This window comes from Stagnimonas sp. FW305-C-60, assembly GCF_058782965.1.
The window spans coordinates 508,783-961,152 of record NZ_JBYSYF010000002.1 but is presented as its reverse complement, the minus strand read 5'-3'; the positions used below and the strand labels follow the sequence as shown (position 1 = coordinate 961,152).

At 67.1% G+C, this 452,370-nt stretch carries 405 protein-coding genes, 5 tRNA genes, 2 pseudogenes and 1 riboswitch (2 of these 413 cut by a window edge); of the genes and pseudogenes, 266 read left to right on the top strand and 146 right to left on the bottom strand.

Annotated elements, in window-relative coordinates:
• Both AC3WT6_RS11280 and AC3WT6_RS11275 read right to left on the bottom strand, forming a co-directional pair.
• Positions 1-1,136 carry the 5' portion of a cation acetate symporter gene (locus AC3WT6_RS11280; RefSeq protein WP_492653669.1) on the bottom strand. 511 nt of this gene lie to the left of the window's left edge, so 1,136 of the gene's 1,647 nt are visible here — the first part of the coding sequence; the start codon lies at positions 1,134-1,136; its stop codon lies beyond the left edge, outside the window.
• Positions 1,137-1,155: 19 nt separating this feature from the next.
• The gene (locus AC3WT6_RS11275; protein ID WP_492653668.1) at positions 1,156-1,512 is read right to left on the bottom strand and encodes a DUF485 domain-containing protein; all 357 of its coding nucleotides are present in this window, start codon (positions 1,510-1,512) and stop codon (positions 1,156-1,158) included.
• Between the two features lie 181 nt (positions 1,513-1,693).
• Between AC3WT6_RS11275 and AC3WT6_RS11270 the strand changes: the two genes are divergently transcribed.
• Together AC3WT6_RS11270 and AC3WT6_RS11265 are read left to right on the top strand one after the other, a co-directional pair.
• A complete protein-coding gene (locus AC3WT6_RS11270; RefSeq protein WP_492653667.1) occupies positions 1,694-5,176 on the top strand; it encodes a hybrid sensor histidine kinase/response regulator in 3,483 nt (1,160 codons plus the stop codon).
• Between the two features lie 68 nt (positions 5,177-5,244).
• Positions 5,245-6,279 (top strand): NAD-dependent epimerase, encoded by a 1,035-nt coding sequence (locus AC3WT6_RS11265; protein ID WP_492653666.1) that lies wholly within the window; start codon positions 5,245-5,247, stop codon positions 6,277-6,279.
• A gap of 14 nt (positions 6,280-6,293) precedes the next feature.
• Here the strand turns inward: AC3WT6_RS11265 and AC3WT6_RS11260 are convergent, their stop codons facing one another.
• From AC3WT6_RS11260 to AC3WT6_RS11240, 5 genes are all read right to left on the bottom strand, one after another.
• Positions 6,294-7,598 carry an isoprenylcysteine carboxylmethyltransferase family protein gene (locus AC3WT6_RS11260; RefSeq protein WP_492653665.1) on the bottom strand — a complete coding sequence of 435 codons (1,305 nt, stop codon included), beginning with the start codon at positions 7,596-7,598 and terminating at the stop codon, positions 6,294-6,296.
• Positions 7,591-8,970 (bottom strand): cysteine--tRNA ligase, encoded by a 1,380-nt coding sequence (cysS, locus tag AC3WT6_RS11255; protein WP_492653664.1) that lies wholly within the window; start codon positions 8,968-8,970, stop codon positions 7,591-7,593. The genes AC3WT6_RS11260 and cysS overlap by 8 nt, the downstream gene beginning before the upstream one ends.
• 72 nt (positions 8,971-9,042) lie before the next feature.
• Complete coding sequence (locus tag AC3WT6_RS11250) at positions 9,043-9,165, bottom strand: hypothetical protein (RefSeq protein WP_492653663.1); 123 nt, start codon at positions 9,163-9,165, stop codon at positions 9,043-9,045.
• A 362-nt stretch (positions 9,166-9,527) separates the two neighbouring features.
• Positions 9,528-10,118, bottom strand: a complete 591-nt coding sequence (locus AC3WT6_RS11245) for an NUDIX hydrolase (RefSeq protein WP_492653662.1) — start codon at positions 10,116-10,118, stop codon at positions 9,528-9,530.
• Positions 10,119-10,186: 68 nt separating this feature from the next.
• A tRNA-Leu gene (locus AC3WT6_RS11240) sits at positions 10,187-10,274 on the bottom strand.
• 52 nt (positions 10,275-10,326) lie between these two features.
• Here AC3WT6_RS11240 and queA point away from each other — a divergent pair.
• Positions 10,327-11,352: a tRNA preQ1(34) S-adenosylmethionine ribosyltransferase-isomerase QueA gene (gene queA / locus AC3WT6_RS11235; RefSeq protein ID WP_492653661.1), complete on the top strand. Its 1,026-nt coding sequence runs from the start codon at positions 10,327-10,329 to the stop codon at positions 11,350-11,352.
• 4 nt (positions 11,353-11,356) lie between these two features.
• Here the strand turns inward: queA and AC3WT6_RS11230 are convergent, their stop codons facing one another.
• Positions 11,357-11,761, bottom strand: a complete 405-nt coding sequence (locus AC3WT6_RS11230; RefSeq protein ID WP_492653660.1) for a hypothetical protein — start codon at positions 11,759-11,761, stop codon at positions 11,357-11,359.
• Positions 11,762-11,803: 42 nt separating this feature from the next.
• On the opposite strand from AC3WT6_RS11230, the gene tgt reads away from it, so the two are divergent.
• Complete coding sequence (gene tgt / locus AC3WT6_RS11225; RefSeq protein WP_492653659.1) at positions 11,804-12,946, top strand: tRNA guanosine(34) transglycosylase Tgt; 1,143 nt, start codon at positions 11,804-11,806, stop codon at positions 12,944-12,946.
• Positions 12,947-12,949: 3 nt separating this feature from the next.
• Positions 12,950-13,825, top strand: a complete 876-nt coding sequence (gene ypfJ / locus AC3WT6_RS11220; protein ID WP_492653658.1) for a KPN_02809 family neutral zinc metallopeptidase — start codon at positions 12,950-12,952, stop codon at positions 13,823-13,825.
• On the opposite strand, the gene AC3WT6_RS11215 is transcribed toward ypfJ, so the two are convergent.
• The 5 genes from AC3WT6_RS11215 to AC3WT6_RS11195 form a co-directional block, all read right to left on the bottom strand.
• Positions 13,822-15,354 (bottom strand): flavin monoamine oxidase family protein, encoded by a 1,533-nt coding sequence (locus AC3WT6_RS11215; RefSeq protein WP_492653657.1) that lies wholly within the window; start codon positions 15,352-15,354, stop codon positions 13,822-13,824. The two genes, ypfJ and AC3WT6_RS11215, sit on opposite strands and share 4 nt — an antisense overlap.
• 7 nt (positions 15,355-15,361) lie before the next feature.
• Positions 15,362-16,888, bottom strand: a complete 1,527-nt coding sequence (locus AC3WT6_RS11210) for a hypothetical protein (protein ID WP_492653656.1) — start codon at positions 16,886-16,888, stop codon at positions 15,362-15,364.
• Positions 16,873-17,541 carry a TetR/AcrR family transcriptional regulator gene (locus tag AC3WT6_RS11205; RefSeq protein ID WP_492653655.1) on the bottom strand — a complete coding sequence of 223 codons (669 nt, stop codon included), beginning with the start codon at positions 17,539-17,541 and terminating at the stop codon, positions 16,873-16,875. The genes AC3WT6_RS11210 and AC3WT6_RS11205 overlap by 16 nt, the downstream gene beginning before the upstream one ends.
• Before the next feature lie 108 nt (positions 17,542-17,649).
• Positions 17,650-18,129, bottom strand: coding sequence for a glutathione peroxidase (locus AC3WT6_RS11200; RefSeq protein WP_492653654.1), 480 nt, complete (start codon positions 18,127-18,129; stop codon positions 17,650-17,652).
• A 68-nt stretch (positions 18,130-18,197) separates the two neighbouring features.
• Positions 18,198-19,934: an acyl-CoA dehydrogenase family protein gene (locus AC3WT6_RS11195; protein ID WP_492653653.1), complete on the bottom strand. Its 1,737-nt coding sequence runs from the start codon at positions 19,932-19,934 to the stop codon at positions 18,198-18,200.
• A 202-nt stretch (positions 19,935-20,136) separates the two neighbouring features.
• On the opposite strand from AC3WT6_RS11195, the gene yajC reads away from it, so the two are divergent.
• From yajC to AC3WT6_RS11065, 26 genes are all read left to right on the top strand, one after another.
• Positions 20,137-20,409, top strand: coding sequence for a preprotein translocase subunit YajC (gene yajC / locus AC3WT6_RS11190; protein ID WP_492653838.1), 273 nt, complete (start codon positions 20,137-20,139; stop codon positions 20,407-20,409).
• A 42-nt stretch (positions 20,410-20,451) separates the two neighbouring features.
• Entirely contained in the window at positions 20,452-22,308 is a 1,857-nt protein-coding gene (secD, locus tag AC3WT6_RS11185) for a protein translocase subunit SecD (protein WP_492653652.1), read from the top strand.
• A gap of 6 nt (positions 22,309-22,314) precedes the next feature.
• Positions 22,315-23,244: a protein translocase subunit SecF gene (gene secF, locus AC3WT6_RS11180; protein WP_492653651.1), complete on the top strand. Its 930-nt coding sequence runs from the start codon at positions 22,315-22,317 to the stop codon at positions 23,242-23,244.
• 294 nt (positions 23,245-23,538) lie between these two features.
• On the top strand, positions 23,539-25,617 hold the full coding sequence (locus tag AC3WT6_RS11175; RefSeq protein ID WP_492653650.1) for a polysaccharide biosynthesis protein: 2,079 nt from the start codon (positions 23,539-23,541) through the stop codon (positions 25,615-25,617).
• A gap of 428 nt (positions 25,618-26,045) precedes the next feature.
• On the top strand, positions 26,046-28,313 hold the full coding sequence (locus tag AC3WT6_RS11170) for a polysaccharide biosynthesis tyrosine autokinase (protein WP_492653649.1): 2,268 nt from the start codon (positions 26,046-26,048) through the stop codon (positions 28,311-28,313).
• Between the two features lie 377 nt (positions 28,314-28,690).
• Positions 28,691-30,196, top strand: a complete 1,506-nt coding sequence (locus AC3WT6_RS11165) for an O-antigen polymerase (protein ID WP_492653648.1) — start codon at positions 28,691-28,693, stop codon at positions 30,194-30,196.
• 90 nt (positions 30,197-30,286) lie between these two features.
• Positions 30,287-31,420 carry a glycosyltransferase gene (locus AC3WT6_RS11160; protein ID WP_492653647.1) on the top strand — a complete coding sequence of 378 codons (1,134 nt, stop codon included), beginning with the start codon at positions 30,287-30,289 and terminating at the stop codon, positions 31,418-31,420.
• Between the two features lie 99 nt (positions 31,421-31,519).
• A complete protein-coding gene (locus AC3WT6_RS11155; RefSeq protein WP_492653646.1) occupies positions 31,520-32,992 on the top strand; it encodes an MBOAT family O-acyltransferase in 1,473 nt (490 codons plus the stop codon).
• Positions 32,993-32,999: 7 nt separating this feature from the next.
• Complete coding sequence (locus AC3WT6_RS11150) at positions 33,000-34,007, top strand: hypothetical protein (RefSeq protein WP_492653645.1); 1,008 nt, start codon at positions 33,000-33,002, stop codon at positions 34,005-34,007.
• Positions 34,004-34,864: a sulfotransferase domain-containing protein gene (locus tag AC3WT6_RS11145; protein WP_492653644.1), complete on the top strand. Its 861-nt coding sequence runs from the start codon at positions 34,004-34,006 to the stop codon at positions 34,862-34,864. The genes AC3WT6_RS11150 and AC3WT6_RS11145 overlap by 4 nt, the downstream gene beginning before the upstream one ends.
• 6 nt (positions 34,865-34,870) lie before the next feature.
• A complete protein-coding gene (locus tag AC3WT6_RS11140; RefSeq protein WP_492653643.1) occupies positions 34,871-36,076 on the top strand; it encodes a glycosyltransferase family 4 protein in 1,206 nt (401 codons plus the stop codon).
• Positions 36,073-37,248, top strand: a complete 1,176-nt coding sequence (locus tag AC3WT6_RS11135; protein WP_492653642.1) for a glycosyltransferase family 4 protein — start codon at positions 36,073-36,075, stop codon at positions 37,246-37,248. Before AC3WT6_RS11140 ends, AC3WT6_RS11135 begins: the two co-directional genes overlap by 4 nt.
• Positions 37,245-38,213, top strand: a complete 969-nt coding sequence (locus AC3WT6_RS11130; protein ID WP_492653641.1) for an NAD-dependent epimerase/dehydratase family protein — start codon at positions 37,245-37,247, stop codon at positions 38,211-38,213. The genes AC3WT6_RS11135 and AC3WT6_RS11130 overlap by 4 nt, the downstream gene beginning before the upstream one ends.
• Positions 38,210-39,247 carry an MraY family glycosyltransferase gene (locus AC3WT6_RS11125; RefSeq protein ID WP_492653640.1) on the top strand — a complete coding sequence of 346 codons (1,038 nt, stop codon included), beginning with the start codon at positions 38,210-38,212 and terminating at the stop codon, positions 39,245-39,247. The genes AC3WT6_RS11130 and AC3WT6_RS11125 overlap by 4 nt, the downstream gene beginning before the upstream one ends.
• Positions 39,248-39,286: 39 nt before the next feature.
• The gene (locus AC3WT6_RS11120) at positions 39,287-40,486 is read left to right on the top strand and encodes an acyltransferase family protein (RefSeq protein WP_492653639.1); all 1,200 of its coding nucleotides are present in this window, start codon (positions 39,287-39,289) and stop codon (positions 40,484-40,486) included.
• A 216-nt stretch (positions 40,487-40,702) separates the two neighbouring features.
• The gene (locus AC3WT6_RS11115; RefSeq protein WP_492653638.1) at positions 40,703-41,341 is read left to right on the top strand and encodes a class I SAM-dependent methyltransferase; all 639 of its coding nucleotides are present in this window, start codon (positions 40,703-40,705) and stop codon (positions 41,339-41,341) included.
• A gap of 47 nt (positions 41,342-41,388) precedes the next feature.
• Entirely contained in the window at positions 41,389-42,540 is a 1,152-nt protein-coding gene (locus AC3WT6_RS11110; protein ID WP_492653637.1) for a glycosyltransferase, read from the top strand.
• Positions 42,537-43,478, top strand: coding sequence for a sulfotransferase family protein (locus AC3WT6_RS11105; RefSeq protein WP_492653636.1), 942 nt, complete (start codon positions 42,537-42,539; stop codon positions 43,476-43,478). The genes AC3WT6_RS11110 and AC3WT6_RS11105 overlap by 4 nt, the downstream gene beginning before the upstream one ends.
• Positions 43,479-43,689: 211 nt before the next feature.
• Complete coding sequence (locus AC3WT6_RS11100) at positions 43,690-44,361, top strand: FkbM family methyltransferase (RefSeq protein WP_492653635.1); 672 nt, start codon at positions 43,690-43,692, stop codon at positions 44,359-44,361.
• Positions 44,362-44,426: 65 nt separating this feature from the next.
• Complete coding sequence (locus AC3WT6_RS11095) at positions 44,427-45,761, top strand: oligosaccharide flippase family protein (RefSeq protein ID WP_492653634.1); 1,335 nt, start codon at positions 44,427-44,429, stop codon at positions 45,759-45,761.
• Between the two features lie 102 nt (positions 45,762-45,863).
• Positions 45,864-47,006: an acyltransferase family protein gene (locus AC3WT6_RS11090; RefSeq protein WP_492653633.1), complete on the top strand. Its 1,143-nt coding sequence runs from the start codon at positions 45,864-45,866 to the stop codon at positions 47,004-47,006.
• Between the two features lie 170 nt (positions 47,007-47,176).
• On the top strand, positions 47,177-48,325 hold the full coding sequence (locus tag AC3WT6_RS11085; RefSeq protein WP_492653632.1) for an acyltransferase family protein: 1,149 nt from the start codon (positions 47,177-47,179) through the stop codon (positions 48,323-48,325).
• A 141-nt stretch (positions 48,326-48,466) separates the two neighbouring features.
• Positions 48,467-49,573, top strand: a complete 1,107-nt coding sequence (locus AC3WT6_RS11080) for a polysaccharide biosynthesis/export family protein (RefSeq protein ID WP_492653631.1) — start codon at positions 48,467-48,469, stop codon at positions 49,571-49,573.
• 319 nt (positions 49,574-49,892) lie between these two features.
• The gene (locus AC3WT6_RS11075) at positions 49,893-50,672 is read left to right on the top strand and encodes a sulfite exporter TauE/SafE family protein (protein WP_492653630.1); all 780 of its coding nucleotides are present in this window, start codon (positions 49,893-49,895) and stop codon (positions 50,670-50,672) included.
• 172 nt (positions 50,673-50,844) lie between these two features.
• Positions 50,845-52,029 carry a sulfate adenylyltransferase gene (sat, locus tag AC3WT6_RS11070; protein ID WP_492653629.1) on the top strand — a complete coding sequence of 395 codons (1,185 nt, stop codon included), beginning with the start codon at positions 50,845-50,847 and terminating at the stop codon, positions 52,027-52,029.
• A 4-nt stretch (positions 52,030-52,033) separates the two neighbouring features.
• On the top strand, positions 52,034-52,993 hold the full coding sequence (locus AC3WT6_RS11065; protein WP_492653628.1) for a DHH family phosphoesterase: 960 nt from the start codon (positions 52,034-52,036) through the stop codon (positions 52,991-52,993).
• Positions 52,994-53,068: 75 nt separating this feature from the next.
• Here AC3WT6_RS11065 and AC3WT6_RS11060 read toward each other — a convergent pair whose 3' ends face one another.
• Entirely contained in the window at positions 53,069-53,848 is a 780-nt protein-coding gene (locus AC3WT6_RS11060) for an inositol monophosphatase family protein (RefSeq protein WP_492653627.1), read from the bottom strand.
• A 41-nt stretch (positions 53,849-53,889) separates the two neighbouring features.
• Here AC3WT6_RS11060 and AC3WT6_RS11055 point away from each other — a divergent pair, with 41 nt between their 5' ends.
• Genes AC3WT6_RS11055 through AC3WT6_RS11045 form a run of 3 tightly spaced genes read left to right on the top strand, consistent with a single transcriptional unit; the run spans position 53,890 to position 56,624 of the window.
• Positions 53,890-54,720 (top strand): RNA methyltransferase, encoded by an 831-nt coding sequence (locus AC3WT6_RS11055; protein ID WP_492653626.1) that lies wholly within the window; start codon positions 53,890-53,892, stop codon positions 54,718-54,720.
• Positions 54,721-54,734: 14 nt separating this feature from the next.
• On the top strand, positions 54,735-55,475 hold the full coding sequence (gene cysE / locus AC3WT6_RS11050; protein WP_492653837.1) for a serine O-acetyltransferase: 741 nt from the start codon (positions 54,735-54,737) through the stop codon (positions 55,473-55,475).
• A 15-nt stretch (positions 55,476-55,490) separates the two neighbouring features.
• Positions 55,491-56,624 (top strand): cysteine desulfurase family protein, encoded by a 1,134-nt coding sequence (locus AC3WT6_RS11045; RefSeq protein WP_492653625.1) that lies wholly within the window; start codon positions 55,491-55,493, stop codon positions 56,622-56,624.
• Here AC3WT6_RS11045 and AC3WT6_RS11040 read toward each other — a convergent pair.
• A complete protein-coding gene (locus AC3WT6_RS11040; protein ID WP_492653624.1) occupies positions 56,621-57,274 on the bottom strand; it encodes a hypothetical protein in 654 nt (217 codons plus the stop codon). The two genes, AC3WT6_RS11045 and AC3WT6_RS11040, sit on opposite strands and share 4 nt — an antisense overlap.
• A 277-nt stretch (positions 57,275-57,551) precedes the next feature.
• On the opposite strand from AC3WT6_RS11040, the gene AC3WT6_RS11035 reads away from it, so the two are divergent.
• The 34 genes from AC3WT6_RS11035 (at position 57,552) to AC3WT6_RS10870 (ending at position 91,222) form a co-directional block, all read left to right on the top strand.
• A complete protein-coding gene (locus tag AC3WT6_RS11035) occupies positions 57,552-59,108 on the top strand; it encodes an aminotransferase class V-fold PLP-dependent enzyme (protein ID WP_492653623.1) in 1,557 nt (518 codons plus the stop codon).
• The gene (locus AC3WT6_RS11030; RefSeq protein ID WP_492653622.1) at positions 59,105-59,425 is read left to right on the top strand and encodes a HesB/IscA family protein; all 321 of its coding nucleotides are present in this window, start codon (positions 59,105-59,107) and stop codon (positions 59,423-59,425) included. The genes AC3WT6_RS11035 and AC3WT6_RS11030 overlap by 4 nt, the downstream gene beginning before the upstream one ends.
• Positions 59,426-59,568: 143 nt before the next feature.
• Complete coding sequence (gene ndk / locus AC3WT6_RS11025) at positions 59,569-60,000, top strand: nucleoside-diphosphate kinase (RefSeq protein WP_492653621.1); 432 nt, start codon at positions 59,569-59,571, stop codon at positions 59,998-60,000.
• A 108-nt stretch (positions 60,001-60,108) separates the two neighbouring features.
• Positions 60,109-61,194, top strand: coding sequence for a dual-specificity RNA methyltransferase RlmN (rlmN, locus tag AC3WT6_RS11020; RefSeq protein WP_492653836.1), 1,086 nt, complete (start codon positions 60,109-60,111; stop codon positions 61,192-61,194).
• The gene (pilW, locus tag AC3WT6_RS11015; RefSeq protein WP_492653620.1) at positions 61,191-61,922 is read left to right on the top strand and encodes a type IV pilus biogenesis/stability protein PilW; all 732 of its coding nucleotides are present in this window, start codon (positions 61,191-61,193) and stop codon (positions 61,920-61,922) included. Before rlmN ends, pilW begins: the two co-directional genes overlap by 4 nt.
• A gap of 102 nt (positions 61,923-62,024) precedes the next feature.
• Complete coding sequence (locus AC3WT6_RS11010) at positions 62,025-62,948, top strand: RodZ domain-containing protein (RefSeq protein WP_492653619.1); 924 nt, start codon at positions 62,025-62,027, stop codon at positions 62,946-62,948.
• 24 nt (positions 62,949-62,972) lie between these two features.
• Positions 62,973-64,067: a flavodoxin-dependent (E)-4-hydroxy-3-methylbut-2-enyl-diphosphate synthase gene (ispG, locus tag AC3WT6_RS11005; protein WP_492653618.1), complete on the top strand. Its 1,095-nt coding sequence runs from the start codon at positions 62,973-62,975 to the stop codon at positions 64,065-64,067.
• 37 nt (positions 64,068-64,104) lie between these two features.
• The gene (gene hisS / locus AC3WT6_RS11000) at positions 64,105-65,382 is read left to right on the top strand and encodes a histidine--tRNA ligase (protein ID WP_492653617.1); all 1,278 of its coding nucleotides are present in this window, start codon (positions 64,105-64,107) and stop codon (positions 65,380-65,382) included.
• 105 nt (positions 65,383-65,487) lie between these two features.
• Positions 65,488-66,117 carry a YfgM family protein gene (locus tag AC3WT6_RS10995; protein WP_492653616.1) on the top strand — a complete coding sequence of 210 codons (630 nt, stop codon included), beginning with the start codon at positions 65,488-65,490 and terminating at the stop codon, positions 66,115-66,117.
• 28 nt (positions 66,118-66,145) lie between these two features.
• Complete coding sequence (bamB, locus tag AC3WT6_RS10990; RefSeq protein WP_492653615.1) at positions 66,146-67,309, top strand: outer membrane protein assembly factor BamB; 1,164 nt, start codon at positions 66,146-66,148, stop codon at positions 67,307-67,309.
• Positions 67,306-69,150: a ribosome biogenesis GTPase Der gene (gene der, locus AC3WT6_RS10985; RefSeq protein WP_492653614.1), complete on the top strand. Its 1,845-nt coding sequence runs from the start codon at positions 67,306-67,308 to the stop codon at positions 69,148-69,150. The genes bamB and der overlap by 4 nt, the downstream gene beginning before the upstream one ends.
• A gap of 249 nt (positions 69,151-69,399) precedes the next feature.
• The gene (efp, locus tag AC3WT6_RS10980; RefSeq protein ID WP_123212214.1) at positions 69,400-69,969 is read left to right on the top strand and encodes an elongation factor P; all 570 of its coding nucleotides are present in this window, start codon (positions 69,400-69,402) and stop codon (positions 69,967-69,969) included.
• Between the two features lie 93 nt (positions 69,970-70,062).
• On the top strand, positions 70,063-71,085 hold the full coding sequence (gene recA, locus AC3WT6_RS10975; protein WP_492653613.1) for a recombinase RecA: 1,023 nt from the start codon (positions 70,063-70,065) through the stop codon (positions 71,083-71,085).
• Complete coding sequence (locus tag AC3WT6_RS10970) at positions 71,066-71,545, top strand: regulatory protein RecX (protein WP_492653612.1); 480 nt, start codon at positions 71,066-71,068, stop codon at positions 71,543-71,545. The genes recA and AC3WT6_RS10970 overlap by 20 nt, the downstream gene beginning before the upstream one ends.
• A gap of 128 nt (positions 71,546-71,673) precedes the next feature.
• Positions 71,674-74,298: an alanine--tRNA ligase gene (gene alaS / locus AC3WT6_RS10965; RefSeq protein ID WP_492653611.1), complete on the top strand. Its 2,625-nt coding sequence runs from the start codon at positions 71,674-71,676 to the stop codon at positions 74,296-74,298.
• Between the two features lie 49 nt (positions 74,299-74,347).
• Complete coding sequence (locus AC3WT6_RS10960; protein ID WP_492653610.1) at positions 74,348-75,574, top strand: aspartate kinase; 1,227 nt, start codon at positions 74,348-74,350, stop codon at positions 75,572-75,574.
• Positions 75,575-75,681: 107 nt separating this feature from the next.
• A complete protein-coding gene (csrA, locus tag AC3WT6_RS10955; protein WP_492653609.1) occupies positions 75,682-75,876 on the top strand; it encodes a carbon storage regulator CsrA in 195 nt (64 codons plus the stop codon).
• A 95-nt stretch (positions 75,877-75,971) separates the two neighbouring features.
• A tRNA-Ser gene (locus tag AC3WT6_RS10950) sits at positions 75,972-76,065 on the top strand.
• 27 nt (positions 76,066-76,092) lie between these two features.
• Positions 76,093-76,169: transfer RNA gene (locus tag AC3WT6_RS10945), tRNA-Arg, on the top strand.
• A gap of 162 nt (positions 76,170-76,331) precedes the next feature.
• Positions 76,332-76,631: an FmdB family zinc ribbon protein gene (locus tag AC3WT6_RS10940; RefSeq protein ID WP_492653608.1), complete on the top strand. Its 300-nt coding sequence runs from the start codon at positions 76,332-76,334 to the stop codon at positions 76,629-76,631.
• Between the two features lie 81 nt (positions 76,632-76,712).
• Positions 76,713-78,500 (top strand): aspartate--tRNA ligase, encoded by a 1,788-nt coding sequence (aspS, locus tag AC3WT6_RS10935; protein ID WP_492653607.1) that lies wholly within the window; start codon positions 76,713-76,715, stop codon positions 78,498-78,500.
• A 42-nt stretch (positions 78,501-78,542) separates the two neighbouring features.
• A complete protein-coding gene (locus AC3WT6_RS10930; protein WP_492653606.1) occupies positions 78,543-79,886 on the top strand; it encodes a hypothetical protein in 1,344 nt (447 codons plus the stop codon).
• A 136-nt stretch (positions 79,887-80,022) separates the two neighbouring features.
• Positions 80,023-81,135, top strand: coding sequence for a quinolinate synthase NadA (gene nadA, locus AC3WT6_RS10925; protein WP_492653605.1), 1,113 nt, complete (start codon positions 80,023-80,025; stop codon positions 81,133-81,135).
• Between the two features lie 105 nt (positions 81,136-81,240).
• The gene (gene glyA / locus AC3WT6_RS10920) at positions 81,241-82,515 is read left to right on the top strand and encodes a serine hydroxymethyltransferase (RefSeq protein WP_492653604.1); all 1,275 of its coding nucleotides are present in this window, start codon (positions 81,241-81,243) and stop codon (positions 82,513-82,515) included.
• Positions 82,516-82,518: 3 nt separating this feature from the next.
• Positions 82,519-83,034: a transcriptional regulator NrdR gene (nrdR, locus tag AC3WT6_RS10915; RefSeq protein WP_492653603.1), complete on the top strand. Its 516-nt coding sequence runs from the start codon at positions 82,519-82,521 to the stop codon at positions 83,032-83,034.
• Entirely contained in the window at positions 83,031-84,158 is a 1,128-nt protein-coding gene (gene ribD, locus AC3WT6_RS10910) for a bifunctional diaminohydroxyphosphoribosylaminopyrimidine deaminase/5-amino-6-(5-phosphoribosylamino)uracil reductase RibD (protein ID WP_492653602.1), read from the top strand. Before nrdR ends, ribD begins: the two co-directional genes overlap by 4 nt.
• 3 nt (positions 84,159-84,161) lie before the next feature.
• Positions 84,162-84,773 carry a riboflavin synthase gene (locus AC3WT6_RS10905; protein ID WP_492653601.1) on the top strand — a complete coding sequence of 204 codons (612 nt, stop codon included), beginning with the start codon at positions 84,162-84,164 and terminating at the stop codon, positions 84,771-84,773.
• The gene (gene ribBA, locus AC3WT6_RS10900; protein WP_492653600.1) at positions 84,770-85,909 is read left to right on the top strand and encodes a bifunctional 3,4-dihydroxy-2-butanone-4-phosphate synthase/GTP cyclohydrolase II; all 1,140 of its coding nucleotides are present in this window, start codon (positions 84,770-84,772) and stop codon (positions 85,907-85,909) included. The genes AC3WT6_RS10905 and ribBA overlap by 4 nt, the downstream gene beginning before the upstream one ends.
• A gap of 112 nt (positions 85,910-86,021) precedes the next feature.
• Positions 86,022-86,537 carry a 6,7-dimethyl-8-ribityllumazine synthase gene (gene ribH / locus AC3WT6_RS10895; RefSeq protein WP_492653599.1) on the top strand — a complete coding sequence of 172 codons (516 nt, stop codon included), beginning with the start codon at positions 86,022-86,024 and terminating at the stop codon, positions 86,535-86,537.
• Complete coding sequence (gene nusB, locus AC3WT6_RS10890) at positions 86,534-86,995, top strand: transcription antitermination factor NusB (protein ID WP_492653598.1); 462 nt, start codon at positions 86,534-86,536, stop codon at positions 86,993-86,995. The genes ribH and nusB overlap by 4 nt, the downstream gene beginning before the upstream one ends.
• A gap of 22 nt (positions 86,996-87,017) precedes the next feature.
• Positions 87,018-87,980, top strand: a complete 963-nt coding sequence (gene thiL / locus AC3WT6_RS10885) for a thiamine-phosphate kinase (protein ID WP_492653597.1) — start codon at positions 87,018-87,020, stop codon at positions 87,978-87,980.
• A gap of 4 nt (positions 87,981-87,984) precedes the next feature.
• Positions 87,985-88,776, top strand: a complete 792-nt coding sequence (gene murI / locus AC3WT6_RS10880) for a glutamate racemase (protein ID WP_492653596.1) — start codon at positions 87,985-87,987, stop codon at positions 88,774-88,776.
• Positions 88,769-89,275: a phosphatidylglycerophosphatase A family protein gene (locus AC3WT6_RS10875; RefSeq protein WP_492653595.1), complete on the top strand. Its 507-nt coding sequence runs from the start codon at positions 88,769-88,771 to the stop codon at positions 89,273-89,275. Before murI ends, AC3WT6_RS10875 begins: the two co-directional genes overlap by 8 nt.
• 117 nt (positions 89,276-89,392) lie before the next feature.
• Complete coding sequence (locus AC3WT6_RS10870) at positions 89,393-91,222, top strand: acyclic terpene utilization AtuA family protein (RefSeq protein WP_492653594.1); 1,830 nt, start codon at positions 89,393-89,395, stop codon at positions 91,220-91,222.
• Positions 91,223-91,330: 108 nt separating this feature from the next.
• On the opposite strand, the gene AC3WT6_RS10865 is transcribed toward AC3WT6_RS10870, so the two are convergent.
• A complete protein-coding gene (locus tag AC3WT6_RS10865) occupies positions 91,331-94,822 on the bottom strand; it encodes an Rne/Rng family ribonuclease (protein ID WP_492653593.1) in 3,492 nt (1,163 codons plus the stop codon).
• Positions 94,823-95,431: 609 nt separating this feature from the next.
• On the opposite strand from AC3WT6_RS10865, the gene AC3WT6_RS10860 reads away from it, so the two are divergent.
• On the top strand, positions 95,432-96,502 hold the full coding sequence (locus AC3WT6_RS10860) for an RluA family pseudouridine synthase (RefSeq protein WP_492653592.1): 1,071 nt from the start codon (positions 95,432-95,434) through the stop codon (positions 96,500-96,502).
• A 180-nt stretch (positions 96,503-96,682) separates the two neighbouring features.
• Complete coding sequence (locus AC3WT6_RS10855) at positions 96,683-97,348, top strand: HAD-IA family hydrolase (RefSeq protein ID WP_492653591.1); 666 nt, start codon at positions 96,683-96,685, stop codon at positions 97,346-97,348.
• A 9-nt stretch (positions 97,349-97,357) separates the two neighbouring features.
• On the opposite strand, the gene AC3WT6_RS10850 is transcribed toward AC3WT6_RS10855, so the two are convergent.
• Complete coding sequence (locus tag AC3WT6_RS10850; RefSeq protein ID WP_492653590.1) at positions 97,358-98,380, bottom strand: cation diffusion facilitator family transporter; 1,023 nt, start codon at positions 98,378-98,380, stop codon at positions 97,358-97,360.
• The gene (locus tag AC3WT6_RS10845; protein WP_492653589.1) at positions 98,377-98,964 is read right to left on the bottom strand and encodes a Maf family protein; all 588 of its coding nucleotides are present in this window, start codon (positions 98,962-98,964) and stop codon (positions 98,377-98,379) included. The genes AC3WT6_RS10850 and AC3WT6_RS10845 overlap by 4 nt, the downstream gene beginning before the upstream one ends.
• A gap of 35 nt (positions 98,965-98,999) precedes the next feature.
• Between AC3WT6_RS10845 and AC3WT6_RS10840 the strand changes: the two genes are divergently transcribed.
• From AC3WT6_RS10840 to AC3WT6_RS10825, 4 genes are read left to right on the top strand one after another with little or no spacing between them, the layout of a single operon-like run.
• On the top strand, positions 99,000-99,533 hold the full coding sequence (locus AC3WT6_RS10840; RefSeq protein ID WP_492653588.1) for a YceD family protein: 534 nt from the start codon (positions 99,000-99,002) through the stop codon (positions 99,531-99,533).
• Positions 99,534-99,588: 55 nt separating this feature from the next.
• Positions 99,589-99,798, top strand: coding sequence for a 50S ribosomal protein L32 (gene rpmF / locus AC3WT6_RS10835; protein WP_492653587.1), 210 nt, complete (start codon positions 99,589-99,591; stop codon positions 99,796-99,798).
• A gap of 37 nt (positions 99,799-99,835) precedes the next feature.
• Positions 99,836-100,852 (top strand): phosphate acyltransferase PlsX, encoded by a 1,017-nt coding sequence (gene plsX, locus AC3WT6_RS10830; RefSeq protein WP_492653586.1) that lies wholly within the window; start codon positions 99,836-99,838, stop codon positions 100,850-100,852.
• Positions 100,849-102,039, top strand: coding sequence for a multidrug effflux MFS transporter (locus AC3WT6_RS10825; protein WP_492653585.1), 1,191 nt, complete (start codon positions 100,849-100,851; stop codon positions 102,037-102,039). Before plsX ends, AC3WT6_RS10825 begins: the two co-directional genes overlap by 4 nt.
• Before the next feature lie 13 nt (positions 102,040-102,052).
• Here the strand turns inward: AC3WT6_RS10825 and AC3WT6_RS10820 are convergent, their stop codons facing one another.
• On the bottom strand, positions 102,053-102,559 hold the full coding sequence (locus tag AC3WT6_RS10820) for a hypothetical protein (RefSeq protein WP_492653584.1): 507 nt from the start codon (positions 102,557-102,559) through the stop codon (positions 102,053-102,055).
• Between the two features lie 129 nt (positions 102,560-102,688).
• Here AC3WT6_RS10820 and AC3WT6_RS10815 point away from each other — a divergent pair, with 129 nt between their 5' ends.
• Positions 102,689-103,048 (top strand): DUF4870 family protein, encoded by a 360-nt coding sequence (locus AC3WT6_RS10815; protein ID WP_492653583.1) that lies wholly within the window; start codon positions 102,689-102,691, stop codon positions 103,046-103,048.
• Between the two features lie 15 nt (positions 103,049-103,063).
• Here the strand turns inward: AC3WT6_RS10815 and gspF are convergent, their stop codons facing one another.
• From gspF to gspC, 4 genes are all read right to left on the bottom strand, one after another.
• Positions 103,064-104,296: a type II secretion system inner membrane protein GspF gene (gene gspF / locus AC3WT6_RS10810; protein ID WP_492653582.1), complete on the bottom strand. Its 1,233-nt coding sequence runs from the start codon at positions 104,294-104,296 to the stop codon at positions 103,064-103,066.
• 142 nt (positions 104,297-104,438) lie between these two features.
• Positions 104,439-105,941, bottom strand: coding sequence for a type II secretion system ATPase GspE (gene gspE / locus AC3WT6_RS10805; protein WP_492653581.1), 1,503 nt, complete (start codon positions 105,939-105,941; stop codon positions 104,439-104,441).
• 13 nt (positions 105,942-105,954) lie between these two features.
• A complete protein-coding gene (gene gspD / locus AC3WT6_RS10800) occupies positions 105,955-108,141 on the bottom strand; it encodes a type II secretion system secretin GspD (protein WP_492653580.1) in 2,187 nt (728 codons plus the stop codon).
• A gap of 31 nt (positions 108,142-108,172) precedes the next feature.
• Positions 108,173-109,090 (bottom strand): type II secretion system protein GspC, encoded by a 918-nt coding sequence (gene gspC / locus AC3WT6_RS10795; RefSeq protein WP_492653579.1) that lies wholly within the window; start codon positions 109,088-109,090, stop codon positions 108,173-108,175.
• Positions 109,091-109,243: 153 nt separating this feature from the next.
• Here gspC and AC3WT6_RS10790 point away from each other — a divergent pair, with 153 nt between their 5' ends.
• On the top strand, positions 109,244-111,478 hold the full coding sequence (locus AC3WT6_RS10790; protein WP_492653578.1) for a CHASE2 domain-containing protein: 2,235 nt from the start codon (positions 109,244-109,246) through the stop codon (positions 111,476-111,478).
• A gap of 18 nt (positions 111,479-111,496) precedes the next feature.
• On the opposite strand, the gene AC3WT6_RS10785 is transcribed toward AC3WT6_RS10790, so the two are convergent.
• Positions 111,497-112,627 (bottom strand): succinylglutamate desuccinylase/aspartoacylase family protein, encoded by a 1,131-nt coding sequence (locus tag AC3WT6_RS10785; protein WP_492653577.1) that lies wholly within the window; start codon positions 112,625-112,627, stop codon positions 111,497-111,499.
• Between the two features lie 120 nt (positions 112,628-112,747).
• On the opposite strand from AC3WT6_RS10785, the gene clpS reads away from it, so the two are divergent.
• From clpS to AC3WT6_RS10740, 9 genes are all read left to right on the top strand, one after another.
• Complete coding sequence (clpS, locus tag AC3WT6_RS10780) at positions 112,748-113,095, top strand: ATP-dependent Clp protease adapter ClpS (protein WP_492653576.1); 348 nt, start codon at positions 112,748-112,750, stop codon at positions 113,093-113,095.
• A gap of 2 nt (positions 113,096-113,097) precedes the next feature.
• The gene (gene clpA / locus AC3WT6_RS10775) at positions 113,098-115,386 is read left to right on the top strand and encodes an ATP-dependent Clp protease ATP-binding subunit ClpA (protein WP_492653575.1); all 2,289 of its coding nucleotides are present in this window, start codon (positions 113,098-113,100) and stop codon (positions 115,384-115,386) included.
• 74 nt (positions 115,387-115,460) lie between these two features.
• Positions 115,461-116,084 carry a DUF1134 domain-containing protein gene (locus AC3WT6_RS10770; protein ID WP_492653574.1) on the top strand — a complete coding sequence of 208 codons (624 nt, stop codon included), beginning with the start codon at positions 115,461-115,463 and terminating at the stop codon, positions 116,082-116,084.
• A 152-nt stretch (positions 116,085-116,236) separates the two neighbouring features.
• Positions 116,237-117,349: a GDP-mannose 4,6-dehydratase gene (gene gmd, locus AC3WT6_RS10765; RefSeq protein ID WP_492653573.1), complete on the top strand. Its 1,113-nt coding sequence runs from the start codon at positions 116,237-116,239 to the stop codon at positions 117,347-117,349.
• 7 nt (positions 117,350-117,356) lie between these two features.
• The gene (fcl, locus tag AC3WT6_RS10760; RefSeq protein ID WP_492653572.1) at positions 117,357-118,316 is read left to right on the top strand and encodes a GDP-L-fucose synthase; all 960 of its coding nucleotides are present in this window, start codon (positions 117,357-117,359) and stop codon (positions 118,314-118,316) included.
• Positions 118,317-118,406: 90 nt separating this feature from the next.
• Complete coding sequence (locus AC3WT6_RS10755; RefSeq protein WP_492653571.1) at positions 118,407-119,162, top strand: glycosyltransferase family 2 protein; 756 nt, start codon at positions 118,407-118,409, stop codon at positions 119,160-119,162.
• Between the two features lie 66 nt (positions 119,163-119,228).
• Positions 119,229-120,659: a mannose-1-phosphate guanylyltransferase/mannose-6-phosphate isomerase gene (locus AC3WT6_RS10750; RefSeq protein ID WP_492653570.1), complete on the top strand. Its 1,431-nt coding sequence runs from the start codon at positions 119,229-119,231 to the stop codon at positions 120,657-120,659.
• Entirely contained in the window at positions 120,656-122,008 is a 1,353-nt protein-coding gene (locus AC3WT6_RS10745) for a phosphohexomutase domain-containing protein (protein ID WP_492653569.1), read from the top strand. Before AC3WT6_RS10750 ends, AC3WT6_RS10745 begins: the two co-directional genes overlap by 4 nt.
• 237 nt (positions 122,009-122,245) lie before the next feature.
• On the top strand, positions 122,246-123,403 hold the full coding sequence (locus AC3WT6_RS10740; protein WP_492653568.1) for an MraY family glycosyltransferase: 1,158 nt from the start codon (positions 122,246-122,248) through the stop codon (positions 123,401-123,403).
• A 7-nt stretch (positions 123,404-123,410) separates the two neighbouring features.
• Here AC3WT6_RS10740 and zapE read toward each other — a convergent pair whose 3' ends face one another.
• Genes zapE through AC3WT6_RS10725 form a run of 3 tightly spaced genes read right to left on the bottom strand, consistent with a single transcriptional unit; the run spans position 123,411 to position 126,570 of the window.
• Complete coding sequence (gene zapE, locus AC3WT6_RS10735) at positions 123,411-124,496, bottom strand: cell division protein ZapE (RefSeq protein WP_492653835.1); 1,086 nt, start codon at positions 124,494-124,496, stop codon at positions 123,411-123,413.
• On the bottom strand, positions 124,496-125,824 hold the full coding sequence (locus AC3WT6_RS10730) for a D-arabinono-1,4-lactone oxidase (protein ID WP_492653567.1): 1,329 nt from the start codon (positions 125,822-125,824) through the stop codon (positions 124,496-124,498). The genes zapE and AC3WT6_RS10730 overlap by 1 nt, the downstream gene beginning before the upstream one ends.
• Positions 125,821-126,570 carry a lysophospholipid acyltransferase family protein gene (locus AC3WT6_RS10725; RefSeq protein ID WP_492653566.1) on the bottom strand — a complete coding sequence of 250 codons (750 nt, stop codon included), beginning with the start codon at positions 126,568-126,570 and terminating at the stop codon, positions 125,821-125,823. The genes AC3WT6_RS10730 and AC3WT6_RS10725 overlap by 4 nt, the downstream gene beginning before the upstream one ends.
• Before the next feature lie 17 nt (positions 126,571-126,587).
• On the opposite strand from AC3WT6_RS10725, the gene xerD reads away from it, so the two are divergent.
• Entirely contained in the window at positions 126,588-127,538 is a 951-nt protein-coding gene (xerD, locus tag AC3WT6_RS10720) for a site-specific tyrosine recombinase XerD (protein ID WP_492653565.1), read from the top strand.
• Between the two features lie 258 nt (positions 127,539-127,796).
• The gene (locus AC3WT6_RS10715; protein WP_492653564.1) at positions 127,797-128,651 is read left to right on the top strand and encodes a DsbC family protein; all 855 of its coding nucleotides are present in this window, start codon (positions 127,797-127,799) and stop codon (positions 128,649-128,651) included.
• Positions 128,652-128,717: 66 nt separating this feature from the next.
• Here AC3WT6_RS10715 and clpB read toward each other — a convergent pair whose 3' ends face one another.
• The gene (gene clpB, locus AC3WT6_RS10710; protein WP_492653563.1) at positions 128,718-131,327 is read right to left on the bottom strand and encodes an ATP-dependent chaperone ClpB; all 2,610 of its coding nucleotides are present in this window, start codon (positions 131,325-131,327) and stop codon (positions 128,718-128,720) included.
• A gap of 216 nt (positions 131,328-131,543) precedes the next feature.
• On the opposite strand from clpB, the gene AC3WT6_RS10705 reads away from it, so the two are divergent.
• The 11 genes from AC3WT6_RS10705 (at position 131,544) to AC3WT6_RS10655 (ending at position 144,959) form a co-directional block, all read left to right on the top strand.
• Positions 131,544-132,782 (top strand): SLBB domain-containing protein, encoded by a 1,239-nt coding sequence (locus AC3WT6_RS10705; RefSeq protein WP_492653562.1) that lies wholly within the window; start codon positions 131,544-131,546, stop codon positions 132,780-132,782.
• Positions 132,779-134,206: a GumC family protein gene (locus AC3WT6_RS10700; RefSeq protein ID WP_492653561.1), complete on the top strand. Its 1,428-nt coding sequence runs from the start codon at positions 132,779-132,781 to the stop codon at positions 134,204-134,206. The genes AC3WT6_RS10705 and AC3WT6_RS10700 overlap by 4 nt, the downstream gene beginning before the upstream one ends.
• Complete coding sequence (locus AC3WT6_RS10695; RefSeq protein WP_492653560.1) at positions 134,203-135,066, top strand: CpsD/CapB family tyrosine-protein kinase; 864 nt, start codon at positions 134,203-134,205, stop codon at positions 135,064-135,066. The genes AC3WT6_RS10700 and AC3WT6_RS10695 overlap by 4 nt, the downstream gene beginning before the upstream one ends.
• Before the next feature lie 6 nt (positions 135,067-135,072).
• Positions 135,073-136,026 (top strand): glycosyltransferase family 2 protein, encoded by a 954-nt coding sequence (locus AC3WT6_RS10690; RefSeq protein ID WP_492653559.1) that lies wholly within the window; start codon positions 135,073-135,075, stop codon positions 136,024-136,026.
• A gap of 129 nt (positions 136,027-136,155) precedes the next feature.
• A complete protein-coding gene (asnB, locus tag AC3WT6_RS10685; RefSeq protein WP_492653558.1) occupies positions 136,156-137,982 on the top strand; it encodes an asparagine synthase (glutamine-hydrolyzing) in 1,827 nt (608 codons plus the stop codon).
• Positions 137,979-139,274, top strand: a complete 1,296-nt coding sequence (locus AC3WT6_RS10680; protein ID WP_492653557.1) for a lipopolysaccharide biosynthesis protein — start codon at positions 137,979-137,981, stop codon at positions 139,272-139,274. The genes asnB and AC3WT6_RS10680 overlap by 4 nt, the downstream gene beginning before the upstream one ends.
• Positions 139,271-140,629, top strand: coding sequence for an O-antigen ligase family protein (locus AC3WT6_RS10675; RefSeq protein ID WP_492653556.1), 1,359 nt, complete (start codon positions 139,271-139,273; stop codon positions 140,627-140,629). Before AC3WT6_RS10680 ends, AC3WT6_RS10675 begins: the two co-directional genes overlap by 4 nt.
• The gene (locus AC3WT6_RS10670; protein WP_492653555.1) at positions 140,616-141,359 is read left to right on the top strand and encodes a WecB/TagA/CpsF family glycosyltransferase; all 744 of its coding nucleotides are present in this window, start codon (positions 140,616-140,618) and stop codon (positions 141,357-141,359) included. Before AC3WT6_RS10675 ends, AC3WT6_RS10670 begins: the two co-directional genes overlap by 14 nt.
• A 67-nt stretch (positions 141,360-141,426) precedes the next feature.
• Positions 141,427-142,806, top strand: a complete 1,380-nt coding sequence (locus AC3WT6_RS10665) for an undecaprenyl-phosphate glucose phosphotransferase (protein WP_492653554.1) — start codon at positions 141,427-141,429, stop codon at positions 142,804-142,806.
• A gap of 1 nt (position 142,807) precedes the next feature.
• On the top strand, positions 142,808-143,743 hold the full coding sequence (locus AC3WT6_RS10660) for a glycosyltransferase family 2 protein (protein WP_492653553.1): 936 nt from the start codon (positions 142,808-142,810) through the stop codon (positions 143,741-143,743).
• Positions 143,744-143,747: 4 nt separating this feature from the next.
• A complete protein-coding gene (locus AC3WT6_RS10655; RefSeq protein WP_492653552.1) occupies positions 143,748-144,959 on the top strand; it encodes a hypothetical protein in 1,212 nt (403 codons plus the stop codon).
• A 6-nt stretch (positions 144,960-144,965) separates the two neighbouring features.
• Here the strand turns inward: AC3WT6_RS10655 and AC3WT6_RS10650 are convergent, their stop codons facing one another.
• The 7 genes from AC3WT6_RS10650 to AC3WT6_RS10620 form a co-directional block, all read right to left on the bottom strand.
• Entirely contained in the window at positions 144,966-146,339 is a 1,374-nt protein-coding gene (locus tag AC3WT6_RS10650; RefSeq protein WP_492653551.1) for an HmuY family protein, read from the bottom strand.
• Complete coding sequence (locus AC3WT6_RS10645) at positions 146,336-148,306, bottom strand: TonB-dependent receptor plug domain-containing protein (RefSeq protein ID WP_492653550.1); 1,971 nt, start codon at positions 148,304-148,306, stop codon at positions 146,336-146,338. Before AC3WT6_RS10645 ends, AC3WT6_RS10650 begins: the two co-directional genes overlap by 4 nt.
• A complete protein-coding gene (locus AC3WT6_RS10640; protein ID WP_492653549.1) occupies positions 148,296-148,442 on the bottom strand; it encodes a hypothetical protein in 147 nt (48 codons plus the stop codon). Before AC3WT6_RS10640 ends, AC3WT6_RS10645 begins: the two co-directional genes overlap by 11 nt.
• Complete coding sequence (locus AC3WT6_RS10635) at positions 148,439-149,176, bottom strand: HugZ family pyridoxamine 5'-phosphate oxidase (RefSeq protein WP_492653548.1); 738 nt, start codon at positions 149,174-149,176, stop codon at positions 148,439-148,441. Before AC3WT6_RS10635 ends, AC3WT6_RS10640 begins: the two co-directional genes overlap by 4 nt.
• Before the next feature lie 202 nt (positions 149,177-149,378).
• The gene (locus AC3WT6_RS10630) at positions 149,379-150,779 is read right to left on the bottom strand and encodes a multicopper oxidase family protein (RefSeq protein ID WP_492653834.1); all 1,401 of its coding nucleotides are present in this window, start codon (positions 150,777-150,779) and stop codon (positions 149,379-149,381) included.
• On the bottom strand, positions 150,779-152,245 hold the full coding sequence (locus AC3WT6_RS10625; protein ID WP_492653547.1) for a TolC family protein: 1,467 nt from the start codon (positions 152,243-152,245) through the stop codon (positions 150,779-150,781). The genes AC3WT6_RS10630 and AC3WT6_RS10625 overlap by 1 nt, the downstream gene beginning before the upstream one ends.
• A 98-nt stretch (positions 152,246-152,343) precedes the next feature.
• Complete coding sequence (locus AC3WT6_RS10620) at positions 152,344-152,763, bottom strand: hypothetical protein (protein WP_492653546.1); 420 nt, start codon at positions 152,761-152,763, stop codon at positions 152,344-152,346.
• 62 nt (positions 152,764-152,825) lie between these two features.
• On the opposite strand from AC3WT6_RS10620, the gene AC3WT6_RS10615 reads away from it, so the two are divergent.
• A complete protein-coding gene (locus tag AC3WT6_RS10615; protein WP_492653545.1) occupies positions 152,826-153,533 on the top strand; it encodes an LOG family protein in 708 nt (235 codons plus the stop codon).
• Positions 153,534-153,564: 31 nt separating this feature from the next.
• Here AC3WT6_RS10615 and AC3WT6_RS10610 read toward each other — a convergent pair whose 3' ends face one another.
• From AC3WT6_RS10610 to AC3WT6_RS10600, 3 genes are all read right to left on the bottom strand, one after another.
• Positions 153,565-153,822 (bottom strand): hypothetical protein, encoded by a 258-nt coding sequence (locus AC3WT6_RS10610; protein ID WP_123212143.1) that lies wholly within the window; start codon positions 153,820-153,822, stop codon positions 153,565-153,567.
• 75 nt (positions 153,823-153,897) lie between these two features.
• Positions 153,898-154,524 (bottom strand): TIGR04282 family arsenosugar biosynthesis glycosyltransferase, encoded by a 627-nt coding sequence (locus AC3WT6_RS10605; RefSeq protein ID WP_492653544.1) that lies wholly within the window; start codon positions 154,522-154,524, stop codon positions 153,898-153,900.
• Positions 154,524-156,584 carry a S8 family serine peptidase gene (locus tag AC3WT6_RS10600; RefSeq protein WP_492653543.1) on the bottom strand — a complete coding sequence of 687 codons (2,061 nt, stop codon included), beginning with the start codon at positions 156,582-156,584 and terminating at the stop codon, positions 154,524-154,526. The genes AC3WT6_RS10605 and AC3WT6_RS10600 overlap by 1 nt, the downstream gene beginning before the upstream one ends.
• Positions 156,585-156,807: 223 nt before the next feature.
• Between AC3WT6_RS10600 and AC3WT6_RS10595 the strand changes: the two genes are divergently transcribed.
• A tRNA-Ala gene (locus tag AC3WT6_RS10595) sits at positions 156,808-156,883 on the top strand.
• Between the two features lie 90 nt (positions 156,884-156,973).
• On the opposite strand, the gene AC3WT6_RS10590 is transcribed toward AC3WT6_RS10595, so the two are convergent.
• The 6 genes from AC3WT6_RS10590 to argA all read right to left on the bottom strand — a co-directional run bounded on the left by AC3WT6_RS10590 (position 156,974) and on the right by argA (position 167,001).
• Positions 156,974-160,297, bottom strand: a complete 3,324-nt coding sequence (locus AC3WT6_RS10590; protein WP_492653542.1) for a UvrD-helicase domain-containing protein — start codon at positions 160,295-160,297, stop codon at positions 156,974-156,976.
• A gap of 64 nt (positions 160,298-160,361) precedes the next feature.
• On the bottom strand, positions 160,362-163,109 hold the full coding sequence (locus tag AC3WT6_RS10585; protein WP_492653541.1) for a PD-(D/E)XK nuclease family protein: 2,748 nt from the start codon (positions 163,107-163,109) through the stop codon (positions 160,362-160,364).
• 16 nt (positions 163,110-163,125) lie between these two features.
• Positions 163,126-163,449 carry a ferredoxin FdxA gene (fdxA, locus tag AC3WT6_RS10580; protein ID WP_492653540.1) on the bottom strand — a complete coding sequence of 108 codons (324 nt, stop codon included), beginning with the start codon at positions 163,447-163,449 and terminating at the stop codon, positions 163,126-163,128.
• A 117-nt stretch (positions 163,450-163,566) separates the two neighbouring features.
• Positions 163,567-164,289: a 16S rRNA (uracil(1498)-N(3))-methyltransferase gene (locus tag AC3WT6_RS10575; protein WP_492653539.1), complete on the bottom strand. Its 723-nt coding sequence runs from the start codon at positions 164,287-164,289 to the stop codon at positions 163,567-163,569.
• Positions 164,286-165,674, bottom strand: coding sequence for an adenosylmethionine--8-amino-7-oxononanoate transaminase (bioA, locus tag AC3WT6_RS10570; protein WP_492653538.1), 1,389 nt, complete (start codon positions 165,672-165,674; stop codon positions 164,286-164,288). Before bioA ends, AC3WT6_RS10575 begins: the two co-directional genes overlap by 4 nt.
• A 4-nt stretch (positions 165,675-165,678) precedes the next feature.
• Positions 165,679-167,001, bottom strand: coding sequence for an amino-acid N-acetyltransferase (gene argA, locus AC3WT6_RS10565; RefSeq protein ID WP_492653537.1), 1,323 nt, complete (start codon positions 166,999-167,001; stop codon positions 165,679-165,681).
• Between the two features lie 83 nt (positions 167,002-167,084).
• Here argA and AC3WT6_RS10560 point away from each other — a divergent pair, with 83 nt between their 5' ends.
• From AC3WT6_RS10560 to AC3WT6_RS10545, 4 genes are read left to right on the top strand one after another with little or no spacing between them, the layout of a single operon-like run.
• Positions 167,085-167,642, top strand: a complete 558-nt coding sequence (locus tag AC3WT6_RS10560) for a UPF0149 family protein (protein WP_492653536.1) — start codon at positions 167,085-167,087, stop codon at positions 167,640-167,642.
• 21 nt (positions 167,643-167,663) lie between these two features.
• Entirely contained in the window at positions 167,664-169,001 is a 1,338-nt protein-coding gene (gene pepP, locus AC3WT6_RS10555) for a Xaa-Pro aminopeptidase (RefSeq protein ID WP_492653535.1), read from the top strand.
• A gap of 32 nt (positions 169,002-169,033) precedes the next feature.
• Positions 169,034-170,245 carry a 2-octaprenyl-6-methoxyphenyl hydroxylase gene (ubiH, locus tag AC3WT6_RS10550; RefSeq protein ID WP_492653534.1) on the top strand — a complete coding sequence of 404 codons (1,212 nt, stop codon included), beginning with the start codon at positions 169,034-169,036 and terminating at the stop codon, positions 170,243-170,245.
• Positions 170,242-171,414 carry a UbiH/UbiF/VisC/COQ6 family ubiquinone biosynthesis hydroxylase gene (locus tag AC3WT6_RS10545; protein WP_492653533.1) on the top strand — a complete coding sequence of 391 codons (1,173 nt, stop codon included), beginning with the start codon at positions 170,242-170,244 and terminating at the stop codon, positions 171,412-171,414. Before ubiH ends, AC3WT6_RS10545 begins: the two co-directional genes overlap by 4 nt.
• A gap of 15 nt (positions 171,415-171,429) precedes the next feature.
• Here AC3WT6_RS10545 and AC3WT6_RS10540 read toward each other — a convergent pair whose 3' ends face one another.
• Genes AC3WT6_RS10540 through AC3WT6_RS10520 form a run of 5 tightly spaced genes read right to left on the bottom strand, consistent with a single transcriptional unit; the run spans position 171,430 to position 182,235 of the window.
• The gene (locus tag AC3WT6_RS10540; RefSeq protein ID WP_492653532.1) at positions 171,430-172,617 is read right to left on the bottom strand and encodes a glycosyltransferase; all 1,188 of its coding nucleotides are present in this window, start codon (positions 172,615-172,617) and stop codon (positions 171,430-171,432) included.
• A gap of 5 nt (positions 172,618-172,622) precedes the next feature.
• Complete coding sequence (locus tag AC3WT6_RS10535) at positions 172,623-173,387, bottom strand: SapC family protein (RefSeq protein WP_492653531.1); 765 nt, start codon at positions 173,385-173,387, stop codon at positions 172,623-172,625.
• 6 nt (positions 173,388-173,393) lie between these two features.
• Positions 173,394-174,197 (bottom strand): FecR family protein, encoded by an 804-nt coding sequence (locus tag AC3WT6_RS10530; protein WP_492653530.1) that lies wholly within the window; start codon positions 174,195-174,197, stop codon positions 173,394-173,396.
• Between the two features lie 16 nt (positions 174,198-174,213).
• A complete protein-coding gene (locus AC3WT6_RS10525; protein ID WP_492653529.1) occupies positions 174,214-180,606 on the bottom strand; it encodes a two-partner secretion domain-containing protein in 6,393 nt (2,130 codons plus the stop codon).
• A 12-nt stretch (positions 180,607-180,618) separates the two neighbouring features.
• Positions 180,619-182,235: a ShlB/FhaC/HecB family hemolysin secretion/activation protein gene (locus AC3WT6_RS10520; RefSeq protein WP_492653528.1), complete on the bottom strand. Its 1,617-nt coding sequence runs from the start codon at positions 182,233-182,235 to the stop codon at positions 180,619-180,621.
• Between the two features lie 215 nt (positions 182,236-182,450).
• Positions 182,451-182,540, top strand: a riboswitch (glycine riboswitch).
• Between the two features lie 99 nt (positions 182,541-182,639).
• Between AC3WT6_RS10520 and gcvT the strand changes: the two genes are divergently transcribed.
• The 8 genes from gcvT to AC3WT6_RS10480 are packed head-to-tail and all read left to right on the top strand — an operon-like array spanning position 182,640 to position 189,686.
• On the top strand, positions 182,640-183,722 hold the full coding sequence (gcvT, locus tag AC3WT6_RS10515) for a glycine cleavage system aminomethyltransferase GcvT (protein WP_492653527.1): 1,083 nt from the start codon (positions 182,640-182,642) through the stop codon (positions 183,720-183,722).
• Between the two features lie 53 nt (positions 183,723-183,775).
• Entirely contained in the window at positions 183,776-184,165 is a 390-nt protein-coding gene (gcvH, locus tag AC3WT6_RS10510; RefSeq protein WP_492653526.1) for a glycine cleavage system protein GcvH, read from the top strand.
• A gap of 41 nt (positions 184,166-184,206) precedes the next feature.
• On the top strand, positions 184,207-185,568 hold the full coding sequence (gcvPA, locus tag AC3WT6_RS10505) for an aminomethyl-transferring glycine dehydrogenase subunit GcvPA (protein ID WP_492653525.1): 1,362 nt from the start codon (positions 184,207-184,209) through the stop codon (positions 185,566-185,568).
• 15 nt (positions 185,569-185,583) lie between these two features.
• Positions 185,584-186,084 (top strand): thiol peroxidase, encoded by a 501-nt coding sequence (gene tpx / locus AC3WT6_RS10500; protein WP_492653524.1) that lies wholly within the window; start codon positions 185,584-185,586, stop codon positions 186,082-186,084.
• 8 nt (positions 186,085-186,092) lie between these two features.
• Entirely contained in the window at positions 186,093-187,547 is a 1,455-nt protein-coding gene (gene gcvPB, locus AC3WT6_RS10495) for an aminomethyl-transferring glycine dehydrogenase subunit GcvPB (protein ID WP_492653523.1), read from the top strand.
• A complete protein-coding gene (locus tag AC3WT6_RS10490) occupies positions 187,547-187,906 on the top strand; it encodes a diacylglycerol kinase (protein WP_492653522.1) in 360 nt (119 codons plus the stop codon). The genes gcvPB and AC3WT6_RS10490 overlap by 1 nt, the downstream gene beginning before the upstream one ends.
• A gap of 19 nt (positions 187,907-187,925) precedes the next feature.
• Positions 187,926-188,861, top strand: a complete 936-nt coding sequence (locus AC3WT6_RS10485; RefSeq protein WP_492653521.1) for a carbohydrate kinase family protein — start codon at positions 187,926-187,928, stop codon at positions 188,859-188,861.
• A gap of 24 nt (positions 188,862-188,885) precedes the next feature.
• Complete coding sequence (locus tag AC3WT6_RS10480; protein ID WP_492653520.1) at positions 188,886-189,686, top strand: DUF547 domain-containing protein; 801 nt, start codon at positions 188,886-188,888, stop codon at positions 189,684-189,686.
• A 15-nt stretch (positions 189,687-189,701) separates the two neighbouring features.
• On the opposite strand, the gene AC3WT6_RS10475 is transcribed toward AC3WT6_RS10480, so the two are convergent.
• From AC3WT6_RS10475 to ndhC, 14 genes are all read right to left on the bottom strand, one after another.
• Positions 189,702-192,140: a penicillin acylase family protein gene (locus AC3WT6_RS10475; protein WP_492653519.1), complete on the bottom strand. Its 2,439-nt coding sequence runs from the start codon at positions 192,138-192,140 to the stop codon at positions 189,702-189,704.
• 145 nt (positions 192,141-192,285) lie between these two features.
• Positions 192,286-193,737, bottom strand: coding sequence for an NADH-quinone oxidoreductase subunit NuoN (gene nuoN / locus AC3WT6_RS10470; RefSeq protein WP_492653518.1), 1,452 nt, complete (start codon positions 193,735-193,737; stop codon positions 192,286-192,288).
• 11 nt (positions 193,738-193,748) lie between these two features.
• Entirely contained in the window at positions 193,749-195,299 is a 1,551-nt protein-coding gene (gene nuoM / locus AC3WT6_RS10465) for an NADH-quinone oxidoreductase subunit M (RefSeq protein WP_492653833.1), read from the bottom strand.
• 18 nt (positions 195,300-195,317) lie between these two features.
• A complete protein-coding gene (gene nuoL, locus AC3WT6_RS10460; RefSeq protein WP_492653517.1) occupies positions 195,318-197,228 on the bottom strand; it encodes an NADH-quinone oxidoreductase subunit L in 1,911 nt (636 codons plus the stop codon).
• Positions 197,229-197,232: 4 nt separating this feature from the next.
• Positions 197,233-197,550, bottom strand: coding sequence for an NADH-quinone oxidoreductase subunit NuoK (gene nuoK, locus AC3WT6_RS10455; RefSeq protein WP_492653516.1), 318 nt, complete (start codon positions 197,548-197,550; stop codon positions 197,233-197,235).
• 4 nt (positions 197,551-197,554) lie between these two features.
• Entirely contained in the window at positions 197,555-198,121 is a 567-nt protein-coding gene (gene nuoJ / locus AC3WT6_RS10450) for an NADH-quinone oxidoreductase subunit J (RefSeq protein WP_492653515.1), read from the bottom strand.
• Positions 198,118-198,663: an NADH-quinone oxidoreductase subunit NuoI gene (gene nuoI / locus AC3WT6_RS10445; RefSeq protein ID WP_492653514.1), complete on the bottom strand. Its 546-nt coding sequence runs from the start codon at positions 198,661-198,663 to the stop codon at positions 198,118-198,120. The genes nuoJ and nuoI overlap by 4 nt, the downstream gene beginning before the upstream one ends.
• Before the next feature lies 1 nt (position 198,664).
• Entirely contained in the window at positions 198,665-199,690 is a 1,026-nt protein-coding gene (gene nuoH / locus AC3WT6_RS10440) for an NADH-quinone oxidoreductase subunit NuoH (RefSeq protein ID WP_492653513.1), read from the bottom strand.
• Between the two features lie 3 nt (positions 199,691-199,693).
• A complete protein-coding gene (gene nuoG / locus AC3WT6_RS10435; protein WP_492653512.1) occupies positions 199,694-202,393 on the bottom strand; it encodes an NADH-quinone oxidoreductase subunit NuoG in 2,700 nt (899 codons plus the stop codon).
• A gap of 13 nt (positions 202,394-202,406) precedes the next feature.
• A complete protein-coding gene (gene nuoF / locus AC3WT6_RS10430) occupies positions 202,407-203,795 on the bottom strand; it encodes an NADH-quinone oxidoreductase subunit NuoF (protein WP_492653511.1) in 1,389 nt (462 codons plus the stop codon).
• Complete coding sequence (gene nuoE, locus AC3WT6_RS10425; RefSeq protein WP_492653510.1) at positions 203,792-204,310, bottom strand: NADH-quinone oxidoreductase subunit NuoE; 519 nt, start codon at positions 204,308-204,310, stop codon at positions 203,792-203,794. Before nuoE ends, nuoF begins: the two co-directional genes overlap by 4 nt.
• A gap of 3 nt (positions 204,311-204,313) precedes the next feature.
• Positions 204,314-206,116 carry an NADH-quinone oxidoreductase subunit C/D gene (gene nuoC, locus AC3WT6_RS10420; RefSeq protein ID WP_492653509.1) on the bottom strand — a complete coding sequence of 601 codons (1,803 nt, stop codon included), beginning with the start codon at positions 206,114-206,116 and terminating at the stop codon, positions 204,314-204,316.
• 4 nt (positions 206,117-206,120) lie between these two features.
• Positions 206,121-206,795, bottom strand: a complete 675-nt coding sequence (locus AC3WT6_RS10415; RefSeq protein WP_492653508.1) for a NuoB/complex I 20 kDa subunit family protein — start codon at positions 206,793-206,795, stop codon at positions 206,121-206,123.
• Positions 206,796-206,798: 3 nt separating this feature from the next.
• Positions 206,799-207,182, bottom strand: a complete 384-nt coding sequence (gene ndhC, locus AC3WT6_RS10410) for an NADH-quinone oxidoreductase subunit A (RefSeq protein WP_492653832.1) — start codon at positions 207,180-207,182, stop codon at positions 206,799-206,801.
• A gap of 466 nt (positions 207,183-207,648) precedes the next feature.
• On the opposite strand from ndhC, the gene AC3WT6_RS10405 reads away from it, so the two are divergent.
• From AC3WT6_RS10405 to AC3WT6_RS10380, 6 genes are all read left to right on the top strand, one after another.
• Positions 207,649-208,827, top strand: a complete 1,179-nt coding sequence (locus tag AC3WT6_RS10405; protein WP_492653507.1) for a class I SAM-dependent rRNA methyltransferase — start codon at positions 207,649-207,651, stop codon at positions 208,825-208,827.
• A 271-nt stretch (positions 208,828-209,098) separates the two neighbouring features.
• Positions 209,099-209,887: a prolipoprotein diacylglyceryl transferase gene (lgt, locus tag AC3WT6_RS10400; RefSeq protein WP_492653506.1), complete on the top strand. Its 789-nt coding sequence runs from the start codon at positions 209,099-209,101 to the stop codon at positions 209,885-209,887.
• Positions 209,888-209,891: 4 nt separating this feature from the next.
• Complete coding sequence (locus tag AC3WT6_RS10395) at positions 209,892-210,686, top strand: thymidylate synthase (protein ID WP_492653505.1); 795 nt, start codon at positions 209,892-209,894, stop codon at positions 210,684-210,686.
• 11 nt (positions 210,687-210,697) lie between these two features.
• Positions 210,698-211,213 (top strand): dihydrofolate reductase, encoded by a 516-nt coding sequence (locus tag AC3WT6_RS10390; RefSeq protein ID WP_492653504.1) that lies wholly within the window; start codon positions 210,698-210,700, stop codon positions 211,211-211,213.
• Positions 211,131-212,474 carry a POTRA domain-containing protein gene (locus AC3WT6_RS10385; protein ID WP_492653503.1) on the top strand — a complete coding sequence of 448 codons (1,344 nt, stop codon included), beginning with the start codon at positions 211,131-211,133 and terminating at the stop codon, positions 212,472-212,474. The genes AC3WT6_RS10390 and AC3WT6_RS10385 overlap by 83 nt, the downstream gene beginning before the upstream one ends.
• Before the next feature lie 65 nt (positions 212,475-212,539).
• Positions 212,540-212,806, top strand: coding sequence for an acyl-CoA-binding protein (locus AC3WT6_RS10380; RefSeq protein ID WP_492653502.1), 267 nt, complete (start codon positions 212,540-212,542; stop codon positions 212,804-212,806).
• A 164-nt stretch (positions 212,807-212,970) separates the two neighbouring features.
• Here the strand turns inward: AC3WT6_RS10380 and AC3WT6_RS10375 are convergent, their stop codons facing one another.
• The gene (locus AC3WT6_RS10375; protein WP_492653501.1) at positions 212,971-213,411 is read right to left on the bottom strand and encodes a hypothetical protein; all 441 of its coding nucleotides are present in this window, start codon (positions 213,409-213,411) and stop codon (positions 212,971-212,973) included.
• Between the two features lie 200 nt (positions 213,412-213,611).
• Here AC3WT6_RS10375 and AC3WT6_RS10370 point away from each other — a divergent pair, with 200 nt between their 5' ends.
• Positions 213,612-216,302 (top strand): protein kinase domain-containing protein, encoded by a 2,691-nt coding sequence (locus tag AC3WT6_RS10370; protein ID WP_492653500.1) that lies wholly within the window; start codon positions 213,612-213,614, stop codon positions 216,300-216,302.
• A gap of 3 nt (positions 216,303-216,305) precedes the next feature.
• On the opposite strand, the gene AC3WT6_RS10365 is transcribed toward AC3WT6_RS10370, so the two are convergent.
• The gene (locus tag AC3WT6_RS10365; RefSeq protein ID WP_492653499.1) at positions 216,306-217,094 is read right to left on the bottom strand and encodes an ATP-binding protein; all 789 of its coding nucleotides are present in this window, start codon (positions 217,092-217,094) and stop codon (positions 216,306-216,308) included.
• A gap of 174 nt (positions 217,095-217,268) precedes the next feature.
• Between AC3WT6_RS10365 and AC3WT6_RS10360 the strand changes: the two genes are divergently transcribed.
• On the top strand, positions 217,269-219,638 hold the full coding sequence (locus AC3WT6_RS10360) for a purple acid phosphatase family protein (protein WP_492653498.1): 2,370 nt from the start codon (positions 217,269-217,271) through the stop codon (positions 219,636-219,638).
• 67 nt (positions 219,639-219,705) lie between these two features.
• Complete coding sequence (yedA, locus tag AC3WT6_RS10355) at positions 219,706-220,608, top strand: drug/metabolite exporter YedA (RefSeq protein WP_492653497.1); 903 nt, start codon at positions 219,706-219,708, stop codon at positions 220,606-220,608.
• Here yedA and AC3WT6_RS10350 read toward each other — a convergent pair.
• Positions 220,594-220,896, bottom strand: a complete 303-nt coding sequence (locus AC3WT6_RS10350; RefSeq protein ID WP_492653831.1) for an HNH endonuclease — start codon at positions 220,894-220,896, stop codon at positions 220,594-220,596. The two genes, yedA and AC3WT6_RS10350, sit on opposite strands and share 15 nt — an antisense overlap.
• A gap of 322 nt (positions 220,897-221,218) precedes the next feature.
• Positions 221,219-222,883 carry an energy-dependent translational throttle protein EttA gene (ettA, locus tag AC3WT6_RS10345; protein ID WP_492653496.1) on the bottom strand — a complete coding sequence of 555 codons (1,665 nt, stop codon included), beginning with the start codon at positions 222,881-222,883 and terminating at the stop codon, positions 221,219-221,221.
• Positions 222,884-223,009: 126 nt separating this feature from the next.
• Between ettA and AC3WT6_RS10340 the strand changes: the two genes are divergently transcribed.
• The 4 genes from AC3WT6_RS10340 to AC3WT6_RS10325 all read left to right on the top strand — a co-directional run bounded on the left by AC3WT6_RS10340 (position 223,010) and on the right by AC3WT6_RS10325 (position 225,813).
• A complete protein-coding gene (locus tag AC3WT6_RS10340; protein WP_492653495.1) occupies positions 223,010-223,498 on the top strand; it encodes a DUF4124 domain-containing protein in 489 nt (162 codons plus the stop codon).
• Positions 223,495-224,730, top strand: a complete 1,236-nt coding sequence (locus AC3WT6_RS10335; protein ID WP_492653494.1) for a threonine ammonia-lyase — start codon at positions 223,495-223,497, stop codon at positions 224,728-224,730. The genes AC3WT6_RS10340 and AC3WT6_RS10335 overlap by 4 nt, the downstream gene beginning before the upstream one ends.
• Positions 224,730-225,170, top strand: coding sequence for a hypothetical protein (locus AC3WT6_RS10330; RefSeq protein WP_492653493.1), 441 nt, complete (start codon positions 224,730-224,732; stop codon positions 225,168-225,170). The genes AC3WT6_RS10335 and AC3WT6_RS10330 overlap by 1 nt, the downstream gene beginning before the upstream one ends.
• Positions 225,171-225,270: 100 nt before the next feature.
• Entirely contained in the window at positions 225,271-225,813 is a 543-nt protein-coding gene (locus tag AC3WT6_RS10325; protein WP_492653492.1) for a hypothetical protein, read from the top strand.
• Between the two features lie 141 nt (positions 225,814-225,954).
• Here the strand turns inward: AC3WT6_RS10325 and AC3WT6_RS10320 are convergent, their stop codons facing one another.
• Positions 225,955-227,088: an acyl-CoA dehydrogenase family protein gene (locus tag AC3WT6_RS10320; protein WP_492653491.1), complete on the bottom strand. Its 1,134-nt coding sequence runs from the start codon at positions 227,086-227,088 to the stop codon at positions 225,955-225,957.
• Positions 227,089-227,140: 52 nt separating this feature from the next.
• Entirely contained in the window at positions 227,141-228,511 is a 1,371-nt protein-coding gene (gene xseA, locus AC3WT6_RS10315; protein ID WP_492653490.1) for an exodeoxyribonuclease VII large subunit, read from the bottom strand.
• Between the two features lie 91 nt (positions 228,512-228,602).
• Here xseA and guaB point away from each other — a divergent pair, with 91 nt between their 5' ends.
• The 3 genes from guaB (at position 228,603) to tadA (ending at position 232,377) form a co-directional block, all read left to right on the top strand.
• On the top strand, positions 228,603-230,066 hold the full coding sequence (gene guaB / locus AC3WT6_RS10310; protein ID WP_492653489.1) for an IMP dehydrogenase: 1,464 nt from the start codon (positions 228,603-228,605) through the stop codon (positions 230,064-230,066).
• Positions 230,067-230,121: 55 nt separating this feature from the next.
• Positions 230,122-231,693, top strand: a complete 1,572-nt coding sequence (gene guaA, locus AC3WT6_RS10305; RefSeq protein ID WP_492653488.1) for a glutamine-hydrolyzing GMP synthase — start codon at positions 230,122-230,124, stop codon at positions 231,691-231,693.
• 225 nt (positions 231,694-231,918) lie between these two features.
• Positions 231,919-232,377, top strand: a complete 459-nt coding sequence (tadA, locus tag AC3WT6_RS10300; RefSeq protein ID WP_492653487.1) for a tRNA adenosine(34) deaminase TadA — start codon at positions 231,919-231,921, stop codon at positions 232,375-232,377.
• 36 nt (positions 232,378-232,413) lie between these two features.
• On the opposite strand, the gene AC3WT6_RS10295 is transcribed toward tadA, so the two are convergent.
• Both AC3WT6_RS10295 and AC3WT6_RS10290 read right to left on the bottom strand, forming a co-directional pair.
• On the bottom strand, positions 232,414-233,070 hold the full coding sequence (locus AC3WT6_RS10295) for an ankyrin repeat domain-containing protein (protein WP_492653486.1): 657 nt from the start codon (positions 233,068-233,070) through the stop codon (positions 232,414-232,416).
• Positions 233,071-233,189: 119 nt separating this feature from the next.
• Positions 233,190-235,088, bottom strand: coding sequence for a pyruvate kinase (locus tag AC3WT6_RS10290; protein ID WP_492653485.1), 1,899 nt, complete (start codon positions 235,086-235,088; stop codon positions 233,190-233,192).
• Positions 235,089-235,274: 186 nt separating this feature from the next.
• Here AC3WT6_RS10290 and AC3WT6_RS10285 point away from each other — a divergent pair, with 186 nt between their 5' ends.
• From AC3WT6_RS10285 to AC3WT6_RS10270, 4 genes are all read left to right on the top strand, one after another.
• Positions 235,275-235,757, top strand: a complete 483-nt coding sequence (locus AC3WT6_RS10285; protein WP_492653484.1) for a hypothetical protein — start codon at positions 235,275-235,277, stop codon at positions 235,755-235,757.
• 30 nt (positions 235,758-235,787) lie between these two features.
• Complete coding sequence (locus AC3WT6_RS10280) at positions 235,788-236,576, top strand: crotonase/enoyl-CoA hydratase family protein (protein ID WP_492653483.1); 789 nt, start codon at positions 235,788-235,790, stop codon at positions 236,574-236,576.
• Positions 236,577-236,764: 188 nt separating this feature from the next.
• Complete coding sequence (locus tag AC3WT6_RS10275) at positions 236,765-237,331, top strand: twin-arginine translocation pathway signal protein (protein WP_492653482.1); 567 nt, start codon at positions 236,765-236,767, stop codon at positions 237,329-237,331.
• 11 nt (positions 237,332-237,342) lie between these two features.
• On the top strand, positions 237,343-238,947 hold the full coding sequence (locus tag AC3WT6_RS10270; protein WP_492653481.1) for a GMC family oxidoreductase: 1,605 nt from the start codon (positions 237,343-237,345) through the stop codon (positions 238,945-238,947).
• A gap of 45 nt (positions 238,948-238,992) precedes the next feature.
• Here the strand turns inward: AC3WT6_RS10270 and AC3WT6_RS10265 are convergent, their stop codons facing one another.
• Positions 238,993-239,541, bottom strand: a complete 549-nt coding sequence (locus AC3WT6_RS10265; protein ID WP_492653480.1) for a GNAT family N-acetyltransferase — start codon at positions 239,539-239,541, stop codon at positions 238,993-238,995.
• Positions 239,517-240,284: a methyltransferase family protein gene (locus tag AC3WT6_RS10260; RefSeq protein WP_492653479.1), complete on the bottom strand. Its 768-nt coding sequence runs from the start codon at positions 240,282-240,284 to the stop codon at positions 239,517-239,519. Before AC3WT6_RS10260 ends, AC3WT6_RS10265 begins: the two co-directional genes overlap by 25 nt.
• A gap of 82 nt (positions 240,285-240,366) precedes the next feature.
• On the opposite strand from AC3WT6_RS10260, the gene AC3WT6_RS10255 reads away from it, so the two are divergent.
• Positions 240,367-241,830: an amidase gene (locus AC3WT6_RS10255; protein ID WP_492653478.1), complete on the top strand. Its 1,464-nt coding sequence runs from the start codon at positions 240,367-240,369 to the stop codon at positions 241,828-241,830.
• Positions 241,831-241,861: 31 nt separating this feature from the next.
• On the opposite strand, the gene AC3WT6_RS10250 is transcribed toward AC3WT6_RS10255, so the two are convergent.
• The 4 genes from AC3WT6_RS10250 to AC3WT6_RS10235 all read right to left on the bottom strand — a co-directional run bounded on the left by AC3WT6_RS10250 (position 241,862) and on the right by AC3WT6_RS10235 (position 246,415).
• Positions 241,862-242,719, bottom strand: coding sequence for an outer membrane protein (locus tag AC3WT6_RS10250; protein ID WP_492653477.1), 858 nt, complete (start codon positions 242,717-242,719; stop codon positions 241,862-241,864).
• A 107-nt stretch (positions 242,720-242,826) separates the two neighbouring features.
• Positions 242,827-243,582 carry a ferritin-like domain-containing protein gene (locus AC3WT6_RS10245; RefSeq protein ID WP_492653476.1) on the bottom strand — a complete coding sequence of 252 codons (756 nt, stop codon included), beginning with the start codon at positions 243,580-243,582 and terminating at the stop codon, positions 242,827-242,829.
• A gap of 205 nt (positions 243,583-243,787) precedes the next feature.
• Positions 243,788-244,414: a fumarylacetoacetate hydrolase family protein gene (locus tag AC3WT6_RS10240; RefSeq protein WP_492653475.1), complete on the bottom strand. Its 627-nt coding sequence runs from the start codon at positions 244,412-244,414 to the stop codon at positions 243,788-243,790.
• A gap of 345 nt (positions 244,415-244,759) precedes the next feature.
• The gene (locus tag AC3WT6_RS10235; RefSeq protein WP_492653474.1) at positions 244,760-246,415 is read right to left on the bottom strand and encodes a phosphoenolpyruvate carboxykinase (ATP); all 1,656 of its coding nucleotides are present in this window, start codon (positions 246,413-246,415) and stop codon (positions 244,760-244,762) included.
• A 194-nt stretch (positions 246,416-246,609) separates the two neighbouring features.
• Here AC3WT6_RS10235 and AC3WT6_RS10230 point away from each other — a divergent pair, with 194 nt between their 5' ends.
• A complete protein-coding gene (locus tag AC3WT6_RS10230) occupies positions 246,610-246,990 on the top strand; it encodes a hypothetical protein (RefSeq protein ID WP_492653473.1) in 381 nt (126 codons plus the stop codon).
• Here AC3WT6_RS10230 and AC3WT6_RS10225 read toward each other — a convergent pair.
• The 9 genes from AC3WT6_RS10225 to gshA form a co-directional block, all read right to left on the bottom strand.
• Positions 246,984-248,951 (bottom strand): methyl-accepting chemotaxis protein, encoded by a 1,968-nt coding sequence (locus AC3WT6_RS10225; protein WP_492653472.1) that lies wholly within the window; start codon positions 248,949-248,951, stop codon positions 246,984-246,986. The genes AC3WT6_RS10230 and AC3WT6_RS10225 overlap by 7 nt on opposite strands.
• Positions 248,952-248,955: 4 nt before the next feature.
• On the bottom strand, positions 248,956-249,324 hold the full coding sequence (locus AC3WT6_RS10220) for a response regulator (protein ID WP_492653471.1): 369 nt from the start codon (positions 249,322-249,324) through the stop codon (positions 248,956-248,958).
• A 91-nt stretch (positions 249,325-249,415) separates the two neighbouring features.
• Positions 249,416-250,678, bottom strand: coding sequence for a dihydroorotase (locus AC3WT6_RS10215; RefSeq protein ID WP_492653470.1), 1,263 nt, complete (start codon positions 250,676-250,678; stop codon positions 249,416-249,418).
• A complete protein-coding gene (locus AC3WT6_RS10210) occupies positions 250,675-251,625 on the bottom strand; it encodes an aspartate carbamoyltransferase catalytic subunit (RefSeq protein ID WP_492653469.1) in 951 nt (316 codons plus the stop codon). The genes AC3WT6_RS10215 and AC3WT6_RS10210 overlap by 4 nt, the downstream gene beginning before the upstream one ends.
• Entirely contained in the window at positions 251,622-252,035 is a 414-nt protein-coding gene (ruvX, locus tag AC3WT6_RS10205; RefSeq protein WP_492653468.1) for a Holliday junction resolvase RuvX, read from the bottom strand. The genes AC3WT6_RS10210 and ruvX overlap by 4 nt, the downstream gene beginning before the upstream one ends.
• A 13-nt stretch (positions 252,036-252,048) precedes the next feature.
• A complete protein-coding gene (locus tag AC3WT6_RS10200) occupies positions 252,049-252,615 on the bottom strand; it encodes a YqgE/AlgH family protein (RefSeq protein ID WP_492653467.1) in 567 nt (188 codons plus the stop codon).
• 62 nt (positions 252,616-252,677) lie between these two features.
• Positions 252,678-254,108 carry a M20/M25/M40 family metallo-hydrolase gene (locus AC3WT6_RS10195; protein ID WP_492653466.1) on the bottom strand — a complete coding sequence of 477 codons (1,431 nt, stop codon included), beginning with the start codon at positions 254,106-254,108 and terminating at the stop codon, positions 252,678-252,680.
• On the bottom strand, positions 254,105-255,064 hold the full coding sequence (gshB, locus tag AC3WT6_RS10190; RefSeq protein WP_492653465.1) for a glutathione synthase: 960 nt from the start codon (positions 255,062-255,064) through the stop codon (positions 254,105-254,107). The genes AC3WT6_RS10195 and gshB overlap by 4 nt, the downstream gene beginning before the upstream one ends.
• 12 nt (positions 255,065-255,076) lie before the next feature.
• The gene (gene gshA / locus AC3WT6_RS10185; protein ID WP_492653464.1) at positions 255,077-256,402 is read right to left on the bottom strand and encodes a glutamate--cysteine ligase; all 1,326 of its coding nucleotides are present in this window, start codon (positions 256,400-256,402) and stop codon (positions 255,077-255,079) included.
• Positions 256,403-256,699: 297 nt separating this feature from the next.
• Here gshA and AC3WT6_RS10180 point away from each other — a divergent pair, with 297 nt between their 5' ends.
• From AC3WT6_RS10180 to AC3WT6_RS10165, 4 genes are read left to right on the top strand one after another with little or no spacing between them, the layout of a single operon-like run.
• On the top strand, positions 256,700-257,059 hold the full coding sequence (locus AC3WT6_RS10180; RefSeq protein ID WP_492653830.1) for a response regulator: 360 nt from the start codon (positions 256,700-256,702) through the stop codon (positions 257,057-257,059).
• 7 nt (positions 257,060-257,066) lie between these two features.
• A complete protein-coding gene (locus AC3WT6_RS10175; RefSeq protein ID WP_492653463.1) occupies positions 257,067-257,615 on the top strand; it encodes a chemotaxis protein CheW in 549 nt (182 codons plus the stop codon).
• The gene (locus AC3WT6_RS10170) at positions 257,602-263,847 is read left to right on the top strand and encodes an Hpt domain-containing protein (RefSeq protein WP_492653462.1); all 6,246 of its coding nucleotides are present in this window, start codon (positions 257,602-257,604) and stop codon (positions 263,845-263,847) included. Before AC3WT6_RS10175 ends, AC3WT6_RS10170 begins: the two co-directional genes overlap by 14 nt.
• Positions 263,844-264,323 (top strand): chemotaxis protein CheW, encoded by a 480-nt coding sequence (locus AC3WT6_RS10165; protein WP_492653461.1) that lies wholly within the window; start codon positions 263,844-263,846, stop codon positions 264,321-264,323. The genes AC3WT6_RS10170 and AC3WT6_RS10165 overlap by 4 nt, the downstream gene beginning before the upstream one ends.
• A gap of 30 nt (positions 264,324-264,353) precedes the next feature.
• Here the strand turns inward: AC3WT6_RS10165 and AC3WT6_RS10160 are convergent, their stop codons facing one another.
• A complete protein-coding gene (locus tag AC3WT6_RS10160) occupies positions 264,354-265,127 on the bottom strand; it encodes an exodeoxyribonuclease III (protein ID WP_492653460.1) in 774 nt (257 codons plus the stop codon).
• A gap of 58 nt (positions 265,128-265,185) precedes the next feature.
• Between AC3WT6_RS10160 and pyrE the strand changes: the two genes are divergently transcribed.
• From pyrE to ggt, 16 genes are all read left to right on the top strand, one after another.
• On the top strand, positions 265,186-265,833 hold the full coding sequence (pyrE, locus tag AC3WT6_RS10155; protein ID WP_492653459.1) for an orotate phosphoribosyltransferase: 648 nt from the start codon (positions 265,186-265,188) through the stop codon (positions 265,831-265,833).
• A 32-nt stretch (positions 265,834-265,865) separates the two neighbouring features.
• Positions 265,866-266,522, top strand: coding sequence for a DUF4124 domain-containing protein (locus tag AC3WT6_RS10150; protein ID WP_492653458.1), 657 nt, complete (start codon positions 265,866-265,868; stop codon positions 266,520-266,522).
• Between the two features lie 52 nt (positions 266,523-266,574).
• The gene (locus AC3WT6_RS10145) at positions 266,575-267,162 is read left to right on the top strand and encodes a Maf family protein (protein WP_492653457.1); all 588 of its coding nucleotides are present in this window, start codon (positions 266,575-266,577) and stop codon (positions 267,160-267,162) included.
• A 71-nt stretch (positions 267,163-267,233) separates the two neighbouring features.
• Positions 267,234-268,694 (top strand): ribonuclease G, encoded by a 1,461-nt coding sequence (gene rng, locus AC3WT6_RS10140; RefSeq protein WP_492653456.1) that lies wholly within the window; start codon positions 267,234-267,236, stop codon positions 268,692-268,694.
• A 23-nt stretch (positions 268,695-268,717) separates the two neighbouring features.
• Positions 268,718-272,617, top strand: coding sequence for a YhdP family protein (locus AC3WT6_RS10135; protein ID WP_492653455.1), 3,900 nt, complete (start codon positions 268,718-268,720; stop codon positions 272,615-272,617).
• Entirely contained in the window at positions 272,617-273,423 is an 807-nt protein-coding gene (locus AC3WT6_RS10130; RefSeq protein ID WP_492653454.1) for a carbon-nitrogen hydrolase family protein, read from the top strand. The genes AC3WT6_RS10135 and AC3WT6_RS10130 overlap by 1 nt, the downstream gene beginning before the upstream one ends.
• A 117-nt stretch (positions 273,424-273,540) precedes the next feature.
• Positions 273,541-273,909 (top strand): VOC family protein, encoded by a 369-nt coding sequence (locus AC3WT6_RS10125; protein ID WP_492653453.1) that lies wholly within the window; start codon positions 273,541-273,543, stop codon positions 273,907-273,909.
• A gap of 46 nt (positions 273,910-273,955) precedes the next feature.
• The gene (tldD, locus tag AC3WT6_RS10120; RefSeq protein ID WP_492653452.1) at positions 273,956-275,398 is read left to right on the top strand and encodes a metalloprotease TldD; all 1,443 of its coding nucleotides are present in this window, start codon (positions 273,956-273,958) and stop codon (positions 275,396-275,398) included.
• Positions 275,399-275,414: 16 nt separating this feature from the next.
• The gene (locus AC3WT6_RS10115; RefSeq protein WP_492653451.1) at positions 275,415-276,023 is read left to right on the top strand and encodes a DUF4126 domain-containing protein; all 609 of its coding nucleotides are present in this window, start codon (positions 275,415-275,417) and stop codon (positions 276,021-276,023) included.
• On the top strand, positions 276,020-276,418 hold the full coding sequence (locus AC3WT6_RS10110; protein WP_492653450.1) for a GFA family protein: 399 nt from the start codon (positions 276,020-276,022) through the stop codon (positions 276,416-276,418). Before AC3WT6_RS10115 ends, AC3WT6_RS10110 begins: the two co-directional genes overlap by 4 nt.
• Positions 276,415-276,981, top strand: a complete 567-nt coding sequence (gene rsmD / locus AC3WT6_RS10105) for a 16S rRNA (guanine(966)-N(2))-methyltransferase RsmD (RefSeq protein ID WP_492653449.1) — start codon at positions 276,415-276,417, stop codon at positions 276,979-276,981. The genes AC3WT6_RS10110 and rsmD overlap by 4 nt, the downstream gene beginning before the upstream one ends.
• Positions 276,978-277,496: a pantetheine-phosphate adenylyltransferase gene (gene coaD / locus AC3WT6_RS10100; protein ID WP_492653448.1), complete on the top strand. Its 519-nt coding sequence runs from the start codon at positions 276,978-276,980 to the stop codon at positions 277,494-277,496. Before rsmD ends, coaD begins: the two co-directional genes overlap by 4 nt.
• Before the next feature lie 157 nt (positions 277,497-277,653).
• Positions 277,654-278,439 (top strand): hypothetical protein, encoded by a 786-nt coding sequence (locus AC3WT6_RS10095; RefSeq protein ID WP_492653447.1) that lies wholly within the window; start codon positions 277,654-277,656, stop codon positions 278,437-278,439.
• Between the two features lie 16 nt (positions 278,440-278,455).
• On the top strand, positions 278,456-278,818 hold the full coding sequence (locus tag AC3WT6_RS10090; protein ID WP_492653446.1) for a hypothetical protein: 363 nt from the start codon (positions 278,456-278,458) through the stop codon (positions 278,816-278,818).
• Between the two features lie 280 nt (positions 278,819-279,098).
• Positions 279,099-279,365, top strand: coding sequence for a YfhL family 4Fe-4S dicluster ferredoxin (locus AC3WT6_RS10085; RefSeq protein ID WP_492653445.1), 267 nt, complete (start codon positions 279,099-279,101; stop codon positions 279,363-279,365).
• Positions 279,362-281,026, top strand: coding sequence for a gamma-glutamyltransferase (gene ggt / locus AC3WT6_RS10080; protein WP_492653444.1), 1,665 nt, complete (start codon positions 279,362-279,364; stop codon positions 281,024-281,026). Before AC3WT6_RS10085 ends, ggt begins: the two co-directional genes overlap by 4 nt.
• A 57-nt stretch (positions 281,027-281,083) precedes the next feature.
• Here the strand turns inward: ggt and AC3WT6_RS10075 are convergent, their stop codons facing one another.
• Entirely contained in the window at positions 281,084-283,513 is a 2,430-nt protein-coding gene (locus AC3WT6_RS10075) for a TonB-dependent receptor (RefSeq protein ID WP_492653443.1), read from the bottom strand.
• A complete protein-coding gene (locus AC3WT6_RS10070; RefSeq protein ID WP_492653442.1) occupies positions 283,510-284,121 on the bottom strand; it encodes an ABC transporter substrate-binding protein in 612 nt (203 codons plus the stop codon). The genes AC3WT6_RS10075 and AC3WT6_RS10070 overlap by 4 nt, the downstream gene beginning before the upstream one ends.
• 129 nt (positions 284,122-284,250) lie before the next feature.
• Between AC3WT6_RS10070 and AC3WT6_RS10065 the strand changes: the two genes are divergently transcribed.
• Both AC3WT6_RS10065 and greB read left to right on the top strand, forming a co-directional pair.
• Entirely contained in the window at positions 284,251-286,842 is a 2,592-nt protein-coding gene (locus tag AC3WT6_RS10065) for an MMPL family transporter (RefSeq protein WP_492653441.1), read from the top strand.
• A gap of 112 nt (positions 286,843-286,954) precedes the next feature.
• Entirely contained in the window at positions 286,955-287,455 is a 501-nt protein-coding gene (gene greB, locus AC3WT6_RS10060) for a transcription elongation factor GreB (protein ID WP_492653440.1), read from the top strand.
• A 12-nt stretch (positions 287,456-287,467) separates the two neighbouring features.
• Here greB and AC3WT6_RS10055 read toward each other — a convergent pair whose 3' ends face one another.
• Entirely contained in the window at positions 287,468-287,833 is a 366-nt protein-coding gene (locus tag AC3WT6_RS10055) for a rhodanese-like domain-containing protein (RefSeq protein ID WP_492653439.1), read from the bottom strand.
• Positions 287,834-287,931: 98 nt separating this feature from the next.
• Here AC3WT6_RS10055 and AC3WT6_RS10050 point away from each other — a divergent pair, with 98 nt between their 5' ends.
• Genes AC3WT6_RS10050 through AC3WT6_RS10015 form a run of 8 tightly spaced genes read left to right on the top strand, consistent with a single transcriptional unit; the run spans position 287,932 to position 295,930 of the window.
• Positions 287,932-288,723 carry an SDR family oxidoreductase gene (locus AC3WT6_RS10050; RefSeq protein WP_492653438.1) on the top strand — a complete coding sequence of 264 codons (792 nt, stop codon included), beginning with the start codon at positions 287,932-287,934 and terminating at the stop codon, positions 288,721-288,723.
• 16 nt (positions 288,724-288,739) lie between these two features.
• Positions 288,740-289,543 (top strand): alpha/beta hydrolase, encoded by an 804-nt coding sequence (locus AC3WT6_RS10045; RefSeq protein ID WP_492653437.1) that lies wholly within the window; start codon positions 288,740-288,742, stop codon positions 289,541-289,543.
• Position 289,544: 1 nt separating this feature from the next.
• On the top strand, positions 289,545-290,315 hold the full coding sequence (locus AC3WT6_RS10040) for a DUF3450 domain-containing protein (protein ID WP_492653436.1): 771 nt from the start codon (positions 289,545-289,547) through the stop codon (positions 290,313-290,315).
• Complete coding sequence (locus AC3WT6_RS10035) at positions 290,312-291,691, top strand: MotA/TolQ/ExbB proton channel family protein (RefSeq protein WP_492653435.1); 1,380 nt, start codon at positions 290,312-290,314, stop codon at positions 291,689-291,691. The genes AC3WT6_RS10040 and AC3WT6_RS10035 overlap by 4 nt, the downstream gene beginning before the upstream one ends.
• Positions 291,684-292,220 carry a MotA/TolQ/ExbB proton channel family protein gene (locus tag AC3WT6_RS10030; RefSeq protein WP_492653434.1) on the top strand — a complete coding sequence of 179 codons (537 nt, stop codon included), beginning with the start codon at positions 291,684-291,686 and terminating at the stop codon, positions 292,218-292,220. The genes AC3WT6_RS10035 and AC3WT6_RS10030 overlap by 8 nt, the downstream gene beginning before the upstream one ends.
• Complete coding sequence (locus tag AC3WT6_RS10025; RefSeq protein WP_123212232.1) at positions 292,217-292,624, top strand: ExbD/TolR family protein; 408 nt, start codon at positions 292,217-292,219, stop codon at positions 292,622-292,624. Before AC3WT6_RS10030 ends, AC3WT6_RS10025 begins: the two co-directional genes overlap by 4 nt.
• A 7-nt stretch (positions 292,625-292,631) precedes the next feature.
• Complete coding sequence (locus AC3WT6_RS10020) at positions 292,632-293,357, top strand: energy transducer TonB (protein ID WP_492653433.1); 726 nt, start codon at positions 292,632-292,634, stop codon at positions 293,355-293,357.
• Positions 293,354-295,930: a DUF1329 domain-containing protein gene (locus AC3WT6_RS10015; protein ID WP_492653432.1), complete on the top strand. Its 2,577-nt coding sequence runs from the start codon at positions 293,354-293,356 to the stop codon at positions 295,928-295,930. Before AC3WT6_RS10020 ends, AC3WT6_RS10015 begins: the two co-directional genes overlap by 4 nt.
• 852 nt (positions 295,931-296,782) lie before the next feature.
• Here AC3WT6_RS10015 and AC3WT6_RS10010 read toward each other — a convergent pair.
• The gene (locus AC3WT6_RS10010) at positions 296,783-297,364 is read right to left on the bottom strand and encodes a uracil-DNA glycosylase family protein (RefSeq protein WP_492653431.1); all 582 of its coding nucleotides are present in this window, start codon (positions 297,362-297,364) and stop codon (positions 296,783-296,785) included.
• Between the two features lie 97 nt (positions 297,365-297,461).
• Here AC3WT6_RS10010 and AC3WT6_RS10005 point away from each other — a divergent pair, with 97 nt between their 5' ends.
• The 9 genes and pseudogenes from AC3WT6_RS10005 (at position 297,462) to AC3WT6_RS09965 (ending at position 304,704) form a co-directional block, all read left to right on the top strand.
• Complete coding sequence (locus AC3WT6_RS10005; protein WP_492653430.1) at positions 297,462-298,334, top strand: response regulator transcription factor; 873 nt, start codon at positions 297,462-297,464, stop codon at positions 298,332-298,334.
• Positions 298,335-298,491: 157 nt separating this feature from the next.
• On the top strand, positions 298,492-299,379 hold the full coding sequence (locus AC3WT6_RS10000; RefSeq protein WP_492653429.1) for an ABC transporter ATP-binding protein: 888 nt from the start codon (positions 298,492-298,494) through the stop codon (positions 299,377-299,379).
• Between the two features lie 10 nt (positions 299,380-299,389).
• Positions 299,390-300,415, top strand: a complete 1,026-nt coding sequence (locus AC3WT6_RS09995) for an ABC transporter permease (RefSeq protein ID WP_492653428.1) — start codon at positions 299,390-299,392, stop codon at positions 300,413-300,415.
• Complete coding sequence (locus tag AC3WT6_RS09990) at positions 300,400-300,807, top strand: DUF4124 domain-containing protein (protein ID WP_492653427.1); 408 nt, start codon at positions 300,400-300,402, stop codon at positions 300,805-300,807. Before AC3WT6_RS09995 ends, AC3WT6_RS09990 begins: the two co-directional genes overlap by 16 nt.
• The gene (locus tag AC3WT6_RS09985; RefSeq protein ID WP_492653426.1) at positions 300,807-301,874 is read left to right on the top strand and encodes an aminopeptidase; all 1,068 of its coding nucleotides are present in this window, start codon (positions 300,807-300,809) and stop codon (positions 301,872-301,874) included. The genes AC3WT6_RS09990 and AC3WT6_RS09985 overlap by 1 nt, the downstream gene beginning before the upstream one ends.
• Entirely contained in the window at positions 301,864-302,385 is a 522-nt protein-coding gene (locus tag AC3WT6_RS09980) for a hypothetical protein (protein WP_492653425.1), read from the top strand. The genes AC3WT6_RS09985 and AC3WT6_RS09980 overlap by 11 nt, the downstream gene beginning before the upstream one ends.
• A gap of 117 nt (positions 302,386-302,502) precedes the next feature.
• A pseudogene (locus AC3WT6_RS09975) lies at positions 302,503-302,628 on the top strand (ATP-binding protein); the annotation flags it as partial.
• Positions 302,629-302,736: 108 nt separating this feature from the next.
• Positions 302,737-304,065 (top strand): dihydroorotase, encoded by a 1,329-nt coding sequence (locus tag AC3WT6_RS09970; RefSeq protein WP_492653424.1) that lies wholly within the window; start codon positions 302,737-302,739, stop codon positions 304,063-304,065.
• Between the two features lie 42 nt (positions 304,066-304,107).
• Positions 304,108-304,704 carry a MarC family protein gene (locus AC3WT6_RS09965; protein WP_492653423.1) on the top strand — a complete coding sequence of 199 codons (597 nt, stop codon included), beginning with the start codon at positions 304,108-304,110 and terminating at the stop codon, positions 304,702-304,704.
• 62 nt (positions 304,705-304,766) lie between these two features.
• Here the strand turns inward: AC3WT6_RS09965 and AC3WT6_RS09960 are convergent.
• The 4 genes from AC3WT6_RS09960 to AC3WT6_RS09945 all read right to left on the bottom strand — a co-directional run bounded on the left by AC3WT6_RS09960 (position 304,767) and on the right by AC3WT6_RS09945 (position 308,926).
• Positions 304,767-305,878, bottom strand: a protein-coding gene (locus AC3WT6_RS09960) for an IS3 family transposase (protein ID WP_492653422.1) whose coding sequence is annotated in 2 segments (ribosomal slippage) — positions 304,767-305,626 and positions 305,626-305,878 — 1,113 coding nt in all. Because the reading frame shifts where the segments join, the coding sequence is not laid out codon by codon here.
• A gap of 175 nt (positions 305,879-306,053) precedes the next feature.
• Positions 306,054-306,476, bottom strand: a complete 423-nt coding sequence (locus AC3WT6_RS09955) for a hypothetical protein (protein WP_492653421.1) — start codon at positions 306,474-306,476, stop codon at positions 306,054-306,056.
• A gap of 4 nt (positions 306,477-306,480) precedes the next feature.
• Complete coding sequence (locus AC3WT6_RS09950; RefSeq protein ID WP_492653420.1) at positions 306,481-307,923, bottom strand: AAA family ATPase; 1,443 nt, start codon at positions 307,921-307,923, stop codon at positions 306,481-306,483.
• A 283-nt stretch (positions 307,924-308,206) separates the two neighbouring features.
• The gene (locus AC3WT6_RS09945) at positions 308,207-308,926 is read right to left on the bottom strand and encodes a response regulator transcription factor (RefSeq protein ID WP_492653419.1); all 720 of its coding nucleotides are present in this window, start codon (positions 308,924-308,926) and stop codon (positions 308,207-308,209) included.
• Between the two features lie 338 nt (positions 308,927-309,264).
• Between AC3WT6_RS09945 and AC3WT6_RS09940 the strand changes: the two genes are divergently transcribed.
• From AC3WT6_RS09940 to AC3WT6_RS09925, 4 genes are all read left to right on the top strand, one after another.
• On the top strand, positions 309,265-310,620 hold the full coding sequence (locus AC3WT6_RS09940; protein WP_492653418.1) for a DcaP family trimeric outer membrane transporter: 1,356 nt from the start codon (positions 309,265-309,267) through the stop codon (positions 310,618-310,620).
• A 93-nt stretch (positions 310,621-310,713) separates the two neighbouring features.
• Positions 310,714-311,541, top strand: a complete 828-nt coding sequence (locus tag AC3WT6_RS09935) for a 23S rRNA (adenine(2030)-N(6))-methyltransferase RlmJ (RefSeq protein ID WP_492653417.1) — start codon at positions 310,714-310,716, stop codon at positions 311,539-311,541.
• Complete coding sequence (locus tag AC3WT6_RS09930) at positions 311,538-312,062, top strand: NUDIX hydrolase (RefSeq protein ID WP_492653416.1); 525 nt, start codon at positions 311,538-311,540, stop codon at positions 312,060-312,062. Before AC3WT6_RS09935 ends, AC3WT6_RS09930 begins: the two co-directional genes overlap by 4 nt.
• A 5-nt stretch (positions 312,063-312,067) precedes the next feature.
• A complete protein-coding gene (locus AC3WT6_RS09925) occupies positions 312,068-312,988 on the top strand; it encodes an alpha/beta hydrolase family protein (protein WP_492653415.1) in 921 nt (306 codons plus the stop codon).
• On the opposite strand, the gene AC3WT6_RS09920 is transcribed toward AC3WT6_RS09925, so the two are convergent.
• From AC3WT6_RS09920 to AC3WT6_RS09900, 5 genes are all read right to left on the bottom strand, one after another.
• Complete coding sequence (locus AC3WT6_RS09920; RefSeq protein ID WP_492653414.1) at positions 312,946-314,541, bottom strand: Aq_1262 family (lipo)protein; 1,596 nt, start codon at positions 314,539-314,541, stop codon at positions 312,946-312,948. The genes AC3WT6_RS09925 and AC3WT6_RS09920 overlap by 43 nt on opposite strands.
• A gap of 179 nt (positions 314,542-314,720) precedes the next feature.
• Entirely contained in the window at positions 314,721-315,263 is a 543-nt protein-coding gene (locus tag AC3WT6_RS09915) for a hypothetical protein (RefSeq protein WP_492653413.1), read from the bottom strand.
• A gap of 8 nt (positions 315,264-315,271) precedes the next feature.
• Positions 315,272-316,402, bottom strand: a complete 1,131-nt coding sequence (locus AC3WT6_RS09910) for an alkaline phosphatase family protein (protein WP_492653412.1) — start codon at positions 316,400-316,402, stop codon at positions 315,272-315,274.
• A gap of 38 nt (positions 316,403-316,440) precedes the next feature.
• The gene (locus AC3WT6_RS09905; protein WP_492653411.1) at positions 316,441-316,965 is read right to left on the bottom strand and encodes a DcrB-related protein; all 525 of its coding nucleotides are present in this window, start codon (positions 316,963-316,965) and stop codon (positions 316,441-316,443) included.
• Positions 316,965-318,053: a metallophosphoesterase gene (locus tag AC3WT6_RS09900; protein WP_492653410.1), complete on the bottom strand. Its 1,089-nt coding sequence runs from the start codon at positions 318,051-318,053 to the stop codon at positions 316,965-316,967. The genes AC3WT6_RS09905 and AC3WT6_RS09900 overlap by 1 nt, the downstream gene beginning before the upstream one ends.
• 285 nt (positions 318,054-318,338) lie before the next feature.
• Between AC3WT6_RS09900 and thiC the strand changes: the two genes are divergently transcribed.
• From thiC to AC3WT6_RS09865, 7 genes are all read left to right on the top strand, one after another.
• On the top strand, positions 318,339-320,231 hold the full coding sequence (thiC, locus tag AC3WT6_RS09895; protein ID WP_492653409.1) for a phosphomethylpyrimidine synthase ThiC: 1,893 nt from the start codon (positions 318,339-318,341) through the stop codon (positions 320,229-320,231).
• Complete coding sequence (locus AC3WT6_RS09890) at positions 320,228-320,884, top strand: potassium channel family protein (protein WP_492653408.1); 657 nt, start codon at positions 320,228-320,230, stop codon at positions 320,882-320,884. Before thiC ends, AC3WT6_RS09890 begins: the two co-directional genes overlap by 4 nt.
• Positions 320,885-321,013: 129 nt before the next feature.
• Positions 321,014-321,919, top strand: coding sequence for an alpha/beta fold hydrolase (locus AC3WT6_RS09885; protein WP_492653407.1), 906 nt, complete (start codon positions 321,014-321,016; stop codon positions 321,917-321,919).
• Positions 321,920-322,058: 139 nt separating this feature from the next.
• Positions 322,059-323,174, top strand: coding sequence for an alpha/beta hydrolase (locus AC3WT6_RS09880; RefSeq protein ID WP_492653406.1), 1,116 nt, complete (start codon positions 322,059-322,061; stop codon positions 323,172-323,174).
• A gap of 147 nt (positions 323,175-323,321) precedes the next feature.
• On the top strand, positions 323,322-323,447 hold the full coding sequence (locus tag AC3WT6_RS09875) for a hypothetical protein (protein ID WP_492653405.1): 126 nt from the start codon (positions 323,322-323,324) through the stop codon (positions 323,445-323,447).
• 9 nt (positions 323,448-323,456) lie between these two features.
• On the top strand, positions 323,457-324,986 hold the full coding sequence (locus AC3WT6_RS09870; protein ID WP_492653829.1) for a recombinase family protein: 1,530 nt from the start codon (positions 323,457-323,459) through the stop codon (positions 324,984-324,986).
• A gap of 537 nt (positions 324,987-325,523) precedes the next feature.
• Positions 325,524-326,444, top strand: coding sequence for a DNA-methyltransferase (locus tag AC3WT6_RS09865; protein WP_492653404.1), 921 nt, complete (start codon positions 325,524-325,526; stop codon positions 326,442-326,444).
• 6 nt (positions 326,445-326,450) lie between these two features.
• On the opposite strand, the gene AC3WT6_RS09860 is transcribed toward AC3WT6_RS09865, so the two are convergent.
• Positions 326,451-327,503: a hypothetical protein gene (locus AC3WT6_RS09860; protein WP_492653403.1), complete on the bottom strand. Its 1,053-nt coding sequence runs from the start codon at positions 327,501-327,503 to the stop codon at positions 326,451-326,453.
• 1 nt (position 327,504) lies between these two features.
• The gene (locus tag AC3WT6_RS09855; protein ID WP_492653402.1) at positions 327,505-327,744 is read right to left on the bottom strand and encodes a helix-turn-helix domain-containing protein; all 240 of its coding nucleotides are present in this window, start codon (positions 327,742-327,744) and stop codon (positions 327,505-327,507) included.
• A 477-nt stretch (positions 327,745-328,221) separates the two neighbouring features.
• Here AC3WT6_RS09855 and AC3WT6_RS09850 point away from each other — a divergent pair, with 477 nt between their 5' ends.
• Positions 328,222-328,479: a hypothetical protein gene (locus tag AC3WT6_RS09850; protein WP_492653401.1), complete on the top strand. Its 258-nt coding sequence runs from the start codon at positions 328,222-328,224 to the stop codon at positions 328,477-328,479.
• A 35-nt stretch (positions 328,480-328,514) separates the two neighbouring features.
• Here the strand turns inward: AC3WT6_RS09850 and AC3WT6_RS09845 are convergent, their stop codons facing one another.
• Genes AC3WT6_RS09845 through AC3WT6_RS09835 form a run of 3 tightly spaced genes read right to left on the bottom strand, consistent with a single transcriptional unit; the run spans position 328,515 to position 329,121 of the window.
• Positions 328,515-328,784 (bottom strand): hypothetical protein, encoded by a 270-nt coding sequence (locus AC3WT6_RS09845; protein ID WP_492653400.1) that lies wholly within the window; start codon positions 328,782-328,784, stop codon positions 328,515-328,517.
• Positions 328,733-328,942 carry a hypothetical protein gene (locus tag AC3WT6_RS09840; protein WP_492653399.1) on the bottom strand — a complete coding sequence of 70 codons (210 nt, stop codon included), beginning with the start codon at positions 328,940-328,942 and terminating at the stop codon, positions 328,733-328,735. The genes AC3WT6_RS09845 and AC3WT6_RS09840 overlap by 52 nt, the downstream gene beginning before the upstream one ends.
• Positions 328,939-329,121: a helix-turn-helix transcriptional regulator gene (locus tag AC3WT6_RS09835; protein ID WP_492653398.1), complete on the bottom strand. Its 183-nt coding sequence runs from the start codon at positions 329,119-329,121 to the stop codon at positions 328,939-328,941. The genes AC3WT6_RS09840 and AC3WT6_RS09835 overlap by 4 nt, the downstream gene beginning before the upstream one ends.
• A gap of 520 nt (positions 329,122-329,641) precedes the next feature.
• On the opposite strand from AC3WT6_RS09835, the gene AC3WT6_RS09830 reads away from it, so the two are divergent.
• A complete protein-coding gene (locus AC3WT6_RS09830; protein WP_492653397.1) occupies positions 329,642-330,061 on the top strand; it encodes a hypothetical protein in 420 nt (139 codons plus the stop codon).
• 308 nt (positions 330,062-330,369) lie between these two features.
• Here AC3WT6_RS09830 and AC3WT6_RS09825 read toward each other — a convergent pair whose 3' ends face one another.
• On the bottom strand, positions 330,370-330,660 hold the full coding sequence (locus AC3WT6_RS09825) for a YkgJ family cysteine cluster protein (RefSeq protein ID WP_492653396.1): 291 nt from the start codon (positions 330,658-330,660) through the stop codon (positions 330,370-330,372).
• Between the two features lie 49 nt (positions 330,661-330,709).
• Between AC3WT6_RS09825 and hutU the strand changes: the two genes are divergently transcribed.
• From hutU to AC3WT6_RS09780, 9 genes are all read left to right on the top strand, one after another.
• Positions 330,710-332,407, top strand: coding sequence for a urocanate hydratase (hutU, locus tag AC3WT6_RS09820; RefSeq protein WP_492653395.1), 1,698 nt, complete (start codon positions 330,710-330,712; stop codon positions 332,405-332,407).
• A gap of 1,194 nt (positions 332,408-333,601) precedes the next feature.
• Positions 333,602-334,336, top strand: a complete 735-nt coding sequence (locus tag AC3WT6_RS09815) for a phosphoadenylyl-sulfate reductase (RefSeq protein WP_492653394.1) — start codon at positions 333,602-333,604, stop codon at positions 334,334-334,336.
• A 50-nt stretch (positions 334,337-334,386) separates the two neighbouring features.
• Entirely contained in the window at positions 334,387-334,854 is a 468-nt protein-coding gene (locus AC3WT6_RS09810) for a DUF421 domain-containing protein (protein WP_492653393.1), read from the top strand.
• 73 nt (positions 334,855-334,927) lie between these two features.
• Positions 334,928-336,475 carry a histidine ammonia-lyase gene (gene hutH / locus AC3WT6_RS09805; RefSeq protein ID WP_492653392.1) on the top strand — a complete coding sequence of 516 codons (1,548 nt, stop codon included), beginning with the start codon at positions 334,928-334,930 and terminating at the stop codon, positions 336,473-336,475.
• Positions 336,466-337,848, top strand: coding sequence for a formimidoylglutamate deiminase (locus AC3WT6_RS09800; protein ID WP_492653391.1), 1,383 nt, complete (start codon positions 336,466-336,468; stop codon positions 337,846-337,848). The genes hutH and AC3WT6_RS09800 overlap by 10 nt, the downstream gene beginning before the upstream one ends.
• A complete protein-coding gene (hutI, locus tag AC3WT6_RS09795) occupies positions 337,845-339,083 on the top strand; it encodes an imidazolonepropionase (protein ID WP_492653390.1) in 1,239 nt (412 codons plus the stop codon). Before AC3WT6_RS09800 ends, hutI begins: the two co-directional genes overlap by 4 nt.
• The gene (hutG, locus tag AC3WT6_RS09790) at positions 339,076-339,876 is read left to right on the top strand and encodes an N-formylglutamate deformylase (RefSeq protein ID WP_492653389.1); all 801 of its coding nucleotides are present in this window, start codon (positions 339,076-339,078) and stop codon (positions 339,874-339,876) included. Before hutI ends, hutG begins: the two co-directional genes overlap by 8 nt.
• A gap of 6 nt (positions 339,877-339,882) precedes the next feature.
• A complete protein-coding gene (locus tag AC3WT6_RS09785) occupies positions 339,883-340,962 on the top strand; it encodes an ATP-dependent 6-phosphofructokinase (protein WP_492653388.1) in 1,080 nt (359 codons plus the stop codon).
• A gap of 10 nt (positions 340,963-340,972) precedes the next feature.
• Positions 340,973-341,782 carry a methyltransferase domain-containing protein gene (locus AC3WT6_RS09780; protein WP_492653387.1) on the top strand — a complete coding sequence of 270 codons (810 nt, stop codon included), beginning with the start codon at positions 340,973-340,975 and terminating at the stop codon, positions 341,780-341,782.
• Here the strand turns inward: AC3WT6_RS09780 and AC3WT6_RS09775 are convergent.
• Complete coding sequence (locus AC3WT6_RS09775) at positions 341,779-342,819, bottom strand: 1-aminocyclopropane-1-carboxylate deaminase/D-cysteine desulfhydrase (RefSeq protein WP_492653386.1); 1,041 nt, start codon at positions 342,817-342,819, stop codon at positions 341,779-341,781. The two genes, AC3WT6_RS09780 and AC3WT6_RS09775, sit on opposite strands and share 4 nt — an antisense overlap.
• A 145-nt stretch (positions 342,820-342,964) precedes the next feature.
• Here AC3WT6_RS09775 and AC3WT6_RS09770 point away from each other — a divergent pair, with 145 nt between their 5' ends.
• From AC3WT6_RS09770 to AC3WT6_RS09745, 6 genes are all read left to right on the top strand, one after another.
• Positions 342,965-343,363, top strand: coding sequence for an MAPEG family protein (locus tag AC3WT6_RS09770; protein ID WP_492653385.1), 399 nt, complete (start codon positions 342,965-342,967; stop codon positions 343,361-343,363).
• 6 nt (positions 343,364-343,369) lie between these two features.
• Complete coding sequence (locus AC3WT6_RS09765) at positions 343,370-343,975, top strand: DUF938 domain-containing protein (RefSeq protein ID WP_492653384.1); 606 nt, start codon at positions 343,370-343,372, stop codon at positions 343,973-343,975.
• On the top strand, positions 343,972-344,343 hold the full coding sequence (locus AC3WT6_RS09760) for a YchJ family protein (RefSeq protein ID WP_492653383.1): 372 nt from the start codon (positions 343,972-343,974) through the stop codon (positions 344,341-344,343). The genes AC3WT6_RS09765 and AC3WT6_RS09760 overlap by 4 nt, the downstream gene beginning before the upstream one ends.
• 55 nt (positions 344,344-344,398) lie before the next feature.
• Complete coding sequence (locus tag AC3WT6_RS09755) at positions 344,399-344,824, top strand: hypothetical protein (protein ID WP_492653382.1); 426 nt, start codon at positions 344,399-344,401, stop codon at positions 344,822-344,824.
• Positions 344,825-344,829: 5 nt separating this feature from the next.
• Positions 344,830-346,119: an Ig-like domain-containing domain gene (locus AC3WT6_RS09750; protein ID WP_492653381.1), complete on the top strand. Its 1,290-nt coding sequence runs from the start codon at positions 344,830-344,832 to the stop codon at positions 346,117-346,119.
• Positions 346,120-346,225: 106 nt separating this feature from the next.
• Positions 346,226-347,422: an MFS transporter gene (locus tag AC3WT6_RS09745; RefSeq protein ID WP_492653380.1), complete on the top strand. Its 1,197-nt coding sequence runs from the start codon at positions 346,226-346,228 to the stop codon at positions 347,420-347,422.
• Positions 347,423-347,505: 83 nt separating this feature from the next.
• Here AC3WT6_RS09745 and AC3WT6_RS09740 read toward each other — a convergent pair whose 3' ends face one another.
• Genes AC3WT6_RS09740 through AC3WT6_RS09730 form a run of 3 tightly spaced genes read right to left on the bottom strand, consistent with a single transcriptional unit; the run spans position 347,506 to position 350,689 of the window.
• A complete protein-coding gene (locus AC3WT6_RS09740; RefSeq protein WP_492653379.1) occupies positions 347,506-348,837 on the bottom strand; it encodes a TolC family protein in 1,332 nt (443 codons plus the stop codon).
• A complete protein-coding gene (locus tag AC3WT6_RS09735) occupies positions 348,834-349,397 on the bottom strand; it encodes a c-type heme family protein (RefSeq protein WP_492653378.1) in 564 nt (187 codons plus the stop codon). The genes AC3WT6_RS09740 and AC3WT6_RS09735 overlap by 4 nt, the downstream gene beginning before the upstream one ends.
• On the bottom strand, positions 349,394-350,689 hold the full coding sequence (locus AC3WT6_RS09730) for an NAD(P)/FAD-dependent oxidoreductase (protein WP_492653377.1): 1,296 nt from the start codon (positions 350,687-350,689) through the stop codon (positions 349,394-349,396). The genes AC3WT6_RS09735 and AC3WT6_RS09730 overlap by 4 nt, the downstream gene beginning before the upstream one ends.
• A gap of 110 nt (positions 350,690-350,799) precedes the next feature.
• Here AC3WT6_RS09730 and AC3WT6_RS09725 point away from each other — a divergent pair, with 110 nt between their 5' ends.
• The 5 genes from AC3WT6_RS09725 (at position 350,800) to AC3WT6_RS09705 (ending at position 357,883) form a co-directional block, all read left to right on the top strand.
• Positions 350,800-351,156: an ArsR/SmtB family transcription factor gene (locus AC3WT6_RS09725; RefSeq protein ID WP_492653376.1), complete on the top strand. Its 357-nt coding sequence runs from the start codon at positions 350,800-350,802 to the stop codon at positions 351,154-351,156.
• 12 nt (positions 351,157-351,168) lie between these two features.
• Entirely contained in the window at positions 351,169-351,426 is a 258-nt protein-coding gene (locus tag AC3WT6_RS09720) for a YgaP family membrane protein (RefSeq protein WP_492653375.1), read from the top strand.
• 26 nt (positions 351,427-351,452) lie between these two features.
• Positions 351,453-352,550 (top strand): efflux RND transporter periplasmic adaptor subunit, encoded by a 1,098-nt coding sequence (locus AC3WT6_RS09715; RefSeq protein WP_492653374.1) that lies wholly within the window; start codon positions 351,453-351,455, stop codon positions 352,548-352,550.
• Complete coding sequence (locus AC3WT6_RS09710) at positions 352,547-355,786, top strand: efflux RND transporter permease subunit (protein ID WP_492653373.1); 3,240 nt, start codon at positions 352,547-352,549, stop codon at positions 355,784-355,786. The genes AC3WT6_RS09715 and AC3WT6_RS09710 overlap by 4 nt, the downstream gene beginning before the upstream one ends.
• Positions 355,787-355,891: 105 nt before the next feature.
• Entirely contained in the window at positions 355,892-357,883 is a 1,992-nt protein-coding gene (locus AC3WT6_RS09705) for an alpha/beta fold hydrolase (protein WP_492653372.1), read from the top strand.
• A 3-nt stretch (positions 357,884-357,886) separates the two neighbouring features.
• Here AC3WT6_RS09705 and rsgA read toward each other — a convergent pair whose 3' ends face one another.
• Both rsgA and AC3WT6_RS09695 read right to left on the bottom strand, forming a co-directional pair.
• Positions 357,887-358,903 (bottom strand): ribosome small subunit-dependent GTPase A, encoded by a 1,017-nt coding sequence (gene rsgA / locus AC3WT6_RS09700; RefSeq protein ID WP_492653371.1) that lies wholly within the window; start codon positions 358,901-358,903, stop codon positions 357,887-357,889.
• The gene (locus AC3WT6_RS09695; protein WP_492653370.1) at positions 358,867-359,250 is read right to left on the bottom strand and encodes a DoxX family protein; all 384 of its coding nucleotides are present in this window, start codon (positions 359,248-359,250) and stop codon (positions 358,867-358,869) included. The genes rsgA and AC3WT6_RS09695 overlap by 37 nt, the downstream gene beginning before the upstream one ends.
• 68 nt (positions 359,251-359,318) lie before the next feature.
• On the opposite strand from AC3WT6_RS09695, the gene AC3WT6_RS09690 reads away from it, so the two are divergent.
• Entirely contained in the window at positions 359,319-359,543 is a 225-nt protein-coding gene (locus AC3WT6_RS09690) for a hypothetical protein (protein WP_492653369.1), read from the top strand.
• Here the strand turns inward: AC3WT6_RS09690 and abc-f are convergent.
• Positions 359,540-361,462, bottom strand: coding sequence for a ribosomal protection-like ABC-F family protein (gene abc-f, locus AC3WT6_RS09685; RefSeq protein WP_492653368.1), 1,923 nt, complete (start codon positions 361,460-361,462; stop codon positions 359,540-359,542). The genes AC3WT6_RS09690 and abc-f overlap by 4 nt on opposite strands.
• Before the next feature lie 106 nt (positions 361,463-361,568).
• Positions 361,569-363,011 (bottom strand): OmpA family protein, encoded by a 1,443-nt coding sequence (locus tag AC3WT6_RS09680; protein ID WP_492653367.1) that lies wholly within the window; start codon positions 363,009-363,011, stop codon positions 361,569-361,571.
• A 176-nt stretch (positions 363,012-363,187) separates the two neighbouring features.
• On the opposite strand from AC3WT6_RS09680, the gene prfB reads away from it, so the two are divergent.
• Together prfB and lysS are read left to right on the top strand one after the other, a co-directional pair.
• Positions 363,188-364,283, top strand: a protein-coding gene (prfB, locus tag AC3WT6_RS09675) for a peptide chain release factor 2 (protein ID WP_492653366.1) whose coding sequence is annotated in 2 segments (ribosomal slippage) — positions 363,188-363,259 and positions 363,261-364,283 — 1,095 coding nt in all. Because the reading frame shifts where the segments join, the coding sequence is not laid out codon by codon here.
• A 28-nt stretch (positions 364,284-364,311) separates the two neighbouring features.
• A complete protein-coding gene (gene lysS, locus AC3WT6_RS09670; RefSeq protein WP_492653365.1) occupies positions 364,312-365,814 on the top strand; it encodes a lysine--tRNA ligase in 1,503 nt (500 codons plus the stop codon).
• A gap of 124 nt (positions 365,815-365,938) precedes the next feature.
• On the opposite strand, the gene AC3WT6_RS09665 is transcribed toward lysS, so the two are convergent.
• Positions 365,939-366,364 (bottom strand): DUF6691 family protein, encoded by a 426-nt coding sequence (locus AC3WT6_RS09665; RefSeq protein ID WP_492653364.1) that lies wholly within the window; start codon positions 366,362-366,364, stop codon positions 365,939-365,941.
• A complete protein-coding gene (locus AC3WT6_RS09660; RefSeq protein ID WP_492653363.1) occupies positions 366,361-366,834 on the bottom strand; it encodes a YeeE/YedE family protein in 474 nt (157 codons plus the stop codon). The genes AC3WT6_RS09665 and AC3WT6_RS09660 overlap by 4 nt, the downstream gene beginning before the upstream one ends.
• Positions 366,835-366,845: 11 nt before the next feature.
• Between AC3WT6_RS09660 and AC3WT6_RS09655 the strand changes: the two genes are divergently transcribed.
• The 3 genes and pseudogenes from AC3WT6_RS09655 to AC3WT6_RS09645 all read left to right on the top strand — a co-directional run.
• The gene (locus AC3WT6_RS09655; protein ID WP_492653362.1) at positions 366,846-367,115 is read left to right on the top strand and encodes a metal-sensitive transcriptional regulator; all 270 of its coding nucleotides are present in this window, start codon (positions 366,846-366,848) and stop codon (positions 367,113-367,115) included.
• The gene (locus tag AC3WT6_RS09650) at positions 367,108-367,935 is read left to right on the top strand and encodes a sulfite exporter TauE/SafE family protein (protein WP_492653361.1); all 828 of its coding nucleotides are present in this window, start codon (positions 367,108-367,110) and stop codon (positions 367,933-367,935) included. Before AC3WT6_RS09655 ends, AC3WT6_RS09650 begins: the two co-directional genes overlap by 8 nt.
• A gap of 11 nt (positions 367,936-367,946) precedes the next feature.
• A pseudogene (locus AC3WT6_RS09645) lies at positions 367,947-368,621 on the top strand (MBL fold metallo-hydrolase); the annotation flags it as partial.
• Between the two features lie 11 nt (positions 368,622-368,632).
• On the opposite strand, the gene soxR reads toward AC3WT6_RS09645, so the two are convergent.
• Entirely contained in the window at positions 368,633-369,097 is a 465-nt protein-coding gene (gene soxR / locus AC3WT6_RS09640; RefSeq protein ID WP_492653360.1) for a redox-sensitive transcriptional activator SoxR, read from the bottom strand.
• 73 nt (positions 369,098-369,170) lie between these two features.
• On the opposite strand from soxR, the gene AC3WT6_RS09635 reads away from it, so the two are divergent.
• The 3 genes from AC3WT6_RS09635 to AC3WT6_RS09625 all read left to right on the top strand — a co-directional run bounded on the left by AC3WT6_RS09635 (position 369,171) and on the right by AC3WT6_RS09625 (position 371,610).
• Positions 369,171-369,719, top strand: a complete 549-nt coding sequence (locus AC3WT6_RS09635; protein ID WP_492653359.1) for an NADPH-dependent FMN reductase — start codon at positions 369,171-369,173, stop codon at positions 369,717-369,719.
• On the top strand, positions 369,716-370,036 hold the full coding sequence (locus AC3WT6_RS09630; protein ID WP_492653358.1) for a putative quinol monooxygenase: 321 nt from the start codon (positions 369,716-369,718) through the stop codon (positions 370,034-370,036). Before AC3WT6_RS09635 ends, AC3WT6_RS09630 begins: the two co-directional genes overlap by 4 nt.
• Positions 370,037-370,428: 392 nt before the next feature.
• Positions 370,429-371,610, top strand: coding sequence for a hypothetical protein (locus AC3WT6_RS09625; protein ID WP_492653357.1), 1,182 nt, complete (start codon positions 370,429-370,431; stop codon positions 371,608-371,610).
• A 273-nt stretch (positions 371,611-371,883) separates the two neighbouring features.
• Here the strand turns inward: AC3WT6_RS09625 and AC3WT6_RS09620 are convergent, their stop codons facing one another.
• Both AC3WT6_RS09620 and AC3WT6_RS09615 read right to left on the bottom strand, forming a co-directional pair.
• Positions 371,884-373,692 (bottom strand): acyl-CoA dehydrogenase, encoded by a 1,809-nt coding sequence (locus AC3WT6_RS09620; RefSeq protein WP_492653356.1) that lies wholly within the window; start codon positions 373,690-373,692, stop codon positions 371,884-371,886.
• A gap of 93 nt (positions 373,693-373,785) precedes the next feature.
• On the bottom strand, positions 373,786-375,918 hold the full coding sequence (locus AC3WT6_RS09615) for a peptidase M19 (RefSeq protein WP_492653355.1): 2,133 nt from the start codon (positions 375,916-375,918) through the stop codon (positions 373,786-373,788).
• 144 nt (positions 375,919-376,062) lie between these two features.
• Here AC3WT6_RS09615 and AC3WT6_RS09610 point away from each other — a divergent pair, with 144 nt between their 5' ends.
• On the top strand, positions 376,063-376,494 hold the full coding sequence (locus tag AC3WT6_RS09610; protein ID WP_492653354.1) for a hypothetical protein: 432 nt from the start codon (positions 376,063-376,065) through the stop codon (positions 376,492-376,494).
• Between the two features lie 28 nt (positions 376,495-376,522).
• Here the strand turns inward: AC3WT6_RS09610 and AC3WT6_RS09605 are convergent, their stop codons facing one another.
• The 10 genes from AC3WT6_RS09605 to ygfZ form a co-directional block, all read right to left on the bottom strand.
• Positions 376,523-376,720 carry an oxidoreductase-like domain-containing protein gene (locus tag AC3WT6_RS09605; protein ID WP_492653353.1) on the bottom strand — a complete coding sequence of 66 codons (198 nt, stop codon included), beginning with the start codon at positions 376,718-376,720 and terminating at the stop codon, positions 376,523-376,525.
• 28 nt (positions 376,721-376,748) lie between these two features.
• Positions 376,749-377,873, bottom strand: coding sequence for a sulfate/molybdate ABC transporter ATP-binding protein (locus AC3WT6_RS09600; protein ID WP_492653352.1), 1,125 nt, complete (start codon positions 377,871-377,873; stop codon positions 376,749-376,751).
• Positions 377,874-377,922: 49 nt separating this feature from the next.
• Positions 377,923-378,840 (bottom strand): sulfate ABC transporter permease subunit CysW, encoded by a 918-nt coding sequence (gene cysW, locus AC3WT6_RS09595; protein ID WP_492653351.1) that lies wholly within the window; start codon positions 378,838-378,840, stop codon positions 377,923-377,925.
• Positions 378,837-379,709 carry a sulfate ABC transporter permease subunit CysT gene (cysT, locus tag AC3WT6_RS09590; RefSeq protein ID WP_492653350.1) on the bottom strand — a complete coding sequence of 291 codons (873 nt, stop codon included), beginning with the start codon at positions 379,707-379,709 and terminating at the stop codon, positions 378,837-378,839. The genes cysW and cysT overlap by 4 nt, the downstream gene beginning before the upstream one ends.
• A gap of 99 nt (positions 379,710-379,808) precedes the next feature.
• Positions 379,809-382,259: a TonB-dependent receptor gene (locus tag AC3WT6_RS09585; RefSeq protein WP_492653349.1), complete on the bottom strand. Its 2,451-nt coding sequence runs from the start codon at positions 382,257-382,259 to the stop codon at positions 379,809-379,811.
• A gap of 299 nt (positions 382,260-382,558) precedes the next feature.
• Positions 382,559-383,182 (bottom strand): class II glutamine amidotransferase, encoded by a 624-nt coding sequence (locus tag AC3WT6_RS09580; protein ID WP_492653348.1) that lies wholly within the window; start codon positions 383,180-383,182, stop codon positions 382,559-382,561.
• A 21-nt stretch (positions 383,183-383,203) separates the two neighbouring features.
• The gene (locus AC3WT6_RS09575) at positions 383,204-383,425 is read right to left on the bottom strand and encodes a TOBE domain-containing protein (RefSeq protein WP_123212988.1); all 222 of its coding nucleotides are present in this window, start codon (positions 383,423-383,425) and stop codon (positions 383,204-383,206) included.
• A gap of 225 nt (positions 383,426-383,650) precedes the next feature.
• Complete coding sequence (locus AC3WT6_RS09570; RefSeq protein WP_492653347.1) at positions 383,651-384,664, bottom strand: sulfate ABC transporter substrate-binding protein; 1,014 nt, start codon at positions 384,662-384,664, stop codon at positions 383,651-383,653.
• A gap of 28 nt (positions 384,665-384,692) precedes the next feature.
• On the bottom strand, positions 384,693-386,090 hold the full coding sequence (locus AC3WT6_RS09565) for an OprO/OprP family phosphate-selective porin (RefSeq protein ID WP_492653346.1): 1,398 nt from the start codon (positions 386,088-386,090) through the stop codon (positions 384,693-384,695).
• Positions 386,091-386,246: 156 nt separating this feature from the next.
• A complete protein-coding gene (gene ygfZ, locus AC3WT6_RS09560) occupies positions 386,247-387,239 on the bottom strand; it encodes a CAF17-like 4Fe-4S cluster assembly/insertion protein YgfZ (protein ID WP_492653345.1) in 993 nt (330 codons plus the stop codon).
• Positions 387,240-387,351: 112 nt separating this feature from the next.
• Between ygfZ and AC3WT6_RS09555 the strand changes: the two genes are divergently transcribed.
• From AC3WT6_RS09555 to AC3WT6_RS09505, 11 genes are all read left to right on the top strand, one after another.
• Complete coding sequence (locus tag AC3WT6_RS09555) at positions 387,352-387,570, top strand: DUF1674 domain-containing protein (RefSeq protein WP_492653344.1); 219 nt, start codon at positions 387,352-387,354, stop codon at positions 387,568-387,570.
• Between the two features lie 40 nt (positions 387,571-387,610).
• Positions 387,611-388,021, top strand: a complete 411-nt coding sequence (gene sdhC / locus AC3WT6_RS09550) for a succinate dehydrogenase, cytochrome b556 subunit (RefSeq protein WP_492653343.1) — start codon at positions 387,611-387,613, stop codon at positions 388,019-388,021.
• A 13-nt stretch (positions 388,022-388,034) separates the two neighbouring features.
• The gene (sdhD, locus tag AC3WT6_RS09545; RefSeq protein WP_492653342.1) at positions 388,035-388,412 is read left to right on the top strand and encodes a succinate dehydrogenase, hydrophobic membrane anchor protein; all 378 of its coding nucleotides are present in this window, start codon (positions 388,035-388,037) and stop codon (positions 388,410-388,412) included.
• A 25-nt stretch (positions 388,413-388,437) separates the two neighbouring features.
• Positions 388,438-390,270 carry a succinate dehydrogenase flavoprotein subunit gene (sdhA, locus tag AC3WT6_RS09540; RefSeq protein WP_492653341.1) on the top strand — a complete coding sequence of 611 codons (1,833 nt, stop codon included), beginning with the start codon at positions 388,438-388,440 and terminating at the stop codon, positions 390,268-390,270.
• A 90-nt stretch (positions 390,271-390,360) separates the two neighbouring features.
• A complete protein-coding gene (locus tag AC3WT6_RS09535) occupies positions 390,361-391,143 on the top strand; it encodes a succinate dehydrogenase iron-sulfur subunit (protein WP_492653340.1) in 783 nt (260 codons plus the stop codon).
• A gap of 4 nt (positions 391,144-391,147) precedes the next feature.
• Positions 391,148-391,822 (top strand): flagellar brake protein, encoded by a 675-nt coding sequence (locus tag AC3WT6_RS09530; RefSeq protein ID WP_492653339.1) that lies wholly within the window; start codon positions 391,148-391,150, stop codon positions 391,820-391,822.
• Entirely contained in the window at positions 391,819-392,055 is a 237-nt protein-coding gene (locus AC3WT6_RS09525) for an FAD assembly factor SdhE (protein WP_492653338.1), read from the top strand. The genes AC3WT6_RS09530 and AC3WT6_RS09525 overlap by 4 nt, the downstream gene beginning before the upstream one ends.
• Positions 392,033-392,461: a protein YgfX gene (locus tag AC3WT6_RS09520; protein WP_492653337.1), complete on the top strand. Its 429-nt coding sequence runs from the start codon at positions 392,033-392,035 to the stop codon at positions 392,459-392,461. The genes AC3WT6_RS09525 and AC3WT6_RS09520 overlap by 23 nt, the downstream gene beginning before the upstream one ends.
• Before the next feature lie 129 nt (positions 392,462-392,590).
• Complete coding sequence (locus tag AC3WT6_RS09515; RefSeq protein WP_492653336.1) at positions 392,591-394,054, top strand: AlkA N-terminal domain-containing protein; 1,464 nt, start codon at positions 392,591-392,593, stop codon at positions 394,052-394,054.
• Positions 394,055-394,198: 144 nt separating this feature from the next.
• Positions 394,199-394,696 carry a methylated-DNA--[protein]-cysteine S-methyltransferase gene (locus tag AC3WT6_RS09510; RefSeq protein ID WP_492653335.1) on the top strand — a complete coding sequence of 166 codons (498 nt, stop codon included), beginning with the start codon at positions 394,199-394,201 and terminating at the stop codon, positions 394,694-394,696.
• Positions 394,697-394,704: 8 nt separating this feature from the next.
• Positions 394,705-395,184, top strand: a complete 480-nt coding sequence (locus AC3WT6_RS09505) for a DUF1203 domain-containing protein (protein ID WP_492653334.1) — start codon at positions 394,705-394,707, stop codon at positions 395,182-395,184.
• Here the strand turns inward: AC3WT6_RS09505 and AC3WT6_RS09500 are convergent.
• Together AC3WT6_RS09500 and nadB are read right to left on the bottom strand one after the other, a co-directional pair.
• Positions 395,145-395,720, bottom strand: a complete 576-nt coding sequence (locus AC3WT6_RS09500; RefSeq protein ID WP_492653333.1) for an MFS transporter — start codon at positions 395,718-395,720, stop codon at positions 395,145-395,147. The two genes, AC3WT6_RS09505 and AC3WT6_RS09500, sit on opposite strands and share 40 nt — an antisense overlap.
• A gap of 99 nt (positions 395,721-395,819) precedes the next feature.
• Positions 395,820-397,424 carry an L-aspartate oxidase gene (gene nadB / locus AC3WT6_RS09495; RefSeq protein ID WP_492653332.1) on the bottom strand — a complete coding sequence of 535 codons (1,605 nt, stop codon included), beginning with the start codon at positions 397,422-397,424 and terminating at the stop codon, positions 395,820-395,822.
• Positions 397,425-397,539: 115 nt separating this feature from the next.
• On the opposite strand from nadB, the gene rpoE reads away from it, so the two are divergent.
• From rpoE to AC3WT6_RS09385, 22 genes are all read left to right on the top strand, one after another.
• Positions 397,540-398,112: an RNA polymerase sigma factor RpoE gene (rpoE, locus tag AC3WT6_RS09490; protein WP_492653331.1), complete on the top strand. Its 573-nt coding sequence runs from the start codon at positions 397,540-397,542 to the stop codon at positions 398,110-398,112.
• A gap of 109 nt (positions 398,113-398,221) precedes the next feature.
• Complete coding sequence (locus tag AC3WT6_RS09485) at positions 398,222-398,848, top strand: RseA family anti-sigma factor (protein WP_492653330.1); 627 nt, start codon at positions 398,222-398,224, stop codon at positions 398,846-398,848.
• A 2-nt stretch (positions 398,849-398,850) separates the two neighbouring features.
• A complete protein-coding gene (locus tag AC3WT6_RS09480) occupies positions 398,851-399,834 on the top strand; it encodes a MucB/RseB C-terminal domain-containing protein (protein WP_492653329.1) in 984 nt (327 codons plus the stop codon).
• A 50-nt stretch (positions 399,835-399,884) separates the two neighbouring features.
• Complete coding sequence (locus tag AC3WT6_RS09475) at positions 399,885-401,360, top strand: DegQ family serine endoprotease (protein ID WP_492653328.1); 1,476 nt, start codon at positions 399,885-399,887, stop codon at positions 401,358-401,360.
• Positions 401,361-401,600 (top strand): glutaredoxin family protein, encoded by a 240-nt coding sequence (locus tag AC3WT6_RS09470; RefSeq protein ID WP_492653327.1) that lies wholly within the window; start codon positions 401,361-401,363, stop codon positions 401,598-401,600. It begins immediately after the preceding gene.
• Between the two features lie 61 nt (positions 401,601-401,661).
• Positions 401,662-403,464 carry a translation elongation factor 4 gene (lepA, locus tag AC3WT6_RS09465; protein WP_492653326.1) on the top strand — a complete coding sequence of 601 codons (1,803 nt, stop codon included), beginning with the start codon at positions 401,662-401,664 and terminating at the stop codon, positions 403,462-403,464.
• Between the two features lie 8 nt (positions 403,465-403,472).
• Positions 403,473-404,267, top strand: coding sequence for a signal peptidase I (gene lepB / locus AC3WT6_RS09460; RefSeq protein WP_492653325.1), 795 nt, complete (start codon positions 403,473-403,475; stop codon positions 404,265-404,267).
• A gap of 48 nt (positions 404,268-404,315) precedes the next feature.
• A complete protein-coding gene (locus AC3WT6_RS09455) occupies positions 404,316-404,687 on the top strand; it encodes a DUF4845 domain-containing protein (RefSeq protein WP_492653324.1) in 372 nt (123 codons plus the stop codon).
• On the top strand, positions 404,684-405,373 hold the full coding sequence (gene rnc, locus AC3WT6_RS09450) for a ribonuclease III (protein WP_492653323.1): 690 nt from the start codon (positions 404,684-404,686) through the stop codon (positions 405,371-405,373). Before AC3WT6_RS09455 ends, rnc begins: the two co-directional genes overlap by 4 nt.
• A complete protein-coding gene (gene era, locus AC3WT6_RS09445; protein WP_492653322.1) occupies positions 405,366-406,256 on the top strand; it encodes a GTPase Era in 891 nt (296 codons plus the stop codon). Before rnc ends, era begins: the two co-directional genes overlap by 8 nt.
• 12 nt (positions 406,257-406,268) lie before the next feature.
• A complete protein-coding gene (gene recO / locus AC3WT6_RS09440) occupies positions 406,269-407,018 on the top strand; it encodes a DNA repair protein RecO (RefSeq protein ID WP_492653321.1) in 750 nt (249 codons plus the stop codon).
• A gap of 31 nt (positions 407,019-407,049) precedes the next feature.
• The gene (gene pdxJ / locus AC3WT6_RS09435) at positions 407,050-407,784 is read left to right on the top strand and encodes a pyridoxine 5'-phosphate synthase (protein ID WP_492653320.1); all 735 of its coding nucleotides are present in this window, start codon (positions 407,050-407,052) and stop codon (positions 407,782-407,784) included.
• A complete protein-coding gene (acpS, locus tag AC3WT6_RS09430; RefSeq protein WP_492653319.1) occupies positions 407,781-408,164 on the top strand; it encodes a holo-ACP synthase in 384 nt (127 codons plus the stop codon). Before pdxJ ends, acpS begins: the two co-directional genes overlap by 4 nt.
• Positions 408,165-408,173: 9 nt before the next feature.
• Positions 408,174-409,064: a cysteine synthase CysM gene (gene cysM / locus AC3WT6_RS09425; RefSeq protein ID WP_492653318.1), complete on the top strand. Its 891-nt coding sequence runs from the start codon at positions 408,174-408,176 to the stop codon at positions 409,062-409,064.
• Between the two features lie 8 nt (positions 409,065-409,072).
• Positions 409,073-409,777 carry a hypothetical protein gene (locus AC3WT6_RS09420; protein WP_492653317.1) on the top strand — a complete coding sequence of 235 codons (705 nt, stop codon included), beginning with the start codon at positions 409,073-409,075 and terminating at the stop codon, positions 409,775-409,777.
• The gene (gene rlmD / locus AC3WT6_RS09415; protein WP_492653316.1) at positions 409,765-411,096 is read left to right on the top strand and encodes a 23S rRNA (uracil(1939)-C(5))-methyltransferase RlmD; all 1,332 of its coding nucleotides are present in this window, start codon (positions 409,765-409,767) and stop codon (positions 411,094-411,096) included. Before AC3WT6_RS09420 ends, rlmD begins: the two co-directional genes overlap by 13 nt.
• Positions 411,097-411,195: 99 nt before the next feature.
• Complete coding sequence (locus AC3WT6_RS09410; protein WP_492653315.1) at positions 411,196-411,666, top strand: CYTH domain-containing protein; 471 nt, start codon at positions 411,196-411,198, stop codon at positions 411,664-411,666.
• Positions 411,667-411,670: 4 nt separating this feature from the next.
• A complete protein-coding gene (locus AC3WT6_RS09405; RefSeq protein WP_492653314.1) occupies positions 411,671-412,162 on the top strand; it encodes a L,D-transpeptidase family protein in 492 nt (163 codons plus the stop codon).
• Positions 412,155-413,132, top strand: a complete 978-nt coding sequence (gene nagZ / locus AC3WT6_RS09400) for a beta-N-acetylhexosaminidase (RefSeq protein ID WP_492653313.1) — start codon at positions 412,155-412,157, stop codon at positions 413,130-413,132. Before AC3WT6_RS09405 ends, nagZ begins: the two co-directional genes overlap by 8 nt.
• Positions 413,129-413,677 (top strand): hypoxanthine-guanine phosphoribosyltransferase, encoded by a 549-nt coding sequence (locus tag AC3WT6_RS09395; protein WP_492653312.1) that lies wholly within the window; start codon positions 413,129-413,131, stop codon positions 413,675-413,677. Before nagZ ends, AC3WT6_RS09395 begins: the two co-directional genes overlap by 4 nt.
• A gap of 11 nt (positions 413,678-413,688) precedes the next feature.
• Entirely contained in the window at positions 413,689-414,438 is a 750-nt protein-coding gene (locus AC3WT6_RS09390) for an S-methyl-5'-thioinosine phosphorylase (protein ID WP_492653311.1), read from the top strand.
• A gap of 144 nt (positions 414,439-414,582) precedes the next feature.
• A complete protein-coding gene (locus AC3WT6_RS09385) occupies positions 414,583-415,824 on the top strand; it encodes an SPOR domain-containing protein (RefSeq protein ID WP_492653310.1) in 1,242 nt (413 codons plus the stop codon).
• Positions 415,825-415,849: 25 nt separating this feature from the next.
• Here the strand turns inward: AC3WT6_RS09385 and AC3WT6_RS09380 are convergent, their stop codons facing one another.
• Together AC3WT6_RS09380 and mfd are read right to left on the bottom strand one after the other, a co-directional pair.
• Entirely contained in the window at positions 415,850-416,425 is a 576-nt protein-coding gene (locus AC3WT6_RS09380; protein ID WP_492653309.1) for a CsiV family protein, read from the bottom strand.
• The gene (gene mfd, locus AC3WT6_RS09375) at positions 416,422-419,811 is read right to left on the bottom strand and encodes a transcription-repair coupling factor (RefSeq protein ID WP_492653308.1); all 3,390 of its coding nucleotides are present in this window, start codon (positions 419,809-419,811) and stop codon (positions 416,422-416,424) included. Before mfd ends, AC3WT6_RS09380 begins: the two co-directional genes overlap by 4 nt.
• A 91-nt stretch (positions 419,812-419,902) precedes the next feature.
• Here mfd and AC3WT6_RS09370 point away from each other — a divergent pair, with 91 nt between their 5' ends.
• Complete coding sequence (locus AC3WT6_RS09370; protein ID WP_492653307.1) at positions 419,903-421,549, top strand: isovaleryl-CoA dehydrogenase; 1,647 nt, start codon at positions 419,903-419,905, stop codon at positions 421,547-421,549.
• Positions 421,550-421,767: 218 nt separating this feature from the next.
• On the top strand, positions 421,768-423,936 hold the full coding sequence (locus AC3WT6_RS09365) for an HD domain-containing phosphohydrolase (RefSeq protein WP_492653306.1): 2,169 nt from the start codon (positions 421,768-421,770) through the stop codon (positions 423,934-423,936).
• Here the strand turns inward: AC3WT6_RS09365 and AC3WT6_RS09360 are convergent, their stop codons facing one another.
• The 4 genes from AC3WT6_RS09360 to AC3WT6_RS09345 form a co-directional block, all read right to left on the bottom strand.
• Positions 423,937-425,532 carry a diguanylate cyclase gene (locus tag AC3WT6_RS09360; RefSeq protein ID WP_492653305.1) on the bottom strand — a complete coding sequence of 532 codons (1,596 nt, stop codon included), beginning with the start codon at positions 425,530-425,532 and terminating at the stop codon, positions 423,937-423,939.
• Between the two features lie 7 nt (positions 425,533-425,539).
• Positions 425,540-425,971: a type 2 periplasmic-binding domain-containing protein gene (locus AC3WT6_RS09355; protein WP_492653304.1), complete on the bottom strand. Its 432-nt coding sequence runs from the start codon at positions 425,969-425,971 to the stop codon at positions 425,540-425,542.
• An 8-nt stretch (positions 425,972-425,979) separates the two neighbouring features.
• The gene (locus AC3WT6_RS09350) at positions 425,980-427,206 is read right to left on the bottom strand and encodes a hypothetical protein (RefSeq protein ID WP_492653303.1); all 1,227 of its coding nucleotides are present in this window, start codon (positions 427,204-427,206) and stop codon (positions 425,980-425,982) included.
• Between the two features lie 164 nt (positions 427,207-427,370).
• Positions 427,371-429,824, bottom strand: coding sequence for a GspE/PulE family protein (locus AC3WT6_RS09345; protein ID WP_492653302.1), 2,454 nt, complete (start codon positions 429,822-429,824; stop codon positions 427,371-427,373).
• A 171-nt stretch (positions 429,825-429,995) separates the two neighbouring features.
• Here AC3WT6_RS09345 and AC3WT6_RS09340 point away from each other — a divergent pair, with 171 nt between their 5' ends.
• A complete protein-coding gene (locus AC3WT6_RS09340) occupies positions 429,996-431,126 on the top strand; it encodes a PilT/PilU family type 4a pilus ATPase (RefSeq protein WP_492653301.1) in 1,131 nt (376 codons plus the stop codon).
• 59 nt (positions 431,127-431,185) lie between these two features.
• On the opposite strand, the gene AC3WT6_RS09335 is transcribed toward AC3WT6_RS09340, so the two are convergent.
• Positions 431,186-431,260, bottom strand: a tRNA-Val gene (locus tag AC3WT6_RS09335).
• A gap of 47 nt (positions 431,261-431,307) precedes the next feature.
• Entirely contained in the window at positions 431,308-432,636 is a 1,329-nt protein-coding gene (locus AC3WT6_RS09330) for a UDP-glucose dehydrogenase family protein (RefSeq protein WP_492653300.1), read from the bottom strand.
• A 152-nt stretch (positions 432,637-432,788) separates the two neighbouring features.
• On the opposite strand from AC3WT6_RS09330, the gene AC3WT6_RS09325 reads away from it, so the two are divergent.
• Positions 432,789-434,255 carry a DUF3336 domain-containing protein gene (locus tag AC3WT6_RS09325; protein WP_492653299.1) on the top strand — a complete coding sequence of 489 codons (1,467 nt, stop codon included), beginning with the start codon at positions 432,789-432,791 and terminating at the stop codon, positions 434,253-434,255.
• Between the two features lie 15 nt (positions 434,256-434,270).
• Here the strand turns inward: AC3WT6_RS09325 and AC3WT6_RS09320 are convergent, their stop codons facing one another.
• From AC3WT6_RS09320 to folD, 3 genes are all read right to left on the bottom strand, one after another.
• The gene (locus AC3WT6_RS09320; protein WP_492653298.1) at positions 434,271-434,681 is read right to left on the bottom strand and encodes an FxsA family protein; all 411 of its coding nucleotides are present in this window, start codon (positions 434,679-434,681) and stop codon (positions 434,271-434,273) included.
• Entirely contained in the window at positions 434,681-437,608 is a 2,928-nt protein-coding gene (locus AC3WT6_RS09315) for a valine--tRNA ligase (RefSeq protein ID WP_492653828.1), read from the bottom strand. The genes AC3WT6_RS09320 and AC3WT6_RS09315 overlap by 1 nt, the downstream gene beginning before the upstream one ends.
• 86 nt (positions 437,609-437,694) lie before the next feature.
• The gene (gene folD / locus AC3WT6_RS09310; RefSeq protein WP_492653297.1) at positions 437,695-438,549 is read right to left on the bottom strand and encodes a bifunctional methylenetetrahydrofolate dehydrogenase/methenyltetrahydrofolate cyclohydrolase FolD; all 855 of its coding nucleotides are present in this window, start codon (positions 438,547-438,549) and stop codon (positions 437,695-437,697) included.
• A gap of 88 nt (positions 438,550-438,637) precedes the next feature.
• Between folD and ccmA the strand changes: the two genes are divergently transcribed.
• From ccmA to AC3WT6_RS09250, 12 genes are all read left to right on the top strand, one after another.
• Positions 438,638-439,228 (top strand): heme ABC exporter ATP-binding protein CcmA, encoded by a 591-nt coding sequence (gene ccmA, locus AC3WT6_RS09305; RefSeq protein WP_492653296.1) that lies wholly within the window; start codon positions 438,638-438,640, stop codon positions 439,226-439,228.
• Positions 439,225-439,902, top strand: coding sequence for a heme exporter protein CcmB (gene ccmB, locus AC3WT6_RS09300; protein ID WP_492653295.1), 678 nt, complete (start codon positions 439,225-439,227; stop codon positions 439,900-439,902). Before ccmA ends, ccmB begins: the two co-directional genes overlap by 4 nt.
• Before the next feature lie 149 nt (positions 439,903-440,051).
• Complete coding sequence (gene ccmC / locus AC3WT6_RS09295; RefSeq protein WP_492653294.1) at positions 440,052-440,807, top strand: heme ABC transporter permease CcmC; 756 nt, start codon at positions 440,052-440,054, stop codon at positions 440,805-440,807.
• Positions 440,808-440,901: 94 nt separating this feature from the next.
• Positions 440,902-441,060, top strand: coding sequence for a heme exporter protein CcmD (gene ccmD / locus AC3WT6_RS09290; protein ID WP_492653293.1), 159 nt, complete (start codon positions 440,902-440,904; stop codon positions 441,058-441,060).
• A complete protein-coding gene (gene ccmE, locus AC3WT6_RS09285) occupies positions 441,057-441,524 on the top strand; it encodes a cytochrome c maturation protein CcmE (RefSeq protein ID WP_492653292.1) in 468 nt (155 codons plus the stop codon). The genes ccmD and ccmE overlap by 4 nt, the downstream gene beginning before the upstream one ends.
• A gap of 112 nt (positions 441,525-441,636) precedes the next feature.
• A complete protein-coding gene (locus AC3WT6_RS09280) occupies positions 441,637-443,655 on the top strand; it encodes a heme lyase CcmF/NrfE family subunit (protein WP_492653291.1) in 2,019 nt (672 codons plus the stop codon).
• 10 nt (positions 443,656-443,665) lie between these two features.
• Positions 443,666-444,190 (top strand): DsbE family thiol:disulfide interchange protein, encoded by a 525-nt coding sequence (locus AC3WT6_RS09275; protein WP_492653290.1) that lies wholly within the window; start codon positions 443,666-443,668, stop codon positions 444,188-444,190.
• A 3-nt stretch (positions 444,191-444,193) separates the two neighbouring features.
• Positions 444,194-444,682 (top strand): cytochrome c-type biogenesis protein, encoded by a 489-nt coding sequence (locus AC3WT6_RS09270; protein WP_492653289.1) that lies wholly within the window; start codon positions 444,194-444,196, stop codon positions 444,680-444,682.
• A 2-nt stretch (positions 444,683-444,684) separates the two neighbouring features.
• The gene (gene ccmI, locus AC3WT6_RS09265) at positions 444,685-445,932 is read left to right on the top strand and encodes a c-type cytochrome biogenesis protein CcmI (protein WP_492653288.1); all 1,248 of its coding nucleotides are present in this window, start codon (positions 444,685-444,687) and stop codon (positions 445,930-445,932) included.
• 347 nt (positions 445,933-446,279) lie between these two features.
• The gene (locus AC3WT6_RS09260; RefSeq protein ID WP_492653287.1) at positions 446,280-446,879 is read left to right on the top strand and encodes a Slp family lipoprotein; all 600 of its coding nucleotides are present in this window, start codon (positions 446,280-446,282) and stop codon (positions 446,877-446,879) included.
• A 214-nt stretch (positions 446,880-447,093) separates the two neighbouring features.
• Entirely contained in the window at positions 447,094-447,480 is a 387-nt protein-coding gene (locus AC3WT6_RS09255) for a hypothetical protein (RefSeq protein WP_492653286.1), read from the top strand.
• Positions 447,477-448,817, top strand: a complete 1,341-nt coding sequence (locus AC3WT6_RS09250; protein WP_492653285.1) for an aminotransferase class V-fold PLP-dependent enzyme — start codon at positions 447,477-447,479, stop codon at positions 448,815-448,817. The genes AC3WT6_RS09255 and AC3WT6_RS09250 overlap by 4 nt, the downstream gene beginning before the upstream one ends.
• 147 nt (positions 448,818-448,964) lie before the next feature.
• Here the strand turns inward: AC3WT6_RS09250 and AC3WT6_RS09245 are convergent, their stop codons facing one another.
• A complete protein-coding gene (locus tag AC3WT6_RS09245; RefSeq protein WP_492653284.1) occupies positions 448,965-449,651 on the bottom strand; it encodes a hypothetical protein in 687 nt (228 codons plus the stop codon).
• Between the two features lie 66 nt (positions 449,652-449,717).
• Here AC3WT6_RS09245 and AC3WT6_RS09240 point away from each other — a divergent pair, with 66 nt between their 5' ends.
• Complete coding sequence (locus tag AC3WT6_RS09240; protein ID WP_492653283.1) at positions 449,718-449,906, top strand: hypothetical protein; 189 nt, start codon at positions 449,718-449,720, stop codon at positions 449,904-449,906.
• Positions 449,907-450,058: 152 nt separating this feature from the next.
• Here the strand turns inward: AC3WT6_RS09240 and AC3WT6_RS09235 are convergent, their stop codons facing one another.
• The 3 genes in view from AC3WT6_RS09235 to AC3WT6_RS09225 are tightly spaced (each overlapping or abutting the next) and all read right to left on the bottom strand, a layout consistent with a single transcriptional unit that may run on beyond the window.
• Positions 450,059-450,766: an esterase/lipase family protein gene (locus tag AC3WT6_RS09235; protein WP_492653282.1), complete on the bottom strand. Its 708-nt coding sequence runs from the start codon at positions 450,764-450,766 to the stop codon at positions 450,059-450,061.
• Positions 450,763-451,770: a WD40 repeat domain-containing protein gene (locus AC3WT6_RS09230; RefSeq protein WP_492653281.1), complete on the bottom strand. Its 1,008-nt coding sequence runs from the start codon at positions 451,768-451,770 to the stop codon at positions 450,763-450,765. The genes AC3WT6_RS09235 and AC3WT6_RS09230 overlap by 4 nt, the downstream gene beginning before the upstream one ends.
• On the bottom strand, positions 451,767-452,370 hold the 3' portion of the coding sequence (locus tag AC3WT6_RS09225) for a CobW family GTP-binding protein (RefSeq protein WP_492653280.1). Its footprint extends 809 nt past the window's final position; the window shows 604 of its 1,413 coding nt (coding positions 810-1,413); its start codon lies off the right edge, out of view — the gene reads right to left on this strand; its stop codon occupies positions 451,767-451,769. The genes AC3WT6_RS09230 and AC3WT6_RS09225 overlap by 4 nt, the downstream gene beginning before the upstream one ends.

Here is a 452,370-nt window from a genome sequence, read left to right as displayed (position 1 = left end):
CTGGCGCCGGACAGCGTCAGGCCGGCGACCACAGCCAGGATGGTGGCGAAGGCCACCGCCGAGATGAAGCCGAGGAAGACGTCGCCGCCGACCGCGTGGGCGAGATGGATGGCGGCCATGTTGTTGCCGCCGCGCAGGCCCTTCGCGTCCAGATAGAAGGCATCGGTGCCGACCATCACGATGGCGCCAAAGCCGATGATGAAGGTGAGGATGTAGAAGTAGCCGATGAAGCCGGTGGCATAGAACACGCTCTTGCGGGCTTCCTGCGCATCCTTGACGGTGAAGAAGCGCATCAGGATGTGCGGCAGGCCGGCGGTGCCGAACATCAGCGCCAGGCCCAGCGAGATCGCCGAGATCGGATCTTTCACCATATTGCCGGGCGCCATGATCGCGTTGTGGTCCTTGTGCACCTCGACCGCGCGCGAGAACAGGGTGTCGAAGGAGAAGCCCATCCGCTGCATGACCATGTAGGCCATGAAGCTGGCGCCGCCGAGCAGCAGCACCGCCTTGATGATCTGCACCCAGGTGGTGGCGAGCATGCCGCCAAAGATCACGTAGATGATCATCAGCACGCCGACCACCACCACCGCGGTGGAGTAGTCGAGGCCAAACAGCAGCTTGATCAGCTGACCGGCGCCGACCATCTGCGCGATCAGGTAGAACGACACCGTGGTCAGCGTGCCGACTGCGGCGAGCGTGCGGATCGGCTTCTGCTCCAGGCGGTAGCTGGCGACGTCGGCGAAGGTGTACTTGCCGAGATTGCGCAGGCGCTCGGCGACCAGAAAGGTCACCACCGGCCAGCCGACCAGAAAGCCGATCGAGTAGATCAGGCCATCGAAGCCGGAGCCGAACACCAGGGCGGAAATGCCCAGGAAGCTGGCCGCACTCATGTAGTCACCGGCGATCGCCAGGCCGTTCTGGAAGCCGGTGATGCCGCCGCCGGCGGCGTAGAAGTCGGCGCGCGACTTGGTGCGCCGCGCCGCCCAGTAGGTGATGCCCAGCGTCATCGCCACGAAAGCGAAGAACATGCTGATGGCGGTCCAGTTGGTGGCCTGTTTCACCGCCTCACCCTCCAGGGCGGCGGCGAAGACAGGGCTGGCGGCGAGCGCCGCGAACAGGCTCAGGATCAATTTCATGGCGATGCCCTGGTGCGGACTACTTGGTCTGGCCGGCGCGGACCGCGTCGGCGGTCAGGCGGTCGAAATGGGTGTTGGCGCGGCGCACGTAGATGCCGGTCAGCACGATGGCCGAGAGGATCACCGCCAGGCCGAGCGGAATGCCGAGGGTGATGACGCCATCCAGCGGCATCGCCAGCGTCTCCTTGCCAAAGGCGATCATCAGGATGAAGCCGTAGTAGATGACGCACATCGCGATGCTCAGGCGCAGCGCCAGCGAGTTGCGGGTCTTCTGCAGTTGCTGGAAGGCGGGGCTGTCGGCGATGCGTTGCAGATCGGCGTTCAGCGGCGGGTTGTTTGCGGGCTCGGCACGCGGGGCGTGTAGGGTGGCGGTCATGGTCATGTTCTCCTCCGGCTTGTGGTTCAGCGGGTGATCGCACTCTAGGAGCGGCAGGCAGCCGAAGGGAACGCGACTTTAGTCGGGTCGCCAGTACCGGCCGGTTAGGACTTTGGTCTAATCGCGATACCTGAAGCGCCGCAGGCCCCGAGAGCACGGCGTGCATGGAGGAGGAGTCGCGATGCTGCCGGGTTGGTTGCTGTTTCTGGTGTCGGCGTCCTACGTCGGCCTGCTGTTCGGCATCGCCCACTACGGCGATCGCGTCAGCGCCTTCGGCCGTGCGCCGGCCCAGCAGCCCTTGATCTACAGCCTGGCGCTGGGCGTCTACTGCACCTCCTGGACCTTCTACGGCGCGGTCGGCCGCGCCGCCGCCAGCGGCTGGGATTTTCTGCCGATCTATCTCGGGCCCCTGCTGGTGTTCGTGCTCGGCATGCCCCTGCTGTCGCGGATCATCGAGGTCAGCAAGCGACACAACATCACCTCCATCGCCGACTTCATCGGTGCGCGCTACGGCCGCCACCAGCCGCTGGCGCTGTGGGTGACGCTGATCGCGGTACTCGGTGTGCTGCCCTATATCGCCCTGCAGCTGAAGGCGGTGGCCTTCGGCTTCGAGGTGCTGGCCTCGCCGCTGTCGCTCAGCGGTGGCGTCGGCCATCACTACGGCGACAGCGCGCTGGTGGTCGCCGGCCTGCTGGCGGTGTTCGCGATCCTGTTCGGTACCCGACAGGTGGTGTCCAGCGAGAATCATCACGGCATGGTGCTGGCCATCGCCTTCGAGTCGGTGATCAAGCTGCTGGCCTTTCTCGCGGTCGGCCTCTACGTCTGCTACGGCATCTATGACGGCTTCGCCGATGCCTACGCGCAGGCCCTGCGGCTGCCGCAGATGAGCGAGCCGCTAGGCCGGGCCGACTGGCAGCTGGGCTTCTGGACCCAGACCCTGCTGGCGGCGCTGGCGGTGGTCTGTCTGCCCAGGCAGTTTCATGTCGCGGTGGTGGAGTCGACCTCGCCGCGTGATCTGCGCCGCGCGCGCTGGGTGTTTCCGCTGTATCTGATTCTGATCAGCGCCTTCGTGGTGCCGATCGCCACCGCCGGCCTGGCGCGGCTGCCGGCGGGCACCGCCGCCGACATCTATGTGCTGGCGCTGCCACTGGCCGATGGTCATGGCCTGCTCTCGCTCGCCGCCTATCTGGGCGGATTTTCGGCGGCGACCAGCATGGTGATCGTCGAGACCATCGCGCTCTCGACCATGCTCAGCAACGAGGTGGTGATGCCGGTGCTGCTGCGCTCGCGGCGACTGCGCCTGGGCGAGCGCGGCGACCTGAGCTGGCTGCTCAAGCTGATCCGCCGTGCCGCTATCGTCGCGATCATCGCCGCGGCCTATCTGTACTACCGGCTGTTCACCGGCCTGGGCACGCTCTCGGCCATCGGCCTGTTGTCGTTCGCGGCGGTGGCGCAGTTTGCGCCGGCGGTGATCGGCGGCATGGTCTGGCGCGGCGGCAGCTATCGCGGCGCGGTCTGGGGCCTGCTGGTGGGTTTCGCGGTCTGGGTCTACACCCTGCTGCTGCCGGCCCTGCTGGGCGCCTCCGGGCAGGGCGGCGAGCTGCTCGCCGAGGGGCCGCTGGGCATCACCGCGTTGCGTCCGCAGGCCTTGTTCGGCCTCAGCGGCCTGGACCCGGTGGCGCATGGCACGCTGTGGAGTCTGGCTGCCAATCTGTTCGTCTACCTGCTGGTGTCCTGGCTGGCGCAGCCGCGTCTGGCCGAGCGGCTGCAGGCGGTGCAGTTCCTGACTCCGACCGGCGCTCCCTCGGTGGCCGCGCCGCCGGCGGCAACGCCGGCGACGGTGGGCGATCTGCTGGCGCTGCTGGAGCGCTTTCTGGGCAGCGAGCGCGCGCAGCTGCTGCTGGGTGATTTCTGCCGCCAGCGCGGCAAGCCGCTGCCGCTGGCGCAGGATCGCGCCGACCGCGAGCTGCTGCGCTTCACCGAGCATCTACTGGCCGGTGCGCTGGGCGCCTCCAGCGCGCGCCTGCTGCTGGCCTCCACCCTGCGCGGCCGCGACATGCTGCCAGAGGATGTGATCCGCCTGCTCGACGAGACCAGCCATGCCATCGTGTTTTCGCAGGAGCGTTTGCGGGCCACGTTGGAGCATCTCTCCCAGGGCGTCAGCGTGGTCGACAAGGACTTGCAGCTGGTGGCCTGGAATCGCCGCTATCAGGAGCTGTTTGCCTACCCGCCGGAGCTGATTCACGTCGGTCAGCCGATCGAGAATCTGTTTCGCCACAACGCCGAGCGCGGCCTGTTGGGCGAGGGCGATGTCGAGGCCCTGGTGGCGCGGCGCATGGAGCACTTGCAGCGCGGCACCGCCTATGTGCACGAGCGGGCGCTGCCGAACGGCACGGTGATCGAGATCCGCGGCATGCCGATGCCCGGCGGCGGCTTCGTCACCAGCTATTCCGATGTCACCGCCTACACCCGCGCCCAGCAGGCGCTGCGCGAGGCCAACGACACCCTGGAGACGCGCGTCGCCGAGCGCACCGCCGAGCTCGCCGAGGCCAAGGCCGAGGCCGAGCGCGCCAATGCCGCCAAGACCCGCTTCCTGGCCGCTGCCTCGCACGATCTGGTGCAGCCCCTGCACGCCGCGCGCCTGTTCCTGGCCGCTACCGATCGCGCGGCGGTGCCGGCCGAGACTGGGCAGCTGCTCGACCGCATCGGCGATTCGCTGCAGGCGGCGGAGCAGCTGCTGTCGGGTCTGCTGGATATTTCCAAGCTCGACTCCGGCGCCCTGCCGGTGCATCGCGAGACTTTCGCCGCCAGCCAGGTGCTCGACCCCCTGGCGCGCGAGTTCGAGGCGCTGGCGGCGACGCGCGGTCTGCGATTCCGCTACCGACCGAGCAAGGCGCTGCTGCATAGCGATCCGGCGCTGCTGCGGCGGGTGCTGCAGAATTTTCTCGGCAATGCCCTGCGCTACACCCGCCGCGGCAGTGTGCTGCTGGGCAGCCGCCGGGTTGCCGGTGGCCTGCGCCTGGAGGTCTGGGACACCGGCCCCGGCATCCCCGCCGACAAGCAGCGGGAGATCTTCGAGGAGTTCCGCCGCCTGCATACCCAGGACGCCTTCGGTGAGCGTGGCCTGGGCCTGGGCCTGGCGATCAGCGAGCGCATTGCCCGCCTGCTTGGGCATCCGCTGGGCCTGCGCTCGCGGCCGGGGCGCGGCTCGGTGTTCGCCATCACCGTGCCGCTGGGCGAGGCGCGTGATCTCCTCACCGCGACGCCAGTGGTGGAGAAGCACCGCGCCATCGAGCAGCGCTCGCGCATCCTGATCGTCGACAACGAGCCGCTGGCGCTGGCGGCGCTGAGCGCGCTGCTGCAGCGCTGGGGTCATGAGGTACTGGCCGCCGCCAGCGCCGAGCAGGCCCTGCAATTGGGCGCCGACGGTCCGGCACCGGACCTGGTGCTGGTCGACTACCACCTCGACCACGGCGAGAGCGGCATCGAGGCCGCGGCCAGCTTCCGCGCGTTCTGGGGCGCGGATCTGCCCTGCGCGGTGATCACCGCCGACCCCACCCGCACCGCCCGCGATGCCGCGGCGGCACTGGGCTATGCCTTTCTGCAGAAGCCGGTGAAGCCGGCGGCGCTGCGGGCCTTGGTGCAGCGTCTGCTGGGCGGCTGAGGCTGCCGCGCGGTGCGGGCAGCACACTAGAATGCGCACCTTCGCTCGTTGAATGCCCTGTCCGCGCCGTGACCTCTGCCCAAGTCCCTGACTCCAATCCTGTCCTCCTGACTGGCGCCGCCGGTTTCGTCGGCCTGCACGTCGCGCGCGCGCTGCTGGCCCGCGGCGAGCGGGTGCTGGGCATCGACAATCTCAACGACTACTACGCGCCCCAGCTCAAGCACGACCGCTTGGCGACGCTCAAGGACGAGCCCGGCTTCGTGTTCGAACGCGGCGATCTGGCCGATGCCGACTTTCTGCGCCACTGCTTCGAGAGCCATCGCCCGCGGCGGGTGATCCACCTGGCCGCGCAGGCCGGCGTGCGCTACTCGATCAGCCATCCCGGCGCCTATGTGCAGAGCAATCTGGTCGGCTTCGGCAATTTGCTGGAAGCCTGCCGCACTGCCGAAGTCGAGCACCTGGTCTATGCCTCCTCGTCTTCGGTGTACGGCGCCAATAGCAAGCAGCCGTTCTCGGTGGCCGATGGCGTCAACCATCCGGTCTCGCTCTACGCCGCGACCAAGAAGGCCAACGAGCTGATGGCCCACAGCTATTCGCATCTCTACCGAATTCCCACTACCGGCCTGCGCTTCTTCACCGTCTACGGCCCCTGGGGCCGGCCGGACATGGCCTATTTCAAGTTCACCCAGGCGGTGCTCGCCGGAGAGCCGATCGAGGTCTACAACCACGGCCAGATGCGTCGCGATTTCACCTACATCGACGACATCGTCGACGGCGTGGTGAAAGTGCTGGACCAGCCGGCGCAACCGGATCCGGACTGGGACAGCGAGCATCCCGACCCGGCCAGCAGCAATGCGCCCTACCGGGTCTACAACATCGGCAACCACCAGCCGGAGTCGCTGGAGGACTTCATCACCGCCATCGAGCAGGCCGTCGGCAAGAAGGCGATCAAGAAATACCTGCCGATGCAGCCCGGCGATGTGCTCAGCACCTATGCCGACATCAGCGCGCTGAACAAGGCGGTGGGTTTTGCGCCACGCACGCCGATCTCGGTGGGCCTGCCGCGCTTCGTGGAGTGGTATCGCAGCTACTACCGCGTCTGAAGCGGCTCCGGCTTTCAGGCCGCGCCGTTGTAGCCAGCCGGCGCCCGGTAACGCAGCGCTGGCAGGCGTCGGCCCAGCCAGGCCAGCAGTCCGTGCTCGTTCATCCACAGCGCGTAGCGCACATAGGTCGGGTCGCGACTCAGATGCGCCTCCTCGGTGCGGGCGCGCAGGAAGTAGACACCGTTGATGAGCAGCAGATGCAGACAGTTGCTCAGCGCCACCGCCGGCGAAGCTGCGACGAAGGGGATGGAGATCAGCCACCAGCTGAGGTTCTTGCTCAGATAGGCGGGGTGCTTGCTGTAGCGGTAGGGGCCGTCGGTGATGATCCCGCGCGCGGTGAGGTTGGAGAAGCGCAGTCCGAAAGCCACGGTCGATAGCGCGTAGATCGCCAACAGCAGCACCAGCACTACCGCCCAGACGAACTTCGCGCCCGGCAGGCCGGCCAGCCACTGGCCCCAGACAATGCCGTCCTCGTAGCGCAGGTACTGGTTCTCGACCAGCGAGAAGAACGGCTGGTAGCACATCAGCGCCACCATCCAGCCCAGGGCGGTGGGCTCTGCCCAGCGGATGTGGGCGTCGAACAGGCGCAGCGTCAGTGCATAGCCGATCACGCAGAACAGCAGGTCGACGGTGAAGGTGAGGTGAAACAGGAACTCGAACAGCGAGTAGCCGCCCATAGACAGGGCCAGCCAGGCGTTGTGGGCGCTGCGGACCTCCTGGCCGACGTAGACCGTCATCAGTGGTACGAAGAAGGCCTTTACCGCCCAGCCGGCGAGATGGCTGAGGATCAGCCGCCGGCCCTCGGCGTCAGTTGAACGACCATGCAGCCAGAGCCAGGGCAGGCGACCGAGCTGCCAGTAGCCGTCCCGCGGTTCCCGCAGACGGCCGTCCAGCCACCAGAAGTAGAAGGGCGCGGCGATGAGCATCGGCGTGCCATAGACGCGCAGCACCCGCCAGAACGGCTGGTAGAAGCTGCCGTGGTACTCGGGGAACAGCGCATAGGCGCCGGCGATCAGGCCCAGGGTGAGGCCCAGGCCCAGCAGTTTCACCAGCACGCGGCTGAGGCTGGGGGTGGCGCGGCGGTCCCAGTCCAGGCCGCTGCTGGGATTGCGGTGGGTGCGCAGCACGAAATGCTCGTGCAGGCCGATCAGCACCGCGATCAAGAGGCCGGCGGTGAGGCCGTTGTCGTAGGGTGTGTTGGGCGAACTGGTCTGCCGCCAGGCCAGGTAGGCGAGGCCGGCCACCGCCGCCAGGCAGTTAAAGCCGAAGCGGCTGGCGCTGGCGGGCCGCTGCAGATCGCTGACCGGGGTCTCAGGCATAGCGCCAGCGCATGCCGTCCTTGGAATCTTCCAGCAGCACGCCCTCGGCCTTGAGCCGATCGCGGATGCGGTCGGACTCGGCCCAGTTCTTCGCCTGCCGTGCGGCGACGCGGGCGGCGATCAGCGCCTCGATGGCCTCGGCGCTGGGGCGTCCGCCGGCGGCCTGCGGCGACCAGGAGAACCAGGCCTCCGGGCTCTGTTGCAGCAGGCCCAACAAATTGCCGGCGTCGAGGATCTGCGCCTTCAGGCGGCTGCGCTCCTCGCCGGTTTCGGCCTTGTTGGCGGCGCGCACCAGTTCAAACAGCTCGGCCAACGCGGCCGGCGTGTTGAGGTCGTCCTCCAGAGCGGCGATGAAGCCCTCCGGGGCGCCAACGCCGGGCGCGGGGCTGACCTCGGCCAGTTCGCGCAGGGCCCCGTAGAGGCGGTCGAGCTTCTTGCGGGCATCGGCGACCACGTCCTCGTTCCAGTCCAGCGGCTGGCGGTAGTGGCCGGTGAGTAGCACCAGGCGGATCACCTCGCCCGGCAGCAGCTTCACCAGGTCGTGCACCAGGGTGACATTGCCCAGCGACTTGCTCATCTTCTCGCCGCGCATGTTGAGAAAGCCGTTGTGCAGCCAGTAGCGGGCAAAGGGCTTGCCGCCGTGGGCGCAGACGCTCTGGGCGATCTCGTTCTCGTGATGCGGAAAGATCAGGTCGTGGCCGCCACCGTGGATGTCGATGGTCTCGCCCAGCAGGGCCTCGGCCATCGCCGAGCACTCGATATGCCAGCCCGGGCGGCCACGGCCCCAGGGCGAGTCCCAGCCGGGTTGCTCGGCGCTGGACGGCTTCCACAGCACGAAGTCGCCCGCGTGCTTCTTGTACGGAGCCACCTCGACGCGGGCGCCGGCCATCAGCGACTGCTCGTCGCGCTTGGACAGCTGGCCGTACTCGGGGAAGGACAGCGTGTGGAACAGCACATGGCCGTCGGCGGCATAGGCATGGCCGCTGGCGATCAGCCGCTCGATCATGTTGATGATCTGCGGCAGGTGCTCGGTGACCCGCGGCTCGTGATCGGGCAGGGCCACGCCCAGCGCCGCCAGATCCTCGTGATAGGCGGCGGCGTAGCGGTCGCTGATCACCCGGATATCGACGCCTTCCTTCACCGCCGCGGCATTGATCTTGTCGTCAATGTCGGTGATGTTGCGGGCGTAGACCACCTTCGGATAGCGCCTGCGCAGCAGCCGCGCCAAGGTGTCGAACACCACCGCCGGGCGGGCGTTGCCGATGTGCGCGTAGCTGTAGACGGTCGGTCCGCAGACGTACATCGTCACCCGCTCGGGGTGCTGCGGCTGGAAGGTTTCCTTGCGGCCGCTGAGGGTGTTGTGGAGTTGCATCGACGGTCGGTGCGTGCGGGAAAGCGCGCAACGATACCGCTTATGCCACCCTCCCGTCCTGCCCCTGGGCGCTCAGAACACCGCAGACACCAGCAGCATGCCGGTGGCAACGCCCAGGATGAAGGCCCAGAAACCCCAGACATAGCGAGGCTTGATGCGATTGCGGGCTTCGCGGGAGTCGTAGTACGTCAGCATGGACTTCTTCAGGTTGGTAACGCGGACAACAGACCAGAGCGCTTTGAGGCGACGCTGATACGAACAAAAAAACTGTGATCCAACTCTCGGACGGCCTTCTAACACACCGCAATATGCGTTCCATGACGGTGGTTTCTGATAATGCAGTTTAGGCGCCGAAAAAGTCGCAGGAACATCCCTGAAACAGGGGATGTCCGGCCTGGTCTCGTTGCCTTGAGGTTGGATGTAAATCTTTTTATATCAACCAGATGCCCGTCTTCGCGGCTTGGTTTTGAAGTGCCGGCGCCGGGCCGGTAGAGCCACCAGCAGTCGCTACAAAACTCGACTCGTTTTGATTACTAAGCGAGGCTGGCTCGCCCTGGTCAGCTGGCTTCCGACAGCCAGCGGCCGATGTCCGCCCGGTCTTCGTGGGTCGGCCGCCGGATCAGGTCCAGGGTATGGACGCTGTGCAGCCCGGCGCGGCGGTCGTCAAAGAAGTAGCGCAGACCGCGGTAGATGGTCGGGAAGGCGATTTCCTCCCAGGGGATGTCTTCCTCCCGCATCAGCCGCACCTCGCTGCTCTCGCTGGTGGAGCCAAAATGCGCGCCGCGTAGCCGGCCGCGATGGATCAGATGCACCTGATCGACATAAGGGACGTTGATGACCGCCACCAGGCCATCGACCTCGATCTCGGCCTGGGACTCTTCCAGCGCCTCGCGGGCCGCGCCCTGGGCACTGGTCTCGCCCAGTTCCATGAAGCCGGCCGGGAAGGTCCATTTGCCAAAGCGCGGCTCGATGTTGCGCTTGCACATCAGGATGCGGCCATCGGCCGCCTCCGGGATCACCCCGACGATCAGCTTGGGGTTGAGGTAGTGCACCGTCTTGCAGGCCGGGCAGACGTGGCGCGGCAGATGATCGCCATCGTCCGGCACCCGGTAAACCACTTCATGACCGCAGGCGCTGCAAAACTTCATGGGCGGCTCGGTGTCCCGGGGAGGTTCCAGCCACCGGTACGCCAGCGCGCACGGTGATTGGAGGTGTTTGGTGCCTGAGAAAGGAATCGAACCTTCACGAGGGGTTGCCTCGGCGGATTTTGAGTCCGCTGCGTCTACCAGTTCCGCCACTCAGGCTTGGGTCGCGCATTATAGCCGTGACCGCGCCCGCATCTGGGACAATAACCGGATGCGCCGACAAGACTTTCACTACGACCTGCCGTCCGAGCGGATCGCCCGCTATCCCATAGAGCCGCGCTCCGCCGCGCGTCTGCTGCATCTGGCTGCGGATGGTTTGCACGATCGGGCGATGCTGGATTTTCCGGCCCTCTTGGCACCGGGCGACCTGGTGGTGTTCAACGACACCCGGGTCATCAAGGCGCGATTGCACGGCAGCAAGCCCACCGGCGGCAGGGCCGAGGTGCTGATCGAGCGGGTGCTGTCGGGTCAGGAGGTGCTGGCACAGTTGGGCGTGAGCAAGAAGCCCAAGGCCGGTGGGCGCATCCTGGTCGCCGACGGCAGCCTGGTGCTGCTCGGCCGCGAGGGCGATCTGTTTCATTTTCGCTGGGAGGGTCCGGGCGATGTCTGGGCGCTGATGGAGCGCGCCGGCCAGCTGCCGTTGCCGCCCTATTTCGAGCGCGAGCCCAATGCCGAGGACGAGTCGCGCTACCAGACCCTGTTCGCCGAAAAGCCGGGCGCGGTGGCGGCACCCACCGCCAGCCTGCACTTCGACGAGCCCCTGCTGGCCGCGTTGCGCGCGCGGCAGGTGCGTACCGCCAAGGTCACCCTGCATGTGGGCGCCGGCACTTTTCAGCCGGTACGGGTCGACGAACTGAGCGAACACCAGATGCACGCCGAGCGCTACGAGGTGAGTGCCGAAACCGCGGCGCTAATCGCCGAGACCAGGGCGCAAGGGGGCAGGGTGGTGGCGGTGGGCACCACGGTCTGCCGGGCGCTGGAATCGGCGGCGCGCTCGGGGACGCTGGTCGCGGGCGCCGGCGACACCCGGCTGTTCATCACCCCCGGCTATCGCTTCGCGGTGGTGGATCGCCTGCTCACCAACTTCCATCTACCGGAATCCACCCTGCTGATGCTGGTCAGCGCCTTTGGCGGCTACGCGCGGTTGATGGCGGCCTATCAGCACGCCATCGCCGCCGAGTACCGCTTCTTCAGCTATGGCGACGCCATGCTGATCGAGCGGCTGGATCTGGCTTAAACAATCAGCGACGGCGATAGGCGATGCGCAGCTGGGCGTAGGCGCCGGCCCATTCGGTGAGCACGAACAGCCCCAGCACCGGCGGGCCGCCCAGCCACAGAAACCAGACTAGGCTGGCGCCGACCCAGAGCCGGCCCCAGCCGTCGATCACCGCCAGGAGGCCGACCGGATGCAGCAGCCGGGCGATGACCCAGACGCTGACCAGGGAGCCGGTGAGGCTGACGAACAGCAGATGCACAGGCGCGAATGGCGGCGGACTGGCCTCGCCACCCAATAGGCCGTTGAGCCAATACAGGCCGCTGAGGAAGTAAGGCGCGAGCGGCGGAATCGCCAGCATCCAGGTCAGCGCCGAGTCCAGCCAGGCCCAGAAGCGGACGCTGCCGGCCGGTATGTGATCGTAGTTGCGCATCGTGCTCCTCCTGGGCGGGGCCAAGAATAGCGACAATAGGCGATGCGATTCGAACTACTCAAAACCGACGGCCTGGCCCGTCGTGGCCGCCTCGAGCTACAGCACGGCGTGGTGGAAACCCCGATCTTCATGCCGGTGGGCACCTATGGCACGGTCAAGGCGCTGACCCCGGAAGAGCTGCGCGCGGCCGGCGCCCAGATCATTCTCGGCAACACCTTTCACCTCTGGCTGCGGCCGGGCGTGGAGGTGCTGAAGAAGTTCGATGGCCTGCACCGGTTCATGAACTGGGACGGGCCGATCCTCACCGACTCCGGCGGCTTTCAGGTGTGGAGCCTATCGGAGCTGCGCAAGCTCACCGAGGAGGGCGTGCACTTCGCCTCGCCGGTGAATGGCGACAAGGTGTTCCTGTCGCCGGAAAAGTCGGTGGAGATCCAGCACGCGCTGGGCAGCGACATCGTCATGCAGTTCGACGAATGCACGCCCTACCCGGCGACGCCCGAGCAGGCGCGCAAGAGCATGGAGCTGTCGGCGCGCTGGGCGGCGCGCTGCAAGACCACGCATGCCGACAACCCCAATGCCCTGTTCGGCATCGTCCAGGGCGGCATGCATGTGGAGCTGCGCCGCGAATCGCTGCAGCGGCTGGAGAAGATCGGCTTCGACGGCTATGCGCTCGGCGGCCTCTCGGTGGGCGAGCCGGAGGAGGAGCGCCTGAAGGTGCTCGACGCCATCGGCCCGACGCTGCCGGCGGCGCATCCGCACTACCTGATGGGCGTCGGCACGCCGCGCGATCTGGTGCAGGCGGTGGCACGCGGCATCGACATGTTCGACTGCGTGATGCCGACCCGCAACGCCCGCAACGGCCATCTGTTCACCAGCCAGGGCGTCATCAAGATCCGCAACGCCAAGCACCGCGACGACACCGGCCCGCTCGACTCCAAGTGCCGCTGCAACACCTGCCAGAACTACTCGCGGGCCTATCTCTACCACCTCGACAAGTGCAACGAGATCCTCGGCGCGCGCCTGAACACCGTGCACAACGTGCACTATTACCTGGACCTGATGCGGCGCATCCGCGAGGCCATAGACGAGGGCCGCTACGCGAGCTTCGCCGCCGAGTTTCTGGCCGGCCCGGAAGGCGCGCCGGCGCGTTCCAAACTGGCTGCCGTAGTGCAGTCACCGGAGTAGTCCATGCGCTGGAGAGACGCACGCCGCAGCCGCAATGTCGAGGACTACCGCGGTGGCGGTGGCGGTGGCGGCGGCGGCGGTCTTGGCCGCCTGGGCCTGGGCGGCATCGCCGCGGTGGTGGTGATCAGCCTGCTGCTGGGCAAGAACCCGATGGAGATGCTGGCCCTGGTTTCCGGCCTTGCCGGCGGCGAGCCGGTGACGACGCAGACTGTTGTGGAGCCCTCGGCCGACAACCGGCAGAACCGCGAGTTCGTCAGCGCCATCTTGGGCGAGACCGAAGACGTCTGGGGCGCGATCTTTCAGGCCAGCGGCGCGCAGTACCAAGCGCCCAAGCTGGTGCTGTTTTCCGGCGCGGTGCAGACCGCCTGCGGCGGCGCCTCCAGCGCCAGCGGGCCGTTCTACTGCCCGGGCGATCACAAGGTCTATCTCGACACCGGCTTCTTTGCGGAGATGCGTGCGCGCCTGGGCGGCGGCGGAGACTTCGCCGAGGCCTATGTGATCGCCCACGAAGTCGGTCATCACGTACAGACGCTCACGGGTGTCTCCGCCCAGGTCAGCGAAGCGCGCCGCGCTGGTCGGGAGGTGGGCGGCGATGGCGGCCTGCTGGTGCGCCAGGAGCTGCAGGCCGACTGCTACGCCGGCCTCTGGGCGCATCAGGCGCAGCAGCGCCATCAATGGCTGGAGCCGGGCGACATCGAGGAGGCGCTGAACACCGCCAGCGCCATCGGCGACGACCGCCTGCAAAAGCAGGCGCAGGGCACGGTGGTGCCCGATGCCTTCACCCACGGCACGGCCGAGCAACGGGTGCGCTGGTTCAAGCGCGGCTTTGCCAGCGGCGAGGTCGCCGCCTGCGACAGCTTCGCCGCTAACCCACTCTAGAGCGCCGTCAGCACCTCGGCCGCCGCGCGCTGGCCGGAGCGCAGGGCGCCGTCGAAATAGCCGTTCCAGACCTCGGCGGTTTCGGTGCCGGCCCAGTGCAGACGGCCGCAGGGCGCGCGCAGCGCCGAGCCATAGTCCAGCCAGACTCCGGGAGGGAAGTAGCCGGCGTAGCAGCCGCGGCTGAACTCTTCCTCGCTCCAGCTCTGCTCGATGTATTCCAGCGGTTCGGCGGCGGCGGCGCCGAAGTAGCGCACGAAGCTGGCTATGGTGCCCTCGCGGCGCTGTTCGGCCGTCCAGCCCAGGGCCTTGCGGCCGTCCTCGCCCTCGATGAAGCCCATCATCACGCCGATGTGGCCGTCGGGTGGCGAGTTGTCGAAAGTGAGCTTCACCGGCCCGGTATCGCTAGTGACCTGGCCGTTGAGGCCGGCGTCGCGCCAGAACGGCGTCGGGTAGACGCATTGCACCTTGATCACCGTGCCCATCGGTAGCCGCTGGGTGAGCTGGTCGCGCAGGCCGCCCAGAGGCGGCGAGTAGCGCATGCGCCCGGCCAGGGTTGGCGACAGCGCCAGGATGGCGCGCTTGGCGCGTACCGAGAAGCCGGCGCCGGAGACGGTGACGCCCTCGGCGTCCTGGGCAAGGTCGCGCACCACGCGGTTGAGGCGGATGCGCTCGCGCAGTGGCTCGGCGAGCTTGATCGAGATCAGCTGGCTGCCGCCGACGATGCGTGAGTCCTGGGCGCCATTTTCGGTGTTGATGAGGTTGTCGAGCGTGCCGGCGCTGTGGATGTAGAACAGCACATGCAGCAGCGAGAGGTCGCGTGGCTGCGCCGAGAACACCGATTCGATGGTGAGCTCCAACAGGGCCTTGCCGCCCGGACTCAGCACATTGGCGTCGATCCAGCTCTGAAAGGTCTGGCTGTCCCAGGCGACGGCGCTGGTGGCGGTCCAGGGCTGATCCAGCGGCACCTCGGCGGCCATGCTGTTGAGCCGCTGGATGGCGACCGCCGCCTCGGCGGCGCCCAGCGGGTCGGTGGGCGGCAGGCGGTTCAAGCCGAGGTTCAGCGGATCGACCGGAAACAGATGGCCGTATTGCAGCGATAGGCCGTCGCGGTGGTCGAGGTAGTTGCCCTCGTTATAGGTCTTGAAGGTTTCCAGGCCCAGCTCGGCGATGGTTTGCAGCACTACGTCCTGGGTTGGGCCCACCCACTGGCCGCCGATCTCGACGATGGTGTCGGGCTGGGCGCCGGCCGCGGTCAGCGCATGGTTGAGTGTGCGGCCGCCAACCCGGTCCCGCGCTTCCAGCACCAACACCTGCCTGCCGGCCGCCGTCAGCTCGCGCGCCGCCATCAGGCCGGCGAGGCCGGCGCCTACCACCACGATCTCGGTGGTTTCGCTGACCGTGCCAGCGGCCTCGGCTTCCGGCAGCGGGGAATTGCCGCAGGCGGCGAGGGTGGCGCCGGCGCCGACGCCGGCCAGGCCGGTGAGCAGTTCACGCCGGCTCAGCGGCGTTTGGGAGAATGAGGAGGTCATGGAGTTCTTAGTGCACCAGGTCGGCCCAGACCGCGGTTTCCAGATAGTCGTTTTCCTGCGCGTCGCCGGAGCCCGGTGACAGCGCGGTGCCGGTTTCCAGTAGCGCAGCGCGCGCCGCGTCGTCGCGCACCCAGGGCGCCAGCGCCAGGAACTCCGCCTTTTCGCCCTGAAAGACCTGATACCAGACGACGTCGGTGCCGGTCTCGAACTCCAGATTGCCGACGTAGTGGCGGCCCGGGCCGCCGCCGTGGCGCGCGGTGATCGCACTCTGGCCGTCGAAAGGCAGGTCGAGCAGATTGCCGACCAGATGGGCGGTGATGTTGTAGCGGAAGGCCACGCTAGGCTCGGCCACCGTGCGCCAGGTCGAGGCCATCCACTCCAGCGGCTGCCAGCCTCCGCCCTGGTAGACCGCCCAGCGGCCGGGATTGGCTTCGGCCTGCACCACCACGTCCACGCCCAGGGCGTCCATGCAGGGCATGTAGCTGGTGGGGATGTCGGCGCAGGGTTCGAAGTCGGCCGGGCGCTGGCCGAACTCATAGCCCCACTGGAAGGCCGGCAGCGAGGTGGCGAAGCCCAGCTGGAAGCCGGCCACCGGGTAGCCGGCGGCATTGGCGAGGCCGGCTTCGCCGCTGGCGGGGCCGGCGTCCAGGCCCAGCACCTGTAGCTCGATGTCGGTGAGCGGCACCTTCTCGTTGCGGAACAGCAGGTTCTTCTCGCCGCGCGGCGCCTCGGGGTGCAGGTCTTCCGGCCCCCAGAGGAAGGTCACGTTGGCGACGTGCGCGGCGCTGGCGATGTAGACCTCGTCGACGCTGGCGAGATCGGGGTCTTTGAACAGGGCGAGATCCACCGGATCGCTGGAGGCGGTGTAGGGCGCCTGGTTGTTGGAGGCCACCACATAGACGCCGTAGTCGCGGGCGAGGTCGGAAAAGGTCTGCGAGAACGCCCGCGCGAACGTGTCGGTGGCGGCCAGGAACACCTGCTTGCGCAGATCAACGCCCGGAAAGCGGATCTGGTAGGCCAGCACCTGCGGCAGATAGCTGAGGTTCAACAGCCCCAGGGCGCCGACGATGCCCAGCGGCAGCGCATCGCCCAGCGGGGCGGCCAAGGGTGTTTCTGCCTGTGCCCGCACCAGGGCGCCGCGCGAGCCGCTGGCGATGGCCATCAGGCCGGCGTCCTCGTTGTAGACCACCAGGGCCGGCAGGCCGGGCTGTAGATAGGGCACCACCTGCTCTTCCATCAGGCAGCGCATCTTCAGGCGGAAGCTGTCGTAGCTCTCGACATGACGGATTTCCTGCTTGTACTGGATGGCGAAGGCACGCAGCTTGGCGCCGGCCTGCGCGGCTCCGGTTGCCGGCAGCCAGCGTGCCGGGCGCAGGGCGGTGCAGGTGGCGGCATCGGGGCGCAGGGCGGGCAGGGTCGGCCAGGTGGCGGCCTGCGGGTCCGCGTTGTTGGCGAGGCTGGAGCGGCTGTCGCCACCGAGGCCGCAGGCGGCGAGCAGCAGGGTGGTCAGGACGGCGGTCAGAGTGCGCTGCATGCGGAGCTTCCAAGCTGGGACTGCAGGGCCGAGACCAGTAGCCGCAGCTGGGCTTCGCCCGCGGCGCGGTCGCCGGTGGCGAGGTGTTGCAGGATCAAGCCGTCCATCGCGGCCACGCAGATGCCGGCCAGCACCCGGCGCGGTGGGCTGCCGGCCGGTGCCGGCAGCGCCTCGAAAGCCTCGCTCAGAGCGGCGACATAGCCCTGGTACTGGCGGCGCGCCAGGCCAGCGTGCTCGGGGGTGTTGAGCGCATAGAGCGTCAGCTCGTACTGCATGCGCTGTAGGCCCGGGGTATCGACCGTGTGCGCCCAGTAGGCCTCGGCGATGCGGGCGATGCCTTGTGCCAGATCCGGGGCGCCGGCGACGCTGCGGGCCAGCACCTCGGCGACGCCGGCATGGATCTCGTCGAGCACCGCGCCGAGCAGGGCGTCCTTGCCGGGAAAGCTGTAGTGCAACATCGCCTGGTTCATGCCGGCGTCGGCGGCCACCGCGCGGGTCGAGGTCGCCGCCAGCCCCTCGCGCACGATTACCCGCATCGCGGCTTCGATCAGCCTGCGTCGGCGCTCCTGCGGGGCCTGGGCCTGGGCCGGCCGGCCGCGCCGACGCGCGGGCTGGGCCGGGGGTGGCGGGGGTTGCCGATTATATTTAGTCATTCGACGAATTAAATTCCGAGGCCTTGGTCAGGCGCAAGTGCCGCGCAGGGCCGCAGACACAAAAAAGCCCGCCGGAGGCGGGCCTTGCCGAGCGGCTAGCGATAGCTCTTACAGCAGCTTCTCGATGTCCTTGGCGATGTCTTCCGGCTTGTCGATGGAGCCATAACGCTTCACTACCTTGCCGTCCTTGCCGACCAGGAACTTGGTGAAGTTCCACTTGATGCCCTCGGTGCCGAGCAGGCCCGGGGCGGAGCTCTTCAGCCACTGGTACAGAGGATGGGTGCCGGCGCCGTTGACCTCGATCTTGGCGAACATCGGGAAGCTCACCTCGTAGTTGAGCGAGCAGAAGTTCTTGATCTCGTTCTCGTCACCCGGCTCCTGATGGCCGAACTGATCGCAAGGGAAGCCCAGCACCACCAGACCCTGGTCGCGGTACTGGCGCCAGATCGTCTCCAGCCCCTGGTACTGCGGAGTGAAGCCGCACTTGCTGGCGACATTCACCACCAGCACCACCTTGCCGCGATAGGCATCGAGGGCCTGTTCGCCGCCGTCGATGGTCTTGGCTGCATAGCTGTAGAAATCGGACATCGCGAGTCTCCCCCTGAAATTGAAAAGGGCCGGTGGATTCCGGCCCTCTGGAACGACCTGCCCGCAGGTTACAGGCTGGCCACCGGCAGTGCCATGTAGTCTTCCGCACCGCCCTTGACAGTGGCGCAGAGGCTGCCGACCTGGGGCAGCAGCTTGCTGGCGTAGTAGCGCGCGGTGGTGAGCTTGCCGGCCTTGAAGCTCTCGTCGCTCTGCTTGCTGGCCGCCTGCGCCATGCGCAGCCAGTTGTAGCCCAGGTAGGTAAGAGCAAAGGCGCGCTGGTAGTCGCAGCAGCCGAAGGAAGCATCCTCGGGACGGCTGCGGAAGGTTTCCTGGATCCAGGTGGTGGCGCTTTCCAGCTCCGCCAGCGCGGTCTTCAGCGGCTGGGCGATGAAGGCGTACTCCGGTGCCGCGTCGGCGACGGCCTTCCCCAGCAGCGCGAAGAATCGGCGCACCGCGCGGCCCTCGTTGAGGAACAGCTTGCGGCGCACCAGGTCCATCGCCTGGATGCCGTTGGTGCCTTCGTAGAGGCAGAGGATCTTGGAGTCGCGCAGAATCTGCTCGATGCCATGCTCGACGATGAAGCCGTGGCCGCCGTAGACCTGGATCGCCATCGAGCCGAGGTCGACCGCGCCGTCGGTGCAGGTGGACTTCACCAACGGGGTGTTCAGCTCCACCCAGTCGTTGGCTTCTTCGCGCACCGCCGGGTCCGGATGATGGTGGGCGTAGTCGACGTAGAGCGCGGTCTCGTAGGCGAGCAGGCGCGCGCCCTCGGTCATCGCCTTCATCTGCAAAATCATCCGCCGCACGTCGGGGAAGTCGATGATCGGCTTCGGCTGTTTGCGTTCCACCGCGTAGCGCAGGGCATTCTGGGTGGCGAGTTCCATCTGCCCCAGGCCCTGGAAGCCGACCATGATGCGCGCCATGTTCATCAGCACGAACATGTTCATGATGCCCTCATTGGGCTTGCCGACCAGAAAGCCGGTGGCGCCGTCGAGGTTCATCACGCAGGTGACCGAGCCGTGGATGCCCATCTTGTGTTCGATCGCCGAGCACTGGATGCCGTTGCGCGCGCCCAGCGAGCCGTCGGCGTTGACCATGAACTTGGGCACGATGAAGGTGGACAGGCCCTTCACGCCGGCCGGCGAGCCTTCGATGCGTGCCAGGGTGAAGTGGATGATGTTGTCCACCATCGAGTGCTCGCCCGAGGTGATGAAGATCTTGCCGCCTTCGAGCTTGTAGCTGCCATCGGCCTGGGGGATCGCCTTGGTTTTCACCGCCGCCAGGTCGGAGCCGGCCTGGGGTTCGGTGAGCAGCATGGTGCCGGTCCATTCGCCGGTGGAGAGCTTGGGCAGGTAGATCTGCTTGAGTTCATCCGAGGCGCTGGCGTGGATGGCCTCGAAGCAGCCGCCGGTCAGGCCGGGGTAGAGCGCGAAAGCGACGTTGCCGGTGCAGACCATCTCCTCGACCACCTTGGCCAAGGTGTAGGGCAGGCCCAGGCCGCCGTACTCGGTGGGGTTGCAGGTGCCGACAAAGCCATTGCCGGCATAGGCCCTGAAGGCCTCGGTGAAGCCCTTGGGCACGCTGACCGTGCCGTCCGGGTGGCGGGTGCAGCCTTCGGCGTCGCCGGAGGCATTGAGCGGGAACAGTTCCTGCTCGACGAACTTGGCGGCGGTCTCGATCATCTCCGCCATGGTTTCCGGTGTGGCGTCGGCGTAGGCGGGAATGGTCTTGGCGAGATTGCCGGCCTGGAGCACCTCGTTGAGGACGAAGTTGATCTCGCGTAGCGGGGCGGTATAGCTGGCCATGGTGGGACTCCTGGATGGTCAAAATTTGGGCGCGCGGAGTATAGCGGCGTCTCGGCCCCGGCCCCAGCCACTTGATAAGGGCGGGCAACAACCCTATGGCATACTCGTGCGCTCTTTAGTTCTGGTCCCAATGACTCTCATGTTGCTCGACTTTCTGATTGCACCCGCCTACGCCCAGCAGGCCGCCGGCCAGTCTCCCGGCATGTTTGAGGCCTTCTGGCCGCTGCTGGTGATGATTCCCCTGTTCTACTTCCTGCTGATCCGTCCGCAGATGAAGCGCCAGAAGGAGCAGCGCCAGATGCTCGACAAGCTGGCCAAGGGCGACGAGATCGTGACCACTGGCGGCATCGCTGGCCGCATCTCCGGTATTGGCGAGGTCTACCTGACGGTCGAGCTGGCCGACAACGTCCTGGTCAAGGTTCAGAAGTCGGCGGTTTCCACCGTGCTCCCCAAGGGCACCCTGAAAACGCTGTAACGATCTTTTGGAGCGCGGCCAAAAAGGCCGCGCGGAGAAACCATGCAGCCCTATCCGCTCTGGAAGACGATCCTCCTGGTGGTCGTCACCCTGCTGGGCGCGCTCTACGCGCTGCCCAATATCTACGGCGAAGACCCTGCCGTGCAGATCAACACCACCTCCGGCGATCCGCTGCCGGCGGAGTTTGCCGCCGCAGTCGATGCCGCACTGAAGGCCGAGGGGATCTCGGCCGCCAGTTCGCGAGCCGATAGCGGCCACTGGGTGGTCCGCTTCGACCAGGCCGAGCAGCAACTGAAGGCGGCTGATGCCCTGAAGAAGAACCTGGGCAAGGGCTACATCGTCGCCTTGGGCCTGGCCTCCAAGACGCCGGACTGGCTGACCTCGCTGGGCGCCAAGCCGATGTCGCTGGGCCTGGATCTGCGTGGTGGCGTGCACTTCCTGCTCGAGGTCGATGTGGACGATGCGCGCAAGTCCGCGGCGCAGCGCTATGTCACCGACCTGCCCAACTTCCTGCGCAAGAAGGATGTCCGCTACACCGGCCGCCGCCAGGAGGGCGAGCGTACGGTTCTGGATTTTGCCGACGCGCTGACCCGCGAGGCCGCCCGCAAGGCGATTGCCAAGGAATATCCCGAGCTCAAGCTGGACGCGCCGGACGGCGCCACCACCTTGACCGCGACCCTGACCGAGGCCGAGGTCAAGCGCATCGTCGACTTCGCCGTGCAGCAGAACCTCACCACGCTGCGCAACCGCGTCAACCAGTTGGGCGTGGCCGAGCCGCTGGTGCAGCGCCAGGGGGCCAACCGCATCGTCGTCCAGCTACCCAGTGTGCAGGACACCACCCGGGTCAAGGATCTGCTGGGCGCTACCGCCACGCTGGAATACCGCGCCGTGGATGAAACCGGCTCGGCCGACAGCGCCGCCGCGACCGGCATCGTCCCGCCCGGCACCGAGCTGTTCTATACCCGCGAAGGGCACCGGCCGGTGCTGCTGAAGCGGGAGGTGATCGCCGCCGGCGTCAATCTGGTGGATGCCGCCGCCACCGTCGATGAGAACGGCACCCCGGCGGTCAGCGTCACGCTCGACAGCCAGGGCGCGAAGCGGATGTTCGAGTTCACCGAAAAAAGCGTCGGCAAGCCGATGGCGGTGCTGTTCCGCGAAACCGTGGTCGAGACCAACTACAACGCCGAAGGCGTGCCGCTGCGCGAGAAGCGCGAGGTGGAAGAGATCATCTCGGTCGCCAGCATCCGCGGTGTGTTCGGCAAGCGCTTCCAGACCACCGGTCTGACCAGCAAGGAGGCGCATAGCCTCGCGCTGCTGCTGAAGGCAGGCGCCCTGGCGGCGCCGGTGGAGATTGTCGAGGAGCGCACGGTTGGCCCTTCGCTGGGTGCGGACAACATCAAGCAGGGCTTTACCGCCGCCCTGCTGGGCCTGGGCCTGGTCAGCCTGTTCATGGCCGTGTACTACAAGGTGTTCGGGCTGTTTGCGATCGCCGCGCTGTTGCTCAACCTGGTGTTGGTGGTGGCGGTGCTATCCCTGGTTGGCGCCGCGCTGACGGTGCCGGGCATCGCCGGCATCGTGCTGCACATGGGTATTGCTGTGGATGCCAACGTGCTGATCTACGAGCGTATTCGCGAAGAGTTGCGTAATGGCGTCAAGCCCGGCGAGGCGATCCAGCACGGGTACGACCGCGCCTTTCTCACCATCGCCGATGCCAATGTCACCGTGTTGATCGGCACGGCCATGCTGTTCGCGCTGGGAGCTGGCCCGGTCAAGGGATTTGCAATCACCCTGGCGATCGGCATTCTCACCTCACAGTTCACCGCCATCGTTGGTTCCCGCGCATTGGCGCAGCTGGTTTTCGGGCGGCGTCAGCGCATGTCCGACCTCCCAATCTGGTAAGCCGCCATGAAAATCTTTTCCGGCGTTCCCAATATCAACTTCATGGCCCAGCGCAAGACTGGCCTTTGGGTGTCGAGCATCCTCACCGTTGCCTCGATCCTGTTGGTGGTGTTTCGTGGCCTGAATTTCGGCATCGACTTCACCGGTGGCGTGCTGGTGGAAGTGCATTACCCGCAGGCCGTGCAGCTGGATTCGGTGCGCGCGGATCTGTCCCGCGCCAAGTACGAGCACCCGGTGGTGCAGTACTTCGGCACCAGCTCGGACGTGCTGATCCGTCTGCCTCCCGCCGAAGACGCCAGCTCCGCCAAGGTCAGTACCACCATTTTGGATGCCCTGCATGCGAGCGAGCCGAATGTGCAGTTGCGGCGTGTGGAGTTTGTAGGCCCGCAGGTCGGTGACGAACTGACTCAGGACGGCGCCCTGGCGCTATTGCTGGCATTCATCGGCATCGCCGTCTACATCATGTTCCGCTTCGAGTGGAAGTTCTCGGTTGGTGCGGTGGCTGCACTGATCCACGACGCTGTGATGGTGCTGGGCTTTTTGTCCCTGACTTGGATTGAGGTCGACTTGACGACGGTGGCTGCAATACTTGCCCTGATTGGCTATTCCAATAATGAGACGATCGTCATCTTTGACCGTGTTCGCGAAAATCTGCTTGCGCAGCGGCGTATGGAGATCTTGGACGTCGTCAATCTATCGGTGAACCAGACTCTCTTGCGGTCGGTGATCACGCATGTCACGACCTTGCTTGTACTCAGTTCCTTATTGCTGGTTGGCGGAACGAGTGTGCACAGCTTCGCATCGGCGTTGTTCGTCGGTGTTGTCGTGGCGACCTATTCGTCCGTCTATGTTTCCACCAACCTAGCGGTGGTACTTGGTGTATCCCGCGAAGACTTGATCCCAGCTTCGGACGGCGAGACCGACGAACTTGTTTAGGCTTACCCCTTAACCAAGGGAGTTCCGCGCATCTCAGAATTTGTCAGGCTAGCGAGACTGGCATGGGAAGGAATGACTTCAAGTGTCCGGTCTGGAAGAGCTTTTTTTTAGCGGGCACGATTGTTGTATGAAAGGGGTGGGAAACGAGCACATGCATGGCGTTCAGCCACCGGATATCAAGCAGCCCAACACATCCTTTGGGATGATGCTCTATGGTTTTCTCGTGATGCAGTGCACAATCGACCCTGGAATTATTCACGATAATTGCTGGCAAGAAGGGGGTAGATAAGTCAAATGCCATTTAGAAGGGAATTCGTCGGGCGACTGGCATCGGTACTGGTGGGGCTGGCGCCCAAGCGTAAACATGCGCTGTCATTAGCTGTCGATGCTGTCGCGATCATGGCGGCCAGCTATCTTCTTTACTTTGTGTTGCTCTGGCATCCGGCGCCTAAGACGAATTTGCACCTGCTGCTGGTGTTGTTGCCGCCGTTATTCATTCTGCCGGCGCTTCGTTTGGCTGGCGTCTATGACGTAATGATGCGGTTTTGGAGCAGTGACCAATTAGTTCGGGTGCTGATCGGAACGGTTGGAGGGCTGGCGGCCCTGGCAATTTGCCTCAAGGTCTTTTCGCTGTTGGATGAAAGCCTAAACATGGTGATCATTCAAGGCATGATTATTTACTTGGCGCTTGCCTGGGTCCGCTTCACCGCTAGTGCGGTGTTGTGGCCAGTTACTCATGGAGTGAAGTCCGAACGTGTCCTGATTTACGGGGCCGGGCGCGCGGGAACCCAGCTTTCTGCAGCTCTGATGGTGTCTGGTGAGTATTGGCCGATCGCCTTTGTTGATGATCGCCCGGACAAGCAAGGGCGAGTGGTGTCTGGTCTGCGTGTTTTTCCGCCCGATGATCTGTCGGCGCTGCAGCAGCGCCTCAAATTCAAGAGGGTTCTGCTTGCCATCCCCTCCGAAAGCCCCAAGCGTCGCGCCGAGATCGTAAAGTCGCTTGAGCCGTTGGCAGTGAAGGTGATGGTAATGCCCGGCGTGGATGAACTTGCATGTGGAGCAAAGAGGACTGACGAACTGCGTGAGGTTCAAGTGGAGGATCTCTTGGGGCGCGAACCAGTCGCTCCAGATCCCGAACTGATGAATGCTTTCATCGCCGGCAAATCGGTAATGATCACCGGCGCCGGTGGATCCATTGGTTCGGAGCTCTGTAGGCAGGTGTTGGCCTGTGGCGCCAGCAAGCTCGTTCTGTTCGAAATGTCGGAGTTCGCTCTTTACAGCATCGAACGGGAGCTGCTTTGCAGTGCCGCCGGGAAGGGCGGCACCGAAATCGTGCCTGTCCTCGGCACGGTGCTTGACCGGGCAGCGGTGGAGCGGGCCTTACGGCGCTATGAGGTACAGACTATCTACCACGCCGCCGCGTACAAGCATGTGCCGCTGGTGGAAGGCAATGTTGCTTCTGGAGTGCAGAACAACATTTTCGGCACACGCATCGTCACCGAGGCAGCGATCAACTGCAAGGTGTCCAATTTTGTCTTGGTTTCGTCGGACAAGGCAGTGCGCCCCACCAGTGTGATGGGAGCGACTAAACGGGTCCAGGAGCTGATTGTCCAGGCCATGGCCGAACAAGTTCCGACCATGCTCGTATCCATGGTTCGATTCGGCAACGTGCTGGCCTCGTCCGGTTCTGTTGTCCCGTTGTTTAAGGAGCAGATTCGGAACGGTGGGCCGGTAACGGTTACCCATGAAGACGTCACTAGATACTTCATGACCATTCCGGAAGCCGCCCAGTTGGTCATTCAGGCTGGCTCTATGGGCAGCCGTGGCGATATCTTCGTCTTGGACATGGGCGAGCCGGTTAGGATTTCTGACCTGGCTCGCCGAATGATTCATTTAACTGGCTTGCAGGTGCGCGACGCAGAACATCCCGCAGGTGCCATTGAGGTTGTGGTCACCGGCTTGCGGCCAGGAGAGAAGCTTTACGAAGAGCTGTTGATCGACGCTCAGGCCGAACCGACGCGACACAAGCGGATTTGTCGTGCCAGGGAGGTGGGACTTCCTCGGCAAGTCCTGCTGCAACATCTGGCCGCACTCGAAGCGATGGTGGCGGCAGACAAGCTGCCAAGCATCTTAGGTCTTCTCAAGGAAATCGTCGGCGGTTACTCGTCACCTCAGCTCATGGGCTCTGCACCTCGGGGTGTCAGCGATGAAGCTCAAGATCGAGGCGCAGATCGCTTATCGCTTCCTCTCCCGCGGAAAGTGACTGCGGCGAGCTTGGGTAGCTCAGTTGCTGGTGGTGGTATGGGGGCGTTGGCTGAGGGGCAAGCTCGGGAACCTAGTCTGCAGCCGCGCCGTGGCGCCCAAACCCTGTAAACTCGACAGCTGTTTGTGTCGAAGGCGCAGGGCTTTGAGCCATCAGGTGGTCTCTACTTGGGCTGGGGTTGATGCATAACTCAACTCAGCACTGTCCCGATAATCAAAACTGCGGTGCGCATGATGGCGCCTTGGAAAAGGTGGCGCGGCATTTGTGCGTTTTTTGCGATGTTCGGCAGAATTTAAGAATTCTTGAATGAAAAAGATGATCGAAACACCGCTACCGAGACAAGCGCGCTATTGCTGGCACAAGCGGTGTGGTTAGCAGCCTGACTTCTGCTGTGGATTGGAGTACATCCACCTTCGCAGAGTTTTGGGTATCTGCTGGCTTTAGGCGCTTTTTTCCGTGGACTGCCCGGCTAGGCGCAATTCGCGACGCTTTATTGTCGCATGCAAATTAAAATCGATTTTTGAGGCGTGTTAATTAAATGATTAATAGGTCAGTAAGCGAGACGGCTGGGTCCGGGATAAGGGGCACGTCGGATGCGGACGGCGAGTCCAGCCTTTTGTATCTCCTTAATCTCCTGATGGAGCGGCGCTGGCTAATTCTGTCAAGTACTTTTTTGGGAGTGCTGATCGGAATTGTCTATGGGCAGATCGCGACCCCCGTCTATTCTGCAGATGCTCTTATCCAGATTGAGAATCAAAAGAGTGGTGGTATCGCAGCTTTCGAGGAGGTCACTAGTGCATTGGAAGGAAGCACCCCAACGATTGCTGAGATTGAGATTATTAGATCTCGCTACGTTCTTGATCGCGTTGTAAAATCTTTGAATCTTGATGTAACCGACGAGCCGAAGTATTTTCCGTTTATTGGGCGGTATTTTGCCCGGCGTTCTGGTGGTGATGAATTGCGGCCAGCCCCGCTGAGCCTTTGGAAAAAGTTCGCATGGGGCGGAGAGCATTTTAATGTTTCTACTCTTGAGGTTCCGCCACGTCTATATGGTGTGGAGTTGCTTGTCATTGCAGGGGAGGCCGGGCGGTATAGTCTGGTGACTGCCGATGGTGAGGTGATTGGAACTGGAAAGGTCGGCGAACTTCTCCAAGTTAATATGCCAGATGGGGTATTGAAGGTCTTTGTCAGCGAATTGGTTGCGCGGGCGGAAACCGAATTCAGATTGGTCAAGCGTTCCCCTGGGAAGTCATATCGATCCATTTCGCAGGCATTGAAAGTCGCTGAGAGAGGCAGGCAGTCAGGGATTCTGTCGCTCGTTTACGAGGACTCGAATCGTAGGCGGGCTGCGGCGGTGCTCAATGAAATATCCAATATTTATCTTCGGCAGAATGTGGAGCGAAAGTCCGCCGAGGCAGAGAAATCGCTGCAATTTCTCGAGAAACAGCTTCCTGAACTGCAAAAGCAGGTGGAAGAGGCGGAGCGCGCGGTAAATGATTACTTAGTCAAACGTGGTTCGGTTGATATGACTAAGGAAACCGAGAGCGTACTAGGGCTGGTAGTTACGCTAGAGTCTGACCTACTTACCTTAAGGCAGAAGCGGGAGGAACTCAGCGCTCGGTTCACCCCCAGCCACCCGTCCGTTCAGACGATCGATAGCCAGATTCGAGCACTGCAGAAGGAGATTGCGGGCCAGAATCAACAAATAAAGCAGTTACCGGAAGCGCAGCAGGAGGTCCTGAGGCTGCAGCGCGATGTTCAGGTCAATACAGGGCTGTATACCGCCCTGCTGAATTCTGCTCAAGAGTTTCGGCTTTCCCGCGAAGGTACGGTCGGCAATGTTCGGATTATTGACTACGCGAGCGTGCCGGAAGTCCCCATATCCCCACAGAAATCCCTTGCAGCGATGCTGGGTGCTGTTCTTGGCGCAGGTTTGGCTTTAGGACTGGTTGTTCTGCTGCGCGCAGTCCGGCAGGGAATTGAGGACCCGGAAGTCATAGAGCGCTCTCTGGGACTGCCTCTGTATGCCACGATTCCTGAAAGTCACAAACAAAGTCAGCTGGACAAGAAGGCTACCGATCAGCAGGCTATAGGTGTGCTCTCGGTGCTCGACTCCTTGGATCCAACCGTGGAGGCGATTCGCAGTTTGCGGACGTCAGTTCAATTCTCTGCCTCCCAAACCGGCAGTACGGTTGTGATGATTACTGGACCAAGTCCGGATATTGGCAAGTCCTTCATTTCGACCAACTTGGCTGCGGTCTTGGGGCAGGCGGGCAAGCGCGTCTTGCTTGTTGATGCGGATATGCGGCGGGGGCACATTCAGCGTTATTGGGGGGCAAAGAAAACTCCGGGGCTGGCAGAGGTGCTCAGCGAACAGATTGATTTTACGTCTGCCGTGCAGAAAGACGTTGCCACTGGGGTGGATTTTCTCGCAAATGGGCAAACACCCCCTAATCCCGCCGAACTCATTATAAATCCTTTAATGCCAGAGCTTCTTGCTTCTCTTCGCGAGAAATATGACTGGATCATTATTGACACTCCTCCAATTCTTGCGGTCACCGATTCGGCCTTGTTGGGGCAATATGCCGACGTGACCTTGCTGGTAATTCGCAGTGGTATTCATTCGCTTCGCGAGATTGCCTATGCCTACCGCAGACTGGAGCAGGCAGCAGTAAAGGTAAAGGGCGTTGTCTTTAATGGCGTCAAGTCGCGCACCGGTTATGGGTACGGCTATGGCTATGGCTATGGCTATGGCTATGGCTATGGGTATCGCTATGCGCAGTCCAAGAAAGGTAGTGCTGATTAGAATTTCCACCTAAATGCTGCACGAGTTCAAAGCAGTCTTTCATTCCGGCTTCCGCCGGAATGAAATTATATGCGAGGTTTTCCTGGTGCCTGTAAATAACGAAACAAGAACGGGGAATCATTGAGGGCCGCGCGATATGGACTTGATTATGGGATGTCCTTTATTCGTCTGGGAATGCGGATTGTGCGGCTAATGTTTGAGAAAATGCCATTTTAGTTGGACTTCGCAGTTAAATAAAATAAATTGGCAATGTGATAATTAAAGTTTCCTAATTTATTTTAAAGTGTGAAATGTATTTAACTAAAATAATTGCCTTTCATAAATTTTCGAATTAATTGTCTGGTATTTTTCCATCCTATTATTGATGTGAATTGCGAATGCAGATGGATATGGTTGCCGACAAAAAGACGGTATACAGTGATAACCCATTCGTTGAAATTGGTGGGGGGCAACGCTTATTTCTAATCGCCTATGTGATCATCTGGCAAGCGCTGACTCCTGCATTATCGTTGCTGATTCATGGCACTCTGGAACCCAACGCTGATTTCCGCGTCGGCGTTTCCGTTGTGGCCAATATTGTGTTGGTAAGCCCGCTATTTTTTCGCTCTCTCGGTGGGCTACCTATCGGCTGGCTGCATCCTTTGGTTTTTCCTTTGCTTTTTAGCATTGGGACCTCTCTATTAAAAAACCCGCAACAGTTGTTTGACCCCTTACTGGTTTGGTTTCACCCCGTGCATGCCGCGCTATCTCACCAGTATCTAAATGGGTGGACAGCGGAAATGGTGGCGTCAGCGAAGGTCAAGGCTGATGCGCTGGCAGCGCTCGCGGCTGCAGCAACCTATGTGGGTTACATGATGTGGAAGCCGCGCATTCGGCGCCTGAGCAACGAGGAATCGCCTCACCTGAACTTGGCGCTAGGCTTGACCATCGTTGCTATGACGCTGCTTTTTTTGGGTTATATGCAGACAAGAGGCGGGATATTGAGTCATATGGCCTCCTTTGCTGGCGGCCGGCATATCGCACTGGGCGATCAGGGCTACATACTCTGGGTTTTTCGGCCTATGCCGTTTTTGCTTCTATTGTGGTATGCCTACCGCCCTGCAATTACACGCTCCCCTCTGTTCTGGGTGCTGCTGCTGATATGTTTGTCGATGCAGTTTGCCAGCACCGGTTCGCGAACTGCAGCAGTCCTCCCGCTTCTCAGTTTTGGTCTGGTTTGGTCGCTTCGAACGCATAAACTGCCAATCGGTCTGGCAGTAGTACTAATGATCCTTGCCTTCGCTGCGATCGGCTTGTTGGGTGAACTGCGCCGCAGCACGTCTTCGGCCGGCGGGCTGGATTTCGGTGTTGTGTCTTCGTTTCAATTCTCGGAATGGTTGGAAAAGACGACGGCCGATATCGATCAAAGAGAAGATGCTGCCCTCGCGTTGCCGACCATTGCGCGAGTTCCGGAGGAAATTCCGTACCTGGATGGGAAATCCTACTTGGGAACGTTGCTGTTCTTTGTCCCACGCGCAGTCTGGCCAGAAAAGCCAAGATCCGTCGGCGCCTATGCGATCGCTGATATCGCCGGCAGAAATTACGGGTTGGATGGGTTTTATGAAGGTGCGGGCGCACCCATAGGCGCAACAGCAGAAGCGTACTGGAATTTTGGTGTACCAGGGGTGCTTGTGGTTTTCATTTGTTTTGGAGCATTCAAGCGCTGGCTGGCAGGCTATTTGGCCACCAACTCCAAGAATCCGCAGGCGGTAGTGTTATACGTAGCTACTGCCACCACGCTTTTTAGTCCTTCATCGGACGAATTGATTCCCTATTTTCATACTTTAATAATGCTTTTTTTTATATTCAAAATAACAGCGCCACCAAAAGAGGCGAAGTTTTAGAATGATGCCGCTGCGTCTAATTGGGATCGTCGCAACGCGACAGTCTCTTATATCCATGAATTTTGTCTTTGATTACATCGAGGCCTCGCCTTGTTGCTAGCTTTCTATCTGCCTCATCTGGGCGGCGGCGGTGCCGAGATGAACACAGTCCGGCTGGCCAACAATCTGGCCTGTAGAGGCATTGATGTGAGCATCGTGGTTGTCCGCCCGGGCGGGGCCTACGAAAGGCTGGTTTCTCCACAAGTAAAGCTTGTCCCGCTAGGGCGCTCAAGTGTTGTTCGCAGTAGTACGGCGGCCATGTTGTACTCGGCACCTGCGCTCAGGCGCTGGGTTTCTCTGCACAAGCCCGACGTGCTAATTCCGGTTATGGACCTCTCGGCCGTGCTCGCGCTGCTGGCTCTGATTGGCCTGCATCCGCAGCCACGCCTGATTCTCAATATCCAGAACAACCCCGATGCAAAGGCTCGGCAGGGTACGGTCGTTCGAACCGCCATCGCCATGTCAAAGCTTCTGTATCCAAGGGCTGAAATGGTTGTGGCCTTGTCACGCGGCGTGGCTGAGTCCCTTCAGCGTCGGATTACAGCACTTGCTGGGAAGGTGCGGGTGATTGCGAATATTGGATTTTCTCCGGACTTGGCTGAGCGCCTGCGCGAACCCCCCGCCGAGCATCCGGTGAGCGGCAGGAAGCTGATCGTCGCCGTTGGCCGCCTAGTGGAGCAGAAGGGGTATCCGGTGTTGCTTGACGCGCTTGCAAAGCTGCAGGGGAAGGTTGATTTCGAGTGTTGGATATTGGGCACTGGCGTTCTTGAGGCCGCACTTAAGGCGCGCGTAGCGGAACTGGCGTTGGATGGGCGGGTACGGTTTCTCGGCTTTTGCCCCAACCCCTATGCCTACATGGCGCGTGCCGACCTGTTCGTGCTGTCGTCGCTATGGGAGGGTTTTGGCAATGTTTTGGTCGAGGCCATGGCAAGCGGCACTGCGGTGGTCTCCAGCGACTGTCCCTATGGTCCGGCTGAGATCATTGAGGACGGCGTCAGCGGCTGTCTTGTCGCGCCGGGCGACGCTACGGCTCTGGCCACGAAGATTGAGCAGGTACTGGGCGACGAACAGTTGCGTGCGCGTCTGGTTGAAGGTGGCCTGCGGCGCGCGCGTGATTTCAACGGAGATTCCATCGCGGACCAGTGGCTAGCCGTACTTGGAAGTGATCATGGTCAGACCGCTTAAGCGGATCACTTACGCACAGGCAGGCGCGAGGTCTTTGCGCTCGCCGGGTGGTGCTGTCCCCGCGCAACCTATTGTGGCCTTCATTCGGACCTGAGCGACATGCTTTTCAATTCGCCAGAATTCATTCTGCTGTTTCTACCTGCGACTTTGCTGGCCTGTCTGTTACTGCGACCGGTGCTGAGCAGTCGCGGCATTGTCGTGCTGATGATCCTGGCCTCGCTGATTTTCTACGGCTGGTGGGACTGGCGCTATGTCGCTCTTATCATGGCCTCGATCGCCGGCAATTTTCTGCTTGGCACCCATATTTTGAAGGTGACGCCGGACAACAGGCCCGCTGCAAAACGCCTGCTGACCATAGGCGTCGCAGCCAATCTGGCGCTGCTCGGCTTTTACAAGTACACCAACTTCCTCTTGGAGATCGCAAGCCAAGTTAGCGGTGCCAGTCTGCCGTCCTATGACATTGCCCTGCCGCTGGCGATCAGTTTTTTTACCTTCTTGCAGATCGCCTTCATTGTTGACTGCTACCGCAGCCCGCAGCCGAACCTCAAGGTCGGCAGTTACTCCTTGTTTGTCCTTTACTTCCCCCACTTGATCGCCGGCCCTCTGGTTCATCACAAGAGCCTGATCCCGCAGCTGGAGGCCGACAGTTTTGCGCGGCTCAATTGGACGGGCATCGGTACAGGGCTCGGGATTTTTGTACTGGGCTTGTTCAAGAAGGTATGCCTCGCGGATACCTTTGCCGAGTTCGCGAGCCCAGGATTCGATCAGGCCCAGACGCTGAGCTTCCTCGAAGCCTGGGCCACGGCCCTGTCCTATACCTTCCAGCTTTACTTCGACTTCAGTGGGTATTGCGACATGGCTATCGGCTTGAGCCTGATGTTCAACGTCAAGCTCCCGGCCAATTTCGATGCTCCCTACCGCGCGCTGAGCATCCAGGACTTCTGGCAGCGCTGGCACATCACGCTGGGGCGCTTCCTGCGCGACTATCTTTACATCCCGCTGGGTGGCAACCGAGGCGCGCGCTACCTGACGCTGCGCAACCTGTTCATTACCTTCCTGCTTGGCGGCATCTGGCATGGCGCCGGTTGGACCTTCGTGATCTGGGGCGCCCTGCATGGTGCCGGCCTCTGCGTTCACCGGCTCTGGAGTGATGGCGGCCGGCGTTTGCCAAAGCCGCTGGCCTGGGCGCTGACCTTCCTGTTCGTCGTGGTCGGCTGGGTTTTCTTCCGTGCCGAGGATGTCGATTCGGCCTGGGTGGTGCTGCGCGGCATGATGGGGTTGGACGGGTTCTACCTGAATGCGATCGTGCTCAGCGTGGTGCCTTCGCTGGGGGTGCTGTTCGAGCCGGTGGCCAAGCTACGGTACTTCGCTGACGGAAGCCTGATGGGCTTGGTTGAGTTTGCCGGCATGTTCGCGCTTGCGGTGGCGATAGTCGCTTTCGGCCGACCACTGCAGACCATGGATCCGAAGTCGAAATGGATTGCCTGGGGCGCCATCGCTGTCGCGCCCTTCGTGATCCACCAAGTGTTTTTCTCGTCGGCGCCGTCGCCGTTCCTGTACTTCCGGTTCTGAGGACGACATGAAGTTCCGGACCATTGTTCTCGGGTTGTTCGCCGCGCTCGGACTCTATGCCTGCCTAAATTTCCTGTTGCTGCAGCGGCCGGTGACGCTCGGTTATATCGAGAACGCCTATCGCGCGAAGGCCGCGGCCGCTGAGCGCCTGAATGCCCAAGGGGCCCCGAAGATCGTGCTGGCATCTGGCAGCAACGGTCTCTATAGCCATCGCTGTGAAACACTCACACGCTATACCGGTGTCGCTTGCGTGAATCTTGCGGTTTCCTATATCGCTGGGCTCCAGACGATCTTGGGGAAGGCTGAGGCGCAGTTGCGTCCAGGAGACATTTTGCTGCTGCCGCTTGAGTACGGATTCTACGGTGCAACCGAGGAAGAACTAGTCAACAATACTTCCGGCAACCGCTTCATCGCTTTGTACGAGCCGGGGTTGATGCGCGACCAGTCCATCAAGCGGACTGTTGCCGTGATCTTTTCGCTCAGTCTCCGGGATGTCTTTACGTCTCTTGGCGAGATGCTGTTTTCGCGGATAGGCATCCTCCGCGATACCGATCAGTTTCAACTCAACGCGCAGGGAGACATCATCGGCCACGTGCGCGCGAAGGCCCGTCAGTACGACACATTTCTTGCTGGCGAGAAGGGCAGTGAGCCCAATCCCGGAGTTGTGGCGGGCGAGGCTTTTGCTGGGCTCGACGTGATTCGGGCGACGACGCTGCGGCAGGCTGGTCGTGGCGTCAGGGTTGTCGGGAGCCTGCCGACCACATTCGACGATGCGCAGCCTTCACCAGAGTTCATCGCCTGGTTCAAGCGGTTCTACGCCGACGCCGGTGGCCGGGCGATTGTGCTCGACAATCACAGCCGGTACCCGCGCGAGTTGTTCTACAACACCAAGTACCACCTCAATGAGGAGGGACAGATTCTGCATTCGCGGTTGCTTGCCGAGGCCCTGTGCCGTGAGCAGGTAATCTTGGACTGTCCGGTCGAGACGCTGGCGCCACAGGGGACGACCCCATGAGCCTGGCCAGCCTCGCTTTCGTCTGTGTCGGACCACAAAAGACCAGTACATCCTGGCTGGATGCGATGCTGCGCCAGCATCCCGGCCTTGCCTTGCCCGACGAGGTCAAGGAAACCTTCTTCTTCGATCAGTTCCACGCCCGTGGGCAGGCCTGGTACCAGGCCCTGTGGCGGGGTTCCCTAGGCGGGCGCCAGCGCGGTGAGATCGCTCCCTCATACTTTGACGATGTGGCTGCCCGAGAAAGGCTGCGCGCGCACAACCCGCGCCTGAAGATCATCGTTTGCCTGCGCGATCCGGTGGAACGGACCTACTCCCTGTACTGCCACCACTACGCGCGGGGCAAGGTGAAGGGGGCGTTCGCCGACGCGGTGAAAGCGATGCCGCGCATCCTCAGCTCGGGCGACTACGTTGAACACGCCGCCCGCTGGGCTGAAGATTTCGGTGCCGCGCAGTTGCTGCTGATCCGCCAGGAGGACGTCCGCGACCGGCCCGCCGTGGTGCTTGACGAAGTATGCCGCTTCCTTGGTGTTGCGCCGGTGGTTTGGAACGAGGCGGGCGGTGCAGTCTACGAGCGTCCCAAGCCGCGCTCGCTGCTGCTCTCGCGCCTGGCGGCGATCATTGCCCGTGGTCTGCGCCGTTTCGACCTGCACGGTGCGGTGCGGCTGGCCGACCGGCTGGGCATCCGCAAGTTGGTGTTTGGCGCCCGCAAGTTCGAGTACCCGCCCCTGACCGTGGCCGACCGCGCCATGCTGGAGCGGCGCTACGAGACCTCGCGCCAGTGGCTGGCTGGGCTCGATTTCTCGCAGGGTGCGGTGAGTGGTGCCGCAGCGTTCCCGCAGCGACTGCGAAGGGCCTGAGCGTTCATGAAGATTCTGTATTTCATCGCCTATCCGCAGCGTATGGCTGGCGCCAACCGCAGTCTGCTCGACCTAGTCACCGGAATCGCGGGGCGCTGCCAAGTGCTGGTGCTGGTGACGGGTGAAGGACCGGTGGCCGACGCCTACCGCGCAGCTGGCCTGCGGGTGCGGGTGATGCCCCCGCCGGGGGCATTGAATATCTACGGTAAGGCGCTGGCAAAGGGTGGCCTGCGTCGACGGGTGGCGCTGCTCGCCGATCTGCTGGGCTATACCCGTCGGCTGGCCGCGTTGCTGCGCGACGAGAAGGTCGACGTGGTGCACGTCAACAACATGCGAGCCGGCCTGTTAGCGGGCGTTGCCGCGCGTCTGCGGCGGGTGCCCATCGTGGGGCATGTGCGTGGCGAACTGAGTGTGGGGCCGCTCTTCTCGGCTGCCTACGAGCTCATTAGCCATCGCCTGGTCTCTGTCTCCGAGCAGGTGCGCAAATCCCTGGGGCCCATTGGTCGGCGCAAGTCGGTGACGGTCTACAACGGCATCAATGATTCGGTGATCGTCTCCGCCTCGCGGCGTATTCCGTGGCTGGAAAGCCAGCGCCAGGCTGGCAAGGTGGTTTTCGCCTACTTCGCCTCGGTGGTGCCCTTCAAGGGGCATTCGACTCTGGTGGAAGCCATGGCCCGACTCAATGCCGATGGATTCGCCGACCGCTACACCGTGCTCTGCCTGGGCGACTTCGTGCCTGAGTACGCCGCCTACCAGGGCCTGCTCTGCGAGCTGCAGAACCGTCTGGCGGTCGACAACCTCAGCTTCGCCGGCTGGCAGCAGAATCCTTTCGATTTCTATCCGCTGGCCGACGTATGCCTGCTGGTCTCGGCCAACAGCGGCCGGATCGAGCTCGGCGGGCGTGCCATCACCCTGAAGGGCAACGAGGGCTTCCCGCGCACCATCCTCGAGGCCATGCTGTTCGGCAAGGCCGTGATTGGCACCGACAATGCCGGTGTCTGCGAGCAGATCGAGGACGGCCAGTCCGGCCTGCTGATTCCGCCGCTGGACCCGGCCGCTTTGGCGTCGGCGATGCGGCGGCTGATCGAGGCGCCTGAGGCGCGCGCACGCATGGGGGCCGCCGCCGCTGCCAAGGTGCGCGAGCGGTTCTCGTCGCGTGCCTGCCAGGACGGAGTGTTCGCTGTTTACCGCGAACTGGTCCCGGACGCATGAATTCCTTGCAGCCAGCGCCGGCGCGGCTCCGCGTACTGCACCTGATCACCCGGCTGAGTCCGGGCGGTGCCCAGGACAACACCCTGGTCACCTGCGAGCTGCACGACCGCGAACGGTTTGAAGTCCACATTGCCAGCAATCCGCAGGGCGAGTTGCGGGAACGGGCTCTGCGCGCCTGCGAAAACCGCTTCCATCCGCTACCGAACTTGGTACACCCGCTGGATGCCCGGCGTGATGCACTTGCCCTGATCGAACTACTGAGCCTGCTGCGCCGGGAACGGTTTGACCTGGTCCATGGCCACAGTTCCAAGGCCGGTTTCCTGGGGCGAATCGCGGCACTTATCACCGGCACGCCCTTCGTTTTTACCTACCACGGGTTTCCGTTCCACGAGTTCATGTCGGCCGGCAAGCGCCGCTTTTACATCGGTCTGGAACGGCTCGTGCGGCGGGGCGCGCGCCACTACATCACGCTCAGCGAGAATGATCGCCGCGAGGCGATCGCACTGGGCATGATCGGCGGGCAGAACTCGACCGCGGTCTATACCGGCATCGACTTCGGCAAGCTTGACAGCGTGTTGCGGTCGCCACCGCCGGACCCCCTTCTGGCGCTCGGCGTGCCGGCGACCGGGCGACGGATCGTGCTGGTAGGCCGGCTTGATCCGCAGAAGGCTCCAGAGCGGATGGTCGAGGCCTTTGCCCTGGTCCAACATCGCTATCCGGACGCGCAGTTGGTGCTGGTTGGCGACGGCGAGCTGCGGACGGCGGTCGAGCGCAAGATCCAAGAGATGGGCGTAGGCGCTGCCGTGCACCTGCTCGGCTATCGCAAGGACGTGCTGGAGATATTGCATCACTGCGATCTGTTTGCCTTTTCCTCGCTCTGGGAAGCGATGGGTCGCTCAATGCTGGAAGCCATGCTGATGGCCAAGCCGGTGGTAGTCCCGGCCATCTACGGCATACCCGAGGTGGTCGAGGACGGTGTCACCGGCAGGCTGTACGAGGTCGGTCGAATCGAGCAGCTTGCCGAGCGGATTTGCGACTGCTTCGCTGATCCCGGAGCCGCCGCTGCCATGGGGCGCAAGGCCCAGGGGCGAATCCGGAGCCTGTTCGATGCGCGCCGAATGGTGCAGCGCATCGAAGCGATCTATTCGTCCGTGCTGGGGGCTTCAGTATGAAGGTACTGATCACCGGCGCCAGTGGTTTTGTCGGACGGCAGGTCGTCAGAGACCTCGCAGCGGCCGGCCATTCCTTGCGGCGAGCCTTGCGCACTCCAGTAACGGTGGACCGGTCGCCGGTGGGCGAGGACTACGTGGTGGGCGAGATCAACGCCGACACCGACTGGCGCGAAGCCTTGCGTGGGGTCGATGCCGTGGTTCATCTGGCGGCACGGGCGCATATCCTGCGCGAGGTCGCCGGTGATCCCGAGCGGGAGTTCATGAACACCAATGCTGAGGGCACCCGCCGCTTGGCCGAGGCTGCTGCTGTAGCCGGGGTAGGGCACCTGATCTTCATCAGCAGCATTGGCGTGCACGGTGCCGGCGGCGAGCAGAGTCTGGATGCGCACAGCCGCCTCGCTCCGACTACGGCCTACGGGCGCTCCAAGCTCGCTGCCGAGTCGGCCTTGCGACAGATCGCAATGGACAAGAGTTTGCGGGTAACGGCGCTGCGCCCGCCGCTGGTTTACGGTCCGGGCGCGCCGGGCAATCTCGAACGCCTGCTGCGCCTGCTTCAGCGCGGATTGCCGTTGCCCCTGGGCTCGGTCCGCAATCAACGCAGTTTCATCGGGGTCCGTAACCTGGCTAGCGCACTGCTAGCCTGTCTGGCTACCGAAGGGGCGGGTTTCGAGGCGTACCCGGTGGCCGATGTCGAGCGGGTCTCGACCCCGGAACTGCTGCGTCTGCTGGCGCAGTCCATGCAGCGGTCAGCGCGGTTGTGGCCGGCACCGCCGGCATTGCTACGGACCGCGGGCACTCTGACGGGCCGTCGGCATCAGATCGAGCAGTTGTGCGGCTCGCTGACCGTGGACGGCACGGCCTTTGCCCGCAGATTTTCCTGGACCCAGCCATACTCGCAATCAGAGGGGCTGACTGAGATGGCGCAGGTGTTTGTGCGCGGGACGATGGGGGATAGGGCGGAATGATTCTGGCTTTTCTGCTTGCTGCCGGGGTGGCGGCACTGGGTTGCGCACTGCTGATCCGCTACAGCGCCCGAATCGGTCTGATCGACGAGCCCAACGAGCGCTCCCTGCACCTGCAACCGGTGCCGCGCTCGGGGGGCTTAGGTCTATTGCTGGGTGTGGCGGCGGGCATGGCGGCGCTCTATCTACAAGGCGGTTCATTCCCAGCCTGGGCATTGCAGGCTGCTGCCGCAGCCTTGGCGGTAGCCGTCGTCTCTCTGTTCGACGACTATCGGGAGGTCCCTGCCGGCCTAAGGTTGGTTGTGCACCTGGGTGCGAGCCTGACGCCGGTGTTCTGTGGGCTGTCATTCAACTCGATACCGTTCCCGGGTTTCGAGATTCCGATGCCGGGGCTATTGGGCCCCCTGTTCACCGTGCTGTTTACGGCCTGGATGATTAATCTTTACAACTTCATGGATGGCATGGATGGCTTTGCTGGTTCGATGAGTCTGATCGGGCTTGCAACACTATCGGGGCTCGCTGCCCTGGCGGGACAGGGCAGTTATTCCGCCATGGCCGGGGTTGTTGCTGCCGCCTCGGCTGGGTTTCTCCTGTTCAACCGACCGCCAGCGAAGATCTTTATGGGCGACGTCGGGTCCGCGACCCTGGGTTACCTGATTTCGATATTCATCCTTTGGGGAGCGAAGCAAGGCGCCGTCGAGGCTTGGATATCAGTGATGGTGTTCTCGGTATTCATCGTCGACGCCACGGTTACGCTGATCCGGCGGGCGCTGAACGGCGAACCCTTGTGGAAAGCGCATCGCAGCCATCACTACCAGCGACTCGTGCAGTCCGGTTGGTCGCATGCGCGGACCACCGGTGTAGCTATCCTGCTGATGCTGGGTTGTGCCGCCTCGGCCTACCTGGGGAGAGGCGCCGGGCCGACACTGGCCTGGTGCATCGTCGTTTTCTGGGTGTTGCTCTATGTGGCGCTAGCCTGGCTGATTACGCGCTACGAGGCTCGTCTTAAACCCAACACTAAGGGAGCGACCTTGTGAGCCGCCTATCTGCAGCTCCTACTGTCGAGGAGCGTCCCTATGACTAGCCGCTCCGCCCAGACCAACCTGGACTGGCTGCAAGTTGGCCGCGGCGTGGCGGCGCTGCTGGTGGTAATGGCACATGCAACCTTGCTGTCGGAGCGTCGCTATGGGCAGGAGTTCCTTGCCGGCTTTTTTAGCGTCGGCAATGTCGGCGTCGATTTCTTCTTCGTGCTCAGTGGCTTCATCATCTTTTACATCCACACCCGGGATATCGGGCACCTTGGGCGGCTAAAGGCTTACGCGGCAAAGCGGCTGACCCGTATCTACCCTATGTACTGGTTGCTGAGCCTCGTAATTTTGCCGGTGTACCTGCTGTTTCCGGGGTTCGGAAAAGCGCACGACCCAAGCATGGCCTATCTGGTGAAGTCCTTCCTGTTGTGGCCACAGGAGGCCTTGCCGATGCTGAGTGTGGGCTGGACGCTCACCCACGAAATGTATTTCTATCTCGTGTTCGGGCTGATGATTGCCGCGCCACGCTGGGTCTGGTTGCCGTTGGTGACTGTCATAGCTGTGCTTAGTAGTTGGAAGCTTGCGGCTGATCACGGCATGGCCTGGAACGGTGACAAGTACCGGACCGGAGCCACCGTCTTTGACCAGTCGGAATTGCTCGCTTTCCTACTGTCGCGACACAACATCGAGTTCTTCGCTGGCTGCCTGGTGGGTTGGATGGCCCCACGCTTTCGCTTGCCAGCGGCAGGATGGATCGGACTGGCGGGGGTGGCTGCCTTCCTCATCCCGATGGCGGGTCTGGCCTTCAAGCTCCCTTGGAGCAGTGCGATCCTCTACGATAAGAGCGCTCGGACGCTCTACTATGCGGTGGTATCGGCTGTCATTGTGTTGGCTGCTGCCAATCTTAACGGTGAGCGGGGTGGGCTCCGCGCGCCTGCGTTCTCGAGGCTTCTAGGGGACGCTTCATACACGCTATACCTTGCCCATTACCCCATATTGATAGCCTGGTTTCTGGTGTGTTCGCTGGTGTTGCCAAAGCACCCGGACCCGTTCGTTGTGCACGTCGCCACGACGTTCGGCGCGCTTGTCGCCACTCTCCTGTCGGTAGCCCTTTATCGGTGGGTAGAGAAGCCCTTGCTTGGCGCGAGTCGTACCTGGGCCGAGCGCCTGTTGCGGTTGTCGAAAGACCCATTGACGGCAAACCCCGCTGGGTTGATCGGCGCCGCCGAGCCGCGGAAACTCAGCTAGGTTGGATGACGCCATTACCCAGTTGGAAAACGTTTAGTAAATTCGAGAAATACATTGAAAACTGCTCAGATCGTCCTCTTCTTCCTGGCTAGGCCTCACTACTACCCCGAACTTGCGCGACGGGTGCGTAGGCGGCTCGGTGCAGCCCTGCTCCCAAAGCCCATGGGGCGAAACAGCCGCATTGCGGCCCAATGGGCCGGGCAGCGCGCCGTGAGTATGGAAACCGCCCTGGCGCAGATGGGTGTTGGCCAAACGCCACCGTTGGCGGAGCTGTTTCCCGAGGTGGTGAAAGGGGCCGAACTGCGCGCGCAGCAGTGTCCGGTCACCATGGGCGGCGGTGGGGGAATAGACGTTCTGTACCAGTTAGCTCGGCACCTGAAGGCGGAGCGCGTGGTCGAGACCGGCGTGGCCTACGGTTTTTCATCGCTTGCCCTGCTGCTTGCATTGCGCGATACCGCAGGCAAGCTGATCAGCGTTGACATGCCATACCCCGGCCGAGGCAACGAGCGCTATGTGGGATGCGCGGTGCCTGAGGACCTGAGGTCAGCTTGGACGCTCCTCCGCTACCCAGACTCGATAGGTCTGCCCAGGGCCCTCAAGAGCTTCTCCAAGCCGATTGATCTCTGTCATTACGACAGCGACAAGAGTTACGAGGGGCGCGCATGGGCCTATCCTTTGATCTGGAAAGCCTTGCGGCCAGGCGGAATGCTCATCTCTGACGACATTGACGACAACACAGGATTCAGGGATTTTGCCGAGGAAGTCGGGATTGAACCGGTTGTTGTCAACGCGGCGGGTGGCGGCGGCGGCGCCAGCAGGCATGTCGGCATCCTCGTCAAGCCGGCCGTTGGCTGAGCGCAGCTGGTTTTGTATCGCCCTCACACCTGCGCGACGAGCTGATCATGAGCGGACTGCCGCGCCTCAACCTGGGGCTGGCCATCCCGACCCTCGATCTCGGAGGGCCGGAGAAGACCTTTTTCGCGATCATCAGAGATCTGAATCGTGAACGTTTCACCGTGACGCTTTTTGTATCTCGTGTGGGCGGGCATTACTACGATTTGCTGCCACCAGACGTACGGGTCGTAGAGGTGCCTGGGCTGCGCAGCCGATGGCCCTTGGTCAGAGTCCTGAGCTTTGCTCGCGCGGTCAATCGGTCAGGTGTCGATCTGTGCCTGGTTACGCATAGGGTCGTTTCGACGGCGCTGATTTCCTATCCGCTACTGAGAAAGGCAAAGCTGGTTGTCCGGCAGGACAACTTGGTCTCTGGAAAACTACGCTCGAACGCCTCGTTGACGGGACTCAAGGGGCTGGTCGCCAGGATGAAGGGGCGTATTTACGGCAACGCCATAGCCGTCGTTGGGCTTACGGAGGATGTGTGCGCCGATCTTGCGCAGCATGTGCCGGCTTTCGTGCCGATGGTGGTGATCGGAAATCCGATTGACCTCGCAGAGACGCGCCGGTTGGCGGAAGAGCGTCCTGATGGTGCCGAGCGTCGGCCATATCCGAACTTTGTCAGCGTCGGGAGATTGCACACCCAAAAAGGGCATGACCTACTCATACGAGCGTTTGCGGGCGTGCACCGGCAATATCCCGAGGCCCGGTTGACCATCGTTGGCGATGGCCCCGACGCTGAAATCTTGCGTCAGCTCGCGGTGGAAACCGGTGTCTCTGAGCAAGTTCGTTTCGCCGGAAGGGTGTCCAATCCATTCCCGCTGATCAGTCGCGCGGACGCATTTGTGCTGGCGTCGCGCTATGAGGGCTTCGGACACGTCTTCCTGGAAGCCTTGGCCTGTGGAGTACCACTGATCACGACCCGATGTCCTGGCAACATCGCCAAGGAACTGAACGCGACCGGAACAGTGGGTTATCTCGTGGACACCGAAAGCGTGGCTCAGCTAGAGCAGGCGATGGTGGCGATGGTCACACATGGCCGCACGTTCAAGAGCCGTCTGATGCAGGGTGAAGCCAACAACCTGCTTAAGAATTATTTGCCGGAAGTGATTGTTGGACGCTACGAGCTTCTATTCGCAACCTTACAACGCGCAAGCGCATGAACCACAGTAATTTTCATAAGCTGGCCGGCAAAGGCCTCCCTAATTTGTTCTTGGTCGGCGCGCCAAAGTGCGGAACAACGGCCTTGCATTCATATCTGGTTGCACACCCCAGCATCGCGAGTTCGGCGCGCAAGGAATTCAACTATTTCAATATTGATCATACGGCGTCATACCCATACGCAGTCAGAGATGAAGTGCAGTATAAGAGTTTCTTTGAAAAATCGACTGCTGATTACAGGATTGACGCCTCTCCATGGTATCTGTTCTCTGAAGTGGCAGCGTCGAATATAAAATTATGCGTTCCGCAAGCAAAAATAATTATCATGCTGCGTCGCCCCTGGGACATGCTGTACTCACTTCATAGTCAGCGGCTTTTTAGTGGAAATGAAGATATTTCTTCTTTCAGCGCAGCGCTAGATGCCGAGACGGCCAGAGCGCGTGGCGAAAGGATTCCTCGGATCTGCCAAGTTCCGGAGGGGCTGCAGTATCGGAAAGTTGGACTGTATGCGCAGCAGGTTGAACGATATATTGAGGCCTTCGGACGCGATAATGTTCATATTATTAAATATGATGATTTTTCCGCGGATCCGCGAAGTGAGTTTCTTCGTGTAACTCGATTTTTGTCGATCCAAGAAGTGCTTCCGTCGGAATTTTCTAGGGTAAATCCAAATACTGTAAGTAGAATTTCATCGCTTGCTGGAATTATTAACGATCATCATCATCCAGTTCGCACCGCGTTTCGTAGATTACTGCCTTCTAGCGCTGTTCGGAAAATAGTAGGGCGGAATCTGAAAAAATTTAATACTAAAGACACGCCTCGCGCTCCCCTTGACGAGGTAATTCGGCTGCAATTGAGGGAATATTTTCAGTCGGATATTGAAAGGCTGTGTAATATTTCAGGCCTAGATTTTGGCTCTTGGCTTTCCAAAAAAAATTGAGTATTTGAGAACCATTAAAATGATCCGACGAATCCTAGCGCCCCTGCGACCATATGTTCGTGGCTTTCGATTTGGTGCATTTCCTGCTCGCGATCGTGTGATATTTATCGGGCGTGGATCCATGCACGTTGACAGGGCGGAAAAGCGTGCGCAGTCGGTTCTTCGCAGCGGCGGTGTGACCCAAAGTCTGATTTCAGCAATGTTTGAGCGCTTGAACACTGCTCTTCGTCCAAATATAGTTCTTGATATTGGATCAAATTATGGAGAGGTATCGTTCAACTGTCGTTTTGGAGGCGGGCAAAAAGTTTTCCTTTTTGAGGCAAATCCAAAACTAAGACCTTATCTTCTTAAATCGATAGAGAGCCGACGGCGTGATGCGAAGTGTTTCCAAGTTGTCTCGAAAGCTGTGACTGATCACGTCGGTAGCATCACATTCTCAATTGACACACAATGGTCTGGCACGTCGAGAATAGCAGGGGCGGAAAATGAGAAAGTCGCTGGACGTGATTCGCCATCAAACTTTCAGGAGGTCGTAGTCGAAGCGACAGCTGTCGATGACGAGATTGGAGAAGTTCCAAATTCCTCCACCGTGCTATGCAAGATTGACGTCGAGGGGCATGAGCTGTCCGTGCTGCGCGGTATGAAGACGCTGTTGAAGAAAGTGTCGGGGGTTGCAATGATCGTGGAGTTTAGTAAGAGCCAGCCCGAGGCTTGGCGAAGCGAACTCTTTAATGCGCTCAAAGCAATCGGGGAAATATACTGCCTTGAGAAGCGAGGGAGAGTTGTATTAGTGACTTCACAACAGGAAATTACAAGCAGAGACGTTCTTGTGGTTTCTGGGTCATTTCAGCAGTTCGCAAGACAGATGGAGGCTGTGGGTTAGTACGCTTCCCTTCCCACCTAAGGGAGGGGACTTGATTAAGCCTACTTCCCGGAACGGTCAGAAAAGTGCGTATTTCCCCCTTGCTTCGTAGCGTGCTGCTCGCCGCCGGCTCGTCCGTTGTGCTTAAGGCTTATGGCATTGCCGCGGCTTTTCTCACTAGCTTGCTGCTTGCGCGGTCGATCGGTCCTGATGGCTATGGAGCATATGCATTTGCGATTTCTGCAGTAACGCTACTGAGCGTTCCTTCAGGTCTTGGACTGGATCGGCTGGCGGTGCGGATCGTCGCAATTTTTAAAGTTGACAAGGAATGGGGAGCACTAAGAGGCTTCATTAAATACTCCAATACTCTAACGGCTATTGTGTCGATAATTCTTTCCGCACTCCTTGCGGTGGCAATTCATTGGCGAATCCTTCCCCTGGATCCTCAACTACAGGGCGGACTCCAAGCGGCCTTGTTTTTGGTGCCCGTGCTTGCATTAACAGCCTTGCGCCAAGCGGTGCTTCGTGGGCTGAAATTTGTCACACATGGGCAGATTCCGGAACTTTTCCTTCGACCAACACTTCTGTTGATAGCAGTTTCCATATTATCAAACTTCCGACCGGCACTTTTGAGCACCGCGTCGGCTATATGGATAACAGTAATCGCTGGATTCATCGCTTTTCTCGTTGGTACAGCTGTCTTGCGAGTGAAACTTGCCAGCGTTATGCAAGATGAACAGGAGGACAGTCAGAGAAGTGAAATCACCGCCTCGCAAAAGAAAACTTGGCTATATGAGGCTTTGCCATTCATTTCGCTTGGCCTGATAACCGTAGCCAATAATCGTGCGGACATTCTTTTGCTTGGATTCCTCTCCTCGCCCGATCAGGTCGGCGTGTTCCACGTGGCGAGCCGGCTGTCCGATTTATGTGTGCTGGCGCTTTACGCATCTAATACAGCAGCCGCCCCTTACTTTGCTGAGCTCTTGTCATCGAAGCAGCACGCATCAACTGAGCGGGCGGCCAAAGGCATTTCTTCTTGGTCGTTTTGGTTAACTGTACCGGTAGTGGTCGTACTTCTGCTTCTAGGGCCGCAATTGCTCAAATTGTTCGGAGCCGAATTCGAGTCGGGATTTCTCGTTCTCGGGATTCTCGCGATGGCGCAATTATTTAACGCCGCTGTCGGCTCCGTGGGTACGGTACTGAACATGGCTGGCAAAGCGAAGTTTACATCCTTCGGAATCATGGCTGGCCTGATGGTTAATGTTATAACTTCTTTTGTTCTAGTTCCGCTCTACGGCGCAGTCGGAGCAGCCTGGTCGAGTGCTCTTGCGCTAATTACTTGGAACGCTGTATTGCTCTATTTCTGCATTGTTCATGTGGGGATTAATCCTTCTATTTTTTCCTTGCCGCAGAAAGCATAGAAAAACTGGTTCGCCATTGGCATTTCCATCGTGAAGCTGCCAGGGGTGTAGATGCTTTTAGTACCTACATAAATGGTTTTATGCGCTTAGCTAGGAGTTTTCGTGACGCCTCAGTTTGCCACATGGTTCGGACACAAGGTGCGTGATTTATTTTCACCCCTTGGCTCGATGAACCAAAGAGATCATATTGAGTGTCTCGATGGGCTTCGCGGTCTTGCCGTGCTTATAGTTGTTGCCAGCCATCTGAGTAATGCTGGCTTCTTGGGGCTTGGATTCGTAAATTTTAGCGGCATCGGAAAATCCGGTGTCTATTTATTCTTTGTTCTGAGCGCATTTTTACTCTCAACCCCATTTGTCACCAAAACTCCTCAAGAGCTGAGAAGTGGTTTACTCTGGTTGACTTATTTCTGGCGACGTTTCTTCAGAATTTACCCATTATATGTGATTATTCTGGTTGTTAGTCTGATTTCAACTTTGTTGCTCAGAAATTACACCAATGGCTGGGGTTTTCCTTATTCAATTAATGGTAAAGAGTTCTTCGATCATGTTCTATTGCTCGCTGGGAAAAGCGTCCTTTGGAGCATCGCTGTCGAGTTCAAGTTTTACTTTTTTCTCCCGGTTATTGTTTATATTCTTGTTGTCGCCGCGCAACGGAATTTATTAATGGCGGCCGCCGCTGCTGCCGGCGCAATTTTTTTTGCTGAAATGTATCTCCGGCCTGCGGCGACTTCTGATGTATCGCTTTCTCCGTATCTGTCAATATTTATTGTTGGGAGCGCATGCGCGTTTATTGGGAAAAAGATAAGCATAAATAATTTTCACTCGACATCACCGTTCGCCGTACTTTTTTTTGCAGGCATCGCGGCTTGGATTGTGCTTATACCTGCGGTGTACTCGTTTATTTTTGAAGATCCGGCCCCTGCCGAGCATATTCATTCTTTACATCTTACGTTCGCGCTAATCTGGGCAGCCGTTCTTTTGGGGTTGCTTGGTGGCCCTACTGTTCTGAGGCGTGCTCTCTCTCTTCGCCCTCTTGTAGTTATTGGGCGGATTAGCTTCAGCGTTTATCTAATCCATGCGCCTATTATCAGCGTATCAAGAGTCTTGCTTGATAAATCGGTCGTTTCTGGCCTCTTGATTCTTACTGTTTCCTTGCTGCTCTCCGCGATCACCTACTCCCTCGTCGAGAAGCCATGCTCTCGGCTGAGGCCGCCGTGGATTAACAGGCAAGAGAGAATGGCGTAAATATATTCGTGGCGATAATAAAACGCATTGAAGGAATCGCTGAATTTAAAAAATTATTCAATTGGATGATTTTTAATTATTCAGTGTGGGTGCAAATGCGTTGATCTGCTATTGGCTTCGTTGTGGCGCCAAATTTATGCCATACATCGAATATTTTTTTAAATAGATTTATGAATAAAAAGCCCTACCTTGGTGCGGCAATTAGCTGCTTCTTGGATTATGCGCGGGCATTTGCGGCGCTGCTCGTCGTAGTTTTACACGCGCGACTGCAGGTTTTTGGTGACATGAGGACGATTCGCGACGCCAACCCTGGAGACAATGCTGCGAGCAGTGCACTTCAGCTATTTACAGGACACGGGCATCAGGCCGTCATGATGTTTTTCGTAATGAGTGGCTATCTCATCGGCGGAAAGATATTAAATGAGGTTCATGCCGGGAAAGAGTTCTGGTTGCGCTATTATGTTGACCGAATGGTTCGCATTTGGATTGTTGCTATACCCGCAATTCTCATATCCGTTTTTTTTGCATACCTATCGTTGCTGTTTATATTCAGTGGAACCGAGGACACTGTTGCGCATTGTGCGCCGTCTTTTGATGTGATAATTGGAAATATATTTTTCCTGCATAAAATTATTGTGCCTGTTATTTGCAGCAATGGTGCATATTGGAGTATAGCTAATGAAGTTTTTTATTACGTATTGTTTCCAATAATAACCGCTGTCCTTTTTTCTCGGGCACCACTTTTTAATAAAATAATTCTTTCTTTGCTCATCGTTATATTGCTAATTTATGCTGCCTATGAGCCTTCAAACGAGGGGGGCATCTTGCTGTATTTTCCGGCTTGGATTCTCGGCGCCGCCTTGGCACAGGATGCTGGCCGCGAGGCAAGAGGAAGAGTGGTGTGGCTAATTGCGCTTGGAGGGGCTACTGTAGCGATGTCGCTCCAACCAACAAAAGTGCTGCTCTTTGATTATCTTGTTATTTTTCTATTTGCAGCACTAATTTTTATTTTTCGCCAAAAAAAAATGGGATCTATAAAAATATCCCCTTGGGTTGTTGGTTTTGGAAAAAAAAGCGCTTCGTTCTCGTATTCTTTGTATTTGTTTCACTTGCCAATAATTAATTTTATCGGAGTGATGACCGCCCACGTCCTTAAAATTCCTCTGGCTCAAGGGGAGTTGTCTGGGAAAAATTTAATGTTGCTTATTTTATTTGTTTTTGTTGCTTATATTTTTAGTTATCTTGCTTTTGTTTTATTTGAATCAAAGACGATGATTGTTCGGGGAATTATTACCAAAAGAATCCTCTCTAAGCCATGATCGTTTGAGGTGGAATCTGCCTGACGCGAGGGACTGAGGTTTGTCATCAATCAGGCTATGCTTTAAAGGGGTGGTGTGGTTGGTTGCATCCTCCCATCGCGGAGGATGCGGCAATTCAATTCTTTGAGGAGTTAATTGAAAATGAAGATTATGGGTGTTGGCACAGGATTGCTTTCATTAGCATTCCTCGCGGGCTGCAGCGTTACGCCAGGCATGCGCAATGACATTGACGATGGTTCCACCAGCGCGAACATCGAGATCGTTCCGATCACGGCACAATTGGTAGCCGACTCGCGCGTCCAGCAGGTTGCCGTCGATGTCGGTGGCCTGCCGGCACCATTGAAATCGGTGAGCGAAGGCGCGGACTCCTACGAGTATCGGGTAGGACCTGGCGATGTGCTGAGCATCATCGTCTGGGATCATCCGGAGCTCACCAACCCATTCGGTCAGCTGGGTGATCCCACGGCTTCCGGAAGCTTGGTGGCGCGCGACGGCAGCATGTTCTACCCGAATGTTGGCGTATTCCAGGCCCAGGGCAAGACGCTGGCCGAAGTGCGCGAATACCTGGCCAAGAACTTGGCACGGGTCATCCGGGACCCCCAGGTTGACGTCAAAGTGGCGCAGTTCCGGTCTCAGCGAATCTACGTTACCGGCGAGGTCGTGCAGCCCGGTGTGCTGTTTCTCGACGAGCAGCCCAAAGGCGTATTGGATGCCATCAACGAGCGGGGCGGCTTGGCAGCAACAGCCAATCGGTCGCGCGCGACGCTGGCGCGCGACGGAAGGATTTACGACGTGGATCTCGGGGCTCTGTATGCGCGCGGGGTGCATGCCTTCAACGCGCTGCTTCAGGCTGGTGACGTGCTGAACGTGCCCGATGTATCGAGGGAGAAGGTTTTCCTCCTCGGCGAGCTCAATCTGCAGCAGGCGATACCGATGCAACGTAGCCAGATGAGCTTGGCTGAGGCTTTGTCCACTGGCGGTGGCTTACAAACGGCGTCTGCGAACCCTCGAGCTTTGTTCGTCTTCCGGGCACCTGCCGCGGATGCCGCTCCTGAAACTCAACCCAAGGTCTATTCGATGGACCTCACGCAGCCAGAGAGCCTGTTGCTGGCCGAGCAGTTTGCACTTCGTTCACGAGACATCATCTACGTAGGGTCGACCGATTTCGCCAAGTACAACCGCGTGATCAATCAGTTGCTGCCGACCATTTCGGCGGTGTTCCAGATCGATCGCCTAACCGCGAAGTGAGCGCTGTCGGAATCTCAGTGGTGACTTTGTCGATGTCGTTGCCAGAGTTATCACTCTAGTCTGCCAATGTCGGCTCTCGGGCCGACATTGGCCTTCACTCGGTCTTGGTCCTGGAATCGTCCCTCCGCGAAGAGGTCTGCGGTTTCCCTGGCTGTCTGCGGGGTGCGTCGTAAAGCAAGCGACGCAGCTGCGAAAAATCCCCTTTGTGTGCCTGGCACCCGGTTTCAAGGGAGCGACGAGAACCTTGCATATTTGGAGTTTACGCCTGGGGTAGGCCAGGGTCGGGGCTGAGAAGATGGTGAGCTAAAGGGGAACCCGTTTGGATTGGTTTAATTCGTTGGCCGGATTTGGTGTGGGGGTGCTGGTCGGGCTTACCGGCGTTGGCGGCGGTGCGTTGATGACGCCGATCCTCGTTCTGCTGTTTGGTGTGGCTCCCGCCACGGCGGTTGGCACGGATCTGTGGTTCGCGGCGATCACCAAGATCGTCGGAGGCTCGGTGCACGGGCATCGCGGCATGGTGGACTGGCAGGTGTTTCGGCGCCTCTGCTCCGGCAGTCTGCCGGCCGCGATTGCGACGCTGCTATGGCTCCATTTTTCCGGCGTCGGGCATAGCCAGAATGGGTTGATGTTGCGAGCGCTCGGTGGGGTGCTGATCCTGACCGCGGTCGCGATGCTCTTCAAAAAGCGTTTTCATGCTGTCGGTCAGAGATTGCGCGAGCAGGCACCAGCCCGGTTCCGGCGGGCCCAGCCGGTCTTGACTGTGGTCGCCGGAGCGATACTGGGATTTCTGGTGACGTTTACCTCGGTGGGTGCGGGGGCTCTTGGCGCCGTTATGTTGCTGTACCTGTACCCCCGTCGCATGACCGCCAACCGGCTGGTGGGAACTGATATCGTGCATGCGATTCCGCTGACCATCCTGGCGGGCTCAGGACATGTGCTGATGGGCAACATCAACTTCGGCCTGTTGGGAGCGCTGCTGCTGGGCTCCATCCCCGGCGTGATCCTTGGCTCCATGGCCAGTTCGCGTGCTCCCGAAGGGTTGTTGCGTGGTGGCATCGCCATCGCGCTGGTCGCGGTTGGCGTGAAGATGATTCTGTGAAGCTGTTTGCTTAACAATTTGTGCCGCTGTGTTTTCATGGTTCTCGTCTTCGCAAGAGTCAGACTGACTGGGGTCGGGCAGACCTACCCCAGCGCTGGGACTGCGGACGTCGTGCAACCATTTCATTGACATCAAGTCCTCCCAATGGGGGGAACCACCCGAGACGCGCTCCATGATCAAGCCCCACGGTTCCGACCAGCTCCAGCCTCGCTACGTTGCAGACCCGGCCCGCCGCGCCGCCTTGGTAGCGGAGGCGGCCAAGCTCCCCAGCCTCCTGCTCAATTCGGCGGCGGCGGCCAATGCGGTGATGCTCGGCGCCGGTTACTTCAATCCGCTCCAGGGCTACATGAACCTCGCGGACTCGCTCAAGGTGGCGGAGTCGCTGGTGACCACGGCGGGCTTGTTCTGGCCGGTTCCCATCGTCAACCTGACCAAGGAGGCCGGCATCAAGCCGGGCCGCATCGCGCTGCGTGACCCGAATGTCGACGGCCATCCGGTGCTGGCGATCATGGATGTGCAGGCGGTGGAGACGGTCAGCGAGGAACAGCTGAAATTCATGGCCGAGAAAATCTTCGGCAATCTCGACCCCAAGCACCCGGGCGTCGCCACTTTTCTCGGGCTGGGCAACACCCTGCTGTCGGGGCCAATCGAGGTGCTCAACTACAGCTACTTCCAGGACGAGTTCCCGGAGACCTTCAGGACCGCAGTGCAGATCCGTGAGGAGATCGCCAAGCGTGGCTGGAACAAGGTGGTCGCATTCCAGACCCGCAATCCCATGCACCGCGCTCATGAGGAGCTCTGTCGCATGGCTAAGGAGCGCCTAGGCGCCGACGGCATCGTGATCCACATGCTGCTCGGCAAGCTCAAAGAGGGCGATATTCCGGCGCCGGTGCGCGATGCCTGCATCCGCAAGATGGTCGATCTCTACTTCGAACCGAACACGGTGATGATCACCGGCTACGGCTTCGACATGCTCTACGCCGGTCCGCGTGAAGCGGTGCTGCATGCAGTGTTCCGCCAGAACATGGGCACGGACTATCTGATCGTCGGCCGCGATCACGCCGGAGTTGGCGACTATTACGGACCGTTCGACGCACAGACCATTTTTGATACCGCGGTGCCTGCCGGTGCCTTGCAGATCGAGATATTCCGGGCCGACAACACTGCCTACAGCAAGAAGCTCGGTCATGTGGTGATGATGCGGGAAGCGGCCGATCACGTTGCCGAGGATTTCATCCAGCTGTCCGGCACCAAGGTTCGCCAGATGCTGGGGCAGGGCATTGCGCCGCCGCCGGAATTCTCCCGGCCGGAAGTTGCCAAGGTGCTGATGGACTATTACCAGAGCCTCGGAGGTTGAGGCGATGGCCTTCGTTGATGTCTTCAACGGCGACGCCGACGGCATCTGTGCTCTGACCCAGTTGCGGCTCGCCCAGCCGCGTGAGTCCCTGCTTGTGACTGGCGTCAAGCGCGACATCGAGTTGCTGGGGCGGGTCAGCGCCGGCGCGGGCGACGCGGTGACGGTGCTGGACGTGTCGCTCGACAAGAACCGCGACGACGTCGTCCGTCTGCTGGCGGCGGGTGCGCAGGTCTTCTATGTCGATCATCACTTCGCGGGCGAGCAGCCGGTGCATCCGAGCTATTCGTCGATCATCAATGAGGCCGCCGACGTTTGCACCAGCCTGTTGGTGAACGGCCATCTGAAGAATCGCTTCGCGGCCTGGGCGGTGGTGGGCGCATTTGGTGACAACCTCAACAAGAGCGCCGAGATCATCGCCAAGTCGCTGCAGCTGGAGGAAGCACCGCTGCGGCAGCTGGAGCTGCTTGGCACCTATATGAACTACAACGGCTACGGCGAAAAGGTCGAGGACCTGCTGTTCGCGCCGGAAGAGTTGTACAGACTAGTCAGTCGGTACGCGAGCCCGCTGGAGTTCATCAGCGATGGCAAGGTGCACTACAGGCGGCTGGCTGAAGGTTACGAGGCGGACATGGCTCTTGCCTCGGCGACCCGCGCCGAATCCGCCACCGAGACTGCGGCCTTGTTCATCCTGCCGGACCAGCCTTGGGCACGTCGCGTAGGCGGCGTCTACAGCAATGACCTCGCCAATCTTAATCCGGGGCGGGCGCACGCGGTGCTGACCGAGAAACCGACCGGACATTACTTGGTCAGTGTCCGCGCACCGATGAGCAACAAGCGGGGGGCCGACGAGCTTTGCCGTCGCTTCCCGACTGGGGGCGGACGAGCTGCGGCGGCTGGCATCAATGATTTACCACCGCAGAAGCTGGCCGATTTCTGGCAGCAGTTCCAGCAACAGTTCGCTTAGCTAAGCGGCTGGCTAGCGGATGCAGGCCGTTGTTGTGACCTGCCCGCTCGATTCCGCCGAGATTCGTTGGCGGCCTTAGTCGACCTTGCCCAGCAAGTCTTTCAGCGGCGCCAGCATCTTGGGCGTGGCGGCAAGGATGTTGCCGTGCTCCAGCAGCTCGCCCTCGCACAGGCCGGTCACGCCACCGCCAGCCTCCTGGACGATGACGATGCCGGCGGCGATGTCCCAGGGCTTGAGGTTGAGTTCAAAGAAGCCATCCAGCCGGCCGGCGGCGACATAGGCGAGGTCCAGCGCGGCCGAGCCGGCGCGGCGCAGGCCGGCGCTGTTCTCGGCGACGCGGCGCATCATCGGCAGGTAGGTGTCCAGTGTCTCCGGGTTGCGGATCGGGAAGCCGGTGCCGATCAGGGCGTCTTCCATGTCCTTAGCCTTGCTGACGCGGATGCGCTTGTTGTTGAGCGTGGCGCCTTCGTTGCGGCTGGCAACGTAGAGATCCTGGGTGCAGGGCGCGTAGATCACGCCGTGCTCCAGGCGGCCGCGCACTTCCACGCCAATCGAGACCGCGAAGTGGGGCAGGGTGTGCAGAAAGTTGGTGGTGCCATCCAGCGGGTCGATGATCCAGCGCACCTCACCATCGCGGCCGGAGGCGCCGCCTTCCTCGCCCAGGATGGCGTGCTCGGGGTAATGCTTGCGGATGATCTTGACGATCTCGCTCTCCGCGCCGCGGTCCACCTGCGTCACGAAGTCGCTCTTGCCCTTGCGCTCGATCTTCAGCGCATCGACGCGGTCGTAGTTGCGCATGATGAAGTTACCGGCGGCGCGGGCGGCGAGGACGGCGATGTTGGCAAGCGGCTGCATGGCAAAAAGCGAGTGAAGGCAAGCGCTTAAAATACCATGCTATGGCCAATCTCCCCTCCGAACGCCCTTCCTCGCGCAGCGATCCGCTGTTCGATCCCCGGCTCGCCAACTTCCGTGTGGTGCTGAGCCATACCCAGCATCCGGGCAATATCGGCTCGACCGCGCGGGCGATGATGAACATGGGCCTGCGCGATCTGGCCCTGGTCGAGCCCGAGCGCTACCCGCATCCGCAGGCGCGGGCCCAGGCCTCGGGGGCGATGGTGGTGCTCGATGAGGCGCGGGTTACCTCAACCTTGGAGGAGGCCGTCGCCGACTGCGCCTGGGTGGTCGGCACCTCGGCGCGCGCCCGTCACTTGGGCGACGAACCGCTGACTCCGGAAGCCTTCGCCGAACAGGCCGTGGTGCGCGCCGAGCATGGCCGGGTGGCGCTGGTTTTCGGCTACGAGCAGACCGGCCTCACCAACGAGGAGCTGGACCGCTGCAATGCGGTGGTCGCCATCCCCACCAACCCCGGCTATTCCTCGCTGAATCTGGCGCAGGCGGTGCAGGTGCTCTGCTATGTGCTGCGGCGGGCGGCCATCGCCGAGGTGCCACGGCAGTCCAGCAAGCCCGACCACCCCTGGTACCAGCCGCCCACCGCCGAGCAGACCGAGCAGTTCTACGAGCATCTGGAGCGGGTCTTGCTCGCGACTGGCTTTCTCGACCCCGACAACCCGCGTCTGCTGATGCGGCGCCTGCGCACCCTGTTCAATCGCTCTCAGCCCGACCTCAACGAGCTGAATCTGTTGCGCGGCATCCTCACCACGGTTGAAAAACCCAAGCGCCGGCGCAATAACGCCGATCTCCTGTTGCCACCGCTGGCCGAAGGCTAGGTTCCGTCATGGGCATCCTGTCCACCATCGCCGAGGACGTCCACAACATCCGCAGCCGCGATCCGGCGGCGCGTTCCACCTGGGAGGTGCTGACCTGCTACCCGGGCTTGCACGCCGTCTGGGGGCATCGCATCTCGCACTGGCTGTGGACGCACGGCCTGAAGTGGCCTGCGCGCTTCAACTCGCACCTGGCCCGCTGGTTCACCGGCATCGAGATTCATCCCGGTGCGGTGATCGGCCGGCGCCTGTTCATCGACCATGGCCTCGGCGTGGTGATCGGTGAAACCGCCGAGATCGGCAATGACGTCACCATCTACCAGGGCGTGACCCTGGGCGGCACCAGCCTGGAGAAGGGTGCCAAGCGCCATCCCACGCTCGGCGACGAGGTGGTGGTGGGTGGCGGTGCCAAGGTTCTGGGCGGCTTCACGGTCGGTGCCGGCGCGCGCATTGGTTCGAATGCTGTGGTGGTCAAGCCGGTGCCGCCTGGCGCGACCGCCGTGGGCATCCCCGCACGCATCATCAGTGACGCCGACACCCAGGCGGCGCACGGCTTCGATGCCTACGGAGTGACACGCGACATGCCGGACCCGGTGGCGCAAGCCATCCAGGCGCTGTTGCAAAGGGTAGGCGAGCAGGACGCGCAGATCGAGCGCCTTACCGCCGCCTTGCAGGGGTTGGGTGCGCCGTTGCCGAGCAGCGCGCATTCGCCGCTCCCGGAGTTCGGCGAACCCGCTCCGAGCAAGCCGGCGGCCTGAGGCCGAGGCCCTCAAATGCCCGCCTATCTGGATCACAACGCCAGTACTCCGGTCGATCCGCGGGTGCTGGAAGCGATGCTGCCCTATCTGTCGGGGCCGTACGGCAATCCCTCCAGCCTGCATCGCTATGGCCGCCTGGCTCGCGATGCGGTGGAGCGCGCCCGTGGACAGGTGGCGGCCTTGGTCGGCGCGCAGCCCGGCGAACTGATCTGGACCAGCGGTGGCACCGAGGCCAACAACCTGGCCTTGAAAGGCGTTTGCCAGGGAGGGCAGGCTGGCCGGCTCCTGTACGGCGCCAGCGAGCATCCGGCAGTGATGGAGGCGGCCGAGAGTCTGCGCGCGGCCGGCTGGCCGGTTGAGGTGATCGCCGTCGATGCTCAGGGTCGGATCGCGGAGTCGGCGTTCCGGCAACAGCTGCGGGCAGGCCCGGTGCGCTTGGTCAGCCTGATGCGGGCCAACAACGAAACCGGGGTGATACACGAGCTTGCCCCCTGGGCCTCCGCGATCCACGCCGCCGGCGGCTGGTTGCATGTGGACGCCACCCAGGCGGCCGGCAAGCTGCCCCTGGACGTCGCGACCCTGGGCGCCGATCTGCTGACCCTGTCCAGCCACAAGCTCTACGGCCCCAAGGGTGTGGGCGCCCTGGTGGTGCGTGCCGAGGTCGAACTGCATCCGCTGCTGCACGGCGGCGCGCAGGAGAAGGGCCTGCGCGGTGGCACCGAGAATCTGCCTGCCATCGTCGGCTTCGGCGCCGCCGCGGAGTTGGCGCAGCAGGAGTTGGAAACGCGGATGGCGCACCAGTTGGCTCTGCGCGAGCGCCTGGATGCCGGCCTGCGGGCGCTGCCGGGGGTGCGCCTGTTCGGTGATGGTGCGCCGCGCTTGGCCAACACCACGCAGTTCGGGCTGGCCGGCTGGGATGGCGAAGCCCTGTTGATGCATCTGGACCGTCGTGGCTACGCGGTCAGCAGTGGTTCCGCCTGCGCCAGTGGCAGCGGCGAGCCCAGCCATGTCCTGCTGGCGATGGGCGTGGAGCCGATGGCCGCCAAGGGCGCGGTGCGTGTCAGCCTGGGCAAGGATAGTCAGCAGTCCGAGGTGGACGGCCTGCTGCGGGTGCTCAACGAACTGCGCGTCAGCGGTAGCGCTTCCTAGCTACGCTGGCCAGGCGGCTGGCGGCCATCCTCTAGCCCCACGAACTTGCCCTGCGTCGGCCCTAGCGGCTTGTCGCCGTCGCGGGCGGATTCCTGGCGGCGACGACCGTAATCCAGCAGCAGCACCTTGCGCCGCAGGCCCAGCGCGCGGGTGATCGCGTCGCTGAGCAGATCGCCGTTATTGTTCAGGGTTTCCCCCTGTTCGATGCGCTCGATCAGGCGCTCGATCAGCAGGCAGGGGATGACATCGCCGCGTAGTCGGCCGTCAGCCTCGCGGCTATAGCGCACCAGGGCGCGCAGAGCCCGCAAAAAGACCTTGAGTTCGGCGAACGATTCAGTCGCCCAGACCGCCCGCGCCAGGGCTTCCGGATCGTGGCGCAGCTGGGCGGCGATGTAGTCGCCCAGCCGCAGGGGCTCGCCATCCGCTTCCAGGCCGCTGCTGAAGCTCAGGCCGGTCTGCAGGCCGCCCTCGCTGTCGATCAGCCGGTACTGCGCCTCATGCGGCTTGATGCTCCTGGGGTCCAGGCCGGAATGGCGGCAGGCATCCAGTACAAAAGCCTCGGAGTTGGCGCTACGCGGCGCGGCGGCGCCGGCCGCGACAAGTTCATCCAGCTGCTGTCCGACTCCAATCCGTCCTTGGCTACTCGTCATCGTTCCCTCGAGCCCAGCTATTGTTTTTGATGGGGGCTTAAGGATTTCTTATAGACGATTCGTTTACAGCTGTATGGTTGCTGCTCGGGTATGAGCGCCGACTGAGGTATGGCCAGCCCGCGGTGCGCATAAGGCAGCATATTGATTGCAATGAGAATTTCAGAAAAATGCGAACTAGGTCTCGTATTTCCGCCGAAACTGGAATCGCAGCCGTGCCCGAGCGATTTCTGGCGGAGCCCTTGACGTCTGCGCGCGCTGCCGTTGCACTGCGCGCCCCATGAAAGCCATCTATCTCGACCACGCCGCCACCACGCCTCTGGCCCCCGAGGTCTACGCGGCCATGCGGCCCTGGCTGCAGGAGCACTACGGCAATCCCGCCTCCGACCATGCGTTCGGTCGCCTGGCCAAGCAGGGTGTGGAGCGGGCCAGGGCGCAGTTGGCGGCGCTGCTGGGCGCCACCCCCGAGGAAATCCTGTTCACCTCGGGGGCGACCGAGTCCAACAATCTGGCGATCAAGGGCGCGCTGGAGTTCCGCGGCCTGGAGGGCGCGCATCTGGTGACTGCCCGCACCGAGCACAAATGCGTGCTCGACACCGTGCGCTACCTGGAAAGCCGTGGCCTGCGCGTCACCTGGCTGAAGCCGGACGCCGAGGGCGTGATCCGCGCCGAGACGGTGCTGGCGGCGTTGACGCCGGCCACCGCCATGGTCTCGCTGATGTGGGTGAACAACGAACTGGGCAGCATCAATCCGGTGGAGCAACTGGCACCGCTGCTGCGCGAGCGCGGGGTGCTGTTCCATGTCGATGCCGTGCAGGCGGCCGGCAAGCTGCCGATCAATCTGGCCGAGACGCCCATCGACCTGCTCTCGGTGTCGGCGCACAAGCTCTATGGCCCCAAGGGCGTCGGTGCCCTGTTCGTGCGCAAGCGGCCGCGAGCACGGCTGAGCCCGCAGATGCACGGCGGCGGACACGAGCAGGGCATGCGTTCCGGCACGCTGGCGCCGCACCAGATCGCCGGCATGGGCGAGGCCTTCCGCCTCGCCGCCGAGCGGCAGCTGGCCGACGCGGCCCACTACGCTGCGCTGCGCGACCGACTCTGGACGCGGCTGTCGGCCCTGCCGCGGGTGCTGCGCAACGGCAGTGCTGCGGGCGCGCCGCACATCCTCAATGTCAGCTTCGCCGGCGTCGAAGGCGAAGCCCTGCGGGCCATGCTGCCGGCCCTGATGGTCAGCTCCGGCTCGGCCTGCTCCAGCGCCACCCGCGAGCCCTCCTACGTGCTGCGCGCGCTGGGGCGCGACGACGCACTGGCCAATGCCTCGCTGCGCTTCTCGCTGGGCCGCGCCAACACCGAGGCGGAAATCGACCAGGCCGCTGCCCGGGTGATCGAAGCAGTGCTCTGGCTGCGGGAGATCAACGGCGAGCCGGCGGGGCAGGGCGCTGTGTCCCCGCCCCCGGCTGACAATGTCTACGGCTACCCGCCGGCGGTCTGGCAGCAGTTCTCCAGCGCCGGCGAATACGCCGGCCGTTTCCCTGCCGGGACGCCGGGCCTCGTGAGCCTGCATGCCGAGAACCGCGCCGCCGCTTCCACGCTGGGCCTGCAACTGCGCCTGGGCGACGACGGACGGGTGGCGGAGGCGCGCTTCCAGGCGCTGGGCTGTCCGGTCGGCATTGCCGTCGGCAGCTGGCTGGCGCGCCAGGCGCTGGGCCAGACGCCGGCCGCATTGAGGGCGCTGGATGTCCGGCAATTGAGGGCAGCGCTTGAAATTCCCGAGGACAAGCTCCACTGTGCCCTCATGGGCGAAGACCTGCTTCGCCAGATTCCCGTAGGCCCATGATCCAGCTCACCGACTCCGCCGCCAAGCGCATCACCGCCCAGCTCGCCAAGCGCGGCAAGGGTGTGGGGCTGCGGGTGGGGGTGAAGAAGTCCGGCTGCTCGGGCTGGGCCTACGTGCTCGACTACGCCGATGAAGTCGCCGCCGACGACGAAGTCTACGAAGCCGGTAGCGCCAAGGTGGTGGTCAAGCGCGAGCATCTCGACAAGCTCGATGGGCTGACCCTGGACTTCCAGCGCGAGGGCCTGAACGAGGCTTTCAAGTTCATCAACCCCAACGTGAAGGCCCAGTGCGGCTGCGGGGAAAGCTTCGCGGTCTGAAGTCGGATGTGCGCCAGGATGGTGCGCTGCATCAATATGTAGCGGTCGCGGGTTACAATAGTCAGCTAAGCGATATTTTTGGCCCGAATGGGCCTGTCCGTCTTGGACTCGCGAGTTTCGTAACCTCCCGCAGGACTTCATCCATGGCCATTGAACGCACCCTCTCCATCCTCAAGCCTGACGCCGTCGCCAAGAACAAGATCGGCGCCATCATCGCCCGCATCGAAGACGCCGGCCTGAAGGTCGTCGCCGCCCGCATGATGCATCTGACCCAGGCTGAAGCCGAAGGCTTCTACGCCGTGCACAGCGAGCGTCCGTTCTTCAAGGATCTGGTCAAGTTCATGACCTCCGGCCCGGTGCTGGTGCAGGCCCTGGAAGGCGAGAACGCCGTGCAGGTCTACCGCGACGTGATGGGCGCCACCAACCCCAAGAACGCCGCGCCGGGCACCATCCGCGCCGACTTCGCCGACTCCATCGACGAGAACGCCGCCCACGGTTCCGACAGCCTGGAAAACGCGAAGAACGAGATCGCGTACTTCTTCCGCAGCATCGAGCTGTGCCCGCGCACCCGCTAAGACCGTGAGGAGTTAGGTGTGAGGAGTGAGGCGACAAAACTTGAAGCGGAAAGCGGGGAGGGCTCTGCTCCCTCACGTCTCACGCCTCACGCCTCACATCTCACCAATCTGTTCGGGCTGGATCGGGAGGCACTGCGCGCGTGCTTCGCGGCCATGGGCGAAAAGCCCTTTCGCGCCGATCAGGTGATGCAGTGGATCTACCGCCGGGGTCTCGACGACTTCGACGGCATGACCAACATCGCCAAGGATCTGCGCGAGCGCATGAAGCAGCACTTCGAGATCCGTCACCCCGAACTGGTGACCGAGCAGACCTCGAAGGACGGCACCCGCAAGTGGGTGCTCCGGCTCGACGGCGGCAATGCCGTCGAGACCGTCTACATTCCGGAAACCGACCGCGGCACGCTGTGCATCAGCAGCCAGGTGGGTTGCGCCATGGACTGCTCGTTCTGCTCCACCGGCAAGCAGGGCTTGAACCGCAACATGACCACGGCGGAGATCATCGCCCAGGTCTGGTTCGCAGCCCGAGCGCTGGGAGGTGACTTCCAGAACGAGAGGGTGATTTCCAACATCGTGTTCATGGGCATGGGCGAGCCGCTGGCCAACTACCAGCCGGTGGTGACCGCGATCCGCATCCTGCTCGACGACTTCGGCTTTGGTCTGTCCAAGCGCCGGGTCACGGTCTCGACCTCTGGCCTGGTGCCGTTCATCGAGCGGCTGAAGGAAGACGTCGATGTGGCCCTGGCGGTGTCGCTGCACGCCCCCAACGACGGGCTGCGCAACGAGCTGGTGCCGATCAACCGCAAGTACCCGATCGCCGAACTGATGGAGGTCTGCCGCCGCTACACCGATGGCAAGAACCACAAGGCGCACATCGTCTACGAGTACGTGATGCTGGACGGTGTCAACGACAGTCCGGCGCAGGCCAAGGAGCTGGCCCGCTTGCTGGGCGACATGCCGGCCAAGGTCAATCTCATCCCCTTCAATCCCTTCCCGCAGGCTGGCTACCGGCGCTCCTCTCCCGAGCGCATCGCCGCCTTTGCCGACATCCTGCGCAGCCGGCGCATCGTCTGCACCACCCGCAAGACCCGTGGTGACGACATTGATGCCGCCTGCGGTCAGCTGGTCGGCAAGGTGGCGTCCAAGCAGAAGCAGCGGCTTTCCGACGTGCGGGTGCGGACGGAGCCGGCGGCATGAAGCGCCTCGGTGTCGTCCTGCTGCTTGGCCTGCTGAGCGCCTGCGTCACCGAGTACGGCGCCGGCGAGAAGCCGATCGAGCCCAACTTTCGCGAGGCGGCGCGCACCAACACCCAATTGGGCATCGAGTACGCCCGCAAGGGGCAGTTCGACCTGGCCATGGACAAGCTCAAGCGCGCCCTGGAGCAGGACTCCGGCTATGCGCCCACCCACGGTGCCCTGGCGCTGCTCTACGCCAAGCGCGGTGAAGAGACGCTGGCCGAGCAGCACTACCGGCGTGCCCTGTCGCTGGACCCCAAGGACCCCTTCGCGCGCAACAACTTCGCGGTGTTCCAGTGTGGTCGCGGCAAGGTCCGAGAGGGCGAGCAACTGCTGCTGGAGGCCGCCAACGACCGCAGCTATGGCGCGCCCGAGTCGGCCTGGACCAACGCCGGCGTCTGCGTGCGGCGCAGCGATCCGACCAAGGCCGAGCGCTATTTCCGCGAGGCCCTGAACGCCAATCCAAACTACGCTGACGCCTTGCTGGAGATGGCGGCACTGGCTGCCCAGAACCAGGACTGGCTGCGGGTGCGGGCCTTCGTGCAGCGCCGGGACCGGGTGGCCCCGGCCACGGCGCAGTCCTTGCTTCTGGCACTGCAGGCCGAACGGGCTCTGGGGGATAGGGTCGCGGCCGTGAATATCGAACAGCGCCTGCGCAGCGAATTTTCCGAGGTGGTGATCCCGCGTTGAACGGCCGCCACGGCGGCGGATTCGGGCGCCCGCGCTGACGCCATTACTGACTACAATCGCGAGTTGCCCTCGCCACGCTACAGGCTGACCTCTTCCTTCACCATGACCGATCTCAATTCCGAAGCCGGCAACCAGTCCGGCGTTGCCGGTCCGGGCCGCCTTATCCGCCGCGCCCGCGAACAGGCACGTCTCTCCATCGAAGATCTGGGCGCCCAGATCAAACTGGCGCGCGGCACGCTGGATGCCCTGGAGCGTGACGACTTCGCCACGCTCTCCGAGCCGGTCTATGTGCGTGGTTACTACCGCAAGCTGTCCAAGGTTTTGCCGGTGTCCGAGGCCGAACTTTTGGGTGCTTACGAAAAACTGGTGGCACCGCGCCTGCCGTCGCCGCCTTCGAAGCTGATCCTGGCCGGCGAGCAGGACCTTGGCGGCAGCCGCCCGGTGGGCCTGAAGTTGGCGGTCGGCATTGTGCTGATCGGTGTGGTGCTGGGTCTGCTGGCCTTCTGGGGCAGTCGGCGAGGCAACGAGACCAACGCTGGCAGCGTGGTGACTCCGGCGGAGTCCGCCCCGGAAGTGATCGATCCTCCGGTGGCAGCGCCGCCTCCACCGGCGGCGACCAGCAGTGGTGGCGGCCTCAGTCCGGAGGCGGCGGTCTCTGTGGACCCCAGCCAGCCCCAGCCGCCGGCGGCGACGCTGACCCTGGCGCCTTCACTGGCACAGCCGCCGACGCCCGGCCTGGGTTCCACCGTGCCCAGCCCGACTCCGGCGCCCAAGCCGGCCGCCGGTCGCGCCGAGGTGCAGTTGCAGTTCAATGCTACCTCCTGGACCCGCATCGAGGACGCTACCGGCAAGTCGCTGCTGTCCGGCGTGATCCAGGCTGGTGACCGCCAGACCGTGGCCGGCGAGGCGCCGTTCGCGATCTTTCTGGGCAATGCCCCGGGCGTGAGCATCCAGTTCAACGGTCAGCCGGTGGACATGTCGCAGTACACCAAGGGCAACAACACCGCCCGTTTCACCCTTCCCTGATCACGCTGCCCTGAGGCTGCTGCAATGGCGATGATGGCGAAGCACACGATCAGCCGGCGCAAGTCGCGACAGATTCGTGTCGGCTCGGTGCTGGTGGGCGGGGATGCGCCGGTTACGGTGCAGACCATGACCAACACCAAGACCGAGGACGTCGCGGCAACCGTGGCGCAGATCCTCGCCGCCAAGAAGGCGGGTGCGGATCTGGTGCGTGTGTCGGTGCCGACCATCGCCGCCTGCGAGGCCTTTGGCGAGATTAGAAAGCAGGTCGACCTGCCGCTGATCGCCGACATCCACTTCAACTACAAGTGCGCGCTCAAGGCCGCCGAGATGGGCGCCGACTGCCTGCGCATCAATCCCGGCAACATCGGTAGTGACGCCAAGGTCGCCGAGGTGATCGCCTGCGCGCGCCACCACGGCGTGCCGATCCGCATCGGCGTCAACGCCGGCTCGCTGGAAGCCGAATTGCAAGAGAAGTACGGCGAGCCCAATGCCGATGCCCTGGTTGAATCGGCGCTGCGCCACATCGAGATCCTGAAGAAGCACAACTTCGAGGACTTCAAGGTGTCGCTGAAGGCCAGCGAGGTGTTCATGACCGTGCAGGCCTACCGCAAGCTGGCCACGCTCATCGACCAGCCGCTGCACCTGGGCATCACCGAGGCCGGCAGCCTGCGCAGTGGCGCGGTGAAGTCCTCCATCGGCCTGGGCATGCTGCTCGCCGACGGTATCGGCGACACCATCCGCATCTCGCTCGCCGCCGATCCGGTGGAAGAGGTGAAGGTGGGCTGGGACATTTTGAAGTCCCTGCACCTGCGCCATCGCGGCATCAATCTGGTTGCCTGCCCGAGCTGCTCGCGGCAGATGTTCGACGTGATCAAGACCGTCAACGAGCTGGAGTCGCGGCTGGAAGACGTCTCCGAGCCCATCGACCTCGCGGTCATCGGCTGCGTGGTCAATGGCCCCGGCGAGGCCCGCGAAGCGGCGCTGGGCGTGGCCGGCGGCCGGCCGAATTCGATCTATGTCGACGGCAGCATCCGGCACAAGGCCCACAACGAACAGCTGGTCGACGAGCTGGAAAAGCTGGTGCGCGCCAAGCTCGCGGAGCGCAAGGCCGCAGCCTGAAGCGCCATGGCCGACGCCTCCCTTTAAGAGTTTTCCCATGAGCAAATCCATCCAGGCCATTCGTGGCATGAACGACGTGCTGCCCGCCGATTCGGCGCTGTGGCGGCATGTTTTCGCGACCGCCGCCGAGGTGTTCGGCGCCTATGGCTATGGCGAGATTCGCCTACCCATTGTCGAGCGCACCGAGCTGTTCAAGCGCGCCGTGGGTGAGGTCACCGACGTGGTGGAGAAGGAGATGTACGCCTTCGCCGACCGTGGTGGCGAGGAGATCGCGCTGCGCCCCGAAGGCACCGCCGGCTGCGTGCGCGCCGGCATCGAGCACGGTCTGCTGCACAACCAGCAGCAGCGCTTCTGGTACGCCGGCCCGATGTTCCGCTACGAGCGGCCGCAGGCCGGGCGCTACCGGCAGTTCCACCAGATCGGCGTCGAGGCCTACGGCATGGCCGGGCCGGATGTCGATGTCGAGGTCATCGCCTTGTCGGCGCGCTTGTTCAAGCGCCTGGGCTTTCGTGATCTGACGCTGGAGATCAACTCGCTGGGCGGCAAGGAGGCGAGGGCGGCCTACCGCGCCGCGCTGGTCGCCTTCCTGGAACGCCACGAGGCCAGCCTCGACGAGGACTCCAAGCGCCGCCTGCACAGCAATCCCCTGCGGGTGCTGGACTCCAAGGTGCCGACCACCCAGGCCATCGTCAGCGAGGCACCGAAGCTGCTCGACTACCTGGAGGCCGACTCGCTCAGCCATTTCGAGGGCTTCCAGCAGGGCTTGTCCGATCTCGGCATCGGCTATGTGGTCAACACCCGCCTGGTGCGCGGCCTCGACTACTACACCAAGGGCGTGTTCGAGTGGACTACCCGCCAGCTTGGTGCCCAGGGCACGGTCTGCGCCGGCGGCCGCTACGACGGCCTGGTCGAACAGATGGGTGGCGCGCCGACGCCGGCGGTGGGTTTTGGCGCCGGGGTCGAGCGCCTGATCCTGCTGTTGCAGGCGCAGGCGGCGAACCTGCCTCCCGCCGGCTCCCAGGTGTATTTCTGCACCCTGGGCGAGGCGGCCGAACGCGCTGCCCGCAAGCTTGCAGAGGAACTGCGCGAGCAGCTGCCCGGCCTGCGCCTGGTGCTCAATGCCGGCGGTGGCAAGCTCAAGAGCCAGCTGGGCCGTGCCGACAAGTCCGGCGCCAGCCTGGCCCTGGTGCTGGGCGAGGCGGAACTGGCCCGAGGCGCGGTTCAAGTAAAATCGCTGCGTCAGACCCTGCCGGACCAGGAACTGGCGCTGTCCGAGCTGGTCGCTCGCCTGCCGGGCTTGCTGCCGGCGGCCTGATCGCCAATAGCCTCGCGGCGCCGCTGTTTCCCCGCTGCAAAGGCTCCAGACAACTTTTCCGCATCCGCCCGGTCGGATGCCTTCACTACTAGACGAGAAGCACGCATGTCGCACTACGACGACGAAGCCCAGGCCGAACAAATCAAGAACTGGTGGCGCGAGAACTGGATGCCGCTGGCGGCCGGCCTGGTGCTGGGCCTGGGCGGCATCTTCGGCTGGGAGCAGTGGAAGTCGCATCAAGAGGTGCGTGCCGGCGAAGCCGCGCGGATGTTCGAGGATCTGAAGACCGCTCTTGTGGCCGACAAGGCCGATGAGGCACGCAGCATCGGCGACAAGCTCAAGACCGATTACGCCAATACCCCCTACGCCGCCCAGGCCATGCTGCGTCTGGCCCAGCATGCGGTAGAGCGCGCCCGCTACGATGAGGCGCTGCCGCCGCTGGCCTGGGTCGCCGCCAACGCCGCCGATGAGGAACTGCGGCCGCTGGCCAAGCTGCGCGAGGCAAGGGTGCTGGCGCAGCAGGGCAAGTTCGACGAGGCGCTGAGCCTGCTCGATGGCGTCAGCGAGAGCTACGCCGCCCTGGCCGAGGAACTGCGCGGTGACATCAAGCTGGCGCAGGGCGACCGCAAGGCGGCCCGGGGTGCGTTCGAGAAGGCGTTGGCCGCCAGCGATGCCGCCGCTGCCAATCGTGAAACCCTGCAGCGCAAGATCGACGATCTTGCCGACGCTGCCTGAAGCCTGGCTCCCAAGGAACTCCCTGCACATGAAGTCCCTCCTGTCTTACCGAGCGCTGGCCCTGGGCCTGGTTGTTGCCGCCACCGGCCTGGCCGCCTGCTCCGACAAGGTGAAGCTGCGCGAGCCGGCCAAGCTGCAAGATATCGACAAGCCGCGGCTGAAGATCGAGCACGACTGGTCGCAGGGCATCGGCAAGGGCTCCGAAGGCCGTCCCTCGGGTCTCAGGCCGCTGCTGGAAAGCGACGCGCTTTACGCCGCCGAAATGGGTGGCGATGTCTACGCCCTGGACCCGGTGACCGGCCGCGAACGCTGGCGCTCGCGCACCAAGGCGCGGGTGGTGGCCGGCCCCTCAGTGGTCGGCGATCTGGTGCTGGTCGGCACCCTGGACGCCGAGGTGATCGCGCTCAAGCGCGCCGATGGCAGTCCGGCTTGGCGCGCCCAGGCGTCCAGCGAAGTGCTGGCACCGCCGGCGGGCTCCGGTGACGTGGTGGTGGCGCGTTCCATCGACGGTCGTACTTATGGCTTCTCGGCTGCCGATGGCAAGCGTCTGTGGAGCTTTGATCGCACTGAGCCCAATCTGACCCTGCGCGGCCTGTCGGCCCCGGTGGTGGAAGGCAACCGGGTACTGGTCGGCATGGACAACGGCCGCCTCGCCGCGGTGCGCTTGGACGACGGCCAGACGGTCTGGGAGCAGCCGATCTCCAGCCCGAGCGGGCGCACCGAGCTGGAGCGCCTGACCGACATCGACGCCGCCCTGGTCTCCACCCTGGATGGCGTGCTGGTGGCCAGCTATGGCGGCGATGTCGCCCTGGTCGAGCCAGCCACTGGCGAAAGCCGCTGGCGCCGCATCGTCAAGTCCTATGCCGGCCTCGCGGTCGGCAAGGACAATGTCTATGTCAGCGATGCCGATGGCGTGGTCTGGGCGCTGGATCTCGCCACTGGCGCCGCCGCCTGGAAGAACGAAAGCCTGAAGTACCGCCGCCTGTCGCCGCCGGCGTTCTTCGCCGGCTACGCGGTAGTCGCGGATTTCGAAGGCTATGTGCATTTTCTCGATCCCCGCGATGGCAGCTTGGTGGCGCGCAGCCGCGCCGGCAGCGCCCCCATCCTGGCCGCGCCTGCCGTCAGTGACGAGCGCCTCTATCTGCTGAATGTCGATGGCAAGCTCAGCGCCCTGAAGGTCAAACCCCGTTGAAACTCAGCTCCAGCAAAGGCGGCAAGGGCCGTAGCAAGAAGCCGCGGCCCGGCACCAAGGTCAAGGTCGAGGCGCCGCGCAAGCCGCCGCGCGCCAAGACCGAGGCCGTTGCCGCCCCGGCCGCCAAGTACCAGCCCTGGAAGAAGTCCAAGGCCAAGGTCACGGTGGATGAGCGGCTCGCCAGCGAAACCGGCGCCAAGCCGCGCAAGCCGGTAGCCCCCAAGCCTGCCGCCAAGCCGGCGGTGGCGGTGGAACCGGCGCTAATGGTCCGGCCGCGCGGCTTCGTCGCCCAGGCCTTGCAGGATCTCGACCTGCTGACCGCCGACGAGAAGCTGGAAGACGTCATCGAGGAATACCAGCTCGACGAGTTCGCCGAGGACGAGGAATACGAGGACGAAGAGGCGCTCGCCGAGGGCGAGGACTCGTCCTCGGCGGTGGAAGTGGTCGAAGCGCCGCCGCTGCCGGTGGTGGTCCTGGTCGGCCGCCCCAATGTCGGCAAGTCCACCCTGTTCAATCGCCTGACCCATAGCCGCGACGCCCTGGTCTATGACCTGCCGGGCCTGACCCGCGACCGCCAGTACGGTCAGGGTCGCTTCGAGGGCAAGAGCTACATCGTGGTCGATACCGGCGGCCTGTCGCCGGCCGAGAACGACGCGCTGGCGGTGCTTGCCGAAGAGCAGGCGCAGATCGCCCTGGAAGAAGCCGACCGGGTGTTCTTCCTGGTTGATTTCCAGGCCGGTTGCCTGCCGGACGACGAGGCCATCGCCCGCCGCCTGCGCAAGCTCGGCAAGCCGGTGACGGTGCTGGTCAACAAGGCCGAGGGCCAGCCGCTGCTGCGCACCGCTGCCGAGTTCCACGTGCTGGGCCTGGGCGATCCCCGGCCGGTTTCCGCCGAACACGGCGACGGCATCACCGCCCTGCTGCGCGAGCAGTTGGCGAGCTTCCCGGAAAACCACGAGTCCCATCAGGACGACGGCATCATCCGGGTGGCGGTGGTCGGCCGCCCCAACGCCGGCAAGTCCACCCTGGTCAACCGCCTGCTGGGCGAGGACCGGGTGCTCACCGCCGACGTCGCCGGCACCACCCGCGACGCCATCCGGGTGCGCTTCGAGCGCGACGGCCATCGCTACGAGCTGATCGACACCGCCGGCATCCGGCGCCGCTCGCGCGTCAGCGAGGTGGTGGAGAAATTCAGCATCGTCAAGGCCTTGCAGGCCATCGAGGACGCCCATGTGGTGATCCTGGTGACCGATGCTCACGACGAGATATCGACCCAGGACGCCAAGCTCATGGGCCTGGTCGCCCAGCGTGGCCGCGCCCTGGTGCTGGCGATCAACAAGTGGGACCACCTGACCGACGACAAGCGCGCCTGGATCAAGAGCGAGATCGACTTCCGCCTGCCGTTCCTAGACTTCGTGCCGCCGCATTTCATCTCCGCCCTGCACGGCTCCGGCCTGCGCGAGCTGATGGAGGACGTGGTCGCCGCCTACGAGTCCACCACCATGGACATCCCGACGCCGGAGCTGACCCGGGCGCTGGAGAGGGCGGTCGACCGCCACAGTCCGCCGGCGGTGCTGGGGCGGCGCATCAAGCTGCGCTATGCCCACCAGACCGGGACCAACCCGATCCGCATCCTGGTGCACGGCAACCAGACCGAGAAGCTGCCGCTGTCCTACCACCGCTTCCTGATCAACGAGTTCAGGGAGGCGTTTCAGCTGAAGGGCGTGCCGATCCTGCTGGAGTTCAAGACCGGCGAGAACCCGTTCAAGGGCAAGCGCAACGTGCTGACCAACCGCCAGCTCAAGAAGCGCCGCCGTACCCTGGACCGGTTCAGCAGCTAAAGGCCGCCGGCAGCGGGTGGCGAGGCAGCGCGCTGCGCCAGCCGCTTCCTCCGTTGGCTGCCGAAGGGCGCTCAAGCTTCTTCGAGTCGCCTCCTGGCCGACTGGGGGGGGCGCCCAGAAGCCCGGAACCCCCGCCTCGTGCTAGCATTCCGTCCCTTGCAAGTCGGGACCAGCGGCGCGTCCATAAGCGCCGTCCAAAAGCTCTCCGCGCCACGCGGACCAACCACATTTTTTAAGCAGATCCAGATCATGGCCAGCGTCAGCACCAACGAAATGAAGGCGGGCACCAAGGTGCTCATCGACGGCAATCCGTTCTCCATCGTCGACAACGAATACCGCAAGCCCGGCAAGGGCCAGGCCACCAACAGCCTGAAGATCCGCAATCTGCGCAATGGTCGCGTGATCGACATCACCCTGAAGTCCGGCGACACCCTGGAAGTCGCCGACGTCGAGGACGTGGAACTGCAGTACGTCTACAACGACGGCGAGTTCTGGACCTTCATGGACCCGGTCAGCTTCGAGCAGACCATGGTCGGCGCCACCCAGATGGAAGAGGCCAAGCTCTGGCTCAAGGGCCAGGAGACCTGCCGCATCACCCTGTTCAACGGCCAGCCCTTGCAGGTGCTGCCGCCCAACACGGTGGAGCTGCAGATCGCCGAAACCGATCCCGGCCTGCGCGGCGACACCTCGGGCGGCGGCGGCAAGCCGGCCACGCTGGAAACCGGTGCCGTGGTGCGCGTGCCGCTGTTCGTGCAGCAGGGCGAAGTCATCAAGGTGGACACCCGTACCGGCGAATACCTCGGCCGGCTGGGCAAGTAAGCCAGGCCCGCAGCGCGGGCCAGGGAAACCGGAAGCGCGCCCCCGTTCCACCCAGGGGTGCGCTTCATTCATTTTGGGGGTTTGAAGACAGACATGGCCAACGACGACAACCGCAAGAAGGCATTGGAAGCCGCGCTCTCGCAGATCGAGAAGCAGTTCGGCAAGGGCGCGATCATGCGCATGGGTGTGGACGAGCGCCCGGACATCGAGGTGATCTCCACCGGCTCGATCACCCTGGATGCCGCGCTCGGCATCGGCGGCGTGCCGCGCGGCCGCGTGGTGGAAATCTACGGACCGGAATCCTCGGGTAAGACCACCTTCGCCCTGCACGTCACCGCCCAGGCTCAGAAGACCGGCGGTGTCTGCGCCTACATCGACGCCGAGCACGCGCTCGACGTCACCTACGCCGAGAAGCTCGGCGTGAAGGTGGAAGACCTGCTGATCTCGCAGCCGGACACCGGCGAACAGGCACTGGAAATCGCCGACATGCTGGTGCGCAGCAATGCCATCGACGTCATCGTCATCGACTCGGTCGCGGCCCTGGTGCCGAAGAGCGAAATCGAGGGCGAGATGGGCGAGGCCAGCGTCGGCGTGCAGGCGCGCCTGATGAGCCAGGCGCTGCGCAAGCTCACCGGCTCGATCAACCGCAGCAAGACCCTGATCATCTTCATCAACCAGCTGCGTATGAAGATCGGCGTGATGATGCCCGGCCAGTCGCCGGAAACCACCACCGGTGGCAACGCGCTGAAGTTCTACGCCTCCATGCGCCTGGACATTCGCCGCATCGGCGCGATCAAGAAGGGCGACGAGGTGGTCGGCAACGAGACCCGCGTCAAGGTGGTCAAGAACAAGCTGGCCCCTCCCTTCAAGCAGGTCGTGTTCGAGATCATGTACGGCGAGGGCATCAGCCGCGAGGGCGAGCTGATCGACCTCGGCGTCGAGCACAAGCTGGTGGAGAAGTCCGGCGCCTGGTTCGCCTACAAGGGCGAGAAGATCGGCCAGGGTAAGGACAACGCCAAGCAGTACCTGCGCGAACACCCGGAAGCGGCGGGCGAGATCGAGGCGGCGCTGCGGGCCAAGCTGCTGCCGCCGAAGCGTGAGAAGTCGGAAGCCTGATGAACCTCTCAGCCCCGAGGCCGCCCGCCTGAAGGCGATGCGGCTTCTGGGGCGGCGTGAGCATTCCGCGCGCGAGCTGAGTGGCAAGCTGCGGCAGGGTGGGGTGGAGCCGGAGCTGACGGCGGAGCTGGTCGAATCCCTGGCGGAAGATGGCTGGCAGTCCGACCCGCGGTTCGCCGCCAGCCGCATCCAGAACCGCATCGCGCAGGGCTACGGCCCCGTCCGCATCAGCGCCGAACTGCGGGTGGCGGGTCTGCCGGATGCGCTGATCCGCGAGGCCATGGCGGCCGCAGACTGCGACTGGACCGCGCTTTGTGTGGATATCTACCAGCGCCGATTCCGGCAGCCGCCCGCCGATCGTGCCGAGCGGCAGAAGCGCTACAACCATTTGGCCGCGCGCGGCTTTGCCGGCGAGCATATCCGCGCCGCCTTGCAGGGCGATGAGGGGGTGGATGAGTAGGGTGGGCTACAGCCCACACGGCTTGCGCGCAAGATTTGCTGGGCTTTAAACCCTCCTACGCCGACGGACGTAGGCCTTGGCGGCCACAAGCCGCTAAACTGCGCGACTATTTTTTGATGGCGGCCGCCATGACCAGCAACGAACTGCGCGCGAAATTCCTCGCGTTCTTCGCCTCCAAGGGCCACGAGATCGTGCGCTCCAGCCCGCTGGTGCCGGGCAATGACCCGACCCTGCTGTTCACCAACGCCGGCATGGTCCAGTTCAAGGACGTGTTCACCGGGCAGGACACGCGGCCCTACAAGCGGGCGGCCTCGAGCCAGAAATGCGTGCGCGCCGGCGGCAAGCACAACGACCTCGAAAACGTCGGCTACACCGCCCGCCACCACACCTTCTTCGAGATGCTGGGCAACTTCAGCTTCGGCGACTACTTCAAGAAGGATGCGATCCACTTTGCCTGGGAGTTCATCACCAGCCCGGCCTGGCTGGGCATAGACAAGTCACGCCTGCTGGTCACTGTCTATCACACTGACGATGAGGCCTTCGGCATCTGGCGCGACGAGATCGGCGTGCCCGAGGCGCGCATCGTCCGCATAGCCGACAACAAGGGCGCGCCCTACGCCAGCGACAACTTCTGGGCGATGGGCGACACCGGCCCCTGCGGCCCCTGCACGGAAATCTTCTACGATCACGACCCGGACGGCTCCAAGGGCATCTGGGGCGGCCCTCCCGGCTCGCCGGAGGAAGACGGCGACCGCTGGATCGAGATCTGGAACGTGGTGTTCATGCAGTTCGAGCGCCACAAGGACGGCAGCATGGTGGCGCTGCCCAAGCCGAGTGTGGACACCGGCATGGGCCTGGAACGCATCAGCGCGCTGATGCAGGGCAGCAACGACAACTACCAGACCGACACCTTCAGGCAGCTGATCGGCGCGGTCGCCGCGCTGGCCGGCCAAAAGCCCTACGAGCAGGCCTCGCAGAAGGTGATTGCCGACCACATCCGCGCGACGAGCTTTTTGATCGCCGACGGCGTGCTGCCGGCCAACGAGGGGCGCGGCTATGTGCTGCGCCGGATCATGCGGCGCGCCATCCGCCACGGCTACAAGCTGGGGCTGAACGAGGCCTTCTTCTACAAGCTGGTCGCGCCCCTGGTGGTCGCGATGGGCGAGGCTTACCCCGAGCTGGTCGAGAAGCAGGCCGCCATCGAGAAGGCGATCCGGCAGGAGGAAGACAGCTTCGCGACCACGCTCGACAAGGGCATGAAGCTGCTCGACGAGGCCATCGCCAAGCTGCAGGGCGAGACCACCATTCCGGGCGAGGTGGTATTCAAGCTCTACGACACCTACGGCTTCCCGCTGGACCTCACCGCCGACATTGCCCGCGAGCGCAATCTGAAGCTCGACGAGGCCGGCTACGAGCGCGAGATGGAGGCGCAGCGCGAGCGCGCCCGCGCCGCCAGCAAGTTCTCCAGCGCCGAGGGCCTGAAGTACGAAGGTGCGGCGACCGTCTTCCAGGGTTATGAGCAGCTGACACTGCGCGACGCCAAGGTGCTGGCGCTGTATCGCGGCAGCCAGCCGGTGGCCTCGCTACAGGCCGGCGAGGAGGGCGCGGTGGTGCTGGACCGCACGCCGTTCTACGCCGAGGGCGGCGGCCAGGTCGGCGATGCCGGCCGCATCGCCGGCTTCGCGGTGGCCGATACCCAGAAGATCGCCGGCGCCGCCTTTGCCCATTACGGCAAGCTGGAACAGGGCGCGCTGAGTGTCGGCGACACCGTCACCGCCGCGGTCGAGACCAGCCAGCGCCGCGCCACCGTGCGCAACCACTCCGCCACCCATCTGATGCACCGCGCCCTGCGCGAGGTGCTTGGGACTCACGTCGCCCAGAAGGGCTCGCTGGTGAATGCCGAGCGCACCCGCTTCGACTTCAGCCACGGCCAGGCGGTGAGCGCCGAGGAGATCGCCGAGATCGAGAAGCGGGTCAATGCCGCCATCCTCGCCAATGTCGAGGTCGCGGCCAGGCTCATGGGCTTTGACGATGCGGTGAAGTCCGGTGCCATGGCCCTGTTCGGCGAGAAGTACGGCGCCGAGGTGCGCGTGCTGAGCATGGGCGACTATTCGACCGAACTCTGCGGCGGCACCCATGTCGCCCGCACTGGCGACATCGGGCTGTTCAAGATCGTCAGCGAAGGTGGCGTCGCCGCCGGCATCCGCCGAATCGAGGCGGTGACCGGCGAGAACGCGCTGGCCTATGTCAGCGAGCTGGAAAGCAAGCTCAAGTTCGCCGCCGGCCTGCTGCGCGCCGGCGCCAACGACCTGGGCGCGAAGATCGAACAGACCCTGGACCGCGTGAAGCAGCTGGAAAAGGAGCTGGCGGCGGCCAAGGGCAAGCTGGCGGCCAGTGCCGGCAACGACCTCGCGGGCCAGGCAGTCGAGATCAAGGGCGTGAAGCTGCTGGCGGCGGTGGTGGAATCCGACGCCAACGGCCTGCGCACGCTGATGGACCAGCTCAAGAACAAGCTTGGCTCCGGCATCGTGCTCTTGGGCGCGGCGGGCGAGGGCAAGGCCAGTCTGATCGCCGGCGTCACCGCCGATCTCACCGGCAAGGTGAAGGCCGGCGAACTGGTGAACTTCGTCGCCGGCCAAGTCGGCGGCAAGGGCGGCGGCCGGCCGGACATGGCGCAGGCCGGTGGCACCCAGCCGGAGAACCTGCCGGCGGCGGTGGCCAGTGTCGCCGCCTGGGTGGAATCGAAGTTGTGACTAGAGCCGTACCTAGAGCTGTGATTGGAAGGGACGCAAAGAAACCGCAATGGCATTGATCGTTCAGAAATACGGTGGCACCTCGATGGGCTCGGTGGAGCGCATCGAGCATGTGGCCAGCAAGGTCGCCTCCTTCATCGCCCGTGGCGATCAGGTGGTGGTGGTGGTGTCGGCGATGTCCGGCGAGACCGACCGCCTGCTCAAGCTGGCGAAGTCGATCAACCCGCGCGGCAACCAGCGCGAGTTCGACCAGATCGCCGCTACCGGCGAGCAGGTCACCATCGGCCTCTTGGCGCTGGCGCTGGAGAAGCAGGGGCTGAAGAGCCGCTCCTACACCGGCCCGCAGGTGGCGATCCGCACCGACAGCGCGCACATGAAGGCGCGCATCCAGTCCATCGACGCCGACAAGCTGCTGGCCGACTGCGCCGCCGGCATCGTGCCGGTGGTGGCGGGCTTCCAGGGCATCGACGCCACCGGCTCGGTGACCACGCTCGGCCGTGGCGGCTCCGATACCACCGGTGTCGCGCTGGCGGCGGCGCTGAAGGCCGACGAGTGTCAGATCTACACCGATGTCGATGGCGTCTACACCACCGATCCGCGGGTTGAGCCCAAGGCCCGCCGCCTGGACCGCATCACCTTCGAGGAAATGCTGGAAATGGCCAGCCTCGGCAGCAAGGTGCTGCAGATCCGCTCGGTGGAGTTCGCCGGCAAATACAAGGTGCCGCTGCGGGTGCTGTCCACCTTTGTGGAAGGCCCGGGCACGCTCATCACTCTTGACGAGGAAACCAAAGTGGAAGACCCGCTGATCTCCGGCATTGCCTTCAACCGCGACGAGGCCCAGCTGACCGTGGAGGGCGTGCCCGACCGTCCCGGCATCGCCGCCGCCATCCTGGGGCCGATCGGCGACGCCAACATCGAAGTCGACATGATCGTGCAGAACGTCGCCGCCGACGCCACCACCGACTTCACCTTCACCGTCAACCGGGTCGACTACGACCGCGCGCTGGAAGTGGCCAAGAAGGTCGCCGCCGAACTGGGCGCCAAGGGCGTGCGCTCGGCGCTGGACATCGTCAAGGTCTCGCTGGTGGGTGTGGGCATGCGCAGCCATGCCGGCATCGCCAGCCAGATGTTCAAGGCGCTGGCGGCCGAGGGCATCAACATCCGCATGATCTCCACCTCCGAGATCAAGATCAGCGTGGTGATCTCCGACAAGTACCTGGAACTGGCGGTGCGCACCCTGCACAAGGCCTTCGGCCTGGAGGGAGCGACCGCTTAGCGGTCGAAAACCGCCGCCGGCAAAAATTTTGGTGTTTGTTGACCACTAAACGTCAGCCCGTGCGTTAGGGACACTTCACTCGATGGAACGGTCCCTGGAGAAACGGAATGCTCATCTTGACGCGGCGGGTTGGCGAAGCTCTGAAGATCGGTGACGACGTCACCGTGACGGTGCTGGGGGTCAAGGGGAATCAGGTGCGGCTCGGCATCAATGCGCCGCGCACGGTGGCGGTGCATCGCGAGGAGATTTTCGAGCGCATCGCCGAAGAAGCGAATGCCGCGCTGGAGCAGCCGCGGCATTGAAAGCGGTCAGGCCCGGAAAATAATCTGGGCCGGCGCCTTTACCGGCTGCCATGCTTTCAGTAAGATGCGCCCCTCGCTGGGGAGACCCGGTGCTCGGAGAGATGGCCGAGTGGACGAAGGCGCTCCCCTGCTAAGGGAGTATAGGGCTTTAAAACCTTATCGAGGGTTCGAATCCCTCTCTCTCCGCCATTCTCGGATTTGCTGTTTGTTGCAGACGCGCCCGTAGCTCAGCTGGATAGAGCACTTGGCTACGAACCAAGGGGTCGGAGGTTCGAATCCTTCCGGGCGCACCATTCTGCACAGGGTGAGGCGGCTCGTTTGTCGCCGAATGAACAACCGCCTTCTGGGCGGTTTTCTTTTTTCTGCCGCCGCCGATGCGGGGCAGGGCGGGCTTGAAAGCGCCCGGACCAGCCCCCACCGCTGGCTGCGCCTCGATGATTTTTCAGGATTGCTCCATGCCGATCTACGAATACTCCTGCCAGGCCTGCGGCAAGCAGACCGAAATCCTTCAGAAGCTGTCCGATCCGCCGGCCACCGATTGCCCCGCTTGCGGCAAGCCTGCCTTGAGCAAGACGGTGTCGGCCGCCGGCTTCCGGCTTGCCGGTGGTGGCTGGTACGAAACCGATTTCAAGACCGGCAGCAAGAAGAATCTGGCCGGCGACAGCAACGCCGCCGCAGCCGGCGGTGGCGGCGAGTCTGCCGCCGCTGCGCCGGCACCGGCCTGTGGCACTGGTGCCTGCGGCGCCTGTAGCTGACGCGGCGCCAGGCGCCGCGCGCACTGGGCGGCGGGGCGCGGCTACAATGCGCGTCCCGCGTAAGTAGCCCACAAGCCCAGAATGCTGCGTTCCCATTACTGCGGCCAGGTCAATGAGACCCTGGTCGGCCAGACCGTCTCCGTTTGCGGCTGGGTCCATCGCCGCCGCGATCATGGTGGCGTCATCTTCATCGACCTGCGTGACCGCGAAGGTCTGCTGCAATGCGTGTTCGACCCGGACACGGTCGAAGCCTTCGCCGCTGCCGACAAGCTGCGCTCCGAGTACGTGGTGCGCATCACCGGCCGTGTGCGCCCGCGCCCGGCCGGCACCGAGAACGCCAACCTGTCCAGCGGCAGGATCGAGGTGCTGGGCAAGGAAGTCGAGCTGCTGAACAAGGCCGAGACGCCGCCCTTCCACCCCGATGACGAGACGGTGGGCGAGGAGACGCGCCTCAAGTACCGCTACATCGACCTGCGCCGCCCGCAGATGCAGAAGAACCTGCGCCTGCGCCACGAGGTGGTGAAGCGCATCCGTAACTTCATGGACGCCAAGGGCTTCGTTGACGTCGAGACGCCGATCCTGACCCGCGCCACGCCGGAAGGCGCGCGCGACTATCTGGTGCCCAGCCGTACCCACCCCGGCAGCTTCTTCGCGCTGCCGCAGTCGCCGCAGCTGTTCAAGCAGTTGCTGATGATGTCGGGCCTGGACCGCTACTACCAGATCGCCCGCTGCTTCCGCGACGAGGACCTGCGCGCCGACCGCCAGCCGGAATTCACCCAGCTCGACGTTGAGACCAGCTTCCTCAGCCAGGCCGAGATCATGGCGATCATCGAGGAGCTGGTGAAGTACCTGTTCCTCGACGTGCTGGGCGTCGATCTCGGCACCCTGCCGCACATGAGCTTCGCTGAGGCCATGCGTCGCTACGGCTCCGACAAGCCGGACCTGCGCAATCCGCTGGAATTGGTGGATGTGAAGGACCTGCTCAACGACGTCGACTTCAAGGTCTTCGCCGGCCCCGCCAACGACCCCAAGTGCCGCGTGACGGCGCTGCGCGTGCCCGGTGGCGCCAAGCTGCCGCGCAGCAAGATCGACGGCTACACCGAGTTCGTGAAGGCCTATGGCGCCAAGGGCCTGGCCTACATCGTCGTCAACGAATGGAGCAGCAAGGGCCGCGAGGGCCTGCAGAGCCCCATAGTCAAGAACATCCATGACCGTGGCCTGGCCGGCGTCATCGAGCGCACCGGCGCGCAGGACGGCGACCTGATCTTCTTCGGCGCCGACAAGTCGCAAGTGGTGAGCGATGCCCTGGGTGCGCTGCGCCTGAAACTCGGCAACGATCTGGGCCTGACCGAGAAGGGTTGGAAGGCGCTCTGGGTGGTCGACTGGCCGATGTTCGAGTGGGACGAACGCGAAGGCGGCCGCTGGGTGTCGCCGCACCATCCCTTCACCGCGCCCAAGCAGTTCGATGCGCAGGCGATCCGGAACAACCCCGGCGAGATTCTGTCCCAGGGTTATGACATCGTCCTCAACGGCATCGAGCTCGGCGGCGGTAGCGTGCGCATCCACTCCAGCGAAGTGCAGCAGGCGGTGTTCGATCTGCTGGGCATCACCCCGGAGGAGCAGCAGGAGAAGTTCGGCTTCCTGCTGGAAGCGCTCAGCTACGGCGCGCCGCCGCACGGTGGTCTGGCGATCGGTATCGACCGCATGATCATGCTGATGGCCGGCGGTAGTTCGATCCGTGAAGTGATCGCCTTCCCAAAGACCCAGACCGCACATTGCCCGCTGACCAATGCCCCCGGCCCGGTCGACGCCAAGCAGCTGCGCGAGCTGTCCGTGCGCAGCACGGTGGGCACCACACCCGCTGCCTGAGCGCCTTTTTTTAAAGAATGTTTGCCTGGAGTTGATCCGATGATGCCTTCCTCTCTCCGCCGCGGCTTCCACGGCCTGGCCGTGGCTGGCGCCCTGACGCTGAGCGCCTGCGGTGGTGTCGGCGATGGCATCGAGCCGGTGAAATCCTCGCTGCTGCCCCTGGGCGGCGTCGATGGCGCGACCAGCACCAAGGCCTACACTTGTCTCAACACCTCGATCCAGCTGGTGGTGACCTTCAGCAACGGCGCCCGGGGCGACTTCAGTTCGCGCGCGGTCTGGAGCAGCAGCAACCCGGCGGTCGCCAAGGTCAGCAACGCCGATCTGCCGGTTCCGGGGCAGGCGGGCTCTTTCTATGCGCGCGGCGTGGTGGTACCGGTGGCTGCCGGCGCCACCACCATCACCGCCAAGTACCTGGACTTCAGCAGCTCCATCCAGGTGGTGGTGGCCGATCCGACCAATGTGCGGATCATTCCGGCCGAGGCCGATGTGGCGGTGGGCGCGTTGGCGGATCTTTCGCTCTCCGCTGACCTGGACGGCGTCACTAGCGCCATCGACAGCCTGGCAAGCTGGAGCTTTGTCACCGCCAATGACGCGGTCGCGACCATTACCTCGGCTACCGGTCTGATCACTGGCGTGGCCGAGGGCGGTCCGCTCAGCGCCAAGGCCAGCATCCCCGGCTGCACCGCGGCGGCGTTCAGCAACGTCACTGCGCCGGTCAATGTTTCTCCGCTCAACAGCCTCACGCTGACCAAGGAATTCACCGACCGCAGCCAGTTGCTGGTCGGCACTACCGAGCGCATCACCGCCACCGGGACCCTGGTCAACGGCAAGACCCAGGATCTGTCCGGCCAGGTGACTTTCACCTCTTCCGACAGCGCCTCGCTGCTCTTTCTGACGGGCAGCCTGCGCAATCTGGCGTTCGCCGCCAAGGCGGCGACTAGCCCCGTGCAGTTGAAGGCGAGCTACAGCTACACCATCAGCGACGGCGACAGCACTACTACCGATCCCACATCGACGCCGGTTAACTCCAATGAGCTGCCGATCACTCCGGTGGATGGCACGCTCACCAAGGTGACGGTGAGCCCGGTGACCTCGGATATCGCGCCCGGCGCGACCCTGGCCCTGAAGGCGACCGGCGAATACACCACCACCGCCGCTATCCCCACCCAGGACATCACCCGCCACGTCACCTGGACCTCGGCGGATACCAGCCTGGTGACGGTGCAGAACAATGGCGGCGTCGTCAATCCGCTGGCTGGCGTCGCCCAGGCCAGCAGCACCGCCGAGACCGGCAAGACGGTGGTGATCACTGCCGCCAACACCAATGCCACCGTGCAGACCAGCGCCACTAGCACGCTGACCATCCAGCCGGCCGCCAGCCCCTGACGGCTTCTGGGCCGATGTTCCACCGCCACCGGTAGGGGGCGGTGGAGGCTTCCGCTACAATAGCTAGGTTTCCCGGCCCGGTGCCGGCCGCCCCTATGACTGCTACGCAGGCGCTCGCGCGCCGGGGAGTGCAGCGATGACCGCCGCCCTCAAAATCGATCCCAAGCTGGACAGCTACAGCTTTCTGAGCGACGAGGAATGCGACGCCAAGATCGTCGCCGCCAAGGCCAAGCTCGGCAAGCGCCTGGCTATCCTCGGGCATCACTACCAGCGCAACGAGGTGTTCAAGCACGCCGATTTCTCCGGCGATTCGCTGAAGCTCTCGCAGATGGCGGCCAAGACCGAGGCCGAGTTCATCGTTTTCTGTGGCGTGCACTTCATGGCCGAGGTGGCGGACATCGTCACCGACGGCAAACGCACGGTGATCCTGCCCGACCTCGCCGCCGGCTGCTCGATGGCCGACATGGCCAATCTGGTGAAGGTGAAAAAGTGCTGGGACGAGATCAGCACCGTGCTCGACCCGGATCAGCACGTTACCCCGGTCACCTACATCAATTCCGCGGCCGACCTCAAAGCCTTCTGCGGCAGCCATGGCGGCATCGTCTGCACCAGCTCCAACGCCAAGGCGGTGCTGGAATGGAGCTTCGCGCGGCGCGACAAGGTGCTGTTCTTCCCTGACCAGCACCTGGGCCGCAACACCGCCTACATGCAGATGGGCATCCCGCTGGACGAGATGGTCACCTGGGACTTCATGAAGCCGCGCGGCGGCCTCACCGACGATCAGATTCGCAAGGCGAAGATGATCCTCTGGAAGGGCTTCTGCTCGGTGCACCAGATGTTCCACCCCAACCACATCGCCAAGTTCCGTGAGCGGGTTCCCAGTGGCTTGGTGATCAGCCATCCCGAGAACGACCTCGCGGTCTGCGAGAAGAGCGACTTTGTCGGTTCCACCGAGTACATCCTGCGCACCGTGCGCTCCAGCCAGCCGGGCGCGCACTGGCTGGTCGGCACCGAGCTGAACCTGGTCAACCGCCTGGCCGATGAGATGAAACCCAAGGGCGTCACCGTTGAGTTCATGTCGCCGATGGTGTGCATGTGCTCGACCATGTTCCGCACCGACCCACAACACCTCGCCTGGGTGCTCGACAGCCTGGTCGAGGGCAAGACCGTCAACCAGATCCGCGTGCCGCGCGACATCGCCCAGCCGGCGCGCGCGGCGTTGGATCTGATGCTGGAAGTGGTCGACTGAATCCTATTGCGGACTGCGGATTTCGGATTGCGGATTGAACGGCAATCGCGAAACGAGCGCTCCGCCTCGCTTCTTCAATCCAAAATCCGCAAACCGAAATCCGCAATGTTCAAGAACGCCCCCAGCCTCGCCGTCGCCGATCCCGAACTGTTTGCTGCCATCACCGCCGAGAATGGCCGGCAGGAGGCGCATATCGAGCTGATCGCCAGCGAAAACTATGCCTCGCCAGCGGTGATGGAGGCGCAGGGCAGCCAGCTCACCAACAAGTACGCCGAGGGTTATCCGGGTAAGCGCTATTACGGCGGCTGCGAGTTTGTCGATATCGCCGAGAACCTCGCCATTGAGCGCTTGAAGCAGCTCTTCGACTGCGACTACGCCAACGTGCAGCCGCATTCCGGCGCCCAGGCCAATGCCGCCATCTTCCACGCCCTGGTGACCCCGGGCGACACGGTGATGGGCATGAACCTCGCGCAGGGTGGTCATCTCACCCACGGTCACCCGGCCAACTTCTCGGGCAAGAACTACAAGATCGTGCCCTACGGCCTCGACCCCGAAACCGGCCTGATCAACTACGACGAGCTGGAAAAGCTGGCGCTGGAGCACAAGCCCAAGCTCCTGATCGGTGGCTTCTCCGCCTATTCGCGCGTCAAGGACTGGAAGCGCATGCGCGAGATCGCCGACAAGGTCGGCGCCTACTTCTGGGTCGACATGGCGCACATCGCCGGTCTGGTCGCGGCCGGTGAATACCCGAGCCCGCTGCCCCACGCCCATGTGGTCACCAGCACCACCCACAAGACCCTGCGCGGTCCGCGCGGCGGCATCATCCTCAGCAAGGGCCAGCCGGAAGAGTTCAACAAGAAGTTCCAGTCGGCGGTGTTCCCCGGCATCCAGGGCGGGCCACTGATGCACGTCATCGCCGCCAAGGCGGTGGCCTTCAAGGAGGCGCTGGACCCGAGCTTCAAGGTCTACCAGAAGCAGGTCGTCGCCAACGCCCGCGCCATGGCCAAGGTGTTTCTGGACCGCGGCTACAAGGTGGTTTCCGGCGGCACCGACGATCACCTCTTCCTGCTCGATCTGGTGGCCAAGAACGTCACCGGCAAGGACGCCGAGGCCAAGCTCGGCGAGGCGCACATCACCGTCAACAAGAACACCGTGCCCAACGATCCGCGCTCGGCCTTCGTCACCTCGGGCCTGCGTATCGGCAGCCCGGCCTCGACCACGCGCGGCTTCAAGGAAGCCGAGATGGCCCAGATCGCCGGCTGGATCGCCGACATCGTCGATGCCATGAGCGCCGGGGCGGAAGTCGACGCCACCGTCGCGCGGGTGCGCGAGCAGGTGGCGGCGCTGTGCGCGCGCTTCCCCGTCTACGCGGCGAAGTAAGCGATGCAGTGCCCGTTCTGCAAGGCGCCGGATACGCGAGTCATCGACTCGCGGCTGGCCGAGGACGGGACCCAGGTGCGCCGCCGCCGCGAGTGCGAGAAGTGCTCGGGCCGCTTCACTACCTTCGAGAAGGCGCAGGTGGCGATGCCCTATGTGGTCAAGCGCGACGGCGTCAACGAGCCTTTCGAGGAAGACAAGCTGCGCAAGGGCCTGCAGATCGCTCTCTACAAGCGGCCGGTGTCGGCCGAGGCGATCGACCACGCCATCGAGAACATCCTGCGCAAGCTGCGCCAGACCGGCGAGCGCGAGGTGGCCAGCCACCGCATCGGCGAATGGGTGATGCAGGAGCTGCACGACCTCGACCACGTCGCCTACGTGCGCTTCGCCTCGATCTACCGCAGCTTTCAGGACGTCAACGCCTTCCGTGAGGAAATCGAGCGTTTGCAGAAGATGCCCAGCGCCGAGGCTCGCAAGAGCCAGCTGCCGCTGATCGACGAGCCCGAGCGTCCGAGGAAATGAAACCTGCACCGGACGCGGCGGCCCGGCTGATGGCGCGGGCGCTGCGCCTCGCCGAAGCCGGGCGCTACAGCAGCCATCCCAACCCGCGTGTCGGCTGCGTGCTCTGGCGCGAGGGCGAGATCGTTGGCGAGGGAGCCCATCTGCGTGCCGGCGAGCCGCATGCCGAGGTTCATGCCCTGCGTCAGGCCGGCGAGCGCGCCCGAGGTGCTACCGCCTTCGTCAGCCTGGAACCCTGCAATCACCACGGCCGCACGCCGCCCTGTACCGAGGCGCTGATTGCCGCCGGGGTCAGTCGCGTGGTGGCGGCAATGCAAGACCCCAATCCCCTGGTCGCCGGCCAGGGCCTGGCACGCCTGCGCGCCGCCGGTATCGAGGTGGAGGTCGGCCTGCTACAGGCCGACGCCGAGCGCCTGAATCGCGGCTTCGTCTCGCGCATGCGCCGCCAGCGGCCGTTGCTGATTCTCAAGCTCGCCGCCAGCCTCGACGGCCGCACCGCGATGAAGAGCGGAGAGTCGCAGTGGATCACCGGCCCCGAGGCGCGTGCCGACGTGCACCGCCTGCGCGCCGAGGCCGGCGCGGTGCTGACCAGCAGCGATACCGTGCTCGCCGACGATCCGGCGCTGACGGTGCGCCTGCCGGCCGACTATGGGATGGCTGCTTCAGGCACTGTTCCTGGTCTCCGGCAGCCTGACCGCATCGTGCTCGACAGCCGCGCCCGCGTGCCGGCCGGCGCCAAGGTCTGGGCGGAGGGCGCGCGCCGCCTGCGCGTCACCACGGCGGCCCATGCCACAGCTCCAGTTCCTGCCGGAGTGGAAACGCTGGTGATGGAAGCCGATGCAAATGGCACGATTTCCCTGCCGGCGCTGATGCCGCTGCTGGCGCAGCAGGGCGTCAACGAACTGCTGGTCGAATGCGGGCCGCGTCTCGCCGGAGCCCTGCTGGCTTCCGGCCTGGTCGACGAACTGCTGCTCTACCTGGCGCCTACTCTGCTGGGCCACGAGGGCAGGGCGCTGGCCGCCTTGCCCGGCTTGCAGCGACTCGACCAGAAGATTGCCCTGCGGTACACCGACGTCCGCCAGGTCGGCCGCGACCTGCGTATCACTGCTGTCCCCGAGGTTGCCTAGACCATGTTCACCGGAATCATCGAAGCCCAGGGCCGTATCGCCGCGGTGGAACCCATCGGCGGCGATCTGCGCATGACCATTGCCGGCGCCGGCAACTATTTGGCCGATGCCCGGCTGGGTGACAGCATCGCCGTCAATGGCGTCTGCCTGACCGCGGTCGCCTTCGTCCCGAACGGCTTCGTCGCCGACCTTTCGGCCGAGACCCTGGCGGCGACCACGGCGGGCCAGTGGCAGGCCGGGCAGACTGTCAATCTCGAAAAGGCGCTGACGCCGGCCAAGCCGCTCGGTGGCCATCTGGTCAGCGGCCATGTCGATGGCGTCGGCTATCTGGTCGGCAAGCACGAGGAGGCGCGCGGCTGGCGGCTGGAATTCGAGGCGCCGCAGGCCATCGCCCGCTACATCGCCCGCAAGGGCTCGATCACCATCGACGGCATCAGCCTGACGGTCAATGCCGTCGAAGGCCGGCGCTTCGGGGTGATGATCGTGCCGCATACTTGGACGCACACCAGCCTCGGCGGCCTCGCGGCTGGCGGTGCGGTGAATCTGGAAGTCGATTTGATCGCGCGCTATCTCGAGCGTCTGCTCGCGGCGCGCGAGGAGGACAAGAACGCATGAACGCCCCCATGAAACTCCCGGCCAGCGAACAGAATCGCGGCCTGCACAGCATCCCCGAGATCATCGCCGACCTCAAAGCCGGTCGCATGGTGATCCTGATGGACGACGAGGACCGCGAGAACGAGGGCGACCTCTTGATGTGCGCCGACGCCGTGCGGCCGGAAGACATCAACTTCATGGCCCGCTTCGGCCGCGGCCTGGTCTGCCTGACACTGACCCAGGAAAAGTGCCGGGCGCTGCGCCTGCCGCTGATGGTCAGCGACAACGGCTCCGGCTTTGGAACCAATTTCACCCTGTCGATCGAAGCGGCGCAGGGCGTGACCACCGGCATTTCCGCGCACGACCGTGCCCATACCGTGCGCACTGCGGTGAAGTCGGAGGCCAAGCCGGAAGACATCGTGCAGCCCGGCCATATCTTCCCCCTGATGGCGCAGAACGGCGGCGTGCTCAACCGCGCCGGCCACACCGAGGCCGGCTGCGATCTGGCGCGGCTGGCCGGCCGCACTCCGGCGGCGGTGATCTGCGAGATTTTGAAGGACGACGGCACCATGGCGCGCCGGCCCGACCTCGAAGCCTTCGCCAAGGAACACGACCTCAAGATCGGCACCATCGCCGACCTGATCCGCTACCGGCTCGACAACGAGCACACCGTCGAGCGCGTCGCCGAGACTCATGTGCAGACCGAATTCGGCGAGTTCCGCCTGGTCACCTACCAGGACACCGTCGACAACACCGTGCACCTGGCGATGGTGAAAGGCGCGGTGGCGATGAACAAGCCGACCCTGGTGCGTGTGCACATCCGCAACATGCTGCAAGACGTGCTGGCGGTGCGCCACGGCGATTTCTCCTGGCCGGTGCGCCGTGCCTTGCAGCGCGTTGCCGAGGAAGGCGAGGGCGTGGTGGTGCTGCTGCGCCGCCCGGAGTCGCCGCGCGAGCTGGTGCAGCAGATCGTCGGGCTCAACCGCCCGGAGGAAGCCACCGAGCCTACCGGCCCGGTGCTGCGCACCTACGGCCTGGGCGCGCAGATCCTGTCCGACCTGGGCGTGCGCAAGATGCGCGTGCTGTCCAGCCCCAAGAAAATGTACGGTCTCTCCGGCTTCGGCCTGGAAGTGGTCGAGTACGTTCCCTGTGACTAAAGATCGTGAGGCGAGAGAGGTGAGGTGTGAGGCGTAAAGTCATGCCAGCCTCCCCTCTAGCTTCCGGTCTCCCCGCTGTTTCGCCTCCCCCCGCACGCCTCACCCCTCACGAATGAACAAAACAGGCTACGCCGCCCCCGCCAAGCCCGATGCCGTCGAGTTTTCCGACGCGCGCATCGCCCTCGTCGCCACCCGCTGGAATGTCGAGGTGGTCGACGCCCTGCTCGCCGGTGCCCGTGCCTGTCTCAAGGACTGGGGCGTGCCGGAGGACAGCATCGGCGAGTTTCGCGCGCCCGGCGCCTACGAGCTGCCGCTGGCCGCCGCGACCCTGCTGCGCTCCGAGACCGGCTATTGGGACGGCGTGGTGGCGCTGGGTGCGGTGATCCGCGGCGATACGCCACATTTCGACTTCGTCGCCGGCGAATGCGCGCGCGGCTTGATGGATGTGCAGCTCGCCACCGGCAGGCCGGTGGGCTTTGGCGTGCTCACCGTCAACACGCCCGCGCAGGCGGCCGAGCGCGCCGGCCCGGGCGAGGGCAACAAGGGCTATGAATGCGCGCAGGCGGTGCTGGAAATGATTCGCCTCAGCCGCCAGGCCAATGCCGAGATCGACGGAGATACCGAATGAGCGAAGAAAGCGCGCCGTCCTCGGCGCCGGTCAGCCGTCGCGGCCTGGCCCGCCGGGTCACCGCCCAGGCGCTGTACCAGTGGCTGGTCAACGAGACCTCGACCGAGCAGCTGCTGCGGCAGTTTCGTGAGCAGGACGAGGGCCTCGGCCGCGCCGATCCCGCCTACTTCGAGGCCCTGCTGCGTGGCGTGGTCGAGAATGCGCAGCCGCTGACCTTGGCGGTGGTGCCGCATCTGGACCGTCCGCTGCAGCAGCTGGACCCGGTCGAGCACGCCATCCTGCTGCTCGGCGCCTACGAACTGGCGCACGAGCCCTCGGTGCCCTGGCGGGTGATCGTCAACGAGGCGGTCAATCTCGCCAAACTCTTCGGCTCCGAAGAGGGCTACAAGTTCGTCAACGGTGTGCTCGACAAGCTGGCGCGCCAGCTGCGTCCGGCGGAAGTGCAGGACGGCAAGTAGGCGGACGGCCCAGGACGCGGCCGTGGACGAGTTCGAGCTGATCCAGCGCCATTTCCTCGGCCTCACTAGTGCCTGTGCTGGCGTGGTGCTGGGTATCGGCGACGACGCCGCTCTGCTGCAAGTTCCGGCCGGCTGCGAACTGGCGGTGAGCACCGATACCCTGGTCGCCGGCCGCCATTTTCCGCACCAGACCGCGCCCGAGGCGGTGGGCTGGAAGGCGCTGGCGGTGAATCTTTCCGACCTCGCCGCCATGGGAGCCGAGCCGCGCTGGTTCACGCTGGCGCTGACCCTGCCCGAGGCTGACGAGGCCTGGCTGGCCGGCTTCGCCGCCGGACTACGAGCGCTGGCCGAGCAATGCGGCATCGCCCTGGTCGGCGGCGACACCACCCGTGGGCCGCTGGCCATCGGCATCACCGTAATGGGCCTGGTGCCGGCCGGGCAGGCGATCCGCCGCAGCGGCGCGCGCGTGGGTGATTTGGTCTGCGTCACCGGCAGCCTGGGCGATGCCGCGCTGGCGCTGCGCCGCCTGGGCCTGGCGCCGCAGGGTGCCGCCGATAGAGCGCTGCGCGAGCGCCTGGACCGGCCGACGCCGCGCTTGGCGGCTGGCCTGGCCCTGCGCGGACTCGCGCACGCGGCTCTGGATCTCTCCGACGGCCTAGCCGGTGACCTGCGTCATCTCTGCGCCGCCAGCGGTCTGGGTGCCGAGCTGGCCGCCGAAGCGCTGCCACAGTCTGCGGCCTTCGCCGAGCTGAGCGTCGACTTGAGCGGCGCCGAGCGCTTCGAGTTGCAGGCGCAGGGCGGCGACGACTACGAGCTTTGCGTCTGCCTGCCGCCGGCGCGGCTCGCCGAGGCGCAGGCGCGGCTGGCAGCGCTCAATCTGCCGCTGACCGTGGTCGGGCGTATGCAGGCTGAAGAAGGTCTGCGCCTGCGTTACGCTGATGGGCAAAGCACTCCTATAACCGCCACCGGCTACCGCCACTTCTGATCCCATGTCCATCGCACCCATCGGCGTTTTCGACTCCGGCCTCGGCGGCATTACCGTGCTCAAGGAGCTGGTGCAGCGGCTGCCGCAGGAGGACTTCCTCTACATCGCCGACTCCGGGCACTGCCCCTACGGCGGCAAAAGTGCCGACGAGATCACCGCGCGCGCGCGGGCGGTCACCGAGGCGCTGCTGGCGCGCGGCGCCAAGCTGATCGTGGTGGCCTGCAACACCGCCACCATCGCCGCCATCGAGACCCTGCGCGCCGAATATCCGGTGAGCTTCGTCGGCATGGAGCCGGCGGTGAAGCCGGCCGCCGCGCGCACCTACAGCGGCGTGATCGGGGTGCTCGCCACCGGCGCGGCGCTGGCCGGCGAGAAGCTGCACAAGCTGATCCGCGAGCATGCCGGCGGTGTGCGGGTCATCACCCAGCCCTGTCCGGGGCTGGTCGAGCGCGTCGAGCTGGGCGATCTCAACGGCCCGCAGACCCGCGCCCTGGTCGAGCAATATACCGCGCCGCTGCTGGCGGCCGGCGCCGACGTGCTGGTGCTGGGTTGTACCCATTACCCCTTCCTGCGGCCGCTGGTCGCCGAGGTGGTGGGGCCGCGCATCGCCATCCTCGACACTGGCGAGGCGGTAGCGCGTCGCACCGAGGCGCTGCTGCAGGCCGAGGGCTTGCTGGTGGTGTCGCCGCTGCCGGGCAAGGTGCAGTGGTTCAGCACCGGCGATGCCGATGCCATGGCGATCATCGCCTCGCGGCTGTGGGGCAAGACCGTGCAGGTCGAGGCACTGAGTGACTGAGCAGCGCCAGCCGCGCGAGCCGGATGCGCTGATCCTGAGCACGCCCGAGCACCTGATCGCCTTCGGTTTCGGTACCGGCCTGGCGCGCAAGGCGCCGGGCACGTTCGGCACCCTGGTCGGCCTGCCGTTCTACTTCGCACTGCACTGGCTGCCGCTGCCGGCCTACGCGCTGGCTTGTGCGCTGCTGTTCGTCTTCGGCTGCTGGATCTGTGGACGCAGCGCGCATCTGCTCCAGGTTCACGACCACGGCGGCATCGTCTTCGACGAGATCGTCGGCTTCTGCATTGCCGCCGCGCCGCTGCTGGTCTACCCGGCGGCCTCGTCCTGGTGGCTGCTGTTGGTGTTCGCCCTGTTCCGCTTCTTCGACGTGCTCAAGCCCTGGCCGATCCGCTACTTCGACGAGAAGCTGCACGGCGGCTTCGGGATCATGTTCGACGACGCTCTGGCCGGGTTCGCTTCGGCGCTACTGCTCTGGGCCGCGCTGGCGCTGGTTTCCTAGATTCTCGGTAAGGAAACTTGTTCTGGTGCCCCGGCGCCGGATCATTCACACTGCGTCTGCTCTTCGAGTCCTGTTTCTGGGCTTTGAAGGCTTATGAATCAAGCAGCTGAGGCCATCATGAAAAACAGCGTACGGATCGGCGGAGCTTCCGCCTTCTGGGGTGACACCAATACGGCGGCGGCGCAGTTGGTGCAGAAAGGAAACATCGATTACCTGGTCTTCGACTACCTCGCCGAGATCACCATGTCGATCCTCGCCGCGAAGCGGATGAAGGACCCCAAGGACGGCTACGCCACCGACTTCGTCGAGCATGTGATGGCGCCGCTGCTGCCGGAGCTGAAAAGCCGCGGCATCAAGGTGGTCGCCAATGCCGGCGGTGTGAATCCCCTGGCCTGCAAGGAGGCGCTGGAGGCGGTCGCCGCCAAGGCCGGCATCGCGCTGAAGGTGGCGGTGGTGCTGGGGGATGACCTGCTGCCGCGCCGCAAGGAGTTCGCCTCGGCGGTGGAACTCGACGATTTCTCTGGCGTCCCGCCCCAGGGCGCGACGCAGGGCAGGCTGCTGCCACCGACCCTGGTGTCGATGAACGCCTATCTGGGTGCGATCCCCATCGCCCGCGCGCTGGACGCCGGCGCCGAGGTGGTGATCACCGGCCGCTGCGTGGACTCCGCCGTGGTGCTGGGGCCGCTGATGCACGAGTTCGGCTGGGCCGAGGACGACTATCCGCGCCTGGCGGCGGGCTCCATCGCCGGCCACATCATCGAATGCGGCGCCCAGTGCACCGGCGGCAATTTCACCGATTGGGAACTGGTGCAGGCCGGCTATGCCGACATGGGATTTCCCATCGTCGAGGTCGAGCCCAGCGGCGAGTTCGTGGTGAGCAAGCCCGAGGGCACTGGCGGCCTGGTCTCGGTACACACCGTGCTGGAGCAGATGCTCTACGAGATCGGCGATCCGCGTGCCTATCTGCTGCCCGACGTGAGCTGCGACTTCACCCAGGTGCGGCTGACGCAGGCCGGCCCGGACCGGGTGCGCGTCAGTGGTTGCCAGGGCTCGGCACCGACCGCCAGCTACAAGGTCAGCGCCACCTATCCGGCCGGCATGCGCTGCGCGGCCTTGTTCATGATTGGTGGCATCGATGCCGCCCGCAAAGGCCGCGCCTCGGCCTCGGCGGTGGTCGAGAAGGTGCGGCGGCAGTTGCTGGAACAGAAGCTGGGTGATTTCAGCGGCGTCGACATCCACTGCATCGGCGCCGAGGAGAGCTATGGCCCGCACGCCCGACCGGGGGCTGCCGCCAGCCGTGAGGTGGTGGTGAAGATCGCCGTCCAGCATCCCAATCCCAAGGCCCTGAAGTTGTTCGCCCGCGAGATCGCCCAGGCGGCGACCGGCATGGCGCCCGGCTTCACCGGCTATTTCGGCGGCGGTCGGCCGGAGCCGCACATGATCCCCAAGCTGTTCTCCACCCTGGTGCCCAAGGCGCAGGTCGGCATCGAGGTGGTGGTGGGCGAGCAGCGCTTCCCGGTGACCGTGCCCGCGGCTGGCGGCCATGTCGCGCCGGCCGAGGAGCCGGAGCTGACGCCGGTTCTGGATCTCACCGACGCGGTGAGCCTGCCGCTGATCCGCCTGGCCCTGGCGCGCAGCGGCGACAAGGGCGACCACGCCAACATCGGGGTCATCGCCCGCCGGCCGGAATACCTGCCCTATATCGAGGCCGCGCTGAGCACTGCGGCACTGCGTCGCTACTTCGCCCATGTACTGGCCGGCGGCGAGGAGGGGCGGGTGCAGCGCTGGCGCCTGCCGGGCAGCGACTCGCTCAACTTCCTGCTGCACCACGCGCTGGGCGGCGGCGGGGCCGCCTCGCTGCGCACCGATCCCCAGGGCAAGGCCTTTGCGCAGATGCTGCTGGATTTTCCGGTGGCGGTGCCCAGGGCACTGGCCGAGCGCCTGTAGCGCCCCGTCGGCCGAGGTCTGCGCCCGCGCTTGCGGGCTGTCGGCAACAACAACAAAAAAAGCCCGCCGGGAGCTAGGCTCCCGGCGGGCTTTTACCTGGTGTGACGCTTAGACCGGATCGGCCTTCGGCGTCTCTACCGTTTCGGCGGCGACTTCCGTGCCTGCGTCAGCCGCCACGGCCGGCGGCTCCACCGCCACCGGTGCGACTTCCGCCTGGGCTTCCGCCTGGGCTTCCGCCTGTGCTTCCGCCACCGGCGCAGGGGCTGGCGCCGGGCGCGGTGGGCGCGCCGAGGGGCCGGTTTCGCCGGTCACCAGCAGGCGCGGCAGAAAGTCGCTGCTGGCCGCGCTGGAGCTGGTCAGCGGGCCGCTGGCGAGCGGGCGTGTCACCGGCGTGTCGCCATTGGCCGAGGCCAGCAGGCGCGGCATGAAGTCGCTGTTGGCGCTGCGCGGCGGCAAGGGCGTGCTGGCACTGACGATCGACGGGCCGCTGTTGCGGCTGTCGCCGCCACTGACCACCAGCCGCGGCTGGTAGTCGCCAGCGGCGCTGGCGCGAGCGATCACGGCGGCACCGGCCACCGGCGTGGCGGCAGCAACCGCCGGGCGCGCCGGCTCGCTGCCTTCCGGACGGCGCGGGCGACCGCCCGCACCGGCTGCTGCTGTCGGTGCCGACGGGGCAGGCTCGGTAGCTTCCAGCAGGGAGGCCTGCACCGGCAGGGCCGCGACCGGGCTGGGCGCGCTGGCGACGATCTCGGCGGTCAGCACCGGTTCCGCCGCGGCGACGACTGGAGCCGGAGCCGGAGCCGGAGCGGGTTGAGGCGCCTGAATCGGTGCAAGTACCGGGCTGGTCTCGACTACCGGCTCGGCAGCGGCGGCGACCTCGACCGGCTGGGCTTCCGGCAGCTCGCCCACCTCGTTCGCGTCCTCGCCAGACTCGGCCTCGTCGCTCGCCGCGCCTTCGGCTGCCGGGCGCTCGCCATTGCGACCGCGACCGCCACGGCGGCGGTTGCGGCGGCCACGCAGGCTGCGGCCACCGGGCACAGTGTTGTCGCGCTCGCCATTCTCACCACCGGCGTCGGCGCCGGTTTCAAGGGTGACGTCCTGGACTTCGTCGGTGCCGGTGCTGGCGGCTTCGGTCGGCACGGCGGCCAGGCTGGCAGCCGGAGCGGCGCCACCGATCAGGCCCGGGCGGAAGCCGGTTTCCGGCGGCAGCGGCGGCAGCTCCACCGGCAGCGCGGCGACTGGCGACTCGGTCGTGGCCGGGAGGGCGCTCAGAGCGACCGCCGCCTCGCTGCCGGGACGCGGCGGACGACCGCCACCATCCCGTGGCGGGCGACCGCCAGCGGCCGACTCCGGACGCGGTGGCCGGCCGGCGACTTCGGCGGCGTCGCGCGGCGGGCGGGCGCCGTCGTTGTTCTGCGGACGCGGCGGACGGCCGGCCTGTTCAGAGCCAGCACCCTCGCGGGGCGGACGACCTTCCGGTCGCGGACCGCGCTCGCCCTGAGGCGGACGCGGCGTCTGGGCCTGCGGCTGGCCAGCGGCGGCATTCGCCGCCGGTTGCGCCTGCTGCGCCGCCGGACGGCCATCGCGGCGCTCGCCCTGCGGACGCGGCTCGTTGCTGTTCTGCGGGCGGCCATCGCGGCGCGGCTGGTTCTGACCCTGGGCCTGCGGCTGAGCGCCGGGCTGGCCGGGGCGACCGTCGCGGCGTGGCTGCTCCGGACGCTGGCCGTCACGACGGCCCTGCTCGTTGCGGCCACCATCGCGGCGCGCATCGTTGCGGCCTTCCGGCCGGCCACTGCGCTCCTCACGCTTGCCGTCGCGCTTCTCGTCGCGGCGCTTGCCTTCGATGACCGGCTTGGCGCCGAAGCCGAAGACATAGGCCAGGCGTGCCCAGAAGCTGTCCTTGGTGCTGCTCACCACCTGCATCACCGGCGCCGGTGCCGCGACCACCACCGGCGCGGCCGGGGCGGGAACCACCATCGGCGGCGGGGTGGCCGGCTTGATGCCCTGCACCGCAGCCTCCGACACCGGCTTGCCGGCGGGGACGGTGACGATCGGCATGCTCAGCCGCTCGTCGGCCTTGAAGTCGGTGGGGATCTTGTAGCTGACCGCGTTGTTGTTGTCCTGGTCCAGATGGTCGCCGCGGATGCGGTTGATCTGGAAGTGCGGCGAGTCCAGAGTTTCGTTCGGCACCAGGGTGACCGCGACCTTGCAGCGGGCCTCGATCTCCTGAAGATTGGCGCGCTTCTCGTTGAGCAGGAAGGTGCCGACATCGACTGGCACCTGCGCAACGACGCGGGCGGTCTTGTCCTTCATGCCCTCTTCTTCGATCAGGCGCAGGATCGACAGCGCCAGCGACTCCACACTGCGGATGTGGCCGATGCCTGAGCAGCGCGGGCAGGTGATCTGCATGTGCTCGGCGAGCGTCGGACGCAGGCGCTGGCGCGACAGCTCCAGCAGGCCGAACTTGCTGATCTTGCCGAGCTGGATGCGGGCGCGATCCATTTCCACCGCGCGCTCCAGGCGCTTTTCGACTTCGCGCTGGTTCTTGTTCGACTCCATGTCGATGAAGTCGATCACCACCAGGCCGCCCAGGTCGCGCAGGCGCAGCTGGCGAGCCACTTCCTCGGCGGCTTCCAGATTGGTCTTGAACGCGGTTTCCTCGATGCTGCCGCCGCCGGTGCTCTTGGCGGAGTTGATGTCGATCGAGGTCAGCGCTTCGGTGTGGTCGATGACGATCGAGCCGCCGGAGGGCAGGCGCAGCACCGATTCGTGCGCGGCCTCGATCTGGCTCTCGACCTGGTAGCGGCTGAACAGCGGTACCTCGTCACGGTAGAGCTTGAGCTTGGCGAGGTCGGCCGGCATGGTCGCCTCCATCTGCTCGCGCGCCTGGGTGTAGACCTCGTGGTGGTCCACCCAGACCTCGCCGATGTCGGGGCGCAGGTAGTCGCGCAGCGCGCGCAGCACGATGTTGTTTTCCTGGTAGACCAGGAACGGCGCCGGCTTCTTGGCCACCGCATCGGTGATCGCCTTCCAGATCTCGGCGAGGTAGTTGCAGTCCCACTGCAGCTCTTCGGCGGTGCGGCCGACGCCGTTGGAGCGCACGATCACGCCCATGCCGCTGGGCAGCTGCAGGGCTTCCAGGGCTTCCTTGGTTTCCTCGCGGGCCTCGCCCTCGGCGCGGCGGGAGATGCCGCCGGCGCGCGGATTGTTGGGCATCAGCACCAGATAGCGGCCGGCCAGGCTGACGAAGGTGGTCAGGGCGGCGCCCTTGTTGCCACGCTCTTCCTTCTCGACCTGGACGATCAGCTCGGTGCCTTCGGCCACCAGCTCCTTCATGTTGCTGGAGCTGTTGGGGGCGCCCGGCTTGAAATAGCTCTTGTGGATTTCCTTGAGCGGCAGGAAGCCGTGGCGCTCGGCGCCGTAGTCGACAAAACAGGCTTCGAGCGAGGGCTCGACGCGGGTGATGCGACCTTTGTAAACGTTGGATTTTTTCTGTTCGCGAGCGGCGGTTTCAATATCCAGGTCGATCAGACGCTGGCCGTCCACGATCGCCACGCGCAATTCCTCGCGCTGCGTGGCGTTGATCAAGATGCGTTTCATGTAAGTAGAGCCTTGTTTGCGCGCCCGGGGGGCTGGCAGTGCGGATCAGTACCCGTTGCGGCACGCCTGGCATGTGGGGCGTGGACGGCTCGGCACGGCCTCGGGTTCCCGCCGGCGCGCGCCCGGCAGCGAAGCTCAGGCCGCAGAACGCGGCGAGCAGGCTGTACAGGGCAAGCAGGGCGGGGAAGTCGGGGTGCACGTCGTTGGGTCTGGGTTCGCGCCGCGAGTGCGGGCGTTTTCTGGGGTGAAGCGAAACCCCGCGCGGTGAAAAGCGGCGCGGGCGTGAAATCGAATGTTGAAGCTGGCTTTGGGCTTAAGGGCTTTCGTCGCTTATGCTGCGAGCCAATCTTCTTATTGAGCCGCTGCCCGAAATCGGTGCGGCGGGTAATAGTGCCACAATCTCCCCGCTCAAAAAAACCGCAGACCCGTTCAGCAGCGCCGTCGGGCAAAAAATCAGCACCGGTGGCCCGTCGCGGCGCCGGTCGGCAGGAGACTGGCAGTGGCAACCCCCCACGCAGCAAGCCCGCCCGCGCCGGCAAGCCGGCGGCTGCGGCCAAGCCGGCCCGCAGTACCAAACCCGCTCGTAGTGCCAAGCCGGCCCGCAGTGGGATGTCGGTAGCGGGGCGGGGCAAGACCGCGGTCCGTGGCGCCGCGGCGCCAGCCGCTGCGGCCCGTGGCCGGGCCAAGCCCAAGTCCGACACCCTGCGCTCGGCCTATGGCGCGCTGAAGGTGCCCAAGGAGGCGCTGCCGCCACCGGAGCGCCAGGAAGTCCGCCATGTCGGCATTGACGCCAGCTCCGACGGTCAGCGGCTGGACAACTTCCTCCTCAAGCAGCTGCCGGGCGTGCCGAAGTCGCACATCTACCGTCTGCTGCGCTCGGGCCAGGTGCGCGTCGATGGCGGCCGGGTGAAGGCCGACCGCCGGCTCTCGGCCGGCGAGCAGGTGCGCATCCCGCCGGTACGCATGGCCGACCCGCGCGAGCCGGTGCGGCCGCCGGACCGGGTGCTCAACGAGCTGCGCGAGGCGGTGATCTTCGAGGATGCCAACTACCTGGTGCTGAACAAGCCGCACGGCATCTCCGCCCATGGTGGCACCGGCCAGCTCTACGGCGTGATCGAGGCGATCCGCGCCTGGGACAAGTACGAATACGTGGAGCTCTGTCACCGTCTGGACCGCGACACCTCCGGCGTGCTGCTGCTGGCCAAGACCCGGCCGGCGCTGCTGCGCGCCCAGCGGGCGTTCAAGGACGGCGAGATCATCAAGCGCTACTTCGCCCTGCTGATCGGCAAGTGGCGCGGCGAGGACCGCGATGTGGACGCCGCTCTGGTCAAGACCCGGCTCGGTGACCAGCACCATGTGCAGATCGACGAGGACGGCAAGCCGTCCAAGAGCCGCTTCTCGCCGCGCGCCAAGTACCGCGACACCACGCTCTGCGAGGTGGAGATCTTCAGCGGCCGCACCCACCAGATCCGTGTCCACGCCCTGGCGCTGGGCCACCCGGTGGCCGGCGACGCCAAGTACGGCCAGCGCGACGACAACCTGCCGCTGCGCGAGCGTGGCCTGAAGCGCATGTTCCTGCACTCGCACTTCCTGCAACTGCCGGCGACCGCCGACTTCCCGAAGATGCTGCTGAACGCGCCGATGCCGGACGAGCTGCGCAACTTCCTGCAGAAGCTCTGAATCTGGCTGCTGCCCGATGTCCCGGCCTTACGACCTGCTGATCTTTGATTGGGGTGAGCCGGATCAGACGATCTGCCTTGAATGGCAGATCGTCCCGGCGAACGCCCGGCCATGGATGGCCGGGCCGGGGGTGCGCGAACCGCTGCAGCCGCGCCAGGGATGGCTGGAGCGGAGTCGACCGTGAACAGACCGTACGACCTGCTGATCTTTGATTGGGACGGCACGCTGTCCGACTCCGCCCAGCTGATCGTCGACTCCATGCAGGGCGCGATCGCCGCCCTGGGTTTGCCGCCGCGCCAGGACGAGCAGATCCGCGAGCTGATCGGGCTGAGCCTGAGCGACGGCATGGCGCGCCTGTATCCCGAGGCGGAGCCTGGCGAGGTGCTACGCCTGCTGGAGAGCTATCGCCGGCAATGGCTGGGGCCGGCCGGCGGCGGCGCCAACGAGGCGCCGCTGTTCGACGGTGCCCAGCGCTGCCTGGAGAGACTGCACGGGGATGGCTATTGGCTGAGCGTCGCCACCGGCAAGTCGCGCCCCGGGCTCAACCGCTCGCTACGCCACCACGCCGAGTTGCGGCCCTTGTTCATGGTCACCAAGACCGCCGACGAGACTGCCAGCAAGCCTGATCCGCTGATGCTCAGGGAGATCCTCGCCGAGCTACAGGTGCCTGCCGAGCGCGCGCTGATGATCGGCGACACCGAGTACGACGCGGCGATGGCGGCTGCCATCGGCATGCCGGCGCTGGGTGTGGCCTGCGGAGTGCACGAAGCCGGGCGCATCCGTCGGGCCGGCGCCTTGGCGGTGATCGACTCGGTGCAGGCGCTGCCGGACTGGCTGCGCGGCTGAGGCTAGCTCCTATTCGCGGTGATCGCAGGCGGCATCACCGCACACCGCCGCCGGTTCCAGTTGGATGGTGACGTGGGTGATGCCGTGGCGCTCCAGCGCGCTCCGGATCGCGGCGATCAGCGCGGCCGAGCTCACGCTGCCGTCGGGCACCGCATGCAGGGTCATCAGCTTCTTGGTCTGCGATAGCGACCAGGCGTGCAGATGGTGGACGCTGACCAGACCCGCCACCTGGCTTGGCAGCGCATTGGAAATCTTCTGCAAGTCCATGCCGCGCGGCGTGCCTTCCAGCAGGATGTGTGCGGCCTCGCGGGTGATGCGCAGGCCGATGCGCAGCACCAGGGCGGCGGCCAGGAAGGACAGCAGCGGGTCCACCAGCTGCCAGCCGGTGGCCATGATCACCAGGCCGGCGATCAGCGCCGCCACCGAGCCCAAAAGGTCGGAGAACACATGGGCGGCGGCGCCGCGACGGTTGAGGTCTTCGGTCTCGCCGCCGTGCAGCAGCGCCAGGGAGATGAGGTTGGCGAGCAGGCCGACGCCGGCGACCAGGGTCATGGTGCCGCCGTCGATGGCGCGCGGCTGGTAGATGCGGGTCGCCGCCTCGTAGGTGATCCAGGCGCTGGCGGCGAGCAGCAGCAGGCCATTGACGAAGGCGGCCAGTACCGGCAGGCGCACATGGCCGTAGCTGTGATCGGCGTCGGCCTCGCGCAGCGCCTGGCGGGCGGCCAGCAGCGCCAGGCCCAGCGAGCCGGCGTCGGCCAGCATGTGCCCGGCGTCGGCGATCAGGGCCAGCGAACCCGACCACAGGCCGCCGATCACGCCGACCACCATCGCCGCTACGGTTACCAGCCAGGCGCCCAGCAGGCGGCGGTGCGAGGCGTGGGCGGCATGGTGGTGGTGGCCGTGCCCGTGGGCATGGCCGTGGGCATGGCCGTGGTGCTGACCGCTGTGGGCGTGGCTGTGCCCGGTCGCCGGCTCGTGGTCGTGGGCCGGCGCTGGCGAGGCAGGGTGCGGATGCCGCTGGGTCTGGTTCATGGCAGTAGAAATCCGGCGCCGCGCAGCAGCTCGGCGGTGGCGATCAGGGGCAGGCCGATCAAGGCGGTCGGGTCGCGGCTCTGCACCTCGGCGCAGAGGCTGATGCCCAGGCCTTCGATCTTGGCGCTGCCGGCGCAGTCGTAGGCGGGCTCGGCGTCGAGATAGCGCTCGATCTCGGCGTCGGTGAGCGGGCGCATTCGCACGGTGGTCTGGTCGAGCGCGGCTTGCTGCGCCGACGGCTGCCGGCGGCGCAGCGCCAAGGCGGTATAGAAGTGGGTGGTCTTGCCGGCCAGGAAGCGCAGCTGCTCGCCCGCCTGCTCGCGGCTGCCCGGCTTGCCCAGCAGGCGGCCCTCGCAGACCGCCACCTGATCGGAGCCGATCACCCAGGCTCCCGGGTTGCGAAGGGCGATGGTCTCGGCCTTGGCGGCCGCCAGCCGCTGCGCCAGCTCCGGGCCGGTCTCGCCGGGCAGGGCGCTCTCGTCCACATCCGGACTGGCCTGCTCGAAGGTCAGCCGCAGCCGCGCCAGCAGTTCGGCGCGGTAGCGTGAGCCGGAGGCGAGAATCAGTCGGGCAGAAGAGCTCACTACAATGTCGGCCGGGCAGAAAGGTTGAGAAGTGTATGCGAGACGCGTGTATCCCCCTAAGGCTGGACGTCGCCGATGCCGTGGCGCGCGAGTTGAGGCTGCAGGGCAGTCTGCCGCTGGCCGAGTTGCCACGCCTGGCGGCGGCGGTGGTTGAGGCCAAGGGCAGCCTGCGGGTGGACCTGCGGTTTTCCGCCGATGCCCAAGCCCTGGGGCGGTTGCAGGGCGAGTTGAGTGGCGAGCTGCGCCTGCTCTGCCAACGCTGTCTGCAGCCGATGAGCTGGGCGCTGAAGCCCCACTTCGATCTTCGCCTGGTCGGCAGCGAGGCCGAGGAGGAGCGGCTCTTGGAGAGCTGTGAGCCGGTGCTGGCCGAGGATGGCCAGCTGGCGCTGCGGGAAGCGCTGGAAGACGAGGCCCTGCTGGCCCTGCCGATCGCGCCGCGCTGCGCCAATCCGGACTGCGCGGCCAGCCCGGGGGAGACAAGCGGCCAGGAAGTAGGCGATAATGTTCGACCTGGCGACACGCGCCCGAACCCATTTCTCGCTCTCAAGGGCAAGTTCCCGGCGCGCTAGGGAGGGCTCAAGGGCCCGCGTTACCGCCGAATTTGCAGATTCCCCGGAGCTTCACATGGCCGTTCAGCAAGACAAAAAATCCCGCGCCCGCCGCGGTCACCGCCGCAGCCACGACGCGCTCAGCGCGCCGGCGCTGTCCATCGACCCGACCTCGGGCGAGACGCACCTGCGTCACCACGTCACCGCCGACGGCTACTACCGTGGCCGCAAGGTGATCGACAAGGCAGCCAAGACGGCTGCCGCTGACGAGTCCGCCGAAGCCTAAGCGCGGTTTTCGCCTCGACCCAGCCCAGCGCAAGCGGATGGCCGAGACGATACAACTCAGCATTGACGCCATGAGCGGCGACCACGGTCTCAAGACCACCGTGGACGCGGCTCTTTTGGCGTTGGCCGCCGATCCGCGTCTGAGTCTCACCCTGGTCGGCGACGAGCCGCAGCTGCGCGCGGCACTGGGCCGCAAGCCGCCAGAGCGCCTGTGCTTGCAGCACGCCAGCGAGGTGGTGGCGATGGACGAGTCGCCGTCCAAGGCGCTGCGCAACAAGAAGGACTCTTCGCTGCGGGTGGCCATCGACCTGGTCAAGTCCGGGCAGGTGCAGGCCGCGGTGTCAGCCGGCAACACCGGCGCGCTGATGGCGACTGCGCGCTTCGTGCTCAAGACCCTGCCGGGCATCGACCGCCCCGCCATCTGCGCGCCGATGCCGGCGACCCAGGGCTGCCCCTATATGCTGGACCTCGGCGCCAATGCCGAGTGCTCGCCCGAGCAGCTGTTGCAGTTCGCGGTGATGGGCTCGGCGCTGGCCACCGCCATGCAGGGCATTGCCCGGCCGCGGGTGGCGCTGCTCAACATCGGCGAGGAAGAGATCAAGGGCAATGACACCATCAAGGCCGCCGCCCTCCTGTTGCAGGCTTCCGGCCTGAACTACTGCGGCTATGTCGAGGGCGACGGCATCTTCCGCGGCGAGGCCGATGTGGTGGTCGCCGACGGCTTTGTCGGCAATGTCGCGCTGAAGTCGGCCGAGGGCGCGGCCAAGATGATCCGCGATTTCATGAAAGCGGAGTTCACCCGCTCCAGCTACACCAAGGCGGCCGCCCTGGTCGCCAAGCCGGTGCTGAGCCGACTGGCAGCGCGCATCGACCCGCGCAACTACAACGGCGCCAGTCTGCTCGGTCTCAACGGCCTGGTGATCAAATCCCATGGCAGCGCCGACGCCAAGTCGTTCGCCAATGCCATCGCGGTGGCGGCGCGCGAGGTGGAACACGACATCAGCGGCCGTATCCGTAGCCTGCTTGCCGCCGCCCAGCCTGCCGCTGCGGCGTGAGGGCCGCGACCGCGCGCCGGCTCGCGCCCTTGCTGGCCGCCCTGGCGATGCTGGGGCCGTTTTCCATCGACACCTTCTTCCCGGCATTCCGGGCGATGGGGCTGGACCTCGGCGTCAGCCCGGCGGCGATGCAGCAGACCATCAGCGTCTATCTGGCCGCCTATGCGCTGATGTCGCTGTTCCACGGGCCGATCTCCGACGCCTACGGCCGGCGCCGGCCGATCATCGCCTTCACCCTGCTGTTCGCCCTGGCCTCGGCGGGCTGTGCCTTTGCGCCGGACTTCCACAGTCTGTTGGCGTTCCGCGCCTTGCAGGGCATCGCCGCCGGCGCCGGACTGATCGTCGGCCGCGCCATCATCCGCGACCGCTTTGCCGGCCCGGACGCGCAGCGGCTGATGTCCAACATCACCCTGATTTTCGGCATCGCGCCGGCACTGGCGCCGGTGGTGGGCGGCTGGCTGCTGGGCCTGGGCGGCTGGCGTAGTCTGTTTGCGCTGCTTGCCGGATTCTCGGTGTTGCTCAGCCTCTGGTGCCTGCTGGCCCTGCCGGAGACCCATCCCGCGAGCGCGCGCAGTCCCTTCGCGGCGCGGCCGCTGGCGCGACTCTACGGACAGATGCTGCGCGACCCGCTGACCCGGCGGCTGACGCTGGTGACCATGTTCAATTTCGGCGCGCTATTTCTCTACATCGCCAGCGCTCCGGCGCTGATCCTGGACGTGCTGAAACTCAGCGAGCGGGAGTTCGCCTGGCTGTTCGTGCCCGCCATCGGCGGCATGATGACCGGCGCCCTGCTGTCGGGCCGACTGGCAGGGCGCCGCACGCCGGCGCAGACCGTGGAGCTGGCCTACCGGCTGATGGCGGTCGGTACGGCCTGCAATCTCGGCGCGGCGCTACTGTTGCCGCCGGGGCTGCCCTGGACGGTGCTGCCGATCGGCCTGGTGGGGGTGGGCATCTCCTGCGCCTTCCCGACCCTGGCGCTGCTGCTCCTGGACCGCTATCCCGCGCACCGGGGTGCCGCGTCCAGCCTGCAAGCCTCGTTCATGCTGCTGTTCAACGCCTTGATCGCCGGAGTGCTGGCACCGCTGGTGGCGCACCACCCGCTGGCGCTGGCCTGTGGTGCGGCGACGCTGAGCCTCTTGGGTTTTCTGGTTTGGCGCACAGCGCGCGGGCTGCTGCCGGCCGCCTGAGACCAGCCGCCGATTACTTGCTGGGCGGGCGCCAGTCGGCCAGCTTGCCCTGGCTGAAAAGCAGCTGCGCGTCGGATCGCGCGCCGCAGCGACCGTACTCCCATTTCAGATTGTTACCGGCGGCGGTGTCGTAGTGCTCGGGGCCTAACAGGCTCTCGACCTCCGCTGGACGCATGCCCTTCTCCAGCTCCAGCCAGAGTTCGGTATCCATCCATTTCGCATAAGGGATGGACTGGAACAGGCCGAGACTGCAGCCGCTGCGGCTATAGGGTTCTTCCTCCACCACCACGATCTTGTTGGCCGGCTTCGGTGCCAAGCCCGGCGGCGCCGCCGGTGCGGTGCTGGCCGCTGCGGCGGGCGCTGGGCCGCGCAGCGCCTTTTCCAGCTCCAGCACGCGCGCCTGCAGGCGGCTGATCTCGGCCTGCTCCGTCGAGCAGCTTCCCGGTTCGCTCGCGGCCAGCGTCACCGGCAGCGAGGCCAGGCATAGGAAGACAGGCAGGATCAGGCGGGGCAGGTTCATGGCGTCGGTCGGTTCTGGCTTTGCGGCTATTGTGCGTCAGCCTGGCGGCTGCGGGCAGCGGCGCCAGCGGGTACAGTCCTTGCGGGAATCCGTCAGTACCACCAGACCAGCACGACGAGGGAAGACACCGTGGAAACCACCAGCACCAGCAATGCCGTCTCCTTGGATGCCGGCACCGAGGCCGAGCGCAACCTGCTGTTGATCACCTACATCCTGAACGCCCTGGCGCCGTTCAACGGCCTGACCTCGGTGATCGCGGTGATCATCAGCCATATCAAGATCAACGAGACCAGCAGCGCCTTCATTCGCAGCCACCACAGCTGGCTGATCCGCACCTTCTGGTGGGGGCTGCTGTGGTCGGTGATCTGCGGGGTGCTGACCCTCGTGCTGATCGGCGCCTTCGGCTTCGTGGTGCTGGGCGTCTGGTGGCTGTACCGGGTGATCCGTGGCTTTCTCAACTACAGCGACCGCAAGCCGATGCCGGTCTGAACCGGCCGGCGCCGCTTATTTGACCAGGGTGTTGAGGTCGAAGATCGGCAGCAGGATGGCGAGCACGATCAGCAGCACGATGCCGCCCATGGCCAGGATCAGCACCGGCTCGAAGATGCCCATCAGCGCCGCGATCAGGGTTTCCACCTCGCGCTCCTGATTGTCGGCGGCGCGGTCGAGCATCTCGTCGAGCTTGCCGCTGGCCTCGCCGCTGGCGATCAGGTGCACGGTGATCGGCGGGAACAGCTTGCTGGCCTCCAGCGAGCGCGCCAGGCCGGCACCCTCGCGCACGCGCTTGGCGGCATCTTCAATGGCGTCGCGCATCGGCAAATTGCTGACCACCTGGGTGCCGATGCGCATGGCGTCGAGGATGGGCACGCCGGCGCCGAACAGGATGCCCAGGGTGCGGGTGAAGCGGCCGGTGTTGGCGCCGCGGGTCAGCCGGCCGATCAGCGGCAGCTTCAGCTGGCGCAGATGTACCCGACGGCGGAAGGCGTCGCCGCGCATCGCCCGCGCGAACAGCCAGCCACCCAGCGCCAGCGCGATCACCAGGAAGACGCCGTAGTTCCGCAGGAAGCCGGAGGTGGCGATCATCATCTTGGTCAGCACCGGCAGATCGGCGCCGATGGAGTCGAACACCTCCACCACCTTGGGCACCACATAGGTCAGCAGCAGCGAGACCACGCCAATGGCGACCAGGGTGAGGATGGCCGGGTAGAAGGTGGCGAGCAGGATTTTGCTCTGCATCGCCTGCCGGCGCTCGACGTAGTCCGCTAGCCGCTCCAGCACATGGTCGAGCTTGCCGGCCTGCTCGCCGGCCTCGACGGTGGCGCGGAACAGGGTAGGGAAGGCCGAGGGGAACTGGCTCAGGGCGCTGGCCAGGCTGTCGCCCTCGATCACCCGCGAGCGGATGCCGAGCACGATGCGCTTGACCTTGGCGCTCTCGCTCTGCTGGGCGACCGCGGTGAGTGCCTCGTCCAGCGGTAGTCCGGAGCGGAACAGGGTGGCGAGCTGGCGGGTGAACAGCGACAGCTCGGTGGCCGAGAGCGAGCCGCCGCTGGTCTTGACCGGGGCGCCGCCCTCGCTGCCGCTGGTTTTGCCGCGCTGCTCGGCAACTTCCTTCAGCTCCATCGGCGTCAGCCCGCGCTCGCGCAGCAGGGCGCGCGCCTGGCGCGCGGTCTCGGCCTCGATCAGGCCTTTCTCCTGCTTGCCGCGGGCGTTGAGCGCGCTGTATTCGAAGGCGGCCATTAGATGGTCGTGAGGCTTGAGCTGTGAGGCGTGAGGCGTGACGGCAGGCACACTCTGGCGACGAGGGCCGCGGTGAAATGGTCACCGTCGGTGACCACCTCGCTGCTAAACGCCTCACAGCTCACGCCTCGCGCCTCACGTTCTAGTCCTCGATGGTGACGCGCAGCACTTCGCGCAGGGTGGTCTGGCCGGCCAGCACCTTGCGGCGGCCGGACTGCAGGATGCCTGGGCCACGGGTGCGGGCATAGGCTTCCAGCTGCTGCTCGGAGGCGCCGTCGTGGATCATCTCCTCGAGCTTCTTGTCGACCTCGATCAGCTCGTGGATACCGCTGCGGCCGGCATAGCCGGTGTGGCGGCAATTGCTGCAGCCCTGGCCCTGGTAGAGCGTGAGCGGTAGCTCGACATTGGCAACGCCCAGCTGCTCCTTCTCAGCGCGGCTGGCCTCATAAGGGGTCTTGCACTGCGGGCAGAGCGTGCGCACCAGGCGCTGCGCCATCAGGCCGACCAGCGAGGAGCTGAGCTGGTAGGGCTCCATGCCCATGTCGCGCAGGCGGGTGATCGCGCCGACGGCGGTATTGGTGTGCAGGGTCGACAGCACGAGATGACCGGTCTGGCTGGCCTGCACCGCGATCTGCGCGGTTTCCAGATCGCGGATTTCGCCGACCATCACCACGTCCGGGTCCTGGCGCAGGATCGCGCGCAGGCCGCGCGCGAAGGTCATTTCCACCTTGGCGTTGACCTGGGTCTGGCCGACGCCGTCGATGTAGTACTCGATCGGGTCCTCGACGGTCATGATGTTGCGGCTCTTGTCGTTGAGCACGCTGAGCGCCGAGTACAGGGTGGTGGACTTGCCCGAGCCGGTGGGGCCGGTCACCAGCAGGATGCCGTGCGGTCGGAAGATGATGCGCTTCAGGATCTCGATCTGCTGCGGGTCCAGGCCCAGCAGTTCCAGATCGATGCGCTCGGCCTGCTTGTCGAGGATGCGCATCACCACCCGTTCGTAGATGGTGCCGGTGGGGATGGTGGAGACGCGCACGTCCACCTTGCGGCCGCCGAAGGCACGGCTGATGCGGCCGTCCTGCGGCAGGCGCTTCTCGGCGATGTCGAGCCGCGCCATGATCTTGATACGGCTGACGATCTTTGGCGCCAGCTGCTTGGGCGCGCTGATCACCTCGCGCAGCACGCCATCGACCCTAAAGCGCACGGTGATGCCACGCTCGTAGGTCTCGACGTGGATGTCGGAGGCGTTTTCCTTGATCGCCTCGACCAGGAGGCCGTTGATGAACTTGATGATCGGCGCGTCGTCGTCCGATTCGAGCAGATCCTGGGCTTCGGCGAGCGCCGCGGAGAGATCGTCGGCTTCGACGTTCTCGTCCTTCAAGCCGGTGGCCAGCGCCGCGGTGGCGCCGGTGACGCCCTCGTAGGTCTTCTGCAGCAGCTTGTCGAATTCCTCCGCCGAGACCGTGGCCAGCTTCACCGGCCGGCGCAGGAAGCGCCTGGCCTCGGCCAGCGAGGCGACGCTGACGCCCGGTCGCGCGTACACCGTGACATGCTCGCCAGCGACCTCGCCGACGATCAGGCCGTGGCGCTTGGCGAAGGCAAAGGGAGGGCGGCGGAGCGCGTCGCCCGAAACTTCCGTGGACATGGTCAGCAGCTGGTCAGCGCGAGCCGGCGGGAGCGGTGGTGGTGGAAGGGCGTTCGGCCGGGATCACCAGCACATTGGGTGCCAGCTTGCTGCGGTCCACCGTGGCGGCCGGCACCGGTGCGGGTGCGGCGGCGGCCGGTGGCGGGATCGGAGTCGGTGCCGGGCTGCTGGCCGCAGGCTCGCTGGCGGGCGCCGGCGTCGAGGCCGGGCTGGACGCCTTGGGGGCTGGCGGCGGAGTCGCCGACGGCGGCGCGGTGTTCTCGCGAATAAAGGCTTCCAGCTCGGGCATGACGATGCGCGAGCCGCCGATCAGCGGCACCTTGCTCTTCTCGGCCGCCCGCACCTGGATGTCGCGCACCGAGTCGTACTTGCGCTGGGTGTAGAAATCGCCCTCGTCCTTGGTGCGCAGGATGGTCGGGTGGATGAACACCATCAGGTTGCGCTTGACCTTGGAGACGCTGCGCGACTTGAACAGATTGCCCAGCACCGGAATGCTCGACAGCAGCGGCACGCCGGAGACGCCATCGTTGAGGTTGTCGTCGGTGAGCCCGCCGAGCACCAGCACCTGGCCGCTGTCGACGTTGACGGTGTTGGTGATGGTGCGCTTGTTGGTGACCAGGTTGGCGGTGCCGGCGCCGCCGCTGGCGACGCTGGAGGACTCCAGCTTGATCTTCAGCTTGACTGAATTGCCCTCGTTGATCTGCGGCGTGACGCCGAGCTTGAGGCCGACGTCCTTGCGCTCGATGGTCTGGAAGGGATTCACCGTGCCGCTGGTGGTGGTGTTGCTGTTGCTGTAGGAGCCGGACAGGAAGGGCACTTCCTGGCCCACCGATACCTCGGACTCCTCGTTGTCCAGCGAGGTCAGGGTCGGGGTGGAGAGCACATTGGTGTCGCCGTCGGAGCGCAGCGCCTTCAGCAGGACCGCGAAGCTGGTGCCGCTACGGCCCTCGTTCTGAATCACCGCGCCACCGATGTTGATGCCCTGACCGATGGCGCCGAGGCCGGCCAGCGGATTGCCGGTGGTGGCGACGCTGGTGAGCGCCGAGAGGGTGGAGGAGTCGAGGATGCTGGCGGCGCCGCCGCCGTTCGGGTTGTAGACCGCGAAGTCCAGACCCAGCTGGCTGGAACGGGTCACCGAGACCTCGGCGATGATCGCCTGCACCAGTACCTGCGGGCGCTGGATGTCGAGCTGGGCGATCACGTTGCGGATCTGCCGCATGGTCTTCGGCGGCGCGGTGATGACCAGGGCGTTGGTGTCCTTGTCGGCCAGCACGCGGGTCTTCTCGAAGCCGCCGCTGCCGGCGCTGGCCGACGACGAAGGCGTCGCCGGCGCGCTGCTGCCGCTGGCGCTGGTGTTGGCCTGCTGGGCATAGCCTTCGAGGATCGGCGCGAGGTTTTCCGCTGAGGCGTAGCGCAGGTAGACCACCTGAGTGGCGCCGTCGTTGTCCTTGAGCGGCGAGTCGAGGCGCTGGATGATGCTGATGATGCGGGCGCGCTCGGTCTTGTCGCCGCCGACCAGCACGGCATTGGAGCGTTCGTCGGCGATCACCGCGGCGGCGCTGGCGGTGGGGTCGGCCTGCTTGTTCTGCTGGATCATGGTGGTGAGGATGCGCACCACCTCGGCGGCCGCGGCGTTTTCCAGCGGTACGCTTTCGATGTCGCGGTCGCCACCGTTGTCGAGCTTGGTGATGATGTCGGCGAGACGGGCGACGTTGCCGGCGCGGTCGCTGATCACCAGCATGTTGTTGCCGGGGTAGGCGGCCAGATGGCCCCACTGCGGCACCAGCGGCCGCAGGATCGGCACCAGCTGCGCCGCCGAGACGTTCTGCAGCGCGAAGACATGGGTGACCACGTCGTCCAGCGGCATGCCGGAGCCGCTGCGGTTGGCGATGCCCGCGTCGGAGCGAGCATTGGTTTCCGGGATGATCTTCACCGCGTCGCCGGCCGGCACGGCGGCAAAGCCCTGCACCTGCAGCACCGCCAGGAAGGTCTCGTAGACCGCCTTCTTGTCCATCGGCGTGGCGGAGATCACCGTCACCTTGCCCTTCACCCGCGGGTCGACGATGAAGTTCTTGCCGGTGACCTCGCTCACGGTCGAGATCAGGGTGTTGATCTCGGCGTCCTTGAGGTTGAGGGTGACGTCGGCGTGGGCGCTGCCGGCGAACAGCAGGGCAGCGAGGGCAAGCGGTAAAAGGCGCATGTAAGGACCTGCGGAGTAGGCGGGGCGAGCGTCAGGGGTTCAGGGACAGATTGACGCTCTGGGTGGCGCCGTTGCGCTCCACCGCCAGATTCAGTGAGGAGGCGGTGGAAAGACTTTGCAGCAATTGTAGTGCCTGCCCCGGATCGTTCAGCGGCGTGCCGTTGATGGCGGTGACCACGTCGCCGGGTTTGAGACCGGCGGCATTGAAGGCGCCACGCTCGGGGCCGGGGTAGATGCGGTAGCCGCGCACGCCGCTTTCGCCGGCAATCGGCTGCACGCGGATGAAGCTCGCCGCCTTGCTGGGGTCGGTCATCACCTGCTGGCGGATCTGCGACAGCATCTCCGCGGCGGCCGGTGTGCCCTCCTGGCCGTCACCGGCATTGGTGGCGGCGTTGAGCGCCAGCGCATTGCTGGGGGCGTCCTTGTCCAGCCGCAGGGTTTCCAGACGGCCGTTGCGGGACAGGATCACCCGGTCCGGGAAGATCGCCTGCAGATTGACGCCCGGCGAGACATCGTCGCCGATGCGGAACGGCGCCTCGTCACCGCCCTCGCGGGCGATCAGCGCCAGCGATTCGGCGTCGCTGCTGCCGGCGAGGATGCCGAGCAGGGTGAAATTGAGCTGGGTATCCGGGGCATTGGCCATCGAGGCGGCGTCGGACACCGCGCCGGCGCGGTATTCGCCGAACAGATGGCTGCTGGCGAGGCCGTCGTTGCTGACCGGTTTGAGCGGCGTGGGGTCGACATAGGCCGGCGCCGGCTTCCAGCGCGCCGCCTCGGGCGTCGGCACCGCCAGCCAGACCAGGCTGGCCAGCTGCCAGGCGATCAGCAGGCTCAGCAGCAGCACTGCCAGTGGCGGTAGGCGCTGGCCGTGGCGCTGGTAGAGCAGCCGGGCCCGCGCCAGGGCATTGGCCAGAGCGGGCGGCAGGGCGGGCAGGGAACTTGCAGTCATCGCCCGATCATAACGCGCGTACCTTGCACTGGGACACGTCACCGGCCGTGCTTTGTAAAGCCGGCGTTGCCGCCGCCGCGCCCGCTGCGCTACCGTCCCCCTCACTACAGACGCTGGCGCCAGCCGGCCGAGAACAGAACCCGGGAGCCAACAATGAGCACGCGCACGCTGATCCGACTCGGTCTTGCCGCGGGCCTGTTCCTGCTGTTCTTGGCCCATATCGCGCGGCTGTTGCCGCTGGGCCTGGTCGACGCCCTGGAGCGCGCCACCTACGACGCCCGGGTGGTGCTGACCATGCCCAACACCGTCGATCAGCAGGTGGTGGTGATCGACATCGACGAGAAGAGTCTGGCGGCCGAGGGACAGTGGCAGTCCTGGACCCGCGACAAGTTCGCCCGTCTGGTCGCCAATGCTTTCGAGAAGTACCAGGTGCGCGCCCTGGGCTTCGATATCGTGTTTGCCGAGCCCGACACCCGCGGTGGCATGGCTCTGCTCCAGCGTCTGGCGCAGCAGGAACTGGCCGATCTGCCGGGCTTCGCCGAGCGCCTCACCGGGCTGGCCCCCAGCCTCGACTACGACGGCCAGTTTGGCGCCGCGCTCAAGGGCAGGGCGGTGGTGCTGGGCATGGTGTTCAAGGAGGCTGGCGCGGCCGATCCCAACAGCCGCATCGGCCGCCTGGGGCCGGCGGTGGTCGATGCCAATACGGTGAAGCTTCTGGACCTGCCCTTCGTCGAGCAGACCGGCTACACCGGCAATCTGCCGGTGCTGCAAGACCAAGCCGCCAGCGCTGGATTCTTCGACAACTCGCAGTCGCTGGAGGCGGACGGCGTGTTCCGCCGCATCAGTCTGGTGCAGCGCTACCAGGGCGCGCTGTACCCGGCGCTGGCACTGGAGCTGACCCGCCAGGCGCTGGGGGCGCCGCCGGTGCAGTTCGAGTTTGACCCGCCGGAGGCGCGCGCCGCCGCCAATCTGGAAGCGCTGCGCATCGGCGCGGTGCGGGTGCCGGTCGACGAGCGGGTGACCGCCTATGTGCCCTATCGTGGCCGCAGCCCGAGTTTCGATTACATCTCCGCCACCGAGGTGATCCAGGGCACCGCCGACGCCGCGCGCCTGCGTGGCAAGGTGGCCCTGGTCGGCACCACCGCCGCCGGACTCAAGGACTTGCGGGTGACGCCGGTGGGGCAGGCCGATCCGGGGGTGGAAGTCCACGCCAATCTGGTGTCGGGCATGCTCGACGGCCGGGTCAAACACAAGGCGCCTTATTACGACGGCATCCACGCGGTGTTGTTGTTGCTGATCGCCCTGGCACTGGCGATCGGTGCGACCCGGTTGCCACCGCTGGCCAATGGTGCGCTGACCCTGGGCCTGATCGCCGGTCTGATCGCGCTCGCCTTCGGGCTGTGGAGCGGTGCCAACTTCATCATTCCGCTCGGTACGCCGGTGCTGTTCGCGCTGGTGCTGTTCCTGCTGCTGAGCTTTTACGGCTATTTCATCGAGTCGCGTGGCAAGCGCGAGATTTCCAAGCTGTTTGGCGAATACATCCCGCCGGAACTGGTGGAGGAGATGGCCGCCAATCCGCAGGCGGTGAGCATGGAGGGCGAGAAGCGCGAGATGACGGTGCTGTTCTCCGACATCCGCGGCTTCACCACCATCTCCGAGAAGCTGGACTCCAAGGAATTGACCGACCTGATGAACCAGTTCCTCACCCCGCTGACCAAGGTGATCCAGCAGCACCGCGGCACCATTGACAAGTACATGGGCGACGCCATCATGGCCTTCTGGGGAGCGCCGCTGAAGGACCCAAATCACGCCAGCAATGCGCTCAAGGCGGGGCTGGCGATGATCCAGGCGGTGCGTGGTCTGGATGCCGAGTTCGAGAAACGCGGCTGGCCCAAGCTCAATATCGGCGTCGGCCTCAATACCGGTGAGATGGTGGTCGGCAACATGGGCTCGGAGTTCCGCCGCGCCTACACGGTGATGGGCGACGCGGTGAACCTGGGCTCGCGCCTGGAAGGCCTGACCAAGGAATACGGAGTCTGGATGATCGTCGGCGAGGCTACCCGCAACGCCGGGCCGCAGGACTGGGCCTATCGCGAGCTGGACTCGGTGCGGGTCAAGGGCAAGAACGAGCCGGTGGCCATCTACGAGCCGCTGGGGCCGAAGGATCAGCTCGATCCGGCACTACGCAACGACCTGGCCCGTCACCGCGGCGCGATGAAGCTCTACCGTGCCCAGCTCTGGGACCAGGCCGAGGCCGAGTTCTTCAACCTGTCGCAGTCCGGCCGCCCGCACCGAATCTATGAGCTGTTCCTGGAGCGCATCCTCTATCTGCGCGAGCACCCGCCGGGTGCCAACTGGGACGGTGCGTTTACCTTTACCCACAAGTAGCGCTGGGGCGGACTGGCCTCAGTCGCCGAGCAGGGCGCCGGTTTTCCGCCAGGGCAGGGGCTCCTGGCCGGCGATCTTCGCCAGCCACTGACCAGGCCGCACCCAGCGATGGCCGCGGCGGGCGAACAGTCGGCCCTCATTGCGGGCGATGAGGGGCTCGCGCCGGCCGGTTTCCGGATCGGTGAGATGGCCGAGTACCTCGCCATGGCGCAGTTCGGCGCCCAGCGGCCGGGTCCAGGTCAGCACGCCGGCCTGGGTGGCGTGGAGCGTATCCACCGCTTCCAGCGGACTGGCGTGCGCTGTGAGCGGCTGAGCCTGGGCCGGCAGGCCGTCCACAAAGCCACGTCCAGCCAGAAAGCGGATCAGGCCGGCGGCGTCGCTGGCGGCCAGCGCCTCGTCGACATCGCGCTCGCCGCGCAGTTCGACGGTGGCGGCCAGGCAGGCCGGCGGGATTGGGTGATCGGGGTAGCGCGCGGCCAGCCGCCACCACAGCCGGCTGTTGGCCTCGTCGAAGGCGCTGCCGCCGGAATCCTCGGCCAGCAGGTTGACCTCACTAGCCAGGCAGGCCGCGAGGTCGGCCGCCGCCGGCCACAACGGAGTGCCGATATAGCTGTGCAGGATCGCTTCGAATTCGCAGTGCAGGTCCAGCACCACGTCGGCATCGCAGCTCAGGCTGTAGAGCCTCTGCTTCAGGGCGGCGTTTTCGCCGGCTGGCAGCTGGCGCGGCAAGGCAGCGCGTAGGGCGCTGCGGATCAGCTCGACATTGCTATCGGCGTCCGGCCCCAGCCGCCCTTCGACGGCTGCCGCCACGGGTTCAAAGAAGTCGGGGTAGCCGCGATTGAAGTTTTGCCCGCTGTCGAGTTCAAAGCGGCCCAGCTGGCGGCCGTGCAGGAACTGCTCCAGGCCGATCGGGTTGGCATAGGGCAGAAGCAGAATCTCACCGCGCAGGCGGCCAGCGGCATCCAATGCAAGGAGTTGGCTGCGCAGTTGCTGGGCGACCAGCAGCGCCGGAACTTCGTCGGCATGCACGGCGGCCTGGATGTACGCCTTGGGCCCGGGCGCTGAGCCCCGGAACCGCAGCACCGTCAGGTGGCGGCTGAGGCCTGGGCTTCCGGCCGGCAGGCTCAGAGTTTCGGTAACGAGGGGCACGCGGCGGACTTAAGGCGGACGAGCGGTCAGTATGACGACCTGCCGCCGCGGCGGGGCAGCGGAACTGGGCCAGTCGTCGCCAACCCTTGAGTGCGGCGAGGTGGGCGCTATATTGAGGCCATGAGTCCACCGAAGAATCCGCAATCCCAGAGCCACGACCACGACGAGGGTCGTGGCAGTGGCTTGGCCGTTGCCCCGGCCAAGCCTAAGTTGCAGCAACCCCCGCAATTCCGGGTGGTGATGATGAACGACGACTTCACCCCGATGGAATTTGTGGTGCAAGTCTTGCAACAGTTTTTCAATCATTCCCGTGAAAAGGCGGTCCAGATCATGTTGACCGTGCACCAGCAGGGCAAGGGCGTCGCCGGGATCTACCCGGTGGAAATCGCCGAAACCAAGGCGGCGCAGGCCAATGCCTACGCCCGCAAGAACCAGCATCCGCTGCTCACCGTTCTGGAGAAGGTCTGACCATGCTCAGTGAAGAACTGCAAAAAGCCTTAGACGCCGCCTTTGTCCAGGCGCGGATGGAAGGTCACGAACTGCTGACCGTCGAGCACCTGCTGTTGGCGCTGATTTCCGACGCCAACGTTTCCGAGGTGCTGACCGCGTCCGGCGGCGACCTCGACAAGCTCGAGCAGGCGCTCAAGGACTATCTCACCCAGAACCTGCACGCCAACAAGGAGCAGGCGGGTTCGATCGACACCCAGCCGACGCTGTCTTTCCAGCGGGTGCTGCAGCGGGCGATCTACAACGTCCAGGCCTCGGGCAAGAAGCAGGTCACCACGCTCAATGTGCTGGTGGCGATCTTCGCCGAGAAAGACACCCACGCGGTCTATCTGCTCGGCGAGCAGGGCGTGACCCGGCTCGACGTCGTCAACTACATCAGCCACGGCATCGCCAAGAAGGCCGACGGCTCCAGCCCGGTGCCGCAGGAGTCGTCCTCCGACAGCGAAGGCGAGGACGGTGGGCGCGAGGACAGCAAGCAGTCGGCGTTGTCGCAGTACGCGGTCAACCTCAACGAGCGCGCCCTGCAGGGCAAGATCGACCCGCTGATCGGCCGCGACCTGGAAATCGAGCGGGTGATGCAGACGCTCTGCCGCCGCCGCAAGAACAATCCGCTGCTGGTCGGCGAGGCTGGCGTGGGCAAGACCGCCATCGCCGAAGGCCTGGCCTGGCTGATCACCGAGGGCCGGGTGCCGGATCTGCTGCGCGGGTCGGTGATCTATTCGCTGGATCTTGGCGCCCTGATCGCCGGCACCAAGTACCGCGGCGATTTCGAGAAGCGCTTCAAGGCGGTGGTCAACGAACTGGTGAAGACCCCGGGCGCGGTGGTGTTCATCGACGAAATCCACATGATCATCGGCGCCGGCTCCGCTTCCGGCGGCGTGATGGACGCCAGCAACCTGCTGAAGCCGATGCTGGCCTCGGGCGAGTTGAAGTGCATCGGCAGCACCACCTACCAGGAATACCGCGGCGTGTTCGAGAAGGACCGCGCGCTGGCGCGGCGCTTCCAGAAGATCGACGTCGGCGAGCCCTCGGTGGAAGACACAGTGAAGATTCTCGAAGGCCTCAAGACCCGCTTCGAGGAGCACCACGCCATCCAGTTCACCAGCGGTGCGATCCGTTCGGCGGTGGAGCTGGCGGTGCGCCATATCACCGACCGTCAGTTGCCGGACAAGGCTATCGACGTGATCGACGAGGCCGCTGCCCGCCTGCGCCTGCTGCCGGAAAGCAAGCGCCGCAAGACCGTGCAGGTGCGCGACATCGAGGAGACCGTGGCGAAGATCGCCCGCATTCCGCCCAAGGCGGTGTCGACCAATGACCGCGACAAGCTGGCCACCCTCGAGCGCGACCTCAAGCTGACCATCTTCGGTCAGGATCACGCCATCGAGCAGCTCGCCAGCTCGATCAAGCTGGCGCGTTCCGGCCTCGGCAATGCCGACAAGCCGATTGGCGCCTTCCTCCTTGCTGGCCCCACCGGCGTCGGCAAGACCGAGGTGACCAAGCAGTTGGCGCAGCTCCTCGGCATCGAGTTGGTTCGCTTCGACATGAGCGAGTACATGGAGCGCCACACGGTGAGTCGTCTGATCGGCGCGCCGCCGGGCTATGTCGGCTTTGACCAGGGCGGCCTGTTGACCGATGCGGTGCTCAAGCAGCCGCACAGCGTGGTGCTGCTTGACGAGATCGAGAAGGCGCACCCGGATGTCTTCAACCTGCTGCTACAGGTGATGGACCACGGCACGCTCACCGACAACAACGGCCGGCACGTCGATTTCCGCAATGTGATCCTGGTGATGACCACCAACATGGGCGCCTTCGACGCGGCCCGTAACAGCATCGGTTTTGTCGAGCAGAACCACGCTCCGGATGCGCTGGAGGCGATCAAGAAGGGCTTCACGCCGGAGTTCCGCAACCGTCTGGACGCGGTGATTCCGTTCGCCGCCCTGGGCCAGGCGCAGATTCTGCGGGTGGTCGAGAAGTTCCTGATCCAGCTGGAGGCCCAGCTGGGTGCCAAGGGCGTGGTGCTGGAAGTCGACGAGGCAGCCAAGCTTTGGCTCGCCGAGCGTGGCTACGATCCGAAGATGGGTGCCCGTCCGATGGCGCGGGTGATCCAGGACCAGATCAAGCGGCCGCTGGCCGAGGAACTGCTGTTCGGCAAGTTGCAGCACGGTGGCAGCGTCACTGTGCGGCTCGCCGACAGCGGCCTGCGCTTCGACATCACCGGGCGGGAGAAGGCGCCGACGCTGGAGCCGGTCTGAAGTCTGGGTTGTATTCAGGCTTCAGTCGGTTTGGCGTCGCTACAATGGCGACTACCTTCGCACCAGGAAATTCCATGCGCGCCCGTCTACTTGCACTCGCCGTCCTGAGCCTCTTGTCTGCCTGCACCAATGTGCGGGGCACTGACGACGGGCGTCAGCCGCAAACGGTGTCTGATCGGGCCAGCAACCGCGTCCCCGACGCCCCGGCGGAAACCCGCACCTATACCCAGGACGAGGTGCTGGATGCCGCCAAGACCTTCTTCGGCGGTACTTCCGAAGGTCTGGCCAAGGCGGTCGAGCGGGTGTTCTCCGAGTACGGCGCGCCAGTGGCCTACATCGAGGGCGAGGAAGGCTCCGGCGCCATCGGCGTCGGCCTGCGCTATGGCCAGGGCTATCTCGCCTACAAGGGCGGCGGCCGTGGTCCGGTGTTCTGGCAGGGGCCTAGCGTCGGTTGGGACTTCGGCGGCAACGCCTCCAAGGTATTTACCCTGGTCTACAACCTCAATCGCACCGAGCAGCTGTTTCAGCGCTTTCCCGGCGTCGAGGGCAGCATCTACGTGGTGGCTGGTTTCGGCCTGAACTATCTACGCAGCAACGACATCGTGCTGGCACCGATCCGCACCGGCGTCGGCCTGCGCGCCGGCGCCAATGTCGGCTACCTGCACTTCACCCGCGAGCCGAGCTTCTTGCCGTTCTGAGCCACCATGGACGGGCCCCGGCCGGAGGGGCGGGGTGCGGATGCTTGCTGCCCGTCTTGCTGGCCGGTGACAATGCGTTGTCATCGAAGTGCGATGCGGTACGTTTCACAAGCCCCCTTTAAGTCACGGCGCCGCCGCCGGGAAATAGAACAATGTCCAATAAAGTAGCCCTGATCACGGGGGTCACGGGCCAAGATGGTGCGTACTTGGCTGAATTTTTGCTGCGCAAGGGCTATGTCGTCCACGGTATCAAGCGTCGGGCTTCGTTGTTCAACACAGACCGCATCGATCACCTCTACCAGGATCCTCACGAGCCTAACCGCCGCTTCGTCCTCCACCACGGCGACCTCACCGACAGCAGTTGTTTGATTCGCATCATCCAGCAGGTGCAGCCGGACGAAATCTACAACCTGGCGGCGCAGTCTCACGTGGCGGTGTCGTTCGAAGAGCCGGAGTACACGGCCAATTCCGATGCGCTGGGCGCTCTCCGCGTGCTCGAGGCTATCCGCATATTGGGGCTGGAAAAGAAGACCCGCTTCTATCAGGCCTCCACTTCGGAGTTGTACGGCCTGGTGCAGGAAACCCCGCAGAAGGAAACCACGCCCTTTTACCCCCGCAGTCCGTATGCCGTTGCCAAGCTATACGCTTATTGGATTACGGTGAATTACCGTGAGTCCTACGGGATGTATGCCTGCAACGGCATTCTTTTTAATCACGAGTCCCCGCTACGCGGCGAGACTTTCGTTACCCGTAAAATCACCCGCGCCCTGGCCCGCATTGCCTTGGGCCTGCAGGACTGCCTCTACCTTGGCAATCTCGATTCCCAGCGGGATTGGGGGCACGCCCGAGACTACGTCGAGATGCAGTGGCTCATGCTGCAGCAGGATCAGCCCGAAGATTTCGTGATCGCCACCGGGGTGCAGTACAGCGTGCGTGACTTCGTCAACCACGCTGCCGCCGAACTCGGCATGCGCTTGAGCTGGATCGGCGAAGGCGTTGGCGAGACTGGTGTTGTGATCGATGCCGGCCGCAGCCGCTGCCAAGTGGGGCAGGTGATTGTGCGGGTAGATTCCCGTTATTTCCGACCGGCGGAAGTGGAGACTCTCCTCGGAGATCCCACCAAGGCCAGAGAGAAGTTGGGCTGGACACCCAAAACCAGCTTCGCCGACTTGGTCGCAGAGATGATGCGCGAGGACTACCGCTTGGCAGAGCGAGATGTGCATGTCACTCAGGCAGGTTTCAAGGCTTTTAGCCACAACGAATAGGTCGCCAATGTTGCCCTCGCTAAATCGCCATGCCCGGATTTACGTCGCTGGCCACCGGGGCATGGTGGGGGCCGCTATCGTGCGCCGCCTGCAGACTGGCGGCTATCACAACCTGTTGCTGCGTAGTCATGCCGAGTTGGATCTCACTGATCAGGCGGCGGCTACTGGGTTTCTGGCGGCAGAGCGGCCCGATTACGTGTTTCTGGCTGCTGCCAAGTTCGGTGGGATTCAGGCCAACAATACTTATCGGGCGGAATTTCTCTACCAGAATCTTGCCATCGAAGCGAACCTTATTCATGCCGCTTGGAAAGCCGGTGTACAGCGCCTTTTATTTCTTGGATCCAGCTGTATCTATCCACGCGACTGTCCACAGCCGATCCAAGAGGACTACCTGTTAACGGGGCCTCTGGAGCCCACCAACGAGCCATATGCGATCGCGAAGATTGCTGGCATCAAACTCTGCGAGGCTTATAACAGCCAGTACGGTACGCATTATCTGAGTGCCATGCCAACGAACCTTTATGGTCCGAATGACAATTTTGATCTGAACAACTCCCACGTGTTGCCGGCACTGATTCGCAAGGCTCACGAAGCTAAGCTTGATGGTGCCACGGAGTTGGAAATTTGGGGTACGGGGCGACCGAGGCGAGAGTTCTTGCATGTCGATGACATGGCCGATGCTTGCGTGTTTCTGATGGAGCAAGGGATCGCTAGCGGGCTTTACAACGTCGGTGCTGGCGAGGACATCAGCATTGAGGAACTGGCGCGCCTAGTCATGGAGGTTGTCGGCCTCAAGGCTTCACTCCGAATGGATGCTAGCAAGCCGGACGGTACCCCACGCAAGTTGCTAGATGTCGGACGGCTTCGGCGCATGGGCTGGCAGCAGACGATCACCCTGCGTGAGGGTCTGCAGCAGACGTATGCCTGGTTCATGGCCAACCAGACGCTGGCTCGCGGAGCGCACTGAGGCCTGCTTGGTCTCGGTTCCGGCTGAGCCTGCTGGCACACTACCGATCAGTACCTGCTGCGCCTCGTCGTCGCCCCTTTCCTGGAACTCATGTCCGCCGTCTTCACCGTAATTACGGTCAGTTACAACAGCGCCGCTACCCTGCAACGCACCATCGATAGCGTTCTGGGCCAGAGTCTACGTGAGCTGGAATACTGGGTAATCGACGGCGGTTCAAACGACGGCACCCTCGACATCCTCAAGGCTTGTCGTGATTCCCGATTGCACTGGCTGTCAGAGCCGGATCAGGGCCTTTATCACGCGATGAACAAGGGTTTGGCGCGGGCGCGCGGGCGCTACGTGGCCCTGCTCAATTCCGATGATCTGTTTGCTGATGACGGCGTGCTAGAGATGGTGGCGGAAACGTTTGCCGGCGCTGAGGATTGCGTGGTCTATGGCGACCTGGAATTCTTCAACGGTCAGGGAGAGACCACTCGCCGCTGGCGTGCTGGCGAGTACAGCAGCCTTCGCTGGCGGCAGGGCTGGCATCCACCGCATCCAGCCACTTTTCTACCACGCGCCGTTTACAGTCGTTATGGTGAGTTTGATACCACCCTCCGGCTGTCTGCCGACTATAAGCTGATGCTCAAATTGGGGTTGGCGGGTGTCGAGTTCCGTTACCTGCCGCGTCTGCTCACGCGCATGCAGCAGGGCGGCGCCAGCACTTCGGGGTTGCGTAGCTCCTGGCGCCATAACCGGGAATCCTTCCGCGCGTGGAGGCAGTTGGGTGAGACGCCGCCTTGGCTGTTGGTGCCGCGCAAGTTGTTGTTCAAACTGAAGGCGCACCGGGACGCGCGATGGTCTTAGCGCCCCGAATCGCCGCCCCATCACCGGGCTGTCCGATTTTTCACAAACCTTCGCTAGGTCTGTCCCATGAATGAACAACTGCCACTGGTGCCCGTGCTGATGGCGGGCGGTACCGGTACCCGCCTGTGGCCGTTGTCGCGCGAACAGTTCCCTAAGCAGTTTCTAGGCCTGCTGGAGGAACGTAGTCTGTTACAGGTGACTGCGCAGCGCGCGGCCGCTATTCCTGGAGCGGCATCTCCGGTGGCGATCTGCGGTGAAGACCAACGCTTCCTGGTGGGCGAGCAGTTACGTGAGCTGGGAATCCAGGACGCTTGCGTGCTGATTGAACCGGCTGGTCGTAACACTGCGCCGGCGGCAGCCTGCGCCGCCCTGCATGCCCAGGCGAAATACGGGGAGCAGGCGCTGGTCTTGCTGATGGCCGCGGATCACGTTATCGCTGACCAAGCCGCGTTCATCCGGGCAGTTCAGACGGCGAGTCAGGTCGCCCGGGACGGGCAGATCGTTGTGTTCGGTATTCAACCCACTCGCGCGGAGACCGGTTACGGCTATCTCAAGGTGGGTGTTGCCCAGGGGGACGGTGCCTACCGGTTGCAGCGATTTGTCGAGAAGCCGGATCGTGAGCGTGCAGAGGCGATGCTTGCGGAGGGAGGCTACTACTGGAATGGCGGGCTTTTTCTATTTCGCGCCGATGTGATGTTGGGTGAGCTTTCGCGCTTCGAACCAGAGATGGCCTCGCAGGTGCGGCAGGCGCTGGCTCTCGCCAAGGCTGATCTCGACTTTGTAAGGCTCGACGCGCGGAGCTTTAGGGCTTGCCGCAACGAATCCATCGACTACGCGGTAATGGAGAAGACCGACAAGGCGGCGGTAGTTCTGATGGATGCTGGCTGGGATGATGTCGGTGCTTGGACCTTCCTTGACCAGCAACCCAAAGACTCGGATGGCAATGCTGCCCGCGGCGACATCTGGTTACACAATGCGCACAACAACCTGATTCATGCCAGTTGCCGACTAGTGGCGCTGGCCGGGGTAGATGACGTCATCGTTGTGGAGACCAAAGATGCCGTCTTGGTAACGACTCGAGAACATGCTCAGGACGTCAAACATATTGTTGCCAAGCTCAAGCTGAACGGTCGATCCGAGGCAGTCCAGCACTCCACGGTCTATCGCCCCTGGGGCAGCTACGAGACCGTTGCCATGGACGAGCGCTTCCAGGTGAAGCGCATCATCGTCAAGCCCGGTCAGAAGCTGAGCCTGCAGATGCACCACCACCGTGCCGAGCACTGGATCGTGGTGAAGGGCACCGCCGAGATCACCGTGGGGGAGAAGGTCTTCATCCTCACCGAGAACCAGTCCACCTACATTCCGCTGGGCGAGAAGCACCGGCTGGTGAATCCGGGCCGGGTGCCGCTGGAGCTGATCGAGGTGCAGTCGGGGTCCTACCTGGGCGAGGACGACATCGTCCGCTTCGAAGACATCTACGGCCGGAGCCCGAAATGAGCCGGCTGCCGGCCTTCAAGGCCTATGACATCCGCGGCCGGGTGCCGGACGAGCTGAATCCGGATATCGCCTATCGGCTTGGCATCGCCTACGCCGAGCTGTTCGCGCCGAAGAAGATCGCGCTCGGACGCGACATCCGCCATTCCTCGCTGCCGCTGCTGCAGGCGCTGGCCCATGGCTTCGTTGCGCGCGGGGTCGAGGTGCTGGACATCGGACTGGGTGGCACCGAAGAGGTCTACTGGGCGGCGCAACAGCCGGGCGTGGATGGCGGCATCATGGTCACCGCCAGCCACAATCCGATGGACTACAACGGCATGAAGCTGGTGCGCGGTGGCGCGGTGCCCATTTCCGGCGACTCCGGTCTGCGCGAGCTGGAAGCGCGGGTTGCCGCCTCCAGCGCCCTGGCGCCGGCGGGCGCGCCGGCGATGACCAAGGCCGACTTCCGGCCTGCCTATGTGCAGCACCTCCTAGGCTATGTGGCGGGTCAGCCGCTGAAGCCGCTGAAGATCGTGGTCAACGCCGGCAACGGCACCGCCGGCCTAGTGATCGACGCGCTGGCGCCGCATCTGCCTTTCGAGTTCATCCGCGTACATCACCGGCCGGACGGTGATTTCCCCAATGGCATCCCCAACCCGCTGCTGCCGGAAATGCGCGCCGACACTGTCGCGGCTGTGCGCGAGTACGGCGCCGACTTCGGCGTCGCCTGGGACGGCGACTTCGACCGCTGCTTCTTGTTCGACGAGCACGGCGGCTTCATCGAGGGCTATTACATCGTCGGCCTGTTGGCCGAGGCCCTGCTGGTCAAGGAGCCGGGCGCCAAGATCATCCACGACCCGCGGCTGACCTGGAACACCGTCGACATGGTGCGCGCCGCCGGTGGCGTGCCGGTGCAGAGCAAGACCGGGCACGCCTTCATCAAGGAGCGCATGCGCGCCGAGAACGCTATCTACGGCGGCGAGATGAGCGCTCACCATTACTTCCGCGACTTCGCCTATTGCGACAACGGCCACATCCCCTGGCTGCTGGTCGCGGCGCTGGTGTCGCGCACTGGCAAGACGCTGTCGCAGCTGGTCGAGGACCGTATGCGCGCCTATCCGGCCTCCGGCGAGATCAACCGCCAGGTTCGCGACGTGCGTGTCACCATCGCCCGCATCGAAGCCGAGTACGCACCCGCTGCCCAGTTGGTCGAGAAGGTCGATGGCCTCTCCTGCGATTACGGCAGCTGGCGCTTCAACCTGCGCGGCTCCAATACCGAGCCGGTGCTGCGCCTGAACGTCGAGGCCCGTGGCGATGCCGCGCTGATGCGCCGGCAGACCGAGCAACTGCTGAGCCGTATCGACGCCGCCTGAGCCAGGGCCGGCGAAAGGCCGGACCTGACGATTTGTGTTGCATCTGAGCAAAAACCCGAATCAGGTTGACGGAAGCTGACAATTTGTTGTCAGCTTGTAAAGCCGGTCAACCGGCATCGCTGCACCACGTTCTGTTTGCAGGACGTTCCCTAACAGCTGCGTAACTCCAAAGCCTGATGGCTGGCGCGGGGTTTGCTCGGTGTTAACCGCGATGTGGTTCGGGTCTTAGAGGTCACTATGCTGGCGTATATCGTTCTCGGCTCGCTGACGAGCTTCTGGTTCACCTGGCTGACCATCCTGCTGGCCCGCCATCACCAGATTGGTTCCGACGAAGCTTCGGGGGTGCAGAAGTTTCACGATCACTGGGTGCCGCGCCTGGGCGGCGTGCCGGTGTTTGCCGCCTTCGTGACCACCATCCTGCTCGCCGCCTGGCTCAGCAATTCCGAGATCGACCGCAGCGTGCGTCTCCTGGTCTGCACCCTCCCGGCGTTCGGCATCGGCCTGTTGGAAGACGTCACCCGCAAGGCCGGCGTCAGCCCGCGTCTGCTGTTCACCATGATCGCCGCCGCCATCGGCTGGTGGCTGCTCGACGCCCGCTTGCTGCGTCTGGATCTGCCGGTGGTGGACGGCCTGCTGCTGGCCTATCCGCTCGCCGCCTTCGCGCTCACCCTGTTCGCCGCCGGTGGTGTCGCCCATGCGGTCAACATCATCGACGGCTACAACGGCCTCAGTGGTTTTGTCATCGCCGCCGCCTTTGCCGGCATGGCCCTGGTGGCCTGGCAGGTCGGCGACGCCTTCGTGCTGCGGGTCTCGGTGGTCGCGGTGATCGCGGTGGCCGGCTTTCTGGCCTGGAACTTTCCTTACGGCCGCATCTTCCTGGGCGATTCCGGCGCCTACTTCCTCGGTTTCCTGTTTGCCGAAATGGCGATCCTGCTGGTGCATCGCAATCCCGGCGTCTCGGCCTGGTGTCCGATGCTGCTGATGATCTACCCGGTCTGGGAGACGGTGTTCTCGATGATCCGCCGCGGCAGCGAGGGCGGTCTGCACCGGATGGGCCAGCCCGATGCCCTGCATCTGCACCAGCTGGTCTACCGCCGGCTGATGAAGCGCTACGTCGGCTCGCCGAGCCCGGAGCACCGCATCCTGCGCAATTCCCTGACCTCGGTGTATCTCTGGGGGCTGGCGCTGATGAGCATCGTGCCGGCGGTGCTGTTCTGGAATCGGCCGCTGATCCTGATGCTGTTTGCCGCCCTGTTCATCGTCAGCTACGGCGTGCTGTACATCGGCATCGTGCGTTTCCGGGTGCCGCGCTGGCTGGTGGCGGCACCGCTGGACTCCGCGCGCACCCTGCGCTCTGCGGAAGCCGACGTCGACACCGCGGCCGCGACCTCCTAGGGCCGCCTCAGGGCTTGTGCGGCTGCTGTAGGTACTCCAGCGAGCGCATCTCCTGCAGCCGCGAACGGGTGCGGGCGAATTCAAAGACCAAGCGCTCGCCGCGGTAGAGCTCTTCCAGCGGCACATCGGCGGCGATGATCAGCTTCACGCCCCGGTCGTAGAGCTCGTCGACCAGGGTGATGAAGCGCCGCGCCTCGTTCTCGTCGGCAACCGTCAGCTGCGGCACCCGCGACAGCAGCAGGGTGTGATGCAGGTGCGCCAGCTCGATGTAGTCGGCCGCGCCACGCGGCCCCTCGCAGAGTTCGCCAAAGTCGAACCAGACCACGCCGGGCGCGCGCTGGCGGGCGGTCAGTTCGCGGCCGTGGATGTCGAGGTTCACGCCGCTTTGTCCTTCCTGGCCGGCGAAGCGCCGGAAGTACAGCGCCAGCTTTTCCTCGCAGGCGCTGTCGCAGGGGCAGAGATAGAGTTCGGCGTCGGTCAGGTAGCGCAGCCGGTAGTCGATGCCGTGATCGACGTTGAGCACCCGCACGTTGCGCTTCAGGGTTTCGATCGCGGGCAGGAAGTTCTGCCTTTGCAGGCCGTCCTTGTAGAGGCCATCCGGGGCGATGTTGCTGGTGGTGATGAGGGTGACGCCGCGCGCGAACAGGGCTTCCATCAGTCGGCCGAGGATCATCGCGTCGGCGATGTCGGAGACGAAGAACTCGTCGAAGCACAGCACTCGCACCTCGTCGGCGATCTCCTCGGCGACTTTGCTCAAGGGGTCGCGCACCTCCGGGTAGCGGCGCCGGCGCTCGTGCACATCGAGCATGAAGCGGTGGAAGTGGGTGCGGCGCTTGCGCGAGAACGGCAGGGCTTCGTAGAAGAGATCCATCAGATAGGTCTTGCCGCGACCGACCCCGCCCCAGAAGTACAGGCCCTTTACCGCCGGCCAGCGCAGCCGGCTGCTGCCCAGGCGCCGCTTCGGCGGATGCGCGAGCAACTGCTCGTAGACCGTCTGCAGCGCCTCGACCGCCAGTGCCTGGGCCGGGTCGGCGGCGAAGCCCTCGCGCTGCAGATCCAGTTGGTAGCGCGCCTTGGGCGCCAGGGTTTCGATCACGGCAGCGTCACCCCGAACAGGCGCCCCAGGTAGTCGTTGAGGAAGACTCCGCGCGGGTCCAGCCGCGCGCGCAGCGCCAGGAAGTCCCGCCAGCGCGGATACAGCGCGGCCAGCTCGCCGCTCTCCTTGCTGTGCGGCGAACCCCAGTGCGGGCGCGCGTCGTAGCGGTCCAGCACGTCGACGAAGGCGCGGGTCACCGCCGGCATCGGCGCGCCACGGAAGCGCTTCAGCCGGATGAAGGCGGAATCGCGCTGATACGCCGGCGACAGCCAGACCCCATCGGCGGCGACAAAGCCGACCTGCACGGCGGCGTAGCCGCGCGCGCCCAGCAGGTTCAGCAGGCGCTCCAGCTGGGCCAGCGCCTCGGGCAGATCGCTGACCGCCAGCTGGTACTCCAGCAGCTCGGCCTGGCGCAGCAGCGGCCGTGCCTTGGGCTCGGGGGCGGCGTCGATGCGGTCGGCCTCCGGCAGCGCCTGCATCGCCAGCCGCTGCGCACCGCCGGCGAGGCGGGGGAGTTCCTGACTGACCCGCGCCAGCAGCCAGTGTCCGGCATTGCGCATCAGCCATTCTCGACCCTGGGCGCTCAGGGCGGCGCGGCGTGGCGGCAACTCCTGCGCCGGCAGGGCGACCTGGACACGGGTGGCGCCGGTGCCCGGAAACCACTCGAAGGACAGGTGCCGCGCCTTGGCGCGCAGTTCCGGCAGGCGCGCCAGGGTGTCTTCCAGCGCGCTCTTGAACAGGCGCACCCGCAGTGGTTGCGCCAGCTCGCAGCTCAGTTCGACATGACTGACCACGCCCAGTGCGCCCAGCGACAGGCGGGCGGCGTCGAACAGCTCGGCGTTTTCTTCGGCGGAGACCCGGCGAAACACGCCGTCGGCGGTGGTCAGGCCGACCGCGCTGACGCAGGCCGAGAGGTTGCGCTGCAGCGGACCGGAGCCATGGGCGCCGACACTGACTGCGCCGCCGACGGTCGCCGCCGCCGGCCAGCCATCCACCGGCAAGGCCAGGCCGCGCTCGCGCAGCCATTCCGCCAGCGCGCCCAGCGTGGTGCCGGCGCGGACCCAGACTCGCCCGCGTTCGAGGTCGGAGGACTCGACGCCACGGAAATGATCCAGCGCCAGCAGGTTCTCGTCGGTACGCCAGAGCTGGTTGGCGGCGGTGCCGCCGCCGGCCACGCGCAGACGCTCGCCGTCCTCGGCGCAGCGCAGCACTTCCGACTGGATCTGCTCGACGCTGTGGGGACGCGCGATGTGGTGCGGGTCGGCGAGCGCCGCGCCGCGCGCGAAGCGCGTATGCGTGCCTGGGGTGAGGCTGGGAAGTTTCATGGGCCTGGCGCCGGGACTAGGGTATCTGGCTCGCCGCAGCGGTCCAGGATCACGGCACGCACGGCGTCCCGCAGTTGATGCGCCGCATCCCGGCCGCTGCCTTCGGGGTGCAGCGGCGGCAGGATCTCGATTTCGATCTGGCTGCGCCGGGGCAGGCGCGCGCCTTCCGGCAACACCGTGCGGGTGCCGCGGATCACCACCGGCAGCACCGGCACCGTCGCGCGGCTGGCGATGGCGAAGGCGCCGGGCTGGAACGGCAGCAGACCGGGCTCGGCCTTGAAGGTGCCCTCGGCGAAGATCGCGAAGGACTCGCCCTCGTGCAGACGCCGCAGCAGATCGCGGGTCGCCACCGCCGCCTCGCGCGGCGAGCCGCGGTTGACGAAGCTCACGCCCATCCGGCGGATGGTCCGACCCACCAGCGGCCAGTCGGCGGCGCCGTGCTGCACCAGAAAGCTGAAGTGGGCGGGCAGCGCCGCGGTCAGCACCATGCCGTCGAGATAGCTGGCGTGGTTGGCGACGCAGACGCAGGGGCCATCGGGCAGATGCTCCAGGCCGCTGACCCGGATCGGGCAGCCGATCAGGCGCATGATGCCGTGGCTGCCGGCGCGGCCGATGGCGCGGCGGCTGCGTAGCGTCGGGCCGCTGATGATCAGCAGGCACAGCGGCAGCACCGCCAGCGCGAAAGCACCGGTCGCGTAGGCGCCGTACAAGGGTCTGAACAGGGAGCGAAGAACGCGCGCAGGCATCTCCCTATTATAGAGAGATGCCCTCGTCCGCCGATTCGCCGCCGCTGTCCGCCGCCGACCGCGCCCTGCTGGCGGATTTCGCCGACATGCTGCTGCTCGAGCACGGCCTGTCGAAGAACAGTCTGGCCGCCTACCAGTCCGACCTCAGTCTCTACGGCCGCTGGCTGGCGGCGCGCGGCCGCAGCCTGCTGGAGGCCGACGAAGCCGAGCTGCGTGATTACCTCGCCGACCGCCAGCGGCGCGCCGACCCGCGCCAGGCCGGGCAGGGCTTCAATGCCCGCTCCCAGGCCCGCCATCTCACCGCCGCCCGCCGCTTCTACCGCTGGCTGGTGCGCGAGCGCCGCCGCGCGGACGATCCCACCCGCCTGCTGGAGGCCCCCAGACAGGGGCGGGGCCTACCCAAGACCCTGGCGCCGGCCGAGGTCGAACGCCTGCTGGCGGCACCCGACGACAGCCCGCAGGGCCTGCGCGACCGGGCGATGCTGGAACTGATGTACGCCAGCGGCCTCAGGGTCAGCGAGCTGGTCGGCCTGCCGCTGCCACGGGTCAATCTGCAGCGCGGCCTGGTGCTGGTGCTGGGCAAGGGCGGTCGCGAACGTCTGGTGCCGATGGGCGAGGTGGCGCAGCTGGCCATCCAGCGCTGGCTGCAAGAGGCGCGGCCGGCCTATGCCGACGCCGCCAGCCGCAGCGATGCGCTGTTCCTCAGCAATCGCGGCGAGGCCATGACCCGCCACAACTTCTGGCACCGCATCAAGCAGCATGCGCGCAACGCCGGCATCCCGGTGGCCTCGCTGTCGCCGCATACCCTGCGCCACGCCTTCGCCACCCATCTGCTGGAAAACGGCGCCGACCTGCGCGCGGTGCAGAGCCTGCTCGGTCACGCCGACCTCTCCACCACCCAGATCTACACCCACGTCACCCGCGCGCGGCTGAAAGCCCTGCACGCCCAGCATCATCCGAGGGGGTGAGCCCGTTTTCTTGCCGAAGGCAAGAAAACGGGCGAACGCCCGGCCATGGACGGCCGGGCCGGGGGTAAGCAAGAACGATGCAGCCACGCCAGGGATGGCAAGGATGAGCTGAGGTCAGGAGCGAGCGAACGCCCGGCCATGGGCGCCGCCAAACACGACGAAAGCCCTACGCAAGCAGCCCGGCGGCCGCGCCTGCCGCGAACCGACTGGAATCGGATTTGTCATACTCTCGCCGCTTCAATTCCCCGTGACCTCGCAATGCTCCTGTTCCGCCCGGGCCGCCTGGCCCTGATCTTCGCTTCCGTTTCCCTCGCCGCCACCACCGCCTCCTGCGCGCCGCCGATGCCGGAACCGGGTGAGCCCCAGGCTGAGCCGCCCGCGCAGAGCGAGCCGGCCAAGCCGGCCGCCGCGCTCAGCACCGAAACGCCGGACGCTGCCGAACTGCGCGCGCGGTTGACCAAGGCGATGCCGGACCTGGTGCTCGACTCGGTACACCCGGCCGCCATCCCCGGCCTCTACGAAGTGCGCCGCGGCTCGATGTTTGGCTACGTCAGCGCCGACGGCAAATACCTGATCTCCGGCGACCTGGTGAATCTAGAGACCGGCGAGGAACTCACCGAGAACAGCCGCCGCAAGCTGCGCCTGGACGCCCTGGCCCAGCATGGCAGCGAGTCCATCGAGTTTTTCCCGCCCAAGGGCCAGTTGCAGAACGTGGTGACGGTGTTCACCGACGTCGATTGCGGCTACTGCCGCAAGCTGCACAGCGAGATCGCCAGCTACAACGATCTCGGCATCGGCATCCGCTACATGTTCTATCCGCGCAGCGGCCCTGGCAGCGAGTCCTTCAAGCAGGCCGAGTCGGTCTGGTGCTCGATGGATCGCAAGGGAGCGCTGACCAAGGCCAAGCAGGGCGTGCATCTGCCGGCGGCGCCGGAAGGCTGCAAGACCCCGGTGCTGGCCGAGTACAACCTCGGCGGCGAGCTGGGCCTGCGCGGCACGCCGATGCTGGTGTTGCCCAATGGCGAAGTGGTCAACGGCTATGTGCCGGCCGACCGGCTGGCCCAGCGCCTGGCCGAGACCGCGCTGCCGGCGGCCGCCAAGAGCGCGCCCTGAGCTAGCGCCGGAACAAAAAACGGCCGGTCATGATGACCGGCCGTTTTTGTTTGGCTGCTTCGGGCCTTAACCGCGTCCGAAGCTCAGCACGCCGTCCTTCACCCCCACCTGCACGGTATCGCCGGCGGCGAACTTGCCGTCGAGGATCTCCCGCGCCAGCGGGTTCTCGACCTCGGCCTGCACCGCGCGCTTGAGCGGCCGCGCGCCGTAGATCGGGTCGTAGCCGGCCTCAGCGAGGTGATCCAGCGCGGCATCGGAGAAGGTGATGCCGATGTTGCGCTCCTTGAGCCGGGACACCAGGCGCTGGGTCTGGATCGCGGCGATGGCGCGGATCTGCTTGGCCGCCAGCGGATGGAACACCACCGCCTCGTCGATGCGGTTGATGAACTCCGGCCGGAAGTGCTGGCCGACCACCGCCATCACCGCCTCGCGGATTGCCGCGTAATCGCCCTTGGTCGCCTCCTTGCTCATCATCTCTTGGATGAGATGCGAGCCGAGGTTGCTGGTCATCACGATCACGGTGTTGCGGAAGTCCACGGTGCGGCCCTGGCCATCGGTCAGGCGGCCGTCGTCGAGCACCTGCAGCAGCACGTTGAAGACATCGGCATGGGCCTTTTCGACCTCGTCGAACAGCACCACCGAATAAGGCCGGCGGCGCACCGCCTCGGTGAGCGTGCCGCCCTCGTCGTAGCCGACATAGCCGGGCGGGGCGCCGATCAGGCGACTCACCGAATGCTTCTCCATGAACTCGCTCATGTCGATGCGGACGATGGCCTCTTCGGTATCGAACAGGAAGCTCGCCAGCGCCTTGCACAGCTCGGTCTTGCCGACGCCGGTGGGGCCCAAGAACAGGAAGCTGCCGATCGGCCGGTTGGGGTCGGACAAGCCCGCGCGCGAGCGGCGGATGGCATTGGAGACCGACACCACCGCCTCGTCCTGGCCGACCACCCGCTCGTGCAGGGCGGTCTCCATGCGCAGCAGCTTGTCGCGCTCGCCTTCCAAGAGCTTGCTGACCGGGATGCCGGTCCAGCGGCTGACCACTTCGCTGATCTCGTGCTCGCTGACGCTGGTGCGCAGCAGGCGGTTGGCCTGGGCCGGCGAGGGCGTCGCGGATTCGCTCGGCTGCACCGCGGCGGCGGCGCGCTTTTCCAGCTCGGGAATGCGGCCGTACTGCAGCTCCGCCATGCGCGCCAGGTCGCCGCCGCGGCGCGCCGCTTCCAGCTCGATGCGCGCCTTCTCCAGCTCTTCCTTGACGCTGGCCGAGCCCTGCACGGTGACCTTTTCGGCCTTCCACTGCTCTTCGAGATCGGCGCACTCGCGCTCCAGCTTGCTGATCTGCTCTTCGAGCGCGGCGAGCGAGCGCTTGGCGCCCTCGTCGCTTTCCTTCTTCAGGGCCTCGCGCTCGATCTTGAGCTGGATCAGCCGGCGGTCGAGACGGTCCAGGGCCTCGGGCTTGGAGTCGATCTCGATGCGGATGCGGCTCGCCGCCTCGTCCATCAGGTCGATCGCCTTGTCCGGCAGCTGGCGGTCGGTGATGTAGCGGTGGCTGAGCTTCGCCGCCGCGATCAGCGCGCCGTCGGTGATGTCGACGCCGTGGTGCACCTCGTAGCGCTCCTTCAGGCCACGCAGGATGGCGATGGTGTCCTCGACACTCGGCTCGCCGACCAGCACCTTCTGGAAGCGCCGCTCCAGTGCGGCGTCCTTCTCGACGTACTTGCGGTACTCGTCCAGCGTGGTGGCGCCGATGCAACGCAGCTCGCCACGCGCGAGGGCGGGCTTGAGCATGTTGCCGGCGTCCATCGAGCCTTCAGCCTTGCCGGCGCCGACCAGGGTGTGGATCTCGTCGATGAACAGGATCACCCGGCCTTCCTGCTTGGCCAGGTCGTTGAGCACCGCCTTCAGGCGCTCCTCGAATTCGCCGCGGAACTTGGCACCGGCGATCAGCGCCGAGAGGTCCAGCGTCAAGAGGCGCTTGTCCTTGAGCGACTCCGGCACTTCGCCGTTGACGATGCGCTGCGCCAGGCCCTCGACGATGGCGGTCTTGCCCACGCCAGGCTCGCCGATCAGCACCGGATTGTTCTTGGTGCGGCGGGCGAGGATCTGGATGGCGCGGCGGATTTCCTCGTCGCGGCCGATCACCGGGTCGAGCTTGCCGCCGCGGGCGCGCTCGGTGAGATCGACGGTGTATTTGTCCAGCGCCTGGCGCTGATCCTCGGCATTGGCGGAGTCGACCTTGGCGCCGCCGCGCACGGTGGCGATGGCCTTCTCCAGCAGCTCCTTGCGGCCGCCGGCGGCTTTGAGCGCCTCGGCGAGCGGGTCGCGGCCGTCGAGCGCGGCAAGGAAGAACAGCTCGCTGGAAATGAACTGGTCGCCCTGCTTCTGCGCCAGCTTGTCGCAGAGATTGAGCAGGCGCGAAAGCTCAGCCCCGACCTGCACATTGCCGTCGGCCTGGCCGACGGTAGGCAGGCGGTCCAGGGCCTGGCTGAGCTTGCTGCGCAAGAGATCGACATTGATGCCGGCCTGTTGCAGCAGGGGACGGGCGCCGCCGCCTTCCTGGTCGAGCAGGGCGAGGGCGACGTGGACGGGTTCGATGGCGTTGTGATCGCGGCCGACAGCAAGGCTCTGCGCTTCGCTCAGCGCCTCCTGGAACCGGCTGGTCAGTTTGTCCATGCGCATGAGGCATGACTCCTTGAGATGGTGCGGGGCTCCCGCCGGCCTCTTGGCCTTGCGGGTACGGGCTCAACATAAGCCCCGCCTTGGCCCATTCAAGCCCGGCGAGGCGCGCCGGGTGCAAATGCCCTGGCCACAATTACTTGTGGCTAAGCAGTGCCGGAGCCACTAGGGCTTCGTGATAATCTCCGGCATCACGATCTTCCCGGCGTGCACGGGGGTATGGGAAAGACGACCGGCAAGCAGCGGTGGCATCGGTTCGGGCTGGGCATCGCTGCCCCGGCCCTGGGCCTGTTCTGCTCGGCCTGCGCCTGGCTGATGCCGCCCGCCGAAGTGCCGCCGCCCTGGCAGGCCGCCGGTCTGCCGCCGCCCGCGGCTAGCACTGCCGGGCAGATGCCGGCCAGCGCCGGCGAGCCGGCCCGCCAGCCCATCCCGTCGGCGCTGCCCAGCCTGTTGCCGCCGCCGGCCGAATCGCCCGCAGGCTATGCCGAAGAACCCAGCCCGCGACGGCCGGCGATCTATCTCGCCAGCGATCCGCTGGGTTCGCTGCCGGCGCTGAGCGAGTTGCCGCCGGCCGCCGAGCCGTCGCTGGCGACGTCAGCGAGCCAAGCCGCCACCGCCAGCGAGGCCGCGCCAGCGCCAGAGCCGGCGGCGCCCGCTGCTGCCTGGCGGCAGGCGGCGATCCCCGAGGGCAGCAACCGCACGCCGGTGGGGCGCATGCCGCCGCCGGCTGCCATGCCCGGCTTTCTGATCGGCGCCGGCGATACCGTAGTCATCACCGTGCTCGGCCGCCCGGAGCTGTCGGCCAGCGGCAATGTCTCTGGCGATGGTCTGGTGACCGCCGCCCTGATCGGCGCCGTGCCGGTGCTGGGCCTCAGCCCCCAGCAGGCGGCGCAGCGCATCGCCCAGGCCTATCGGGATGGCCAGTACCTGGTCGATCCGCAGGTGACGGTGACGCTCAGCGACTACCAGAGCCAGCAGCTCTCGGTGCTGGGCGAGGTGAAGTCCCCGGGCCGCTTTGCCATGCGCACCCGGTTGTCCATCCTCGACGCGCTGGCTCTGGCTGGCGGCATCAACGACAGCGGCGCCCAGCTCGCCTACATCCTGCGCCCCGAGGACAGCGTGGTGACCCGCTACGAGATCGACCTCGATGCGCTGTTGCAGGCCGGTGCCGGCCAACAGTATTTCGAGTTGCTCGCCGGCGACACCGTGGTGGTGCCCAAGGCCGAGCTGTTCTACATCTACGGCGAGGTGAAATCGCCCAATGCCTACAAGCTCAAGCCGGGGTTGACGGTGATCCAGGCGCTGTCGCTGGCCGGCGGCCTCAGCGACAAGGGCAGCGACCGCCGCATCGACCTCCGCCGCCAGGGCGAGAACGGCCAGCTGCAAACCCAGGCGGCCACACTCAGCGATACCCTGCTGCCCAATGACGTGATCTACGTACGGGAGAGGCTGTTTTGAGCGACCCGGCGATCCAGGCGACACCGGCCCTGCTGCCGGCCGCCTATCTCAGCCCCGGCATCTCGCTGGCGCAGCTGTGGGCGGCGCTGCGCTATTACCGCTGGATCATCCTCGGCAGCATGTTCGGCTGCGCCTTCATCGCCGGCGTGCTCAGCAAGCTGGTGCTGGCCAAGGTCTACGAGGCCAGCGCCTCGCTGTACGTCGATTTCGAGGTCAACGACCCGGCCAGCGGCCGCGACTTTCCGCAGATGCTGGCGACCAGCTACATGTCTACCCAGAAGGCCTTGATCGAAAGCCCCAGCGTGCTCTTGCCGGTGATCGACAAGCTGGGCTGGGTGGGCAAGCCGGAATTCGCCAAGGGCTATGTCGCCAGCCGTGACGGCGAGCTGCGCCAGTACCTGATGGAAAAAGTGCTGGCCGAGAAGCTCAGCGTGGCGCCCTACAAGGACAGCCGGCTGATCAGCATCAGCTGGCAGGGCAAGAACCCGGCCGAGGTGGCGCGCGCGGTCAACACCATCGCCGAGACCTATGCCGAGCTGCATCTGAAGCGCAGCCTGGAGCCGGCGCAGGCGCGCGCCCGCGAGTATTCCGAGCAGCTAGAGAGCCTGCGCAAGGCGGTGGACGCGGCGCAGGCCAGGGTCAGCGAATTCCGCGAGCGCAGCGGCCTGATCGATCTCGACGCCAGGGTCGATGTCGAGGCGCAGAGCCTGCTCGGGCTCAACCAGCGCCGCCTGCAACTGGAGGACGAAAGCCGCAGCGCCGCGCTGCGCCGCTCCGAGTACGAGCGGCTGCGGCAGGCCAGCGGCGCCGGCGAGGCCAATATCGAATTGCTCGGCAATCCCTACATCCAGAATCTCAAGACCCAGCTGGCCAGCCAGGAAGCGCGGCTCGCCGAGCTGTCCAAGACCCTGGGCCCACGGCATCCGGAATACGTGGCGGTGGCCACCGAGATCGAGGCGCTGCGGACCCGGCTGGCGCGCGAGAGCGAGCTGTTTCAGGACGGTGTGCGCGGCGATGCCGCCCGTGCCAGCGGTGGCGCCGCCGGGGTTGCCGAGGCGGCCGAGGCGCAGCGGCTGAGGCTGCTGGAGACCCGGCGCTTGCAGGAGGAAGGTGCCAGCCTGCTGCGCGCGCTGGAGGCGGCCAAGACCGTCTACGACCGCGCCGTGCAGGGCTATGAAACCGTGCTGCGCTCGAGCGCCACCAAGTACAGCAATGTCTCGGTGGTCAGCATCGCGCCGCTGCCGACCAAGCCGATCAAGCCCAAGGCCAAGGTCAATGTGGTTCTCGGCCTTCTGGCCGGTGGCCTGCTGGCGATGGCGGGCTGCCTGGGCTGGGAGCTGCTGCACCGGCGCATCCGCTGCGCCGAGGACATGCAGGGCGAGATGACCGAGCCGGTGCTGGCGGAACTGGGGACGCTGAAATGAGCCTGGTTCCCGGCCGTCAGTTCGCCAGCATCGAGGACCCGACCCACGTCGCCCAGTACCTGATCCGCTACGTCGGGCTCGGCGAGGAGGCCTTGCAGGCGATCGCCGAGCTGCGTGCCCGCGAAGAGCTGCGGTTTTCCGAAGCGGCGCTGCGCCTGGGCCTGGTCACCCAGGCCGATGTCGATGCCGCGCTCAGCGCCAGCCGCAATCTCGATTCCGAGCGGCCGGCGCGGGCCCAGCCGGATGCGCAGCTGGTGGTGGCGCACGACCCTTTCGACCCGCACAGCGAGCAGATCCGCGCGCTGCGCACCAGCATCCTGCTGCGCCAGGGCGAGGCCGCGACCAATGTACTGGCGGTGGTCAGCAGCCAGCGCGGCGAGGGCCGCAGCCGGCTGGCGGCGGAACTGGCGATCAGCTGCGCGCAGCTCAAGCAGCCGACGCTGCTGGTCGATGCCGACCTGCGCAACCCCGGCCTGCACCGGCTGTTCGGGCTCGACAACGCGCAGGGTCTCGCCAATGCCCTGGCCGAGACCGCTGCGCCGCAGATCAACGGCGTCAACGGCCTGCCGCAACTGAGCCTGCTCACCGCCGGGCTCAGCGCCGGCAATCCGCTGGAGCTCTTGTCTTCCGACGCGCTCAGCGCGCTGCTGGTCGGCTGGCGCCGGCGCTACCGGCACATCGTCTTCGACACCCCGGCGGTGGCGAGCGTCTCTGATGCCCTGGCGGTGGCCAGCCATGCCGGCGCCGCGCTGCCGCTGGCGCGCCTGCACCGCACGCCGACGCGCGACTGGAAGAGCCTGATCCAGCGCCTGCACAGCACCCGCGCGCAGGTGCTGGGTGGCGTGCTCAAGCGTTTCTAGCGCCATATGTCTTCCACTCTCGCCAGGGTCAGCGTTTGCATCTGCACCTACCGGCGGCCTCAGCAACTGGCTTGGCTGCTGGCTGATTTGGGCGCGCAGACCCGCCGGCCGGACGAGGTGGTGGTGGTGGACAACGAGGCCGAGGGCGGCGGCCGCGCCAGCGTCGAGGCGGCGCGCACCGGTGCGCCGTTTCCGATCCGCTACGAGATCCAGCCGGTGAAGAACATCTCGCGCACCCGCAACCGGGCGGTGGCGCTGGCCGAGGGCGACTGGCTGGCCCTGCTCGACGACGACGAGCGCGCGCCCGCGCACTGGCTGCACACCCTGCTCGACACCGCCGCGCGCTACCAGGCCGACGGCGTGATCGCACCGGTGGTCTCCGTGGTTCCGGATTCGGCGCCGGCCTGGATACGCCGTGGTTGCTTCTACCAACCCACGCGTGACACGCCCACCGGCGAGATCATGCCGCTCAACAGCGTCGGCATCGGCAACGCACTGCTGCATGGCGCGCGGCTCAGAGCCCTGGAAGGGCCCTTCGACGAGGCCTATGGCCTCAGCGGCGGTGAGGACAGCGATCTGCTCACCCGCCTGGTGCAGGGCGGCGCCCGGCTGGTGGCCTGCCAGGAGGCCGCGGTCACCGAGCCGGTGGTGGCGGCGCGCCTGAACCTGCGCTGGATCCTGCTGCGCGCCGTGCGTGGCAATCAGGACTACGCCCGCAACTGGCGCCGCGGCCGCTTCGGCGCACTTCGCCCCTGGTCGCTCCCCGTGTTTTATCTGCGCGCCGCCCTGCAACTGGGCGTCGCGGCGCTGCTGACGCCGCTGAGCCTGCCGCTGGGGCGTCACCGCGCGGCGCGCTGGCTGCAAACGGCAGCCGGCAATTTCGGCAAGCTCTCGACGCTCTGGGGTTGGCACTACCAGGAGTACGCGCCGCCCTCCGCAAACCCGGCGCCGAGGCGCTGAGCGGCGCTGGCGCCGTGGTCCGTTCATGCCCATGAACGCTGGTGCGCAAGCTGCTCCTGTACGCTGTCGGCGACAGCAAGTCCCGACGGTGGGAACCCCGCCGAACGCCACCACCCACGCGAACTGAACATGTGCGGAATCGCCGGCATCGCCGCCTACCACTCTCGCGCGCCCGAGGTCGACGAGGCCGAGTTGCTGGCGATCCGCGACCGCATGCAGGCGCGTGGGCCGGATGGCGCCGGGCTCTGGCTGTCGCCCGACCGCCGCATCGGTCTGGCGCACCGGCGGCTTGCGATCCTCGACCTCTCCGACGCTGGCCGGCAGCCGATGTTCAGCCCGGACCGGCAGGTGGTGATCAGCTTCAATGGCGAGATCTACAACTACCCGGCGCTGCGCGCGGAGCTGCTCGCCGCCGGTGTGGCGCTGCGCTCGAGCTGCGATACCGAGGCGATCATCCACCTCTACCTGCGCGAGGGCACCGCTGCCTTTAGGCGCCTGCGCGGGATGTACGGCATCGCGCTCTGGGACGCGCGCCTGGCCAAGCTCTATCTGGTGCGCGACCCGCTGGGCATCAAGCCGCTCTACTACGCCGACGATGGCCACAGCCTGCGCTTCGCCTCGCAGGTGAAGGCGCTGATGGCCTCGCCGGCGGTGTCGGCGCAGCGCGATCTTGCCGCCACCGCCGGCTTCTTCGTGCGCGGCGCCATTCCCGAACCGCGCACCTGGCTGGCCGACGTCAAGGCGCTGCCCGCCGGCCACTGGCTGGAGGTGAGCGAAGGCCGGCGCGGCGAGCCGGTGGCCTTCGAGACCATCGAGGAGGTCTATCAGCAGGCGCCGGCGCCGGGCTTGGGCTCGCTGGAAACCCTGGCCGAAACCATCGCCGGCTCGGTGGCGGCGCATCAGCTCGCCGATGTCGAGGTGGGTCTGTTCCTGTCCTCGGGCCTGGACTCCACCCTGCTGCTGGCGTTGGCGGCGCGCGCCGGCCGACCGATCCAGAACAGCCTGACCCTGGTGCCGGATGTCTATCGCGGCACCGCCGACGACGAGGGCCAGTACGCCGAACGTCTGGCCCAGCGCTATGGCGCCAAGCACCACAATCTGCTGCTGAGCGCGGCCGAAGTGCCGGACCTCCTGGAGCGCTACTTCGCCGATGTCGATCAGCCGACGGTGGATGGCCTCAACACCTGGCTGATCAGCCGCGCGGCGGTGGGCCTGGGCCTGAAGGTGGCGCTGTCCGGTCTGGGCGGCGACGAGATGCTGGCCGGCTATCCCTCGTTCCGGCAGGCGCCGTTCGCCGCGCGCTACGGGCGCTGGCTGCCGTTCCAGAAGTTCGCCCGCGAACGCCTGCTGCCCTGGGCGGCACCGGCCATCGGTAGACATCTGTCGACGCCGAAGTGGCCGGCCCTGCTCGGCTACACCGACGGACTGGCACCGTCGTATCTGATGATGAAGGCGCTGTTCCTGCCCTACGAGCTGCCGCTGCTGATGGGCCGCGAGGCGGCCCAGGAGGCGCTGCGGCTCTGGGATCTCGATGCCCAGCTCGCCGCCGAGAACGCCACCGTCGCCGGCTGGCGGCCGCTGGCGGCGGTGTCCTATCTGGAGTCGCGGCACTACATGCGCAACCAGTTGCTGCGCGACTCCGACTGGGCCGGCATGGGGCATTCGCTGGAAATCCGCACGCCGCTGGTGGACCGCGAGGTGCTGCGCGCCGCCGCCGCCGCGCTGCAAAGCGGCGCGGTGACCAACAAGCGCGCGGTGATCCGGCAGATGTTGCCGGAGCTGGAAAGCCAGATCCTCAACAAGCCCAAGACCGGCTTCACCCTGCCGATGAACCACTGGCTGCAAACCCTGCCCAGCCTCGCCGCCTGGCGCCAGGTGCCGCTGCTCACCGCCGGCAACACCTATGGCGGCCGGCGCTGGGCCTATGTGGTGGCCAAGCACATGGGCCTGCTGTGAGCGAGGCCGCCGAAGCGCCTGGCGCCGGGGCAGGGCGCTCGCGCTGGCTGAAGCTGTTCAGCAGCGCGGTGATCGACCAGGCGCTGCTGTCGGCCGCCAACTTCCTGGTCGGCCTCTTGCTGATCCGCAATTGCAGCGACGAGGACTACGGCCATTACGTGCTCGGCTTCACCGCGCTGCTGCTGCTCACCGGCTTGCAGGGCGCCTACATCGGCGGGCCGCTGGCGGTGCTGGCGCCACGGCAGTCGCCGGAGCGCAAGCGGCAGATGCTGGCCAGCCTCTACCACCAGTCCGGGCGCTGGACGACGCGCATCGCCCTGGGCCTGGCGGCGCTCAGTGGCGCGCTCGGCCTGGCCGGCCTGCTCAGCCCCTTGCTGGCGGTATTGGCCGCGGTGTACTGCGCGGTGGCGGCCTTCGCCTTGCAGCGCGAATACCTGCGCACCGGCCTGATGATCTACGAGCGCCCGCAGGCGGTGTTGCGCGCCGATCTGGTGTACGTCGCGGTGCTGCTCGCCGGTGTCGCCGCTGCCGCCCTGCTGACACGGCCGGCGGCACCCTGGGCCTTCGCGGCGATGGCGCTGGCCGCCTTGGCGGGGGCGGTGCTGGCGCGCCGCGAGCTGGCGCGCTCCCCGGGCCTGCACGGCGAGGAGCTGCACGGGCTCTGGCGCGAACTGGCGCCGCTGGGCGGCTGGGCGATGGCGGGCTGGCTGGTCTACTGGTCGTTCAGCCAGGGCTACAACTACGTGGTCGCTGGCACGCTCGACCTCGCGGCGGTGGCGGCGCTCAATGCCGTGCGGCTGCTGCTGATGCCGGCGAATCTGATGGTGAGCGGCATCAAGCAGCTGCTGCTGCCGATGGCCGCGCGCTGGCACCAGAGCCTGGGACTGGACTCCATGCTGCGCCGCCTGCTGGCCTTCGCGGCGGTGGTGATGCTGCTGAGCCTGATCTACTTCGGCCTGCTCTGGCTGCTGCGCGACTGGGTGTTCGCGGTGCTGCTCAAGAAGCAGTTCGCCGACCGTGACCAGATGCTGCTGCTGTGGATGCTGATGTTTCTGCTCTCCGGCGTGCGCGATCTGTTGATGACCGCGCTGTTGGTGCGCGAGCAGTTCCGCAGCATGACCGGACTCAGCACGGTGGCGGCGCTGCTGTCGCTGCTGACCTGCTGGCTGGGCACGCTGCACTACGGCGCGGCGGGCGCGATCCTCGGCCTGGTTCTGGGCGAGGCGATCAATCTCGTCGGCGTGCTCTGGCTGATCGCGCGCGAGCGTCGGCGCACCGAGGCCAGAGGGTGAACGGCGCCACTACCTGGGTCGCCGACCGCCAGTTCCGCGGGCTGACCGCCGCGTTGGTGCTGGTGGCGCTGTGGCTGCTGGAACTGCCGGACGGATTCAGCTGGGCGGCGGTGGGACGGCCGGACCTAGCCGCAGATGGCATCAACTTCATCGCCAAGCTGCAATGGCTGCCGCTGTTCGGCCTGGGGGCGCTGCTGATTCTGGCGCGCTTCCGGCTGAGCATGGCGCTGCTGGCGCATCTCAACCCGTTTCTGCTGTTGCTGACGCTGTGGGTGCTGGCCTCGGCGCTGTGGTCCTACGATCCCTCGTTGACGCTGCGGCGGGCGATCAAGGTGGTGGGCGTGCTGCTGATCGCCTGGGGGGTGATGCTGGCGAGCTGGGACTACGGCCGTTACGAACGCCTGCTGCGCTGGGGCATGCTGGCCTTCCTGCTCGCCTCGCTGTTGTTCATGCTGCTCAGGCCGCGCCTGGGCATCCACCAGGCCGACGAAAGCGAGCCGCTGCTGGCCGGCAGCTGGCGCGGTCTGACCGTGCACAAGAACAGCTTCGGTGCCCTGGCCAGCCTGGCGGCGGTGTTCTGGACCCACGCCCTGCTGACCACCGAGCGCAAGGCGGTGGCGGCGCTCGGCTTGCTGGTCTGCCTGATCTGCCTGATCGGCGCGCGCAGCAGCACGGCGCTGGTCTGTGCCCTGGCCTCGATCACCCTGATGCTGGCCGGCCTCAAGACCCGGCTGGTGCAGCGGCCGGGCGCCTTCCTGCTGTTTGCCGCTGCGCTGTTCCTGGTGCCGCTGCTGTGGTTCGTGATCCTCAACGGCCTGCCCAGCCTCGACGAGGCTCTGGGGCCGGTCACCCAATTGCTGGGTCGCGATCTGAGCTTTACCGGGCGTGTGCCGCTCTGGGATGCGCTGCTCGACGAGATTCCCCAGCACCCCTGGCTGGGCACCGGCTACCAGGCCTTCTGGGGGCCACCGGGCACGCTCTCCGACGCCGCGCGCGCCAAGGCCGGCTGGACCAGTGCCAATGGTCACAACGGCTATCTCGACACCAGCAACGAGCTGGGCCTGATCGGCCTCGCCCTGCTGCTCGCCGCCATCGCTTTCGACCTGCGCCGCGCTGCCAAACTGGCGACACTCTCGGCCAGCGTGTTCGCGCTGCATACCGCGGTGCAGTTCTACCAGCTGGTGTCGAATCTGTCGGAGACCATGTTCTTCCGCACCATCTCGCTCACCTTCCTGCTGACCGTGCTGTCCTCGCTGCATCTGGCGCGCATCAGCCTGGATCTCGACCTGCGCCGCCGCCACGGCGGCGCCCTGTCTTCCGCCAGCCAGCCCGGGGTCTCCCATGCGCATTCTTGATGTGCCCTACGACAATCTCACCTTCGCCGCCGCGGTGGATCGCCTGCTGGCGCTCTACGCCCTCGGTCGGCCGGTGTTTGTCACCTACCTCAACATCGACTGCCTGCGAATGGCCGCCGAGAACGCCGAGTACCGCGGCCTGCTGCAGGGCGCCGACAGCGTGCTGCCGGACGGCACCTCGCTGAAGATCGCCACCCGCATGGCCGGCCAGCGCAAGGCCGACCACTACATCGTCACCGATGTCTTCGTCGCCGCCATCGAGAAGCTGGCGGGAATGGGGGCGAAGTTCTATTTCCTGGGCGGCCCGCCGGGTGTCGCCGCCGCCGCCGCCGAGGTCTTGCGCGGGCGACTGCCGAGGATCGAGGTGGTCGGCGCCCGCGACGGCTACTTCAAGGACGACGAGGCGGTGATCGCCGAGATCAATGCCTCCGGCGCTGACATCCTCATCGTCGGCACCGGCGCGCCGCGCCAGGAGCTCTGGCTCGACCGTTACCGCGATCGTCTCAAGCCGCAGTCCCGCTGGGGTGTGGGCGCCTTGTTCACCTGGATTTCCGGTCATCAGGCGCGCGCGCCGATGCTGTTCCAGAAGCTGTATCTGGAATGGTTCTGGCGCCTGCTGCACGAGCCGCAGCGCTTGTTCGTGCGCTACTTCGTGCACGATCTGCCCTTCCTGCTCAGCCTGCCGCTGAAAGGCGTCAAGGCCGAGCCCGGTCCGCCGGAGCGGCCCTGATGTCCGCGATCAGACGCCGGCCGCAGGGCATAATCATCGCGCTCATCGCCGAGGGCCATCCGCGCCCGTGAACCCCAGTTCCAGCCAGCACGCTGCCTTCCTAAACGGCGCCGCCTACGCGCTGACGGTGAGCGCCTATCTGTACCTGCTGGCCTGGGGCTATGGCCAGCCCTTCGAGGCGCCTTACCAGCTGCTGCAATTGATCGCCGGCCTGCTCGCCTACCTTCTGCTGCGTCGCCACGATCTGATCGTCCCCTGGCATCCGGGCCAGGCCGGCAGCGCCGGCACCGGGGTACTGATCGACTGGGGCTGGATCGTCGCGCTGCTGTTGTTCCTGGGCTTCTTCAGCCGCAGCGCCGAGGATTTCTCGCGGGTGGTTCTGTTCACCTGGTTTCTGACCACGCCGCTGCTGTTGCTGGGCCTGCATCTGCTGGTTTCTACGGTCGCCCGCCGGATGGTGCCGGAGCTGGCGCAGGGGCGCAGCACGGTGATCGTGTTCGCCAACGACTCGGCGCGGGTCTTGGCCGACAAGCTGGCGCACGCCAGCGGCTATCGTCTGCTCGGCTACTTCGACGACCGCGACGAAACCCGCACCGACGGCGGCATCCCCGGCCTGCCGCTGCTGGGCAAGGCGCGCGACGTTGCCCAGTACGCCAAGGACCACGGCGTGCAGGTGGTGTTCGTGGTGCTGCCCGATTCCGGCTCGCGGCGCGCCCTGCAATCGCTGGACGAGCTGGGCGACACCACCGCCTCGCTCTACTATGTGCCGGACTTCTTCGTGTTTTCCCTGCTCAAGGCCAAGCTCGGCGAGTTCGAGGGAGTGCCGGTGCTGCAACTGGCGGAAACTCCGTTCTATGGCGCCGACGGCCTGTTCAAGCGCGCCTTCGATATCGTCTTCGGCATCCTCGCCCTGATCGGCCTGACGCCGGTGTTGATCGGCATCGCCATCGCGGTGAAGCTGTCCTCGCCCGGGCCGGTGTTGTTCAAGCAGGCGCGCTACGGCCTCAACGGCCAGCGCTTCGAGGTCTACAAGTTCCGCTCGATGGTGGTCAACAAGGAGGCCGACAGCAAGCAGGCCAGCCGCAACGACAACCGCATCACCCGCGTCGGCGCGATCATCCGCAAGACCTCGCTCGATGAGCTGCCGCAGTTCTGGAACGTGGTTAAGGGCGAGATGAGCGTGGTCGGCCCGCGCCCGCATCCGGTGGCGCTCAACGAAAGCTCGCGCAAGGAAGTTAAGCGCTACATGCTGCGCCACAAGGTCAAACCCGGTGTCACCGGCTGGGCGCAGGTCAACGGCCTGCGCGGCGAGACCGCCAACATCGAGCTGATGGAGGAGCGCATCCGCTTTGACCTCGAATACATCCGCAACTGGTCGCCGCTGTTTGATCTCAAGATCATCCTGCGCACCGTGGTGCTGGTGTTCCGCGACGACATGGCGTTTTGACGTGACCGACCCAGCCCCCAAGCCCGGCCAGCGCATCGTGCCGCTGGTGATCATCATGCCGGTACGCGACGAGCAGAAATACCTGCGCCTCACGCTGGAGTCGCTGGCGACGCAGACCTGGCAGCCGCAGGAGGTGATCGTCGTCGACGACGGCTCCACCGATGCCACGCCGGACATCGTCCGCGAGTTCGCCGCCGCCCATCCCTGGATCCGCCTGGTGAAGCGCGACAACCGTGGCTTCCGCCAGGTCGGCAAGGGCGTGGTGGTGACGTTCGACTTTGGCCGCACGCAGATCGCCAAGCCGGACTGGCAATTCATCACCAAGCTCGACGGCGACATGTCCTTCGGGCCGCGCTACATCGAGAAGGTGCTGGGCCGGCTGGAAGCCGACCCCAAACTCGCCGCCTGTTCGGGCAAGGTGTTCCGGCCGGAAGGGCAGGGTTTCGTCGAAGAATTCATGCTCGACGACATGGTCGCCGGTCAGTTCAAGATGTACCGGCGCGAGGCTTTCGAGGCCATCGGCGGTTTCCGCCAGACCATCCTCTGGGACACGCTGGACTGGCACATGTGCCGGATGAAGGGCTGGAAGACGCTGTCGTTCCACGATCCCGAAGCGCGGCTGATCCACCACCGCATCATGGGTTCCTCCGACAAGAACGTGTACAAGGGCCGCGTCCGTCAGGGGCGTGGCAACTGGTTCGCCGGCTATCACCCGCTGTACATGCTCGCCTCCGGCATCTTCCGCATGCGCGAGAAGCCCTATGTGATCGGTGGCCTGATCCTGATCGGCGCCTACTTCCACAGCCTGTTGCGTGGCGATCCGCAGTTCGACGAGGGCGACTTCCGACAGAAGCTACATGCCTGGCAACTCGGCCAGCTCAAGCGCCTGCCGCGCCGCCTGCTGCGCGGTCGCGTCGCCGGCGAGCAGCTGGACTAGCCCGGTGCGCCTGCGCGCCAGTACCGCCTGGGCGCTCGCCGCCTTGCTGGCCGCGCCTAGTAGCGCGACGCAGGCGCTGAGCCTGGAGCTGAAGCCTTCCGTGCACGCGGAAGTCCGTTATGACGACAACATCTTCCGCGCCTCCGAGACGCCCAGCGCGGGCGCTGCCACCAAGGTCGGCGACGCGCTCAGCCAGTACGGTGCCGGCGCGCGGCTGACGCTGCGCCACAGCCTCCAGAGGCTGGAGTTGCGTGGCGAGTTCGACCAAGTGGACTACCGCGAGCAGAGCCAGCTCGATCACCAGCGCTACCGCCTGGCCACCGAGGCGAAGCTCGCCTATGGCTCCAACTGGCGCGCCGATCTGAAAGCCGAGCGCCGGCGGCGGCTGGAGAACTTCGCCTACCGCGATGACACCCAGCCCGGCTTCGTGCGCCTGGATAACGCCAGCGCCGAGCTGCGCTACGCCATGACACCGCGCTGGAGCGCCAGCGCCAAGGCCGACCGCTACGCCAGCCGCGCCAGCCTGCTCAGCTCGCGCGACTACGATCTCACCGAAACCGGCGTCGAGGCCGGCGGCCAGTACCGGCGCGACGGCTATTCATCGCTGGGTCTGTATCTGCGGCAGGTGGAAGGCGAGTTCCCCAATCGCGTGGTGGTGGCCGGCGACGGTCGCGAGAAGGACTACACGCAGCGTTCGTTGATCCTGCGTGCCGGCTACACGCCTAGCGGACTCTCCGATCTTGCCGCCCAGCTCGGCTACACGCAGCGTCGCCACAGCCAGGCGGATGTCGAGGATTTCTCCGGCTTCACCGGCCGCCTGGCCTACAGCCGCCGCCTCTCCGGGCGCACGCGCCTGAAGGCCGAGGTCTACCGCGATCTCTTCTATGTGGAAGAGGTGAACGCCAACTACGTCGAGAACCTGGGCTTCAGCTTAACTGCCGACTGGCGCTATTCCGCCAAGCTGGCGCTGGCGGCCGCGCTGGAGCGGGTGCAGTCCGACTACCGCGGCAGCAGCGGCATCGCAACGGCCGGCGAACCGCGCAGCGACGATCTGCTGAGCTTAAGCCTGGGCGCTGACTACCAGCCGTTCTACCGCTTCAGCATCCTCCCCGAATACCGTTACGAGCGCCGTGGCTCGAATGCGCTCAACAGCGATTACAGCGACAGCATTGTCGGCGTCGATTTCAGCTATCGCTACGGCGCGGCCTGGGACTAGCGTCCGTCAGGGCGCCGCCACCGGCGCGTATTCCAGCGAGGGATGCGCCGAGCTGCCGCTGCCGTCGTAGTAGCCGAGCATGCGCAGTTTCCAGTACTGGCCGTCGCGGCCGCGCAGCACGTAGACCACCTCGCGCGGCGAGATGTAGTGCATGCCGTTGCCGTCGTTGCAGAAGCCGGAGTAGTAGTACCAGCCATGGTCACCGTTGATGCCGCCGCAGGCGGCGTCGCCGCTGCGCTCGGCGGCGGGGTAGGTAACGAAGGCCAGCGCGCCGTCGGCGTCGCTGTGGTAGCTGCTGTCGGTCACCGCCGGCGCCTGCACGCGGGCGTTCCAGTCATCGCGCAGGCCGTCGTGCAGCAGCACGCTGCCGCTACCGGACACGCCGCTGTTGAGCTTCAGGTCGCTGCGCTTGAGGGCAATGTCCCAGCCCAGCGGATCGTTGCCGGGATTGCTGGGGGCCACCTGGCTGTGGTTGGTCAGGTCGAGGTGCACCCAGGCTTCCTCGTCGCTGGCATCGACGGCCACCGTGTAACCACTGCCGCTGGCGCTGAACTGGGCGCGACCCAGGGGCGCCACCGGGCTGTCGGCGCTGCCGCAGGCATTGCCGGGGATTTCCAGCAACTCGTACTGCGGGTGGCCGATGGCGCCCTCGAGCTCGAAGCCGGTCATGCGCAGCTTGTAGTAGCGGCATTCGACGCTGCGCAGCACGTAGGCGACGTTGTCGCGGGCGACGATGCTGTTGCTGCCGGCGAGGCCGCTGCTGCGGTACCAGCCGTAGTCACCGGCGCCGGTTACCTCATTGGGCTCCTGGTCGGCCTCCGGGTAGCTGTTCATTGCGTAAGCGACGCCGGCGGTGGGGTCGGTCACCGGCAGGCCCAGGGACTGCAACAGTGCCAGCAGGAGTGCCAGCGCGCCCAGCTCGGTGGTGCTGGCATCGGTCTGATAGCTGACCGCTGTCGTGGTCGGCGCGGCATTGACACTGTCGAAGGGGTAGCTGCTGCCCTCCGCGCTCTTGTCGCCATAGACGATCACCGCCTGGCCGGTCGGCGGCGCGCCTGAGACGCCGCCGTTGAGCTTGATCTCCGCCCCCCGGTGCGCCAGATCCCAGTCGGCGCTGGCCTCGGGACTGGCCGGAAACACCTGGGTCTGGCTGTCGAGGTCGAGGTAAATCCAGTCGCTGCCGCTGGCATCGACGCTGGCGCGATAGAGGCCGCTGTCGGTCTTGCTGAACCTAGCCTGCGGGCCGCCGGGGCCGGGCAGGGCCTCGGCAGGAGTTTCCGGCTCCTCGCCGTCCTGGGTTTTCTCCGGCGAGATGTCGCCGGCGCAGGCGAGGAGCAGCAGGCTCAGGGCGGGTAGCAGCAGGGCAGGGCTCGATTTCATTCAAAACTCCAGCGGAGTTCCAGATAGACATTGCGCGGCGCGATGGGCAGGAAGCGCACGTCACCCTCGTCCAGCAGGTTTTCGACGCCGAGGGCGAATCGCCAGTGCTCCCAGGCCTTGAGCTCGGCGCGGGCATCGAACAGGGCGTAGTCGCTGGCGACACCTGCGCCGGTGGGCGCGCCGCCGGTGTCCAGCTCGACGCCGAACACGCGCTTGCCGACCCACACACCGCGCAACTGCCAGGCGCTGCGCGCGCGCTCGTAGCGCAGGGCGGCATTGGCGCGGTGGCGGGCGCGGCCGCTCAGCTCCTCGCCGCTGTCTTCGTCGCGGCTGCGCAGATAGCCATAGCCGAGTTGCAGCTCCAGCGGCTGCCAGGGCCGCCAGCGGCCTTGCAGGTCGAGGCCGTTGAGCGTGGCGCGGGCGACGTTGACGTAGCTGAAGATCAGGGGCGGGCCGCTCTCGGTCTGCACCACGTCGATCAAGTCGCTGACGCGGTTGTGATAGGCCGACAGACTCAGATTGAAGCGGGTGCTGGGCAGCCAGCTGAGGCCGAGGTTGTAGCCGCTGCTGCGTTCGGGGCGCAGATCGGGATTGCCGTCGACGCGGTAGCCGACCGCGGCATTGCTGAAGCGCAGCAGCAGTTGCTTGAAGTCCGGCGCGCGGTAGCCCTGGCCGTAGCCGGCGCGCAGGAACCAGTCGGACGCAAAGTCCCAGCGCAGCGCCAGCTTGGGCGAGAGTTCGGAGCCGAACTGCGAGTCGCGGTCGTAGCGCAGGCCGGGTACCAGGCGCAGGGTTTCGGAAAACCGCCAGTCGTCCTGCAGGTACAGCGATTGGCGGTCGCGTTCGCCCTGCTGGGCGAGGCGGTCGGCGTCGAGCTGTTCCAGCGAGGTCTCCGCACCCAGGCTCAGAGCGTGCGCGCCCAGGCGATGGTCGTACTGCGCGCCCAGCGAGCCGAGCTGGTTGAGTGTTTCCTCGTCGAGGTCGGCGCTGCCGTCGCCGCCGCGCTGCTGTTGCAGAAACTGGTCGAAGTAGCGGTTGTAGTAGAGGTCCAGCGCCAGTCGCCGGCCTTTGCCGAAGTCGTAGCGCGGCGCCAGGCCGGTGCGGATGTCCTCGACGCGCTTGCGGGTGTCGTAGACGCGGCCGCCGGTACCGGCGTCGATGCGGTGGCTGTCGTCCAGCGCCCAACTCCCGCTCAGGCCCAGGCTCGCGCGCTCGCTGAAATGCCATTCCGCCTCGCTGCCGGCGAAGCGGGTCTCGCCCTCGATGCCGTCGTTGCTGGTGGTGGACTCGTCGAGATCGAAGGGAGCGATCTGGAAGTAGCCGGCATTGCTGTGGCCGCGCAAGGCGCCCAGCGTCCAGCCGGCATTGCCGAGCAGCTCGTAGCTTTCGCCGCTGTCGACGCGCGTGCTCAGCTCGCCGCCGGGGCGACCGTCGCGGCGGGTGATGATGTTGATCACGCCGCCCATGGCGTCGGCGCCGTACAGGGCGGAGGAGGGGCCCTTGACGATCTCCACCCGCTCGATGGCGTCGAGCCGCAGGCGGCTGAGGTCGATGGCGCCGTTGATGCGGCCGATCATCCGACGGCCATCGACCAGCACCAGGATCTGGTCCGAGGCCAGGCCCTGGATCTCGATGCTGGTGCCCCGGCCCGCGACGCGACTGACGTAGACGCCGCCCTCGCGCTCCAGCAGCTCGGCCAGGTCGCGGGCGCCGCTGTTGGCGATCTGGCGGGCGCCGATCAGTTGCACTTCCACCGGGCTGCGGCTGAGCGGCTGCTCGGTGCGGGTGCCGGTGACCACCACCGGGTCCAGTTCCACGCTGCGGATCGCGTGTTCTTCGGGATCGGTGGGCGAGGCCGCCTCGGGTAGCGGTTGTACTTGGATCGCCTCGCCGTCCGGAGCTGTTTGCGCCCAGGTGGCACCGGAGCAGAGCGCCAGCAACAGGCAGGAGGCACGACTAAAACGCATCGGAGTTCATCCACCAGGCCAGCGCCAGCGGCAGGGTCAGCCAGAGCAGGCCCTTGATCAGGAAAAACCAGAAGCCCAGCTGCGCCAGGCGGCGCAGATCCTCGCGACTGGGGCGGCGCAGGGCGCGGGCTCTCATGCGCTCGCGCCGGTGGCCTCGCGGGCACGCCTGGCGAGGGCGACCAGGGCCATCCGCACCTCGGTGGCGGTTTCCACCGGAGTCTCGAAGCCGATGCGCAACAGACGTTTGCCGACCCTCAACTCGAAACCTTCGGCGTCGATGCCGGCGATCTGTGGTTGCTCGTCTTCGGCCAGCGCAAAGCCATGCAGGCGGCAGTAGTCGCGCATCGCCTCGACATGGTCGGCGTTCATGTGCGCGGCCATGCCGTCCTCGCCGCGACCGGCGAATGGATTGAGGCGGCAGAAGGCCTCGGCGCTGATCCAGTGGATGCGGCCGAAGCCGCCGATGTAGCGCACCCTCACCGGCTCGATGCGGAAGAAGCGGAAGTCGTGCTGCGCGTGGTAGGCGCGCGATTGCGGATAGCGGCGCTCGTAGCGGGCCTGGGCGACTTCCAGCTCCTCGGCCGGCACCGGCCGGGCGTCGCCGAGGATGGTGACTCGGCCGGCGGCCTGGGCGTCGTCGCCGCCCTCGGCGAGGGTCAGCGAGACGCGGCTGTCGGCGAGGATGTTCTTGGTGTGCTGGGCGATGTCGCTGATCAGGATCACCGGCCGCCCCTGGGCGTCGCTGGCGTAGGGGGCGATCGAGCCGAAGGGGTAGCCGGGCACGTCCAGTGAGATGGTCGACAGCACGCCCTCGGTGCAGCGGGCGTAGAGGGCGCGGGCGTGAATGGCGGAGTCGGCGGAGCTGCTCATGGAGGGCGGTGGTCGGATGGCGGGGTGCCCGCCGCGAACCGCCGGGCTCGGTGGTCAGCGGTAGGGAGGTTCGGAAATACGGTAGTAGTTCATAAATCTAAATGCAAATCATGTGCATTAAAAAATTAACCCAGGACCAAGTCCGCCCGGATTGCTGGCTGTTGCGACCCGCCGACGCGCGGGCGGCGGCGGGCGCTGGTGGCTAGCCGCCGTGCCGACGGTGCGCCGCGTGCGGATCGAGTTGCTGCGCGGGAGCGCTGCCAGTCGCCGGCCCGCTACGCCGCGGCGGTGCCCCGAAATCGGGGTCGGTGGAGACGCAGCGCGCCTGTTCCCGCGCCGGGCTGCGATACCAGCCGGGATCGCGGTAGTCGCCAGGCGCGAGGTTGTCGCGCACCTTGACGAGCGTGAACATGCCGCCCATCTCCAGCGGTCCCTGCGGACCTTCGCCGGCCATCATCGGCAGGGTGTTGTCCGGGCCCGGCAGCATGCCCATCGCGACGTGGCCGCCGTGCTCGGACATGCCGTCCTTGCCCATTGCCATGTAGCCGGGCAGCAGCTTGCGGATCTCGTCCTCGACGCCCGACTGATCGACCCCGATGGCATTGGGGATCTCGTGACCCATCGGTCCCATGGTGTGGTGCGACATATGGCAGTGCAGCGCCCAGTCGCCTGGCACCGCGACGAACTCCAGATCGCGGATCTGGCCGACACCCACGATCTCGGTCACCTCGCGTCGCCACTGCGCGCGTGGCCAGCGCCCGCCGTCGCCGCCGGTCACCTCGAAGCGCACACCGTGCATGTGGATCGGGTGGTTCCACATCGACAGGTTGCCGACGCGGACACGCACCCGTTCGCCGCTACGCGCCACCAGCGGCTCGATGGCGGGGAAGGTCTTGGAATTGAAGGTCCAGAGATCGAAGTTCTGCATCACCGAAGGGTCGGGCCGCGAGGTGCCCGGATGCAGCGCCCAGTTGTGCATGATGAAGGCGTAGTCGCGGTCTACGGCTTCGCGCTGGCGCGGGTGGACGATGAACAGGCCCATCATGCCCATCGCGATCTGCGTCATCTCGTCGGCATGCGGGTGGTACATGTGGCTGCCGTGCTGGCGCAGGGTGAATTCGTAGGCATAGGTCTCGCCCGGCTGGATGTGGCGCTGGCTCAGGCCGCCGACGCCGTCCATGCCGCTGGGCAGCAGGATGCCGTGCCAGTGCACCGTGGTCGGTTCACCCAGCCGGTTGGTGACGTAGATGCGCACGCGGTCGCCTTCCACCGCCTCGATGGTCGGGCCGGGCGTGCTGCCGTTGTAGCCCCAGCATTTGGCCACCGAGCCGGGCGCGAACTCGTGCTCGACCTCCTCGGCGACCAGGTGGAACTCCTTGACGCCGTTGACCAGCTTGTACGGCAGCGTCCAGCCATTGAGCGTGCGTACCGGGGTGTAGCTGCCGTCGGGCGCGCGCGGCGGCTGAGGTGCCGCCTCCGGCTCGCTGGCTTCGGGGATCGAAGCGTGCTGATGCGCTTGGGTTTCGGCGGCGCGGGCTAGGCCGCTGGCGGCGAGGGCGGCGGAGCCCCAGCCGAGTCGGGACAGCAGATGGCGGCGCGAAATCATGGCGCGTCTCCGTGGTGATGGGCGTGGGAGGTTTCGGCGGGGGCGTCGGTGCCGGGCAGCAGGCTGCCGGCGTCCACACGTCCCTCGGTCTTTGTTTCGGGCTCCGGCAGGCGGCGGCCGATGGCGCGGCTCAAGGCGCTGCGCGCCAGCCAGTAGTCGCGCACCGCGTCCAGGTAGTCGCCATAGGCCGCGTACTCCTGCTGCTTGGCCAGCAGCAGATCGAAGGCGCCGACCAGCATGTAGTTCAGCTCGCGCTGGGTCTGCGCCACCACCGCCTCGCGCTGCGGGATCAGCTCCTCGCGCAGGCGTAGCAGGCGGCGCTGTGCCGACTGCAATTCGGCGTAGGCGGCGCCGACCTCCTGCTGCACGTCCAGCTCGCTGGCGCGCAGCTCGGCCTCGGCGCTGGCGAGCTGGGCCTGGGCCTGGGCCTTGCGGCCGCTGCCCCAGTTGAACAGGGGCAATTGCCAGGACAGGCTGGGCCCGAGCAGGCGGCTGCCATCGGTCTCGCGCTCGTACTCGGCGCCCACTTCCAGCGGCCCCAGTAGCCGTTCGCGGCGCTCCAGGCCGGTGGCGACCTGCACGCTGTCCAGCCGCCGCCTTGCCGCCGCCAGGTCGAGGCGGGAGTCGGCGGCCAGTTGCAGCAACTCGGGCAGCGACAGGCTCTGCTCGGGAGGCTGCGGCAGGCCGGGCGCGAGCACCCAGCCCTGATGGTCGGCGGCCAGTCCCATGCGTCGTTGCAGCAGGCCGCGCGCGGTGCTGGCTTCGGCGCCGGCGGTTTCCGCGTCCAGGGCGGCCTGGCTGGCGGCGGCCTGCTCGGCGGCCAGTGCGCGCCGGCTCAGGTTGCCCGCCTCGAAGTAGCGCTGCGCCAGATCGGCGGAGGCGCGGGCCGCGCGGGCAAGCGCCTGGCGCATGGCGGCAGCCTGCTCGGCGCCGGCCAGCCGGTACCAGGCCGCTTCCACCTCGTAGGCGATGCCCAGAGTCTGGTCGGCGACCTCCAGCTTGGCGGTCTCGAAACGGTCGCTGGCAAGGCGGCTTCGGGCGGGCAGGAACAGCAGCTCGGTGAAGTTGAACGCCAGGCCCAGGCTCAGCTGTGGCCGGATCGCGGCCGGATCGTCGGAACTCAGGCGCGCGGCGCTCAGCACCGGGTTGGACAGCCGTGCGGCGTCATAGACCTCGGCGGCGACGAAGCCGAGGCTGGCCAGGTTGTGGCTCAACTCGGGACTGTTGAGCAGGGCCAGGCTGACCGCGTCGTCCGGCTGCAAGGGTCGGGCGAGCAGTTGCTGCTGGAGTTGGCTAGGGTCGCCGCCGGGCTGTCGCAGGCCGCGGGCAGCGGTCGCCTCGGCGACCGCGCTCCGACCCCAGTCGGTGGGCAGGCTGGCACAAGCGGCCAGGCTGAGACTGAGTACGGCGGCGCACAGGCGGCCGTGGGCAGAAAAATTGTTGAACAAGGTCAAGGACTCCATCACAGGGGAAACCGCTGCTGCGGGCAGCGGGATGGAGCGGCGCCTGGGGGCCGTGTGGCGGGCGAGCCGGTCACACAGCGCCGGGGTAGCCGCGGCGCTTATGTCGCGGCGCGGTCCGGGGGGCGCAGGTGGGTGCCCAGATGCGCCGGCAGGGTGTTGGCCTGGCCCTGCGTGCGCGGAGTAACCAGCGCCAGCGCTGGCGGCGACCAGAGACTCAGAACCTGCGGCAGCGCCAGACCGCTGCCGGGCAGGCAGTGGTTGGCTGCGCAAGCGCAGCCGCAGTGACAACCGGGCGTGGCGCCGGAGTCGTCGTTGGTCGTTGCGGGGTGACTGACCGCGGCCTGATGGCTGTCATGCCCCATGGCGGCGTGGTCCGCCATGCCCGCGTGCCCTAGGACCGTGGCCTGGACCGCCGCCGGCGCGTGCTGGCAAGGGCTGGTCGCCGCCCGCGCCAAGCCCGGCAGGGCCAGCAGATGGCTGGTCAGCAGGCAGAGCAGCAGGAGACGGCGCAGGAGCATGGGGGGTGGGACGGTGAGTCTGTCCCCTAGACTCTACGCCTGCCCACGAGTTCCCGACCAGCATGAAACTGATCAAGGCCTACCAGAACCAGGATTTTCTCAACAGCGATGACGCCCGCACGATACGCATGCTCTGCGAGTACCTGGAGCCGCTGTCGCGCCTGAAACGCGAGGGCGTGAGCCGCGCCATCGTCGCTTTTGGCTCGGCCAGGCTCAGGCCGCAGACCGCCGACGCCCAGGAGCGCGACTGGTTCCGTCAGGCCGCCGACCTCGGCGAGCGCCTGGCCGCCTGGACCTGCGAGAAGCACGCGGTCGACGAGCGCTACCACCTGGTGACCGGCGGCGGGCCGGGGATCATGGAGGCGTTTCAGGAAGGTGGTGCCCGGGTCGATAGGCGGCTCAACATCGGCATGGGCATCTCGCTGCCCTTCGAGCAGCACGGCAACCCCTACGTCGATGCGCCGCTGGCCTTCGAGTTCCACTACTTCTTCATGCGCAAGTTCTGGTTCATGAACCTGGCCAAGGCGGTGGTGGCTTTCCCTGGCGGCTTCGGCACCCTTGATGAGCTGTTCGAGGTGCTGACCCTGGTGCAGACGCGCAAGGCGGCGGCCATGCCCATCGTGCTGTTCGGGCGCGAATACTGGGAGGAGGTGCTGAACCTGCCGCTCCTGGCGCGGCGCAAGCTGATCTCGGAGCAGGACTTAAGCCTGTTCCATGTGGTCGACAGCGTCGAGGAGGCCTACGGCCATCTGACTACCGCCCTGAACTGAAAAGGGCCGCCATCGGCGGCCCTGCGGGCGACTAGCGGCGGCCGGGACGCGGCCGTTCTTCGCGGAACAGGTAGGACTCGAGATCCTGGTCGACCAGCTTCTTGAGTTCGCGCGCCTCGCGGTACTTCTCGACATCGCGCCAGTCGCGGCGCGCCTCGCCGGTGGCCGGGTCGATATCCGGCACATCTTCGGAATACGACTCCTCGCCAACGAAGTCGTCGTAGGTCTTGGCCACAGCCTCGGCGGCGGCCTTGGCTTCCTTGGCTTTCTTGCTGGGACGTCCTGCCATGACGGTCGGGGTTGGTCTGATGAACGAAACGGGCGCGTTTTTAGCAGTCTTTCCCCATAAAGGGAAGCCCGTTCGTCATTGCGGCTGTTCTGGCTGAAATTTGTTCACCAGCGGCGCCAGGCCGCCGGCCTGTCGCGCGCGTCGCCAGTCGGCGGGGGTATCGAAGTCGGCGCGGGCCGGCCCCAGCTCCAGGGTAGGGCCGGCCCGGCGCAGCCGGCGCAGGGTTTGCGCGCGCTCGCGGCCGCTGCTCCAGGCCACTCCAGCCAGCGAGGGCAGGGGCCGGCGCGCGCCGATCAGGCCATAGCCGCCGTCCGGGGCCGGGATCAGCAGATAGTCGCAGCCGGCCAGTGCCGCCGCCGCCCGGCGCAGGTCCTCGGGGCGCAGCGCGTAGGCGTCGGAGCCGAGCAGCAGCGCCGGCCCGGGCGCCAGCGCGCGGCGCATCTTCGCGCCCAGATCGCCCGGCCCCTGGCGCGCCAGCCGCAGGCCCCAGCGGCGCTGGCAGGCGCGGAAATGCGGGTGGCGGCTGTCCGGCGCGCAGCAGAGCGTCAGCGCCTCGGCGCCGAAAGCCGCGACCGCGGTCGCGAGCGCTTGCTCCAGCAGCCGCCGCTGCACCCAGGCCGCGCCGCGCGCGCCCAGGCGCGGGATCAGCCGGGTCTTGCAGCGGCCGGGCACCGGCGCGCGGGCAAACACCAGTACCCGCATCAGCGGTGCCGGCGCCGGCGTAGCCACAGTGCCGGCAGCAGACCGTAGGCGAAAAAGGCGCCACCACCACCGCTACCTCCGCTGCTGCGATTGCCGTCGGGGTTGCCGACCACCTTCAGGCTGTAGGCGGTGTTCTCGGCCTGGGAGTAATTGACCACGGTGACGAAATAGCTGCCGGCCGCCGGATTCGTCAGCGTCACCGACTCATTGCCCGCCGAAGCGCCGCCGATCTGGTCGGCGTCGGTCTCGAACACCTGCTCGCCGCTCTCGGGATCGACATCCAGGCTGATCAGGTAGCGCGCCGGCCGGCCGCGCTTGATCAATAGGTCGATGTCCTGGCCGGCCTGGCTCTCGAAGCGCAGCGCGTTGAGGCCGGCGGGGGCGTCGAAGTGCCAGGTGTGGAACTCGTCGTAGAGATCGGTCTGCAGGATGCCCTGCGCGGTCTGGCCGTCCTGTAGCCGCCCGGTTTCCAGCAGCAGGCCGCGACGCACGCTGTAGCCGCCGTTGGCGTTGAGCCGCAGCCGCAGGCGCAACTGCCGGTGGCCGCTGGCGCCGGCCGGCAGGCTGAGTGAAAAGCGCGCGCTGGCGACGCCATTGCCGGCGAGGTTGCCGAAGCTCTGCGCGCCGCCGGTCACCGTCGCCGCGCCGTCGTCGACGCTCAGCTGGCCGCTGACGGCGCTCGCCACCAGCCATTGGTTGCGTAAGCGGATTTCCAGCTGCGCGGTCTCGCCGGGGTCGAGCACGCCGTTGCCGCCGTCAATGAGCTGCACGGAGTCGATCACCAGGTCGGGGCGCGGTGCCAGGTTGAGCGCCGCCGCGACGTCGAGCCGGCCGCTGGCGACGCGCAGGCCGATGTCGTCGCCGCTGGCCGCGCCCGCCATCAGCCGCGCCTTGGTCTCCAGATAGTCGGCGGCGGGGTAGCTCATCCGCACCAGGGCGGCTGCGCCGGCGGCATAGGGCGCGGCGAAGGAGGTGCCGCTGACGCCGGGGCTGGTCGAGTAGCCGCCGCCCGGTGCGGTGCTGACGATCTGCAAGCCCGGAGCGGCGATGTCCACCGTGGTCGGGCCGAACTGGCTGAAGCTGGCGATGCCGTCCTGGCGGTTGCTGGCCGCGACCGCGAGGATGTTGGGCAGCGCGTAATTGGCCGGGTAGGAAAGCTGCGAGTCGTCGATGTTGGAGTCGTTGTTGCCGGCGGCGGCGACGAACAGCACGTCGGCCTGCTCCAGGCGCGCGATGGCATCCAGCTCCAGCTGCGAGAAGCCGGGTCCCCCATAGCTGGCGTTGATGATCTTGGCGCCCTGCTCGCGCGCGTAGTCGTAGGCGGCGATGGCGCTGGCGGTATCAAAGCCGAAGCGGATCGGCAGCAGTTTCACGTTCCAGGCCACACCCGCCACGCCGATGCCATTGTTGCCCCGCGCACCGATGCAGCCGGCGACCAGGGTGCCATGGCTTTCGTCGCTGGCGGCCGAGGGGTCGCTGTCACCACTGGCGGTGTCGGTGCCGGGCAGGAAGTTGGCGGCGAGATCCGGATGGTCGAGCTGGAAGCCATCGTCGATCACCGCGACGATCAGCGAGCCGTCGCCGCTGCGGTCGGGTGCGCCGTCGCCATTGGCGTCCCAGGCCGCCGGCAGCTTCATGTCGGCACCCACCGTGCCGGCCGGGCCACCGGCAAAGAAGTTCGCCTGCCCGCTGTTGCGCAGGCCCCATTGCTGGTCGAACAGCGGGTCGTTGGGGATGCCTTCCGCCGGATAGCGCAGGTAATTGGGCTCGGCGAGCTCCACCGCCGGGTCGGTGCGCAGCAGTGCCAGGGCGGATTCCACACTGGTGATCGCCGGCAGGGCCAGCAGCTCGGCGCGCGCGGCTGGCAGCGCCCGCCTGAGGCTCAGCCCCAGCCGGCTCTTCGCCTGCACCGCGTCCAGCGCCTGGGCGCCTGCGCGATAACGCACCAACACCTCGTCACTGCGGTGGGGTGCGAGGCCTGCGGCTTGCGGCCGCGTGGCGCCGGCGGACAGCGGCAGCAGGCTGGCGACAACAGCGGTGCAGAGAAGGATGCGGCGCATGGGCATTCCGGCTTGGGCACGGCTGGATTCTACGGGGCGATGCCAGCCGCCGATGCCGTGGCAAGCCTAGGCCGCATGCCGGCCCGCCGGGCGTTGGGGCAGGCTTGGACGGGCAGGTGAAACTGGAAAACCCTGTGGTATTATCGCGCCCCTTCTGACAGCCGGCCTTGGTATTTCCGGGCTCAAGTCAGCGGGGTCGCCGCAAGGCGGGTTGCGTTAGTGGGGGGCGGTAGCTCAGCTGGGAGAGCGTCGCGTTCGCAATGCGAAGGTCGGGAGTTCGATCCTCCTCCGCTCCACCAAACGCAGATTTTCAGGATGACGAAAGGCCTCGCGATTGCGAGGCCTTTTTGCTTTGTGGCTCTGACCCTCGCGCTGCGCTGCCAAACCGTCTACGGCGCCCCGCCGTCGCCGGCGAGTTCCAGCGGCAGCCATAGCGCCTTCGGCGTCCAGATCACCCCGGCCATCACCGGGCGATCCGGCCACAAACGCCGCACCGCGGCGACATAGCGCAGCAGTTGCTCGCGGGCGCCGGCCAGCACGCTGGCGGCGTCGCCGGCGCGATGGGTCTTGTAGTCCAGTACCCAGAGCCGTTCGCCGTCATCGACCAGGCGGTCGAGCACGTTCATCTGGATGCCTTCGTCGACTAGCACCGGCAGGCTCACCTCGTTCCAGGCGCGCAGGCCGGGCGCGAAGTGCGCCTGCAAGGCGGGTGCCGCGAGTACCGCCTCGGCCTCGGCCAGCGCGGCCACGAACAGGGGCGGAGCGATGGGCACGCCCAACTGCTGAGCCAGCCGGGAGGCCAGGCCTGCACGATCGGCGCCGCCCGGCGCGCTCAGGGCTTGCAGCAGGGCATGCACCAGCTGTCCGCGCAGCACCGCCTCGGGGGCGATGGCCAGGCCGTTGTCGGCGGCGGGTTTCGGCGCCTGCAAGGGACGCAACAGGGCGGGGTCCAGGGCCTCGGCCGCTACGGTCGCGGGCGGTTCCTGTACCGCGGGTGCCAGTCCACTGCTGTAGTGCAATAGCTGCGGTGGCGTGTCGGCGGAATCGTTGGCGGCGGCGGTGAGCGCCTGCGCGGCGGCTCGGCAGCGCGCATGCCAGCTGTCCTCGGCGTCGCCGCGCGCCGGCGCGAAACCGGAGACGAACAGGTATTGCCGGGCGCGGGTCAGCGCTACGTAGAGCAGATTCAGATCCTCGCGCTGCTCGCGCGCCTGCTCGGCTTCGACCAGGGCTTGCGATAGCGGGTCGCGGTCGTTCTTGCTGCCGGTGAGCACCACCAGGCTGGGGCGTTCGGCGCCGATGGGCCATTCGATGCGCCAGCCGGCGCGTACCGCGCGGGCGCCGGGCGCGGTGTTGACCAGGAACACCGCCGGCGCCTCCAGGCCCTTGGCGGCATGCACGGTCATTACCCGTACGCGCGCCTCGCCGCCGGCCGGCGGTGCCTCGTCGGGCGCAGCGTCGCCGCGCAGGCCGGCGCAGTGACGCAGGAAGCCGGCGAGGGTGGGATAGCGGCCGTGGTCGCTGTCCAACGCCAGTTGCAGCAGGGCGGCGAGGTTGGCGGCGACGGCGCTGTCCTGCGGTCGTGCGGCGCGGCAGCGGCGGATCAGGTCGCCCTCGTCGGCGATGCGGTCGAGCAGGTCGTGCGGCGGCAGCCGTCGCGCCAGCCCGCGCCAGCGGCCGAGCAGGCGCTGCGCGCACGCCAGCGCCGGCCGCTCCAGGCAATCGTCCAGAGTGAGGAACCAGGTCTGCTTGGCGTCCTGGGCGCGGCGGGCCAGGGCCAGGAGGTCCTGGTCATCGACCGAGAACAGCGGCGAACGCAGCGCCTGCGCCAGTTCCAGGTCGCGGTGCGGCGCGTCGAGCGCGGTGAGCAGGGAGAGCAGATCCTGCGCCAGCGCGGTTTCCAGCAGGGTGCCACGGGTGGCGCTCAGATAGGGGATGCCGGCCGCGCCCAGGGCGCTCTCCAGGGCGCCGAGATGGCGGCGCTGGCGCGCCAGCACCATCACGTCGCCGTAGTGCAGGGGGCGGCTGAGGCCGTCGCGGCCGGTAACCGGGGTGCGCGCGCTGACCAGGGCCTGGATGCGTGCCGCCACCCACGCGCCCTCCTGCGCGGCGCGGCGGTCTTCGCCGGTCTCGCGCGGGGTGGTGAGCGGATTGCGCAGGCCGTCGCCGTGGGCGGCGCCGTCGCGCTCCTCGGCAGCAAACAGCGGCATCACCTCGACCGCGCCGTACAGGCTCTCGCGCCGGGTCTCGTGCGCGTCGAAGCCGATGCGCGCGCCGGCCTCGCCGAGGAACAGGGTGTTGGCGAAGTCGATGATCGCCGGCGCGCTGCGTTGCGAGGCATTGAGCGGCAGGCGCACCGCCGCCAGTTGCAGCTCCAGCGTCTGCGCCGCCAGTTCCAGCAGCTGCGGCTCGGCGCGGCGGAAGCCGTAGATGCTCTGCTTGGCGTCGCCGACCACGAAGGCGCTGCGGCCGCGCGTGGGGTCGGTGGCGAACTCGTCGAGGATGGGCTTCAGCAGCCGCCATTGCAGCGGGCTGGTGTCCTGGAACTCGTCGAGCAGCAGGTGCTCGATGCGGGCATCGAGCTTGTAGCGCACCCACTCGGCCTGCTCGGCGCTGCTGAGCAGGCGGCAGGTCTGCCACTCCAGTTCCGGGAACAGCAGCGCGTTGGCGCGGCGCAGAATCTCGTCCAGCGCCGTCATCGCCGCCAGGCCCAGGGTGAGCGCGGCGCGCGTGCGGCGATAGGTGCTGTGCCGGCGCAGCGCCTCGACGCTCAGGGCCAGGGCTTCGAGCAGGGTGGCGTGATGGTCGAGCGCGGTCGCCGCCTGCTGCTCGGTGTAGCGCTTCTTCGGCGGCTTGAAGCTGTAGGGGCCGCTGCCGTCCTTCTTGTAGAGCGCGCTCAGCAGGGCGGCCAGCCGTTCAGGGCCTTGCAGTTCATGGGCGCCGGCCAGCGCCGCCGCCTTCAGGTACTGGGTATCGCCGAGTTCCTGCAAGAGGCCGTGCAGCATGCTGATGCGAAAGCCGCAGCTGTCGGCGTCGATGGCGCCGTAAGGGTCTTCGTCGTCGCTGTAGGGCAGGCGCGCGGCGAGGCCGGCGCAGAGAGTTTCCAGCGGCGCCTCGCTGCCCTCGGTCGCCGCCCAGATTTCGGCGCGCCGTTGCAGCAGGCCGCGCAGCAGCTCGCGCAACTCCCATTCGCCGACGCCTTCCTCGGCCAAGGCATCCAGGGCTTGCGCCTCGGCGCTGTCCGGCGCGCGGTGCAGGCGGGCCAAGACCTGCTCGATGGCCTGGCCCAGGTATTCGTCCTCGCGCTCGGCGAGCGTGAAGCCGGCCGGCACGCCCGCCTCCAGCGGAAAGCGGCTGAGCAACTCCTGGCAGAAGGCGTGCAGGGTGCTGGCGCGCAGCGGCAGCTCGGCGTGCACGTAGTCCTCGAACAGGGCGCGCGCGCGCTGCCGGTGCGCGTCGTCGTCCGGCGCCTGCAACTCGGCGAGCGCGGCGCTCAGGCCGGCCTCGTCGGCATAGGCCAGTTCCTCCAGGCGGGCGACCACGCGCTCGCGCATTTCCGCCGCCGCCTTGCGGGTGAAGGTGAGCGCGAGAATGCCGCCGGGCGCGGCGCCGGCCAGCAGCAGGCGGACGATGCGGCCGGTGAGCGTCCAGGTCTTGCCGGTGCCGGCGCTGGCCAGCACGGCGCTGCTGCGGCTGGGATCGAGGGCGGGATTCATGGGCTGGTTTTCCCGGTGGCCCCGACAGCGGCGGGAACGGGCATGGACAGCCATTCAAGGTGGTTCATGAAATCCCCCCGTTCGCCCAATCGCCGTGCCGGCAGACGCCGAAAAACTCGCAGCGCTCGCAGACGCTGTCGGCGCCATTGGCCGGCAGCGGCGCGCCGGCGCGCAGGCTGGAAGACAGCAACTGCAGGCGCTCGCTGATCGAGAACGCCAGATCTTGCAGTGGTTCGCCGTCGAGGCCGGCGCTCTTCTGCTCCTTGAGGTTCCAGTACTCGATATTGGTGACCGGTTCAGCGAGCAGGCTGTAGTGGCTCAACTGCACCGCCTCGCCGGCAAGCATGGCCTTGCGGCTGGGGCTGAGGCCGGTCTTGTGGTCGATGACCCGCTTGCGCAGACCCTCGTCTTCCAGGCGGTCGGCGCGGCCACGCAGGCGCCAGCCGTCGCGCAGGCTGTCGAGATCCTTCTCGACGCTCACCACTGCGCTCGGCCATTCGCAGAGTTTTTCCGCGAGCCAGGGGATGGCGGCGCCGAACTCGCTGCGCCAGAGACGCGCCAGCGGCCGCGCCGCCAGATCGGCTGCGAACACTGCGTCGGCCAGCGCGTGCAGGTGCTGCTCGATGGCGGGCAGGGCGGCTTCGTCGCGCGGGCCGTCCCAGGGCGGTGGCAGGCCGGGCACTTGTTCCTCGAAGGCGCGCAGGAGGCGGTGCACGCGCTCGCCGTAGTCACGGCGGTCCACCGGCGTATCGGGGGCTTCCAGTCGCTCCAGGCCCAGGGCGTAGCGGGCGTGGAAGGCGTAGGGGCAGTCGATCAGCGTCTGGTGGCCGCGCGCCGACAGCGCCCGCTCCCACAGCGGCGCAGTGGCGGCGGGTGCGGGGGGCTCCACGTTCGCGTCCGGCACGGAAGACTCGGCGGCGATCTCGGCCAGCGGCGCGCGTGCGGCCAGGGTGCGGTCCTGCGCCAGTGGCACGCCGGCCGCGGCGGCGAAGGCCGCCAGCGCAGCCAGCGCCGGATGCAACTGGGCAGTCTCGCCGGCCTCGCCGGGCGCGTAGATCAGCCGTACCCGCGGTGCCGCCTCCAGCAGCCGGCGCAGGCGCGCCAGCCCCAGGGCCTGGCGCTCGGCGGCGGTGGCCAGGCCTAGTTCGCGGCGCACGCTGCGGTTGAAGAACGGCGCCTTGCCGCCTTCGGCGAGCAGGGCCGGGGTGGCGCCAAGCAGGATCAGCGCGTCGGCGCTCAGGCCCTGGGTCTGCGCCAGGGTCAGCAACTGCACCCGCGACTGCGGATCGCCGGTGTTGAAGCTGGCGTCTTCCAGCGCCGCATCGACCAGGGCGCGGAAGGCCGGCCAGCTGGGCGTGAGGCCGGTGCCGGCCAGCGCCTCGCGCAATTCGCGCAGGCGCTCCAGCACGCGGGCACCGGCCGGGTCGGCGGCCAGGCCCTGCGCCAGGCCGCTGGCCTCCAGGCTGGCGAGCAGGCCGTCGGCATGCACCGGCGCCGGATGCGGACCGCGCAGACTGTCCAGCCGCTGGCCGGCGGCGACCAGGTGGTCCCAGCGCGCTCTTTCGGCCGGGCTGTCCATCAGCGCCCGCCAGCGCGCCGCGCCGCCGGCGACCTTCTGGGCGTAGGCACGTGGCTCCAGGCTCTCGGCCCAGGCTTCGCCGCCTTCGAGCAGGCCGGCCTTGAGCACCGCCATCAGCGACTGGAAGGGGAAGTCGGCATCCAGGCAGCTCAGCCAGGCATCGAGGCTGGCGGCGGCGCGGCTGGTGGCCAGCGCCCAGCCGCCGCGGTCGGCGAGGCTCAAGCCGGCCCGCTCCAGGCGCGCGCGCAGGCGTCGCGCCTGGCGGCGGTCCTCGCAGACCACGGCCACCCGGCGGGCGCCGGCGAGCAGGGCCTCGCGCACCGCCAGGTCGGCGATCTGCGCCTCGTGCTCGGCCTCGGCGGCTTCCACCAGGGCGAGGTCGCCGGGAGCGGCCGCGTTCAGCGCCAGGGCGCGTTCGCGGGCCAGGCCTTGGCTGGCATAGGCGGCGTCGAGCAGTAGGCTGCGCGGGCTGGTGGTTTCGGCATCCAGCAACTGCGGGCTCTGCCCGAGTTGCTCGGCCAGCCGGCGCAGGGCCAGGCCGTCGCGGCCAGTCAGCCGGCCCTGGCTCAGGAAGCGCGCGCCGCCACGCGCCAGCAGCGGGGCGATGGCGGCGGCCTCGGCGGGTTTCAGGGCGTCGAAGCCCAGGAACCACAAGGGGTTTTTTACGGGCCACTGCGCCAAGGTCGCCGCCAGCGCCTGGCGCTGGGCGACAGCCGGCGCGCGCGCGCCCAGCTCCTCGCGAAAGGCGCGGTGCAGGCGGTGCACGATCTGCGCCTCGCGCGACAGCGCCGCCAGCGGCCGCTCGGCGCCGTAGCCGCGTTGCAGGAGGGTTTCCAGCGCGGCTTCGTCGTCCGGTAGCTCGGCCTGTTGCTGCTCCAGTTCCTCGAACAGGGCGTAGAGCGCATCCGCCACCCGCAGCGGCGTCTGGCCGGGGAACAGGAAGCGGAAACGCGCCACGGCTTCCGCGAGCCGCAGCCGGCAGGCCAGTGGACTGGCGGCCTCGGGGCTGGTGGCCAGTTGGTTGAGCCCGAGGATGCGCGGCGCCAGCAGGGCGCCACCGCTGGCGCGCGCCAGACTGCGCAACAGGGCCGGCGCCAGGCCCGGGCTGGCCACCACCAGCGTCAGGCCGCTGAGATCGGGGAGGCGGGTGGTCGGTTGAGCGAGGATCAGCCCGGCGGCGGCTTCGGGGAAGTCCGCGCCGGGTGGCAGCAGCAGGAAGGGCGCGTCGGTCATGACGACGCGCGGGGCACTACCGCTCCAGCAGCGCCAGCTTGTTGGGCTTGCCGTCCCATTCCTTGGCGTCGGCAGGGATGCCGCGGCGCTCGGTGATCACCGGCCAGCTCTTGGCCAGCTCGGCGTTGAGCGGCTTGAACTGCAACTCGAATTCCTTGAGGTCGTCCTCGGCCTTGATGGCATTGGCCGGGCACTCGGGCTCGCAGAGTGTGCAGTCGATGCATTCCTCGGGGTCGATCACCAGGAAGTTCGGGCCTTCGTGGAAGCAGTCCACGGGGCAGACTTCCACGCAGTCCGTGTATTTGCACTTGATGCAGTTTTCGACGACGACGAAGGTCATTGCAGCGGCTCGGTGTAGCTTCGAAAGGTCGCGCATTTTACGGCAGTGGCGGCCCAGCACCCAAACCCGCATCTGGACGAGGTGCCGGGACTGGTCGAACCTGCGGAAATCACGACCTCAGCCGAGGTCGCCATGCTGGCTCAGCAGGGCGGCCAGCAGGGCCACTGGCGCGGTCTCGGTGCGCAGGATGCGCGGCCCCAGGGCCAGGCGCTGCCAGCCGTGGCGGTCGGCCAGCGCCAGTTCGGTCTCGTCGAAACCGCCCTCGGGGCCGATCAGGGCGGTGACGGTCTCCGGCTTCGGCAGCGCCGACAGCCGGGTTTCGCCGCCCGGCGCCAGGATCAGCTTGAGGCCGGGTCGTTCGCTGGCGACGAAGCTCTCAAAACGCTCGGGCGCGGCCACCGTCGGCAGCCGGGTGCGACCGGACTGCTCGGCAGCACCGGTCACCACGCCACGCCAGTGCTCGAGCTTCTTTTCCCAGCGCTCGCCGTCGAGCTTGACCACGCCGCGTGCGGACAGCAGCGGCAGGAAGCCCGCCGCGCCCAACTCGGTGGCCTTCTGCAGGGCGTAGTCCATGCGCTCGCCCTTGGAGACGCACTGGGCGATGTGGATGCTGATCGGCGCCTCGCGGCTGACCGGGTCCTGGCTCTCCACCCGGAGGCTGGCCGAGCGGCGGGCTACCGCCTCCAGCACCGCGCCGTACTCGTCGCCCTCGCCGTTGAACACGGTGAGCCGCTCGCCGCTGCCCATGCGCAGCACCTGCACCAGATGGCGCACCGCCTCGTCCGGCAGGTCCAGCACGGCGCCGACGGCGAGCGGCTGTGGCAGGTAGAGCCGGGTCATGTCGGATCGCGGGTGGCGACGTCCACCGCCTCGCAGAGCACCTCGCACATCTTCTGGGCTTCCTTGGCGCCGATCGCGTAGGGCGGCATCAGGTAGAGCACATTGCCCAGCGGCCGCAGTACCACGCCCTTCTCCAGCGCATGCCGGTAAGCGCGCAGACCGCGCCGCTCGCTGGCGGGAAAGTCCTCGCGCTTGGCGACATTGCGCACCATCTCCACCGCCAGGATCAGGCCGGTCTGGCGCACCTCGGCGACATGGCGGTGGGTGCGCAGCTCGGCGGTGTGTGCCCACAAGAGCTGCGCCAGCACGGCATTGGCGGAGAGCGCATTGGTCTCCTCGAACAGACTCAGCGAGGCCAGGCCCGCGCGGCAGGCCAGCGGATTGCCGGTGTAGCTATGGCTGTGCAGAAAGGCCTTGTAGGCGGCGTAGTCGGCGTAGAAGGCCTGATAGATCTCCTCGCGGGTCATCACCGCCGCCAGCGGCAGGGTGCCGCCGGTGAGGCCCTTGGACAGGCACATGAAATCCGGGGTGATGCCGCGTTTGGCGCCCCGGCCATAGACCGCCGGCGGCGCCTGCTCGCAGGCGAAGAAGCTGCCGGTGCGGCCGAAGCCCACCGCGATCTCGTCGGCGATCAGGTGTACGCCGAACTCGTCGCAGGCCTGGCGCGCCAGGGTCAGGTACAGCGGGTGGTACATGCGCATGCCGCCGGCGCACTGCACCAGCGGCTCCAGGATCAGCGCGCAGACCTCGTGCGCGTGCTGCTCCAGCACCAGGCGCAGATGGTCGAACTGGCGGCGGCTGTGGTCCTCCCAGCTCTGGCCGGGGGTGCGGGTGTAGCAGTCCGGCGAGGGCACGAAGATCGGCTGCAGCAGCAGAGGCGCGTAGCTGTCGCGGTACATGCTTGGGCCGCCGACCGCCAGCGCGCCCAGGGTCTCGCCGTGATAGCTGTTGCTCAAGGCGATGAAGCGCTGCTTCTTCGGCTTACCCAGGTTCTGCCAGTAGTGGAAGCTCATCTTCAGCGCCGCTTCCACCGCGCTGGAGCCGTTGTCGGTGTAGAAGCAGCGCGGCAGGCCGCTACGCGCCGCCAGTTGCTCGGCGAGCAGGATGCCCGGCTCGTGGGTGAAGCCGGCGAAGATCACGTGGTCCAAAGTGTCGAGCTGCTGCTTGAGCGCGCCGACGATGGTCGGATGGCGATGGCCCCAGAGATTGGTCCACCAACTGCTCACTGCGTCGAGGTAGCGCTTGCCCTCGTAGTCTTCCAGCCAGACGCCTTCGGCACGGGCGATGGGGATCAGCGGCAGCTCGGACTCGTGGTCCTTCATCTGCGTGCAGGGCTGCCACACATGCGCCAGCGAACGGGCGCGCCAATCGGCGTTGGACGGCATTTTTTTAGAGCGTCTTCACCAGCACGATGGAATTGCGCCGGTAGTTGTAGATGCGCTGTTTCTGCACCGGCAGGTCTTCGATCTTGCCTTCGACGAAGCCGTGCTCCAGAAACCAGTGCTCGGTGGTGGTGGTGAGCGCGAACAATTGCTTCAGGCCCTGCTGGCGGGCGGTGTCCTCGGCGCGCTTGAGCAGGGCTTCGGCGCGGCCTTCGCCGCGGTAGTCGCTGTGCACGGCCACACAGGAGAACTCGCCCATGCTCTTGGCCGGGAAGGGGAACAGCGCGCAGCAGGCGATCACCAGGCCGTCGCGCACCATCACGTCGAACTGGCCGATCTCCAGCTCCAGTTGCTCGCGCGAGCGCGGCACCAGCACGCCGGCGTCCTCCAGCGGCTTGATCAGCGCCAGGATGCCGCCGACGTCCTCAATGGTGGCTTCGCGCACCGCTTCGTAGTGGGCGTCGGTGTAGACCATCAGGCCGACGCCGTCGCGGGTGTAGAGCTCGCGCAGCAGCGCGCCTTCCTCGGCGGCTCCGACCAGATGGGTGCGCTTGACGCCGCCACGGCCGGCGGCGAGCGCGGCGGCGAGGTGGGCGCGGTCGGTCTCGGCCAGATGCCCGGCGTTTTCGTAGAGGCGGGTGGCTTCGCTGAGCGAGAGCTGGCCGGCGTCGCCGGTGTCGGCGGCGAGCTTCCAGTCGTCCGGGTTGGAATTGACCAGGAACACCAGCTTGTCAGCCGGCAGCGCGGTCGCCACCGCGGTGGCGACGTCCTCGTAGCGCAGGTTGAAGATCTCGCCGGTAGGCGAGTAGCCGGTGTTGCTGACCAGGGCGATGCGGCCTTGGTCGAGCACCTGGCGGATGGTCTCGGCGTCGATGCGCCGCACCTCGCCGGTGTACTGGTGGTCGATGCCATTGCGCACCCCCACCGGCTTGGCGACGATCCAGTTGCCGCCGGCGACCCTGACGCGCGCGCCGCCCATGGGGGTGGAGGCCAGCGAGGTCGAGAGCCGGGCCTCGATCGCCATGCGCAGGCTGCCGGCGGCGTCGAGCACGCATTGCAGGGTGTCGGCATCGGTGATGCGCAGGCTGCCCTGGTGCTTGGAGGCGATGCCCTTCTGCCGCAGCCGCTGTTCGATCTGCGGCCGCGCGCCGTGCACCAGCACCAGCTTCACGCCCAGGCTGTGCAGCAGCGCGATGTCATAGAGAAAGTGCTCGAAGTCCTCGCGCTCGCAGATCTCGCCACCAAAGGCGAGCACGAACACCCGGTCCACGTGGGCATGCACGTAGGGGGCGGCGGCGCGCAGGGCGCGGACGAATTCGGCGGGATTCATGACTAGCGGATTATAGGGGCGCCAGGGTTCCTGCCGACCTGTGATCCGCCGGAGCGTCCTGGGGTGGCCGTTATAATCCCGGCATGTCCGACCTTTCTCCCCACCAGGCGCTGGGCGCCTTGCTGCAGCGCGCCGGTTTCGACCAGGACGCCAGCGAGTACCACGGCGCGCTCTGTGGCGCGCTCTGCGTCCATCTGCCTACTGAAATCGAGCCCTTGCAGCTGTTGGAGCGGGTCGTCAGCGAGCCGGCTGCACCCGAGGCCCGCGCGCCGCTGCTGAGCTTGCGCGATGCCACCTTGCGCGAGCTGGCCGATGCCGACTCCGGAGTTCGCCTGCTGCTGCCAGACGACGAGCTGCCGCTGGCGCTGCGTGCCCGCGCGCTGGGCCAGTGGTGCGAGGGTTTTCTGTTTGGCCTCGCCAGCCGCGGCGGCCTCAACCTGCGCCAGGCCTCGCCGGAGGTGCGCGAGGTGGTGGAAGACCTCACCCAGTTCACCCATGCCGAATTCCACGAGGGCGACGACGCCGAGGTCGAGGAAGAGGCCTATGCCGAACTCGTCGAGTACGTGCGGGTCGGAATGCAGCTGGTGTTCATGGAGCTGGCTCCGCGCCAGCCTGCCGCCAACGACCAGACCATCCACTGAGCAGCAGCACGGGAACCCGTCATGCGCCCCAACGATCACCAGCTGAATGAATACAGCAACCGCCGCGCCGAGCTGATGCGCCGCATCGGCGCCGATGGGGTGGCCATCATCCCCAGCGCGACCGAAGTCACCCGCGCCCGCGATACCCACTACCGCTTCCGCCAGGATGCCGACTTCGCCTACCTCACCGGGTACACCGAGCCGGACGCGGTGGCGGTGCTGGCGCCGGGGCGCAAGGACGCCGAGGGCAGTCCGGCCGAGTTCGTCCTGTTCGTGCGCCCGCGCAATGCCGAGCGCGAGATCTGGGACGGCCGCCGCTACGGGCCGGAGGGCGCGGTGAGCGTGTTCGGCGCGCACGAGGCGCGGTCCATCGAGGATCTGGAGGCCGAACTGCCCAAGCTGCTCGCCGGTCGTGAGACCGTGCACTACACCCTGGGCGAGTACCCGGCGCTGGACCCGAAGGTGATTGCGGTGATCAAGCACATCCGCGACGTCGCCCGTCGCGGCGCGGCGGCACCGCACACCATCGTCGCGCTGGAGCAGACGCTGCACGAGATGCGCCTGCTCAAGCGCCCGGCCGAGATCGAGTTGCAGCGCACCGCCTGCGAGGTGAGCGCCGCCGCCCATGTGCGCGCGATGCGCGCCACCAAGCCCGGCCGCAACGAGTGGGAGATCGCCGCCGAGATCCACGCCGAGTTCGCGCTCAACGACTGCGAGCCCGGCTACGGCACCATCTGCGGCGGCGGCGACAACGCCTGCATCCTGCACTACACAGAGAACAACGCGCCGCTCAAGGATGGCGAGCTGCTGCTGATCGACGCCGGCGCCGAGTACCGCGGCTACACCGGCGACATCACCCGCAGCTTTCCCATCAACGGCAAATTCAACGCCGCCCAGCGCGCGGTCTACGAAGTGGTGCTGGCGGCGCAGAAGGCGGCCATCGCCGAGCTCACCGTCGGCAACCTCGCCAGCCGTCCGCACGAGGTGGCGACCCGCGTGCTCACCGACGGCATGGTGCGCCTGGGCCTGCTCAAGGGCGAGGTCGACGAGCTGATCCGCAGCGAGCGCCACAAGCAGTTCTACATGCACGGCACCGGCCACTGGCTGGGCATGGATGTGCACGACGTCGGCCGCTACAAGCTGGCCGGTGCCTACCGGCATTTCCAGGCCGGCATGATCATGACCGTCGAGCCCGGCCTCTACATCGCCCCCGGCACGCCGGAGGTGCCCAGCGAGTACTGGGGCATCGGCATCCGCATCGAGGACGATGTGCTGGTGACCGACCATGGGCCAGAAGTGCTGACCGCCGGCGTGCCCAAGGAAATCGACGAGATCGAGGAGCTGATGGCCTCGGCCTAGCCGGCGACGGCGGCCCGAGACCCGGCAGACCCATGCAGGTGGATCACTACGACATTGCCATCGTCGGCGGCGGCCTGGTCGGCGCCAGCCTGGCGCTGGCCCTGGCCGACACGCCCTTGCGCCTGGTGCTGATCGAGGCCGCCGCGCCGCCGGCCAGCGCGCCGAGCTGGGATGAACGCTGCATCGCCCTCAATGACGCCAGCCGCCAGATCTTCGGCCGCTATGGCGTCTGGGAGGCGCTGGCGCCGCAGACGGCGGCGATCACCGCCACCCACATTTCCGAGCGTGGCCGCTTCGGCGTCACCCGCTTCAATGCGGCCGAGGCCGGCCTCGCGGCGCTCGGCCACAACACGCCGATGCGCGCCTTAGGCGCCGAACTGATGGCTCGCGTGCGGACCCAGGCCAGTCTGCGCTTCCTCTGTCCGGCGCGGCTGCAGACGCTGCAACTGGGTGCAGAGTCGGTGGAACTGCGCCTGGAGTCCGGCGAGGCCCTGCGCGCCCGCCTGGTGGTCGCCGCCGACGGCGCCGGCTCGGCCGTGCGCCAGCTCCTGGGTTACGCCGCCGAGCGCCGCGACTACCAGCAGACCGCGCTGGTCACCGCGATCCGGACGCAGCGCGATCCGGCTGGCGTCGCCTACGAGCGTTTCACGCCGGAGGGTCCGTTCGCGTTGCTGCCCAAGCCGCGCCTGGCCGACGACCGCGAGCCGGGCTTTCCCTGCTCGCTGATCTGGACCCTGCCGAGCGAGCACGCCGAGGCCATGCAGGCGCTGCCGGAGGCGGAGTTCCTGCGCGCCGCCGAGGACTGCTTCGGCGAGCGGCTGGGGCGCTTCCTGAGCCTGGGTCGGCGCCTGCCGCACCCGCTGCAACGCAGCTTGGCCGAGCAGCTCACCGCGCCCCGGGTGGTGTTCTGCGGCAACGCCGCGCAAAGCCTGCATCCGGTGGCGGCGCAGGGCTTCAACCTGGGCCTGCGCGACGTCGCCGCGCTGGCTGAACGCTTGCAGGCTTGCGCCCTGGCGGGCGGTGATCCGGGCGAGGCTGCGGGGCTGGCGGAGTACGCCGCCGCGCGCGCCGCCGACCGCCAGCGCACCGCCGATTTCACCGACCGTCTGGTGCGGCTGTTCTCCAACCGCATTCCGCTGCTGTCCGGCCTGCGCCACCTGGGCCTGCTGGCACTGGACCTGACGCCGCCGCTGAAGGAGAGCGTGCTGCGCCAGAACCTCGGCCACCGGGGCTTGGCGGCATGAGCGGCTTTGACGCCGACATCCTGATCGCCGGCGGTGGTCCGATTGGCCTCGCCTCGGCCAACGCCCTGCAGCGTGCCGGCTTCAGCGTGCGGCTGATCGAGCGCAGCCCGCAACCGCCGAGTTTCGACGCCAGCCAGACCGATCCCCGCGTCTATGCGCTGGCGCCGGCTTCGCTGGATTTCCTCGACCGGCTCGGCGCCGGTGAGCGCCTGCGCGCGTTGCGCTACTGCCCTTACCGGGCGATGCGGGTCTGGGATCAGAGTCCGGAGCGCGCGCTGCGTTTCGATGCCGCCGAGGCCGGCGCCGAGCAGTTGGGCGCCATCGTCGAGCATTCCGCGCTGGCCGCCGCGCTCTGGCAGGTGCTGCCGCCGGGCATTGCCGAGCTGGGGGCGGAGATCGTCGCGGCGAAGACCGAGGAAGGCCTGGCCGAGCTGAGCCTGGCCGATGGCCGCGTACTGCGTGGCCGTCTCCTGCTGGCCGCCGATGGCCCGGACTCGCCGCTGCGGGCGCGGCTGGAGATTGCCACCGTCGGCTGGTCCTACCGGCAGCAGGCCCTGGTCTGCCATCTGCGCAGCGCGCTGCCGCATGCCGGCACCGCCTGGCAGCGCTTCCTGCCCAGCGGCCCGTTGGCCTTGCTGCCGCTGGCCGATGGCCGGGTGTCGCTGGTCTGGTCCTGCGACGAGGCGCTGGCCGCCGAGTTGATGGCGCTGTCCGACGCCGACTTCGCGCTGCGCCTGAGTGTCGCCAGCCAGGGCGTGCTGGGTGCGCTGTCGGAGCCGACTCCGCGTCGCGTCTTTCCGCTGCGTCTGTTGCACGCGCAGGACTATCACCGCCCCGGTCTGGTGCTGGTCGGCGACGCCGCGCACGTCGTGCACCCGCTGGCCGGTCAGGGCCTGAACCTGGGCCTGGCCGATGTCGCCACGCTTACCGAGACGCTGGCGGCGGCGCGTGAGGCCGGTCGCGGCTGGTGGCGGCCGCGCACCCTGGCGACCTATGCGCGGCAGCGCAAGGCCGAGAACCTGGAGATGCTGGCACTCACCGATGGCCTCAAGCGCCTGTTCGGCAACGAAGAGGCCGGCCTGCGTGCCCTGCGCAATCTCGGCCTGGGCCTGGTGAACCGTCTGCCGCTGGCGAAGCCGGCCCTGCTGGCGCGGGCGCTGGGCCGCTAGCGCGGTCGTCCCAGCCTAGAACCGCGGCAACCAGTCGTCCGCCCAATCTTCGAGAATGCGGCTGCGGTCCTGCGCGGCGTGACGCTGCGCGAAAGCTTCAGCCGCGCCGCGCAAGGCGCGGTCTTCCAGCAGGCGTTGCAGGGCTCCGGCATGGTCCTGGCCGGCGCTCTGCGGCAATAACAGGGCCGCACCCAGGGCCTCTGCCCGCCGCGCCACCAGCTGGCGTTCGACATTGGTGGGGATCAAGAGGCAGGGCTTGCCGGCCAGCAGCATCTCCGCGGTGCTGCCGTGCGGCGCGTAGCCGACATAGGCGTCGCAGTCGGCCGCCACCTGACGCAGGTGCGCCGGGCTGCTCGACACCACCAGACCGGGCCGCAGATAGGCCTTGAGCCGTGCCGGGTCGAGATCGCCGATATGCACCAGCACCTGCGCCTTGAGATTTTTGAGTGCCAGCAGCAGTTCGTGCAGGCCGGGGAAGGGACGCAGATAGGCGAACACGCGCTGCTCCGGACGTGGCCCCCAGCGCACCGGCAGGCCCTGCGAGAAATCCGGCTGGCCCAGATAGGGAATGCTGCGCGGCAGCGCGTAGTGGTCGAGTTCCGGATAGCTGAGCAGGGCCGGGTGGGCGCGGCGGAACAGGCTGGCGAGATCGGGGCAGGGGGCTGCCCCCAGGCCGGCCAGGGCCTGGTTGAGCACGCCCAGCACCACCGCCTCGTTGCCGGCCAGCTGCTCGGGGCTCAAGGCCTTTTCGGGGAAATACGGCGGCAGCGGAGTCTGCGCCGGCGGCAGCACGAAGCCGGTGCCCATGGCGGCGGTCGGCAGGCCCAGGCTGGCGGCGGCGGTCAGCGCGGTCGGCGCGTGGACGGCGACCATGGCATCGATGGACAAGCCCTGGATCAGCGTCCGCCAGGCCTGTAGCCGGCCGAGCAGACCGGCCGTCGTGTCGAAACCGCAGTTGTGCAGCAGGCTGGCGTAACTGGCCTGCACCCTGAGCGGGCGCAAGGGCTGGCCGAGCAAGAGCGGCGCTTGCAGTAGCCCGTGGCTTTCCGCGGCTAGGGCGGTGTGGGCGGATTGCAGATCGCGCAATGCCAGATAGACCCGGTGGCCGCGCTGGCGCAGGGCGGCGGCGAGCAGCCGCATCGGCATCAGATGGCCGAGGCCGGCGCCCAGCTCCCAGGCCAGCAGGATGCGGCGGGCGGACACGAACCTCAGCCCGCCGCCGCGTCGTCGGCGTCTTGCTCCAGGGCGTAGTCCATCAGCCGCGCGAAGTTCTCCAGCGACAGCAGATGGGCGTAGATGGCGCGCAGTTCGTTCTTGCGCATCAGGGTGCGCAGGTCGCGGCCGGGCAGCGCTTGCAGGCGCTCCTCGTCAACCCGGAACAGGCCCTGCAGGCGCATGCGCTGGCCCTGGCGCGGCAGCGCCAGCGCGTCGAAGGGGGTCAGCAAGCCCAGCGCCTCGATGCGCCGGCACAGCACCCGCGTCTGCAGGCGCGCGCCTTCGATGGCTTCCAGCAGGCGCTGGGTCTGTTGCCAGGCCTCGGAGGGGCTGCCGTCGGCGGCGAACAAGGGAGTGCCGCCACGCGCCAGCTTTTCCTCTTCGACGCAGACCAGGCGCTGTGGCGGACCTTCCTTCTGCGCGATCTCGGCGATGCAGAAGGGATGGCGGCGCACGGTGGCCGGCACATAGCAGTGGCGGCGCCACTGGCCCTTACGGTCGACGAACAGGTTCTGGCGGCTGCGCAGGCCCAGCACCGCCACCGGGGCGTACTCGCCGCTGTCCTCGTCGCGGACAAAGGCGATGGGGTAGTCGGCGGCGGCCTTGGCGAATTCGGGCGCGTTGAGATGCACGGCATTGAGCTGCGCACACCAGTGGAAATTGCTCGCGACGGGCAAGCCAAAAGCGGCGTGCCGCTGGCGGTCCAGCGCGACGAGCTTGCCGTATCCCGGCGGCGCCAGGAATTGCAGAGCGGCCATGAGCCTTTATTCGGTGCCGCAGGATTCCGGATTGAGATCCTGGTCGTTCTGCTCGGTGCTTGGCGGCTCGTCGGTCTCGATGATGCTGCCGTCTTCGCCGATCAGGCGGGTGGAGCCCGGAGACTGCAGACCTTCGCTGGTCAGGGTCTTGAGGGAAATCTGGCCTTCTTCCACGGTGGTGACCAGGATGGTTTCTCCGGCCCGGGCGCCACGACCGGCGGCACGCAGCTTGGCGAGGATCTCGTCGCGGTCGCTGCATTCACCCTGGCACAGCCGTGCGCCATAGCGGGTGCCACGGATACCGATGGTGGCGACCGGCGTGCTGACTCGGTAGTCGTCGCGGTTGACCTTGCCGATCAGGCCGCTGACGGCGCGGAAGCCGCCCTTGAGCAGGCGGAAGAAGGCGCGCGAACCCTCGCCACCGCCGGCACTCTGCGCGGTGACCAGCGGAGCGGTGCCGGCGGCGGTCTCGGTCTTGGCCGGGGCGCCGGTGGCAGGCTTGGCGGCCGCCGCGCTTGCCGGGGTGCTGTAGTGATAGCTCTCGATGGCGAAGCGGGTGGAAGGGCGCAGCAGGAAGAACGCGCCGTCGGCGAAGCGCAGGTTCACATAGCTGCCGGGGCCGGAGTTGATCAGCTCGCCGGAGTAGACCGGGTCTTCCTTGGCCAGCTTGCGGACGTTGCCGTCGGCGCCGACCACGGTGGCCTTGCCGGTGAGCATCACCACTTTCGCCGCTGCGTCGGCCGCCAGCACCTGCGAGGCGGAGACCAGCGCCAGTGCCGCGGCGAGTATCCAGTTGCGCATAGAGGTCATGGTCTGTTCCCGGTGATCAGATGGCGTCGCACTGCTGCTGGGTGTCGCTGCTGTCGTCACTGCTGACGGTGCCGTGGCCGGGCAGACCGCGATCCGGATGCAGCAGATTGCCTGGGCCCTCGTCGTCTCCGCCGTCGGCAGGACCGGGCGAGAAATCGGAACTGACCAGCACCAGATCTTTGGCGGAAGCGTTCTGGATGTCTTCCGGCACCTGACCGCCGTCGATCACCACGACCCGGCCATTGGTGCTGATTTTCTCCACGCCGGATACCTGACCTTCGGTGAGGAAGATGTAGTTGGTATCGGTGCCGGCGCTCAGCGCCTTGTCGGCCGGCACCTGATTGTGGTCGAGCAGGAAAATATCACCGACGTAGTCGGCGCCACCGATGGCCAGCGTGCGGGCAAAGCGGGCAAAGCTGAGGTCGCTGATCCCCAGCGGCGCCTGATCGTCGGAGGGGACGATCTGGAGGAACAGATCGGCCGCGCCGCGCACATCGCCCCTAAAAGTGAAGTCGCTGGAGTCGAGCAGCAGGTAGTGCGCGGAGCCGCCAATCTCACCGATCGCGAGCAGCTGCGAGGCGATGAAGCTGGCATTCGGGTGGGTGGTCGATGGCTGCAGATCAAGAGCGTCGTCAGGCAGGGCGGCGAACAGTCCGTTGTCGTCGCCGAACGGCGCCGCGCCGGTGCCGAAGTTAAAGCTCGCCAGCCCGAAGTCGAGAATGGCGCCGCGCGCGCCGAAGCCATTGGCACTGATCTGGACCGCGCTGGGCGTGGTCACCGAATCGGCTTCGATGCGCACGATGTTGCCTTCGATGCTGCCGCCGTCGAGGGTGATCAGGCCGGTACCGCCAAGCAGGTTGATGTCGCCGCCGGCGAGCTGGGCATTGCGCAGCGTCAGGCCGGCACCCTGGAGGCTGATGCTGCCGGTAGGGAGCGTCGCCAGGGCCTTGCTGGTGCCTTCGATCATCGTGCCCAGAATCTCGACGGCGGAGTCTTCGACGCTTACCGCGCCTTTTCCGACTAGCTGGATGTTGCGGCCACGCAGCAGACTGCCGTTACTGAGCGCGACGCTGCCGCCGGAGGAGGAGAGGTTCAGTGCACCGCCGCTGAAAATCTGGGCGCCGTCCAGCTTCAGCAGACCAGTGCTGCCGACGGTAACGCTGCCGGCGTCCAGGGAACTGGCCGTGCTGAGAGTCACGGTCTTGCCGGTCAGGCTGAGACTGTTGGCTCGCAGATCCGAGCCGGAGGTGACAGTGAGCGCATTGTTGCTGGTCACGCTCAGGCTGCCGACCGCCTCGACGAAGGCATTACTGAGCTGGACCGAGCTGCCACTCAAGGTCGCGGTGCCGGCGCTGGCAAGGCTGGAGCCGGTGAGGTTCAGCGCGTTTACGGCGGCGAGAACAAGGCTGCCGGCGGAAAGCTCACCGGCACCCAGGTTCAGCGTCATACCCTCGAGCCGTGCTTCGCCGGTGGCCGACAGGTCGTAGCCGGCGAGGTTGATGGTGGCCGCAGACAGGTGCAGGCCACCAGCCGAATTGATGCTCAACAGGTCGCTGCTGCTGATGCTGCCGGCCTCGATCGAGACGCCACCAGGGCCGGCGTTGATGCTGAGAGCTTCCGGATTGCTGAAGCTACCGTCGGTGAGGAGCGTGACGCTGGCGCCGGTTAGATTGCCGCTGAGACTGAGATCGCCACTGTTGTGCAGCGTCAACGTTCCGGTGGAAACGACGCTGCCCAGGCTCAAGGCATTGTAGGCGGTGGCGCGGAAGTTGCCGCCGGCTTCGAAATTGCCCTGGCCGGCCTCGATCAGGCTGCCAATCAGGGTGATGTCGCCACCGCTCTGGGTGCGGACCAGGAAGCCGCAGTTGGCGATATCGGTGTAACAGGTTCGGGAGCTGGAGTTCAGCAGGTCCGACAGCGTGCCGCTGCTGTCCGTGGGGCTGTCCAGCAGCACCGGATTGCCGCTATTACCGTTGTCATGGTGCGAGAACGGGTGCTCGAACTGCTCCACCAGATCGCGCATCGACTGCCGGATGGTGCCGCTGCTGCCGGCGTCGAACTGCACATCCCCGTCGGCCAAGAGGTTGAGGCCGCCGAGGTCGACCTCGGTGCTGCCGATCACCGTCAGGCTGCCGGAGCCGGAGCCACCGGCGACGATGCGTACCGGGTTGCCGTCGGCGGTGCCGAGACGGATGGCTGCCAGGCCGAGATCGACATTCACCGCCTCGGCGGTGGTGGTGGGGTCGTTGGATTCGACATGGCCGGTGGCGGCGTCGATGCGGACATCGCCGGTGATCACCGCGTCGGCGGAATCGATCAACAGCCCGGCGATAAAGGTGCCGCGGATGTCGATGCCATCGCCGATGCGCAGGGACTGCGCGCTGACCTGCATACCCGAGCGACCACCGATCAGGACACTGCTGGCCGAGGCCAGTGCCGGCGGCGTCGAGCCGAAGGCGCCGACGAAGCTGACGTCCTCGCGGAAGTAGCCCGGGCTGCTGCCATCGGGGCGCCCGTCCAGGTTGACGCCGCCCGTGATCGTGGCGCTGGCGAAATCGTTGATGCCGACCTCGGCGTTCAGACCGCTGAGGTTCAAATCGCCATTGATCAGCAGGCTGTCGACACCTTCGAAGTTGAGGCCGGCGAGGCCGGCCGTCGCCGCCATGACGCCGCCCTGGGAGGTGTTTACTGCGAGGTTGCCGCTGACCTGGCGGCGCACCTGGTAGGTGTAGACCTCGCTGGTCACCGGATCGGTGACGCTGTAGTACTCCGGTTGCACCTCGATGTAGTAGCCGTAGTCGTAAGCGATGCCTTGCTCGCCAAAGACCTCGCCCCGGCTGGCGCTGACCGACACACTGTCGCCGCGGCCGGCGGTGCCCAGGCTGATCTGGTTGGCCCAGAGATCGCCGCCGGCATTGCCGACGCCATGGATGCTGAGATCGCCGGCAATGCTCAGGCTGCCGGCGGCGGCGTCATTCAGATAGCCGCCATAGCTGGGATTCTGCGGGTCGTAGGGGACGAATTCGCCACCCACCACGCGAAAGCCGGCGGAGCCCCAGTGCAGATAGGGGCTGGGGCTGCTGTCGTCGAACTGCGTCACCACCGGCGCGTCGATCAGCGAGGGCCGGAGGAAGAGGCCATAGCTGTCGAAGCTGCGGCCGCCGTAGGCGTAGTCGTAGTAGTCGCCATCGACGACATAGCCCAGGCCTTCGACCTCCACCGAGCCGCGCACCAACTGGTTGCCGACCATCGCGTCGGCGACCCGGATGCTGCCGCCATTGGCGGCCTGCAAGCTCAGACCGGCTTCGCGTCCGCCCACCCGCACCTGACCCCGGTACAGCTGGCTGTCGTGCTCAGGCGCGGCGCTGCTGCTGGTGATGAATTCCGCCTGCGCCTGGGAGATGTTGTCCTGATAGACGACCTGGCCGGTGCTGTCGGTGATGGTGTGGCTGGCCTCGTCCAGATAGCCCGGCTCGGTCTTGACGCCGATGTGGCTCTGCACCAGCACCGAGTAGCCAAAGGACGCCGAGGCGGTATCGCTGTCGGTGCCGATCTCCAGGCTGCCGGCGGAAATGCGTGCCAGGGCATTGGGGCCCTGCACATTCAGGTAGCCGAGGCTGACGTTGAAATCTGGCGAGGCCAGGTCGGTGCTATAGCCGTTGCCGGCCAGCGTTTGGGTGTTGTAGTTGACGAACTCGCCAATGTCGACGGTGGCATTGCCAAGCAGGATGGTTTCGGTGAGCGGATTGCTGCAATCGCAGCTCAGGCTTTCGTCACGATGGTATTGGGCGACGAAGGAATACACAGTCAGCCCGCCGGACAGGTTGACCGAACCGGTGCCGCGGATCAGCGCGTGCGCATCGCCATAGCCATAAACCTCGACCTTGCCGAGGCTGACCGTGCCGGCGGTGGAATGCGAGCCGGGGTTGATCAGCAGCTGCGCCGAGCCGGCGGAGAGCGTTTCATCGCCGCCGTAGCTGGCGTAGAGCAGCGGCGTGTAGCTCTCCACCCGCACGTCGCCGATGGTGATGTCGCCATCGGCGGCGAGCAGGGCGGAGGCCGCTGGCTGGTAGCTCAGCGGGTTGGAGACCAGCCGGGGGGGGGCCTCGCGGTCGGTCTTGGTCGCCGCGCGCACATGCACCGAGCCGACCGAGATATTGCCGGCCACGGTCTCGTAGCTGTCGGTCTGCGGGTTGTAGACCGTCCCTTGATAGGCGTCCGCGTAGAGAGCAGCGCCGCCGTATTCGGAAAACGCCACCAGGCTGCCGGCGATGTCGATGCTGCCGGCCTCGGCGCTGAGATCGAGGCTGACGTCGTTGTAGATGCTGCTGACGACAAGATTGCCGCTGCTGCTGATCGAGTCGCCGTAGATGCTGACGTAGTCGTGGCCGGTCACCACGTCGCCATAGCCGCTGTTGGCGCCCAGCTGCACCTTGCCGTCGGCGCCGATGTCGATGCCGCCGCCGGCATGCAGCTGATCAACGACCACATTGCCGGTGGCGCTGCCGCCGTAGCTGTCTTCGTTGGCGTAGAGGTCGATATAGCCGGCGGCGGTGTAGTCACCGGCACCGCTGATATCGCCAGCCCGGGCGTAGACGTCGATCTCGGCCGCGCTGTCGAGCAGGCCGGCCAGTTCCAGCGAGGCGCCGGCGAGGTAGATGCCGCTGGTGGTGGAGCGCAGCGTTCTGGCTGCGGCCAGCGAGACGCTGCCGACCGCGTCGACATGAATGCTGGAGGCGGTGAGATCGCCCAGACTGATGTTGCCGCCAGCCATCAGATTGGCGGCGCCACCGGAGCCTAGGTCAATCGAGCTGCCGAGGCTGATGCCGCCGCCGGCATTGAGGTTCAGGTTGAGGCTGTCGCTGCCGGCGGTGCTGTCGAAAATCTGCTGGTTCAGGAAAATGCCGCCAGCGGCATCGAGCGTGAGCGTGCCGTTGCCGGTGCCGTTGTAGTCCAGCGCGGTGAGCAGGCGGATGTCGCCGGCCTGACTGCCGCTGCCGCCGGTGCTGACCGTCACACTGGCGCCGCCGCTGAGGGCGCTGGTGATCAGGTTGACGCCAAGCTGGGCGCTATCGCCATTTGCTACGAAAGGATTGCTGCTGCTGATGCCGCCGTAGCCGTTGCCGGCGACGATGTCGATGTCCTCAGGGTCGATCAACCAATGACCGCCGGTGTCGCCAGCCAGTTCCGGCACCTGGGTCACAGTGAGCAGGCCGGCGCTGGAGGTTTCCACGAAGCCGCCATCGCCGCCCTGGGCGCCGCCGCGCGCCGACAGCAGGCCGGCCAGCACCGAGTGATCCTGCGAATAGGCGGCGATGCGGCCGCCATCGCCCAGCACGGTGGCATCGGCGCGCACGGTGGCGGCTTCGGCCACATACAGGCGCTCGGCCTGGACCAAGCCTTCACCACCCTCAATGCCGCCGCCCATGCGGATTTCGCCGCCACCCTGAGCGCCAGAGGCGTCGATTAGGCCGGCTTCGATACGGATGTCACGGTCGCCCAGCACCTGGATGCTGCCGCCAGTACCGCTGGCGCTGCTGGCGTCGAGCGTGCCGGTGTTGACGACATTGCCGCCGGCACCGACCAGTACGATCTCGCCGTTTTCCTCGGCAACACCGGTGGCGCGGATCAGGCCGCTGTTGTTGACCACGTCACGCACCAGTCCGCGCGCGACCTCGGCCGACATCAGTACACGACCGCCATCGGCCAGCAGCTGGCCGCTGTTGGCGACCCCGGCGGCCTGCGAGAGCGCGGCGCCATCGACGTGGTAATTGATCAGGCCGTCGCCGGCCAGATCCAGGGTCATTGCCGAGCCGGAGGCCAGCACGATATCGCCCAGGCGGGCCTGGATCAGGCCGCTGTTGCGGGCGCTGTCACCGGCGAGCACCACGAAGCCACCGTCAGCGGCGCTGATCTGACCCTGGTTGACCACGCCGGCGCCGCTGCCATTGCCGGCCAGTACATAGCGGCCACTCATGAAGTCGGCATCGGCGATGTCCAGCGTGCTGGCGACCAGGCCGGCGACATCCACCCGGCTGCCGGCGCCAAACATCACGCCCTGGGTATTGATCAGGAACACCCGGCCGTTGGCCGAGATGTTGCCGAGGATCTCGCTGGGGCTGCCGCCGACAATGCGGTTGAGGATGGCCGCCGACGCCGAGGGCTGGATGAACTGCACCAGCTCCTGACCACCGACATTGAACTGTTGCCAGTTGACCACCGCGTTCTGGCTGCTCTGCTGCACCAGGGTGGTGAGGGGATCGGGCTGGCCGATGCTCACCTGACCGGCGATCACTGTGCCCCCGGTGGGGCCGGCCAGCGCCAGGGCGGGCGTCAGCATCGGCGCCAGCGCCAGCCAACGGCGATACACCAGCGGCGCGCGCAGCGGATTGAGACGGAGCTTGGTCATGCGGGTGTCTCCTTAAAACTGGACCGCAAGCGTGCCGTAGACACGGCCGCTGTCCTTGCCATCGCTGACCGGGGTGTCGTCCCTGGGCGTGGCGTAGTCGAGCTTGAGGCTGACGCGGTCAACCACCGCATCGGCGCCGACGCCGACGCTGGCGAGGGTGACTTCCGGGGTGCTGCCGGTGGGGTCGCGCGAGCGCACCCGGCCGGCGTCCACGAACACCCGCGGGGTCAGCACCAGCTTGCCGAAGTTATAGGGCCGCCGCAGGGTCAGCGAGCCGAGATAGCCCCAGTCGCCGCGTGCCTCGGAAGGCGCATGACCACGGATCGTGGTCGGCCCGCCGATGGAGAGCTGCTGGGTGTCCGGCAGCGGGTCGGGCGAGTAGACGAACAGGCCATGCGCCACCAGCTGGATCTGCTTGGCGATGGGCTGGATGTGCTGGGCGTCCAGCTCCAGGCGGATGCGCTGGGAATTGCGGTCGGTGGCGTCGGCCTTCTGGAAGTTGCTGCCCAGGTTGCCGACCACTTGCGACACCGCGCCACTGCGGTAGACATGGGTGTAGACGCTGCCCAGTTCCAGCAGCGTGAGTTCGGTGGCGCGCAGCGGGATGCCGGAAAAATCGGTGTCGGCCTTGGTGTCGGAGACTGCGGCGCTGACGCTCAGCTGATCGCCGCCGCCGCGCAGGACCGGGAGTTCCAGCTCCACCCGGCTGTTGCGGTTGCTGCCGGCCACGCCCTGGAAGCCGCCGCCCAGCTCGAACTTGGCATAGCCATAGCTGAACTTCAGGCGGCTGCCCTGCCAGCCGGTGGGCAGCGAGTAGCCGACCAGGCCGTATTCCAGCAGGTCGTCGGAGGAGCGCAGGCCCAGCAGGCTGAGCTGGTCGCCGACCCGCAGCGGGTTGTTCAGGTCCACTTGCACGCCGACGCGGGTCTCGCCGGCGGTGTCGCGGCCACTGTTGTCGACAAACAGGGAGCCCTGGTAGGGGGTCTCCTTGCCCTGCACCACGATATCGGTGCTGCCATAGGACTCACCGGGACGCAGTACCGCCCTGGCGTCCAGGCCGGGCAGGGCGTCGATATTGCGCAGGCCTTCCTCGAAGGCGGCGCCACGGTAGACCCGGCCGGCGGTGCCGGCGACATAGACATCGAGATCGCCAGGGCGATAGCCCTTCAGGCCCTCGTAGACGACCTTGTCGACACGGCCTTCGAGCACCTCCAGCTTGACCACGCCCTCGCTGATTTTCTGCGCCGGCAGCTGTGCCGAGGCCAGGGTGTAGCCGGCCTCGACGTAGTGGGCGGTGATGCGGTCGGCGGCCTCGTAGAGCTGGATCAGGCTCACAGGCTTGCCGGTGTAGTCGGCGACCAGGGCGGCCAGCTGGGCATCGGTAAACAGGCTGTTGCCGCTGAATTCGAAGCGCTGCACGGTGAGCGTCTTGCTCTCGGCGCCAGGCGGCGGCTCCTGGCGCGGCGGCGCTACCGGCGAGGCCAGCGGCGCGGGCGGCTGCAGCTCCGGCGGACGCTTGAGGGTGTCCGAGATCGCGCCCGCGGTCAGCGGGTCGGCGGCTTGGGCGATGGTTCCTAACAGGCTGATGGGGACCAGTAGCGGTGCCCAGACGCGTAAAGCGACTCCCATGCTTTTTCTCCTCGAGTGCGCTGGCATCATGCAGCGTCTATCCCAAGAATTACTATAGCCCACATAGGTGAGTCGTCCATCGGGCATCCGTGACCCAAGGCACGTCCCGGCATCGAAGGTGCAAATCCGCCCCGGCCAGGGATGGCCGGGTTCTGGGGGGGGGGCAGTTCAATTTGCTGAAGTCTCGCCACGGACGGCCAGGGCGAATACACTTCACCTCGCAGACGAGAGAGACCGGCCCCGGGCCGGCACCGAAGGCGCAAATCCGCCCGGAATCGCTCAGGTAAAAGGATCGTCCGCAAACAACACTCTGGAGAGAGCCGCCGCCGTGGTGGCCACCGAAGGCGCGCCAACGCTCAGGTAAAAGGACAGAGGGGCGGCGTATCAACCTCCAGGACGCCGCCATGCTCAACAAAACCGCCTTGCATCAAGCCCACCAGCAGCTGGGCGCCCGCCTGGTCGACTTCGCCGGCTGGGAAATGCCCATCCAGTACGCTTCCCAACTCGACGAGCACCATGCGGTGCGGCAGTCGGCCGGTATGTTCGATGTCGCCCACATGCTGGCCATCGACCTGCGCGGCGCGCGGGTGCGCGAATTCCTGCGCCGGCTGCTCGCCAACGACGTCGCCAAGCTCAGCCTGCCCGGCAAGGCCCTGTACAGCTGCATGCTGCGCGAAGACGCCGGCATCATTGACGACCTCATCGCCTACTTCCTGAGCGAGGACTGGTTCCGGCTGGTGGTGAATGCCGGCACCGCCGACAAAGACCTGGCCTGGATTCGCCAGCACGCCGCCGCCTACGAAGTCGAGGTGCTACCGCGCCGCGATCTCGGCATCCTCGCCGTGCAGGGGCCGCAGGCGCGTGCTGCCGTGCTCAAGCAGCTGCCCGCCAGCCTGGCCGCGCAGGCCCAGGCGCTGGTGGTGTTCCAGGCCGCCCACGAGGCTGAGCTGTTCGTCGGTCGCACTGGCTACACCGGCGAAGACGGCTTTGAGCTGATCCTGCCCCATGCCGAGCTGGTCGCGCTCTGGCAGAAGCTGCTGGCCGACGGCGTCAAGCCGGCCGGCCTCGGCGCCCGCGACACCCTGCGCCTGGAGGCGGGCATGAACCTCTACGGGCAGGACATGGACGAGTCCAAGCATCCGCTGGAGTCCGGTCTGGGCTGGACCATTGCCTGGGAGCCGGACGACCGCGACTTCATCGGCCGCCAGGCGCTGGCGGCGCTGCGCGGCAAGTCCGCCCACAAGTTCGTGGCCCTGGTGCTGGAAGGCCGCGGCGTGGTGCGCGCACATATGAAGGTCCGCTATGCCAATGGCGCTCTCGGCGAGACCACCAGCGGCGGCTTTTCGCCGACCATGAAGGCCTCCATCGCCATGGCGCGGGTGGAGTCGGCGGCGGAAGGCGCGGTCGAAGTGGAGATCCGCGGTGCCTGGGTTCCGGCCCGGGTGGTGAAGCCGCCATTCGTCCGCAATGGCAAGGTGCTGGTCTAGCTGCGGTCAGGTCCGCGATTCAATTTTTCTGGTTTTCTTCTGGAGATTTTCCAATGAGCAACATCCCGGCTGAACTCAAATACGCCAAGTCCCACGAGTGGGTGAAGCTACTGGCCGACGGCACCGCCGTCGTCGGCATTACCGACCACGCCCAGCACGCGCTCGGCGACCTGGTGTTCGTCGAGACCCCGAAGGTCGGCCGCAAGCTGGCGGCGGGCGAGTCCTGCGCGGTGGTGGAATCGGTGAAGGCGGCCTCTGACGTGTACGCGCCGATTGCCGGCGAAGTCATCGACACCAATGTCGTGCTGGCCAATGCGCCGGAAACCCTCAACACCGATCCCTACGAGGCCGGCTGGATGTGGAAGCAGACGGTGACCAATGCCGGTGAGTTGGAAGTTCTGCTCGACGCCGCCGGTTACGAGAAGGTCATCGCCGCGCTCTAGTCGCGCGGCGTCTCAGCCATCCCTCATTTTGTAGAGCGCCCATGCCGTTCATCCCTCATACCGACACCGACGTCAAAGACATGCTGGCCGCCATCGGCGCCCCCAGCATCGACGCGCTGTTTGGCGAAATCCCGCCCGAGCTGCAATGCCAGGGTCTCACCCAGGTGCCGGAAGGCCTGTCCGAGATGGCGGTCAGCCAGCTGATGCGCGGCCGCGCCGCGGAAGACCGCATGGCGCTCAACTTCATCGGCGCCGGTGCCTACGAACACCATATCCCGGCGGCGGTCTGGGAGATCACCACCCGCGGCGAGTTTTACTCGGCCTACACTCCGTACCAGGCCGAGGCCAGCCAGGGCACGCTGACGGTGCTCTACGAGTACCAGACGATGATGACCGAGCTGACCGGCATGGAGGTGTCCAACGCCTCTATGTACGACGGCGCCTCGGCGCTGGCGGAGGCGCTGCTGATGGCGGTGCGCTGCAACAGCGCCAACCCCAGCGGCAAGGTGCTGATGCCCAAGGCGCTGCATCCTTATTACGGCGAGGTGGTGAACAGCATCACCCACGCCCAGGGCATCCGTCAGGCGGCCGTCGACTACGACGCCAAGACTGGCAAGACCAGCCTGGAAGCGCTGAAGGCCTACGAGGGCGTCAAGCCGACGGCGGTGGTGATCGCCCAACCCAATTTCTTCGGCGTGCTGGAAGACGTTGATGCCCTTACCGACTGGGCGCATGCTCAGGGCGCGCTGGTGGTGGCCCTGGTCAACCCGACCTCGCTGGCGCTGCTCAAGCCGCCTTCGGAGTGGGGCGCCAAGGGCGCCGACATCGTCTGCGGCGACGGCCAGCCGCTGGGTGCGCCGCTCGCCTCGGGTGGCCCCTATTACGGCTTCCTCACTTGCAAGATGCCCTATGTGCGGCAGATGCCGGGCCGCATCATCGGCCGCACGGTGGATCTCGACGGCAAGCCCGGTTTCACGCTCACCCTGCAAGCGCGCGAGCAGCACATCCGCCGCAGCAAGGCGACCTCCAACATCTGCACCAACCAGGGCCTCTTGGTCACCGCTTCGACCATCTACATGTCGCTGCTGGGGCCGGACGGTCTCGCCAAGGTGGCGTCGGCGAGCATGGCCAACACCCAGGCGCTGCTGGCCAAGCTGACCCAGATCCCCGGCGTCAGCCGCGTGTTCGACGCCCCGGTATTCCATGAGGCGGTGATCCGCCTGCCCAAGCCGGTGGCGCCGGTGTTGGAGGCCCTGGCCCAGGAGGGCGTGCTCGGCGGCTTTGATCTTGGTCGGCACAATCCCGAGTTGGGTAATGCCCTCTTGGTCTGCGCCACCGAAACCAAGACCGAGGCGCAGCTGGATCGCTATGCCGATGCCCTGCGCCGCATACTCGCGGCCTAACCCTGGAGCGCCACGATGGCAACCGTCACCCTGCAAGGTCACCCCCTCACCACCAGTGGCGAGCTGCCGGCAGTTGGCAGTGAGGCGCCGGGCTTTAGGCTGGTAGGCGTCGGTCTCAAGGACCAGAGCCTGCACGACTTCGCCGGCAAGAAGAAGCTGCTGAACATCTTCCCGTCGGTGGATACCGGCACCTGTGCGATGTCGGTGCGCCAGTTCAACCAGAAGGCGGCGGCGCTGAGCAACACGGTGGTGCTGTGCATTTCCGCCGACCTGCCGTTTGCCCAGAAGCGTTTCTGCGGCGCCGAGGGCATCAGCAATGTGGTGATGCTGTCGCTGATGCGCGGTCGCAACTTCGCCAAGGACTACGGCCTGCTGCTGGAAAACGGCCCCTTGGCCGGCCTCACCGCCCGTGCGGTGGTGGTGCTCGGTGAAGACAACCGGGTGATCTACACCGAGCTGGTCCCGGAGATCGCCAATGAACCCAATTACCAAGCCGCGCTGCAAGCGCTTGCCTGAGAGTCACCATGGATAAGCTGATTTTCGAAGTTTCCCGCGCCGGCCGTTCCGCCGACGCCCAGCACCCGCAAGTCGCGGTCAATCTCGCCGCGGTGCCCGAGGCCTTGCGCCGCCGGACCAAGCCCAAGCTGCCGGAGGTCTCCGAGCTGCAGGCGGTGCGTCATTACACCCGGCTCTCCAGGCTGAACTTCAGCATCGACACGCACTTCTACCCGCTGGGCAGCTGCACCATGAAGTACAACCCGCGTGCCTGCAACACGCTGGCGATGCTGCCGGAGTTCCTGGCGCGCCATCCGCTGGCGCCGGAGTCGCACTCGCAGGGCTTCCTCGCCTGCATGTACGAGCTGCAGGAAATCCTCAAGGACGTCACCGGCATGGCCGGCGTCTCGCTCACCCCCATGGCCGGCGCCCAGGGCGAGTTCGCCGGCGTGGCGATGATCCGCGCCTACCACCAGGCCCGCAACGACCTGGAGCGCACCGAGATTTTGGTGCCCGACGCCGCCCACGGCACCAATCCGGCGACCGCCGTGCAATGCGGCTGCACGGTGCGCGAGATCCCCACCAATGCCGAGGGCGATGTCGATCTGGAGGCGCTCAAGGCCGCGGTCGGCCCGAAGACCGCCGGCATCATGCTCACCAACCCGTCCACCCTGGGCGTGTTCGAGCGCAACATCAAGAAGATCGCCGAGATCGTGCATGAAGCCGGTGGCCTGCTGTACTACGACGGCGCCAACCTCAACGCCATCCTCGGCAAGGTGCGGCCGGGCGACATGGGCTTCGACGTGATCCACATGAACCTGCACAAGACCTTCTCGACGCCGCACGGCGGCGGCGGTCCGGGTGCCGGCGCGGTGGGCGTGTCGCAACGCCTGCTGCCGTTCATGCCGATCCCGGTCGTGGGCAAGCAGGGGGACGCCTATCGTTGGCTCGATGAGCGCGACTTGCCGCAGACCATTGGCCGCCTCTCGGCGTTCATGGGCAATGCCGGCGTGCTGATGCGCGCCTACATCTACGCGCGCCTGTTGGGCCGCGAGGGCATGCACCGGGTCGGCGAGTACGCCACGCTCAATGCCAACTACCTGATGGCGAGATTGCGCGATGCCGGCTTCGATCTGGCCTTCCCCAGCCGCCGTGCCTCGCACGAGTTCATCATCACCCTGAAGCGCCAGAAGAAGGAGATCGAGCTGACCGCCACCGACGTCGCCAAGCGCTTGCTCGACTACGGCTATCACGCGCCGACGGTGTACTTCCCGCTGCTGGTGCCGGAGTGCCTGCTGATCGAGCCGACCGAGACCGAGGACAAGGAAACCCTCGACAACTTCGTCGACGCCCTGGTGAAGATCTGGGACGAGGCCAAGGCCGACATCCAGAAAGTGAAGGGCGCGCCCTACACCATGCCGGTGCGTCGTCTCGACGATGTGCGCGCGGTGCGCCAGCTGGACGTGCGCTACCAGGCCGCCTGATGGCCGACGGCATCAAGGGCTGGGCACGCCTGGTGCGCGCCACCCGGGTTTCCTACTGGGGCCTGGGTTGGGCGCTGCGGGAAGAAGAGGCGTTTCGCATCGAGGCTCTGATCGCGCTGTTGCTGGCGCCGCTCGCAATCTGGCTCGGCGACAACGGCCTCGAACGTGCCGCCCTGCTGTTCAGTCTGGTCTTCGTGCTGATCGTCGAGTTGCTCAATACCGCGGTGGAAGTGGTGGTGGACCGCATCGGCACCGAGCGCCACCCGCTTTCCGGGCGCGCCAAGGACTTGGGTTCCGCCGCGGTGCACTTATCCTTGCTGCAGGTTCCTCTGGTCTGGGGCCTGATCCTTTTCAGCTGATCATTACGAGAACAATTTCATGTCCGCCCTCATCACCGGTTCCTTCGCCTACGACACCATCATGGTGTTCTCCGGCCAGTTCAAGAACGAAATCCTGCCCGACAAGGTGCACATGCTGAATGTGTCCTTCCTGGTGCCCAAGCTGCGTCGCGAGTTCGGCGGCTGCGCCGGCAACATCGGCTACAACCTGGCTCTCTTGGGTGGCAAGGCCTTGCCGATGGGCACGGTCGGCCACGATTTCGGCCCCTATGCCGCCTGGATGGACAAGCACGGCGTCAGCCGCGCCTACGTCAAGGAACTGCCGGACAACTACACCGCGCAGGCCTATATCACCACCGACCTCGACGACAACCAGATCACCGCCTTCCACCCGGGTGCGATGAACGAGGCGCATGTGCAGCCGGTGCCCACCGATGCCGGCGTGAAGATCGGCACGGTCTCGCCGGACGGCCGCGAGGGCATGATCCAGCACGCCAGGCAGTTCGCCGAGGCCGGCATCCCCTTCCTGTTCGATCCCGGCCAGGGTTTGCCGATGTTCAGCGGTGAAGATTTGAAGAGCTTCATCGAGCAGGCCAGCTACATGGCGGTCAACGACTACGAGGCCGAGCTGGTGATGGCGCGTACCGGCTGGACGCTGGAACAGATCGCCGATCGCCTCGATGCGCTGATCGTCACCCGTGGCGCCAAGGGCGCGCACATCTATGCCGGTGACAAGACCCACGAGATTCCGGTGGCCCACGCCGAGTCCCTGGCCGACCCCACCGGTTGCGGCGATGCCTTCCGTGGCGGCCTGCTCTACGGCCTGGAGCGGGGAATGGACTGGGAGACCGCCGGCCGCATCGGCTCGCTGTTGGGCGCCTACAACATCGAGCGGCCTGGCACCCAGAACCACCACTTCTCGGTGGCGAAGTTCAAGGCGCGCTTCCAGAAGGAATTCCGCTACAGCTACGACTAAGGCCGCGAGGCCGGGGGAGGTTCCATGCGCCTGGCCTGGCTCGCACTAGTCATCTCGGCGGCCTTGCTTTGGACGCCTCGCAGCGAGGCGCTGGACGCTCGCTACAGCGTCTATGCCGGCCTGCTGCAGAGGCATGTGGAATGGACCCGCCAGGGTCAGGCCAGCGCGGTGGACTACGCCGGCCTAAAGGCCGAGCGCAGCCGCCTGCAGGCGGTGCTGGCGGAGTTCTCCGCGGTCTCCCGTGCCGAGTTCGACGGCTGGAGCGAGCGCCAGCAGCAGGCCTTCCTGATCAATGCCTACAACGCGTTTACCCTGGAACTGGTGCTGGGGCGCTACCCGGCGCTGAAGTCGATCAAGGATCTCGGCGGGCTGTTCAGCTCACCCTGGAAGCAGAAGTTCTTCCGCCTGCTGGGCGAGGAGCGAACGCTGGACTGGATCGAGCACGAGATGCTCCGGCCGCGCTACCAGGACCCGCGCATCCACTTCGCGATCAACTGCGCCTCGGTGGGCTGCCCGGCGCTGCGGCCCGAGCCTTACCGCGCCGAGATGCTGGAAGCGCAACTCGACGACGGCCAGCGCCGGTTTCTCGGCGACCGCAGCCGCAACCGTTTTGATGCCGCCAGCGGCGTGCTCAGGCTGTCACCGATCTTCAAGTGGTTTGAAGAGGATTTCGCCCTCAAGGGAGGCGGCAGCCTGCGCGGCTGGCTGGGTGCTCGCGCCAATCAGCTCGCCGAGGGCGAGCCTGCCCGCGCGCGCTTGCGTACGGCTGAGTTCCGCATCGAATTCGGCGACTACGACTGGTCGCTCAACGCCTTGCGACGTTGAGCGAGACCACAGGCGCTACTCGCTCAGCCGGTAACGCTCGATACGGTCGGCCTCGATCTCCGCCGGCTTGTACGGCAGCCGGTGCCAGCGCTTGGCCGAGTATTCGCGCGTGTAATCGCTGAAATGCGGATTGGCCGGATCGGTGGACTGCGAGTAGGTGATGAAGCCCTCGGCCAGCGCACCCTGGCTGTTCCAGGTGACGGTCTGGATGTAGCTGTTGCCATAGGCCACGTCATAGCCCTGGTCGGTGAGCGCATCGCTGGAGGCGATGGTGAAGGCGCCCTCGAAGAAGTCGCCGCCGAACACCGGGATGTCGCGCAGGATGCAGCAGGGGTGCTGCACGGTGCCCAGTGGCGCGTCGTAGGCGTAGCCGCTGGCCTTGACCGCCGCCACGCCGGTGCTGAAGGCTGTCTTCACCGCCTGCTGGCTGGTGTTGAGGTCGCGTGGGGTGTTGACCGGATCGTCGGCCGAGAACGCGACCCGCCAGAAGTTGCCGCCGCGATCGGCGCCGGCGGTGAGCGCGCGGAAGAATTCGCGCCAGACGTGCGCGCCCACGGAGTCGTGATTGGCGCTGCCATCCCACTGCGCCAGCGCCGCGCAGGCCGCGGCCTCATCGCCGCTGGCGCTGGGGCAGATCTCGGCGAGCACATTGGCCAGCCCGTACTCGGCGGTCTTGATCTTGGCCGATAGCGTCACCTGCTGCAGCAGGGGCAGGGTGAACTTGGGCGCGCCCAGGCCGTCGCTGCCGTCCAAGCGGCGCTGCATCTGGGTGATCGCCTGCTGGGTGCGGTAGGAGCGGGCGGTCGCCTCGTCGCCGATGATGCGGGCGTAGCCGGTGATGGGCTCGGCCGGATTGGTCAGCCAGTAGCTGTCGTTGTTGTTGGCCACCCAGTCGTCGCGCAGCAGCTTGGGGTGGTTGCCGGGGCCGAAGATGCCCGGCACCGGCGAATCGGCGTCGCTGTCCCACTCGCAGTTGCCGCGCGAACCGTCGAGCACCGGCACGCCGGGCACCAGCAGCTGCACCACCTGGTGGATGGGCAGCGCCTGGCAGAGCGTGATCTTGCTGTCCGGCACGTTCGGCACCACGCTCAGATCGCCGTAGTAGGCCTTTCCGCCGGGGCCGGTGGCGACGGTGTTGACCCAGGGGATGCCCATGATCTCGCCGTGCAGGCGGATGAACTCGTCCAGCGAGCCGGCCATGTTCCAGCTCGCGAACTGGTTGATCAGGCGGTCGTTCTCGGCGTTGGCGTCGCGGATGGTATAGGCCTTCAGCGGCGTCCAGCCGAGCACCGGGATGCCGCTCGCCTCCAGCACCAGCATCGGCCCGTAGTGCGAGCGGTAGAGCGTGCGGGTTTCGGTGGAGAGCGAGCCGTCGGCTTCCTTGACCTGGATCTCGATGGGCACCTGTTCGATGTCGCGGAAGACGCCGTCGTAGAGGTACTGCATGGGGTTGAGCGGATTCAGCGTCAGCTCGTAGAGGCCGAAGTGGTAGGCGGCGGTGACCGTGTGGCTCCAGGCGAAATGGTCGTTGAAGCCGATCAGGATCGCCGGCACGCCGTACAGCGAGGCGCCCATGGTGTCGATCTTGCCGGGCAGCTCCAGATGCGAGAGGTAGAGCCGCTCGGAACCGGTCCAGGGGAAGTGCGGATTGCCAAACAGGATGCTGGAACCGTCCTGGGTGGCGTCCTTGCCCAGCGCATACATATTGCTGCCGAAGCGCTTGCCGCGCAGTTCGGTGAAGTAGCGGAACGGACCAGGGTCGGCCTTCAGCGCCGCCTGCTTCTGCGCCGGGGTCGGCTCCTTGGACTTGGCGCCACTCGCGGTCGGGAGGCTGCCGGCGCCCAGCGACAGCAGCGGCTTGGCATTGGCGATCTCCTTGATGAACACCGAGGAGGAAGCGATCAGCGCCAGCCGGTAGTAGCGCCGGTACATGTCGTCGGCACTGATCTCGAACAGCCAGTCGGCTGAAGCGCAGGCGGCGTGGCGGCCGGGATGGGCACCGGCCTTCAACTCGCGGATGTAGCGGTTGTAGCCGTCGGCGAAGCCCTGGGTGACTTCCTTGAAGCTGGGCAGGGTGGTGTTGCGCGTGGGCGTGATCGCCTCGTCGCTGGCGGCGAACTTCCAGAAGTAGTCGCTATCGAGATTGTTGGCGGTGACGCCATTCGGGACGATGGTGTAGCTGCCGTCGCGGCCGAAGTACTTGGCGCGCTCGCCGCGGATGGTGACCAGATCCTCCTGCAGCACGCAGAGGTTGTCCTCGGCGAAGGCGTAGCCATAGCCATAGCCGAGGCTGCCGAAGCTCGTGGCCTTGATGTGCGGGATGCCGAGACTGGTGCGGGTGACGGTGACCTCGTACTTGTTGCCGGCGACAGCCTCGCTTGGCGACTCGGAACGGCCACAGGCGGCCAGCAGTATGGAAACCAGCAGCAGGCCGGCGGCCTTGGGCTGAAGCATGAAGCTCTCCTCGGTATGTAGTTATTTGTCGCTGTCGCGCAGGCTAGCGCAGCGAGGCGCCAGGGACCAGATGGCGCCGGTCTTGTCCACAAAAAAGCCCGCCCTGCTTCGGGGCAGGGCGGGCTTGGTTTGACTCTGACGTGGTCTAGCGCAGCGCCAGCGTCGAGGCGCGGATCAGGCTCAGGAAGGGCTCTGGGTAGACGCCGATCACCAGCACCAGGGCCATCGCCGCCATCAGCATGGCGCCGCCGGAATGCTGCACCCAGTTCAGCGGTTCGCTGACCCGCTCCCGCACCGGGATCGGCTGGAACATCATGATCATCACCCGCAGGTAGTAGTACAGACCGATGGCGCTGCCGGCGACTACCGCGCCCATCAGCAGCCATTGCTTGGTATCGACACCCACCGAGATCAGATAGAACTTGCCGACGAAGCCGGCGGTGAGCGGGATGCCAGCCAGCGACAGCAGCATCGTGGTCATGATCGAGGACAGGTAGGGACGCTTCCAGAACAGGCCGCGCAGCTGCTCGATGTGTTCGACATCGCGGTCCTTCATCGGGCTCGACACCAGGGTCATCACGCCGAACACGCCGAGTGCGGTGACGATGTAGGTGAGCAGGAAGATGCCGGCCGCCTCGGTGGCGCGGCCCCCGGAGACCACCAGCGCCACCAGCAGGTAGCCGAACTGGGCGATGGAGGAGTAGGCGAGGATGCGCTTGACGTTGTCCTGGCGCAGCGCCAGCAGATTGCCGACCACCATCGAGGCCACCGCCACCCAGGTCAGGGCCTGCAGCGCCAGCGGGTGCCGGAACAGGCCGACGTTGACGAACAGGCGGTAGACCACCACGAACATCGCCGCCTTCGACACCGTGGCGAGGAAGGCCGATACTGGCGCCGGTGCCGCCTCGTAGACGTCCGAGGTCCACAGATGGAAGGGCACGGCCGAGAGCTTGAATGCGACGCCGGAGAGAATCATCGCCGCGCCGGCGAGCAGGATGCCGGGACGGCCGGCGGCGAGCTTGCCGGCGATCTCGGCAAAGCCCAGGGCGCCGGTCTCGGCGTAGAGCAGGGCGATGCCGAACAGCATGAAGGCCGAGGCCGCGCCCGACAGCACCAGGTACTTCATGCCGCCTTCCAGCGCGCGGCTGTCGCGCACCGGGTAGGCGACCATGGCGTAGAGCGGGATCGACAGCAGTTCCAGGCCGATGAAGAAGCTGGCGAAGTGGCGCGAGCAGGCCATCACCAAGGCGCCCAGCGTGGCCATGGCCAGCAGCAGGTAGAGCTCTTCCCGGTTGCCGGCGTAGCCTTCGAAGTAGGCATGGCAGAGCGTCAGCACGCCCAGCGCGGTGACCAGCAGCAGGCCCATGTAATAGATCGCGTAGCCGTCGACGATCAGCAGCGGCGTCAGCTCGATCGGCTGGCCGTTGGCGGCGAGCAGCACCGGAGCCAGCGAGAACAGCGCCAGGTTGAGGCCGACCATGGTCATCGCCGCCACCAGGCGGTGGTGGCGCTTGAAGGCGATGGTCAGCATTACCGCCACGGTGGTAAACGTGGCGAGGATCAGGGGCAGCAGCGCCGTGAGTTGTTGGGTGGTCATGGCGTGGTTCATCACCGGGCGGGGACGGACAGGACCGCGGTGGCGGCCGCCGACTGGTATTGGAGTTCCACCGTCTTCATCGCCGTGGCGGAGGTGTTGAGCACCGGCTGCGGATACAGGCCCATGCCCAGCAGCAGGGCCATCAACAGACCCATCATCGCCAGCTCGCGCTTGGAGAGATCCTGAAGATGGGCGCCATAGCCGTCTTCCCTGGGCTTACCGTGGAAGGCCTTCTGCACCAGGATCAGCGAGTACACCGCCGCCAGGATCAGGCCGCTGGCCGACAGGATGGCGAACAGCGGCGCCACCTTGAAGCTGCCGGCCAGGATCAGGAACTCGCCGACGAAGTTGCCCAGGCCCGGCAGGCCCAGCGAGGCGGCGCTGAAGAACAGCATGATCGGCGGCAGATAGGGGAAGCGCGCCCACAGGCCGCCCATCTTGGTCAGATCGCGGGTGTGCAGGCGCTCGTAGATTTCACCGCAGAGGATGAACAGCGCTCCGGCCGAGAGGCCGTGGGCGATCATCTGGATCACCACGCCCTGCAGCGCCTCGGTGGTGCCGGCGTAGATGCCCAGCACCACGAAGCCCATGTGGCTGATCGAGGTGTAGGCGATCAGCCGCTTGATGTCGGTCTGGCTGAAGGCCACCACCGCGCCGTAGATGATGCCTAGCACCGCGAACGACATCGCCACCGGTGCAAAGTCGTGCGAGGCCTGGGGGAAGAAGGGGATGCCGAAGCGCAGCAGGCCGTAGGCGGCGGTCTTCAGCAGGATGCCGGCCAGATCCACCGAGCCGGCGGTGGGCGCCATGCCGTGGGCGTCCGGCAGCCAGGTGTGGAAGGGCACGATGGGCATCTTCACCGCGAAGGCGATGAAGAAGCCCAGCATCAGCCACCAGGCGATCTTGGGATCGAGCCCCTGGGCGGTGCTCAGAAGATCCATGTAGCCGAAGCTCCACACGCCGGTGCCCTGATGGTGCAGGAACACCAAGGCCAGGATCGCCAGCAGCATGATCAGGCCGGAGAACTGGGTGAAGATGAAGAACTTGGTCGCGGCATAGATGCGGCTCTTGCCGCCCGGCATGCTGTGACCCCAGAGCGCGATGAGGAAATACATCGGCACCAGCATCATTTCCCAGAAGAAGAAGAACAGGAACAGGTCCAGCGCCAGGAACACGCCGACCACGCCCGCCAGATTCCACATCAGGTTGAGGTGGAAGAAGCCGACGTAGCGGTCGATCTCACGCCAGGAGCAGCCAATCGCCATCACGCCCAAGAGGTTGGTGAGGATCACCAGCAGCAGCGAGAGCCCGTCGAGGCCCAAGTGGAAGCTGATGCCGAAGCTGGGTATCCACTCCGCCTTGTATTCCAGCGCCCACTGCGGCGTGGTGCTGGGCGTGCTCAGCGTGTAGTCGCCGGTGAACCACAGCCAGAGCGAGATGCCCAGCACGGTGAGCATTGTGATCAGCGCGATCCAGCGCGGCAGGGTGCGCGAGTAGCGCTCCACCTGCCAGCTCAGCCAGCCGCCGAGGAAGGGGAGGAACAGCAACCAGACCAGAATGATGGAGTTCGTCATGGGAAATCAGCTCAGGGCCATGGCGGCGATCAGGGCACAGGCGCCGGCGCCGGCCACCAGGGCATACCAGCGCAGCTTGCCGTTCTGGGTCAGGGCCAAGAGGCCGTTGGCGCCGGTGAGACTGAGCGGAATGAGGGCAATGAACCAGTCGACGATGTCGTTCTTGTTGATGGTCGCGGCCCAGACGAAGGGACGCACGAACAGCCGGTCGTAGAGCCAGTCGAAGCCGAAGGCGCTCTTCCAGAACTGGCCGACATACTTGGTCAGCGCGCCGTTCTTGAGGGCGGCCGGGATGTCCGGCCGCTTCAGGAACAGGAACCAGCTCACGAAGATGCCGAGCAGCGACACCACCAGCGGCAGATGCGCGACCCAGGCCGGGCCGTGCTCACCCTCGGGAATGGCCGCTTCCGGCAGCACCGAGCCCAGGGGCAGGTGGATGTAGCCGCCGATGACGGCGAACACCAGCAGCACCGCCAGCGGGATGTGGTGGTCCAGCGTGTGAGCGCCGTGCGGATTGTCCTTCGGCCCCAGGCCGTGGTGCGCGCCGTGTTCTTCGTGCCCGTGCAACGCCGGCTGCGAGCGCCAGCGCTCGGGACCGAAGAAGGTGATGAAGATCAGGCGGAAGCTGTAGACCGCGGTCAGGAAGGCACCGGCGAGGCCGGCCAGCCAGAGCTCGGTGTGGCCGGTCAGGTAGGCTTGATGCAGGATCTCGTCCTTCGAGAAATACCCCGAAGTGAACGGAAAGGCGGTCAGTGCCAGGGTGCCAATCAGCATGCAGGCGAACACGAAGGGAATGTGCTTGCGCAGGCCTCCCATCTTGAAGATGTCCTGCTCGTGGTGCATCGCCAGGATCACCGAGCCGGACGAGAGGAACAGCAGGGCCTTGAAGAAGGCGTGTGTCATCAGGTGGAACACCGCCGGTTGATAGGCGCCCACACCCTCGGCCAGGAACATGTAGCCGATCTGGCTCATGGTCGAGTAGGCGAGGATCTTCTTGATGTCGGTCTGCATCAGGGCGATGAAGCCGGCCATCAGCAGCGTGGCGGCACCGATCACGCCGACCGCCTGCTGCGCCAGCGGTGCCAAGTCGAACAGCGCATGGGTACGGGCGATCAGATACACGCCGGCAGTGACCATGGTGGCGGCGTGGATCAGCGCCGAGACCGGGGTCGGGCCGGCCATCGCATCCGGCAGCCAGGTCTGCAAGGGCAGCTGTGCCGACTTGCCGACCGCGCCGCCGAGCAGGAGGAAGGCGATCAGCGTGAGGGTGGTGGTGCCGTTGAGTGCTGCGTAAGCACCGGCCTGGCTGGCGATCTCCTGGATGTTCAGCGTGCCGAACTCGCGGTAGAGGATGAACAGGCCGATGGCCATGAAGGTGTCGCCGACGCGGGTGATGACGAAGGCCTTGCGGGCCGCCGCGCCATTGGCCGGGTCCTGGTACCAGAAACCGATCAGGAGATAGGAGGCCAGACCCACGCCTTCCCAGCCGAAGTACAGGAACAGCAGGTTGTCGCCCAGCACCAGGAACAGCATGCTGGCGACGAACAGGTTCATGTAGCTGAAGAAGCGGGCATAGCCCTCGTCGCCGCGCATGTACCAGCTGGCGAACAGGTGGATGAAAAAGCCGACGCCGGTAATCACGCCCAGCATGGTCAGCGACAGCGCGTCCAGCCGCAGCGCAAAGCTGGGTGTGAAGCCGCCGACGCTCATCCACTGCCAGAGCAGCTGGGTGTAGGCGCCGCCCTCGGGCGGGTGGTTGAGAAAATCCCAGCCGGCGATCGCGGTGGTCAGCGCCGAGACGCCGACCGAGCCGACGCCGATGACGGCGGCCGCGTTCTCGGAGATGCGGCCGCGTGCGAAGGCGAGCGTCAGGAAGCCCAGCAGGGGAGCGAGAAAGCTGAGGAAGAGAAGGTTCATGTGCTTAACCCTTCATCGTGCTGGCGGCGTCGATGTCCAGCGTCTTGAAGCGGCGGTAGAGCTGGATCAGCAGCGCTAGACCCACCGAGGCTTCGGCGGCGGCCAGGGTCAGCACCAGGATGAACATGATCTGGCCATCCGGCTGCGCCCAGCGCGAGCCGGCGACCACGAAGGCCAGGGCGGCGGCGTTGAGCATGATCTCCAGCGACATCAGCATCCACAGGATGTTGCGGCGGGTGAGCAGGCCGAACAGGCCCAGGGCGAACAGCGCGGCCGCCAGCAGCAGGCCGTGTTCCATCGGGATGGCAGTTGCGGTGTTCATGGTTTCAGTCATCGTGGCGGCCGAGGTGGTAGGCCGCGACCAGGCCGGCCAGCAGCAGCATGGAGGCCAGCTCCACCGCCAGCAGGTAGGGGCCGTAGAGGGCGATGCCGACCATCTTGGGGGTGACTTCCTGCAGACCGGCGGCGGTGATGTAGCCGCGCGGCCAGAGCTGGGTGCCGAGCTGCCAGAGCAGCACCGCCGACAGCGCCGCCGGCAGCACGAAGGCCGAGGCTGACAGCCAGCGACGCTCCTGCTCCTCGGTCTTGGCGCCGAGGTTGAGCATCATCACCACGAACACGAACAAGACCATGATCGCGCCGGCGTAGACGATCACTTCCAGCGCGGCGGCAAAGTGCGCACCGAGGGTGAAGAACACCGCCGCCACCGACAGCAGCGACAGCACCAGGTACAGCAGGGCATGTACCGGGTTGGTGCTGATGACCACCATGATGGTGGCGAACAGCGCAATCACCGCCGGAAGGTAAAAGGCCTGGTGCGGGTAGGTCACGATGGAAAAGCCCGCGAGGGTGCAAAGCGCGACGATCAGGGCAAAGATGTCGATGCGGTTCATGGCAGGAGGCTCTTGACGTCAACCGGCGCGGTCTCGTTCTGCGCCTCGCCCTTGGCCTTGCCTTTGATGGCCATGCCGGCGACGCGGTAGAAGTTGTAGTCGGGGTACTTGCCGGGGCCGGAGATCAAGAGGTGCTCCTTCTCGTAGACCAGGTTCTGGCGGTTGTACTCGGCCAGTTCGTAGTCGGGGGTGAGCTGGATCGCGGTGGTCGGGCAGGCTTCCTCGCAGAGGCCGCAGAAGATGCAGCGCGAGAAGTTGATGCGGAAGAACTCCGGATACCAGCGGCCGTCCTCCTTCTCCGCCTTCTGCAGGCTGATGCAGCCGACCGGGCAGGCGACCGCGCAGAGGTTGCAGGCCACGCAACGCTCCTCGCCATCGGGGTCTCGGGTGAGCACGATGCGGCCGCGGTAGCGCGGCGGCACATAGGGCTTCACTTCCGGATAGGGGATGACATCGCGCTTGGCAAAGCTGTGCATGAAGATCATGCCGATGCTGCGCAGCTGGGTGTAGATGCCGTAGAGCACGGCTTTAATCTGGCTCATTTCAGACTCCAGCGCGCCAGAGCACGAAGGCTCCGGTCACCAGCAGGTTGACGAGGGCGATGGGCAGGCACCACAGCCAGGCGGCGCTCATGATCTGGTCGTAGCGCGGACGGGGCAGGGCGGCGCGCACCAGGATGTAGCCGGCCATGAAGAAGAAGGTCTTGGCAGCGAACCAGAAGAAGGGAATCTGCTCGGCCAGGAAATTGCCGATGACCGGAATGTGGTCGAACCACAGCGGAGCCCCCCAGCCACCGAAGAACAGGGTCACGGTCAGGCCCGAGACCATCACGATGCCGACGTACTCGCTGACCATGAACATGCCGAACTTCATGCCCGAGTATTCGGTGTGATAGCCCTGCACCAGTTCCGACTCCGCTTCCGGCAGGTCGAAGGGCGTGCGGTGCACCACCGCCAGCGCCGCCGGCACCCAGGCGAGGAAGCCGAGGATCTGCGGGAACACATTCCACATTCCGTCCTGCGCAGCGACGATGTCGCGCAGGTTGAAGCTGCCGGCCTGGATCACGATGCCCATCAGGCTCAGGCCCATGAACACCTCGTAGCTGATGGTCTGCGCGGTGGAGCGCAGGCCGCCCAACAGCGAGTACTTGCTGTTGCTGGCCCAGCCGCCGAGCATCACCGCGTAGACCGCGAGACCGGCGATGGCGAGGAAGAACAGCAGCGCCATGTTGGTATTCGACACGCCCCAGTTCGGGGTCATGGGGATGAACACGAAGGCCAGCATCATCAGGCTCATCGCCAGGAAGGGCGCCAGCACGAAGGTGAACTTGTCGGCGAACGGCGGCATCCAGTCTTCCTTGAAGAAGATCTTGATCATGTCGGCGATCACCTGGCCCAGGCCAAAGGGGCCGACCCGGTTCGGGCCGTAGCGGTCCTGCCAGAGCGCCAGCAGGCGGCGCTCCAGCCAGATCATGTAGGCGGCGGTCAGCACCATGCCGAGCAGGATGATGATGGCCTTCACCACGCCCCAGACGACGGCGAGCAGTTCGGGAGTGATCCAGGAAAACATGGCTTAGCCTCCCTTGCTCAGACGCACGGCGGCGCCCGCCACCAGTGGCGGGATGCCGGCCAGCCCCACCGGCAGGCCGACGCTGCCGGCCGGCAAGTCGACGCGCACCTTCGCGGGCAGACTCAGCAGGTAGTCGCCGAACTCGACGCGGGTCAGCGCCTGGTGCTCGATGCCCAGGCGCTGGGCGTCGGCGACGTTGATCGCGACATAGGCCTGCGGGATGCGCTCCTGGATCGGCGCCGCCTTGGCCGACAGCTCTTCGCTGCCGAAGTGCTGGTGCAGCGGCAGCAGTTGCAGGCCGTCGTGACGGGCGCTGCGCAGCGGGAAGTAGGGCGCGGCGCCGTTGTGCTTGAACAGATGCACGCCGGAGTCGCCGCCCTTCATCGCGCCGCCGACTTCCGCCTGGAACTTGTTCCAGGCCGAGGGGCTGTTCCAGCCCGGCGACCAGGCGAAGGGGATCAGCGCCGCCGGACGGGTGACCGCGTGGGTGCTGTTGATGCCTTCCATCGAGAACGCCAGCGGCGAGTCGGGATCCTGTGTCGCCTTCGGCTCGTGCACGAAGACATTGGCACGGGCGGCGGTACGGCCGGACTGCCGCTGCGGCGCGCGCGCCAGCTTGGCGCCGTCGATGCGGAACTCGGCATTGGGCGCGGCCTGGGCGATGCCCTTCAGCGTCGGGATGGCGGCCTCGGCATCGGCGATCACCTCGTCGAGCTTGCTCCAGGCCGGCTGGCCCAGGGCGATGCGCAACTGCGCGAGCCAGCGCCAGCTTTCCTGGGTGGCGACATGGCGGTCGTAATAGGCCGGGTCATAGGTCTGGAAGCTGCGCTGGGCGCGGCCTTCGAAGTTGACCCAGGTGCCATCGCCTTCGGCGAAGCTGGCCGCCGGCAGCACCAGCGCCGCGGTGGCGGTGGTGGCGGTCTGCTGGTGGTCGATGGCGATCACCGTGCTCTGTGCGAAAGCAGCGTCGAGCGCCGAGGCGCTGGCGCGGCGCGAGAGGTCGTTCTCCAGCACCAGCACCACCGCTTCCTCGCCGTTGAGGCGGGTGAGGGCGGCGTCGAGGTCGGGGGCGCCGAACAGGGCCAGGCCGAGGCTATTGGCTTCCGGCACGGCCAGGCTGATCGCGGTTTCGGCGTTGAGCTTGGCCAGCGCGTAGGCGACGTTGGCGGCGGCCTCGATCACGGCGGCCGAACCACAGCCGGTGCCGGAGACGACCAGCGGCTTCTTTGCGGCCTTGAGCGTGTCGGCGATGCGCTGCGCCAGGGCGGCGGTCTCGGCATCGACGCTGACTGCCGGGGCGCTGCTGTCCAGCGCATGGGCGACGGCATTGCCGAGCGCGGCGAGGCCGGCGGCATCGGCGCGGAGGGTGGCGGCGGCGATCTCGTCCAGCTTGGTCGCCATCGGGGTGGCGATGAACAGCGGGTTGAGCTCGTGCTGGGCGATGTCGGCGGCGGAGGCGGCCTGCCAGTCCGGCACCTTCTTCTCGGTGGACATCGTCTGCAGCTTGCCGCGCGCGGCCTGACGCAGGGCCAGGGCGACGCGGGCGGCGGTGCCCAGGGTGTCTTCACCGAGCACCAGCACGGCGTCGGCCTGGTCGATGCGCTTGATGGTGGCGGCGGGCACCGGCCCCTCGCGCAGCACCTTCAGGCACAGGGCGGTCAGGGCGGCGTCCTGGGCGCTGGCACCGGAATAGAAATTACCGGCGCCGACCAGCGAGCGCAGGGCGTGGTTGGCTTCCAGTGAGGCGCGCGGCGAGCCGATACCGATCACGGTCTTGCCGGACTTCAGCAACTGCGCGCCGAGATTGACGCCTTCGCCACGGTGCTTGGTGACGAAGCTATCGCCCTCGCGCACCAGCGCGTGGGTCGGACGATTCTTGAGGTTGGCGTGACCGTAGCCGAAGCGGCCACGGTCGCAGAGGAAGTAGCCGTTGAGTTCGCTGTGGTAGCGGTTCTCGATGCGGCGCACCTCGCCATAGCGCTCGCCGGGGGAGATGTTGCAGCCCACCGCGCAGCCGGTGCAGATCGCCGGGGCGAACTGCATGTCCCACTTGCGGGTGTAGTGCTCGCTGTGGGTCTTGTCGGTGAACACGCCGGTGGGGCAGACCTCGGTGAGGTTGCCGGAGAACTCGCTTTCCAGCACGCCTTCGGTCTCGCGGCCGAAGTAGACATTGGCGGCGGAGCCGAACACGCCGAGATCTTTGCCGCCGGCGTAGTCGCGGTAGTAGCGCACGCAGCGGTAGCAGGAGATGCAGCGGTTCATCTCGTGGCCGATGAAGGGCCCGAGATACTGATTTTGATGGGTGCGCTTGGTGAAGCGGTATTCGCGGTTGTGATGGCCGGTCATCACCGTCATGTCCTGCAGATGGCAGTGACCACCTTCCTCGCAGACCGGGCAGTCGTGCGGGTGATTGGTCATCAGCAGGCTGACGATGGTCTCGCGAAACTCCTTGGCCTCGTCGTCGGCGATCGAGATGTAGGTGTTGTCGCTGGCCGGAGTCATGCAGGACATCACCAGACGGCCGTTCTTGTCGTCGGCGTCCTTGTATTGCTTGACCGCGCACTGCCGGCAGGCACCTACCGAATCCAGCGCCGGATGCCAGCAGAAATAGGGGATGTCGAGTCCCAGGGAAAGACAGGCCTGGAGCAGATTGTCTGCGCCATTGACCTCGTAGGTGTTGCCGTCAACGTGAATCTTGGCCATTGCTCATTCGTCCCTAGGCGTTCACCCACTTCATGCGTTCCTTGGCGTAGGCCGCCTTCGGCCCCTCGCCATGGTCGGGCAGGATGCAGGCGTCGCCTTCCTTGGGAATGTGGTTCACCGCCAGGCCGGCTTCGAACTCGGCGCGGAAGTACTTGAGGGCCGACTGCAGCGGCTCCATCGCGCCCGGGGCGTGGGCGCAGAAGGTCTTGCCCGGCCCCAGCCAGCGGGTCAGCTTGGCCAGCTGGTCGATGTCTTCCGGCACGCCCTCGCCGCGCTCGATGGCACGCAGCAGCTTGACGCTCCAGGGCAGGCCGTCGCGGCAGGGCGTGCACCAGCCACAGGATTCGCGGGCGAAGAACTCTTCGAGGTTGCGCACCGCCGAGACCATGCTCTGGTCCTCGGCGACCACGGTGATCAGACCGGTGCCCATGCGCGAGCCGGCCTTGGCGATGGTGTCGAAGTCCATCGCCAGGTCGAGATGTTCCGGCAGCAGGAAGTCGGTGGAAGCGCCGCCCGGCAGCCAGGCCTTGAGCTTCTTGCCGCCCTTCATGCCGCCGGCGTGCACTTCCAGCAGCTCGCGGGCACTGGTGCCGATCGGCAACTCCCAGACGCCGGGCTTGTTGGCGCGGCCGGAGCAACCGTAGAGCTTGGTGCCGCCGTCCTTGCTCTTGCCCTGGCTCAGACCCTTGAACCAGTCGGCGCCGTTCAGGACGATGTGCGGGATGTTGGAGAGCGTCTCGACGTTGTTGACGATGGTCGGACGGCCCCAGAGGCCGGCGATCTGCGGGAACGGCGGCTTGGCGCGCGGGTTGGCGCGGCGGCCTTCCAGCGAGTTGATCAGCGCGGTCTCCTCGCCGCAGATGTAGCGGCCGGCACCGGTGTGCACGTAGAGCTCGAAGCTCCAGGCGCCGCCGAGGATGTTCTTGCCGAGATAGCCGGCGGCCTTGGCCTCGTCGATGGCGCGGTTGAGGCGCTCGGCGGCAACCACGTACTCGCCGCGCAGGAATATGTAGCCGGTCTGCGCCTGGATCGCATAGGCAGCGGTGGCCATCGCCTCCACCAGCTGATGCGGTGCCTGCTCCATCAGCAGCCGGTCCTTGAAGGTGCCGGGCTCCATCTCGTCGGCATTGCAGACCAGGTACTTGGCACCCGCATCCGGCCCCATCGGGATCAGCGACCACTTGATGCCGGTGGGGAAGCCGGCGCCGCCACGGCCGCGCAGATTGGCGTCCTTGACCCGCGCCTGGATGTCCTGCGGTTGCAGCTCCTTCACCGCGGTCTTGAGGGCCTGGTAACCACCCTCGGCCTCGTAGCCAGGCAGGCCCAGCGGGCCGGCGGCGACGTCGATCAGCCGGGTCAGCGGCTTCTGGTAGCTGGGGTCCTTGGCGCTGCGCAGGCTCATGCGTACTTCTCCAGAATCGCCTTCACGTCGGCCGGCTCGACGGGACCATGCAGGTCGTCGTCGATCATCATCGTCGCGCCGCGGTCGCAGGCGCCCAGACAGCAGATCGGCAGCAGGGTGTAGCGATTGTCCGGCGTGGTCTGGCCGTACTGCACGCCCAACTGCTTGACCAGCTCGTCCTTGAGTTCGTCATAGCCGGTCAGGTGGCAGCTGATGCTGTCGCAGACCTTGATGACGTGGCGGCCGACCGGCTTGCGGAAGATCAGCGAGTAGAAGGTGGCCACGCCTTCGAGATCGGCGGCGCTGATGCCGATGGCCTTGGCGATCTCGGGGATGGCCTCGTCCGGCACCCAGCCGCGGTGCTTCTGCACCGCTTTCAGGGCGTCGATGCTGGCGGCGCGACCGTCGGGGTAGTGGCCGAGCGCGTGCTCGATCTCGTGGCGCTCCGCCTCGCTCAGGGCAAAGCCTTGCGCCTTGGGGAGGTCGGCGAGTTTCAGTACGGGAGTTTCTGACATGGTTTAGCGATCCACGTCCGCCATCACGAAGTCGATGGAGGCGATGTAGGCGATCAGGTCCGGCACCATCTGGCCGCGGATCACCGAGGGGATCTGCTGCAGATGCGGGAAGCTGGGCGTGCGGATGCGGGTGCGGTAGCTGGCGGTGCCCCCGTCGGCGACCAGGTAGTAGCTGTTGATGCCCTTGGTGGCCTCGACCATGAACGAGGTTTCGCCGGCGGGCATGATCGGACCCCAGCTCACTTGCAGGAAGTGGGTGATGAGCGTCTCGATGTCCTGCAGCGTGCGGTCCTTGACCGGCGGCGTGGTCAGCGCGTGGTCGGCCTTGTAGGGGCCGGAAGGCATGTTGTTGAGGCACTGCTCGATGATGCGCAGGCTCTGGCGGATTTCTTCCTCGCGCATCAGCGCGCGGTCGTAGATATCGCCCTTGTGGCCCACCGGCACTTCAAACTCGTAGTTCTCGTAGCCGCAGTAGGGGCGCACCTTGCGCAGGTCGTAGTTGCAGCCGGTGGCACGCAGGCCGGGGCCGGTCACGCCCCACTCCAGGGCTTCCGCCGTGGTGTAGGCGGCGACATCCACCGAGCGCGCCTTGAGGATGGAGTTCTCCAACGCCGCCTTGCGGTAGCCGTCCAGGCGCTTGGGCATCCAGTCCAGGAACTCGCGCACCTTCTGTTCCCAGCCCTGCGGCAGGTCGTGGGCGACGCCGCCGATTCGGAACCAGGCCGGATGCATGCGGAAGCCGGTGATCGCTTCGATCACGTCGTAGGCCTTCTGGCGGTCCACGAACATGAAGAACACCGGGCTCATGGCGCCGACGTCCTGGCAGTAGGTGCCGTAGAACAGCAGGTGCGAGGTGATGCGGAAGAACTCGGTGAGCATCACCCGGATGCAGTCGACCCGCTCCGGCACCTTGATGCCGGCGAGCTTCTCCAGCGCCATCACATAGGGCAGGTTGTTCATCACCCCGCCGAGATAGTCGATGCGGTCGGTGTAGGGGATGTAGCTGTGCCAGGACTGGCGCTCGCCCATCTTCTCGGCGCCACGGTGGTGGTAGCCGATGTCCGGCACGCAGTCGACGATCTCCTCGCCATCGAGCTGCAGCACGATGCGGAAGGCGCCGTGCGCGGAGGGGTGGTTGGGGCCGAGGTTGAGGAACATGAAGTCGTGTTCCTCGGTGCCACGCTTCATGCCCCATTCCTCGGGGTTGAAGCGCAGCGCCTCCTGCTCCATGTCCTGGCGCAGCGCGGTCAGCTGGTAGGGATCGAACTCGGTGGCGCGCGCCGCGTGCTCCTTGCGCAGCGGATGCCCGCCCTTCCAGGACGGCGGCAGCATGATGCGGCGCAGGTTGGGGTGGCCGTCGAAGACGATGCCGAACAGATCCCAGACCTCGCGCTCGTACCAGTTGGCGTTCGGGTAGATGTTGGTGATGGTCGGCAGGTGCGGGAAGCTGTCGGTGGTCGCGCCCTGCAAGGCCACTTTCAGGCGCAGGTCGCCGGCCGCGGTGCGCGGGGCGGCGAGGTCGCGGTCCACCGACAGCAGCTGGTACACCACCGAAAAATCGGCGGCCGGCTGGCCCAGGCGATTCTTCCTCAGCCGCTCGTCGATGGCGGTGAGGTCGTAGAGCATCTTGTAGGGCTTGGGCGCCTCGTTCTTCAGCCAGCGCAGCACTTCTTGCAGGCGTTCGAGGGCGACCCACAGGGTTGGCATGCCATCGGCGGTGCGCTGCAGCGTGAAGGCAGCGTCGCCAAAGCGCGTGTTCAGCTCCCGGACGATCTCCGGGACGGTGCTCGGGGTTCCGTCGGCCATGGGCTTACACCGAATCCGGGGTGCGCAGGATGGTCTGCGCCTGGCGCTCGGCGTGCTTGGTGTCGCGCTGGCTGGGCAGGTTGGCCTTGTAGATGCCCTGATCGCCGACCACCCAGGACAGCGGCCGCTGCTCCTTGCCGATCGAGTTCTGCAGCATCAGCAGGCCTTCGAGAAAGGCCTCGGGACGCGGTGGGCAGCCGGGCACGTAGAGATCCACCGGCAGGAATTTGTCGACGCCCTGCACCACCGAGTAGATGTCGTACATGCCGCCGGAATTGGCGCAGGAGCCCATCGAGATCACCCAGCGCGGTTCCAGCAGCTGCTCGTAGAGGCGCTGCACCACCGGCGCCATCTTCATGAAGCAGGTGCCGGCGATCACCATCAGGTCGGCCTGGCGGGGCGAGGCGCGGATGACTTCCGAGCCGAAGCGGGCCAGATCGTGGGTCGGCGTGAAGGCGGTGGCCATTTCCACGTAGCAGCAACTTAGACCAAAGTTGTAGGGCCAGATCGAGTTCTTGCGGCCCCAGTTCACCAGGTCGGAGAGCTTGGCGGTGAGCACATTGCGGCGCACCTGCTCTTCGGTGAAGACCTCGTCGGCGGCCTTTTGCGTGTAGTCGTCGGTGAGCGGCGAGACGCCGGTCTTGTAGCTGGGCTCGATGCGCTTGAGCGTGTACTGCATGGCTTACTCCGACTTTCCGGCAGCTTGCGCGGCGACCCGCGCGGCGCGCCGCATTTTCTGGTGCGGCGTCCAGTCCAGCGCGCCGATGCGGGCGAGATAGACCAGGCTGGCGGTGAGGATGAAGATGAACACGGCGGCCTCGATCCAGCCGGCCCAGCCGACTTCGCGGGCGGAGACGGCGTAGGCGTAGAGGAACAGGGCTTCGACGTCGAAGATGACGAAGAACATCGCCACCAGGTAGAACTTCGCCGACAGGCGCAGTCGTTCCGGCGAGGCAGACACCACGCCGGACTCGAAAGGTTCGTCGCGGGCGCGGGCCTGGCTCCTGCCGCCGAGCAGGGCGGAGCCGATCAGCATGATGGCGCAGATGGCGAATACGGCGAGCACGTAGACGGTGGTCGACCAGAATTCCGGCCCAAGGCGGGTGATGAGCGCGACTATGGCGTCCACGCGGGGGCTCGCTCCTTAAGTTGCTGGCGGATGGCGCGCCCACCGGGCACGCGTTCGTGTGACAATCATCATACGTCAGCGAGGCTAGTTAAATCACGGCTTGCGCCGAGCCCAAGTTTCTGCATCGGGGTGTGTTGACGCCAAAAACGTTGCTGCGTTGCTGGTCAAAATTGCGTCAGGCAAGGCGCGAGCTGACGCAAAGGCTGGAGCCTTTGCTAAACGAGCAACGCCGCATGACGCAATTTTGGCCGGCAACCCTTCGGGGCGGGACGGTTTTGGGGCATTGCAGCGTCAGCCAGTGTTTCAATAGGCCCACTATTGCGCACACTGGCTTCCTTGCACTGCCCCAAAACCGTCTTCCGCCGCAGCAATGTTTTTAGCGTCAACACACCCCTGAACCCGAATGCACAGCCTTCGACTAAAGGCTCATGAGGAGCGCCGGCTACGAGCCGGGCACCTGTGGGCTTATTCCAACGAGATCGATACCGCCGCGACTCCGCTCAAGGGCTTGAAGCCGGGCACGCTATGCCGGCTCGAAGACGCCCGTGGCAGGGCGCTCGGTGTCGGTTATGTGCATCCGAACGTGCTGCTGTCGGTGCGGCTGCTCACCGGCCAGGCCGATGCGCTGATCGACCGCGAGTGGTTCGAGCGGCGCCTGCGTCAGGCCCTGGCGCTGCGCGAGCGGCTCTACGCCAGCCCGCATTATCGCCTGGTGTTCGGCGAGTCTGACGGCCTGCCGGGCCTGGTGATCGACCGTTACGGTGATCTCCTGTCGGTGCAGCTGAGCACCGCCGGCATGGAGGCGCTCAAGGAGCCCCTGGTCGAGGCCCTGCAGCGGCTGTTCAAGCCCAGGGGCATCCTGTTCCGCAACGACAACGCCATGCGCCAGACCGAGGGCCTGCCCTTGGAAGACGAGGTCTGGGGCGAGGTGCCGGACGAAGTCGAACTGCTGGAGTCCGGCGTGCGTCTGCTCGCACCGCTCAAGGCCGGCCAGAAGACCGGATTCTTCTACGACCAGCATGCCAATCGCGACCGGGTGCTGCCCTATGTGCGCGGCGCGCGGGTGCTGGACGTATTCAGCTATGTCGGGGCCTGGGCCGCGCGCGCGGCGGCCGGTGGCGCAGCCAGTGTGGCCTGCATCGACTCCTCGGAGCTGGCGCTGGCCTACGCCGCCCGTAACATGGCCGCTCAAGGCGCGGCGCCCGAGACCCTGCGCGGCGACGCCCTGGAGGTGCTCAAGGCCCTGCGCGCCGAGGGTCGGCAGTTCGACCTGGTGGTGGTCGACCCGCCGGCGCTGATCAAGCGCAAGAAGGACGAGGAGGCCGGCCAGGCGCACTACGGCGCGCTCAACCGCGCCGCCATGCAGCTGCTCTCGGCCGACGGCATCCTGGTGTCCTGCTCCTGTTCACACCATTTAAGTGAAGAGCAGCTACAACGCATCCTGCTGCGGGAGTCGCGCCAGGCCGGCCGACGCCTGCAGATCCTGGAACGGGGCGGGCAGGGGCCGGATCATCCGGTGCACCCGGCCATTCCCGAAACGCTCTATCTGAAAGCCTTCTACTGCCGCGCCACCGTCGGCTAGAGGGGTCTGTTAACGCCAATGGGATCGCTGCGTTGCAAATCAAAAACGCGTCAGGCAAGGCCTGAGTCGACGCGAAGGCTGGAGGCCTTCGCTAGGCGAATAACACCGCATGACGCGTTTTTGACTTGCAACCCTTCGGGGCGGGACGATTTTGGCGCATTGCGTTGTCAGCAAGACTTTCAATATCGACATATTGCGCAGACCTGCTTCCTCGCACTGCGCCAAAATCGCCGTCCGCCGCAGAGACCCCACTGGCGTTAACAGACCCCACATGCTCCACCACCCCAACATCGACCCCGTCGCCCTGCACCTGGGTCCGCTGCAAATTCATTGGTACGGCCTGATGTACCTGCTCGGCTTCTGGGGCTGCTGGTGGCTGGCGGTGCGCCGCGGCCGCATGGCCCATGTTGGCTGGAGCGAGCAGCAGGTCTCCGACGTGCTGTTCTACATCGTCATGGGCGTGATCCTGGGCGGCCGCATCGGCTACACCTTTTTCTACAACTTCAGCGGCTTTCTGGCCGACCCCCTGGTGATCGTACGGATCTGGCAAGGCGGCATGTCCTTCCATGGTGGACTGCTGGGCGTGACCTTGGCGATGTGGCTGTTTGCCCGCAACAAGGGCCTGTCTTTCTACTCGGTGGCCGACTTCATCGCCGTGGTGGTGCCCTTCGGCCTGCTCACCGGGCGTATCGGCAATTTCATCAATGGCGAGCTCTGGGGGGCGACCACCGACCTGCCCTGGGGCATGGTGTTCCAGACCGGCGGCCCCTTGCCACGGCATCCCTCGATGCTCTACGAGGCCTTCCTCGAAGGTGCGGTGCTGCTGGCCATCCTCTGGTGGTTCGGCAAGAAGCCGCGGCCGGCACCGGCCATCGCGGCGCTGTTCCTGATCCTGTATGGCGTCTTCCGCTTCGCCATCGAGTTCGTGCGCATGCCCGACGCTCACATCGGTTATCTGTATGGCACCGGCTGGTTCACCATGGGCATGCAGCTTTGCGTGCCGATGATCGCGGCGGGCCTGTTCTTCTTCATCTACGCCTACCGGCGCAAGGGGGCTTAAAGCGATGCGGCAGTACCTCGACCTGATGCAGCATGTGCTGGAGCACGGCACCGACAAGTCCGACCGCACCGGCACCGGCACCCGCTCGGTGTTCGGCCACCAGATGCGCTTCGATCTGGCTGAAGGCTTTCCGGTGCTCACCACCAAGAAGCTGCACCTGCGCTCGATCATCCACGAGCTGCTGTGGTTCCTGAAGGGCGAGACCAATACCCGCTACCTGAAGGAAAACGGCGTCTCGATCTGGGACGAATGGGCCGATGCCAACGGCGAGCTGGGGCCGGTGTATGGCTCGCAGTGGCGCAGCTGGCCGACGGCGGATGGCCGCCACATCGACCAGATCAGTCAGGTGCTGGCGCAGATCAAGGTCAATCCGGACTCGCGCCGCTTGATCGTGTCGGCCTGGAATGTCGGCGAGATCGACAAGATGAAGCTGCCGCCCTGTCATGCCTTCTTCCAGTTCTACGTCGCCGACGGCAAGCTGAGCTGCCAGCTCTACCAGCGCTCCTGCGACATCTTCCTGGGCGTGCCCTTCAACATCGCCAGTTACGCGCTGCTGACCCTGATGGTGGCCCAGGTCTGCGGGCTGAAGCCTGGAGATTTCGTCTGGACCGGCGGTGATTGCCATCTCTATTCGAACCACTTTGAACAGGCGAAGGAGCAGCTCGCGCGCACGCCGCGCAGGCTGCCGATCATGCGCATCAACCCGGAAGTGAAGGACCTGTTTGCTTTCCGCTACGAGGACTTCGAGCTGGTGGGTTACGAGCCTATGCCGCACATCAAGGCGCCGGTGGCGATCTAGCTCTTAAGCCCATGTCCGAAGCCACGAGGCTCTCGCTGCTGGTCGCCCACGATCTGGGCCGCGTGATCGGCCGCGACGGCGATCTACCCTGGCGGCTGCCCAACGACCTCAAGCAGTTCAAGCAACGCAGCCTGGGCAAGACCGTGCTGATGGGGCGTCGCACCTGGGAATCGCTGCCGAGAAAGCCGCTGCCGGGGCGCGACAACTGGGTGCTCAGCCGCGATCCGGCCTTTGCCGCCGAAGGCGCGCGCAGCTTCCAGAGCCTGGAGCAGGCGCTGGCCGCGCATCCCGGCGGCGAGCTGCTGGTGATCGGCGGCGGCGAGTTGTACCGGCTGGCCTTGCCGCGGGCCCAGCGCATTTATCTCACCCTGGTACAGACCCAGGTCAATGGCGATACCTGGTTCCCCGACTATGATCCGGCTGACTTTCAGGAGATCGAACGCCTTGATCATCCGGCCGACGCCCAGCACGCCTACGCCTACAGCTTCCTCACTCTGGAGCGACGGCATCCTCCGGCTCGCGCCTAGCCTCGCGCTGCTGCTGGCGCTGCTGGCGCTGCTGGTCGCTGCGCCAGGGGCCTCGGCGGCGCCAGCGGCGGGCAACGGCGCTGGGGCGGTGCCGCGGGTGGTGGCGATCGAATTTGCCGGCAACGACACCACCCAGCCACGGGTGATGCTGCGCGAGCTGCCGTTTGTGGTTGGTGAAACCGCGGATGCGGCGGCGATCGACCGCGGGCGCCAGGCGATACTCGACTTAGGTCTGTTCAAGGCCGTGCAGGCCGATGTCCGCACCGTCGATGGCGGCGTGCTCATCACCTATACCGTGGTCGAGAAGTTCTACATCCTGCCCCTGCCCAGGGTGGACGCCAATACCGACGGCCAGTACGCCTACGGCCTGCAGCTGCGCTGGAGCAATCTCTGGGGGCTCAACCACACCCTGCGCTTCACCGGCTTGCAGCGCGAGGCGCAGCGCGAAGGGGTGGGCAAGGAGAACCAGTACAGCTTTTCCTATGGCGCTCCCTTCGTGGCCAACAGCCTCTGGAGTCTGGGGATGGGGGCCAGCTATACCGACCGGCCGGTGGAGGTCGCGGACGGCAGCTATAGCGAGGAGTTCCAGACCTTGCAGTTCATGGGCACCCGCTCGCTGTCGCCCGGGCCGCCCAGCCAGGGCTGGAGCGTCGGCACCGGCCTGCTCTGGCAGCGGCAGGGCACCAGCGGCCTGGTCGATCCCTATGGCGAGGCCTTAGCGCCGGTGCTGAGCCTGGGGTACCGCGACCTGCGCTTTCGCGTCTACAACGAAGAAGGCCTGGTGTTTGGCAGCCGCCTGGAGGTGGCCAGGAGCGGCCTCGCTTCCGACTACGACTACACCCGGCTCAGTGCCAATGCCGCCCGCTACTGGGAGGTGGGTGGCAAGCCCTATCAGACCTTCCATTTGCTGGGCGAATTCGGCCTGCGCTGGCAGGGGCCGGCCGGGGTGACCAGCTATGGCCTGGGCGGCTCCAGCGCGCTGCGCGGTTACGACAAGGATTTCATCGAGGGCGATGCCTATTACCGCTTCGCCACCGAGTTCGTCCGGCCGGTGGGCTGGCGCTGGTTGCGTGCGGTGCTGATCGCCGAGGTCGGTTCGCTCAGCGAAGAGCCCGGACAGCTGCTGGGCAGCCGGGTGTATTCCAGCATCGGTCTGGGCCTGCGGCTGCGGTTGCCGACCCTGGTCGATTTCGAGGTCGAAGCCGGCATTGCCATGCCGGTTACCGGTGGCTCGGTGCGGGTGTTCGGCGGCAAGGTTTGAACGCCGCCGGGTGAGCGCGTATAAGGCTCGCTCCGCCATTCCACAGCAATAATCAGGAGACTCTCATGGCCGATCTCAAGAAGGCTTTCGCGCAGGCGCAGGAAGACGTCAAGACCATCACCAAGCGCCCCAGCAACGAAGACTTCCTGTTTCTCTACGCCCATTTCAAGCAGGCGGAGAAGGGCGATGTCAGCGGCAGCCGTCCCGGCATGCTGGACATGGTGGGCCGCGCCAAGTACGACGCCTGGGCCAAGCTCAAGGGCAGCAGCGCCGAGACGGCGATGAAGGCCTACATTGAGAAGGTCGGCTCACTGCTGAAGACCCACAAGTAGAAAAAGAAAGGCCGCCGGAGTTGCCTCCGGCGGCCAAGTTGCAGCCATATCGACGTCTCCCTTCAAGCGCCGATATGGTTTTCGGAAGAGTGACGCACCGCGTCCCTTTTATCTTCCGTCCCTCCCCAAGAGAGACCTTTGAACTCCTTTGCCTCCGGCCGACCTCAGGCGGCCATTGCCAATGGATGACCCGCGGCCTTCAGGCCTTGGGGCGTGTTGATGAGTTGGCCGGTGCTTTGCACCGAGACCGAGGCAAAGCCGGCCGAGAGCAGCGAAGACGCCGCCTGCACCCGCGCCGCGACCGGCGGCACCGGCAGTTGCAGGGCGGCCAGGCATTGCAGCCAGGCCTGGGCGAACTGGGCCAGCTCCAGCCGGCCACGCGCTTCCAGCACCGCCGACTCGGCGGTCCAGGTGGCGATCACGCCGTCCTGCGGCAGGCCGATGCGCAGCTGCACGCAGCTGAGACGGTAGTCGCGGGACCCGGCGCTGTAGATCAGCATCTGGGCGGGCAGGCTTTGCAGGGCGGCGTCCAGCTCGGCCCAGAACGCGGCGACCTTCAGCGGCCGGCCAAGCAGGGCGGATTGGGCGAGAGTGATGGCATCCATGGGAATTTGGTAGGCGGGCAGTGGCCGGGGCCGGCTGGCGATGGAGGCATCTTGGCCGGCGCCGGCGGAAAAAGCCTGAAGCTCGGCGGGAGAAATGCTGAAGAAAAGCTGAATTGAGCTTTTTTATTGGAAAACAGCGAGTTAAAGTCCAGCTCTGACTCCTATTCATCGTCTGTCGCCCGAGCTCCCCCCACCCTTCAATGGACGTCATTGCGGCTTCCGCCCCCCTGGTTTGGCACTTCGACCATTGCCGGTTTGAGGAGGCCAGCCTGGAGCTCTGGGTGGCCGGGGAGCCGGTGGAGCTGGAACGCAAGCCGCTGGAAGTGCTGCGCCACCTGCTGCGCCATGCCGGCGAGGTGGTGACCAAGGACGAGCTGCAGAACGCGGTCTGGCCGGCAAGGGTGTTGTCGGAGACCGTGCTCACCAAGGCGATCAGCCGCATCCGCGAGGTCTTGCAGGATGGCGAGCAGCGGATCATTCGCACCGTCCACGGCTATGGCTACCGGCTGGTAGCGGCGGTGTCGGTGGCGGCGACCGCGGCGACACCGCCGCCGGCGCCCAGCCTGGGCCTCAAGGCCGGCGACTCGCCGCCGCTGCGCCCGCATTGGAACCTGGTCGAGCACCTGAACAGTGGCGGTTTCGGCGAGGTCTGGCGGGTGGTGCAGGGCAAGACCGGCGAGACCCGGGTCTACAAGTTTGCGCTCAACGCCGAGGCGCTGGCCGCGCTCAAGCGCGAAATCACCCTGTTCCGGCTGCTGCGCACCCAGCTCGGCGAGAACGCCCCGCTGGCGGAGATCCGCGACTGGAATCTGGAGGAGGCGCCGTACTTTCTCGAGATGTCCGACTACCCGGCCGGCAATCTGGCGAGCTGGCTGGCGGCGCAGGGCGGCTGTGCGACGCTGAGCCAGGCGGCGCGGTTGGCGCTGTTCGCCGACATCGCCGAAGCGGTGGCGCAGATCCACGGTGTCGGCGTGCTGCACAAGGACATCAAGCCCTCCAACATCCTGATCGCCCTGGTGGCCGGGCAGCCGCGGCCGCTGTTGTCGGACTTCGGCGGCGGTGGGGTACTGGCCGAGGATCTGATCGCCAATGCCGGCATCACCCGGCTGGGCTTCACCCAGACCCTGGACGCCGCCAACCTGGGCACGCCGCTGTACGCCGCTCCGGAGTTGATGGAAGGCCAGCCGCAGACCGTGCGCAGCGACGTCTATGCGCTCGGCATCCTGCTCTACCAGCTGCTGATCGGCGACTTCCGCAAGCCGCTGGCTTCCGGCTGGGAGCGCCGCATCGACGACGAGCTGCTGCGGGAAGACATCGACGCCGCGGTGCAGGGTGCGCCGGAGCGGCGGCTGGCCAGTGCCCAGGAGCTGGTCGAGCGCATCCGGCATCTGGAGACGCGCCGTGCCGCGCGGCAGGCCGAGCGCCTCGGGCAGGAGCGGCGAGCCGAAGCCGAACGGGCCCTGGCCGGCCTGCGGCTGCGGCGGCGCTGGATGCTGGCGACCATGACCGCCCTGGCGCTGGGCCTGGCAATCGCCTGGGTGCAGTTTCTGAAGGCGGACCGCGAGCGCCGCCGCGCCGAGGCTGCGGCTGCGACGGCGCTGGAAACTGGCCGTTTCATGTTCGAGGGCCTGCTGTCGGCGCTCGACGCCGGCCAGCAGGGCCGCAGCCGCGAGACCACGGTCAAGGATCTGCTCGACAACGCCCGCCGCGCCGCCGACGAGCGTCTGCAGGATCAGCCGGAGATCAGTTTCCACGTCCGCACCGCGCTGGCCTCGGCCTACAACCAGATCGACGATGGCGTGCCCGAGGCCAAGCGCCAGGAGCTGCTGGCGCACCAGGCGCTGAGCCGGCTGGCCAAGGAAGACCCGCTCCGGGCGGTGCAGCTGATTCCGGCCAATGGCCTCTGGGTGGTCTCGGCCGAGGACCAGGCCTTGTTCGAGTCCCTGCTGGATACCGCTCGCCAGGAATTCGGTCCAGACCACTCCAGTGTGCTGGGGCTGTTGGCGGCGCTCAGCGACGCTGAATTCCGCTACGGCTCCTTGCAGGCGGCGCGGCGGCGGGTACAGGAGGCGCTGACCATCTCCGAACGTCACAGCGACGCCGCCAACTCCGAGGACAACGTTGCCTTCGGCATCCGCCTGGCGCGCGAGGATGCCGACTTTGCCGCCGCCGAGGCGCTGCTGCCGGCTTCGGAGAAATGGGTCGCGGCGCGCGACCCCAAGCCACCGGTCAGCCTCGCCTATCTGCCGCTGGACCGCGGCATCACCCGGGTCATGCACGGCGAGCCGCAACGCGGCGCCGCCGATCTGGAGGCTGGGTTTGCGCAGATGCGCGAGCTGCAGGCCGAGGCCACCTGGTACTACCGCTATCCGCTTGCCTATCTGGCGATGCTGCGCGCCGACCAGCAGCGCCCTGCCGAGGCACGGCAATTGGTGGAGGAATGGCAGGACATCCTGCAGCGCACCTCGCCGCAGCTGGTCGACATGCCGCTGGAGGCGCTGATCGTCGCCGAGACCGCCTGGCGTCTGGGCGATAGTGCCGCCGCGCAGGCGCTGCTGCGGGCGCTGGTGACCAGCCCGGAAGGTGCTCGTGGCCGTTGTTTCGCCAACCACGCCCGCCTGCAGCTGGCGACGATGGCGGTGGAGGCCGGCGATCTGCCCGCCGCGCAGCGCTGGCTGGAGCAGCTCAAGCCCGCCGACTGGTACGACTACCGTCCCGGTCATCCCCGTGAGGCGGCCGAGGCCGAGGCGCGTGGCCTCTTGTTGCGCGCCCAGGGGCGGCCGGGCGAGGCCTTGGTCCTGCTGCGGCGGGCGCAGAGCTTGTATGCGGCCAGCTACGCCCCCGCGCACTGGCGCAACCGGCGCATCGCCCGCCTGCTCGCCGCCGGCTGAGGGCTAGCCGCTTTTGATCGCCCGGCTGCCGGCGTAGTCCTGGGCAAACTGGCGGGCGACACGGCCGGAACGCGAGGCGCGGTTCAGAGCCCAGCGCAGCGCCAGGGTCTCGGTCTCGGCATCCCAGCCACTGTGCCCGAGCAGGCCGAGGTGCAGGCGCACCAGCTCCAGGTATTGCTCCTGGCCAAAGGCCTGGAACGAGAGCCAGAGCCCGAAGCGCTCGGACAGCGAGATCTTCTCTTCGGTGGACTCGCCGGGATGCAGTTCGTCGTCGATCCAGCGGTACTCGCCGTTGTCGCTGCGGCTCTCCGGCATCAGGTGGCGACGATTGCTGGTGGCGACGATCAGTACGTTTTCAGGCGGTTCCTCGACACCGCCGTCGAGCGCGGTCTTCAGCGCGGTCAGCGCCGGGTCGTTGTTGGCGACGCTGAAGTCATCGACATAGATCAGGTAGCGCTGCGCGCGCTCGCGCAGCGGCGCGACGATCTCCGGCAGCTCGGCGAGATCGTGCGCGGGGACTTCCACCAGACGCAGGCCCTGCGGCGCGAACTCGGTGAGCAGGGCCTTGATCAGCGAGGACTTGCCGGTGCCGCGCGCGCCGGTCAGCAGCACATGGTTGGCCGGCCGGCCGGCGACGAACTGGGCGGTGTTCCGCACCAGCGCCGCCTTCTGGCGGTCGATGCCCAGCAACTCCGCCAGCGGCTGGCGCTGTACATGGGTGATGGCTTGCAGAGCGCCGCGGCGCCAGCGGTAGGCGAGGGCGTCGGGTAGCGGCAGGGTCGGGGAGTCCATGTGGGCGTCGTTCAGAAAAATGCGGCCGCCATGGTAGCCGGTCCCTGGGCACTGGCTGAGTGCCCTGGTCGCTGACCCAGTGGGGGATCGCCAGGTCATCAACCCGAGCGCGACGTCATCAAGCTGTTGCCTGGCCTCACTAGGCTCTCGCGGTTTTCTTGCCCGGCGAACTCCATGCGCAACTTAAGATTGCCCAGCCTAGTCCTGCTGCTGGCGCTCGCTGCCTGCGGCCCCGGCAGCAGGCCCGAGAGCGCGGAACCGGCGCCCAGCGCGCCGCCGGGGCTGGTGGAGCCGCTGAGCGGCTTTCTGGTGAACCCCTATTTGCAGAACCCCGGCCCGGACCGGATGACGGTGATGTTCGAGCCCAAGCCGGAGAGCATCGGCGAGACCATGGCGGTCGAATACCGCGAGCTGGGTGCGGCCGACTACCAGGCGACAGCGGCGACGTTGGAATCCATCCCGCGCAATCTCGATGCCGGCGGCGACACCGGGCTCGCGGTCTACGCCGCGCGCCTGGGCGGGCTGCGCTCCAATACCGTCTACGAGTACCGGGTGGTGAGTGCCGCCGGCACCACGCCGGCGCTGCGCTTCAAGACCTGGCCGGCCGAGGGCGATGGCGTCGCGCAGGGGCGCTTCCTGGTGATCTCCGACGTGCAGGCCAATCATCCGGAATGGCTGCCGCGCATCTTCGAGCAGGGGGTGATCCCGCGCGACTGCGGCGGCAAGGCGCTGAACTGCATCGAGCAGTTCGCCGGCATCATCATCACCGGCGATCTGGTCAACGACGGCGACGATCTCAACCAGTGGCGCAACGAGTACTTCAAGGGCGGCGACAGCCTGTTCCGCTATCTGCCGCAGCTGATGATCATCGGCAACCACGACTACGCGCTGGCCAACTATCTCTACTACGCGGCGCCGCCCGCCAATGGCACGCTCGGCAACGAGGAGGAGTGGTTCCGGCTCGATTACCTCAACTTCCGCTTTCTCGGGATGCAGTCCAATGTCACCGTGCAGGGCGCGGCGCAGAGCGTGCTGGCGCAGTCCACCTGGTTTGACTCGGAGCTGCTCAAGGCCAGCGGCAGCGACAAGCCGGGCTATCTGTTTGTCGGTATCCACGCGCCCTGCAAGTCCGAGCTCTGGCTGGATGGCGAGAGCCCGCTGACCTGCGCCTTCGTCCGCCAGCTGGAGGCCTATTCCCAGCAGACTGGCGTGCTCAGCGCGCATCTGTTCGGCCACACCCACGGCTACAGCCGTGGCCAGTCGCGTGACGTGCCGCATCTGTGGATGAACGCCGCCGCGGCCGGCGGCAACATCGACGACTTCGGCGACTACGCGCAGGCCGACTACGACGAGTTCGAGAGCACCTGGGACGAATACGGCTACTCGGTGCTGGAGTTCAGCACGCTGGGCACGCCGGAGATCCGCAGCGTGCGCCGCGCCGGCGGCGACGATCACGGCGATCTCGCCAAGGGCTTTACCGCCGAGACCGACCGCGACAGCTTCGTGATCGGTGGTGACAACCAGGCGCCGGCGCAGCCCAAGGCCCTGGCGCCGCTCGGCCAGCAGCAGACCGCGGATGTGCTCCTGCATGCCGACTACGCCGACGCCGACGGTGACGCCCTGCACGAGGCGCACTGGCAGCTGCGTAGCGCCGCCGGCAGTTTCGCGCTGCCGTTGATCGACGAATGGGGCAACGAAACGCGCGCCCGCAACGACTGGTTCCGGGTCAACCTCAATGCTGGTGTCGATCTGCGCTACTGGCGGGTGCCATTCCTGGAAGCTGGCGACTACTGCTGGCGGGTGCGTTACCGCGACGCCCGCCTGGCCTGGTCGGCGTTCTCAGAAGAGGCCTGCTTCAGCGTCGCCGACGTGGTGGTGAGCGACAACCTGCTGGTGAACGGCGATGCCGAGAGCGGCACCGAGGGCTGGGAGCTGCAACAGGGTGCCTTCGAGTCGCTCAACAGCCTGACCGCGCTGCCGGCGCTGCTCCGGGCCACGCCCGGAGCCTGCGGCCTGGGCCTGCCCAGCCAAGGCCTGCACTGGTTCGTCCTTGGCGGCTGTGTGGCGCTGGACGCGGTCGTCGATCCAGAGAGCGAGAACGAGTTCGGCTACAGCGTCGTCAGCCAGACCGTGCCGCTGACCGCCCAGGCTGCGGAGGTCGCCGCTGGCCAGGCGCTGGCGGTGCTGCGCGCCGATCTCGCCAACAACCTGATCGACAACGACGTGCCGGCCGCGCGCCTGCGCGTGCTCGACGCTAGCGGCAAGGAGCTGATGGTGTCCAAGCCGATCACCACCCAGAGCGCCGGCTGGCAGGAGAAGACCACCTCCCTGCTGCTGCCGCCGGAAGCGGCGATGGTGCAGGTGGAGCTGACCGGCCTGCGCCAGGGCGGTGCCGAGGGCGATGCCTATTTCGACAATGTGCGTCTGAACATTGTCCGCTCGCCCTTGGCGCGCCTGGCCCGCGATCCCGCCCTGCCCAAGCTCAGCCCCGGCAACGGCATGGCGCTGCGACCGAAGAAGACCATCCAGGCGCAGGCCTATTGAGCGACTTGCCCGGTGGTGGGGGCGGCCTCCACTTAGAATGCGCGCCTGATTCTCTCTGGCCTCGCGCATGTCTTCCTCTTCCGCCACCACGCCGGTGGCCGCCTCCCGTGGCGCGATCGCTCTGGCGCTGACCATCGTCTACCTGGTCTGGGGCTCCACCTATCTGGGCATCCGTCTCGCCTTGGAAGGCGGCCTGCCACCCCTGCTGATGGTCTCGGGCGGCCGTTTCGTTCTCGCCGGGTCGCTGATGTACGCGGTGCTGCGCTGGCGCGGAGTGCCGGCGCCCAGCCGGGCGCAGTGGCGCAATGTCGCGGTGATGGGCCTGCTGTTGCTGCTGATGGGCAACGGCCTGGTAGTGCTGGCGGAGCAGAGCGTCTCCTCCGGCCTTGCGGCGGTGGCCATCGCCTCGGTGCCGCTGTGGTTCGGCCTGTTCGGGGCGCTGCGTGGCGAGCACCCCAGCCGTGGCGAGTGGCTGGGCATCGCCGTCGGTCTCGCCGGCGTGGTCTGGCTGAACGCGGGCAGTGCCCTTAGCGCAACGCCCTTCGGCCTGGTCTGCCTGCTGATCGCGCCGCTGGCCTGGGCCTATGGCTCGGTGTGGTCGCGTGGCCGCGATCTGCCATCGCCGTTCATGACCGCCGCCGGGCAGATGCTCTGTGGCGGGCTGGCCCTCGTGCTGGTCGGCGCGCTGCATGGCGAGCGCCTGCTGGCCTGGCCCAGCTCCCAGGGCCTGCTGGCCTGGAGCTACCTGATCGTGTTCGGCTCCATCGTCGCGTTCTCCAGCTACGTCTGGCTGCTGGGGAAGGTGCGGCCGGCGCTGGCCGGCAGCTATGCCTACGTCAATCCGGTGATCGCGGTGGCCCTGGGCACCTGGCTGGCCGGTGAGCACTTCGGCGCGCACGAGTTGGGCGCGATGGCGGTGATTCTGGCCGGCGTGGTGCTGATCAGCCTGTCGCGTTCAAGGCGGCACTGAGGTTTTAACGAGATTTAGCAAGCCCGAGTGATAAACCCAGTCGGGATGCCAGCGGCCTTTCCGAATCGCACCCTGGATGTGCGCCTGATAAGCCCTGGGGTCTGGAACTGATTGCCGTTGGTGTCTACGCCGATTGCAGGTGAGACAGGCAGCGACGATATTTTTCGGGGTGTTGGGGCCGCCATCTGAGCGTGGTAGCAGATGCTCTGCGGTCTCCGCGACGGCTCTTGCCTGTTTAGGTGTGAGCCCTAGAGCACTCGACGTTAGGCTGCCAGTTGCTCGGCACATCAGCACGCCGCAGTAGTAACAACGATGGCCCTGATCGGCGGAAGCTCGGGTGCGAAGTTGACGAATGGGTGACGCCACGATGGATCTCCAAGGGTGAATGGGAGTTCCGATCGTTCATAAAACATCACGGGTGAAGGCCCGGCCAAAAGCCATTTGGGCGTGCAACCACGTCACTAAAATGGTGAACGGGCAACACAACTCTAATGGGGCGTCAGATTTCTGCGCAAGTCCTGCTCCGTTTCGGCACTACCACACTCAGCACCGAGCAAGGGTCTGCGTTGCTCCAGTTGTACGGGAACTCAACGACCACGCCGAGATGTCCTCAGGCCAGCTTCTTGTGCCGGTTGCGGCGGTTCACGCCCGGCTCGGCGCCGTAGCGGCGACGGAAGTCGTCCTCGTAGTCCCGGTAGTTGCCCTCGTGCCAGACCACTTCGCCGGAATCCTCGAAAGCGAGGATGTGGGTGGCGACGCGGTCCAGGAACCAGCGGTCGTGCGAGATCACCATGGCGTTGCCGGGGAAATCGAGCAGGGCTTCCTCCAGCGCGCGCAGGGTTTCCACGTCGAGGTCGTTGGTGGGTTCGTCGAGCAGCAGCATGTTGCCGCCGGCGAGCAGCATCTTCGCCAGATGCACGCGGTTGCGTTCACCGCCGGAGAGCTCCTTGATGCGCTTCTGCTGTGCCTCGCCCTTGAAGTTGAAGCGGCCGATGTAGGCGCGGCTGGGCATCTCGAAGTTGCCGACCTTGACCAGGTCGCCGCCGCCGGAGATTTCCTGGAACACGGTGTTGGCGTCGTTGAGCGAGTCGCGGCTCTGGTCGATGGCCGACATCTTTACCGTCTCGCCGATGCGGATCTCGCCGGTGTAGTCCTTGTCCTGTCCCAGCAGCATGCGGAACAGGGTGGTCTTGCCCATGCCGTTGGCGCCGATGATGCCGACGATGGCGCCCTTGGGCACCGTGAAGCTGACGCCCTGGTAGAGCGTGCGGTCGCCGAACTTCTTGCTGAGATCCTTGACCTCCACCACCAGATCGCCGAGGCGCGGGCCGGGCGGGATGTAGAGCTCCTTGGTCTCGCTGCGGGTCTGGTATTCCTGGCTCGCCAGTTCCTCGTAGGCCTTGATGCGCGCCTTGCTCTTGCTCTGCCGGCCTTTGGGGTTCTTGCGCACCCACTCCAGTTCTTCGGCCATCGCCTTCTGGCGCGCGTCTTCCTTGTTGCTCTCGTCCTTCAGGCGCTTGGTCTTCTGTTCCAGCCAGTTGCTGTAATTGCCCTGCCAGGGGATGCCGTGGCCGCGGTCGAGTTCCAGAATCCAGCCGGCGACGTTGTCCAAGAAGTAACGGTCATGGGTGACCGCGATGATGGTGCCCGGGAAGTCCTTCAGGAACTTCTCCAGCCAGGCCACCGACTCGGCATCGAGGTGGTTGGTAGGCTCGTCGAGCAGCAGCATGTCGGGCTTCGACAGCAGCAGCCGGCACAGCGCCACACGGCGGCGTTCGCCGCCGGAGAGCTTGGTGACGTCGGCATCCCAGGGCGGCAGGTTGAGCGCTTCGCCGGCCTTGTCGAGGATCAGGTCGATGTTGTCGCCATCGGCGGCGGCGATCTTCGCTTCCAGATCGGCCTGCTTGGCGGCGAGCTTGTCGAAGTCGGCGTTCTCTTCGCCATAAGCGGCGTAGACGGCGTCGAGCTGGGCCTTGAGGTCGAGCAGATCGCCCAGGGCTTCTTCGACATTGCCGCGCACGGTCTTGGTCGGGTCGAGCTTGGGCTCCTGCGGCAGATAGCCCATCTTGATGCCGGGCTGCGGGCGCGCTTCGCCGACGAAGTCCTTGTCGATGCCGGCCATGATCTTCAGCAGCGTCGACTTGCCGGCGCCGTTGTAGCCGAGCACGCCGATCTTGGCGCCCGGGAAGAAGCTGAGCGAGATGTCGCGCAGGATCTCCTTCTTCGGCGGCACGATCTTGCCGCACTTGTTCATGGTGAAGACGTATTGAGACATAGCAGTAGGCGCCGCCGTCGTCAGGCAGCGCTTGGTGGGAATGGGTTGGCGCGCATTGTAGCCAACCGCCACCCCCTTGGCGTTCCGCCTCGGGGCCAAGCAGGGTGGCGACCCTATAATCGCGGCATGCGCAAACCGCTCTGGCTCCTCGCTCTGCTGCTGCCGGCCGCCGCGCAGGCGGAGGTGTATCGCTGCACGCAGGATGGCCGCACGGTCTACACCGATACGCCCTGCGCGCCGGGTGCAGCGCCGGCCGAATTGCCGGCCTTGAACCGCAGCGCCGCGGGAGCCAGCGCCGATCTGGCGGCCGAACACGACCGGGCGCTGCTGGAAGGCAAGAAGAAGCGCGATGCCGCCGACGCGCGGTTCGTCAAGGAACAGGCCGAGAAGCAGGCGCGTGCCAAACGAATCCGGCAGGCCATCCTCGACCACCGGCCTGAGGTCGGCATGAGCGCCAGCGAGCTCGACAGCGCGCTCGGCGCACCCGATCAGCGCAGCGGCGACAATGGCCGGGAAACCTGGACCTACCTGGAAGACGGCTATCGGCTGAGCCTGAAGCTCAGGGACGGCCAGGTCACCGCCATCAGCAAGAAAGAGGACCGCAAGAAGAAATGACCGCCACCGTCACCGCCGCCGACATCCGCGCCGCCGCCGAGCAGCTGCGCGGGCAGGTGTTGCGCACGCCCTGCACCCATTCGCGGGTGCTGTCGAAGATCACCGGTGCCGAGGTCTGGCTGAAGTTCGAGAACTTCCAGTTCACCGCCAGCTTCAAGGAGCGCGGCGCGCTCAACAAGCTGCTGTCGCTGAATGCCGCCGAGCGCGCCGCCGGTGTGGTGGCGGTGTCGGCCGGCAACCACGCCCAGGGCGTGGCTTATCACGCCACCCGGCTGGGCATCAAAAGCATCATCGTGATGCCGCGCAACACGCCATTCACCAAGGTGCGCAATACCCGCGAGCTGGGCGGCGAGGTGGTGCTGCACGGCGAGACCCTGGCCGAGGCCGCCGATTTCATGCGTGCTGAGTATCTGGACCAGCGCGGCATGACCCTGGTGCATCCCTACGACGATCCCTACGTGATCGCCGGCCAGGGCACCATCGGTCTGGAAATGCTGGAGCAGGCGCCGGAACTCGACACCCTGGTGATCCCGATCGGTGGCGGCGGCCTGATTTCGGGCATCGCCATTGCCGCGCACTCGATCAATCCGGCGATCCGGGTGGTCGGCGTGGAGTCGGCCGGCTACCCCAGCGCCTACGCGGCTTTGCAGGGCGACCTCTCGCTGGTCAAGGGCGGCCAGACCATCGCCGAGGGCATTGCCGTGAAGTACATCGGCCAGCTCAATCTGGAGATCATCCGCGAACACGTCGCCGAGCTGATGCGGGTGGAAGAGTCGGCCATCGAACGCGGCATCGCACTGTTGGCGAATGTCGAGAAGGTAGTCGCCGAAGGCGCCGGCGCCACTGGCCTTGCCGCCCTGCTCACCGACCCGGCGCGCTTCGCGGGCCGCAAGGTCGGCCTGGTGATCTGCGGCGGCAACATCGACACCCGCCTGCTTGCTAGCGTGCTGATGCGGCAATTGGTGCACGAGTCGCGGCTGGTGGGCCTGTCCATCGACATCGAGGACCGGCCGGGTTTCCTGGCCCGCGTTGCCGGCCGCATTGGTGATTCCGGTGGCAACATCATCCAGGTGCACCACGAGCGCCTGCATTCCGGCACCCACGCCAAGCTGGCGACGCTGGAAGTGCTGGTGGAAGCGCAGGACGAGGCCCACGCCAAGCAGATCATGGACGACCTACTGGCCACCGGGTACACGGTGCGCCGCGGCACCAGCGGGATGGAGCTGGACTGATGGCCAGGACCATCAGCCTCTACGACGCCGCCACCAGCCGCGGGCGGCTGATCCGCCAGGGCGAGATCGTGCAGCTGGTGATGGACGGCGCCGGCGCCTTTGTCTGCTCGGCGCAGGACTTCATGACCGCTCAGAAGTGGGCGCAGGCCAAGACCGCCTCCACCAACCTGATCACCGACCGTGGTCGTTTCATCGAAAAGATCGAGATCCTGATCGCCCGCCCCAACAGCTTCGTCGCCACCCGCGGCAGCCAGGAGCCGCTGACCCGGCTGGCGAAGGCGATGAAGATGTCCGGCTACGACATGGGCGAGTGGATGCTGCCGCCGGAAGTGAAGGAGGCGCTCAAGCCCAAGCTGCCGGTGTTCAAGAGCCAGGAGGAGAAGGACGCCGAGAAGTTAGCGGCGGAAGGCGCGGTGTCTGGTAAACCGCCGCCGCCCTAGTGCGTTGCCACAGGGCAGCGGCTAGATTGCTGTCGAAGCTATGTCGTCAGACGCGAATCGCCCGGGAGCGGTTTGGGTAACTAAAAACAGGGGAAATGGGATGCGTCAGATACTGACTGGTGCCTGCGTGGCAGGTTTGGGTTTGTTTATTTCGGCGTGTGGCGGCGGCGGGGACAATCCCGCGGGATTGACCTGCCATTCATTGGCCGGTCTGGTTGAGACGGCGGAGCCGGCGATCCAGTGCGCCATCGGGTGCACGGTGGACAATCCCGGAGCTGCCGCCGACGGAAACTTCGGGCGTGCCGCGGTCTTGAACTTTCAGCCGCTGGCCGCTGGCACTGTCGGAGTGAAGGTCGTGGCGCGGGGCAACGGACAGTTCGCCGCCGGGACCACGGTGGGTGCGATCTTCGAAGCATCCTCGGCGACGCAGGCGGGCGTTAGGTACCAAATCAGCACTTCTTTGGCCGGTGTGCCGGTGGAGACCTTCAGCCTGGGCTCGGACGGCGTGGGGTCACCCGCGCGAGGCACCAGTCATGGCGCGGCGACCACGACCTTGCCCTATGACGCGGTTCAGTTCCAGTTCGTTCGGGCTTCCGGTTCGACTGCGGCGACCGCCACTGTCTACGAACTCTGCGAGGACTAGCTCCCGCTCGGCTTCTCCCGGCGGCCTGCTCGGCCGGAGGCAAGAGGGCGTGGGTTCTGCCCAGGCCCCTGTCTGGCCCTGAGGCTTTGCAGGGTCAGCAGGGGTGCGGGCGCGAGGGCGGCAGCCGGCTGTAAATCCAGCTCAGCGCCCCAGCATCGAGCGGGCGATGACTTCCTTCATGATCTCGCTGGTGCCGCCATAGATGCGCTGCACGCGGGCGTCGAGGAAGTGTCGGCTGATCGGGTACTCGACCATGTAGCCATAGCCGCCGAACAGTTGCAGGCAGCGGTCGGCGGTGCGGAACTGCATCTCGGTGGCGGCGAGCTTGACCTTGGCGGCCATCGGCACATCCATCTTGCCCTCGGCATAGGCGCGCGCGCAGCGCTCGACATAGGCGCGCAGCATCTCCGCCTGCGTCTGCATCTCGGCCAGCTCGAAGCGGGTGTTCTGCAAGGTCGAGATGGCTGCGCCGAAGGCCTTGCGGGTCTTCACGTAGTCGATGGTCAGGGCCAGCATGCCCTCGATGGCGCCGAGCGCGCCGATCGCCAGGGTCAGGCGCTCGCGCGGCAGCTCGTCGACCAGATGCCCGAAGCCGTTGCCGACCCGGCCCAGCACCGCGCTCGCCGGCACCCGCACGTTGTCGTAGAACAGCTCCGAGGTGTCGCCGCAGTGCTGGCCGATCTTGTCGAGGTTGCGGCCGCGGCTGAAGCCGGGGCGGTCGGTATCGACCAGGAACAGGGTAGTGCCGCGGGCGCCGGCCTTGGGGTCGGTCTTGGCGAAGGTGATGACCACGCCGGCGTGCTGGCCGTTGGTGATGAAGGTCTTCTGGCCACTGATGAGGTAGTCCTCGCCGTCGGCAATGGCGGTGGTCTTGGCACCCTGGAGGTCGGAGCCGGCGCCCGGTTCGGTCATGGCGATGGCGCCGACCAGTTCGCCACTGACCAGCTTGGGCAGGTAGTGGACCTTCTGTTCCGGTGTGCCCAGATGGGCGATGTAGGGCGCGACGATGTCGGAGTGCACGGCGAGGTTGGCGCCCAGCGCGCCATAGCCGGCCTTGCCGACCTCTTCCAGCACCACGCAGCTGAACTCGAAGGGCGCGCCACTGCCGCCGTATTCCTCCGGCGCATCGACGCAGAGCAGGCCGTTGTCGCCGAACTTGGTCCACAGCTCGCGCGGCACGATGCCGGCCTTTTCCCAGTCGGCGTAGTGGGGCTCGACCTCGGTCTGGAGGAAACGCCGGACGTTGTCGCGGAAGAGTTCGAGTTCGGAATTCATGGTCTGAAGAAGGGTTGATGGCTGAAGTGAGGATGACGCGGGCGAGCCGCGGCTAGGAGGATGATTGATTGGCAGGGGGCTGGCCCCCAACTTTCGCGAGGCCCTGCACGACGGTGGCCACCGCGCCACGCGCTAGCCGCACCTCCAGCCGGCTGCCGGGTGCCAGCGCCGTGGCCTCGGTGGCGACGCGGCCGTCGGCGGTGGTGGCGAGGGCATAGCCACGCGCCAGCACCGCCAGCGGGTTGAGGGCGTGCAGGCGCGAGGTCGCCGAGCCCAGGCGGTAGAGCCGTTGCTGCTGGCCGGCCTGGCTGGCCAGCAGCAGGCGTTGCTGGGCATGGTCGAGGCGGGTGCGTAGCGCCGGCAGCCGCTGCTGCGGCGAGGCCGCGGTCAGACGCTGGTCCAGGGCGGACAGGCGTTGCGCGCCGCGCAGAGCGAGCTGGCTGCCGGCGTGCAGCAGGCGCTCGCTCAGCTCGTCCAGCCGCTGGTTGCGCTCCAGCAGGCGGCGCCCGGGATGCAGGCTGCGCAGGCGCGCCGCCAGCTGGGCCAGCCGCTCGCGACGCGCTTCGATGCCGTCTTCGACCGCCGCCAGCAGGCTCTCGCCCAGCTCATCGAGATGCTCGCGCCAGTCGGCGATGTCGGGCGCGACCCGCTCGGCGGCGGCAGTCGGTGTAGTCGCGCGCAGGTCGGCGGCGAAGTCGGCGAGGGTGAAATCGACTTCGTGTCCGACGCCGGACACCACCGGCTTCGCGCAGGCGCGCACCGCCCGCACCACCGCCTCGTCGTTGAAGGCCCAGAGGTCTTCCAGCGAGCCGCCGCCACGGGCCAGGATCACCACATCCACCGGCGCCAGCGTCGGCAGCTCGGCCAGCGCGCGGACGATGGCCGGCGGCGCCTCGGCGCCCTGCACCGGCACCGGGTAGAGCCAGATTGTCGCCAGCGGCCAGCGGCGGGCGAGGGTGGCGCGGATGTCTTGCAGGGCCGCGCCGGTGGCCGAGGTGATGACGCCGATGTGGCGGGGCAGGGCCGGCAGCGGGCGCTTGAGCGCCTGGTCGAACAGGCCCTCGGCCGCCAGTTTCTTCTTCAGGCGCTCGAAGGCGGCCAGCAGGGCACCGACCCCGGCCGACTCCAGGTGCTCGCAGATCAGTTGCAGGTCGCCGCGCGCGGCGTAGAGGGTCACCTGGCCGCGCACCAGCACCTGGTCGCCGTCCTTGGGCTGCGGCCGGATGCCGAAATTGGCGTTGCGGAACATCGCGCAGCGGATCTGCGCGCCGCTGTCCTTCAAGGTGAAGTACCAGTGGCCGGAGGCCGGGCGCGAGAAGTTGCTGACCTCGCCCTGCACCCACATCCGAGGCAGGCTGTCCTCCAGCAGGCCGCGCAGCGCCTCGGCCAGTTCCGAGACCTGGAAAATCTGGCGCTCAGCCATATCGATAGCCGCGCCGACGCGCCGTTGAGGGGGATTGGGGGGCTGATCGGGCCATTTCAAAGCGTATAATAGGTTTTTGCCGGAGCCGATTATGAGCCGCATCGTCCTCGAATCCCTGACTTTCGACGACGTACTCCTGCTTCCCGCCTACTCGGACGTGCTGCCCCGCTCGGTAGATACCGGCACGCAGCTGACCAAGTCCATCCGCCTGAACATCCCCCTGCTCAGCTCGGCCATGGACACCGTCACCGAGGCCAAGCTGGCCATCGCGCTGGCCCAGGAAGGCGGCATGGGCATCATCCACAAGAACATGACGCCGGAGCGGCAGGCCGCCGAGGTGCGCGCGGTGAAGAAGTACGAGGCCGGCATCATCGCCGACCCGATCACCGTGCCGCCGACCATGACCATCGGCGAGGTGCTCAAGCTCACCCGCAGCCACCGCATTTCCGGCGTGCCGGTGGTGGAGGGCAACCAGTTGGTCGGCATTGTGACCGGCCGTGATCTGCGCTTCGAGACCCGCTTCGACGCCCCGGTGTCGCTGGCCATGACGCCGAAGGAGCGTCTGGTCACCGTCCGCGAAGGCGCCAGCAAGGAAGAGGTGATCGCCAAGCTGCACGCGCACCGCATCGAGAAGGTGCTGGTGATCAACGATGCCTTCCAGTTGCGTGGCCTGATCACCGTCAAGGACATGCAGAAGTCCACCGACTTTCCCAATGCCAGCAAGGACTCGCTGGGTAGCCTGCGCGTCGGCGCGGCGGTCGGCACCGGCCCCGATACCGACGAGCGCGTCGCCGCCCTGGTCGAGGCCGGCGTCGACGTGGTGGTGGTCGATACCGCCCATGGCCACAGCCAGGGCGTGCTCGACCGTGTCAGCGCCATCAAAAAGCGCTTCGGCAACCTGCAGGTGATCGGCGGCAATATCGCCACCGCCGAAGCCGCGCTGGCCCTGGTCGATGCCGGCGCCGACGCGGTCAAGGTCGGCATCGGCCCCGGCTCGATCTGCACCACGCGCATCGTCGCCGGCGTCGGCGTGCCGCAGATCAGCGCGGTGATGCAGGTGGCCGAGGCGCTGGCCAAGCAGGGCATCCCGCTGATCTCCGATGGTGGTGTGCGCTATTCCGGTGACTTTGCCAAGGCCCTGGCCGCCGGCGCCTATGCGGTGATGGTCGGCTCCATGCTGGCCGGCACCGAGGAGGCGCCGGGCGAGGTCGAGCTGTTCCAGGGTCGCAGTTACAAGAGCTATCGCGGCATGGGCTCGCTGGGCGCGATGGCGGATGGCAGCAAGGACCGCTACTTCCAGGACACCACCCGCGAGGTCGAGAAGCTGGTGCCGGAGGGCATCGAGGGCCGCGTGCCTTACAAGGGCTCGATGAGCGCCATCGTCCACCAGTTGGTCGGCGGCCTGCGTGCCAGCATGGGCTACACCGGTTGCCGCACGGTGGACGAGGTCCGCACCAAGACCCGCTTCGTGAAGATCACCTCCGCCGGCATGCGTGAGTCGCACGTCCACGATGTGACCATCACCAAAGAGGCGCCCAATTACCGGGTCGATTGAGTTTCCAGGCCCCGGTTCGCCGGGGCTTTTTCGTTGTGACGATCAAGCCAGTCTCATGAACATCCATTCCGACAAGATCCTGATCCTCGATTTCGGCAGCCAGGTCAGCCAGCTGATCGCCCGCCGCGTGCGCGAGCTGGGCGTGTACTGCGAGCTGCATCCCTACGACATGAGCGAGGAGGCGATCCGCGCCTTCGGCGCCAAGGGCGTGATCCTCTCCGGCGGTCCGGAGTCCACTCTCGAAGCCGGCTCGCCGCGTGCGCCGGAGATCGTCTGGCAGCTCGGCGTGCCGGTGCTGGGCATCTGCTACGGCATGCAGACCATGGCCATGCAGCTTGGCGGCCAGGTGTCGCCGGGCAGCGTCAAGGAATTCGGTTACGCCGAGGTCCGTGCCCGTGGTCATTCCAGGTTGTTCAAGGGCATCCAGGACCGCAGCGGCGACGCTGGAGAGGGCCTGCTCGATGTCTGGATGAGCCACGGTGACTACGTCAGCACCCTTCCGGCCGGCTTCAGCCGCATCGGCAGCACCCACGACCTCGACTACGCCGCGATGGCCGACGAGTCGCGCGGCTACTACGCCGTGCAGTTCCACCCGGAGGTGACCCACACTACCCAGGGCAAGGAGATCTACTCGCGCTTCGTGCACGAGATCTGCGGCTGCGGCACGGCCTGGACGCCGCACAACATCGCCGATGACGCCATCGCCCGCGTGCGTGCCCAGGTTGGTGACAAGAAAGTCCTGCTGGGTCTCTCCGGCGGCGTCGATTCCAGCGTGGTCGCCGCCCTGCTGCACAAGGCCATCGGCAGCCAGCTCACCTGCGTGTTCGTCGACAACGGCCTGCTGCGCCTGAACGAAGGCGACGCGGTGATGAAGCTGTTCGCCGACAACCTGGGAGTGAAGGTGATCCGCGCCGATGCCGAGCAGCGCTTCCTCTCGCAGCTCGCCGGCGTCAGCGACCCCGAGCAGAAGCGCAAGATCATCGGCCGCGTCTTCATCGAGGTGTTTGAGGAAGAAGCTACCCGGCTCAAGGACGTCGAGTTCCTGGCTCAGGGCACCATCTACCCCGACGTGATCGAGAGTGCGGGGGCGAAGACCGGCAAGGCCCACGTCATCAAGAGCCACCACAACGTCGGCGGTCTGCCGGCGCACATGCGCATGTCGCTGGTCGAGCCGCTGCGCGAGCTGTTCAAGGACGAGGTTCGCGCCCTGGGTCTGGAGCTGGGCCTGCCGCGCGAGATGGTCTACCGCCACCCCTTCCCGGGGCCGGGTCTGGGCGTGCGCATCCTCGGCGAGGTGACCAAGCCGGCCGCCGACACCCTGCGTCGCGCCGACCACATCTTCATCGAGGAGCTGCGCAAGGCCGGCTGGTACGACCAGACCAGCCAGGCCTTCGCCGTGTTCCTGCCGGTGAAGAGCGTCGGCGTTACCGGCGACGGTCGCCGCTACGAGCCGGTGATCGCGCTGCGCGCGGTGCAAACCATCGATTTCATGACCGCGCACTGGGCGCATCTGCCCTACGAGCTGCTGGACGTCTGCAGCCGCCGCATCGTCAACGAAGTGCCGGGTGTCTCCCGCGTGGTCTACGACATCTCCGGCAAACCGCCGGCGACGATTGAGTGGGAGTGAAGCGAGGAGCCGCGTGGAGGGGCCCCGCGCGTAGCGTGGGGATCCTAGCGTGCGATGCGCGCCGGGGAGCTTCCGACATCGCGAGTGTCCAAAGTGTGGGGATGCTAGCGCCGGGAGAGCGCCGAGGAGCCGCGTGGAGGGGCCCCGCGCGTAGCGTGGGGATCCTAGCGTGCGATGCGCGCCGGATTTCACGATTCCACTGAAGCTGGCCTGCGAGACTTGGTGATGACCGACCTGACCGACGAATACTGGATGCGTCATGCCCTCAGGCTGGCGCAGCAGGCCGCCGAGCAGGGCGAAGTCCCGGTCGGTGCCGTGCTGGTCGATCAAAACGGCGAGTTGCTCGCCGAGGGCTACAACCGCCCGATCGGCGACCACGATCCCAGTGGCCACGCCGAGATGATCGCGCTACGCGCCGGCGCCAAGGCCATCGGCAACTACCGCCTTACTGGTACGACGCTCTACGTGACGTTGGAGCCCTGCGTGATGTGCGCCGGCGCCATCGTCCATGCCCGCGTGCAGCGGCTGGTGTTCGGCGCGCCCGACCCCAAGGCGGGCGCGGTGAACGCGGTCTACGACGTGATCAGCAATCCCCGGCTCAACCACCGCGTCGAGTGGACCGGCGGCGTGCTGGAAGCCGAGTGCGGGCAGATCCTGCGCGACTTCTTCCGCGCCCGTCGTTGACGGTGCCGCGCCGGCCTCAGGCCAGCGCGCGGTAGCTCAGGCCAGTTCCAGCGCCGCCGCGGTCGGCAGGTGGCCGCGCTCGCGTGCCAGCTCGGCGGCAGTCTTGCCGTCCTCGGTCTTGGCCAGGCGGTCGGCGCCGCGCGCCAGCAGCAGCCGGCACAGGGCTTCGAAACCACGGGTGGCGGCGAGGTGCAGGGCGGTGACGCCGCTGCCGCCGACGTGATGGGCATTGCCACCCAGGGCCATCAGTAGCGGCGCCAGCGACTCGCCGGCGGCACCGGCGATGCCGGCATGCAGCGGCGTATTCTGCATCGGGTTCTGCGACACCGCCTCCAGCGAGGCGCCCAGGCCGATCAGCACCAGCACCGCATTGCGCGAACCGAAGAAAGCGGCGAGATGCAGGGGCGTCCAGCCGTCCGGGCTGTAGCTGGCCAGCGCTGCCGGGTCGGCCAGCACGCAGGCGGCGACGCGGCGGGCGTCGTCGAGCGCGGCGGCTTCGAAGATGTTCGGCTCGGTGAAATCGCGCAGCAGGTCGGCGATGTCCCTGGCACCGTTGTAGAGCGCGAACAACAGCGGCGAGATGCCGCCGGGGATCGCTTCGGTGGCCTGCGAGGCATCGCGTTCCAGCGCCGCCTTGGCGGCCGCCAGATCGCGGTTCTGGATGGCCAGCACTAGGGGACGGACATTGGACATGGCGCGGCTCGTATCGGGATCAAAGAGGCGCGCAGGCTACGCTGCCGGCCGCGCGGTCTCAAGCTGCATGGCCGGACCGGGCAGGTCTCGTGCTCGTGGTCCGAGGGACCATCCGGTGTTCACCCCGGCTCGGTGGTGTGCGGCGGTGTCTCCGCGTTGGCGGGGCCGTGCGCGAGGTGCAAGGCGCGCAGCATCGACTGCTTCTTCGACTGGTGCTCCCGCATGCGCCGCAGGATGTCGTCCAGCGTCCGTACCGCCTGGAGCACATGGGGGCCTTTGTTGAGCATCACGCATTCGGCGCGATGCCCCATGGCCGCGTCGGTGATCTCCGCCCGCGAAGGCAGCCCGTGCTTGGCCAGCGACTCCAGCACCTGGGTCGCCCAGATCACTGGAACATGGGCGGCCTCGCTGATCCACAGGATTTCCTCTTGGACCTCCGCGAGGCGCTCGAAACCGCACTCAACCGCCAGATCGCCACGGGCGATCATCACCCCGCAGCTCGGCCAGCGCATGGCCGCGAGCAGGATTTCCGGCAGGTTCTCGAAGCCCTTGCGGGTTTCGATCTTCACCACGATCGCCGGCAGCCGGTCGCCCAACCGACGGAGGCGTCTCTGCAGCTGTTCGACATCGTGGGCGCTGTTGCAGAACGAGAGCTCGACGATGTCGGCGTGCCGGGCGACGAAGGGCAGATTCTCGATGTCCTCCGTGGTCAGGGCGTCCAGCCGCAAGTGGCTTTCCGGAAGATTGATGCCCTTGTCGGCGCCGAGCCGGGCGACCTCGCCGTGGACCTGGCCGATGCGGACCCGCGCGCTGCCGTCTCGAACGCTCTCGATCACGCCGCCGATCTTGCCGTCGTCGAACCAGACTGGCTCGCCGGGGCGGAGATCGTCGAGTACCGAGGGAATGCTGCAGGCGATCCGCGCCGGGCGCAGTAGCCGGCCGGCCTGGTCGCGCTTCGCATCCTTGCCATACGCCGGGCCGCGGCTCAGGACCAGCGGTTCACCGCTGCCCAGGTGCAGCGTGGTAGCGAGGTGCGGCAGGGCCCCTAGGCGTGCCTCCGCCGGGGCCTTGCTCGCTTTGCGATGGTGGCGTTTCAGCAGGGTGCCGGGGACCAGATAGGCCGTCTTCCGCAGCTCGGCCCAGACCCCGGCGGCCGTGACCTCGGCGACCCGCAACAGGCGCCGGGCATCGCGGGCGTCGGTGAACCGCAGGCGATCTCCCACGCGCAACTGCGCCAGCCAGCGTCCGGGCACCGGTAGCGTTGCCGCTGCCGGCGAGGGCGGTGGCTCGCCGTTGGCGACCAGCCAGACCCGCGCCGGCGCCGTCACCCGACCCAGTGCGTCTCGTTGCGGACGGATGCGCACCACCGCCGGCCCGGGTTCGATGGCGCCGGTCCGCAACTTCGGCCCGCCCAGGTCCATGACCAGCTTGCAGCGCCGCCCAAGCTCGGATTCGGCGCGGCGCAGGTGTTCGATCATCCGCAGCCAGGTGCCGCTGTCGTCGTGCGCGCAATTGATGCGCGCGCACTCCATGCCGGCGGCCAGGAGGTCGTGGACCAGGGCGTAGTCATGGGCGGCCTGTTCGGGCAGGGTGACCATGATGCGCACGTCGCGACCCGGGGCGGCGCTGCCAAGCAGGGCCTGCGTGGTCTCGGCCAAGCGCTGCTCGCCCTCGCCGTAAGGCAGGGCCGAGGCGCTTGCCGGCGTAGGCTGGCCGGTGGCCAGACGCAGGAGGCGCAGCACTGCGTCGACGGTCGCCAGCACATGCGACTCGGCGCGCCCCAGCGAGGACAAACCCAGCCGCGCCAACCGCCGCTGCAGTGGCCGCAGGTCGTGACGGCGCAACGCCAGGTAGTGCAGGAGATTGCGGGCGCTGTCGCGATGGGAAGGGTGGATGGTCCTGAGCAGGCCCGGCCGGGCGGTTTCCTCGGCGAGGAGGCGCGCGCGCAGCGCCAGCAGTTCTTCCTGGACCTCCGCCAGATCCAGCGTCTCCGGTGAGGATGGAGTCGGCTTGCTCACGCTCTTCCCATGGTGGTCGCGCGGGCGCGAGGACGAGTTGGGCGCGGCGCGAATTCAACCGACACTGTGGACTGGCTGCATGAAGCTGGTTTGACAGTCGTGCCCGGTCGTCGCCTTAGCCCGGTGCCAACTTGCCCACGGCCCTCGGGGGAGGCATGCCAGAATCGGGCTGGGAGGAGAGCCCCAATGACCAAGCTGGACGCCAGTACCGAGCCGGCCCTGTCCGGCATCCGCAGCGCGCAGGCGCTGTTCGCGCGCCTGCCGCCGCCGGCCGCCCTGGCCGGGTGCTGGCGCGCGGAGTTCGTCGGCCCGGGCTGGCTGCGTAGGCTGGCGCCACTGGGCATGCGCTTGTCGCCCCTCTATGGCTGGCGCGGCAAGCGTTTCGATGCCGAAGGGCAGGGGCTCAATCTGGTGTTGCGCGGCGGACGGGTGCGGGGGCTGGTGCCGATGCGGCAGCAGGCGCGCCCCTCTCGCCTGGACGGCAGGCCGGTGCTGGCCTCGGAGTACCCGGCCAATGCGCCGCTGCTGCTGCGCGGCGTCGCCGACGAGTTCCGTCAACTGCGCTCTGATTGCCTGCTTGGCCTGATGACCATCGACCGTCCTGGTCTGCGGGGCCTGGCCTTGCCCTTTCTGCTGCACCGCGTGGCCGACGAGGCTGCGCTGGTCTGAAACCTCATTTCGCTACGGAGTCACCAGTCCATGAACGAAACCAAGCTCACCGTCGAACGTCAGGGCCATCTGTTGCTGATGGGCTTCAACCGCCCCGCCAAGCGCAACGCCATGGATGTCGATCTCTACAAGGCGCTGTGCCTCGCCTACGCCGAACTGGACCGCGATCCGGAGCTGCGCTGCGGCGTGCTGTTCGGCCATGGCGAGCACTTCACCGCCGGCCTCGACCTGCCGCAGTGGGCGCCGATCTTCGCCGGTGGCCAGTGGCCGATCGTGCCCGAAGGCGGCATCGAGCCCTTTGGCATTGACGAGGCCCGGCGCTGTCGCAAGCCGGTGGTGGTGGCGGCGCGCGGGGTGAGCTTCACGGTGGCGGTGGAACTGATGCTGGCGGCTGACGTGCGCATCGCCGCGCCGGATGCGCGTTTCGGCCAGCTGGAAGTGCAGCGCGGCTTCTACGCCTGCGGTGGCGCCACCGTGCGGCTGGCGCGCGAGGTGGGCTGGGGCCATGCGATGAAGATCCTGCTCGGCGGCCAGGAATTTTCTGGCGAGGAGGCCTACCGCATCGGCCTGGTGCAGGAACTGGCCCCCGCCGAACAGGTGCTGGAGCGCGCCATCGCCCAGGCCGAGATCATCGCCCGCCAGGCGCCGCTGGGCGTGCAGGCCAGCCTGCGGCTGGCGCGGCTGGCGCGCAGCCAGGGCGATCTCGCCGGCCTGGCGGCGATGCTGCCGGAGTTGGTGCCGATCATGCAGAGCGAGGATTCCAAGGAGGCGGTGCGCGCCTTCAGCGAGCGCCGGCCGCCGGTGTTTGTCGGCCGTTAGCGCGGTCGGCGCGATTCGCGCGCTGGCTCAACCCGCGCGCGTGGTCGGGGCAGGGTGGTGGCGAGCGGCCACCGACACCGAGCCCAGCCCGCGCACCCGACTGACGTTTCGGGCGCAGTTGATCAGTCGTTCAATTCCGCTTACAAAGGCGCTGCTCAAAAAACAGCATGCCAGGTTGAGGAGACCTCATGACCCCAGCAGCAGGGCCGACCGCGTTCGGCCGCCGTGACTTCCTGAAATTGTCCGCCGGCAGTGCCGCCTTGCTCGGCGCCGGTGCCTTCACCGCCGGCCTTGCCGGCTGCGCCAAGCACGAGGCGCCGGCCGCCGGCTATGCCTTTCTGCGGGCCGGTGACGCCGCGCTGTTCACTGCCATCGCGCCGGTGGTGCTGGCCGACAGCCTGCCGCAGGCGGGGCGCGCCGAGCATCTGCAGCAGCTGCTCAAGGCCATCGACGGCACCGGCGCGCGCCTGCAGGCGCCGACCCAGAAGATGCTCTACCAGCTGTTCGACCTGCTCAACACCGGCCTGACCCGGCGCCTCGCCGCCGGCGTCTCCAAGCCCTGGGCCGAGGCCGAGCCGGCGCAGATCGAGGCCTTCCTCAAGCGCTGGTGCAACAGCTCCATCGGTCTGTTCAACGGCGGCTACCGGGCGCTCAACAAGCTGGTGGTCGGCAACTGGATCGCGCTGCCGGAGGGTCTGAAAACGGTTGGCTATCCCGGCCCCTGGGCGCCGATGTATTCCGCACTGAATTCCTGAAAGGACGCCCCGTGGCCATCAACGACATCTACACCGACGGCATCGCTTCCGGCTGGGACGTGCGCGACGCCTCCACCTTCACCGCGCCGACCACGCTGGAGGCCGACATCGTCATCGTCGGCACCGGCGCTGGCGGCGGCACCAGCGCCGAGATTCTCGCCAACGCCGGCTTCAAGGTGCTGCTGATCGAGGAAGGTCCGCTCAAGACCTCGGCCAGCTTCAAGGACATGAACGAGGCGCGCGCCTACGCCGAGCTGTACCAGGAGGGCAGCGGACGCACCACCTCCGACGGCGCCATCACGGTCTTGCAGGGTCGCTCGGTGGGCGGCACCACCACGGTCAACTGGACTTCCAGCTTCCGCACTCCGCCGGAAACCCTCAAGCACTGGGCCGAGGCGCATGGCGTCAAGGGCTGGAGCGTGGACGAGGCCAAGCCCTGGTTCGACGAGCGCAGCGAGCGTCTCGGCATCGCGCCCTGGGGTGTGCCGCCGAATGCCAACAACGCGGTGTTGCAGAAGGGCTGCGAAAAGCTGGGCTGGGAATGGCATGTGATCCCGCGCAACGTCCGCGGCTGCTGGAACTCCGGCTACTGCGGCTTCGGCTGCCCGGTCAACGCCAAGCAGTCGATGCTGGTGGCGACCATCCCCGCCGCGCTCGCCAAGGGCGCGACCCTGGTGCACCACCTGAGCGTGCGCAAACTCCAGATCACTGGCGACCAGGTGACCGGCCTGGAAGCGGTGGCGCTCGACGCCGCCTGCAACCAGCCCAGCGGCGTGAGCGTGAGCGTGCGTGCCAAGCATGTGGTGCTGGCCGGCGGCGCCATCAACAACCCGGCGCTGCTACTGCGCTCCGGCGCGCCCGACCCGCACGGCCGCGTCGGCAAGCGCACCTGCATCCACCCGGTGGTGTTCACCTACGCCCTGATGCCGGAGCGCGTCGATGGCTGGTACGGCGCGCCGCAGTCGGTGGCCAGCGACCATTTCCAGTGGAGCGGCCAGTTCGACTTCGCACCCGGCTTCAAGATGGAAGTGCCGCCGGTCTACCCGGCGCTGATCGCCGCGCTGTTCGGCCGCAGTGGCCAGGAGCTGAGCCAGAACATCGCGCAGATGCCGCAGTTCAACGTCATGCTGGCGCTGATGCGCGACGGCTTCCACGAAGACAGCCCGGGTGGCGAGGTGCGGATCGACGAGGCCGGCAATCCGGTGCTCGACTACGAGGTCAGCGACTACCTGTTCCGTGGTTTCAAGAACGCGCTGCTGCGGATGGCCGAGGCGCAGTTCGCCGGTGGCGCCAGCCAGGTGATGGCCGCGCATCTCGACGCCAGTTGGAGCCCGAGCTGGAGCGAGGCCAAGAGCCAGATCGAGAACCTCGCCTACAAGAAGTTCAAGCTCGCGCTCGGCACCGCCCACATCATGGGTGGCTGCGCGATGGGCGAGGACGCCAAGCAGTCGGTGGTCAACAGCGAAGGCAGCCACCACCAGTTGCGCAACCTCTCGATCATCGACGGCTCGCTGTTCCCGACCAGCATCGGCGCCAATCCGCAGTTGTCGATCTACGCCCTGGCGGCGCGCAATGCCACGAGGCTTGCGCAGCGGTTGAAGCCCGCCGCCGCCTGATGGTTCGCCTCGGCGTCCGGGGTGTTGTCGCCCCGGATGCCGAGGCTAGAACTCCCGGCAGAACAGCCGCACCGGATTGGGCGCGGTGGCCGTGCCCAGTTCGAGCTGACGCAGGTAGGCGAAGCCCAGGCGTTGCAGCAGGCCGATGGAGCGCGGGTTTTTCAGCGAGGTGATCGCCAGCACCCTGGCCAGTCGGTAGCGCGTGCGCGCCTGCGCCAGCGTCGCCTCCGCCGCCTCGCGGGCATAGCCCTGGCCCTCGTACTCCGGCAGCAGGGCAAAGCCCAAGTCCGGGTCGGGCAGGCTGTCGCGCTTGATCAGGCCGCACATGCCCAGCGGCAGGCCGTCTTCCAGGCGCTCCAGCAACCAGAGCCCGAAGCCCTCGCGGGCATACATCGCCAGCGGGCCCTCGCGGAGGTAGTCGCGGGCATCATCCAGAGAGCGCACCTGCTTGTCGCCGATGTAGCGCAGCCAGCTCGGTTCGTTGACCAGACGCAGGATGAAGGCGGCGTCGTCGAGGCGCAGTTGGCGCAGGCGCAGGCGCGGGGTTTCGGCGATGGCGGGGAGTTGGTTCAGAACACGAAGGGTAGCAGCCACCAGCTCCGCTTTCTGTACGCCGCCCATTCCGGGTAGCGGCTCATGCTGGCTTCCTTGAGGCGCATGTTCACTGCGAACAGGCCCAGCCACACCCAGGCCAGCACCAGCACTGGATACCAGTGCCAGACCATCAGGGCGAAGCTGCCGTAGATCATCATCTCGCCCAGGTAGTTGGGGTGGCGCACATAGCGGTGCATGCCGTCGGTGATCAGGCCACGCCGCAGACGCAGGGTGAAGTATTTCTGGGCATCGGCGGCGATCATGATCACGCAGCCGAGGATGCAGAGGCTGATGCAGAGCGCGAACCACTGCGGCTCCGCCAGCGGGTAATTCGGCTGCGCGGTGCCGGAGATCAGGAGCCAGCCGAATACCCAGTACTGCCCCAGCACCGCCAGCATGGCGTTGACGCCGCCGAGGATGGTGATGCGGCTCTGCCAGTTGGGGTCGGGGAAGGCGAGATCCTTGAGGATCCACACCAGGCCGTAGCTGCCATGCAGGGCCAGGTAGATCCAGGCGGCGGGGCTGGTCGCGGCCGGGGTCTTGTCGGCATAGAACCACATCAGCAGGCCGAGAAAGACGAAGGTGCCGGCCTTCTGGAAGTTGATCACCCAGGCGAACTTCCAGGGCCGCGGGCCGCCACCGCAGTCGTGGACCAGATAGTTGGTGAGCCGGCGCATGCCCGCCGCCCAGGCGGGCGCGGTGGCGGGAATGCCGCTGCCGGTGACGATGGTCTGCGTGCTCATGGGTGTTCTCCTCCCTGCACTGCGGCTTTGCTGGTTACTCTAGTGGCAAGTTCCAAATTCTTCAGCTTGCCGAGCCGTGACCATGAAGGAATACGCGCAGTACGACGCCCTGGGCCTTGCCGAACTGGTGCGCAAGCGGGAGGTCAGCCCCGGCGAACTACTGGACACCGCCATCGCCCGCGCCGAGGCCACCGAGCCGACGCTGCATGCCATCCACCAGCGCCTGGACGCCGCCGGCCGCTCGGCCGCCGGTGGGCCGCTGATCGGGCCGTTCGCCGGCGTGCCCTTCCTGGTCAAGGACATCGCGCAGGACATCGCCGGCCTGCCCACCGGCGCCGGCAACCGCTTTCTGATCACCAGGCCGGTGGCGCAGGACAGCGAGTACGTGCAGCGGGTGCGCCGTGCCGGCCTGGTGATCTTCGGCAAGACCGCGACGCCGGAGTTCGCGCTCAAGGGCTATACCGAGCCGGAAGGCTTCGCGCCCACCCGCAATCCGATCAACCCCGCGCACAGCCCCGGCGGCTCCTCGGGTGGCGCGGCGGCAGTGGTGGCGGCCGGCGTGGTGCCGATGGCCGGCGCCAGCGACGGCGGCGGCAGTATCCGCATCCCGGCCGCCTACACCGGCCTGTTCGGCCTGCGCCCCTCGCGCGGCCGCAATCCCTGCGGACCGGCGTTCGGGGAGTTCTGGGACGGCGCCTCCAGCGAGCATGTGCTGAGCCGCAGCGTGCGCGATTCCGCCGCCATGCTCGACGTGCTGAGCGGGCCGATGGTGGGCGATCCATTCCGAATTCCGCCGCCGTCGCTGCCGTTCGCGGAGCTGGCACGGCGAGAACCGGGGCGGCTACGCATCGGCTTCTCCACCCGTTCGCCGATCGGGCAGGACGTGCACCCGGACGTGGTGCGGGTGATCCACGAGACCGCCAAGACCCTGGAAGGCCTGGGCCACCACGTCGAGGCCGCCGAGCCGCTGATCGACGGCCTGGCGCTGGCCAAGAGCTTCATCACCATGTACTTCGGCCAGACCGCCGCCAATGTCGCCGCCGCCAAGGCGCTGGGCGCGCGTGACGAGGACTTTGAGCTGGACACCCGCGCACTGGCGCTGCTCGGTCGTGGCCTGAGCGCCGGCGACTACGTGAGCGAACGCTGGCGCTGGAACGACTACGCGCGCGCCCTGGGCGCCTATTTCCAGCGCCACGACCTGTACCTGATCCCCGCCACCGCTTTTCCGGCGCCGAAGATCGGCGAACTGGCGACGCCGGCCTGGCAGCGCGCCAGCCTGAAGCCGATCCTCGCCCTAGGCCTGGGCAAGGCGCTGCTGAAGACCGGCGCGGTGGAGCGCATGGCGCGCGAAAACTTGCGCTGGACGCCGTTCACCCAGCTCTCCAACCTCACCGGCACGCCGTCGATGAGCCTGCCGATGGGCTTGAGCGAGGCCGGTCTGCCGATCGGCGCCCAGTTCGTCGCGCCGCACGGCGAGGAAGGCCGACTGCTGGCGCTGGCTACGCAGTTGGAGCCGCAGTTCCAGCGCGGCCGCAGCCAGGTGTAAACACCCGCATCGCGGCCCCGCCGGAAACCGATCAGGGCTTGATCAGCTCTTCGGCGCGCAGCCAGCCGCGCTCGATGTCGCTTTGCACGAACCACCACTGGCCGGTGGCATTGACCAGGCTGGCCTCCAGCGTCAGCAGCGGCGAGGGCGAGAGCACCTGTACCGTCGGCGAGTTGCTGTCGGGGTTGGCACGCAGCAGGCTGCCGGGGCGAGCCAACAGCTTCTGACCAGGGGCATAGGTATCGGCCACCTGGGTGCTGGCCGCCGTGGCCGGGAGCACCGCGCCCACTGGCGGCGGCGGTGCTTCGTAGGTGGGGGAGCTGAAGTCCGGGCGCCAGACGAAGCCCAGACGGATGACCGAAAGCTGACCGGATTCGTCCCCCGGCAGTCCGGGGATCGACTTCACGTCCATCGGCGTCTCGATTTCCGCACGCAGGCCGAACGAGCGGTTCAGCAGCCAGTCGATGCCCACGCCCAGCGAGTAGCCGTTGATCTCTTCGGTGGTCGAGAGCGGGACGCCATTGATGCTGTCGGCGCGCAGCTTGCCGTCAAACTGGTAATAGCCCGCCTTCAGCCAGACCCGGGAGTTGCCGCTGAGCTTGCCCGAGGCGCCGAGGTAGACCAGACCGCCCTGGTATTGCAGGCGGCCACCGACCATACCGAAGCCGTCGTCGATATCGAGATCGCCGCTGTCGTAGTACTCGGCTTCCAGGAACAGAGGGAAATTGTCGAGCTGATAGCCAACAGAAGCGACGTAACCGTAGCCGTTGTTGACGTCCTCGTACTCGGAGCTAGTGGCGGTGGCAGTAGCGGCCAGGAACGGACCGGCCGCGGCGCTGGTCGCGCAGCAGGCCGCCGCCAGCAGGACGCTGAGGCGTTGCGGAAACATGAGTGACTCCCTTGTGAGCTGTTATGTGATGGGCGCCATCTGGACGTGGCGCCGCCGGGGATTCTGGCCGAGCCCGCCGGCATCGGGCAACCGGCGCAGGCCCTGAGTTACAGCAGCTCCGCGGGCACAAAGCCGGCCCGCAGGCGCGCTTCGGTGTTGAACGGTGGTCGCAGTACGATGCCCTGTTCCCGCAGCAGCCGGCGGAAGGTGGCGACCGGCTCCAGGTCACGCTGGGCGCAGCACCAGCGGAACCAGCGGCTGCCGATCTCCACATGCCGCACTTCCTCGGCGAGGATCACTTCCAGCACCGCGATGGTCTCGGCATCCCGCAGCTCGCGCAGCCGGTGGATCATTCCCGGGGTGACGTCGAGGCCGCGCGCCTCCAGAACCCGCGGCACGCAGGCCATGCGCACCAGCACGTCATGCGAGGTCTTCTCGGCGGCTTCCCAGAGCCCGTTGTGGGCGCTGAAGTCGCCATAGTCGTAGCCCAGCTCGCGCAGGCGGCCGCGCATCAGCAGAAAGTGCCTGGCCTCGTCCTGGGCGACGCTGAGCCAGTCGGCGTAGTAGTCCGCCGGCAGGTTGGCGAAGCGCAGGCAGGCGTCGAGCGCGAGGTTGATGGCGTTGAACTCGATGTGCGCCACCGCATGGCAGAGCGCGGCGCGGCCCTCGACGCTGCCCAGACCGCGCACCGGCACCTCGCGCGGGCTGACCAGCGTCGGCCGGGCTGGGCGGCCTGGAATTCCCGCCAGGCCGCCCAGCTCGGTGGCGGCCGCCTGGCTCAGGCTGGCGACCAGGGTGCACTTGGTATCGGGGTCGGTTTCGAGCAGGGCGGCGAGCGTCGCCTGGGCAGGGCTGGAGTTCATGCGCGCACTGTAGGCGAGCCACAAAAAATAAGCCCCGGGATCTCCGGGGCCATTTTCTCCTCCAGTATCTTCTGGATCTCCAAGCGCACTCCCAAGACTCCGGCGCTAGCGCCTGGGTCGGTCGTTTCGTATCGGGGCGTTTTACGGATGTTCTTGTTCCCGAGCAGGCCTACCAACGGGCTACGCCGAATTCGGTTGACCGGCCTCAGGCACAACGCCAGCTGAAGCGGCCGATCTGCGGGCTGGACAGCACCACCTCGTCGCCCGGCTCTAGGGCGGCGACGCCGGACGGTGTCCCGGTGTAGATGGCGTCACCCGGTTGCAGCGCCCAGGTCTGCGAGAGGATGTGGATCTGTCGGGCTACGCTGTAGAGCATGTCCTTGGTCTGGCCGTGCTGGCGCAGCTGGCCGTTGACGTGCAGGCTGAACTGCAGCGCCTGGAGATCCTGCTCCAGAAAGGGCTTGAAGTCGCCCAGCGGCGCGGCGCCGTCGAAGGCCTTGGCCAGCTCCCAGGGCTTGCCCTTGTTCTTGAGCTGGGTTTGCAGGTCGCGCAGGGTGAGGTCCAGGCCGAGCGTGAGGCCGGCGACATAGTCCAGCGCCTCCTCCACCGGAATGTCACGGCCGCCACCGGTGAGCAGCACCACCAGTTCGGCCTCGTGATGGATGCTGCCCTTGCCACGCGGCAGCACGATGGGCTCGCCCTCGGGGACGATGGCCGAGGCCGGCTTCATGAACACTACGCACTCGCCGTCTGGCGCATGGCCCAGGTGGGCCAGCTCGGCGACATGCTCTGCGTAGTTCTTGCCGATGCAGAAAAGGCGTTCGACGTTCATGAGGGGCTCCTGGCTTAGCTGCGCAGTTTAGCCGTGAGGGCGGCGGCTGCGCCGCCTGTGAGGGCGCGGGATCGCTGCGCTCCCCGCTGTGAGGGCGGGCAGCTTCGCTGGCCCTGTGAGGGACCATCGACAGCTCTTCCTCGCGCCTGCGCCTCTGCTTTTCCCCGACAGCGCTACTCAGCAGCGCGACCTCACAGCCGACCAGCGCAGCGAGGTAGGCGCCCTCACAAGCGGCGCAGCCGCCGCCCTCACTGCTCGAACTGCAAGGTCAGCCGACGCCGGTCACGAGGGCGGAAACAAAAACGGCCACCGCGAGGGTGGCCGTTTCGGTACTGCTTTTGCCGATTAAATGCGCGGCTGGATGCCGAAGGCGGCAAAGCCCTTGGCTTCGAAGTTGTGCCGGAACATGTCACGCAGCTTGGTGGCGGTGTGATCGTAGGCAGCCTTGTCGGCCCAGGTGTTGCGCGGGTTCAGCACCGTCGCATCCGGGATGCCCGGGCAGGCGGTGGGGATGGTGAGGTTGAGAATCTCCAGCTTCTCGGTCGGCACATTGTCGAGATCGCCATTGAGCGCGGCGTTGAGCAGGGCGCGGGTGAGCTTGATGCTCATGCGCTTGCCGACGCCGTAGTGGCCACCCGACCAGCCGGTGTTGAGCAGGATGCAGCGGGCCTTGTGCTCCTTCATCTTCTTCGCCAGCAGCTCGGCGTAGACGTTGGGCTTGTGGCTCATGAACGGGCCGCCGAAGCAGGCCGAGAAGGTCGGCTGCGGTTCGGTGATGCCGACTTCGGTGCCGGCGACGCGAGCGGTGAAGCCGGAGACGAAGTGGTACATCACATCCTCGGGCTCGAGGATCGCCACCGGCGGCAGCACGCCGAAGGCATCGGCGGTGAGCAGCACGATGGTCTGCGGGTGCGGACCCCGGCCGTTGGGCATCACATTGGGGATGACTTCCAGCGGGTAGGACAGGCGGGTGTTCTCGGCCAGCGAACCGTCGTTGAGGTCGAGCTCGTCGGGGTGGCATTCCTCGATCTTCTTGCCCGGCAGCGGCGGCACGTTCTCGATGATGCAGCCGGCCTTGGACAGGGCCTCGGCGATCACCGGCTCGGCGTCCTTGTCGAGGTTGATCAGCTTGGCGTAGCAGCCGCCTTCGAGGTTGCACAGGCCGTTGTCGGACCAGATGGTCTCGTCGTCGCCGATCAGCTTGCGGCTGGCGTCGGCCGACAGCGTGGTCTTGCCGGTGCCGGAGAGGCCGAACAGGATCGCGCCGTCGCCCTTTTCGCCGACGTTGGCCGAGCAGTGCATGGACAGGCGGCCTTCCTTGGGCAGCAGGAAGTTGCCGACCGTGAAGATGGTCTTCTTCACCGTGCCGCAGTAGTCGGCGCGACCGGCGACGATGCACAGCTTGTTGCGCACGTCGAGGATGATCGCGGCTTCCGAACGGCAACCGTCACGCTCCGGCTCGCAGACGAAGCTGGGCACGTTGAGCATGGTCCAGCGGCGGGCATCGACATCCTTCACGCCGGGCAGGTCCTTGGGGAACATGTTGTCGGCGAAGGCGGCATGGGTGGCGTACTCGCCGACGAAGCGGTAGGGCACCGCGAAGTCGGGGTCGGAGCCCATGAACACGTCTTTGACGTACAGGGTGGCCTGCTTGTCGTTGAGGAACTGCACCAGGCGCTTGAGCAGGCCTTCGTACTTGGCCGGGTCGTACTTGCTGAGGTCACCCTTGAACCAGATATCGTCCACGACTTCCGGCCAAGCCACCGCGTAGGTGTCCTTGGTGCGGCGGCCGGTGCAATCCGGGTCGGTGTAGAACACCAGCGGACCCTTGTCCCCGAGGATGGTGGGGTAGGCCTTCTGGACATTGCTCGGACCGCCGCGAGCGATGCGGCCCTTGTCGTTGGCGATGGCCTCGTGGAACAACTCGGTCTTGCTTAAGTTGTACTTGTAGGTAACGGTTTTGAGTCCGAGCAGCTTTTCGAGATCGGCCTGGAAAGACATTGAGCACCTTACGTGGCGGAAGAAAAAAGCGAATCTGCGATGAGCAAAATTTGCCCGCTCGCGGGGTAAAAGAGGCGCGCAGGATAGTCCCCAGACGCAGGGGCGGCAAGCGAGCGGGAGGTTTTACCGGCTGACCGAGCGGATCGCGTTGGCGCTATCCTTTCGAGTGCTTCCTTTTGCCCAGGCCCGTCAACGTGAGTTCGAGTACGCCGCTGCCCCGAAATCTGCCAGCCGTTGCCGGACTTGCCGCTCTGCTGGCGACGCTCGCCGTCCAGGCCCAGCCCAGCGCGGTGCCGCCCGATCGCTACGGTGATCGCCAGGCCGGGCTGTTCGGCGACCCCAACCAGGGCTACTTCGGCAATCCCGGTGCCGGCAACTTCGACAGCAACAGCCTCAGGCTGCCGCCGGTGGGCGCGCAGCCCATGGGCCGCGTCTACCAGAGCGGGACGGCACCGCTGGCGCCCTACCTCAGCCTGCCCATGCCGGTGGACGCCGCCAAGTCCGTCGACGAGGAAAAGAAAAAGCCCGCGTCGCCGCGGGCTGATTCAGAGCCAAAACCCAAGTCTGCTCAATAGCTGAGGTCGGTCGGCAGCTTGAAGCCGGCCACCGACTCGCGCAGCTTTTCCGACAGTACGTTGAGCTCGCCGACCGCCTCGGCGGTCTGCTGGGCGGTGCTGGAAGTCTCCACGGCGACCTGACGAATGCCCTGCATGGTGTCGGCCAGCCGCGTGGTTTCCGCCGACTGGCCGCGGGCGGCGCCGGCGATCTCCTGGATCAGCTTGGCGAGATCCTGCGAGGTCGCCTCGATGCGGGTCAGGGCGAGGCCGGCTTCTTCCGCCGACTTCGCACCGCCGACCACGTTGGCGGTGGAGCGCTCCATCGAGGTCACCGCCTCCTGGGTGTCGGCCTGGATGGTCTTCACCAGCGATTCGATCTGGCGGGTTGCCGAGCCGGCGCGTTCGGCCAGCCGCTGCACTTCGTCGGCGACCACCGCGAAGCCGCGTCCGGCCTCGCCGGCCATGGCGGCCTGGATCGAGGCGTTGAGCGCCAGGGTGTTGGTCTGCTCGGCGATGTCGTTGATGAACTCGATGATGTTGCCGATTTCCTGCGAGGACTCGCCCAGGCGCTTGATGCGCTTGGCGGTGTCCTGGATCTGCTCGCGCAGGGTGCTCATGCCCTGGATGGTGCGACCCACGGTGGCGGCGCCGTTGTGCGCCACGTCCACCGAGGCCTTGGCCTGTTCGGCCAGTTTTTCGGCGCGGCCGGCGACGTCTTCCAGCGAGCGGCTGGCGTTGTTGATGGCGCGGGTGGCCTGCACCACCTCGCGGGCCTGGCCTTCCGAGCTTTCGCTCATGCGCTTGGCGCTGTCGGCAGTGCCGGAGGCGGCGGCGGCGATTTCCACCGAGGTGCGGTTGATGGTGCCGACCAGTCCACGCAGCGTCTGCACGGTGTAGTTCAAGGAGTCGGCGATGTTGCCGGTGAAGTCCTCGGTCACCGTCAGCTCGCCGGTGAGGTCACCATTGGCGAGGTTGGTGATTTCATCCAGCAGGTTGAGGATGGCGCCCTGGCGGATGGCGTCCTGCTCGCGCACTTTTTCCTCGTTGGCGCGGGTTTCGCGCACCGTCACCAGGATGTAGGCGGCGATCAGCACCAGCGCCAGCGCGCCGAGCAGCAGGCCCACCAGCGGCAGGGTGTTGCTGTGGCTGCTGGCCGGCAGGGCGCCGCTCAGCTTCTGTTCGATCTCCTGGGCGGCGGTGAGTGCCTGCTGGGTCTGGGTCTTGAAGCCGGTCAGCTGCGCGGCCAGCCCCTCGAGGGCGGGGGCCACCTCGACCAGCGCCGCCACCGATTCCTGCACCGCGGCGAAGTCGTTGGCGGCTTTCTTGGCGGTGCTCTCGACGCTGGCGTCGCGGAGCATGCCGCTGCCGTTTTCTGGTTCAGCTAGCGCCTGATTGGCCTGGCTGAAGGCCTTGGCTTCCTGGTCGAGCAGCGCCGTCGCGGCCTGCGCGCCATCGGCGCTGGCGGCCTTGGCGGCGGCGCCGGCGAGGCGCTCCAGACGCACCAGCTGGCCGGCGGCGATGTAGATCTGCCCGGATGGCGCGTTGCGCTGCGCCAGCCGGTCGGCGATCTGCTGGTAGCCGGCGATCAGGGCGGGCACCGCCTCGCTGATGCGCTGCGCCGAGGCCTGGGCTTTTTCCTGCGCGGCCTGGCTGGCGACGATGGCGGCGGCGCTGGTCTGCAGCGCCGTCCAGCTGTCGCTCAGCGACGGCGAGGTCTGGCCGCTGGCTGCGAGCTGCTTGAGCGCGCTGTCGGCCGCCGGCACGGCGGCGGCGAGCGCGGCGAAATCCGGCGTGCCGCCATGCGCCGCCGGATCGCCGGCGACGGCCAGCGTCAGCAGCCGGCTGCTGGTCAGGCGGGCGGCGTCAAGCTCGGCCGGCGAGCCGTCCTGGGTCCGTGCCTGGTGCAGCACCACGATGGAAAGAATGCTCAGCAGGCCGGCGATGATCAGCAGGCCATAGCGACGGACGATGGGATTCATGAGTTCACTTGCCGCCCAGGGCCTGCGCCAGCTTGCCGAGCAGGTCGGCTTCCTTGATCGGCTTGGTCACGTATTCCTTGGCGCCCTGGCGCAGGGCCCACATGCGGTCGGACTCCTGGTTCTTGGAGCTGATGACGACGATCGGAATGTTGGCGGTGCTCGGATCTTTCGACAGCATGCGGGTGGCCTGGAAGCCGTTCACGCCCGGCATCACCACGTCCATGATCACCGCGTCCGGCCGCTCGCTCTTGATGCGGTCGAGCGCGTCCTGGCCGGAGGTGGCCTCCAGCACCGCGTGACCGGCCTTGGTCAGGATGGACTTGATGTTGTGCACATCGGTGGGTGAATCGTCCACGATCATGACGCGGGCCATGCGTTCCTCCCGGAAATTTTGAGCAGCAGCGATGATGCGGTGAAGTTACACGATTCCGCGCGCAGGCGGCAGCACCAGAGCGGCTCTGCCCTCAAGGAAAAACCCGCAGCACCCGGCCCTGGAAGCGCTTGCCGGCAAACAGGCTGTTGCGGCCGCGGCTGAGCAGGTCCTGCGGCTGCAGCGTCCACGGTGCCTGCGGCTTGAGCAGCACCAGCGGCAAGCGGGCGCCGGCTTTGAGCGCCGGGGTTTGCTGGCCCAGCACCCGGGCCGGGCCCAGGCTCAGGCGCTCGGCCATCTGCAACGGCGTCAGCAGGCCCTCGTGGACCAGCTCCAGTGCCAGCGGCAGCAGCGTCTCGACGCTGCTGGTGCCGGGCTCGGTGAGCGGGAAGGGATTGATCTTGGCGTCCGGCTCGTGCGGCTGGTGGTCGGAGCAGAGCGCGGCGATCACTCCGCGTGCCAGCGCCGCGCGCAGCGCCTGACGGTCGTCCTCGCTGCGCAGCGGCGGCAGCAGATGCGCCTGGGCGTTGAAGCCTTCCAGCGCGGCGTCGGTGAGGAACAGCTGGTGGATGGCGACGTCGGCGCTCACCGGCAGGCCGCGCTGCTGGGCGCTTTCCACCAGCTCGGCGCCGCGCGCCGAGGATAGCCGCCCGAAGTGCACGCGGCCGCCGGTGTCCTCCACCAGCGAGATCCACTGGCGGATCGCCGCCACCTCGGCCGCCACCGGGATGCCGGCCAGGCCGAGCCTGGTGGCGACCGCGCCCTCGTGAGCGCAGCCGCCGTTGGCGAGCGCGGGCTCCAGCGCCTGCACATGCACGGTGAGTCCCAGGCCGTGGGCGTATTCCAGCGCGCGCCGCGCCACCAGGGCATTGGCCAGCGGTCGCTGGCCATTGCTGGCGCCGACCACGCCGGCCGCCTTCAGCGCCGAGAGTTCGGCCAGCGCCTCGCCGGCCAGGCCCTGGGTCAGCGCGCCCAGCACCAGCACCCGGGCGGCGCCGGCTTCGGCGGCCTTGGCGTGGATGCGGTCGATCAGCGCCGGGGTGTCGGCCACCGGCTTGGTGTCGGGCGGCATGCACAGCGTCGCGACGCCGGCGGCGAGCGCGGCGCGGGCCTCGGAGGCGATGGTCGCCTTCTGGGTGGCGCCGGGCTCGCGCAGGCGCGCGGCGAGGTCGGTGGCGGCCGGCAGCAGCCAGCAGCCGCTGGCGTCCAGCGACTCGCCGCCGCCGGCGGTGGCCTGGGCACCGAGCGCGGCGATGGCGCCGTCGCGCAGCAGCACCTCGGTGACGGTGTCGCTCTCGCCGGCCGGGTCGAGCAGGCGGACGTTCTTGATCAGCAGGGAGGAGGGGCTGTTGCTCATTGCGTATTCGCCAGGATTTCCGCCATCACCGACATGCGCACGGCGACGCCGTTCTTCACCTGTTCGATGATCAGCGACTGTGGTCCGTAGGCGACTTCGCCCTCGATTTCGACACCGCGATTGATCGGCCCCGGATGCATCACCAGCACTTCCGGCTTGAGCCGCGCCAGCCGCTCGCGGGTCAGGCCGTAGCCGCGGTGGAACTCGCCCAGCGAGGGCAGGAAGGCGCCGACCATGCGCTCCTTCTGCAGCCGCAGCAGGATGATCACGTCCACACCCTCCAGGCCGCGCATCAGATCGTGCTCGACGCTCACCCCCAGCTCGGCGATGCCGGCCGGGATCAGCGTCGGCGGGCCGACCACCCGCAGGTCTGTGCAGCCCAGCGTGCGCAGCGCGTGGATGTTGGAGCGGGCGACGCGCGAGTGGACGATGTCGCCGACGATCGCCACCGACAGTCCCTCGAACTTCTGCTTGTGGCGACGGATGGTGAAGGCGTCGAGCAGCGCCTGGGTCGGGTGCGCGTGGCGGCCGTCGCCGGCGTTGAGGATGGCCACCCCGGGGGCGGCGTGCTCGGCGAAGAACTGCGCCGCACCCGAGGCCTCGTGGCGGATCACAAACAGGTCGGCCTGCATCGCCTCCAGGGTTTTCAGGGTATCGAGCAGGGTCTCGCCCTTGGCGGTGGAGCTGGCCGAGACCTGCAAATTGACCACGTCCGCCGACAGCCGGGTGGCGGCCAGCTCGAAGGTGGTGCGGGTGCGGGTGGAGTTCTCGAAGAACAGGTTCACCACCGTCTTGCCGACCAGGAGCGGGTCTTTCTTGACCCCGGCCTCGGCGGCGCGGGCATAGGGTTCGGCGCGGTCGAGCAGTCGCTCCAGCAGGCTGCGGGGCAGGCCTTCGGTGGTCAGCAGATGCTTGAGGCGGCCCTGTTCGTCGAGCTGGAGATTCATTCTTGGGCGGTCGCGAGCCATTGTTCGAGGATGATTTTAGCCGCTAGCCCGTCCCTGTCGCCCTTTCGCACCCGCCGGTTCATCGCGCCGGAGGCGCGCGCCGAGCGCAGCACGTCGTCGGCGGCGCGCGAGGAGTAGCGCTCGTCGGCGAGATGTACCGGCAGCTTGCCGCGCGCCTCCAGCTGTTTGACGAAGGCGCGGGTCTTGGTGGTGATCGCCTGCTCGGAGCCGTCCTCGTTGAGCGGCAGGCCGACGATCAGCGCCTTCGGCCGCCATTCGCCGATCAGCCGCAGCGCCGCCTCCAGACCGCCGGTGAGGGTGGCAAGCGGCCGCGCCTGGCCGGTGATGCTGTCGCCGACCGCGGTGCCGATGCGCTTCTCGCCGAAATCGAAGGCGAGATAGGTGCTCACAGCGCCGGCCGCCTCATGCGTGGCCGGCCTCGCCGCCGAGCTGGGTGACATCCACGCCGAGCAGGCGGGTGGCGAGCTTCCAGCGTTCGGCGGCCGGAGTGCGGAACAAAATCGCCGAGTCCACCGGGGTGTTGAGCCAGGAGTTGGAGAGAATCTCCGATTCCAGCTGGCCGGCGGTCCAGCCGGCATAGCCCAGGGCCACGAAGTAGTGCTTGGGGCCACGGCCCTCGCCGATGGCCTTGAGGATGTCGCGCGAGGTGGTGATGTAGAGATTGCCGCCGACCACCATGGTGGAGTCCCACTCGCCGGCGCCCTCGTGGATCACGAAGCCGCGCTCCGGCGCCACCGGCCCGCCCCAGTAGATGCTGCTGTCCTGGTCCAGCGCGCTGTGCGGCAGCTCCATCTGGTCGAGCATCTCGGTGAGCTTGAGCTGCAGAGGGCGGTTGATGATCAGGCCCAGGGCGCCCTGGTCGCTGTGTTCGCAGAGCAGGGTGACGGAGTGGTTGAAGTGCTCGTCTTCCAGCGCCGGCATGGCGATCAGGAACTGGTTGCTGAGGTATTCGTTATCGGCTTCGGACATGGCGGCAGTATTCCGGCCGCCTCCGGGCGCTGCAAGCTTAGCCGGCGGTTTGCGGCTGCCCATCAGGGAGTCACCACCGGCAGTCTGGGCAGGGCCTCAGCTTCGGCCAGGGTGTAGGCGAGCGTACTCAGCACCGCCGCGTTCTCGGCCAGGTGTCGAGGGTTGATCTTGTCCAGGGTGTCGGCCTCGGTGTGGTGGATGCGGAAGTAGTCGCGACCATCGACCAGCGGCGCGAAGCCGGGCACGCCGGCCTTGGCCAGGGGGCCGATGTCGGCGCCGACGCCGCCTATGCTGTGCTGCGCCACTCCGGCGCCGATACCGGCCAGGAGCTTGGCCAGCGGCGCCAAGGCGGGCATCGCCTCCGGCGGCAGCTGCGCCAGAAAGCCCATGGGATGGCCGGCGCCCATGTCCATCTCGATGGCGGCGACGTGCTGGCCCAGCTCGGCGGCGTGCGCGGCGGCATAGGCCTTGCCGCCGGCCAGGCCGTTCTCCTCGTTCATCCAGGCGATCACCCGCAGCGTGCGGCGCGGGACGAGACCCAGGCTCTTCATTAGTTGCGCCGCCTGCATGGCCACCGCCACGCCGCTGGCGTCGTCCTGGGCGCCGGTGCCGACGTCCCAGGAATCGAGATGGCCGGAGATCACCACCACCTCCTCGGGCCGTTCGCGGCCCCTGAGGTCGGCGACGACGTTGTAGCTGTCGGCGTCGGGCAGGGTCTGCGGCGTCAGCTTCAGGCGCAGGCGCACCTCGCCCTGCGCGGCCAGGCGCTCGATCAGCATTGCGTCTTCGCTGCTCAGCGACGCCGCTGGAATCTTCGCCACGCCCTCGGCGTACTTGAGGGCGCCGGTGTGCGGCAGGCGGTTGTCGCCCCAGCCGGCGGAGCGGTTGAGTGCGGCCACCGCACCCAGCGCGGCGGCGCGGCTGGCGCCGTTGGCGCGGTAGTCCACCGCGCCGCCATAGGCCTGCCCGGCGTAGCCGCCCTGGTTGAGTGCTTCGTCGAAGGCGGCGGTGTAGAGCACGATGCGGCCAGCGACGCCGGCGCGGCCCAGGCGCTCCAGCTCGGCGTAGTCGCGCACCGGCACTACCGGCGCCACCAGGCCCTGGGGCGGGGTGGCGACACTGCCGCCCAGGGTCAGCAGGGCGAGGCGCTGCTCCAGGCCGGCGGGGCGGCCGGGCCAGGCGACCAGGGCGGCCTGTTCGGTGCCGCGCTGCCAGTGCGGCACCTTCACCGGTTCCAGCCTGACCTCCAGGCCCAGGCGGCGCAGCTCGCCAGCGACGTACTGCACCGCCGCCGCCGCGCCGGGCGAGCCGGACAGGCGCTGGCCGATGCCATCGGCGAGCGCGGCGGTCTGTCGCCAGGTGTAGTCGGAGGCCAGCGCCGCCTCGACCAGCCGCTGCTGCGCCTCGGCCAGCGGCGCGGTGGTCGGCGTGTCGGCACCGGCGGCACCGGCGCCGAGCGCCAGTGCGGAGAGCAGAAGCAGAGCGGGCTTCATGGGCGGCGGACGGCGAGGCGGGTCTGGATGGCGTCGATCAGCAGCCCGCCGATGTCGGTGCCAAAGGCGGCGTCGATCTCGCGGGCGCAGGTGGGGGAGGTGACATTGATTTCGGTGAGGCGGTCGCCGATCACGTCGAGGCCGACGAACAGCAGGCCGCGCTGCTTCAACTCCGGCCCGACCACGCTGGCGATGTGCCACTGCGCCGGCGTCAGCGGCCGCGGCTCGCCCTTGCCGCCTGCGGCGAGATTGCCGCGGGTCTCGCTGCCCTGCGGCACCCGCGCCAGGCCAAAGGGCACCGCCTCGCCATCGACCATCAGCACCCGGGTGTCGCCATGGACGATCGCCGGCAGATAGCGCTGCGCCATGATCGTGTGGCGGCCGTTCTGGGTCAGCGATTCGATCACGCTGCCCAGGTTCAGGCCGTCCTCGCGCACCCGGAAGATGCCGGCGCCGCCCATGCCGTCCAGGGGCTTGTAGATGACGTCGCGCTGCTCGGCGTGGAAGGCCTTGAGGCGCGCCGCGTCGCGGCTGATGAGGGTGGGCGCGCACAGCTCGGCGAACCAGCTGATGAACACCTTCTCGTTGCAGTCGCGCAGCGAGGCGGGCTTGTTGACCACCAGGGCGCCGGCCTGTTCGGCGCGTTCCAGGATGTAGCTGGCGGTGATGTATTCGAGATCGAAGGGCGGGTCCTTGCGCATCAGGATGGCGTCGAGCCGGCCCAGCTCCATCTCCTCGGGCTCGCCCAGCTCGAACCAGTGCTTCTTGTCGTCGTACACCTTCACCGGGGTGGCGCGGCCGTAAGGCACGCCGTCGCGCAGCCAGAGGTCGTGCATCTCGAAATAGCGCAGCGCGAAGCCACGCTTCTGGGCGGCGAGCATCAGCGCCAGGGTGGTGTCCTTGTAGGGCTTGATGCCGGCGATGGGGTCCATGACGACCCCCAAGGTAAAGGTCATGGTTTTAAGCCTTTAGTTGGCATCGCTGGCCATCGCCGCCACGGTTTCCCGGGCGGCGGCCAGCAGGGCCAGGCGGGCGACCACGCCGTAGGCGTAGAAGCGGTTGGGTTCGGCATCCGGCGCCTGGCTGGGCTCCGGGCAGTTGCAGGCATTGTTGAACGCCAGCTGCCGGAACTGCGCGCCCGGCGCATTGAGGTTCTCGGTGTTGGAGCGGCCGGCATGCACCCGGTAGAAGCCGCCCACCACGTAATGGTCGATCATGTACACCACCGGCTCGGCGGTCATCGGCGGCGCGCCCTCGGTTTCGTCCTGCCAATGCTCGAAGGTGTAGACACCTTCCTGGATGATCGCGCCGGTGACTTCCTTGCCTTCCTTGGCGCTGGCCATCTTCTTGCGGGTGTCGCGGTTGATGTTGCGGATGTCGTCCACCGACTTCACCGTCATCACCCCCATGCCATAGGTGCCGGCATCGGCCTTGACGATCACGAAGGGCTCGTCGGTGACGCCGTACTCGGCGTACTTGGCCTTGATGTCTTCCAGCAGCAGCTCGACATTGGTGGCCAGGCATTCCTCGCCTTCGCGCTTGAGGAAGTTGATCTCGCCGCAGTTGCGGAACAGGGGGTTGACCAGCCAGGGGTCGATGCCGAACTGCTCGGCGAAGTCCTCGCAGACTTCCTGGTAGAGCGCGAAGTGCTGGGTTTTCAGGCGGTCGCTCCAGCCGAGCTTGGGATGCGGCACCACCGGCTGCTTCAAGCCTTCGAGGATCGCCGGGCGGCCGCCGGAGAGATCGTTGTGCAGCAGCACCAGGCAGGGTTTGAAGCCTTCGACGTAGACCCGGTCGTCCTCGCGTTTCAGGGGCTCCAGCCGCAGGCTCTTGCCGGAGGGCAGGGCGAGATCCATGGGCTCGGTCACCGCCGGGTTGATCGAGCCGATGCGTACCAAGTAGCCGGCCTTGGTGATCAGGTCGCGCAGGGTGGCGACCGCCTCCAGGTAATAGAGGTTGCGGGTGTGGTTTTCCGGCACCAGCACGACATTGCAGGCCGAGGGCATCAGCTTTTCGAAGGCCGACTGCAGGGCGTGCACCGCCAGCGGCTCGAAGGCCGGGTTGAGGTTGTTGAAGCCGGCCGGGAACAGATTGGTATCGACCACGGCCAATTTATAGCCAGCGTTGCGCAGATCCACCGAGCAGTAGAACGGCGCCGGAGTCTTGTGGAACTCGCGACGGAACCAGCCCTCGATCTGCGGCGCTTTTTCCAGCAGCAGCTTCTCGAAGCGCAACAGCGGTGCGCTATGGGCGGTGGTGAGGTTGGGTACAGAAGGATGCCGGGCGTCGGGCATGAGGACCTCAGATCACAGCGGGAACGGATGCCGTCGCACCGCTGCGGGGGTTGCGGGCGGAGGCGGCTTGGATGCTTGGCCAAAAGCCTATCTCAAGTGGGGCCCGATGCTGGGCTTGCAAGAGGTGCGGCCGGCGCGGCGAGTGTGCTATTACTTCTTCGCAATTCAAGCTTGTACTCGACCCGTACTTACATTGGCGTGCGCCCGGCGTGGTGCCCGCGACTCCCGGAGACCCGCTCAGTGCCCACGGAAGCATCCCCCGCGACTGCACAGGCGGCCAAGGCCCTGGCCAAAGTCATGGTCATCGACGACTCCCAGACCATCCGCCGCACCGCCGAGACGCTGCTGGTGAAAGAGGGCTACGAGGTGGTCACCGCGGCCGACGGCTTCGAGGCGCTGGCGAAGATCGCCGACCAGAAGCCCGACCTCATCTTCATCGACATCATGATGCCGCGCCTGGACGGCTATCAGGCCTGCGCGCTCATCAAGGGCAATGCCAAGTACGCGGCGACGCCGGTGATCATGCTCTCCTCCAAGGACGGCCTGTTCGACCGCGCGCGCGGTCGCATCGTCGGCTCCGACGAATATCTGACCAAGCCCTTCACCAAGGATGAACTGCTCGGCGCGGTCAAGGCCTACCTGAAACCCGGCCAGTGACCCGCGCATGACGGTCGAGCTGCAAGCCCTGCGCGACGCGCCCTACGAGCTGCTGGCGGCGCTGGAAGCCCGAGTCCGCTCGGCGCGTCCGGATGTCGCCCAGCGGCGTTCGGAATTCTGGCTGGGCCTGGGTTTTCGCGTGCGCGACCGCTGGTGCGTGGCGCCGCGCGACGACGTCCGCGAAATCATCACTCCGCCGGTACTCACCCGCACGCCCGGCGCCAAACCCTGGCTGCTCGGCGTGGCCAACGTGCGTGGCGGCATTCTGGCGGTGGCCGATCTGGCGCAGTTCCTGGGCCTGCCGCGGCGCGCCGATGCGCCGGGCAGCCGAGTGCTGGTGTTCAATTCGCTGCGGGTGCCGGTCGGCTTTCTGGTCGACGAAGTCGCCGGCCATCGCCAGTTTGCCCTGGCCGATCAGCGGCATGAGTTGATGACCGGCGCGCCCGCCTTCGAGCCCTATCTGCTTGGCGCCTTCGAGCGCGAGGGCCAGCCCTGGCTGGCGCTCAGCTTCAACAAACTGGTGGCCAGCGCGGAGTTTGCCCATGCCGGCTGGTGAGCTGACCCGCCCGCCGTTCCTGATGGCCAATGGCCTGAAGTGGATGCGTGCGGAGATCGACGCCGCCCTGCACCGGGTGCGTCTGCTGCTCGACCAGCACCAGGACGCGCCGCAGGAAGGCGATGCCCTGCGCGACGCCCTGGCCCTGCTGGTGCAGGTCGCCGGCGCGCTGGAGATGGTGCGCAGTATCGGTGCAGCGCTGCTTGCCGGCGAGCTGCGCGCCGCCGCCGAGGATGTGCTGGAAGACCGCGCCGCCCGCCCGGAAGAAACCCTGGCGGCGATCAGCGGCGCCACCCTGCAGCTGTCCGATTACCTCGACGGCCTGTTGCTCGGCCAGCCCGACCGCGCCGCGGTGCTGCAGCCGGTGATTGCCGAACTGCGGCTGGCGCGTGGCCGCCCGGCGCTGACCGAGGCCGATCTGTTCGTCGCCCAGCTGCTGCAACTGGCGCCGGTGCTGCCGGTGCCGGATGAGCCGCCACGGCTGCCCGGCAATGCCGCCATCGTCGCCCGCAAGCTCCTGCAGCCGTTCCAGACCCTGCTGCTGCAATGGCTCAAGGGCCAGGACAGCGACGCCGCCCTGGCGCGGCTGTGCCGGGTCTGCGAACAGCTGGCGGCGCAGGCGACGCTGCCCGGCGTCTATCTGCTCTGGACCGCCTGCGCGGCGGCCACCGATTCCCTGCGCGCCAAGCCGCAGGCCGACTCGCTGGAACTCAAGCGCTGGTTCGGGCGCATGGGCCAGCAGCTCAAGCTCCTGGCCGAACAGGGCGAGGCGGTGGCTGGAGAGCAGGCCGGCGAGACCGTCTGGCGGCTGATCGCCCATGCCACCGCGCTCGACTACAGCGGTCCGCGTTGGCAGCCGCTGTTCGAGGCCCTGCCGCTGATCGGCAGCGTGCCCGCCGAGCCGCAGCTCTCCGAAGCCCGCCGGCGCCTGCGCGGCCCCAACACCCGGCTATTGGAAAAAGTCACCGAGGAAGTGCGCCGCGATCTCGCCCAGATCAAGGACGAAATCGACCTTGCGCGCCGCGCCGGGCGGCTGCAAGCCGATACCTTCACCGGCACCCGCGAGCGCACCTTGCGGGTGGCGCGCACCCTGGCGCTGCTGGGGCTGAATCAGCTGGAACAGGTGCTGGTCAACCAGGCCGCCGGGCTCTCCGAGTTGACCACCGGTGCCGAGGGCGAGGGCCGCTGGATCCGACTGGCTACCGCGCTGTTGACCGTCGAGCACAGCATCGAGAGCGCCCTGCTGCGGCCCTTGCGGCAGCTGCGCCCGGACGGCACCGCGATCCCGGAACTCGAAATCGAGGTGCCGCATTCGCGCGATCTGCACGAGGGCATCGCCGCGCTGCTGCGCGAGATGCTGGTCGACCTCGCCCGCCTCAAGGCCCTGCTCGATGCCTATGTGAAGGACGGCAGCCTGCCGTCCAGCGAGGAGCCGGCGCAGCTGCTCAACGAGGTTGCCGCCGGCCTGGTGATGCTCGACCGCGAGCGTGCCGGCATCCTCGCCGCGCGCCTGGAGCACTGGCTGCGGGTGGCGGCCTTCCCGAAGCTGCGCAGCGACCCTGCCGAGGCGGCGCGCTTTGCCGAGGCGATCACCGGGCTGGAGATCTACATCGAGGCGCTGCGCGACGCGCTGCCCAGCACCGAGCGCCTGCTCGACGAGCTGGGCCTGGCCATCGAACGCCTGCGGTTCAGCGCGCAGGAAGAAGCGCCGGAGGCCACCGATCACGCCGAGGCCGAACTGCTGACGCTGCTGGCGAACACCGAGGCCGAGCTGGCCGCCGGCCCGGCGCCGACACCCGCCGCCGAGCCCGAGGGTCCGTCCGCCGCCGAGGAAGATCCCGAGATCCGCGGCATCTTCCTGGAAGAGGCCGAGGAGGTGCGCGAGCTGCTGCTGCGCGCGCTGCCGGGGTTCCGCCGCGCGCCGCAGAACCGCGAGGGCCTGGCCGAGATCCGTCGCGCCTTCCACACCCTCAAGGGCAGCGGCCGCATGGTCGGCGCCGACCAGCTCGGCGAGCTGGGCTGGGCCATGGAGCAGTTGCTGAACCGCTGCCTGGAAGGCGCGCTGCCGACCAATCCGGCGGTGGTCGAGGCGGTGGAGCAGGCGGTGCATCTGCTGCCGGCGCTGCTCGAGCAGTTCCGTCACGGCCAGCCGCCACAGCCGCAGGCGCAGACCCTGATCGCGCATGCGCAGTTCCTGGCCAGCGGCCGGGCGCCGCAGATGATCGAAGACGAGGTCCTGAGCGTGTTCCGCGAGGACGCCCAGGATCGCCTCGCCTATCTGTCCCAGTGGCTGGAATCCGATAGCTCGCTGCTGGTCGACGCCGAGGCGGTGCGCGCCCTGCACACGCTCAAGGGCAGCGCCGCGGTGGTCAATGCCGCGCCGCTCAGCGAGCTGGCCGCCGCCTTCGAAGCCCTGCTCGAGGGCTTGCGCGAGTCCGAGTTGCCGATCCCGCCGGAGTTGCGCGCGCTGCTGCAGGAGGCGCTGCCGGTGCTGCGCGAGTGGGTGGCGCAGGCCGGTACCGCCGAGCTGCCGCCGGCCAGCGACTGGCTGGCCCGCATCGAGGCCGCGCGCAGCTTCCTGCCGCCGCCGGGCGAGGGCGGTGGCAGCCAGCGCCGCGAGTCCTTCGTCAACGCCGCCTTCGATCACTTGCAGGGCCTGGAGCAGCAACTGATTGCCTGGGCCGGCGCCGCCCAGGACAGCAGCCATGCCGGCCCGCTGGCCAGCGCGACCGAGCAGTTGCAGAGTCTGGCGCGGGACGCCGGCTGCGGCGCGCTGGCGCTCACCTGCGGCGCGCTCGCCGAGCGCCTGAGGCGCCTGGATGGCGACCGGCCCGATGCCCATTTCTTCCAGACCCTGGCCGAGGCGCTGGAGCAGTTCTACCAATATCTCGACCGCTTCCGTGAAGGCAGCCTGCGCGACAACGGCCGCGCCCTGGCCGAGCGGCTGAGCCAGCTGCCGGCACAGGCCGACGCGCCGTCGCCGCCCGCCGAGGTCGAGGTCGAGCCGGCCCAGGTCGAGGCGGTGGCGACCAGCAGCGACGAGCGGATTGAGGTGGTTTCGTTCGCCCGCCCGGAAGCGCCGGTGGCGAGCTTCATTGGCGAAGACGCCGGCTGGATCGAACCGGCGCCGGACTCCGCGCTGGAAGCCACCACCTCCGCCGAGCCGCTGCCGGTGATCGAGCCGCCGGCGCAGCCGCTGGACCCGGAGCTGGCGGAGATCTTCCAGAGCGAGGCCGCCGAGCTGTTCGAGGACTTGCGCGAAGGTCTCGCCGACTGGCGGCTGACCGGTTTGCAGGCGCCGCCGGAGGCGCTGCTGCGCGCGCTGCACACGCTCAAGGGCAGCGCCCGCATGGCCGGCCTGCTGTCGCTGGGCGATGTCGCCCAAACGCTCGAGACCCGGCTCAGCCAGGTCGCCGTCGGCCGCCAGGACGGCGAGCTCACCCACGCCGCGCTGCTGGCGGCGGTGCCGGTGATGGAGCAGGCGGTCGCCGAGGTGCCGGTGCAGCTGGCGCCCGAGCCTGCCGCCGAGCCTTCCGAGTCGGCGCTGTCGGAAACCCTGGCGCCGCCGCCGGCCCCGGTGGTGCCGTCGAGCTTCGACTCCGGCGCCACCCTGGCTGCCCCGGCTCCGGCCTTCGCCGACCCGGCGGGCAGCTGGGACTGGAACGCCGCCGCCACCGAGCCGCCGGAAGCCGAGTACGGCGGCGCGGCCGCGGTGCTGGAGGAGCTGCCGGAGTTGGAAGCGCGCAGCGCCCTGCCGGACATCAACGAGCATCCGGCGCTGAATGCCGAACCCGATGGCGAATTCCTCGGCACGCCGGTGGCGCGCCGCGAGAAGAAGCCGGTGCTGGTCAGCGATGGCGAGATCGACCCCGAGCTGGCCAATATTTTCGTCGCCGAAGCCACCGAGATGCTGGAGGCGATCGACTCCGGGCTGACCTCCTGGAGCCGCGACTACCGCGACGAGGAAGCGGTGCGCGAGTTGCAGCGCGCGTTGCACACGCTCAAGGGCGGCGCGCGCATGACCGGCTTCAGTCACATGGGCGATCTCGCCCATAACCTGGAAACCGAGATCGGCATGCTGGCCCTGCGCGGCACGCCGCCCAGCGGCGACGAGCAGCAGTCTCTGCGCGAGCAGCTGGAGACCATGGAGCATCTGCACGATGCCCTGGCGCGCGGCCATTACACGGTCACCGTGCGCGAGTCGGAAGCGCCGGCGGATGTCGATTTTCCGGTCGAGCTGGAAGCGCCGGCGGCGACCGCCGAACCCGCGCCGCTCAGCGCGCCGATGCCGATGTCGGCGGCACCGCCTGGCTGGCGTGCCGAGCTGTACTGGCGGCCGCAGGAAGACAACAGCCAGGCCAGCGGCCGGCGCGAGCTGGCGCGGGTGCCGGTGGAAGCGCTGGACAGCATGCTCAACGAGGCCGGCGAGATCTCGATCTTCCGCTCGCGTCTGGAGCAGCAGAACGCCGCGCTGCAGGCGCAGCTCAACGAAATGACCCAGACCGTGGTGCGCCTGCGCGAGCAGCTGCGCCTGCTCGATGTCGAGACCGAGGCGCAGATCGCCGCCCGTGGCTTTGGCGCCCAGGGTCCTGACCGCTACGCGCAGGACTTCGATCCTCTGGAGATGGACCGCTACTCGCGCATGCAGGAGCTGTCGCGCGCGCTCGCCGAATCGGTCAACGACTTCGCCTCGGTGAAGACCTCGATGGAGCAGTCGGTCGACGAAGCGCAGGTGCTGCTGCAGCAGCAGGCGCGGGTCGGCGCGGCGGTGCAGCAGGGCCTGATGGCCACCCTGATGGTGCCGTTCTCGCGCCAGGTGGCGCGTCTGCAGCGCGTGGTGCGCCAGACCGCGCAGGAGGAAGGCAAGTACGCCGAAGTGGTGTTCAGCGGCGTCGAGAGCGAGCTGGACCGCAACGTGCTGGAGCGCATGACCGCGCCGCTGGAGCACCTGCTGCGCAATGCCGTGGTGCACGGCCTGGAAACGCCTGAGCAGCGCGCGCTGGCGGAGAAATCGCCGGTCGGCACGGTGATGGTCTCGCTCAAGCGCGAAGGCACCCAGCTGGCGATGGAAATCGCCGACGACGGCCGCGGCCTGGATTTCGGCGCCATCCGCCGCAAGGCCATCGAGAAGGGCCTGATGCCGGCCGAGGCCAAGCTCGCCGACGAGGACGTCGCCCAGTTCATCTTCGAGTCCGGCTTCTCCACCGCCGGCAATCTCACCCAGAACGCCGGACGCGGCGTCGGCACCGACGTGGTGGCCAGCGAGGTCAAGCAGCTGGGCGGCGCGCTGGAACTGCGCTCGGTGCCCGGCAAGGGCACTCGCTTCATCATCCGCCTGCCCTTGAGTCTGGCGCTGTCGCAGGCGCTGATGGTGGCGGTCGGTCACGAGAGCTATGCGCTGCCGCTCACCGCCATCGACGGCATCGCCCGCATTCCGGTGAGCCTGCTGGCGCAGGCCAGCGTTGAAGGCGCGCTGTCGTTCGCCTACGGCGGCCACGACTACCGGGTGCGGCATCTGGCCGACCTCATCGACCTGCCGATCAGCGTGCCGCCGGCCGAGGCGCGCACGGTGCCGGCGGTACTGGTGCGCCTGGGTGAGGGCCTGGGCGGCGGCGAGCGCCGCGCGGCGCTGATCGTCGACGGCCTGCTCGGCAACCGCGAAGTGGTGTCGAAGGCGGTGGGGCCGCAGCTGTCGTCGATCTCCGGCGTCGCCGGCGCCACCATCCTGCCCAATGGCCAGGTGGTGCTGATCCTCGACCCGGCGGCGCTGATCGTCGATCGCGCGCGCCGCAAGCTGATCGCCGAGGCCGCCGCCCGCGCCGCCGCCGGCACCGAGCTGGACGATGGTGATCGCGAGGGTGAGCTGATCCTGGTGGTCGACGACTCCATCACCATGCGTCGCGTCGCCGAGCGTCTGCTGCTGCGCCACGGTTTCCGGGTGATGACCGCCAAGGACGGTCTCGACGCCATCGCCCTGCTGCAAACCGAAACCCCGTCGGCGATCCTGCTCGATATCGAGATGCCGCGCGCCGACGGTTTCGAGGTGGCCAGTTTTGTGCGCAACAGCGAGCGCATCGCCGGCGTGCCGATCCTGATGATCACCTCGCGCTCGGGCGAGAAGCACCGCGCCCGCGCCGCCAGCCTGGGCGTCAACCGTTACCTGATCAAGCCCTACCAGGAAGACCAGCTGATGACCGAGGTTCGTAGCGTGCTGGCGGAGCAGCGGGTATGAGCGAGGCCCTGCAGGTTCCCGAACAGCTCTACTGCGTGCTGCTGGCCCTGCGCGACGACACCCTGGTGCTGCCCAACGCCCTGATCGCCGAGGCGCTGGCGCAGGACAGCCTGGAGCCGGAGCCCGAAGGCGGCGCGCGCTGGCTTGCCGGCCAGGTGAACTGGCGCAACCAGCGCCTGAAGGCGGTGAATTTCGAAACCCTCAACGGCGGCCTCGCCGCGCCGCTCAGCCGGCGCTCGCGCCTGGTGGTGCTGCACGCCCTGGGCGAGCGGCCGGAAGACAAGCCCTATGCCCTGGTCTGCCAGGGCTATCCGCACCTGGTGACGCTGAGCCGGGTGGCGCTGGCGCCGCTGCCGCTGCGCGAGTCGGATCGGCCCGAGTACGTGCTCGCGCGCGTCCGCATCGGCAATTCCGAGGCGCTGATTCCGGATCTCGACCGGATTGCGGAACTGCTCCGGGAAACCTCGGGCGGCTAAAGGGCAGGGGCTGCGCGCCTAGCTAGCCTTTTAGTCGGCGTAATCCACGATCAAGGGAGCGTGGTCTGAAAACCGCTCCGCCTTGTAGACGCTGGCGGACAGCAGGCGCGCTTGCAGCGCTGGCGAGATCACCTGGTAGTCGATGCGCCAGCCGACGTTGTTGGCCCAGGCATTGCCGCGGTTGCTCCACCAGGTGTAGGCCTCGCCCTCTTCGGTGGGATGCAGGCTGCGGTAGGCGTCGACCCAGCCCCATTCGCCATAGAGCTTGTCCTTCCAGGCCCGCTCGTGGGGCAGAAAGCCGGAGTTCTTCTGGTTGCTGCGCCAGTTCTTGAGGTCGAGCTTGGTGTGGGCGATGTTCCAGTCGCCGCAGATCACCACCTCGCGGCCGCTGTTGCGCAGCCGCTCCAGATGCGAAGGGAAGAGGTCCAGAAAGCGATCCTTGCTGGCCTGCCGCTCCGGCCCGGCCGAGCCCGAGGGCAGGTACAGGGAAATTACCGAGAGCTTGCCGAACTGCGCCTCCAGGTAGCGGCCCTCATCGTCGAATTCCGGCGCGCCAAAGTTGTCGATCCAGCGGTCCGGCTGCTGGCGGCTGTAGATCGCCACGCCGGCATAGCCCTTCTTCTTGGCGCTGTGGAAATGCAGCTGCCAGCCCGGCGGGTGGAACAAGGGATCGGCCAGGTCTTCCGGCTGGGCCTTGGTTTCCTGCAGGCAGACATGGTCGGCGCCGCTCTTGGCCAGCCAGCCGAAAAAGCCCTTCTTGGCGGCCGAGCGCAGGCCGTTGCAGTTGAGGGAGACGATGCGCATGGGGTTGGGGTGGCATTTTTGGGACAATGGCGACCCACAGAAGTCTCGCACGAAAGCCATGCTCCCCCACCAGACCGCCTTCCTCGAACTCGCCCTTGAGCACGAGGTGCTGAAATTCGGCCAGTTCACCCTCAAGTCCGGGCGCAGCAGCCCCTACTTCTTCAACCTCGGCAAGATCAGCTCGGGCGCGGCGATGGCGCGGCTGGCACGCGCCTACGCCCAGGCCTTGCAGCTGGCGGGGCTGGAGTTCGACATGCTGTTCGGCCCGGCCTACAAGGGCATTCCGCTGGCCACCGCGGTGGCCTATGCGCTCAGCGAGCAGGGCCGCGACGTGCCCTACGCCTACAACCGCAAGGAAGCCAAGGATCACGGCGAGGGCGGCACCCTGGTCGGCGCGCCGGTCCAGGGGCGGGTGGTGATCGTCGATGACGTGCTCACCGCCGGCACCGCCCTGCGCGAGGCGGTGGCGATGATCCGCGCCGCCGGCGCCAATCCGGTGGCAGCGGTGATCGCCCTGGATCGCATGGAAAAGGGCAAGGGCAGCCTCTCGGCGGTGGCGGAGATGGAGGCCGACACCGGCGTCAAGGTGATTCCGCTGGTGACGGTGCGCGAGGTTCTTGCCTACCTGCGCGCCCAGGGCGCGGCCGGTCCGGAGGGCGTGGTGGAGGCCATCGAGGCCTACCAGGCCCGCTACGGCGTAAACTGAGCGCCAGGATTCTTCAGCTAGCGGAAGGCAGCATGTCCGGGCGCAGTGACATCGACGGCGGGGTTTCGCGGGGCGCGTGGCGCCGGCTGCTGCCGGCCTTGCTGCTGGGTCTGCTGGTGCTGGCTCCCGAGGCCGGCGCGGCGGAAGGCAAGAAGCTCTACCGCTGGGTCGATGAAAAGGGCCAGGTCCATTTCGGCGACAAGATTCCGCCGCAGGACTCCAAGCAGGGGCGCGAAACGCTCAACCGCCAGGGTCTGGTGACCAGCGCGGTGCCGCGCGAACCCACCGCCGAGGAGCTGGAGCAGCAGCGCGCCGCCCAGGCCGCCCGCGAGGAGGCCGCCCGCCGCGCGGTGCTCGACCGTACGCTGCTGCAGTCCTATACCAGCGTCGCCGAGTTGCAGGCGGCGCGCGAGGAGCGCATCGCCACCATCGACGGCCGCGCCGTGCTGGCCCGCAAGGCGGTGGCCGACAACGAGAAGATCCTTGAGGAGCTGCGCGCGCGAGCCGACGGCAAGCCGCCGCCGCCGGAGCTGGCCAAGCAGATCGAGACCTTCGAGGCTTCGCTGGTCGACAACCTGCAGCTGGTGCAGCGCCTGGGCGAGGAGCGCAGCCAGACCGAGGCGCAGTTCAGCGTCGACATCGAGCGCTTCAAGCTGCTGCGCGCCGGCAAGATCAAGCCGGGAGACTGAAGCCGCGGCGGTAGCGGGCGTTCGCGCCCGGCTGGCCGCCCGACCTGCCGTCATGACCGCCGCTCCCTTCGTCCTGGCCTCCCGCTCGCCGCGCCGTGTGCAGCTGCTGCGCGAGCAGGGTTATGTCTTCGACTGCCTGCCGGTCGACCTGCCGGAAGTCCCCGCGCCCGGCGAGGCGCCGCTCGCCTATGCCCGCCGGCTGGCGCTGGACAAGGCGCGCGCCGCCCACGCCCGCAGCGGCCGGCCGGCGCTGGGTGCCGATACCGATGTCAGCCTCGATGGCCGCATCCTCGGCAAGCCGCGCGGCGCCGAGGACGCCTGCGCGATGCTGCTGGCGCTGTCCGGCCGCAGCCATCAGGTGATCAGCGCGGTGGCCCTGGTCGATGGCGCCCGCGAAGAGGTGGTCGCGACCCGTACCGAAGTGGAGTTCGTGAGCCTGGACCGCGCGCAGGCGCTGGCCTATTGGGCCAGCGGTGAGCCGACGGACAAGGCCGGTGCCTACGCCATCCAGGGTCTGGGCGGGCGCTATGTGCGCGCCCTGCGCGGCAGTTACAGCGGCGTGGTCGGCCTGCCGCTGGCGGAAACCGCTGAACTGTTGGCGCAATTCGGCATCCATCCGGGGCCGGTCGCCGCAGTCTGAGCCGTACCGGCGGTGACCGGCGTGCCGGTTCTCGGCGACTATTCAGCCCTGACTATCTACCATCGGTCCTCATGACCACCGAAATACTCGTCAACATCGGGCCCCAGGAGACCCGCGTCGCCCTGGTGGAGGGCGGCTCGGCGCAGGAAATCCACATCCAGCGCGCGCACCGCTATGGCCTGGTCGGCAATGTCTACAAGGGCGCGGTGAAGCGGGTGCTGCCGGGCATGCAGGCCGCTTTCATCGACATCGGCCTGGAGCGCACCGCTTTTCTGCACGTCAACGACATGCTGCGGCCGGAGGGTTCGCCGCCGGACGCACCGCCGCCGCCGGTGGAAAGCCTGCTGCACGAAGGCCAGCATGTGCTGGTGCAGATCGTCAAAGACCCCTTGGGCAGCAAGGGCGCGCGGCTCACCACCCTGATCTCGCTGCCCGGCCGCTATCTGGTGATGCTGCCGTTCGAGAAGCACGTCGGCGTCTCCGCCAAGATCGAGGACGAGGCCGAGCGCGAGCGCCTGAAAGAAGTCATGGAGCGCCTGGCGCCGCAGCTCGCACCTTACTGGGGAGTGATCGCCCGCACCGCCGCCGAGAGCGCCAGCGAGGAGGCGATCTCGCACGACATGCGCTTCCTGGTGCGGCTGTGGGCCGACATCGAGCGGCTGGCCGCCGAGAGCAAGCCCGGCACCCTGGTGCACGGCGACCTGCCGCTGTCGATGCGCATCCTGCGCGATCTGATGGATGCCGAGGTCGAGCGCATCCGCATCGACAGCCCGGCGGAATGCCAGCGCGTGCAGGAGTTCGCCAAGGTGTTCGTGCCCGAGGCCGAGACCCGCATCGAGTGCTACGACGGCCAGGCGCCGATCTTCGACCTCTATGGTGTGGAGGACGAGATCCAGCGCGCCCTGGAGCGCAAGGTGGAGCTGAAGTCCGGCGGCCATCTGGTGATCGACCAGACCGAGGCGATGACCACCATTGACGTCAACACCGGCGCCTTCACCGGCCATCGCAATCTCGAAGAGACGGTGCTGAAGACCAATCTGGAGGCGACCCAGGCGATCGCCCGCCAGCTGCGGCTGCGCAACCTCGGCGGCATCATCATCCTCGACTTCATCGACATGCCCAATGCCGACCACCGCGCGCAGGTGCTGCGGGCGCTGGAGCGCGAGCTCTTGCGTGACAAGGCGCGCACCCATGTGCATCCGTTCTCGCCGCTGGGCCTGATCGAGATGACCCGCAAGCGCACCCGCGAATCGCTGGGCCACATCCTCACCGAAACCTGCCCCAGCTGCGGCGGCCGTGGCCACATCAAGACCGTCGAGACGGTCTGCCACGACATCGCCCGCGAGGTGAAGCGCGCCGCCCGCCAGTACGACGCCAAGAGCTTCCTGGTGCTGGCCAGCCCGCCAGTGATCGAGAAGCTGCAGGAGCAGTCCGGCGGCCTGGCCGAGCTGGAGGCGCAGTTCAAGCGCCCGATCCGGCTGCAGTCCGAGGCCTATTACCCGCAGGAAAACTTCGACGTGGTGCCGGTATGACGGGCGCCGCCCCAGGCCGCTAGGTGGAGCGCCGCAAGCGCCGCTGGTGGACCCGCGGCATCACCTGGCTATCGGCCCTGGTGGTGCTGGCGGCGACGCTGTCCGGCCTGTTCCAGCTGGCGGTGCTGGCCGCGCCCGGCTATCGCGACGATCTCGCCGCCCGGGTTTCTGCCGCGGTCGGCCGGCCGGTGCGCATCGGCGGCATGGAGCTGGCCTGGCGCTGGCTATGGCCGCAGTTGCAGCTGAGCGGCGTCGAGCTGGTCGGCGACGATGGCCAGAGCACGGTGCTGGCGGTGGAGCGCCTGCGTCTGGGCTTCGCCGCCGCCGATTTGTTGCACGGCCGGCTGGTGCCGGCGCGCATCGAGCTTTCCGGCCTGCGCCTGGAGCTGAATCTAAGCGCCGACAACCAGCTGCGCCTGCGCGGCATCGCGCCCGGCGCCGAGCCGCCGGATCTGCGCAAGCTGCTGCGCGAGCTGCGCCGCTTTGATCGCCTGCGCGCCCTGCGCGTGCAGGCCCTGATATACGACGCCCGGCTGCCCGGCCGGCCGCTGCCGCTGCAGCTGGCGCAGGCCGATCTGCGCATCGTCAGCGGCGCCAGCGAGGGCTTCGAGCTGCGGTTGGAAGCCGAGGCCGGCGAGCTGCTCGCCGAGCGCCTGAAGCTGCGCGCCGGCTTTACCGGCGCCTTCGACCAGCCCGAGCACTGGCGTGGCCGCTGGAGCGCCGAGGCCAGCGGCCTGCGCCCCGGCGCCTCGCTGCTGGCGCGCCTGCCGATGACCCTGCCGCTGAGCCTGGAGCAGGCCGAGCTGAGCGCGACCGGTGACTGGGCCGAGGGCGTGCCTGCCGCCAGCACGCTGGAGCTGAAGGCCGGGCGGCTGCTGCTGGGCGGTGCGCAGCCGCTGTCGTGGCAGGACTTCGCGGTACGGCTCGCCTACCAGCCACAGGCCGGCGGCGGCAGTCTGGAGTGGAGCGGTCTGGGCCTGAGCGGCGCCCGCGGCGCCTGGCCGCTCAAGGCCACCGGCCGCCTGGGCTGGCGCCGCGAGGGCGGACAGTGGCGCACCGACGGCAGCGCCGACTTCCTGCGCCTGGACGATCTCGCACCCTGGCTGGCGTTGCTGCCCAGGCTGACGCCGGAGCGCGCCGCGCAGCTCGCCAGCCTGCGCGGCGATGCCCGCGAGCTGAGCGGCCGCTACGAGCCGCAGACCGAAGCCGCGCCGCGTTACGCGCTGGCCGCGGTGCTGACCGGCTTTGGTTTTGGCGGGCCGGAGGAAAACGGCGTCAGCGGCCTCTCCGGCCGGCTGAGCGCCGACGAGACCGGCGGCCGCTTCGAGCTGCGCGGCGAGCAGGCGCGTCTGCGCCTGCCCAAGACCTTCGAGGCGCCGCTGGCACTCGACCGCCTGCGCGCCAGCCTGAGCTGGAGCCACGAAAGCGAGGGTTGGCGCTTGCAGGCACCGGATCTCGCCTGGGGCCTGTTGGGCAGCGAGGGCGAGGCGGCGCTGGATCTGCGCCTGCCGCCTGGCGAGTCGCCACGCCTGAAGCTGGAGGCGCGGCTCAAGGCCGCCGACGCCGCGCGCCTGAAGCCCTTGATGCCGCTGCGCTGGGGGGCGCATCTGCGCGACTGGCTGCAGCAGTCGGTGGTGCGGGCGCGGGTGCCCGAGGCCCTGCTGCGCATCGACGGGCCGCTCGCCGACTTCCCCTTCCACGCCCGGCCCACCGGCAGCTGGTCGCTGGAGATCAGCGTTGCCGATGCCCGTCTCGACTACCAGCGCGACTGGCCCGGCGTCGACCGGGTGCGGGCGCAGCTGAAGTTCGCCGGCAACGGCCTGAGTTTCGAGGCCGAGCGCGGCCTGATCTCCGGCGTCGAGGTGCTGGACGCCAGTGGCAGCATCGAGGATTTCTCCACCGGCAGCCTGCGCATCGCCGGCCATACCCGTGGCGACGCCGGCGCCTATTACAGCTTTCTGCGCGGTTCGCCGCTGGCGACGCGCTTGGCCGGGCTGGTCGGCCATACCGAGGCCGAGGGTCTGGCCGAGGCCGAGGTGCAGCTCGACATCCCCCTGCATTCCAATCTCGGCCAGAAGCTGGCGGTGGGCGGACTGGTGCAGCTGCCCGGCAATGTGCTGCACCTGACCGATCTGGAAGAGCCGGTGCGCGACATCCAGGGTGCGCTGCGCTTCAGCACCAAGGGAGTTGCCGCCGAGCGCCTGGTCGCCAGCTATTACGGCGCGCCGGTGCAGGCGCTGATCGCCGCCAACGCCGAGGGCCACGACGAGTTGCAGGCGCGAGTGCCGGTGGACTTCGACGCCGAGCGCGGCATCGCGGCCCGCTTCGTGCCGCGCTGGGTGCGCGAACGCCTGGACGGCCGCGCCGAGGCCGAGCTCCGGCTGCCCTTGAGCGGCCCGCGCGCCGGTCGCATCCGCATCAGCACCGAGCTGCGCGGCGCCGGTTCGCGGCTGCCGGTGCCGCTGGCCAAGCTGCCAGAGCAGGCGCTGCCGCTGGTCGTCGAGGTCAGCGGCGACGAGCGGGTGCCGCTGGCGCTGAAGCTGGACCTGCCGGCGCGCATGAGCCTGGCCCTGCGCTTCGCGCGCGAGCGCGGCGAGCTCCTGGCGCGCGGCATCGGCGTGCGCCTGGGCGGCGGCGAGGTGAGCGCGCCCGAGCAGGACGGCATGGTCATCTCCGGCCGCGCCGATCGTCTCGATCTTGCCGCCTGGATCGGCCTGCTCGGCTCAGGTTCTGGCGACGAACTGCCGCTGCACGGCGCCGAGATCAGCGTCGCCCACCTGCAGGCCGCCGGCTACGAGCTGCCGGAGGCGCAGCTCAAGGCCAGCCGCGCTGGCAATGGCAGCTGGCGGGTGCTGCTCGACGGCGCCAGCGGTGCCGGCAGTCTGGACTGGTTGCGCAATGGCAATGGCGATCTGGGCCGGCTCAGCGGCCGCTTTCAGCGCCTGCGCCTGCTGCCGATGCCGGCCGCCGAGAAAGTTGGCGACGCGCCACCGACGCCGGCCGACGCGCCCAGTGCGGTGATCGACCCCAACCGGGTGCCGACGCTGGATTTCGTGGTCGACGCCCTCAACATCGGCGGCGAGAACTTCGGCCGCCTGCAATTGCAGAGCGAGCGCCTGGCCGGCGGCCAGCGGCTCAAGCAGATCCGGCTGGAGGGCGGCGTCGCCAACTTAAACGGCGAGGGCGAGTGGAAGCGCCAGCAGAACGCCTCCAGCGCCCGCGCCAGTTTCGAGCTGGGCAGCACCGACATCGCCGCCGTCCTGCGCGGCTTAGGCTTTGCGCCGACCCTGTCGGGGCGCTCGGCGCGCTTTCGCAGCCAGCTGGTCTGGGCGCCGGCCGCGCGTGGCCTGGAGTGGTCGCAGGCGCAGGGTCAGGTCAGCCTGGAAGCCGGCGACGGCGCGCTGCGCACGGTGGAGCCGGGCGGCACCTCGCGGGTGCTGGGCCTGCTCAACTTCTATGCGCTGCCCAAGCGGCTGACGCTGAACTTCCGCGACGTGCTTTCCAAGGGCCTCAACTACGACCGCATCGACGGCCAGTTCGAGTTGGCCGGCGGCAATGCCCGCACCCAGAACCTGGTGGTGCGCAGCCCCTCGCTACGGGTGGAGGTGCGCGGCCGCATCGGTCTGGCCGCCCACGACTACGACCAGCAGGTGACCATCTACCCGGATGTCTCCGGCGTGACGCTCGGCGCCCTGCTGTTGGGCGGTGCCTCGCTGGCCGCCGGGCCGGTGATGCCGCTGGTGGCGCTGATCGCCAACCAGGTGCTGGACAAGCCGCTCGGCGAGGCGACCCAGATCGACTACCGGCTCACCGGCAGCTGGGATAATCCGGAGATTCGCAAGCTCGACGGCTCCGAGATCAACGGCGAGTCGCGCAAGCCCGAGCCGCCGCCGGCCGCCGCCGGCAAGCCAGGAGGCCCCTGATGAAAGCCGCGGTGGTGCAGATGAATTCCGGCGCCGAGCTGGGCGCCAACCTGGCGCAGGCGCAAGGCCTGCTGGAACAGGCGGCGGGCGCGGGCGCGGTGCTCGCGGCGCTGCCGGAGAACTTCGCCTTCATGGGGGCGAAGGAGCGCGACAAGCTGGCGCTGGCCGAGGCCGACGGCATCGGTCCGATCCAGGACTGGCTGGCCGCCACCGCCGCGCGACTGAAGCTCTGGATCGTCGCCGGCAGCCTGCCGATCGCGGCGCCGGATGGCCGTGTTTACGCCGCCTGCTGCGTCTACGGTGCCGACGGGGTGCGCGCGGCGCGCTACGACAAGATCCACTTGTTCGATGTCGATGTCGGCAATGGTGAGGTTTATCGCGAATCCAACAGCATCGCGCCCGGCGCCGTCGCCCCGGTGGCGGTGGATACGCCGCTGGGTCGGCTGGGACTGTCGATCTGCTACGACCTCCGCTTCCCCGAGCTGTACCGCGCGCTGGTGGCCGAGGGCTGCACCCTGTTCTGCGTGCCGGCCGCGTTCACCGCCAGGACCGGCGCGGTGCACTGGCACACGCTGCTGAAGGCGCGGGCGGTGGAGAACCTCGGCTATGTGCTGGCGCCGGGCCAGTGCGGCTCGCATCCCGGCGGGCGCGGCACCTATGGGCACTCGCTGATTCTCGATCCCTGGGGCGAGATCCTGGCCGAGGTGGTCGCCGACGCGCCGGGCTATGCGCTGGCGGAACTCGATCGCGAACATCTGCAAGCGGTGCGTGCGCGCTTTCCGGCGCTCTCGCACCGGCGGATGTAAAGCTTGTAGTCCCCTCCCCTGCGTAGCGGGGGAGGGCGTAGGGTGGGGGCGTTATTCTTTCGCGCCCCAACGGCCCCCCCGCAAGCGGGGGGAGGAGACCAGCAAAGGAGTGCTCTCATGATTCTCGGCCTACGCACCGCCATCGTCCCCACTCCCGATCTCGCCGCCGGCAAGGCTTGGTACGCCCAGGCGTTCGAGACCCAGCCCTATTTCGACGAGCCCTATTACGTCGGCTTCGCCATCGGCGGCTTCGAGCTGGGTCTGATTCCAGATGGCCTCACGCCCGGCGAGAACGGCCCGCAGCCCTATTGGGGCGTGGCCGACATCGAGGCCGAGCGCGCCCGCCTGCTGGGGCTAGGCGCCAAACCGGGGCAGCCGGTCACCGAGGTCGGCGGTGACATCCGCGTCTGCTCGGTGATGGACCCCTTCGGCAATCCCCTGCACCTGATCCAGAACCCGCACTTCGACCCCAAGGCCGTACGCTGAGGGCGCTCTTGCGGGACAATCGCGGCGCCCCCAGTTTCCAGACACCATGACCAACGCCCTAGACCTCGCCCGCGCCACCCTGCTGGAACCCGCCGGCGTCGACGACGCCGGCCTGTCCCGCCTGATCGGCCGCCTGCTGCCGGGCGGCGCCGACGATGCCGACATCTACTTCCAGCACGCGGTCACCGAGAGCTGGTTTCTGGAAGACGGCATCGTCAAGAGCGGCAGCCACCATGTCGAACGCGGCGCCGGCCTGCGCACGGTGGCGGGCGAGAAGACCGGCTTTGCCTATTCCGACGATCTTTCCCTGCCGGCGCTCGCCGACGCCGCCGAAGCGGCACGCGGCATCGTCCGCAGCGGCGGCGAAGGGCAGGTGGGGCGCATCACCCGGCCGGCGGTGACCGCGCTCTACGCCGCCGTCGATCCCATCCACGACTGGAGCGCCGAACAGAAGCTGGAGCTGATGCGCCGCGCCGATGCCGCGGCGCGCGCCGCCAGCCCGCTGGTGACCCAGGTGATGGTCTCGCTCGCCGCCCAGCACGAGGTGGTCTTCGTGCAGCGCGCCGACGGCCTGCAGAGCGCCGACGTGCGGCCGCTGGTGCGGCTCAATGTCTCGGTGGTCGCCGAGCGCGACGGCCGTCGCGAGCAGGCTTCCAGCGGCGGCGGCGGCCGCGGCGCCTACGCCCAGTTTTTCGGCGCCGGCGAGCCCGAGCAGTACGCGCAGGAAGCGGTGCGCCAGGCCCTGGTGCTGCTCGACGCCATCCCGGCGCCGGCTGGCAGCATGCCGGTGGTGCTTGGCCCCGGCTGGCCCGGTGTGCTGCTGCACGAGGCGGTCGGCCACACGCTGGAAGGCGACTTCAACCGCAAGGGCACTTCGCTGTTCGCCGGCCGCATGGGCCAGCAGATCGTCAGCCCGCTGGTGACGGTGGTCGATGACGGCACGCTGCCCAACCGCCGCGGCTCGCTGTCGGTGGACGACGAGGGCGAGCAGACCCATTGCACCACGCTGATCGAGAACGGCGTGCTCACCGGCTACATCCAGGACCGCATGAACGCGCGTCTGATGGGCGTGGCGCCCACCGGCAACGGTCGCCGCGAATCCTTCGCGCACCTGCCGATGCCGCGCATGACCAACACCTACATGCGCGGCGGCCCGCACGATCCCGAGGAGATCATCCGCTCGGTGAAGAAGGGCCTCTACGCGGTCAACTTCGGCGGCGGCCAGGTCGACATCACCAGCGGCAACTTCACCTTCAGCGCCAGCGAGGCCTATCTGATCGAGGACGGCAAGCTCACCCGCCCGGTGAAGGGCGCGACCCTGATCGGCAACGGCCCGGATTCGCTCAACAAGGTCAGCATGGTCGGCCACGATCTGGCGCTGGATCGCGGCGTCGGCGTCTGCGGCAAGGACGGCCAGAGCGTGCCGGTCGGCGTCGGCCAGCCTACGCTCAAGCTCGACGGCATGACCGTGGGCGGCGTGCAGTCCTAGCGGCGGGATGGCGGCGATGAGCACGCTGCAGCTGGTCTCGCTCGCCGCCGCGCTGGGCTGGGCCAGCGGCCTGCGTCTGTACGCGGTGCTGTTCACGGTTGGCCTGGTCGGCTACTTCGACTGGGCGCCGCTGCCTTCCGGGCTTGAGGTTTTGGCGCACCCCTGGGTGCTGCTGGCCTCGGGGCTGATGCTGATGGTCGAGTTCGCCGCCGACAAGATTCCCTGGTTCGACAGCCTCTGGGATGCCGTGCACACCTTCATCCGCATCCCCGCCGGCGCCTTGCTGGCGGCGGGCGTGTTTGGCGATGCCGGCGGCGCCAGCGAGCTGGTGGCCGCCATCGTCGGCGGCAGCCTGGCGGCCGGCAGCCATCTGACCAAGGCCGGCACCCGCGCGCTCGCCAACCAGTCGCCGGAGCCGCTGAGCAACTGGAGCCTGTCGCTGGGCGAGGACGCCCTGGTCGGCGGCGGCCTGGCGCTGGCCTTTCTCAATCCCTGGCTGTTCCTGGCGCTGCTGGGCCTGTTGATCCTGCTGGCGCTATGGCTGCTGCCGCGGCTCTGGCGCGCCTTGCGTGGCCTGCTGGCGAAGCTTATGCGGCAGCCGCCTCAAGTATCCTCTGCGCCATGAGCGAATCCCTGATCAGCCATCGCGGCGGCTGCCATTGCGGCGCCGTGCGTTTCGAGGTCGAGGCACCCGCGCGGCTGCGCGTGTTCGACTGCAATTGTTCGATGTGCCGGATGACCGCGTTCCAGCACCTGATCGTGCCGGCCGCGCGCTTCCGCCTGCTGCAAGGCGCCGAGATGCTGAGCGAGTACCGCTTCAACACCGGTGTCGCCAGGCATCTGTTCTGCCAGCGCTGCGGCGTGAAGAGTTTTTATGTGCCGCGCTCGCACCCGGACGGCTACAGCGTCAACGTCCGCTGCCTCGACGCCGGCACCGTCAGCGGCATCGACATCGAGCTGTTCGACGATACCCGCCGCGAGCAGAGCACGGCGGCGATCGCGCATCTGAGCCGGGCATGAAGCGCGTCCTCGGCGAGCTGCGCATCATCGGCGGCGACTGGCGCAGTCGCCGCATCGAGTTCGACGCCAACCCCGCCATCGGCCTGCGCGCCACGCCCGACCGCGTGCGGCAAACCCTGTTCGACTGGCTCAGCCCATTGATCACTGGCGCCGAATGCCTGGATCTTTTCGCCGGCACCGGTGCCCTGGGCCTGGAGGCGCTGTCGCGCGGTGCCGCGCGCTGCTGTTTCGTCGACAGCGGCGCGCCGCAGATCGCCGGCATCCGCGCCGCGCTGGCCAAGCTCGGCGCCGGCGAGCGCGGCGAGCTGGTGCAGGCCGAGGCCCTGCGCTGGCTGCCGGCGGCCGGGCGCTACGATGTGGTATTCCTCGACCCGCCGTTCGCCAGCGATCTGATTGCGCAGACCCTGCCGCTGCTGGTGCCGCACCTGAAGCCGGCGCACCGCATCTACGTGGAATGGAGCGGCGCGCCGCTGGTGCTGCCGCCCGGTTTCGAGTGGCTCAGGTCGAAGGAGGCTGGTCGGGTAAGCTACGGGCTCATCGCCTACACCGCTCTCCTGCCATGACCATCATCGCGGCGTACTCCGGCACCTTCGATCCGGTGACGCTGGGCCACAACGACATCATCCACCGCGCCGCGCGGATGTTCCCCAAGCTGATCGTCGCGGTGGGCTCCAACATCGCCAAGAACCCGCGCTTCACGCTGGAGGAGCGCTGCGCCCTGATCCGCGCCGCCGCCGCCGATCTCAAGAACGTCGAGGTGATCGGCTTCAGTGGCCTGGTGGTGGACTTCGCCCGCGAGCACGGCGTCACCGTGCTGGTGCGCGGCGTGCGCAACGGCGTCGATGTCGACTACGAGAAGCAGATGGCGGTGATGAACCGCGATCTCTACCCCAAGCTCGACACCGTGATGCTCACCCCCAGCCCGCAGTACGCGCACCTCTCGTCCAGCCTGGTGCGCGAGTTGGCCGGCCTTGGCGCGCCGGTGGAAAAGCTGGTGCCGCCACCGGTGATCGCGCCGCTCTTGGAGCGCTTCGGCCGGCCGACACTGGAAGCCGGGCCGAGGCGGCGTCGGCGCTGAGGGCGGCAGGCTGCCGAGATGGTGGCCGGTACAATTTCTTTACGCGTCCCAGATCTGGCAGCCCGGAGTCCGGCCGGTATAGTGTTTGGGCGCGCCAGTGCCCTGACCGGCCGCTGCAGTTTCCAACAACAATCTACTGTTTCGAGGTAGGACAACTATGAAATTCGGTATCAAAGCGGGTGCTGTTCTTCTGGGGGCGACGATAGCCCTGGCCGCACAGGCTCAGGACGCAGGTTCGTACACGGTCAAGCTGCCGCCCGGCGTGAAGGTCGGCGATGTGGTGACCAAGACATCCGCCGCCGGCGCCAGCTTTGGCTCGCCGATGGGTTTTGGTGCTAGCTGGGGCGAAGCGGGTATTGGCCTCTATTCGCAGACGTTTGAGGGCGCGTCCGACGACGTCGACGGTGCCGCCGGCCTGGTGTTGGGCCTGGGCGATGCGAAGAAAGCGGTGGGCCTTGAAGTGGGCATGTCGTTTTCCTCCCTCTGGGGCAGCGCCAATTCCGGAGGCAGCTTCGGCGACAACGGCTCGTTCTCCGCCAAGCTGCACACCCGTCTGCCGGGCTCGGCGGCGATCGCCGTCGGCGTGACCGGCCTGGGCCGTTTCGGCGACAGCAACGACGTACGCGAGTCCAGTCTCTACGTGGTTGGCACCAAGGTGTTCAAGCTGAGCAAGTACGCCCTCGTCGCCAATGTCGGCGCCGGCAATAAGTTCTTCAATCAGGGTGATGACGGCCTGAGCCCTCTGGGCTCCCTGGCGTTCTACTTCAATCCCCAGGTCTCGCTGATTGCCGACTACAACGGCAATGTGCTGAACGCCGGCGTCTCCGTCGCTCCTTTCAAGCAGTACCCTTTGACGGTGACGCTGGGTGCCATCAACACCACCCAGCGTTTCGGTGGCGACGCTGAGTTCGGCGCCATGGCGAGCTACGGTTTCCGTTTCTGATCCGGAGGAATGCGCGATGAAGACCCCCATTATTGCTAACAAGACCCTTACGGCCGCGTTGCTGGCTTCGGCCGCTCTGTTTTCGACCGCGGCGGCGGCGTTCTCCTTTGGCCCTTACCAGGCAACCGCGCCCGGGCAGACTGTGAGCTTCACGTTTGCCGGATTTAGTGCTGGCGAAACAGTCATCTTCACTATCACCGGCGAAGGTGGTGAGTACACGCTTGCGGCGACTCCCGACCAGGAAGGCGGTGTCGCTCGCGTGCGCGCCGCGCTGACCGGCGATGGCGTCCTGCCCAACGGCACCTACACCTTCGTGGACGACAACGGCGGTGAGGCGCAGGTGCAGGTCGAGGACGGCGAGATTACGGTTCTGCATTGAGCGGTTCGCTGCCCGTCGTCTAGCGGTGGCACGAACCGCAGGATGACACCAAAGGCCGCCCCTGGAGGGCGGCCTTTTTTTGGCCAGAGGTCATGTCGTGCAGACTCCTTCGCGCACCGTCCGTCGGACGAGAACCCGAGTCGTACGGCTGGTGCGGCGGGCAGGATGACGGCGGCGCGAATCGCCTTTGCCTGGCCATCGAAGCGGCCCTGAACCTCGACCGGAGCCAGGCATCGCGTAACATCCGCGCCATGAAGTACTTGCACTGCGGAGTGGCCTGATGGCCCTCAAGATCGTCGACACCTGCATCAATTGCGACGTCTGCGAGCCGGTGTGCCCGAACCAGGCGATCTACCAGGGCGTGGAGATCTACGAGATCGACCCCGAGCGCTGCACCGAATGCGTCGGTCATTTCGAGGAGCCGCAGTGCCGCAAGCTCTGCCCGATCGACAACTGCATCCCGCAAGATCCGGCGCATGCCGAGAGCCAGGAGCAGCTGCTGGCCAAGTTCCGGCGCCTGACCTCCGGCGAGTTGCAGCCGGTATGAGCTGGCGCCGCGCCGTCTGTGGCTGGCTGCTGGCGCTGCTGCTGGCGCCGGTCGCGGCCGCACCTGCGCCCGGCGGTGCCTGCGCCAGCGCGCATCCCCTGGCGACCCAGACCTGCATCACGGTGCTCAGCGAGGGCGGCAATGCCTTCGACGCCGCGGTCGCCACCTCGGCGATGCTGGCGGTGGCGGAGCCCTTCGGCTCCGGCATCGGCGGCGGTGGCTTCTTCCTGCTCAAGACCGCGAACCGCGAGGTCTTTCTCGATGGCCGCGAGCGCGCGCCGCTGGCGGCCAGCGCCGGCATGTACCGCGACGACCAGGGCAAGGCCATTGCCAGGAAGTCGCTCACCGGCATGCTCGCCGCCGCCGTTCTGCACCAGCCGGCGCTGCTGGCGCACACCGCCGAGCGCTACGGCACGCGGCCGCTGGCGCAGCTGCTGGCGCCGGCGGTGCGCGCCGCCCGCGAGGGCGTGGTGGTGGACTCGCGGCTGGCGAAGGAGATCGCCAACAACTACCCGCGCATGGATGCAGCGATGCGCGCGGTGTTCGCGCCACGCGGCCAGCCGCTGGTGGCGGGCGAGACCCTGGTGCAGGCCGACCTCGCCGACAGCCTGGAGCGCTTCGGCCGCAACGGGCTGGACGAGTTCCGTCGCGGCGAGACCGCGCGAAGGCTGCTGGCCGGCGTGCGCGCTGGCGGCGGCATCTGGGCGCCGGCCGATCTGGAGCGCATGCAGGTGAGCGAGCGCGCGCCTCTGGTCGGCCAGTTCCGCGACTATCGCGTGGTCAGCGCGCCGCCGCCCTCGGCCGGTGGCATCGCCATCCTGGAGAGTCTGGGCATGCTGGAAGCCCGTGGCTTCCGCAGCCTCGACGGCGTCGAGGCCAAGCATCTGGTGATCGAGTCCCTGCGCCGCGCCTACCGCGACCGCAACCAGTACCTGGGTGATCCGGACTTCGTGAGCGTGCCGCTGGCGCGCCTGCTGTCGACGTCCTATCTGCGCCGGCTGGCAGCCGGAATCGGTGACAAGGCCACGCCCAGCCGCGAGCTGCCCGCCGAAGACGCCGGCAGCGAGGGCGGCCAGACCACGCATTTCTCGGTGCTCGACGGCGCCGGCAACCGCGTCGCCGGCACGCAATCGCTCAACCTGTTCTTCGGCGCCGCGGCGATGGCGCCCGGCACCGGCATCGTGCTCAACGACGAGATGGACGACTTCTCCGCCGCGCCCGACGCCGCCAATGCCTACGGCCTGGCCGGCAGCGCCGCCAACGCCATCGCGCCCGGCAAGCGGCCGCTCTCCAGCATGGCGCCGAGCTTCGTCGATGGCCCGCGCGGCACGCTGCTGATCGGCACGCCCGGTGGTTCGCGCATCCCGAGCATGGTGCTGCTGGGCATCCTGCGGTTCACCGAGGGCGCCAGCGCCAGCGAGATCGTCGCCACCCGGCGCTTCCATCATCAATGGCTACCCGACACGGTGTTTTTCGAGCCGCAGGCGCTGAGCGCCGAGGAGCAGGCGGGCCTGCTGGCCAAGGGCCATGCGCTGAAGGCGCTGGACGAGCCCTATGGCAACTTGCAGGTGATCGTCTCCAACCCTGCGCGAGGGCGGCTGGAGGCGGCGGCGGACCCGCGCTGGCTGGGCACCGGGGCGACGTTGCCGCCCACTCGCTAGCCGTAGCCCGCGTGCTGCGGCCTCATGTAGCGCCGTGCAGGCGACCGCTCGCAGGCATCAAAACGAAAAGCTGATGCTCTGCGTGAACATGCGCGGCTCGTTGATGCCCGCCGCCGCCAGATTGCCCGGCGCCAGCGGCTGGGAAATGATCTGGTCGTAATAGCGCGCGTCGGTAATGTTGCGGATGCCCAGGTTCACCGCCCAGCGCTGGCTGGCATCGCTGATGACCAGGAAGGCATTGAACAGATCGGTGGAGCCCTGCTGCTTGCGCGGGTCGAGATCGACGTCCAGAAAGCGCGAGCTGCGGTAAATCCAGTCGATGCCCAGCGAGCCGCGCAGGCCGTTGCCGAGCGGAAAGAAGAAGTTGGGCGAGACCGCGCCGGTCCAGCGCGGCGCATAGGGCAGGCGCTTGCCGGAAAGATCCTGCGCGGCGCAGTCGTTGCTGCCCTGGTTCTTCGGGCAATCCGGCGGATCATTGGGCGTGCAGCCGGGCTCGGCGTCGCCGTAGCAGGGGCCGTTCGGGTAGCTCTTGTAGCGCGCGTCGGCATAGCCGATGGAGCCGCGGAACAGCAGATAGGGCAGGGCCTCCGGCAGCCATTGGAAGTCGATCTCGCCGCCGCGCGATTCGGCGGTGCCGGCGTTGAGCACGATGAAGCGGTTGTTCTGGAAGGTGGAGACCTGCAGATCCTTGAAGTCGGTGAAGAAGGCCGAGCCGCCGATCCGCATGCGGCCCTTGAACAGCCGTGCCTTGGTGCCGAACTCGTAGCTGGAGGCGCGCTCCGGGCCGTATTCGTTCTGGGTGCTGCGCAGCGGCAGGCCGTTGAAGCCGCCGCTCTTGTAGCCGCGCGCCCAGGTGAAATAGTGCGAAACCTGGCGGCTGGGCGAGAAGCGGATGCCGGCCTTGGGCGAGTAGTCACCCTCGCTGCGGGTAATGGTCTCGGCGTGATTGTCGGAGCCGGCGATCTGCTGGACGATGGGGCTGGACGCCTGGGCGAACAGATCGCCGGTCTTGGTCTGGCTGCCGTAGCGCAGGCCGCCGATCAGCGCCCACTTGGGCAGAAAGGCGTACTCGAACTGGCCGAAGCCGGCGTAGGTGGTTTCTTCCTGATACAGCCGGGTCTGCACGTTCTGGTTGCTGATGCCGGTGGGCTCCAGCAGCGGCAGCAACTGGCTGACCAGTGGGCCGAGATTGGCGCCGATCAGGCCCAGGCCGCCGGGGATGCCCTCGACGCAGTTGGAAGTGCCGGCATCCGCCGCCAGGCAGTAGGCGAGCGCACCGCCGAGGTTTTCCAGCGAGAACAGGTCGGAGGCGCCGTAGCTGGAGCTGAGCAGATACACGCCGGCGATGAAGCTGACGCCGTCGCCCTGGCGGAAGATGTCGCGGCCGCCGCCGGTGAAGCGCAGCTCCTGCGAGACCTGCTGATAGCGCGAGGGCTCGATCAGGCGGTCGGTGATGAAGGGGATGGGCGTGAAGTCGGCGTCGATGTCGCGGTTCTTGGCCAAGGACTGCGCCCAGGCCGAGATCGAGGTCAGCCGCAGGTTCTCCATGCCGCCGAAGTCCGGCAGCGGCAGTTCCAGCGTCAGCGCGTAGCTGTCGATGGTGGACTTCTCGGCGGAGGCGAAATTGGTGGAGTTCTTGCGGTCGTCGAGGTTGTCGTCGTAGTCGGGGTCGTATTCGCGGATGGTGTCTTCCATCGCCTGGCTGATCTCGACCAGCTGGAAGTTGGAGTTGTTCTGGCTGAGTTCCGCGCGCAGCAGGCTGAAGTCCGCCACCAGGCCGCTGTCGCCGACGTAGCGACCGCGCACGCGGTAGCTGGCCTGCTCCTCGTTTTCTTCCGGGCGCTTGAGCTTGGTGTTGTAGAGCGTGTTGCGGTCGCCGTTGACGAAGGCGCCGGAGAAGCGCAGGCCGAAGTTCTCGCTCAGCGGCACGCTCAAGGCCGGGCGGATGGCGAGGTCGCCATAGCCGCGCGCCAGCATCTCGCCGTCGAACTTCCATTCGCGGCCCGGCTTGTTGGTGACCACGTTGAACAGGCCGGCGGTGGAGTTCTTGCCAAACAGCGTGCCCTGCGGCCCGCGCAGCACCTCGTAGCGATCGAGGTCGTTGAAGAAGGCGGAGAGGAAGTTGGCGCGGCCGTAGTAGACGCCGTCCACCACCGTGCCCACCGAGGGATCGAAGCCCAAGTTGGTGTCGGGCGTGCCGAGGCCACGGATCACGAACTGGCCGGCCGAGCCGGAGACGTTCATGGTCACGTTGGGCGTGTAGTCGGAGAGCTCCTGAAAGCCGCTCACCGCGCGCTCGCGGGCGAACTCGGCGCCGATCGAGGTGATCGAGGCGGGCGCGCGCTCCAGGCTCTGCACCACCTTGTTGGCGGTGACGGTGACCTGCTCCAGTTCGCGCGGGGCGGTGCCGTCCTGGGCGCTGGCGAGGGCAGGGATCAACAGCAGCAGCAGCGCCGGCAGCGGCGCGGGTCGGGAGCTTCGGATCATTTGCAGCGGCTGAGCAATTGCTGGGTCTGGCTGTCGAGTCGGGCGAGCAGGGCGGGGAGCCCTTCCTTCTTCATCAGGCCGTCGTACTGGCTGGCGCGCAGGGCGAGGTCGCTGACGCCATCGGCCAGCACATTGACCACCTGCCAGTGCTCGCCACGCGGCTTGAGCAGGTAGTCCAGGCTCACCGCGGCATCGTCCTTGGGCTTGAGGCTGGCGCGCACCAGGGCATCGCCATTGCTCTGCGGCTCGGTCGCGCCGGTGCTGAAGCTCACCGAGCCGGGGGTGGCGAATTCGGTGGCGTAGGTGGCGACCACCGAGGTGCGCAGCGCGGCGGTGAACTGCTGCCTCTGGCTTTCGTCGAGGTTCTTCCAGTGCCGGCGCAGGCTGCGTTCGGCGATGAACGGCAGGTCGAAGGCGGCGTCCACCGCCGGGCCGAGTTTGGCGATGCGGCCCTCGCAGCCGAGCTTCGCCGAGCGCGCCATGGCTTCGCTCAGGGCCTGGTGGAAGGCCGAGACGGTATCGGCCGGCGCACTGGCGGCCTGGGCGGCGGGCAGCGCCATCAGCAGCAGGAAGAATTTGGTCAGCGGCGCCAGTGCGGTGCGGAGCATTGCGGGTGACGACCCCGGAGGCGTTAGCGAATGAGGGGCAAAAGGGTAACACGGGGTTTCTGGCCTCCCGACTGGCCCGGTGACCACGGCATCCGTAAGCTCGCGGCTCCCGAACCGCAATTCCGGCCGATGAACCCACGCCTCAGTCACCTGCTGCACCGCTGGATCCTGCTGGTGCAGGCGCAGCCGCGCGCGGTGCTGATGGCGGCACTGGTGCTGGCCCTGTTCGCCGGCGTGCTCGCCGCCACCCGGCTGTCGGTGGATACCAATCCCGCCAACATGCTCTCGGCCGAGCTGCCCTGGCGCAAGGCCGAACAGGCGCTGGACGCGGCCTTTCCCAACACCGAGGCCGGCCTGGTGCTGGTGGTCGAGAGCGCCGATGCCGACCGCAGCGCCGCCGCCGTCCTTGCCCTGGTGCAGGCTCTGCAACCACGGGTGGAGCTGTTCACCGCGGTGCGCTCGCCGGAGCTGGAGCCCTATTTCCGCCGCAACGGCCTGCTGTATCTGGAGGTGGAGGCGCTGCAGGACTTCGCCGACGGCGTGCTGCGCGCCCAGCCGCTTCTCGGCGCGCTCAGCCGCGAGCCCAGTCTCTCCGGCGTTTCCGGTCTGCTGGCGCGCGCGCTGGAAGCGCCCGACGACAGCTTCGACCTTGCCCCGGCGCTGAACGCCTTCGCCGACGCGGTGGACGCCGCCGCGCGCGGCGAGCAGCGGCCGCTGGCCTGGTCGGCGCTGATGGCCGCGCCCGAGGGCATGACGCCGTCCAGCCGCAAGTTCATCGAGCTGGTGCCGGTGCTGGACTACGGTCGCCTGCAACCGGCCAGCGCGCCGGTGGCGGCGATCCGCGCGGCAATTGCCGCCCTGCCGGCGCAAGGCCTGGGCGAGGTGCGGGTGCGGCTCACCGGCAGCAAGGCGCTGGAACACGAGGAGATCGGCATGGCCTTCTCCGGGGCGCTGCTGGCCTTCGGGGTCGCCCTGGTGCTGGCGACGCTGCTGCTGTTCGTCGCCCTGCGCGCCGGCCGGCTGGTGGGCGCCACCGTGCTCACCCTGCTGTTTGGCCTGACGCTCACCGCCGGTTTCGCGGCGCTGGCGGTGGGCCAGCTCAATCTCATCTCCATGGCCTTCGGCGTGCTCTATGTCGGCCTGGGGCTGGACTACGCGCTCTACCTCGCCATGCGCTATCGCGAGCTGCGCCTGGCGGGCCTCGCCCATGAGGCCGCGATCCCGCGCGCCGCCACCGATGTCGGCGGTTTTCTGCTGGTCTGCGCGGCAACCACTTCGCTGGGTTTCCTGGCCTTCGTGCCGACCAGCTTCACCGGCATCGCCGGCCTGGGCCTGATCTCCGGCGCTGGCATGTTCATCAGCCTCCTGGCCAGCCTGAGCGTGCTACCGGCCCTGCTGGCGCTGTGGCCGGCCGCCGAGCTGCGTGCGCCGGCGTCCTCGCCGAGGCTGGAACGGCTGCTGGAACTGCCCTATGTCCACGCCCGCGCGATCTGGATCGTCATGGCGCTGCTACTGGCCGGCGCCGCGCTCTTGGCGCCCAAGGCCTATTTCGACTTCGACCCCCTGCACCTGCGCGACCCCGAGGCGGAGTCGGTGGCGACCTTCCGCGACCTGCTGCGCGATCCCAGCATCCCGACGCTGACGCTGTCGGCGGTGGTCGCCAGCGACGCCGAGGCAGAGGCCCTGGCCGCCCGGCTGGCGCAGCGGCCCACCGTGCGCCGCGCCATGAGCGTGCTCGACCTGGTGCCCGCCGATCAGGACGACAAGCTCGCCATCCTCGACGACCTGCGCCTGAGCCTGGGCCCGGCCATTGCCGGCGAGGGTGAGCTGAAGGTGCAGGCGCGGCCGGAAGACGCCGCCTCGCTGGACCGTCTGCAGGAGGTGATGACCCGCGCTGCGCAGCTCTGGCAGGGCGAGCGCGCCGCCGCCGCCCGGCGGCTGGCCGAGGCCTTGTCGCGCCTGCAGGCCGCACCGCAGCCGGACGCGCGCATCGCCGTGCTGCGCGGCAACCTGCTGGACGGCCTGCCGCGCCAGATCGGCCAGCTGCGCGAGCTGCTGCAGGCCGGCCCGGTCACCGAGGCCGAGCTGCCGGACTGGCTGCGCGCCCGCTGGCGCGCCAGCGACGGCCGGCCGCGCGTCGAGGTCTGGCCCAAGGAGGTGCTGGACGAGAACGCCGCCACCGCCCGCTTCGTCGCCGACGTGCGCGCCGCAGCACCGGAAGTCACCGGCGGCCCGGTGGGCATGATCGAGGCCGGCCATGCGGTGGTGGAGGCCTTCCGCCAGGCCTTCCTCTACTCGGTGGTGGCGATCAGCCTGCTGCTGCTGGTGCTGCTCAAGAGCCTGCGCGACACCGTGCTGGTGCTGCTGCCGCTGATCGCCGCCGGCCTGCTCACCCTGGCCGGCTCGGTGCTGTTCGACACCCCCTTCAACTTCGCCAATGTCATCGCCCTGCCGCTGCTGCTGGGTGTCGGTGTCGACTACGGCGTCTACCTGGTGCAGCAGGGCCGGCAATTGCCGGCCGACACCAATCTGCTCAAGACCGGCGCCACCCGCGCGGTGCTGTTCGGCGCCCTGGTCACGCTCGCCAACTTCGGCGACCTGATGCTGGCGCGGCACCCGGGCATGGTCAGCATGGGGCTGCTGCTCACCGTCGGCCTGTCGATGATCCTGCTCTGCACCCTGGTGCTGCTGCCGGGGCTGATCCGGAAGTTCCACGCATGAGACTTCTTGCTGCGGTGGTTGCCGAAAGTGATCCCGTCTCATGCCAGCGCCGGCTCGCGACGCTAGGATCCCCTCGCTGCGCGAGGGGGCCCTCCACGCTGCTCACGTCGTCATGAGTCGCTGGCGCCCACCGAATCCCGAGATCGCCTCGGTGCATATCACCCGCGCCGGCTACGACAAGCTCAAGGCCGAGTACGACCACCTCTGGCGCGAACGCCGGCCGGAGGTGGTGCGCGCGCTCGCCGCCGCCGCCGCCGAGGGCGACCGCTCGGAGAACGCCGAGTACATCTACCGCAAGAAGGAGCTGCGCGAGATCGACCGCCGCGTCGGCTACCTGCAACGGCGGCTGCCGGATTTGAAGATCGTCGAGAGCCGGCCGACCGACATCAGCCGCATCTACTTCGGCGCGGTCGTTGAACTGGTGGATGACGAGGGCGAGGAGCGCATCTACCGCATCGTCGGCGGTGACGAGACCGACGCCGCCACCGGCGCGATCAGCATCGACTCGCCGCTGGCCAAGGCCCTGCTGAAGAAGCAGGAGGGCGAGGTGGTGCGGGTGCAGTTGCCGGGCGGCGAGGTGGAGCTGGAGATCGTCGCGGTGCGCTATCCCTGAGCCGCCTGGCGCTCACTCGGTGGGCAGCAGGTTCTTCAACTCCCGCCAGCCGCCATCCACCGACACCACGTCGGTGTAACCCATCTGCTGCAGGGCATCGGCGGCGAGCGCGGAGCGGAAACCGCCGCCGCAGTAGAGGTAGAGCGGGGTGCTCTTGTCCGGGTGCTTGGCCTCGATGTCGCGCTCGATCACGCCCTTGCCGATCCATTCCGCGCCGCACACATGGCCGGCGGCGTACTCGCTCTCCTCGCGGGTGTCGATCAGGCGGATCGCCGGGTTTTGCTGCAGCAGCGCCGGTAGCTCGGCGGCGCGGACTTCCTTGATGCGCGACTTGGCGCTGTTCACCAGGGTGAGAAAGCCGGGGGCGTGGGCGGACATGGGAACGATCTCTTGGGCGGGCAAGATTTTGGTAGCCCAATTGTAGGGCGATGCTCTACAGTCGTGAGCAGGAGAAAGTTTCGAAAAATACATTCGCCATGGCCGGCACCCAGACCCCTGCAAAATCCGTCTTCATCACTGGGGCCGCCGCCGGCATCGGCCGCGCCGCCGCTCTGCGCTTTGCCGCGCAGGGCTGGTACGTCGGCCTCTACGACGTCAACGCCGCCGCGGTGCGCGAGCTGGCTGCCGAACTGGGTCCGGGCCGGGCGCTGGCCGGCAGCCTGGATGTCAGCGATGCCCAGGCCTTCGCCGATGCGGTGGCCGAATTCACGCTCGCCGCTGGCCGGCTCGATCTACTCATCAACAATGCCGGCGTGCTGGTGACCGGCGACTTCGAGAGCCATAGCGCCGAGCGCTACCAATGGCTGATCGACATCAACACCCGTGGCGTGGTCAATGGCTGCCTGGCCGCCTCGCCGCATCTCAAGCCCGGCGCGCGGGTCATCAATATGTGCTCGGCCTCGGCGCTCTACGGCACGCCGGCCTTCGCGGTGTACTCGGCCAGCAAGTTCTTCGTGCGCGGGCTCACCGAGGCACTCAACATCGAGTGGCAGCGGCGCGGCATTCTGGTGATGGACCTGATGCCGCTGTTCGTCGCCACGCCGATGGTGGCGGGCGTCAGCGACAAGCCCAAGAGCATCGATCGCCTGGGCGTGCGGCTCTCCGCCGAAGACGTGGCGGCGACGCTCTACAGCGCCGCCACCCGTAGCGCGGCGCTATGCCCGGTGCACTGGCCGGTGGGCTTGCAGACCCAGGCGGTGGCGCTGCTGCAGAAGCTGACGCCGAGCCGTCTCTATCGCTGGTCCCAGAAACTCATCACCGGCTACTAGGCCTGTCCACCACCTCATGGGTTATCCCCTCGTACTCATCCACGGCATGTGGTGCACCGCCGAGCATCTGGCGAAAGTCGATGAACTGCTCAGCGCCCGCGGCTACGACTGCCGCCGTCTGACCCTGCCGGCACATACGCCCGGCCCGCAGCAGGCCGAGCAGGTGGCGGCACTCTCCATCCGCGACTATGTGCGCGCCACCTGCGAGTTCGTGCGCGCGCAAAACTTCGCGCAGCCGCCGGTGCTGCTGGGGCATTCCATGGGTGGTCTGATTGCCCAGTTGGCGGCGCCGGAACTGAACGCCGCCGCCCTGGTGCTGCTGACTCCGGCGGCGCCGGCCGGCATCAACTCGCTGGCGCCGGAAGTGCTGCCGGTGGGTCTGCCGATCTTCAGTCGCTGGGGCTTCTGGAGAAAACCGCACCGGCTGACGCCGGAACGGCTGCGCCGCTACGCCGCCAACGGCCTGCACTTCAGCTACCAGGACAAGCTGATCAGCAGCCTGGTCTACGAGTCCGGGCGGGCGCTCAGCGAAATCGTGTTCTGGTGGGCCGATGCCGGCAAGGCCACCCGCTTGCCCGCCGGTGCGGTGCGCTGCCCGGTGTATGTGGTCAGCGCCGGCGCCGACAAGCTCACGCCGGCCTCGGTGGTGCGCAAGGTGGCGGCGCGCTATCCGGGCGCCACCCATAGACACTGGCCCGGGCGTTCGCACTGGGTAATTGATGATCTCGACACGGAAGACATGGTTCATGAAATCGACGGCTGGCTACGGCCCATCCTCCGCCGCGCGACGCGCGAACCCGGCAAGGTCGCGCGGGCCTGACATGCCGCGCCGCCTCCTGCTCAGCGCGGCGCTGGGGCTGATGGCGCTCAGCGCCTCGGCCCAGCAGAACGACAAGATCAACCAGGCCATCGAGGCCACGGTGCAGAGCAACCGCGCCGCGGTGGCCAGCCAGGGCCGCATCAACGGCGTCGATGACAGCACCCGCTCGATGCTGGAGCGTTACCGCGCCGCCACCTGGCAGGCGCAGCAGCTCAATGTCTACGCCAAGCAGTTGGAGCAGTTGCAGGGCGCGCAGGCGGCCGAGAAGGCCTCGCTGGCGCAGCAGCTGGTGGAGATCGAGCGCACCGAGCGCGAGCTGACGCCGCTGATGCTGCGCATGCTCGACAGCATGGACAAATTCGTGAGCCTGGATCTGCCGTTCTTGAAGCAGGAGCGGCGCGAGCGTGTCGACAACCTCAAGCGCCTGATGGCCGACCCCGAGACACCGATCGCCGAGCGCTATCGGCGGGTGCTGGAGGCCTACCAGATCGAGATCGACTACGGCCGCTCGATGGGGGTGGAGCGCGCGGTGGTCGAGGACCGCGAGGTGGACGTGCTGCGGGTCGGCCGCATCGGCCTGTACTACCTGAGCCTGGATGGCGAGGACGCCGGTCGCTGGGATGCCGCCGCCAAGGCCTGGCAACCGCTGGACGACGACTACCTCGCCAGCCTGAAGAAGGGCCTGCGCATCGCCCGCGAGATCAGCGCGCCGGACACCCTGGTGTTGCCCATGCCGGTGCCCGTCGCCGCGGCGGCCGGAGGTGCGAAATGAGCCGCCGACTCCTGCTCGCCACGCTGCTGGCGCTGAGCCCCTGGCTGGCGCAGGCCCAGACCGCCGCGAAGCCCAGCGGTCTGGATCAGTTGCTCAAGCAGGTGCAGGAAAGCGCCCAGCAGAGCAGCAAGCTCAACCAGGAGCGCGAGGCGCGCTTCCTCAAGAACAAGAACGAGCAGGCGGCGCTGTTGGCCAAGGCCGAGGCGGAACTCGCCGCCGTCGAGGCGCGCGTCAGTGGCGTGAAGAGCCGCTTCGACGCCGGCCAGCGCGAGATCGCCGAGTTGAAGAAGCAGCTCGGCGAGCGAGCCGGCGACTACACCCAGGTGTACGCGGCGGCGCGGCAGTCGGCCGGCGATCTGCGCACCGTGCTTGCCGACTCCTACATCAATCCGCAGTACCCGAAGCGGCTGGAGCTGCTCGACGGCATCGCCAAGGGCGCGGCGCTGCCCAGCATCAACCAGCTGGAGAGCCTGTGGCTGACCTTGCAGCAGGAGATGACCGAGCAGGGCAAGTCGGCGCGCTTCAAGGCCGAGGTTGTCGATCCCCTGGGGGCCAAGACCGAGGCCGAGGTGGTGCGCGTCGGCGCCTTCACCGCCTTCGCCGACGGCGACTACCTGGCGATCCCGCAGGGCAGCGGCGAGCTGCGCGCGCTGTCGCGCCAGCCCGGCCACGGCGCGCGCGGCCTGGCCGAGGACTTCGCCGAGGAAGACGAGGAACCCATCGCGCCGATCCTGATCGACCCCACGCGCGGCTCGCTGCTGGCCTTGCAGGTGGACCGTCCCTCGCTCACCGAGCGCATCCACCAGGGCGGCTGGCCCGGCTACGTGATCATCGTCGTCGGCCTCTGCGGCTTCCTGCTGGCGATCTACCAATTGCAGTACCTGCTGCGGGTCGATGCCGGTGTGCGTGCCCAGCTCGCCGACCCGCGCAATCCCCGGCCGGACAATCCGCTCGGCCGCGTGCTGACCGTGTTCAAGGGCGACAACGAGAAGCACGATCCGGAAGTGCTGGAACTGCGGCTCTCGGAAGCGGTGCTGAAGGAAACCCCGGCCATCGAGCGCGGCCAGCAACTGATCCGGCTGGTGATCGCCGCCGGCCCGCTGCTGGGCCTGCTCGGCACCGTCGCCGGCATGATCGAAACCTTCCAGGTGATCATGGAAGCCGGCGCCGGCGACCCGAAGCTGATGGCCGGCGGCATCTCCAAGGCGATGATCGCCACCGTGCTGGGCTTGGGCATCGCCATCCCGCTGCTGTTCATCAACGCGGTGCTGGCCTCGCGCTCGCGGGCCTTGATCCAGATTCTCGACGAGCAGTCCGCGGGCCTGTTGGCCGAGCGCATCGAGCAGCAGCAGAGCGGAGCGCTGGCGCGTGCTTGAGGCCCTGCTGACGCCGTTCGCCGGCATCAACGAGTTCGTCGACGCCGGCGGCTGGGTGGTGTGGTGGATCCTGGCGGTGGCGCTGACCATGTGGACGCTCATCATCGAGCGCGCCTGGTGGTTCGCCCGCGTCTATCCGCAGGCGCGCGCCGCCGCCGCTGCCCGCTGGCAGGCGCGGCCTGAGCGTTATTCCTGGACCGCGCGGCGCATCCGCACCGCGATGATCGGCGAGCTGTCGGTGGCGATGGGCGGCACCCTGCCGCTGCTGCGCGCGCTGATCCCGATCTGCCCGCTGCTGGGTCTGCTCGGCACCGTCGGCGGCATGCTGGAGGTGTTCGACGTGATGGCGATCAAGGGCCAGTCGGAGCCGCGCGCCATGGCCAGCGGCGTCTCGCAGGCGATGATCGCCACGCTCTCCGGCCTGGCGGTGGCGCTGTCCGGCATGTACTTCAGCCACCACTACACGGCCAAGGCGCGCCGCGAGACGGAAGAGCTCAACAGCGTGCTGGCCTTGGAGGATGCGAAATGAGGTTCCGCCGCCACAATCCGCCGGTGGAAGAAACCGGTATCGACCTCGCGCCGATGCTGGATTTCTTCCTCAACCTGCTGATCTTCTTCATCATCAGCGCCGCCTTCGTGTCGGAGTCGGGCATCAAGGTCAACCGGCCCACGGCGAAGACCGCGGTGAAGGAGGAGAAGGCCAGCATCTTCGTCGCCATCTCCGCCAACAACGAGGTCTACATCGACAAGCAGCGCGTCGATATCCGCTCGGTGCGTGGCATCGTCGCCAAGATGCACGCCGAGCACCCGGAGGCGGCGGTGATCATCCAGGCCGACAAGGACGCCCGCGCCGGCCTGATGGTGGAAGCCATGGACCAGGCGCGCCTGGCCGGCGTCGAGAACGTGGCCGTGGCGGCGACGCCGGAGCGATGACCCGCGCATGAGACGCTGGTTGCTGGCACCGCTCGCTGCGCTGGTCGCGGTGCTGCTGCTGTTCGCCTTCCTGCGCTGGGCGATCACGCCGGCCGATCACGGCGGCTATGCCCAAGGGCCGAAGGTGGAGGGCGTGGCCATGGTGAAGGTGCGGCCGGAAGCGGAGCCGCCGCCGCCCGATCCGCTGTCAGCGCCGGAGAAGGCGCCGCCACCGCCGCCGGACGCGCCGCCCTCGCTGACCACCACCGCGCTGCCCAGCATTTCGGCGCCGGCGCTGGCCAATGTCGCGATGGAGGCCGGGCCGGTGAACGTCGCGGTCAACATCGACACCACCGGTCTGGGCATCGGTACCGGCGCCTTCGGCGGCTTCCTGCGCGGTGGCGCCGGCGGCGGCGGGGGAGGTGGCGGCAACGGTGGTGGCGGCGCCGGCTATGCCGGCGGCAAGAGCTTCAAAGGCCGCGATCTCATCCCGCTCTCGACCGCACGTCCGCAGATGCCGGAATGGGCCTGCAAGCAGAAGATCAAGGGTTGGGTGGAGGTGGTGTTCACGGTGATGCCCAATGGCCGGGTGCGCGACGTGAAGATCGTCGATGCCGATCCGCGTGGCGTCTACGAGGCGGCCGCGGTGGAGAGCGTCAGCAACTGGATCTACTCCTCGTATGCCAAGGCGCGGGAAGTGAAGCAGCGGGTGCAGATGGACCCGGAAGACTGCGCCTACAACTACCCGCAATGAACAACTTCCTCCTGCGTACCGGCCTCGCCGCCGCGCTGCTGCTTGGCGCGGCCGGCGCGCGGGCGCAGCAGTACCGCAGCGAGGTGCGCGAGCTGGACGCGCCGCCACCGGCCGAGAAGGAGGTCGATCTGCGCGAACAGCTCAAGAGCGCGGCCGACCCCTACGCCAAGGCGATGATCCTGCGCGAGCTGGCCGGGCAGGCGGCGAGCCAGAAGGACTACAAGCAGGCGGCGGCGCTGCTGGAACAGGCCTTGAAGACCAACGGCCTCTCCGGCCCGGCGGCGCAGCAGGTGCGCGAGGCCCTGAGCGAGCTGACGCTCGCCACCGGCAACTTCAAGGCGCAACTGCCGACGCTGGAAAAGCGCGCCCGCGAGCCGGGCGCCTCACCGGAGATCTTCATCGCCCTGGGCTCGGCCTATCTCGACCTCAAGCGCTATCCGGAGGCGATCACCGCGCTCAAGAAGGGCATCGCCGACAGCGCCAATCCCGACCCGAGCTGGAAGCAGGCCCTGCTCGGCGCGCTGCTCGCCACCGGCCGCGAGGCCGAGGCCCTGCCGCTGCTGCAGGAGCAGGTGCGCGCGCAGCCGCAGTTGCGCGAAAACTGGCTGCGGCTGGCGGCGATGGCGGTGAAGGCCGGCGACAAGGAGCGCGCCGCCGCCACCCTGGAGCTGGCCGCGCGCCAGGGGCACCTGAAGACCAGCGAGGAGCGCCTGCAACTGATCAATCTCACCGCCCAGATCGGCGCGCCCTTCGAGGCCGGCTCGCTGATGCAGGGCTGGATGAACGAGGGCGTGCTGGCCAAGGACGCCGGCAATTATTCGACGCTGGCCGCACTCTGGAGCCGCGCCCGCGAATCTGGCCTCGCCAGCACCGCGCTGGAGCAGGCGCAGCGGCTCTCGCCGAGCGCCGAGCGTCTGCTGCAACTCGGCCAGTTGCAGATGAACCAGGAGGACTACGCGCGCGCCGCGCAAAGCCTGGAGAAGGCGATCAACAGCGGTGCCAAATCCGGCCCGGCCTGGATGACGCTGGCGATGGCGCGCTACCAGCAGGCCGAGGTGGAGGCCGCCGTGGACGCCTTCCGCCAGGCCGCCGAATATCCGCAGAGCCGCAAGCTGGCGCAGGACTGGCTCAAGTACCTGGAATCCGGCGCCGCCCGCGAGCAGGCGCTGATGGCGCTGGAGCGCCGCCAGCCGCGCGGCACCGCGACCGCCGGCGTGCGGCTGGGCGAGAAGCTCGGCGAGGCGCCGCTGGCGCTGGAAGGCGAGACGGCCAGTCGAGGCGGCGCCACGCCGGTGGCCGCCGGCGGCAGCGGCGAGGGCGCGCTCACGCCGGTGGGCGCCGAGCGCGGCCGCAATGCCGATGGCCGCATTCCCGCCTGGGACGGCGGTCTGCGCACGCCGCCGGCCAGCTACAAGCCCGGGCAGCGCCTGAGCGATCCCTATCCGCAGGATCAGCCGCTGTTCCGCATCACCGCCGCCAATGTCGCGCAGTACGCCGCGCAGCTCTCCAAGGGCCACAAGGCGCTGTTCGCGCGCTATGCCGACTATGTGATGCCGGTCTACCAGACGCGGCGCAGCGCCAGCTATCCGCAGGCGATCTACGACGCCACCCAGGCCAATCTCGGCAAGGCCAAGCTGCTCGGCTCCGACGCGCTGGAAGGCGCGCGCCTGGGCTTTCCCTTCCCCAAGCCGCAGAACGGCGTCGAGGTGATGTGGAACCACCGCACCCGCTACCGCGGCGACACCGTGAAGGCCACCTATACCCAGGCGGTGGTGCAGGCGAGCGGCCGCAGCGATCTCACCAAGCAGACCTTCCTCACCTATTTCCGCTACGGCAACGTCAAGGATCCGGTCGATATCGCCAAGAAGAACATCCTGGTCTACGGCATCACCAGTGGCGCCAAGCCCGGCGGCAGTCCGGAATTCGTGGCGCTGTTCCACGAGACCGCCAACTCGCTGAAAGACCCGCGCGATGTCTGGGTGCTGCTGACCCGCGTCGGCAAGATGTTCCGGGTGCCGCCGGTGGGCTACGACCAGCCGTTCCCCGGCTCCGACGGCCTGGAGTTCATCGACATGGTGGACATGTACAACGGCGCCTTCGACCGCTACGTGTGGAAGCTGATCGGCAAGCGCGAGATCTACATCCCCTACAACGCCTACCGGCTCTCCGATGGCCGGGTGAAGTACAGCCAGTTGCTCAAGGGCGGCCACCCGGACCAGGGCGAGGCGCGCTATGAGCTGCACCGGGTCTGGGTGATCGAGGCGACCGAGCGCGGCGGCAAGCGCCATGTGTTCGGTAAGCGCACCTATTACATCGACGAAGACAGCTGGAACGTGGTGCTGGTGGAGAACGAAGACCGCGAGGGCAATCTCTGGCGCTTCCAGGAAGGTCATGTGACGCCGCTCTACGACGTGCAGGCGGTGACCACCGTGCCCAGCTACACCTACGACCTCAAGGACGGCCGCTACTTCGCCAATCGCTTGTTCTCCGAGGACGCGCCGTTTCAGTACAACCTGCCGATGAAGGACGCCGACTTTTTGCCGGCGACGGTGAGGGTGCGGTACGGGCGCTAGCGAGACTTTCGGCTAGCGCCGACTCCTTTTTTCCCCTCCCCCTTGCGGGGAGGGGGAAAGCAGTGACGGAGTGCAGTGCCTTCGCGTTGGTTTGCTGGTGTGTGGTTCGCGCATTCGCGCTCTTTTAGCTGCGCTGTTGGTGCGAGCTTTCTTTTCGCCTCTTGGCGACTCACTTTTCTTTGCTTGTGCAAAGAAAAGTAAGCAAAAGAAAGCACACCCCTGCGTAGCGCCCCCTACGGGGGTAAACCTGCGATGCTCGGCCCAAAGGGGCCGCTCGCGAACTCGGCGCCCTATAGGCGCCTCGAACATGCGCTCGCTGTTATCCCCCTTTGGTCCTGCGCTTCTCGGCGCCACGAAGGGGAGGGCAAGTCAAAAGCATTCAGGCTCGTTGGCTACGCCAACATCGCGCGAGCGAAGCGCGCGCCTGCGGTTGCTTTTGATGTTGTGTTGGCGGCGGGCGAAGACCGCCGTGCTGTGGACGTTCCGGTCCCCTTCGTAAGCGCCGAGAAGCGCAGTGGACGGGGGGTATGGAAGCGCCCGCATGTCCGAGGCGCCTATAGGGCGCCGAGTTCGGGCGCGTCCCCCCGGCCACGAGCATCGCAGGGTACCCCGCAGGGGCGCGACGCAGGGGTGTGCTTTCTTTTGCTTACTTTTCTTTGCACAAGCAAAGAAAAGTGAGTCGCCAGGGGGCGAAAAAAAGCTCGCACCAACAGCAGACTCAGCAGAGCGCGAATGCGCGAACCACAACCCAGCAGACCAACGCGAAGGCACTGCACTCCGCCACAGCTTTCCCCCTCCCCACAAGGGGGAGGAAGACTTGAGATGACGTATGGGCAAAGGCACTACGCCCACTCAGGCCAGCGCCGCCACCAGCGCCTCCCGCAAGGCCGGCACCACCTCCTCCTCGAACCAGGGCCGGCGCCGGAGCCACAGGGTGTTGCGCGGGCTGGGATGTGGCAGCGGGAAATAGCCGCGCGGCAGATGCTCGCGCCAGCGCCGTACGGTCTGCTCCAGCGTCTCGCCGCGCGCGTCGAGGTAGTGCAGATGCGCATAGCGCCCGATCAGCAGAGTCAGCCGCAGCTTCGGCAGCAGCGGCCGTACCCGGGGATGCCAGAGCGGCGCGCATTCCGGGCGCGGCGGCAGGTCGCCACCGCGGCCCTTGCCGGGATAGCAGAGGCCCATCGCCATCACCCCGTAGTGGCTCTGGTCGTAGAACGCCTCGCGGTCGAGCGCCATCCACTGCCGCAGGCGGTCGCCGCTGGCATCGTCCCAGGGCAGGCCGCTGGCATGCACGCGGGTGCCGGGCGCCTGGCCGGTGATCAGCACCCGCAGCCGCGCGTCCACTCGCAGGATCGGCCGCGGCCCCAGCGGCAGATGGTCGGCGCACAAGCGGCAGGCGCGGACTTCGGCGATGGTCTGTTCCAGGCTGGGCATGGCGGAATTGTGCCTGCACCCCAGGGCCAGTGGCGGATTGCCTTCGTCCGTCTGATTTGCCACTGTGCGGCTGGCTCCCATTCCTCCACGGCAGCGCATGAGTCCTCACGATCGGTTGATCCACCGCGTCTACGCCACCGCCGCCGAATCCGACTGGCAGCTGGCCCGGCAGCGGCTGCTGGCGCTGTTGCTGGAGCAGCTGGGTGCCGGCGGCGCGGCCTGGCTCACCACCGACGAGTCGGGCCTGGGCGGCTGCTACACCGAGAGCCTGCACAGCGGATTCAGCCGCAGCGCCCTGCAGGCCCTGCGCTTCGCCGAGGGCGAGACCTTGCTGACCCCGGCGGGCGGGCCACCAGCGCGGGTGCTGCGCTATGCGCACGAGAGCCGGCCGCTGGTCAGCCTGCTCGCCCTGCACTGGCCGGAAGGCGCCTCGCCGCCGCCGGCCGAATGGCTGCATCAGGCGGCGCTGCACGCCGCCGAGGCGGCGGCGCTGTCGATGCGCCTGTTCGTGCGGCGTGACGAATGGCTGCGCGAGATGGGCCGGCAGAACCGCGGCGCCGCCGCCCTGGTCGATGCCCGTGGCGTGATCCACGCCGCCAGCGAGCGCTTCCTGGCCCTGCTGGGCGCCGATGCCGCCACCCGCTTTCCGCTGCCGGAGGCGCTGCTCGACGAGGGCGGGGCTTACGTGCGCGAGGGCCTGCATGTGCGGGTGGAGGCGATGGACGGCCTGTATCTGGTGCATGTCCGCCAGCCGCTGGCGCTGGACATCCTGTCGCCGCGCGAGCAGCAGATCGCCCGCGCGCTGGGCGAGGGCAAGACCTTCAAGAGCATCGCCCGCAACTGCGGCATCGCGGTATCGACGGTGGCCAATCACGCCACCCGCATCTACCGCAAGCTGGGCGTGTACCGGCGCGAGGAGCTGGTGGGCCTGATCCGCTCCAGCGGCGTCGAGCGCAGCCTGGGCGCGTAAGCCCCGCACGACGACGGCTGCCCAGGCTGCGGCCCGCTTCCCGAGCAAGGCGCGGCCCAGCCACTGAGCCGCCGATTCGCGTCGTTTGACCGCCCGCCGCTGAACTGGGGCGCGCTTGCGCATGTCATCATGCGCACCTTCCGCTTGCCGTCGCCCCATGTCCGCCCTTCTCGAAGCCCGAGCACTGGTCAAGGAGTACCCCAAGGTCCGCGCCGTGGACGGGGTTTCCTTTGAGGTGCCGGCGGGCATCTGCTTCGGCCTTCTGGGCCCCAACGGCGCCGGCAAATCCACCACCATCGAGCTGCTCGAAGGCGTGGCCAAGCCCAGCGGCGGCGAGGTGCTGTTCCGTGGCGAGAGCATCGCCGGCGGCAAGTCGCGCTACCGCGAGAAGATCGGCATCCAGTTCCAGTCCACCGCCTTGCAGGACTTTCTCACCGTGCGCGAGAACCTGCGGCTGTTCCAGGCCCTGTACCCGAAGAAGCGGCCGCTGGACGAGCTGATCGCGGTCTGCCGGCTGGAGGAGTTCCTCGACCGCGACAGCCACAAGCTCTCCGGCGGCCAGCGCCAGCGGGTGCTGCTGGCCATCGCCCTGGTCAATGATCCCGAGCTGGTGTTCCTCGACGAACCCACCACCGGTCTCGACCCGCAGGCGCGGCGCAATTTCTGGGAGCTGGTGCGCAGCATCAAGGCCGAGGGCAAGACCCTGGTGCTGACCACCCACTACATGGAAGAGGCCTACGCGCTCTGCGACGACATCGGCATCATGGATCACGGCCGGCTGATCGCCCGCGGCAGCCCGCAGCGCCTGCTCGCCGAGCACTTCGACGACTCGGTGCTGGAGCTGCCGGCCGCCGATGCCCTGCGCGCCGGCAGCGAGCTGCCCTTCGTGCTGCGTGGCGACTGGGCCGAGCTGTCGACTCGCGACATCGGTGGCGCGCTGGCGATACTGCAAAAGGCCGGCACCCCGCTGGACCAGCTGCGCATCCGTCCGCGCACGCTCGAGGATCTGTTCCTGGAGCTGACCGGCAAGGAGTTGCGGGCATGAGGCGCGGCGCATGAATCCCGTCCACATCCTCGCGCTGACCTGGGCGCGCAGCCTGGAATTCCTGCGCGACCGCGGCACCATGGCCTGGAACTTCGCCTTGCCGCTGTTGATGGTGGCCGGCTTCGCGGTGATCTTCTCCGGGCCGGGCAAGCCTCTGTTCACGGTGGCGGTGCTGGCGCCGGAGACGGTGCCGCTGAGCGCCGACACCCATCCCTTTCTGGGCACGCCCTCGGTAAGCTTCTACCGCGAGGCCAGCCTGGAAACAGCGCAGGCCAAGGTGCAGCGCCACCGCATCGACCTGGCGGTGGACTTGGCGCACATGCAGTACTGGGTCAACCCGGAGTCGCACAACGGCGCGGTCTTGGAGCTGCTGCTGCACGGCGTCGCCGGCGAGCCCTTGCGGCGCCAGGAAGTGCAGGGCGCGCGCATCCGCTACGTCGACTGGGCAGCACCCGGCGTGCTGGGCATGAACCTGATGTTCTCCTGCCTGTTCGGCACCGGCTATGTAATCGTCCGTTACCGCAAGTCCGGCTATCTGAAGCGCCTCAACGCCACGCCGCTGACCGCCGCCGAGTTCATCGTCGCGCAGCTGCTGTCGCGCCTGGTGCTGGTGCTGCTGGTGACGGTGGCGGTCTACCTGGGCTGCAATGCCTTTCTGCACTTCAGGCTCGACGGCAGCCCCTGGGCGCTGCTGCTGGTCGCCGTGGTCGGCAGCTACGCGATGATCGCGCTGGGCCTGATGGTGGCGGCGCGGGTCACCTCCGAGGAATTCGCCGGCGGCCTGCTCAACCTCTTGTCCTGGCCGATGATGGTGCTCTCCGGCGTGTTCTTCTCCATCGACGGCGCGCCGGCTTTCGTGCAATGGCTGGCGCAATGGCTGCCGCTGACGCCGATGCTGGAGGCGGCGCGGGCGATCATGCTCGACGGCGCCCACCTGCTCGACCCCAGCGTGCTTCAGCCCCTGCTGAAACTGTCGGCGATGGCGCTGCTGTTCACCCTGCTGGGCGCACTGGGGTTCAAATGGACGCAGGATTGAAGCGCGCCCTGGCCGGGCTGCTGCTGCTGGCGCTCGCCGCGCCGGCCAGCGCCGACCTGTACCTGTGCAGCGACGCCGAAGGCCATCGGCGCATCCAGGATCGCCCCTGCGCCGCCGGCCAGCGCGCCGACGCCCATGTGCGCGACAAGTCGGTCTCCGGCCAGCCGGCCGCGCCCTCGCAGCCGCGTGCCAAGGCCAGTGCCAGCCCGGCGGCGACCGAGGTCGGCATCCGCCGCAACAAGGGCGTGATCTGCCAGCTGCTCGATGCCGAGAAACGCGACGCCGAGGCGCAGATTCGCGGCGAGGCGCCGCCGCCGGTGGGTGAGAGCCCCAAGGACAATCTGGTGAAGATCGAACGCCAGCGCAGCCGGGTCGGCTGCGAAGCCTCCTGATGACGCGGCGCTGGCGCCTGCCGGCGCTGCTGCTGGCCGTCGCCGCCGGGCTGGCCAGCTGCTCCACGCTCAACTACTACGCGCATCTGGGTCGCGGCCAGTGGCAGCTGCTCAATGCCCGCGAGCCGATAGACCGCATCCTCGCCGACCCGCAGCGCGACCCCGAGCTGCGCCGCCGCCTGGGCTTGGCGATGGAGGCGCGCGACTACGCCAGCCAGCGTCTCGCGCTGCCTGCCAATGGCAGCTACCGGCGCTACGCCGATCTCGGCCGGCCCTATGTGGTCTGGAACCTGTTCGCCGCGCCGGAGCTGTCCCTGCAGCCGCTCGAACACTGCTTCCCGATCGCCGGCTGCGTCGCCTACCGAGGCTATTACAGCGAGGCCGAGGCGCGCGCCGAGGCCGAGCGCCTGCAAGCCCAGGGCTACGAGACCCACATCGGCGGCGTGCCGGCCTATTCCACGCTTGGCTGGTTCGACGATCCCCTGCTCAACACCATGTTGCGCTGGGACGACGACCGCCTGCTGGAAACCCTGTTCCACGAGCTGGCGCACCAGAAGGTCTATCTGCCCGGCGACACCGCCTTCAACGAGTCCTATGCCAGCTTCGTTGGCGAACAGGGCCTGCGGGAATGGCGCGCCGCGCGCGGGCAGGTGGCCGAGGGCTCGCTGGCCTTGCAGCGCGAGGCCGGCTTCGTCGCCCTGCTCAGCGCCACCCGCGAGCGCCTCGAAACCGCCTATGCCAGCGCCGGTGACGACGCCGCGCGCCGCGCCGCCAAGAGCGTGGCCTTCGCGCAATTGGCGCAGGACTACGCCGCCCTCAAGGCGAGCTGGAACGGCTGGGGCGGCTACGACCGCTTCTTCGCTACGCCGATGAACAACGCCAAGCTGCTGCCCTTCGCGCTCTACAACCAGCATCTCGCCGCCTTCGCCGCGCTGTTTGCCCGCGAGGGCGGCGACTGGCCGCGCTTCCACGCCGCCGTGGCGGCGCTGGCGGGTGAGCCGGCCGAGGCGCGTGGCCGCGCGCTGGCGGCGCTGACCGCCGATCCGGTACTGGCCCATGCTAGCTAAGTCGCGCCTGGCGCTGCTGCTGGCCCTGCCGCTGCTGCTGGCCTGGGGCGGCGAGCGCAGCACCGAAGCGCGCCGCGACGTGCGCAATTTCATCCTGGAAACCCTGCGCAAGCAGGAAGGCGCTACCTGGGAGCGGGTCGGGCAGTACCTGGCCTGGAGCTACGAATTCGACCGCAGTGGCTGCGAGCTGCAGGTGAGCCGCCGCGCCGACTTGAGCGACCAGTTCCAGCAGAGCATCCCGCTCGCCGAGGCGCAGCCGGTGGGCGGCGAGGGCAGCGAGCTGTACTTCCAGTGCCGGGGCCAGCGGCCCTGCATCGAATACCGCGTTGCCAACCGCGCGCGCAGCGACACCAGCGGCCAGGTGCGCGCCCGCCTGCTGGTGATGGACCCGGACGACCTCGTGCCCTTGCAGAACGCCTTCGCCGAACTGCACCAGCTCTGCCGCGACCCCTATGCGCCGCAGTGGCGGGCACCGGCGGAGCCCGCCGAGCGCTTTGCAAAGCCGGACTAAATCCCGCCGGCCCTGCTGTCGCGCCTGTGCTCGCCCGCAGGAGCAGCCACGATGAGCGCCAGCCCCCCGCGCCTGGGCGAACCCTTCTACCGGCCCTAGGTCGGCCGCACCCGCGACAGCGGCGGCACCGGCCTGGGCCTGGCCATCGTCCGCCGCTGCGTGGAGGCGGGCGAGGGCGGCGTGCAGTTCCGCAACCGCGAGGGCGGTGGCTTTGAGGTGGAATTGCGCCTGCGCGCGGCCTGAGCGGCGGCCGTCACCGGCCGGCGAAGCTGGCCCGGGCGGGGCGGGGGGACGATAATCGCGCGCCGGTCCGGGCGCTTTTCGCCCGCCCCCCACGCCAGGAGCGTCCCCGTGCTGATTACCAATGCCCGCATGATCAACGAAGGCCGCGAGTTCCACGGCGACCTGCTGGTGGAGAACGGCCGCATCGCCAAGATCGCCGCCCAGATCAGCGCGCCCGCCGGCTGCGCGGTGGTGGACGCCGGCGGCAAGCTGCTGATGCCCGGCATGATCGACGACCAGGTGCACTTCCGCGAACCCGGCCTCACCCACAAGGGCAACCTGGCCAGCGAGAGCGCGGCGGCGGTGGCGGGCGGCATCACCAGCTTCTTCGACATGCCCAACACCAACCCGACCACCACCACCCGCGAACGGCTCGACGCCAAGTACGCGCTGGCGGCCGGGCGCTGCCACGGCAACTACGCCTTCTACTTCGGCGGCGCCAACGACAATCTGGAAGAGATCAAGCGCCTGCCGCCCGGCGTCAGCCCCGGCGTGAAGGTGTTCATGGGTGCGAGCACCGGCAACATGCTGGTGGACGATCCGGTGGTGCTCGACGGCATCTTCGCCCACGCCCAGGTGCCGATCATCACCCACTGCGAAGACACCCCCACCATCAAGCACAACGAGGAGCTGGCGCGCGCCCGCTGGGGCGAGGACGTGCCGTTTTCCGAGCACGGCCGCATCCGCTCGCGCGAGGCCTGCTACAAGTCCACCGAGCTGGCCGTGGGTCTGGCGAAGCGGCACGGCACCCGGCTGCATGTGCTGCACCTGACCACCGCCGAGGAGATGGCCTTTTTTACGCCCGGGCCGATGGAGGGCAAGCAGATCACCGCCGAAGTCTGCGTGCACCACCTGTTCTTCACCGATGCCGACTACGAGCAGCGCGGCGCCGCCATCAAGTGCAACCCGGCGGTGAAGACCGCCGCTGACCGCCTGGCCCTGCTGGCGGCGGTGCGCGAAGGCCGCATCGACGTCATCGCCACCGACCACGCGCCGCACACCCTCGCCGAGAAGGCTGCGGGCTACTGGAAGGCGCCTTCCGGCCTGCCGCTGGTGCAGCACGCGCTGCCGGCGCTGTTCAGCCTGGTGCGGCGCGGCGAGCTGGACCTGCACACGGTCATCAACAAGGCCTGCCACGCGCCGGCGATCCGCTTCGGCGTGCAGGAGCGCGGCTTTCTGCGCGAGGGCTACTGGGCCGACCTCACCCTGGTCGATACCGAGGCCGAGCTGCCGGTGCGGCGCGAAGACGTGCTCTCGCTCTGCGGCTGGTCACCCTTCGAAGGCTTGAGCCTGGGCGCGAAGATCCTCAAGACCTGGGTCAACGGCGAGCTGGCTTGGGACGGCCAGCAGGTGCTGGCGCCGCGTGGTCAGCGCATCGACTTTGCCGGCGGCCGCTAGTGAGCTGTTCCTTCGTTGCCGTGTTGAGCCAGTAGGGCCGCCATGAACTGGGCTGAAATCGCACCCGTTGCCATGACGCTGTTCCTGATCATGGACCCCCTCGGCAACGTGCCGGTGTTCAACTCCGTGCTCTCCAAGCTGGCGCCGGAGCGGCGCGCCAAGGTCATCGTGCGCGAGTTGGTGGTGGCGCTGGTCATCCTCATGGGCTGCCTCCTGGCCGGCAACGGCATCCTCGCCTTCTTAGGACTCTCGCAGCCCTCGCTGAACATCGCCGGCGGCATTTTGCTGTTCATCATCTCGCTGCGGATGATCTTCCCCGGCGCCGAGCACGCCAGCGAGTTCGAGGTCACCGACCCCTTCATCGTGCCCCTGGCCGTACCGCTCACCGCCGGCCCTTCGACCATCGCCGTGCTGCTGCTGCTCAGCTCCACCCGCCCGGAGCTGATCTTTGAGTGGAGCGTTGCCCTGGTACTCGCCTGGCTGGGCACCACCCTGCTACTGGTCTGCTCGCCCTGGCTGATCAAACTCATCGGCTCCCGTGGCTCCCGCGCCATGGAACGCCTGATGGGCATGGTGCTGGTCATCCTCGCCACCCAGATGCTGCTCAACGGGATTCGGGATTTTGTGCGGAGTTTGTGAGGGGTAGTGGGAGACGGTGTGTCTCCTAGCAGCCCGCTTCGGTCACTCTGTAGCGACCTCGTTTATTGAAGACAGTCTGAGGTAGAGGTGGTGGGTGATTTTGCCTGTGCGTAGGCGACGGGCGGAAGGCCGCCGAGACTGCGATGCGGCCGGTGATGGTTGTAGCGGTGTTGCCAGTCGGTGGTCATGCGGCGGACCTCGTTGAGGCTAGTGAAGACGTAGCGGTCGAGCACCTCGGTTCGCAGGGATCGGTTGAATCGCTCGATGTAGGCGTTCTGGGTGGGCTTGCCGGGCTGGATGTGGACGAGTTCGACGCCGTGCCGCTTCGCCCGCTGCTGCAGCAGCTGGCTGATCAGCTCCGGTCCGTTGTCGAGCCGCAGTCGCTGCGGTGCTCCGCGAATCTCGACCAGCTCATCCAGCGCCCGGACCACCCGCGGTGCCGGCAGGCTGGTGTCGATTTCGATGCGCAGCGATTCACGGTTGAAGTCGTCGATGACGTTGAAGGTCCGGAATCGACGGCCGGACCAGAGCGCATCGGCCATGAAATCGGCGGACCAGGTCTGGTTCGGCGCCAGCGGCACGGCCAGCGGGTCGCGGACACGCTCCGGCAGCCGTCGCTTGCCCCGACGCGGCAGATTCAGTCGAAGCTCGCGGTAGACCCGCCAGAGCCGGGATTTGCCCCAGGGCCTACCCTCGCGTCGAAACGTCCGGTGCAGCAGGTAGAAGCCCTCGCCCGGATTCGCGGCGATGTAGGTCGAGATGGCTTCGATCACCGGCGTGTCGTCCGGTTTGCGGGATCGGTAGTACGGTGCGGCGCGCGAAAGCCGCAGTGCCTCACAAGCCCGCCGCAGACTCACTCCGTGGCTCTCTTTCATCGCCAGGCACAGCTCCATGCGCTGTGCCTGGCTCAGAGCTTTTTTGAGACAACGTCCTGCAGCGCGTGATGCACCAGCGCCAGCTCGGCATACATCCTCTTGAGCTTGGCGTTTTCGCTTTCCAGCGTCTTCAGCCGCTGCAGCTGCGAGACATCCATGCCAGCGTATTTGGCCTTCCAGGCGTAGTAGGTCGGCTCCGAGATGCCGTATTTGCGACAGGTCTCAGCGACCTTCGCCCCGGCCTCGACCTCCTTGAGAATCCGGACCATCTGTTCTTCCGAAAACTTCGACTTCTTCACGTAGAGCTCCTTTCAGGAAAACTCTACCTCCCACCGTCTTCAATCTTCGAGGTCGCTACAACTCGCGCAAGGTGCGAAATCTGCTCAGCCCAGCTACGCGTTTAAACGATTCGCTTTATAACTAGAAAAATTTACAACTGGCCATAGCTGCTTCCGGTAAAATCAGGTTCGCTGGCTATTCAATATCTTTCACAGTAGGGCACTCAAACGCCTTTGGTTGAATGCGATCAACCTTGCGGAAGTTGTTGACGTCATGTCGCAGATCGCCATCCTGGCTCGCTAGTAACTTGCGCTTGCTAAGAAACACGGCTCGAGCGTTGGGTATGTCTTCGCCGTTGCATCTGTAGTGGTAGTGACGATCTTCGTTGAAATCTTTAATGTCTTTTGTGGGGATGCGATTTAAACGATCCTTATCCCCAAGATCACGAATTAGCACCGCCAGAAGTCGATTCCCATGACGGTTGTACTCGTTCAGGATGTGCTGACTAAGCACCAGTACGCCAGTATCCTTGAGCCAAACAAAAAGCTCTTTATATTTGTCATCTGGCGGATCATCGAAAAGCGTGGCAATGTTTGTATCGACGAAAATGTCCTTCATAGCCTCAGGCCCTATCAAAGGCACTCATCGCTAATTCATATGAATCGGCGACGTAAGTCCTGAAGAATTCTTTTGGTGCGTCAACAAGCTCGCCTTTAGTTCCGAGTCTAATGCGTTTTATGAAACGCCCGTCAGAGTCTGCGTTAGGTGAAACAAAATAAAGCGCAACATCATCAGCATTGATCTTCCCCTGAGCGATTAGAATCCTGACTCTCGTCACCAAATACTCACTGTGGGTTTCGACAATGTATTGTCGAGTTGACGCCCTCGAAACGAAGTAGTTTCCAAGCAACGCCTGACTTGAGGGGTGCAGATGAACTTCGGGTTGGTTTATCAAAACCGTACCCTCTTTACCCAGTCCGATGTCAGAGACCACTACGGGCAGAACCTGAGAAAGACCAAACCCCACGTCTGCTAAGGTATCTGTGTATTGACGATCTTTCGGTGTTACTCGCACTTGAACGAACTCTCCAAGATTCGTCTCTGCGTTAAGCTCGGTTGCAAGTTCAAGTTGTATTAGCGCTTCTTTTACGGCACTAAATCGATCTCTGTTGGATTCCTTCCACTGAGCGAGGCGCAACGAGACCCCTTCACCGTATGGGTCAAATCCTGATAATGCGGTTGACGCTGCGTAATAACGCAATGGGTGCGCGCGAACGGCGCCTACATATGTAGTTTGCCGAAGAGCCTTGTTAATTCGCTGCCGCACTCTATTTACGGCGGCATTGGCTAGCGTCAGCTTTCTAACCTCAGCGAATGCTTCGGAAAACGAGGTGGATGTCAGTCGAATCTTTCCTTTTTGAAGCTCTTGCGCCTGCTGTTCCACATATTCGACGTACTTTTGTAAATCGAAGTTTGTCGCTTTCGCCGCTTCTTGGAGAATAAAATCAGTGGTGCGCGCTCGGGTTGGTGCGTGGAATGAAGATATCCAGCTCGAGGTAATAATGTCAGGATCAATATCCGAAACTGAGGCTCCACCGAATAGGTCGAACAAACGATCCTCAGACGTTACTCCCTCTGCCGCATGGTATTCGAAAAAAAAGGCCTGCTGCTTTTGGTTCCAAGACAATTCTAGGCGAGTTCGTTTGTCTTCTAACGTAATCGCTCTGGTAGTAACCGATCCTCCTTCTTCAGCCGCGCGATATGCGCCGTTGACCCGAACAATATCAGCCTCGTGCTCAATCTCGAGGCCAACCTCAAAGGCGCCTTTGGATTTATGCCCATGGATCACATTGCGAAAATCACCAAGGCGGACCAAGGGGCCGTTAAGGCGAAAATCGACAGGAAACCCTATGCCCTCGCGCCCCTGCGTTATGGCGCACAGGGCCTGCAACACAGAGGTCTTTCCGGAGCTATTTGCCCCGGTGAGCAAGGTAAGAGGAGCCAAAGTCAGGTCCTCAGTCTGAAATGCTTTGAATTTTGTAAGTGTTAGCCGCTTTAGTCGCATATGACTCTTGGCGGGTGCAAACCCGCACCTTCTCAATTAACTTTGGCCTGAAAAAAGCTTGGCGAAAATAAAATGACATGCGGCGGCCGAACTGGGCATTTTGGTGCTGATGCCACAGCGCGTTGGAGATGATGTTAGGTGTACGGCGCCAACATTCCTCCTCTCACGGTAAGCCGCCACCGCTATCCCCGCAAATCGCGAACGTCCGCTTCTGGCACTAACGCCCCCCCTAGTTACCCCGCCAAATTCATCGAGGCAGTTGATCTAAGCGACGACGAATCAACTAACCCTCGTCGTCCTCGCCCCCCACCGCAAAGCTGCTGACATCCAAAGGCACCGCCTCGGCTAGCAGCAGGCGCTGCGCCAGCACGGCGGCTTGGGTGCGGCGGTAGAGGCCGAGCTTGCGCAGGATGGCGGTGACGTGGGCCTTGATGGTGGCCTCGGTGACTTCGAGGTCGTAGGCGATCTGCTTGTTGAGGCGGCCGTCGGCCAGGTGCATCAGCACCTTCAACTGCTGCGGCGAGAGGCTGGCGACGCGGCGGGCGAGCTGGGCGTCGTTGCTGTCGGTGGGCGGCGGGGCGACTTCCGGCGGCGTCCACAACTGGCCGTCGAGCACGGCGGTGATGGCGGTGGTGAGCACGTCCAGGCCGGCGGACTTGGGGATGAAGCCGGCGGCGCCGAAGTCGAGCGCGCGGTGGATGGTGGCGCTGTCTTCCTCGGCGGAGATCATCACCACCGGCACGCTGGGGTGCTCGGCGCGCAGCCAGACCAGCGAGGAATAGCCCTGCACGCCGGGCATGCGCAGGTCGAGCAGCACCAGGTCGGCGTCCGGCACCTTGCTGATGGCGGTGCGCAGCCCCTCGTAGCTGTCGGCCTCGGTGACCTCCACGCCGGGCAATACCCGCTCCACCGCCAGTCGCAGGGCGGCGCGGAACAGGGGATGGTCGTCGGCGATCACTACGACGGGATGCGATTGGGCGCTGGGCATTTCTAGTGAGCTCATGCGGCGAGTGTTGGTCCTCGATCTGCATCCTGCCAGATCGTTAGGGCCTGCCACCAATTGGCGGATCGCCGCGTTGCTGGCCGCAACCCGCCGGGGCCGGACTGTTTTGGCGCGGCGCGGCGTCAGCCAGAGGGGGCAATAGTTCGACTATGGCCTCCCTCTGCCTTCCTTGCGCCGCACCAAAACAGCCTCGGCCGCAGCGACCCGCCAACTGGCGGCAGGCCCTTAAGACTTTGGTCGTAAGCGCCTGCCGTTACGACCTTCGGGGAATGTGACAGCGGCGGGGTAGGGGGCAAGCTCGGCTCCGTTGTCACTAGAACAACTCCGAGGAGAAACCCATGCAGCCCAGCCGCTACCCCGCAAACCCGTTTGCCCTGGCCGCCCGCGCGTTCTGCGCCGGTGCGCTGGCCCTGTCGCTATCCGCCCCCGCGCTGGCCGCGCCGGATGCCGAGACCGCCGCCGTCATCAAGGAGCTGCGCCAGCGGCTCGATGCGCTGGAGGCGCAGCTCGCCGCCGAGCGCGCCGCCCGCGCCACGCCGCCTCCGGCACCGGTGGCCGCCGCGGCCCCGGCTGCCGCCAAGCCGGCCGAAACCAAGATCGGCGACACCAAGCTCACCTGGGGCGGCTATGTGAAGGCCGACGCCATGTACTCGCGCTTCAGCGAGGGCGAGGTGGCGCAGAGCACCAGCCGCGACTTCTACGTGCCGGGCACCATCCCGGTCAGCACCGGCAGCGGCGAGAGCCGCGACTTCTTCGACGCCCACGCCAAGGAAACCCGGCTGTTCCTCAAGACCGAGACGCCGCTGGATGGCCACAAGCTCGGCACCCATATCGAGTTCGACTTCATCGTCAGCCAGGGCACCGGCAACGAGCTGGTCACCAATGCCTACAACCCCGGCCTGCGCCGCGCCTTCATCACCTACGACAACTGGCTGATCGGCCAGGAGTGGAGCACCTTCCAGAACCTCGGCGCGCTGCCGGAGACGCTGGACTTCGTCGCCTTCCCCAGCGATGGCACGGTGTTCATGCGCCAGCCGCAGGTGCGCTACACGCTGGGCAACTTCCAGCTCGCGCTGGAAAACACCGAGACCTCGGTGCTGCCGGGCGGTGGTGGCACGGTGGCCGGCTCCGGTGACGGCCGCATCCCTGATGCGGTGGCGCGCTACAACTTCAAGCTCGGCGCCGCCGAGCTGAGCCTGGCCGGCCTGCTTCGCCAGTTGCATGTCGACAACCCGGCTGCCGGTGCCGTCGCCGCCGTGAGTGACAGCAGCACCGGTGGCGGCGTGAGCTTCTCCGGCCGCATCCCGCTGGGCAAGGACGACGTCAAGTTCATGCTCACCAGCGGCGAGGGCCTGGGCCGCTACCTGGCGCTGGGCACCTCGGCCGACGCGGTGCTGGCCAATGGCGAGCTGAGCGGCATCGGCATCACCGCCGGCTATCTGGCCTACAAGCACCAGTGGACGCCGACCCTGCGCTCCACGCTCACCGCCTCCACCTTCCAGGCCGACAACGACCTCGCCCTCACCGGCGGCGCGGTGACCAAGAGCGTCACCAGCTTCAGCGGCAACCTGCTGTATTCGCCGGTCGCCAAGCTCACCTTCGGCGTCGAGTACCGCCACGCCAGCCGCGAGGTCGAGAGCGGCGCCGACGGCGCGCTGGACCGCCTGCAGTTCTCCACCAAGTACCTGTTCTGACCGTCTTCAAGAGGTGTCCCTCCTGGCCCCGCTCACGCGGGGCATTTTTTTGGCCAGCGGCGGCCGGCGAGCGCCTTCGTCGATAATGGCGCCATGCACTACCGCCACGACTTTCACGCCGGCAACTTCGCCGACGTACACAAACACATCCTCCTCTGCGGCCTGGCCCAGGCCATGGCCCGCAAGGACAAGCCCTACGCCTATCTCGATACCCATGCCGGCAGCGGCAGCTACGACCTCACCGGCGCCGCCGCCACCCGCACCGGCGAGGCGGCCGAGGGCGCGCTGCTGTTGCAGGGGCTGAAGGACGCACCCGAGCCGCTGGCAAGCTGGCAGCGCATCGTCAGCGCCGCCAACAGCGGCGGCGCCTGGCGCCGCTATCCCGGCTCGCCGGCCTTCGTGAAGGCCCTGGCCCGCGAGGGCGACCGCCTGCTGCTGTGCGAATCGGTGCCGGAAGTCGCCGAGGCGCTGCGCACGCAGTTGTTCGACGCCACCGTCCACGTCCGCGACGGCTACGAGGCGGCCAGCCTGCTGCCGCCGGCCGAGAAGCGCGGCCTGGTGCTGGTGGACCCGCCCTTCGAGCGCCGCGACGAGTTCGCGGCGATGACCGACTTTCTGCAACGCGCGCAGGCGCGCTTCGCCGGCGGCGTCTATGCCTTCTGGTATCCGCTCAAGAACAGCCACGAGGTGGAGCGCTTCTGCCGTCGCGTGGCGACGCTCAGCAGCAAGCCGGTGGTGGACTTCCGCTTCGACACCGGCGCCAAGGCCGAGGGTCAGATGCGCGGCAGCGGCCTGGTGGTGGTGAATCCGCCTTACCGGTTCGCCGAGGACATGGCGCCGGCGCTGGACATCCTGGCCCGCGAGCTGGCCCACGGCAGCCGCGCCGCCTCCCACATCACCTGGCTGAAGACCGAAGCATGATCCGCACCCTGCACCGTGGTGAATTCCTGGAGCTGAAGAGAGATCGCCACTGGGAGTACGTCAGCCGCGTCAACGCCCGTGGCGCGGTGGTCATCATCGCGGTGACGCCGGAGCGCGAGCTGGTGCTGGTGGAGCAGACCCGCATCCCCCAGCAGTGCAAGACCATCGAGCTGCCGGCCGGCATCGTCGGCGATGCCGACAGCCCTGAGCACGAGAGCTTCGAGGACGCGGCGCTGCGCGAGATGCTGGAGGAGACTGGCTTTCGCGGTAGCGAGGCCTTTCTGCTCACCCAGGGGCCGACCGCCGCCGGGCTCACTTCCGAACAACTGACGCTGGTCGGCATCCGTGGCCTGGTGCGCGAGCACGACGGCGGCGGCGTCGGCGACGAGGACATCAGCGTGCATCTGGTGCCGCTCGAGGGCGCGCACGACTGGCTGGAGCGCAAGCGCGCCGAGGGCCTGCGGGTGGAGCCGCGCGTCTACGCCGGGCTCTACTTCGCCACCGGCCCGCAGTTCGCCTGAAGGTGGTGGAGGCGCTGGAGATCCGCGCCGCCGATGGCATCCCGCTGGCGGCGAGCTACTTCCCGCCCCAGGGCCAGCCCAGGGCGGCGGTGCTGATCAATTCGGCGACGGCGGTGGACCGCCGCTACTACCGGGCGTTTGCCGAATGGCTGGCGGCGCGCGGCCATGTGGTGCTCAGCTACGACTACCGGGGTATCGCCGGCTCCCGGCCGCAGCGGCTGCGCCGCGACTTTCCGGCTAGCATCACGCTCTGGGGCGAGCGCGATTGCAGCGCCGCCGCCGAGGCCCTGGCGCAACGGGCACCGAAAGCGGCCGAGGGTGGCGCGCTGCCGCTGCTGCTGATCGGCCACAGCATCGGTGGCGTGGTGGTAGCCAGCATGCCCGACAACCAGCGCTTCGCCGCCATCCTCACCGTCGGCGCGCAGAGCGCCTACTACCGCGACTGGCCGGCGGCGGTGCGCGGCCCGATGTATCGGCAATGGCATCTGGCCCTGCCGTTGCTGACGCCGCTGTTCGGCTACTTCCCGGCCAAGCGCCTGGGCATGATGGAAGACCTGCCGGCCGGCGTCGCGCGCCAGTTCCATGCCCGTAGACGGCACCCCGACTGGCTGCGTCTCTTGGAGCGCGAGGGCCTCGCCAGCTACCACCGGCAAGTCCGCGCGCCGGTGCTGGCCATCGGTATCACCGACGACCCCTACGGCACCCGTGCCGCGACGCTGCGCCATCACGCCCTGTTCGAGAACGCGCCGGTGGAATACCGATGGATCGCGCCGGCCGAGATCGGCGAATCGGAGATCGGCCACTTCGGCTTCTTCCGCCGCCGCTACCAGCAGACGCTGTGGCCGCTGGCGGCGGAGTGGCTGGAGCGGCAGGCCGCGCGGGTTCAGTCGGCCGGCCAGTCCAGCCAGATACGGCCGTCGGAATAGACCCGCTCCTCGGCGCGCAGGCCGGTGTCGGCCTCGTCGATGTGCCGGTGCAGCTTTTCCGGCGGGCGCAGAAAGGGCTCGCGGCCGTGGATGAAATCCTGCTCGCGCACCAAGGCCCAGTAGGCCTTGTTGAGCGCCAGCGCTCGCTCGCGGCTGGGCACGATCAGCCAGCGCAGGTCGCGGTCGCCACCCGGCGCGGCGCGTAGAACGGCCTTGCGGTCGAGCAGGCCGCCGGGGAAGAAGCGCGCCAGCACCTCGTCGTTGCTGCGGAAGGCGTCACCACCGCCGGCGCGGCTGAACCAGGTCAGCACCTCCGGCTCGGCGTGGCCGGCCATCGGTACATCGGCCATGCCTTCCAGCGTCTGCCAGCCCCAGCCCTGCGCGCCCGGCGCCTTGCGCGGAAAGCCGAAGGAAGAGTCGGCGGTGATGCCTAAGCCACCGTGGCAGCCCATGCAGTGGTAGTGCTCCTCCAGGGTCTGTAGCCGCAGGGCGCCCTTGGCGTCCTCGATCCAGCCCTGATAGCTCCAGCCGAAGGCGTTCATCAGCCCCAGCTCGGGGCTGCCGCGATAGCGCGGCGTCAGGCCGGCGGCCTTCTCGTCGCGCTCCTCGCGGTAGGCGCCCTTGAGCGCGCTGTCGTCCAGATTCAGGCGCTTGACGCTGTAGCGGAGTTCCTTCAGCCGCGCCGAGAGCAGGTTGGGCTGGTCGGGGTCGACATAGCGCAGGCTGTGCAGAAACTCGGTGCCCTGCGGATAGCTCCAGCGCCGCACCGGCTCGCTCACGGCGGCGCCGGCGTAATGCCGGGGCAGGCCCTGGATGTGGCGGGCGCTGGCGAGCTTGCCGTCGCCGTCGAGGTCGAAGCCGGCCAGGGCTTCCGACACCGGCTCGATGGCGCGCCGCAGCGTGGCCTCGGGCACGGTGTCGGCGACGGTCATCGCCGCTTCCAGAATGGCGAGGTTGGCGCTGTAGACGGCGCGCGACTCGCGGCCCTGGGCATCCTGGCGGAAGCGCGCCGGCAGGCGGATCAGCACATCGTCGCTGGCGCCATTGGTGGGCCAGAAGCCGCCGGGCAGGGGCTTGTAGCGGAAGGCGCGCCAGCCGGAGCCGTCGCGCGCCCAGCCCTGGGCGTCAAAGCCCTGGCGGTAGTCGAGATCGGGCCGATAGCCGGGCGCGTCGCCGCCGCGCTGGGCGGCAAAGAGCGGCTGGTAGTTGTCCTGGCGGATGTAGTCCAGCACCTGGGCATCGCTGATGCCGGCGATGGCCGGGCGGCGGTCGACGAAGACATTGCGCCAGTGGTTGTCCATTGCCGCCGGCGAGAAGGCGTATTGCTCCTGCAACTCCCAGTCGCCCTTGTCGTTGCGGCCGTTGCGGGTGGTGTGGCAGGTCCAGCAGGGGTTCGCGCTGCCCTCGGTCCGGGTGTAGCACTGCGGCGGCACGCCGGGCTCGGGATTGCTGAAGGCGACCAGGGCCTCGCGGGTCTGGGTGGCCGCGGCGGCAGCGGCCGGCTTGGCCGGTTCGGCGGGCTTGCCGCAGGCGGCGAGCGCCCAGGCCAGCAATACCCCGCAAGCCAGTTCCCTCCCCCGCAGGCGGGGGAGGGCCAGGGTGGGGGCGTTCTGCGGCTTGCGCACAAGCCGATGGCTACCGTCGCTCTCGTCCCGTCGAAAGCCCTTGGCTTCCGACTCCCCCGCGAGCGGGGGAAGCAGATCGGCTTGGTCCTGCCTCTGACTCACGCGCCCTAGCTCCGCTTCGGCGGCTGGTAGTCCGGCCCGTCGTGGCGGCGCGGGCGCAGGCTCTCGACGATCTGCCGCAGCTCCCGGCGGCGCAGCTCGAAGTGCGCCGGGTCGGCGCTGAGCAGGGCGCTGGCCCAGCGGCCCTCGCCGGCTACGGTGAGCAGGTAGGCGCTCAGCTCGCGCTCGCCCAGGCGGTAGCGCAGCACGTATTCGTAAGCGGGCAGGCCGTCGAGCTGCAGGCGGTGCTCCTCCAGTTGCTCGAAGGCCGTGGCCTTGTCGGCCAGGGCGCGCAGGCGGCGCTGGGTCTGGCCGTCGAGGCAGCTCGCGGGGTCGTCCAGGCGCTGGCTGTTCACCGCCAGGGCCACGCCCTCCCAGCCGGGCGCGGTGGCGCGAGCGTAGAGCGGCACCTCGGTGGCGTTGCGGCGCAGATCCCAGCCGGCCGGCAGTTGCAGTTGATAGCCGGGGCCGGCCACCGGCGTCATTGCGGCGTCCGCTCCGGCGGCCTGGGCGGCGGCGCCCAGTAGCAGCAGGGCCAGCAGCGTGCGCACCACGGGCCTCAGGTGCCCGGGAGATTGTTGTAGATGTCGGTGCCGAAGGGCACCAGGCCGGCCTGGCCAGCGTGGCCCAGGTAGGGCAGGCCGAACAGGTCCTCGATGCTCTTGAGCATGGAGTAGTGGTTGTAGGGCACGTCGGACACCGTGCCCGGCTTGATGAAGGGCGAGATCAGCACCGCGCCGATGCGGCCGCCGCCGGGGCCGAACAGGCCGGGCAGCACGCTGTTGGGGCCGCTGGGCTCGTTGCAGCAGGCGGCGGCGTCCTCGGCGTTGGCGCCGAGATTGGCTTCGTCGAAAGTGACCAGGATCAGGCCATCTTTCTGGTAGGCCGGCGAGGCCATGATCCTCGGCACCCATTCCTTCAAAAAGTCGTCGATGCCGACCAGACCGCCCGGGTCGCCGTTGGCGCAGCCGCTGTCGTGGCCATCGGCGCAGAGGTTGGGGGTGATGAAGACGTAGTTGGGCGTGTTCGCTTCCTTCAGCAGATCGGTTTTCAGCGCCGCCAGCTCGACCACGTGGGCGTCGCAGTTGGCCTGGTCGTCGATGATGCTGTGGAAGTACACGAAGGGGTTGTGGCGCGTCGCGTACTGGTCGGTCGCGGTCGCCGACTGGGTGCCGTCCTGGGAGTTCAGCTTGGGGTGCGAGCAGGTGGCGGAGCCGTCGCGCGCCAGGTCAAAGCCCATGTCCTGCATGTAGCCCTTCCAGCTCAGCCCCTTGTCCTGCAACTGGTTGGCGATGGTCTTGATCGCCGGCGGGTAGACGCAGCCAAAGCCGGTGACCTGGCCGTTGGCGTCCGGCGTGGTGGTGCCGACCCAGTCGAGGTAGGCGAGGCAGTCGGTGGCGGTCGCGGTGTTCGGCGACTGGCCGCCGACCATGCTGATGTAGTTGTCCAGGCTGACGTGGCCGGTGCCGTGGTACTGGGTCAGCAGGGCGCCGAGCTTGGGCAGCTCGCTGGCCAGGTAGGGCGCGGCGCTGTCGGCGCCGGCGCCGAAGGTGTCGGCGTAGCTCTTATTCTCCAGCACGATGATGAACACATGGCCGGGCTTGCTGGCCTTGCTGCCGGAGCCGGCGGGTTCGCTGCCGCCGCAGGCGGCGAGAGCGAGGATCAACAGCAAGGGGAGCAGGGCTTTCATCGGTGGATCTCGGTGGTGCGGGGCTGGCGGCAGGGCGCTCAGCGCGCGGCCGGCCGCAGGCTGTCGGCGATGCGCCGGAACAGCGCGCGCTGGAATTCAAACCGCGCCGGCTCGCTGGCGAGGCTCAGCACGATCATCTCCTTCTCGGTGGCGAGCACCGTGAGATAGGCGTGCAGATGGCGCGGGCCTTCGCGGTAGTCCAGCTCCAGGCGGCTGGCGACCGCGCCGCCCAGTTCCAGCGGCTGCTCGGAAACCACCTGGAAGTCCTGGGCCAGATGGCCCATGTCGCGCAGCTTGCGCAGCACGAAACCATCGAGGCAGGTGCGGCGGGCGTCGTAAGGCTCGCGGGTGAGGATCAGCTGATCCTGCGCCCAGCCGGCGGTATCGCTCTTGGGCGGGCGCGCCACCAGCTCGGCGCCCATCAGGCCGCGCTGCTGGCTCCATTGCGCCGGCAGCTCCAGGCTCCAGCCGGGGCCGCGCAGGGTCTGCAAGTCGGCGGCGGAAGCCGGCAGCAGCCAGGCCAGCAGGGCCGCCGCCAGCGCGAGTGCCGGCCGCAGACGCATTACTTGCTCAAGCTGCGCACGAAGGCGGGCTTGGGCTTGCCGGCGGTATCGAGCGGCAGGGCCAGATTCTCCAGCGTGTAGACCTCGCCCTTGAGCTCGCTCTCGCTGATCTCGAACCAGAAGAAGCCGGGCGTGAGGTCTTGCTGCCAGTGCGCCGGGTTGCGGGCGGCGTCGCCGAAGTCGCGGGTATCGGAGCCGGCGCCGGAGAGCACGAACTCGGTCTTGCTGTTGCAGGTGGAGACCGGCTTGAGCCATTCCAGGTCGTGGTCGTGACCGAAGATGAAGAGATCCACGCCACCGTTGTACTGGGTGTCGCAGAGGCTGGCGTCGAGAAAGTTCTTCCACTGGGTGCCGCTGACCGTGCCCGGCACCAGCACATTGGTGCCGTCGAAGCTGCCGGCATTGCCGTGGTGGCCGTTGGAGACATAAGGGTGGTGGGCAAAGGCGAAGGTCCACTTGGCCTTGCTGGCCGCCAGCCCGGCCTGGAACCACTGCAGCTGGGTGTTGGCGTAGGTGATGAAGTTGTACTTGGTGTTGAGCAGGTCGGGGATGGTCGCCGCCATGGGGTTGGAGTCCAGGCAGAAGAACTCCGCGATCGGCGTCTCGCCGGCCGCGAGCGTGCTCGGCGCGGTGAAGGAGTGGTAGCGGGCCGGCAGGGTCCACTTGCCGGAGCTGCCTACCGAGGTGGTGTACTGCACCTGGTAGTCGCCCTTGTTGTTGGCCGCACCTTCGCCGGCCGTGGTGGCCGAATTGTCGTGGTTGCCGAGGGTGGCGTAGACCGGGATGTTGAGATCCTTGTAGGGCAGCTCGAACTTGGTCTGGAACTGCTCGTCGGTCACCGAGGTAACACCGCTGTCGTAGAAGTTGTCGCCCAGCTCCAGCGCAAAGTCGCAGCCCTTGACCGCGCAGAGCTGCGCCATCGCAGCACCGACCGCGTTCTGGTTGTCGTTGGCGCGGCCGGCGTCACCGAAGGCGATGAACTTCACCGTCTTCTTGGCGGCCGCGGGCGGCGTGCCGCCGTTGTCGGGCGCCTGGCTGGTGCCGCAGGCGGCGAGCGAGAGGGCAAGGGCGAGGGGCAGCAGACGCATGGCACAAGGTTTCCGGTAGGCAAGCGGCCTATTCTGCCTAAGGCTTGTGATGCCGGGATGACATGGGGCGGATTTCCCGTTTCCCGTATTCGTCGGTCGGCGCCTTGTGCCGGCCGGGGACAGGGCCTAACCTGCGCGCCATAGCCGGGGGTGCCCCAAGTAGCGCGGGGCTGAGATCACACCCTTGGAACCTGACCGACCCCAAGGCCGGTGAGGGAAGGCTGAGGGGCTGGCGCCTGGGTGCCGTGCTCCGGCGTTCCCGAGCTGGCTGGAGCCTTGCAAGCCATGAGCGCCCTCCCGAACGATTTCCTGCACGACGCCACCCGCCTCACCGAGGACGCGACGCGGCCGTTTCCTGCCAGCCGCAAAATCTACGTCGAGGGCTCGCGTCCGGACCTCCGCGTGCCGATGCGCGAGATCAGCCTGACCCCGACCAAGACCCGCGAAGGCATCGAGCCGAACGCGCCGGTCACCGTCTACGACACCAGCGGCCCCTATACCGACCCGAACGCGCACATCAATCTGCTCCAGGGCCTGCCGCCCCTGCGGGCGGGCTGGATCGCCGAGCGCGGCGACAGCGAGCCGCTCAAGGGGCTCTCCAGCATCTACGGCCGCATCCGCGCCGCCGACGAGAAGACCGCGCACCTGCGCTTCGAGCACATCCGCCAGCCGCGCCGCGCCAAGGCCGGCGCCAATGTCAGCCAGATGCACTACGCCCGGCGTGGCCTGATCACGCCGGAGATGGAGTACATCGCCATCCGCGAGAACGCCCGTCTTCAGGAGTTGCGCGAGAGCTACGAGAAAGCCGGCTATCTGCGCCGCCACCACGCGGGCCAGAGCTTCGGCGCGATGCTGCCGAAGGAAGTGACGCCGGAGTTCGTCCGCAGCGAGGTGGCGCGCGGCCGCGCCATCATCCCCGCCAACATCAATCACCCGGAGCTGGAGCCGATGGTCATCGGCCGCAACTTCCGGGTGAAGATCAACGCCAACATCGGCAACTCGGCGGTGTCTTCGAGCATCGCCGAGGAAGTCGAGAAGATGGTCTGGTCGACCCGCTGGGGCGGCGACACGGTGATGGATCTCTCCACCGGCAAGAACATCCACGAGACCCGCGAGTGGATCATCCGCAACTCGCCGGTGCCGATCGGCACGGTGCCGATCTACCAGGCACTGGAGAAGGTCAACGGCAAGGCCGAGGAACTGACCTGGGAGATCTACCGCGACACGCTGATCGAGCAGGCCGAGCAGGGCGTGGACTACTTCACCATCCACGCCGGCGTGCTGCTGCGCTACATCCCCTGGACCGCCAACCGCATGACCGGCATCGTCAGCCGTGGCGGCTCCATCCTCGCCAAGTGGTGTCTCGCGCATCACCAGGAGAATTTCCTCTACACGCACTTCGAGGAAATCTGCGAAATCATGAAGGCCTACGACGTCAGCTTCTCGCTCGGCGATGGCCTACGGCCCGGCTCGATTGCCGACGCCAATGACGAGGCGCAGTTCGGCGAGCTGCACACGCTCGGCGAGCTGACGCAGATTGCCTGGAAGCACGATGTGCAGGTGATGATCGAAGGCCCCGGCCATGTGCCCATGCAGCTCATCAAGGAGAACATGGACGAGCAGCTCAAGCACTGCTTCGAGGCGCCGTTCTACACGCTGGGCCCGCTCACCACCGACATCGCGCCCGGTTACGACCACATCACCAGCGGCATCGGCGCCGCCAACATCGGCTGGTATGGCACGGCGATGCTCTGCTACGTCACGCCCAAGGAGCACCTGGGCCTGCCGGACAAGGACGATGTGCGCGAGGGCATCATCACCTACAAGCTCGCCGCTCACGCGGCTGATCTGGCCAAGGGCTGGCCTGGCGCGCAGGTGCGCGACAACGCGCTGTCGAAGGCGCGCTTCGAGTTCCGCTGGGAGGATCAGTTCAACCTCGGCCTCGATCCCGACAAGGCCAAGGAATTCCACGACGAGACCCTGCCGCAGGAGGGCGCCAAGCTCGCGCACTTCTGCTCGATGTGCGGCCCGCACTTCTGCTCGATGAAGATCACCCAGGACGTGCGCGACTACGCCGCCCAGGTCGGCGCCGACGAGCAGGCGGCCCTGGCCCAGGGCATGGCCGAGAAGGCGGCGGAGTTCAAGGCGGCGGGCGCCGAGGTCTATCGCGTCGAATGAGCCGCAACTGGTTCGACCGGCTGCGCGAGAACCCCTCGGCCTCGCTGCTGTTCGTACAGCTCGCCGGGGTGCTGCTGTACCCGCTGATGGACGATGTCGCCAGCAGCCGTGCGCTGTTCAACGTGTTTGGCCTGCTGGTGCTCGGGCTGGCGCTGCGCATGGTGCGCCGCAGCCCGGCGGCGACCTGGATCGCGGTGCTGCTGGCCAGCCTGGTCACCGCCCTGCTGGTCGTGCAGGCGCTGGCGCCGAGCGCGTCGGTGGCCATGCTGATCTCGGCGCTGGAGGCGCTGTTCTACTTCTATGCCGCCGGCAGCCTGATCGCCTACATGATGGAAGATCAGCGGGCGACCACCGACGAGCTGTTTGCCGCCGGCGCCACCTTCACCCTGCTGGCCTGGGCCTTTGCCCATGGCTTCGCGCTCTGCCAGGCGCTGCTGCCCGGCAGCTTCGGGCCGGAAGCGCTGCCGCGGACCTGGATGGAGCTGCTGTTCCTGTCGTTCACCACCCTCTCCGGTGTCGGCCTGGGCGACATCGTGCCGCTCACGCCCATGGGCCGGGCGCTGGTGATGCTCGGCGAGTTCACCGGCGTCATGTACATCGCGGTCGTGGTATCGCGGCTGATCGGCATGACCATCAATCGCGGTTCGACCTGAGCCGGCGCTGGTCCCTGGTGCGGGACCATTCATCGCCTGTAACAAAAAACTGCCGTACGCCGGCCGAACTGGCTGGTAATTTGCGCGTCCTTTGTCATCAGTCTGCAACCAAAAGGACACACAACGGCAATGAAACTGTGCTGGACCGCCGGCAGCGCCTGCGTCAATGGCCTGCAAATCGCCTGGGAACAGGCTGGTCCGGAGCAGGGCGAGCCGCTGCTGCTGCTGATGGGCCTGGGCGGCCAGTTGATCCACTGGCCGGACGCGCTCTGCGAGCGGCTGGTGCGGCAGGGCTTCCGGCTGACCCGTTTCGACAATCGTGACGCCGGCTTGTCCTCCGACGGCGACCGTGGCCTGCCAACGCGCATCCCGCAGGACTGGCTGCGCAGCCGCTTTGGCCTGCCGGCCGAGGCCAATTACAACCTGTACGACCTCGCGGAGGATGCGGTGGGCCTGCTCGATGCGCTGGGCATTGCCCGCGCGCACCTGGTCGGCGCCTCGATGGGCGGAATGGTCGCGCAGATCCTCGCGGCCCGGTATCCGCGGCGGGTGCTGAGCCTGAACTCGATCATGTCCAGCACCAACGATCCCAGCCTGCCGTCGGCGCGCTTCGACGTGCTCTGGCGCATGGCCGGCATCGGGCCGAAGCCGCGCACCCGCGAGCAGGTGATCCGCCGTTCCACGGCGATGCTGCGGCGGGTCGGCAGCCCGGGATTTCCCACTTCTTACGAGTACCGCGCGCGGCTCGCCGGCCAGGCCTACGACCGCGCGTTCCGGCCGGCCGGCGTCGCCCGCCAGGCCCATGCGGTGCTGACCACCGGCAGCATCGAGTCGCTGCTGCCGCAGATCAGCGCGCCCACCCAGGTGGTGCACGGCCTCGCCGATCCGCTGCTGCGGCCGGCCTGCGGTGAGCGCAGCGCCCGCCTGATCCGTGGTGCCCGGCTGGAGCTGATCGCGGGCATGGGCCACGACTTGGCACCGGCGCTGGCGCCGCGCTGGGCCGAGCTGATCGCCGGCAACGCCGCGCGCGCCTGAGTTCAACGGTTCGGCTCCCTTAGCGTCGGCGGGCCGCGAACTGACGCGTTAATCAGATCAAGAAGGCCGGTGTTTTATGGATGAGGCGGCGTAGATCGCTTCCGAACCGGCTCCCTAGTGCTGGAGTGAGGAGTAACAAATGCGTGGTCTGCAAAGCGCCAGCGGCGGTGGCCGTGCCTGGCGGATGTTCGCCCTGATCCTGTTGGTCAGTGGTCTGGTGTCTTGCGACGCTGGAAGCGACGGTAGCGCGTCCGGCGGTGGCGGCGTCGGAGGCAAGCTGGCCCTGGAAATTCCCTGTGATCAGCAGGCCGATACGCGTCTGCAGGAAATGAGCGACGCCGGCATCGGCCTCGCCAGCCTGCTGGGGTTGCCGTCCGGTCGTTACGCGTTGCCCGCCGAACCCGCGCCAACTCAGCTCGTGGTGATGTTCCACGGCCACGGCAACGACTCCTGCTCCTGGCGCCGACATCTTCAGAATGTCGCCGCCAAGGGTGCAGTCGCGGTGGCGATGGACTACAGCGGGCAGTTGCAGGAGCCGATTCCGCACTACGGCTGGCGCGCACGCGCTGGCGCGGCCGACTCCATCGCCGCGGCGCGCTACTTTCTCGACCGCTATCCCTCGATCAAGACCGTGCACGCCTTCGCGGTGAGCATGGGCGGCAACGTCGCCGGCGTGGCGCTGGCGGCGCCGGAGGCCGTGCGCGCCGACGGCAGCCCCTTGTTTGATGACTGGGTGGCGGTGGAGGGCGTGCACAATCTGGCGGAGGAGTACCTGATCGTCCGCACCGTGGCGCCGGCCGTGCCGGACGGCGCCATCGCCCAGGCCGAGATTGAGGCCGAGAACGGTGGCCCCATAGAGCAGGTGCCCAACAACTACCTGGAGATCACCAATGTCGCGCGCGCCGCCGACTACGCCTACCTGAAGTCGGTGGTGCTGGTGCATGCCGTCGACGATGGACTGGTGCCGGCCACCCAGAGCCGTGAGATGTTCCTGGCGCTGAGCGGCCAGAGCGTCACCAGCCATCTTTACACAGTGCTGCTGCGCGGCGACGCCGAGGACGGCACTACCGCCAGCGGTCTGGTGCTGGGTCCGGTGTACGGCGCCGGCGGCCAGGTCTACACGAGCGCGCTGGCGGGTCATGGTTGGGAAGGCAGCGACACCCAGTTGGTGATCCGCACTGGCCTCGAACAGCTTTACGCGCTGATGGATGGTGCCGAAGTTTCGGTCGGCGAGACGGTGATTCCCGGGCTCTGACCGGGGTTGCCGTCGAGTAGGTAATGGAACTGGGCACGAGCCCAGTTTTCAGCGCGGGGTTCCATTGGCTCCCGTAAGGCTACGGCATCGGGGAGCCAATGGCTAAAACCGGTGCGGTTACTGGGTTCCACCAACTCGGAGCCCAACATGACCTTTTCTACCCATCCCGTCGCCGCCCAAGCTCAAGCCGCCTCGACCCCCGCCGCCCCGGTGGCTTACTCCTACGTGCGCTTCTCGCACGGCCGCCAGAAGAACGGCGACAGCCTGCGCTGACAGCTCGCCCTGTCCCGGGAGTGCGCCGACAAGCACGGCTTGAACCTGCAGGAGCTGACCTATAGCGACCTGGGTTTGAGCGCCTTCCGGGGCGCCAACATCGAACGCGGTGCCCTGGCGGCTTTCATCAAGGCCGTCGAGGACGGTACCATCCGCCCGGGGTCTTACCTGCTTGTCGAGAACTTCGACCGCCTCTCCCGCGCCGAGGTGCACATTGCCCTGCAACTGCTCCTGCGCCTGGTGTCCGCCGGCATCGTGGTCGTGACGCTGATGGACGGCAAGGTCTGGAACGAGCAGACCGTCGCTGATACCACCAACCTGCTGGTGACCATCATCTTCATGGGCCGCGCCCACGACGAGAGCCTGCGCCGCTCGGCCCGTATCCGGGAGGTCCACCAGGCCAAGCGCGACCGCCGCGACCCCGCCATCTTCGGCCAGGGGCCGGCCTGGGTTACCCGCAAGCCGGACGGCAGCGGCTGGGAGGTCAAGCCCGGCATGGCCGAGAGCATCCGCCGGGTGTTCGAGCTGAGCATCCAGGGCGTCGGCAGCACCGCCATCGCCCGCCAGGCCAACGCCGAGGGCTGGGTCGCACCGGGCAGGGTGGCCCGCTGGAACACCACCCTGCCGAACAAGCTGCTCCACAACCGTGCGGTTCTGGGCGAGTACGAGCCCAACGTCATGGCGGGCAGCAAGCGCGTCTCGACAGGCGAGGTCTGGACCGACTACTACCCCCGCATCTTGGACGAGGACACCTTCCTGAAGGCCCAGGCAGCGGCGCACAACCGGCGCAACCTGCCCAACCGGCGTGACGCCGGTTACCACAACGTCCTGCAGGGCCTGGCCTTTTGCGGGTACTGCGGCCAGACCCTTCTGCGCAAGCGCAAGAGCGGGGGGAAGAACGCCCAGGGGTACGCCCAGTACATCTGCAGCGGGAAGCACTGCGGGGACAAGCCCTGCCCCACGACCAACGCCCGGCAACTGGAGCAGCGCCTGTTGCCCAACCTCGTGCGCAACGCCGTCAGCGAGGTGGCCCGCACCGACCGGCTCGCCGCCCTGCGCGACCAGCTCGACACCAAGGAGGCCGAACACCGGGAGGCTACAGCGGCGGCCGAGCGCATCCTCACGCTGGTGCAGAGCAAGTCGAGCCCCCTGCTGGAGCGCCGCTTCCGCGAGCTGGACGGCAAGGCCACCGCTGCGGCGGCCGAGGCGACAGCCATCCGTGCCGAGCTGTACTCCAGCGAGGGGCCGCTGTGCGATGAGGACGTAGCGCTGGCGATGGACACCGCCATGGCCGCAGTGCTGGACGTCACCGACCGCCTGGCGACCGAGCGCGCTGCCCTGCGCGACCGCCTGGCGCGGGCCTACTCGGCGGTCTGGGTCTGGTCCGACAAGAGGCTGGCCGCGACCCTGGCCCAGGGGCGCCCGGAGGTCTTGTGGGTGCCCTTGGCGCCCGAGCCGCCCATCATCGAGGCGCTGACGGGCCAGCTCACGCTGCCGCCCTTGCCCAAGCACCTGCGGTCCAGCAAGGCCGACGCCTGACCGGCGGTGCTGGCCCGCCCCGTCAGCGGCGACCGTCTCGCAGACCGTCGCATCGGGGGAGACAGTCGAAGCAGACGCTTCCACCGTGCCAAGAGCGGGGCAGGGCTGCTCCTTGGCCGGTAGGGCGGCACGCAGCCGCTCGGGCTGGACGCCCTCGACCCCGCCAGATACCGCGCCCCCAGCCCGCCGACGCTGCACGGCAGCGCCAACGGGCGGGCAACCCGCGCAGTGCTTGCCTTGGTGGTCGCTGTTCGCGCCCCGCTGCGGCTCCGGCTGGACGCCGGACACCTCCCGGGTTGCCCGCCCGCTTTCAGCAGTCTGGGGGCGGGGCTGCGCCCCCGCTGCTCAACCGGAGCGTGGGCGCTCCTATTCCCTGCTGGGGCGGGAATCTGCTTGCGGCTCCCCCCGGGTGCGCGACGAGCTAGTGGGCCAGCTGCACCGCGCACTGAAGCGCTGACTCACTCGCTCAAAGTCCGACAGAAAATTGACCTTACCTGCCCATCTCCTGTAAGATGACAATGAGTAGCAAAGGAAAATATGAAACTAGAGTTTGACGGTCAGACAGTCTTTAACGGCACGTCAGAAAACATGGCGGAGATTCCGGATGGGTCTGTCGACTTCATTATGACCAGTCCTCCGTATTGGAACCTAAAGGATTATGGCAGTCCTGACGAGATAGGCCAATCCAGCTACGAGGAGTACCTAGCAAGACTCAACAAGGTGTGGTCAGAGTGCTTTCGCGTGGCGCGAAACGGCGCTGTCTTGGTCATCAATATCAATTCAAGACGGCATCAGAAGCGCTTTTACCCAATTCCATTTGATATAGCGACCAGAATGGAGGCGTGGAGCTTCTGGGACCACGTCATTTGGTATATACCCAACGCGCTTCCTCAGCCGAATCACTATATGGAGCGGCTGCTCGACAATAAATATGAGTCTTGCCTCGTGTTTATCAAGGGCGGGGCTGACGACTATAAATGCCACAAGCCGCGAGTCCCACAGAAGTATGCGTCTGCCGACCCACGGGCTCACAAAATCAATCCTAAGGGCCGATGCATTGGCAATATTCTGAGGATACCAGCGTACCGCCCTCCGAACGTCAAGGAGATGGGCTATCACGTCGCAGCCTATCCGGAAGAGTTAGTCGCATTCTTCATGCAAACATACTCTGACGAAGGTGATACTATCCTTGACCCATTCGTGGGGTCTGGGACCACATTGAAGGTGGCCCGAGTAATGGGGCGGAAGGGGCTTGGATTTGAACTAAACCCCGACTATCTCCCGCTTATCGAGAAAAGGATATCGGAAAACTGGGCCGTGCCGCCCTGGACCGATGTTGACATTCTGCACTCGGCGACAATGGAAACTGGAGCGCAGAAGAAGCGCAAAGTTCAATTTTCTGAAGGGTCCAAAAGGCCCACCAAGAATGAAAGCGGGCTCCCCGACCTCTTTGAGTAAATGACTTTAAAGCACCTGAATTAGTCCTCGCCCTGCCTCAATTCCTTCAGGGAAGGGCTGGCTTTCAAGAGTTACCACGTCTGAATAGCGGGCCAAGAACGAGGTGTGCTTAGCCCTATCCGATGCCTCAAGGTGTAGCCTTGCTCGTTTGTTGGTTCGCTTGGCGCAGATGACGCCAAGCTTCCAGATGGTGCTGAACTGACAAAACTCATCAGCCTTCTCCAACACCCCGTTAAGGCCAGCAGAGTTTGATTCAAATCCGATGCCGTCGATAAAGCCGACCAATGTGGGGCGAGATGCAGTTGGCAGGCTGTCAATCATGCGTCTGGCCTCATCCACCTCCAGGTGGTCTTTCGACTCTCCGTATTGACCAATATTTGATGTGTGGACTGTGCTTTTGATACAGACGGTCGGTTGTTGAACGTTAGGTACAACAATATCAAAAGATACTTCGCGCCACATCGCGTCTCGGCACAGCGGATTGTCCGCCTTTTCTTCTGGCGCGAATGGCACCCCCAGCCGAAGAAGGAGGGTTGCAATTCGGTATTCGGCTTCGTGACCGCTTCGCTTTGCGCGTTCTTGTCGAATATAGCCCGGCCATGTCGCTTGATTAAGCCCTTGAAGCATACGATTCAGCGGGTCGCTTGCCCCGGAGTGATGCAACACTCGACGCAGCTTTTTTACAAGGTACGGTCCAGCAATATTCCAGCTGCTGGTGTGACTTGCGAGGGAAAGGTGGCTTGACAAGCGAAGGCTACGTCGATTTTCCCCTGCCGATGCCTTTATGTCCTGCAGAATTTTATTTCGTGTGATGCCGCAAATTTGCAGCAGCACCTCAATCTGTTTGGCAGTCGCGGCATTGGAGAGCGGCGATTTCAGCCATGTCGCGATTTGTACGTCGCTTTCTCCACTATCCAGCTTGCTCATTACTGAGCGCAGCAGACTCAACTCAGCTGCGCTCAAATCTCTGCGCTCGTCAAAGGCGGTTTGAAATTCGTCTTCGGAATGGTTCCAGACTGAGGAAAAAAACTCAGCTCTTCTTTGTTCAACTGTTTCCATGTCAACCTAGGTCAGTGGCGTCAATATCGGCGACTAGAGTTGCGCACCGGGTGTCTAGGGCTATTGAAATCTTGAGAATGTTCTCTAAGGTCAAATTTCTCTCCCCTCGCTCTATTCCGCCGACGTAAGTGCGATGCAGTCCCGCCAAGTCCGCAAGTTCTTCCTGGGTTAGGCCAATTGCTTGTCGGCGTGCAAAGACCGCTGCGCCGAACTTTCTGAGAAATGCAGGCTTTTTCTTCACGTGGGCATTAAAGGTCGATGATGACTATTCGTCTACAGACTATAAGTAGCGCGAATATGCAGTCGCTCCAACTTGCCGCCCGGTTCTGAACTTAGATGGATAAGGCCTCGCCGCTCGGTATTGGCCTCGAAAGGCAAGGTGACCGGGTGAGGATCACCCGGTCACCTGGGCCCCTTTGCCGCGACCCACGAAGAAAAACACCCCCTCCCAGAAGAGGCTCCTGCCAAAACCTGAAGGAAGAAGGACGAAGAAGAAGGCCGCCCGGCGGGTGGCCGTCACCCGCCGTGGCGCGCCGAGTCTGGGCGCTCTACGGAGCGGGTGACTGGTGAAGGGCGGGCATGGCCCGCCCTGGGTGGGGCAGGGATAGGCCATGAGACTGCCGGGCACGGGCAGGACCGCTGGCGAGCCTTGGCACATTGGCCGGCACTCCGGGTAGGCGGTGCAGACGGTGGGCGTCACAACCTCCCCGGAGTTGCCATGCCCTACTGCACATTCTTCGGCCACCTGCTGGCCGCCCTCCGCCTGCGCCCGTCGGAGCCTGAAGCCGCCGCCGATGCCGGCGGCTTCAGCCCTGGCACGGCATCGCCCTTCGGTCCCCAGGTCAACGGGGACGGCACGCCGATGCTCAACGACGCGGTGGACGTCATGGGCAAGCCCTATGGCGACGCCGGCTCACTGTTCAGCGGCACCGACGGCGGCGGCATGTTCGACAGCGGCTCGCACGGCACCGACTGATGAATGAAGAAGGGCGGCCACTTGGCCGCCCTGACTTACTGCTCCTGCCCTGCCTTGGCGGCTTTCGCCGCCTCGCGTCGCTGCAGGCGCTCCTGCTTGCGCGCTGCGATGGCCTGCGCACCCTGCCGGATGCGCTCCCGGTCCGGGCACTCGAACAAGATGCGGTAACCCTGCCCCAGCGGTTCCCTGCGGATGAGGCCCAGGGTCTCCAGGTCCGCCAGGTGGAGGCGGACGGCGCGCTCGTCTTTGCCCGTCAGCTTGGCGATGTACGGCCGGCGTACGTGGTGTTGCCCTCGTAGTGACACGACGCCAGCGCCAGGTACACGTACATCGTGGCGTTGTCGATGCAGTCCACCACGTTGAACAGCAGCTTGCGTGGCAGGCAGAAGTACCCGCCTTCGCCGTAGCCCTCGTACCAGTGGTTGTTGTCGTCGCTCGGAATGCGGTCGCGGCTGCGCTTCATGCCTCGCCCCCGAGCTGGGCGTCGAACCAGGCTTGCACGGCCGAAAGCTTGAAGAAGGCCAACCGGCTGCCGTGCACGTGCAGCGGTGCCGGGAAGCCCAGGGTGGCAATCCACACCTCCAGGGTGCGGGTGGAAATGCCCAGGCGTTCGACCAAGGCGGCTTTACAGATGTAGTCCAAAGGGTGACTCCGATGCCGGTCCCGACCGGCGGCGGAGCCGGCGACATGCCGGGCTCTGGTGGTCTAGAAGCGTTTTTTTTGCCTTCGCGCAGGTGCGCGCAGCCACGCGTCGAGCGGGCCGGCCGGTCCGTCTTGCGGTCCGTCGCTACACGGAGGGTCACGGACCGAACCCCATGAAGCTGCCTACCCACGACCTGCACGGCTTGCTGAGCAAGCCCATCGCCGCCGCCACACCCTCGCCTCAACCCCCACGCCCGGCCGCCAGGCGCAGCGGGCGGGACGTCGCGCGACTGAACGAGCTCAAGGCCATCAAGGCGGTGGCCGCGTTCGGGCATCTGCGCATCACCGAGCTGGCCCGGGCGGTATGGCCGCAGGCCCGCTACGCCGAGCAGCTCGCTCGCCGCACGGCGGCCCGGTTGGTGGCGGCGGGCCTGCTGCTGGAGCGCCGCAACGCGCTGGGCTCCCGCAGCCTGTGCCTGACCCGGGGCGGGGCGGGGCGGCGTGGCTGGAAGTGCGCGGGGTGGAGGCGCAGCGCACGCTGGACCTATCCAGCGTCGCCGGCAGCACGTTCTTCCACCGCACCCTGGCCACGCGCTACTTCATCGAGCGGCAAGTCGAGGGCTACACCGTCGCGGGCGAGTACCTGCTGCTGCGGCGCAAGACGCCGTTCCCTGCCGAGGCGCTGGTTAAGGCGCTGCGCAAGCTGCCCGACGGGGCGGTCTGGCGGCGCGGAGCCGACGGGCATGTGAGCGTCGAGCTGGTGGAGCAGGAGGCCGCAGCCAAGGCGCGCCCGGAGCTGGAGCGCTGCCTGAAGGCCGCCGAGTTCGTCGGCCGGGCGCTCGACGCGGAAGGCCGCTACCGCATCGGTGGGTTGGTGTTCGTGTTCGACCGGGAGCTGAGCCATGCGCGGCGCATCGCGCTGGCTGCTTCGTCGCTGTAGGGCCACCGGTCACCCGCCGAGCGGGCGGCGCTGGAGCGCCGGGTCAAGCTGGTGGCGGTCGAGCTGCGCGACCCGCTCGTGTGGGTCAGCGCCAGCACGACGACGCTGCACGACCTGCGGCATCGGGGCATATAAACCGCGCGTCTTATACCTATCAGACCCGCATCAGTTCAGCGAGGCCATCGGGGTACTTCTGATTAGGCGCGCACCCCGCGCGCCCGTTCGCCAGTCACGCGGCGTCCGGAAAATGCACTGTGCGGCCCCGCGAAGGGGAGAAGGCGCCTTCGGGCGCCTTCTTGTTTCCGGGCTCAAGCGCCTGGGCGGGTCAGGTTCTCCATCCGCTCCAGCCAGGCGATGGCGTGCTCGCGCGAGGTGCCGCACATCTCGGTGCTCGGCTGCAGCCCGCCGCACACGGCCGGCCGCTCTGGTTGACCGAACAGCTCGCAGGCCAGCTCGGGCGTCAGGTGCGCGCACCGCTCCCCGGCCCGCTTGCCACGGGGCATCTTCGGCATAGGTGTCGAGATAGACGGCGCGATGCAGCACGCCCCGCAGCCTGGCCGGCACTCAGGGGCTCCGTAAGATGTCGCCACCGGTTCCATTAGCTGCTCCACGGCTTACCATCGGGCGTCCCCAAGTGGAGGCCCTGCCATGAACGATTTCTCCCGGCCGCAGTCGGCGGCCCGGCTGGTCCGCGCCGCGCGCGGCAAGGTGCTGAGCGCCAAGTCCTGGCTCACCGAGGCGCCGCTGCGGATGCTGATGAACAACCTCGATCCCGAGGTCGCCGAGCGGCCGGAGGATCTGGTGGTCTATGGCGGCATCGGCCGCGCCGCCCGCAACTGGGCCTGCTACGACGCCATCGTCGAAACGCTCCGCAAACTCGAAGACGACGAAACCCTGCTGATCCAGTCCGGCAAGCCGGTCGGCGTGTTCAAGACCCACGCCGATGCGCCTCGGGTGCTGCTCGCCAATTCCAATCTGGTGCCGCACTGGGCGAGCTGGGAGCACTTCCACGAGCTCGATGCCAAGGGCCTGATGATGTACGGCCAGATGACCGCCGGCTCCTGGATCTACATCGGCAGCCAGGGCATCGTGCAGGGCACCTATGAAACCTTCGTCGAGGCCGGCCGCCAGCATTTTCAAGGCTCGCTGAAAGGCAGGTGGATACTCACCGGCGGGCTCGGCGGCATGGGCGGCGCGCAGCCGCTGGCCGCCACCATGGCTGGGGCCTCGATGCTGGCGGTGGAGTGCGATCCCAGCCGCATCGCTATGCGCCTGCGCACCCGCTATCTCGATGAGAGCGCCGAGTCCATCGACGAGGCGCTGGCCAAGATCGAGGCCGCGCATCGGTCGGGCAGGGCGATTTCGGTCGGCCTGCTGGGTAACGCCGCCGAGGTGTTTCCGGAACTGCTGCGCCGCACGCAGGCGGGCGATGCGCGGGCGCGGCCGGATCTGGTCACCGACCAGACCAGCGCCCACGACCCGCTCAACGGCTATCTGCCGGCCGGCTGGTCGCTGGAGCAGGCGCGTGCGCAGCGCACGGCGAATCCGGCGGGAGTGATCGCCGCCGCCAAGCAGTCGATGGCGGTGCAGGTGCGCGCCATGCTCGGCTTTCATGGCCTGGGCATTCCCACCGTCGATTACGGCAACAACATCCGGCAGATGGCCAAGGAGGTCGGTGTGGCCAATGCCTTCGACTTTCCCGGCTTCGTGCCGGCCTATATCCGGCCGCTGTTCTGCCGTGGCGTCGGGCCGTTCCGCTGGGCGGCGCTGTCCGGCGAGCCCGAGGACATCTGGCGCACCGACGCCAAGGTCAAGGAACTGCTGCCCGAGCACGCGCACCTGCATCACTGGCTGGACATGGCGCGCGAGCGCATCGCCTTTCAGGGCTTGCCGGCGCGCATTTGCTGGATCGGCCTGGGCGAGCGCGCCAAGGTCGGCCTGGCCTTCAACGCGATGGTGCGCAGTGGCGAGCTGAAAGCACCCATCGTCATCGGCCGTGATCATCTCGACAGTGGCTCGGTAGCCAGCCCCAACCGCGAGACCGAGGCGATGGCCGACGGCAGCGACGCGGTCAGCGACTGGCCGCTGCTCAACGCCCTGCTCAACTGCGCTTCCGGTGCCACCTGGGTGTCGCTGCACCACGGCGGCGGTGTCGGCATGGGGTATTCGCAGCATGCCGGCATGGTGATCGTCTGCGACGGCAGCGAGGCCGCCGACCGGCGTCTAGCGCGGGTGCTCACCAACGATCCGGCCACCGGGGTGATGCGGCATGCCGATGCGGGCTACGCCATCGCGCAGGATTGTGCGCGCGAGCAGGGTTTGAATCTGCCGATGTTGGGGCGCTAGCCGCGGCGTTTGCTGACCTCTCTCGTTCCTTGCGAGGGCGCTGGCCACGCTATGAGCGCCTGTTCCCCTCCCCTTTGCGGGGGTGAGGCGGAAATGGGCGAAGCATGACTTCGCCCCGCCGAACGCCATCGGCCATGCATGGGCCGATGGCCGGCCAGGTTAGGGGAGGGGGGAAGCCGTGGCGGGGTGCGGTGCTTTCGCTTGGGCATTCTGGTGTGCGGCGGTTTGCGTTCGCGCATTCGCGCTCTGCTGACCTTGCAGGGCTTGATAGCTTTTTTTCGCCTCTTGGCGACTCACTTTTCTTTGCTTGTGCAAAGAAAAGTAAGCAAAAGAAAGCACACCCCTGCGTCGCGCCCCTACGGGGTGCCCTGCGATGCTCGTGGCCGGGGGGACGCGCCCGAACTCGGCGCCCTATAGGCGCCTCGAACATGCGGGCGCTTCCATACCCCCCGTCCCCTGCGCTTCTCGGCGCTTACGAAGGGGAAGGCAAGTCAAAAGCCACATCAACAGCACTCAGGCTCGTCGGCTATGCCGACATCGCGCGAGCGAAGCAAGCGCCTGCCGTTGCTGGTGATGTGGCTTCTGTCTTTGCTGCGGACGTAGGCCGCCGTGCGGTGGACGTACCGGTCCCCTTCGTAGCGCCGAGAAGCGGAGGGCCAAAGGGGGATGACAGCGAGCGCCTGTTTGAGGCGCCTATAGGGCGCCGAGTTCGCGAGCGGCCCCTTTGGGCCGAGCATCCCAGGTTTACCCCCGTAGGGGGCGCTACGCAGGGGGGTGCTTTCTTTTGCTTACTTTTCTTTGCACAAGCAAAGAAAAGTGAGTCGCCAAGAGGCGAAAGAAAGCTATCAGGCCCTGCGAAGTCAGCAGAGCGCGAACGCGCGAACCACGCACACGCAGACCAAGGCGAAGGCCAAGCGCCCCGCCACGGCATTCCCCCTCCCCTAACCTGGCCGGCCATCGGCCCATGCATGGCCGATGGCGTTCGGCGGGGCGAAGTCATGCTTCGCCCATTTCCGCCTCACCCCCGCAAGGGGGAGGGGAACTGGCGTGGCCAGCCATTGCCCCACGCGTGGGCAATGGCGTTGAGCCTCGGGGAAATGCAAAGTGAATAAGCAAATGACTCAACCACAGGCCGGCTTCCACTAAACTGCACGCCCCCTGGAACCTGTCCCAGGGGCCCAGCCCTGGAGCCACATGAACGCCGTCCTGCAGACTCTGAGCACCGCCACTACCGTCGTGACCGACGCGGTCGAGAACAGTGCCGGCCTGGATGCGGTGGCCATCGAGGCGCTCAATGCCCGCTATGCGCCGCTGTCGTTCGAGCAGCGGCTGCAGGCGCTGTACCGGGATTTCCCGGTCGACAAGGTGCTGGTCACCTCGTCCTTCGCGGCGACCTCGGCCTTCTTCCTGCATGTGGTCTCGATGCTGGAGCCGGCGCAGAAGATCGCCTTCATCGACACCGGCTACCACTTTCCGGAGACCCTGGCCTATCGGGAATACCTGATCCAGCGCTTCGGCCTGACGGTATTCGACGTCAAGCCCGACGAGTTCCACCATCAGTTCACGGTGGCGGAAAAAACCTATCTGTCCGACCCCGACCTCTGCTGTGCGGTCAACAAGGTGCAGCCCCTGGACGCGATCAAGCCGCGTTACCAGGTCTGGGTGTCGAGCCTGATGGGCTGGCAGACCGACGACCGCGCGGCGATGAAGATCTTCGAACCGCGCCGCGGCATCATCAAGTTCAACCCGATGATTGACGTCAGCCGCGAGCAGCGCGACGCCTACATCCGCGAACACGATCTGCCTTTCCACCCGCTGGTGGCGCAGGGCTATTCCTCGATCGGCTGCATCCACTGCACGGTCAAGGGCGAGGGTCGCAGCGGCCGCTGGCAGGGCAAGCCGAAGACCGAGTGCGGCTTGCATCTCTGAAGCACCGGCGGGGCGCTAGTCTGAGGGAGTAAACCTCGGAGGAAGTCCCCATGTTTGATCTCGCCGTTCCCCTGTCGGAGCTGGTACTGCGCGCCGTCGCGGTCTATGTCTTTCTGCTGCTGATGCTGCGGCTGACCGGCAAACGCCAGGTCGGCCAGTTGGCGCCCTTCGACTTCGTGCTGCTGCTGATCCTGAGCAATGCCGTACAGAACTCGATGAATGCCGGCGACAACTCCCTGCTCGGTGGCCTGGTGTCGGCGGCGACCCTGGTGGCGCTGAATTACCTCACCGGCCTGGCGACCTTCCGCAGCCGCCGTGTCGAGAAGCTCATCGACGGCGAGCCGGAGCTGCTGATCCACGACGGTCGCCTGTTCCCCAAGGCACTGGCGCGGGCACAGATTTCCGAGCACGAGCTGTATGCCGCCCTGCGCCAGAACGGCTGCACCACGCCGGAGTCGGTGGCCCTGGCGATGCTGGAAACCAATGGCGTCATCAGCGTGGTGCCGCGCCCGCGCTGAAGCGCAGCCTGGCCCGGTTGCGTCGGCGACGGCAGCGACTACTCTAGGGCTCTAGCGACTTTACGAGCCCCGCATGCCCAGCCTGTTCGCCATCAACCCGGGCGCCCTGAGCCTGGCCGACTGCCGCTTGCTGGCGGCCGGCAGCCATCACCTGGCACTGATGCCCGATGCCCTGGAGGGCATCCTCGCCTCCGCCGCGGCGGTGCAGGCGGTGGTCGCAGCCGGCGCGCCGGCCTATGGCATCAACACCGGTTTCGGCAAGCTGGCCAAGACCCACATCCCCGACGCGCAACTGGAGCAGTTGCAGCTCAATCTGGTGCGCTCGCACGCGGTGGGCACCGGCCCCCTGCTCGACGACGACACCGTCCGGCTGATCCTGGCGCTGAAGGCCGCCAGCCTGGCGCGCGGCTACTCCGGCGTGCGGCCAGCGGTGATCGAGGCGCTGCTGGCGCTCTACAACGCCGGCATCCTGCCCTGCATCCCGGGCAAGGGCTCGGTCGGTGCTTCCGGCGATCTGGCGCCGCTGGCGCATCTGACGCTAGCGCTGCTGGGCGAGGGCGAGGTGCGCGTCGGCGGCGTGCAGATGCCGGCCGTAGAGGCGCTCGAAGACGCCGGCCTGGAACCGCTGCGGCTGGCCGCCAAGGAAGGTCTGGCCCTGCTCAACGGCACCCAGGTTTCTACCGCGCTGGCCTTGCGCGGATTATTTGAGGCGGAGGAGCTGTTCGCGGCGGCGGTGGTCGCCGGCGCGCTGTCGGTGGATGCCGCCAAGGGCAGCGACGCGCCCTTCGATGCGCGCGTGCAGGCGGTGCGCGGCCAACCGGGGCAGATCGCGGTCGCCGCGGTCTACCGGCGGCTGCTGGAGGGCAGCGCCATCCGCGCCTCGCACCGCGTCGGCGATGACCGCGTGCAGGATCCCTACTCGCTGCGCTGCCAGCCGCAGGTGATGGGCGCCTGCCTGGATGTGTTGCGCAATGCCGCCCGCACGCTGGAGATCGAGGCCAACGCGGTCACCGACAATCCGCTCGCTTTCGGTGGCAGCGATGGCGAGCTGGGCGAGGTGATTAGCGGCGGCAACTTTCACGCCGAGCCGGTGGCGCTGGCTGCCGATACCCTGGCGCTGGCCATCGCCGAGATCGGCGCGCTTTCGGAGCGGCGGATCGCGCTGCTGATCGACGCCAGCTTGTCCGGCCTGCCGCCGTTCCTGGTGGCGAAGCCCGGCCTCAATTCCGGCTTCATGATGGCGCATGTCACCGCCGCCGCTCTCGCCAGCGAGAACAAATCGCTGGCGCACCCGGCCAGCGTCGACAGCCTGCCCACCTCCGCCAACCAGGAGGATCACGTCAGCATGGCCACCTTCGCGGCGCGGCGGTTGCTGGAGATGGCCGCCAATACCCGCGGCATCGTCGCCATCGAGCTGCTGGCGGCGGCGCAGGGCGTGGACTTTCACGCGCCGCTGCGCAGCTCGCAGAGCTTGCAGCGGGTGCGCGACGCGGTGCGCGAGCGGGTGCCGTTCTATCAGGAAGACCGCTACTTCGCGCCCGACATCGCCGCCGCCATCGACTACCTGCACCAGGAGTCGCTGACGCCGCTGCTCGCGGAGTTGCTGCCCTCATGGGGATGAACCGTCGCTACCACGCCAGCCGCGCGCTGCTGGCCGGCGGCTGGGCGGGCGAGGTAGAGCTGGAGGTGGACGCGCAGGGGCTGATCGTCGCACTCCGCCCGGAGAGCCCCGTCGGTGATGCCGAGCGCCTGGCCGGGCCGCTGATCCCCGGCATGCCCAATCTGCATTCGCACGCCTTCCAGCGGGCGATGGCCGGCCTCACCGAGAAGGGCGGGCCCGAGGGCGACAGCTTCTGGTCCTGGCGCGAGCAGATGTACCGCTTCCTGGAGCGGCTGACGCCCGAGGATGTCGAGCTGATCGCCACCCGGCTCTACATCGAGATGCTGGAAGCTGGCTACACCAGCGTCGCCGAGTTCCACTACCTGCACCACGATCCGGCCGGGCAGCCCTACGCCAATCCGGCGGAGATGGGCGAACGCATCGCCGCCGCCGCGGCTACCGCCGGCATCGGCCTGACGCTGCTGCCGGTGTTTTACGCGCAGGGCAATTTTGGCGGCGCGCCAGCGACGGCGGGGCAGCGGCGCTTCCTGCACGGTCTCGAGGACTTCCAGCGCCTGCTCGATAGCCTCGCCGCCACGGTTCGCACGCAGCCCTGGCAGCGCCTCGGCCTGGCGCCGCACTCGCTACGCGCGGTCACGCCCGGACAACTGCGTGAGCTGCTCCGCCAGCTCGATGGCCTGGACCCGCAGGCGCCGATCCACATCCACGCCGCCGAGCAGCAGAAGGAGGTCGATGACTGCCTCGCCTGGTGTGGCCAGCGGCCGGTGGAATGGCTGCTCTCCGAAACCGGGCTGGGGCCGCGCTGGTGCCTGGTGCACGCCACGCACTTGCTGCCGAGCGAGACCACCGGCCTCGCCGCCAGCGGTGCGGTGGCCGGGCTCTGCCCCAGCACCGAGGGCGATCTCGGCGACGGTTTCTTCGACGCGCCGCGCTATCTCGCCGCCGGCGGGCGCTTCGGCATCGGCGGCGACAGCCATGTCGGCGTCGATCCCTTCCAGGAACTACGCCTGTTCGAGTACGGCCAGCGGCTGCGCCAGCAGCGCCGCAATGTGCTGGTCAGCGAGCTGGGCGCCTCCCTGGGCGGCCGCCTGTACCGCGCCGCGCAGGCCGGCGGCGCGCAAGCCCTGGCCCAGCCCATCGCCGGTCTGGCGGTGGGCCAGCGTGCCGACTGGCTGGTGCTCGATGTCGATGATGCGGCGCTGGCCGAGCAGCAGGACGATGGTCTGCTCGATGCCGCCATCTTCGGCCCGACGCGCCGGCCGGTGCGCGATGTGATGGTGGCCGGCCAATGGCGGGTGCGCGAGGGACGGCATCCACAGTCGGCGTTCAGTCTGGCGCGCTACCGTGCGCTGATGCGGAGGCTGAGGTCATGATCGAACAGGACGGAGTGGGTGAGGATGGCGTCTGGCTCAACGCCCGGCTGGCAACCATGGTGCCCGGTGCCGATCCCTACGGCAGCATCGAGGACGGCGCGGTGGCGGTGCTCAACGGCCGCATCGCCTGGGTCGGGCCGCGCTCCGAGTTGCCGCGCGACTGGCGCGGGGCGATCCAGCACGACTGCGGCGGTGGCTGGCTGACGCCGGGCTTCATCGACTGCCATACCCATATCGTCCACGCCGGCTGCCGGGCGGGCGAGTTCGAGCAGCGCCTCAATGGCGCCAGCTACGAGGACATCGCCCGCGCCGGTGGCGGCATCCTCGCCAGCGTGCGCGCCACCCGCGAGGCCAGCGAGGAGCAGTTGCGCATCCAGAGCCTGCACCGCCTGCGGCGGCTGCTGAGCGAGGGCGTGACCACGGTGGAGATCAAGTCCGGCTACGGGCTCGACACCGAGACCGAGTGCAAGATGCTGCGGGTGGCGGCGCAGTTGGGTGAGGAGGCGGGCGTGCGGGTGTTCCGGACCTTTCTCGGCGCCCATGCGCTGCCGCCGGAGTACGCCGGTCGCGCCGAGGCCTACATCGATCTGATCTGCGAAGAGATGCTGCCGCGCGTCGCCAAGGAGAAGCTGGCCGACGCGGTGGATGCCTTCTGTGAGCGCATCGCCTTCAGCCCGGCGCAGGCGCAGCGGCTGTTCGAGCGCGCCCGCGAACTGGGTCTGGCGGTGAAGCTGCATGCCGACCAGCTCTCCGATCTGGGCGGTGGCGCCCTGGCGGCGCGCGTCGGTGCGTTGTCCGCCGACCATCTGGAATACAGCTCGGAGAAATCGCTGAAGGCCATGGCCAAGGCCGGCACCGTCGCGGTGCTGCTGCCCGGCGCCTACTACATGCTGCGCGAGACGCAGTTGCCGCCGGTGGAACTGATGCGCAAGCACGGCGTGGCAATGGCGGTGTCCACCGACTGCAATCCTGGCACTTCGCCCTGCGTCTCGCTGCTGCTGATGCTGAACATGGCCTGCACCCTGTTCCGGCTCACGCCCGCCGAGGCTCTGGCCGGCGTCACCCGCCATGCCGCCGCGGCGCTGGGCCTGAAAAAAGTCACCGGCCAGATCGCGCCGGGCCTGGCGGCGGACTTCGCGCTCTGGGACATCGGCCGCCCGGCGCAACTGGCCTACGCGCTGGGCGCCAACCCCTGCGTCGGCCGCGTGTTCGGAGGGCGCTGGCTGCATGACTGAGGAAGCCGTCTACAGCCTGCTGCCCGGCGACTCGCCGCTGCTGATCAGCGTGCCGCATGCCGGCACCTACATCCCGCCGGACCTGCGGGCGCGGATGAGCACCGCCGCCCAGGGCGTGGCCGACACCGACTGGCATGTGCCGCTGCTCTACCAGTTCGCGCTCGCCGCGGGCGCGGGCCTGCTGGTGGCGACGCACTCGCGCTACGTGCTCGACCTCAACCGCAATCCCGATGGCGCTGTGCTGTATCCCGGCGCCGACAACACCGAGCTGTGTCCGACCACGAGCTTCGCCAGCGAGCCGCTGTATCTGCCGGGCCAGGCGCCGGACGCCGCCGAGATCGCGCGGCGCCGCGAGCGCTACTGGCAGCCCTTCCACCAGACCCTGGACGCCGAGCTTCAACGCCTGCGCGCGCGTCACGGCCATGCCCTGCTGCTCGACGGCCACTCGATCCGCAGCCGGGTGCCGCGCTTCTTCGAAGGGCGGCTGCCCGATCTCAATCTCGGCACCGCCGACGGCCAGAGCTGCGCGCCGGCGCTGCAGGCGCGCGCCGAGCAGGTGCTGCTCTCCGCCCAGGGCTTCAGCGCGGTGAGCAATGGCCGCTTCAAGGGCGGCAGCATCACCCGCCGCCACGGCCAGCCGGGGCAGGGCGTACATGCCCTGCAACTGGAGATCGCCCAGGCCTGCTACATGGACGAAGACCCGCCCTGGGTCTGGAACCCGCGCCAGGCGCAAGCCCTGGTCACCGTGCTGACAGGTCTGGTGGATACTCTGCTGGCCTGGCGCCCTCACTAGAACCCCATGAAACCGATCAAGACTCTTGGCGTGCTCACCAGTGGCGGAGACTGCGCCGGCCTCAATGCGGTGATCCGCGCGGTGACCCTGCATGCCCGGCAGGCGTACGGGTTTCGCGTGCTGGGCATCCTCGACGGCACCCTGGGCCTGATGGACCGGCCGATCCGCTACCGCGAGCTGCACGCCGAGATGTGCGACGGCCGCCTGCTGCGCGAGGGCGGCACCGTGCTGGGCACCACCAATCGCGGCGATCCCTTCCATTACCCGATGCCCGACGGCAGCTTTGTCGACCGCTCCGGCGACTTCGCCGAAGGCGTGCGCCAGCTGGGCCTGGACGCGCTGATCGTGGTCGGCGGCGATGGCTCCATGCGCATCGTCTCGCAGCTCTGCGCGGTGGCCGGCATCGGTATGGTCGGTGTGCCCAAGACCATCGACAACGACGTGCACGGCACCGAGTACTCGGTGGGTTTTTCCACCGCCGTCAACGTGGTGGTGGATGCCCTCGACCGCCTGCAGCCCACCGCCGCCAGCCACCACCGGGTGATGGTGCTGGAGACCATGGGCCGCGACGCCGGCCACATCGCGCTCAACGGCGGCATCGCCGGCGGCGCCGACGCCATCCTGATTCCCGAGCTGCCCTACACCCTGGACGGTCTGGCGCGGCGCATCCGCGAAGTGCTGGCGCAGGGCCGTAGCCATGCGCTGGTGGTGGTCGCCGAAGGCGTGCGCACCGAACAGGGGCGGCCGGTGACCGATCTGCTTTCCGGACGTTACGGCGGCATCGGCCAGTACTTGGTGGACGAGATCACCCACCGCACCGGCGTCGAGACCCGCGCCACCATCCTCGGCCATGTGCAGCGTGGCGGTACGCCCTCGGCGCGCGACCGCATCATTGCCAGCTCCTTTGGCGTGCGCGCCGTGGAGCTGGTCGCCGAAGGCCGTTACGGCAGCATGGTCGCCTGGCAGGATCGCGGCGTGGTCGAGGTGCCGATGTCGATGGTCACGGTCGGCGCCCGCGCGGTCTCTCCCGACGACCCCCTGATCCAGACCGCGCGCGGTCTGGGCGTCTACGTTGGCGAAGTCTGAGTCGGCGCGGTTGCGCAGCCCCGAAGCCTCCGTCGAACTGCCGGCGCTGACGCCGGCACAGTGGCTGCGTTCGCAGGCACTGGCGCTGCGCTTCGCGCTGTCACGTCGCCTGCGCTGGCGACGGCCCGGCTATGTCGAGACCGCCGCCGGGGAGCTCTCCGGTTTGGAGTCCGCCGTCGCTGCCCGCATCGAGCAACTGCGCGCGCGCTATGGCTGCTGCTACGAGCTGCGCTATCACCGCCTACACAGCCTGGAGAACTACCTCTACCTTGATCTACTCGACCGCCTGCGTGCGGCGGTCGGCGTCGGCTGGCCCGAGGGGGGCGATTGGCTGGATGTCGGCAGCAAGCACTTCTGGTACGCGCCGGTGCTGCGGGCCAGCCTGCGGCCAGCGAGTCTGGTCGGCGTCGAGATCGAGGGCTATCGCATCTACGCCGATGGCCACAGCCGCCACGACTATGCGCAGTACTACCTGGCAGAGCTGCCACACGTCCGCTACCTGGTGCAGGACGTCATGGACTGGCGGCAGCCGGTCGACGGCATCAGTTGCTTCTATCCCTTCCTGCTTCCCGGTACGGTACTGGCCTGGGGACTGCCGGTGACGGTGCTGCGGCCGCGCGCGCTGTTCGCGCATCTGGCTGACTGCCTGCGTCCCGGCGGTCATCTGCTGATGGTCAATCAGGGCCTGGACGAGGCCACTCGGGCGCAGGCCCTGGCCGAGGCCGCCGGCCTGCGCCGCTGCCATGCGCTGACCGTGACGCAGGCCCTGTTGCCCCGGCCGGCGCCGCCGGTGCTATCGCTGTTCGTGAAGCCGGCTTAGGGACCGGCGCGCAGCAGATAGTCGCCCAGGCGCTCCGGCGGCAGGGGAGGCACCCCTGGCGGAAGCCGCTCGGCATTGAAGGTGTGCCAGTACAGGCTGGGGCCGGGCAGGCCAAGGGCAAGGTCGGCGTAGTAGCCGGCCAGGGCCTTGCCGCTGTAGGCGCTGTCGCTGCGCGCGCCGCTGGCGTTCTGGAAGGCCTGCATGGCAGCGCTGGTCGCGGCGGTGGGCACGGCGTAGTCCTGGCCATAGAACTCGGTGCGGATCTCCACCGGCGCGGCGCGCGCCGGAATCGCAGGGTCGTACCGGCGCAGCAGTGCCTGGGTCTGGGCGATCAGGCGATCCAGCTTGGCGCGCGAGGCGAACTGCTCGCTCACCACCTGCACCGCCACCACCCGGCTGCGCAGGCCGGCCAGCGCCAGGCCGATGGCGAGGCCGGCGACCGTGCCCATGCTGCTGAAGGCGACGGTAATGCGCTCCGGCTCTGGGCAGAGCCCGGCCTCGATCTGTTCGCGCAGCTCGTAGGCGGCGTTGACGAAGCCCAGCGCGCCCAGTGGCGTCGAGCCGCCCGGCGGCATCCAGTAGGGCCAGCGCCCCTGCGTCGCCAGCCGGCGCAGGCTGCGCGCCAGCGCCTGGCTCACCAGCGCGGCGCTGCTGTGCCCCAGGGCCAGCTCGGCGCCGGCGGCCGCGCAGGTGGCGAGGTTGTCGGCCACATAGGGCGCGTCCGCCTGCGGCAGCAGCAGGCCGATGGTATCCAGGCCCAGACGGCGCCCATGCCAGGCGGTGGCGGCGACGAAGTTGGAGCCGCTGTAGCCGAAGGCGAGCAGGCAGCGTCGGCGCTGCGCCTGGGCCTCGCCCAGCAGCAAGTCGAGCTTGCGGATCTTGTTGCCGCCGAACTCGGCATTGCTGAGGTCGTCGCGCTTGATCCAGGCGCCGTCGGAGCCGGGCAGGGCCTGCACCGGTGTCGCCTCATGAAAAATGCCGGCGCGCGGCAGGACAGCGAGTCGAGGGTGAGCGTCGAACAGCGGATAGGCGGACATGGGAGAGGGCGGGCTGGCTCGCCTAGGATGTTCACCGCTGGCCGCCGCCAAAGCCAGCAAGGCCGGCGGCGACGTGCTGAAATGCCGCAATCCGCAATCCGCAATCCGCAATCCGCAATCCGCAATCCGCAATCCGGAGCCTCCCATGCTGCTCGTCACCCCGCTCTACGCCGGCCTCCTGGCCCTCTGGTTCTTCGCGCTCAGCCTGCGGGTGGTGCAGCAACGCGGTCATGGCGTGAGCCTGGGCGATGGCGGCGACACCGAGTTGCTGCGCCGCATCCGTGGCCACGGCAATTTTGCCGAGTACGTGCCGCTGATCCTGCTGCTGATGGCCTTTCTGGAGCTGGGCAAGTTCTCGACCCTGCTGCTGCACGCCCTGGGCCTGACGCTGCTGCTGGCGCGACTGCTGCACGGGGTGGCGTTGTCGTTCACCGCGAGCTGGAAGTTCGGTCGCTTCTACGGAGCTCTGCTGACCTTCCTGCTGCTGCTGGTCACCGGCGGCTTGTGCGTCTATCAGGGCTTGTCCGGCCTGCGCCTGCAGTAGCGCGATATGCAGTTCGAGAGGCCTTACTCGGCGGCCAGCGAGCGCAATCGCGAGCCGATTCTGGCGGTGCTGCGCGAGCACTTCGCCGACCGTCGCCAGGTGCTGGAGATCGGCAGCGGCAGCGGCCAGCATGCGGTGCACTTCGCGGCGGCGCTGCCGAGCCTGCAATGGCAGTGCTCGGACCGCGCCGAGGCCCTGCCTGGCATGCGGCTCTGGCTGGACGAGGCGGCGCTGGCCAATACACCAGCGCCACTGGTTCTCGATGTCGCGCAGGCCGATTGGCCTGCCGGCCCCTATGACGCGCTGTACAGCGCCAACACCCTGCACATCATGAGTTGGCAAGCAGTGCAGGCCCTGTTTGCCCGACTGCCGGCGCTCACCGCGCCCGGAGCCAAGCTGGCGGTCTACGGCCCTTTCAACTACGGCGGTGCCTACACCGCGCCCAGCAATGCCGAGTTCGATGCCTGGCTGAAGGCCCGTGATCCGCGCAGCGGCATCCGCGACTTCGAGGCGGTGGACGCGCTGGCGCGCGAGGCGGGGTTCGCCCTGCTGGCCGACGTGGCGATGCCGGCCAATAACCGCTGCCTGATCTGGCAGCGCGCGCCGGCATGAGCGTGCTCTGCCCCTGCGGCAGCGGCCGCGCCTACGCGGACTGCTGCCAACCCCTGCACGAAGGCGCGCCGGCGGCCAGCGCCGAGGCGCTGATGCGCTCGCGCTATTCCGCCCACGCCCTGGGCCTGCGCGACTATCTGCTGAGCAGTTGGCATCCCTCCAAGCGGCCCGCCCAGTACGCGCTGGAGACCGGCGTCAAATGGCTGGGCCTGAGCGTCAAGCAGCATCTGCAAACCGACGAAGAGCACGCGGTGGTCGAGTTCGTCGCGCGCTACCGCGAGGGCGGGGGCTCGGCGCAGCGCCTGCAGGAGCGCAGCCGCTTTGTGCGTGAGCAGGGGCATTGGTACTACCTCGATGGCGAGTACTGACTCGCCATCGGAGTTCGTCATCAGGACGAAACGGCGCGCCGGCAGACTGCCGGCCATGAGTCTGAAGTCGCTCAAACCCTTGCCGCCGGCGCTGGCGGTACTGCTGCTCGCGGCCTGCGGTGCCGGAGACGGCGGTTCGTCGGCGCCCGCGGCTCCAACTCTGCAACTGCAGGCGCTGCCCACCGAAGTCGCCGAAGGCGGCAGCACCGTGCTGAGCTGGAGCGCCACCGATGCCGAAACCTGCCTCGCCAGCGGCGACTGGAGCGGCAGCCGCCTGATCGCCGGCAGCGAGTCGCTGACTCCGCCGCTGGGCCTCAGCCACTACCAACTGCGCTGCAGCGGCGCCGGCGGCAGCGTCGAGGCCGCCGTCGAGGTGCGGGTGACGCCGGCGCCGCTGGCGCTGGAGCCGGCCGAGGCCGAGCTGGCGCGCGTCCAGGCGCTGGAAGCCGGCTGCTGCCAGAACCAGGAAACCGCCCCATGAAACCGATGCGTCCACTGCTTGCGGCGCTGCTCGCCCTGGCCTCGTTCGGGGCGCAGGCCGCCGGCATGGCCACCCACGCGGCGATGGCCGACTTCGGCCGCGACGCGCTGGACGACGGCCCGCTGAAATCCATCCTCACCGCCCACCGGCCGGCATTGCTGGCCGGCGCCATCCATCCCGATGGCGGCTATGGCAGCGGCGCCGCGTTTCCGGAAGACCGCGAGATGGCCGAGCGCGCGCACTGGGGCGATTTCAGCATCCAGTTCATGGCCTATCTGCGCGAGACCGGTTGCAGCGGCGAGGTGAAGGCGGCGCTGGTCAAGCGTCCGGCCATCGGCCTCATCGATCTCGCCGCGCTCAGCGACCGCTGCGGCCACCTGATCGCCTACGCCTTCGGCAACGCCGCCCACGGCCTCACCGACGAGACCTGGGACGCGCAGTTCGAACCCGAGGTGCGCCGGCGTGGCGAGGACCCCAATCCGGCGGTGTTTCTCGCGCAACTGCCGCTGAGCCTGCCCGGCCCGCTGAAGGACGCGCTGACGCAGTTGTTCGGCGCCACGCCGATGAACGCCATCGAATACGCGATGGACATCGTCAACATCGCCGAGCGCAAGCTGGTGCTGGACGCGCCGACCCTGGTGTTCCCGCCCAGCAGCGATCTGGTCGCGGTATTCGCCCGCAACCGGCCCGAGCAGGGCGTGACGGTAGCGATGGTGGAACGGGCGCAGGTGGTGTCGCGCGCCGCCGTGCAGGCGGAGAGCCTGGCGGCGCTGGTGGAGCAGGTGCGGGTGCGCCGGCAGATGCCCTGGGCCGCCGCCAACTACTACACCGCGCCGGGCGGCGTGGTGCAGAGCGGCTACGCGGTGGCGGGCATGTACCGCCAGCTCTGGGATCTGCTCACCGGTGACCCGGCGCAGCCGCTGGCGCCCACCGTGGTCGGCAGCTACCCCGGCCACGGCGCGCTCGACGTGCAACTGGACCCGGCCCACGACGGCTGGACCCAGCACCGCTGGCTGCACGTGTTCTTCAGCACCAGCATGGATGCCGCCAGCCTCGAACAGCCGGGCGCGATCTGCCTGTTCGATCCCGACGGCCGGCGGGTCGGCGGCGTGGTCGAGCCGGGCAGTTGGTCGCGCGACTACGCGCACGCGGTCAAGTTCCGGCTCGCCGAGGCGCTCAAACCCAATGCCCGCTACACGGCGGTGGTCACCCCCAAGGTCAAGGACTATCGCGGTCTCGCGCTGGAGCGGCCTTACAGCTTCAGCTTCACCACCGCCCGGAGCAGCGCGCAGTAGGCCCCGGCGGGGCTGGGCGTATCCTGTCCGCCCTTTCGTCGCCCAGCACCTTCATGCCGTCGCCGCGTCTGCCCGCGCCTGAGCCGTCCTCACAACTGGCACTACCGTGGCCGCGCTGAGCCTGGAGCGTCGCGCCACCCTGGCCCTGGGTAGCGCGCAGTTGCTGGCCTGGGCCTCCAGCTACTACCTGCTGGCGATCCTGGCGGTGCCGATGGCGCGGCAGTTTGGTCTCGCCAACGTCTGGGTCTATGCGATGTTCTCGGCGGCGCTGGTAGTGGCGGCGGCGCTGGGGCCAGTGGTTGGCCGCTGGGTCGATCAGCGCGGCGGCCGGCGGGTGCTGATGGCCTCCAACGGGGTGTTCGCCGCCGCGCACCTGCTGCTGGCGACCGCGCAGCATCCGGCGCAACTGCTGCTCGGCTGGCTGCTGATCGGCGCGGCCATGCCCATGGGCCTCTACGACGCCGCCTTCGCCACCCTGGTGCGGCTGTTCGGCAGCGCGGCGCGACCGCGCATCGTCGGCGTCACCCTGATCGCCGGCTTCGCCAGCTCGGTGAGCTGGCCGCTGACCGCCTTCGTCGAGCAGGCCGCCGGCTGGCGCTGGGCCTGCGTGCTCTGGGCGGCCCTGCATCTCACCGTCGGCCTGGGCATCCACGCCCGGCTGATTCCACGCGACGAGCAGCGGCCGCCGCAAGCGGCGCCGGCGCCGCTGGCCGGCGAGGGCGCCGCCGCGCCGCTGCATGGACCCTCGCGCGGCGTGCTCTGGCTGCTGGCGACGGTGTTCGCGGTCAGCGGCTTCACCTTTGCGGCGCTAGCCGCGCATCTGCCGCGGGTGCTGGAAGCCTCGGGGGCGAGCAAGACCGCGGCGGTGTTCGCCGCCTCCCTGGTCGGCATCAGCCAGGTGGCCGGGCGGGTTATGGAGGTCGGCGTGTTCAGCCGCTGGCACCCGCTCTATTCGGCGCGCATCGCCCTGGTGCTGCATCCGCTGGGCGTGCTGCTGCTGACCCTGGCGGGCGCGCCGGCGGCGGTGCTGTTCACCGCCCTGCACGGCGCCGGTGTCGGGCTGATGACCATCGTCAAGGGCACGCTGCCGCTGGCCTTGTTCGGCGCCCAGGGTTTCGGTCAGCGCGCCGGCTGGCTGGAAGCGCCCTCGCGGGTGGTGCAGGCGGTGACGCCGGTGCTGTTCGGCCTGCTGCTGGAGCGCTTGGGCGAGCACGCGCTGTGGATCACCGGCATCGGCATGTTCGCCTCCTTCCTGGCGCTGCTGCGCCTGCGCCGCAGTCAGGCCGGCGGTGCCGGCGGCTGAGCTGGGCGTGGGCTTGGCTCCTTCCCCCGCGAGCGGGGGAAGGCCGGGATGGGGGTGTTCCCAGGGTGTTTCTAGGAAGGCTCCTAGGGCGCGGTGGTCGCGGCGCTGATGTTCAAGGCCTGGATGTAGTCCTCGACCTTGGTCCCCAGCAGCAGTTGCGCCATCGACCAGGCCGATACCGCCTGCTCCTGCGCCTGGCTGCGCCGGGCCTCGGCGTCGAGCAGGTCGCGCTGCTGGCGCAGGTAGTCTTCCAGCGAGGCCATGCCCACCTTCTGCAGGGCCGACTGCACCCGCACCACTTCCTCGCGGGCCGCTACCTCCTGATCCAGCGCCTGCACGTCGGCGCGCGCCGAGCGGTAGGCGGCGGCAAGTGCCTGCAGATCGCGGGCGGCGCCACGGACGGCGGCCTGCTGGTTCTGGCTGGCGGCGCGCGCCTGCGCCTCGGCGGCACTGGCGCGCCGGTGGGCCGCCGGGTCCAGCGGCAGGCTCAGTTTCGCGCCCAGGCTCCAAGTGTCCGGACTGTGGCCGCCGCCATCGAACTGGAAGTAGTCGGCATCGGCCTGCAAGCGTGGCCACAGCGCCCGGTTGGCGGCGCGCGCGCGTTCGCTGGCGGCCTCGGCCTCGGCGCTGCTCAGCGCGGCGGGCAGCGAGTTCTGCACTTCGCCGGCGCTCCAGGCCGGGATCGCGATGTCGGCGCTCTGCGGTCGCAGGCTGCGGCCGCTGGCTTCGGCGAGCGCGGCCTCGGCGCTCGCCAGCGCGCCGGCCAGGCGCTCCTGGTCGGACTGCAGGCGCGCCAGCTCGGCCTCGGCGAGCCGCTGCTCGGCGTTGGAGGACTGCTCGCTCAGGACCTGCTGGCGCACCCGCTGCACGGTTTCCCCAACGCGCTGCTGCTGCACCGCCAGCACCTCGCCCTGGCGCCGCAGCGCTTGCAGGCGCACATAGGCGCCGGTGGTGTCGTGCAATTTCAGCAACTGCACCTGGCGTTCGGCGAGCCGCGCCGCCTCCAGCTCGGAGGCGCTGGCGCGACGGCTGGCGGCGAGCGCGCCGCTGAGGTCGATGGGCAGGCTGTAGTAGGCGCCGTAGCGGCGCTGGTCGCGCGCGAATGGCGGGTTGGCCAGGGCGCTGGGCGAGAGCGTGCCGATGAAGCGCGCGTCTTCGTAACGGCTGGCTTCGGCGGCCAGGCCGCCGGCGCCGAGGTACTGGCTGCGCGCGGCGGCGAGCTGTTCGCTGGCGGCCAGCACCCGCTCGGCGGCGGCGCTGGCGGCGGGGTGGCCGAGGCTGTCGCGCAGCAGCGCTTCCAGCTCGCCGGCCTGGGCCGAGAGGCTGAACAGCGCTGCGCCGGCGGCCAGCAGCCAGGCGCGATGGCGGGCGTAGGGCAGGGTGATGGTCATGGCGGTGGGGCGGGTCGGTTTCATGAGCGGGGCTCGGATGGAGCGGGCCAGTCGATCTGGAAGGCGCCACGCAGCTCGCCCAGCGCATAGCCGGTGGCCTGGTCGTCCGGATAGTGCCGAGCCAGGGCCGCGCGCACCTCCGGTGAAAGCGCCTTGCCGTGGCAGCCCAGGCAGGGCGGCTGGATCAGGATGGCGCGGCTGTAGCGGGCGCTGCCGTCGGCGGCGACTTCAAAGTGCTCGGGTGGCGCGCTCGCGCCGGCGGCCAGCTGGCGCTGGAAGTCCGCCAGCAAAGCCTGGGCGCGGGCATCGGCGGCATTGGCGGGCTGGCGTGGACGCAGGCTGGTGCGGCTGACCCGGGCGCCGGTCTCGGCGCTGAGCAGTGCCGCCACCCGGGGTGCCTCGGCCTGGCAGAACTCGATGGCCCGGGCCGGGCCGCCCTCGGCCAGCGCCTGGCCCAGCTTGCCGCCCAGGGTCTGCTGGAAGCGGCCGGCGATCTCCCGCGACCGCGACTGGCGCGGGTCTTCGGTCGCGGTAGCCGGCAGTGTCAGCAGCAGGCCCAGGGCCAGTGCGGCGAATCGCCTCACGGCTGCTGCTCGCGATGCTCGCCCGACTTCAGCCGCAGGATGCCCAGCGCCTTGAGCACGTACTTCTCGTACACCGGCTCGGTGTTGCCGCTCTTCATCTTGCTCATGAAGTACTTCTCGAAAGCGATCTTCGCCAGATGCACCCATTTGCCTTGCTTGGCCCAGGTGATGTTGCGCGGCGGAATCTGCGGCAGCGCCACGAAAGCCACGCCGCTGTCGCCGAGATCGGCCAGGCAGATCGCATTCCAGGTCGCCTTGTGGCTGGGCGCCTTGCCGGCGATGTCGTCGGCAATGTTGTGGACGATGGCGGTGACCATCGACTCGATCATGTAACCGGTCTTGGGCGCGCCGGTGGGCACCGGTGTGGCCTCCACCGGCGGGATCGCCACGCAGACGCCGGCCGAATAGATGTTCTTGTAGGTGGGGTTGCGCTGGTATTCGTCGATCAGCACGAAGCCGCGCGGATTGCACAGCTCCTTGACCGCCGCCACCGCCGGCACGCCCTTGAAGGCGGGAATGAACATGGTGAAGCGCGAAGGCAGCTCGTGCTCCTTCAGCAACTGGCCCTGGTCGTTGTGCTCGGCGACCTTGACGCCGTCGGCGCGCGCTTCCAGCAGCTTGGCGTTGGTGATCCACTTGATGTGGCGCTGGCGCAGCTCGGATTCCAACAGGCCCTTGGAGTCGCCGACACCACCCAGGCCCATGTGGCCGATGTAGGGCTCGCTGGTGACGAAGGTCATCGGCACGCGGTCGCGCAGCTTGCGCTTGCGCAGGTCGGCATCGACGATCATCGCGAACTCGTAGGCCGGCCCGAAGCAGCTCGCGCCCTGCGCGGCGCCGATTACCACCGGGCCAGGGTTCTTCAGGAACTCCTCGTAGGCCTTGCCGGCGTGCTCGGCGTGCGGTGTGGTGCAGATGCTCTGGGTATGGGCCTCGGGACCGGTGCCGGGAATCTCCTCGAAGGCGAGCTTGGGGCCGGTGGCGATCACCAGGTAGTCGTAGTTCAGAACCTGGCCGTCGGCGAGGCTGAGGCGGTTGTCCTTGGGTTCGAGCTGGGTGACTGCCTGGGCGATGAAGCGGATGCCCTTCTTCTCGACGTTCGGGCGGATCGGCACCAGTACCTGCTCGGGCTGCCGCCAGCCGACCGCCACCCAGGGATTGCTGGGGGTGAACTGGAAGTGATCGGAAGTGCCGATCAGGGTGACTTCGTGGCCCTTGCCCAGGGTTTTCTTCAGGTCATAGGCGGCGGGCATGCCGCCGATCCCGGCGCCGATTACGACGATGTGTGCCATGGCTTACTCCTCCATTGGGCCGCCTCGCGGACGGCGGGTGCTTGCAAAAGCTGGTCGACTCCGCAATATTAGTAACGTCTTATTTAGAAACTTGCAATATTCATACGCCCATGGTCGCAGTCGCTTCTCCCAAGCCGGACCCCACCCTGCCCTTGGCCGAGGGGATGGCGGTGCACGCGCAGTCTGCTTCCGACCTCCTGAAGGCCCTGGCCAATCCGCATCGCCTGCAGATTCTCTGTCTGCTGGGTGACGAGGAGTGGTCGGTGGGCGCCATCAACGAGTGCATACGGCTGTCGCAGTCGGCCCTGTCGCAGCACCTCGCGGTGCTCAGGGCGGATCGCCTGGTGGAGACCCGCCGCGAGGCGCAAACCATCTACTACCGGGTCGCGCCCGGCCCGGCGCTGGACGTGATCCACGCCCTGCACAAGCACTTCTGCGGCTACGAAGGCAAGTCCAACCCGTCCTGATAGGAGTACCCCATGAGCACGACCTCTTCCGTTTCCCAGACCACCGGCGCCAGCGTCGACCAGTGGGTGTTCCGCATCGCCGGCCTGTTCGTGCTGGCCTCGCTGGCGCTGTCGCAACTGCACAGCCCCAACTGGCTGTGGTTCACCGCCTTCGTCGGCGCCAACATGTTCCAGGCCTCGTTCACCGGCTTCTGTCCGCTGGCGAAGATCCTCGACAAGCTCGGCGTGCGCGCCGGCGCCGCCTTCTGTCCCAGCGCCGCTCGGCGCTGAAGCACCAGGACCCGGGAGAGTCCGTAATGAACCGCCACCTAAGCCACGCGCCCCTGCTAGCCCTGATCCTGCTGGCCGCCTGTTCCGAGCCGCCGCCGCCAGCGGCCAGCGCCGCCGCGGTCGCCCCGCTGGCGAGCCTCACGGTGAGCGCTGGCGAGGTGCCGCGCGAGATGCTGTTCGACGGCACGGTGGAGGCGGTGAAGCAGTCCACCGTTGCCGCGCAGACCAGCGGCCGGGTGGTGGAGCTGCCCTACGACGTGGGTGACTTCGTCGAGAAGGATGCGGTGATCGTGCGCATCACGCCCACCGAACAGCGGGCGCGCAAGGGTGCCGCCGAAGCCGGGCTCAGCGGTGCGCGCTCGCGTCTGGCCGAGGCGCAGCTGGCCTTTAACCGCACCAAGGACGTCTACGACCAGAAGCTGATCGCCAAGTCGCAGTTCGACGCCGCCGCCACCAACCTCGCCGCCGCCCAGGCGGCGGTGCGCGCCGCCGAGGCGGGCCTGACCGAGGCCGGCGAAGGCCTGGGCTACACGGCCATCCGCGCGCCCTATGCCGGCATCGTGCTGTCGCGGCTGGTGCAGATCGGCGAGACGGTGACGCCGGGCAAGCCGCTGATGACCGGCGTCTCGCTGGACCAGTTGCGGGTGGTGGTGGACATCCCCCAGCAGCACATCGCGCCGCTGCGCAAGCACGGCAAGGCGCGGCTGCTGCTCGCCGACGGCCGCTCGCTGGAGGCCAGCGAGCTGCGCATCCCGCCCAGCGCCGACGCCGCCACTCATAGTTTCCGGGTGCTGCTCAGCCTGCCGGCGGAGACTTCCACGCCCGAGCTGGCGGTGGCGCCCGGCACGCTGGTGAAGGTGGCCTTCGTCAGCGGCAGCGCCTCGCGGTTGATGCTGCCGGCCAGCGCGCTGGTGCAGCGTGGCGAGCTGACCGCCGCCTATGTGCTGGGCGAGCAGGGCCGCATTGAGCTGCGCTACCTGCGGCTAGGTACGCCGGCCGCCGATGGCCGCCTGCCGGTGCTGGCCGGTCTCGCGCCGGGTGAGAAGCTGGCGCTGGACCCGGTGGCGGCCGGCATCGCCTACCGTCAGCAGGGTCTGCCCACGACCACGGAGGCCGCGAAATGAGCGGCGCCGGCGAACCCCGCCTGGGACTCTCCGGGCGTATCGCGCGCAACTTCCTCACCACCGAGATCACGCCGCTGCTGGCGCTCACTGCGCTGCTGCTGGGTCTGTTCGCGGTGCTGGCAACGCCGCGCGAGGAAGAACCGCAGATCAACGTCACCTTCGCCAATGTCTTCATCCCCTACCCGGGCGCCTCGGCCAAGGAGGTCGAGTCGCTGGTGACCACGCCGGCCGAGCAGGTGGTGTCGGAGCTGGAGGGCGTCGAGCACATCTATTCGATGTCGATGCCGGGCATGGCGGCGCTGACCGTGCGCTTCGAGGTGGGCCAGTCGCGCACCGATGCGGTGCTGCGTCTTTACAACGCCTTCTACTCCAACATGGACTGGCGCCCGGCCACGGCCGGCGTCGGCATGCCGCTGATCAAGCCCAAGGGCATCGACGATGTGCCCATCGTCTCGCTGGCCCTGTGGAGCAAGAACCCCGAGTTGAGCGGTGCCGATCTGCTGCGTGTCGCCAATGGCGTGGCCACCGAGTTGCAGCGAGTGCCCGGCACCCGCGATGTCGAGGTGCTGGGCGGCCCGGACCGCGTGGTGCAGGTGCTGCTCGACCCGCAGCGGCTGGCCGGTTACGGCCTGAGCCTGGACGATCTGCGTCGCGCCTTGGTCAGCGCCAATGTCTCTCAGGACGCCGGTGCGCTGGTCGATGGCAACCGCGAGATTCTGGTGCAGGCCGGGCGTTTCCTGAGTCGGCCGGAAGAAGTTGCCGAACTGGTGGTGGGCGTCAGCAAGGGCGCGCCGGTGTTTCTGCGCGAGGTCGCCGAGGTGCGTCTCGGCGCCGATCAGCCGGAGCGCTATGTCAGCTTCGCCGCCGGCCCGGCCGCCGAGTCCAAGGGCTTGAGCCCCAGCGGCAGCTATCCGGCGATCAGCATCGCGATTTCCAAGAAGCCGGGCGAGAACGCGGTGGATGTCGCCGCAGGGGTGATCGCACGCCTGGAGCAACTGCGCGGCTATCAGCTCCCCGACCAGGTGCAGGCCACCGTCACCCGCAACTACGGCGAGACCGCGCAGGACAAGGCACAGACCCTGATCAAGAAGCTGATCTTCGCGACCCTGTCGGTGGTGGTGCTGGTGCTGTTCGCGCTCGGTCGCCGCGAGGCCTTGGTGGTGGGCGCGGCGGTGGTGGTGACCCTGGCCGCGACCCTGTTCGCCTCCTGGGCCTGGGGCTTCACGCTCAACCGGGTGTCGCTGTTCGCGCTGATCTTCTCCATCGGCATTCTGGTGGACGACGCCATCGTGGTGGTGGAGAACATCCACCGGCACATGCAACTGGGCGGCAAGTCGCTCACCGAGGCGATTCCTGCCGCAGTGGACGAGGTCGGCGGCCCGACCATCCTCGCCACCTTCACGGTGATCGCGGCGCTGTTGCCGATGGCTTTCGTCAGCGGTCTGATGGGGCCCTACATGCGGCCGATCCCGATCAATGCCTCCACCGGCATGCTGATCTCGCTGCTGGTGGCCTTCGTGTTCACGCCCTGGCTGTACCGCCGGTTGTTCCTGAAACAGGACGCCGCGCATGCCCATGCCGCTGCCCATGGCGGTGAGGAGGAGGAAGTCGGCCTGCAGCGCTTCTTCCGGCGGGTGATGACACCCTTTCTGCAGCGCGAGGAAGGCGGCCGCAACCGCTGGCGCCTGCTCTACACCCTGCTGGCGCTGATCGGCATTTCCTTCGCCCTGGTCGCGACCCGGGCGGTGGTGATGAAGATGCTGCCCTTCGACAACAAGAGCGAGTTCCAGGTGCTGGTGGACCTGCCCGAGGGCACGCCGCTGGAGCAAACCCAGCGCGTATTGCAGGCCCTGGCCGCGCAGGTGGAAACCATCCCCGAGGTCAGCGACTACCAGCTCTACGCCGGCACTTCGGCGCCGATCAATTTCAACGGCCTGGTGCGGCAGTACTACCTACGCCAGCAGCCCTACCAGGGCGACATCCAGGTGAACCTGCTGGAGAAGCACCACCGGGATCGCAAGTCGCACGAGATCGCCAGCGCCGCCCGCGCGTCGCTGGTGGAGATCGGCCGCCGCTACGGTGCCAGCGTGAAGATCGTCGAGGTGCCGCCGGGGCCGCCGGTGTTGGCGCCGCTGGTGGCCGAGGTCTACGGGCCGGATGGCGCCGGCCAGGCTGAGGTCGCGCGGCAGTTGCGCCGGGTGTTCGAGCAGACGCCGGACGTGGTCGATGTCGACGACAGCCTGGAGGCGCCGCAGGACAAATGGCTGGTCGAGGTGGACCGCGTCCGCGCGGCGCGCCTGGGCCTCTCGCAGCAGGCGGTAGCGGCGACGGTGGCCGCGGCGCTGCGCGGCGAGGACATGTCCACGCTGCACGATCCGCAGGCCAAGTTCCAGCTGCCGATCCGGGTCGAGCTCAAGCCGGGCGACAAGGCCGACGTCGAGGTGCTCAAGGGCCTGCGCCTGCGCTCGGAGTCGGGCGCGTTGGTGCCGCTGTCTGAGGTGGCGAGCTTCCGGCCGGCGCAGCGCGAGCAGACCATCCATCACAAGGATCTGCTGCCGCTGGTCTACGTCACCGGCGATGTCTCCGGCGCCACCGACAGCCCGCTGTACGGCCTGGCGGCCATCTCCAGCACCCTCAAGCAGACCGCCATCGAAGGCGCGCCGCTGCGCCAGTACCTCATCAGCCAGCCGCCGGTGCCCTATGAGTGGAGCCTGAAGTGGGACGGCGAGTGGCAGATCACCTACGAGACCTTCCGCGACATGGGCCTGGCCTATTCGGTGGGTCTGGTGCTGATCTATCTCTTGGTGGTGGCGCAGTTCAAGTCCTACAGCCTGCCGCTGATCATCATGGCGCCGATCCCGCTGACGGTGATCGGCATCCTGCCGGGGCATGCGCTGCTGGGGCAGCAGTTCACCGCGCCGTCGATGATCGGCATGATCGCGCTGGCCGGCATCATCGTCCGCAATTCGATCTTGCTGGTGGACTTCATCCAGCACGAGCTGGCGGCCGGCAAGCCCTTGCAGGAGGCGACCATCAGCGCCGCGGCGGTGCGCGCGCGGCCGATTGCCCTGACCGCGGCGGCGGCGATGATGGGCGGCTTCTTCATCATCGACGACCCGATCTTCGGTGGCCTGGCGGTATCGCTGATCTTCGGCCTGTTCGTGTCCACGGCGATGACGCTGCTGGTGATCCCGGTGGTCTACTACCACTACCAGTGGCGCAAGGCGGTGCGCTGAAACCGATGGCGGCGCCAGTCCGGTAGGAAAACCGTACTGACGCCGCCGCCAGCCGGCGAACTGGCCTGCTTGCTGCTTCCCCGTAGCCGAATCGACGGGGGACACATGGACGGTGCAGGGCGGCTGGGATGGCGGTTGGGGTCGGCGCTGGTCGCGCTGGCGTTGCTGGTGGCCTGCGGTGCGGCCAACGAGTCGGCACCTTTAGCCACCGGTGCGCCGGTGGAGATCAAATGCGAACAGCCGCTGCCGGCCGAGGCGCGCCAGCTGCACATTACCGTGCCGGTGGCGCAGGACGGCGATCCGCTCTGGGGCCCGGCGCCGACCTCCGAGCTGTACTTCACCGCGCTGCTGCCGGAGCGCTGCCCCGGCGAGAGCTTTCCCGCCATCGTCCAGAGCCACGGGCTCGGCGGCTCGCGCATCACCGCGCTGGCCGCCGACAAAACGCTCTATCCCGAACACGCCGGCCTCGATGCCATCGACGAGCTGGCGGCGGCGCTGCCTTACTACGACTACGTGGTGCTGAGCGTCGATCAGCGTGGCCACGGCGAGAGCCAGCCGCAGAACGGCGGCGGCTGGGCGCGGGTCAATGATCCGCGCTACGAGGTACAGGATATGCGCGCCCTGCTCGACTGGGCCTGGGAACACGCCGGCGAGTTGCAGATTCAGCGCGAGGAGCACAGCGGCATCGCCCGCGATCTCAAGGTCGGCACCCTGGGCTACAGCTACGGCGGCGGCTACCAGTTGGCGTTGGCGGCGCTGGACGAACGCGTCGACGCCCTGGTGCCGGCCGCCACCTGGCACAACCTGTTCTACAGCCTGCTGGTGGACGGCGTCAGCAAGCAGTCCTGGGTGCAGACACTGTGCCTGTTCATCACCATCCCCTCCGATGGCGCCATGATCGGCGCCATCGACACGCCGCTGATGCGCACGCTCTGCAACAACGCCGCGATCCGCGATCCGCTCGCCTTCCAGATCCGCACCCTCGACGATCTGCTGGCGACGGTGGCGCGCGACACTCAGCAGCCGCGGCCGGTGGCGGAGGCGGAGCTGATGGAGTTCTTCGAGACCCACAGCCCCTCCTATCTGCGCAAGCAGGAGCGCGCCGGCCAGCCCTGGGGTTTCGGCGAGAGCCGGGCGCGGATGCGGCCGGTGCCGACGCTGTTGATCCAGGGTAATCGCGACGGTCTGTTCAACCTCACCGACGCGTACTGGAACCTGCGCTACCTGCGCGAGGCCGGCGCCGATGCGCGCCTGCTGACCATGGGCAGCGGCCATCTCAGTCCGGCGCTGGGGCAAGTAGACGGCAGCGCCAACTGCGGCGCGCTCAAGGGCGTGCAGGCCATCCTCGGCTGGTTTGACGACAAGCTAAAGGGGCGGGCGCCAGCGCCGGCCGACGAACTGCCACCGGTCTGCCTGTCGGTGCAGGCCACGCCCGGCGCGCCGGCCAGCGCCGAACTGGCGGTGGAACTGCCCAGCCTGCCAATCGGCAACCCGGCTGGTGCGGGAACCTTGCCGGTGCGTGCCGACAAGATCGAGATCAGCCTCGCCGCCACCGATGGCCTGCCGCGCTTCGTGCCGCTGGCGACGGTGCCGGGGCCGGGCTATGTGCTGGGTGGCATCCCCAGCATCGGCCGTTCGACGGTGACGCCGGGCGCGCTGGCGGCGCACCAGGCCATCGCGATCTTCGGCGTCGGCGTGAAGCGGGCGGGACGGACCTTCCTGGTCGATGACCAGGTGACCGCCTTGCTGGAAGGCAGTGCCAGCAGCAACCGCTTCGTCGAGGAGGGCGATCCCATCCTGATGCCGGGCATCGGCGAGGTGCTGGAGGCGGGCGACGAGATCGGGCTCTTGTTCTACGAGCAGCACCCGCAGTACGCGGTGGTGCCCTCGCTGACGGTGCTCACCACGCTGCTGCCGGTGGCGACACTCAGCTACATCGCTGGCCGGCCCTTCCCCAACATCACCAGTGAGCTGCTGACGCCGCTGGCCGGGGTGCTGAGCAATCCCAATCCCTATACGGCGGTGCTGGAAGACGTGCGGCTGCCGGTGTTCCAGCCCGGCGTCTATCCCGGCAGCCGGCTCACCGGCTTGCAGTAGTCGCTAGCTGCGGCCGCGACGGAACCTGGCCGGCTTGGCTTCCAGGCTGGCGCGGTAGGCGGCGAGACGCTCGGCGCTGAGTTCACGGGTCACCGCGCAACCGGGTTCGCGCTGGTGCCGGCAGTCGTTGAAACGGCACTGTGCCGCCAGCCGGCGCACGTCGGAGAAATCGTCCTCCACTTGCGCCTGTTCGCGGTTGAGCTTGAGTTCGCGCAGGCCGGGGGTATCGATCAGGCAGGCGCCGCCCGGTAGCCGGCGCAGGAAGCGCGCGGTGGTGGTGTGGCGGCCGAGATCGTCCTGCACCTGGGTGCTGCCGGTGCGCTGCGCCTCGCGGCCCAGCAGCTGGTTCATCAGCGTCGACTTGCCGACGCCCGAGGAGCCCAGCAGCACCAGGGTCTGGCCCGGCGCCAGATAGGGCGCCAGCAGGGCGGGCGCCTCCGGGCTGCGGGCATCGAGCGCATGCACCGGCGTGCCGGCACCGACCAGGGCTTCGATCTCGGCACGCAGTGCCGGCAGGTTCTCGGCGCGGTCGCTCTTGGTCAGCACCACCACCGGCCGCACCTGGGCGGCGACCGCCAGCAGCCGGTAGCGCTCCAATCGCTCGGGCTTGTAGTCGCCATCCAGGCCCATCACCAGCAGGGCGGTATCGACATTCGCCACCAGCCGCTGGCGGCGGCCGTCCTCGCGGCTGCGTTCCAGCAGATTGCGCCGCGGGATCAGTTGCGTGAGCCAGCCGCCCTCGTCCTGGTAGCGCGCCCAGTCGCCGACGGCGAGGCCCTCGTCGAGTTCGGTCAGCGTCTTGTGCAGCGCCGGATGCGTGCGCGCGCTGAACTCCCGCTGGCCGTCATCGACGCGGTACTCGCTGCGGTGCTGCTCGATGATGCGCACCGGCCGGCCGGGCATGGCGGGCAAGGCCGCCAGGGCCTGCTCCCAGGCGGCGTTCCAGCCCAGGCCGGCGAGGGCGTGGTCGGGGCCGGACGACATCAGGCTGGCCCGGCCGGCGAGGGACGGCTGCTCCACCAGGTCAGGTAGAGCAGTCCGACTTGCAGCAGCAGCCGCAGCGTCAGCGCCCATTCCGGCATCTCCGGAAACAGCTCCGGGTGCAGCCACATGTGGATATTGGCCAGCGAGACGCCGCAGATCAGCGCCAGCAGGGCGTAGCCGGCCCCGGAGCGCAGGCGGGCCGAGAGCAGGCTGAAGGCCAGCAGCAGTTCGGCGACGCCGCTGAGCCAGACCACGGCGCGCGGGTAGGGGATGTAGGGCGGCACGATGTGCACGAAGAAATCGGTGGCAAGGAAATGGCCGACCCCGCCGAACAGGAAAAACAGGAAGACCACGGTCAGGCCCATCTTTTTGCCGTTGCTCATCGGTGCTGGGTTCTTGGAATCGCTGGGGATTGTAGGCTGTGCGCCGGTTCCGAAACCCGCAGCACGCCATGCCTGACCGCCGCGATCCGCCGATTCCGCCGTGGAAGAAGCCGACTCCGAAATCCTCGAAGCCGGTGAGCAAGCTGAGTCCCCTGGCGCGCGCCGCGGCCGAAGCCCGTGCGAAGGCGGCCGGTCGTCGTTATCCCAATCTGGTCGACAATCTCTGGGCGGCTCGGCAGACCTTCGAGGAGGCGGGATCTGCGGACTTTCCGCCCGATCCCCTCGAGTTCTAGCCCTCGCTCAGCTCCAGCCACTGTTCCTCGGCCGTGGCCAGCTCGGCGCGTGCGGCGGCCTGGCGCTGTTGCAGCTTGGTGGCTTCGGCGCGCTTGGCGGCGTCGTAGATGCCGGGGTCGGCCAACTGTTCGTCGAGCTTCTTCAACTCGGCGGTGAGCTTGGCGATCTGCTTGTCGAGCGCGCGCAGGCTCTCGCGGTTGGCCTTGTTGTCGGCCTTGCTGACACTGGGCTTGGCGGTTTCGACCACCACAGTGGCAGCCACCGGCGTGGGCGCGGCATTGGCCGCGGCGGTCTTGCGCGCGGCCGACTCGCCGCGCTGCGCCTTGCGGCGCTCGTCGCGCAGCCAGGCGGCGTAGTCGTCGAGATCGCCGTCGAAGGGCGCGCAGCTGCCATCCGCCACCCGCCAGAGCGTGTCGCAGACGTTCTGCACCAGATGCCGGTCGTGGCTGACCAGCACCACCGCGCCCGGGTAGTCGTTGATCGCCATCTCCAGCGCCTGGCGCATTTCCAGGTCGAGATGGTTGGTCGGCTCATCGAGTAACAACAAGTTCGGCCGCTGGTAGACCACCAGGGCCAGCGCCAGCCGCGCCTTCTCGCCGCCGGAGAAGGGCGCGATGGGCTCCATCTGCCGCTCGCCGTGGAAGGCGAACTGGCCCAGGTAGTCGCGCAGGCTCTGTTCGCTGGCCTTGGGATCGAGCCGGCGCAGGTGCAGAAAGCCGCTGGCTTGAGGGTCGAGCTGCTCCAGCTGGTGCTGGGCGTAGTAGCCGACCTTGAGATCGGGTGAGCGCACGATCTCGCCACCGAGAAAGGGCATCGCTCCCGCCAGGCTCTTCATCAGCGTCGACTTGCCGACGCCGTTGGCACCCAGCAGGGCCACCCGCTCGCCCGGCTGCAGCGAGAGCTTGAGCTTGGTCAGCAGCGGCTTGCCGGTGTAGCCGGCCTGGCCGTTGGTGATGTGGATCAGCGGGCTCGGCACCTTTTCCGGCTTGCGGAAGCTGAAGTCGAACTCGTTTTCGGCCAGTACCGGCGCCACCAGCTCCATGCGTTCCAGGGCCTTGATGCGGCTCTGCGCCTGCCGCGCCTTGCTGGCGTGGGTCTTGAAGCGGTTGATGAAGCTCTGCAAGTGCGCGACGCGCTGCTGCTGCTTCTCGTGGGTCATCGCCTGCTGGCTCAGGCGCTCGGCGCGCTGGCGCTCGAACTGCGAGTAGCCGCCGACGTAGAGGGTCGCGCTCTCGCGTTCCAGATGCAGGGTGTGGGTGCAGACGGCGTCAAGGAAGTCGCGGTCGTGCGAGATCAGAAGCAGCGTGCCGGGGAACACCATCAGCTCTTCCTGCAGCCAGAGCGAGGCGTCCATGTCGAGATGGTTGGTGGGCTCGTCGAGCAGCAGCAGGTCGGAGCGGCGCAGCAGCGCGCGCGCCAGGTTCAGGCGCATGCGCCAGCCGCCGGAAAAGCTCGCCACCGGGTTGTCCTGCTTGCTGGGCACGAAGCCCAGGCCATGCAGCAGCTGGGCGGCGCGGGCCTTGGCGGCATAGCCGTCGATCATCGCCAGCCGGTCGTGGGCCTTGACCAGATTGTCGATGTCGGCGTCGGTGGGATGCAGCTCGATGCGCTGCTCCAAGTCGGCGATGCGCTTTTCCAGCTGACGCAGCTCGACGTCGCCGTCGAGCGCGTACTCGATGGCGGGCTGGTCCAGCGCCGGCGTGTCCTGCGAGACATTGGCGACCACCAGGTTCTTCGACAGGTCGATGCTGCCACCGTCCGGCATCAGCTCGCGGCGGATGGCGGCGAACAGGGTGGACTTGCCGACGCCGTTCTTGCCGATCACGCCCACCCTCTGGCCGGAGTGGATGGTGACCGAGACATTTTCCAGCAGCGTGCGGGCGCTGCGGCGCAGGGTGAGGTTCTGGAGGGCGAGCATGAGGGCGCGGATTGTACGCGCAGGCGGTGATGGCGGTGCCGCGGGCCAGACTCCCGGCCAAGAAAAAGCCCGCCAAGGGCGGGCTTTATTCTTGTCGCAGCGCGGTTTACTGCACCGGCTGGGCGTCCATCACTTCCGGTGCCGGCTCGCCTTCCACCGGGGTGGGCTCGCCCTCAACCGGGGCGGCCTCCTCGATCGGCGCGGCTTCCGTCGGTGCGGCCTCTTCGGTCGGGGTCGCTGCTTCCACTGGAGCGGCTTCCTCCACCGGCGCGGCTTCTTCGGCCGGAGCGGCGGCTTCCACCGGCGCTTCGGCGGCCGGGGCGGCGGCACCACCCTCGGTCACCTTCAGTTCGACGCGGCGGTTCAGCTCGCGGCCTTCGGCGGTGGCGTTGTCGGCCACCGGGCTGCCTTCGCCATAGCCCTTGACGGTCAGGCGCGAACCATCGACGCCGCGCGCCAGCAGGTACTGACGCACCGCTTCGGCGCGGTTGTCGGAGAGCTTGAGGTTGTAGCTGTCGGAGCCTTCCGAGCTGGTGTGGCCGCCGATTTCCACATGCAGGGCCTGGGCGGCCAGCAGGGAGTCGGCGACGCCGTCGAGGATGGTCTTGGCGTTGGCGGTGAGCTTGGCGGAATCGAGCTCGAAGTTGACGCCGCGCAGCACCACGGTGTCGCCGGTCTTGCAGCCGTTGAGGTCGATGGCCTCACCGGGGCCAGGGGCCTCGCAGGGGCTGCTGGGCTCGGCGATCGGGGCGGCTTCCAGCGGGCAGCCGGATTCGTTGACGGCGGTGCCGGCCGGGGTGTCGGGGCACTGGTCGAGTTCGTCGGTGACACCGTCACCGTCGGAGTCGGCGCCGCTGTCGACGATGGCGACCGGCTCGGTGGTTTCGGCCGGCGCTTCGGCCGGGGCGGCGGCAGCCGCGCCCAGGGGCAGCAGCAGGCCGACCGAGGCCACACCTTCATAGAAGGACTTGTCGGCGGTGCTGGCATCGTCGCCAGCCTGCTCGCGGCCGTGGGCGTCGATGCGGTACTTCACCTCGGTACGCAGGGCGGCACCGGGGAACAGGCCGCCGAGATCGCCCAGCGACAGCAGGTAGCCGAGGCCGATGTCGAACAGGGTGGTGCCGTAGTCGGTGATGACGCCGGGGTGGTCCTTGATCTGGCCGCGCTGCAGATTGATCGGGACGTAGAGGTCGGGCAGGGAGGTGAGCGGGAACACCATGGCGCCGATGCCGACGCTGGTGATCGAGGCCGAGCTGCCGCCGTTCTTGGCGTCGGCGGTCAGATAGCCGGCGGTCAGTTCCAGATTGAGACCGGAAGTGAGGCTCTTGCCGATGGCGAGCTGGCCGCCCAGGCCGTCGTCGGTGCCGCGCGCATCGGCCGCCTTCAGATAGCTGAACATCGGCGACACATACAGGTGCTGGCCGAGCCGGGCCTTGACGCTGCTGCCGCTACTGTCGTCGCTACTGGCGTATTCCTCGTCCTGAGCGTGCGTGGGGAAGGAAAGCACCAGCGCGGCGATCAAGCCGAGCGTGCCAAGGCGGTAGTTCATAGGCGTCCCTTTCATGCGGTCCGGGGTTTGTTGTTGGAATCGTTGAAATTTACGGTGACCATGAAGGCCCGCCGTCTCCATTGCTTTTGTAACACTCCGGTGCGGCTCGCACAACCTGCATGGTGAGCTTACAGGCCGGCGTCTATACTGCGCGCCCTTTCGAGGTGGCGGTCGCGATGGAACCCAACAAAATTCGAGAAGAGGTGATGGCTCTGCAGGCGCGTTTCGACGCCCTGCGGGGCTATCTTTGACTACGCTAATAAGAAGGACCGGCTGATCGAGGTCTGCGCCGAGCTGGAACGCGGCGACATCTGGAACAAGCCCGAGCTGGCCCAGGGCCTGGGCCGCGAGCGCGCCAAGCTGGAAGACATCATCCAGCCGCTGGACAAGGCCGAAGCCGGCTTGAAGGACGCGCTGGAACTGCTGGAGATGGCCGAGGCCGAGGGCGACGCCGGCACCATCAACGAGATCATCCATGACGTCGAGGGGCTGCAGAAGCTCGCCGACGAGATGGAGTTCAAGCGCATGTTCTCCGGCGAGATGGACAATTCCAACTGCTTCGTCGACATCCAGTCCGGAGCCGGTGGCACCGAGGGCCAGGACTGGGCCAGCATGCTCTTGCGCATGTATCTGAAGTGGGCCGACAGCAAGGGTTTCAAGACCGAACTCCTGGAGCAGTCCGACGGTGAAGTCGCCGGCATCAAGAGCGCCACCTTCTCGGTGAGCGGCCCCTATGCTTACGGCTGGCTGCGTACCGAGACCGGCGTGCACCGCCTGGTGCGCAAGAGTCCGTTCGACTCCGGCAACCGCCGCCATACCAGCTTTGCCGGCGTGTTCGTCAGCCCCGAGGTCGACGACAACATCGATATCGAGATCAATCCGGCCGACCTGGAAGTGGGCACCTACCGCTCCAGCGGCGCCGGTGGCCAGCACGTCAACAAGACCGAGTCGGCGATCCGCATCAAGCACGTCCCCAGCGGCATCGTCGTCTCCTGCCAGACCCAGCGCAGCCAGCATGCCAACCGCGACAACGCGATGAAGATGCTGAAGTCCAAGCTCTACGAAGTCGAGTTGCAGAAGCGCAACACCGAGAAGCAGCGGGTGGAGGACTCCAAGAGCGACATCGAATGGGGCAGCCAGATCCGCAGCTATGTGCTCGACCAGTCGCGGATCAAGGATCTGCGCACCGGGGTGGAAATCGCCGACACCGACAAGGTGCTCAACGGCTACCTCGATCCCTTCATTGAAGCCAGCCTCAAGCAGGGGCTGTAGAGCTTCCGCCTAGCCGAGTCGCACAGTCATGACCGAAGAGCACAAGCCGCAGGACGAGAATCAACTGATCGCGGTGCGCCGTGAAAAGCTGGAGGCCCTGCGCGCCGCCGGCAAGGCCTACCCCAACGGCTTTCGCCGCGACACCCTGGCCGAACACCTGCACGGCAGCTTCGGCGAATGCACCGCCGAGGCGCTGGACGCGCTCCCGGAGCGCTTTGCCATTGCCGGCCGCCTGATGCTCAAGCGCGTCATGGGCAAGGCCAGCTTCGGCACCCTGCAGGACTCCAGCGGCCGCATCCAGATCTTCTGCCAGATCAACACCCTGGGTGCGGAGAGCTATGAGCAGTTCAAGAGCGCCGACATCGGCGACATCCTGGGCGTGAAGGGCCGGGTGTTCCGCACCAAGACCGGCGAGCTGTCGGTCTGGGCGGAGTCGCTGGAACTCCTGACCAAGAACCTCCGGCCGCTGCCGGAGAAGTGGGCGGGCCTCACCGATACCGAGACCCGCTATCGCCAGCGCTACCTCGACCTCATCGTCAATCCCGAGGTCAAGACGGTGTTCGAGAAGCGCACCAAGATCGTTCGCTTCATCCGCAACTTCCTCGATACCCTGGGCTTCCAGGAAGTCGAGACGCCGATGCTGCAGCCGATCCCCGGCGGCGCCACCGCGCGGCCCTTCATCACCCACCACAATGCGCTGGACCGCGAGCTGTACATGCGCATCGCGCCGGAGCTGTACCTGAAGCGCCTGGTGGTCGGCCACTTCGAGAAGGTCTACGAGATCAACCGCAACTTCCGCAACGAGGGGCTCTCCACGCGTCACAACCCCGAGTTCACCATGCTGGAGTTCTATCAGGCCTACGCCGACTACCGCGACCTGATGGACCTGACCGAGAACCTGATCCGCGACTGCGCTCTCACCGTCAACGGTAGCGCCCAGCTCAGCTACCAGGGCCGGGACTACGACCTTGGCAAACCGTTCAACCGCTGGACCATGGCCGAGGCCGTGCTCAAGGCGAATCCCGAACTGGATGCCACGCGCCTGGGTGACGCCGACTACCTGCGTCCCATACTCAAGGCCAAGGGCGGCAATCCGCAGCCCGGCTATGGTGCCGGCAAGCTGCTCACCGAGCTGTTCGAAGCGACGGTGGAAGAGAACCTGCTCGACCCCACCTTCATCACCGAATATCCCACCGAGGTCTCGCCGCTGGCGCGCCGCAATGACGCCAACCCGGAGGTCACCGACCGCTTCGAGTTCTTCCTCGGCGGCCGCGAGGTGGCGAACGGCTTCAGCGAGTTGAACGACGCCGACGATCAGGCCGCGCGCTTCCACGCCCAGGCCGACGCCAAGACCGCCGGCGACGACGAGGCGATGTTCTTCGACGCCGACTACATCCGCGCCCTGGAGTACGGCCTGCCGCCGACCGCCGGCGAAGGCATCGGCATCGACCGCCTGGTGATGTTCCTCACCGACAGCGCCTCGATCCGCGATGTGTTGCTGTTTCCGGCCATGAGGCCGGAAAGCAATTAACCGATCCGGCCATGCGGCCGGAAACCCATTAATTGACCCGGCCAAGCCTCTGTGACCTTCCCTCCCCCGCAAGCGGGGGAGGGTCAGGGTGGGGGCGGTGGCGCTGGGACGCAGCAGCCGAGCTTTAGTCCGCTGACGATCTACGCGAAACCAGATCTGCCAGCCACTGCCCGACAAACATCGCCGGCACCAGCCAGAGCGCGCCACCACTGCCCTGGCTGAAGGCCACCAGCGCCGGCCCCGGGCAATAGCCGGCGATGCCCCAGCCCAGGCCGAACAGTCCGGCGCCAATGAGCAGTGGCGCGTCGATGCGGCCGCGCTCGGTTGCCGGCGCGCGCCCGGTTTTGCGCAGCCACCAGAAGCCGGGCACGGTGATCGCCAGCGCGCTGCCCATGACGAAGGCCAGCGAGGCGTCCCAGCCCGGCCCCAGATGCAGGAAGGCCAGCACCTTGCCGGGTTCGGCCATGCCGGAAATCACCAGGCCGGCGCCGAACAGCGCGCCAGCCAGCAGCGAGAGCAAGGGGGAAGGCGTGGTGTTGTCGTTGCTCACCGATGCACTCCGGCGGTCAGCAGGCTGGCGCTGAGTACGCCCATCGCCATGAATACCAGCACCGCCACCAGCGAGCGCAGCGACAGCCGGCCGAGGCCGCAGATGCCGTGGCCGCTGGTGCAGCCATTGCTCAGACGCGTGCCGAAGCCGACCAGCAGCCCCGAGACCAGCAGCCAGACCGGGGGCGTGTTCGCCGCCGGCGCACTGGGCGCGGCCGCCAGCGCCAACCAGCCGCCCGCCGCCAGGCCGGTCAGGAACAGCCAGCGCCAGGCGCGGTCCGGCCCCCAGAACGCGGCGTGAAAAATGTTGCTGATGCCGGCCAGGCGGCCAGACCTTGCGTAGAGCAGCAGGGCTGAAACACCGATCAGGGCACCGCCCACGGCGGCGTGCAGATAGTCGTGCATGAAAGCGACGCGAAGTTGAATTGACGGGATACCGGGTAGGGTATGGAATGCCGAGCATTCCAGCAAACGAGAGCGCCGTGTCCGACTGGCAAGACAGCAAGGCCCAGGTGCTGGCGCGCTTGAAGCGCGCAGAAGGCCAGGTGCGTGCGGTGGCCGCCATGGTCGAGCGCGAGGAGGACTGCGAGCGGGTCGCCCAGCAGCTGGCCGCCGCGCGCAAGGCGCTGGACCGCGCCTTCTACGATCTGATCGCCTGCATGCTGCGCCGCGAGCTGGCCGAGGCCGGCTTGGACGCGGCCCGGCTCGAGGGCGTCAAGCACCTGAGCGAACTGCTGGCGCGCTATGGCTGAGCTGCTGCCACTGCTGGGCATAGGTCTGTTTCTGGGTCTGGTGCTGGGCCTCACCGGCGCTGGCGGCGCGATTCTCGCCGTGCCGCTGCTGATGGCCGGGCTGGGCTGGAGCTTTCCCCTGGCCGCGTCAATGGCCTTGACCGCGGTGGCGGCCTCGGCGGCGGTGGGGGCCTGGTCGGGCTGGCGTCTGGGGCTGGTGCGTTACCGCGCGGCCTTCCTGATGGCCGCCGCCGGCCTGCTGTGCGCGCCCTTGGGGCTGTGGCTGGCGCAGCGCTGGCCGTATGCCGTGCTGGAACTGTTGTTTGCGCTGCTGATGGCGGTGGCGGCGGTCCGTCTGTACCGACAGACGCAGGAAGCCGAGGTCGCGCGCGGCGGCGTGCCGCTGCCGGCGCAGGAAAGTGCCGAGATGCTCTGCAAGCTCAATCCAGCCACCGGTCGCTTCAGCTGGACTTCGCCCTGCGCGGTAGCGCTGACCGCCACCGGCGCCTTTACCGGCCTGCTGTCCGGCCTGCTCGGCGTCGGCGGCGGCTTCGTGGTGGTGCCGGCGATGCGCCAGGTCACCGAGCTGTCGATGCACTCGGCAGTCGCTACCTCGCTGCTGTTCGTGGCTCTGGTCAGCGGCGGCGCGGTGGCGTGGTCGGCGGCGCACCACAACCTGCCGCCCTTCAGTCTGGTCTGGCCCTTCGTGCTGGCCGCGGTGCTTGGCATGCTCTTCGGGCGCCGGCTCGCGCCCGGTCTGGCCGGCCCTAAGCTGCAGCGCGGCTTTGCCGGCCTGATGCTGCTGGTTGCCCTGGGCATGGCCCTGTCCGCCCTGCGTTGAGGAGAACGCCGATGCTGTTTCGCCAGTTGTTCGATGCCGAGTCCTGTACCTACAGCTATCTGTTGGCCGATGGCCCTGGCGGCGAGGCCCTGATCATCGACCCGGTGCGTGAGCAGGCGGCGCAGTACATGCGCCTAATCGACCAGCTGGAGCTGCGCCTGGTGGTGGCGGTCGACACCCACACCCACGCCGACCACGTCACCGCCCTGGGCGTGTTGCGCGACGCCACCGCCTGCGTCACCCGCATGGGCGAGCAGAGCAAGGCCGAGTGCGTGAACGAGCGCTTCCGCGACGGCGAGATCCTGCGCGTCGGTGGCCTCTGCCTGCGCGCGCTGTACACGCCCGGCCACACCGACGAGTCCTACAGCCTGGTGATGGACGACCGCGTGTTCACCGGCGACGCCCTGCTGATCCGCGGCACCGGCCGCACTGATTTTCAGAACGGCGACAGCTACGCCGCCTACGACTCGCTGTTCAATAAGCTGCTGAAGCTGCCCGATGACACGCTGGTGTACCCCGGCCACGACTACAAGGGCTGGACGGTCTCCACCATCGGCGAGGAGCGGCGCTGGAACCCGCGCCTGCGGGTGCGCAGCGCCGAGGAATACGCGGCGCTGATGGCCAGCCTCAAGCTGCCAACGCCGAAGCTGATGGACGTCGCGGTGCCGGCCAATCTGGCCTGCGGGCGCATCGCCGGCTAGGGCTCCGGCTCCAGGAGCCGTGGCCCCGGACCCTGATCGCCCAGACGGTCCCAGGGATTACGCAGCGGGCAGTCCTTGAGCGAAAGGCAACCGCAGCCGATGCAGCCATCGAGCTGATCGCGCAACAGCTCCAGCCGGCGGATGCGCTCGTTGAGATCGGCCTTCCAGCGTGCCGACAGCTTGCGCCAGTCCTTCGCGGTCGGCGCCTTGTCTTGGGGCAGCACCGAGAGCGCCTGGTGGATGGCGGCGAGCGGCACGCCCAGGCGCTGTGCCGCCTTGATCACCGCCACCCGTCGCAGGATGCCGCGTGGGTAACGGCGCTGGTTGCCGGCGTTGCGAAAGCTCACGATCAGCCCCTTCGCCTCATAGAAGTGCAGGGCCGAAACCGCCACACCGCTGCGCTGCGCCAGCTCGCCGATGCTCAGGGGGCGGGCGAAATCCTCGGCCGTGATCGGTGGCATGAAAAAAGTTCTTGACCTTAAGTTAGGTTCAGGTTTTACCCTGCCTGCCGTTCAATCACAACGGAGGTGAGCGATGGGCAGCAATAGCAGGATCAAAGTGGCACTGATCTATGGCAGCACGCGCGAGAGCTGCTTCTGCGACACCGTCGCCGGCTGGGTGGCCGAGCAGGTCTGGAAGCATGAAACCTATGCCGTCGACCCGATCGACCCAAGCCGGCTGGCGGACGCGGATGCGGCGGAGCGGCTCGCGCGCGCCGATGCGCTGATTCTGGTGGTGCCAGGAGAAGGGCACGACGATTCGGACGGTCTGCAAGCCGGCATCGCCCTGCTGGACCTCTACTGGGGTGCCAAGCCGGTGGCCTTCGTCAGTTTCGGCGGCGCCAGTGGCGGCCTGCCCGCTGTGGAACCCTTGCGGCAGCGGTTTGCCGAGCGCGGCGCGAAGCTGGTTGGCGAGACCCTGAGCTTTGCCAATGCCTGGGAGCAGTTCGATGCCCGCGGCTATCTGCGCCGGCCCGACGCGGCCGAGCGCGCGATGGCGCGGCTGCTCAGTGAGCTGCGGGCAGTGACGACATCGCTGTCGTCTGCGCCGCCAAGGCCCGTCGTCTGGGAGGCTGCCGCATGAACAGCGCATCCAGCCAGCCGTACACGCTCATCAACCAGTTCACGATCAGACCGGGCCAGTTGCCGGAATTCCTGCGCGTGCAGCGCGAGGGCCTGGAGGCCATGCGCGGAAAGGTGCCCGGCCTGCTCGGCGGCCGCCTGTACGGCAACGCCGAGCGCGGCAGCGCGCTGATGGTCTCGGTGTTCGAGAGTGAGGCCGCGTTTCAGCGGTTTCTGGCCAGCCCGATCTTCACCACCCATCGCAGCCGCCTCGCGCCGCTGCTGGAAAAGACCGATCCCAGCGCCTACCAGTTGGCGTATGCGAATGGGGTGATTTGAGCCAGGTGGTTTATGGCCGCTTGTTCGCACTTCTTGCTAGTTGCCGCGGAGCGGCATCAATCTGGCTCCTCCGCAATACGCTAAGGGCCGGCAGACTCGTCTCCATGCCGTTCTCGCGCCCCTGACCCCAGATCGCCGGAGTAATACAGCCGTCGCTCACCGCAGTGACAAACCCGGGTGGCTGTCTACTGTGAGAATATGCTGGTCCAATCGGCGAGGCAGAGATATTGGGCCTGCGTCTGGCTGGCACCGGAGGCGATATGAAAATTGTGAACGGCGCTAGGCTGCTTGCGTTCATGGCGATACTTCTTGCCGTGGGCTGTTCGGACGGGGACAGAAGTACCCTCTCGATAACGCCACCACCGGGACCACCCGCGGCTCCTGCATTTGAAGTGACCGCAGGCTTTCGTACGGCCACCGTCGAACGCGGCAGCGTCGAGGGGGCCACGGCGTACAACTTGTATTACGGTCCTGCGGCGGGGCTCAGCCCAGCCAACTACGCCGCGCTTGGCGGCAGGCGAGTGGCCGACGTCCCGGCGAGCGCGCCGCTCACCGTGCCGTTCGCCGGCCGCTATTACTTCGTCATGACCAGCGTCGCCGACGGCGTCGAAGGCGCGCCCAGTGCCGAGCAATCCTCGCTGATTGCCGGGCCGGTGGTCAGCAAGCTGTCGGATACCCCCGTGCATGGCGTTTCGAGCGGAGGGCGCTTGCTGCGCTTCGGCGACTCGCTGCTGGATTTGGTGAGCGGCGCGATATCGCCTGCGGGTGTGCTGCCGGCCGGCGCCAGCTTTTCCGACGACGGGCAATGGTATGCGGATCAGGGCACCGGCCCCTGTCGCGACGATCTCGAGGAGATCGGCGCGGTGGCGCTGCTACGCTCGACCGCCGGCGCATCGTTTGCCGCCCCCGGGCATATCGGCCTGGAAGGCGATTGCGTGACTGCGGTAGAAGTCCGGGTGAGCGCCGACGGAGAGCACCTGTTCTACGTCCCCAACTGGTGCTGCCGTTCGCCGGGCGGTGGCGGGCCGGAAGGGCAGGGTCTGTTCCGCTTCGACAGGGCAACCGCTACCGAGGTGCCGATCCCGTCGGGTGCTGCGGCCTACGACGGGGTGGCGGTCTCGGCGGACGGTGACGTGATCCTGCGCTGGAGCTCCTGGACCACCGGCGGCGCTCAGGTGACCCGGCAGTCGGACGGCCTCACCATCAGCGTGACCACGGCGGGGGTGCGCCCAGGCTGGGTCGCGGCGAGCGGAGCCGCAGTGATCATCGGCAAGAGCCGGCACAGCGGCGCCGCCGATCCGGATTACTTCAATCTGCAAACCTCCAGCTCGCGGATCATCGGCAGCGGGCCACTGTCGCCTAGCGGGCGCTTCGTTCTCGTCGGTGATCGCGTGTACGACGCCACTACCGGCGAGTTCCAGCTGGTGCAAGGCTGCGGCGGCGAGTCACTGCCTGGGGCCGTGGTCACCGACGACTCCACCGTGTTCGTCGACAGCGCGGCGCCGGTGATCTGCGGCGAAACCAGCGGCGGTAGCTATCGCATCGGTCCGATGTTCGATCTGCCGGAGATGTGAGGGCTTGGTCGAGGGGGGCGGCTGCTGGCCCCCTCCTTGAGCGAGGTGTCTAGCTGCTGTGGAAAGGCAACGGCTTGTGCGCCAATTTAGCGGGTGAGGTTTAGCCCGCGTGGCACGCGGTCACCGCAGCGTCGGTACGTTGCACTTTCCCCTTGCTGCCTGCCGTCCATGGAAACGGGGGTAGAACCCGGCTCGTATCCGCTGCTTGCGCCACATTCTGCAGGCGGAGAAATCTTGCGTCCACCGCACCGATTGATCTCCGCCAGCCCGCCGTTACAAGACCGCAATCGGCAGGTTCAGGCTGGTGTCGTCCAGGCTCGCCAGCAGCTCGGCCTGGCGCAGCGCCTTCGGCAGTTCGTGGCGGATGAAGTAGCGGCAGGCCCAGCGCTTGCCCTCGTAAAAATCCCGGTCGACGGCGCTCGCGGTGGTGGCCAGTGCCTGGGTTGCCAGCGTGGCCTGTTGCAGCCAGATCCAGCCGATCACGGTGTGGCCCAGCATCTCCAGATAGAGATGGGCATTGGCGAGGAAGAGATCAACCTTGCCCTGCGCCGCCGCCGCGCCCAGGGTCATGGTGGTGCGGGTGGCGGCGTCGATGGCCTTGGCGAGCGCGGCGGCGTATTCGGCGAGCGCGGCGTCGCCGCTGGCCTGGGCGCTGGCGATGCTGGCCTGCATCTTCGCCAGCAGCAGCTTGAACGCCGCGCCGTTCTGCATCATCACCTTGCGGCCCAAAAGGTCCAGGCCCTGGATGCCGTTGGTGCCCTCGTGGATGGGGTTCAGGCGGTTGTCGCGGTACAGCCGCTCCACCGGATAGTCGCGGGTGTAGCCATAGCCGCCGAGCACCTGGATGGCGAGCTTGTTGGCTTCCAGGCAGAACTCGCTGGGCCAGGCTTTGGCGATGGGGGTGAGGATCTCCAGCAGCAGATGGACGTCGGCCTTTGCTTTCGGGTCGGGGTTGGCCATCTCTTCATCGACCAGGCGGGCGCAGTAGAAGCACAGCGCCAGGCCGCCTTCGACATAGGCCTTCTGCTGCAACAGCATGCGCCGCACATCGCTGTGCTCGATGATGGCGACCGGCTTGGCTTCCGGATTCTTGTTGCTGACCGGACGGCCCTGCAGGCGGGTCTTGGCGTAATCGAGGCTGTAGCGGTAGCCGGCGGAGGCGAGGGCGGCGGCGCTCAGGCCGACGCCGATGCGGGCCTCGTTCATCATGTGGAACATGCAGGCCAGGCCCTGGCCGGGGGCGCCGACCAGCTCGCCCTGGCAGTCGCCGCGTTCGCCGAAATTGAGCGCGGTGTTGGTGGTGCCGCGATAGCCCATCTTGTGGTTGAGGCCGAGCAGGCGCACGCCGTTGCGCTCGCCGTGGCTACCGTCGTCGTTGACCCGGAACTTGGGCACGATGAACAGCGAGATGCCCTTGACCCCGGCCGGCGCGCCGTCGATGCGCGCCAGCACCAGGTGCACGATGTTCTCGCTGAGTTCGTGCTCGCCGCCGCTGATCCACATCTTGCTGCCGCTGATGTCGTAGCGGCCGTCGGCGCGCGGCGTGGCGCGGGACTTGATGTCGCCCAGGCTGGAGCCGGCCTGCGGCTCCGACAGGCACATGGTGCCGAAGTAGCGGCCGGACAGCATCGGCGCCATGTAGCGCCGCCTTTGCTCGGGGGTGCCGTGCGCGCGCAGCAGGTTGGCGGCGGCACCGGTCAGGAACAGATAACCGCTGGTGCCGATGTTGGCGGCGGTGAACAGCGAGCTGAGCGCCTGGAAGATCGTATAGGGCAGTTGCAGGCCGCCGTGCTCGCTGTCGAAGGCGGTGCTCAGGAAGCCGCCCTCGATATAGGCATCCAGCGCCGCCTTCACCTCGGGGATGATGTGCACGCGTTCGCCGTCGAAGTGCGGCTCGTTGGCGTCGATCTTCGCCGCGTGCGGCAGGAATTGCTCTTCCGCCAGGGTGCTTGCGGCGTCGATCACGCCGTCGTAGGTGGCGCGGTCCTGGCCGGCGTAGCGCGGGTAGTCGCTGAGCTTCTCCACCTGCAGGAATTCGTGCAGCAGGAAATCAAGATCGCGGCGTTGGATCAGTTCGGGCATGGCGGGGTTCTAGTTGGTGGTGGCTCCTCGCCAACAGACTAGCAGCCCCGCCCAGCCGACAGCCTCCTCCGCAGCGAAGGAGGCCGCGCTGCATTAACGGTTGAGCGTGCGCTCCCACATCTGCAGATAGCCTTCGGCGGAGTTGTACAGCGCGTCCAGCGCTTCCTTGCCGCCTTCCAGGCGCACCTCTTCCACGAAGTCGGCCACCAGGCCGTAGTGCGCCATGCCCTCGGCGTTGATGTCGAAGGCGCGCTCGCCGCTGACCTGCTCATCGAAGGTCACCGGCGCGACCTTGGCGAACTGCGGGCCCCAGTCGCTGCCCTTAAACAGGGTGAAGGGGTAGCTCACCGGCACCGCCTCGCTGCCACGCGGGTTGGCCTGCGAGCCCATGCCATTGGTGTCGGCGCCGTAGCCGAGCGCGAACAGGTACTGGTCGCTCTTGATCGGCTTGAGGCGCTCGAGCATTTCCACGTGCTGACGGCCATTGCCCTTGTAGGGGTAGATCAGGCCGCCGCCGGCGAGGATGCGCTGCGCCTGCGTCATGCTGATGCCGCCGTGGCCGCCGTGGGTGGAAACCAGCGGATACACCGGCGTCTGCGCCTCGGCGAGGTCGAGCAGCTGGTTCTTGATCTTCAGTTCCAGATGATCGACCTCGATGATCATCTTCTTTTCCATCATCTTCTTGAACGCGTACTCGCCGAGATTGGTCATGCTCCGCGAATTGCATTGCAGCTTGCTGGAGTTGTAGAGCGGCACCGCGCCGTTGAGGATGGGCAGCAGCAGGGCGGTGAGCGGATCGTTGCCCAGGCCCGGCACCGTGGTCATGATCGCGCCGGCGCCGTAGAGGTAGTCGTCTTCCGGGCAGTCGTAGGTGCCCCAGAACTTGCCGGTGTCGGCGAAGTTGCCGATGTTGAGGATGGCGCCGTCGAAGATGCCGTTGCCGCCCAAGGCATTGTCGAACTCGTGGATCGGGAACATCTGCCGCACGCCCAGTTCGTAGAGCCGGTCCATCTGCTCGTCGATGTCGGCCTCGGTGCAGCCGCTGACTTCGGTGAGGTTGGCGAGGTAGCGGACGTTGCAGTTGAACAGGTGCGAGATCTCGATGCCCAGCACCACCGCCATCTTGCCCTCGTTGATCACCTTGCGGGCTTCCTCGGGGCTGGTGACGATGCGGTACCAGCCCTTGCCGGGGCCGCCTTCCTGGGCGTCGATGTAGTCCTGCAAATTGCGCATGAAGGCGGCCTGCGAGACCGCGTTTTCCATCTCGTTGCAGTTGGTCGGCAGGCCCAGCTGGCTGACCGAGGCGAGCGTGCACAGCACCTGGTTTTCCACCAGGTTGTTGACCATCAGCCGCAGGCCAGCCTTCCAGGCGCGCTCCACCCACTTGTAGTACATGGCCTCGTGGGTCAGCGAGTGCGCTGCCGGCCAGTCGATGAAGCTCGGCCAGCCGATGTTGTCGTGAGTGGCGTCCGGCGTGCCGGCGTAGAGATTGCCGACCAGATCGAGGCGCCCGTCGGGGCCGTGCCTGGCCTGGCAGTTGCCGACCGCATCCTCGACACCGAAGCGCGAGTAGGGGTAGCCGTAGTGCGCGCCGCCGAGGAAATCGGTGGCGGAGATGTGCACGTGCACGTCGGCGAAGCCCAGTACCGGTTGGTCCTCGCCACTGCCCTTGAAGGTCTCGCCAAGGGTGTTGGTACTGACTTCGGGGAACTCGCTGCAGCCTTCCACCCATTCAAAGTCGAACTTGGCGGTATCACCGGCGCTGGTGGCCAGGCTCAGGCTGCCGTCGGTGCCGGTGCTCAGGTAGCCGGCTTCGGAGGCGGAATACAGCGTGTAGCCCTGAGCAAGATCGCCGTCGATGGACCAGTCGATGGGCTCGGCCAGGGCGGTGCTGGTGGTCACCGCGCCGCCGTCGCCGGTCAGGAAGGAGCGATCCTTGCCGTAGATCATGTACTTGCCGAGCGCAGTCGGCTTGAGGAAGAACGGCTCGGCGGCCTTGGCGCTGGCGGCGCTCATCGCATAGCCGCTGCCACTGCGCGCGCACCAGCTCCGGGTGGCGCGCGCCTGTAGCGCCCAGCAGCCGTTGGCGAGGTCGTAGCGGGTCTTGGCGGTGGGCACCACCGGAGTGGTGGCGCCACCATCGCCGCTCGGTTGTTCGGAGCTGCCGCAGGCGACCAGCAAGGCGCCGAGCAGCAGCGAGGAAACCACGAGGGAATAGCGGCGCATCCAGACTCTCCTGACCTAAGCAAGCCGGTGCCGGGCATGACAATCGAGCCGGCATTTTTGTGGCCGACATGCTAGTGACATATTTGCGTTCGCACCTATGGTAAAAACGCCTTCGCAAAATTTCCCGCAGAGAACCTGACGACCATGCTGAGAGCCCTGGTAAGTGTCGCTGTCGCCTTGCTGTTGCTGGTCGGCTTGTTCTGGCTGTTCAAGCCTGCGACTCCGCCCGCGGTGGTCGCCACGGCGCCGTTGCCCGCGCCGGTGGTGGCTACTGAAGTTGCCGCCCCGGCCCCATTGCCGCCCGTCGCACACTTTGCGCTGGAGGTCGCTGACGGCAAGCTCAAGGGCGAGGCGCGGAGCCTGAGCCTGACGCAGGGTTCGACGGTGGAGTTGCGCCTGCTCAGCGACCGCACCGGCGAGCTGCATCTGCACGGCTACGATCTGGAACTGCCGGTGAAAGCTGGCGAGCCGGCGCTGCTGAGCTTCAGTGCCGACCACGCCGGCCGCTTCGAGCTGGAACTGCACAGCAAGGCGGGGCATGTCGATCTCGGCGCGCTGGAGGTCCAGCCGCAGTGAGTCGGAGCGGCCGCGCGGGCGGTCCTGCTTACCGCGGCAGGGCCGTGGTGACTGGCGCCGCCGATTCGGAGGGGGCGCTGATCGCGGCCTCGTGGGCGGCGGCCAGTTTTTTCCACTCGCTCAGCGCGCGGCCGTAGAGGCGCAGATCGCAGTCGGCGCAACCGCCGCCGCAGCAGTCGTAGTTCTGGGGCGGCTGGGGCTTGGGCGGCAGGGCAGGCGGATTCACCCGCGCAGTTTATCGGTTGCGATGGCGCTCAGGCACGGGCGCGGTCGCCGCGCTGCTCCGGCACCGCGTTGGGTAGCACGTCCGGCAAGGTCTTGAGCGTGGCGCCGCCTTCGGGCGGGAACAGGCCGTAGATCGCCGGCAGCAGCCGCACCTGCGCGCCCGGCACCAGGGCGGCGGTCAGCGGGTCCAGGTGCGAGAGCTCGACATCGACGCGGGCTCCGTCGTGCGCCAGCGCAGCACCAGCGCGCACGATGGGGCCGGTGCGCTGCACCGCGACGATGCGCGCCGCCAGGCCGGGGCTGGTCGGCTCCACCAGGCGCAGGTCATGCGGACGCACGTAGACATCGACCGCGCCGGAGAGCGCGCTGTCGGTCGCGAGGCTCAGGCCGTTGATCCTGAGCTTGCCGCCCTGCACCTCGCCGCGGAAGCGGTTGACGCTGCCGAGAAAGTCGAACACGAAGGGTGTGGCCGGCTGCTCGTACACCTCGGCCGTGGTGCCGACCTGCTCGATGCGGCCGCGGTTCATCACTACCACCCGGTCGGCGAGTTCCAGTGCCTCTTCCTGGTCGTGGGTGACGAACACGGTGGTGACGCCGGTCTTGTCGTGCAGTTCGCGCAGCCAGCGGCGCAGATCCTTGCGCACCTTGGCGTCGAGCGCGCCGAAGGGTTCGTCGAGCAGCAAAACGCGCGGCTCGATGGCGAGCGCGCGCGCCAGGGCGACACGCTGCTTCTGGCCGCCGGAGAGCTGGGCCGGGTAGCGCTTGCCCAGGCCCGAGAGCTGCACCAGTTCGAGCAGCTCCTGCGCGCGCTGGCGGATTGCCGCCTTGGTCGGCTTGTCCTGGCCCTTGCGCACCGACAGGCCGAAGCCGATGTTGTCCTCGACGGTCATGTGCTTGAACAGCGCGTAGTGCTGAAACACGAAGCCGACGCGGCGCTCCTGCACCGAGAGATGGGTGGCGTCACTGGCGCCGAACCTGATCTGGCCGGAGTCGATCGGCTCCAGGCCGGCGAGCGCGCGCAACAGGGTGGTCTTGCCGGAGCCGGAAGGGCCGAGCAGGGCGATCAGCTCGCCGCTGGCGATGTCGAGATCGACGCCCGCCAGAGCCGGAAAGGCGGCGAAGGTTTTGCGGACATTGCGGATCGAGATTTCCATTGATTGCGGATTGCGGATTGCGGATTGCGGATTGCGGATTGCGAAAGGATCAGTGGCGGTGCGCAGCGGCAAGCTGATCGGCGTAGCGCCATTCGAGGAAAGTCTTGAGGGCGAGCGTCACCAGCGCCAGGCCGGCGAGCAGCGAGGCAACCGCAAAGGCGGCGGCGAAGGCGTACTCGTTGTAGAGAATCTCGATGTGCAGCGGCAGGGTGTTGGTCTGGCCGCGGATGTGGCCGGACACCACGCTCACCGCGCCGAATTCGCCGAAGGCGCGGGCATTGCACAGCAGCACGCCGTAGAGCAGGCCCCATTTGATGTTGGGTAGGGTCACGCTCCAGAAGGTGCGGAAGCCGCCGGCGCCCAGGGTCAGTGCCGCCTGCTCGTCGTCGGTGCCCTGTTCCTGCATCAGCGGGATCAGTTCGCGGGCGATGAAGGGAAAGGTCACAAAGACCGTCGCTAGCGCGATGCCGGGCACCGCGAAGATCACCTTGATGTCGTGCGCGGCGAACCAGGGGCCGGCCCAGCCCTGGGCGCCGAAGATCAGCACATAGACCAGGCCGGCGACCACCGGTGAGACCGAGAACGGCAGGTCGATCAGCGAGATCAACAACTGCTTGCCGCGGAACTCGAACTTGGCGATGCACCAGGCGGCGGCGACGCCGAACCCCAGGTTGAGCGGTACCGCGATCAGTGCGGCGATCAGCGTCAGCCGGATCGCTGCCATCGCGTCCGGCTCGCGGAGCGCGCTCAGGTAGGTGCCCCAGCCGTCGCGCAGGGCCTCGGTGAACACCGACAGCAGCGGCAGCAGCAGGAACAGGCTGAGAAAGGCCAGCGCCAGTGCGACCAGCAGCCAGCGCACCCAGGCCGGCTCGGTGATCGCAGAGTTCTTGCGGACCAGCGGGCCGGTGCCGAATTCGGAGGGCAGCTGGGGCGGGTCTTGCAGCGAATGGTCGCGGGGTTCGCTCATCGGGTGCGGCTCCGTCGTGTCCAGGCCTGGAACAGGTTGATCGCCAGCAGCAGCATGAAGGACAGCGTCAGCATCGCCGCCGCGATGGCGGTGGCGCCGGCGTAGTCGAATTCCTCCAGCTTGATGATGATCAGCAGCGGCGTGATCTCCGAGACCATCGGGATGTTGCCGGCGATGAAGATGATTGAGCCGTACTCGCCGACCGCGCGCGCGAAGGCTAGCGCGAAGCCGGTCAGCAGCGCCGGCCAGACGCTGGGCAGGATCACCCGGGTGATGGTGATCCAGCGGCCGGCGCCGAGGGTTGCGGCGGCCTCCTCCAGTTCCTTCTCGGCCTCCGCTAGCACCGGCTCGACGGTGCGTACCACGAAGGGCAGGCCGATGAAGGTCATCGCCACTACCACGCCCAGGGGGTGGTAGGCGATCTGGATGCCTAGCGGCTCCAGGTGCCGGCCGATCCAGCCATTGCCGGCGTAGAGCGCGGTGAGCGCGATGCCGGCCACCGCGGTGGGCAGGGCGAAGGGCAGATCAATGAAGGCGTCGAACAGGCGCTTTCCGGGAAACCGGTAGCGCACGAACACCCAGGCCACCAGGAGGCCGAACACGGCGTTGAAGATCGCCGCGATCAGCGCCGCGCCGAAGCTGAGCTTGAGCGAGGCCAGCACCCGTGCCGAGCCCAGGGTGTGCAAAAGGCCATCCCAGCCCAGGCCGGCGGCCTTGAAGTAAACGCCGGCCAAGGGGATCAGCACGATCAGCGACAGATAGCTGAGCGTGATGCCCAGGGTGAGGCCGAAGCCCGGGATGGCGCGGCGCTGCGATCGGCTGCGGAGACTCACGGAAGATGATGGTGCGGGTACAGGTTCGATGGACATTGTCCGGCCTCTCGTACCGTGGACAAGGGATTGGCGCGCATCGGTCTATCGATATGCCGAAGGCGGTTGGTGCTGCGCGGCGCGATCCACTGGCTCCGCCTAGAAATCCCAGTTCAGGCGCAGCCCGTAGGTGAGCGGCGGCGCCAGGCTGTAGTTGGGGCCGAAGTCGGTGGCGATCAGGCCCTGGGTGTACTGGCTGTCGCCGAGGTTGCGGCCGAAGGCGGTGAGCCGCAGTTGCCAGGGCTGGTAGAGATAGCTCAGACGCGCGCCGTAGAGCGTGTAGGCGGGTTGCTCGAAGCGCGGATCGTTGGAGGCGGCGTAGTAGTAGCCGCTGTTGCGGTAGACATCGCCGCCGGCTTCCAGCCGGCCGCCCGGCACGCTCCAGCTCTTCGACAGGCTGGCGGTGCCGGTGTAGCGCGGCGTGCGCACGGTGCGGTTGCCGCTGTAGTCGTTGTTGGAGGAGAAGGCGCCGGTCAGGGTCAGGGGATTGTCGTCTTCCGGGTCGAAGCCGGAGCCGTTCTGGTAGTCGTCGTAGCGGCCATCGAGCAGGGCGGCTCCCAGGCTCAGCACCAGCCGGTCGAAATACGACGGCAGGATCTTCAGACGCAGGTCGGCATCCAGGCCGCGCACGCTCGCTGCCTTGGCGTTTTCGAACGACACCGCGCCGCCCTGGAACAGCGAAATGAACTGCACCTGCAGGTTCTCGATGTCGTAGTGGAAGGCGGCCAGGTTGAATTGCAGATTGCCGTCGAACAGCGTGGTCTTGATGCCGGCCTCGTAGGCCTTGAGCTCCTCCGGCAGCACATAGGCGGGGGGCAGGTAGAGCGCGACGGCGTTGTAGGTGGCCGACTTGATGGCCTCCTGGTAGCTCACATAGAACAGGGTGTCGTGGAACGGCCGCAGCTCCAGCGTCGCCTTCGGCTTGAAGCTGTTGGTGGTGCTGCGGTTGGGCACCCGGTTGCCGTCGGCATCGCGCGGGCCGATCTGGGTCCAGTCGAACAGGGTCTGGAAGCCGCCGTCGGAGAGGTAGAGGCCGGAGTCCGACTTCAAGAGGCTGCGGTCCTCGTGCTGGTAGCGGCCGCCGGCGGTGAGCGCCAGCCAGTCGGTGAAGTGAAAGGTTCCCTGGAAGAAGCCGGCGCTGGACTCGGTGCCGATCAGCGCGTGGAAGGCGACATCGCCATTGGGGATGCTCAAGTTGATCGCGTCGAGCAGATCCAGCAGGCCCTGGGGCAGGGAGATGCCGCCGGGGCGGGTGTCGCCGAGGTCGAGGCCGGCCAGCTGCAGCGCCGCCGGGTCGAAGCCCTGCTCGCTCTTGAAGTAGTAGCCGCCGACGATCCACTGGAAGCGATCCGACAGCCAGCTGCCGTCGTTGCTGACCAGCTGTAGCTCCGAGGACTGCACGCGCGCGTAGTTGCGCTTCTGGTCGAAGGCGGCAATCGACTGCGGCGAGCCGTCGAAGTCGTAGGCGAACTTCGATTCCGCGCGCTGATGGCTGCCCAGCACTTTCAGGTCGAACCAGGGTGCCTGATAGCTCGCCTGGCCGTAGCCGACCTCGCTGTTGAAGCGCAGCAGCGAGGGCTCGCTGAGCGCGCCTTGATAGCCGGTCTGCGGCTGGATGCAGATCGGAGTCTGGATGCCGAGCGGGCACTCGAACAGCTGCGAGGGATCGGTGTTGAGCTGAAACACCGAGCCGGCGCCGCGCTGGATCAGCTTGAGGATCGCCAGGTTGATGTCGAGCTTGGCTATGGGCTGCACGCGCAGCTTGATGCGACCGCCACGCGAGAACTCGCGCGGCAGCGGCTCGCCGTTGGCGGTTCCCTGGTAGTAGTTGTCGGCACGGTTGTCGTAGCCGGAGAAGCTCAGCGCCAGGCTGCGGGTGAGCGGGATGTTCTGGTGCAGGCGCAGGCGGCGGGTGTCGCGGTTGCCGTAGACCAGTTCCAGCGAGGTATCGGCCTCGTCGAAGTCGGGATTGCGGGTGTAGACGCTGATCGCGCCGCCGACTGCGTTGCGGCCGAACAGGGTGCCCTGCGGGCCCTTCAAGACCTCGACCCGTTCCACCGCGCCGAAGTCCTGGTCCAGGCTCTGGGCGAAGGGAAAATAGATGCCGTCCACATAGGACGCCACGCTGGGATCGCCCATCAGGAAGGCATCGGTGCCGATGCCACGCAGATAGAGCGTTGAGAACTGCGCGACGGAATTGACATCCAGCCCCGGCACCGCCTGCTGCAGACCGGCCTGGTTGCTGATGTTGAGATTGTCCAAGGCCTTCTGGTTGAAGGCCTGCACCGAGAGCGGCACGTCCTGCGCGTTCTGCTCGCGCTTCTGGGCGGTGACCACCACGGCATCGAGCAGCGCCGGGCTGGCTTCCTTGGCCTCGGGTGCCGCGGCTTCCGGCAGCGCCTGTACCGGGATGCTGGCCACTGCTGGCGATTCCGTCGCGGCCTCCGCCGTAGCGGATTCCTGCGCCAGCAGCAGTGGCGTCCAAAGGCTAAGCAGGGCGCCGGTGATGAGGCTTGGCCGGAACAGCTTTGGGCGGGTTGTGGTGGTCATGCCGGATCTTCCTGGCCGGTTTTGGTCTTCCACTCGGCGGCGAAGGCCGGGTTGAGATCCTTGTAGACGCTCAAGGCGAGGTCGTAGGAGGCATCCAGCAGCGGCGCGGTCGCCAGCGCGGCGCCGAAGCTCAGGCTGGTGGTCAGGATCAGCAGGGGTTTCAGCAGGGTTTCTGGCGATGCGCATGGGGTGATGCCGAAGCTGTGAATCCCGGCGGGCGCGCATCATGCGTTGGTCGTCGTGCCGGGTGTACATGGAAGACGCTGAAGTTCTATCGATATGCCGGTGTGGCGAATCAATCAGCCGAAGTTGAGTCGGTCTGCCGGATAGCTGCGCTGTTGCGGCTGCGGTGGGCCGGCTAGCGGCAAGTGGCTGCGGTCGATCCAGCGGGTGTTGGATAGCCAGAGGCCGTCGAACTCGGCGCCGTGGGCGCGGTTGAGAATCGCCAGGCCGCTGTTCTTGGCGTCCAGCAGCACCACCTTGTTCTCCGGCTTGAGGCCCAGCTCCAGCAGTTGCAGAAAGGCTTCGTCGGCGAGCAGACCGGAATAGCGGCCGTGCAGCGGGCGCAACAGGTCGTTGACCAGATGCCAGGTGTCGGAGCGGCCAGCCACCCGGCTGCCCAAGGGCAGGGTGCCGTTGTGCATCAGGTACAGGCCGTCGGCGATTTTGAACGGATGCACGTTGACGCGATCATTGTTGCCGCGGGTGCGCTGGCGCAGATGCAGCACCAGATCGCCCTCGGGATGCGCCGCCAGCGTCTTGCGGATCGCCGTCGCATCGGTCTCGGCATGGCGCTCGATGATCAACCGGCCCTTGGCGTCGAAGCCCATCAGGCCCCAGCCATCGGCATTGAGGCGCAGTGAGGCTTCCAGCAGATCGGCCGGGATGTGGGCGTCGCGCGGCTTGTGGACGATCACGCACATGGAAAGCACTCCTGGTGTGGCCTATTCGTCGAGCTTGGCAACCAGCACGTCGGCGGCCTTGAACAGCGCCAGTGCCGAGTCGCCCACTTGCAGGCCCAGGCGCTTGACCGAGCTGGTGGTGATCACCGCGCCGATGACGCCGGCGCTGGTTTCGATCTCCACCTCGCTCATGACGTCGCCACGCAGGATGCTGATGACGGTGCCTTTGAACTGGTTGCGGGTATTGACGCGGGTGAGGCTCATGGTTGGCTACGGCGGTCTGCGAAAAAGAAGCGGGGGTGAGGAGAGGCCGCTCGGCGAGCACTGCTCGCCGCCGCTCCTAACGCCCGGCCAGGGATGGCCGGGCCGGGGTTGGATCAGTGCGATGAAGTCGCGCCAGGGACGGCAGTAATTAAAAAATGGGGGCAGTTCATGCCCCCAAGTGCAACCCCCAGAAAAAAGCGGGGTGGAGGAGAGTGCTGTGGCGCCTTACTTGGCGGCACCGGTGATCTGGTCGAACACGCCGCCGTCACCGAAGTGCGTGCTCTGCGCCTTGGCCCAGCTGCCGAACACGCTGTCTAGCGTGAACAGCGGCAGCTTGGGGAAGCGCGCCACGTCGGCCGGGTCGGCGAGCTCGGGCTTGCGCGGCCGGTAGTAGTGCTTGGCGGCAAGCTTCTGGCCGGTTGGCGAGTACAGGAAGTTGAGATAGGCCTCGGCCTCCTTGCGGGTGCCGTGCTTGCTCACATTCTTGTCAACCAGGGTCACCGGCGGCTCGGCGAGGATCGACAGGCTGGGCGCGACGATGTCGAACTTGTCCGGCCCGAGTTCGTTGATGCTCAGGAAGGCTTCGTTCTCCCAGGCCAGCAGCACGTCACCGATGCCGCGCTGGACGAAGGTGGTGGTCGAGCCGCGCGCGCCGGTGTCGAGCACGGGCACGTTCTTGAACAGCTTGGTGACGAAGTCCTTGGCGGTCGCCTCGCTGCCGCCCGGCTGCTTAAGCGCCCAGCCCCAGGCCGCGAGATAGTTCCAGCGCGCGCCGCCCGAGGTCTTCGGGTTGGGGGTGATGACCTTGACGCCCGGCTTGATCAGATCGCCCCAGTCCTTGATGCCCTTGGGGTTGCCCTTGCGCACCAGGAAGACGATGGTGGAGGTGTAGGGCGTGCTGTTGTCGGGCAGGCGCTTCTGCCAGTCCTTGGGTAGCAGCGCGCCTTTCTCGGCGATGTTGTCGATGTCATAGGCGAGGGCGAGGGTGACGATGTCGGCCTCGAGGCCGTCGATGACCGCGCGCGCCTGCTTGCCGGAGCCGCCGTGGCTGGTCTTGATGTCCAGGCTGCCGCCGGTCTTGGCCTTCCAGTCGGCGGCGAAGGCGCTGTTGAATTCCTTGTAGAACTCGCGCGTGGGGTCGTAGCTGACGTTCAGCAGTTCCTTGGCGGAAACGGCGGCGGAGGCCAGCAGAGCAGCCGCGGTGGCGACGGCGGTGAGGGTGGTGCGGAAACGGTTCATGGCAATGGCTACTCGGTCGTCGGGCGGCTTAGTACTGGATGGTCAGGCGGGTAAACAGCGCCTTCTCGGTGTTGCGGTCGGCGCCGGCGGCGGCACCGCCTTCGAAGCGGGTCTCGTTGTAGTCGGAGGTCAGCTTGGCGTTCTGTGTTAGGTACCAGTTGACGCCCAGGCCGTAGCTGTCGGCCTGCTTGGCGGAGACATCCGGGTTGGCGAGGCGGGTGGCGGAGGTGCCGACGAAGGCGTCGTCGTCGATGCTCAGGTTGCCGACGCGGGCGACCAGTTCCACAGCGCCGAAGCCGTCACCGCCGATGGCGTAGGGTTTGCTGGGCTTCACGCCCTTGAAGCTGGCGTCCTCACCGGTCAGCACATAGCTGGCGGTGACCGAATAGGCGCTGTTGCTGAGCGATTGCTCGGCGCCGCCGTTGGTGCGGGCGATGGTCTGCTCGGAGGCCACGTACTCGGCCAGCAGGCCGAAGCTGTTGCGGTAGAAATAGGCTTGCGGCGCGTAGCGGTTGTGGCTGCCAGTGGCCCAGTAGCCGGTGGCGCCGGCGGTTTCACCGTAGTTGAAGAACACGTTCTGGCCGGGGGTGCGGTAGCGCGGCAGCAGGTTGGCGCCGGTGCCGTCCTTGACGCCGGTGCTGCCGGCAATGCCGAAGCCCAGGCCCTTGAGGAAGCCGTAATCGTTCTTGAACGGCTCGACGAACAGGCGGCCCTCGTATTCCTTCAGGCCATCGTCGGCGGAAGCCACATCGCGGCCGTCGGCGGTGCCATTGAACACGCCGACGGTGTAGCTGACGGTGCCCTGCGCCAGCTCACCGAACAGCGCGACGCCGAGGTCGCGGTTGGGGACCAGCTCGGTGGGGAAGCCGCGTTCGATCAGCTCGATGCTGCCGCCGGACTGCAGGCGCTCCAGGCCGACCGGGCCCTTCTGCTTGCCGACGCGCAGCGAGGCGGCCTTGGCGAACTTCAGGTCGAAGTAGGCGTCGACAATGCTGCTGGAGTCGCCGAAGCCGGAGCCGGCGAATTCCGGCGTGAAGCGGAAGGCCACCAGCTTGCCCAGGCTGCCCTGGATGGTCGGGCGCAGGCGGCGGGCCTGGAAGCCGTCGCGGAAGGCGCTGTCGTCACCGATGAAGTAGCGGCCGTCGATCTGGGCGACACCGCTGAACTTGATCTCGTAGTCGCCCTTGGCGTTCTTCAGCGAGAAGCCTTTCTCGCTGGCGGTCACTACCGGGGCGTCCTTGGCCTTGGCGGCGGCTTCCTCGCTCTGGATTTCCAGTTTGCGCTCGAGCACCAGCAGGCGCTGTTCCAGCTCCTCCACGCGGGCGGCGTCGGCCGAGTCCGGAGCGGCGGCATGGGCGGTGGCGGCGAAGGTGGAAAAGGCCAGCAGGCTGATCAGGCTGCGGGTGGGGGGGGACAGACGTGACATCGGGGCGGTTCCTCATTTCGGTGTGTTGAAGTGGGGCGCAGGATGAATAGCGGCGATGTGTCTGTAAAAGACTATGTAGATCGGATGATATTGTTGAAATGGAATATAAGAGCCATGCCGGCACTGCCGCAGAGTTGAGGTCTGCCGGGCGATGGATCAGCTGGTTTGCGGGTGGCTGAGGGTGAGCGAGCGCAGCGCCGGGCCATCGATCGCGCCTAGTCGCAGGTCGCTGGCGTCGCCATGGCTGAGGCTGAGCGCCAGGCCGAGTAGATGGCCGCCGTCGGGCAGGGGCGCGGCTTCCATCACCTCGCCGATAGCCTGATCGCCCTGGCCGCTGGCGTAGATGCTGGTACCGGGGTTGGCCAGCGCGTCGCAAACCGCGAGGTGCAGGCGCTGCTTGAGGCGGCCGAGATAGTGCACGCGGGCGACGATTTCCTGCCCCGGATAGCAGCCCTTGCTGAAACTGATGCCGCCGGCGAGATCGAGGTCCACGGTCTGTGGCACGAAATGCTCAACGGTTTCGCTGCGCACCACGGGGATTCCGGCCAGCAGTTCCGCCAGTCGCCATTGGCTCGGCGCCAGCGCCGTGACTGCGCCCAGCTCGGCCGCGACTGCCTGTAGACGTTCCGGCGTAGCGCGCAGCAGAAAGCGTGGCCAGACGCCGGGGCGGCGAGTGATCTGCAGGCCTTGCTGCCAACCGCAGGTCAGCGTCGCCTCGGGCGCGGGCAGGCCTAGCTGCTGCAAACGCTGCGCGGCGCCATGGCCGGCCAGCGCCAGGGCGGGCAGGGCGGCGCTGGCATCGCTCAAGCTCAGCTTGCTGCGCAGCACGTACAGGCGCAGGCGCTTGAGGCTGGCAGCCAGCAATTCGGCAGGCAGCTCCAGGCCGTAGCAGCCCTCGGCTCCCAACTGGGAGACGGTCAGTACCGCCAGCAGCCGGCCCTTGGCACTGCAATAGCCGCTGAGCTGCGCCTGGTCGGCGCCGAGCTGCGCGAGATCATTGCTGAGCTGGCCTTGCAGAAAAGACTTGGCCTCCGGGCCTTCGGCGCGAATCAGGCCCAGTTCCGGTAGCCAGCCCAAGGAAATCGCCGGAAAGGCGTCGAAAATTCCGTCGAGACCGGCGGGTGACACTGTAGAGGTCAGCGTGCTCATCAGGCCAAAGTCGTAGCGCTCAGGAGCGGCGCTTCATTGCGTGCAGGGCTGTGATTTTGTCACACTATGTTGATTCCCCAGCCCGCCGATTCTGCCCGCTCAAAGCCCAGACGTGTCCGCCAGCCCCGTTCGCATCCAGCCCCCCCAGCCCGCCCCTAAAGGCGACGCGGTCATCCGCCTTGATGACCTGCTGGCAAGCGAACACCGGGAGCAGGAGCCTCCGGCTCCGTCGGCGCACGACCGCATTGTCGAGCTGGGAGGCCGCCGTGACGGCCCCGATCCGACCCGCTATGGCGATTGGGAAAAAAACGGCCGCTGCATCGATTTCTAGCCGCACCTCCCCCTGACAATCACTTAGAGCAAGAGAGCCCATGAGCACTCCAGCAACAACGAGCAAGTCAGCCCCACAACGGCCGCTATCGCCGTTCATGATCGGGCCGTACTACAAGCCGCAGATGACCTCCATGCTCTCGATCACCCATCGCCTCACCGGCGTGGGCCTGAGCTTCGGCGCCTTGCTGCTGGTGGTCTGGCTGAGCTGCCTGGCCTCGGGCCCCGAGTGCTACGGGCTGATCGCGCCGCATCTCGCCGCCTGGTACGGCAAGCTGGTGATCTTCGCCTTCACCTGGTCGCTGCTCTATCACTTCTGCAACGGCATCCGGCACCTGATGTGGGATCTGGGCAAGGGCCTGGACATGCCCACCGCCGAGAAGACCGGCTTCGCCGTGATCTTCGCCTCGCTCGGCCTCGCCGCCGGCGTGTTCATTCTCACCCTGGTGTAAGCGGAGCCCGACCATGTCCTACCGTTCCCCACTCGGTCGCGCCCGCGGCCTCGGTTCCGCCAAGGAAGGCACCCACCATTTCTGGGTGCAGCGCGTCACCGCCGTCGCGCTCATTCCGCTGGTGCTCTGGTTTGTCTATTCGCTCGCGCAGTTGCCGTCCGGCAGCTATGAGGTCGTGCGCTGGTGGGTGCACGCGCCCTCGGTGGCCGTTGCCCTGGTGCTGTTCATCGCCTGCGCGCTTTACCACTCCATGCTCGGCGTGCAGGTGGTGATCGAGGACTACATCGCCGCCGACGGCACCAAGATCGTCGCGCTGCTGCTGTCCAAGTTCGTGCATGCCATCGCCGCGGTCACCGGCATCTTCGCAGTGCTGAAGATCGCGCTGGCCTGATCCTTACAAGAATCCGAGAACTCCCATGGCAGACGCTTCCTCCACCCCGACCAAGACCGGTCCGGCCTATGACATCGTCCACCACGAATACGACGTGGTGGTGGTTGGCGCCGGCGGCGCCGGCCTGCGCGCCACGCTCGGCCTCGCCGAAGCCGGCCTGAAGACCGCCAACATCACCAAGGTCTTCCCGACCCGCTCGCACACGGTGGCGGCGCAGGGCGGCATCTCCGCGGCGCTCGGCAACATGGGCGACGATTCCTGGCAGTGGCACATGTACGACACCGTCAAGGGTTCCGACTGGCTCGGCGACCAGGACGCCATCCAGTACATGTGCCGCGAGGCGATCCCCGCGATCATCGAGCTGGAACACTACGGCGTGCCGTTCTCGCGCACTCCGGAAGGCAAGATCTACCAGCGCCCCTTCGGTGGCATGACCACGCACTGGGGCAAGGGCACCGCGCAGCGCACCTGCGCCGCCGCCGACCGCACCGGCCACGCCATCCTGCACACGCTTTACCAGCAGTCGCTGAAGTGCAAGGCGCAGTTCTACATCGAGTACTTCGCCATCGACCTGATCATGGACGAGGACGGCTCCTGCAAGGGCGTGCTGGCCTGGGATATGAGCACCGGGCAGCTGCATCGCTTCCGCGCCCATCAGGTGATTCTCGCCACCGGCGGCTACGGCCGCGCCTACTTCTCCGCCACCTCGGCGCACACCTGCACCGGCGACGGCAATGCCATGGTCGCGCGTGCCGGCCTGCCGCTGCAGGACATGGAGTTCGTGCAGTTCCACCCGACCGGCATCTACGGCTCCGGCTGCCTCATCACCGAAGGCGCGCGCGGCGAGGGCGGCTACCTCACCAATTCCAAGGGCGAGCGCTTCATGGAGCGTTATGCGCCCAACCGCAAGGATCTCGCCTCGCGTGACGTGGTGTCGCGCTCGATGACGATGGAAATTCGCGAAGGCCGCGGCATCGGCGCCGAGGCCGACCACATCCACCTGCACCTCGAGCACCTGCCGCCGGAGATGCTGCACGCCAAGCTGCCGGGCATTTCCGAGTCCGCGAAGATCTTCGCGGGTGTGGACGTGACCAAGGAGCCGATCCCGGTCATCCCCACCGTGCACTACAACATGGGCGGCATCCCGACCCTGTACACGGGCGAGGTGGTGACGCTGAAGAGCGGCAACCCCGACACCGTGGTGCCCGGCCTGATGGCGGTCGGCGAAGCCGCCTGCGTGTCGGTGCATGGCGCCAACCGCCTGGGTTCCAACTCCCTGCTCGACCTCGTGGTGTTCGGCCGCGCCGCCGCCATCCAGGCCGCGAAGATCACGCCCAAGGGCCAGAACCACAAGCTGCTCAACGGCTCGCTCGGCGGCAAGAGCGAGGAGCAGGCGCTGGCCCGCCTCGACAAGCTGCGCCACGCCAACGGCAGCCGCAGCACCGCCGACCTGCGTCTGGAAATGCAGAAGACCATGCAGGGCCACGCCGCCGTGTTCCGCACCATCCCGTCGATGGAAGAGGGCTTGGCCAAGCTGCAGAAGACCTGCGCCGCGTTCAACGACGTGAAGGTGTCGGACCGCTCGATGATCTGGAACAGCGATCTGGTCGAGACCCTGGAACTCGACAACCTGCTGGCCAACGCCCTGCTCACCATCGCCTCCGGTGCCGCCCGCAAGGAAAGCCGTGGCGCCCATGCCCTCGACGATTTCACCGAGCGCGACGACGTCAACTGGATGAAGCACAGCCTGGCCTGGCGCACCTCCGACACTGAGGTGAAGCTCGACACCCGCCCGGTGCACACCTACACGCTCGACGACGAGATGCACTACGTCGAGCCCCAGAAGCGCGTTTATTGAAGCCGTGAGGCGATAGGGGTGAGGCGTGAGGCGAGAAGCCCCGCTCATCCCCGCCTCACTCCTCACCCCTCACGCCTCACGGAGCAAGCAATGGCCCAGTTCTCGCTGCCCAAGAATTCCACCATCGACAAGGCAGCCGGCAAGAGCTTCAAGTCGCCCGGCGCCAAGAAGCCGCGCAATTTCAAGATCTACCGCTACGACCCGGACACCGGCGCCAATCCGCGCGTGGACACCTACGAGGTGGACATGGCGGCCTGCGGTCCGATGGTCTTGGACGCGCTGATCAAGATCAAGAACGAAGTCGACCCGACGCTGACCTTCCGCCGCTCCTGCCGCGAGGGCATCTGCGGGTCCTGCGCGATGAACATCGACGGCACCAACACGCTGGCCTGCATCAAGGGCTGCGACGAGGTGTCTGGCGATGTCGCGATCTACCCGCTGCCGCACATGCCGGTGATCAAGGATCTGGTCCCGGACATGACCCACTTCTACGCCCAGCTCGCCTCCATCGAGCCCTGGCTGAAGACCGACACCCCGGCGCCGACCCGCGAGCGCCTGCAGAGCGAGGACGACCGCGCCAAGATCGACGGTCTGTACGAGTGCATCCTCTGCGCCTGCTGCTCGACCAGCTGCCCGAGCTACTGGTGGAACAGCGACCGCTACCTCGGCCCCGCGATCCTGCTGCAGGCCTACCGTTGGCTGATCGACAGCCGCGACGAGGCGACCGGCGAGCGTCTCGACGCGCTGGAAGATCCGTTCAAGCTGTACCGCTGCCACACCATCATGAATTGCACCAAGACCTGCCCCAAGGGTCTGAACCCGGCCAAGGCGATCGCCGAGACCAAGAAGATGATGGTGGAGCGCACGGTCTAAGCGCTTGAGCAGGCCGACCGCGGTGGAGCTGGATCTGGCGATCGGGTCGGCTCTGCAACTGCAATCCGCGGTCGGTGGCCCGACGCGCTACCAGGTGCGCCTGATCGGACTCTGTCCCGGGCGCAGTCTGCTGGTCACCGCGCCCGAGCAGGAAGGGCGTCCGGTGGCGTTCATGCAGGACGAACCGCTGGTGGTCCGGACCTTTGTCGGCACCAATGCCATCGGCTTCAAGACTACGCTGCTGAAGTACGCCACACAGCCGTATCGCTATTTGCATCTGGCCTATCCCACGGAGGTGCAGAACGTGCAGGTCCGTGGCGCGCCGCGTCTGGCCCTGCGGCTGCCGGTGCGCCTGTTCCCCGCCGATGGCGGCGAACTGCAGGGTGCCCTGGGGGACCTTGGCTCGCGCGGCGCCATGGTGGAGCTTGAGGGCGGAGCTTTGCGGCCGGGGCAGAGCCTGCGCCTGTCCTTCGTGCTGGATTTTCCCGACCTCGACGCGCAGACACTGGAGCTGACCGCGGTGATCCGCAATGCCGAAAATCCCGAGCCGGGCGCCACGCGCCGTCGCTACGGGCTGGAGTTCCAGTCAGTGCCGACGCTCGCGGCGCTGGCCTTGCGGGCGTATCTCGGGGGCTATCTGGCCGGCCAGCCATCGGCTCATCAGGACGACGCGTCATGACCGACGAGCGCCGTATCGCCTGGCTGCTGCGCCGGGGCATGAAGGAGCTGGACGTCATGTTTGGCCGCTACTACCAGCACCGTTATCCGGTTGCGCCGGCGGCCGAGCGGGCAGCGTTTCTGGCGCTGCTCGACGGGCCGCAGGAGCCGGACATCTACGCCTGGGCCATGGGCTTCGAGGAGCCGCCCGCCGAATTCGCCGAGGTCATCCTTGAGTTTCGAAACTACCGTTGATGTTTCGCTGCGGCCCTCGCTGAAACTGCTTAAGTGGCTGTCGACGCTGCACGTGCTGCCATTGGCGCTGATTCCCTTCGCCATGCAGCCGGGCCTGCCCATGGCGCTGCTGATCGCGGCTTTGGCGCTGAGCTGGTTCTCACTGCGTCGGCACGCCGTGTTCGGCTTCGGTCGGCGGGCGCTGCGGCGGCTGGTCTGGCAGGCCGACGGCCGCTGGAGTGTTTACGAGGCCGCCGACCGGCCGCTGGCGGCCGAATTGGAGGCGGGGAGTCTGCGCCATCCGCGATTGCTGCTGCTGCGTTTCCGGCTCGATGGCGGTGGCCATCGCACGCGTCTGATCGGCGGTGACGAGGCCGATCCGGAGCTGTTGAGGCGATTGCGCGCGCGGCTGAGTACGGCGGATTGAGCGTTCCGCGCCGGGCAAGCCGGCGCGGCGTTCGCGGCGTGGATTGCCATTCAAGGCAATCCACGACAGCCCCACTCACGTGTCCGAAAACGGCGAATGCGGATCACGGCCACGCCTACACTGGCGGCGATGAAACTCGATCTCGCCAGCTGCCACCAAGCCTTGCAGGCCCGCGACGCGCGCTTTGACGGTCGTTTCTACGTCGGCGTCAGCAGCACCGGCATCTACTGCCGGCCGGTGTGTCCGGCACGTACGCCGCGCGCCGCCAATTGCGACTTCTTTCCACACGCCGCCGCTGCCGAGCGCGCCGGCTACCGGCCCTGCCTGCGCTGCCGGCCGGAGCTCGCGCCCGGCCTGGCGCCGATGGACGCGCCGGACCGGCTCGCGCGGCAGGCCTGCGCGCGCATCGAGGCGGGTGCGCTGGATGCCGCGAGTTTGGAGGCGCTCGCCGCCGAACTGGGCATCAGCGAGCGCCATCTGCGCCGCGTCGTCGAGGACGCGACCGGCGCCTCGCCGGTGGATCTCGCGCAGACCCGGCGCCTGCTGCTCGCCAAGCAGTTGCTGACCGATACCGCGCTGCCGATGGCGGTGGTCGCGCAGACGGCCGGCTTCGGCAGCCTGCGCCGCTTCAATCATCTGTTCCAGTCGCGCTACGGCCTGGCGCCCGGAGGCCTGCGCAAGGCCGCGCCGGAACGGGCGGCGGAAGCCGTGCCGGACAGCATCGAGCTGCGCCTGGCCTATCGCCCGCCGCTGGCCTGGCCGGCGCTGCTGGACTTCCTCACCGGCCGCGGCGCCGCCGGGGTCGAGGCGGCACTCGGCGAGCGCTATCTGCGCACCGCCTGCGTCGAAGGCCAGCGTGGCTGGCTCGCGGTGCGGCCGGATGCCGAGGCGGCGCGGCCGCAGCTGCGGGTGCAGCTCAGCGCCAGCCTGCTGCCGGTGCTCGGCCCCACCTTGCAGCGCCTGCGTCGGCTGTTCGACCTGGATGCCAATCCCGAGGTGATCGCCAGCCAGTTGGCGCGCGACCCGCGACTGGCGCCGCTGCTGCAGGCGACCCCGGGGCTACGGGTGCCCGGCGCCTTCGATGGATTCGAGCTGGCGCTGCGCGCGGTGCTCGGTCAGCAGGTGACGGTGAAGGCGGCGACCACCCTGTTCGGCCGCTTTGCCGCCCGTTACGGCGAGCCGGCGCAGACGCCCTTCCCCGAGCTGCGCTATCACGCGCCGACCGCCGAGCGAGTGGCCGAGGCGTCACGGCAGGCGCTGATCGAACTGGGCCTGACCAGCCGTCGCGCCGACACCGTGCAGCGTCTGGCGCAGGCGATGGCCGAGGGCCGCCTGCGCCTGGAGCCGGGGGGCGACCCCGAGGCGACGCTGGCGGCCATGCAGGAATTGCCCGGCATCGGCCCCTGGACCGCGCACTATGTGGCGATGCGCGCGCTCGGCTGGCCCGACGCCTTTCCGGACGGCGACCTCGGCCTGCTGAAGGCGGTCGCCGCGCCGAATGCCCGCGCCCTGCGCGCCGCCGCAGAGGCCTGGCGGCCCTGGCGGGCGTATGCGGCCATCCATTTCTGGCGCTCGCTGGCCTCCGGTGGCTGAGCGGCGCTTTGCTCCTTCCCTCGCTTGCGGGGGAAGGCCGGGATGGGGGCGTTGCTCGCCAGAGTGCGCGACGCTGGAACGCCCCCACCCCAACCCTCCCCCGCAGGCGGGGGAGGGGGTTTCGGTAGTTAAATTGGAGTTGCAATGACCATCTACACCACCATCACCAGCCCGGTCGGCGAGCTGACGCTGTCCGCCGTCGGCGGGCGCCTGAACGGCCTGCTGTTCGAGGACAACCGCTATCCGCCCGACCGCGAGGGCTGGCGCCGCGACGACGCCGATCCGGTGCTGCTGGCGGCCCGCCGTCAGCTGGAGGAGTACTTCGCGGGCAGCCGAAAGGATTTCCAGCTGGCGCTGACCTCGAAGGGCACCGAGTTCCAGCAGAAGGTCTGGGCGGCGCTGCTGGAAATCCCGTTCGGCGAAACCCGCAGCTACGGCGAGCAGGCCAGACGGATTGGCGACCACAAGGCGGTGCGTGCGGTCGGCCTCGCCAACGGCAAGAACCCGATACCCATCATCGTGCCCTGCCACCGGGTGATCGGCGCCGACGGCTCCATGACCGGTTTCGGCGGCGGCATCGAGCGCAAGAAGTGGCTGCTGGCGCACGAGGCGCGCTTCCGCAGCAAGACGCTGTTCGATTGAGGTCGGCAATGAACATCCACATTGCCCCTTTGCCGGCCGCCTTCCTGCGCCGTACCCGCGAGCAGGGTCTGGATGATCTGGCTCAGCCGGTCGAGCGCCTGATCGCCGAGGGCGGCGAGCCCTGCCGCGATGTGCTGCGCCGCGCCCGTTCGGGCGAGGCGATCTTGCTGGCCAGCCACTCGCCGTTCTCGCGGCCGGGGCCGTTCCGCGAGTTCGGGCCAATCTACCTGCTGGCCGAGGCCAGCGATGAGTTCGTCGGCCGCCAGCAGCTGCCCTTGCCGCGCGGCGCAGCCACCGACTACTTCCGCGAGAGTCTGGTGCTGCGCGCCTACTCGGCCGAGGAGCGCATCGTCGACGCCAGGCTGGTGGATGCCCGCGTCGCCGAGGCGGCCGTTGCCGAGCTGTTGCGGCGTGCCGACGTCGCGTTTCTGCAGGCGCGGTTTCCTACCTACGGCTGCTTCTCCTGCCGCATCGACCGCGCCGCCTGAGTGCGCCGCCTCGCGGCTAGGCGGCGGGCGGGATGTTGGGTGCGCTCGTTGACCTGGCGCGGTAGCTCGGTCTCAATCCGCTGGGCAGACCTTGCTGGTGAGCGGCGGCTGTGGCCGCTGTGCTCGGGTCTCCAGCCGGCGGCTGTAGAGGGCGACGGCGAAGGCCGCCAGCGGCACCAGGGCGCCGACCAGGGCAGGGCGGCCAGGCCTAAGCCCTGGTCGATGACCTCGCCGCCCAGCCAGGCGCCCAGGGCATTGCCGAGGTTGAAGGCGCCGATGTTGAAGCTGGAGGCCAGGCTCTGGCCGGCGCCGCCGGCTTTCTCCAGCACCCACATCTGCAAGGGCGGCACGGTGGCGAAGGAGGCGGAGCCGAGCAGTGCCACGAACAGCACGGTCAGCCACTGGCTGTGCAGCGCGAAGCTCATCAGGCCCATCACCAGCGCCAGCAGCAGGCTGCCGAGCAGGGTCGGCATCAGCTGGCGGTCGGCGAGCTTGCCGCCGATCAGATTACCGACCACCAGACCGAGGACATCCATGTGCTCTACGTCGGCCACTAGCGACTGGCGGAACGGGTGCGTGCCTTCGTGGATTTTCTCGCCGAGCGTGTCGCGGTCAGCGAGTGAGCCGCAGGCGGCTCAATGGCTGGGCGTGAGCACCGTCGGTTCGGCCTTGGGCAGCGTCTGCGGATAGTCCAGGGTGTAGTGCAGGCCGCGCGACTCCTTGCGCAGCATTGCCGAGCGCACGATCAGTTCGGCGCAGACCACCAGGTTGCGCAGCTCCACCAGATGCGCGGTGATCTTGTAGTGGCCGTAGTAGTCCTGGATCTCCTGCTGCAGCAGCTCGATGCGGTGCAGGGCGCGTTCCAGACGCTTGGTGGTGCGGACGATGCCGACGTAGTCCCACATGAAGGTGCGCAATTCCAGCCAGTTGTGGCTGACCACCACGTCCTCGTCGGAGTCGGTGACCCGGCTGGCGTCCCACTGCCGCAGCGCCGGCGGCGGCGGGCGCTTGGATAGCGTCTGTTCGATGTCCTCGGCGGCCGCCTCGGCGAAGGCCAGGCATTCCAGCAGCGAGTTGGAGGCCAGGCGGTTGGCGCCGTGCAGACCGGTGCAGGCGACCTCGCCGATGGCGTAGAGGCCGTCGACATCGGTGCGCGCCTTCAGATCAGTTATCACGCCGCCGCAGGTGAAATGCGCCGAGGGCACCACCGGGATCGGCTCCTTGGTGATGTTGAGCCCCAGCTCCAGGCAGTGCGCGTAGATGGTGGGGAAGTGCTCCTTGATGAAGGCCGCCGGCAGATGGGTGACGTCGAGGTGCACATGGCGCAGGCCCAGGCGCTTCATCTCGTGGTCGATGGCGCGGGCGACGACGTCGCGCGGCGCCAGCTCGGCGCGCGAATCGAAGCGCGGCATGAAGCGCTCGCCGGTGGTGGGAATGCGCAGATAGCCGCCCTCGCCACGCAGGGCCTCGGTGAGCAGGAAGCTGCGCGAGTCCTTGTGGTACAGGCAGGTCGGGTGGAACTGCATGAATTCCATGTTCGCCACCCGGCAGCCGGCGCGCCAGGCCATGGCGATACCGTCGCCGGAGGCGCCGAAGGGGTTGCTCGAATACAGGTAGACCTGGTTGGCGCCGCCGGTGCACAGGGCCACGGTCTTGGCGCCGATCGCCTCGACCTCGCCGCTGTCACGATCGAAGAGGTAAGCGCCGTGGGCGCGCTTGGCGGCGCGGTCGACGATTAACTCCACCACCACCGCGCGCTCGCGAACGGTGATGTTGGGATGGTGCGCGGCCAGTGAGGCGAGGGTGGTTTCCACCGCGCGGCCGGTGGCGTCGGCAGCGTGCACGACGCGGCGGTGGCTGTGGCCGCCTTCGCGGGTCAGGTGCAAAGGCCGCTGCTTGCCCTCCTCGTCGCGGGTGAACTGCACGCCCTGCGCCAGGAGCCAGCGGATGCAGCCCGGTCCGCGTTCGACGGTGAAGCGCACCGCCTCCTCGTCGCAGAGGCCGCCGCCGGCGACCAGGGTGTCGCGCACGTGGTTTTCCAGCGAGTCGTTCTCGTCCAGCACCGCCGAGATACCACCCTGCGCCCAGAGCGTCGAGCCGGATTCGAGCTTGCTCTTGGAGACCAGCATCACCGAGCGACCCTTCTGCGCCAGCCGCAGCGCCAGTGAAAGGCCGGCAGCGCCGCTGCCGAGTACCAGCACGTCGTAGGGAGTTGCGGAGCTGCTCGGTGCGGAGGGCATGTTCAAACTTGCTAGACTTCAAGCTCAATTGAGGACGCGCAGTTTGCGCGTCGGCGAATTTCGGGAGTTTAGCGCGGCAGAGCCGGTCGATTTCAGACCGCCGCCGGGTCCAGGCATGAGCGAGGAAGGCGTAGACGAGCAGCTGGTGGCCAGGGCCCAGGCGGGCGACATGCGCGCCTTCGAGCTCCTGGTGCGCAAGTACCAGCACAAGATCGTGCAACTGGTCAGCCGCCTGGTTGGCGATGGTGACGCCCCCGATGTCGCGCAGGAAACCTTCATCCGCGCCTGGCGCGCATTGAAGGGCTTCCAGGGCAACAGCGCCTTCTACACCTGGCTGTACCGCATCGGCATCAACACCGCCAAGAACCACCTGGTGTCGCGCTCGCGGCGGCCGGCCGATCGCGACATCGACATCTCCGATGCGGAACTCTACGGGCATACCGAGCAACTAAGCGATGGCGATACGCCGGAAGCGATGGCCCTGTCCGAGGAGATCAAGGAAAAGGTCGCGGAAACCATCGCCAAGCTGCCGCCCGATCTGCGTACGGCCATCAGCCTGCGCGAGCTGGAAGGTCTGTCCTACGAAGAAATCGCCGAGGCCATGGACTGCCCGATCGGCACGGTCCGCTCCCGCATCTTCCGCGCCCGCGAGGCTATCGACGCGGTGCTGGCACCGCTATTGGACTAGCCATGCGTAACCGTCCATCGTCGGTGCACGGAACTTTATCGTTGCTGAACGGTTCATTGGTCTGCGTGCGGCCGTCTGGCCGGCACGTGTCTTAAGCAGGAAGTCCCATATGTCCAGAGTAGTGCTCTCCGCTGCCGTCGATAACGCCGCCACCGCCGCCGAATGGGACGGCCTGCTGGAGGCGATTGACCGTGATCCTGTCCTTAAAGGCGAGTGGAGCCGCGTCTGGGCGGCCCGCGATGCGCGCGAAGGGGTGGCGGTCCAGCGTGCTGGCGCGGACTTCTGCGCCGGGGTGATGGCCGCACTCAAGCAGGAACAGATGGAGGTGGCCGAGCATCCCAAGCTGGTGCGCCTGGACCAGCGCCGGCCGGTGCCGGCGCCGGCGCGCAAGCCGGCGGGGCGATTGTCCTGGCGCAGCTTGGTGCCGCTGTCCGCCGCCGCCGGTGTCGCCGCCGCGGTGCTGTTCTTTGGCCAGCCGCTGAGTCGCCAGGCCGAACCGCAGGCGGTGGCCGCAGTGGCGCCTGCCATTCAGGCCAGTGATGTCGCCGAGGTGCGCTGGAGCGCGCCGGAGCGCAATGGCGATGCCAGCCAGCCGCTCAATGCCGCGTCCGCCGAGGTGCTGAACGGCTATCTGATGGAACACAGCAACACGCTTGCCGAGCGCAGCATGGGCGGCGCCATTTCCACTGCCCGCTTCGTCGTGAATACGACGGGGTACTCCGCGGACGGCGAATAAGCATGCTGCGCCGCCGTCTCGCCGCCTGCGTGCTGGGCCTGGTCGCCGCACGCGCCGCTTACGCCGACCCCGACCAGATCCTGCTCAAGGCCGCCGATGCGGCGCGTACCGGCAACTACCGTGGCGTGGTGGTCTACCGCGCCGGCACCGCCATCGAATCGCTGCGGCTGGTGCATGGTTACGAGGCCGGCATCGAGCGCGAGCGGCTCACCGCGCTCACCGGCGAGCCGCGCGAGATCATCCGCCAGGACAACCAGATCACCTGCCTGCTGCCGCGCGAGCGCAAGCTCGACCTCAAGCGGCCGGCGTTGAAAGGCCTGCTTACCCAGGTCTCGCCGGAAACCCTGCAAGCCCTGGCCGCCTGGTACGAGCTGCGCGAACTGGGCAGCGCCCGGGTCGCCGGCCGCAACTGCAAGGGCGTCGAGCTTGCCCCCAGGGACGATTACCGCTACGGCTTCGAGATCTGGGCCGACGAAAGCTCCGGCGTGCCGCTGAAGGTGCGTCTGGTCAGCCGTGACCGGCGGGTGCTGGAAGAGGTGATGTTCACCGAGGTGGAATTCCCCGAGAGCCTGCCGGTGCAGGCCTTCGAGCCCGACCTCGACGCTCGCCAGTTCCGCTCGGTGACGCGCCAGGAGCCCACCCCCTCCGACAATGCCGACCTCAGCGATTTTCCGTTGCGCCTGGAGCAGCTGCCCGCCGGCTTCAAGGTGACGCTGCGTGACCGCCGGCCCGGCAAGGACGGCCGTGGCGCCGTCGAGCATGTATTGATCTCCGACGGTCTGTCGGCGGTGTCGCTGTTCGCCGCTCGCGACGTGCCGCCGGAGAAGGCTTTCAGCGGCCTCAGCAGCATGGGCGCGGTGCATGCCTATGGCCGCATGTACGGCAGCTTCCACGTCACCGTGGTCGGCGAGACGCCGGCGGCGGCGGTGCGCTACATCGGCGAACATCTCCAATTGAAGGATGCCGCCGAGGCAGCCAGGCCCTGAGCCTCGCGCCGCGGCCTAAAATAACCGTCGTCCCCGTTCCGGAGTCTTCCATGCCGTCTGCCGTCTGGCCACGCGCCGCTACCCTGTGCTTCGCGGCGCTGCTCCTGGTGGCTTGCTCCAAGGCGCCGGCCGAGGTGCGCCTGCCGGACTTCGCCGACCTGGTGGAGGAGGTCAGCCCCTCGGTGGTGAACATCAGCACCATTCCGGCCGAAACCAGCGCCGCCACCGCCGAGCCGGGCGCGGAAAGCGACGAGGATGCCGCGGCGGTGCCGGACAACCTGCCGGAGTGGATGAAGCGCTTCCTCGAGCAGCACGCGCCGAACGGTCCGGCGCCGCCGGCCGAGGAGCCTGAAGAGTCTCCGGAGGATCAGCAGTCCCTGGGCTCCGGCTTCGTGCTCTGGAAAGACGGCTACATCATCACCAACACCCATGTGGTCAAGGACGCCAAGGAAGTGCTGGTGCGTCTGTCCGACCGCCGCGAGCTGACCGCCAGCGTGGTCGGCATGGACGAGCCCAGCGACATCGCCCTGCTCAAGATCGATGCCGAAGATCTGCCGGCGGTGAAAGTGGCCGAGGCCGGCAAGCTGCGCGTCGGGCAGTGGGTGATGGCGATCGGCTCGCCGTTCGGCTTCGATTATTCGGTGACCGCCGGCATCGTCTCGGCCAAGGGTCGCAGCCTGTTCACCGAACAGTACGTGCCCTTCATCCAGACCGACGCGGCGATCAACCCCGGCAATTCCGGCGGCCCGCTGTTCAACCTCAAGGGCGAGGTGGTCGGCGTCAATTCGCAGATCTACTCCCAGACCGGCGGCAATTCCGGCATCGCCTTCGCGATCCCCATCGACGTCGCCCTGCGCGTCGCTCAGCAACTCAAGGACAAGGGCCATGTCACCCGCGGCTGGCTGGGCGTGGTGGTGCAGGAAGTCACCCGCGCACTGGCGCAGAGCTTCGGCATGGCGCGCGCCGAGGGTGCGCTGGTGGCCAAGGTGATCCCCGGCTCGCCGGCGGAAAAGGCCGGCATCCAGCCCGGCGACGTGATTCTCGCCTTCGACGGCCAGACCCTGGGCGTTTCCAGCGAGCTGCCGCCACTGGTCGGGGTCGTCGATCCGGGCGCCGACGTGCCGCTGAAAGTGCTGCGCGAGGGCAAGCAGATCACCATCAAGGTGGAGATCGGCGAGCTGCCGGAGGAAGTCGCCGCCGGCGGCGAGGCGCCTGCGCGCTCGCACCTGCCCCTGGGCCTGGGCGTGGACAAGCTGAGCGCGCAGGATCGCGCCGAGACCCGGGTGCCGGCCGGCGGCGTGCGGGTGCTGGTGGTCGAAGCCGGCCCGGCCCTCGAGGCCGGCGTGCGCGAGGGCGATGTGCTGCTGACGCTCTCCGGCCAGGCCATCGACAGCGCCGAGCGCTTGAAGGAGGTCGCCGACCGTCTGGCGCCCGGTTCCAGCGTGCCGATGCTGATCCAGCGCGATGGTGCGCCGCTGTTCCTGGCCCTGGCGGTACCGGAAGCGCCGGCCGAGGGGAAGAAGTAGGTGCGCCGCTTCACCCTGCTGACCCGGCCGGGCTGCCATCTCTGCGAGGACTTCGAGGCCGAGCTGATGGCCGAGTTCGAGGGGCGGCTGGAGGTGGAGAGTGCCCATGTCGACTCCGACCCCGCCTGGCTGGCGGCCTATGACCTGAGTATCCCGGTGCTGCTGGCTCCCGACGGCAGCTTCGTCTGCGCGGTGCGTCCGGACCTGGCGGCGGTGGAAGCCGCCTTGGCCAGGGCCTGAACCGCTATACTCCGCGACCATTTTTTGACCGCTCCGACCTCGCGTCGGTCGGCTTGAGCTCATGCAGCAGTCCCACATCCGCAATTTCTGCATCATCGCCCACATCGACCACGGCAAGTCGACCCTGGCCGATCGCTTCATCCAGCTCACCGGTGGGCTGGAACAGCGCGAGATGACCGAGCAGATTCTCGACAACAACCCCATCGAGCGCGAGCGCGGCATCACCATCAAGGCGCAGGCGGTGCAGTTGCACTACAAGGCGCGCAACGGCGAGCTCTACCAGTTCAACCTGATCGACACCCCTGGGCACGTCGACTTCAGCTACGAAGTCAGCCGCTCGCTGGCCGCCTGCGAGGGCGCGCTGCTGGTGGTGGACGCCTCCCAGGGTGTGGAGGCGCAGAGTGTCGCCAACTGTTACACCGCCATCGAACTCAACCTCGAAGTGATGACGGTGCTCAACAAGATCGACCTCCAGAACGCCGAGCCGGACCGGGTGGTCAAGGAGATCGAGGAGATCATCGGCGTGCCGGCCGAGGATGCGATCCGCATCTCTGCCAAGACCGGCCTCAATGTGCTGGACGTGCTGGAAGAAGTCACCAAGCGCCTGCCGCCGCCGCGCGGCAATCCCGAAGGCAAGCTGCAGGCCCTGATCGCCGACAGCTGGTTTGACAACTATCTGGGTGTGGTCTCGCTGGTGCGGGTCATGCACGGCTCGGTGAAGAAGGGCCAGAAGATCCGGGTGATGTCCACCGGCAAGGACTACGAGATCAGCTCGATCGCGGTCAACACGCCCAAGCGCACGTTCAAGGACCAGCTGGAGTGCGGCGAAGTCGGCATGATCGTCGCCAACATCAAGGACATCTTCGGCGCGCCGGTGGGCGACACCATTACCCTCGCCAGCAATCCCTGCCTGGAAGCGCTGCCCGGCTTCGCCCGGGTGCAGCCGCGGGTGTTCGCCGGCATGTTCCCGGTCGATGCCGACGACTTCGAGGACTTCCGCGAGTCGCTGCAGAAGCTGCGCCTGAACGATTCGGCCTTGCAGTTCGAGCCGGAAAACTCCGGAGCCCTGGGTTTTGGCTTCCGCATCGGCTTTCTCGGCATGCTGCACATGGAGATCGTGCAGGAGCGCCTGGAGCGCGAGTACAACCTCAACCTCATCACCACCGCGCCGAGCGTGATCTACGAGGTGGTGAAGACCGATGGCGAGGTGGTGCGCATCGACAACCCCTCCGACCTGCCCGAGCCCGGCAGCCTGGAGGAGGTCCGCGAGCCGATCATCACCGCCCGCGTGCTGATGCCCAACGAATACGTCGGCGCGGTGATGACCCTGTGCATGGACAAGCGCGGCGTGCAGAAGAACCTGCGCTACGTCGGCAACCAGGTGCAGATGGAAGTGGAGATGCCGCTCGCCGAAGTGGTGCTGGACTTCTTCGACCGTCTGAAGAGCGTCAGTCGCGGCTTTGCCAGCTTCGAGTACGAGTTCGACCGCTTCCAGGCCGCCGACGTGGTCAAGCTCGACGTGCTGGTCAATGGCGACAAGGTCGATGCCCTGGCCACCATCGTCCACCGCGACGCCGCCTACAACCGCGGCCGCGACCTCTGCGAGCGCATGCAGGAGGTCATCCACCGGCAGATGTTCGACGTCGCCATCCAGGCCGCGATCGGCGCCAAGATCATCGCCCGCACCACGGTCAAGGCGCTGCGCAAGGACGTCACCGCCAAGTGCTACGGCGGCGACGCCAGCCGCAAGAAGAAGCTCCTCGAGAAGCAGAAAGAGGGCAAGAAGCGCATGAAGCAGGTCGGTTCGGTGGAGATCCCGCAGGAAGCCTTCCTGGCGGTGCTGGGCATGGACAAGAAGAAGTGAGGCACTAGATGAGCGGCTTTTTCACCCACATCGGCACCGACTTCGCGTCGATCCTGTTCGTCCTGACCATCGTTACCGGCGTGCTCTGGGTGCTTGACCGCTTCCGCCTGGAGCCGGCGCGCAAGGCCGCCGCGGTGGCGGCGGGCGGCGAGCCGGCCAAGGCCAGCTGGCTGGTCGATTTCGGACGCCAGTTCTTTCCGGTGATCGCCGCGGTCTTTTTGCTGCGCTCCTTCGTGGTTGAGCCCTTCCGCATTCCTTCCGGCTCGATGATCCCGACCTTGCGGGTCGGCGACTTCATCCTGGTCAACCGCTTTGCCTATGGCCTGCGCTGCCCGGTGGGCGACTGCAAGCTGCTGGCGCTGGGCGAGCCCAAGCGTGGCGACGTGGTGGTGTTCCGCTACCCGGTGGACCCGAAGATGGACTTCATCAAGCGGGTCATCGGCCTGCCCGGCGACACCGTGCGCTATGTCGGCAAGCAGCTGACGGTGAACGGGCAACTGGTGAGTCAGGAGCTGCTGGGCGAGTTCGAGGGCAGCCCGGTGCTGCGCTACCGCGAGGACTACCAGGGCGTGGTCCACGAGATTCTGCAGAATCCCGACCGTCCGCCACAGGACTTCGAGTTCACGGTGCCGGAAGGCCAGTACTTCATGATGGGCGACAACCGCGACGGCTCCAGTGATTCCCGCTACTGGGGCACGGTGCCTGAGGTCTACCTCAAGGGCCGCGCCTTCCTGATCTGGATGAGTTGGGATGCCGAGGCCAGCCGTCCGGCGCTGTCCCGCATCGGCGGCGGCATCCGCTAAGATCGCGGCATCCTTCGCGCCATAAGTCCACCGAAACGGAGTTCCGACATGCAGATGCGCAGCCGCCAGCGGGGCATGGGTCTGTTCAAGATGATTTTCGTGTTCGGCTCGCTTGCCCTGGTTGCGACCATCGGCATCAAGACGTTTCCGCTCTACGCCAACCAGCTCAAGGTGGCCAAGGCGGTAAAGAGCGTGGCCAGCGAAGGTCATGTTGATCCCTTTACGATCCAGAAGGGGCTGGAGCGCCACTGGGACATCGAGGACATCAGCTTTCTCGACTACCGGCAGGTGAAGATCGAGCGCAGCGAGCGCAGCCGCGTAGATCTGGCCTATGCCTACGAGGCGCGCGTGCATCTGTTCTACAACGCCGATCTGGTGCTGAGCTTCGCCGGTCGCGAACCGATCGACGGCGCCGAGTGAGTCAGAATCTGGCGGCCGCGCTGCAGCGGTGTCTCGGCTACCAGTTCAACGATGCCTCCCTGCTGGAGCGGGCGCTTACCCATCGCAGCGCCGGCGGTGCCCATTACGAGCGGCTGGAGTTTCTCGGCGATGCCCTGCTCAATTTCGTGATCGGCGAGGCCACCTACGCGGTCTGGCCCAAGGCCGCTGAAGGCGATCTCTCGCGTTGGCGCTCCAGCCTGGTCTGCGAGGACACCCTGGCCAATCTCGGCAAGCAGTTGCAGTTGGGTGACCAACTGCGCATGGGCAGCGGCGAGTTGAAGAGCGGTGGCTACCGGCGCGAATCCATCCTCGCCGACGCGGTCGAGGCGGTGTTCGGGGCGGTGTACCTGGACGGCGGTTTCGAGCTGGCGCGGGCAGTGATTCTGCGCCAGTTCGATCCCTTGCTGAGCCAGCCGCCGGAACCCGACTCCCTGAAAGATTCAAAAACCCGGCTGCAGGAGGCCTTGCAGTCGGCATCGCGGCCGCTGCCGGAGTATGCGGTGCTCTCCGAGCACGGTCCGCCGCACCGGCGGGTGTTCCAGGTACGCTGCCGGCTGCCGGACAGCGGCAAGGAAACCCAGGCTGGCGGCACCAGCCGCAAGCAGGCCGAGCAGGACGCCGCCCGCCTGATGATCGAAAAATTAAAGGAAAACGCGCATGCGTAGTGGAATGGTGACTATTCTGGGGCGCCCCAACGTAGGCAAGTCCTCGCTGTTGAACGCCCTGGTCGGGCGCAAGGTGAGCATCGTCAGCCACAAGCCGCAGACCACCCGCCACCGCATCCAGGGCGTGTTGCACGACGAGCGCGGCCAGGTGGTGTTCGTCGATACCCCGGGCTTGCACCGCAAGGCCGAGCGCGCGCTCAACAAGGTGATGAACCAGGCCGCCGCCGGCGCCATCCACGATGTCGACCTGATTCTGTTCGTGGTCGAGTCCGGCCGCTGGACCGACGAGGACGCCGGCGTGCTGGAGCGGCTGGAAGGCCTGGAGACTCCGGTCGGCCTGGTCATCAACAAGATCGACCGCCTGGAAGAAAAGGAGCGCCTGCTGCCGGAGCTGGAGAAGCTCTCCAAGTTGCGCGACTGGGCCTTCGTGGTGCCGCTGTCGGCGCTCAAGAAGGACGGCCTCAGCGGCCTGGCCGAAGAACTGTTCGCGCGCCTGCCCGAGGGCGAGCCGATGTATCCGGAAGACATGGTGGTCGGTCACGACGCTGCCTTCGACGCCGCCGAGATCATCCGCGAGAAACTCATCCGCAACCTGCACCAGGAGCTGCCCTACGCGACCACGGTGGAGATCGAGAAGTACGAGCGCGAGGGCCAGCTCGACAAGATTTCCGCGGTGATCTGGGTCGAGCGCGACGGCCAGAAGGCCATTGTCATCGGCAAGGACGGCGAGACCCTCAAGCTGATCGGCTCCAATGCCCGCCGTGACATCGAGCGCGCGCGCGGCCGCAAGGTGTTTCTCAAGCTCTGGTGCCGGGTCAAGGAGAACTGGAGCGACGATCCCAAGGCGCTTACCAAGTTCGGCTACACGGGCGGCGAGTCCTAGCGCCTCGGGCTCATGCATAGCCGGCGCATCGAGCTGCAACCGGCCTATCTGCTGCACACCCGCAGTTACGGCGACACCAGCCTGCTGATCGAGGCGTTCACGCCGGAACATGGCCGGGTCGGGTTGATCGCCAAGGGCGCCCGTGGCCCGCGCTCAAAAACCCGCGCGCATCTGCAACCTCTGCGGCCACTGCTGCTGTCCTGGTCGGCGCGCGGCGAGCTGGGTACGGTCACCGGCATCGAGGCCCAGGGCCAGCCGGCGGCGCTCTCCGGCGAGCCGCTGTTCTGCGCCTGGTATGCCAACGAGCTGCTGATGCGGCTCTGCGCGCGCGAAGACCCGCATCCGATCCTGTTCGCCGCCTATGTCGGCCTGCTGGATCGCCTGGCCGAGGACACCGAGCCGGCGCTACGCGCCTTCGAGTGCCGGCTGCTGGAAGAACTCGGCTACGGGCTGCGGCTGCCGCAAGACCTCGAACCGCAGCAGCGCTACCGCTACGACTGGGAGCGCGGTCCGCTGCCGGCGGACGAGGACGGCGAGGAGGTGTTCCACGGCGCGAGCCTGATCGCCCTGCGCGAGGACCGCCTGCTCGACGCCGGCCTGCGCCAGGATGCCCGCCGCCTGCTGCGTGGCGCCCTGCGTCGCCAGCTTGGCGGGCGGCCGCTGGAAACCGCGAAATTGCTGCGGCAGCTCCGCGAGCTGGAGGCCGGCGGCAAGAGCAGGCGGTCGGTCGACGGCACGCTGGACAGTGGCCCAAAGCCGTAGAATCCGCGCAAATTTCCGCCCGGCTCCTGCGATGAAGGCTCCCATCCGTCTCGGCGTCAACGTCGATCATGTCGCCACCCTGCGCCAGGCGCGCGGCACCAGCTACCCCGACCCGGTGGAGGCGGCGCTGATCGCGGTGGCGGCCGGAGCCGATTCGATCACCGTGCACCTGCGCGAAGACCGTCGCCACATCCTCGACCACGACGTCACCCGCCTGATCCCGCGCTGCCCGGCACCGGTCAATCTGGAGATGGCGGTGACCGCGGAAATGGTCGCCTTCGCCATCAAGGCCAAGCCGCGCTATGTCTGCCTGGTGCCGGAAAAGCGCGAGGAGAAAACCACCGAGGGCGGTCTCGACGTCGCTGGGCATTTCGCGGCGGTGCGCGAGGCCTGCCAGAAGCTGGCCGATGCCGGCATCGAGGTTTCCTTGTTCATCGACCCCGAGGCGCGCCAGCTGGAGGCGGCGGCGCGCACCGGTGCACCGCATCTGGAGATCCACACCGGCCGCTACGCCGAGGCGCGTGGCGATGCCGCGATGGCCGGCGAGCTGGCGCAGATCCGCGCCTTCGCCGAAGTCGCCGCCGAGCGCTTCGAGATCCACGCCGGGCACGGTCTGACGGTGGAGAACGTCGGCCCGATTGCCGGCATTCCGGAGATCGTCGAGCTGAACATCGGTCACGCGATCGTCGCCCGGGCAGTGTTCGTCGGCCTGCCGGCGGCGGTGGCGGAGATGCGCCGCAAGATGCTCGAGGTAAGGCTGGCATGATCTACGGGGTGGGCACCGATCTGCTTCTGATCGGCCGGGTCGAGCGGCTGTGGCTGCGCTATGGCGAGCACTTTCTCGACAAGATCCTGATGCCCGAGGAGCGCGCGCAGTTCGATGCGGGCCGCAAGCCGGGCAACTTCCTGGCCAAGCGCTTCGCGGTGAAGGAGGCGTTCGTCAAGGCGCTGGGCACCGGCTTCCGCGAGGGCATCACGCATCACGACGCCGGTTTCGTGCAGGCCGCCAATGGTCGGCCGAGTCTGGTCTACAGCGCGGCGATGCAGACGCGGCTGGCGGCGCTGGGCATCGTCAATGGTCAGGTTTCGCTCAGCGACGAGGATGGCCGGGTGCTGGCGTTCGTGGTGCTGGAGCGCGCACCGTAAAATAGCGGCATGCACGCGCTCACCCTCGCCGAGACCATCGGCAACGCTCCCCTGGTCCGGCTCAGCCGGCTGCCTGGCATCGGCAGCAACATCCTGCTGGCCAAGCTGGAAGGCAACAATCCCGCCGGTTCGGTCAAGGACCGGCCCGCCTACCTGATGATCCGTGGCGCCCAGGAGCGCGGCGAAATCAAGCCCGGCGATACCCTGATCGAGGCCACCAGCGGCAACACCGGCATCGCGCTGGCGATGGCGGCGGCAGCACTCGGCTACCGCATGCTGCTGATCATGCCCGAGCACCTGTCGGTGGAACGCCGCGCGGTGATGAAGGCCTTCGGCGCCGAGCTGATCCTGGTCAGCAAGGAGCAGGGCATGGAAGGCGCCCGCGATCTCGCCGACGCGATGGAGCGCAAAGGGCAGGGGCGGGTGCTCAACCAGTTCGCCAACCCGGACAATCCGCGCGCCCATTACGAAACCACCGGCCCGGAAATCTGGCGCGATACCGAGGGCAGCATTACCCACTTCGTATCGAGCATGGGTACCACCGGCACCATCATGGGCAGCTCGCGCTATCTCAAGGAGCAGAACCCCAAGGTGCAGATCATCGGCGTACAGCCGGACGGCGAGAGCAGCATCCCCGGCATCCGCAAATGGCCGGAGGCCTATCTGCCGAAGATCTTCGACCGCTCGCGGGTGGACCGCATCATCGAGGTGAGCTCTGCCAACGCCGAGCACACCATGCGCGAGGCGGCGCGGCTGGAAGGCCTGTTCTGCGGGCCTTCCTCCGGCGGTGCGCTGTGGAGCGCCCTGCAACTCTGCAAGGAAGTCGAGAACGCGGTGATCGTCAGCATCGTCTGCGATCGCGGCGACCGCTACATCTCCACCGGCGTCTTTCCGGCCTAGAGCCCGATATGCTCATCCTCGACCTGAAGACCGTGCCGGATCCGGCGGCGGCCAAGCGCCTACTGGCGCTGGAGCCGTTCTCCGACGCCGAGGCGGTGCTGGCGCTGACCACGCTGCGTGCTGCCCATGGTCAGCAGCCCATGGTTCCAGCTCAGCTGCGCAGGATTGCCGCTGCCAGTTTGCTGCGGGTCAATGACGCTGGTATCGAATTGTCCGAGTTCGACGACTCTGCCGGTGAACGCAGCCTGCTGCTGGAGCTTAGGGCCGAACTCGCGCGAGAACCCGGTGCGGTCTGGGCCTGGGATTCCTCGGGAAGTTATCGCAGCCAGATCTTGGCGCGTGCCCTGGCACATGGGCTGGCGTTGCCCGAGCTGTTGAACGAACGCGGTCCCCGCAGCTTGGCGGCGCATTACGGCCTCTCGCCGTCTTGCTCGGCCTTGGCGGAGTTGGCGGCGGTGCATGGATTGCCACACCAGCTGGGCCTGCGCGCCCGCGAGGCGGAGCAGGCCTACGCGGCTGGTGATCGCGTCCGTCTGCGTGCCGGTAGCGGTGCCGATGCGCTCATCACCTGGATACTCAGCATCACCCTAGATCTGGCCACAGGTGCCCTCAGCGCGGATGCTGCCGAGGCGGAGCGTCAGCGCCTGCGTGGCTGGTTGCGGCAGGGAGGTCGCTCCTACTTCCAGGACTTCCTTCGCGGGTGGACTACCTGATGGTGCGTCGCCGGGTATTGCCGCAAGGCGTCCATACCGCCGAAGTCAGCGGTCTCGATCACGAGGGCCGTGGCGTCGCCCGCGTGGCCGGCAAGGTCACATTCATCGCCGATGCGCTGCCGGGCGAGACCGTGGAGTTCCGCTACACCGCCTGTTCGCGCGATCACGACGAGGGGCAGGTGACGGCGGTGAAAGTCGCCAGTCCGGACCGGGTGACTCCGCCCTGCGCCCACTTCGGTGTCTGCGGCGGCTGCGCCCTGCAACATCTGGCGCCGGAGAAACAGATTCTCTGGAAGCAGGACGAACTGCTCAATGCCCTGCGCCGCATCGGCAAGGTCGAGCCTGAAGAATTGCTGCCGCCGCTGGTGGGCGCTTCGCAGGGCTATCGCCGCCGCGCGCGCCTGGGCGTGAAGTTCGTTCTCAGCAAGAGCGGCACCCTGGTCGGCTTTCGCGAACGCGGCTGCTCCTTTCTCGCCACGCTGGAATCCTGCGTGGTGCTCGACCCGCGGGTGGGCCTCAAGCTCAAGGAGCTCGCGCGGATGATCGACCGGCTGGCGATCCGCCAGGCGATTCCGCAGATCGAGATGGCCGCCGGCGATCATGTCTGCTTGGTGTTCCGGGTGCTGCAGAACCCCGGCGTCGAGGACCGCGCCATCCTTGCCGCGTTTGGCGAAGAGCACGGCTTTGAAATTCTTCTGCAACCGGGAGGGCTGGACAGCATCGTGCCGCTCTCGGGCGAGCGCTGGCCGCTCAGCTACTCGCCGGACGGCAGCGACTCACGACTCGCCTTCGAGCCCGCCGACTTCATCCAGGTCAATGGCGCGCTCTCGCAGGCGATGGTGCGGCAATCGCTGGACTGGCTGGCGGCGCAGCCCGGCGAATCGGTGCTGGAGCTGTTCGCCGGCTTGGGCAATTTCACCCTGCCGCTGGCCAAGACCGGCGCCAAGGTGATGGCGGTGGAAGGCGACAAGGGTCTGGTCGCGCGCGGTGCCGCCAACTGCGCCGCCAATGGCTTCCCCGAGGTGCGCTGGCAGGTCGCGGACCTGTTCAAGCCCGATCCCAAGGCGCCCTACCTGAGCGAGCGTTACGACGCGGTGCTGCTCGACCCTCCGCGCGCCGGTGCCTTGGAGATGATGCCGGTGCTGATCGCCAAGAAGCCCCGTCGCATCGTCTATGTGTCCTGCCATCCGGCCACCCTGGCGCGCGACGCTGGCCTTCTGGTCGAGGGCGGATACCGGCTGGTCAAGGTCGGGGCGATGGACATGTTCCCGCACACCGCGCATGTCGAAAGCATGGCGCTGTTCGAGCGCGGCCGCTAAGGAACTCCACAGCCGCCGTTTTTCCCTCTCAGCGCCGCAGGCGCGCCCTCACAGCCGCGCGCCGCGCGGCGCCCTCACAGCGTAGCGACCTCACCTGCCATGGCCATCGAAATCGAACGTAAATTCCTGGTCGCCAACGACCACTGGCGCGCCGCCGCGCATGCCTCGGTGCCGATGCGCCACGGCTATCTGGCGCCGCTGGGTGCGGCGGCTAGCGTGCGGGTGCGGGTGGAGGGCACGGTCGGCAAGCTCAACATCAAGGCCGCCAAGGTTGGCATCAGCCGCGCCGAGTACGAGTACGAGATTCCCGCCGCCGAAGCGGAGGAGATGATCAACACCCTCTGTACCGGCATCATCCTCAAGACCCGCCACTACGTGAACCACGGCGGCCATCTCTGGGAGATCGACGTCTTCGAGGGCGACAACGCGCCCCTGGTGGTGGCGGAGATCGAGCTTGCCAGCGAGGACGAGGCCTTCGAGCGACCTGAATGGCTTGGCAGGGAGGTCAGCGACGACCGCCGCTATTACAATCACGCGCTGTCCGTGACCCCCTACAAGAATTGGGAATAAGGTTTTGGGGATACTCCGCCTGACCGTGGATCTCACCGCGCAGCGCCTGACCGTCTGGGACGGTGAGCGCGCCAGCCGTCACTATCCGGTGTCGACCGCGGCCAATGGCCCGGGCGAGATCGAGGGGTCCGGCTGCACGCCGCGCGGGCGGCACCGCATCCGCGCCAAGATCGGCGCCGGCGCGCCGGCCGGCACCGTGTTCCGTGCCCGCCGGGTGGCCGCCGAGACGCCGCTGTGTACGCCGGAGGCCGCCGCGCGTTTTCCAGGGCGGGACTGGATCACCAGCCGCATCCTCTGGCTGTCCGGCCTGGAGCCTGGCCGCAACCGCCTGGCTTGTGTCGACAGCATGCGACGCTACATCTACATCCATGGCACGCCTCACGTCGATACGCTGGGGCGGCCGGCCTCACAGGGTTGCGTCCGCATGCGCGATGCCGACGTGATCGAACTCTTTGACCTGATCCCGGTAGGGACGGAAGTGGAACTGCATGAGTAATACCAGCAGCAATCTGATCGGCCCGGTGATGCTTGACGTCGCCGGTCAGGAACTCACCGCCGAAGACCGCGAGGTCATCGCCCATCCGCTGGTCGGCGGCGTGCTGCTGTTCACCCGCAACTACCGCGATCCGGAGCAGCTCAAGCGGCTCTGCGACGACATCCTGGCGATCAAGAAGCCGCGGCCGCTGCTGGCGGTGGACCACGAGGGCGGGCGGGTGCAGCGCTTCCGCGTCGGCTTCTCGCGCATCCCGGCGATGCGCACCCTGGGCAAGCTCTACGAGGAGTCGCCGGCCAAGGCCCACGAGGAGGCGCGCCGCTGCGGCGAGCTGATCGGCCAGGAGCTGGGTGCCTTCGGTTTCGACCTGCCGTTCGCGCCGGTGCTGGACCGCGACTGCGAGGTCAGCCAGATCATCGGCGACCGCGCCTTCGCCAGCGATACCGCCACCCTCACCGAGCTGGCGCGCTCGTTCTGGCAGGGTCTCAACGCCGCCGGCCTTTCGGCCACCGGCAAGCATTTCCCCGGGCATGGCGCGGTCACCGCCGACTCCCACGTCGAGCTGCCGGTGGACCGCCGCCAGCTGTCGGCGCTGGAAGCCGACATGCAGCCGTTCAAGGCGCTGATGGACGAAGGCCTGGAGTCGATCATGATGGCCCACGTGCGCTACACCGCCGTCGATCCCACGCCGGCCTCGCTGTCGGAGAAGTGGATCCGCGGCATCGTCCGCCGGCAGTGGAAGTACAACGGCGCGATCTTCTGCGACGACCTGTCGATGGGCGGCGCCGCCGTCGCTGGCACGCTGGAAGAGCGTGCCAAGCTGGCGCTGGAAGCCGGCTGCGACATGATCCCGGTCTGCAATGATCGCAACGGCGCCCTGCGGGTGCTGGAAGCCCTGCGCGGCCACAAGCCCAACCGCTTGTCGAGCGCGCGCCTGAAGCGTCTGTACCGCCGCCCGGTGGTGTCGAAATGAGCCGCGCCGAGGAGGCCCAGCGCATCCTGCGCGAGGCGGAGCTGCTGGTCAGCGCCGCCGAGGTCGATGCCGCCTACGACAGCCTGGCGCTGCGCATCGCCGCCGACTACGAGGGCCGGCTGCCGCTGGTGCTGTGCGTGATGAACGGCGGGCTCTACGCCACCGCCGAGATCACCCGCCGTCTGGGCATCCCTTTCGAGCTGGACTACCTGCACGCCACCCGCTATCGCGGCGCCACCCAGGGCGGAGGTCTGCTGTGGAAACGCCAGCCGGATACCGCCATGGGCGGTCGCCATCTGCTGGTGATCGACGACATCTTGGACGAGGGCCACACCCTGGTGGCGATCCGCAAGGCGCTGCTGGAGTTCAACCCCGCCTCGCTGAAGGTGGCGGTGCTATCGGAGAAGCTGCACGAGCGGCGCGCCGCCGACGCTTATGCCGAGTACATCGGACTGTCGCTGCCGGACCGCTATGTGTTCGGTTGCGGCATGGACGTGAAGGAATACTGGCGGCAGTTGCCTGCCATCTACGCAGCCAATCTCTAGCGGGGCAGGGCATGAGCAAGATCGCGGTCATCGGCGGCACCGGCATGAACACCTGGCCGGGCCTGGAAGTGCTGGCGCGCATCGACGCCGATACTGCTTACGGCAAGCCCAGCGCGCCGCTCTTGCGCGGGCGCGTCTACGGCGTCGAGGCGATCTTCCTGGCGCGCCACGGCGAGGGCCACAAGCTGCCGCCGCATGCCATCAACTACCGCGCCAACCTCAAGGCCCTGGCCGAAGCCGGCGTGCAGCGGGTGATCGCCATCGCCGCGGTGGGCGCGATCGCGCCCTGGTTCGCGCCCGGCGAGGTGGCGGTGCCGGACGATCTCATCGACCACACCTGGGGTCGCGAGCACAGCTATTCCGATGGCAGCCCGGGCTCGGTGCTGGCGCATGTCGAGTTCACCCATCCCTACACGCCGACACTGCGCGAGGCGCTGCTGACGGCCGCCGCTGCGGCCGGCGTCAGCGTCGGCGGGCAGGGCGTGATGGCGGTGACCCAGGGGCCGCGTCTGGAAACTCCGGCGGAGATCCGCGCCTTGCAGCGCGAGGGCTGCGACATGGTCGGCATGACCGGCATGCCGGAGGCCGCCCTGGCCCGCGAGCTGGGCCTGGACTACGCCTGCCTGGCGGTATCGGTGAACTGGGCGGCGGGGCTGTCGCCGGCCGGCGCCGGCATTCACGACGAGATCCATGCCTCCATCGAGGCCGGCATGGCCAGGGTGCGGGCGATTCTGGAGCGCGCGCTGCCCGACTTGGCCTGAGCCGGCGGCGCGCGGCCAGCGTCTGCGAGCAACTTCGCAGTTGGGATGAGAGTTTTGCGCTATCCCGTGAATATTCCTGTAAATTTCCCTTGCGTGGTCGGCGCTGCCAGCCGGCCCGGATGCCCGTACCACTACCGCGTTTCCATGACCGCTGCCCCCATGCGTCTGCTGTTTGCCCTGATCGCTCTGACCCTGTCCGCCGCGGTGATTGCGGACGAGGCCGTGCTGACGGTCGATACCGTCAGCGGCACGGTGAGCGTGCAGCGCGACGGCAAGCAGCTGCCCCTGCAACTCGGCGACGCCTTGCAGGAGCAGGATCTGATCCAGACCGAGGCCGGTGGCCATCTGACCCTGCGCTTCGCCCGCCATGGCTTTGTCGACATCGGCCCCAACACCGAGGCCGGTGTCGAGCGGCTGCCGTTTGCCGCCTACGCCAAGGACCTGAAAAGCATCTTCAGCCTCTCGCGCGGCTATCTGCGGGTGGTGTGGAAGCATCCGCAGATCTCCACCAGCTGGCCGCTGTTCATCTACATGAGCGGCCATCGCATCAGCCTCACCAGCGGCGAGTTCTTCTTCCAGCACGAAGGCAACGAGCAACTCGCCTGTACCGCTGCCGGCCAGCTGGCACTACAGGCGGTGGGCGCCGATGGCGTCGAGACCGTGCGGCCGCCGGCCTGTGTCCGGCTGATTCCCGGCCTGCCGCCGCAGACCCTGCCGCGCGATCCCGATGATTGGATCGCGGTACGCCGTGCCTACGACCTGCATGCCGATGCCGCGCAGCTGGCGCGCCTGGGTAGCGTGGAAGCGCCGACAGTCGCGGTCGCGCCGCGGCCAGTACCGGCGGCCGTCCCGGTGCCCAGCTCACTGCCGCCGCCCAGTGCCGCGCTGCCGGCGGCAAAAGCGCCGGTGCCGGCGCGCGAGGCCACCGTGCTCGATGTCATCCTCGGCGCGGCACCGGTCCCGAGCAACTCCAACGTGGTTTCCCGCTCCGGGCCGGTGGCGTCGGCGCCGGTGCTGCCCAGCCCCGGTCCGGCGCCGAAAGTGAGCCTGAGCGCACCGCTTGCCACTCCGCCGCCAGTCGCGGCGGTGGCGAAGCCGGCAGCGCCACCGGTCGCCGCTGGCAAGCCGGTGGTTCCGGCCAAGGCAGCGCAGGAATGGGCTCTGAACATCGCCTCCTATGCCGATGCCGCTTCCGCCGAGCAGCAGGTACAGCGCCTGCGCGATGCCGGCTACCCGGTGGTGGTACAGCCGGCGACGGTCAACGGCAAGTCCTGGTGGCGGGTGCAGGTGCCGGGCTATGCCTCGCAGCAGGACGCCAAGGCCGCCGCCAACGAGATCCAGAACAAGCTGGGTGTGCGCGGCATCTGGGTGCTGCGGCCGTCCTGATCGCCGCCGCGCCGGCCCGAGACTCTCAGGGCTGCTTAGGCGCGTCCAGCTTGACCACCCGCACTAGCAGGCCCAGGCGGGCGCTATCCAGGTATTGCAGGTTCGCATTCGGCGTCTTGCGCTGTTCGCGCAGCCGGTAACCCTGCGGTTGGCCGTCGCGGCCCTGCACATACTCCAGGTCGGCCTCGATATGCGGATAGCGGCCTGCCGACAGCCGCAGCCAGCCGTCGAGGCCGCTGACGCCGTCGCCGGCCGGCGCGTACAGCCTTAGCGCCGGGCCATTGGCGGCCGGCGGGCTGTCCTGAGTCCAGGCCAGGCGCAGCAGCGGCTGGTAGCGTTTGGCGGCGCGCAGATTGGCCCATTCCGCGCTCAGCACGTTGGCGTTGTCGGTTTGCAGGCTGATGCCGGCGCTGGCCAGGCCATGGGCATCGTCGAGCGCATAGGCCTGTGCGAGTCCCGGCGCCTGCGGCGTGTGCCCCGCCTCGGCCGACGCCGGGTTGAGAAAGACCAGGGCTTCGACCCGGTAGCGGTCGGCCTGGGCGGCCAATGGCGCCAACAGCAACGCCAGCGTCAGCGCGGTTTTGCGGAGCGAGTGGTTCATCCGCTGAGTGTAGCCAAGAGCTTGGCGAGGCTATCGACCCTGAGGTCGATGGCGGCCAGCTCGGCGCTGATGTGCAGCTTCTTCTGGCCTTCCAGACGATAGACCTTGGGTTGTTTCTGGATCAGTCCGATCAGCTTCATGGTGTCCACCTTCGGCTGCGGACCGAATTCCAGCACCGCACCCTTGGCATGCGCGCGCAGTTTGCGGATGCCCAGCGGCTCGGCCAGCGTGCGCAGCTGCGCCTGATCGAACAGCCGCTCGGCGGCCGGCGGCAGCAGGCCGAAGCGATCGATGAATTCCACCTGCAGCTCGCGTAGCGCGTCCTCGCTGGTCGCCTCGGCGACCCGCTTGTAGAGCGCCAGGCGGGTGGCGATGTCGGGTACGTAGTCGGAGGGGATCAGCGCCGAGACGCCAAGATCGACCTCGCAGGCGGCGTGGCCGAAGGGCTCGTCGTCGAGCTTGCCCTTCTGGATCGCCCGCACCGCGCGCGCTAGCAGCTCGGAGTAAAGCGTGAAGCCGACCTCCTCGATCTGGCCGCTCTGCTCGTCGCCCAGCAGCTCGCCGGCGCCGCGGATTTCCAGGTCGTGGGTGGCGAGCGCGAAGCCCGAGCCCAGCTCGCCCAGGGTCTCGATCGCCTCCAGACGCTTCTCGGCGTCCGGCGTCAGCGCGCGCTTCGACGGCACCAGCAGATAGGCGTAGGCGCGGTGGTGGCTGCGGCCGACGCGGCCGCGCAGCTGGTGCAGCTGGGCCAGGCCCAGGGCATCGGCGCGGTCGATGAGGATGGTGTTGGCGCTCGGCACGTCGATGCCAGACTCGATGATGGTGGTGCAGACCAGGATGTTGAAGCGGTTGTGGTAGAAGTCGAGCATCACCTGCTCCAGCTCGCGCTCGCGCATCTGGCCGTGCGCAAAGCGCACCTTGCCCTCGGGCACCAGCTCCTGGATCTTGGCGGCGAAGACCTCGATGTCCTTCACCTCGTTGTGCATGAAGTAGATCTGGCCACCGCGCTTCAACTCGCGCAGGCAGGCCTCGTAGACCAGGCCGTTGTCCCACTCCGCCACCGTGGTCTTGATCGCCTGCCGTGACGGCGGCGGGGTGGCGATGATCGAGAGATCGCGCAGGCCGGCCAGGCTCATGTTGAGCGTGCGCGGGATCGGCGTGGCGGTGAGGGTGAGCATGTCCACCTCGGCGCGCAGGTTCTTCAGGCGCTCCTTGTGGCGCACGCCGAAGCGGTGCTCTTCATCGACCACCACCAGGCCCAGGTCCTTGAACTTGATGTCCGGCTGCAGCAGGCGGTGGGTGCCGATCACTACGTCCAGCGAGCCCTCCTCGAGCTGCTTGAGCGCGGCGTTCTGCTCCTTGGTCGTGCGCAGTCGCGAGAGTGCCGCGACGCGGATCGGCCAGCCGGCGAAGCGGTCGGAGAAATTCTTCGCGTGCTGCTCGGCGAGCAGGGTGGTGGGCGCCAGCACGCAGACCTGGCGGCCGGCGCGCGCCACCGCGAAGGTTGCGCGCAGCGCCACCTCGGTCTTGCCGAAGCCGACGTCGCCGCAGACCACGCGGTCCATCGGCTTTTCCAGTTGCAGGTCGGCGAGCACCGCGTCGATGGCGCTCTGCTGGTCGGGCGTGGTGGTGAACGGGAACTGGGCGATGAAGGCCTGGTAGTCCTCGTCGTTGAGGTCGAGCTTGAGGCCGGGCTTGGCGGCGCGCCGGGCCTGGATCTTGAGCAGCTCGGCGGCGACGTCGTGGGCTTTCTCGCGCGCCTTGGCCTGCGCCTTTTCCCAGCGCTCGTTGCCCAGCGAGTGCAGAGGCGCGGCCTGCTCCTCGGCGCCGGTGTAGCGGTGGATCAGCGACAGCGAGCCGACCGGCACGTAGAGCTTGTCGCCGCCGGAGTATTCGAGCACCAGGTATTCGTTGGCGACACCGCCGGCATCCAAGGTCTGCAGGCCCTTGTAGCGACCGACACCGTGTTCGACATGCACCACCGGGCTGTCGATGGTGAGGCTGGAGAGATCGCGCAGGATCGTCTCCGGGTCGCGGGCGCGCTGGCGGCGCTTGAGCTGGGCCTGCGGCGCGGTGAGGCCGAAGATCTGCGCCTCGGCGACGATGCAGGCGCCGGGTAGGCGCAGGCCTTCCTGGATCGGCCCCAGCACCAGGCCGACCTTGTTGCGGTCGCTCAGGAACTGCTCGAAGCTCTCGTGCTGGCGCGGCGCCACGCCCAGCGGCTTGAGCCAGTGCACCACCGCCTCGCGGCGGCCGGCGGACTCGGCGACGAACAGCAGACGCTCGTCGGGGTTGGCCAGCAGGGCTTTAACCGCCTCCGGCCCGGCCGGCAGGGCCTCCACCGGATAGCTGCCGCCGGGCGCGATGCCGACCCGCTCCAGCGGGTAGTACTGCAACTGCTCGCGGGCCTGCGTGGGGTTGAGAAAGACGTCGCCAGCGGCCATCAGCGGCCGTTCCAGATTGCCGTCGTAGCGCTCGCGGCGTTCGACGATCTGCTTCCAGTCGGCCTCCAGCCGCGCGTCGAGATCGTCGAGCACCAGCCACAGCGCGTTGGCCGGCAGGTAGTCGGCCAGCACCGCGGTCTCGCGCTGGGGGAAGAACAGCGGCAGATAGGCTTCGATGCCGCCCGGCATCAGGTTCTTGCTCACCTCGGCGTACACCCGCGAGCGGCTGAGATCGCCGGGGAAGTATTCGCGGTAGTTGCGGCGGAAGGTCTCGATGCCGTCCTTGTCGGTGGGGAACTCGCGTGCCGGCAGCAGGCGCACTTCCGGCACCTTGTCCTGCGAGCGCTGGGTTTCCGGGTCGAAGCTGCGGATGGCCTCGATCTCGTCGTCGAACCAGTCCAGCCGGTAGGCGCTGGCCGAACCCATGGGGAAGAGGTCCAGCAGCGAGCCGCGCAGCGCGAACTCGCCCTGGCTCTGCACCTGGCTGACACTCTGGTAGCCGGCCGAGACCAGGCGCTCGCGCAGCGTGTGCGGGTTGAGTTTCTGGCCGGTCTTCAAAAAGAAACTGCGCCCCTGCAGCCAGGCCACCGGCGGTAGGCGCTGCAACAGTGCGTCGGCGGTGACGATCAGCGCGCCGCGCGGGGTATCCGGCAGCCGGTGCAGCGCGGCCAGGCGCTCGGAAAGGATCTCCTGATGCGGCGAATAGGGGTCGAAGGGCAGGGTCTCGGTGTCCTGCAGATGCACCACCGGCCAGTCCTTGCCCAGGAAGAAGCGCAGCTCGGCTTCCAGTCGGTAGGCCTGCTGCTCGTCGCCGGCCACCGCCACCACCAGACCCTGGTACTGCTGCACCCGGCTGGCCACGGCCAGGGCCTGGGCACCGGGCGGCAGGCTGCGGACCGCGGTGGCGGCGGCGGGCAGGGTGGGCAGCGTCGGCAGGGCCATGAGCGGCGGTGGGTAAAAAGGGCGTGGATTATCCGCCCGTATACACACACATGCCAGAATCGCGCGATCCAAATCCTCACATGGTGAAGTCATGAGCCAGGCCGAGCGCTTTCTCACCCACAGTGTCGACAATCAGGTGCCGCCGCTGCGGAACCTAAACCTCTACACCAGCGATCTCGCCCTGCGTGAGGCCATCGCCCGCGAAGGCGGCGGCTGGGGCGCGGCCGATCTGGAGGGCTATGGCGCCATCGCCGGTGGCGAGCTGATGGAGCTGGGTTACACGGCCAACGAGAACAAGCCCAAGCTCAAGCTGTTCGACCGCTACGGCAACCGGCTGGACGAGGCCGAGTTCCACCCGGCCTACCACCGCATCATGGCCCTGGGCTTGAAGCATGGCGTGGCGGGCTACGCCTGGCGCCACGCCGGCAAGCCGGGCGCGCATGTCGCCCGCGCCGGCTTCGCCTATCTGCACAACCAGGCCGATCAGGGCACGAGCTGCCCGTTGACCATGACCTATGCCTGTGTCGCCGCGCTTCAGCACGAGCCGGCGCTGGCCAAGGACTACGTGCCGCGCGTCGCCGGCGCCGACTACGACCCGGTGGTGAAGCCGGCGCTGGCCAAGAGCACGCTGACCATCGGCATGGGCATGACCGAGAAGCAGGGCGGTTCGGATGTGCGCAGCAATACCACCAAGGCGTATGCGCAGGCCGATGGAACCTACGAGATCGTCGGTCACAAGTGGTTCTTCTCCGCACCGATGTGCGACGCCTGGCTGGTGCTGGCCTACACCGATACCGGCATCACCTGCTTCCTGGCGCCGAAGATGAAACCGGACGGCGTGCGCAACGCCATCCGCGTGCAGCGCCTCAAGGACAAGCTGGGCGACTGGAGCAATGCCTCCTCGGAGGTCGAGTTCCAGGGCGCCTGGGCCCAGCGTGTGGGGCCGGAAGGCCGTGGCATCGCCACCATCCTGGAAATGGTCGCGCTGACCCGCCTGGACTGCATGATCGGCTCTTCCTCGCTGATGCGGCAGGCGCTGGTGCAGGCCCTGCACCATGCCAGCTACCGCAAGGCCTTCGGCAAACGGCTGATCGAGCAGCCGCTGATGCGCAATGTGCTCGCCGACCTGGCGCTGGAGTCGGAGGCGGCCACCGCGCTGACCTTCCGCGTCGCCCGCGCGGTGGACGCCAGCGAGCGCGATCCCCACGAGGCGGCGATGGCGCGGCTGGCCACCGCGCTGGGCAAGTACTGGGTGTGCAAGCGCGCCCCGGCCTTCGTCAACGAGGCGCAGGAATGCCTGGGTGGCGCCGGCTATGTCGAGGAGACCAATCTGCCGCGCCTGTACCGGCAGGCGCCGCTGAACTCGATCTGGGAAGGCAGCGGCAACATCCAGTGCCTGGACGTGTTGCGCGCCCTGTCGCGCGAGCCGGAAACCCGCGAAGCCTATCTCACCGAGCTGGCCGCCCTGCGCGGCGCGCATCCTGACTACGACCGCGAGCTCAACTGGCTGGCCCATGCCTTCGACGATGCCGCGACGCTGGAGCTGCGTGCCCGCCATGTGGTGGAGCGCATGGCGCTGGCCTTGCAGGCTTCGGTCCTGTTGCGCGGTGGCGACGCGGCGGTAGCGGAGGCCTTCTGCCTGACCCGGCTGGGCGGCCAGCAGGGCCTGGCCTATGGCACCTTGCCGCCGACGGTGGCCTTCGAGCAGCTGCTGAGTCGCGCACTGCCTCAGGTCTGAGCTAGGTGCCGTCGGCGCCCTCGGCCTGGCTCGCCAGCGAGCAGGTGGCTTGACCAGGGTCAATGCCGGGCAGCTCAGCAAGGGCCAGCCTTGCAGGCTTGGAAGGCGAGGTGTTTGCATGAGCCACCCCGACTACGCGCTGGGCATAGGCAGTTCCGGGCGGAGCCCATCGGCCCCGCCATGCCGCGGGCAGACGCGCCGGTGGCCGCGAGTCCGGCGTGAGCACTGAAGGCGATCCCGACGAAACCATCGCCGCGCTGCGCGCGGAACTCGCCGGGCTGCGCGCCGCGCTGGCAGGCATGCAGGCGACCCAGGGACAGATCGAGCGCGCGCGCCGGGAGTGGAACCAGGCATTCGACGCGGTGAGTGACCCGATCTTCCTGCACGACCGCGAGCTGCGCATCGTGCGCGCCAATCTGGCCTATGCCCGGGCGGCGGGCATGGAGATTCGCGAGGTCATCGGCAAGCCGTACTGGCAGGTGTTCCCCAAGCGCGATGGCCCCTTGCCCGGCTGCGTCGGGCATCTGGAGCAGACCGAGGTGGAGGGCAGCGAGGCCGGCGAGGAGGTCGCCCTGGAATCGGGTGCGGTCTATGCCTCGCGCGCCTATGCCATACGCGACGAGCAGGGCGAATACCTGCATTCCATCCACATCCTCGAAGACATTACCGCCTACAAGCGCAGCGAGCAGGAGCGCGCGGTGGCCTACGAGCGGCGCCAGCGGCAGATGGTGGCGATTGATAAGGCCACTTCGTCGGCGAGCATGCTGGCCGGCGATGTCGTCGGCTATGCGCGCGAGCTGACCGAGCTGGCGGCGACTGCCTTCGGCGTCGAGCGGGCCAATATCTGGCTGTTCAACGAAGACGAAACCGAGCTGCGCTGCATTGATCTCTACGAGGCCACGCCGGCCCGCCATTCCGACGGCGAGGTGCTGAGCCAGAGGGAGTTCTCGACCGAGTTCGAGGCGGTCAAGCGCAGCCGCTATGTGGACGCCGACGTTGCCATCCGCGATCCGCGCACCGCCGGCTACGCCGAAAGCTATCTGCAGCCCCTGCACATCACCGCGCTGCTCGATGCCGTGGTGCAGATTTCCGGCAAGCACGTCGGCCTGTTGTGCCTAGAGCACGTCGAGAGGCCGCATCACTGGGAGCCGGACGAGATCAGCTTTGCCTGCCAGCTGGCCGACAAGTTCGCCCTGGCGTTCGTCCACCAGGCGCGCCTGCAAAGCATGAATGCCCTGGTCAAGAGCAATCGCGCGCTCAAGGCGCTGTCGGCCGGCGACGACGTGCTGGTCAAGGCGCAGAGCGAGGTGGGACTGTTCGGCGACATGTGTCGGGTGATCGTCGAGCAGGCCGGCTATGTCATGGCCTGGGTCGGGTTGGTGGAGCACGAACCGGACCAGAAGGTGCGGCCGGTGGCCAGCGCCGGCGACGCGTCTGGCTATCTGGATTCGCTCGACATCACCTGGGCCGACGCCGAGCGCGGCCAGGGGCCGACCGGGCGCGCGGTCCGCAGCGGCATGCCACAGGTGATCCGCGACATCCAGCACGATCCGGAGTTCGTGCCCTGGCGCGAGCGGGCACTGAAGGCCGGCTATGCCTCCAGCCTGGCGCTGCCGATGAAGGCTGCGGACGGCGCGGTGTTCGCCACGCTCAACATCTATGCCGCCGATACCGACGCCTTCGACGCTGAGGAAATCGCTCTGCTGCAGGAGTTGGCGGAAGACACCGCCTTTGGCGTGCTGACGCTGCGCACGCGTGCCGAGCACGCGCGGCTGACGGAGGCCAACCTCAGGAGCAGCGAGCATCTCAAGGCCGCACTCAGCGAGGCCATCGCCGCCATCGCCATGACCGTCGAGAAGCGCGACCCCTATACCGCCGGCCATCAGCAGCGGGTGGCGGAACTCAGCGTGGCCATCGGCCACGAGCTGGGGCTGGACGCCGAGCGTCTGGTCGGGCTGCGTCTGGGCGCCACCATCCATGACATCGGCAAGATCTATGTGCCGGCTGAGATCTTGAACCGGCCGGGCCGACTCACCGCCGCCGAGTTCGAGCTGATCAAGACCCATCCGCAGGTGGGCTACGACATCATCAAGGACGTCAACTTTCCCTGGCCCTTGGCGCAGATGATTCTGCAACACCATGAACGTCTGGACGGTTCAGGCTATCCGCAGGGACTCCGGGGCGAGGAGATCCTCGTCGAGGCCAGGGTGCTGGCGGTGGCCGATGTGGTGGAGGCGATGTCCTCGCACCGTCCCTACCGCCCCGCCTGCGCGCCGGACGCGGCACTGCGCGAGCTCGCCGAACACCGGGGCAGCCTCTACGACCCGGCAGTGGTCGATGCCTGCCTGAAGCTGTTCGCTGAAAAGCGTTTCAGCTACTCCAGCTGATCAGGCCGCCGGCGGTGTATCCGTGGCTGGTGGCGGAGCCAGCTGGACACGTCCTCGGCCGCTCTGTTTGACCGCGTACAGCGCCTGATCGGCCCGCTCCAGCACCGCTTCCAGCGAGGCATCGCCGGCGCTGACGATGGCCAGGCCGATGCTGGCGCCGACGCTGGCGGTGATCTCGGCGGCGATCGGTATCGGCTGCCGGACGGCGTCGATGATGTCGGTGGCGATCGACTCGGCGGTGGCGACGGAATCGATGCCGATCAGGGCGATGACAAACTCGTCGCCGCCTGGGCGCGCGACCAGGTCGGTGCGCCGCACCGCCTGCTGCAACAGGCGCGAGACATGCAGCAGCACCTGATCGCCGACCGCATGGCCGTAGCTGTCGTTGACCTTCTTGAAGTAGTCGAGGTCCATCATCAGCAGCGCGGTGGTCACCGTCGAGGCGCTGAGCGGATGGATATGGCGAGCGGCGAGCTGAGCCTGCAGGCCGCGCCGGTTCAGCAGCCCGGTCAGCGGATCGTGCGAGGCGAGCTGCTGAGCCGCCGCCTCGGCGCGCTTGTGGGTGCTGATGTCATTGATCACGCCCTCCAGCTGGTCGTCGTCGATCAGGTCGATCGAAGCCTGCAGCCAGAGTGGTTCGCCGCGCTCGTTCTGCAGTTCAAACTCGTCTTCGGCGCCACTGTGGTTGCCGGCGGCGTTTTGCATCAGCGCCTCGGCGCGTTGCTGGTGCGGATCCAGCAGGTTCTGCAGCCGGGGCTTTACACCGCCGACCGCGGGCAGCATGCGGGCGAAGGCCGGGTTCCAGGACAGCAGATAGCCCTGCTTGTCGGCTACGAAGATGCCGGTGTCGGCCCGCTCGAATATCAGGCTGAGCTTGCGCTCGCTGCGCTCGCGCTCCAGGCGCAGACTGCGCTCGGTATCGACCAGATCGGTGAGCTTGCCGATCATGGAATTGACGTCGGATACCAGCCGGCCGATCTCGTCCTGGCGATTGATCGGCGGCACCCGCAGCTGCATGCCGGTGCGCAACTCCAGACGGTGCAGCTCGTCGGAGATGCTCTTGATCGGTTTGGTGATGAGGTTGGACACCACCCAGGCGACACCGCTGGCGACCAGCAGGCCCTGCAGCGCCAGCATCAGCAGCATGGCGCGCGCGTAGTTCCAGGCCTTGGCCTGAATCACCGCCTGCGAGGCCAGGAGGGTGATGCGGCCGATTTTCTCCTCGGCCTTGAACGGCGAGACCACGTCGCGCGAGATGACCACGACATCGCCGGCGGCGAGCGTCATCGGCGCGTCGTAGAGCGACTCCTCGCCAGCGGCGATGCGGACGCTGGCGACCATGCTGCTGCGCAGGAGGCCGCGGGCGATCTCCTCGGCGAGCTGGCGGTCCTTCACGAAGCAGGCGACGCTGACGGTGCTCTCGACGGTGGAGAGCAGGTCCTGCAATTCGGTGTTCAGTCGTGCGGCTTCGTTGCGCTGCAAGAGCTGCGAGGCCGCGCCAGCGAAGATCGCCGACAGCAGCAGGGCGATGCCGAGGATCAGCATCGCCGCGCGGCCGACGATGCTGTCCGGCACCAGCACCCTGGCGAAATGCATGAGCGGTTTAGTGATCATCGAGTTCGAGCACCACTTTCACCCGCGCGTCGGCCCGCGTGGCGTAGACATAGGCAATGGCGGCGACATTGTCGGCGACGATGTCGACCGCGGTCGCCGCATTGGGCGCGCGCAGCGGCGGCGAGGTGGCGCCGGAATACACCAGCCGCGCCCAGTAGGAGTCGATGGCCGGCAGGTCTTTGTGCACCAGGCGCTGATAAAACTCGCGGCGCTCGGCGCTGTCCTTGCCGATGTCGATGGGCATGGCGCTGAGGCCGGAAGGCAGCTTGCGAAAGCGGCCCATGAAGATGTTGACGGCTTCGTCGGTGCTCAGACGCTCGACGCCGCTGGCCGGATTGACGATCACCACCAGCTTGTCGGCCAGAGCCACCAGGGGGGCTGACAGCAGCAGAGTGGCGAAGAGGGCGAGTGCCTTGGTCATGGCGGGGTCTAGAACGCGAAGTCCAGAGCGAGACCGAGCACGGTCAGGTCGAAGCCCGAGGTCGGCCTGGCTCGCCGGTCGATGATCAGCTGGCTGTTGTCGACCCAGACCTGATCGAGCTGCAACTTGAGGTCGAAGTGCTGGGCAAAGTCGTAGCGCAGGCCCAGCGAGCTGGTGTGCTGGTCGCTGACATTGCCGCCCAGAATCTGCGCGCTGCGTACCGCCTGATTGAGGTCGGCATAGGCCGGGTCGCTGAGGCCGGTCGCCAACAGGTCGTGGTGGCTGTCGATCATGGCGAACGAGACATAGGGCGTGAACTTGCCAAACTGGTAGGCGAGGCTGGCGTAACCGCTGTCGAAGGCGACGCCCAGTGTTTTGTTGTTGGTGATCCGCTGTACCAGGGTCTCGAACTGCAGGGGGCCTCGATCATAGGCGGCGGCAATCAATACCTGCTCGTAGTGATCGCCGGGCGAGGCGAGCAGGTCGGCGAGCTGCATCGCCTGCGGCTCACCGGTATTGCGCAGTGGTTCGACGACCGGATTGACGACCCCGCCGCTCTGGGTGGTGATCAGCGAGTGGCCGAGACGGAACTGCCAGTCGCGGTAGTACATATCCAGGACGATGCCGCCAGCCAGGAGCTCGGACGCATCCGACAAATCGGCCACCACGAATTTGGTGCGCCCGGCGGACAGCGTCAGGTTCCACAACGCGTCTTTCCAGGCCGTGGTCCACACCAGATCGGCGCCGTCGAGCGTGTCATTGGAGGCGAAGCCATAGGTATCGACCGGCGGTCGTATGGTCCGATAGGAATAGCCGACATCGCGTGAGTCCAGGCGCAGATAAATCTGCTGCGGAATGCGGCCTATGCGTATCTTCAGCGCCGGGTCGGGCACATAACGCAGAAAGGCGCGGCTCAGTCCGGGGCGCCAGCCATTTTCCTCATCAAGCTTGCTGACGATCTGCCCGACAAACTCGAACTGCTCGCCATAGCCGGCGTTGAGCTGCAAGCCCAGCAGCGAGTCGGTATCGAAGCTCAGCTTGCCACCCTCGGCGCCGTGCGTCTGCGAAATATCGCGCCGGAACTCCACCTCGTCCTTGGGCTGATAGACCGCGCCCAGTGTGCCGAACACTCCGGGGGTCAGGCGCCAGGGCGAGCTTTCTTCCGCCGCACAGGGTTTGGCCAAGGCCAGGGCGGCGCAGATTACCGATATCGCCTGGATTCTCCTGTTGGTCACTGGTTTCGTCCTCGACCGTTAGCGCACTGCCGGCGCCTCTCTGCCGGCAGGCTGCCGGCGGCAATATCCAAGAGCAGCTTTTTAAGGCTATAGGGAGCGCGCCGGCCCAGGCATTGACGGAGGTCAACCTCGCTGCCCAAGCCGACAGCTGCGCAAGCACCGACTCAACTCGAGGCCGCCCGCGCGCTGACGAGATCCAGGGCGCCGCTGAGGAGCTTGTCGAGCGCATCCTGTTTGAGCAGCCGCATACCACCTTCCATCGCCGCTTCGACCAATTGTGGCACCGAGCCATGAGTGCGGACCAGATGTCGAATCTGGGGTGTGCCCGGCAGCAATTCATAAACGCCCATGCGTCCCTTGTAGCCGTCCTTGCAGGCCGAGCAACCGACCGCCTCGTATAGCAGCACCTCGCCGTTCGGTGCCTTGCGGCGCCACTGCTCGACCATCGCGGCGGGCTTTAGCGTGGTCTCCGCGCAGTACTCCTGCGCCAGTTCGGCGATCTCGGTCTCGGTGGCGGCGTGCGCCTTCTTGCAGGCCGGGCAAAGCTTGCGCGCCAGGCGCTGCGAGAGGATGCCAACCAGCGCGTCGGCGAAGTTGAACGGATCCATGCCGAGGTCGAGCAGGCGGACGATGCTTTCGGCGGCGCTGTTGGTGTGCAGAGTGGACAGCACCAGATGGCCGGTCAGCGAGGCCTCGATACCAATCTTTGCGGTTTCGGCATCGCGCATTTCACCGACCATGATCACGTCCGGGTCGGCGCGCAGGAAGGCGCGCATGGCCTCGGCGAAAGTCCAGCCGATCTTGGCGTTGATCTGCACCTGGCGCAGGCCCGGCTGGGTGATTTCGATCGGGTCTTCGGCGGTCCAGATCTTCATGTCCGGCCGGTTGATGTGGTGCAGCACCGAATGCAGCGTGGTGGTCTTGCCCGACCCGGTCGGGCCGCAAACCAGGATCAGGCCGTGATTGCGGCCGACCATTTTCTTGAGCGCAGCTAGGTCGTTCTCATGCAGCCCGAGCTTGTCGATGGGCAGCGGCTCGACACCGCCCAAGATGCGCATGACCACATCTTCCAGTCCGTTGGCGGTGGGGATCACCGCGACCCGCAGCTCGATGGCGATGGGGCCGAAGCGGCCGAACTCGATCTTGCCGTCCTGCGCGCGGCGATGCTCGGAGATGTCGAGCCCGGCCATGATCTTGATGCGCGAAACCAGGGTGTTGCGGAATGCCGGCAACAGCTCCAGATACTCGTTCAGATCGCCATCCTTGCGAAAGCGGATGTGGGTGTTGAGATTGCGCGGATTGCTCTCGATGTGGATGTCCGAAGCGCCCTGGGCATGGGCTTCGACGATGATTTTGTTGACCAGCCGGACCAGCACGTTATCCATCACATGCGACTCGGCCTGCCGCACCGCTCTTGCGACCGGGCGCAGGTCCTTGGCGAGCTCGGTAGCCAGCTCGGCGACGTTCAGCTTCTCGCCGCCGCCGTCCTCGCTGTCCTCGCCGCCGGAGGGCTGCCAGGCTGCGCGCGCGTAGTTGCTGGCGTACTCCTGGGTGATGCGCAGCTTCAGATCGTCGGGGTTGGCAATCGCCGGCACGATGGTCAGGCCGGTCAGGAATTGCAGCTCCTTGACGTAGTCCATGGCCAGCGGGTTTTCCACCGCGACCACCAGCATGTCGCCGGTGTGCAGCAGCGGCAGCACCTGATGGGTGATGGCGAAGGCATCGGGGACCAGATGCACGGTCAGGGGATCGATGACGAACTGTCGGGCATCGACAAACGGGATGCCGAGCTTGTCGGAGAGCGCAAGCTGAATCTGCCGCTTGGTCACCGCCCCGGACTCGACCAGGATATCGCCCAGCCGCCGCTGGCGGTTCTGCTTCTGCGCGCTCAGCGCCTGACTCAACTGTCCCGGGGTGATCAGTTTTTCCCGGATCAGAAACTCGCCGAGCCTGATGGTGGGGCGCTGCTCCTGCGCTTTCAGCGCGTGAGTCAGATCACTGGCGGTGAGGATGGCGCGGCTGGCGAGGTACTCGCCCAGGCGCTCCTCGCGGAGTTCGGCCTGGCGGTTCAGGGCCGCTGCCAGCGCCTGACCGCTGATCGAGTGCAGCTGCTCCAAGGATTGCCCCAGCGGCGGACCGATGGTGACGTCCAGCACCTGCTGGGCGGGAACGAAGCAGGCGATGGTCTTGGTGTCGTCGTCCTGGATGAGGTACAGGAACAAGCCATGGTGGTTGCGGACGAATCCGCGAGTGCGGCCGCTCAGCTCTTTGCCGTCCCGGTAGTGGACGACGAAGACTTTCTCGTTGGCGACCTCGCTGTCCTGGGCGCCGAGGTCATGCATCACGCTCTGGCTGCGGGTCAGGGTCAGCGGCACCAACAGCCGGACGATACGCACCTGACTGAGGTCGGCGGGCTCGTTCAGATTGTCGAGGCTCAAGCGCAGCGAAGCCTGGGGAGTTCCGCCTGCCACCGGCACCAGCTTGCCGGCGACCACCCGACCATCAAGCAGCTCGATGCTGCACTCGCCGCTGTGACCGCTCGGCGGGTCGGCCACCACGTCGAAGAACGGTGGCTTGGGCCAGCGGAACTGCGGATCGGCAGCGGGAGGCGTGTTCATGGCGGGTGCTAGAACCGGTACTCGAAGTAAGCCGATCTTAAGCTAGTGAAAGGCGAGGGGCGCATTGACCTGGATCAGACCGAGTGGGCCTTATAACCCGGGCTGGCCCTAGTGCAGTGGCGCGTGCGGGCTTAGAGTCGAAGTCTGTTGGAGCGGGCGGGGAGCCTGGCGATGGCCGATATACACGCAATGCTGAAGCTGATGGCCGATCAGGGCGCTTCCGACCTGTTCCTGACCTGCGGCGCGCCGCCGCATATCAAGATCGAGGGTGTCAGCCACCCGATCAAGCTACCGGCATTCAAGCCCGGCGAGGTCAAGGAACTGGCCCATAGTCTGATGACCGAGCGCCAGAGCGCGGCGTTTGAGGAAAGTCTGGAGTCCAACCTCTCGCTGTCGCTGGAAGGCGTCGGGCGCTTTCGCATCAATGTCTACTGGCAGCGTGGTGAGGTTGCCATGGTGGTGCGGTTGATCAAGGCGAAGATTCCGAGCTTCGAGCAGCTGGGCCTGCCGGCGCAGTGCGCGCAGCTGGCGATGCTCAAGCGCGGCCTGGTGTTGTTGGTCGGCTCCGCGGGTTCCGGCAAGAGCACCTCGATGGCGGCGATGATCGGCTATCGCGCCGCCATGGCCGATGGCCACATCCTGACCATCGAGGATCCGATCGAATTCCAGTTCAGCCACGGCCTGGCGCTGGTGGATCAGCGCGAGGTGGGCATCGATACCCACAGCTTCGGCGACGCCCTGCGAAATGCCCTGCGCGAGGCGCCGGACGTCATCATGATCGGCGAGATTCGCGACGAGGAAACCGCGCGCCACGCCATCGCCTACGCCGAGACCGGGCATCTGTGCGTGTCCACCCTGCACGCCAACAATGCCAACCAGGCGATCGAGCGCATCATCAATTTCTTCCCCGAGCAGGCGCACCACCAGCTGTTCATGGACCTCTCGCTCAACCTCAAGGGTGTGGTCTCGCAGCGGCTGGTGCCGGCCATGGATGGCAAGCGGGCCCTGGCCACCGAGGTGTTGCTGCTGTCCGGCTATGTGGCCGAGCTGATCCAGAAGGGAAGGGTGGACGAGATCAAGGAGGCGATGGGCCGCGGCAACGAGTTCGGCATGCACACCTTCGATCAATCGCTGTTCCAGCTGTTCAAGGCCGGTCGCATCAGCCTGGAGGAGGCGCTGCGCAACGCCGATTCCCACACCGATCTGGCGCTGCGCATCCGGCTGTCGGAATACCACACCACCGCCGAGGCGCCATCGCTGACGGTGGCGGCGACCGGCCCAGGCCCCTATGTGCCGAAATAGCTGGGCGGTGGCTGCGGCGCGGCCAAAAAAAGCCCGCACTAGGCGGGCTATTTTGAATTTGGTGGACAGTACAGGGCTTGAACCTGTGACCCCCGCCGTGTGAAGGCGATGCTCTACCACTGAGCTAACTGTCCGTCAGGGGTGCGAATAGTAGTGAGCCCGCCCCCTTGCGTCAACGCTTTCAGGCCGGCTTGCGGCCGATGCTGTAGTAGCTGTAGCCCGCCTTGCGCAGGTGGACGGGATCGTACTGGTTACGGCCGTCGAAGATCACCGGCTGCTTCAACAGCTTGGCCAGGTTGCCGAAATTGGGCGAGGCAAACACCTTCCATTCGGTGACCAGGGCCAGGGCATCGGCGCCGTCGGCGGCGTCTTCCGGCGACTTGGCGTAGTGCAGGTCGCTGCGCTCGCCGTAGATGCGCTGGGTTTCGTGGGTCGCCACCGGGTCGTAGGCGCGCACCTTGGCGCCGGCCGCCCACAGGGCCTCCATCAGGGTGCGGCTGGGCGCCTCGCGCATGTCGTCGGTGCGAGGCTTGAAGGCCAGGCCCCAGAGGGCGATGGTCTTGCCGGCCAGATCGCCGCTGAAATGGGCGCTGATCTTCTCGAACAGCACGCCCTTTTGCTTGTTGTTGACCTCTTCCACACCTTGCAGCACCGAGGCCCCGAAGCCGACCTCGTCGGCCATGTGTATCAGCGCCTTGACGTCCTTGGGGAAGCAGGAGCCGCCATAGCCGCAGCCGGGGTAGATGAACTGGTAGCCGATGCGTGGATCCGAACCGATGCCGATGCGCACCTTCTCGATGTCTGCCCCGAGCTTCTCGGCCAGATTGGCCATCTCGTTCATGAAGCTGATCTTGGTCGCCAGCATGGCGTTGGCGGCGTACTTGGTCATCTCCGAGGAGCGCACGTCCATCACCACCACCCGGTCGTGGTTGCGGTTGAAGGGGGCGTAGAGCTGGTGCATGTGCTCGGTTGCCCGCGCGCTGTCGGAGCCCACGACGATGCGGTCCGGCTTGGTGAAGTCGGCGATCGCCGCACCTTCCTTGAGGAATTCCGGATTGCTCACCACATCGAATTCGTGGCTGGCACCGCGCGCGCGCAGTTGCTCCGACACCGCGGCGCGCACCCGGTCAGCGGTGCCCACCGGCACCGTCGACTTGCTGATCACCACTCGGTAGCCGTCAATGTGCTGGCCGATGGACTTCGCCACCGCCAGCACGTACTGCATGTCCGCCGAGCCGTCCTCATTGGGCGGCGTGCCGACGGCGATGAACTGGTAGAGGCCGTGCTTGGCGCCTTCCTCGGCCGAGGTGGTGAAGCGGATGCGACCGGCCTCGTAATTGCTCTTCAGCAGTTCCGACAGCCCCGGTTCGTAGATCGGCGATTCACCCTTGCGCAGCATGGCCACCTTGCGCTCGTCCACGTCCACGCACAGCACGTCGTTGCCGACATCGGCAAAGCAGACCGCGGTGACCAGACCGACGTAGCCCGAGCCGAAAATGGTGATGTTCATGCAATGTCCCAAGTGATTTTTTAGCAATCCGCTAATTATTACCGAATACGCTGCCGGAAGCTTGCCGCAGCTTGGGGGCTACCCCACCATACTGACGACATATAGCGAGGAGATTGCCGGTGGACAGAGTCGAGCGTGATTGCCTGATAGCGATGAAGCGAGCCAGCGACTACGCCGGCTGGCGCGAGGCGGCGCTGGAGCTGGACCGCCACCAGGGCGCGGATGCCTGGAAAGAGGATGACGCCTGCGAGGATTACGACTGGCGGCTGATCCGCTCGCGCCTGCGGCAGATCCGGCAGTACCGCGCCGAGCGGCAGCACAGCAAGCTGATCCACCACCTGCGCCAGGGCCTGCACTGGAACCTGGGCAATCTCGGCAACACCCAGCTCTATACCTACACCCGGGTCGGCACCAAGAAGCTGGTCACCGACTATCTGCGCGAGGTCTGCGACGCGCTGGAGTTCATCCGCGACCTGCCGGATGCCGAGTTCCCCTATCCCGAAAAGCTGAATTTCTTCCAGAACGTCGCGCTCTCCTACGGCCGTTCGGCGCTGATGCTCTCGGGTGGCGCCACCCTGGGCCTGTTCCATGTCGGCGTGGTCAAGGCGCTGTTCCGCGAAAACCTGCTGCCGACCGTGCTCTCCGGCTCCTCGGCGGGCTCGGTGGTGGCTGCCACGGTGGGCACCCGCGCGCCGCACGAGGCGGAGGAATTGCTGGACCCGGAAAAGGCCTACTACCACTTCTGGAAGGTGCTGCCGCCGAAGATGATGCTGCTGCGCCGCGCGGTGATGGACCAGAACCAGCTCAAGCGCGCCATCGCCACCAATATCCGCGACCTCACCTTCGAGGAGGCGCACAAGCTCTCGGGCCGCATCGTCAACATCACGGTGTCGCCGGCCGGCTTCAACCAGCCGCCCAAGTTGCTCAACCACCTGACCTTTCCCTACCTCTACGTGCGCGAGGCGGTGCTCGCTTCCTGCGCGGTGCCGGTCTTGTTCCCGCCGGTGATGCTGATGACCAAGAGCGACGACGGCGAGCGCACGCCCTACATGCCGCTGCTGCGCTGGAACGACGGCTCGCTGAAGTCCGACCTGCCGATGCTGCGCCTGCGGCGTCTGCACAACGTCAATCACTTCATCGTCAGCCAGACCAATCCGCATGTGCTGCCCTTCGTCAGCCGCCGTGACAACGACGGACGCGGCCTGATCAACGCCAGCCGGCAGGCGGCGTATTCCACCGGCCGCGGGCTGGCCAGCGGTGTGCTCAATTTCGCGCGCGCCAACATGCCGTTCGCCGGCCTGCGCCAGGGCCTGGATACCGCTGCCGGACTGCTCGATCAGGACTATCGCGGCAACATCAATATCGTTCCGGAAGTGAGCCTCTGGCGTTACGCCAATGTCACTCGCAACCCCAGCCAGGATTCGGTGGTGCGTTTCATGCTCGAAGGCGAGCGCGCCACCTGGTCACGGATGGAGATGATCCGCAACCAGACGGTGATCAGCCAGACGCTGGAGAACTGCCTGATCGAGCTGGAAAGCCGGCCCAACCGCCGTGCAGGCGAGACGGGCGAGACGCCGGCCAAGAAGGCCAAGCTGCGGGTCGTCAGCCGCCGCGACTAGTCCACGGCCGCCGGGCTAGGGACGGCGGCGGTACTCGCCGTCCAGCGTTACCGGCCGCTTGAGGTCCGGGCGCGCCTGCGCCATCTGGCCGGAGAGCTTCTCGCCCAGGCGCTTGCGGATGCGACCGCCGCCCAGCAACAGGCTGATCGCGATGGCATCGGTGACGAAGCCGGGCAGGATCAGCAGCAGGCCGGCGAAGGCGGTGACCAGGCCGCTGAACAGCTCCGCCGCCGGCAACTCGCCGCGCGCCACCGCCATCTGAATGCGACGCAGCGCCGTGATACCGCCGTGGGCGATCACATAGCTACCGGCGGCCATCGCGCCCAGCAGCCAGAGCAGCGTGTACCAGCCGCCGATCAGCTTGATCGCCTGCAGGATGCCGTAGGTCTCCGCTCCGACCAGAATCGCCAGCAACAAGAATGGCATCAGAGCGCCTCGATGCGCGCCGACTGCGCCTTGAGGGCGGCGAGGTCGCGTTCCTGCTGGGCGATCAGATCGCGGGTCTTCTGCTGCACGGCTTCCGGCGCCTTGCCGAAGTTGGGGTTGGCGACGCGGCCGTTGGTGAGCACCAGATCGGCCTCCAGCTTGGCGATCTGCTTGGCCAGCCGCGCCAGCTCGGCGTTCTTGTCGATCAGCCCGGCCATCGGCACCAGCAGCTTGGCCTCGCCCAGCAGGGCGGTGGAGGACTCCGGCGCGGTCTCGTCGGCGGCCAGCAGCTTCGGCGCTTCGACGCGGGCCAGGAACACCACGCTGTCGCTCAGGCGCGTCAGGCGTTCGCGGTCGGAGGCGCTGGCGTTCTGGACCAGCAGCGGCAGCACCTTGCCCGGCGAGATGTCCATCTGTGCGCGGATCTGGCGCACGCCGAGGATCAGGGCCTTGAGCCATTCGATGTCGGCTTCGGCCGCCGCGTCGATCTTTTCCGGCTGCGAGACCGGATAGGGCTGCACCATGATGCTGGGGCCGGTCTTGCCGGCCAGCGGCGCGACCTTCTGCCAGATTTCCTCGGTGAGGAAGGGCATCAGCGGATGCAGCAGGCGCAGCCAGGCTTCCAGCACCCGCACCAGGGTGCGGCGGGTGCCGCGCTTTTGCTCCTCACTGCCGTTCAGTAGCGCCGGTTTCGACAGCTCCAGATACCAGTCGCAGTACTCGTTCCAGATGAACTGGTAGAGCGTCTGCGCCAAGAGGTCGAAGCGGTAGTCGGCGTAGTGCTGCGCCGCCTCGGCCTCGACGCGTTGCAGGGTGGAGATGATCCAGCGGTCGGCGGTGCTGAGCGTTGCCTCGCCGTCCAGCGAGGGCGGGGTGAGCGCGGCGCCGGTCTCGGCGTCAATAGCGCCGAGATTCATCAGCACGAAGCGCGAGGCGTTCCAGATCTTGTTGCAGAAGTTGCGGTAGCCCTCGGCGCGGCCGGCGTCGAAGCGCACGTCGCGGCCGTTGGTGGCGAGCGCGGCAAAGGTGAAGCGCAGCGCATCCACACCCACCGGTGCGATGCCCTTGGGGTAGTCCTTGCGGGTCTTGGCCTCGATCTTTGGCGCCGTCTCCGGCTTCATCAGGCCGGTGGTGCGCTTCTTCACCAGCTCTTCCAGCGCGATGCCGTCGACCACGTCCAGCGGGTCTAGCACATTGCCCTTGGACTTCGACATCTTGTTGCCTTCGGGGTCGCGCACCAGGCCGGTGATGAACACGTCCTTGAACGGCACCTCCTGCTGGAAGTAGCAGCCCATCATCACCATGCGGGCGACCCAGAAGAAGATGATGTCAAAGCCGGTGACCAGCACCGCGCCCGGGTAGTACTTCTTCAGTTCCGGTGTCTGCTGCGGCCAGCCCAGGGTCGCGAACGGCCAGATGTCGGAGCTAAACCAGGTGTCGAAGACGTCGTTGTCCTGAGTCAACGCCACATCGGCGGCGAGGCCGTGCTTGGCGCGCACCTCGGTCTCGTCGCGCCCGACGTAGACCTTGCCCTGCGCGTCGTACCAGGCCGGGATGCGATGGCCCCACCAGAGCTGGCGCGAGATGCACCAGTCCTGGATGTTGTTGAGCCAGTGGAAATAGGTGGTCTTCCAATTGTCCGGGACGAAGCGGATGCGGCCGGATTCCACCGCGTCGATGGCCGGCTTGGTGATGCGGGTGTAGCCGCCTTTCTCGCTCTTGCTCGTGAGGTCCACGAACCACTGATCGGTGAGATAAGGCTCCAGCACCGCGCCGCTGCGGTCCCCACGCGGCACCTTGAGCTTGTGGTCCTCGATCTTCTCGACCAGGCCGCGTGGGTAGAGCGGCTTGCCGTCCTCGTTCTGTGTTGCGGGCGCGCAGGCGAGGCCGGTGGCGGCTTCGAGGTCTGCGACCATCTGCTTGCGCGCGACGAAGCGATCCAGGCCCTGGTAAGCAACGGGAACATCGCCAGCCAGCCAATCGTCCCAGTCTCCAACAACGCCGAATTGGCTAACGATTTTTGCGTCTTTGGTGAGCACATTGACCATGCGCAACTTGTGCCGCTGACCCACCTGATAATCATTGAAGTCGTGCGCCGGCGTGATCTTCACCACCCCGGTGCCGAACTCGCGATCCACGAAGTCGTCGGCAATGATCGGAATCTCGCGATTCGCGAGCGGCAGCAGCACGGTCTTGCCGATCAGGTGCCGGTAGCGCTCGTCCTCCGGGTGTACCGCCACCGCGGTGTCGCCGAGCAGGGTCTCAGGACGGGTGGTGGCGACGATCAGGTACTCGCCGCTACCGTCGGCCAGCGGATAGCGCAGATGCCAGAGCTTGCCGTTCTCGTCCTCGCTGACCACTTCCAGATCGGAGATTGCGGTCTGCAGTACCGGGTCCCAGTTCACCAGGCGCTTGCCGCGATAGATCAGACCATCTTCGTAGAGTTTTACAAAGTGCTCGATCACCGCCTCGTTGTAGGCCGGGTCCATGGTGAAGGCCTCGCGGCTCCAGTCCACCGAGGAGCCCATGCGGCGGATTTGCTGGCCGATGGTGCCGGCCGAATACTTCTTCCACTCCCAGACCTTTTCCAGAAACTTCTCGCGGCCCAGCTCGGCGCGGCTGGGCTCGCCAGCCAGCTTGAGATTGCGTTCCACCACCATCTGGGTGGCGATGCCGGCGTGGTCGGTGCCCATCTGCCAGAGCGTGTCCTTGCCGGACATGCGGGCGTGGCGGATCAGCGCATCCTGGATGGTGTGCTGGAAGGCGTGGCCCATGTGCAGGGTGCCAGTGACGTTCGGCGGCGGGATCATCACCGCGTAGCCTTCGCCATCGCCCGGCGTGTGCTGGCCGGCGGCAAACCAGCCGCCCTGTTCCCAGGCCTCGCGCCAGCGTGCCTCGATGGCGCCCGGCTCGTAGGTTTTTTCCATTTCGCTCATGTCGTACGTCTCTTGGCGCCCGGGTCGCGGGCGCATCGTCTGCTTTCTAGGGAGTGTCGGCGCCTGGGTAAGGCGCGCTAGGCGCCGCGCAGTTCGGCGGCGGTCAGGGTGTTCTGCATCAGCATGGCGACCGTCATCGGCCCGACGCCACCCGGCACCGGAGTGATGTAGGCGGCACGCTGGCGGGCGGACTCGAAGTCGCAGTCGCCGACCAGCTTGCCGTCGGCGAGGCGATTGATGCCGACGTCGATGACGGTGGCGCCGGGCTTGATCCACTCGCCCTTGACCAGGCCCGGCTTGCCGACCGCGACCACCAGGATGTCGGCGCGGCCGACTTCGGCGGCAACGTCGGCGGTGAAGCGGTGACAACAGGTGGCGGTGGCGCCGGCCAGCATCAGCTCCAGCATCATCGGCCGGCCGACGTGGTTGCTGGCACCCACCACCACCGCGGTGCGGCGCTTGAAGGGCTCACCGACGCTCTTCAGCAGCTCCATGACGCCATAGGGCGTGCAGGGACGCAGGCGCGGCGCGCGGCAGGCGAGGCGGCCGATGTTGCTGGGGTGGAAGCCGTCCACGTCCTTGTCCGGGTGGATGCGCTCGACCACCTTCTCGGGGTCGATCTGGGCGGGCAGGGGCATCTGCACCAGGATGCCGTCCACGTTCGGGTCGGCGTTCAGGCGGTCGATCTCGGCCAGCAGCGCGGCCTCGCCGAGTTCGGGGGCGAATTCCAGCGGAATGGAACGGATGCCGGTCTTCTCGCAGGCCAGGCGCTTGTTGCGCACGTAGACCTGGGAGGCCGGGTCGGCGCCGACCAGGATGGTGGCCAGCGAGGGCGCGCGCTTGCCGGCGGCAACGCGGGCGGCGACCGCCGTGGCGACGCGGGCCTGAACACTAGCGGCGACGGCTTTGCCGTCTATCAATTGTGCGGTCATGCGGTCTGGAGCCGGGCGGGGCGGGGCGCGCCCCGCGAAGGCCGCGCATTTTACGGGCTCACCGGCCGCCACCCATAATCCGCGCCCCATGAACGCCGCTCCGCTCGTCCTCGACTCCCTCACCGTCGCCCGTGGCGATCGCGTCCTGTTCGAGCGTCTGGACCTGCGCATCGCGCCCGGTGAGGTGCTGCACCTGCAGGGCCGCAACGGCGCCGGCAAGACCTCGCTCTTGGAAGTGCTGGCCGGCCTGCGCACGCCGGAGGCCGGGCGGGTCAGCGGCCCCGAGCCCGAGCAGCTGCACTGGATCGGCCACAAGAACGCCCTGCATCCGGCCCTGTCGGCGGTGGAGAACCTCGAAGCCTGGTGCGGCCTGCACGGCGCCGACCCGGCCGGCATCCCCGCCGCGCTCGACCGTCTGCAACTCAAGGCCGCCCGCCAGCGGCCGGTGCGGACCCTCTCCACCGGACAGAAGCGGCGCAGCGCCCTGGCGCGGCTGCTGCTGCAGCGCCGGCCCTGGTGGCTGCTGGACGAGCCCCTGGCCGGGCTGGATGTCGAGGGCGCGGCCCTGCTCGCGGGCCTCTTGGCCGAACACTGCGCGGCCGGCGGTGGCGCGGTGGTCACCTCGCATCAGGCGCTGCCGGAAGAGCATCTGCCGGTGCGGCACTGGAGCCTGCGATGAGCCTGGTCCGCGCCCTGGGCGCCGTCGTCGGCCGCGAGCTGCGGCTGGCCGCGCGCGCGCCGGCCGAGGCGGCGCAGCCGCTGCTGTTCTACGCCCTGGTGGTGGCGCTGTTCCCGCTCGGGGTCGCGCCCAACGAGCCCAGTCTGCCGGTCTACGCGCCGGCCCTGGTCTGGATCGCCGCCCTGCTCGCCACCCTGATGACCCTGGAGCGGGTGTTCCGCAACGATTACGAGGATGGCAGCCTGGAGCAGTTGGCGCTGGCGCCGCTGCCGTTGCCGCTGTCGGTGCTGGCCAAGCTGGCCGCGCACTGGCTGCTGGGTGGCCTGCCGCTGGTGCTGGTGGCCCCGCTGCTGGCCGCTGGCCTGGGGCTGGACGCCGCCGCCGGCCGCGCCCTGACCCTCGCCTTGCTGCTCGGTACGCCGACCCTGGTGCTGCTGGGCGGCTTCGCGGCGGCACTCACCGTCGGCCTGCCGCGCGCCGGCGTGCTGCTGCCGATCCTGGTACTGCCCATGCTCAGCCCGGTGCTGATCTTCGGCGCCGGCGCCGCCCGCGCCGCCGCGCAGGGGCTGGACCCGACCGCGCCGCTATACTTCCTCGCCGCCTTGCTGGCCTTGAGCCTGACGCTGGTCCCCTTCGCCGCCGCCGCCGCCCTGCGCAACGCCCTCGAAAGCTGAAATTTGCGAATGAATCTACTGCGCAGCCCAATCGCCGCGTCATGCGCTGCTCGCAATGCTCACGCACTTCAGTGCGCTGCGCTTGCTCCGCTGCTATTCCTTGCGCTTGAGCTTGCTCGCGACGATTCCTACGCGAGTTTCGAAAACCGATGAACTGGACCTGGTTCCACCGCCTGGGCTCGCCGCCGAGCTTCTTCCGCTTCGCCGAGCGCCTCGCGCCCTGGCTGGCCGGCCTGTCGCTGCTGCTGATCGCCGCCGCCTGCTACGCCGGCCTTTATCTGGCGCCGCCCGACTACCAGCAGGGCGATGCCTTCCGCATCATCTACGTGCATGTGCCCACGGCGGCGATCTCGCTGTCGATCTACGCGCTGATGGCGGTGGCCGGCGCCATCGCGCTGATCTGGCGCATGAAGCTGGCCGAGGTGGCGGTGGTGGCCGCCGCGCCCATCGGCGCCAGCTTCACCGTGGTGGCCCTCATTACCGGCATGCTCTGGGGCAAGCCGATGTGGGGCGCCTACTGGGTCTGGGACGCGCGGCTCACCTCCGAGCTGGTGCTGCTGTTCCTCTACATCGGCGTGATCGCCCTCAACAGCGCCTTCAACGACCCGCGTGCCGCCGCCCGCGCCTGCGCCTGGCTGGCCCTGGTCGGCGTGGTCAACGTGCCCATCGTCAAGTTCTCGGTGGACTGGTGGAACTCCCTGCACCAGGGCTCCACCCTGCTGTCGATGGAAGGCATGAAGAACCCCAAGATGTCCACGCCCATGCTCTGGCCGCTGCTGGCCAGTCTGGCCGGCTTCTACCTGCTGTTCGGTGCCGCCCTGCTGCGGCGCATGCAGAACATCCTGCTGGAGCGCGAACGCCGCGCCGCCTGGGTGCGCGAACTCATGGAGGCCCCACGCTCGTGAACGCCCTCACCCCACCGTCGGTTCCGCCGACGGTCCCCCCCTCTCCCGCTTTGCGGGCGAGGGACACTGGCGTCGCTACGCGACTGGAGAGCTAATGGACCCGCGCTATGCCCTGTTCATCTGGGCCAGTTATGGCCTGACCGCGCTGGTTGTGGTCTGGAACCTGTGGTCGCCCCGATCGGTGCGCAACGAATTGCGGCAGCGCCTGTCTGAGCGGGCGGAAGACGAATCCGAGCGGAGCGGCGAAGCATGACCAAGCGGCAGAAGCGGATGGCGGCGGTGGCCGCCCTGGTACTGGGCGTGGGCCTGGCGGCGGCGCTGGGCTTCACCGCCTTCCGCAAGAACATGATGTATTTCCAGACGCCCTCCGACCTGGTCGCCGGCAAGTCGCCGGTGGGTGCCAAGGTGCGCCTGGGCGGTCTGGTCGAGAAGGGCAGCGTGCAGCGTGGCCAGGGTCTCCTGGTGCAATTCCGCCTCGCCGACTGCGCAAAGGTCATTGGCGTGCGCTACGAGGGCATCCTGCCCGACCTGTTCCGCGAGGGGCAGGGCATCGTCGCCACCGGTGCCCTGGCGGCCGACGGGGTGTTCGTCGCCGACGAGGTGCTGGCCAAGCACGACGAGAACTACATCTCGCCCGATCTCGCCGCCTCGCTGAAGGAGCAGGGTGGCAAGCACTCCTGCGGCGAGTTCAAGAGCACCACTGCCTCGATGCCATGAGCCTCTCTATGCCTGCGTGTTCGGGACCGCGGCTTGGTTCATGGCGGGGCCGACTCGCGACGCTAAGATTCCCTAGCTCTGCAAGGGCCCCCTCCACGCTACTCGCGTCCCTATGACCCCCGAACTCGGTCACTTCGCCCTCATCCTCGCCCTGATCGCGGCGCTGGCCCAGACCCTGGTCCCCGCCTGGGGCCTGTGGAAGGGCAATGCCCGCGCCCAGGCCGTCGCCAGCTCGGCGGCGCAGGCGCAGTTCCTGCTGATGGCGGTGTCGTTCGCGGCGCTCACCTGGGCCTTCATCCAGAAGGATTTCTCGGTGGCCTATGTCGCCGACAACAGCCACTCCAAGCTGCCGCTGGTCTATCGCATCTCGGCGGTCTGGGGCGCGCACGAAGGCTCGCTGCTGCTCTGGGGGCTGATGCTCTCGGGCTGGACGCTGGCGGTGTCGCTGTTCAACCGCCGCCTGCCGGCGGAGCTCTCGGCCACCGCGCTGGCGGTGCTGGGCGCGGTCGCCACCGGCTTTCTGCTGTTCATGTTGATCACCTCCAACCCCTTCGCGCGGATGTATCCGGTGCCGCTGGAAGGGCGCGACCTCAATCCGCTGCTGCAGGACCCTGGGCTGATCATCCATCCGCCCATGCTCTACATGGGCTATGTCGGCTTCAGCGTGGCCTTCGCCTACGCCATCGCCGCGCTGATCACCGGCAAGCTCGACGCCGCCTGGGTGCGCTGGACGCGGCCCTGGACCACCGCCGCCTGGGCCTTCCTGACCATGGGCATCACCCTCGGTAGCTGGTGGGCCTACAACGAGCTGGGCTGGGGCGGCTGGTGGTTCTGGGACCCGGTCGAGAACGCCAGCTTCATGCCCTGGCTGGCCGGCACCGCGCTGATCCACTCGCTGGCGGTCACCGAGAAGCGCGGCCTCTTGAAGAGCTGGACGGTGCTGCTGGCCATCCTCGCCTTCGCGCTGTCGCTACTCGGCACCTTCCTGGTCCGCTCCGGCGTGCTGGTGTCGGTGCACGCCTTCGCCAGCGACCCGGCGCGCGGCGTGTTCATCCTTGGCTTTCTCGCCGTGGTGATCGGCTCGGCCCTGAGCCTCTACGCCTGGCGGGCGCCGAAGCTGGCGACCGACGGCGAGCTGCGCCTGTATTCCCGCGAAGGCCTGCTGCTGCTCAACAACGTCTTCCTGGTCACCGCCTGCTTCGGCGTGCTGCTCGGCACCCTCTACCCGCTGGTGGTGGATGCCCTGGCGCTGGGCAAGATCTCGGTGGGCCCGCCCTACTTCAACGCCATCTTCTTTCCGCTGATCGCGCCCTTGTTCGTGCTGGTCGCGGTCGGCGCAGTGACGCCCTGGAAGAAGGGCGAGTGGCGCGCCGCGCTGCGCCGCCTGCGCGGCCCGGCCGTGCTGGCGCTCGCGGTCGCCCTGGTGTTGCCCGGCCTGGCGCTGTGGCTGGCGCCGGTGAGCGCCAGCTTCGGCAGCAAGCTGACGGTGGCGGTCGCCACCTGGCTGGCGCTGTTCACGCTCGGTTCGGCGGGCCTGGAGGTCTGGCAGCGGCTGCGCTCCAAGCGCCAGCACGGCGTCGCTACCGCCGCCGCCCTGGCCAGCGTGCCGGCAGGAGCCTGGGGCATGACGCTTTCGCACCTGGGCCTGGGGCTGTGGATGCTGGGGGTCGCCTATGTCACCGGCTATGGCGTGGAGCGCGACGTGCGGCTCTCGCCGGGCGCCAGCGCCGATCTCGCCGGCTACGAGTTCGCCTTCGAGGGCGTGCGCGAGTCGCAGGGCCCGAACTTCACCGCCGACACCGCCCGCGTACAGGTGACGCGCGCCGGTCGGCCGGTGGCCGATCTGGTGCCGGAGAAGCGCTTCTACCCCTCGCAGCGCAGCGTCATGACCGAGTCCGGCGTTGATGCCCGTCTGCATCGCGACCTCTACGTGGCGCTGGGCGAGGCCCTGGACCCGCAGAACCCGAACGGCGACTGGAGCCTGCGCCTGTACTACAAGCCGGCGATCCGGCTGGTCTGGCTGGGTGGGGTGCTGATGTTCTTCGGCGGCCTGATCGCGCTCAGCGACCGCCGCTACCGGCTGAGCGTGCGTGCCGCCGCGCCGCTGCCGGCCGCGACACTCGCCGCCTGATGCCGACGCGATGAAATATCTCGTCCCCATCGCCGTGCTGCTGGGCCTGATCGCGCTGTTCGCGGTCGGCCTCACCCGCGACCCGCGCGAGGTGCCCAGCCCCCTGGTCGGCAAGCCGGCGCCGGCCTTCGCGCTGCCCGGCCTGGGCGGCACGCCGGCGCAGGTCACACCCGCCGACTGGCGTGGCCGCACCGTGCTGGTCAACTACTTCGCGAGCTGGTGCGCCGGCTGCCGCGTCGAGCACCCGCTGCTGATGCAGTTGGCGCACGAGCAGGGCGTGGAGATCATTGGCCTGGCCTACAAGGACGCCGACGCCGACACCCAGGCCTGGCTGGATCGCCACGGCAATCCCTACCGCAGCGTCATCGCCGACAACGCCGGCAGCGCTGGGCTCGACTGGGGCGTCTACGGCGTGCCCGAGACCTTCGTGGTCGGCCCGGATGGCAGCATCCTCTTTAAGCAGATCGGGCCGATGACGCCGGAAGCCTGGGAAACCAAGATCCGGCCGCTGTTGAGCCTAAGGCGAGAGGGGTGAGGCGTGAGGCGTAACTACTTGGCGGCATTGCTGCTACTCAGCGGTGTGGCACTGGCCGACGTCGATGGCCTCGATGCGCAGCAGGAGGCGCGCTACCAGGCGCTGATCGCCGAGCTGCGCTGCCTGGTTTGCCAGAACCAGACGATCGCCGAGTCCAATGCGCCGCTGGCGGTGGACCTGCGCAACCAGGTGAAGACCCAGATCGTCGCCGGCCGCAGCCAGGCCGAGATCGTCGGCTATCTCACCGAGCGCTACGGCGACTTCGTGCTGTACCGGCCGCCGTTCAAGGCCAGCACCGCGCTGCTCTGGCTCGGCCCCTTCCTGCTGCTCTTGGGCGGGCTGGTGTGGGCGCTGCGCTATGTGCGCGGCACCCGCCGGCCAGCGGCGGCGACGGAGAAGCCGGTGGACCCCGAGGCCGTGCAGCGCCTGCTGGCCGAGACCCAGGCCGCCTTGGCCGCGCAGGACGCGCCCGCGCGCAACCCTAAGGAATGAGCATGTCTGTTTTGCCGATGGCGATCCTCGCCCTGATCGCCGCGTTCTGGCTGACCCGGCCGTTCTGGCAGACGCGCCTGCCCACCGCCCAGCGCCGCCGTGCCGCCAACATCGCCGCCTACCGCACGCGGCTGGCGGAGCTGGAAAACGAGCAGACCACCGGCCTGCTCAGCGCCGAAGAGGCGAGCAATCTCAAGCGCGAGCTGGACCAGCGCCTGCTCGGCGAGGCTGAGGTACAGGAGGCCGGCAGCGCCGAGAGCCCGCGCAAGCTGGCGCCGGCGCTGTTGCTGGCGGTGCTGTTCATGGTCGGCGGCGCGGTCTGGTATGTGCAGGCCGGCAGCTGGCGCACCGCCGAGCAGATCGCCCAAGGCCCGGCCGCGCCCGCCAATGGCCAGGCGCCGGACATCAGTGCCATGGTCGCCAAGCTGGAAGCCCGTCTGCAGGCCGAACCCGGCGACGTGGAAGGCTGGACCATGCTCGGCCGCTCCTACTTCGTGATGGAGCGCTACGCCGAGTCCGCCAGCGCCTACGCCAAGGCCAACGAGCTGTCGGGCAACAACAACCCGGCGCTGCTCACCGGCGAGGGCGAGGCGCTGGCGATGGCGCGCGACCGCGATCTGCTCGGCAAGCCGCAGCAGCTGTTCGAAGCCGCGCTCAAGCTGGCCCCGGACGACGGCAAGACGCTCTGGTACGCCGGCCTCGCCAACGCCCAGGCCAAGGACTACGCCCAGGCGCAGGCGCGGTTCGAGCAACTGCTCAAGCAGGAATTGCCCGAGGACATCCGCGCCGCTGTCGTGCAGCGCCTGGACGAGTTGCGCCAGTTGCAGGGTGGGGCGCCGATGACGGCCGCCGCGCCGTCTGTGACGGAAGCCTCCAGCAGCCAGGGTGCCGCCGCCCCTGGCCTGAGCCTGAGTATCACCGTGGAGCTGGACCCGGCCCTGGCCGCGCAGGTGCCGGCCGGCGCGGTGCTGTTCGTGTTCGCCAAGGCCGCCTCCGGCCCGCCGATGCCGCTGGCCGTGCAGCGCCTGCCGGGCGCGCGTCTGCCGCTGACGGTGACGCTGGACGACAGCATGGGCATGACGCCGGCGATGAAGCTCTCGCAGTTCGACCGCTGGACCATCACCGCCCGGCTCTCGCAGTCCGGCGGCGCACAGGCCCAGCCCGGCGACCTGCAAGGCAGCCTGCAACTCGGCCGCGAAGCCGCGGGCCAGCCGCAGACCCTGGTGATTCGCGAGCGGGTCGGCGGCTGAGTCTTTAGTGGCGCTGCCCCGCTCGACGTGGATGGGCGGCGGGCTACTCGGCGGCATCGAGACTTTCAGGCTCAGCGCTGCGACCTTTCGCAGCCGCGCAAGCCGGTTGCGCCGCGGCCACCCTGGTGAACGCTGTGTCAGCGTCGAGCGTGCTGCCGCGTTATTGGCAAGGTCTGCACACCGCCTCGTGCACGCCCTGGCCAGCCCAGGTACGTGGCGCAGCGGCTAGTGCCGTGACCCGCCCCGCCGCGCCAAGCATCGGCCCGGGCGGCCGTCCCTCTGATCGCTGCTGAATTCCCATGCAATACCCGCGTTTTCTTTCTTCCCGTACCGGCCCCGTCCTGGGATTGAGTCTGCTGCTCGGCGCCTGCGCGCCGCCGCAGGCGCTGCGTGGCGAGTTCCCCAAGCTGACTCCGACCGAGGCCAGCGCGCTGAAGGCGCCGCCGGAAGGGCAGAAGGTCCGCTGGGGTGGGGTGGTGCTGTCGATGGACAACAAGGCCGAGCAGAGCTGCTTCGAGATCCTCGCCCGGCCGCTGGATTCCAGCTCGCGTCCGAAGCAGAGCGACCGCAACGACGGCCGCTTCCTGGCCTGCATTCCCGGCTTCCGCGACCCCAAGGCCTACGAAGGCGGCCGCGAAGTGACCGTGGTCGGCACGCTCAGCGGCAGCGAGTCGCGCCAGATCGGCGAGTTCCCGTACCAGTACCCCAAGGTCGCGGCGACCGAGGTCTACCTCTGGCCCAAGCCCTCGCCCGAGCAGGTGGTGGTGGGCGCGGACTTCCTCTACGGCTATCCCTACTACTACGCCTACCCGGTGTACTACGTGCGGCGCGAACCCGCCGCCGCCACCGGGGCTCTGTCCAGCCCGGCGCCGGCCGCGCCGCGCAAGGAGCTGCCGTTGTCGGCGCCGGCCATCAGCCTGCCGAGTCCGGGTCGGCTGCGCTTCTAAAGCGGCCTGCTGTTGGCGGAACGCTCCCCCTATCAGCCAACCATTCCTTCCCCCGCGAGCGGAGGAGTCAGCACCCGAAGGGGGCGATGGATGGGGGCGTTCGCAATCAGAGCCGAACAGGCGCTCTGAGAAAGACTGCATTTACTAGTTGGAGCCAAACCGCCCACTGCCGATACTCCCTTGCGACCGACACGCAATCTAGGGAGTGGAACCGATGCAGGCCTGGTGGATGGCAAGGCAGTGGGAAACCGTATTCGCCGCCGCGCAGCTCTCGGTGCTGCCGGCCGCGCTGGGGGTAGCACTCGGTTTGTTGCTGGCCCTGCTCTGGCTGGGCGCCGGCACTGAGCCACGTAGCCGCAAAGGCCGCATCGGCAAGCGCGCCGCGCAGGTGCTGGCCTGGCTGCTGAGCCTGCTGCTGGCGGCGCTGATCCTGCTCGGCTATCGCGCGGCGCCTTATACCGCCGACGCCGTGCTGACCGTCGGCCTGCGTAGCGCGCTGTTCGACCTGTTGAGCCAGTTGGGTGCCGGCCTGCTGCTGGTGGCCGGCCCGCTGCTGTTGTGGTCGCTGTGGCGCCGTCCGGCGACGGGAGCGCGCGCATGATCAGCCGCCGCCGTCTGCTCGCCCTCGGTGGTGCCGGCCTCGCCGCCGCCACCGGTGGCCGCCTGCTGCAAGCCGGCCTCATCTCCGAAAGTGCCGGCTCAGCCGCGCCGCTGCCCACCCCGGGCGACTGGCCGGCGGTGCGCCGCGAGTTCGCCTTCGCCGAGGCCGCGGCACCGAAGATTCCGCTCAACGCCGCCAACCTCACGCCGCCCCTGCGGCGCGTGCAGCAGGCTTATGCCGAGGCCAGCGCGCGGCTGGCGGCGGATGTCTCCTTCCACCACCGCGCCTTGTTTCTGCAAACCGAGCTGGCCCGCCTGCGCGGCCTGCTGGCGCAACACCTGGGCTTGGCCGACGGCCGCGACGTGGCCCTGGTGCGCAACACCAGCGAGGCCAATGCCACCGTGGTCAATGGCTTTGACTTCGCACCCGACGACGAGGTGGTGCTCTGGGATCACAACCACCACAGCAACAACCGCAGCTGGGGCTATCGCCGCGCCCGCCGGCCCTTCGTCTGCAAGGTGGTGCAACTGCCCGAGCAGCCGCGCAGCGAGCAGGAGCTGATCGAACCCTTCCTCGCCGCGCTGACGCCGCGCACGCGGGTGGTGAGTTTCAGCGAGCTATCCAACATCAGCGGCCTGCGCCTGCCGGCGGCGGCCCTGTGCAAGGCCATCCACGCCACGCGGCCGGAAGTGTTCGTGCACGTCGATGGCGCCCAGACTTGGGGCGCGACTGCGCTCGACCTGCGGGCGATGGACTGCGACAGCTATTCCAGCAGCGCCCACAAATGGCTGATGGGCCCGCGCGAGCTGGGCATCCTCTACCTGCGCCCGGAGCGCGCTGAGCAGTTGCAGCCGCACACGGTGGGCTACGACTACGAGTTCAATTACCCGGAAGCGGGTCTGCCGACGGGCGCCGCGCGCTTCGAGTGTCTGGGGCAGCGCAACGACGCGCTATTCCCGGCCCTGAGTGCCGCCCTGGAATTCCACCTGGCGCAAGGCCCGGCCGCCATCGAGGCGCGCGTTCACGAATTGGGCAAAAGCCTGCGCCAGCAACTGCGCGCCGCCGGGTTTGAGCTGCGCACGCCTGAGGACGAGCGCTTTGCCCTCGGTATCAGCGTGGTCAAAATCGCCGAACCCGCGAAAGCAGTCGCCGCTTTCCGCGATCTGTACGAGCAGCACGGCCTGTATGCGGCCTATGTGCACGACAACCACGTGCTCTGCGACGTGCCGGTGCCTACTACCGAAGGCGAGCCACCGCTGGCGATACGGCTGTGTAGCCATGTCTACAACAGTGAGGCGGATTTGGTCTCTGCCACCGAGGCTCTGCGAGGCAGTTAATGATGAGGAGAGCGAACGGCGTCGCGGGACTACCAGTCAGGCGCTGCGCTCCCCGGCACTGAAGTAACAAAGCCGCCGAGTAAACGCGGCGGCATGTGTGCCAAATCAGTCGTGATTCCGAGGTCCTCTGCAGCCTCAACGCCGGCGTTAAGCGGCAGGCCCGCCGAAGGCGGGACTGTCCGCTTGAACAGCTTGTTGGGCTTCGTCGACGCCTTTCGCCTTGCCGTTGGCCGCTCCGATAGGCTTCTTTGAAACGCGCGTGTGCTGCCACGAATCCAGCGCGGGATGATACGTAGACAGGTGGAAATCAACTGGAAACAGCGTGCACAACGTATCAATGCGTACCCTGATGTCACTGTTAGTCATGGCGTCTGGATTGCCTGAAAACATAGACACATAGAACGCACTCCAGATTGCTGCTGCATGATCAAAGAATATCTTCTCTGCAGGGGCGACTATCGAGTGCATGCCTTTGTTCGCTCCGGACAAGCAGGCGCTAAAAAGCTCATTCCCAACCTCGCAGGCTGAAAAGAAGACGCGTCGTTGCTTTAGGTATCCTGCAAAGAGCCTTCCAACCTCCCCGTATGGAATCTGGTCTTTGGTCGTATGGATGGCCAAATCAGATGCATGGCAGGACACATGCAGAAAGCGGTAGTTAGATTGCTTATATAGCTCAAGCAGATGGGGAAGCTCTTCCTTGGATTGAAAGTAGAAATATCTCGGATTCTTAGCGCTGAGCCTCAAGATATCGGCTATCCGTTGGCCCTCGTGCCTATGAGCGCTCTCGTCCGCCTTCGTTAGGCTCTCGATGATGAATACATCTGCAATAGTCATTGCTCTCTCCCAGAAGCCCAACGCGAATTAGCCATCAAAGCCGTGAAGCCTAATCCGCTGCTGGCGATGCCTAATCTGAAGATGGCCGAAGCGGAAAACGGCCGGGAATTCAGGCAACTGCCTGACGAGAAAGAAAAATGGCAAGCCTGGATGCCATTCGATGGCGCCGAGTTATGGGTCAATGGATGCGCCATCCCCGCAGCCCCTCGTTTGATGAATCGGCGCGGTCCCATCCGCGCTTTGCGAGCAGCCTAATGGAAGCCAGCTTCCGGCGTCCAACGCCTCGTCGGCGATTCGGGCTTCGCCTGCTCTAGGACCGCAATGAGGCTTTGTCGCGAGGCTGCCGAGAGCCCTGCGGAACCCGGTTCGGTGCGGGGTTGTAGTCCCAAACCGAAGTGGCCGATGCCCTACGCCCTTACCGCCAAAGCCTGCGCAATCAGCCGCAACGTCTGCGGATGAAACGGCAGGCCGAAGTGACTGGCGGCCGTTTCGCGGTGCTCGACCGCGTGGTTGGGATCGATGCAACTACCCCAGGCGACGATGCCGTCGCGGCGGGTGTAGATGGCGGTGACCGGGCAGGGCAGCGGGCGGCTGGCTTCGCGGGCGTCGGCCTTGCTGGCGAGCTGCTCAACGTCCATCCCCTGCTTGCGGTAGCCCTTGGCGAACACCGTGTACTTGGGGCCGCCGACGATGGGCGAGCCGAGGGTCACCACCTGCGCCACGGCCTCCGGCGCTTCGCGGGCGACGTCGCGGGCCAGCACGCCGCCCAGGCTCCAGCCGACCAGCTTCACCGGCAGCGCATGCCGGGCGGCCAACTCGCGCACGCGCTGCACCAAGGGTGGTAGCAGCTTGCCGGTCTTGCCGTGGTTGCGGCCCTGGCCCCAGCCGTAGACGGTGTAGCCGAGCGCGGAGAGCTTGTGGCGCAGCAGCAGGGTTTCGCGGTCGCTGGCCTGAAAGCCGGGCACCACCAGCACCGGCCCCTGGCCGCGCGGCAGGCCGCGGGTGGAGCCGATCAGGCCGCGCACAAACTCCAGGCCGACCGTAGCCTCGGCCAGCAGCAGCCAGGGCGAGGGCGGGGCGAGCGGGCTGGGGACGGTGGGCTTGCTGAAGTTCATGGCGTGTCGATCCAGTAGGCGTGCAACTGGCCGTCGGCGCCGGCGGCATAGGCCAGGCTGGCGACCGGGTTGAAGGTGAGGCTGGCAACGTTGTCGCCGAGCCGGTCCAGGCCCAGCGGGCGCTGCTCGTTCTTGAGGCTCCACAGCAGCACGGCGCGGTCGGGGCCGCCGGAGAGCAGCAGGGGCTTCTTTGGATGGGCGGCCAGCACTTCCGGTGGCCGCAGGTGGTGCAGCAGTTGCAGCGGGCGGCTGCCTTCCGGACCCTTGCCAACGAAGCTCCAGACGATGATCGCGTCCTCGCCGGTGGTGGCGAGCTGCTTGCCATCGCCGCTCCAGGCCAGGGCCTGGGGCTTGCGGGCGTAGCCGCCCATGCGCGAGTCGATCCAGGGGCCGGCGCGCCAGAAGTGCACGGACTTGTCCAGGCAGCCGCAGGCGATGATCTTGCCGTCGGGGCTCCAGCTCAGGTTGAGCAGGGTGCTGGCCCATTTCAGCGTGCGGTCCAGCCCGCCGTCGACGGCGCGCCAGACCAGCACCTCGCTGCCGGCGGCGGCGGCGAGCAGGCCGCCGACGCCGTTCCAGCCCAGGCCGTTGATGCCAGCCGGGGCGGTGAACTCCTGCAATTGCGTGCCGCTCTCGTCCCAGAGCCTGGCGGTTTTGCCGCCGGCGCTGGCGAGGCGCTTGCCGTCCGGCGTCCAGGCCAGGTGCTGCAACCAGGCGGACTTGCCGGGCAGCTCGGCCAGGGCATGGCCCTGGCGGGCGTCCCAGAGCCGGGCGCGGCCGTCCTGGCCGGCGCTGGCCAGCCACTTGCGGCCCCAGGCCAGGCTCAGCACGCCGTTGGTGTGGGCGTCGAGCGTGTGCAGCAGGTCGCCGGCGCTGGCGTCGAACACAAAGACCTTGCCGCTGGCGGTGCCGGCGGCGATCAGGCTGCCGTCGCGGGAGGCGGCGAGGGCGGTGGGGTAGTCGTCGAGCGTCGCCTGCCAGGCGGGGTTGAGGGCGCTGCTCATGCGGGCTGGCGCAGGCAGGCCTTGAAGCCGTCGGTGAGCTTCTCGCGGTCGAGATTGCGGCCGATGAACACCAGGGTGTTGCTGCGCTCGGCGCTGCCCCAGGGGGCGTCCTCGCGACCGTCCATGACCATGTGTACGCCCTGGAACACGTAGCGGCGGTCGCGGCCGGCGACGTTGAGGATGCCCTTGCTGCGGAAGATGTCATTGCCCTGGGTGGAGAGCACGGCGCTCATCCAGCCGCTGAACAGGCTGGGATCGACCTGGCCGTCGAGGCGGATGCCGACGCTGGCTACCCCTGCCTCGTGCTCGTGGCTGTGTTCATAGTGCTTGCTGAGCATCGGCCGCAGCGGGCTGCCGTCGGGCTTTTTCAGCGAAAGGTGATGCTCCTCCGGCGCGTGTTCGGTGAGCAGCACGTAATGGCCGGCGGCCGGTACGCGGATCGGGAAGTGAGCGTGGTCGCCGGAGAGATCGAGCTTCCAGGGCGTCATCGAGGGTTCCAGCGGGCTGCCGGGCGCGCGCGACTCGGGCTTGTTGGCGAAGGCCCGCACTGCCTTGTCGGCGGCGCTGTTGAGGGCGTCCTCGCCGCTGGCCGGCACCGGC

Excerpts from the sequence above, each read along its gene's own strand:
- AC3WT6_RS11275 (WP_492653668.1), bottom strand. The coding sequence starts at position 1,512 with ATGACCGCCACCCTACACGCCCCGCGTGCCGAGCCCGCAAACAACCCG.
- AC3WT6_RS11270 (WP_492653667.1), top strand. The coding sequence starts at position 1,694 with ATGCTGCCGGGTTGGTTGCTGTTTCTGGTGTCGGCGTCCTACGTCGGC.
- AC3WT6_RS11260 (WP_492653665.1), bottom strand. The coding sequence starts at position 7,598 with ATGCCTGAGACCCCGGTCAGCGATCTGCAGCGGCCCGCCAGCGCCAGC.
- cysS (WP_492653664.1), bottom strand. The coding sequence starts at position 8,970 with ATGCAACTCCACAACACCCTCAGCGGCCGCAAGGAAACCTTCCAGCCG.
- AC3WT6_RS11250 (WP_492653663.1), bottom strand. The coding sequence starts at position 9,165 with ATGCTGACGTACTACGACTCCCGCGAAGCCCGCAATCGCATCAAGCCT.
- AC3WT6_RS11245 (WP_492653662.1), bottom strand. The coding sequence starts at position 10,118 with ATGAAGTTTTGCAGCGCCTGCGGTCATGAAGTGGTTTACCGGGTGCCG.
- queA (WP_492653661.1), top strand. The coding sequence starts at position 10,327 with ATGCGCCGACAAGACTTTCACTACGACCTGCCGTCCGAGCGGATCGCC.
- AC3WT6_RS11230 (WP_492653660.1), bottom strand. The coding sequence starts at position 11,761 with ATGCGCAACTACGATCACATACCGGCCGGCAGCGTCCGCTTCTGGGCC.
- tgt (WP_492653659.1), top strand. The coding sequence starts at position 11,804 with ATGCGATTCGAACTACTCAAAACCGACGGCCTGGCCCGTCGTGGCCGC.
- ypfJ (WP_492653658.1), top strand. The coding sequence starts at position 12,950 with ATGCGCTGGAGAGACGCACGCCGCAGCCGCAATGTCGAGGACTACCGC.
- AC3WT6_RS11215 (WP_492653657.1), bottom strand. The coding sequence starts at position 15,354 with ATGACCTCCTCATTCTCCCAAACGCCGCTGAGCCGGCGTGAACTGCTC.
- AC3WT6_RS11210 (WP_492653656.1), bottom strand. The coding sequence starts at position 16,888 with ATGCAGCGCACTCTGACCGCCGTCCTGACCACCCTGCTGCTCGCCGCC.
- AC3WT6_RS11205 (WP_492653655.1), bottom strand. The coding sequence starts at position 17,541 with ATGACTAAATATAATCGGCAACCCCCGCCACCCCCGGCCCAGCCCGCG.
- AC3WT6_RS11200 (WP_492653654.1), bottom strand. The coding sequence starts at position 18,129 with ATGTCCGATTTCTACAGCTATGCAGCCAAGACCATCGACGGCGGCGAA.
- AC3WT6_RS11195 (WP_492653653.1), bottom strand. The coding sequence starts at position 19,934 with ATGGCCAGCTATACCGCCCCGCTACGCGAGATCAACTTCGTCCTCAAC.
- yajC (WP_492653838.1), top strand. The coding sequence starts at position 20,137 with ATGTTTGAGGCCTTCTGGCCGCTGCTGGTGATGATTCCCCTGTTCTAC.
- secD (WP_492653652.1), top strand. The coding sequence starts at position 20,452 with ATGCAGCCCTATCCGCTCTGGAAGACGATCCTCCTGGTGGTCGTCACC.
- secF (WP_492653651.1), top strand. The coding sequence starts at position 22,315 with ATGAAAATCTTTTCCGGCGTTCCCAATATCAACTTCATGGCCCAGCGC.
- AC3WT6_RS11175 (WP_492653650.1), top strand. The coding sequence starts at position 23,539 with ATGCCATTTAGAAGGGAATTCGTCGGGCGACTGGCATCGGTACTGGTG.
- AC3WT6_RS11170 (WP_492653649.1), top strand. The coding sequence starts at position 26,046 with ATGATTAATAGGTCAGTAAGCGAGACGGCTGGGTCCGGGATAAGGGGC.
- AC3WT6_RS11165 (WP_492653648.1), top strand. The coding sequence starts at position 28,691 with ATGCAGATGGATATGGTTGCCGACAAAAAGACGGTATACAGTGATAAC.
- AC3WT6_RS11155 (WP_492653646.1), top strand. The coding sequence starts at position 31,520 with ATGCTTTTCAATTCGCCAGAATTCATTCTGCTGTTTCTACCTGCGACT.
- AC3WT6_RS11150 (WP_492653645.1), top strand. The coding sequence starts at position 33,000 with ATGAAGTTCCGGACCATTGTTCTCGGGTTGTTCGCCGCGCTCGGACTC.
- AC3WT6_RS11145 (WP_492653644.1), top strand. The coding sequence starts at position 34,004 with ATGAGCCTGGCCAGCCTCGCTTTCGTCTGTGTCGGACCACAAAAGACC.
- AC3WT6_RS11140 (WP_492653643.1), top strand. The coding sequence starts at position 34,871 with ATGAAGATTCTGTATTTCATCGCCTATCCGCAGCGTATGGCTGGCGCC.
- AC3WT6_RS11135 (WP_492653642.1), top strand. The coding sequence starts at position 36,073 with ATGAATTCCTTGCAGCCAGCGCCGGCGCGGCTCCGCGTACTGCACCTG.
- AC3WT6_RS11130 (WP_492653641.1), top strand. The coding sequence starts at position 37,245 with ATGAAGGTACTGATCACCGGCGCCAGTGGTTTTGTCGGACGGCAGGTC.
- AC3WT6_RS11125 (WP_492653640.1), top strand. The coding sequence starts at position 38,210 with ATGATTCTGGCTTTTCTGCTTGCTGCCGGGGTGGCGGCACTGGGTTGC.
- AC3WT6_RS11120 (WP_492653639.1), top strand. The coding sequence starts at position 39,287 with ATGACTAGCCGCTCCGCCCAGACCAACCTGGACTGGCTGCAAGTTGGC.
- AC3WT6_RS11115 (WP_492653638.1), top strand. The coding sequence starts at position 40,703 with ATGGAAACCGCCCTGGCGCAGATGGGTGTTGGCCAAACGCCACCGTTG.
- AC3WT6_RS11110 (WP_492653637.1), top strand. The coding sequence starts at position 41,389 with ATGAGCGGACTGCCGCGCCTCAACCTGGGGCTGGCCATCCCGACCCTC.
- AC3WT6_RS11105 (WP_492653636.1), top strand. The coding sequence starts at position 42,537 with ATGAACCACAGTAATTTTCATAAGCTGGCCGGCAAAGGCCTCCCTAAT.
- AC3WT6_RS11085 (WP_492653632.1), top strand. The coding sequence starts at position 47,177 with ATGAATAAAAAGCCCTACCTTGGTGCGGCAATTAGCTGCTTCTTGGAT.
- AC3WT6_RS11080 (WP_492653631.1), top strand. The coding sequence starts at position 48,467 with ATGAAGATTATGGGTGTTGGCACAGGATTGCTTTCATTAGCATTCCTC.
- sat (WP_492653629.1), top strand. The coding sequence starts at position 50,845 with ATGATCAAGCCCCACGGTTCCGACCAGCTCCAGCCTCGCTACGTTGCA.
- AC3WT6_RS11065 (WP_492653628.1), top strand. The coding sequence starts at position 52,034 with ATGGCCTTCGTTGATGTCTTCAACGGCGACGCCGACGGCATCTGTGCT.
- AC3WT6_RS11060 (WP_492653627.1), bottom strand. The coding sequence starts at position 53,848 with ATGCAGCCGCTTGCCAACATCGCCGTCCTCGCCGCCCGCGCCGCCGGT.
- AC3WT6_RS11055 (WP_492653626.1), top strand. The coding sequence starts at position 53,890 with ATGGCCAATCTCCCCTCCGAACGCCCTTCCTCGCGCAGCGATCCGCTG.
- AC3WT6_RS11045 (WP_492653625.1), top strand. The coding sequence starts at position 55,491 with ATGCCCGCCTATCTGGATCACAACGCCAGTACTCCGGTCGATCCGCGG.
- AC3WT6_RS11040 (WP_492653624.1), bottom strand. The coding sequence starts at position 57,274 with ATGACGAGTAGCCAAGGACGGATTGGAGTCGGACAGCAGCTGGATGAA.
- AC3WT6_RS11035 (WP_492653623.1), top strand. The coding sequence starts at position 57,552 with ATGAAAGCCATCTATCTCGACCACGCCGCCACCACGCCTCTGGCCCCC.
- AC3WT6_RS11030 (WP_492653622.1), top strand. The coding sequence starts at position 59,105 with ATGATCCAGCTCACCGACTCCGCCGCCAAGCGCATCACCGCCCAGCTC.
- ndk (WP_492653621.1), top strand. The coding sequence starts at position 59,569 with ATGGCCATTGAACGCACCCTCTCCATCCTCAAGCCTGACGCCGTCGCC.
- pilW (WP_492653620.1), top strand. The coding sequence starts at position 61,191 with ATGAAGCGCCTCGGTGTCGTCCTGCTGCTTGGCCTGCTGAGCGCCTGC.
- AC3WT6_RS11010 (WP_492653619.1), top strand. The coding sequence starts at position 62,025 with ATGACCGATCTCAATTCCGAAGCCGGCAACCAGTCCGGCGTTGCCGGT.
- ispG (WP_492653618.1), top strand. The coding sequence starts at position 62,973 with ATGGCGATGATGGCGAAGCACACGATCAGCCGGCGCAAGTCGCGACAG.
- hisS (WP_492653617.1), top strand. The coding sequence starts at position 64,105 with ATGAGCAAATCCATCCAGGCCATTCGTGGCATGAACGACGTGCTGCCC.
- AC3WT6_RS10995 (WP_492653616.1), top strand. The coding sequence starts at position 65,488 with ATGTCGCACTACGACGACGAAGCCCAGGCCGAACAAATCAAGAACTGG.
- bamB (WP_492653615.1), top strand. The coding sequence starts at position 66,146 with ATGAAGTCCCTCCTGTCTTACCGAGCGCTGGCCCTGGGCCTGGTTGTT.
- efp (WP_123212214.1), top strand. The coding sequence starts at position 69,400 with ATGGCCAGCGTCAGCACCAACGAAATGAAGGCGGGCACCAAGGTGCTC.
- recA (WP_492653613.1), top strand. The coding sequence starts at position 70,063 with ATGGCCAACGACGACAACCGCAAGAAGGCATTGGAAGCCGCGCTCTCG.
- alaS (WP_492653611.1), top strand. The coding sequence starts at position 71,674 with ATGACCAGCAACGAACTGCGCGCGAAATTCCTCGCGTTCTTCGCCTCC.
- AC3WT6_RS10960 (WP_492653610.1), top strand. The coding sequence starts at position 74,348 with ATGGCATTGATCGTTCAGAAATACGGTGGCACCTCGATGGGCTCGGTG.
- csrA (WP_492653609.1), top strand. The coding sequence starts at position 75,682 with ATGCTCATCTTGACGCGGCGGGTTGGCGAAGCTCTGAAGATCGGTGAC.
- AC3WT6_RS10940 (WP_492653608.1), top strand. The coding sequence starts at position 76,332 with ATGCCGATCTACGAATACTCCTGCCAGGCCTGCGGCAAGCAGACCGAA.
- aspS (WP_492653607.1), top strand. The coding sequence starts at position 76,713 with ATGCTGCGTTCCCATTACTGCGGCCAGGTCAATGAGACCCTGGTCGGC.
- AC3WT6_RS10930 (WP_492653606.1), top strand. The coding sequence starts at position 78,543 with ATGCCTTCCTCTCTCCGCCGCGGCTTCCACGGCCTGGCCGTGGCTGGC.
- nadA (WP_492653605.1), top strand. The coding sequence starts at position 80,023 with ATGACCGCCGCCCTCAAAATCGATCCCAAGCTGGACAGCTACAGCTTT.
- glyA (WP_492653604.1), top strand. The coding sequence starts at position 81,241 with ATGTTCAAGAACGCCCCCAGCCTCGCCGTCGCCGATCCCGAACTGTTT.
- nrdR (WP_492653603.1), top strand. The coding sequence starts at position 82,519 with ATGCAGTGCCCGTTCTGCAAGGCGCCGGATACGCGAGTCATCGACTCG.
- ribD (WP_492653602.1), top strand. The coding sequence starts at position 83,031 with ATGAAACCTGCACCGGACGCGGCGGCCCGGCTGATGGCGCGGGCGCTG.
- AC3WT6_RS10905 (WP_492653601.1), top strand. The coding sequence starts at position 84,162 with ATGTTCACCGGAATCATCGAAGCCCAGGGCCGTATCGCCGCGGTGGAA.
- ribBA (WP_492653600.1), top strand. The coding sequence starts at position 84,770 with ATGAACGCCCCCATGAAACTCCCGGCCAGCGAACAGAATCGCGGCCTG.
- ribH (WP_492653599.1), top strand. The coding sequence starts at position 86,022 with ATGAACAAAACAGGCTACGCCGCCCCCGCCAAGCCCGATGCCGTCGAG.
- nusB (WP_492653598.1), top strand. The coding sequence starts at position 86,534 with ATGAGCGAAGAAAGCGCGCCGTCCTCGGCGCCGGTCAGCCGTCGCGGC.
- murI (WP_492653596.1), top strand. The coding sequence starts at position 87,985 with ATGTCCATCGCACCCATCGGCGTTTTCGACTCCGGCCTCGGCGGCATT.
- AC3WT6_RS10870 (WP_492653594.1), top strand. The coding sequence starts at position 89,393 with ATGAAAAACAGCGTACGGATCGGCGGAGCTTCCGCCTTCTGGGGTGAC.
- AC3WT6_RS10865 (WP_492653593.1), bottom strand. The coding sequence starts at position 94,822 with ATGAAACGCATCTTGATCAACGCCACGCAGCGCGAGGAATTGCGCGTG.
- AC3WT6_RS10860 (WP_492653592.1), top strand. The coding sequence starts at position 95,432 with ATGTCGGTAGCGGGGCGGGGCAAGACCGCGGTCCGTGGCGCCGCGGCG.
- AC3WT6_RS10850 (WP_492653590.1), bottom strand. The coding sequence starts at position 98,380 with ATGAACCAGACCCAGCGGCATCCGCACCCTGCCTCGCCAGCGCCGGCC.
- AC3WT6_RS10840 (WP_492653588.1), top strand. The coding sequence starts at position 99,000 with ATGCGAGACGCGTGTATCCCCCTAAGGCTGGACGTCGCCGATGCCGTG.
- rpmF (WP_492653587.1), top strand. The coding sequence starts at position 99,589 with ATGGCCGTTCAGCAAGACAAAAAATCCCGCGCCCGCCGCGGTCACCGC.
- plsX (WP_492653586.1), top strand. The coding sequence starts at position 99,836 with ATGGCCGAGACGATACAACTCAGCATTGACGCCATGAGCGGCGACCAC.
- AC3WT6_RS10820 (WP_492653584.1), bottom strand. The coding sequence starts at position 102,559 with ATGAACCTGCCCCGCCTGATCCTGCCTGTCTTCCTATGCCTGGCCTCG.
- gspF (WP_492653582.1), bottom strand. The coding sequence starts at position 104,296 with ATGGCCGCCTTCGAATACAGCGCGCTCAACGCCCGCGGCAAGCAGGAG.
- gspE (WP_492653581.1), bottom strand. The coding sequence starts at position 105,941 with ATGTCCACGGAAGTTTCGGGCGACGCGCTCCGCCGCCCTCCCTTTGCC.
- gspD (WP_492653580.1), bottom strand. The coding sequence starts at position 108,141 with ATGCGCCTTTTACCGCTTGCCCTCGCTGCCCTGCTGTTCGCCGGCAGC.
- gspC (WP_492653579.1), bottom strand. The coding sequence starts at position 109,090 with ATGACTGCAAGTTCCCTGCCCGCCCTGCCGCCCGCTCTGGCCAATGCC.
- AC3WT6_RS10790 (WP_492653578.1), top strand. The coding sequence starts at position 109,244 with ATGAGCACGCGCACGCTGATCCGACTCGGTCTTGCCGCGGGCCTGTTC.
- clpS (WP_492653576.1), top strand. The coding sequence starts at position 112,748 with ATGAGTCCACCGAAGAATCCGCAATCCCAGAGCCACGACCACGACGAG.
- clpA (WP_492653575.1), top strand. The coding sequence starts at position 113,098 with ATGCTCAGTGAAGAACTGCAAAAAGCCTTAGACGCCGCCTTTGTCCAG.
- AC3WT6_RS10770 (WP_492653574.1), top strand. The coding sequence starts at position 115,461 with ATGCGCGCCCGTCTACTTGCACTCGCCGTCCTGAGCCTCTTGTCTGCC.
- gmd (WP_492653573.1), top strand. The coding sequence starts at position 116,237 with ATGTCCAATAAAGTAGCCCTGATCACGGGGGTCACGGGCCAAGATGGT.
- fcl (WP_492653572.1), top strand. The coding sequence starts at position 117,357 with ATGTTGCCCTCGCTAAATCGCCATGCCCGGATTTACGTCGCTGGCCAC.
- AC3WT6_RS10755 (WP_492653571.1), top strand. The coding sequence starts at position 118,407 with ATGTCCGCCGTCTTCACCGTAATTACGGTCAGTTACAACAGCGCCGCT.
- AC3WT6_RS10750 (WP_492653570.1), top strand. The coding sequence starts at position 119,229 with ATGAATGAACAACTGCCACTGGTGCCCGTGCTGATGGCGGGCGGTACC.
- AC3WT6_RS10745 (WP_492653569.1), top strand. The coding sequence starts at position 120,656 with ATGAGCCGGCTGCCGGCCTTCAAGGCCTATGACATCCGCGGCCGGGTG.
- AC3WT6_RS10740 (WP_492653568.1), top strand. The coding sequence starts at position 122,246 with ATGCTGGCGTATATCGTTCTCGGCTCGCTGACGAGCTTCTGGTTCACC.
- AC3WT6_RS10730 (WP_492653567.1), bottom strand. The coding sequence starts at position 125,824 with ATGAAACTTCCCAGCCTCACCCCAGGCACGCATACGCGCTTCGCGCGC.
- AC3WT6_RS10725 (WP_492653566.1), bottom strand. The coding sequence starts at position 126,570 with ATGCCTGCGCGCGTTCTTCGCTCCCTGTTCAGACCCTTGTACGGCGCC.
- xerD (WP_492653565.1), top strand. The coding sequence starts at position 126,588 with ATGCCCTCGTCCGCCGATTCGCCGCCGCTGTCCGCCGCCGACCGCGCC.
- AC3WT6_RS10715 (WP_492653564.1), top strand. The coding sequence starts at position 127,797 with ATGCTCCTGTTCCGCCCGGGCCGCCTGGCCCTGATCTTCGCTTCCGTT.
- clpB (WP_492653563.1), bottom strand. The coding sequence starts at position 131,327 with ATGCGCATGGACAAACTGACCAGCCGGTTCCAGGAGGCGCTGAGCGAA.
- AC3WT6_RS10705 (WP_492653562.1), top strand. The coding sequence starts at position 131,544 with ATGGGAAAGACGACCGGCAAGCAGCGGTGGCATCGGTTCGGGCTGGGC.
- AC3WT6_RS10695 (WP_492653560.1), top strand. The coding sequence starts at position 134,203 with ATGAGCCTGGTTCCCGGCCGTCAGTTCGCCAGCATCGAGGACCCGACC.
- AC3WT6_RS10690 (WP_492653559.1), top strand. The coding sequence starts at position 135,073 with ATGTCTTCCACTCTCGCCAGGGTCAGCGTTTGCATCTGCACCTACCGG.
- asnB (WP_492653558.1), top strand. The coding sequence starts at position 136,156 with ATGTGCGGAATCGCCGGCATCGCCGCCTACCACTCTCGCGCGCCCGAG.
- AC3WT6_RS10670 (WP_492653555.1), top strand. The coding sequence starts at position 140,616 with ATGCGCATTCTTGATGTGCCCTACGACAATCTCACCTTCGCCGCCGCG.
- AC3WT6_RS10650 (WP_492653551.1), bottom strand. The coding sequence starts at position 146,339 with ATGAAATCGAGCCCTGCCCTGCTGCTACCCGCCCTGAGCCTGCTGCTC.
- AC3WT6_RS10645 (WP_492653550.1), bottom strand. The coding sequence starts at position 148,306 with ATGCGTTTTAGTCGTGCCTCCTGCCTGTTGCTGGCGCTCTGCTCCGGT.
- AC3WT6_RS10640 (WP_492653549.1), bottom strand. The coding sequence starts at position 148,442 with ATGAGAGCCCGCGCCCTGCGCCGCCCCAGTCGCGAGGATCTGCGCCGC.
- AC3WT6_RS10635 (WP_492653548.1), bottom strand. The coding sequence starts at position 149,176 with ATGAGCAGCTCCGCCGACTCCGCCATTCACGCCCGCGCCCTCTACGCC.
- AC3WT6_RS10625 (WP_492653547.1), bottom strand. The coding sequence starts at position 152,245 with ATGGAGTCCTTGACCTTGTTCAACAATTTTTCTGCCCACGGCCGCCTG.
- AC3WT6_RS10620 (WP_492653546.1), bottom strand. The coding sequence starts at position 152,763 with ATGCTCCTGCGCCGTCTCCTGCTGCTCTGCCTGCTGACCAGCCATCTG.
- AC3WT6_RS10615 (WP_492653545.1), top strand. The coding sequence starts at position 152,826 with ATGAAACTGATCAAGGCCTACCAGAACCAGGATTTTCTCAACAGCGAT.
- AC3WT6_RS10610 (WP_123212143.1), bottom strand. The coding sequence starts at position 153,822 with ATGGCAGGACGTCCCAGCAAGAAAGCCAAGGAAGCCAAGGCCGCCGCC.
- AC3WT6_RS10605 (WP_492653544.1), bottom strand. The coding sequence starts at position 154,524 with ATGCGGGTACTGGTGTTTGCCCGCGCGCCGGTGCCCGGCCGCTGCAAG.
- AC3WT6_RS10600 (WP_492653543.1), bottom strand. The coding sequence starts at position 156,584 with ATGCGCCGCATCCTTCTCTGCACCGCTGTTGTCGCCAGCCTGCTGCCG.
- AC3WT6_RS10590 (WP_492653542.1), bottom strand. The coding sequence starts at position 160,297 with ATGAATCCCGCCCTCGATCCCAGCCGCAGCAGCGCCGTGCTGGCCAGC.
- AC3WT6_RS10585 (WP_492653541.1), bottom strand. The coding sequence starts at position 163,109 with ATGACCGACGCGCCCTTCCTGCTGCTGCCACCCGGCGCGGACTTCCCC.
- fdxA (WP_492653540.1), bottom strand. The coding sequence starts at position 163,449 with ATGACCTTCGTCGTCGTCGAAAACTGCATCAAGTGCAAATACACGGAC.
- AC3WT6_RS10575 (WP_492653539.1), bottom strand. The coding sequence starts at position 164,289 with ATGACCCGGCTCTACCTGCCACAGCCGCTCGCCGTCGGCGCCGTGCTG.
- bioA (WP_492653538.1), bottom strand. The coding sequence starts at position 165,674 with ATGCCGTCCAACGCCGATTGGCGCGCCCGTTCGCTGGCGCATGTGTGG.
- argA (WP_492653537.1), bottom strand. The coding sequence starts at position 167,001 with ATGAATCCCGCCGAATTCGTCCGCGCCCTGCGCGCCGCCGCCCCCTAC.
- AC3WT6_RS10560 (WP_492653536.1), top strand. The coding sequence starts at position 167,085 with ATGTCCGACCTTTCTCCCCACCAGGCGCTGGGCGCCTTGCTGCAGCGC.
- pepP (WP_492653535.1), top strand. The coding sequence starts at position 167,664 with ATGCGCCCCAACGATCACCAGCTGAATGAATACAGCAACCGCCGCGCC.
- ubiH (WP_492653534.1), top strand. The coding sequence starts at position 169,034 with ATGCAGGTGGATCACTACGACATTGCCATCGTCGGCGGCGGCCTGGTC.
- AC3WT6_RS10545 (WP_492653533.1), top strand. The coding sequence starts at position 170,242 with ATGAGCGGCTTTGACGCCGACATCCTGATCGCCGGCGGTGGTCCGATT.
- AC3WT6_RS10535 (WP_492653531.1), bottom strand. The coding sequence starts at position 173,387 with ATGGCCGCTCTGCAATTCCTGGCGCCGCCGGGATACGGCAAGCTCGTC.
- AC3WT6_RS10530 (WP_492653530.1), bottom strand. The coding sequence starts at position 174,197 with ATGACCTCTATGCGCAACTGGATACTCGCCGCGGCACTGGCGCTGGTC.
- AC3WT6_RS10525 (WP_492653529.1), bottom strand. The coding sequence starts at position 180,606 with ATGACCAAGCTCCGTCTCAATCCGCTGCGCGCGCCGCTGGTGTATCGC.
- AC3WT6_RS10520 (WP_492653528.1), bottom strand. The coding sequence starts at position 182,235 with ATGGGAGTCGCTTTACGCGTCTGGGCACCGCTACTGGTCCCCATCAGC.
- gcvT (WP_492653527.1), top strand. The coding sequence starts at position 182,640 with ATGCTCAACAAAACCGCCTTGCATCAAGCCCACCAGCAGCTGGGCGCC.
- gcvH (WP_492653526.1), top strand. The coding sequence starts at position 183,776 with ATGAGCAACATCCCGGCTGAACTCAAATACGCCAAGTCCCACGAGTGG.
- gcvPA (WP_492653525.1), top strand. The coding sequence starts at position 184,207 with ATGCCGTTCATCCCTCATACCGACACCGACGTCAAAGACATGCTGGCC.
- tpx (WP_492653524.1), top strand. The coding sequence starts at position 185,584 with ATGGCAACCGTCACCCTGCAAGGTCACCCCCTCACCACCAGTGGCGAG.
- gcvPB (WP_492653523.1), top strand. The coding sequence starts at position 186,093 with ATGGATAAGCTGATTTTCGAAGTTTCCCGCGCCGGCCGTTCCGCCGAC.
- AC3WT6_RS10490 (WP_492653522.1), top strand. The coding sequence starts at position 187,547 with ATGGCCGACGGCATCAAGGGCTGGGCACGCCTGGTGCGCGCCACCCGG.
- AC3WT6_RS10485 (WP_492653521.1), top strand. The coding sequence starts at position 187,926 with ATGTCCGCCCTCATCACCGGTTCCTTCGCCTACGACACCATCATGGTG.
- AC3WT6_RS10480 (WP_492653520.1), top strand. The coding sequence starts at position 188,886 with ATGCGCCTGGCCTGGCTCGCACTAGTCATCTCGGCGGCCTTGCTTTGG.
- AC3WT6_RS10475 (WP_492653519.1), bottom strand. The coding sequence starts at position 192,140 with ATGCTTCAGCCCAAGGCCGCCGGCCTGCTGCTGGTTTCCATACTGCTG.
- nuoN (WP_492653518.1), bottom strand. The coding sequence starts at position 193,737 with ATGACCACCCAACAACTCACGGCGCTGCTGCCCCTGATCCTCGCCACG.
- nuoL (WP_492653517.1), bottom strand. The coding sequence starts at position 197,228 with ATGAACCTTCTCTTCCTCAGCTTTCTCGCTCCCCTGCTGGGCTTCCTG.
- nuoK (WP_492653516.1), bottom strand. The coding sequence starts at position 197,550 with ATGAACACCGCAACTGCCATCCCGATGGAACACGGCCTGCTGCTGGCG.
- nuoJ (WP_492653515.1), bottom strand. The coding sequence starts at position 198,121 with ATGAACCGCATCGACATCTTTGCCCTGATCGTCGCGCTTTGCACCCTC.
- nuoI (WP_492653514.1), bottom strand. The coding sequence starts at position 198,663 with ATGAGCCAGATTAAAGCCGTGCTCTACGGCATCTACACCCAGCTGCGC.
- nuoH (WP_492653513.1), bottom strand. The coding sequence starts at position 199,690 with ATGTTTTCCTGGATCACTCCCGAACTGCTCGCCGTCGTCTGGGGCGTG.
- nuoG (WP_492653512.1), bottom strand. The coding sequence starts at position 202,393 with ATGGCCAAGATTCACGTTGACGGCAACACCTACGAGGTCAATGGCGCA.
- nuoF (WP_492653511.1), bottom strand. The coding sequence starts at position 203,795 with ATGAGCCTGCGCAGCGCCAAGGACCCCAGCTACCAGAAGCCGCTGACC.
- nuoE (WP_492653510.1), bottom strand. The coding sequence starts at position 204,310 with ATGTCAGAAACTCCCGTACTGAAACTCGCCGACCTCCCCAAGGCGCAA.
- nuoC (WP_492653509.1), bottom strand. The coding sequence starts at position 206,116 with ATGGCCGACGGAACCCCGAGCACCGTCCCGGAGATCGTCCGGGAGCTG.
- AC3WT6_RS10415 (WP_492653508.1), bottom strand. The coding sequence starts at position 206,795 with ATGCAGTACACGCTCAAGCGCATCGAGCCCAGCTACAAGACCGGCGTC.
- AC3WT6_RS10405 (WP_492653507.1), top strand. The coding sequence starts at position 207,649 with ATGCACAGCCTTCGACTAAAGGCTCATGAGGAGCGCCGGCTACGAGCC.
- lgt (WP_492653506.1), top strand. The coding sequence starts at position 209,099 with ATGCTCCACCACCCCAACATCGACCCCGTCGCCCTGCACCTGGGTCCG.
- AC3WT6_RS10395 (WP_492653505.1), top strand. The coding sequence starts at position 209,892 with ATGCGGCAGTACCTCGACCTGATGCAGCATGTGCTGGAGCACGGCACC.
- AC3WT6_RS10390 (WP_492653504.1), top strand. The coding sequence starts at position 210,698 with ATGTCCGAAGCCACGAGGCTCTCGCTGCTGGTCGCCCACGATCTGGGC.
- AC3WT6_RS10380 (WP_492653502.1), top strand. The coding sequence starts at position 212,540 with ATGGCCGATCTCAAGAAGGCTTTCGCGCAGGCGCAGGAAGACGTCAAG.
- AC3WT6_RS10375 (WP_492653501.1), bottom strand. The coding sequence starts at position 213,411 with ATGGATGCCATCACTCTCGCCCAATCCGCCCTGCTTGGCCGGCCGCTG.
- AC3WT6_RS10370 (WP_492653500.1), top strand. The coding sequence starts at position 213,612 with ATGGACGTCATTGCGGCTTCCGCCCCCCTGGTTTGGCACTTCGACCAT.
- AC3WT6_RS10365 (WP_492653499.1), bottom strand. The coding sequence starts at position 217,094 with ATGGACTCCCCGACCCTGCCGCTACCCGACGCCCTCGCCTACCGCTGG.
- AC3WT6_RS10360 (WP_492653498.1), top strand. The coding sequence starts at position 217,269 with ATGCGCAACTTAAGATTGCCCAGCCTAGTCCTGCTGCTGGCGCTCGCT.
- yedA (WP_492653497.1), top strand. The coding sequence starts at position 219,706 with ATGTCTTCCTCTTCCGCCACCACGCCGGTGGCCGCCTCCCGTGGCGCG.
- AC3WT6_RS10350 (WP_492653831.1), bottom strand. The coding sequence starts at position 220,896 with ATGTGCCGAGCAACTGGCAGCCTAACGTCGAGTGCTCTAGGGCTCACA.
- ettA (WP_492653496.1), bottom strand. The coding sequence starts at position 222,883 with ATGTCTCAATACGTCTTCACCATGAACAAGTGCGGCAAGATCGTGCCG.
- AC3WT6_RS10340 (WP_492653495.1), top strand. The coding sequence starts at position 223,010 with ATGCGCAAACCGCTCTGGCTCCTCGCTCTGCTGCTGCCGGCCGCCGCG.
- AC3WT6_RS10335 (WP_492653494.1), top strand. The coding sequence starts at position 223,495 with ATGACCGCCACCGTCACCGCCGCCGACATCCGCGCCGCCGCCGAGCAG.
- AC3WT6_RS10330 (WP_492653493.1), top strand. The coding sequence starts at position 224,730 with ATGGCCAGGACCATCAGCCTCTACGACGCCGCCACCAGCCGCGGGCGG.
- AC3WT6_RS10325 (WP_492653492.1), top strand. The coding sequence starts at position 225,271 with ATGCGTCAGATACTGACTGGTGCCTGCGTGGCAGGTTTGGGTTTGTTT.
- AC3WT6_RS10320 (WP_492653491.1), bottom strand. The coding sequence starts at position 227,088 with ATGAATTCCGAACTCGAACTCTTCCGCGACAACGTCCGGCGTTTCCTC.
- xseA (WP_492653490.1), bottom strand. The coding sequence starts at position 228,511 with ATGGCTGAGCGCCAGATTTTCCAGGTCTCGGAACTGGCCGAGGCGCTG.
- guaB (WP_492653489.1), top strand. The coding sequence starts at position 228,603 with ATGAGCCGCATCGTCCTCGAATCCCTGACTTTCGACGACGTACTCCTG.
- guaA (WP_492653488.1), top strand. The coding sequence starts at position 230,122 with ATGAACATCCATTCCGACAAGATCCTGATCCTCGATTTCGGCAGCCAG.
- tadA (WP_492653487.1), top strand. The coding sequence starts at position 231,919 with ATGACCGACCTGACCGACGAATACTGGATGCGTCATGCCCTCAGGCTG.
- AC3WT6_RS10295 (WP_492653486.1), bottom strand. The coding sequence starts at position 233,070 with ATGTCCAATGTCCGTCCCCTAGTGCTGGCCATCCAGAACCGCGATCTG.
- AC3WT6_RS10285 (WP_492653484.1), top strand. The coding sequence starts at position 235,275 with ATGACCAAGCTGGACGCCAGTACCGAGCCGGCCCTGTCCGGCATCCGC.
- AC3WT6_RS10280 (WP_492653483.1), top strand. The coding sequence starts at position 235,788 with ATGAACGAAACCAAGCTCACCGTCGAACGTCAGGGCCATCTGTTGCTG.
- AC3WT6_RS10275 (WP_492653482.1), top strand. The coding sequence starts at position 236,765 with ATGACCCCAGCAGCAGGGCCGACCGCGTTCGGCCGCCGTGACTTCCTG.
- AC3WT6_RS10260 (WP_492653479.1), bottom strand. The coding sequence starts at position 240,284 with ATGAGCACGCAGACCATCGTCACCGGCAGCGGCATTCCCGCCACCGCG.
- AC3WT6_RS10255 (WP_492653478.1), top strand. The coding sequence starts at position 240,367 with ATGAAGGAATACGCGCAGTACGACGCCCTGGGCCTTGCCGAACTGGTG.
- AC3WT6_RS10250 (WP_492653477.1), bottom strand. The coding sequence starts at position 242,719 with ATGTTTCCGCAACGCCTCAGCGTCCTGCTGGCGGCGGCCTGCTGCGCG.
- AC3WT6_RS10245 (WP_492653476.1), bottom strand. The coding sequence starts at position 243,582 with ATGAACTCCAGCCCTGCCCAGGCGACGCTCGCCGCCCTGCTCGAAACC.
- AC3WT6_RS10240 (WP_492653475.1), bottom strand. The coding sequence starts at position 244,414 with ATGAACGTCGAACGCCTTTTCTGCATCGGCAAGAACTACGCAGAGCAT.
- AC3WT6_RS10235 (WP_492653474.1), bottom strand. The coding sequence starts at position 246,415 with ATGTCTTTCCAGGCCGATCTCGAAAAGCTGCTCGGACTCAAAACCGTT.
- AC3WT6_RS10225 (WP_492653472.1), bottom strand. The coding sequence starts at position 248,951 with ATGAATCCCATCGTCCGTCGCTATGGCCTGCTGATCATCGCCGGCCTG.
- AC3WT6_RS10220 (WP_492653471.1), bottom strand. The coding sequence starts at position 249,324 with ATGGCCCGCGTCATGATCGTGGACGATTCACCCACCGATGTGCACAAC.
- AC3WT6_RS10215 (WP_492653470.1), bottom strand. The coding sequence starts at position 250,678 with ATGAGCAACAGCCCCTCCTCCCTGCTGATCAAGAACGTCCGCCTGCTC.
- AC3WT6_RS10210 (WP_492653469.1), bottom strand. The coding sequence starts at position 251,625 with ATGAATCTCCAGCTCGACGAACAGGGCCGCCTCAAGCATCTGCTGACC.
- AC3WT6_RS10200 (WP_492653467.1), bottom strand. The coding sequence starts at position 252,615 with ATGTCCGAAGCCGATAACGAATACCTCAGCAACCAGTTCCTGATCGCC.
- AC3WT6_RS10195 (WP_492653466.1), bottom strand. The coding sequence starts at position 254,108 with ATGAAGCCCGCTCTGCTTCTGCTCTCCGCACTGGCGCTCGGCGCCGGT.
- gshB (WP_492653465.1), bottom strand. The coding sequence starts at position 255,064 with ATGACCTTTACCTTGGGGGTCGTCATGGACCCCATCGCCGGCATCAAG.
- gshA (WP_492653464.1), bottom strand. The coding sequence starts at position 256,402 with ATGCCCGACGCCCGGCATCCTTCTGTACCCAACCTCACCACCGCCCAT.
- AC3WT6_RS10180 (WP_492653830.1), top strand. The coding sequence starts at position 256,700 with ATGGTCATCGACGACTCCCAGACCATCCGCCGCACCGCCGAGACGCTG.
- AC3WT6_RS10175 (WP_492653463.1), top strand. The coding sequence starts at position 257,067 with ATGACGGTCGAGCTGCAAGCCCTGCGCGACGCGCCCTACGAGCTGCTG.
- AC3WT6_RS10170 (WP_492653462.1), top strand. The coding sequence starts at position 257,602 with ATGCCGGCTGGTGAGCTGACCCGCCCGCCGTTCCTGATGGCCAATGGC.
- AC3WT6_RS10165 (WP_492653461.1), top strand. The coding sequence starts at position 263,844 with ATGAGCGAGGCCCTGCAGGTTCCCGAACAGCTCTACTGCGTGCTGCTG.
- AC3WT6_RS10160 (WP_492653460.1), bottom strand. The coding sequence starts at position 265,127 with ATGCGCATCGTCTCCCTCAACTGCAACGGCCTGCGCTCGGCCGCCAAG.
- pyrE (WP_492653459.1), top strand. The coding sequence starts at position 265,186 with ATGCTCCCCCACCAGACCGCCTTCCTCGAACTCGCCCTTGAGCACGAG.
- AC3WT6_RS10150 (WP_492653458.1), top strand. The coding sequence starts at position 265,866 with ATGTCCGGGCGCAGTGACATCGACGGCGGGGTTTCGCGGGGCGCGTGG.
- AC3WT6_RS10145 (WP_492653457.1), top strand. The coding sequence starts at position 266,575 with ATGACCGCCGCTCCCTTCGTCCTGGCCTCCCGCTCGCCGCGCCGTGTG.
- rng (WP_492653456.1), top strand. The coding sequence starts at position 267,234 with ATGACCACCGAAATACTCGTCAACATCGGGCCCCAGGAGACCCGCGTC.
- AC3WT6_RS10130 (WP_492653454.1), top strand. The coding sequence starts at position 272,617 with ATGAAAGCCGCGGTGGTGCAGATGAATTCCGGCGCCGAGCTGGGCGCC.
- AC3WT6_RS10125 (WP_492653453.1), top strand. The coding sequence starts at position 273,541 with ATGATTCTCGGCCTACGCACCGCCATCGTCCCCACTCCCGATCTCGCC.
- tldD (WP_492653452.1), top strand. The coding sequence starts at position 273,956 with ATGACCAACGCCCTAGACCTCGCCCGCGCCACCCTGCTGGAACCCGCC.
- AC3WT6_RS10115 (WP_492653451.1), top strand. The coding sequence starts at position 275,415 with ATGAGCACGCTGCAGCTGGTCTCGCTCGCCGCCGCGCTGGGCTGGGCC.
- AC3WT6_RS10110 (WP_492653450.1), top strand. The coding sequence starts at position 276,020 with ATGAGCGAATCCCTGATCAGCCATCGCGGCGGCTGCCATTGCGGCGCC.
- rsmD (WP_492653449.1), top strand. The coding sequence starts at position 276,415 with ATGAAGCGCGTCCTCGGCGAGCTGCGCATCATCGGCGGCGACTGGCGC.
- coaD (WP_492653448.1), top strand. The coding sequence starts at position 276,978 with ATGACCATCATCGCGGCGTACTCCGGCACCTTCGATCCGGTGACGCTG.
- AC3WT6_RS10095 (WP_492653447.1), top strand. The coding sequence starts at position 277,654 with ATGAAATTCGGTATCAAAGCGGGTGCTGTTCTTCTGGGGGCGACGATA.
- AC3WT6_RS10090 (WP_492653446.1), top strand. The coding sequence starts at position 278,456 with ATGAAGACCCCCATTATTGCTAACAAGACCCTTACGGCCGCGTTGCTG.
- AC3WT6_RS10085 (WP_492653445.1), top strand. The coding sequence starts at position 279,099 with ATGGCCCTCAAGATCGTCGACACCTGCATCAATTGCGACGTCTGCGAG.
- ggt (WP_492653444.1), top strand. The coding sequence starts at position 279,362 with ATGAGCTGGCGCCGCGCCGTCTGTGGCTGGCTGCTGGCGCTGCTGCTG.
- AC3WT6_RS10075 (WP_492653443.1), bottom strand. The coding sequence starts at position 283,513 with ATGATCCGAAGCTCCCGACCCGCGCCGCTGCCGGCGCTGCTGCTGCTG.
- AC3WT6_RS10070 (WP_492653442.1), bottom strand. The coding sequence starts at position 284,121 with ATGCTCCGCACCGCACTGGCGCCGCTGACCAAATTCTTCCTGCTGCTG.
- AC3WT6_RS10065 (WP_492653441.1), top strand. The coding sequence starts at position 284,251 with ATGAACCCACGCCTCAGTCACCTGCTGCACCGCTGGATCCTGCTGGTG.
- greB (WP_492653440.1), top strand. The coding sequence starts at position 286,955 with ATGAGTCGCTGGCGCCCACCGAATCCCGAGATCGCCTCGGTGCATATC.
- AC3WT6_RS10055 (WP_492653439.1), bottom strand. The coding sequence starts at position 287,833 with ATGTCCGCCCACGCCCCCGGCTTTCTCACCCTGGTGAACAGCGCCAAG.
- AC3WT6_RS10050 (WP_492653438.1), top strand. The coding sequence starts at position 287,932 with ATGGCCGGCACCCAGACCCCTGCAAAATCCGTCTTCATCACTGGGGCC.
- AC3WT6_RS10045 (WP_492653437.1), top strand. The coding sequence starts at position 288,740 with ATGGGTTATCCCCTCGTACTCATCCACGGCATGTGGTGCACCGCCGAG.
- AC3WT6_RS10040 (WP_492653436.1), top strand. The coding sequence starts at position 289,545 with ATGCCGCGCCGCCTCCTGCTCAGCGCGGCGCTGGGGCTGATGGCGCTC.
- AC3WT6_RS10035 (WP_492653435.1), top strand. The coding sequence starts at position 290,312 with ATGAGCCGCCGACTCCTGCTCGCCACGCTGCTGGCGCTGAGCCCCTGG.
- AC3WT6_RS10025 (WP_123212232.1), top strand. The coding sequence starts at position 292,217 with ATGAGGTTCCGCCGCCACAATCCGCCGGTGGAAGAAACCGGTATCGAC.
- AC3WT6_RS10020 (WP_492653433.1), top strand. The coding sequence starts at position 292,632 with ATGAGACGCTGGTTGCTGGCACCGCTCGCTGCGCTGGTCGCGGTGCTG.
- AC3WT6_RS10015 (WP_492653432.1), top strand. The coding sequence starts at position 293,354 with ATGAACAACTTCCTCCTGCGTACCGGCCTCGCCGCCGCGCTGCTGCTT.
- AC3WT6_RS10010 (WP_492653431.1), bottom strand. The coding sequence starts at position 297,364 with ATGCCCAGCCTGGAACAGACCATCGCCGAAGTCCGCGCCTGCCGCTTG.
- AC3WT6_RS10005 (WP_492653430.1), top strand. The coding sequence starts at position 297,462 with ATGAGTCCTCACGATCGGTTGATCCACCGCGTCTACGCCACCGCCGCC.
- AC3WT6_RS10000 (WP_492653429.1), top strand. The coding sequence starts at position 298,492 with ATGTCCGCCCTTCTCGAAGCCCGAGCACTGGTCAAGGAGTACCCCAAG.
- AC3WT6_RS09995 (WP_492653428.1), top strand. The coding sequence starts at position 299,390 with ATGAATCCCGTCCACATCCTCGCGCTGACCTGGGCGCGCAGCCTGGAA.
- AC3WT6_RS09990 (WP_492653427.1), top strand. The coding sequence starts at position 300,400 with ATGGACGCAGGATTGAAGCGCGCCCTGGCCGGGCTGCTGCTGCTGGCG.
- AC3WT6_RS09985 (WP_492653426.1), top strand. The coding sequence starts at position 300,807 with ATGACGCGGCGCTGGCGCCTGCCGGCGCTGCTGCTGGCCGTCGCCGCC.
- AC3WT6_RS09980 (WP_492653425.1), top strand. The coding sequence starts at position 301,864 with ATGCTAGCTAAGTCGCGCCTGGCGCTGCTGCTGGCCCTGCCGCTGCTG.
- AC3WT6_RS09965 (WP_492653423.1), top strand. The coding sequence starts at position 304,108 with ATGAACTGGGCTGAAATCGCACCCGTTGCCATGACGCTGTTCCTGATC.
- AC3WT6_RS09955 (WP_492653421.1), bottom strand. The coding sequence starts at position 306,476 with ATGAAGGACATTTTCGTCGATACAAACATTGCCACGCTTTTCGATGAT.
- AC3WT6_RS09950 (WP_492653420.1), bottom strand. The coding sequence starts at position 307,923 with ATGCGACTAAAGCGGCTAACACTTACAAAATTCAAAGCATTTCAGACT.
- AC3WT6_RS09945 (WP_492653419.1), bottom strand. The coding sequence starts at position 308,926 with ATGAGCTCACTAGAAATGCCCAGCGCCCAATCGCATCCCGTCGTAGTG.
- AC3WT6_RS09940 (WP_492653418.1), top strand. The coding sequence starts at position 309,265 with ATGCAGCCCAGCCGCTACCCCGCAAACCCGTTTGCCCTGGCCGCCCGC.
- AC3WT6_RS09935 (WP_492653417.1), top strand. The coding sequence starts at position 310,714 with ATGCACTACCGCCACGACTTTCACGCCGGCAACTTCGCCGACGTACAC.
- AC3WT6_RS09930 (WP_492653416.1), top strand. The coding sequence starts at position 311,538 with ATGATCCGCACCCTGCACCGTGGTGAATTCCTGGAGCTGAAGAGAGAT.
- AC3WT6_RS09910 (WP_492653412.1), bottom strand. The coding sequence starts at position 316,402 with ATGAAAGCCCTGCTCCCCTTGCTGTTGATCCTCGCTCTCGCCGCCTGC.
- AC3WT6_RS09905 (WP_492653411.1), bottom strand. The coding sequence starts at position 316,965 with ATGCGTCTGCGGCCGGCACTCGCGCTGGCGGCGGCCCTGCTGGCCTGG.
- AC3WT6_RS09900 (WP_492653410.1), bottom strand. The coding sequence starts at position 318,053 with ATGCGTCTGCTGCCCCTCGCCCTTGCCCTCTCGCTCGCCGCCTGCGGC.
- thiC (WP_492653409.1), top strand. The coding sequence starts at position 318,339 with ATGAGCGCCCTCCCGAACGATTTCCTGCACGACGCCACCCGCCTCACC.
- AC3WT6_RS09890 (WP_492653408.1), top strand. The coding sequence starts at position 320,228 with ATGAGCCGCAACTGGTTCGACCGGCTGCGCGAGAACCCCTCGGCCTCG.
- AC3WT6_RS09885 (WP_492653407.1), top strand. The coding sequence starts at position 321,014 with ATGAAACTGTGCTGGACCGCCGGCAGCGCCTGCGTCAATGGCCTGCAA.
- AC3WT6_RS09880 (WP_492653406.1), top strand. The coding sequence starts at position 322,059 with ATGCGTGGTCTGCAAAGCGCCAGCGGCGGTGGCCGTGCCTGGCGGATG.
- AC3WT6_RS09875 (WP_492653405.1), top strand. The coding sequence starts at position 323,322 with ATGACCTTTTCTACCCATCCCGTCGCCGCCCAAGCTCAAGCCGCCTCG.
- AC3WT6_RS09865 (WP_492653404.1), top strand. The coding sequence starts at position 325,524 with ATGAAACTAGAGTTTGACGGTCAGACAGTCTTTAACGGCACGTCAGAA.
- AC3WT6_RS09860 (WP_492653403.1), bottom strand. The coding sequence starts at position 327,503 with ATGGAAACAGTTGAACAAAGAAGAGCTGAGTTTTTTTCCTCAGTCTGG.
- AC3WT6_RS09850 (WP_492653401.1), top strand. The coding sequence starts at position 328,222 with ATGCCCTACTGCACATTCTTCGGCCACCTGCTGGCCGCCCTCCGCCTG.
- AC3WT6_RS09840 (WP_492653399.1), bottom strand. The coding sequence starts at position 328,942 with ATGAAGCGCAGCCGCGACCGCATTCCGAGCGACGACAACAACCACTGG.
- AC3WT6_RS09825 (WP_492653396.1), bottom strand. The coding sequence starts at position 330,660 with ATGGAACCGGTGGCGACATCTTACGGAGCCCCTGAGTGCCGGCCAGGC.
- hutU (WP_492653395.1), top strand. The coding sequence starts at position 330,710 with ATGAACGATTTCTCCCGGCCGCAGTCGGCGGCCCGGCTGGTCCGCGCC.
- AC3WT6_RS09815 (WP_492653394.1), top strand. The coding sequence starts at position 333,602 with ATGAACGCCGTCCTGCAGACTCTGAGCACCGCCACTACCGTCGTGACC.
- AC3WT6_RS09810 (WP_492653393.1), top strand. The coding sequence starts at position 334,387 with ATGTTTGATCTCGCCGTTCCCCTGTCGGAGCTGGTACTGCGCGCCGTC.
- hutH (WP_492653392.1), top strand. The coding sequence starts at position 334,928 with ATGCCCAGCCTGTTCGCCATCAACCCGGGCGCCCTGAGCCTGGCCGAC.
- AC3WT6_RS09800 (WP_492653391.1), top strand. The coding sequence starts at position 336,466 with ATGGGGATGAACCGTCGCTACCACGCCAGCCGCGCGCTGCTGGCCGGC.
- hutI (WP_492653390.1), top strand. The coding sequence starts at position 337,845 with ATGATCGAACAGGACGGAGTGGGTGAGGATGGCGTCTGGCTCAACGCC.
- hutG (WP_492653389.1), top strand. The coding sequence starts at position 339,076 with ATGACTGAGGAAGCCGTCTACAGCCTGCTGCCCGGCGACTCGCCGCTG.
- AC3WT6_RS09785 (WP_492653388.1), top strand. The coding sequence starts at position 339,883 with ATGAAACCGATCAAGACTCTTGGCGTGCTCACCAGTGGCGGAGACTGC.
- AC3WT6_RS09775 (WP_492653386.1), bottom strand. The coding sequence starts at position 342,819 with ATGTCCGCCTATCCGCTGTTCGACGCTCACCCTCGACTCGCTGTCCTG.
- AC3WT6_RS09770 (WP_492653385.1), top strand. The coding sequence starts at position 342,965 with ATGCTGCTCGTCACCCCGCTCTACGCCGGCCTCCTGGCCCTCTGGTTC.
- AC3WT6_RS09765 (WP_492653384.1), top strand. The coding sequence starts at position 343,370 with ATGCAGTTCGAGAGGCCTTACTCGGCGGCCAGCGAGCGCAATCGCGAG.
- AC3WT6_RS09760 (WP_492653383.1), top strand. The coding sequence starts at position 343,972 with ATGAGCGTGCTCTGCCCCTGCGGCAGCGGCCGCGCCTACGCGGACTGC.
- AC3WT6_RS09755 (WP_492653382.1), top strand. The coding sequence starts at position 344,399 with ATGAGTCTGAAGTCGCTCAAACCCTTGCCGCCGGCGCTGGCGGTACTG.
- AC3WT6_RS09750 (WP_492653381.1), top strand. The coding sequence starts at position 344,830 with ATGCGTCCACTGCTTGCGGCGCTGCTCGCCCTGGCCTCGTTCGGGGCG.
- AC3WT6_RS09740 (WP_492653379.1), bottom strand. The coding sequence starts at position 348,837 with ATGAAACCGACCCGCCCCACCGCCATGACCATCACCCTGCCCTACGCC.
- AC3WT6_RS09730 (WP_492653377.1), bottom strand. The coding sequence starts at position 350,689 with ATGGCACACATCGTCGTAATCGGCGCCGGGATCGGCGGCATGCCCGCC.
- AC3WT6_RS09725 (WP_492653376.1), top strand. The coding sequence starts at position 350,800 with ATGGTCGCAGTCGCTTCTCCCAAGCCGGACCCCACCCTGCCCTTGGCC.
- AC3WT6_RS09720 (WP_492653375.1), top strand. The coding sequence starts at position 351,169 with ATGAGCACGACCTCTTCCGTTTCCCAGACCACCGGCGCCAGCGTCGAC.
- AC3WT6_RS09715 (WP_492653374.1), top strand. The coding sequence starts at position 351,453 with ATGAACCGCCACCTAAGCCACGCGCCCCTGCTAGCCCTGATCCTGCTG.
- AC3WT6_RS09710 (WP_492653373.1), top strand. The coding sequence starts at position 352,547 with ATGAGCGGCGCCGGCGAACCCCGCCTGGGACTCTCCGGGCGTATCGCG.
- AC3WT6_RS09705 (WP_492653372.1), top strand. The coding sequence starts at position 355,892 with ATGGACGGTGCAGGGCGGCTGGGATGGCGGTTGGGGTCGGCGCTGGTC.
- AC3WT6_RS09695 (WP_492653370.1), bottom strand. The coding sequence starts at position 359,250 with ATGAGCAACGGCAAAAAGATGGGCCTGACCGTGGTCTTCCTGTTTTTC.
- AC3WT6_RS09690 (WP_492653369.1), top strand. The coding sequence starts at position 359,319 with ATGCCTGACCGCCGCGATCCGCCGATTCCGCCGTGGAAGAAGCCGACT.
- abc-f (WP_492653368.1), bottom strand. The coding sequence starts at position 361,462 with ATGCTCGCCCTCCAGAACCTCACCCTGCGCCGCAGCGCCCGCACGCTG.
- AC3WT6_RS09680 (WP_492653367.1), bottom strand. The coding sequence starts at position 363,011 with ATGAACTACCGCCTTGGCACGCTCGGCTTGATCGCCGCGCTGGTGCTT.
- lysS (WP_492653365.1), top strand. The coding sequence starts at position 364,312 with ATGACCGAAGAGCACAAGCCGCAGGACGAGAATCAACTGATCGCGGTG.
- AC3WT6_RS09650 (WP_492653361.1), top strand. The coding sequence starts at position 367,108 with ATGGCTGAGCTGCTGCCACTGCTGGGCATAGGTCTGTTTCTGGGTCTG.
- soxR (WP_492653360.1), bottom strand. The coding sequence starts at position 369,097 with ATGCCACCGATCACGGCCGAGGATTTCGCCCGCCCCCTGAGCATCGGC.
- AC3WT6_RS09635 (WP_492653359.1), top strand. The coding sequence starts at position 369,171 with ATGGGCAGCAATAGCAGGATCAAAGTGGCACTGATCTATGGCAGCACG.
- AC3WT6_RS09630 (WP_492653358.1), top strand. The coding sequence starts at position 369,716 with ATGAACAGCGCATCCAGCCAGCCGTACACGCTCATCAACCAGTTCACG.
- AC3WT6_RS09620 (WP_492653356.1), bottom strand. The coding sequence starts at position 373,692 with ATGCCCGAACTGATCCAACGCCGCGATCTTGATTTCCTGCTGCACGAA.
- AC3WT6_RS09615 (WP_492653355.1), bottom strand. The coding sequence starts at position 375,918 with ATGCGCCGCTATTCCCTCGTGGTTTCCTCGCTGCTGCTCGGCGCCTTG.
- AC3WT6_RS09610 (WP_492653354.1), top strand. The coding sequence starts at position 376,063 with ATGCTGAGAGCCCTGGTAAGTGTCGCTGTCGCCTTGCTGTTGCTGGTC.
- AC3WT6_RS09600 (WP_492653352.1), bottom strand. The coding sequence starts at position 377,873 with ATGGAAATCTCGATCCGCAATGTCCGCAAAACCTTCGCCGCCTTTCCG.
- cysW (WP_492653351.1), bottom strand. The coding sequence starts at position 378,840 with ATGAGCGAACCCCGCGACCATTCGCTGCAAGACCCGCCCCAGCTGCCC.
- cysT (WP_492653350.1), bottom strand. The coding sequence starts at position 379,709 with ATGTCCATCGAACCTGTACCCGCACCATCATCTTCCGTGAGTCTCCGC.
- AC3WT6_RS09585 (WP_492653349.1), bottom strand. The coding sequence starts at position 382,259 with ATGACCACCACAACCCGCCCAAAGCTGTTCCGGCCAAGCCTCATCACC.
- AC3WT6_RS09580 (WP_492653348.1), bottom strand. The coding sequence starts at position 383,182 with ATGTGCGTGATCGTCCACAAGCCGCGCGACGCCCACATCCCGGCCGAT.
- AC3WT6_RS09575 (WP_123212988.1), bottom strand. The coding sequence starts at position 383,425 with ATGAGCCTCACCCGCGTCAATACCCGCAACCAGTTCAAAGGCACCGTC.
- AC3WT6_RS09570 (WP_492653347.1), bottom strand. The coding sequence starts at position 384,664 with ATGAACCGTTTCCGCACCACCCTCACCGCCGTCGCCACCGCGGCTGCT.
- AC3WT6_RS09565 (WP_492653346.1), bottom strand. The coding sequence starts at position 386,090 with ATGTCACGTCTGTCCCCCCCCACCCGCAGCCTGATCAGCCTGCTGGCC.
- ygfZ (WP_492653345.1), bottom strand. The coding sequence starts at position 387,239 with ATGAGCACGCTGACCTCTACAGTGTCACCCGCCGGTCTCGACGGAATT.
- sdhC (WP_492653343.1), top strand. The coding sequence starts at position 387,611 with ATGAGCACTCCAGCAACAACGAGCAAGTCAGCCCCACAACGGCCGCTA.
- sdhD (WP_492653342.1), top strand. The coding sequence starts at position 388,035 with ATGTCCTACCGTTCCCCACTCGGTCGCGCCCGCGGCCTCGGTTCCGCC.
- sdhA (WP_492653341.1), top strand. The coding sequence starts at position 388,438 with ATGGCAGACGCTTCCTCCACCCCGACCAAGACCGGTCCGGCCTATGAC.
- AC3WT6_RS09535 (WP_492653340.1), top strand. The coding sequence starts at position 390,361 with ATGGCCCAGTTCTCGCTGCCCAAGAATTCCACCATCGACAAGGCAGCC.
- AC3WT6_RS09525 (WP_492653338.1), top strand. The coding sequence starts at position 391,819 with ATGACCGACGAGCGCCGTATCGCCTGGCTGCTGCGCCGGGGCATGAAG.
- AC3WT6_RS09515 (WP_492653336.1), top strand. The coding sequence starts at position 392,591 with ATGAAACTCGATCTCGCCAGCTGCCACCAAGCCTTGCAGGCCCGCGAC.
- AC3WT6_RS09510 (WP_492653335.1), top strand. The coding sequence starts at position 394,199 with ATGACCATCTACACCACCATCACCAGCCCGGTCGGCGAGCTGACGCTG.
- AC3WT6_RS09505 (WP_492653334.1), top strand. The coding sequence starts at position 394,705 with ATGAACATCCACATTGCCCCTTTGCCGGCCGCCTTCCTGCGCCGTACC.
- AC3WT6_RS09500 (WP_492653333.1), bottom strand. The coding sequence starts at position 395,720 with ATGGATGTCCTCGGTCTGGTGGTCGGTAATCTGATCGGCGGCAAGCTC.
- nadB (WP_492653332.1), bottom strand. The coding sequence starts at position 397,424 with ATGCCCTCCGCACCGAGCAGCTCCGCAACTCCCTACGACGTGCTGGTA.
- rpoE (WP_492653331.1), top strand. The coding sequence starts at position 397,540 with ATGAGCGAGGAAGGCGTAGACGAGCAGCTGGTGGCCAGGGCCCAGGCG.
- AC3WT6_RS09485 (WP_492653330.1), top strand. The coding sequence starts at position 398,222 with ATGTCCAGAGTAGTGCTCTCCGCTGCCGTCGATAACGCCGCCACCGCC.
- AC3WT6_RS09480 (WP_492653329.1), top strand. The coding sequence starts at position 398,851 with ATGCTGCGCCGCCGTCTCGCCGCCTGCGTGCTGGGCCTGGTCGCCGCA.
- AC3WT6_RS09475 (WP_492653328.1), top strand. The coding sequence starts at position 399,885 with ATGCCGTCTGCCGTCTGGCCACGCGCCGCTACCCTGTGCTTCGCGGCG.
- lepA (WP_492653326.1), top strand. The coding sequence starts at position 401,662 with ATGCAGCAGTCCCACATCCGCAATTTCTGCATCATCGCCCACATCGAC.
- lepB (WP_492653325.1), top strand. The coding sequence starts at position 403,473 with ATGAGCGGCTTTTTCACCCACATCGGCACCGACTTCGCGTCGATCCTG.
- AC3WT6_RS09455 (WP_492653324.1), top strand. The coding sequence starts at position 404,316 with ATGCAGATGCGCAGCCGCCAGCGGGGCATGGGTCTGTTCAAGATGATT.
- era (WP_492653322.1), top strand. The coding sequence starts at position 405,366 with ATGCGTAGTGGAATGGTGACTATTCTGGGGCGCCCCAACGTAGGCAAG.
- recO (WP_492653321.1), top strand. The coding sequence starts at position 406,269 with ATGCATAGCCGGCGCATCGAGCTGCAACCGGCCTATCTGCTGCACACC.
- pdxJ (WP_492653320.1), top strand. The coding sequence starts at position 407,050 with ATGAAGGCTCCCATCCGTCTCGGCGTCAACGTCGATCATGTCGCCACC.
- acpS (WP_492653319.1), top strand. The coding sequence starts at position 407,781 with ATGATCTACGGGGTGGGCACCGATCTGCTTCTGATCGGCCGGGTCGAG.
- cysM (WP_492653318.1), top strand. The coding sequence starts at position 408,174 with ATGCACGCGCTCACCCTCGCCGAGACCATCGGCAACGCTCCCCTGGTC.
- AC3WT6_RS09420 (WP_492653317.1), top strand. The coding sequence starts at position 409,073 with ATGCTCATCCTCGACCTGAAGACCGTGCCGGATCCGGCGGCGGCCAAG.
- AC3WT6_RS09410 (WP_492653315.1), top strand. The coding sequence starts at position 411,196 with ATGGCCATCGAAATCGAACGTAAATTCCTGGTCGCCAACGACCACTGG.
- nagZ (WP_492653313.1), top strand. The coding sequence starts at position 412,155 with ATGAGTAATACCAGCAGCAATCTGATCGGCCCGGTGATGCTTGACGTC.
- AC3WT6_RS09395 (WP_492653312.1), top strand. The coding sequence starts at position 413,129 with ATGAGCCGCGCCGAGGAGGCCCAGCGCATCCTGCGCGAGGCGGAGCTG.
- AC3WT6_RS09390 (WP_492653311.1), top strand. The coding sequence starts at position 413,689 with ATGAGCAAGATCGCGGTCATCGGCGGCACCGGCATGAACACCTGGCCG.
- AC3WT6_RS09385 (WP_492653310.1), top strand. The coding sequence starts at position 414,583 with ATGACCGCTGCCCCCATGCGTCTGCTGTTTGCCCTGATCGCTCTGACC.
- AC3WT6_RS09380 (WP_492653309.1), bottom strand. The coding sequence starts at position 416,425 with ATGAACCACTCGCTCCGCAAAACCGCGCTGACGCTGGCGTTGCTGTTG.
- mfd (WP_492653308.1), bottom strand. The coding sequence starts at position 419,811 with ATGGCCCTGCCGACGCTGCCCACCCTGCCCGCCGCCGCCACCGCGGTC.
- AC3WT6_RS09370 (WP_492653307.1), top strand. The coding sequence starts at position 419,903 with ATGAGCCAGGCCGAGCGCTTTCTCACCCACAGTGTCGACAATCAGGTG.
- AC3WT6_RS09360 (WP_492653305.1), bottom strand. The coding sequence starts at position 425,532 with ATGCATTTCGCCAGGGTGCTGGTGCCGGACAGCATCGTCGGCCGCGCG.
- AC3WT6_RS09355 (WP_492653304.1), bottom strand. The coding sequence starts at position 425,971 with ATGACCAAGGCACTCGCCCTCTTCGCCACTCTGCTGCTGTCAGCCCCC.
- AC3WT6_RS09345 (WP_492653302.1), bottom strand. The coding sequence starts at position 429,824 with ATGAACACGCCTCCCGCTGCCGATCCGCAGTTCCGCTGGCCCAAGCCA.
- AC3WT6_RS09340 (WP_492653301.1), top strand. The coding sequence starts at position 429,996 with ATGGCCGATATACACGCAATGCTGAAGCTGATGGCCGATCAGGGCGCT.
- AC3WT6_RS09330 (WP_492653300.1), bottom strand. The coding sequence starts at position 432,636 with ATGAACATCACCATTTTCGGCTCGGGCTACGTCGGTCTGGTCACCGCG.
- AC3WT6_RS09325 (WP_492653299.1), top strand. The coding sequence starts at position 432,789 with ATGAAGCGAGCCAGCGACTACGCCGGCTGGCGCGAGGCGGCGCTGGAG.
- AC3WT6_RS09320 (WP_492653298.1), bottom strand. The coding sequence starts at position 434,681 with ATGCCATTCTTGTTGCTGGCGATTCTGGTCGGAGCGGAGACCTACGGC.
- AC3WT6_RS09315 (WP_492653828.1), bottom strand. The coding sequence starts at position 437,608 with ATGGAAAAAACCTACGAGCCGGGCGCCATCGAGGCACGCTGGCGCGAG.
- folD (WP_492653297.1), bottom strand. The coding sequence starts at position 438,549 with ATGACCGCACAATTGATAGACGGCAAAGCCGTCGCCGCTAGTGTTCAG.
- ccmA (WP_492653296.1), top strand. The coding sequence starts at position 438,638 with ATGAACGCCGCTCCGCTCGTCCTCGACTCCCTCACCGTCGCCCGTGGC.
- ccmB (WP_492653295.1), top strand. The coding sequence starts at position 439,225 with ATGAGCCTGGTCCGCGCCCTGGGCGCCGTCGTCGGCCGCGAGCTGCGG.
- ccmC (WP_492653294.1), top strand. The coding sequence starts at position 440,052 with ATGAACTGGACCTGGTTCCACCGCCTGGGCTCGCCGCCGAGCTTCTTC.
- ccmD (WP_492653293.1), top strand. The coding sequence starts at position 440,902 with ATGGACCCGCGCTATGCCCTGTTCATCTGGGCCAGTTATGGCCTGACC.
- ccmE (WP_492653292.1), top strand. The coding sequence starts at position 441,057 with ATGACCAAGCGGCAGAAGCGGATGGCGGCGGTGGCCGCCCTGGTACTG.
- AC3WT6_RS09280 (WP_492653291.1), top strand. The coding sequence starts at position 441,637 with ATGACCCCCGAACTCGGTCACTTCGCCCTCATCCTCGCCCTGATCGCG.
- AC3WT6_RS09275 (WP_492653290.1), top strand. The coding sequence starts at position 443,666 with ATGAAATATCTCGTCCCCATCGCCGTGCTGCTGGGCCTGATCGCGCTG.
- ccmI (WP_492653288.1), top strand. The coding sequence starts at position 444,685 with ATGTCTGTTTTGCCGATGGCGATCCTCGCCCTGATCGCCGCGTTCTGG.
- AC3WT6_RS09255 (WP_492653286.1), top strand. The coding sequence starts at position 447,094 with ATGCAGGCCTGGTGGATGGCAAGGCAGTGGGAAACCGTATTCGCCGCC.
- AC3WT6_RS09250 (WP_492653285.1), top strand. The coding sequence starts at position 447,477 with ATGATCAGCCGCCGCCGTCTGCTCGCCCTCGGTGGTGCCGGCCTCGCC.
- AC3WT6_RS09245 (WP_492653284.1), bottom strand. The coding sequence starts at position 449,651 with ATGACTATTGCAGATGTATTCATCATCGAGAGCCTAACGAAGGCGGAC.
- AC3WT6_RS09240 (WP_492653283.1), top strand. The coding sequence starts at position 449,718 with ATGCCTAATCTGAAGATGGCCGAAGCGGAAAACGGCCGGGAATTCAGG.
- AC3WT6_RS09235 (WP_492653282.1), bottom strand. The coding sequence starts at position 450,766 with ATGAACTTCAGCAAGCCCACCGTCCCCAGCCCGCTCGCCCCGCCCTCG.
- AC3WT6_RS09230 (WP_492653281.1), bottom strand. The coding sequence starts at position 451,770 with ATGAGCAGCGCCCTCAACCCCGCCTGGCAGGCGACGCTCGACGACTAC.